Consider the following 461,373-nt stretch of genomic DNA (forward strand, 5'->3'; position numbering starts at 1 on the left):
AGCCGCAGACTCCGTCCGGGATGCTGTCGTATGATCTATATTTCGCTGATCATCACCCAGGCGGACGGCAGCAACAGCGACGCCGGCCGATACCAGCATCCCGGTCGTCAGCAATAGAGCGAGTACCTGTATCGGCAAGGTGCGGGTGTGTACGGGTCGAAGCGCGATCGGCACGAACAGTACCGTTCCGGCGACCAGCACACCGGCGGCCGCGATCGCGGTGGGCAGCATCTCGAAAAGCTGGTACTCGAAACTGATCAGGCGATATGCCTCGAGCAGGTGATAGTGCACTGCCATGAATGGCAGCACGACTACCGCACCGATCGTCGATAGCGCGACGAGGGCGTTCAGCCCCAGATAGCTGTCCCATCGCCGCACCACGCGGACCACGACGACCGCCACCGTGACCAGCATCGCGATTCCGGTCAGTAGGGCCGCGGTGGCGAGGTAACCGGGGAGCACCGAGATCTCCACCCCTGGGCCGGCGGTGAACCAGGCTCCGCGGTCCAGCCACTCTTTGTGCAGTGATCGTGTTGATGCGAAGCAGCGGCTGTAGACCGCGAGTGCCGTCCCGCCGACGATCAAACCGGCACCCAGTGCGCCCGCCGCCGCAGCAATCCGTGACAGCCACTTGCGCAGCGCCTCAACGCCATTGACCATGTCGCCCCCCGTGCTCCGACGTTCCGCGAGATCAGCTTAGTGTTCGCAGATCGAGCTGTCCGATGGGTATCCCTCTGCGCGGCGTAGACAATTCGCTAAACCTGCGCACCATCATTCGCCGTGTCGCGCCCTGCTTTCAGCGCTGCGTCGCGGTGGGGTGTTCGCCGACGGCAGTACGTGACACTGCCGTCGGCGAACGGGGGGGAGTGGTCAGTCGTCGAGGCCGTAGATGGTGATGCCCTTGGCGGATTCGACTCGGTAGCCGAAGGTGATGGTGGTTTCGGCTTGGGGGGACAGGTCGGTTTTCCAGGTGAGGACGCCGAGTTCGTCGCGGTCGGCGGGCTGGGGTTTGGTGGTGGTTTCGCGGACGGTGATGGCGGCGTCGCGGGATACGGGGAGGCGGTCCAGGACTGTCACGGTGGCGGGGCGGGTGCCGTGGTTGCTGAGGGTGATCATGTATTCGACCTCGGTGCGGCGGGCGGAGCCCAGTGTGGCCTTGGTGGCATTGCGGCGCACCAGTTCTCGTTCGACGCGGATGCGGTCGTCGACGCCGAGTGCGAGTTCGCGCTCCTCGCCGGGGGCCCAGGTCTCGAGGTCGGTGGCGCCGACGTATTCGGTGTCGTGGAACAGGGCCGCGCGGCCGGCGGGGAGCGTGTGCTCGGAGGTATTGCGGGCCGTGGCGCGCAGCACCGCCTCCAGCGACTGCACCGGCGCGGTCACATGATCGAGTTGCGCTTCCAGATCGAGGGCCGTGATCATGGCGCGGTGCGCGGTGCCGTCGGACGGTACTGCAATGGTGCGCTGTGGCGTGTAGGTCGCCGCAGTGATGCCTTGTTCGACGGCGGCTACGGATTCGCGGACCGGGGCGGACCTCGACGCGCGGGGTGCGGCCGCGCTAGGCGCCGCGCCCATGAAACTCGGCACCGCTAGATCGGAGTCCGATTCTTCATACCGGCGGCTATGGGCCATCATGGCGTTGATCTCAACCTGCGGTGCTACCGAGCTGATGAACCACGGATCCAATTCGGGGACGTCCAGCGCCTGCGCCGGACGGGCGGTGGACAGCTGCAACCGGCATTCGGGCCAGTCCTCGCCCGTGCTCTGGCGCACCAGCCCGAACCAGCGCAGCGTCAGCCCGGTCTCGCCGAGGCGCAGATCGTAGGTGCTGTACCAGCTCGCACCCGGCACCACATAGGACACCTCGAGGTCCACGGTCACCGGCTGTGCGGCATCGACGGTGATCACCGCGGCCGTGATATCGGTCCGGTTCTTTCCGCGCAGGTCCGCCAATTGCCGCTCGAGGGCCTGGTGTTCGCGAATGTGCTCCTGCCGCAGTCGTTCCCGCTCCCGCCGTGCGGCGTGGACGGCCCCGTACTGTGCTTCGAGGCTGTCGGCGAATTCGATGACGCGATCCTCATCGGCCTTCGCCAGCCGCTCGGCGGACCGCTGGGCGAGCCGCTTCAGAAATGCCACACGGGCCTCCGCGGCGCGGTCGGCGTCGGCGAGCTCGGTCATCGCCGCGTCCAGGGTGCGCATGCGGGCCAGCAGGTCCGCGACCTGCTCGTCACTGGTCACCGCCTGCCGCTCGGTCACGATATCGACGCCGAGCACCGTCACATCGCCCTGTCCGGCAACCCGGATCGAATCGTGCAGCAGGCCGGTGGGCAGGGGCGCCACCCGTATCCGATGCTCGCCCGCCACCAGATTCGCCTTGCCGGATCGGGTCACGCGGGCTCGGTCCGGGTACACGGTGACCGCGGTGATGGCGGTGTCGAGTGGAGTCATGTGCCCAGCCTGCCTCGAGTGCCCGATGCGGTGCAGGTCTTTTTCCCCCGGCGCGGTGTGGATCACCCGTGCAGGGCTCGGGCGAACAGGGGCCAGGAGTCGTGCAGATCTTGCTGCCAGTAGCCCCAGGAGTGGGTTCCGGCCGGGCGCAGGTTGAAAGTGGCTGGTATGCCCAGGGTTTGGAGACGGTCGCGCAATGCCAGCGCGCAGCGATCGGTAATGGCCTCGAGCACGCCGCCGCTGGTGAGCTGACTGACGAGTGTGGCTGCGCTGCCGTGTATTCCGGGTCCGTCGAGGGTGTCGAGGGGACCCGGGAGACCGGTACCGGTCGAGACGTAGACGGCGGTGCCGCGGAGTCGGTCGGCATGCAGGTAGGGATCGTTGGCAGTCCAGGCCGGATCATCCGGTGCGCCCCACATATTGACGGGATTGCCGTGCCAGCGCAGCACCACCGCATCGACGAAGGCCTGGCCGACCGGATCGCTGGTGCGGGCGCAGCCGCTGTAGGAGCCGATGGCGCGGTACCGGCCGGGTGCGTCGAGCGCCAACTGGAAGACGGAGGTGCCGGCCATGGAGATGCCCGCGACGGCGTTCGCGCCGGTGCCGTTCAGCGCCGAATCGATAATGGGCGGCAATTCACGGGTGAGAAAGGTGCTCCACCGCACCCGGCCCAGCGCGGGATCGTCGGTGCGCCAATCGGTGAAGTAGCTGCCACTGCCGCCCATGGGCACGACGACCGTGACCTGCTTGTCGTGGAAGAAGTCGACGATATCGGTCCGGTCCGTCCAGCTGCTGGCATCGGACCCGCCCGCCGCGCCGTTGAGCAGGTAGAGGGTGGGCGCCGGAGCCGAACCATCCGGTGCGCGAAGAACTTTCAGCGCGATATCGGAATTCATGGCGGTGGAGTGCACGCGCATATCGAGCAGGCCGCCGGAGTCCTCGGTCACCGCGAGCAAGCCGGAACCGTCCGGCGCGAGATGCGCGGCCGCCAGCACCGCGGCAGCTGCCGTCGGCTCCGCCCGTGCCGGAGCCGCGACACCGAGCCACGGCAGTGCGAGGGCGAGTGCGAGCGATACGAGTGGGCCTGCTGCCTTCACCCGAGACCTCCGATCGTCTGGAGTGGAGCCGGTCGGCTGGTCACGTTAGGACCAAAGCCATGCCGCGACAATGAATGTCGCGAAGCTTTGGGAGACCGTCCGGTCGACGGCACACAGGCTTGGGAATGATCACAGACTTTCGGCGCGGCGCTGGTCAGGGGGCCGCCGCGTGCCGTTCACTCGAAAATCTGTTACCGCCGGACACATGATCCCGGCGGCGACGCGTGGTTCTCAGCTGTAGGAATCGAGGGTCATCATGGTCGCATTCGGTCTGTTCGACGACTGGCATCCGGAGCCGGGCCGGCTCACCACCTGGACAGCATCGCCGCACTCGCGGGCGGCGGTGCGGCGGGCGCCCGCGCACGACGTGGGGCCGTCGTATCAGCAGGAGGCGTATCTGCGGGCGGCACAGCGCAATGATGGTGCGGGATTGCGGGTTTCACGAATATGCATGATCTCGTTCGATATACCCGGGGTGCCGGACCAGCGGGCCATGACCGCTACGGTGAATGCGTTCCTGCGCCGGCACGACACCTTCCACAGCTGGTTCGCGCCGGAGCGCGGTGAGTGGTTCGTCCGCCATGTGGCGGATCCGGCGGATATCGATTTCACGCCCGCCGCGTACGGTGAGTTCACCGATCTCGGCGCGCTGCGCGAACGGGTGCAAGCCGAGACGCCGGGCCCCTTCGAATGGGATTGCTTCTCCTTCGGGATCATCGAGCGTCCCGGATCGTTCACCATGTACGCGGCCGTCGATCATCTGCACACCGACGGTGTGGCGCAGGCGCTGTCGTGTGTGGAACTGCTCCTGCTGTACGGCACCGAATTATCCGGTGGCGCACTGGCTTTGCCGCCGGTCGACGGTCATATCGGCTATTGCGCGCGTGAGCGCCGCCTCAACGGGCAGCTCACCCTGGAGTCGGACTCGGTCCACCGGTGGGTGGAGCTGTTGCGGCGCAATGACGGTCAGGTACCGCACTTCCCGCTCGATCTCGGCGCGGCGGGCGGCTACAGCCGGGGTGCGCAGCTCACCATTCCGCTGCTGAGCGAGACCGATATGCTGCGCTTCGAGCAGGTGTGCGAGGAGCACGGCGGGCGATTCTTCGGCGGATTGTTCGCGGCCGTCGCGCTGGCGGAATTCGAATTGACCGGCAAGGAAGGCTATTTCGGCTTCACCCCGGCCAATACGCGATTCCTGCCGGGGGAGATGGACTCGGTGGGCTGGTACACCAATCTCATTCCGGTGGTGGTGCCGGTGGAGTCCGTGGACACCTTCACCGCGCTGGTGGCGGTGGCGCAGGAGGCGACCGAGCGGGCCCGGGATCTCACGGATATCTCGCTGCACCGCGTGCTGGAGCTGGTCACGCCCGACCTCGGCATTCGCACCCGGCCAGGTTTCGCGGCGCCCATGGTGTCCTATGTCGATGTCCGGAAAATGGCCGGTGCGGATATGTTCGACGCCATCAAGGGCGGGCTGTACGGCAGTGACGGCAGCTCCGGCGAGGTCTTCCTCTGGGTCAATCGGATGACCGATGTGACCACCCTGACCCTGCTGTTCCCGGACACTCCGCAGGCGCACGCCTCGGTCGACCGGTATGTGCAGAAGCTGGTCACCATCGTCACGACGGTGGCCGCGGACGGGGACTACGCGGTCCGGGTCCCGGCCCTGTCATGACCGTCCGGGAGTCGGACCGGGCGGACGCCGCCGCGAGGTCGCCGGGAGCGTGGATTGCCATGTCGGCGTGCCTGATTGCGGTATTCATGCAAATGCTGGACCTGACCATCGTGCATACCGCCATGCCCGCGCTGGCCCGGGATCTCGGGGCGAGTCCGTCCGCCGAACTGCTGATAGTCAGCGCCTACGGCCTGACCTTCGCCTGCGCGCTGCCGACCGCCGCCCGCATAGGCGATGTGCTCGGCAGGCGGGTCGTCTTCCCAGCCGCACTGGCCGGATTCGCCGTCGCCTCTCTCTGGTGCGGAATCTGCTCCAGTGCAACGGAATTAGTGCTGGCCCGAGCCGTGTCGGGCATCGCCGCCGCCTTGGCCTCCGCCCAAACCATCGCCATCATCACCGCCGCATTCCCGCAGCAGGCGCGAGCCACCGCCTTCGGTCTCTACGGCGCGGTAGCCGGCCTCGCGGGCATGACCGGACCCACCCTCGGCGGCGCGCTGATAGACGCGAACCCGCTGTCCCTGGGTTGGCGCGCCGTCTTTCTGATCAATATCCCGCTGGCCGGAGTTGCTGTGGCCCTGGCAATTCGGCGCGCACGGGCAGAGAGCTCGGTAGCAGAGCCCGAACGCGCCACTGGGGACTCCACACAGCCGGGCAGGGAGTTTGGGCCATCGGCGGACCGGCTCGGATCGGGAGAGAGAAACCTCGGGCGGCGAGCAGCGCGCCGTGGGCGCGTGTCGGGAAATCCCGGGCGGCCGGAGGGAACTGCCAGGCATTCGGCCTACGAGCCGGGGATGCCGGTTGGGTATGCCGCGCACGCTGTTTCGGAAACAGGGCAGCCGGTGGAAGAGTGTGCGCGCTCGAGTGCTGCTCCGGTGGTCGGGGAGTGTGCGTACTCGGGTGCTGCTGCGGTCGGGGAGTGTGCGTGCTCGGGTGCTGCTGCGGTCGGGGAGTGTGCGTGCTCGGGTGCTGCTGCGGTCGGGGAGTGTGCGTGCTCGGGTGCTGCTGCGGTCGGGGAGTGTGCGTGCTCGGGTGCTGCTGCGGTCGGGGAGTGTGCGCGCTCGGGTGCTGCTGTGGGGGTGGTGCGGCGGCTTGATGTGTGGGGGGCGGTGCTGTCGGCTGCGGGGCTGGGGTTGCTGGTTTATCCGCTGACCTATGGGCGGGAGTTGGGGTGGCCGCCGGGGGTGTTCGTATTGCTGGGGCTCTCGGGGCCGGTGCTGGCGGTGTTCGTAGCCGGGCAGCGGCGGCGGGTGGATCGGGGGTTGGAGCCGTTGGTGCGGCTGGAGTTGTTTGCTGATCGCGGGTTCGGGGTGGGGGCCGTGCTCATGGCGGTGTTCTATGGGGTCTTCACCGCGTTGCTGTTCACGGTGTCGGTGACGGCGCAGTCGGGGTTGGGCTGGTCCGCGTCACATACCGGGCTGGTCATGCTGCCGTTCGCGGTCGGTGCGGTCGCCGGGGCGCTATCGTCGCCGATGCTGGTGTCGCGGTTCGGAAACCGGGTGCTGACCCTCGGAGTGACGGTGTTCGCTGTCGGGTTGGGGGCGACGGCGAACACCGTGCACGCGGCCGGGACCGGGTTGGACATCAGGGAATTGGCATGGCCGGTATTCGCGGCCGGTGCGGGTATGGGCTGGTTCGCCGCGCCGCTACCGCCGTTGATGATTGCCGGTGTGGCCGATCGTGCTGCCGGGTCGGCGTCGGGGATCGTGCCGACGGTCCAGCAGGTCGGCAGTTCGGTGGGAGTGGCCGTACTGGGGATGGTGTTCTTCGCCCGGGTTGCGGCGCAGTCCTATCTCGCCGCGCTCACCACCGTGCTCTGGATCATGGCCGGAGTATCCGCGCTACTCGCGGTGCTCACGCTCGCGCTGCCCAGGCGGCGGGCATGAGCACCGGGCCGCAGCAACCAGAGACTTCTGCCGGAGAGGTTGCGCCGCAACGGGTTGCGATCTCTGCGGCCGGGGATACATCGCGGTCGGCAAGGGGGTCCGGCGCAGCCATGCTGTCGCTGGAACCCGGTCGCGCGGCCGGTGACTCCCAGCGCGGGATCATCCGAGATGCGCTGCCGCCGTGGGACGTGCGATGGGTGGGTGTGATCGCGGGGGTGACGACGGTGGTGCTGTGCCTGCGGGCGGGGCGGTACGGCTACTTCGGGGATGAGCTGTACTTCCTCTCGGCCGGGCGGCATCTTGCGATGGGGTACGCGGATCAGGGGCCGCTGGTGCCGCTGCTGGCCCGTGTGGCGGGGTGGATCGCGCCGGAATCGGTTATCGTGCTGCGGATTCCGTCGATCGTGTGCGCGGTGGCGGCGATCTGGGTGTGCGCCGCGCTGGCACGTGAGTTCGGTGGCGGCCGAGGAGCGCAGCGGGTGGCGGCGCTCGCGTACGCCACGAGTCCCTTCCTGATCACGGCGGCGGCAACGCTGTCCACCTTCGCGATCGATGCCACACTGTCCGCGGGGCTGCTCTGGATACTGATGCGCTGGAGCAGAATTCGCGACGATCGGCTGCTCCTCGGCGCTGCGGTCCTTGCCGTCGTCGATATGCAGGTGAAGCTGCTGATACCGGTCCTCGGCGCCGGAATTATGCTGGGAGTCTTCGTCTTCGGCCCGCGTGCGGTATTTCGCCGCCCACTGCTGTGGGCGGCGATTGCGATGGCCGGGCTCTCCACGGTTCCGAGTCTGTGGTGGCAGCTGCGGCACGGCTGGCCGCAGCTGGCCATGGGCCCGGTCATCGCGGCCGAACAGCGGGCGGCGACCGGCGGTGCGGGCGGATTGCCGATGCAGTGGGCACTGCTGCTCGGGGTGCTCGGAGGTCCGGTGGCCGCCGCCGGATTGTGGGCGCTGCTGCGGTCTCCCGCCTTGCGCCCCTATCGATTTGCCGCAGTCGCGGTGCTGGTGCAGGCGCTGTTCGTGATGGTCACCGACTCCAGGCCCTACTACCTGGCGGGCCTGTTCCCGGTACTGCTCGCGGCGGGCGCGGTGTGGTACGCCGATCGCGACCGTCGCATGTGGCTCGACTGCACCGGTCGTGGTCTGGTCGTAGTGTCGATGGTGATCGCTTCAGCTGTGGTTGTCCTACTCCCGCTGCCCGCATCGTCACTGCGCGAACCTGCGGACACGCAGCGCGCGCTGTCGCTTCGAATGCGCCTGTTCGGTGTGAGCGGCTGGGAGGAATTGGTGTCTGCCGTCGACGCGGCGGTACTCGCTCTGGACCCGGATACGAGTGCGCATGTGGTCCTGGTCGCTCAGAACTATTGGCAGGCAGCAGCTCTCGATGAGCTGGGCGTCGGCCTGCCGCCAGTGTACAGCCCGAACCGAGGGTTCGCCTACTTCGGCAGCCCGCCGGAAACCGCCACCACTGTGCTCTACGTCGGCGCGAACTCAGCGGAAACCCCACTGCGCCAGACGTTCTCCGAGGTTCGGCCGATACTCCGGTTGGACGCCCCACTCGGCTTTCCGGGCATCACCCGTCACGTCGTCATCTGGCGCTGTGACCATCCGCTGCGCCGCTGGTCCGATATCTGGCCGGACTGGCACACCACAATTCTCGATTCGGGTGAAGGGATAGATCGATGACCTACCGGAGCGTTTCCGCCGAAGTCACCTGGTTCCAGCGGGATTGGTCGATCCCGGAGCTGATCGAACGCAAGGCCGGGCGCACCGTCTCGGTGGTGCTGCCGGCGCTGAACGAGCAGGCGACCATTGCCGGGGTACTCGGATCCATCCGGGGTCTGGTGGGAACACTGGTGGACGAACTGGTGGTGATCGACTCCGGTTCCACCGATCAGACCGTGCCCATTGCCGAAGCCGCCGGTGCCACCGCGGTTTACACCCGCGAGCAGGCGATCCCCGCTATCACGCCGCGGCCGGGCAAGGGGGAGGTGCTGTGGCGGTCGCTGGCCGTGACCACCGGCGACCTCGTCGTCTTCATCGACTCCGACCTGCTGGCGCCGAATCCGCTCTTCGTTCCGGCCCTGCTGGCCCCGCTGCTGTTCGAGGAGCACATCGAACTGGTGAAGGGCTACTACCGCCGCCCCCTCATCGCCGACTCGTCGGGCGATGCGGACGGAGGCGGCAGGGTCACCCAGCTGGTGGCGCGCCCGCTGCTCGCCGCGCTGGCTCCCGAACTCGGCGAGGTGCTGCAACCGCTCGGCGGTGAATACGCCGCGACCCGAAAGCTGTTGACCGGCATACCCTTCGCGCCCGGCTACGGTGTCGAGATCGGCATTCTCATCGACGCCTGGCAGCGCTACGGTGCGCAGGCCATCGCCCAGGTCGATCTGGGCACGCGCATCCATCGCAACCGCCCCACCCACGAACTGGCCGTCATGAGCCGGCAGCTCATCGCCACCCTGCTCGATCGGCTCGGCATCCACGATTCGGGCATCGGCCTGGCGCTGTATCGACCCGAGGGCACAACCTGGCGTCGGACGGTCAGCGCGGTGTCGGTCGCCGACCGGCCGCCCATGGCGAGTCTGCAGGCCACCGAAAAGACGCTCACCAGCTAGAAACCCGCAGTCGCCGTGGCGTCGACGGGCATATCGGTCGGCGCGGTGTGCGATGGTGATCGAATGAGCGGTCTCGACGAGCAGAGCGGGGATGATCCCGCGGAGGCATTCGCCCATGTCGTGACGGCCTCGGCGCGGTCGGGGTCCGGCGGCGATCCGGCTGCCGCCGGACCGGGGCGCATTCTCGGGATTGCGGTGCCCACCCTCGGAGTACTGATCGCCGAGCCGATCTATCTGCTGTTCGATATGGCGGTGGTGGGGCGCTTGGGCGCGCTGGCGCTGGCCGGGCTGGCCGTCGGTGGATTGATTCTGGCGCAGGTCAGTACCCAGTTGACGTTTCTGAGTTACGGAACGACCTCGCGAGCCTCGCGGCGGCACGGGGCGGGGGATGAGCGTGGCGCGATCGGCGAAGGGGTGCAGGCCAGTTGGATTGCCGCCGGGGTGGGATTGGCGATTGTGGTTGTGCTGCAGATCTTTGCGGGTCCGGTGACGCGCGCCATCGCCGGTGGCAGCGAGATCGCCTCGGGTGCGGAGTCCTGGTTGCGGATCGCCCTGTTCGGAGTGCCGTTGATTCTGCTGTCGATGGCCGGGAACGGGTGGATGCGCGGGGTGCAGCAGACTCGGCGCCCACTGCTGTATGTGATTGCGGGACTGGTGCTTTCGGGCGTGCTGTGCCCGGTCCTGGTACACGGACTGCTCGGCGCGCCGCGGCTGCGGCTGGAGGGCTCCGCAGTGGCCAATCTGGCGGGACAGGTGGTGACCGCCCTCCTGTTCGTCCTTGCGCTACGGCGGTCCAAAGTGCCGCTGGCGCCGCATATCGCGATCATGAAGGCGCAGTTGGTGCTGGGGCGGGATCTGATAGCGCGCAGTCTGTCCTTTCAGGCGTGCTTCGTCTCGGCAGCGGCGGTGGCCTCCCGGTTCGGGGCCGCGTCGGTGGCCGCGCACCAACTGGTGCTGCAGCTCTGGAATTTCCTCTCCCTGACCCTGGATTCGCTGGCCATTGCCGCGCAGACCCTGGTGGGCGCCGCCCTGGGGGCCGGAAACGCACGGGGCGCACAGGGTTTGGCGCGGCGCATCACCGGCTGGTCCACCGTGTTCGCGGTGATACTGGCGGTGGTCTTCGCCGCCGGGTACTCGGTCATACCGAATTTGTTCACCACCGACCCGTCGGTGCTGGACCGCACCCATGTGGTGTGGTGGTTCTTCGTCGGCATCATTCCGATCGCCGGGGTGGTCTTCGCACTGGACGGCGTGCTGCTCGGCGCGGGCGACGCCGCCTTCCTGCGCAATGCCACCCTGGGATCGGCGTTCCTGGGCTTCCTCCCCGCCATCTGGCTCTCCCTGGTCTACGACTGGGGCATCGCCGGAATCTGGACGGGGCTGGTCGCTTTCATGGTGCTGCGCTTGGCCGCCGTGTCGTGGCGGGCGCTCTCCGGTCGCTGGGCCCGAGTGGGCGCGGATGTGCCGGGCCGGTTGGCCTGATGCTGATCAGCGTCCCTTCTTGGCCGCGCGCAGCAGATCCTTGTTGAGGCGTCCGATCACGTCCTGGGGTATCTCCTTCGGGCAGGCGAGTGTGCACTCGCCGGTATTGGTGCAGCCGCCGAATCCCAACTCGTCGTGCGTCTCCAGCATGTCGGCCACGCGGGAGTATCGCTCCGGTTGCCCCTGCGGCAGGAGGCCGAGGTGGGTGATCTTGGCGGCGGTGAACAGCATTGCCGAGCCATTGGGGCAGGCGGCCACGCACGCGCCGCAGCCGATGCATTCGGCCGCCTGGAAGGCGAAGTCGGCATCGGGTTTCGGGACCGGCACCGAATGGGCCTCCGGCGCGGCGCCGGTCGGCGCGGTGATGTAGCCGCCCGCCTGGATGATCCGGTCGAACGCCGAGCGGTCCACGACCAGATCCTTGACGACGGGAAAAGCCTTGGCCCGCCACGGTTCGACTGTGATGGTGTCGCCGTCGGCGAACTTCCGCATGTGGAGCTGGCAGGTGGTGGTCGCCTTTTCCGGGCCGTGCGGTGTGCCGTCGATGACGAGCGAGCACATGCCGCAGATGCCCTCGCGGCAGTCGTGATCGAAGGCGACGGGCTCCTCGCCCTCGCCGGTGAGACGCTCGTTGAGAACATCGAGCATCTCCAGAAACGAAGCGTCGGAGGAGATCTCGACCTGGTAGTCGACCAGTCCGCCGTTGTCCCGGGGACCACGCTGCCGCCAGATGCGCAGTGTGAGTTTCATGGGTGACACCCCTTATTACTTGTAGGACCGGGTGGCCGGGTGGACGTACTCGAAATTCAGTGCTTCGCGATGGAGGGTCGGCGGTTCGCCGGCGCCGGTCCACTCCCACGCCGCGACATAGGAGAAGTTCTGATCGTCGCGCCGGGCTTCACCGTCCTCGGTCCGCGATTCGGCGCGGAAATGCCCGCCCGCGGATTCGGTGCGATGCAGGGCGTCGATCACCATGAGTTCGGCCAGTTCGAGGAAGTCGGCCACCCGGCCCGCGCGCTCCAGCGATTGGTTGAGGTCGGCGCCCGAGCCCGGCACCGTGACCCGCTCCCAGAACTCCGCGCGCAGAGCGGGAATCAGATCGAGCGCCTTGCGCAGGCCCTCCTCGGTCCGCTCCATTCCGCAGTACTCCCACATGATGTGGCCGAGCTCGCGGTGGAAGGAATCGACCGTCCGGTCGCCGTTGATCGAGAGCAAGCGGTCGATCATCGAGGTGACCCGGTGCTCGGCCTCCGCGACCGCCACATCGGGTACCTCCCCGGCGAGACCGCTGGCCAGGTAGTCGCCGATGGTGGTCGGCAATACGAAGTACCCGTCGGCCAGCCCCTGCATGAGCGCCGACGCGCCGAGCCGGTTGGCGCCGTGATCGGAGAAATTGGCCTCACCGATCACGAACAGACCGGGAATGGTCGAGCGCAGGTCGTAGTCGACCCACAGCCCGCCCATCGTGTAGTGCACGGCGGGGTAGATGCGCATGGGCCGCTCGTACGGATCCTCGCCCGTGATCCGCTCGTACATCGTGAAGAGGTTGCCGTACTTGGCTTCTACCGCATCCAGGCCGAGCCGCGCGATCGCATCGGCGAAGTCGAGGTAGACGCCGAGCCCGCCGGGACCCACGCCCCGCCCCTCGTCGCAGACGTTCTTGGCCGCCCGGGAGGCGATATCGCGCGGGACCAGATTGCCGAACGCCGGGTAGATGCGCTCCAGGTAGTAGTCGCGCTCGTCCTCCGGGATATCGCCGGGCGCCCGCTGGTCGCCCACCCGCTCCGGCACCCACACCCGGCCGTCATTGCGCAGCGACTCCGACATGAGGGTCAGCTTCGACTGGTGCTCGCCCGAGACCGGGATGCAGGTCGGGTGGATCTGGGTGAAGCACGGGTTGGCGAAGTACGCGCCGTGCTTGTGCGCACGCCAGGAGGCGGTGACATTCGAGCCCATGGCATTGGTCGAGAGGAAGTAGACATTGCTGTACCCGCCGGAGGCCAGCACCACCGCATCGGCGGTGTAGGACTTGATCTCACCGCTGATGAGGTCGCGGACCACCACGCCCCGCGCCACCCCGTCGGCCACGATCAGATCGAGCATCTCGTGCCGCGCGTGCAGTTCGACAGTGCCCGTATCGACCTGGCGCAGCAGGGCCTGGTACGCGCCCAGCAGCAGCTGCTGTCCCGTCTGCCCGCGGGCATAGAAGGTGCGGGAAACCTGTGTGCCGCCGAAGGATCGGTTGTCGAGCAGGCCGCCGTACTCCCGGGCGAACGGAACGCCCTGTGCCACACACTGATCGATGATCTGCGTGGAGATCTCGGCCAGGCGGTGCACATTCGATTCGCGGGAGCGGTAGTCGCCGCCCTTGACCGTGTCGTAGAACAGGCGGTGCACGCTGTCGCCGTCATTGCGGTAGTTCTTGGCGGCATTGATGCCGCCCTGCGCGGCGATCGAGTGGGCCCGGCGCGGGGAGTCCTGGAAGCAGAACTGGATGACGTGGTAGCCCTGTTCGCCCAGTGTGGCGCCGGCCGCGCCGCCGGCCAGGCCGGTGCCGATGATGATGATCTTCTTCTTCCGCTTGTTCGCGGGGTTGACCAGCCGGGCCTCGAATTTGCGGGTGGTCCAGCGGTCGGCGATCGGCCCGGCCGGGGCGGTGCTGTCGGCGATCGGATCGCCGCTGCTGTACAAGGTTTCGCTCATGATTACTTCACCCATCCGAATGTGACGGCGATCGGGACTGCCAGGAATCCGACGACCAGCAGTGTCGAGACGACGGCGGCGAGCAGGTCGTAGCGGGCATAACTGCGGCTGCTCGCCAGGCCGAGTGTTTGGAAGGCGCTGCGAATGCCGTGCCGCAGGTGCACGCCCACCAGGACCACGGCCACGACGTAGAACAGCGTGATGTACCAGCGTGAGGGTTCGAAGTCGGCGACGACCTTGGCATGCGGGGTCGAATTGCCGCCCTCGGGGTTCACCGCGCCGAAGGTCAGGTCGAGCAGATGCCAGATGAGGAACAGCAGAATGATGACGCCGCCGTACCGCATGGTGTGCACGGCATAACCGTGGGCGTGCGACTTCTTCTTGACCGCGTATCCGACGGGCCTGGCGCGGCGTGCCGTGCGGGCGAGCGAGACCGCCGACCACATGTGCAGGATCACGCTCACGGTGAGCACGATCTCCATTCCGGTCAGCAGCCACCGGTGCGGCAGCGCCGGCTCGCCCAGCGTGCGCAGCCATCCGGCGTAATGATCGAAGTCCGAATCACCCAGGAAGATCTTGAGATTCCCGGCCATATGCGCGAGCAGGAACAGCACGAGGACGGCGCCGGTCACCGCCATGACGGCCTTCTTGCCGACCGTCGAGCGGTACAGCGCGGGTATTGCGATAGCCACCTGCGGAAAATATGGCCGGACTGCTCAGCAGGTCCAAGTCCGCAGTGCTCTGGTGTCGATGGCCGCAGTCTATGGAGCAAGCTGCGGGCGTAATTACTACGCCCCGTAGGGGTTTCGTGGCGTGAGGGCTTTCACACCCCGGCAGACGCCGCGGCGCGGTCGGCGACTCCGGAATCAGGGGCGGGAAGTCCGTGGTCCTAGGCTGTCGAACGTGCAGTTGCAGCAGTTGTCGTACTTCCTGGCCGTGGCGACGACCAGGCACTTCACGCACGCGGCCGAAACGCTGGGCGTCGCGCAGCCCTCGCTGTCCAAGCAGATCCGGGCCCTGGAGAGTGAGCTCGGCGCTCCGCTGTTCAGCCGGGCCAGAGGCAATATCACCCTGACCCCGGCGGGTGAGGCGCTGCTCCCGCTCGCCAATCGAATCCTCGCCGATGTGGACACCGCACGGCTCGAGGTGCAGGAGCTCGCCGGACTGCGGCGCGGCCGGGTCCGGCTGGGGGCCACCCCGTCACTGTGCTCAGGACTGCTGGCGGACACCCTGCGGCGCTTCCACGACGGCTATCCGGGGATCAGACTGCTGGTGGAAGAGGGCGGCTCGCGCGATCTGGTGCGGGAGCTGACCAGGGGAGCGCTCGACCTGGCCCTGGTGATCCTGCCGCTCGCCGAGGACACGCCGCTGGTCACCAGCCCGCTGCTGCGGGAGAACCTGGTGGTCGCCTCGCGGGTCGACGACGCCTCGCTGCCGAACCGGCCGCACCTGCACATCACGGATCTGCGGGACCGGCCGCTGGTGATGTTCCGGGCCGGATACGACCTGCGCGAGGCGACGATCGCGGCGTGCAGGCACGCCGGATTCGAACCCCGATTCGCGGTCGAGGGCGGGGAGATGGACGCGGTCCTGCGGTTCGTGGAGGTGGGGCTCGGGGTGGCGGTCGTCCCGAGCATGGTGCTGGCGGGGCGGCCCGGGCTGCGCGGCACGCCGCTGCTGCTGGACGGTGGTCGCGGTGCGCCCGGCCTGTACCGTACGGTCGCGCTGGCGCACCGCAAGGATGTCGCTCCGACCCACGCCGCCAACGCCTTTCGCGAAACGCTGGAGACGTTCCTCATCGACGCGGACGCCGACGGCAGTCTGCCGGCAGGGGTCGAATTACTCGCCGCCGTCGCGGGGCCGCGCTGACTGTGCGGCCGTCACGAACCCGCTGCCGCCGTCACGAGGCCCTGTCGCCGTCCTAACTCTGTTCCGCCGCAAGCTTTTCCAGATTGGCGGCGACCTCGGCCCGCCAGTTCTCATTGGCGTGTGTGGTGTCGACCTCGAATTCGAAGCGGGCGGTCATATCCGGGGTGATATCGGCGACGTCGACGTAGAACTGCTCGTACCAGCGGCGGTGCTGGTAGACCGGTCCGTCCTCCTGGGTGAGCAGCGGATTGTCGATGCGGGTCTTGTGCTTCCAGATCTCGACGTCCTGCAGGAAGCCGACGCCGAAGCTCTTGCCGAACGCCTTGGCCAGCTTCTGCGATTTCTCCGGCGGCAGGCCCTCGATGCGCTGCACGCTGACGCCCCACTGCAGCATGAACGAATTGTGCGTGACCGGGTAGTGGCAGTTGATCAGCGCCACCTCCACGGTGTTGTCACCGAAGTCGTTGTGCAGGTAGTTGATCATGTACGAGGGCCCGAAATACGAAGCCTCCGAACGCAACAGCTGCATCTCGGTCGAATAGTTCGAGGCCGTATGCATATCCGGCCGCCCCTTCGAATGCAGGAACTGCGTGGCCACATGGCCCTCGAACACATTCTTGAAGAACACCGGATAGGCGAAGTGGATATAGAAGAAGTGCGCCATATCGACGTTGTTGTCGATGATTTCGCGGCAGTGCGCACCCTCGATGAGCAGTGAGTTCCAGCTCCAGTCGCTCCACAGATCGGTGCCCATGCCCTCGATGTGCGGGATGGCGACCTCGGGCTGCGGGGGATTGCCCTCCGGATCGTTCCAGACGAAGAACTGCCCGTTCTCCTCGCAGGTGGTCCAGGAGCGGGTCTTGGCCAGCGGCGGCACCCGGCGCGCATAAGGGATTGCGGCGCACTTGCCGTCGCCGCGCCAGCGCCAATCATGGAACGGGCAGGCGATATTGTCGCCCTTGATGCTCCCGTAGCTCAGATCCGCGCCCATATGCCGGCAGTACCCGTCGAGCGCGTGCAATGCCCCGGTACTGTCCGCCCAGATCACCAACTTGGTCCCGAAAGCGCTGATGGAGTGCGGCTGCCCGTCCCGAAAACTCTCGGCCAGGCCGAGACAGTGCCAGCCGCGCGCAAAGCGCGTCATCGGCTGTCCCACATCGATGGTGCGAATATCCGGTGTCATTGTCGCCCTCCGCGATTGATGATCGGGGCCATCACATCGGGCATGAGTCGATTGAGCCCGATGATGATTCGGTTGTAGGCCGGAAAGGTGATGAACTGCTTGTTCTTCGAGACGCCGTGCAGGATGGCGTCGGCGGCGTCGAGGGGTGTCACCTTGGCGAACGGCAGTTTGTCGATCGAGGCCCGGTAGTTGTAGCCGGGGAGATTCACCGCATTGTCGAAGATGCCGGTGTCGACCACGCCGGGCAGGACGGCGCTGACCCGAATGCCGTGCTCGGCGGCCTCGGCGCGCAGCGAGGTGCTCAATCCGACCACGGCGTGCTTGGTGGCGGCATAGGCGGTGGACCGCGCGACGGGCAGCACGCCCGCACTGCTGGCGGTGTTCACAATGTGCCCGCTGCCCTGCTTGCGCATGACCGCGTAGGCGAGCTGGCTGCCGTGGATGACACCCCACAGGTTCACGCCGATGATGCGGTCCCACGCTGCTTCGGTCATCTCCTCGAAGTCGCCGCCGACCACCATGCCCGCATTATTGAAAATCAGGTCCAGCGTGCCTCTTTCGCCGACGGCCCGATCGATCACGGCGGCAATGGCGGAGCGGTCGGAGACATCGGTGACCATGGTCGTGAGCCGGTCGCCGGGGGCCAGCCGGTCGAGCCCTTCGGCATCGCGATCGGCGGCGTACACGGTGGCGCCCCGCTCCAGCAGCCGTGTCACGAGGGCACGGCCGATCCCGGAGGCGGCGCCCGTGACGATCGCGGTCGCGGAGGAATAGGTCATGCGCCGAGATTAAGCATCAGTGCTTAATTTCTGCAAGCAATTGCTTAAATGTTCCTGGCCGCTGGAGCCCCGGGGTGTCAGTCCTGTTCGCCCGGCAGGTGGCGGCGGACGACCACTCGGGCGGCCCGCACCGAGCGGTCGGCGACGGTCAGGCCGGCTTCGACCACGGCGTCGACGGTGCGGTCCGCGGCCGGGTCCGCGGTGGCGGTGATATCGGCGGCCTCCATCGTCAGCGCGTCGAAGGCGCTGCCCGGTGCGGGACTGACGATCTGCCCGCCGCGTCCGATCAGCAGTCGTTCCACGCGGGCCGCGAAGGTATCGAAAGCCGTTCGCTCGGTGCCGGATCCGGCGGTGCCCGCCAGCGCCCGCGCATCGCTGTACAGGGCGAACAGCTCGACCACCAGGGGCAGGTCCGCGCCGAGGCGTTCGCGCTGCGCGCGGGCCTTGGCATCGTCGGTGAGCCGCTGCAGGGTGGCGGCCTGGCGGGCGATCACGCGGGTCAGATCGTCGATGCGTTCGGCCAGCGGACGGGTGCTGCCAGCGGCGCCGGGTTCGGTTGCGGCATCGGGTTTCCCGGTCGCTGCGGCGGGTTCGGTCATGCTCCGAACCTTAATCCCGGGTGCCGCCGGTGACTGCTACGATCGCGACCATGGGGGTCTTCGGCATCGACCTGGGCACAACGAATTCGGCCATCGCGCGCATCGACGCGGACGGGCGCCCGGAGATTTTGATCGGTATGAACGGTGAGCAGACTGTGCCGTCGGTGGTGCTGTTCGCCTCGGCGGCCGATCATGTGGTGGGCGAGGGCGCGCGCCGCCAATCCCGGCTGGACCCCGAGCATGTGTGCACACTCGTGAAGCGGCGCATGGGCGATGCGGACTGGCGGTTCATGGCGCACGGGCAGCGCTGGTCCGCGCCCGCGGTCTCCTCCCTGATCCTGAAGAGCCTCGCGGCCGATGCCGAATTCGGCGGCGGCGGGACCGTGCAGCGGGTGGTGATCACCGTGCCCGCGTACTTCGGCGACGAGGAGCGCCGGGCCACCATCCAGGCCGGGACCTATGCCGGATTCGATGTGGCGGGCGTGCTTTCCGAGCCCATTGCCGCGGCCCTGTCCTACGGGTTCGGGCGGCTGGACGGCAGTATCGATATCGGCAAGGGCGGTGGCCTGCGCGAGACCGTGCTCGTCTACGACCTGGGCGGCGGCACCTTCGACGCCACCGTCATCGAGCTGTCCGATCGGCGCATCTCGGTGCTCGCCGTCGAGGGCGATCATCAGCTGGGCGGGGCGGACTGGGACGAGCGGATCGCCCTGCATCTCTCGCAGCAGTTCTGCGAAGCCAATCCGGATGCCGAAGACCCGCTGGACGATTCGGCCGGATCGCAGATGCTGGTGCTCGCCGCCGAGCGCGCCAAGCGCGAACTCGGAGAGTCCGAGAGCACCGATGTGGTGATCACGCATGACGGTGTGCGCGCGGTGATCACCCTGACCCGCGGCGAGATGGAGGCCATGACGGCCTCGCTGCTGCGGCGCACCATCGACCTCACCAAGGCGTGCCTGGCCGCGGCCGAGCAGCGCGGCGTGCAGCGGGTGGATCGGGTGCTGCTGGTCGGCGGTTCCTCCCGGATGCCCATGGTGGCGCGGGAACTGCAGCGGGAACTGGGCCTGACGGGCGAGCTGCGTGATCCGGATCTGTCGGTCGCGCGCGGCGCCGCCCTCTACGGCGAGAAGCTGGAAATGGAGCGGCTGGTCATCGCGGATCTGGTGACTCGCGGCCGCCTGCGTGATGGCGCGGATCTCTACGATGCCGATCCCCGCGACCTCGAGCAGTCGCTCGATCGGGTCGCCGCCTCCTTCGGGCAGCCGGTGTCGCTGGTGCGGCGCATGCTCGAAATCCAGGTGGATACCGTGGTCTCGCGCGGTTTCGGGGTGCTGGCGCTCGATACCTACAACGGGCTGGCGGCCAGCTGGCTGGTGCATCGCAATCAGACCCTGCCCATTCGGGTGCGCCGCTCCTACGGCACGGTGCGCGCCGATCAGGATCAGATCGAACTGACCATCGTCGAACAGCAGGGGCAGGCCGCCTCGACCCGCCCCGAGGATACGAAAGTACTGGTGGAGGGGCGCATTCGGGATATTCCGGCGGGTTATCCGGCGGGCAGCGAAGTGCAGGTCACCTTCGAGATGGGTTTCGACGGCGTCCTGCACGTGACGGCCTATCACGTGGATGCCCGTATGCCGCTTGCCCTTTCGGTGCAGACCGGCGCGACGCTGTCCCAGGCGGATGTGGCGCGTGAGCTGGATCAGCTGCAGCGCACCCGCCGCCGCGCGGTGTGAGCGCGGTATCCATGCACGCCTTCGATCCGAACGATTACCGCAAACGAGTGCTCGCGGCCGTGGAACGCCGCGGCGGCATCGACCACTCGGATGCGTTCGAGCTGTACGACATTCCGCTCGACGAGGCGCCCCGGCTCGGTGATGACGAGGTGCGGGCGCGCATCGAGGAGGTGTGGGGCTTCTGGCAGAAGCAGCGCGACCATCCCAAGTACCGGGTGCTGGCCGGACTGCTCGTCGATGAGCACGCGCAGCTGTCCGCCCCGCTGCTCGATGCGGGAATGCGCCGGATCGAGGCCGAACGGGTCAAACACCTGCGGGCGCGCCGGGATTCCGAGCGCTACGAAATGCTCGACTCCGCCATCGAACGACTTGTGCAGCGGCACGGCGCAATTCCGCCCGGCAAGATTCCCGGGCTGGAGGATATCGGCAAGCTGAGCGGTCTCGATCCCGCCGAGGTGCAGGCTCGGCTGCGGCGGCATCGTATCCTCGACGAGGCCGCCGCCCCGGACTCCGCGCCCGCCGGGGTGAGTGTGCAACGGCGGCAGCAGATTCGGAAGCTGCTCGCCGAATACGACCGCCTGCTGCCCGGCGATCCGGTGCCCACCCTGCTGGCTCTGCTCGGCCTGGATTTCACCAAGGCCCGGCAGACCTCCGAAATCCGTTTGCGCGCAGAGGCTTTGCGCGCCCGCACCCGCGAACTGCCGCCCGGCCGGGTACGCGTGGTGCTGGACGAGTTGCTCGTACACGTCAGCGACCTGCTCGAACCCGGCGGCAGCGCCATGGACGCCTACCTGCAGGCCATCATCGACGACGTCACCGATCTGTTGCGTCCCAAGGTCCGCGCGGCGGTGCTCGTCGAAGACCGCCTGGTAGAGGGTGATCACGACTACCTGATCGGCGAAGCCATCGCCGCAGGACTCGACCGCCCCGCCGCCGAACGCGTAATCCTCGCCCTCGCAGACGAACTCGGCACCACCGTGGACGGCGCGCAGCCGCCGCCTATCTCGTACACCCGCACCAGGCCGTCCTCCGGCACGACGTCGCAGGCGACCGGCGCCGGGGCAAACCCGGTGGCCGGGCGAGCCGAGGCCGGTACGGGGAGCGCGGAATCGGCGGATACGGCACAGTCCCGGACCGGCGCTGGGAACTCGGGGGCCAATACCGGGTCTTCGCGGACGAGTTCCGGTGCGGCATATGCGGGTTCGGGCGCTGACGAGGGCCGGGGCGGGACCGATTCGCCGGACCATGGCGCGGCCTCCGGTTACCGCCGCACGTCCGGGGGCGCGCAGGCGCCGGTCCGGCCGTGGGAGGAGCCGCTGAAGGCGGCTCGGGCGGCGCTGCGGGCGGGGCATCCGCGTGCGGCGGCTTCCAATGTGGCGCAGGCGCAGCGGAGTGTCGGGGACGACAGCCTCGGGGCGACCTCGGTGCGGCCGATTGCCGAACTGGTGGAGCGGGTGCTTGCCGAGGCGCTGGTGCGCTGGCGTGGTGCGCGCGTCGGATGTGCGGGCAGGCGATATGTGGAGGCGCTCGATCATCTCGAGTATCTGCAGCGCGCGGCCGCCGATGTGCCCAATCCGGAGAGCGGCGGACCGAGTCTGGAGGAGCTGACGGCGCAGGCGCGGACCGCGCTCGCCGAGGCCGATCGGTTGTTCGCGGCGGCACCGGCCGCCCCGGTCGCCGCCCGAATGCGTGCACTGCGTGCGATTTTCGATATCTGCGCCGATCACGCCGACACCACCGCGGCGCTGTCGATGCTGCCGGTCGACGCACCCGGTCAGGTGACGGCGAATCGCAAACCCGATGGCACGGTGGTGATCGCCTGGTCGCCGTCCACCACGGAGCAGAGCGAATACCGCGTCACCCGTTTACAACCGGATGGTTCCTGGCGGGTGGTCGGCCGCACGCGGGGCACCGCGCTCGAGGACGGTGCGGCAATGGCCGGTCCGGTGCCCGTGTACGGCGTTGTCGCCTCGGTCTCGGGCCGCGCCTCGGAGGTGACCCGCTCGGACGGGCAGGCCCGGCCGCAGGAGGCCACTCCCGCAGCCCCCGACGAAGATCCCACACCCGGCGGTATGCCTGCCGTCCGCGACCTGGCCGAACGAGCCGGGCTCCTACTCTTCGAATGGCCCACCGGCATCACCGAGGTCATGGTGGTCGCGCGCGCCGACGCACCGCCGGTCGACCCGGACGATGCGCGGGCCGACCGCAAATGGAAGGTCACCAACACCCGCTATGAGATCGACGGCGGTGCAAAACTTCCCACTGATCTCCTGCGCCCCTGCCATCTCGGGGTCGCCTCCTGCCGGCGGGAACCCACCGGAGCGCTGACGGTCGCCGCGGGCTTCGCACCCGCCGCCCGGATTCGGCTGGATCGCTGAGGTCCTTCACCCTCCGCTGACCTGGAGCAGGGGGTGAGCGACGGTCTGCGCGCGGGCGCATGGGAATCTGGTGGCGGCCGCCATCGTTGCTGCGAGGGTTGGTTCGAGCAGAGAGGCGGAGCTGGGTGATTCCGAAACTGATGGCGGTGAGCGACATCCATGTCGGGCATCAGGGCAATAAACCCGTGGTCGAGGCGATCCGGGCGGATTCACCCGAGGACTGGCTGATCCTCGCCGGTGATGTGGGGGAGAAGACCGACGATTTCCGCTGGGCGCTGGAAACCCTGCGCCGCCAGTTCGCCAAGGTGATCTGGGTGCCGGGCAATCACGAATTGTGGACCACGGCAAAGGATCCCGTACAGATGCACGGGGCCGGGCGTTACGACTACCTGGTGTCGATCTGCCGTGATCTGGATGTGGTCACGCCGGAGGATCCGTTCCCGGTGTGGGAGGGCGCGGGCGCGGAGGCGTACGGCGGCGCGGTGACCCTGGTCCCGATGTTCCTGCTCTACGACTACTCCTGGCTGCCGAAGGGCACCACCACCAAGGCCGAGGGCCTGGCCCTGGCCCGGGAGCGCAATGTGGTGGCCACCGACGAATTCCTGCTCTCCTCGGAGCCGTACCTGACCCGCGACGCCTGGTGCCACGCCCGCGTGAAGTACACCCAGCGCCGCCTGGACGCGCTGCCCGCGGACACCCCGGTGGTGCTGATCAATCATTTCCCGCTGCTGCGGGAGATCACCGACATGCTCTGGTACCCCGAGTTCGCGCTCTGGTGCGGCACCGACCTCACCGCCGACTGGCACACCAGCTACAACGTGGTGTGCTCGGTCTACGGGCATCTGCACATTCCGCGCACCACCTTCCATGACGGGGTGCGCTTCGAAGAGGTCTCGCTCGGTTATCCCCGGGAGTGGCAGCGGCGCGGTCTGCCCGACCAATTGCTGCGGCAGATCCTGCCCGTGCCCGATTACGGTGACACGCTCAATGAGTGGGGCGGGCATTTCAAGATCACCCCCGAGATGCGGGAAGCCGGTCTGAAGATGCAGGAGCAGGCGCAGAAGCGGCGCGGGCTGGCATAACCTCTCAGCCCACCGCGACTATGGCGCACGCGCCGAGGAAGATCGCCTGCACCACGGTCCGCAGCGGAAGCGGCATGGTCTTGACTCCCGCATCCTGTTTCGCGGCACGCACATTCGCCGGGAACATGATGAGCAGCAGCAGGAACAGGCAGACGGCGGCGATGCGGGGGAACGGCGGGAGCAGCAGTCCCACCGCACCCGCCGCCTCCAGGACACCGGTGAGGGTCACCATGGCCCCGGCGTTCGGGAACTGCGGCGGGACCATGGCGATCAGCTCGCTGCGCTTCGGCTGCACGAAGTGCGCGCCGGCGGTCATGGCGAACATGGCGGCCAGTCCCAGGGCCGTGGTGTGCGGCCAGGAATCGAGCCAGGCATAACCGGTGAGCCACCCGATGAGTCGGGTGAGTCCGGTCACGACGGCGAGTACAACCAGCGGGGCCATCGGATCTCCTGTGTTTCGATCAATCTTGACAGTGGCTAGATTAAGTCCGAGCGGGGGAACTTGTCAATGACTAGATTGCGGTCCATGATGGGCCCATGGCGAAAACCGGCTACCACCACGGAGATCTGCGGGCCACCATCCTGGCGGCGGCCGCCGAGCAGATCGCGACCGACGGTGTCGACGCCGTCTCCCTGCGCGGCCTGGCCCGGCGCGCCGAGGTCTCCCATGCCGCGCCCGCGCATCACTTCGGTGATCGCGCGGGCCTGCTCACCGCACTGGCCATTGAGGGCTTCGAACTGCTGACGGTGGAGATGAACGCGGCCGGCACGGATTTCCACGCGGCCGCGATCGCGTACATACGGTTCGCGCTGCGGCATCCGGGCCACTTCGATGTGATGTTCCGCCGCGATCTGCTGCGCGGCGACGATCCGCAATTGGCCCAGGCGCGCAACAGATCCGGCGCGGCCCTGCGCTCGGGGGTCGCCGCCGAACAGCCGGACCACTCCGAGCGCGGACAGCTGGCCACCCAGCTCGCCGCCTGGTCCATCGTGCACGGCTTCGCGGTGCTGTGGCGCGAAGGCGCGCTGGAGAATTCGGCACTCGCCTTCGATCAGGACCCGGAAGCCCTGGCCCGCACCATGATTGCCACCGTGCGCTTCGAATGAGCCCGGCTCGGACGTACTCGCCTGTTCGCCCCGCGCCTGGATGCCACCGCCTATTACGTGATCCTCTGTCGCGGTCACACCGCCTGTCGTGCGTGTCCCTGCCGATAGGCCGGGGCCCAGCGACGGCGGCGGCTGACACGGCCCGTCGCGCGCTCCCGCCCGGCCGGTAGGCTCGTTCGGGCAAGTGGCGGTGCGATCAGGAGGCGGTCATCGAAGAGCGGGCAGTCGCGGCGGCGGAGTCGGTAGCAGGGACGACGGAGTCGGCGCGCATTCTCGGGAGCATCCTCCCCCTCGGCGTCGCCTCGGCCGAACTGCTGGCGTACCCGGAGGGGCTGAAGCCGCACCCCGCCGAGGAGCATCTGATCGCGCGGGCCGTGGAGAAGCGGCGGCGCGATTTCATCGGCGCGCGGTACTGCGCCCGGCAGGCACTGGCCCAGCTCGGTGAGCCCGCGGTGGCCATCGGCAAGGGCGGCACCGGCGAACCGCTGCTTCCGCGCGGCATTGTCGGCAGCCTCACGCACTGCGACGGCTATCGGGCGGCGGCGCTCGGCCACAGATTGCGTTTCCGTTCCATCGGCATCGATGCCGAACCGCATGCGGCACTGCCCGACGGTGTGCTCGACTCGGTGAGCCTGCCGCCCGAAAGGGATTGGCTCGCAACGGTTCTGCCCGGCACCGGCCTGCATCTGGACCGACTGCTGTTCTGCGCCAAGGAGGCGACCTACAAGGCGTGGTTCCCCCTGACCGGCCGCTGGCTCGGTTTCGAGGACGCGCACATCACCTTCACCGTGGACGAGGAGTCCGCGGGCACCGGTGCGGGCACCTTCCATACGCGTCTGCTGATTCCGGGGCACACCACCGACGGCGGCGACCCGCTGCACAGCTTCGACGGTCGCTGGGCGATCACCGACGGACTCATTCTGACCGCGATCGTGGAGGCCTGATGGGCGAGAAGAGGACACCCGTTGTCGATGCGCTCGGCGGGCTGCTGATCGTCGATAAGGACGGCGGCTGGACCAGTCACGATGTGGTCGCCAAGAGCCGAGGGCTGTTGCGCACCAAGAAGGTCGGGCATGCGGGCACCCTCGACCCCATGGCGACCGGTGTACTGGTGCTGGGCGTGGAGCGGGCCACCAAGATTCTCGGCCAGCTGATCCTGACCACCAAAGCGTACACGGCGACGATTCGCCTGGGGCAGTCCACCATTACCGATGACGCCGAGGGCGAGGTCACCGCGACCACCTCCGCCGCGCACCTCACCGATGCCGAGATCGCCGCCGGCGTAGCCGAATTGACCGGCGATATCCAGCAGGTCCCGGCCACCGTCAGCGCCATCAAGATCAATGGTGAGCGCGCCTACGCCCGCGCCCGCGCCGGGGAGGACGTCCAGCTGGCCGCCCGCCCCGTCACCGTGAGTCGCTTCGAGATTCTCGAGCGCCGCGATATCGACACCGGCACAGCGCAATTCGTCGATCTCGACGTCGAGGTCGACTGCACCTCCGGCACCTACATCCGTGCCCTGGCCCGTGATCTCGGCGAAAAGCTCGGTGTCGGTGGACATCTCACCGCCCTGCGCCGCACCCGCGTAGGCCCCTTCACCCTCGAACACGCACGCACCCTCGCGACCCTGGCCGCCGCGGCGGAGGCGGGCGACCCCCTGCTGAGCCTGGATATCGACGAGGCGGTGCGCGCGGCCTTCCCGATCCGCGATATCGACGACACCCAGGCCGAAGACCTCCGCAACGGCCGCTGGCTCGAACCCGCCGGTCTGCCGGGCGTCTACGCCGCGGTGGATTCCTCCGGCCGCGCCATCGCCCTCCTGAAGGAGAGCGGCAAGCGCGCCGCGTCGGTCCTGGTGATCCGCCCCGCGAACCTCCCCTGACTGCTCGCACCCGGATCGATACCCGGGCGGCCTAGAGTGCTGGGGTGGTCGAATTACGGCAGTTGCGGTATTTCGTGGCGGTAGCGGAGGAATTGCATTTCCGCCGGGCCGCGGAGCGGCTGTTCATCTCCGCGCCGACGCTCAGTCAGCAGATTCGGGCCATCGAGCGCGAGATCGGCGGGCCGCTGCTCATTCGCGGGTCGCAGGGTGTCGAATTGACCGCTGCCGGTGAGGTTTTGCTGAAGAACTCGCGCACGGTGCTGGAGGCGGCGGAGATCGCGCTGCGCGAGACGCGCATGGTCGCCAATCCCGAATGCGCCGTCTTCCGGCTCGGTGTGGTGAACGGTGCGCCGAGCTGGCTGCCCGCGCGCATCGAATCGCTGCTGAAGGCCCGGCAACCCGGCGCGCGCGTGGTGCTGACCGGCGGGCCCACCGTCGACCAGGTGCGTCTGCTCGATCGCGAGGATGTGGATCTCGCGGTGCTGCGCATGCCGGTACGCCTGCCCGAACACCTCACCAGCACCGCCATTGCGGTGGAGGAGCTGGGCATCGTCATGTCCCGCGAACATCCGCTCGCCGATCGCACCACCATCGAGCCGGTGCATCTGCGCGGTCAGGAACTGATCATGTTCGCCCGCGATTCCGCTCCCGAACTGCATGATTCGCTGCTCGCGCAGCTGCGCGAGCGGGGTGCGGCCGTCGCCCTCAGCGAGAGCGCCATGAGCCACGCCCAAATGCTCTCGCTGCTGCCGCTGCGCCCCGCCGCCATCGGCCTGGGCTCCTCGCGCACCGCCACCGCACCCGGATTGGCCTGGCGCCCACTGCATCCGCACCCGCTGGTCATCAGCTACGTCGCCGCCTGGCGCCCCGCCGCACGCAACTCCGCTCTGCGGGCCGTCGCCGAGGTGCTCGCCACCGGATCCCGGCTGTCGCCCTGACCGCCCGCACCGGCTACCACGCACCCTCGGGTGAGGTCTGCCGTGCCCGCATCGCCAGTCGGCGGAATCGCTATGGCACGGCTCGCATCTGCGCCGCCGCGCAGCAGCGGCAGCAGCCCCGTTAGTCGGCGGCTCATCCGGCTTCGGTACCGCGACATGGACGTGCACCGCCGCCGCGGGTGTGCTGAAAGGCATGACACACAAGGGATTCGACAATCAGATCGGCCGCTCCGTGGTGATCGGCGGCGGTTCCGGTATGGGACAGGCGATTGCGGACGCACTGCTGGCCGCGGGCAGCGAGGTGACCATCGTCGGGCGCTCGGCCGAACGACTCGCCGACGCGGTCCGCGAACTCGGCGACGGCAAGCTCGAGGCCATCGCCGCGGACGTCAGCGATGAGGATCAGGTCCGCCGTCTCTTCGACACCGTCGGCACGGTCGATCACGTGATCACCACCGCCGCCGATCTGCGCGGAGCCTACGGGCCCGTAAGCACTTTCGATTTCGGGAACGGCCGCGGTTTCCTCGAGACTAAACTGATCGGCTCCATGCTGCTGGCCAAGCACGCCCGCCTCACACCCGGCGGCTCCCTCACCTTCACCTCCGGCATCGCCGCCTACCGCCCGGCCGCGGGCGGGGCCATGGTCGCCGCGGTGAATGCCGCCCTGGAGGGCCTGGCCCGCGCGCTCGCCATCGAACTCGCCCCGACCCGCGTGAATGTCCTCTCGCCCGGCTGGGTCGAAACCGGGGTCTGGGACAACATGCCCTGGGACGACAAGGCCGACCGCCTGCGCGCCATGGCCGACCGCCTCCCCGCAGGCCGCCTCGGCCGCCCGGAAGACATTGCGCAGGCAGCACTTTCGCTCCTGCGCAACCCCTTCATCACCGGCACCGTGCTCCATATCGACGGCGGCCACCGACTGGTCTGACGCTGCGAGCCCTCAGTTTTCGTGGGTCAGCCAGATGGCCTCGGCGGCAATGCTGCCGAGATCGATGGTGCGGTCCTCGATCCGCACCGCGATGGTGCCCGCGAAATCGCGCCGCTCCACCACCGTGATCGGGGTGTCGAGGGCGATGCCGAGCGAATCGAAGTACCGCAGCATGGCGGGATCGGAGTCGGAAATGCGTGCCACCCGCCCGATTTCGCCATCGCCGAAATCGCTGAGCTGCCGCGCGGGCGGCGTCGGCACCGCACCGTCCACCGAGGGAATCGGGTCACCGTGCGGATCCCGGTCCGGATAGCCGAGTTTGGCGTCGATACGCGCCATGAGCGTTTCGGAGACGGCGTGCTCGAGCACCTCCGCCTCGTCGTGCACCTCGTCCCAGCCGTAGCCGAGCTCATTGACCAGGAAGGTCTCGATGAGCCGGTGCCGGCGCACCATGGCGATGGCGGCGCGGCGGCCGTCCTCGGTGAGGGTGATGGCGCCGTAGCGCGCATGTTCGACCAGGCCCTGATCGGCGAGCTTGCGGACCGCCTCGGAGACCGTGGACGCGGACACGCCGATGCGTTCGGCGAGCAGCTTGGTCGACACCTTCTCCGGCGACCATTCCTGCGCGGTCCAGATCACCTTCAGATAGTCCTGTGCGACGGAGGACAGGACGGGAGCAACGCTGGTCGCGACGGCGGTGAGGGTACCGGTGGGTTCGGACGGATCGGCCAGCTCGCGACGGGTGGCGATGTCTCGTTTTCCAGGCACGTACTCGAGCTTAGGCACAGCCGCGCGGGTTTCACACATCGGCGCGCCTGCTGGTAGACCGAGGTGAACTACGGGTGACTACCATGCTTCCTCCTGTGAAGATCCGCACCGCCGAATACTGTCTGTGACGCGCTTTGCGTAGGCTTCCGGTGTGCAGAGATGGCGAAGTCTCGATGAGATGCCCGCGGAATGGGGCCGGTGTGTGCTCACGATCGGGGTGTTCGACGGCGTGCACCGCGGCCACGCCCAGCTCATCAGCCGTGCGGTGAAATCCGCTGCGGTGCGGGGTGTTCCGTCGGTCCTCATGACTTTCGATCCGCATCCGGTGGATGTGGTGCGGCCCGGCTCGCATCCGCCGCAGCTGTCCACCCTGCACCGCCGTGCGGAGCTGGTCGAAGAGCTCGGTATCGATGTCTTCCTGGTCATGCCGTTCACCAAAGATTTCATGAAGCTGACGCCCGAGCAATACGTCGAACAGCTGCTCGTGGACAAGCTGCACGTCTCCGAAGTGGTGGTCGGCGACAACTTCACCTTCGGTAAACAGGCGGCAGGCACGGTTGACACCATGCGCGAGCTCGGCACCCGCTTCGGGTTCGATGTGGACGGCGTCCAACTGCTCGGCGAACATGCCGTGACCTTCTCCTCGACCTATATTCGCGCCTGCCTCTCCGAGGGTGACGTCGCGGCCGCCGCCGAGGCGCTCGGCCGTCCGCATCGCGTCGAAGGCGTGGTCGTGCACGGCGACGGTCGCGGTAAGGGGCTCGGCTTCCCGACCGCCAATGTGGCCCCGACCATGCACGGCGCGATTCCCGCGGACGGTGTGTACGCCGGCTGGTTCAGCGTGCTGGACGCACCGGGGGAGCGGCGCATGGCGGCCATCTCGGTCGGCACCAATCCCACCTTCGACGGCCGCACCCGCACGGTCGAGCCGCATATCCTCGACTTCGACGGTGACCTGTACGAGAAGCATGTCGCGGTGGATTTCGTCGAACAGCTGCGCGGCATGCGCAAATTCGAGTCCATCGAGGAGTTGGTCGAGGCCATCGGCCGCGATGTCGAGCAGACCCGCAAGGTGCTGAGCGCGGCCGGAGCCGTCGCCGAATAGCACGTCCCGGCGGCAACCGCCAGGGGCGATTAACGGTCCAGGTCACCGGTCCGGTAACCTGATCCGTCGGGTTTGCTGTGGTCTGCGGCAGCGCCCAACCGGGCCGGTTTCGGCTTTCGTCCCGGGATTCCGAGCGCGGACTGGAAAATCAGGAGTGAATTCGTGGCGTTGACCACCGAGCAGAAGAAGGCCATCCTGGCCGAGTACGGCCTGCACCCGACGGACACCGGTTCTCCGGAAGCCCAGATCGCGATGCTGTCCAAGCGGATTTCCGATCTCACCGAGCACCTCAAGGTGCACAAGCACGACCACCACACGCGCCACGGTCTGCTTGCGCTGATCGGTCGCCGTCGCCGGCTCTCGAAGTACCTGCAGGCCAACGACATCGCGCGCTACCGTTCGCTGATCGAGCGTCTGGGCCTGCGTCGCTAGTCTTTGCGATACCGTGCCGCGGCGTGACGCGACACAACACGACTGCCGTAGGCAGTTGACGAACCGGCCGACGGGGAGGCATAGAATCTCCTCGTTGGCCTTTCGTGCATCCGGTGAACGCTGCCGTATGCACGTCAACACGAGCCGTATGCACCTGATCCGTGGCGTCGGTCTTCGGTAGTGGCTTTTCGGGGCGCAGCAAGAGGTAGAAACACCGCGCTGCCGGAGGGCTTCGATCGATGACCGCCTCTGCGTAGCCGTTTCCACGGGGAGATGGCCGGGTGTGCGCGCGATAGCCAGGAGGGCTGCCGCGCGCCCGTGCCGGGTACAGCTTGCCCCTGTCAAGGGGACAAAACAGTCGGATCGCGCTGCCGTCCCATACGGGGAAGAAGCGCTGGCATCCGGCGAAGACGAGAGGTTGAGAGAAGAGAATGACCGAAACAGTGACCAGTTCCGCCGCCGAGGTCGAGCCCGGCGTATTCGAGTCCGTCGCCCTGATCGACAACGGCAGCTACGGCACCCGCACCATCCGTTTCGAGACCGGCCGGCTGGCCAAGCAGGCCGCCGGCGCCGTCGTCGCCTACCTGGACGACGAGACCATGCTGCTGTCGGCGACCACCGCCGGTAAGCACCCCAAAGAGCAGTTCGACTTCTTCCCGCTGACGGTGGACGTCGAAGAGCGCATGTACGCCGCGGGTCGCATCCCCGGCTCGTTCTTCCGTCGTGAGGGCCGCCCCTCCACCGACGCGATCCTGACCTGCCGCCTGATCGACCGGCCGCTGCGCCCGTCCTTCGTGGACGGCCTGCGCAACGAGATCCAGGTCGTCGTGACGGTCATGTCGCTCGATCCCAAGGATCTGTACGACGTGGTCGCCATCAATGCGGCCTCCGCCTCCACTCAGATTGCGGGCCTGCCCTTCTCGGGTCCGGTCGGCGGCGTGCGCGTCGCGCTGATCGGTGACCAGTGGGTCGCGTTCCCGACCGTGGAGCAGCTGGAAGGCGCCGTGTTCGACATGGTCGTCGCCGGCCGCGTGGTCGAGGGCGACGTCGCCATCATGATGGTCGAGGCCGAGGCCCCGACCCACGTGCTGTCGCTGATCGCCGACGGTGGCACCGCTCCGACGGAAACCGTTGTGGCACAGGGCCTCGAGGCCGCCAAGCCGTTCATCGCCCGCCTCTGCAAGGCGCAGGCGGACCTGGCGGCGCTGGCCGCCAAGCCCACCGGTGAGTTCCCGGTCTTCCCGGCCTACCAGCCGGATGTGTACACCGCCGTCGAGGGCACCGCGAAGACTCCGCTGAACAACGCGATGTCCATCGCCGCCAAGCAGGAGCGCGAAGAGAAGATCGACGAGATCAAGCTCGACGTGCTCTCGGCGCTGGCCGAGGACTTCGTCGGCCGCGAGAAGGAGATCGGCGCGGCCTTCCGTTCGGTCACCAAGAAGCTTGTGCGCCAGCGCATTCTGACCGACAGCTTCCGCATCGACGGTCGCGGTCTGGCCGATATCCGCGCCCTCTCGGCCGAGGTCGCGGTTGTCCCGCGCGCCCACGGCTCGGCGCTGTTCGAGCGCGGCGAGACCCAGATCCTGGGTGTCACCACCCTCGATATGGTGAAGATGGCGCAGCAGGTCGACTCCCTCGGGCCGGAGACCTCCAAGCGCTACATGCACCACTACAACTTCCCGCCGTACTCCACCGGTGAGACCGGCCGCGTCGGTTCGCCCAAGCGCCGCGAGATCGGCCACGGCGCCCTCGCCGAGCGCGCCCTCATGCCGGTGCTGCCGTCGCAGGAAGAGTTCCCGTACGCCATTCGTCAGGTGTCGGAAGCGTTGTCCTCCAACGGTTCCACCTCGATGGGCTCGGTCTGCGCCTCGACCCTGTCGCTGCTGAACGCCGGTGTGCCGCTCAAGGCCCCCGTCGCCGGTATCGCCATGGGCCTGGTGTCCGACACCATCAAGAACGCCAAGGGCGAGGACGAGGTCCGCTACGTCGCGCTGACCGATATCCTCGGCGCCGAGGATGCCTTCGGCGATATGGACTTCAAGGTCGCCGGTACCCCGGAGTTCGTCACCGCGCTGCAGCTGGACACCAAGCTCGACGGTATTCCGTCGCAGGTGCTGGCCGGTGCGCTGAACCAGGCGCGCGACGCCCGCATGACCATCCTGGATGTCATGGCCGAGGCCATCAACACCCCGGACGACATGAGCCCGTACGCACCGCGCGTCACCGCCATCAAGATCCCGGTGGACAAGATCGGCGAGGTGATCGGGCCCAAGGGCAAGGTCATCAACCAGATCACCGAGGAAACCGGCGCCAACATCTCGATCGAAGATGACGGCACCGTCTACGTCGGTGCGACCAACGGCCCTGCGGCGCAGGCGGCGATCGATCTGATCAATGCCATCGCGAACCCGCAGCTGCCGAAGGTCGGCGAGCGCTTCCTGGGCACGGTCGTCAAGACCACCGCCTTCGGTGCGTTCGTCTCGCTGCTGCCGGGCCGTGACGGCCTGGTCCACATCTCGAAGCTGGGCAACGGCAAGCGGGTCGCGAAGGTCGAGGACGTGGTCAACGTCGGCGACAAGATCCGCGTCGAGATCGCCGATATCGACAACCGCGGCAAGATCTCGCTGGTTCCGGTCGAGGAGGAGTCCGCCGAGAACGCGGAAGCCCCCGTCGCCGAAACCGTAGCGGCCGAGTAATTGTCACAGGTCTGACGTAAAGTGCGGTGGCCCCTTGCTCCGGAAGACGGAGCGAGGGGCCGTCAGCTTTCTGGAATGAATGCAGCTGCGTGAACACAGCTGAAACGTTGCACTTCGGGTTGGGAATGATGGGTCGGAAGAAGGACACTCCACTGTCGGGTAAGAGTTCTGCACTGGTTCTCTCCACGTCCGAAGCGCCGTACGCCGATACCGGTGTGCGCAAAACCGTGCTGCCCGGCGGGCTACGCATCGTCACCGAGCATGTGCCCGGTGTGCGCAGCGCCTCCATCGGCGTATGGGTCGGCGTCGGCTCGCGCGATGAGGGCTCGACGGTCGCCGGAGCCGCGCACTTCCTCGAGCATCTGCTCTTCAAGGCCACGCCCACCCGCTCGGCGCTGGATATCGCGCAGGCCATGGATGCTGTCGGCGGCGAACTGAACGCGTTCACCGCCAAGGAGCAGACCTGCTACTACGCGCACGTCATCGACGAGGATCTGCCCATGGCGGTGGATCTGGTGTCGGACGTCGTGCTCAACGGGCTGTGCCGCGCCGAGGATGTCGCCGTCGAGCGGCAGGTGGTGCTCGAAGAGATCTGCATGCGCGATGACGATCCCGAGGATATGGTCGGCGACGCCTTCCTGACCGCGCTCTTCGGTGACCATCCCATCGGCCGTCCGGTGATCGGCAGTATCGAGAGCATCGAGAGCATGCAGGCCCCGCAGCTGCGTGGTTTCCATCAGCGGCGCTATCGGCCCGACCAGATGGTGGTCGCGGTGGCCGGCAATATCGAGCACGAGCACACCGTCGAACTGGTGCACCGCGCTTTCGCGGGCCGGCTCGATCCGGTCCGCGAACCCGCACCGCGACGCGAGGGCAAATTCCGCCCGCGCACCAGTCCCGAGTTGATTCGCATCCACCGGGACAGCGAGCAGGCGCACCTGGTCTTCGGTACCCGCGCCTTCGGCCGGCACGAGGGCGACAAGCGCTGGCCGCTGTCGATCCTCAATACCGTGCTCGGCGGTGGCCTCAGTTCCCGTCTGTTCCAGCGGATTCGGGAGGAACGCGGTCTGGCGTACTCGGTGTACTCCAGCGTCGACACCTTCGCCGATACCGGCGCCTTCTCGGTGTACATCGGCTGCCAGCCCGAAAACCTGGGCCAGGTGGCGAGTCTCGCCCGCGGTGTGCTGGAAGAGGTTGCGGCGGACGGCATTACCGATGCCGAGTGCGCCCGCGCCAAGGGCTCGCTGCGCGGCGGTCTGGTGCTGGGCCTGGAGGATTCCGGCTCCCGCATGAACCGCATCGGCCGCAGTGAACTCAGCTACGGCAACCACCGCAGCGTCTCCGAAACCCTCGCCCGCATCGACGAGGTCACCACCGACGAGGTCTCCCGCATAGCGGCCACCCTGCTCTCGCGCCCCATCGGCGCCTCGGTAGCAGGCCCCTACCGCCGCACCCGCGACCTCCCCGCCGTCGTCCGCCGCCTCGTCGACTGACCTGTCGCACAGCCCTTCTCCGACCCCGCAGCTCGTATAAGCGCTGTGCGGTTCGGAGGAGCGCTGTGCCGTCGGCGAACGCCCTCATCTCCGCGCCGCGCAGCTCCTGTCCGCGCCGCGCAGCTGGGGTAAGTGCTGTGCGGTTCGGAGGAGCGCTGTGCCGTCGGCGAACGCCCTCATCTTCGCGCCGCGCAGCTTGTGTCGGTGCCGCGCAGCTTGTGTAAGTGCTGTGCGACTCGGATAAGGGCTGTGCCGCTGGCGAACCGCTGTGCCGTGCTGTGCGGTCGGCGGATCGCGCTCATCTTCGCGCCGCGCAGCTGGTGTCGGTGCCGCGCAGTTCGTGTGAGTGCTGTGCGAGTGGGAGAAGGGCTGTGCTGCTGGCGAACCGCTGTGCCGTCGACTCGGGCTGGCGGGGGCGCGGGGAGGCTGGGCTGGTGGTTCAGGCGGGATGGCCGTCGGCGGTCGGGCGGTGCGCTTCGAGGAGCATGCGGGCCATTTTTTTCGCGCGGCGGGCGGCGAGCAGATCGCCCTCGGCGGCGGCGATGATCGCGCCCTTCATGAGGATGTGCAAACTGCGGGCGAAATCGTCGACATCGGTCAGGCCCGCACGTTCGGCGCGGTGGCGGACTATATCGCGGATGCGTTGCAGGTGTTCGGCGCCCGCCCGGCCCAGGGGATGGTCCGCGCCCATTTCGAGCAGCACATTGATGAAGGTGCAGGCGTCGAAATCATCGTCGGCGAACCATTCGTCGAAGACGTCGAAGATCGCCAGTAGCTGCTGTTCCGGTGTGCTGCCCCGGCGCCGGGATTGTTCTTCGATGAGCCCGAACGTCCACAGCCGTTCCCGGCGCTGCATGACCGCGGTGATCAGGTCGGCAGTGGTCGGAAAGAGCTGTTGCAGTTCGGGATACGTGATTCCGGCGCCGGCCGCGATGACATGGACGTCGAGGGCCCGCACGCCGTGGCGGGTGACCTGGTCGTAGGCGAGTACCACGATGCGATCACGAACGCTGACAATCGAATTGTCCGCGATTGTCATCTCTGCAGCCTACGCGCGGGAACCGGCCCCGCCTATGCGCAATCTTCCGCTCGGTGTTGCGATTGCTGTGCGGCGGGCACACTGGTGCGCGTGACGAATCTCAGCAAAGGGTCCAATGTGCCGGTCGCTGCCAATGCTGTTCGCGCCGTGCTGGCCTGGGCGGGCGGACCGGGGGTGCCCGGGGTCGACGCGTCGGCGCTCCTGCTGACCGCGGCGGGGCGGGTGCGCTCGGATGTGGATTTCGTCTTCTACAACCAGCCGCAGCATCCCGGTGGCGCGGTGCGGCATCTGGGCAAGCGCGGCGACTTCGATGCGCTGGAGGTGAATCTGACTGCGGTCGAGGGGGATATCGAACGCATCGCGGTCTGTGCCTCCGCCGACGGCGGAACCTTCGGGCAGGTGCCCGGATTGCAGCTGCGCCTGATCGATGCCGCGAGCGATGCGGAGATCGCGCACTTCGATATCGCGGCGGGCCCGGAGACGGCCATGTGGTGCGGGGAACTGTATCGCCGCGCCGGGGCCTGGAAGTTCCGGGCGGTGGGCCAGGGCTGGTCCAGTGGATTGGCCGGGCTGGCAACGGATTTCGGCATCACGGTCGAGAAGGAGCCCGCACCGCAGGTCATCGCGACCGCGCCGCCGAATCTGCCGCCGCCCGCTGCGCCCCTGCCGCCGCCCGCGTATGCCGCACCCGCCGCCCGGCCCTTCTCGGCGCCCGCTGCGCCCCTCCCGTCCGCTGTCGCGCAGCCCGGTATCCGGCTGACCAAGGGTGAGGAGCGCCTGCCCGTCGATATGCGTAAGCGCCTGTCGCTGCGCAAGGAGCAGGTGGCGGTCAGTCTCGCCAAGCGCGGAATCTCCGGCCTCACAGCACGTGTCGTGCTGGTGCTGGACGCCTCCGGCTCCATGACCCCGCTCTATGACAAGCAGCTGGTGCATCGCGTGGTGGAGCGCATGGCCGCGGTCGCCGCGCAGCTGGACGACAATGGCGATATGCAGGCCTGGACCTTCGCCAGCACCCCGGCCCGCCTGCCGGATCTGGTTATCGCCGATATGCCGCAATGGATTTCGCTGCATGTGCGCTGCGGCAAGCTCTCCCTGTTCGGCAATCGCAAACCGCCCCGTGATCTGCGGCCCGGCCAGATCGATATGCGCACCGTCGGCATCCAGAACGAGGAGCAGAAGGTGATCGCCGAGGTCCGCTCCTATATCCGCGCCACACCGCTGCCCGTGCCCACCCTGGTGCTCTTCTTCTCCGACGGCGGCGTCTACAAGAACAACGAGATCGAGCAGGAACTCCGCGCCGCCGTCGAGGAACCCATCTTCTGGCAGTTCGTCGGCCTCGGCACCCGTTCCGGCTACGGCGTCCTAGAACGCCTCGACACCATGGCGGGCCGCCGCGTCGACAATGTCGGCTTCTTCGCCGTCGACGATATGGACCAGATCACCGATCCGGAACTCTACGACCGCCTGCTCTCGGAATTCCCCGCCTGGATCGGCGAGGCCACCCGGGCCGGCATCCTCCGCTGATCCGATCGACCCGGCTACAGCTCCCGGCGCATCACAATGCGCGGCCAGCGATTCAAGCCCAGTTCGGCCTCGTTGGCGCGGATCTTGCGCAGGCCGGGGGTGAGCTCGTCCTCTTCCACCTCGTGGAAGCCGATGCGCGCGTAATACGGTGCGTTCCAAGGGACTTCGGTGAAGGTGGTGAGGGTGAGGGCGGACAGGCCCACGGCGCGGGCGTGTTCGGCGGCGGTGTCGATGAGCATGGCCCCGATGCGACGGCGTGCGGCGTTCGGATGCACCGAGACCTGGCCGATGTGCTCGGTATCGTCGACCTCTTCGCTGATGAGGTAGGCGATCGGGGTGTCGCTGTCGTCGACGGCGACCCAGGCCCGGCCGTCGCGCCGATGCTCCTCGAGGACCTCGATCGCGGGTGGGTCGTCATCGGCGACCTCGATCATGCCCAGTTCCCGGAACGGTTCGCCGGTCGCGTCCTCGATGTCCTGCAGGATATGGAGATCGTCGATCGTCGCGGCACGAATGCGCATTCGTAAACGCTATCGCACCATGTCGCCCGAGGTCAGTCGGACAGGCGGTTCGCCGCGCTCAGGACCGCGTCCAGCAGTCCGGGCAGTTCCGCGTCGACCTCGGCCAGGCGCAAGCGCTGACAGGTCTGGCCGTCGATGGTGAGGCGTTCGGTGAGTCCGGCCAGGCGCAGGATCTTGAAGTGGTGGGCGGCGGTCGACTTGCTGATCGCGTCGTAGAGCGCGGTGCAGCGCAGCGGCTCGTTGGCATTGCCCAGCCGGCGCACCATTTCGAGACGGACCGGGTCCTGCAGCGCGACGAGGACGGCCGGCAGCGGTGCTATCGGGGCCACCGCGGGCGTGTCGTAAGTGTCGGGCATGAAATACCTCACTCGGGAACTGGTTTGACGATCATCGAACCAGGCGTATGGTCAGGTTCGATAGTAATCGAACTTACCTGATGGAGGGTGTGATGGCAGCGACAGCGACGGTTGCGGCTCCAGTGGAGCAGGGCAGCCAGACCTGGGCCTACGCGCTCATACTTGCCGCCGGCGGGGTAGCGCTCGGGGTATCGGGCGCGCCCGCGCCGCTCTATGGCATGTATCAGCAGGCGTGGCATTTCTCGCCGCTCACTACGACATTCGTCTTCGCCGTCTATGCCGTCGCCGCCCTGGTCGCGGTGCTCGTGTCCGGCCGCATCTCCGATGTGGTGGGCCGGAAGCCGGTGCTGCTGGGCGCATTCGCCCTCATGATCATCGGCCTGGTGGTCTTCCTGTTCGCGGACAATGTGGCCATGCTGCTGGTGGCGCGGGCGCTGCACGGCTTCGCGGTCGGCGCGACCGTGGTGGCAGGCGCGGCGGCGCTGCTGGATATGCGGCCCACCGCGGGCGCACGCTCCGGACAGCTGACCGGGGTGGCCTTCAATGTCGGGATGGCAGTGGCGATTCTGGGTTCGGCGCTGCTCGCGCAGTACGCGCCGTATCCGCTGCGCACGCCGTACGTGGTGATCACGGTGGCCTGCTTGGCCATCGGCACGGGCGTGCTCGCCCTGCGTGAGCCGCACACCGCGCGTATCGCGGGGCGTATCACCATCGCCCGGCCGGCCGTGCCCGCCGAGATTCGCAGCGACTTCTGGTTCTCCGCACTCGGTGTGATGGCGGCCTGGTCGGTGCTCGGCGTGCTGCTGTCGCTGTATCCCTCACTGGCCTCGGCCAAGACCGGCATTCACAATCTGGTCTTCGGTGGTGCGGTGGTGGCCTCGACGGCCCTCGCCGGCGCCGGAGCGCAGTACTTCGCGGGTGGAATCCCCGCTCGCCGCGCGGCGATCATCGGCGATATCGGCATGGCGGTCGCACTGCTGCTGACCATTCCGGCGCTGAACACCCATAACTGGGTGCTGGTGCTGGCGGCCGGATTCCTGCTCGGCGGCACCTTCGGTCTCGGCTTCGGCGGTTCGCTGCGGCATCTGTCCAGCGTTGTGCCGCACCACAAGCGGGGCGAGACCATGTCGGCGTACTACCTGCTCGCCTATTCGGCCATGGCACTGCCGACCGTGGTCGCGGGCTGGGCGGCGACCACCTGGGGTCTGACCACGGTGTTCCCGTGGTTCGTCGTCGCGGTGGCGGTGGCCTGCCTGACGGCCGCCGGGCTGGGTATGCGGCCGCGCACGGCCTGAGCGCGTCCCGAAGAGACATCCCCATGGCCCGTCCGGCGAACTGCCGGGCGGGCCATGGTGCTTTCGTTCGGCAGTAATCCCCTAGAATCGAAACAAGGTCTGTCTGAGACGATTTAGACTCGCGGTAATCACGCCGCACGCAGGGGCAGACGGGGGGAGTCATGGCAATCGAAAACACCGGTGAGATCGCGAAACCGCTACGCATCGTGGGCAATCGATGGCGAGTGCCCTCGGGCCGCCGGGTCGCTCCCGTGCCCGGCGTGCCCGCGAGATCGGCGACCCTGGGCAATCTCGGCAGCCTGATTCGGCAGCCGATACCGCTGGCCCTGGTCGCGCTGGCCGGATACAGCGGTCTGCTGCACCGTGATTCACTCCGCGGCATCGACCGTGAACTGGTCATTCTGCGTACCACCTGGAATGTCGGCGGCTACTTCCCGTACGCCGCGCATGTGCCCGTCACCCGCCTGCTGCGGGGCGGACGCGATGCGCAGCAGGCGATTCAGCGCGGCCCCGAGGATGCGGCGTGGCGGCCGCGCGAGGCCGCCCTGCTCCGGGTGGTCGACGATCTGCGGCACACCCTGGGTATTACGCCCGAGACCCGGGCCGAGGCCGAGCGGCATCTCTCCGAGCGGCAGCTCATGGAGATCGCCGCGATCAGCACGCTGTACGAGACAGTGGCCATGACCTTCGGCAGCGTCGGCTTCCGAATGCCCGGTGCGGTAGGACGATTCGTGCGGGGCGAACCGATTCCGGAGGTGGGCGCGCAGTGGCCGCCGGGATTGCGCCGCCCCCGAGCCGCCCGGGTCCGCACCGCCTCCTGGGCGCCCGAGGACGCCTCGGTGACCCAGGCTCTACGGCGGCACCCGCGGCTGGCGAAGGCGCTGCGGCTGTTCGCGCGGCATGCACCCCGATTCGGTGTGCTCGACCCGGTCGATCGGGATTTCGCGGTGGCCGCCGTCGCGCAGCTGATGGACTCTCGGCCGCTGCCGCAGGAGTCGATTCCGCGCCTGGCCGCGCTCGGATCACTCGTCTACGAACTGCACGAGGAGTGCTTCGCGACCGATGAAACCTGGACCGCCGCAGCGGAATACCTCACCGATCGCGAGCTGATCGATGTCTGCGTCCTGGTGGGCGGGTTGCGCATGCACTATCTGGTGGCCCGGGCGGCCGCCCCGGCCGATCGCGCCCCGGCCCGGGGCCTCGATGACGCCGCCGCTCAGGCGCGGATCAGCTGAACCGGATTTCCGGTCCGGGTCTCGAAAGAGCCTGCCGGAGATCAGGAATCCGGGCTTGCCGTGCGTTGTGCGGGCGTGATCGCTATCCTTCCGCTATGCGGTGGTGGGGGAGGTTCGGGGGAGTGTTGAACCGGGCGGTGCACAGGTCGGCCCTCTTGCTGTCGGTGGTGTTCGCGGTCGTGGGTGGACTGGCCATCGCGGCGCTCACCTGGTGGGTGATGTGGGCGCTGCTGGGCGCCAAGGCGGAGACGCCGAATCAGGTGGACCTCACCAAGATCGCGCTCTCGGTGACGGCGGGCGTGGGCGGCGCGGTGGCGCTGGTGGTCGCCTATCGGCGGCAGCGCGACAATGAGCGCGGCAGGTTCGCCGAGGTGTTCGGCGCCGCGGCCACCCAGTTGGGCAATCCCGATGTGGCGGTGCGACTGGCCGGTGTCTACGCCATGGCCGGTGTCGCGGACGAGTTCTCGGCCCGCGGGCGGCGGCAGCAGTGCGTCGATGTGCTCTGTGGATATCTGCGCCTGCCGTACGCGCCGGATGAGGGCGCCAGCCATCTGGTCTCCAAATCCCAGCGCATCGAGGATGCCGGGACGGCGGTCGAGCGGGTGTACCACTACCGGCAGAACGATCGCCAGGTCCGCGAAACCATTGTCCGGGTGATCACCGAACATCTGCGGACCTCCGCCGAAGTATCCTGGTCCGCTTGCGATTTCGACTTCTCCGATGCCGCCTTCGAGAACGCCGACTTCCGCTACACCGTCTTCGCCGGGCGCAATACCCGCTTCAGCAATGCCATGTTCACCGGCGGCCGCGCCACCAGCTTCGAGAAGGCCGCCTTCCTCGGCAAACGAGTCACCTTCCGCGGGGCCATGTTCCGCGGCGCCACCACCTCCTTCGATCACGCCCGCTTCAGCCATGCGCGCGTGGCTCGCAGTGAACGCGGCAGTACCGGAACCACTTTCATCGATGCCACCTTCGGTGGACCGGTCAGCTTCGACGGCGCGGAGTTCGGCGGTGCGCGCACCGCGTTCACGCGCGCCAAGTTCGCCGGTGAGCGCAGCGGTTTCGCCAATGCCACGTTCACCGCCGAGCTGACCTCCTTCGAGCGCGCCATCTTCGACGGCGATCGGGTGGCCTTCACCGGCGCCGAATTCTTCGGCAGCAGACTGGTTTTCACCTCCGCCCGCTTCTACTCCGAGGCCACCTCCTTCGATTGCGCCCATCTCGGCGGCAGTACCCGCTGGCGGTCCGGCCGCACCCAGGAGGTGAACTTCTCCCGCGCCGAGTACCACGGCAAGGTGTCCTTCGCCGATGCGGTGTTCGGCGGGCGCTCGGCGGTTTTCACCGGCGGTGACTTCTTCGGGGAGATCTCCTTCCGGCGCGCGGTCTTCGATGCCAGACAGGTCAGCTTCGAGCGCCCGAAGGCCTGGGTCGGCGTGAACTTCGACTGGAACGAGACGCCCGCCACCAAACCCGCCAATGTCCTGCCCGAGCAGTGGCCGCCGGCCCCGGCGGAGAACCTGCCGGAGCGCACCGCCTAGCGCGACCGTTCACCGATTTGTCGGATTGCCCTCGTATCGTCCCGTGCGATAGCTTGCAGCGGTAACGAGTAGGGGATCGTAGTGGGGACGCTGGGCGTTCATTGGGTTGTCGTCGAAGTGGCAGTGGCACTGCTGTTCTCGGCCGCGATCGGGGGTTTTCTGGTCATCAGGGGCAAACGCGCACTGGTGCTGGTGACCCTTGCACTGGGCATATCCGGCTGGCTGGCCTTGGCCGCGGGCGTGCAACCCGGTGTGGCGGTGCTGATGGGGGACACCGTCGCCGGTACCGCCGTGGCGCCCCCGCCCGGCCTGGTCCCGGCGGGCTCGACGGCGCCCACGACCAGTCCCAAACCCGTTGCCCCGGACCCGATGTCGCTGCTGAAACCGGGTGATTGCGTCGAGGTTCCCATGGAGGCCGCGACCGATGCCTCCGGCGCCCCGACCTGGAAACCCGGTTCGCCCGATCCCGCCGACTGCGCCTCGCTCGACGCCAACTACCGCGTCCTGCAGACCGGTCCACAACCCTGTACGGGTTCGCTGTTCAAACTCGAGACCAGTCGCAAGGATCGCTCCGGAAAGCAGCTCTACCACCTCTGCCTGGCCTTCGACTGGCGCGTCGGAGTCTGTTACGACACAGCGCATATGGACGAGCCGTCGAAGGTCGACTGCGGCACGCCCGGCGATCACATCGTGCAGGCCACCGCGGTGCTGGAGGACTCCACCAGCGGTGCGGACTGCCCCCGCGACGGCAAGGGCGCGGTGTGGGTGGTCTGGGACAAGCGCCGGATGACCGTGTGCTTCCGCGGCGGCGACGATCCGGGCAAGTGACGTGCGGGTCCTGGTGCGACCGCGATGGCTCGCACCGGACCCGGCCCGATCACACCCGGCGCGCGATGGTGATGACGTCCGGGATGAGCCAGGACGGCAGGGGACGCGAGACCTTGCGCTGGTCCTGCAGTTCGAAGCCCGCGTCCTCCAGCAGCTTCCGGACTTCCCGGGGCGACGGCGCGTGCGCGGGGAACAGGGGACTGCGGGTGAGGCGCTGGATCGGGCGGGCGGTGGGCGCCGACGGGTGCATGGTGGCAATGGCGACCAGGCCGCCGGGAGACAGCACCCGATGGAATTCGCGCAGCGCCACCGGATGGTCGAAGAAGTGGAAAGCGCTGGTGGAGACCACCGCATCCACTTCGCCGTCGCCGAGCGGGAGATGTTCGGCGGCGGCGTGCCGCCAGTGCACCACGGCGGACCGGGCGCGGGCCTGCTCCAGCATGCCGGTCGAGGCGTCCACGCCGTAGGTCACCTCCGGATGCAGTTCGCGCGCGATGCGAGAGGTGAGAATTCCGGTGCCGCAACCGATATCGGCGATCCGGCGGGATCCGGCGGCCCGCAGCTCGGAAACCACCTGGTCCTGCGGCGGGCGATAGACCGCCTGCTGCAGTGCCGCGGTGTCGTAGGCGCGGGCGACATTGCCGAAGAACCCGGTCACCACCCGGTTGAGGGCGCGGTTGCCCGTGGTGAGGGAAGTGCTGTTCATATGTGCTCCTAGTCCGGTACTCATCGAAGCAGATTTCGAACTGTCTGGGAAGGTTTGGCGAGCTGTGCGGGCAGGTGGGGTGGAGTAGCGTCGGGCGCATGAGGATTCGCGGAGCTGTCCTGGAACGAATCGGGGCATCGGTCCCCTTTGCGGAGTCGAAACCGATTACGGTGAGCGAACTCGACCTGGGTGAACCCGGGCCCGGCGAATTGCTGGTGCGGATCGAGGCGGCCGGACTGTGCCACTCGGATCTGTCGGTGGTGGACGGAAACCGGGTGCGCCCGGTGCCCATGCTGCTCGGGCACGAGGCTGCCGGCCGGGTCGAGGCGGTCGGCCCGGGCGAGAGCGATATCGCCGTCGGGCAGCGGGTGGTCATGACCTTCCTGCCGCGCTGCGGTGAATGCTCCGGCTGCGCCACCGAGGGCCGTACCCCGTGTCTGCCCGGCAGTATGGCCAATAATTCCGGCGAACTCATGAACGGCGGCCGGCGGCTGCTGCGCGACGGTGAGCCCGTGCACCATCACCTCGGGGTATCGGCCTTCGCCACCCATGCCGTGGTGGACCGGCACTCGGTGGTGCCGGTGGACGACGATGTGCCCGCGGACGTCGCGGCCGTCCTCGGCTGCGCGGTGCTGACCGGCGGTGGGGCACTGCTGAATTCGGCGCAGCCGACACCGGCGGATCGCATCATGGTGGTCGGGCTCGGCGGCGTCGGCATGGCGGCCGTCCTGGTCGCGGCCGCACTGCGGGAGGGCACCGGCCGCGATGTGATCGCCGTCGACACCGTGCCGGAGAAATTGAAGATCGCCCTGGAACTCGGTGCGACGGCGGCCTATACGCCGCAGGAAATCGCCGATCAGCACATCCAGGCCGAAGTGGTGATCGAGGCCGCCGGCAATGTGCGGGCCTTCGAAACGGCCGTCGCCGCCACCGCCACCGGCGGCAAAACCGTCACCGTGGGCCTGCCCGCGCCCGATGCGATGGCCAGCATCTCGCCGCTGGGCCTGGTGGCACAGGGCCGCACCATTATCGGCAGCTACCTGGGTTCGGCGGTCCCGGCCCGCGATATCCCCGAGTACGTCCGCATGTGGCGTGAGGGCAAGCTTCCGGTCGAACGCCTGGTCTCCTCCCGCATCCGGCTGGAGGACATCAATGCGGGCATGGACGAGCTGGCCGCGGGCCATGCCCTGCGACAGGTGATCGTCTTCGACTGATACGGCGACCAGGCGCTCGGGCACCCGTCACGGGGGTGCCATTGTGCCGTGCGGCGACCCGATAGGCTCAGGCGAGACCCGTCGGGGTCGTCCAGGCGAAGTATGTGAGGAGACGTGGTGACCACGAACCGGATCCGGGTGGGTGTACTCGGAGCGCGCGGCAAGGTCGGGCAGGCGATCTGCGCGGGTGTCGAGGCGGCCGCCGATCTGGAGCTCGTGGCCCAGGTCGACAAGGACGACGCCCTGGAGACCTTCACCGCCGCCGGCGCCGAGGTCGTGGTCGACTTCACCAGCCCCGGCGTCGTGATGCCGAACCTGAAGTGGCTGGTGGAGAACGGCATTCACGCCGTGGTCGGGACCACCGGATTCGATGCCGAGCGACTCGGGCAGGTGCGTGACTGGCTTGCCGCCAAGCCCGAGGTCGGCGTGCTCATCGCCCCGAACTTCGCCATCGGCGCGGTGCTGTCCATGCGCTTCGCCGAGCAGGCGGCCCGCTGGTTCGACTCCGTCGAGGTCATCGAACTGCACCACCCGAACAAGCTGGACGCGCCGTCCGGCACCGCCTACCGGACCGCGGGCATCATTGCCGCAGCCCGGGAGAAGGCCGGTGTCGGCCGCAGCCCCGATGCCACCGTCGACGAGCTTGAGGGTGCGCGCGGCGCGGATGTGGACGGCGTGCGCGTGCACTCGGTGCGCCTGGCCGGTCTGGTCGCGCACCAGGAGGTGCTCTTCGGCACCCAGGGTGAGACCCTCACCATTCGCCACGACTCCATGGACCGCACCTCCTTCGTCCCCGGAGTACTGCTCGGAGTGCGCAAGACCCCGCTGCGCCCCGGCCTGACCGTGGGCATCGACCCGCTGCTGGACCTGTGAGCACCACACCGGAGAACAACACCCGCGAGGTCGGCAAGCGGGTCGCCTTCATCGCGGCTCTCGTGCTGGTCCTCGGGTTCTACTTCATCCTGCTGGGCCGGATCGCGGTCAGCCTCATCACCTCGGGCTCCATCCCCGCCGCGATTCTCGGCGTCGGCGTCTTCCTGCTGCCGCTGCTCGGCGTGTGGGTGGTCGCCTCCAGCGTCCGCGCCGCCTTCGCCCACCAGCACCTGGCCCGCCGCATCCACGCCGAGGGTCTGGAACTGGACACCTCCGACCTCCCGCACCGCCCCTCCGGCCGCCTGGAACGCGCCGCGGCGGACCAGCTCTTCGAGCAGGTCAAAACGGAATGGGAAGCCGACCCCGACAACTGGCGCAGCAACTACCGTGCCGCCCGCGCCTACGACTACGCCGGCGACCGCACCCGCGCCCGCGAAGTCATGCGCCGCGCAGTCGAATTGGAACGCCAGGAACGCACCACGCAGACCGGCTGAGCCCGCCGGGCCGGCAGCCACTCATTCGGACCCAGCAGCCCAGTCCTTCAGGCGCAGCGGCCCCGGTCATTTCGGACCCAGCGGCCCCGTGATCCCGGCATGCTTGTGGCCGGGATCCAGACTCGCAGTGGCCCAGCGAATTTCGGCCGATCCCCGCAACGACGACGGTGGCCCGGAACCGTACGGTTCCGGGCCACACTCATCTCTCATTCACGGCGCACCGATCAGCGCGCCGGATGCACCTTGCGCCAGTGGTCGGCGATATCGATGCGGCGGGTGAGCCAGACGTTGTCGTGGGACTGCACGTAGTCCAGGAAGCGCTCCAGAGACTTTGCGCGGGCGGGCTTTCCGGCAATGCGGCAGTGCAGGCCGACCGACAGCATCTTCGGTGCGCCCGCTTCGCCTTCGGCGTAGAGCACGTCGAAGGCGTCGCGGAGGTAGGCGAAGAACTCGTCACCGTTGGCGAAACCAGCGGGGGAGGAGAAGCGCATGTCATTGGTTTCGAGGGTGTACGGGATGACCAGCTGATCGTGGTCGCCCACCGTGACCCAGTACGGCAGGTCATCGGCGTAGGAATCGGAGTCGTAGGCGAAACCGCCGTGCTCGACGACCAGTTCGCGGGTCTGGGGTGAATCGCGACCGGTGTACCACCCCTGGGGCGGCGCACCGAAGAGACGGGTGATGATGCTGACCGCCTCCTTCATATGCGCACGCTCGATCTCCGGATCGACCGACTGGTACGAGATCCAGCGCAGCCCGTGGCAGGCGATCTCGTGGCCGAGTCGCTGGAAGGCCGCGACCGCCTCCGGATTGCGCTCCAGCGCCCGCGCCACCCCGAAAATGGTCAGCGGAATATCGCGCTGCTCGAACATGCGCAGCACCCGCCAGAGTCCGGCGCGCGAGCCGTACTCGTAGATGGATTCCATCGACAGGTGCCGGTTCGGGAACGACTGTGCCGGAACGATATCCGAGAGGAAGGTCTCCGACCCCTCGTCGCCGTCGAGCACATTGTTCTCGCCGCCCTCCTCGTAATTGAGGACGAAATTGACCGCGATATGCGCATTGCCGGGCCACTGCGGATGCGGCGGGTTCGGGCCGTAGCCGACCATATCCCGGGGGTAGTCCGAATCGAAGGCGCTCATGCGTTGTTCTCCTGCTCCGCCGCCAGCCGCGCCCGCGCGGCCTCGGTGAGGTTGCCGTACAGGCGAAGTCGCGCGAGTCCGCCGTCGGGGAAGGCGTCCAGCCGCACCTCGACCACCGCATCGTCCGAATCGATGGCGAACCGGTGCCGGGTATCGGGCCGGATCACGGTGCGCGGCAACAACTCCACCTCGGAGCCGTCGGCGCGAATTCCGGTGAGCGCGGCCGCCCCCGGACTGTTGAACAGGAAGTACGAGGTGTCGATCTCGGCCATGGTGAGCACGCCCTCGCCCGCCAGCCGCACCTGCACCCAGTCGTTGTCCTTATCGCGGCGGCGCGCGGTCTCCCAGCCGCCGCCCATGGACTGCGCCCGACCGGGCAGCAGCACATTCTGCGGATGCGAATAGAAGCGATTGGAGCAATCCGCCACCAGGCCACCGTTTTCCAGCGCCGCCAGATCGAACGGACCAGTATCCAGCCAGCGTAGATCGGGCGTGGCCACACCGTGCACCCGCAGCCGGGCCACACCGCCGTCCGGGAACATGCGCAGGCGCACATGGGTGAACCGGCGCTTCGAATCGACGGGGAAGGGGTTGCGGCTGTCACCGCCGACCGCGCTGCGCTGAACAATGGAGGTCCAGCCGTCCAGCGCGGCAATCTCCTCGGCGGACGGATAACCCTGCACCGCAATGGCTTCCACCGAAACCTCGGGCGGGTAATTGCCCTTGAACCAGGCGGTGTCGACCACGATGCCCGCGATCACACCGGGCACGCCCAGTCGCACGATGGCGGTATCGCAGTCATCGGGTTCCGGGGCATCCCCGGCCTCGTCGCGCCGCCGCCGGGTCTCCCAGCCGTCGTACACCTGGCCCTTGTGACCGAAGGTGGCGGGCTGATAGGTGGAATCCTCCGGCCGGACCAGATTCTCCTTCTCCGCGAAGGATTCGTCATTGGCCCAGATCACCGCACCGCCGAGGGAGCGGACGGCCAGATCGGGCAGGAGGGTGAAATCAGTCGTATCTGCGGTCATAGCGAGGGCATTTTCCTTTCGCGCAACTGATGTAGAACATCGACGGTGGCGGCCGGTATCAGCGCCGTCACTTCGTCGGGATCGAAAGCGCCGCAATCCAATCCGCGCAGCACCACGGTCGCGAGGGCCTGGGCGGTGGCGGGTTCGTCGACCACCGCGCCGCCCTGACGATCCAGATAGCGGCCGATGCGCGGCGCGGCGACCTCGAGTGCGGTGCGGTAGAAGGCGAAGGTGGCCAGCCAGCGGGTGGCCAGATGCCCGGCGCCCATATCCCAGCCCTGGTAGTACCCGCGTTCGAGCGAGCGGGTGACCAGGCGGTAGTGCCGGGCCAGGGCCGCGCGCACCTCGTCATCGGTGCCCATCGGCAGTACCTGGGTGGAGCCGTCGCACACCCAGACGCCGGTCTGCGCGGCCGCGGCCTGCATGACCGCCTTCGCGTGATCGGCCACCGGATGCTCCAGCGACTGGAACTGCGGGGCGATACCGCAGGCGGCGCTGTAATCGTATGTGCCGTAGTGCAATCCGGTGCAGCGCCCGGCCGAGCGATGAATGGCCTGCGCCACCGTCGCGGTGCCGTCGGCGGCGATCACGGCCTGCGGACTCTCGATCTGCAGCTCGAACTTCAGCGACTGCTCGGGCAGCCCGTGCGCGGATTCGATTGCCTGACACAGCAGTACGGCCGCCTCGGCCTGATCGGCCGAGCGGATCTTCGGAATGGTGAAGACGAATCCGGCCGGCACCCCGCTCGCGCCCTCGAGCACCTTCTCCAGAGTGCGCACGGCGCGCGCCCATTCGAGCGTGGTGAGGCCCTTCATGCGAATACCGCGCGAGACCACCTCGGCGGGCAGGGCGGCGAGCACCGCCCCGGCGCGCAGCGCGTCGCGATCCTCCACCTCATCACCGCGGGTGCCGTACCCGTCCTCGAAATCCAGGCGCAGATCCTGGATCGGGCGCCGGCGCAGCGCGGTGAGCGCCCGCGACAGCACCTCCTCACCGGCCAGTTCGGTCAGCACCGCACTGTGCTTCCCGGCCAGTTCGACGGCCGTCGCACCCCATTCGCGCGGGAGCTCGGGGGTGGCATCGGCCGCGCTCACATAGACGGTGTGGATCGGCTGACCCGCCCGATCGCCCGGATATCGCTGTGCCAACTCGGAATCGACGGCCTGCAGGCGGCTCTCGATATCGCCCAGTACATACGGGGGCAGGGTCACGAACGCGCCTCCTCGGCATCGGTGGAGAATCCGGCCAGCAGGCCGGTGTAGTGCTTGGGCAGCGGGGTCGCGTACTCCCCGCGCCCGGATTTACGCAGTCCCATGGTGACCAGCGACTGCACGGTCAGCGTGGCCGCGGCGACACCGTCGATCACCGGCACCCCGACCTCGCGGGTCAGGTATTCGCACAGATCCGCCATGCCCGCGCAGCCCAGCACGATGGCATCGGAATTGTCCGTGTGCACGGCCTCCCGGCAGGCATCGACGATCACCGTGCGGGCCTTGGGGTCCTCCAGCTCCAGCACCGGAATCTCGCAGGCGTGGATGCCGAGGCAGAACCGCTGCATGCCGTAGCGTTCGGCCAGCTCCGCGGCCCGGCCGGAGGTGCGGGCCAGGGTGGTCACCACGCTGAAGCCGCGCCCGAGATGGCTCGCGGCCTGCATGGCGGCCTCGGCAATGCCGATCACCGGCCCGCGGGCCAGCTCGCGCGCCGCGTCGAGGCCGGGATCGCCGAAGCAGGAGATCACATAGCCGTCCACGCCCTCGGTCTCGCCGCGGGCGATCTCGGTGAGCAGGCCGGGGATGGAAAGCGCCTCGTCGTAATGGCTTTCGATGGAGGCCGGACCCATGGCGGGGGTAATGCCCTCGACCAGGGTCCCGGGTGCGGCCACCGCGCGGGCGGCGGCCGCGGCCAGATCGGTCATGGCCACGGTGGTATTGGGATTGATGACTCGAATTCGCATGGATCTCACCGAGTTTCGAATACAGGGCCGGACGGGTGCATACCGGTGATCTTGCCGGAGTCCGGCGTCGGGAACACGGCGGCGAACGGGCCGGCCGTCGCGATCGTGCCGCTGATCCGCCAGCTGCCGCGCCGCGGATTCCTGTCAGGCACGTCGCACATCCGATCTCATGGGTCCGACCTTCGGAAACAAAGGTGTTCGCGATGCTATCGAGCGGGTATTGCCCGGGTGTTGCTGAAACTATATATCTTTCTGACCGGCCGAATCCGCAAAAAGTCCGGTATCGGTGGGCAGTCGCGACAGTACTCCGTTGAGCCGCGTGTGATGCGCACCCGTGGCCGCCAGCAGCGCGTCGGAATCGCGAGCCAGGAAGGCCGCGAGCTGCTTACTGTGATCGGCGTGCAGCACCACCCGGTCGGCCGTGCTGGCGTGCACCATGGGCTGCACCGGTTCGGTGATATTCCAGGCGTATTCGAGCATGTGCACCACCCGCGGCATACCGGACGGCCGCACCAGCGCGAGATGGAAGTTCCGCGTCTCCCGGTGATAGGCCAGGGCATTCTCGGTGAGTATCGCCCGTTCCAGCCGGGCATGGGTCTCCCGGGCGAGCTCGTGATCGGCCGCCGTGGCCTGGTGCACGGCGGCCGCGAGCGCCGCCGCCTCCAGGCTCTCCCGCACGACATACAGCTCGCGCAGTTCGGCCGCCGTCAGCAGCGTCACCTGATACCCGAAGTTCGCCTTGTGCTCGACGAGCCCCTCGCCGATCAGGGTCTGCAGCGACTCCCGCACCGGAATCGCGCTGACCCCGAACTGCCGGGCCAATTCCCCCAGCGGCATGCCGGTCCCGGGCGGCAGATTGCCCTCGAGGATCAGCCTGCGCAACTCGTCGAGAATCTCGTGCTGCGAGTACCCGCGATGCGCATCGTGCGCAGGGGTGAGCTGAGGCAGTCGAGGTAGTCGCGGTCGGGAAGGCACCAGCCCACGGTAGCCGTCCGGCCTGCGGCCGGGAACCGCGTCACCGGCGGCCGGGTCCGGCGGTTCAGAGCTCGTCGAGGTCGTAACCCAGGGCTTTGAGCGAAAGCCGGTGCAGCGTAGTGCGTTCCGCCGGGGTGAGCCGCTGCAGCACCACATCGGTCGCCGCATCGACCTGCGCGCCGACCTCCTCGCGCAGTTTGCGTCCCGAGGCGGTGATGGTCAGCCGGTATTTGCGCCGGTCGTCGGCATCCCTGGTGCGGGTGACCAGGCCCGCCTTCTCCAGGCTGTCGATCAGCCGGACCACCTCGCTGCGGTCGATGGACAGCGCGTTCGCCATTTCCTGCTGGGTGATGTCGCCGCTCTCCTCCAGGTAGGTCAGCACCCAGTGCTCCCGCAGCGGCGTATCCAGATCGGTGTGTATGGCCTTGTGCAGCTTGCCGAAGGCGTACGTGGGATAGCGCAGCAGTCCACGGGGGTGATAGTCGCGGTTTTCGGTCACGCTGCAGATTATATCTATTGTTGAGTGTCTCAATCATTGTTAAGCTCTGCAATTGAGATGCTCAATCACAACTGAAGGAGGGGTCCGATGTCGCAGCCGCGCACGGATGCCAGCGCTCCCAACGCCCCGAACGTCAATGCCCCCGACCCGAATGCCCCCAACCTGAATGCCCCCGAGGCCTCCGACAAGATCCCCGCACACGTCTGGCGCACCGCCGCCGTCGTGGTGTTCGGCGCGATCATGGGCATGCTCGACACCTCACTGGTCAATATCGGCCTGCACACCATCGGTGCGGACCTGCACAGCTCGCTCGCCACGATTCAATGGGTGGCCAGCGGATACCTACTCGCCCTTGGTGTTTCGCTCACCGTCTGCGGTTGGCTGGCGCGGCGCGTCGGCGTGGGCCGGCTGTGGATCGGCGCACTGCTCGCCTTCACCCTCACCTCGGCCGCCTGTGCGCTGGCCGGGTCGGCGGAATGGCTGATCGCGCTGCGCGTACTGCAGGGGCTCGCTGCCGGAGTCATGATTCCGGCCGGTCAGACCATCCTCGGCCAGGCCGCCGGACCCAAGCGTATGGGCCGGGTCATGGGCGTGGTCGGCATCGCCGTGGTGGGCGCGCCCGCCATCGGGCCGACCATCGGCGGTCTCATGCTGGCGAATTGGAGCTGGCAGTGGCTGTTCCTCATCAATATCCCGCTGGGCCTGATCGGTATCGCGCTCGGGCTGCGGTATCTGCCGCTGCAGGGCGGCGCACCGGCGCAGCGCCTGGACGTGCTCGGCCTGATTCTCGGCGGCGGGGGAGTATCGGCCGTGGTCTACGGCCTGTCGGAAATCGGTATCGACGGATCTTTCACCGCGCTGTCGGTATGGCTGCCGGTCCTGCTCGGCCTGGCCGCGCTCGCCGGATTCATCGCGCGCACGATCAGCAGCAGCCGGCCGCTGCTCGATGTTCGCATGTTCAAGAACCGGGTCTTCGCGGCCGCGAACGCCGCGAGCTTCTTCGCGGGTGCGTCCATGTTCAGCGTGATGGTGTTGCTGCCGTTGTACTTCCAGGTGCTGCACGGTGACGGACTGATTCGCACCGGCCTCCTGCTGATCGCCTTCGGTGCGGGCGGCGTGGTCACCCTCCCGCTCGGCGGCCGCCTGGCCGACCGCTTCGGCGGCGGTGTCATCGCGGTGGGCGGCAACCTCGGGGTGGCGCTGACAGTGCTGCCCTTCGCCTTCCTCCCGATCGATGCCGACCTGCTCCTGATGGAGGCGCTCCTGTTCGCGGCGGGCGTTTTCACCGCCCTGTCGGGTATACCGCTGATCTCGGCGGCCTATGCCTCCGTGCGCCACGACCAGCTGCCCGACGCCGCGGCCTTCGTGAATATCCTGCAGCGTGTCGGCGGCGCGGTCGGCGTGGCCGCGATCGCGGTAATCCTTTCCCGCGCAACGGCATCCGGATGGGATCCGATCTCCGGCTACCACCTCGCCTTCGCGGCGATCGCGGCGCTGTCGCTCATCGCCTCGGCCGCCTCCACGGTGCTCCGTCGCCACCAGCGCCGGTAGCGATCCACCGCGACGACCCGCCGGGCGCCGGGCGCCCGGTGGGTCGTAACGCGGGACGTGTCACCCCTCGCCGATACTGTGGCCGGCATGACTGATTCCGAACTGATGAACCTTCGCAGTAGGGCGGCCGCCGGTGATACCGATGCGGTCGATCAGCTTGTCGAACTCGCCGGTGAGCGCGGCGATATGGAGGAATTGCGGCAGCTGGCGGCCAATGGCAGTCAGGACGCGGCCGACCAACTCGTGCAGCTGGCAATCGAATTCGACGATATGGACGAGCTGCGCCGGCTCGCCGCCACCGGCAATCAGGACGCCGTAGATGTGCTTGCCGAACTCATCGGCGAGGCCAGCGGAACGACCGACTAGCCTGGAGGGACAGCGGAGGTAACTGCGCGAGGCCGGTTCGGGCTCGAATTGTTGTAAGCCGCTTTTCGCTGAACAAGGAGAAGCTGATGCGACGATTCGTCGCACTGCCGGCCACGCTCATCGTGGCCGGAATTTTGACCCTGGGCATTACCGGTGTGGGCGCGGCCGACGACGGCGGGCAATTGATCATCGACGGCCGGGTGTATCTGGATCCGACCGGCTGCTACGACGATCTAGTTCCCCCGGTGACGATTCACAATGACACCGGCACCACCGCCTACGTCTACGCCAATGACGACTGCACCGGCGCCTCGGAAACGATTTCCCCCTACGGAAGTACGGTCAGCGCCGACGGCCGCAGCGTGCGCGTCATGTCATGACCCGTTGCGGGGCGTCCGCGCGATCTGTGACCGAAGTATGACGCCTGCGATGCGGCGGGAACTTCCGAGGCAGGGGTCCGGTTGTACCGGATGCCCATCTGAGGAGGTCAAGTGACACAGGAATACAACCGGAATCCCGCGGCGGTCGCGGCGCTCTCACCCGAGCAGTTCCACGTCACGCAGGAGAACGGCACCGAGCGTGCGTTCACCGGCGAGTACTGGGACAACCACGAGCCGGGAATCTATGTGGATGTGGTGTCCGGCGAGCCCCTGTTCGCCTCGGTCGACAAGTTCGACAGTGGTTCGGGCTGGCCGAGTTTCACCAAGCCGATCGAGGCCGAGACCGTGGTCGAGAAGCGCGACCTCAGTCATCTGATGATCCGCACCGAGGCGCGTTCGGCGCTCGGTGACAGCCATCTCGGCCACGTGTTCAAGGACGGCCCGCGCGAGGCGGGCGGCCTGCGCTACTGCATCAATTCGGCGGCGCTGCGGTTCATCCACCTCGACGATCTCGAGGCGCAGGGCTACGGGCAGTACCGGTCGCTCTTCACCGATAAGCAGGACTGACCCGCCGCGGCGACCGGCGTAGGCGAACCACGGCGCTAGGCTCGGCTTCGTGCCGAAGCTGCTGCTGATTCACCACACGCCGTCGCCGCATATGCAGGAGATGTTCGAGGCGGTGGTGGCCGGAGCCACCGATCCGGAGATCGACGGTGTCGAGGTGGTGCGCCGGGCCGCACTCGCGGTGACCGCGAGCGATGTGCTCGCGGCCGACGGCTATCTCCTCGGCACCCCGGCCAATCTCGGCTATATGTCCGGGGCCCTCAAGCACGCGTTCGACACCTTCTACTACCCCTGCCTGGATTCGACCCGAGGCCGGCCCTACGGCATGTACATGCACGGCAATCAGGGGACCGAGGGCGCCGAACGCGGTGTGGAGAGCATTACCACCGGGCTGGGCTGGGAGAAGGCCGCCGCCGCGGTCCTGGTCTCCGGCCCGCCGACCAAGCAGGATGTCCAGCGCTGCTGGGAACTCGGCGCGACCGTGGCCGCGCACCTCATGCCTTGAGGCTCATCAGCCCCGGGCGGTCTGGCGATATACCTTGCGGGCGGCCAGGATCAGCGGAATCTGCAGGGGCAGTCGGAGAATCGATCCGACCTTCAACGGCAGCGGCTTGTCACTGCGCACCCATTCGTAGGTCATCTGCAGATTGCCCGGGAACACCGCGAGGAACAGCAGCAGCGCGAGTCCGCCGCCCAGCCGCCGCGTCCGCGGCACCGCGAGCGCCCCGGCCACCGCGAGCTCGGCCACTCCGGAACCCAGTGTGTACGCCCGAGCCGAGCCCGGCAGCTGCGGGGGAATCAGGGCGTCGAACGGCTTCGGCGCCACGAAATGCAATGTCCCCATACCGAAAAGCATCACCGAGAGCAGTCGAGCCGTGCCCCCGCCGCCCCCTGAATGCGCAGTCACCGATTCCAGATTCTCGCTCATGCCGTAGAGCGTACGGACAGTTCGCCCGGAACGGGCCCGGCGGTCTTTTTGTACTCGTTCCGAAGTCCGCCTTCCCCCCGAATTCTGGTGGCTGACGCATCCGGCGTGCTTGCCGTCATACTCGATACGAATATTCGGGAGTTGAGAAGAGGTGAGGGCCGGCGTGCAGGCGCAGGATTCGGGGATACGCCGTATCGGGCTGGTCGAGGATCATGAATCGGTCGCTATCGGGCTGGCGGCCATGCTGGCGCCCGAGGCCGATCTGGAGTTGGTGATCACCGCGGGGACGGTGGCGGAGCTGTTGTCCGCCGGACCGCAATTGGATCTGGTGGTATTGGATCTGCGGCTCGCCGACGGGTCATCGCCCGACGACAATGTGCGCACGCTGCGGGAACGCGGTATCGAGGTGCTGGTGTTCACCGGTGCGGACAATCCGTTCATGGTGCGCGAGGCCGCCCGGGCGGGTGTGCTGGGCGTGGTCCGGAAATCGGAGGATGTGCCGACCGTGGTGGCGGCCGTGCGCCGCGCCGCACAGGGCGAGCAGGTGGTGACCACCGATTGGGCGGCCGCCATCGACGGTGATCCGCAGTTGTCGAACGTCGGGTTGAGCCCGCGGCAGCAGCAGGTGCTGCAGCTCTACGCCTCCGGTGAGAAGGCGTCGCGAGTGGCGCGCATGACGGGTCTGTCGGAGCAGACCGTGAACGACTATCTCGGCCGCATCCGGCAGAAGTACGCCGATGCCGGCCGGCCGGCGCCCACGAAAACCGATCTGTACAAGCGGGCCGTCGAGGACGGGTGGCTGCCCGTCCCCGAAAAACGGCAACCGCACGCATGACCGCGACCGGTACGCTCGCCACCCGGCCCGCCGAGCATCCGATGTCCGTGATCACCGCATTCCTGCAACGGCTGCGCCGCGTGCTGGTGATGCCGCAGGAGGATCCGGCGACCGCCGCCTACGACCGCATCATGCGCCGGCTCGGCATCTCCGTCGGCATTGCCGGAATCATCGTCTGCGCCATGGAATTGCCCGAGATCGCCGAACAGGGGCGGCATGCCCCCGGCTGGTGGACGGTGGTCGCCGTGGCGCTGACCTTCGGCTGGTTCCCGGTGCTGGCGGTGGTATCGGCCATTACCGGACCGGGCCCCGTGCGGGTCGTATCCGGTTGTGCCGCACTGAGTTTCCTCGCCGCGCTGGCCACCATGCCGTTCGCGCTGGAAGTCCATTCGGTGGATTCGAGCACGGTGTGGCCGTACCGGGTGGCGGCGCTGGCGGTGATCGCGGCCGTACTGGCCTGGCCACCGCGCTGGGCCGTCGCCTACCTGGTGGCCTCCTCTACATCGGTGGCGCTGTCGATCATCTACACCGTCGCCACGGTCACGCCGTACTCGGTGGTCGAAAACTTCCTGCGCGCAGTGGGTTTGGCGGCCCTGTTCGTCTGGTGCGGTACCGCCGCCACGGGTGCGGCCGCACGGGTCGACCGGGAATCGGCCATTGCCACTCGCCGCGCGGCCGCCGCCGCCTCGGCGCAGGGCCGTGACCACGAGCGCGCGCGTTTCGCCGCACTCATCCACGATGCGGTGCTCTCCACGCTGCTGGAGGCCTCGCGGGCGGGGGCACAGTCGAATGTGCTGCGCCGCCAAGCCGAGCGCACCCTCGAACAACTCGACGAATGTCGCGGCAGCGACCGCGATCCCGATCTGCTCGACGCGCGTTCGGCGGTGCTGTTCCTGCGCGCCGCCGTGCACGAGATCAATCCCGTGGTGCGTTTCGCGACGCGCACCTGGCCGGGCTTCGACGATCTGCGCATGCCGGTGCACGCGGCCAGCACCATTGCCGCGGCGCTCGCCGAGGCGGTGCGCAACAGTCTGCGCCACGCCCAGCTACCCGGTCGTGAGGTGCGCCGCATTGTCACCGCCACCGTGAGCGCGGGCAGTATCCGCATCGTATTCACCGATGACGGCGCCGGTTTCGACCTCGCCGCGGTCTCCGCGGACCGGCTCGGCATCTCCATGAGCATTCTCGGCCGCATGCGGCAATTGGCCGGCGGCAGCGCGTTCGTGGAATCCCAACCGGGAGAGGGCACTACCGTGACACTGGTGTGGGGTGGCGATGGTTCCCGCTGATTACCATGTGGCAGAACTGGATTCGCGGTTCGACCTGCGCGATATGCTCGGCCTGCGCGGCCGCGCCGCCTGGCTGTTCCTGCTGATTCTCGAGGCGACCATCGCGCTGTACATGTTTCGCAATTTCGGCGAATCACCGCAGTGGGCCGCGCTGCTCGGCACCGTGCTCATTCTGAGCGCGGGCGCGCTGGTGGTGGTCGTGCCGGTGGATCCGCTGCCGCTGCCGCTCGCCCTGTTTGCCGCCGCGGCCGGACCGGTGGCCACCGCGCTCACCGTCATGACCCCGTCGGCGGATACCGTCCACCACTCGGTGTGGTCGGCCTTCGCCTCGTCCTATGTCCTCGCGGTGCTGGTCCTGCGCGGCCGGGTCCGGACCGCCTGGGCCGGCGTGGCCGGGATCGCGGGTGTGCTGCTGGTCGCCGGTATGACCGCGCACCTGCAGTCGAATACGGTGGTCGGCTCGCTGGTGCCCATCGGCACCGTCGCCGCGATCTCGGTGTTCAGCATGGTCATGCACCCGATGCAGCGCTCACTGCGACTGCTGCGCGAGGACGCCATGATGCGAGCCGCCTCCGAGGCCACCATGGCCGCCGCCGACAGTGAACGCAGTCGGCAGCTCGCCCGGCTGGACCGGGTGGCGCGCCCGATCCTGGAGCGCATTGCCGACGGGGCCGAACTCACCGCCGCCGAACGTGAGGAATGCCGCCTGCTCGAGGCGGAACTGCGCGACGGCCTGCGGGCGCCGCAGCTCATGACCGATGAACTCAGTGGCGCGGCGCGCGGTGCGCGCGGCCGGGGCGTCGAGGTCGTACTGCTCGACGACGGCGGCTTCGCGGGCGTCCCGGAGTGGGTGCGCAAACGTGTGATCGACGCGGCGACAAGGGAATTGGACGCCGCCAATGCCGGATCGGTGACAGTGCGGGTGCTGCCGCTGGGGCGGCGCGTACTCGCGACGGTGCTCGCGCACGCGCCCGATCACGACTGCCGCACCGAGATCGATACGGACGGTCAGGTCAGCGTCACGGACTGAACGCGCGGCGCACTGGTTCGTGTCAGCTGGCCGGGTCCTCGGGGTCCTTGGTGTCCTTGGGCCGGTGCGCATCGGTGTCCCTGGGGCGCCGTGAATCGCGGGGCATATCCCAGCGGCCCGCGCCGCCCTTCTTCATCTGATCGCGCAGCGCGCCCTGCACGGCCGTCGCCATCCACGAGTTCAGCGACTGCCCGCTCTGTGCCGCGGCATCCTCCGCGCGGGACTTGATCTGCTCGACCAATCGCAGTGTCACGCGGCTGATATCCCCGGTCATCTCCTCGAACGTGGGCTGGTGCTCCTCCTCGGGACCGGCCGCCTTGCGCACGTCCACATGCGCTTCGGCGCCGTCGTACGAGACGTGCACGGTGTGATCGCCGACCGCGGCGCTCACCTCGGTGGCGAGTTCGGACAGCGCCGCCAGCAGGACCAGCCGCGCCGAGTTCTCGGTGGCCGCAGCGAGGGCGGCGGCCGTCGACTGCGTCTTCTCATCGCCGAGCGCGGCGGCCGCGATGAGGTTCTCGCGTAGTTGGGCGGTGTACTTGTTCAGATCCATGACACCAGTGTGCTGTCATAAATGACATCATTCAAGGAGTGATTTGGCGTCACCCCCCGGGAGCGATGCGAATCACCGTCATCGACGGGCCGGTTCGGGTATAACGATGCAAAAGGTGTTTCGGTAACCGGGTAGCCTTCTGGCTATGACGAACGGTGAATCGACGCGAATCGAGCTGCGCGCGTCCGGCACAGTCGGTGTCGCGATGGTGACTCCCTTTACCGCCGAAGGCAAGCTCGATGTCGATGCCGGGGTAGCGCTCGCCGCTCGCCTGGTCGAAGGTGGTGTGGACCTGCTCGCCATCTCCGGCACCACCGGGGAATCGCCGACCACCACCGAGTCGGAGAAGTTCGATCTGCTGCACGCCGTCGTCGACGCGGTCGGTGACCGCGCCACCGTGATCGCGGGTGCCGGCACCTACGACACCGCTCACAGCATCGAGCTGGCACGCAATGCGGCACGCGCCGGCGCCCACGGTTTGCTCGTCGTCACCCCGTATTACTCGCGTCCCTCGCAGGACGGCCTGATCGCGCACTTCACCGCCATCGCTGACAGCACCGATCTGCCTGTCACGCTCTACGACATCCCACCGCGTTCGATGGTGGCCATCAATTCGGACACCATTCGCCGTCTCGCCGAGCATCCGCGCATTGTCGCGGTCAAGGACGCCAAGGGCGATCTCAATGCCGGCGCCGAGCTCATCGCCGAGACGGGCCTGTCCTTCTACTCCGGCGACGATGGGCTGAACCTGCCCTGGCTGTCGGTCGGTGCGGTCGGATTCATCAGTGTTATCGGCCATCTCGTGCCGGATCGCCTGCGTGCACTCGCTGCGGCTCATGCCGCCGGCGATGTGGCCCGGGCTCGTGAAATCAATGTCAGCATGATTCCACTCAATCGGGCCATGTCCCGGCTGGGTGGCGTCGCCATGACCAAGGGTGCGCTGCGGCTGCTCGGGGTCGAGACCGGGGAGCCACGTTTGCCACAACTCATGCCCAATGCCGAGCAGCTCGCCGAGCTTGCCGTGGACCTGCGAGCTGCGGGGGTGCTTGCATGAGCAACCCCGAAGGTCGCCGGCCGCGTCGTACCGCCTCCCGCGCCGCGGGTGCGCCGGAACCTGTTGTCGCACAGCCGAAGGCCGCCGCTGCGCAACCGGAGAAGGTCGTAGCGCCACCGGTGCAGGCGGAAACCGCCGCACCGCAGGAAACTCGGGCCAAGCGCAACGGCACCCGGGCCGCCAAGAACGGGCAGGCCGACGCCGCGCCCGCGAAGGCGCGCCAGGACGACTCCGCGCCCAAATCGCGGCAGGCCGACCGCACCCGTAAGCCGGGCGGGACCCGTTCCCGCCAGGGTGGTCGCGATCGTTCCGAGCCGGTCGCCGCACCGCGTCCCGAACGTCGTCAGCTGCCCCCGCCGCCGAAGGCGCCCAAGGGCGGCCTGCGCGTGTTCGCGCTGGGCGGCATCAGCGAAATCGGCCGCAATATGACCGTTTTCGAATACGACGGCAAGCTGCTGATCATCGACTGCGGTGTGCTGTTCCCCGAGGACCAGCAGCCGGGCGTGGATCTGATCCTGCCCGACTTCGGTCCCATCGAGGACCGCATGGACGATATCGCCGCGGTCATTCTGACCCACGGTCACGAGGATCACATCGGTGCGGTGCCGTTCCTGCTGCGCCTACGCCGCGATATCCCGATCGTCAGTGCCAAGTTCACCCTCGCGCTGGTCGCTGCCAAGTGCCGTGAGCACCGGTTGCAGCCCAAGCTGATCGAGGTCACCGAGGGCCAGCGCACCCAGCACGGCCCGTTCGACTGCGAGTACTTCGCGGTCAACCACTCGATTCCGGATGCCATCGCGGTCGCGGTGCGCACCCCCGCCGGCATGGTGCTGCACACCGGCGATATCAAGCTCGACCAGCTGCCGCTGGACGGCCGCCTCACCGACCTGGCCGGGTTCTCCCGCCTCGGCGACGAGGGCGTGGACCTGTTCCTGGTGGACTCCACCAATGCCGAGGTGCCCGGCTTCGTCACGCCCGAGCGTGAGATCGGCCCGGTTCTGGACACGGTGATCGGCAAGGCCAAGGGCCGGGTCATCGTGGCGTCCTTCGCCTCTCATGTGCACCGCATTCAGCAGGTCGTGGATGTGGCGCAGCGCTACGACCGCCGCATCTGCTTCGTCGGCCGGTCCATGGTCCGCAATATGCAGATCGCCCAGGATCTCGGCTATCTGAATCTGCCGGACGGTCTGGTGGTCGATATCGATCAGGCCGCGAACCTGCCGGTGCACAAGCTGGTGCTCATCTCCACCGGCTCGCAGGGCGAACCGCTGTCGGCGCTCTCGCGCATGGCGCGCGGCGATCACCGCCAGATCAATATTCGCGCCGACGATCTGGTGGTGCTGGCCTCCTCGCTCATTCCGGGCAATGAGAATGCCGTGTTCACCGTCGTGAACGGGCTGACCCGGATCGGTGCGACCGTCATCACCCAGCAGAACGCGAAAGTCCATGTCTCCGGACATGCTTCCGCCGGTGAGCTGCTGTACCTCTACAACGCGGTGCGGCCGACCAATGCCATGCCCGTGCACGGTGAATGGCGGCACCTGCGCGCCAATGCCGCACTCGCGGTGGCGACCGGCGTGCCGGAGGAGCGAGTCATGCTCGCCGAGAACGGCGTTGTGGTCGATCTAGTCGACGGCATCGCCTCGATCACCGGCCGGGTGCCGGTCGGTCAGGTGTACGTGGACGGTCTGTCCGTCGGTGACGTCGGCGAATCCACCCTCTCGGATCGTCTGGTGCTGGGGGAGGGCGGTTTCATCTCCATCACCGTCGCCGTCGACTCCACCACCGGTAAGGCCGTCAGTGCGCCCGAGGTGCACGGCCGCGGCTTCTCCGATGACCCGGACGCCCTGGCCGAAACGCACGAACTCGTCGAAGCGGAACTGCGCCGCCTGTCGAGCGAAGGCATTACCGACACCCACCGCATCGCCCAGAGTGTGCGCCGTGTGGTCGGCAAGTGGGTGGCGGACAAGTACCGCCGCCGCCCGATGATCGTCCCGACGGTCATCGGCGTCTGACTGCCCGAAAAGGCAAGCGCCACAACCTGAGAGCGCCCGGCAGCAACAGCTGCCGGGCGCTCTTGCCGTATCCATGAACCACTCTCGGTTCCGCCGTGAACCGGGAGCAGCGGCATACCTACATTGAAATATGCGCATTTAAACATGAACGGTCGGTATGTCATCGAAAAACAAAAACCGCCCCGGCAACGGCTGCCGGGGCGGGAACACGAAGAGCTGCTATTTGTCCTGGCAGGCTGCGGAATCCAGCTTGGCGGCCTTCACAATGCTGCAGGCGAAGGTGTGATCGACCTTCCAGTCGTTGCCGTCGGCGACGAAGGAGACGGTGGCATTGTTGACCGGGGAGCCGCCGATGGTGACATTGGCATCGGCCTTGACCTTGCCGTCCACGGGATCGGGGACGTTGGTGATCTCCACCTTGACGTCGTTCTTCTTGGCGGCGTCCACGAGCTTGGCGACCAGCTGCGGGTCCTGCCCGGCATCCTCGATCCAGTCGACCTTGGTCTTGGCATCGATGGACGGGTCGAAGGCCTTGGTGATCTTGTCGTTCAGATCCGCGACGGTCGGCTTCGGCAGATTCGGCACCTGGGAGGTGGACGGCGCGCCGGTGTCCTTGGTGTCGTCGGTGGTGCCCTGGAACGCATTGGTGGGTGCGGCGGCGCTGGTGGTGGCGGCGCTGTCGGACTTATCGCTCGAACTGCAGGCGACCAGGCCGAGCGCGGCGGCGGCCAGCGCCACGGCGGCGGTAGCGCGGAAGATGGTGTGCTTCAACGATTTTCTCCCCTGAAAGGAATGTCGGAATCAGAGCTGGTAACCGGTGGTGCAGTTCCAGTGAACGATGGTGGCGTCGGAGAAGTTGCGCGCCAGCGCCTGGGTCCGGGCCGCCGAGCGGGAGTACGCCGCACCGTAGGTGTAGTAGCCCCGCGGGGAGTAGGCAACCGCGCCGCAACCGTTCGCGAAGGTGGCGACCACGTGGCAGTCGGCAAAGGTGCAGGAGCTCATCGCACCGTCCTGCGCCGACCCGCGGTCGGAGTAGTCGTAGGAGTAGCCGATGTGGCCGCTCGAGGGGGATAGCGCGATCGCACCGAAGTTATCGGTGTACGCACCGGCTGGAGCTGCGGTGCCGACCAGTAGGGAACCGGCCGCCGCAACCATCACGGCGGCGCCGCTGACGATCTTCTTCAAGAGTGTTGCCCTTCTAGTGCTGTGGGCCCATGACCCGATGGACCGAGTGCACAAGCTACCGATCCGATTCGACCGAAGCCAACCGGCGAAAGCCGCGGTGGCTGATGAGTTCATGATCGAATGCGCGCCTTATGGCGGACCGGGTGTTCCCCTTAAAGGCCAGGGCATTCAGCAATTGAATCGCTATCGCACGGTGCAACGCGCGCGATGCATTCGAGAGTGTGTCCGGTTAGGGTTCCCTTTATGAGCATGGCACAGCGGGAACGGCAGGCCCTGGTGCAGACGATGGCCGCGGCCGGTCCGGACGCACCGACCCTCTGCGGTGAATGGACGACGCGAGATCTGGCCGCGCACTTGATCGTCCGCGAGCGCCGCCCCGATGCCGCGCCAGGCATCATGCTGAAGCCCTTCGCCTCCTATCTGGAGAATGTCCAGCGCCGCGTGGCGCAGCGGCCCTTCCCGCAGCTGCTCGAACTGGTGAGCAGTGGTCCGCCGTGGCTGCTGCGCCCGGTGGATTCGCTCATGAATCTGACCGAGATGTTCGTCCACCACGAGGATGTGCGGCGCGCGCAGCCCGGCTGGGAGCCGCGCGAACTGCCTGCCGCAGACGAGGATCGGCTCTGGAAGGTGCTGACCGGCTTGGCGCGCATGGCATATCGCAAATCGCCGGTTACCGTGGCGCTCGCGACGCCGGACGGTCGCCGCACCGTCGCGCATCACGCGGGGGAGCGCACGGTCGTACTGGCGGGCCCGCCGTCGGAGCTGCTGCTGCATGCTTTCGGCCGCAGTGCCGTACGGCTGGAGGCCACCGGTGACGCGGAGGATGTGGCCGCGGTCAACGCTCTGGACCGCAGCGTGTGAGATTTCGGCCGGCGGGTGCGCTCGAGTGGCGGTCCGGCCGCTGATCATGAAACGATCACGCGCCGGACGGTAGCTTCTGCGAGCGGCGGTAGCCCGTGGTGATGAGGTGGTAGGCAATGACTTGGCAACTGGCGCTGCTCGGGCCGGTCGAGTTGGTGTCCGATGGTGCGCCCGGCTCGCCCATGCCGCCCAAACAGCAAGCGGCGCTTGTCATACTGGCCTGCGCGCGCGGGCGGACGGTATCGATCGAAGAACTCGTCGACGGTATCTGGGGTGCGGAGCGCCCGGCCTCCGCGGTGGGTGCGCTGCGCAATTACGCGTGGGCGCTGCGTAAACACCTCTCGGCGCAACCGGGGACGATGCTGCTGGCCTCGGAGTCGCGGGGCTACCGGCTGGATGGCCCGCTCGAGCTCGATATCGACGGAATCGACCGCTATCGCGCCGAAGCCGAGTCGGCGCGGGGAGCCGGACAGCTGGAGCAGGCCGATGCCGCACTGCGGGCGCTGCTGGGACTGTGGCGCGGCGATCCGCTCAGCGGGGTACCCGGGCCGTGGGCCACCGCCGAACGCGCCCGATTGCGCCGCCTGCACCGGGCCCTGCGCGAAGACCTCATCGAAGTCACCGTGCAGCGCGGCGACTATTCCGATGCCATAGCCGAATTGGAAGCCCTGATCCCGGGCGACCCGCTCAGTGAGCGGCTGCGCGGGCTCATGATGACCGCCCTGTACCGGGCGGGCCGCCGCACCGAGGCGCTCGGTGAATATCAGCGCATTCGGCGACTGCTGGTGTCGGAGCAGGGCATCGAGCCCGGACCGGCCCTGCTGGAACTGCATCGGCAGATTTTGGCCGATGAACTGCCCGCCCGCGTGTACGTCACCGCCCCGGTTCCGGCGGTGGCGCCGCTGCCGGCCCAATTACCGCCGGACACCGCCGATTTCACCGGTCGCGGCGAGCTGGTGCGGGAGCTGAGCGCCGCATTCGGCGCCGGAACGTCGATCGTGGCCATCTCCGGTATGGGCGGGGTCGGTAAGACCGCGTTGGCTCTGCATGTGGCGCACCGGATTCGGGAGCAGTATCCGGACGGACAGCTGTATGTCGATCTGCACGGTGCGGGTGCCGATCCGGCCGACCCCGAACAGGTGCTCGGAGTTTTTCTGCGCGCTCTGAACGTGGCGCAGCGTGAGGTGCCCGGCGGTGTGGCCGAGCGTGCGGCATTGTTCCGGTCCGTGGTCAGCGGTCGCCGCATGCTGCTGGTGCTCGACAATGCCAGTGACGCGGCGCAGGTCGCGCCGCTGCTGCCGGGCGGTCCCGGTTGTGCGGTACTGGTCACCGCGCATCGCCCGCTCACCGCGCTGCCCGGGGTGCGATCGGCGGCTCTGCCGGTGCTCGACGCCGCGGAGGCCGTCGCGCTGTTCAGCCGCATTGTCGGCGCGGCGCGGGTGGCCGCCGAACCGGAGGCGACCCGGCGCATTGCCGAACTGTGCGGACTGCTGCCGATGGCCGTGCGCATCGTGGCGGCGCGGGTCGCGGCGCGGCCGCAGTGGACGATCGTCTCCGAGGCCGACCGGCTGGCCGATGAACGCCATGACCTGGACCGTTTCCGGACCGGGGAGCTGGCGCTGGCCGTCGCCTTCCGTGCCGGATACGAGCAGCTGCCCGCTGCCGCCGCACGGGCATTCCGCCTGCTGGCGGTGGCCGAGCTGCCGGATCTGCCGCTCGCGGCCACGGCCGCGGTGCTCGATACCACCGAGCCGCTCGCCGAGGATCTGTGCGAGGAACTGGTCGATCGCGGCATGCTCGAGACCGTCGGGCGCGGTCGCTACCACTATCACGACCTCATGCGATTGTTCGCGCTCGGCCGTGAGGGCGGCGATGCCGCGGTGGACGTCACCGAGCGGCTGCTCGACTACTACCTGGCCACCATGAAAACCGTGCTGCGCGTGCGACATCCGGGCTTACGCCTGACCCTGGCCCCGACCGGGCATCCGGGCACCCGCCTGGCCGATCTGGACGCCACCCGCGATTTCCTGACTATCGAGCGCCGCAATCTGGTCGCGCTGTACCGCCTCGCCGTGGCGGGCACCCCGCACCATCGGGTGCTGGCCGCCGATCTGGCCCTGTCGGTGGCCGAAACCATGCTCGCCGGTGATGCCACAGTGGATGTGGAGAAGGCGCTCGAGGAATTGATCCGGGCGCTCGAGGCCGACGGCAATACGGTGGCGGCGGGCCGAGCCCGATTGGCCTTGGTTTTCGCGCTGGTCTCGGAATTCGGCGAGCCCGAGCGGGCGGCCGGGCATCTGCACCGGCTCTTCGCCGATACCGATCCCGATGCCGAACCGTGGGTGGCGGGCACCGCGCACGTGTTCGCGGGCATTATCGGGTTGTACCGCCAGGATCCGATGAGCGCCGCCACGCATTTCGCCCATGCGCTGCGCCTGTATCGGCTCGGTGCGAGTCCCGAATGCGTGCGGGTCGCCTATTCGTGCCTCGCCCAGGCCTATTCGGCGGCGGGCCGCAATCGTGACTCGCTCGCCGCGGCCGCGCGTGCGGTCGTGGGCGACTCGCAGCCGGGTACCCGCCGGAATGTCATGTGGGCGTTGACCGAAGCGGCCTGGGTGATCAGCAAGGAGGGTGACGGCGAACTGGGCACCCTGCTGTTCGACGCCGCCCTGCGCGCCGCCCGCCGCGCCGGCGCCCTGCGCTTCGAATCCGCCGTCCACTCTCGCGCCGCCCTCGCCCATCTGAGCGCCGACCGCCTGCTGCAGGCCGTCGAGCAGGCCGAGCGCGCCGAGGCCACTCGCGAATCCTCCCGGGTGGGCGGTCTGCACACCTACAACATGCTGGTCCGCTACACCGCCCTGCACCGCCTGGGCCGCACTCTCGACGCCGCCGAGTGCTACCGCACGGCCGCCAGCCAGATCCCCGACTTCGAAGCGGCCCTGACTCGCTGGACCGCGCCGCCGGGTCCCACTCCGATCGGCACTCGACCGGCCGCGATCCCCGCCGCCAGCTGACTGTTCTGTCCGTTTTCATGGCCAATCCCACAGCGCTGTTGTGGGAGGGTCGAGTGTTGCGGATGGTCCGTATGGTGCGGTTGCGGCTAGCCTGGGGTGCATGCCAGGTAAGTCCCGCGGTACCGCAACGTCACGTTCGCGAGCGGGATCGACGCGGGGGCAGACTCCTGCACGGTCTCGGGCGAGCACTCCGCGCACCGCTGCGCGCGGTCGCACCACGGCCGCGGCGCGGGGGAATGCCGGTCGGAGCGCTGCGGCGCGCCGCCGTCCCGCACCTCGGCGCACATCGAATACCGCTCCACTGGCGGTGGTCACCCGCGGCGTGAGCAGCGGGTGGAACATGCTGGCGCGGGGGCTGGGTGCGAGCACCCGGGCCCTGAGCCGCGCCGGGGAGATCGAGCACGGGCACCGGCGGGACGGAATCGCGCTGGGGCTGGTCGGTTTCGGATTCCTCATTGTCGCGGCGGTATGGCTGTCCGCGGGCGGGCCGGTCGGGCACTGGGTGGATGCCGCGATTCGCGCGGTCTCCGGATCCGCCTCGGCGGCACTGCCGTTCGTATTGATCGGCATCGCGATCATTCTCATGCGCACCGAAGCGCATCCGGAGATCCGGCCGCGACTGGTGCTGGGCGGGCTGCTGGTCGGGCTGCCGGTGCTGGGGCTGTGGCATATGGCGGCCGGTGCACCGGCCGATGCGCACGGTCGCGCGCATGCCGCCGGCTTTGTCGGCTATGTCATCGGCGGCCCGCTGCGTGACGGTTTGAGCGCGTGGCTGGCCGTCCCACTGCTGTTGCTGGCCATCGGATTCGGCATTCTGCTGCTCACCGGCACCACGGTGCGTGAGGTTCCGGAGGCCCTGCGCGAGATCTTCGGCACCGGCAGCGGTGGCGACGAATACGAGAGCTACTCCGACGAACCCGGCCTCTACGACCCGGAAAACTATGATGCGGACGGCTTCCCGCGTCATGAGCGCGTGCGCGGCAAGCGCCGCGGCCGTGCGCCCTCGGAGAATTATCCGGTCGACGAATTCGGCGGCTCCGATGCCGTCACCGAGGTGATGGGCGAACCGCCGCTGCAGGCCGCCAAGGAGATCGTGGCCGAGGAGAAGCCGAAAGCCAAGGTGCGCAAGGTTCCTCCCAAGGTGGTCGATCAGACCCCGCCGCCGCCGGTGGCGCAGCAGTTGGAGTTCGTCACCGAGCGTGAGGTGGACGGCGACTATCAGCTCGCGCCGCTGAGTCTGCTCACCGACGGTGATCCGCCCAAGCTGCGCAGTGCCGCAAACGATTCCATGATCGAGGCGATCAGCGAGGTGCTGATCCAGTTCAAGATCGACGCCGCGGTCACCGGATTCGTGCGCGGCCCGACGGTCACCCGGTACGAGGTCGAGCTCGGCCCCGGCGTGAAGGTCGAGAAGATCACCGCGCTGGCCCGCAATATCGCCTATGCGGTCGCCACCGAGAATGTGCGCCTGCTCGCCCCGATCCCGGGCAAGTCGGCGGTCGGCATCGAAGTCCCCAATGCCGACCGGGAATTGGTGCGCCTGGCCGATGTGCTCAAGGCGCCCACCACCCGCGCCGATCACCATCCGCTGGTCATCGGCCTCGGCAAGAATATCGAGGGCGAATTCGTCTCCGCCAACCTGGCCAAGATGCCACACCTGCTGGTCGCCGGTTCCACCGGTTCCGGTAAGTCGAGTTTCGTGAACTCCATGCTGGTTTCGCTGCTGCACCGGGCGACGCCCGAAGAAGTGCGCATGATCCTCATCGACCCCAAGATGGTGGAACTGACGCCCTACGAAGGCATTCCGCATCTGATCACGCCCATCATCACCCAGCCGAAGAAGGCGGCCGCCGCGCTGACCTGGCTCGTGGAGGAGATGGAACAGCGGTATATGGACATGCAGGCCAATAAGGTTCGCCATGTCGACGACTTCAACCGCAAGGTGAAGTCGGGCCAGATCACCGCGCCCCTGGGCAGCGAACGCGTCTATCGCCCGTACCCGTACATCCTCGCCATCGTCGACGAGCTCGCCGACCTCATGATGACCGCCCCGCGCGACGTCGAGGACGCCATCGTCCGCATCACCCAGAAGGCCCGTGCCGCAGGCATTCACCTGGTGCTGGCCACCCAGCGCCCCTCGGTGGACGTGGTCACCGGTCTGATCAAGACCAATGTCCCCTCCCGCCTGGCCTTCGCCACCTCCTCGCTGACGGACTCGCGCGTCATCCTCGATCAGCCCGGCGCCGAAAAGCTCATCGGTATGGGTGACGCCCTCTTCCTCCCCATGGGCGCGAGCAAACCCACCCGCCTACAGGGCGCCTTCATCTCCGACGAAGAGATCTCCGCCGTAGTCGAATTCGCCAAGACGCAGGCCGAACCCGAATACCAGGAAGGCGTCACCGCCGCCAAGGCCGGCGAGAAGAAGGAGGTCGACGCCGATATCGGCGACGACCTCGAACTGCTCGTGCAGGCCATCGAACTGGTCGTCACCTCCCAATTCGGTTCCACCTCGATGCTGCAGCGCAAACTCCGCGTTGGTTTCGCCAAAGCCGGCCGCCTCATGGACCTCATGGAAACCCGTGGCGTAGTGGGCCCCAGCGAAGGCTCCAAGGCCCGCGACGTCCTCATCAAATCCGACGAACTCGACGGCCTGCTCTGGACCATCCGAGGCGGCGGGGGCGAGCCCCCGTCCGACGACGAGGCCCCGGAAGAAGAGTGAGCTGAAACGCCAGGATTCGAACCTGGACTGACGAAGTCAGAGTTCGCCGTGCTGCCGTTACACCACGTTTCATCGAAAGTTGGTATGCCCGAGAGGAATCGAACCTCCAGCCTCCTGCTTCGTAGGCAGGCGCTCTATCCGTTTGAGCTACGGGCATATGGCCCCGCGCGGATGTCGCCATTGACATCTACTCCGCACTGAGGTGCGCGGGGGCTGGTTGGGTCGGGTTCCCTCGGCGGGATTCGAACTCGCACTGGACAGGGTCTGAGACTGCTGCCTCTACCAATTGGGCTACGAGGGATCGGTAATGCGGGGGTGGATACGGAAAAGGGCCGCTCCGTGGCGAATTCGCCAGAGCGGCCCTGGAGGGTCTATTCGTCAGACCTCAGGAACCGCCGCGAATGCGCTGGCGGAGAACCGATACGGGGAGAAGTGCCTGCGGCGAGCGGGCACCATAAATCCAGCGTTGCCGCTGATTCAGTAGCTGCTGCCCGGTCATACTGCTGCCTTCCGTGGAGGTTCGGTGGATCGTTGAAATAACGGTAGCACCGCGTATTAGGTTGGGAAAACGAATTAGTGGGCCCACGCTATATTCCGGTGATGACGAACTCGCCTTATGCAGTGGAGGTAGTGCCCGTGGGCCGGGTGGTCGGAGGGCGCGGTGAGGCGTTCGACGACAACTGGGGGGCCGTCGAGGCCGCCATCGAACTGGATGCGGAGCGGTTCACGCCCGAGGCGCTCGCCGGTCTCGGGGATTTCTCGCACCTGGAGGTGGTCTATCACTTCCACCTGGTGCCGGAGGGCAAGGTGGAGACCGGGGCCCGGCATCCGCGCAACCGCCAGGATTGGCCGCTGGTCGGGATCTTCGCCCAGCGCGGGAAGAACCGGCCCAACCGGATCGGGGTCTCCCGGTGCCGCCTGCTGGGCGTCGACGGCCTGACCGTGCAGGTGGCGGGCCTGGATGCGATCGACGGAACCCCGGTGCTCGATATCAAGCCCTATATGAGCGAGTTCGGTCCTCGGGGAGATGTGCACCAGCCCGAGTGGTCGACCGAGCTGATGGGCGAATACTTCTGAGCCGAGCGGATATGCCGCGCCGCTATGAAATGGCCTGGGAACCTAGGTAGTTCAGGAGGATCTGGGCGTCGTCGCCGTAGTCGACGTGGGCGTTCGAGGCGTAGAACTTGGCCATGGTTATGCCTTGACGGCTCAGTTGCACCAGGTCGTTGATGCACTGGGGCCCACCGATATTGAGCAGGGCGCGCACGGCCACCCGCAGGTCGCCGCGCACCGCGGTGGCGAACGGGCCGACAACGGCGCCGGCCAGATCCAGTCCCGCCGGGGTGAGGGTCGCGACGTCGGCGGCGGCGCCGAGCGAATCGCCCCGGGTGAGGGATTCGACTGCGCGCCAGAGGGTTTCCTGCATCTGCCCGACGTCTCCGGCGATGCGCAGGATATCGATTCGGGTCAGGACATCGGCGATGACGCTCTCGGCCGCGGTCCAGCCCGAGGGGTCCACGGTGCCTGCCGCGCGGATGACCGAGGCGATGAGGGGCAGATCCACGCCCGCGGCCGCCTGGACCATCGGGGCCAGATCCGCATTGAGATCGCTCGCGATCTGGTGCGCACCCCGAATATCACCGGATTGGATCGCCGCAGGCAGACCGGTGAGACCGTCGAGAATGGTCGGCAGCTTCGCCGCGGTCGCCGTCCAGCCTGCGCCCACCTTCACGGCCTGCGCGATGAGCGTGCCGGGGTCGGTGCTGGCGGGGATCAGCGAGGCGATCGGTGCGGGATCGCCGCTGAGCACCCGGCCGAGCGCGGCGAGGAACGGTGAGGCGGTGGCATTGAGCGAGCAGTACAGATCACCGTCGGCGCACAGGGTGCGCACCCGGTCGGTCAGCGCGCCGAAATCCTGGCTCCGGTTTCCGGCGATACCGTGACCGGGTTGCGGATCACCCAGTGACAGTGTGGTATTCGGGTTGCGGTGCGGATCGGCCAGTAGCCCGACGCCGACCACCCGATCGGCGCCGACCGGGCCTTCGCCATTCCCGATCGCGGTGGCGACGTCGCCGATGCCGTCCGCGCCCTGGCTGTATCCGGCGAGGATGACCCGCGTCGAGGCGCACAGGCCGCCGATCATGGTGTGCAATCGGTTCTCGAGGGTGCTCAGCGATTGCGCGTAGCTCAGTCCCTGATCGAAAGCGCTTGCGGCATAAGGGGCATAGAGCACGGTGATATCGCTGCCGAATTGCCGCTGCAGACCGTCACCGATCGGCCTGAGCATGCCGACCGGCACGGTGGGATCCGCGTCGGAACGCGTCTCCCAGGTTCCCGGCGCGAAAATCGCGGTATACGGGGTGCAGTGCTGCGCGCCGCGCGTCTGCGCGTGCGCATCGCCGACCACCACGGTCCCGACCATGACGGCCACGGCGACCAGGGTCGCCGCGCACGAGGTCGCCAGCCTGCTCATCGTTGAATTCCTCTGTTGCCGATGGGGATTCGGGCCCGTGCGCCGGGTGTTCGTTCCCGCCGCGCAGTCATGGCCAATTGTCGCCACTCGCTGTCGAATCCGCAGGCTTTTCAGACACATACTTATTTCAGAATGTGCTAAGTGAAACTTATAAGGTAGGCTGATCATATGGATGATGGCCTGGACCCCGCCGAGGTCGCCGCCGCGCTGCTGGCCGGCGTCGGTCTGCTGGTTCGCCGGATTCGCCAGGTGCCGACACCGGGTGAGCTCACGATGCCCGAGCGCGCCGCGCTATCGCATCTGGATCGCTCCGGCCCCGCCACCTCCGCGGCGCTCGCCAGGGCGATGCAGATCACCGCCCAGTCCATGGGGGCGACGACCGGCGCCCTGCGCGCACGGGGTCTGGTCGAACGCCGGCCCGACCCGGACGACGGCCGGCGGGTTGTGCTCACCGTCACCGACACCGGCCGGCAGGCGCTGCAGAACAAGCGCGACGCACGGACCGAACTCCTTGCCCAGGCCATGACCAGCGGCACATTCACTCCGACGGAGCTGGAGCAACTCGCCTCGGCCGCAGCGCTTCTCGAGCGACTGGCCCAGAACATCTGAACGGAACCATGAGCACCAACCTGATGACGGAGACGTCCGCCCCGCCCCGCGCGAGCGGTGATCGGTACAAGTGGACGGCACTGACGAACACCACCGCCGCGGTCTTCATGTCCGCGCTGGACGGCTCGATCGTGCTGATCGCCCTGCCCGCGATCTTCCGGGGCATCCACCTGGACCCGCTGGCTCCGGGCAATATCGCCTACCTGCTGTGGATGATCATGGGATACCGGCTGGTCCAAGCCGTTCTGGTGGTCACGGTCGGCCGGCTGGGCGATATGTACGGCCGGGTCCGCCTCTACAACTCCGGATTCGCGGTCTTCACCTTCGCCTCGATCCTGCTGTCCTTCGATCCGCTGGATGGCGGCCACGCGGCGATGTGGCTGATCGGGTGGCGGGTGCTGCAGGCCGTCGGCGGATCGATGCTGACCGCGAACTCGGCCGCGATCCTGACCGACGCCTTCCCCGAGGAGCAGCGCGGTTTCGCCCTCGGCGTCAATCAGGTGGCCGCCCTGGCGGGGATGTTCATCGGCCTGGTCGCCGGCGGTCTGCTGGCGGCCTGGGACTGGCGGGCGGTGTTCTGGGTGAATGTGCCTGTCGGACTGTTCTTTACGGTGTGGGCCTACCGGACGCTGCGCGAGACCGGCAAGCGTGACGGCGGCCGGATCGACTGGTGGGGCAATATCACCTTCGCGGTGGGTCTGAGCTCGATTCTGATCGCGGTCACCTTCGGCCTGCAGCCCTACGGCGGGCACACCATGGGCTGGACCAATCCGCTGGTCGACACGTTGATCGTCGGCGGACTCGCCCTGTTGGCGGCCTTCGTCGTCATCGAGAACCGGGTCAGCGCACCGATGATCCAGATGAGCCTGTTTCGCCTGCGCGCCTTCACCTTCGGCAATCTGGCGGGTCTGGCCATTTCGATCGGGCGCGGCGGGATGCAGTTCGTGCTGATCATCTGGCTGCAGGGCATCTGGCTTCCCCTGCACGGCTACGACTTCGAGAGCACACCGCTGTGGGCGGGCATCTTTATGCTGCCGCTGACCGCCGGATTCCTTGCCGCAGGACCGGTTTCGGGGTACCTGTCCGACCGTCTCGGCTCGCGGGGGCTGGCCACCGGCGGTGCGCTGCTGTTCGGCGCCAGCTTCCTGGGGTTGATGGTGCTGCCGATCGACTTCAGCTACTGGACTTTCGCACTGCTGATCGCGCTCAACGGAATTGCCAGCGGCATGTTCGCCTCCCCGAACTCCTCGTCGATCATGGGCAGTGTGCCGCCGCGGGCCCGCGGTGTGGCCTCCGGTATGCGGGCCACCTTCCAGAACTCCGGCACCGCCGTCTCCATCGGAGTGTTCTTCTCCCTCATGATCGCCGGGCTGGCCAGCAGCCTTCCGCACACCCTCACCAGCGGTCTGCAACAGCAGGGCGTGCCGGCCGACGTCGCCACCCAGGTCGGCAACCTGCCCCCGGTGTCGTCCCTGTTCGCCGCGCAACTCGGCGTCAACCCGATCCAGAACCTGCTCCAACCCAGTGGCGCGCTGACCCACCTGACCGCAGCCCAGCAGCAGACCCTGACCGGGCGTGAGTTCTTCCCGACCCTGATCTCCGGGCCGTTCCACTCGGGTCTGGTCATTGTGTTCGGCTTCGGCGCCGTCCTCGCCGTCCTCGCGGCGATCGCCTCCCTGCTGCGCGGAACCGCTTCCGCTCCAGCCGCTTCCGCTCCGACCTCTCCAGGAGAAGTACATATGACGCTGACAACGATCGACCCCACCTCCGCGCTGATCGTGATCGACCTGCAGCAGGGCATCGTCTCCGCCCAGAGCGACCCCGCGGTCGCCGATGTCGTCAAGCAGGCGGCACACCTGACCGCCGAGTTCCGCCGGCACAAGCTGCCCGTGGTGCTGGTCAATGTCACCGGGCGCGCACCGGGACGCACCGAGGCCGGACGGCCCGGGGGACTGGGCGCGCTGCCGGCCGGCTGGGCCGACCTCATCGACGAACTCGATGTGCAGCCGACCGACCACCTGATCACCAAGCGGCGGCGCAGCGCGTTCCACGACACCGGGCTCGACACCCTGCTGCGGGATCTGGGCGTCACCCAGATCGTGCTCGCGGGCATTTCGACCAGCGCCGGTGTCGAGTCGACCGCGCGCTCGGGCGCCGACTACGGGTACCACGTCGTTCTGGCCACCGACGCCATGCTCGATCCGGATGCCGATTCGCACCGGCACAGCATCGAGCGCGTCTTCCCTAAACTCGGCGAAACCGCCACCGCCGCAGAGGTTATCGACATGGTCGGGGCGACCCGATGACCCTGCTCGGCCGACTCCTGCACCACCGCAGAGCGGGCGATACGCACACGGCGTGGAACCTGCCCAATCTGCACGGCCCCGAGCTGCTGACGCTGACCAGCGAGCATTTCGCCCACGGCGCCGCGATACCGCTGCCGCAGTGCGCCAAGCACATCGGCGGAGCGGACCTGTCGCCCCACCTGGCCTGGACCCCACCGCCTCCGGGCACCGTGCAGCTGCTCCTGGTCGTCGAGGACATCGACGTCCCGATCGCCAAGCCCGCCGTGCACTGCGCCGCCTTGATCGACCCGTCCCTCGGGCACCTGGACCCCGGCGCCCTCGGCGCGCGGCGGCCAGGTGCCGGAGTCCAGCTGCTGCGCTCCACCATCGGCCGCGGATATCACGGTCCCGCACCCATCAAAGGCCATGGGCCGCACCACTACATCTTCCAGCTGTTCGCGCTTTCCGCCGCCGTCGCCGCCGCACCCCACCGTGCCCGGCCCCGCACCCTCCTGCCCGTCATCACCGCACCCGTCCTCGACCGTGCGCGGTTGACCGGCGTCTTCGAACGCTGACCTGGAATCGGGTCGTACAGCCCGATGCGATAGCCCCGGCCTACCGAGACAGAGCCGCCAGCAGCTTGGTCAGAAACCGGGGGAGATGCGGGTCGGTGTCGGAGGTGGAGAAGTCGTCGATGCCCCACCAGCGCTGGTCGCTGAATTCCCTGGAATCGAGCCGGTAGGGGTGTGTTCGGTCGCCGCGGATCACGTACCAGAGGGAGACGTCTTCGTGGCAGGCGCCGATGCCCACCGTGGTGGTGATGGTCAGCAACAGCGGTTCCGGGCCGACGACCGAGAATTCGGCCTCGATGCCGATCTCCTCCGCAGCCTCGCGCCCGGCGGTCGTCAAGGGATGCTCGCCGGGGTCGACATGACCGCCGGTGGGCAGCCACAAACCCGCTTTCCGATGGTGCCCCAAGAGGATTGCGCGCGCGTCCGGGTCGATCAGCACCACGTAGCTGACCAGGTGACGGGCGGGCGTGGCGGGCTTGGCGCGGCGGAAGACATCGTCGGTCTGCCCGAGCCAGCGCAGCGTCTCGTCGAGGTGCCGGCGTTCGAGGTCGTCGAGGGGAGCGACATTCCGGACAATATCGGCGATGGCGGCCGTGGCAGCTTCCATGACCGGGCACCTTAATCGTGCTCACCGACAACCGATTCGCGCTAGCGCTTCGCCTAGTGCATCGACCAGGAACTGGTGGCGGTGGTTTGTCGCGTTATGCCGCCACCAGTTCCTGATGATCTTGTCGGTGTATTCCGTGCCAGTGAGAGCCTGTGTGGCTCGGTGTGGTTGTGGTGAAAGGATGTGGGTGTGCGGGTGCTGGTGACTGGGGCGGGCGGTTATGTGGGGCGGGGTGTGGTGGCTGCGCTGGGTGCGGCTGGGCATGAGCCGATCGCGATGGTGAGTGCTCGCGGGGGCGTGGTTCCCGGCGCGAGTGAGGTGCGAACAGCCGATCTGCTCGATCCGGGGGCGCTGCGGCGGGCGGTGGCCGATGTCGAGGTGGTGTGCCATTTGGCAGGCCTCGGCCGGGCTCGCGAATCGGTGCGTGATCCGCTGCCGTTCTTCCGGGTGAATACCGCGGGAACCGTCGCTCTGCTCGAGGCGATGGCCGCCGAAGGAGTGTCCCGGATCGTGTTCTCATCGACCGGGGCGATCTACGGATCCCCGGAGCGGCAGCCGATGAGCGAGGATATGCCGGATTCCCCGCCGCACCCGTACGCGGCCAGCAAGCTCGCCGCCGAACTCGCAATCGAAGCGCAAGCCGAGGCAGGGAACCTTGGCGCAGTGATCGTCCGCCTGCTGAACGTCGCAGGGGGAGCGGACCCGGATCCCACCCGCCTCATCCCCCGCGTAATCGCCGCGGCAGCAGGCGAAAGCGCGCTGCACATCAATGGTGACGGCACTGCGGTACGCGACTACCTCCACGTCGACGACGCGGCCGCCGCCTTCGTATCCTGCATCGAACAGGTCCCCGCACCCGGTGTCCACACTCGCTACAACATCGGAAGCGGTTCCGGGGCAAGCATTCTCGACGTAGTCGCCGCGGTCGAACGGGCAACCGGGCGAACCGTCGCCCGCATCCACGGCCCCGCCGCCCCCGAACCTGCCGCTCTGATCAGCAATCCGGCGAAGGCCCAGGCCGAACTCGGTTGGTCACCAAAGCATTCCGGCATCGACGAGATCGTCGCCGACACCTGGCGGGCCGCCGCGCACGGCTGATCAAGGTCGAGTTGCCAAGCCGTCCAGGACGATTCGCAGGTTTCGAGTCCATTGGTCGTCGGCGGCCCGCAGGCCGACGGTGTGCGGGTCGGTGGCGACGCCCGCGAGGGCGAATGCGACGTCTTGCCAGGTGATGTCGGTGCGCAGGGCGCCGCTGGACTGGGCTCGTTCGACCAAGGTGCGCAGGCCTTCTCGCAGGTCGGTGATGGTGGCTTCGAGATCGCAGGCGCCGGTGCCGCCCAAAGCCTCGTTGACACCGCAGCTTTCGGCGCGCAGGCGGACGTAGGTGGCGGCGAAGTCGCGGAAACCGTTCCAGGGGTCGGGATCTGCGAGGGCGCGATCGGCGGCGGCTACGCCCTCTTCGAGAACTTCCTCCAGGACTGCCTGCAGCAGTGCCTCGAGTGAGGGGACACGGCGGTAGAAGGTGCCCTTGCCGACACCTGCGCGCAAGGCGATCTCCTGGGCGGTCACCGCGACGCCGGTATCCGCGATGGCCGAGCGAGCCGCGACGACCAGGCGCTCCAGATTGCGGCGGGCGTCCGCGCGGGGGGCCGGACCCGATTCGCGGGTCAGCAGACGATCAACGGCGGTCATGGATGCGATCCTAACAAAGTGGACTCAGCGGGTCCGTTTGGCTACCGTAGTAAACGGACCGATTGAGTCCGTTTATGGATGGGAGCGGCAGATGTCGGACAGAATCCGAGTCGGAATCATCGGCGCCAGCCCGAATCGGGGCTGGGCGGCACGGGCGCATATTCCGGCCTTGCGGGCATTGCCCGATTTCGAGTTGACCGCGGTCGGGACCAGCCGGCAGGAGAGCGCGGACGCGGCGGCCCGGCTGTTCGGAGCCGCGCATGCCTTCACCGATGCCCGGCGGCTCGCCGAGCATCCGGACGTCGATCTGGTGGCGATCACGGTGAAAGTCCCCGCACACGCCGAACTGATCGACGCGGCGCTCGCGGCGGGCAAACACGTCTATTCGGAATGGCCGCTGACCAGAACGACCGAGGAGGCCGAATCGGTCATCGCGCTCGGCGGTGACGGCCATCGAACGGTCGGCTTGCAGGCGCGCTTTTCCCCGGCCATCAGCACGGCCAAGCGGCTGATCGCCGAAGGCTATGTGGGGCAAGTGGTTTCGGCGACGGTGTATGCCGCCCGGGGGAAGGGTGCGGGCGGGCTGATCCCGGAATGGGCGGCGTACACCCTGGACCGCCGCAGTGGCGCGGGCCTACTCGAAGTCGCGGGCGGGCACACCCTGGACCCACTCGAACACCTGCTCGGCGAAATCACCGAACTCTCGGCAGACCTGGCAATCCGGAACTCGCACAACACGATTGCCGAAACAGGTGAGCGCGTCACGGTGACCAGCCCGGACCACCTGCTGCTCAATGCCACGGTGGCGACCGGTGCGGTCATCTCGGCCCACATCCATGACGCCAAGCTCACCGACGGCCGCACCCGCATCGAAATCGCGGGCACCGAAGGCGATTTAGCGATCATCTCCACCGGCCGGCACGGCCCCGGTGGCATTCAGTTGAGCGAACTGCGCCTGCTGGGCGCACAAGGCGCGGGAGGCGTCTGGCAGGACCTCACCGAATCCGACGAGCAGCCCATCTCCGAGCTGCCCGTCGAATCCGAAAACGTGGCCCGGCTGTATCGGCAACTGGCCGAGGACATCCGCACCGGCACGCACACCGCCCCGACCTTCGAGACCGGCCTGCACCTGCACCGCCTGCTTGACAGCATCCGCCGATCGGCCGAGACCGGCACGCGGGTGCGAACCCGCTGACCGCCTACGCCGCGCCGGGGAACCCGTCCGTCGGCAGCCACTCCACGATCCGGGTGTCGTCGATGAGGTTCGCCAGCGCGAACGGGTCGTCGGCCAGCAGCTTCGATACCGCGTCGGCATCCTCGGCCTGGAAGATGATCAGCGCACCGGACCCGTCCGGGTACGGCCCGCGCGCGAGGATGATGCCCTGCTCGGACAGGCCGCCCAGGTAGGCGCGGTGCACGGGGCGGACCTCGTCGCGACCGGGAACGGTGGCGTCGGAGTAGGTGTAGTGGACGGCGAAGATCGGCACGGTTCCGCTTTCTGGGGTCGAGTGAGAGGAAGGGGCGAATGAATCAGAGCGTCAACAGCATTCGGGTATTGCCGAGCGTATTCGGCTTCACATAGCTGAGGTCGAGGAACTCGGCGACACCGGTGTCGTAGGACCGGCACATCTCGGCGTACACCTCGGCGGTGACCGGCGTCCCCTCGATCTCGACGAACCCGTGCCGGGAGAAGAAGTCCACCTCGAAGGTCAGCACGAAGACCCGTCCCAGCGCCAGCTCGTGCGCGACGGTGATCAACTGCTGCACCAGCAGGTGCCCCGCGCCGGTGCCCTTGATATCCGGATGCACCGCAACGGTGCGCACCTCACCGAGGTCGGCCCACAGCACATGCAGCGCCCCGCAGCCGATGAGTTCCCCGTCGCGTTCGGCGACCCAGAATTCCTGGATCGACTCGTACAGCGTGACCAGGTTCTTTTCCAGCAGGATCTTGCCGGCGTAGTAGTCGATGAGTCTTTTGATCCCGGGTACATCAGAGGTTCGGGCACGGCGGATGGTCGGTTGTGTCCCCGACTCGCCGCCGACCGAACCGCTGTGAGGTACCCGTGTTGTCATGGGGTGCACAGTAGTCGGCCCCGGTACCGATAGGCTTGAGGTGTGTCGTACATCCAGCCTCCCCGCATACCGGAATGGTCCGGAAACCCTCGCGGGTTTCGCGGCCGGTGGGGGCGCTGGTGACGGTGCAGCGCGATGAGGTGGAAGGTCGCTGGGCCGATGCCGGTCCAGCGCGATCGGGGTTCGTGCCCAATCCCGGCGTAGTGGAACCGGCGGCGGTGCCGCTGATGAATATCGCCAATATCCTGACGATCCTGCGGATTCTGATCGTTCCGATTTTCCTGGCCGCCCTGTTCGCCGCCGATGGTCACAATGCCCATTGGCGCTGGGGCGCCGCGGCGCTGTTCGGCGTCGCCGCCATCACCGATCGCATCGACGGTCAGCTGGCCCGTAAGTACGGCCTGGTCACCGACTTCGGCAAGCTCGCGGATCCGATCGCGGACAAGGCGCTCATCGGCGCCGCCCTGATCGGGCTGTCCATGCTGGGCGATCTGCCGTGGTGGATGACCATTGTGATCGTGGCCCGCGAGCTCGGCGTGACCCTGCTGCGGCTGGCGGTGGTCCGCCGCGGCGTGATCCCGGCCGGCCGCGGCGGCAAGCTCAAGACCCTGGTGCAGTCCGTGGCGATTGCCGTGATTTTGCTGCCTCTTTCCGGCGGATTCGCCAGCGCCGGAATGGCATTGATGTATGTGGCCGTGGTGCTCACCGTGGTGACCGGCCTCGACTACGTGGTGCAGGCGGCCAGGTTGTGGTTCGGCTCGCCCGGCGGCAGTCGTGCCGTCTGAGCCGGGAGATCCACTCACCTCGCTCGTCCCCGCCGCGGACCTGGTCGCCGCCCTGAAGTCTGCCGGGCAGACCGTCGCGACCGCGGAATCGCTGACCGCCGGCCTGCTGGCCGCCACCATCGCGGGAATTCCGGGCGCGAGCACGGTGTTGCGGGGTGGACTGATCGTCTACGCCACCGAGCTCAAACACGATCTGGCCGGTGTGAGTGCGGACACCCTCGCTACCGACGGCCCGGTCGCCGCGAGCACCGCGCAGCAGCTTGCTGTGGGCGCGCGGGTGCGTTGCGGAGCGGACTGGGGAATCGGTCTCACCGGCGTCGCCGGACCCGATCCGCAGGACGGACGCGAGGTCGGCACCGTGTTCCTCGGCATCGCCGGTGCGGAGGGCACGGAGGTCATCCGGTTGAAACTGTCGGGCGACCGGTGGACTATCAGGGTGGGCGCGGTCCGCGCCGCGGTCGCAGAGCTCGTCCGGAGTGTTCGAAGCGGGTGAAGCGGCCGGGAACGCGCGGCCGACGCCGGACGTTGTCCAGTCAAACGCTGGGTCCGGCGAGACGAGTGTGAGGAGAACGGGATGACGCTGCTGCGAGAAGCGATCGGGGACAGTTTGCGGCGCGCTCGGGTCGCTCAGAGCCGGACACTGCGTGAGGTTTCGACCTCCGCGCGGGTTAGTCTCGGGTATCTGTCCGAAGTGGAACGTGGTCGTAAGGAGGCTTCCAGCGAGCTGCTGGCGGCCATCTGCACGGCCCTGGACGTACCGCTGGCGCAGGTGCTCTTCGATGTCAGTTCGGCCCTGGCCGATGCCGACCGGGCTACCGCCAAAAAGTCTGTGGCCACGGCGAATGCCTCGCTCGCGACCGCCGGTGCGGGTGTCCGCCCGCGCGGTGGCGACGGCGATGCGCCGCGTTCCGGGGACGCCGGTTTCGGCCCCCGCATCGTCATTCCGGCGCCCAAGTCGGATCGCCTGGTTTTGGTGGCCGCCAAGTGATCGCTGTGCACAGGACTCGAAAGGGATAAATTCTCTGTAGGCTTTGAGCCGGAGGCGCCATACAGGTGCGGGTTTTTCCGGTTCTCTGCCGCGCAGTGGAGGATAGGGACAACCGGGTGCGTGACGGTCGCGCACTATGTCGCGCGATGGCGCGTGGCACGTCAGATGGAGGCGGGATCAATCGATGGCTAATCCGTTCGTGAAGGCCTGGAAGTACCTGATGGCCCTCTTCGATTCGAAGATCGAAGAGCATGCGGATCCGAAGGTCCAGATCCAGCAGGCCATCGAGGAGGCCCAGCGGCAGCACCAGGCGCTGTCGCAGCAGGCGGCGTCGGTGATCGGCAACCAGCGCCAGCTGGAGATGAAGCTGAACCGCCAGCTCGACGAGGTCGAGAAGCTCAATGCCAATGCGCGCCAGGCGGTCATGCTGGCCGATCAGGCGGGCACCGCGGGGGATACCGAGAAGGCGATCCAGTACACCAATGCCGCTGAGGCTTTCGCCGCTCAGCTGGTGACCGCCGAGCAGGCGGTGGAGGACCTGAAGGTACTGCACGACCAGTCGCTGCAGGCCGCATCGCAGGCCAAGAAGGCCGTCGAGCAGAACGCCATGCTGCTGCAGCAGAAGGTCGCCGAGCGCACCAAGCTGCTGTCCCAGCTGGAGCAGGCCAAGATGCAGGAGCAGGTTTCGGCCTCGCTGCAGCAGATGGACTCCACACTTTCCGCGCCGGGCACCACCCCGAGCCTGGATGCGGTGCGCGAGAAGATCGAACGCCGCTACGCCAATGCACTCGGTTCGGCCGAGCTGGCCCAGAACACCGTCCAGGGTCGAATGATGGAGGTGCAGCAGGCCAGCGTCCAGATGGCAGGCCACAGCCGTCTCGAGCAGATCCGCGCCTCCATGCGCGGTGACGCACTGCCCGCCGGTGGGAACAGCCAGCCGCAGGCCGTCCCGAATCCTGCGGCCGCGCCGCAGATCAACACCAACAAGGGCCAGGCCGCCCAGCAGTAGTGCTGGTCCCTTGGAACGAAGGCGATTGCTGATGGGGAGTTCGCGGGCGCAAGACAACCCCGCGACCTCCCCTGCCCGTTTCCGCCGCCGTTCGCGCACCAGGGAAGCCGCCCCTGTCCCCGGCTTCCCCTCACCCTTCGGCCCCGCCGCCGACAGCGGTGCGACCCAACCCAATTCACCCAATTCCGAAACCGGTTATCCGGCACCGGGTTTCGTCCCACCGACGGGATGGCCTCCTACCGGCGCAGGCCCGAGTGGTACCGCGCCTCGGCCCGAATCCAGGGCATCCGGACCGGCCGCTGCCGGATCGGACCGCGGCGGGCAGTCGCCGGATGCGCAGCCGCAGTACGGGTTCGGTGCCCCGGTGGCCGAGCCGGGTCAGCAGACTGCGTCGCGAGAGCGGCGCTCGATGACTTCACCTCGTGCGGCGTCGCAGCCGGGCGCCGATCCCAGCGGTAATGCTGCAACGCACCGGGATAGTGACGTTTCAGGACGATCCGAATCGGGCGCGCCCTGGCCGACGGCCGCGAATTCTGCGGGCGGCTGGGTGCCGCCGGCGGCGGATGCGCGGCCGCAGTACGGGTTCGGCGGTCCGGCAGGATCCGATCCCGGATGGGCGCAGACTGTGCCGGGCGGGCAGGGCCGGTTTGCCGGTCCGGCGGCTGGATCCGAGCAGTGGCGGACAGCGGATGCTGGTGACGGGAAGGGCTCGTCGCGGCGCGGTAAGCGCGCACGGGCCGCTCAGGCGGCGCGGGAGATGCTGGCTCCCACCGGGATCGGGCCGGAAGAACTGGCACAGCGGCTGCCCGACACCCTGCGAGGGGTGGGGGAGCAGGCGCTGGTCGCGGTGCGGAAGTGGGCGGATCCGCGAGAGCGCGAGTTGCGCAAGCGGCGCCGGACTCGGCGGCGGAGTTTGCGACTGGGCACGGCGTCGGGCCTGACCGCCGCGGGAACTGTTGGGCTGGTGTTGATTTCGGCGCCGGCCTGGGCGGTGATCGTGGTCGGCGGCGGCGCTGTCGCACTGGTGACCGGTACCGCGGTGACCGCCAAGCGATATATGCAATTGCGCCGGGAACCGTTGCCGCAGGCGACATTCGTGCCCCGGCGGCTGCCGCCCCTGCGTTCGGCGGCGCGCGCCTCGATCGCCCGACTGGTACGCGCGGAACGAGCACTGCACGGCCTGGGCGCCCAGATCGCCCGATCCGGCCGGCTACCGGCCGATGATCTGTCCGACATGATGGAAACAGCCTCCTCGGGCGCCGCGGCCCTGCACGCCCTGTCCGCCGATGTGGTTGCCATGGAACAGGCGGCGGGCGCCCTCGGCCCCCGCAATTCGCCACTGGCCGAACATGTCCGGTCGATCTCCGTCCGGCTCGACGGCGGTGTCCTCGAATTCGAGGGCATGGTGGCCGCCGCCGCCCGCGTGCTCGCCGTCCCGGAAAGCGCGGCTGTCACCGATGACCTGGGCTGGGCCATGGTGAACCTGCGCGATGCCGCCGACCGCCTCGACGGCTGGGCCCAGGCTCTCACCGACCTGGCCGACAACCGCTACCGGGCACATCCCTAACAGCGACCTCCGGGACAACCCTGAACTTTCCCCGATATTGGTGCTGACCAGGTGATTTTCCCGGGTGCAGGGGCCAGTATTGAGGAGTCGGATCGCAATGACGGTGATCCGGAACTTACGGGAGGCACGGAATGCTTTGGAAGATCATCGGCGTCGTCGCGGTTGTCTGGATCGCGCTCGCCATTATCGGCGCCCTGATCAAAGGGCTTTTCCCGATCCTCATGATCAGCGCGGTCGTCTTCGGCCTGTACCTGCTCTACAAGGCGGTCTCGGGTTCGAACAAGTCCCCGATCAACAGGTTGTAGCAGCGGCGGAGCCGCATTGCAATGGGCCATCCGGAGATATCCGGGTGGCCCATTGTCGTGTCGTTCGGAAACGCACCGGCGGGGGGAATCCTGTGGCGCGGCGGTACGTTGAGGCGGCTATGGCTACTGCGATCGTTGCCGCCGGATACGGTGGTCCTGAAGTACTCACTCCTGTCGAAGTAGACGTACCCGAACCCGGTCCGGGCGAGGTGACCGTGCAGGTGCGCGCCGCGGGCGTGAACCCCTTCGACTACAAGATCTACAGCGGCGCCTTCGGCGCCGATGATTCCAAGCTTCCGCTTCGGATCGGCCTGGAATCCTCCGGTGTGGTCACCGCGATCGGCCCGGACGCGCTCGGGCCCGCCGGTCCGATCCGGGTCGGTGAAGAGGTGATCGTGCGCGGGGGCGGATACGTCAGCGAGTTGACGGTGCCCGCCGCTCGCATTCTGCCCAAGCCCGCCGAGGTGAGCTGGGAGGTGGCGGCGGGGCTGCTGGCAGTCGGTGGCACCGCGGTGCATCTGGTGGTCGCGACTGGTGTCGGTCCGGGCGATACCGTCCTGATCCACGGCGCCGCGGGCAGTGTGGGTTCCCTTGCCGCACAGCTCGCGGTCGCGCGCGGCGCCCGGGTGATCGGCACCGCCGCGCCCGCGCGCCACGAACGGCTGCGGAGCTACGGCGTGGAACCGGTCGAATACGGTCCCGGGCTGGCCGATCGGGTGCGCGCCTTGGCGCCGGACGGCGTGGACGCGGCGATCGACACCATCGGAACCGATGAGGCGGTGGATGTTTCGCTGGAACTGGTCGCCGACCACAGCCGGATCGCCACCATCGCCGCCTTCGGCCGCGCGGCGAAGGAGGGTTTCCAGGCGCTCGGCGGCGGGCCCGGTGCGGATCCCGGTACCGAGATCCGGGACAACGCCTGGCGCGAGCTGCTGCCCCTGATCGCCTCGGGCAAGCTGGAATTGGTGATCACCGCGACCTATCCGCTCACCGAAGCGGCCGCGGCACACGAGTTCGTCCTCGGCGGACACGCCGGTGGAAAGGTAATCCTGCTGCCCTGATTCGGCGAATTGTCCCGTCTCGGTGACCCGACTGGCATATGTTGTTGCCCACAACATATCGGTGCGCGGCCGCAATCCAGTGGCTGCCGCTCGGAAGGGTCACCCTGATGAGGACGAAAAGCTCGCTCCTGCCCAAGAATTCACGTCGCCTGGTGCGACCCGGCTGTGTGGCGATGGCGGTGGCACTCTCGGGCGTGCTGACGCTCACCGCCTGCGGATCCAATTCCACCAGTAGCTCCGGCTCGACCTCGGCGGCGCCGTCCGGCGGCGGGGCCAATGGCACGGTCGGCGTCATCCTGCCGGAGACCGCCACCTCCGCCCGCTGGGAGTCGTTCGACAAACCCATGCTGGAACAAGCCCTGCAGGCACAGGGTTTCGACGCCGACGTGCAGAACGCACAGGGCGATGTCCAGAAGTTCAGCACCCTCGCCGACGGCATGATCGCCAAGGGGGTGAAGGTTCTGGTCGTCGCCTCGATCAATAGCGAGGTCGGCAGCGCGGTCGCCGCCAAGGCGAAGAAGGCCGGCATTCCGACCATCGACTACGACCGGCTCAATCTCGGCGGATCCTCCGACTACTACGTCTCTTTCGACAATGTGCGGGTGGGTGAACTCCAGGGCCAGGCGCTGATCACGGCGCTGAAGGACAAGCCCGGCGCGCAGGTCATCGAGATCGAGGGCGCGCCGACCGACAATAATGCGACCCTGTTCCATCAGGGTCAGGAGCAGGCGCTCAAGCCGCTCTACGATTCGGGCGCGCTGAAACTGGTGCGCAGCCAGGCCATCGACGGCTGGGACAATCAGACCGGCGGCAATACCTTCGAGCAGATCCTCACCGGCAACGGCGGCAAGGTCGACGGTGTGGTGGCTGCCAATGACGGTCTGGCGGGCGCGGTGATCACCGTGCTGAAGAAGAACGGGCTGAATGGTCATGTGCCGGTGACCGGTCAGGACGCCACCGCCGACGGGCTCAAGGCGGTGCTGCGCGGCGATCAGTACATGACGGTGTTCAAGCCGATCAAGGATGAGGCCGAATCGGCCGCGAAACTCGCTGCGGCGCTGGCCAAGGGCGATACCGCCGCGGCGAATGCGCTGGCGCAGGCCGTGAGTCAGGATCCCAAGGGCAATCGCCAGGTGAAATCGGTCCTGCTGCCGCCGCAGACGATCACCCGCAACGAGGTCAAGCAGGTGACGGATTCGGGCTTCGTGAAGGCCTCCGATATCTGCACCGGTGATGTGAAGGCCGCCTGCACCCAACTCGGCATCGCCTGAGCCATGACCGAGCCGCTGCTCCAGATCACCGGGCTGAACAAGAGTTTCGGCCCGGTGCACGTGCTGCACGATGTGGATCTGACCGTGCCCGCCGGTGAGGTCACCGCGCTTGTCGGCGACAATGGCGCGGGCAAGACCACCCTGGTGAAATGTGTTGCGGGAATTCATCCTTCGGATTCGGGCGAGGTGCGATTCCGCGGCGAACCGGTGCATCTGCGCGGGCCCAAGGATGCGGCGGCGCTCGGTATCGAGGTGGTCTACCAGGATCTGGCCCTCGCCGACAATCTCGACATCGTGGCCAATATGTTCCTCGGCCGCGAGCGCGGGAAGCCGTGGTTGCTGGACGAGGCGAGCATGGAGGAGGCGGCGCGCACAACCCTGGCCTCGCTGGGCGTGCGCACCGTGAAATCGGTGCGCACGCCGGTCTCGTCGCTGTCCGGCGGACAGCGGCAGACCGTGGCCATTGCCAAAGCCGTGCTGTGGAACAGCAATCTGGTGCTGCTGGACGAACCCACCGCGGCGCTGGGCGTCGCACAGACCCGGCAGGTGCTGGACCTGGTGCGGCGGCTGGCCGAACAGGGCCTGGGCGTGGTGCTCATCAGCCACAATCTGGCCGATGTCTTCGAGGTCGCCGACCGGATCGCGGTGCTGTACCTGGGCCGGATGGCGGCGCAGGTGCGCACCGCCGATGTCACCCACAGCCAGGTGGTGGAGCTGATCACCGCCGGACGCTCCGGCGATCTGGGGCTGGCCCGACCGGAAGCGGTGGTGTTGTGAACGAGAAAGCTCCTGATATGAGCAAGGTTTCGGAGCCGGCGGCCGCGTCCGCGGATACGGTGATCACCGATTTCGGGATCGACACTACGACGCGTTCGACGCGAGAGGCGCTGGGGGAGTATCTGGTCCGGCTGCGATCCGGTGAGATCGGCTCGCTCCCAGCACTTCTCGGTCTGGTCGCGCTCGTCATCCTGTTCTCGGTGCAGTCGGATGTGTTCTTCTCGCTCAACAATATCGCCAATCTGCTGGCCCAGGGCGCGGGACAGACCATCATCGCCATCGGCATCGTGTACGTCCTGCTGATCGGCGAGATCGATCTGTCGGCGGGCACCGCGTCCGGGGTGGCCGGTGCGGTGCTGGCCATGCACTACGTGAAGGACGGAAACCTGCTCACGGGCATGGGTTCCACGGTGTTCTTCCTCTTCAACGGCCTGCTGGTGCTGGCGGCGATACTCGCTGCGCTGCTGCGCATCTGGCCGGGCGTGGCGCTCTCGCTGCTCGGTGTGCTGATCACGGTGGTCGGCTTCAAGGCGAATCCGTGGGTGGAGATGGTGCTCGCGGTCTGCGTGGGCGCGGCCATCGGCTGTATCACCGGATTCCTCATAGCCAAGATCGGCATGCCGTCGTTCGTGGTGACCCTGGCGCTGTTCCTGGCGTGGCAGGGCGTGATTCTGCAGCTCATCGGCGAGGGCGGCGTGCTCGGCATCAGCTCGTCGCATGTGCTCGATCAGGTGGCCAATGGCAATCTGTCCACAATCGGCAGCTGGGCGCTGTGTGTGGTGGCCGCCGGAGGCTATGCGGCAATCACGCTGGGCGGTCACGCATTACGCCGCCGAAGGGGGCTGGTAGCGCAGCCGACGCCGCTGGTGCTGGCCAAGGTGCTGGTGCTCACCGTGCTCGCGGTGGTGGTGACGGCGCTGCTGACCGTGAATCGGTCACCGAGCAAGCTGATCGTCATTTCCGGTGTGCCGTACGTGGTTCCGATCGTGCTGGTGCTGCTGGTGGCCGGGACCTTCGTGCTCGAGCGCACCCGATACGGCAGGCATATCTACGCGGTCGGCGGCAATCCGGAGGCGGCCCGGCGCGCGGGCATCAATGTGACCCAGTTGCGGGCAAGCGTTTTCGTCATCTGCTCCTCGTGCGCGGCGGTCGGGGCCATTGTCTACTCCTCGAAGGTCGGCTCGGTCGATCCGCAGGCGGGCGGGCTCAATACCCTGCTGTTCGCGGTGGGTGCGGCGGTGATCGGCGGCACCTCGCTGTTCGGCGGTAAGGGCCGGGTCGCGGATGCGGTGATCGGCGGTGCGGTGCTGGCGGTGGTGTCCAATGGTCTGGGTCTGCTGCGCCAGCCCGCTGCCGTCGTTTCCATTGTCACCGGACTGGTATTGCTGCTGGCAGCGACGGTCGACGCGCTGTCGAGGCGCCGGGCGGTGGCACAGCGATGAGCACGCGGGGATGCCGCGATGCGGGGCGCCGCACGCGCCGATGGTATTCCTGAGTCCATGACCGTCGCTCGACCGGACGAGGCGCGCCGCTCCAACCGGTCCAGTCTGCTGCGAGCGCTGCACACCGGGGGTCCGGCCACCCGGGCGGCGCTCGCGACCGAGTTGGGGCTCAACCGATCCACCATCAAAATGCTGGTCGACGGCTTGGCCGAGGCCGGGCTGGTGGAGGAGCGGGTGCCGCGGCTGGCGCGGGGCGCGGGGCGGCCGTCCCTGCTGGTGCTGCCGCAGCCGCAGGCGGTGGTGGTGCTGGCGGTGGATGTGCGGGCCGAGCACGCGGGCATTGCCATGGTCGGATTCGGCGGGCAGATCCTGGGCCGCAACAGCTGGAATCTGCATGGGCGGCAACGGGAACCGGAAGAAGTGATCACCCATGTCGCCGAATCGGCGGCCCTGCTGGCCGAGGATCTGGGACTCTCGCCGGTCGCGGCGGGGGTGTCGGTGCCGGGGGTGGTGCGTCGCGCCGACGGTCTGGTGCGCAGCTCGGAGAATCTGCGCTGGGCCGAAGTAGCGCTCGGGCAGCGCATGACCGCGGTGCTGGATGTGCCCGTGGTGGTCGGCAATGATGCCGAATTCGGTGCTCTCGCAGAGCATTTGCGCGGTGCGGGCCGGGGCGCGGGTGATGCGGTCTTCGTCTCCGCGGATGTCGGTGTCGGTGGCGGTCTCATCGCCCAGGGCGCGCTGCTGCGGGGATCCGCCGGGTATCTCGGCGAAATCGGGCATATGACAGTGCGACCGGGTGGCCGCCCCTGTCATTGCGGCAATGAGGGCTGCTGGGAGACCGAGGTCGGTGAGGCGGCGCTGTGCCGGGCGCTGGGGTTGTCCGAATACGGGCCGCGCGGCGCGATCGTCGCGGAATTGCGTGCGCTGCAGGATGATAGCGAGAGCAGGCTCGACGACTATCTGGACTGGCTGATCCTCGGCCTGGTCAATGTGGTGAATATTCTCGGCCCGGAACTGGTGGTGCTCGGCGATTTGTTCACCGCCTTGCCGGATGCGCTGGTGACGCGGGTCGGCGATCAGGTGCGCCGGCGCAGCATGGTCAGCCGGGCGCTCGGCGGGGTGCGCATCGAAAAGTCGCGGCTGGGAGCGGATCTGCAGTTGCTCGGCGCCGCCGAGGCGGCCTTCGAGGGCGTGCTGACAGCACTGTGAGCGGCCGGTATGAACGATGCGGCCGATCGGCTCCGGATCTCCACCCGGGTCCTGCCGATCCGGGTCCGGTGTGGTGTTGAATTCAGATATGGAGCAGCTTCCCGAGGACTGGCAGCGCGGACTCGTCATCGTCGCGCACCCCGATGACATCGAATACGGTGCGGCCGCCGCGGTGGCGCGGTGGACGCGGCAGGGTAGGGACATTCGCTACGTGCTGGTCAGCAGTGGTGAGGCGGGCATTGCGGGCCTGCCGCCGGCGGAGTCCGGACCACTGCGCGAGGCCGAGGAGCGGGCGGGCGCGAAAATCGTCGGCGTCACCGAGATCGATTTCCTCGGCTACCCCGACGGCCGCATCGAGGAGAGCCTGGCCCTGCGCCGTGATCTGGCCGCCGCCATCCGCCGCCACCGCCCGGATCTGGTGGTGCTGTTCAACTTCGGCGACGTCTGGGCTCGCGGCTACGCCAATAGCGCAGACCACCGCGCCGTCGGCCGCGCCGCCCTCGACGCCGTCTCCGACGCCGGCAACGAATGGATCCACCCCGACCTCGCCGACCTCCCCCCGCACTCTCCCCGCTGGGCCGCCGTCTACGGCGTAGCCGACGGCAGCCACGCCGTAGACGTCACCGACACCATCGACCTGGCCGTCGAATCCCTCACGGCCCACGCGCGCTACCTCGAAGCCCTCAGCTCCGACCCGGTAGCCACTCAGGCCCGCGCCGTCCTCGACATGACCGCAGGCCCGAAGGAAGGCTTCCCCGCCGCCCACGCCATCAGCTTCGAGCTCTACCACTTCGGTCCCGCCTCCTCGGACCTTTAGCGCACGGCTGAGAGCTGTCGACGTTGGGCACGCGTGGTGGCGGTCGGGCTCGGCACCTATCTCGGGGGTACCCCAGGAGTTAACCGGATCGTGCGAGATCAGTTGTTTCGTTTGGAACAGCCGACTGTGGAGCGGCCCCGGCGGTTTTTGCGGCGGTGGTGACATTGCGGCCCAGGTGGTGTGACATCGTGGGCTCGTGCGAGTAGCTGTGGTGGCCGGGCCTGATCCGGGACATGCGTTTCCGGCGATCGCGATGTGCCTGCGGTTGCAGGCTGCGGGTGATGATGCGGTGCTTTTCACCAGTCCGCGCTGGTTCGACGCGGCGCGCGCCGCCGGGATCGGGGTGCGGCGGCTCAAGGGGCTGGCGCCGCGGGCCGAGGATGACGATATGGATGCCGGGGCGCGGATCCATCAGCGTGCGGCGCATATTTCCACCGAGATCCTGCCGGAGCTCAGTGCCATGCTGCCGGACATGGTGGTGTCCGACGTGCTCACCGCCGGTGGGGGTATGGCGGCCGAGCGGTTGGGGCTGCCGTGGGTGGAGTTGTCTCCGCATCCGCTGTATCTGCCGTCGAAAGCCTTGCCGCCCATCGGAAGTGGTTTGGCGCCGGGGGAGGGCGTGCGCGGGCGGATGCGGGATTCGGTGTTGCGCACCATGACCGCGCGCGATATTCGCCGCGGCGGGGTGCAGCGGGAGCAGGCGCGCGCGAGTATCGGCCTGCCCGCGGAGGATCCGGGTCCGGCGGCGCGATTGATCGCGACCCTGCCGGCGCTCGAGGTGCCGCGCCCGGACTGGCCGGAGGATGCGCACCTGGTCGGCCCGCTGCTGTGGGAGCCGACCGATAAGATTCTGGACCTGCCTCCGGGTGACGAACCCCTGGTCATGGTCGCGCCCTCCACGGCGCACACCGGCATTGCGGATATGGTCGCGACCGTTCTCGCGGGCCTGGAGGGTGCGGGCGTCCGCGTCGCCGTCTCCACCCTCGACACCCCGCCCGTCGATCTCCCGCCCTGGGCCACAGCGGGTTTGGGCCGTCAGGACGAACTGCTGCGTCATGCCTCCGTCGTCATCGGCGGCGGCGGGCACGGCCTGCTCGCCAAGTCTCTGCTGGCGGGCGTGCCCATCGTCACCATCCCCGGCGGCGGCGACCAGTGGGAGCTCGCCAATCGTGCTGTCCGCCAGGGCAGTTCGATCCTGGTGCGCCCGCTCACCCCGGAAGCCGTCCGCGACGCCATCAAGCAGATCCTCGACGACCCGGCCTACACGACCGCGGCCGAGTCGGCGGCTGCCGGTGCGGCGGTGGTCTCCGATCCGGTCCAGATCTGTCACGACATTGCCGAAGCGGCCCGCCCGCGCTAGCCACCGGTGCGGTCGGCCGCGGCGGGATGACGTGTACTGCGGCGTCGATCTCGTGGCGTAGGCTCGCGGCCGTGCGATTGACGGAATTCCAGGAGCTGTTGCATACCGAATTCGGTACGGCGCGCGGGGATGCGCTGCTCATCGACCATGTACTACCGCGTATCGGGAAGACGGGGGCGCAGGCCATCGATGCCGGGGTGGATCCGCGTGAGGTGTGGCGGGCGCTGTGCTCGGAGTTCGATGTGCCGCGCGGGAGATGGTGACCGGCTAGCTGCCGGGGTGCGCCTTCTTGGCGTAGTGCCGGGTCGCCTTGGCGCGATTTCCGCAGGTGGCCATGGAATGCCAGCGGCGGGCGCCGTTCTTCGAGGTGTCGTGGAACCACAGCACGCAGTGGGGATGATCGCACTGTTTGATGCGACCGGGCGTGGCGGCCAGCAGGTGCAGGAGATTGTCGGCGGCCAGCCAGGCGGGCAGCCATTCGGGGTGCCGGACATCGGGTTCGTCGGCGGGGCCGTCGGTGGTCAGTGTGCGGCGGATGCGCCCGTGCTCGAGGACCTTGTTGAGATCGTCGATGGATTCACCGCGCACCGTGCGCAGAATGGCCTCGCGGGCGGAGACGACCGCACGCAAAGTCGGTTCGTCGGCCACGGCGGTGAGGTTGTTGTCGTCCAGCCACCGGCGCAGTCCGTCCACATCGGTGAGCAGATCCTGCTGCCCCGCCTGGGTCATCCAGCGGGTGTTGAGCAGGTCCACGGCGAGCGGTTCGCCGAGGTGGGGACGTGGATCGGGCACGCCCGAGGATAACCGTCCAGGACCCGGCATCGGCGGATCACCTCCCTTCTAACCGGTAACAATCAATATGAGGGTTGACAGTGGGATTGCTCTGGCCTTAAATTCTAACTAGTCAAACCAACAATGACAGTTAAAACTTCCGGAGGGGTCCTCATGACCGCACCAGCACTCGCCACCGGCCACATCGGTCTCAATGTCACCGATCTGGACCGCTCGGTGGACTTCTACGGACGCGCCCTCGGGCTCGAGCAGCTCGGTGCGGGCGGCGAAGGCGCGCAGCGCTTCGCCTTCCTCGGCACGTCAGGTCAGCTCCAGCTGACGCTGTGGCAGCAGAGCGACGGCGAGTTCTCGGCGAAAACACCCGGCCTGCAACATCTTTCCTTCCAGGTCGACAGCATCGACAAGGTGCGCGAGGTGGAAGCGGTGCTGAAGGACTTGCAGGTGACCTTCGCCCAAGACGGTGTTGTCGCGCACGGTGAGGGCGCGGCGTCCGGGGGCATCTTCTTCACCGATCCGGACGGTATTCGGCTCGAGGTATTCGCGCCCACCGGCGCCGAGCATGCCCCCGCACCGAGCGGCGCAGCCCCGACGTGTGGGTTCTTCTGAATCGAAATATCTTCGGCTGCTGTGGAATTCGCGGTCGACGCTGACAGGAGTGCACCGTGACCATCGCCTATCACCCGGGAGAACTGGCCGTCCAGCAGCGGATGGGCCAGGCCGATACCGCGCAGCGGGTCGGGCGGATGATCAGTCCCTACATTCCTGATGCCGCAGCCGATTTCCTGGCCCGGCAGCCGATGGTCGTGGTGGCCGCCGCCGACGACGCGGGCCGGCTGTGGGCGAGCCAGCTCACCGGGCTGCCGGGATTCGCGAGGGCGCTCGGCGACCGGGTCATCGAGATCGACGCCCGTCCGGTGCCGGGTGACCCGCTGGCCGGAGCACTGCGCAGCCCGAGACATCTCGGCATGATCGCGCTGCAACCGCAGCTGCGGCGGCGCATGCGGGTGAACGGCACCGCCGAGCCCACCGCTACGGGCCTGCGGATTGCCACCGACCAGGTGTACTCCAACTGCCCCAAGTACATTTCGCGGCGCAGTATCGAGCAGTGGGAGACGACGGGGGAGGCGACCGTGCATGAAACGGAGGCCCTCGATATCGCACAGCAGCAGGCGATCTCGGCGGCGGACGCCTTCTTCATCGCCTCCGCCGACCCGGACGGCAATGCCGACGCCTCCCATCGCGGCGGCAATCCCGGCTTCCTGCAGGTGCTTTCCCCGACCCACCTGCGCTGGCCGGATTACCGCGGCAACTCCATGTTCATGACCCTGGGCAATATCGCCGCCGACCCGCGCTGCGGATTGCTGATCCCGGACTGGCGCACCGGTGGCACGGTGCAGCTCACCGGCACCGCCGAAATCACCTGGGATGAGGCCGCATTCACCCCCGGCGCACAGTGCGCCGTCGACTTCACCCTCACGCGGGTGGTAGAGATCTCCGGCGCGAACTCGCTGCGCTGGAGTGCCCCCGAACTCTCGCCCGCCAATCCCTGAGAGGATTCCCCTCATGCGTCCCCCACTGCCACCCTTCGATATGGAATCGGCCGCGATCAAGGTCCGCGCCGCCGAGAATGCCTGGAACACTCGCGATCCCGAGATCGTCGCGCAGGCGTACACCGAGGATTCGGTGTGGCGCAATCGCGATGAGTTCATCACCGGCCGCGCGGAGATCGTGGAGTTCCTGAAGCGCAAGTGGGCCACCGAAAATGCCTATGCGCTGCGCAAGGAACTGTGGGGCACCCGCAATAACCGCATGGCCGTGCGCTTCCAGTACGAATGGCACGACGACTCCGGGCAGTGGTGGCGCAGCTACGGCAATGAGCTGTGGGAGTTCAGCCCCGAGGGACTCATGTCCCGGCGTGAGGCCAGTATCAACGACACTCGGATCGAGGAATCCGAGCGGCGCATCTTCGGTCCGCGCAGCCCGGAGGACGCGGATTGGTCGCTGCCGCTCGAGTAGGGCGGACGCAGCTCGAGTAGGACAGATGCAGCTCGAGTAGGACAGATGCCGAAACGGGTACCTCCCGGCGTATTTCGCTGCGGGGAGGTACCTGATCAGTCGGCAGGCCGGCGCATCGGTCTGCGACAGCAACGCCTGGAGCTCCCTCAGCCGATGAGCACCGTGTCAGTCGCGATGGCCTCGGGTATGTCCACTCGTGCCCGGCGGAACAGGGCGATCGTCACAGCCCCGAATACCAGTCCGACCACGCAGGCGACACCGAACGCGGTATCGAGCCCCTCGACGAATTTCGAGATCGGGGCAGGTTGCCGATCACCGGCTGCGCTGTGGAAGACGGTGCCCAGCACCGCGACTCCCAGCGCCATGCCCAGCTGCCGCGCCGTATTCACCACCCCCGCCGCCAGACCGCCCTGCTGCGGCGGCACCGCCGCCATCGCCGTCGAAACCAGCGCGGGAGCATTGACGCCCGCACCGGCGCCGATCACCACGAGCCCGGGAATCAAAGCGGTCCAGGAGGATCCGGCGTCGACCAGGGCCAGCAGACCCGCGCCCGCGCCGATCACCATCAGGCCCACTCCGATTGTCCACGCGGGCTTGGCATCGTGCAGGAAGCGACCCGTCCCGCCCGCTACCAGGAATGCGGTCACCGCCATCGGCAGCATGGCCAGGCCGGTGTGCAGTGGGCTCAGGTGCAGCTGCTGCTGCAACCACAGCGAGATGAGCGGCGAGCTCGCGAACGCCGCGAAGGTCTGCCCGGATGCGCCGACCAGGGTCGCGCTGAAGATGCGATTGCGCAGCAGCTGAAGCGGGAATATCGGTGCGGCGCTCCGGGATTCGATCATCACGAACAATACGGCAGCCGCCGCGCCGGTCAGTAGGGCGGCCACTGTCCCACCATCACCCCAGCCGTGTTCGCCGCCGCGAATAATGCCGAAGGTCATCCCGGTCGCCGCGGTCGTGAACGACAGCATGCCCGCCAGATCCGCGCGGCGTCCCGAATGCCGTTGCGACGCAGGGAAAACGCTCGCCGACAGGGCTATGGTGAGCGCCGCGATCGGCAGATTGACGAAGAAGATCCAGCGCCAGGACAGCAGATCGACGAGCACTCCGCCGAGCACGACTCCGAGCGCCGCGGCCGCGCCGCCTACCGCGCCCCAGGCGCCGAACGCGATACCGCGATCGCGGCCGGTGTAGGTGGCATGCAGCAGCGAGAGCGTCGTCGCGAACATGGCCGCGCCTCCGACACCCTGCAGTACCCGGGCGAGCACGAGAACGGCAGTGCCCCCGGCCATTCCGCAGGCAAGCGAGGCAATGGCGAAGAGGACCAGACCGGCCAGGTAGACAGGCTTGGCGCCCAGCCGGTCGGCCAGCGAACCGAGAACGAGGAGAAGTGCGGCCAGGGCGAGGGCGTAGCCGTCCACGATCCACTGCAGGCCGGAGAGTCCGGAATGGAGATCGGCGGCCATATCGGGCAGCGCGACATTGACGATGGTGACGTCGATGAGCAACATCAGCGTGCCCAGGCACGCGGCGAACAAGGGGAGCCATTTCCGCATGGGAGCCTCCAGAAGAACGGAACGATTTCGACGCCAATCGTGCGTCTTGCGTTGCTTTCCTCATATCGACTGGGCAAGCGGCGTTAGATTCTTCCGGTGATGCCCGAATTGCTCCGTGATTCCACCATTTTCGACGATCTCGACAAGCAAATCGTGCACGGCCTGGTCGTGGACGCCCGCATCCCGTTCGCGAAACTCGGTGCGATCCTCGGGGTGTCGGAGCAGACGGTCGCGCGGCGCTACCGCTCGATGCGGGAGCGCGGCATCATCCACGTCTCGGGACAGGTCAATGTCGTCCCGCTGGGCCACGCGCGGTGGATTCTGCGCATCAGATCGACGCCCAGTGGCGCACTGCGGCTCGGTGAGGCGCTCGCCCGGCAGCCCGAGCTGAGCTGGGTTTCGCTGCTGTCCACCGGTTCGGAGGTGATGTGCGTGAGCCGCGCGCGCACCGCACAGCGGCGAGATGCGTTGCTGCTGCAGCTGATTCCGCGCGCACCGCAGGTGACCGAGTTGATAGCGCACGAGGTGATGCACGCCTTCCCTCAGGATGAGGAGTGGCCGCGATACAGCTGCCTGTTCACCGCCGAGCAACTGAGCGAGCTGGGTTCGCGCCGTCCTATCCAGGATGCGGCAGTCGGGGAGGTGCCGGTCGCTCTCACTCCCGAGGACGAGGCGATGCTGGCCATCCTCGCTCGTGACGGGCGCGCGCCGTATGCGCAATTGGCTGCCGCCACCGGCTGGAGCGCACCTCGTGTCGCGCGGCGCATGGTCGAACTCGTCGAATCCGATGTGCTGTACTTCGATCTCGACTTCGCCTTGGAACGCATGGGTTATGCGGTGCGCGCGGCGATCTGGCTGCGCGTCCGGCCCGCCGATCTCGCGGCGACCGGGGCTGCCATTGCGATGTTCCCCGAGGTCACCTATGTCGCGGCGACCACAGGGCCGACCACGCTGACGGCTGCTCTGGTCTGCCGCGACACTCCGCATCTGTACCGCTTCGTCACCGAGCGGCTGGGCGGGCTCCCGGGGATCGTGGATATGGAGGTGACGCCGGCCCTGCGGACGTTCAAACAGGCGCAGGCGCTGATGGATACCGATCGAATCTCATTGCTGCGCTGAATAAATGGCCCGTCCCCGCTCCAGGAGCGGAGCGGGGACGGGCCGGTAGTCTGCCGTGCTCAGCCGACCAGCGCCGGTTCTGCGGGGGTGATCACGGGTTCTTGCGCGCGTGCCCGGCGGAACAGCGCGAACGCCGCCACACCGAAGGTCACCCCGACCGCTCCCGCCACCGTCACCGCGGTGTCGAGCCCATTCACGAAGTCGGACAGCGGCATTCGTCCCGCATCACCGGCGACATTCCGGAATACGGTGCCCAGCACCGCGACTCCCAGCGCGAGCCCCAGCTGCCGTGCCGTATTCACCGCACCGGCGGCGGTTCCGCCCTGCTGCGGCGAGACGGCCGCCATACCGGTCGACACCAGGGCCGGGGCATTGACGCCGATGCCCGCGCCGATCACCACGAAGCCGGGAACCATGGCGACCCAGGAGGATCCGGCGCCGATCAGGGTCAGCAGGCCGGAGCCCGCGCCGACCACGATCAGGCCCGCGCCGATGGTCCATTCCGGGCGCGCGTCGTGCAGTACGCGGCCGGTGAGCCCGGCGACCAGGAATGCGGTCGCGGCCATGGGCAGCATGGCCAGGCCCGCGTTCAACGGGGTCATGTGCAGCTGCTGCTGCAACCACAGCGACAGCAGCGGCATGGTCGCGAAGGCGGCGAAGGTCTGCCCCGAGGCGCTGAGCAGGGTGGCCCCCAGCGTCCGGTTGCGCAGCAGCGACAGCGGGAACATCGGTGCGGCGACGCAGGATTCGATGATCGCGAAGATCACCACGGCGGCCGCGCCGACCGCCAGCGCCAGCAGTGCGCCGCCATCGGTCCAGCCGTGTTCGCCGCCGCGGATGATGCCGAAGGTCACGCCCGCGGCAGCGAGGGTGAAGGCCAGCATGCCGGGCACATCCACATCACGACCCGGATGCCGCTGCGAGGCGGGAAACACCATGGCGGACAACACGATCGTCACCGCCGCGATGGGCAGGTTCACGAAGAAGATCCAGCGCCAGGACAGCAGATCGGTGAGCACGCCGCCGAGGACCACGCCGATTCCGGCCGCCGCGCCCGAGACCGCACCCCAGGTGCCGAAGGCGACACCACGATCACGCCCGGTATAGGTGGCGTGCAGCAGGGACAGCGTGGTCGCGAACATCGCCGCGCCGCCGACGCCCTGGAAGATGCGCGCGGCGACCAGCACCGGCGCGTTGTCGGCGATGCCGCAGATCAGTGAGGCGATCGCGAACAGCGCCAGTCCGGCGAGATAGACCTGCTTCGCACCCACCCGGTCGGCGAGCGAGCCGAGTGCCAGCAGCAGCGCGGCCAGCGCCAGCGCATAGCCGTCGACGATCCACTGCAGTCCGGACAGGCCGGTGCCGAGATCGGCGGACATGTCGGGCAGTGCCACATTCACGATGGTGACGTCTATCAGCAGCATCAAGGTGCCGAGGCACGCCGCGAACAGGGGTAGCCATTTCCGCACGGGAACCTCCAAGAAAGAACGAACGATTTCGTCCCCTAGTCTTGACTGAGGGTGGGATATCTACCTAGTCCCTGCCTGGAATCCGCTAGAATCCTCCTATGGAGAGTGAATACGTCGAAGATTCCGACATGCTGGATGTCCTCGACAAGCAGATCGTGCACGCGCTTACCGCCGATGCGCGGATCCCTTTCGCCAGGCTCGGCGCGATCCTGGACATCTCGGAGCAGACCGCCGCGCGACGGTATCGATCGCTGCGCCGCCGCGGCATGATTCACGTTTCCGGGCAGGTGAATTCGGTGCCGCTGGGGCACACCAAATGGCTGCTGCGGATCAGATCCACGCCCAGTCGCGCGCCGGTGCTGGCCGAAACACTGGCTCGGGTACCGGATCTCAGCTGGGTTTCCCTGCTCTCCACCGGCTACGAGGTGTTCTGTACCGGCCGGCCGCGCTCGGCCGAGCGCCGAGATGAACTGCTGCTGCGCCTGATTCCCCGTGTCAGCGATGTGCTCGAACTGAGTGTGCACGAATCGATGCGACAGTTTCCGCTCGCCGATGAGTGGCCCCGCTATGGGCGGCTGCTCAGTGCCCGGCAATTGAGCGAACTCGGTCCGCGGCCCAGCCTGTGGGAGCCCTCCGGGCCGGAATCGCCTGTGACACTCTCCCGCGAGGACGGGATCATGCTGACCATCCTCGGTCGCGACGGTCGCGCGCCCTATGCGCAGATCTCCGCCGCCACCGGGTGGAGCGCGACCCGGGTGGCGCGGCGCATGAGCGAGCTCGTCGAATCGGGGGTGCTGTACTTCGATCTCGACTTCGCCATGGGGGCAATGGGTTACAACGCCCGCGCGCTGCTGTGGATGCGGGTGCGCCCGGGGGATCTGGAGAAGGTGGGCCTCACCATCGCCGCGTATTCGGAGGTCGCCTTCCTCTCGGCGATCAGCGGGCCCGCGAATCTCTTCGCCTCGGTGGCCTGTCGCGATACCGCTCATCTCTATCGGTTCGTCACCGAGCGGCTGGGCTCGCTCGAGGGGATCGGCGATGTCGAGGTGACGCCCGCGCTACGGACCTACAAGCAGTCGCAGACGCTGCTCGACGTGCACCGCCCCGCCGTCGTGCCGTCACTATGAGGTGTCCACCCGATGACTTCGAGGTGAGATCCGCGTGTCGGGTGGCGCGTTGCTTGCGTCGAACACCTGTTCGTCTAAGCTCGGCGTCGGAACTTGTCGGTGCCGCCCTCTAACGTGGGCGCCAACCACAGAATGAGACTCACCCGTCGAGAAGGGGACCACGATGGCACCACAGGCATTCGATCGCGACAAGGCACTCGAGTTGGCATTGGCGCAGATTGAGAAGGGCTTCGGCAAGGGCGCCGTCATGCGCCTGGGCGATGAGACCCGCCAGCCCATCGCCGTGATTCCGACGGGATCCATTGCGCTGGATGTCGCGCTCGGCATCGGCGGTCTGCCGCGCGGCCGCATTGTCGAGGTCTACGGTCCGGAATCCTCCGGTAAGACCACCGTCGCCCTGCACGCGGTGGCGAACGCGCAGGCGCAGGGCGGTGTGGCGGCGTTCATCGACGCCGAGCACGCGCTCGATCCCGACTACGCCAAGAAGCTCGGCGTCGATACCGACGCACTGCTGGTCTCCCAGCCCGACACCGGTGAGCAGGCGCTGGAAATCGCCGACATGCTGGTCCGCTCCGGCGCCATCGACATCATCGTCATCGACTCGGTCGCCGCCCTGGTGCCGCGCGCCGAGATCGAGGGCGAAATGGGTGACAGCCACGTCGGTCTGCAGGCCCGCCTCATGAGCCAGGCCCTGCGCAAGATGACGGGCGCCCTGAACAATTCGGGCACCACCGCCATCTTCATCAACCAGCTGCGCGAGAAGATCGGCGTCATGTTCGGCTCGCCCGAGACCACCACCGGTGGTAAGGCGCTGAAGTTCTACGCCACCATCCGCCTGGACGTCCGCCGCATCGAGACCCTCAAGGACGGCACCGACGCGGTCGGTAACCGCACCCGCGTGAAGGTCGTCAAGAACAAGGTGGCCCCGCCGTTCAAGCAGGCCGAGTTCGACATCCTCTACGGCCACGGCATCTCCAAGGAGGGCTCGCTCATCGATATGGGTGTCGAGCACGGCTTCGTCCGCAAGTCCGGCTCCTGGTACACCTACGAGGGCGATCAGCTCGGCCAGGGCAAGGAGAACGCCCGTAAGTTCCTGCTCGAGAACACCGATGTGCGGGACGAGATCGAGAAGAAGATCAAGGAGAAGCTCGGCATCGGCGCAGTCGTCACCGCCGACGCCACCGAGGCCGCGGCCGACTTCTAGTCGATGACCGATCGGAACGCCTCCGGGTCCCGGCCCACGTCGCCGGGACCCGAAAGTTCCCGCCTCGACGCGGTGGAACGCCTGCGCCGCCAACTGGATTCACTGGCAGCCCGCGGCCGCACCCCCGCCTCGAAGCGCTACGACTCCGACCCCTGGGCCGCCTCCAGCCGCTGGACCGAGTCCGGCGCCCCCACCCAGCCCAGCACTCAGGAAGAGCCCGCCGCCCGAGAAGACTCCCGCATCCGCGAGGAGTTCTCCTCCCGCAGCGGGTCCGACTTCCGCGACGGCTCCGACTCGCGCAATAGGTCCGGGTCGCGCCGCGGATCCGGTTTTCGTGGCGAGCCTGAATCGCGCGGTGGATCAGAGTCGCACGGCGGGTCTGGTTTTCGTGACGAGTCTGAATCGCGCGGTGGATCAGAGTCGCACGGCGGGTCTGGTTTTCGTGACGAGTCTGAATCGCGCGGCGGATCAGAGTCGCACGGCGGGTCTGGTTTTCGTGACGGCTCCGGTTTTCGTGACGGCTCCGGGTCGCGCCGCGGATCCAAGTCTCGCGACGGGTTCGGTGACGAGGGTGGCTTGCGTGACGGATCTGGTGAAGAGGCCGGCGCTCGGAGAGGTTCGCGCTCGCGCGGCGCTCGTGCCGAGTCGGATTCCGACGGCGATTCCGAGGCCGGATTCGACTCCGAAGGGCAGTCGTCACAGCGTCGTTCGCCCGATGCCGGTCGGCATCGGCCGGAGGGGCAGCGAGAGGAAGCGCCGCCCACTTCGGGCGGTGCCGGCCGGTCCATTACCGACCCAGACTCCTACTTCGCGGATGATCGCCCACGCCGGCGTGGGCGATCCAGGAACTCGCGGGACACGGAAACCGGTACCGGCGAGGCGAATTCCGGCTTCTCCGACGACGCGGATTCCTCGCGTGACCGTCGCTCCCGCGGCGGGCGCGGCCGTCCCGGCGTTGTCGAACCGCTGCCCGGCGGCGGCACCGATGCGCAGGCGAAGGAAATCTGCCTGCGCCTACTCACCGACCGTGCCCGCAGCCGCTTCGAGCTGTCGGATCGCCTGGCCGCCAAGGGTTTCTCCGTCGAGGTGGCCAACCGCGCCCTCGACCGCCTCGCCGAAGTGGGCCTGGTAGACGACGCCGCCTTCGCCCAGCAGTGGGTCTACTCCCGCCACACCTACTCCGGCAAGGGCAAAAAAGTCCTCACCGAGGAACTCCGCCGCAAAGGCATAGCCCCCAACCTCATCGAAGAGTCCCTCTCCACCATCACCCCCGACGATGAGCGCACCCGAGCCACAGACCTGGTCACACGCAAAGCCCGCACCCTCCCCCCGGACCTGCCCCGCGACAAGGCCACCGCCCGCCTGGTAGGCATGCTGGCCCGCAAAGGCTACGACCCCTCCACCGCCTACTCGGTAGTCTCCGCCGAACTAGCCACATCCACCTTCCCCGACCCCCGCAGGCAGGAAAAGCCACGCCAACCAGCGAGGTCGAACCGCCCACAACCCCGCACCACCGATGATTCGGACGACGGCACCCACGACTCGGACCCATCGCCCGACCCCACCGCAACCGATCCGCCCTCCTCAGCAGACCAGGCCGCCGAAGACCAAGAGACCGCCACCGCCCTGATCCGCCGCAAAATCCGCTCCCTCCCCCCAAACCTCGACCGCGACAAAGCAACCCGCCGCCTGGTAGCCCTACTAGCCCGCCGCGGCTACAGCCCCTCCACCGCCTACTCCGTAGTAAAACAAGAGCTCGCAGCCGCCAACTTCGTGTAGCCAAATTCCGCGAGAGCCACTGGCAGTCGGAACCAAGCAGCGCGTGACCATCCCCACCCCGCAAACCTCACGCCACCAGCAACGCGCGCACTCCCGGCGTCGGCCCTCTCTCATCGAGCAGGAACTGACGGCAGAGTCTTCTCGCACAACGCCGCCACCAGTTCCTAATGATCTTGACCATCGAAAGGGCTCTCACGGTGGCCTTCCACGGCGTGTCGCCGCCACCAGTGCCCTCTCGATGCAATGGGCGACTGTGTGTGGCTAATTCTGTTGTGGTGCGGCTGGATTCTATATATGAGTGGGTTGTGCAGCAGTTGCTAAGGCTGGCGGGGGTCGTGCTCGGTGCGGGGGCGACGTTCGTGGTGACGATGATGAACGAGCGGGCGAAGTGGCGGAGGGGGCAGGACACTCGGTGGGATGACAAGCGGCTTGCCGCCTACAGCGAGTACGCGAATTCGCTGAAACAGTATGTGCAGGTTTCGTATCGACTGGCAGCAGCGCGCGATTACCCTGCGGTGGCGCTGCCGATCGATATCGATACGGGTATGCGGCTATTGGCTGAGGCGGAAGCGGACAAGACCATCAAGTGGGAAACCGTTCTGCTGCTGGGGTCTCCAGAGGCGGTGGCTGCGGCACGCAGTTGGAACCGGGCGGCATGGGAGCTCGGCTGGCCGGCGCGGGGGCATGCCATCGAGCATGCGGAAACGTTCGCCTGTACTCCGAAATGGGGCGTGGCTGCCCCCGGCTGTTGCTGAGGAAACGGCTTGATGGGTGGACGATGCGGCGCCAGGATTGCCCACGTGGTTGATGATTTGGCAGCGGCGTTCGGGGCGTATCCCCGCAGGGCGGTGCTGGATCGGTGCCCGCACTGTGGGCCGCCGGTTCGGGTGGATGAGTGTGATCTGTTCTGGCTCAGCATCAAGCTCGGCAATACGGTGGGTGGGCGTGAGGATGTGAAGGCGCTGCTACCGATGTTGTTCGAGCGATTGATTACCTCGGATGAGCTGGATGCCGGGATTGTTTTGGGGAAGTTGGGGCAGGAGCAGTGGGGGAGTTGGCCGTTGGGGGAGCAGCGGGCGGTTGAAGAGTTTCTGGATGCGGTGTGGCATCGGGTGCTGGGTGAGTTTCTGGCTCGGGTCGGAGTGTTCACGGGCGCACGGGAGTTCCTCGATGGGGTGGCGTCAGCGGGGATCGGCCCGGCGCGGTATCTGGTCGCGTGGGAGAACATTGCAGGTCGCTCGGCGGACCGCCATCTGGCCGCGCTGGTGAACGAGATGGTTCGGATGTCGGACTCGAAGGATGCGATAGCCGCGTGGGTCCGGCGAGAAGCTGTGCGGGAGAGGTTGTTCCGGGCCTACGAGCGCGATCACGCGGCTGCTTGGGCGGATTACTTCGCGCGAGCGTATGACCTCGCGTGCCTGTTGTGAAGCGTGGCGCTGCGGCAGGGTGGTGAAAGCTGGCGGCTCAGTGGACTATTCGGCCGCGGAGACGGGTGGGGGCGGGGCCACGACGGGGGTGGCGGGTGCCGGCTGGGCTCACGGGGCGAGGTGTGGCCGACCGGGGGAGGGGGAGGCGGGAGGGCGCGGGCTCGCGGCGGAGGGCGTGGGCCAGGCGGGTGCGGGCGTCTTGCATCAGGAGGGTGCCCAGGGCTGCGGCGAGGGCGGTGCAGAGGGCTGCGAGGGGGGTGAGGACCGCGACCGTGATCAGGCCGAGGAGGAATTGTCTTCGGGCTCTGTCCTCTTCGCTCATATAGAGCAGTATGCGAGGAAGGATTGCCGGTTGTCCGAGGCTCGGGGACATTGGCCCCAACTCGAAAGCTGAGGTGAGCTGCACGAGTGAACGCGAACGGTCATTCGGGGGGAACGAGATGTGCCCCAGCCCGGGAATTGCATTCCGTCCCGGGCTGGGGCGACAGGAACTACGGGCGGGGTGCGCCGGTCAGGTTCATACCCGGGGCGCCGGTGGTGATGTTGGCGCTCACTACGGTCGATCCGCGTTTGCGGGTGCGCAGCCAGCGTTCGAGTTGGGTGGCTACGACGCTGAGGGTGTAGTTCAGGGTGATCATGATGGCGGCGATCACCAGCAGTGAGGGGACGGTGTTCTGTTCGGCGGCGCCGAGTTGTTTGCCGGCGCGGACTACCTCGACGAAGGTGATCTGGTAGCCCAGTGCCGAATCCTTCAGTGCCACCACCATTTGCGAGACCAGGGCGGGCAGCATGGCGGTAATGGCCTGTGGGAGCAGGATGACGCGCATGACCTGGTTCTTGCGCAGGCCGAGCGCGACTGCCGCCTCGGACTGCCCCTTCGGCAGTGAGCGAATGCCCGAGCGCACGATCTCGGCGATGACCGATCCGTTGTAGATGGTCAGCGCGGTCACCACCGCCGCCAGCGCCAGCTGATCGGAGGGGAAGAGGTTCTTGGTCGAGAACAGGGCGAACAGGAAGATCATCAGGATCAGCACGGGGATGGCCCGCGCGACCTCGACCACCGCGCCCGCGACCACCCGCACGATCCGATGCTCGGACAGTCGCAGAATGCCGAACACCATGCCGATCACCAGCGCGAAGACGATCGACAGCACCGCCGCCTCGATGGTCCCGCGCAGACCCGGCAGCAGATACGTGGACCAGATCTGCCCGTCCAGGAACGGTTTCCACTTGGCGGCCTCGAACTGACCCTTGCTGTCGAGGGCGTGCAGCACGAACCAGGCGGCCGCGGCCAGCACCACCACCACGCCGACCGAGTACAGCCGGTAGCGCAGCCGAGCCTTGGGCCCCGGGGCGTCGTAGAGGACCGAAGCCGAGCTCATCGGGCTACCTCGTATCGTTTGGCCAGCCAGCCGAAGAGCAGGCCGGTGGGCAGGGTGAGGACCACGAAGCCGAGCGCGAAGATCGCGCCGATGGCCAGCGGCGCGGCCTCGTTCTCGTTCATGGTGTCCATGAGCAGTGCGGCCTCACCGACGCCGATCACCGATGCGACGGTCGAGTTCTTGGTGAGCGCGATGAACACACTCCCCAGCGGCGCGATGACGGCCCGAAAAGCCTGCGGCAGCACCACGAGTCGCAGATTCTGCAGGAAGGTGAAGCCCAGCGAGCGCCCCGCCTCCGACTGCCCCAGCGATACCGTATTGATGCCCGCGCGCAGCGATTCACAGACGAAAGCCGCTGTGTACACACTCAATCCGAGAACGGCGAACCGGAAGTTGTTTTCCGCCAGATCATTAGGCCCGGCAGGCGCCAGCTTCACGCCGAGCGTGGTGTACAGCCCGATCGAGCAGAAGATGATGATCAGCGTCAGCGGCGTATTGCGAAAGGTGTTCACGTACGCGGTGCCGAGCCAGCGCGCGACCGGTATCGGCGACACTCGCATGGCGGCGATAATCGTGCCGAGAATCAGCGCCAGCACCGCAGAATACGCCGTCAGTTTGATGGTCACCCAGAACGAATCCAGCAGCTGGGTCTGATATTTCGAGATCAAGTCGAACACGGCGTCCGCGCCCCTCCGATCGCAGTAACTCTGAGTGCAGTAACTACTGAAAGCCGAAGCGTGCCGGGCGAATCAACGCCCGGCACGCGATATCAACTCAGTACCGATCGACCTGCGGCGGCGCGGGAACCTGGAATCCGGTTCCGGCGAAGTTCTTTTCGAGCGCGGCCTTCCACGCACCGGTGGAGATCATGGCGTCGATGGCGTCATTGATCTTGGTGCGCGATTCGGTATCGCCCTTCTTGACGCCGATGCCGTACTTCTCGACGGTGAACGGCGCGCCGACCACCTTCAGCGCACCCGGATTCTGCGCCGCATAACCGCGCAGAATCACATCATCGGTGGTGACAGCGTCGACCGAGCCGGACTTGAGCGCCTCCACACACAGCGAGTACGTGTCGTACTCCTGCAGCTGAACTTCCTTGGCATACTTGTCCTTCACGTTCTGCGCGGGAGTCGAGCCCTTCACCGAGCACAGCTTCTTATTGCCGTTCAGCGAATCCGCACCGGTGATATCGGTATTGTCCGAACGCACCAGCAGCGACTGCCCGGTCAGCAGGTAGGGCCCCGCGAAATCGACCTTCTCCTTGCGCGTATCGGTGATCGAGTAGGTGGCGGCGATGAAATCGACCTGCCCGTTCTGGATCAGCGTCTCGCGCTGCGCGGACGGCGCCTCCTTGAACGTGATGTTCTCCGGCTTCACGCCCATCTTGTCGGCCACGAACTTGGCCACATCCACATCGAAGCCGCTGAACGAGCCGTCCTTATTGTGCAGGCCCAGACCCGGCTGATCGTATTTGATTCCGACGGTGAGCTTTCCGTCGGCGGCGTGCTGGCTCGCGGTCTTATCGCTGCCGCCACCACATCCGGTGGCGACGACCGCCAGGGCAACCGCCCCGGCGGCAACCTTGAGCACGTTATTGAGCCTCATCGAAAATCCTATTCTGTAGGGAGAGCAGGTCAGTGGCTGAGGATCTTGCCGAGGAAATCCCTGGCGCGTTCCGATTTCGGTGCGGTGAAGAATGATTCGGGCTCGGTGTCCTCGACGATCTGCCCGTCGGCCATGAACAGCACGCGATTGCCGGCCCGGCGCGCGAACCCCATCTCATGGGTGACCACCACCATGGTCATGCCGTCCTTGGCGAGCTGCACCATCACATCGAGGACCTCCGACACCATTTCCGGGTCGAGTGCGGAGGTCGGCTCGTCGAACAGCATCACCTTCGGATCCATGGCGAGCGCCCGCGCGATGGCGACACGCTGCTGCTGTCCACCCGACAGCTGCGCCGGATACTTGTCCGCCTGTTCGGCAATGCCCACGCGCTCCAGCAATTCCATGGCGCGGGCGCGCGCGGTCGTCTTGTCCAGGCCGCGCACCTTCACGGGCGCGAGCATGACGTTTTCGACAATCGTCTTGTGCGCGAACAGATTGAAGGACTGGAACACCATGCCGACATCGGCGCGCAGTTTGGCCAGGGCCTTGCCCTCATCGGGCAGCCGCACCCCGTCGATGGCGACCTCACCCGAGTCGATCGTCTCCAATCGATTGATGGTGCGGCACAGGGTCGACTTGCCGGAGCCGGAGGGTCCCACCACGATCACGACCTGCCCGGCGGGCACTTCGAGATTGATGTCACGCAGCACGTGCAGCGAGCCGAAGTGCTTGTCCACACTCCGCATCGAAATCATCGGCGCGGACTTGCTGACGGATACAGGCGCGTCGGTCATGAATTGTGACCTTAGAGGCACTGTGCCCGAAATGCTCGTCTTTGGTTCCCGCATCGGTACCTTGCGCCGAGTCGACACCCGCCCGTAACCCTGGCTGGGCAGCGATTACCCTGGTTGGGTGAATTCGTTGGGGCAGGTTTCAGCACGTGGCGCGGTAGCCGAGCGCGATGGCGAGCAGGAAGCGCGAACCTATGAGGTGCGCACGCACGGCTGCCAGATGAACGTGCACGATTCCGAACGCCTCTCCGGATTGCTCGAAGACGCCGGATATGTGCAGGCCAACCCCGGCGTGATCGCGGATCTGGTGGTGTTCAACACCTGCGCGGTGCGCGAGAACGCCGACAATAAGCTGTACGGCACGCTCAGTCATCTCGCGCCGATCAAGGCCGAGCGCCCCGGTATGCAGATCGCGGTCGGCGGCTGCCTCGCCCAGAAGGACCGCGACACCGTCGTCAAGAAGGCGCCGTACGTGGACGTGGTGTTCGGCACCCACAACATCGGCTCGCTGCCGGTGCTGCTGGAGCGGGCCCGCCACAATGAAAAAGCCCAGGTCGAAATCATCGAATCCCTGGAGGCCTTCCCCTCGACCCTGCCCGCCAAGCGCGAATCCGCGTACGCCGGCTGGGTGTCGATCTCGGTGGGCTGCAACAACACCTGCACCTTCTGCATCGTCCCGGCCCTGCGCGGCAAGGAGGTCGACCGCCGCCCCGGTGATGTGCTCGCCGAGGTGCAGGCGCTGGTCGACCAGGGTGTGCTCGAGGTGACCCTGCTGGGTCAGAACGTCAATTCCTACGGCGTCTCCTTCGCCGACCCGACGCAGGAGCGCGACCGCGGCGCCTTCGCCAAACTGCTGCGCGCCTGCGGCAGCATCGAGGGCCTGGAGCGCGTGCGCTTCACCTCCCCGCATCCGGCCGAATTCACCGATGACGTCATCGAGGCCATGGCCGCCACCCCGAATGTCTGCCCGCAGCTGCACATGCCGCTGCAATCGGGCTCCGACCGGGTGCTCAAGGCCATGAAGCGGTCGTACCGCAGCGCCAAATTCCTCGGCATCATCGACAAGGTGCGCGCCGCCATGCCGCACGCCGCCATCACCACCGACATCATTGTCGGCTTCCCCGGCGAGACCGAGGAGGATTTCCAGGCGACGCTGGATGTGGTGCGGCAGGCGCGGTTCACCAGCGCCTTCACCTTCCAGTACTCCATCCGCCCCGGCACTCCCGCCGCGGATATGCCCGATCAGCTGCCGAAGGAAGTCGTGCAGGAGCGCTATATTCGACTCATCGAACTGCAGGAGCAGGTCTCCCTCGAAGGCAATCAGGCGGTGGTCGGCACCACGGTGGAACTGCTGGTCGCCGAGGGCGCGGGCAAGAAGAACGCGGCAACCGCGCGCATGAGCGGCCGCGCGCGGGACGGCCGCCTGGTGCACTTCCGCCCGACGGCGGATCTGCCCGCGGGCTCGGAGATTCGCCCCGGCGACATCATCACCGTCGAGATCACCGGTGCCGCCCCGCACCATCTGATCGCCGATGCCCCCGTGCAGACGCACCGTCGCACCCGCGCCGGTGACGCGCACGAGCTGGGCATCACCCCGAAGACCGCACCCATCGGCGTCGGCCTCGGCCTGCCGCAGATCGGCGCGCCGATCGTGGTGGAAACCGCCGCGGCGGGCTGCGGTTCCGAGTGCGGCGCCTGACGGGTCGAGTGCGGTCGGTGCTCCACAATCACGCGGCCGATCGGCAGCGCCCGGCGATCAATCCGACACCGCGTAGTAGGGCGGATCGGTGCGGGAGCATGATGGGTCGACACCCCTCCAGGACGACTCAGGATCACAGCGTATGACCGAGCAGCAGCCCACCGGCCCCGACGAGGCTCGCGAGCCGAGCGACGCGCGACCGGAAGATCAAGCCGCACAGCCTGATTCGGCGTCGACACCGGCGCCCGAAGCGAACGAGGAGAGCATGAAGTCGGCCGAGAACAGTCAGGACTTCGAGCAGTTCCGGGACGACCTGGAAGCGGTCGAGCGCAAGATCGCGGGGGAGATCGATCCGGGCGTGCGCGCCATGGTGGTCGCCGGTGCGGTGTTCGTGCTGCTGCTCTCGATGGTGCTGCCGCATGCCGGTCATGCCCGCGGCTTCGACGTCATCATGTACGACGCCGCCGCCAAGGCCGAGCACATCGGACTGCCGTCCCGCGTCTTCGAATGGTTCGTGCTGGTCTTCGGCATCGGCTTCTCACTGCTCGCCCTGATGACCCGCCGCTGGGCGCTGGCCTGGATCGCGGTCGCCGGGTCCGCTGTCGGCAGTGTGTTCGGCGTCTTCTCCATCTGGCATCGCAACACCCCCGGCCTGAACAACTATCACGGTGCGGGACCCGGCTTCGGCCTGATCCTGTCCGCCGTCGCCATTGTGGTGCTGACCTTCCACTGGGTGCGCGTGGTGTGGGGCCGCACGTCCGTGCACCTCGCCGCCGAGGAGCAGCGCCGCCTGGCCGCCGCGGCCGCCGAGGAAGCCAGTCGCCGCCGCCTGTTCGGCGAATAAGCGAAGACAAGGCCCGGCGGTCACCGAATTCGGTGACCGCCGGGCCTTTTTCGTGCGCTGTTCAGTTTTCGCGTGCTTCTCAGCGTGGCTCGGCCATGGTTTTCGGCCGATACGCCAGACCGGCGAACATGGCCGCGATGCCGACGACCACCATGTAGATCCAGCCCGCCCGGAATTCCCCCAGGGTCCGCTGCGTGCCCTCGCCGAGTATCGCCATCAGAATCGCGACGCCGAGCGCCGAAGCGGTCTGACGCGCCATCATGAGGGTTCCCGAGCCCAGCGAGATCTGATCGGCGGGCAGCAGCGCCGCGGATCCGAACAGCGGGGGCTGCAGCAGTGCGGTACTGGCTCCGGCGAGCACACTGCCGGGCAGTATGACCAGCGCATACGAATCGGTGAACCCACTGCTCACCGCCCACCACGCGCAGCCCACCGCCAGGCTCGCACCACCGAGCGCAGCCGAGGCGCGCGCACCGACCAGGGCGACGAAGCGCCCGGAGAACGGTGAGAGCAGCAGGCAGCTGATCGGCATGGGCGCGACGCCGAGGCTCGACGCCAGCACCGAATAGTGCCAGTGCTCGGTCAGGAACAGCGTCGCCTCCAGAATCATGGCGGCGAAGGCCAGGTAGTAGCAGAACACTCCGAAGGTGGCGGTGCGGAAGAGCTTGTGCCGCAGGACGACCGGACTCACCACCGGATCCGGATGGTGCTGCACGTGCCAGGCGAACCAGCCCGTCAGCACGACGGCGGCAGCCAGGCAGCCGAGCGTGGCCGGACCGGTGTACCCCCAGGTGGAGGCCTGTACGAATACCGTCGTGAAGCCTGCGGTCGCACCGAGAATCAGCAGCGCGCCGAGCAGATCCAGCCGCCGCTTCGCATGCAGCTTGATATCGGGCAGCACCACAATGCCGAGAATGAAGGCCGCCAGCGTGAACGGCACATTCAGGAAGAAGATCCACCGCCACCCGGCCTGCAGGAGCAGTCCGCCCAGCACCGGTCCGCTGGCCGCGCCGGCGGCGGCAATGGCGGTCCAGATGCCCATGACGGTGGCGTGTTCCCGGCGCGGGAAGCTGGGCAGCACCAGCCCCAACCCGGTTGGCACCAGCAGTGCCGCCGCCGCGGCCTGCACCACCCGTGCCGCGATGAGCGTCCCCAGCGTCGGGGCGACACCGCAGGCGATCGAGGCCAGGCCGAAAAGCGCTATGCCGATGAGGAATCCGCGCTTGCGGCCGGTGTCGTCGGCCAGTCGCCCGGCCGGTACGAGCAGCGCCGCCATGACGATGGTGTACGCGTTCAGCGTCCACGACACCGCGCTGGTGGAGGTCCCGAAGGTCGCCTGCAGGGTCGGGAAGGCGACGGTCACCGCGAAAAGATCGAGAATGGCGAGGAATTGGGCAATGCCGGCGATGGCCAGGATCTGCCACCGCCGGGGGTTCGGCGGATCCTGCGACTGCTGCCGCAGCGCTGCTTCCCGTTCGGTCGTTGTCGTCATGATTCGACTATGCGACCTGGGGATTCCGGCGAACAGTGGCAGGAATGCCATGATGCGCTAGGATTCTGACATGGACCAGAACGGCTCCGGAACCCGTACCGACCCCGGCACACTCGCGGTCGCCGTCGCGCCGGGCATGCCGATTTTCGAGGTCGCCATTCCCTATCAGGTGTTCTACGAGCCGCCGCTGGGCGTCGATCCGGACTCCTGGTATCGCTTCCAGCTCTGCGGGCCGCGCGGCGCCCGGTCGGCGGAACTGCGAGATCCGTTCGTGGCGTTGACCGATCACGATTACGACGATCTGGTCCGCGCGGATACCGTCATCGTCCCGTCCGTGCCGAATGTGCGCGAAGACCCGCCCGCCGATCTGGTGGACGCCGTTCGCGCGGCCTACGAGTCCGGCGCCCGCGTCGCCTCGCTGTGCACCGGAGCGTTCGTCCTGGCGGCCGCGGGGCTGCTCGACGGTCGTCGCATGACCACGCACTGGCGGCATATCAGCGCGCTCTCCGAACGCTTTCCACACCTCGAGGTCGATCCGTCGGTGCTCTATATCGACGATGGCCGCATTCTCACCAGTGCGGGCACCATGGCGGGAATGGACCTGTGCATCCACCTGATTCGCAAGGATCTGGGTTCGGGGGCGGCCAATGCCGCCGCCCGCTATCTGGTGGTGCCGCCGCACCGGGCGGGCGGGCAAGCGCAGTATCTGGAATCGCCGGTGCCGGTGTATCCCGACGACAGCGGTCTGTCGGCCACGCTGCAGTGGGCCATTCACCGCCTGGATCAGCCGCTCACCGTCTCGGATCTGGCCCGGCACGCCAATACCAGCGAACGCACGCTCGCCCGCCGCTTCCATGCCGAACTGGGCGGCACCCCGCTGCAGTGGCTGCTCACCCAGCGGCTGATCCGGGCGCGGGAACTGCTGGAGGCCAGCGATTTTCCCGTCGACGCCGTGGCCGAACGCTGCGGTCTCGGCACCGCCGCCAACCTGCGCGCGCACTTCGGCCGCGAGGTGGGCGTCTCACCGAGCGAGTACCGCCGCTCTCATCGCGCCAGCAGGCATGAGGTCGTCACCGGTTGAGATCGGCTGTGTCGCTGTAGGAATCGGCCAGGATGTAATCGGCCAGCAGTCCGTACCTGTCGGGTTCGATGCCGTCATCGAGCGGGACCGCCACGGCGACCGTGCCCTCCTCCTCGCCGACGAACAGGGCCGGATCATTGCAGTCCGCGAACCCGATGGCATCCAGACCCGCCTGCGCCGCTCCACCGCACCAACCATGATCGGCGACAACAAGATCCGGCATCTGCGCACCGGTGTGCGCCAGCTCCGCGAGCACGATCTGCACCGGCTCGGCCGAGTGCGTATGGATCGGCCCGCCCGGATCGTGCAGTGTCGCGACCCCCAGGAAGAAGTCCACCTCCAGCCGCTGAATTCCGTACCGCGTCTCACCGTCGTAGCCGAGTCCCGCACCGGCATTCACGACCGTGCCGCCCGCCTCCTCCAGCGCCGCGGCCAGCAGTTGATAGAACGGCCCCAGCGTGCGCGGATGCCCGGTGGCGAACAGCACCCGCTGCCGATCCCGCAGTGCCACCCGGAATCTCGCGGCATACCGGTCCAGCGCCGCGGCCGTCCGCTCCGGATCGATGGTGTCCACCCCCCGCCGGAAATTCAGCCGCGGACTCACCCCCACCTTCCGTGCCATCAACTCCAGCACCGCATCCGCACTCCACTGCGGCCCCGGATCCAGCCCGAACAAATAATCCGGATCCCGATGTGCCAGCAGCAGATAATGCAGCAGATTGTTCTCCCGAGGCGTGGCCACCCGCCCCGCCATTCCGGTCGCCAGCAGATGCGCGATAAGTGCTTCCCGGTTCGGTGCCATCCCGCGAGCCTAACGCCGCTCCCCACCCAGCGCTGGTTTCATCTGCCCCCCAAGGGAATCCACCCCTCCGGACAAAACAGCGCATCGCCCCGCCGCACAGCGGTGGTTACCGCTGTGCGATATGGACGAGCGCTGTTCGATCAGCTGAAGCCGACGGGAATGGCCTGGGACAACCGATTCGGTTGTCCCAGGCCATTCCCCGTACCTGTGCTCAGCGCTGGCTGACGGCGCCTTCGGCGGCTTCGGCCCATTCGCGCCACTGCTTGGCCTGTTCGAGGGCCTTTTCGGCATCGCGGGTCTTGCCTGCGGCCTGGGCTTTTGCGGCCTGTTCCTCGAATTGGGCTACGCGCTCGCGGAACTGGGCGGCGCGGGCCATGGCTTCGGGATCGGAGCGGCGCCACTGGGCGTCCACGGCGTCGCGGACGCGCTTTTCGACGGCGCGCAGGCGGGCCTCGAGGTCGTGGATGCGCTCGCGCGGGACCTTGCCGATGGCGTCCCACTTCTCCTGCAGATCGCGCAGGGAGGCGCGGGCGGCGTCCAGATGTGTTTCGGGATCGAGCCTTTCGTAATGCAGCAGCAGCTCTTCCTTGGCTGTCGCATTGTCCTCGAATTCGGCGTCCCGCTCGGAGGCGGCGGAATTGCGGGCCGCGAAGAACACGTCCTGTGCCGCCTTGAAGCGCTTCCACAGCTGCTCGTCCGCCTCGCGGGGGGCGCGGCCTGCGGCCTTCCACTCGGCCAGCAGATCCCGGAAGACGGCGGCGGTGCCGGCCCAGTCGGTGGAGCTGGAGAGCTCCTCGGCCCGCACGCACAGCCCTTCCTTGTGGGTCTTGGCGGACGCGCGCTCACGATCGAGTTCGGCGAAGTGCGCACCCCGGCGGCGGTTGAACGCCTCGCGAGCCTTGGAGAAGCGCCGCCACAGCGCATCGTCGACCTTGCGATCCACGCCGCGAATGGTCTTCCACTCGTCGAGGATCTCGCGCAGCCGGTCGCCCGCGACCTTCCACTGGGTGGATTCGGCGGCGATCTGCTCGGCTTCGGCCGCCAGCGCCTCTTTGCGCTCGGTTTGCTCGTGCCGGGAGCGGTCCTTCTCCTCCTTGGCATGTGCGGCGGCCTCGTCGGAGTGCTCGATAATGGCCTGCAGGCGGGTGGTGAGCCCATCGATATCACCGATGACGGCCGCGGTCGGCAATGTTTCGGCAAGCGCGGTGGCGGCGGCCTTGGTCTTACGGGCGTCGGTGCCGGCGGCGAGCCGGGCCTCCAGCAGCGCCACCTCGGTGGCGATATCGTCGAAGCGGCGGCCGAAGTGGGCCAGGCCCTCGGCGGTATCGCCGGCCTGCCACGAGCCGACAACCCGCTCGCCCTCGATGGTCTTGACCCAGGCGGTGCCGTCCTCGTCGACCCGTCCCCACTGGCTGGGGTCACTCACGGCGGGCACCACCACCGGATGCGGATGCGGTGTCGCCGCGCCGGGAGCGGCCTTGACGGCGTGTGGTTTCGGGGCTTCCGGTTTGCGCGGCCCGGGCCCCGGACGGGGACCGGCGACGGTGGCCGGTGACGGTCGAGCGGCGGCGCCGGGCACAGGCGTCGGGGCCGACTCCGGTTGGGTAGCCTTTTCGTTTCCGCTGTTCTCGGTCATCGCTCCTCGTCCCTGCCGCGCGTCACGGCTGCCTGGTTACGCCCTAGCTCATCTGTCTAACTCAACCCATTCAACCAGGCTGGGGTGCGAAATGCTGTCTTTGAGGCCACCTGGGTGGCGCGGCGACCCGGGCGGGGTGGGGCTGGTGAGGCACGGTAGCGCTACGGTTGACGGCGTGTTCTGTGTTGCGTCGCTGGTTCCCTCACCGCCCGCCCTGGTACCCGAACTCGGGGGCGCGGCGGGCGCAGCGGCCGACGGCGAACCAGCTGTGCTGCGCAGGGCTGTTTTGTCCGCTGCCGGCGCGCTTGCCGAGCAGGTCTCGCGCTGGATCGTGGTCGGTGCGGCCGAGTCCGATCTGGTGCTGGGCCCGGAGACGGCGGGCACGTTCCGGGGCTACGGCGTCGATGTACGGGTGGGTTTGTCAAGGGCCGTGGCATCTACGACAGCGGATCCGGCGCTGCCGCTGCCGATGCTGATCGGTGGCTGGCTCCGCGCACAGGTCGCTCCGGAGGTCTCGGCGCAGGCCCGCCTGATAGCCGCCGACAGCACTGCGGCGGAGTGCGTGGCGTTCGGCGCCCGATTGCGCGCCGAGCTCGATGCCGAGACCGACCGGTATGGCGTCCTGGTCGTCGGCGACGGTGCGGCAACCATGTCCACCAAAGCCCCCCGATACCTCGATGCCCGCGCGGAAGCGGTGCAGGCGGATATCGATCGAGCCCTCACGGCGGGGGACCGGGCCGCACTGGCCGCCCTCGACCCGCGACTGTGCGCGGAACTGGATGTGTCCGGCCGCCCCGCCTACCAGATCCTGGCCGGGCTCTTCAGTGCGGACGACACCGATCCGAAGGTCGAAACCCGCTATGCCGCAGCCCCGTTCGGCGTCGCGTACCACGTGAGCGTCTGGTACCCGGGCGGCGCCGCATGATCACCCCCATCGCGGTCGTCGGCCCCACCGCCACCGGAAAATCCGATCTGGCACTGGATCTGGCCGAGCGACTACACGGCGAAATCGTGAATATCGACGCCATGCAGCTGTATCGGGGTATGGATGTCGGCACCGCGAAACTGCCGGTCGCGGAACGCCGCGGCATCGCGCACCACCAGCTGGATGTTCTCGATATCACCGAGACCGCGACGGTCGCCGCCTATCAGACCGCGGCGCGCGCGGATGTCGAGGCGATTATGGCGCGCGGCCACACACCGGTCATCGTCGGTGGTTCGATGATGTACGTGCAAGCGCTACTGGATGATTGGGACTTCCCGGCCACCGACCCGTCGGTTCGCGCCAAATGGGAAGCCCTGCTGGACGAGCGCGGCGTGGTGGTCGTGCACGAAGCGCTGCGGGCCGCGGATCCGGTCGCCGCCGCCACCATTCTCCCCACCGACGGCCGCCGCATGGTGCGCGCCCTCGAGGTGGTCGAACTGACCGGCAAACCCTTCGCCGCCTCCGCCCCGCAGATCGGTGAACCCCGATGGGGCGCCGTCATTCTGGGCGTGGACCGCGAGACCGCCGAACTCGACGCACGCATCGAACTGCGCACCGCGGGCATGTTCGAATCCGGTTTGGTCGAGGAGGTGCACACCCTCATCGACCAGGGCCTGCGCGAAGGCCAGACCGCCCGCCGCGCAATCGGTTACGCACAAGTCCTGGACTACCTGGACAACGAATACGACCTGAACGAAGCACAGGAGCGCACCTTCATCGGTACCCGGCGCTATGTCCGGCGACAGCGCTCCTGGTTCCGCCGCGATACGCGGGTGCGATGGGTGAACGGCGCGGATCCCGATCTGGCGGTGACGGCACTGGCGCTCGTCGACTCCTCGACCGAGAAGGACGAACAGGAAGTGCGGTAAGTGACCCGTCGCGCGAACGCCCGCAATGCCTCGGTACAGGTGTGGCAGGCGTACCTGAACAATCGCGCCAGCCGACTTCGGGACAATCGGTTTCTGGTGCACGGTATGCGTCCGATCGCCCAGGCGCTCGAATGTCGTTGGCCGCTGGAGACTCTCGTCTACCGCCTGGGCGGCCCGGAGCCGTCGGCCTGGGCCCGGGAGGTGCTCGATTCCAGCGGTGTGCCGAGCGTCGGACTGGTGCCGGAGGTGATGTCCGAGCTGGCCGAACCCTCGCAGCAGGTGCCGGAACTGGTGGCGGTGGCCATCGCCCGGCGCATGGAGCTCGAGGATTTCGCGCCCGGCACACCCGATCACCCGCCGAATGTGGTGGTCATCGACCGCCCGGCCTCGCCCGCGCGCCTGGGTGGGCTCATTCGTTCGGCGGCGGCCTTCGGGGCGGGCGGTGTGATCGTCACCGGTTCGGGCGCGGACCATTACGATCCGCGCAGCGTGCAGGCGTCCGCCGGAGCTCTTTTCGCGGTGCCCGTGCTGCGCGCCTCCGGACCTGCGCAGGTGCTCGCCTTCCGGGACCGGCAGCGCCGCCGCGGTATCGCCACCCGTATCGTCGGCAGTGACGATCACGGCGGAATCGCCCTCGACGAGCTCGCATTCGACGGCGGGACCGTACTGGTCCTCGGCGATGAGAGCGAGACGCTCGGCTCCGCCTGGCAGCAGGCGTGTGACGAGCTGGTGTGCATTCCGTCCGACGGCACGCTCGGTGCGCCGTCGGCGGCGGCGGTGGCGCTGTACGAAATTTCCCGGCAGCGCCGGGCGTTGCGGTGAAAACTTCGGGTCCGGGTGCGGACAACGGTGTGGGTGAGGACGACTGTGGGTGAGGACGGCATGGTGAACGAGAGCGCGGCTGATATCGAATTCAGCAAAGGACACGGCACCCAGAACGATTTTGTGGTGCTGCCGGATCCGGACGCGTGGCTGGAGCTGACCGAATCGCGTATCGCGGCCCTGTGCGATCGCCAGCGCGGTATCGGCGCGGACGGCGTGTTGCGCGTGGCGCGTGCGGGTGCGCTCTTCGAGAACGGCACCCTGCCGGTGCTGCCCGAGGGTGTGAGCGCGAGCGACTGGTTCATGGACTACCGCAATGCCGACGGCTCGATCGCCGAGATGTGCGGCAACGGCGTCCGTGTCTTCGCTCACTATCTGGTCGCCACCGGTCTCGAACAGCGCGAAGAGTTCGTGGTCGGCAGCCGCGCGGGCGCGCGCCCGGTGGTCGTGCACCACGCCGATCCCGTCCATGGTGAGGTCACCGTCGCCATGGGCACGGTCCGCGTGCTCGGTGAGTCGGCCGCCACCCTGGACGGCCGCGAATTCACAGGTCTCGGCATCGACGTCGGCAACCCGCACCTGGCCTGCGTGGATGCCACCCTCACGCACCAGGAACTGGGCGAACTCGACTTCACCCACGCCCCGTCCTTCGACCACACCCTCTTCCCGAAGGGCGTGAACGTGGAAATCCTCACCGCCCTCGGCGTCGCCTCCGACGGTCAGCGCGGTGTGGACATGCGCGTCTTCGAACGCGGCGTAGGCGAAACCCGTTCCTGCGGAACAGGAACCGTCGCCGCGGCCGCCGCCGCCCTGGCCCGCGACGGCTTCGACCTCGCCACCGACACCGGCCACGTCCAGGTCCACATCCCAGGCGGAACGGTCACCGTAGGAATCGAAAACGGCGCAGCCTGGCTCCGCGGCCCTTCAGTCCTCGTAGCCACGGGAACCATTGCCGCCAAGTGGTGGCAAGACGCGTAATCACGGGGGTGTGGGGGGCAGGCCCCCCACTCTCAGTCTCGCGGCGAGAATCGCCGTGAAATAACCGAATGCGCCATTCGGTTGGTCCGTGGGACCATGGAAGGCGTATGAGTAAACAAGAGACGTACGAGTTCACTCCCGCTGAGGAGAACACCGGCGACGCCGAGGCCGAGACCGGTTGGTCCGAGTCCGCATCGCCGACAGTCGGTGAGATGCAGCTCGACGAGCGCGCCGCATTGCGCCGCACCGCCGGGCTGTCCACCGAACTCGAGGATGTCACCGAGGTCGAGTACCGGCAGCTGCGCCTGGAGCGTGTGGTGCTGGTCGGCGTCTGGACCGAGGGCAGTACCGCCCAGGTCGACGCACGCATGGCCGAGCTGGCCGCCCTCGCCGAGACCGCCGGTTCGGAGGTGCTCGATTCGCTGATCCAGCGCCGCGATAAACCGGACAAGGCCACCTACATCGGCTCCGGCAAGACCGAGGAGCTGCGGGCCATGGTGCTCGAGACCGGCGCCGATACGGTCATCCTCGACGGTGAACTGAGCCCCGCGCAGCTGACCGCGCTGGAGAAGATCGTCAAGGTGAAGGTCATCGACCGCACCGCTCTGATTCTGGATATTTTCGCCCAGCACGCCACCTCCCGCGAGGGTAAGGCGCAGGTCGCGCTGGCGCAGATGCAGTACATGATGCCGCGACTGCGCGGCTGGGGTGAGTCCATGTCCCGGCAGGCCGGTGGTCGCGCCGGCGCCAATGGCGGTGTGGGTACCCGTGGTCCCGGTGAAACCAAGATCGAGACGGATCGCCAGCGCATTCGTGAGCGCATGGCCAAGCTGCGCCGCGAAATTCGTGAGATGAAGACCTCCCGCGATACCAAGCGGGCGCGCCGCATCGAGAGCGGCGTACCGCAGGTGGCCATTGTCGGCTACACCAATGCGGGCAAGTCGAGTCTGATGAACTCTCTCACCGGCGCCGGATTGCTGGTGCAGGACGCGCTCTTCGCGACCCTGGATCCGACCACCCGTCGCGCCGCGCTGGAAGACGGGCGTGAGGTCGTCTTCACCGATACCGTCGGTTTTGTGCGGCATCTGCCCACCCAGCTGGTCGAGGCCTTCCGCTCCACCCTCGAAGAGGTCACCGGCGCGGATCTGCTGCTGCATGTGGTGGACGGCTCCGATCCGCTGCCCGACGGGCAGATCAAGGCGGTGCGCGAGGTCATCACGGATGTGCTGCGCGACACCAAGACTCCCGCGCCGCGGGAACTGCTGGTGGTCAACAAGATCGACGCCCTGGAGCCGATGGAGCTGACCCAGCTGCGCGGCTGGCTGCCGGACGCGGTCTTCGTCTCCGCTCACACCGGCGAGGGTATCGAGACCCTACGCGCCCAGCTCGCCAATATCCTCGGCGGTCTGGATGTGGAGGTCAGCGTGCTGCTGCCCTACACCCGCGGTGATCTGCTCGCCCGCATTCACGCCGACGGCCGCATCATCAGCTCCGAGCACGTCGAGTCCGGAACCCGGGTCCGCGCCCGCGTGCCCCAGTTCCTGGCCGCTGTGCTCACAGAATTCGTTTCCGCCGGTACGGAGCCTGCTGAAATCGACTGAGCCGCAACGGATCCACTAGGGGTGGGCTCACCCGGCCGAGTCCCCTGCGGGGATTTTCGTTAGCATGCTGCTATCGAAATCTCTGCAGGGAGGGATGTCTTGTCTCGAAATGACGCTCGAGAATCCGAGGCTCAGGGGCTCACCGATGGGGCTCCGCTACATGTCGCGCTGACCGAGCTGGATCGGCGCGCGATCGAATTACTGGTGGCCCCGTCGCGGGCCTGGTTCAGCCCGCGCTTCTACGGCCTGGAGAATTTCCCGGCCGAGGGCCCGGTGCTGCTGGTCGGCAACCACACCCTGGCCGGCGGGACGGATGCGCCGGTGCTGGCGCACGAGATCCTCGTCAAGCATGACCGGCTGGTCCGCGGCCTCGCCGAGAATGTCCTCATCGATGTGCCGGTGCTGCGAGATGGCTTGCACCGCTTGGGAGTTGTGCGCGGCAATCGGCACAACTGCTACTCGCTGCTGGAGGCGGGCGAGGCGGTGGCGGTATTCCCCGGCGGTGGCCGGGAAGCCATGCGTGGCAAGGGGCAGAAGTACACACTCCTGTGGGAGGGCCGAACGGGCTTCGCGCGCATGGCAATCGAGACCGGGACGCCGATCGTGCCGATCGCCATGGTCGGCGGTGACGATATCTACGACATCGTCTTCGACGGCAACCATCCGGTCATGCGCCCGCTGCGCAAGGCGGTCACGGGCCTGGGGTTGCGCGCGAATCTGACGCCGCCGCTGATTCGCGGTCTCGGCCCGACACTGGTGCCCAAACCGGAGCGCTTCTACTACGCGCTGGGCACGCCGATCGATACCAGCCCGTGGCGCGATGCCCCGGATATCGAAGCCGCCGCGGTCGAACTGCAGGTGGTGACGCGCAAGGCGCTCGAGGGTGAGCTCGATTTCCTGCTCGCCGAGCGGTCCCGCGACCGCGGCCGTCATCTACTCGGCCGCACCCTCTCCGCCGTCGGTCTCTGACCGTTCAGGCCTGCTGAACCCGGCCGCTCGGGCCGCCCGGTAGTTTACCGGGGTTCATCTGCTTCGAGCCGCGACGTCAAAGGCGACTGTCGCAGTTCGAACCACTTTCCCGGGGTTCGAAGTTAACCCTGATTCGACTTTCTAGTACCGTATGGGCAGAGGCATGTGCCGATGTGGTCACTCAGGAGGTTGGCGTGGAACGCACTATTTTCGAACCTGAACACGATCTGTTCCGGGAGTCGTTCCGAAAGTTTCTCGATCAGCATGTCGCTGCCAACCACGAGCAGTGGGAGCACGACGGCATCGTCGATCGCACGGTCTGGCTGGAGGCCGGCAAGCAGGGCTTCCTGGGCATGGCCGTGCCCGAGGAGTACGGCGGCGGTGGCGTGAAGGACTTCCGCTACAACGCCGTCGTCACCGAAGAGGTCACCTACGGCCAGTACTCCGGGCTCGGCTTCGGCCTGCACAATGACGTGATCGCCCCCTACCTGCTGGAGCTCGCGAACGAGGAGCAGAAGCAGCGCTGGCTTCCCGGTTTCTGCTCCGGCGAGATCATTACCGCCATCGCCATGACCGAGCCCGGCACCGGCTCGGACCTGCAGGGCATCAAGACCCGCGCGGTCAAGGACGGCGACGACTGGATCCTCAACGGCTCCAAGACCTTCATCACCAATGGCATCAATGCCGATATCGTCATCGTGGTCGCCCAGACCGATCCGGCCAAGGGCGCCATGGGATTCTCACTGCTGGTGGTCGAGCGCGGTATGGCCGGTTTCGAGCGGGGCCGCAATCTGGACAAGATCGGCCTCAAGGCGCAGGACACCGCGGAACTCTCGTTCCAGGATGTGCGCGTTCCGGGGAAGAACCTGCTCGGCACCGAGGGTCAGGGTTTCATCCATCTCATGCAGAACCTCCCGCAGGAGCGGCTGTCCATCGCCGTCATGGCGGCAGCGGCCATGGAGGGCTCGCTGCGCGGCACCATCCAGTACGTGCGTGATCGCAAGGCGTTCGGCAAACCCATTGGCGCCCAGCAGAACACCCGCTTCGTCCTGGCCGAGCTGGCCACCAAGACCACGGCCGTCCGCGTCTTCGTCGACCGCTGCATCGAGCTGCTCAATCAGGAGAAGCTCACCGTGGAGGAGGCCGCCATGGCCAAGTACTGGAGCACCGAGGAACAGCTCGACCTCATCACCAAATGCCTGCAGCTGCACGGCGGCTACGGGTACATGCGGGAGTACCCGATCGCCAAGGCGTACATGGATGCCCGGGTGCAGACCATCTACGGCGGCACCACCGAGATCATGAAGGAGATCATCGGGCGCAGTCTGAAACTGGCCTGATAGGACCCGGTTTCGGCGCCCCGCGCCGAGCCTGCCGGAGCTTGGTTTTCCCGAGACCCTCGTTACTCCTTACGGAGTGGCGAGGGTCTCGGCATAATTGATTGCGGCGCAACGTTATCAAGGGTTGTGCCGGGGGTGGGCGGTCCGAAGGTCCGACCAAAGGAGTACCCGGGCAGCGACCTGCGGGCGATGCCCGGGGCCGCCGAATCGCGCAGAATCGCTGGGGTGGTTCGTTACCGCAAGCATTCTGTAGGGAAGTTCCCAGCCTTGACGGATTTGACGCACAGGTTCGGAGACGAGGGTAGCTCTAGCAACCCGAATCGTCCGTCACAGCGATGTGAGATCTGATCGACCTGGTGAAATGGAGAAGACAGTGCCCGCTACGTTTCCGAGATCAGTCGCCGTGGTTATGCCGGATGTCGCGCACGACTACAGCCGCCTCGGGTGGACGGTGGCCGCAACCGCCAATGGTTCCTGCCTGATCACCGATCAGGCGACAGCGGCAATCGAGGTCAGTGGTGTGCTGGCCGCGCGGGTGGGCCAGTTCCTGCGCGCGAACAAGCTGATCGGCCCGGTGATCGAGATGCCGGGGCCGCAGCGCCGCGAAATCCACCTGGTGGTCGGTATTGCCAAGGCGGCGAAGGCGATCGAAGCACTGCGCGCCGCCGGCGCCATCGTGTACACCGACGGCGCCGCGGTTCCGCTGCCTCCGGCCCGGTGGGCCAGCGGTTCGGTGCGCTGGCAGATTTCCCCGGACGAGGCCCGCTGGGTGCCGCCGGTGGTCGCGGTATCGGCCGCGGTGCGTGCGGCGGGCAGCATCGGCCGTGCGGCCGGCGGTGTCGGCAAGACGCGCCTGGTCGACATGGCCTGCTGAAACCATCTGCTTGAGACCCACTGCTTGAAACCCACTGCCGGAGGTCGGCTTCCGGAGATATCAGTGCAGGTAGGCCGCGCTCTGAGCGGCTACCAGATCCACCAGATCCCGCTGTGCGAGGTTGAAATCGAGCAGGTGCAGTCCCCAGGTGTCGTTCGGCAGGGCGGGCAGCAGTGCGGCGCCCGGTCCCGAGACCATCAGCACGTGCGGTCCGTCGCCGCCGGTGCACCGGGCGGTGAATCCGCCTGCCGCACTGCCCGCGACGCTGCCGTGGATCGGGGCCTCGAGATTGTCGTGCAGGGCGGCCGGATTGGTGCACAGCACCTCGTAACCGGGCCCGTACGGCAGACTCCCGCGGACGGCCGAATCATCGGGGACCTGCGGCGAAACACCGAAGCGAGTATCGGCCGGCGGCGTTTTCGAATAGGACGAATACGCGATGACGCAGCCGATCTGACCCGGGTCGGTGCACGCCGGAACGGACGTGAAATCGCCGCCCGCCGTCGCGCCCTTCCGGACCAGCACATTGCCGCCGAGCAGCACTGCCGAAACCAGGTGTGACTGCACGGGTTTGCCGTCGATTCGATTGTGGATCAGGGTCCGCAGCATCCTCGCGCCCTGCGAATGCCCGATGAGCACCACTCCGCGCCCGTTGTTGTGGTGCGCCAGATAGTCGTCCCAGGCGTTTTCGACGTCCTGGTACGCGAGGTCCGAGGCCGCGCTGCGGTCCGGGACGGATCCGGTGAACAAAGCGCGCAGCGTCGCCTGCCGGTACACCGGAGCCCACACATTGCAGTCCGCACCGAAGGGCCCCGCCTGTGCCCGGGCGACTTCCCGCAGTTCCGGCGAGGGATCGAAGTTCGCGTTCGTGGTCTGCTGCAGTGAGGCGGTGGGATAGACGTAGAAGCAGTCGACGGGTGCGTCCGAACGGCCGCCGCACGGGTCACCGGCCTGGCCGGGGCTGCACAGCCAGGTGCTTTCCGGTGCGGCGGCCGCGGTGGGCGCGACGGCCGCGAAGCCGGCGACAACCGCGAAGACCGCGCTACACAAGAGGGCTGCGGGGACGGGGATGCGAATCAATTGCGAAACTCCTTGCCGTAGTGCTCGAGATCTGCGGTGAGAGCCGGCACGGGACCGAGTACGCCGTCAGTTTAGGTGCGCGGGTGTACTAGCTTGCTGGCATGAAGTTTTTGCTCCCGGCATTGGCCGGTGCCGCGGTGGCCGTGCTGACTGCCGCTGCCGCACCGATCACCCATGCCGATCCCGGCGCGGGCTCGGCCGACATCGCGGACGGATGCTCCTGGTCGATGGAACTGTCGCCGCGCACCCTGGGCACGCTGAACTTCGCCTACCCTGACAGCGGTGCGTCGTACTGGATCCTGCCGTACCAGGTCAGTCCCACGCTGAATATCACTGTCTCCGGCCAGTTCCCGGATGCGCGATACATGTCGTTCAATACCTACGACGGTAAGTTCAGCAGCTTCACCGCCGCGGGCATCGATTCCGCGCTGCCGGATGATCACATCACCCCCGCCGCCGATGCGGTCAACCCGTGGCAGCGCGCCGGTGCGCCCGGCGGCGACTACAGCATTGCGGTGCGCGCGGATGCGAGCCCGGGACAGCCGAATGTCCTCCCGCTCACGCCGACCGGAACCAGCAGCGGGATCGGATATCTGATCTATCGCGTCTATCTGCCCGTCGGTGGTCCCGACGCGGTGTCCCTGCCCAGCGTGACGCTCACCGATCACGGGACGTCGAACACCCTGCGCCCCTGCGTCGGTGGCGTCGCGGGCGCGGCGATCGGGAACGCGCTCGGTGCGGCCGACGATCTCATCGCGCTGCGTTCGATGCTGCCGTCCGCGGCGTCGGCGCCGACCGGTTTCCGGCGGGTCACCGGCGCGGGTGCGTTTCCCAATGTCGACAATGCCTATCTGGCCGATGCCCTCGATCGCCCGGCGGACGGCCAGGTTGTTGTCATCCATGGCAAGGCCCCCACCGTCCCTTCGGGCCCGCATCCCGCGCCGTGGCCGAATTCGAGCGCCGACGTCCGCTACTTCTCGCTCTGCGTCAACCTGCTCGACCTGCCCGGCCCGGTGGTGCGGAACGTGCTGCCCGACAGCACTGTTGATGTCGGTTGCCGCAATGACACCGATACTCGCATCGACTCGAGCGGTGACTACACCTATGTGGTCGGCACCGAGCAGCAACGGGCCGCCCTCGAGGCGATTCCCGGTGTCACCTTCGTGCCCTGGTCATCACAGAGCCCGAATGCCCGGCATGCGATTCTGCTGCGGAATATGCTGCCCGACAGCACCTTCGGCGAGGCTGTTCAGCACGTGGCGCCCGACTCCGATCCGGCGGCCGCCGCCACGGTCATGGGCGACTACTACCCCCGCACCGCCACCTGCACCCTCGAAGCGCTGCAGACCGGCGGCTGTTCGGCCTGAAAATCCCTCCCACCGGGGCGGATCGGCAGCGCGAGCCGCGATTTCTGGGGTGATGTCCACTTCGATCCGGACGCGCTACAGTGCAACTTCGCGGGATTGCACTGCCGATTTGGGGTTCGGAAATGTCTTACGGGGCTCGGATTTTCGCGGTCTGGTTGATACCGCCGGCATTGATCGGCGTGATCTGGCTGTTCTGGGCGGTGGTGGCTCCGGGGTTCGGTACGCAGAACGGCTTGCGGGCATGGTTCTTCAACGTTTTCGAGCACGGCAGCGGACTGTGGTGGGCGCTCGCCTATGTGGCCGTCGGACTGCTGGCGTACGGGGTCACCGAATCCCTCAGCGTCCTGAACGGGATCGGGGCGCTGTTGCTGGTGGTGGCGGTTGTCGGCGCCGGGGTGTTCCTGTTCGGGCTCGACAAGAACGAGGGCCGTTTCTACGCGGGTGCCGCGACGTTCTATGTCCATGACCCAGCACATGTTCCGGGTTCGGTGCATCTGCTCGCGGACGGCGGTGCGCACGATTCCGGCGGCTGCGCGATCAAGGGCCGCCACGATGTGTACGGCTGCATCAAGCAGGGTGACCTGTCGCCGGCGGGCTGGGATCCGCGAGTCGGCTCACTCGACGGCGCGCAGATCGCCCTGTCCAGGGCGACCGGGGACGTGCAGGCGGTCAGCCTCCGTACCGAGACCATCACCTACCTCAATGGCAAGGACGGCGCCTCGGGTGCGTGGAGCGGTGTTCTCGACGGCAGCGGTATCGATGTGCCGCTGGGCGGTGTGGCGCAGTGGACGGGTCAGGGCAATGCCACCGAATGCAACTTCACCGGCGATTACGGCATCGACCGTGCGTTCGGCGGTGCGCGCAAGAACAGTTTGAACAATCTGCTGCAGGAGAAGTACCCGCTGCTCGGCTTCGAGATGAGCGATGTGTGGGGTTACTGCGACGGCAAGGAGCCGGTCGTGGCCATCCCCGTCACCGAGCCGGTGCCCTGGACCCACCGCACCGTGACCGCCCCCGCGGGTGTGATCACCGTGCGCGGCGACCACGGCCACATCAAGCTCGACTATCAGCGTGATGTGGCGGCCGGTGCGCTGCCGGGACCGGTCTACCCGAAATCCCTGACGGCATACCAGCGGACCGAGGACCGGTGGGCGGCGGGCCGAGAGAATATGAACCGCAACCACTTCGGCTTCGACCCCGCCGCCTCCGGCGCGCAGAGCGGCAATGTCTCCGAGTACCTGCTGCGCGACAAGACCACCGGCCGCCTGCAGTGGGTCACCCCGATGACCTTGCGCGGCAGCACATCCGAGCTGTTTGTCGCCTATTCGATCACCCCGGCCGACGAGGTGCACCGGGGCACTCTGAACCCGCAGTCGGTCTATGTCCTCGACGACAGCGACCCGCGCCGTATCAATATCGACAATCTGGATGCCGATGCCCGCTCGTGGCTGGCGACCAATGCCGGAACGGTCATGTCCAACGGCGGCAAGCTGGTCGAGTTCACACCGATCGACGGTGATACCTGGCGCGGCTTTGTCGAATTCAACGGCCGGGTGGCCTATCGCGTGGATATCAGTGCGAGCCACAAGAGTCCGGTGCAGCTGGTGAAACTCGACGACACCGGAGCGACGGCCCCTGCGACAGCCCCGGGTCAGTCACCGGCTGCGGCCAATGCGGACTGCGCCAAGGACCTCGCCTCCCTCACCCCGGCCCAACTGGCCCAATGCGCCAAGGTCTTCGTCGACGAACTCGCCGGTCGACAGTCCCAGCAACCGCCCCGATAGGCCCTGTGCGACGCGCCGGGCCGACCGGTTCTCCCACGGTGAGCGCCGATGGGCTGGACCATGGAGACATGGTGACTATCCGGAAGTGTCAGCGTTATGCCTGTACAGCGACCGTTTTCGTAGCCATGGGCGCCGCTGTGGCGTTCACCGCCGCACCCGCGTTCGCGGCGGGCACCATCCAGATCGCCGGCGCCGCGGCGGACGAGGTCGGGGTCCGCTACACCTGTGATGCCGCCGCCGGAGTGGCGAGCATTCAGGTGATGGCCGGGGACCCCAATGCCAACAGCGCGGCGGCCACCGGCGCGCAGAACAATCCGACCTGTGACGGTGCCGAACACACCGGCACCGTCTCCCTGTCCGCGGTCGCCGGCCAACCGCAGCTGGCGAAGGGCCAGAGTGTGCAGGTACGGGCCGCTCTGGTCGATCAGAGCGAGACCGTCATCTCGGGCACGGCCGCCGTCATCACCCTGGACTGAGCCCATCCGCTCAGGGGATCAGGGGCCGCAGCTGGGCCACGCCGTCGGTGAGTGCCGCACCGGCGGCGGACCAGCTGATATCGGCCGGCTGTGAGGTCAGCACCACCACGGCGTAGCGCAGCGGCTGTAGCGGACCCAGGCCGACCAGTCCGGTGGTGTCCAGGGTGGTGGAGCTGTCCAGGGACATCCAGCCCTGCTTGACGGCCCAGTCGTCACCGTTGAGCCCGTCCGGAATACCGAAGTACTGATCGGTGCCGTCCGCGGAGATCTGTGTGGTGCCCCGCAGCGCCGTGAGGATCAGATTGCTCGCCGAGGGCGGGGCCTGCGTGGTGAGCCACTGGTAGAGCGTGACCACATCCTGTGGGGTGGTGAGGGTTTCGCCCCATTCACTGGAATCCTCGGGCGCCTGCGTGCCGGGCATGCCGACGAGATTAGCCATCCGGGTGACGATGGCGTCGCCGCCGTCGGCATCCCAGAGCGAATCGGCGATATCGTCGTCACTGGTGGCGAGCATCTGCTGCAGCTGCGCCGTGGTACCCGAATCGGGTTGCCAGCCTTGGCTTTGCATGGCATCGAGAGCAATCAGAACCTTGACCACCGATGCCGTGTAGAACTGCTGATCGGCATTCAGGTCGGCGAGCACCGCCCCGGTCTGGGTATCGACCACATCGATGCCCACGGTGGTGCCGGGTGAAGCGGCCTGAATGGCCGACTGCACCTGCAGGGCGATCGCCTGCGGGGACGGGCCGGGGAGACCGGGGGCGGCGGCCACGGGCGCCGCTGTCGTCACCGGGGGAGCGGTGGCGGGTTGCTGCGTTGTGGCGATCGGGGGGTGGACGGTGGCGAGCGCACTGGGTGCGGTGCTCAGGGCCACGGTGACTGCGGCGATGATGACGCCGATGGCAATCCACAGCCACCGTACCTGCGGTGATCGAGACTTGTTCTGGCTCATGCTCAATTAATCGCCGTGAAGCTTGGCGGCCTTGGTGACCGAGCTGTCAGTTCGCTGTCAATCGTCTGACCGGGCGTAATAGTCGGTGCGCATGAGTAAATACCGACGGGTCTCATTTCAGTGACGCAGGGGTTCAGTTAACCAATAGCGAACTAGCATCACTGGTAGGTCGGGGTCGACCAGTTGGAGGCAGTGATGGATTCACGCCGCAAAACCATTCGAAATGCCCTGGTTAGGTTTCTCGCTCTCGCCGGACTGGGCGCTGCTTTTGCACTCAATCCCTTCACCGCGCCCATTGCGTCCGCGGACGCCGATTACGGCGGCGGATGCGTCCTGTACGACGGGAACCCTGCGGCAACAATTGACTCACTGCGTTTTCGGTGTGGTCCTGCCCAGCAGGACAATATCTTCCGCGATGCCGCGCAGGGGGCGGTACCGATGGGAGTGAAGAACGGCTGGGTGATCCGGCCGCTCGATATGGCGGCCTGGACGCCCGCGGTGTGGATCGGCAAGACCTTCTACACCGGTCCGGACGGCGGATATCTGATGAACCGCATCACCCCGGCCGGCATCGAGGGCTGGCCCGCGAATGTGTACAGCGCGCCCGCCATTCTCGACGGCCGCCCGACCTGGGCGCTGAACTACGCGCCCTCGCCCACCCCGCAGATCTACGACGAGATCCGCGAGATCACGCCGGGCGTGTGGTTCGGCTACTCGTGGTCGCGTGATCCGGGCGGACCGGTCGCGCTGCTGACCTTCGCGCTCGCTTGAGCGTTCACGGGTGGGCCGACACCACGCGCGGCATGGCCGCCACGGTGCCCGGGCACGGTGCCGGGCAGGTGGCTGCGGCCAGTGCGGTGTGCGGACTGCGATGTCGCACCGAACCGAGCATGGCGAGGGTTTCCAGCGCGATGACGATCGTGCCGTAGGCGTAGGTGGTGGTGGCCAGGCCCAGCCGGGTCTGGCACAGCCCCGCGATCACGGTGGGCACGCTCAGAGCCAGATAGGAGACCACATAGATCGCCGTCACGACCTCGGCGCGATTCTCCGCGGGTGAGAGACCGGTGAGCAGGCGCAGGGCCCCGGAGAAGGACGGGCCGAAGCCGATTCCGGCGATAATGCTGGCGGCGAAGAACAGCGCCGCCGAATGCGTGGCCACGCCCAGCATTGCCACGGCGACGCCCGTGATCAGCAGCAGCGGACCCCGCCGCAGCGCCTGATCGATGGTCCAATCGCGGGCCAGCAGGGCGGTGACAGCCGAAGTGCCCTGCAGTGCAACAACTACCAGCCCACCGGCCAGCGGGCTGGAGAGATGGAACTGCACCCGCATGAGAGCGCTGCCCAGGGCGAGATACAGCCCGCCCAGCGCCCAGGTGGCGGTGATCGACGGAAGCATGGTGACAAAGGCGGCTCGAACCTGCGGTGGCACCGACACTTTCGGCCGCAGCGACGCCAGCGCGCGCCCATCGGGCGCCACGGTCTCCGGAATCACCAGCACACCGAGGGTGATCACCACGAATGCCGCCGCCAGCAGCCAGTACACCAGATGCGTGGGTGCGGGCGCGTAGGCGACCAGCAGTCCGGAACAGATTGCGCCCAAGGCCAATCCGCCGCCCGCCGCCACATTCGTCATCAGCGCCCCCAGCCGCGAATCTGCGGGTTGGAGATCGATGAGCGTCGCGCTGATCGCCCCCGTCGCCATCCCGGTGGCAATGCCCTGCAGAATGCGCGCCGCGAAAAGCCATGACACCGAATGCGCTTCGGCGAACACCAGCGTCCCGGCGAGCTCGAGCAGCACCGCTCCCACCAGCACCGGCCGCCGCCCGACATGATCGGACAGCGATCCCGCGAACAGCAGCGTCACCAGCAACGCCAGCGCATTGACCGCATACACCGCCGTGGAAACCAGCGGCGAGTAATGCCACATCTGCTGATACACCGGATACATCGGCGAGGGCGCCGCCGAGGCGAACAACAGCAGCGCCAGCGCCGTCGACAGCAGCCAGAACGCGGCGGACTGCGATATCCGATAACGCCCCGGCGCCTGCACGGCCCCGGCTCTTTCGGGAAGGTCTTGCATCGCCCCAGACTTCCAGAGTTTCCCGCAATCGGCCCGGTATCGGGGCACCGTCCGTTCATCGTCGTTGCCCGAGAGGCTGACAAACTTTGCCCGGCAGGGGAATAGGGGTAGGGGATCGGGAGTTGAGTGCAGGCATGACTTACGCATTCGATCCGGAGTTGGCACCGTGGGTGGATCGGCTGCGGCCGGCGGATTATCGAGATGTTCCGGGGGCGCGCGCTCAGATGCGTGAGCTGTTCGCGGGACGACCTCAGGTGCGGGTGCCGGACTCGGTGCGGATTCGAGATCTGGTTGCTCGGGGTGACGATGCGGGTGTCGAGGTGCCGGTGCGGGTCTATACGCCGGTGGATGGGGAGGGGGCGCTGCCTGCGCTGCTCTATGTGCACGGTGGCGGGTTCGTGCTGGGTGACCTGGAGATGGTGCACGCCAAGATGATTCGGTTCGCGGCGGAGGTGGGGATTGTGGTGGTGTCGGTGGACTACCGGCTGGCGCCCGAGCACCCGTTCCCGGCCGGTCTGGAGGATTCCTATGCCGCGCTGCGGTGGGCGGTGCGGGAAGCGGGCGAGCTGCGGATCGATACCACTCGGATCGGGGTGGCCGGCGACAGTGCGGGTGGCGCCATTGCGGCGGGGCTCGTTCTGTTGGCGCGGGATCAGCATGGGCCCGAATTGTGCTTCCAGCTCTTGGATTTCCCTGCCACCGACGATCGGTTGCAGACCCCTTCGGTCATCGAATACGACGACACCCCGAATTTGGACGGCCCCAGTCTGCAGGTGATCTGGCGGCACTATCTGGGTCCGGAGGTCGAACCCGGCAGTGCGGACGTGTCGCAGTATGCGGCCGTGGCGCGGGCGACGGATCTGTCCGGCCTGCCGCCGACCTACATTTCGACCAGCCAGTTCGACCCGGTTCGGGATGACGGCATCGACTACGCCCAGCGTCTGGCCCGAGCGGGTGTGCCGACCGAATTGCATTTGTACCCGGGCACTTTCCACGGCTCCGGCCTCGTCGCCGATGCCGCGGTGAGCCGTCGCGCCGCCGCTGATCAGCTCGACGCGCTGCGCCGCGGATTGCGGGTGGAGGCGTCCGCGTCCGAGCCCGCCGGGGTGTAGGGCAGGAGCCGCATCGCGCCGGATGGGCTTGCGATCACCGCGCACGTAACCCTCGTGAGGCGCAGCGGCACATTGATATTCCTTGGACTCTCTTGTCCACGAAAGGATTTCAATGACCACCCTGCTGCATATCAATGCCTCGGCCCGTGGCGCGCACAGCCAATCCAGGGCGCTGGCCCAGACCTTCATCGAGGGTCTGACCGCGCGTGATCCGGAGCTGATCGTCGAGACGCTGGATCTCTTCGAGGCTGAACTGCCCGAATTCGGCACGCACGCCGCCGAAGCCAAGCTCGCGCTGTTCACCGGCCGGGATCAGACCCCGGAACAGCTGGTGGCCTGGGAGCAGGCGCGCACGGTCTTCGACCGCTTCGCGGCGGCCGATCAGTACGTCATCAATATCCCGATCTGGAATGCGGGCGTCCCGTACATCTTCAAGCAGTGGGTCGATATCGTCACCCAGCCCGGCTGGGCATTCACCTTCGATCCGGAGACCGGCTACTCCGGGCTGCTCACTCAGAAGCGCGCGGTCACCGTCTACACCAGCGGCGTGCATCAGCCCGGCGTGCCGGTGGAGTTCGGCTCCGACTTCGCGACCCCGTTCGTACAGGACTGGCTGAACTTCGTCGGTATCAAGGACATTGCGGAAATCCGGTTCGCGCCCACGGTGCTGACCGAGGATGCGCAGGCCGGGTTCGCGACAGCTCAGGAGCGTGCGCGTGAGCTCGCCGCCGGATACTGAGCAGCAGGTCTGGGCGCCGACCGGGCGCACCGTCGGGGCCGTCTGCGCGGTGGGAATTCTGGTGGTCGGCCAGCTGTATGTGGTGCTGCCGGTGCTGAATCGGCTGGCGCAGGACTGGGATACCTCCAAATCGGCCGCGACCTGGACCACCACCGCATTCGGATTGGCCTACGGCGCAGGCTTTCTGGTGACCGGACCGCTCTCCGATCGCTGGGGGCGGCGGCCGGTCATCGTCGGCGGGCTCATCGCCACGGTGGTCAGCTCGCTCATCGTTGCTCTCGCGCCCGATGTGGGCACCGGGCTGGCGGCCCGCATCCTGCAGGGTCTCACCGCCTCGTTCTTCGCCCCGGCCGCCTTCGCCTATCTGTCGGAGCGCATTGCGCCGGAGCGCAGGATCTTTGCGCTCACCTGCCTGACCAGCTCGTTCCTCGCGGCGGGTGTGGTGGCGCAGGTGCTGGCACAGCTCATCGCGAATGCATGGGGATGGCATGCCATCTTCATCGTGGGCGCTCTCGCATTCGTGGTCTCGGCCGTGGTCCTGCAGGTCGTGCTGGAGGGCGCCGCCGACGAAAGGAAGAACACCGCGCCCTCGGCGGGATTCGGTGAGACGGTGCGCACCGTCTTCTCGCCCTTCGCAGCCCTGCTGCGGCAGGGCCGGCTGGTGCTGCTGTATGCGAGCTGCCTGGCGGTGCTCGGCTCGTTCGTCGGGCTCTACACCGGTATTCAGCTGGCACCGCCGCAGGGTGTGGGATCGAGCAATGGTGCGCTACTTGCCTTGCGGGCCAGTGCGATTCCCGCCATGATCGCGGTGCCATTGCTCGCCGGACGGCTCGGTGTGATCACACCGAGCACCCGGGTGATCGTCGCACTGGGCATCGCCGGGATAGCGGCCGCGGTGACAGCGATTCCGCTCGGCGGAGTCTGGGTCGCGGTCTGGCTGCTGGTGTTCGTCGCGGCGATCGCCGTCGCGGCTCCGGCCGCCGTGCAGGCGATTGCGGCGCGGGCCGGTGCGGCCCGCGGCGCGGCGACCGCGCTCTACACCTTCGCGCTTTTCGTCGGTGCCAGTGCGGGTCCGCAGCTGGCGAATCTAGTTGCCCACAGCGGGTATTCGGCGGTGGCGCTGGCCATTGCCGGACTGTCGCTGGCGGGTGCGGCGCTCGCCTACGCCTCGGCGCGGGGGACCGCCGCAGCAGCCTGAATCGGAGTATCCGGCGGGGGCCATCGGCGTCCTCCGCGCGGCGCGACGGGGGTTTTCACCACCCTGGTTTGAATCGTTGTCTGTAATTCACTGCGCCACATAGTTTTTCAATCACGGTCATGAGTTCCAGCGTCAAGCCCCGGCTTGCTGGGCGGCAACCCTCCAGCGACGGCGGGGTGCTCCGGGTGACGACCGGATGGCGGCAGAAGCGCCGCCATAAGCGTGCTCGCTCTCGGAGGTAGAACCATGTCTGTAGCCCAACTTTCCTCGGCGCATCCTGCCGCCGAACCCTTGACGGCCGGCGCGATACTGCTGGTCGCCGACCGGTTCCGGGGCATTGCCGAGGACGACCGGGCCTTTACGGTGTCCGGGCTGGTCGCCGCCCTGCGCGGCGGCCGGCTGCGGGAGGCGACGGAGCCGCTCACCATCCATCTCGGGCAGGGCGTCACCGGCCACGATCTGGACTATGTCGAGCATGTGGCGACCGTGCACGCTCCGGCCGGAGTGCAGGTGACCGGTCCGGTCGCCGAGCCCGCGCCGCGACACCAGGTGCACAAGTATCAGAACTCGAATGTGCTGCTGGCCAACCTCATTCGGGAGAACGACACCGAGTTCCGGGCCGATCTGCGGATTCACGGTGACAATGAACTACTGCTGGACCACCAGACCGGCGAACACGTGCAGGGCCTGGTGATCGTCGAGGCGGTCCGGCAGCTGTTCCTCGGGGCGTTCGAGCTGGAGTACGGCCGGCGCTGGCCCGAGCAGCACTTCTACATCGTCTGGAACAGCATCGAATTGGAGTTCACGTCGTTCCTGTTCCCGCTGCCCGCCACCCTGCACGCGGTCCTCACCCCGGTCGCCATCGAGGATCCCGCCAAGCTGGAGTTCGCCATCGAAGTGGATGTGCGCCAGCTCGATCGCAGCGTGGCGACCGCCCGCATCACCTACGCCGCCCTGCCGAACGAGCGCATTTCGCAGATCGAACGGCACAAGGCGGCCAAGGCGATCGCGGCCTACCTCGGTGCGGTGGCATGAGCGCCCCCGCTGCCGCGGCCTTCTTCGATGTCGATGAAACCCTCATCACGGTCAAGAGCATGTTCGCCTTCCAGCGCTTCTGGCTGGCCGAGCATGGTGACGACGGCGCCGAATACGCGCGACTGAGCGGGGAGGTGAAGGAGCGGGCGGCCGCGGGCGTGCCCCGGGAGGAGGTCAATCGGCACTATTACCGCGCGTATCGCGGTGTGCGTGCCGACGAGCTCGCCGCGGCGGGCAGGCGGTGGTTCGAGGCCTTCACCGCCGAGGGCGCCGCCTACTACACGGACGGGGTGGAAACACTGCGCGCCCACCGTGATTCGGGGGTGGTGACGGTTCTTCTCTCGGGATCGTTCGCCGCGCCGCTGGCCCCCGTGGCGGCGGCGCTCGGCGCGGATCACCTCATTGCCACCAGCCTGGTGGTGGATGAGAACGGTCTGCTGACCGGCGAGATCGAACGCCCGATGATCGGTGCGGGCAAGGCCGATGCCGTGGTGAGATTCCTGCTCACACACGGAATCTCGGTCGAGAACACCTATGGCTACGGCGATCACGCCAGTGATCTGCCGTTCCTGCGGGCGGTCACGCACCGGGGCTTCCGGGGTGACGATCCGGTGCTGGTCGAACAGGCGAGCGCCGGGAGCTGGATTCATCTGAGCGACAGGGTGAGTGCCGCGATCGGTGACCCCGGCCGGATTCTCACGGAGCAGGAAGCGGTAGCGGTGTGGTGACCAGGACGTACGAGCTGACCCCGACCACCCAGGGTCCGCTGTATCCGCCGAGCGAAGTACTCGATGCCGCAGGCGATTTCATTGTTGTCGGCTGGCTGAACGAACCCGGTCCGGACGGTTCGGTCGCGCGGTGCTGGGGCCGGGCCATCGTCTCGGCCGAGACGCCGGTGCCGAAGTTCGGTGCGCTGGCGCCGTATACGGTCGTGCGCGAACTCCCGGAGGAATTGCCGGAGGCGGATGCGGCAAGCGTGCTGTACACGCTCCCACTTCCCTTGCCCGCCAATAACTATCCGATGGTGTTCGCGCCCGACCAGCGGCCCGACGCCGATACCGTGCGGCGTCCGAGCTACCCGTTCCACGAGACGCCGATTCCGGATCTGCGCCCCGAGGACGGCCGCAGGCTCACCACCCCGGTGACCCTGGGGGAGTGGCTGCGGGCGCGCGGCAGTGTCGAGGTCACGGTCGATGCGGAGGGCCGAACAGGCGAATTCCGTTTCGAATTCACCGATCTCATTCCCGATTCGCTCTACACCGTGATGTCGTTGCGCAGCAATGACCTCGACCCGGACGCACCCACGCGTCCCGGGCCGCTCGGGGTGCCCAATGTGTTCATCACGGATCCGGACGGTTCCGGCGCCTATCGTGCCGTACTGCCGAATCCGTTTCCCGATCCGGCCTTACCCGGCGCGAATCGGATCATCAGCGTTGTAGTGCTGTGGCAGAGCTATCAGCAGAACTACGGCGGAGCCATCGGCCACTTCGGACTCGGTGGCGATATTCATGCGCAGCTGAAGCTGCCGAGCCCCACCTTCGAGGAGTTCCTGACGAGAGATTGAAATCCGTGTGTGCGGTGTGACGGCGGGGTCCTTCGGGCCCCGCCGTTCTACTCGGTGAGCGTGCGCACCGACAGCCGCGCGCATTCGGCCGCCAGTTCGGCGGTGGACAGCGGCAGGCTGCCCTCGAGCCAGCCCTCGATCAGCTGATTGACCCCGCCGGTGATGAACAGCGCCGCGCGGCGCAGTGATTCGGGATCGAGTTCGGTATCGAGTGCGGTCGGCGCGTACTGCACAACCAGATCGGCGATGATGCCGAGCATGGCGTGCCGGCGCTCCGCAAGCCCCGCCACCCCGGCCGGATCACTGGTCGCGATGCGGTGGATATGCGGATCACCGGCAACGATATCGAGCAGGGCCTGCAACCCCGATTGCAGCTTTTCCGCAGCGCCGCCCGCCTCGGCCACGCCCGCCTGAACCATGGCGGTGAGCAGTTGATCGCGGAGCTGATCGGCAATGGCCACCAGCAGTTCGTCGCGATGGGCGAAGTGCTCGTAGAAGTAGCGATCGGTGAGCCCGGCCGCCTTGCACACCCCGCGCACGGTCACCGCCGCCGTGCCCGATTCGCCCCACAGCTGCCGCCCGACCGTGAGCAGCCGGGTGCGGCGTTCGGCGCGCCTGTCCTCGGCGCTCACGCCGCCATAGCTGCGAACCACTCCCGGCCTTGTCATTGACAGCAATCCTAGAACACCGTAACAATTGGACGACGCCTGTCGTCAGAATGCGGATTCAAGGGAGAATCATGGCCACCGATGAGCTGTCGGCTTCCACCACCGACCTGTACCGGCGGGCCTACGACCCGCTGCCGGACGAACTCGACTACCGCGTGACGCAGATCGACGGCGCACTGCCCAAAGAGCTGACCGGCACCCTCTATCGCATCGGCCCGGGTAAGTTCCAAGTCGGAAAGACACTGCTGCACAGCATCTTCGACGGTGACGGCATGGTGTCGCAGCTGGTGCTGGACGGTGATTCGGTGCACTACCGCAATCGCTATGTGCGCACCCGGCACTTCGAGCACGGGCAGCGCTCGGACCGGATTCGCTATCGCGGTGTGGGAGACCAGATTCCGGGCGGCCCGCTCGCCAATATGGGCCGGATGGCCGAGAACGTCGCCAATACCAATATCGTGAACTACGCGGGCGGATTGCTGGCGCTCTGGGAGATGGGCAATCCCCACCGCATCGATCCGGACACCCTGGAAACCCTGGGGCGCTTCGACTTCGACGGCAAGCTCGGCTTCCTGGGCGCGTTCTCCGCGCATCCGAAGTGGGATCCGGACACCGGCGATATGTACAACTTCGGCCTGGATCTGCTGCCCACCCCGCGCATTCGCACGTATCGGGTCGACCGCGGGGGAAAGCTGCACACCCTGGCCACCATCCCCATGCTGGATCTGCCCTGGAACCACGACTTCGCGCTCACGCAGCGGTATCTGGTGTTCGTGCTGGACCCGCTGCTGCCGGATCTGCGGAAGATCACCCTCGCCACCCACAGCTTCATCGATTCCCTCGATTTCAAGCGGTCCAAGGGCACCCGCTTCGTGCTCGTGCCGAAGAACGGCGGCAAACCGCGCATTGTCGAACACGAGGCGCTACTGCACGTGCACCTCACCAATGCCTATGACGACGGTGACGATGTGGTCATCGAGCTGGTCCGCTTCGATACCGAATGGCGGGAATTCCGGCGCTTGACCAGTGCTGTCAACTCGCCGGAGGCGCCGCGCTTCCCCTCCTCGCGACTTATGCAGTACCGGATCACCAAGGGCGGCACCGTGATCGAACGCGAGCTGACCGGAACCAGCTGCGAATTCCCGCAGTTCGACTGGCGACGCGGCACCCGTGCACACCGCTACAGCTATCTCGCCGCCATGGGCTCGAACGCCACCGGCCTGCTGAACTCGATCATGAAGGTCGACCATCGCACCGGCGTCACCACCGACTGCGATTTCGGGCTCAGCGCTGTCGGCGAGCCCCTCTTCGTGCCCCGGACGAAGGAGGCCGGTGAGGATGACGGCTGGCTGCTGTTCCTCAATCACGCACTCGCCGAGAACCGTTCGCAGCTGGTCGTTCTCGACGCCCGTGATCTGGAGCGCGGACCGCTGGCCACCGCATGGCTCGAGCACCACATCCCCTGGGGCTTTCACGGCACCTTCACCCGCAGGCAGGCGGCCGTGGGGTAGTTCCCCGAGTCAGCGGTCCCCGGAGCTCAGTGGTCCCCGGAGCCGTCGCCCTGGATGCGCTGGGTTTCCAGGGCGAGGTACATCTCGGTGGCGGCACGCGGTTCCGTGAGCCGCCGCCCGGTCAGTTCGGCCACGCGATTGAGCCGGAATCGCACGGTATTGCGGTGGCAGAACAGTGCGGCGGCGATGGCCGATACCTCGCCATTGTGCGCGAACCAGGTGCGCACGGTGTCCAGCAGCACCTCGCGGTCGTGCTGGGGCAGTGCGAGTATCGGGCCGAGTACGGCGCGGGCGAGCGCCGCCGCGACCTCGGGTGATCCGGCCAGCAGTACCGGGATCAGCGCCTCGTCGTACCGCAGGACCTGCTTGGACCTGGACTGGGTTGCGGCACAGGCGAGTTCGGCCTGGCGCAGCCCGGTGACCGCCTCGGTCAGCGCACCGCAGGCCGCGCTGATGCCGACCCGCCCGACGCTGCGCTCGGCCAGCAGTGCCTGCAATCGCGTTTCGGTGAATCTGGTTGTCAGCGTGACGATTCCGATATGACTGTCGGTCCGGACCCGCCAGGCCGAGGCGACGCCGAGTACGGACAGGGCCTCACCCACGCCCGGCAGCGCCTCGGTGGCGGCCGCCGCGGTGGTGGCCGCGACCACCACGAACGAACCCTGGGCGGGCAGTCCGAGGGTGCGGGCGCACTCCCACAGCCGCGCTCCGTCCACCTGCCCGCTCAACAGGGCATCGAGCGCGGCATCGTGTGCGCGAGCATCACGGCGCAGCTGCTCGGCCACCGTCTCCTGATACCCGTCCGTGAGTGCCTGCGAGTAGTCGTCGACAAGTTTCCATACGAGCGAGGCGATTTCCAGTAGCTCCCGCCCGGCCTTCGGATCGTCACCGGCCATGGCCAGCAACTCCTCCCACACCACACCGGAACCGATGCGGTAGGCGCGCAATACCGCCGGAAGCGGAACACCGGTCTCGGCCCGCCGGTGCCCCGTGCTGCGCGGAGTGGCGGTACCGGCTTCGGGATGCCCGGCCAGGTGACCGAGGATTGCCTCGAGATTGGCGCGATTGGTGCTGCGCAGTTCCTCGGGAGGGACTCCGCGCGAGCTGCCGTAAACCGGTTCCGCCCGCTCGATTTCCGCGGCCACCCGGTCGACCACCTCGTCGAGGCGTCGCAGCAGTGTGGTGCTGGCGCGGGCGACGAAGCCTTCGGGTCGAGGGTGCGGGGTGCTCATGGCAGACGATCGTACTGTCCGACATTGTTGCTGTGCACAACGGAGTCACAATATAGCGCTCATAGCATGGAATTTTGAAGCTTCTATTGTGCTGAAGCACAATCGAACGCGAGATTTCAGAGCGGCTGGGGTCGCGGTGCCGAATATATTTCCGCCCCAATCGAATCCGTCCTGCGCGCGTGTCGCGAAGAAACACTCGCTGAGCGTGTCCCCAAGGGGTAGCGCACAATTGGAGTGCTTCACCGGTGCTAGTAGGGGATGGTCATGAAGGCATACAAAGGGCTGATGATTGGCCTGCTCGCGCTCGGATTGTCGGTGGCGTGTTCGACGCACCCCGCAAATACTGTGGCGCAGAACGTTTCGCAGGGGCCCGCGAAGCAGGATGTGCCCTCATCCGTACCGGTCGGTCCGGGGCCGGTGCAGTACACCGTGCAGCAGCAGCCCGCTCCGGGAAGCTGCCACTACGGTAAAACCGCTGACGGGCAGCCACTTCCGGACCGGACGTGTACGCCGGGTGCGACAAATCCGAAGGTGACGGCTGCGAACCTCTCGGACACCATCTGCAAATCCGGCTACACCGGCGGAATTCGGCCGGGCGAGAACATCACCGGTCCGGAGAAGGCCGCGAACATCAAGTCCTACGGCTACACCGGTGACCCGCGCGATGCCGAGTACGACCACCTGATCTCGCTCGAACTGGGCGGCGATCCGGACGATCCCCGCAATCTGTGGGTGGAACCGCCGTCACCGGGCCACAAGCAGGGCGCGGGCACCGCGAATCCGAAGGACACCGTCGAGAACCAGCTGCACTCGCTGGTCTGCGGCAAGAAGATCGGCCTCGTCGACGCGCAGGTCGCCATTGCCACCGACTGGACCACCGCCCTGGCCAAGGTCGGGCACCCCGACGGTAAGTGACCGCCCGTCGTCAGGCGTGCCGCACCGAAACCGGCTCTGCACGCCGGCCTTCGGGCTTACCATCGACGCATGTCAGCCCCGCAGAACGGCTCGACGATGATCGAGGGTCGGGTCGTTCACAAAACCTCGAACGCTCTGAAGATCACCTTCCAAGCCGGGCCGGGGGACCCGATGGCGGTCGGGGTGCAGGGCGCGGGTGACGGGTTCGGCGGGAAGATGGCCATGCTCTTCGGATTCAAGAACGGGGGGACCGGCCGGCACTCGATCACCTATGCCGACGGCACGGTGGTCTGGGTGCAATCGAAGGATTCGGCGCCGACCGTGCTGAGCCGGGCCGACGGCACCGCCATCGCAACCATTACCCGCTCGGACACTTCCACGGCCGTGGGTTCGACCGCGGGTACGCTGCTGCACTTCGTTCCCACCGACGATGTGAAGACCCCGGAGCTGTTCCGCATGCGCATCCTGGACCGCATGGGCGAGGAATTCGGCCGCCTCGATGTGGTGCGCACCGTCGGCGGCTGGACGCTCGGTCGCCTTGCCGACGAGCTGTACAACACCTATATCTGGTGGGATCACGCCGGGCAGCCGCTGCCCGTGCCGCTGCTCGGCACCCGGATCATCCTCAAGCGCAGCCCCGATGCGGTGGAACGTGATGTCCTGCTCGGGGCCTGCGTCGACATCACCCTGGGTCTGCGGCCGTATGTCACGGCCATGCGCTGACTGTCACGGCCGCGCACTGACTTCCACGGTTGTGCGCTGACCCAGGGTGGCATCGCTGCGATCAGTCGGCGACCTTGATGACCAGCTTGCCGAGATTCTTACCGGTGAGCAGCCCCTGGAAAGCCTCCACCGTGTGATCGAGTCCGTCGACGACGTCCTCCAGATAGGTGAGCCGCCCGTCGGCCAGCCAGCCCGAGACCGCGGGATAGAACTCGCCGAACTGATCGAGGAATTCGGTCTGGATGAAGCCGCGCAGCGTCAGGCTCTTGCGCAGGATCAGCGACATGAGCAGACCCATGCGATCGGTGCCCGCGGGGAGCTCGGTGTCGTTGTAGGAGGCGACCAAGCCGCAGACCGGGATACGCGCGAACTTGTTGAGGCGGGGGAGCACCGCGTCGAAGACCGCGCCGCCGACATTTTCGAAGTACACGTCGATGCCGTCGGGCGTCGCGGCGGCGAGCTGTTCGGCGAAATCGGGCGCGCGGTGATCGATGGCGGCATCGAAGCCGAATTGTTCGCGCAGCAGGGCGACCTTCTGCGGTCCGCCGGCAATGCCGACCGCCCGCGCGCCCTTGATCTTCGCGATCTGCCCGACCGTCGCACCGACCGGACCGGTGGCCGCGGCGACCACCACGGTCTCACCCGGCTGCGGACGGCCGATGGTGAGCAGCCCGGAGTACGCGGTGAAACCGGGCATGCCGAGTACGCCCAGTGCGGTGGTGAGAGGCGCTGCTGTGGGGTCGAGCTTGCGCAGGTACCGGCCCTGTTCGACGGAATGTGTCTGCCAGCCCGCATAACCCAGCACACAATCGCCGGGATGCAACTCCGGATCCGCGGATTCGAGCACCCGGGACACCGTGGCGCCGCACATGGTCTCGTCGACCGCCACCGGCGGTGCGTAGGACGGCGCGTCACTCATGCGCCCGCGCATATACGGATCCAAGGAGAGATACAGCGTCTGCAGCAGCGCGTGACCGGGTTCGAGCGGCGGCAATTCCGCCGTCTCGGTGCGGAAGTTCTCCTGCTGCGGCATACCGGTCGGGCGGGAGGCCAGGACGATTCGGGTGGTCTTCATCGGTGCGGCGACCTTTCGATGGGCGACCGCCCCATTGTGGGTCACCGCGGTGCCCGCTATGCCCGATTGCTACGCGTGTCCTGGTGAGCGGTGCTCGGCTCGCCAGGTATCGAAACTGGTCATGATGTGATGCCGCACCGTGCTCCACTCCGGGACCAGGCCCGCGGCGGCGGGCACCGACGAGGTCAGCAGCACCCCCGCGATGGTGATGACCGTGATGCGCAGCCAGTCCCGGGCGCCGGGCAGATCGGCGAGCTCGCCGAGCACCTGGCGGGCCACCTCGAAGATCGTCGTCTCGATGTGTTCGACGAGATGTGCCACGGTATCGGCCATTTCGGGATCGGTGCGCGCGGTGCCGAGCAGTTCCAGGCCGACGCTGATCGGCGCCAGCCGGGCCAATGACCACAGCTCGTCGACCAGTTCCGCGACCCGTTCGCGATCGGTTCCCGTTATCTCCGAATAGGTTTCGACAACGGCCCGGGCGCTCTGATCGGCCATCCGCCGGATCGCGGCGTCGAGCAATTCGCCCCGGGTGGGGAAATAGTGCTGCACCGCGCCCTGGCTCAGCCCCGCCCGTTCGGCCACTCCGCGCGTGGTGGTGGCGGCCTGACCGTGCTCGATCAGGCTGGCGATGGTGGCGTCGAGGATCGCGATACGGGTGTCCGCGCGCTGTTGCGCCCGGCTGCGTTTGCTATTTCCCGCCGTGACCGACACTCGCCCACGATACCGGTCGGGCCACGAACAAGTCACACGACTTGTCAAGTCGTCCGACTGGTCAATACGCTTGTGGCACAGCCGATATAGAGCACAAAGAGGTGATCGGCCATGAACGCTCGCGCCAAAGCGCATCAGAATGCCCGCATCTGGCGGCGCGGTCCCGCGCCCATCCCCGCCGGGCTCGACGAGAATCACGATTATGGCTACTTCGGCCCCGGATCCCAGGTGTGGCGGGTGCTGTTGCATCCGGCCGTGACCGCCTTCCTGGCACCGGTGACCGCACTGCTCGAACTGCCGCACATTCCGCTGCAGGCGGTGATTCTCGATCACGATCCGCTGGCCGTCACCGGTCGCCGCAGCCGGAGCATGAGCCCGATCATGGCCGTGCGGCGGGCGCAGCGCACCGTCGGCGTTCCGGTCCCGATCATCCTGGGCGACAAGGCAACCGCCGATCGGGTGGCGGCACACCTGCGCCGCTATCACGCGCCGATGACCGGCACTGTTCCCGGCACCGGCGAGCCCTATGCCGCACAGGGGCCCGAACTGGTGCTCTTCGCACACGTCACGATCATGCAGGCGGCACTGCTGGTCTACGAGAACTTCGCCTTCGAAGGTCTGCGCCCGCCGCATCGGCTCACACCGCGTGATCGTGACCGATTCTGGTGGGAGGCCAGGCAATTCGGCGTCCTGATGGGTGCGCGGCCCGAGGATGTGCCGACGACCTGTCGCGGAGTGGCCGAGTACTACGCCGGAATCGCCGGCACCTACGGCGTCATCGACGGATTCGGCGCCGATCTGGTCATGCGTCCCACGCTGGCCATGGTGCGCGGATTCGCTCTGACCCATGTGCCGGAGCTCGCGCCGATGCTGCTGGCCGGGGTGCTCACCCCGCAACTGGTCGCCATGCTGCCTCGCCCGGCACGCCGGAACCTGGGTGTGCCCGCGGCGGTGGATCCGCTGTTGCATGCGGCGCTGTGGCTCACGCGTCCGGCCGCCCTGGTCTTCACGGTGCAGCGCTTCGCCGATGCCCTCGAACGCCGCATCAGCGGACCCGATGCCATGTCCCTGGTGGCGCACGCCCGCCGACTTCAAGCGACTGCGGCATAGCGTATTTCGGCCACCCGGACCTTTCGGGTAGCGGTCGGTCCTGGGCAGCGAGACAATTTCGCTCGTCGGCACGGTTGTGCCGGGCGCGAGAGCGAGGACCTGCCATGCCGGATCGACAGCGATACGCCGGCCGTCATGCTTGACCGATTGCGCGCACGCCTGGCCGCGGACGGACTGCTGTCCGTGCTGCGCGATGTCGGCTTCGTGAGCCTGGGCAATTACGGGCAGTTCCTGGTCACGGCCGTGACGGTGCCGCTCACCGCGCGCACGCTCGGCGTCGGCGGTGTGGGATTGCTGGCCATCGGGATGTCCTCGTATTTCCTGGGTTCGCTGCTGGTCGATCTGGGGATCAATACCTTCCTGGCGGCGCTGCTGGACGAGGAGGGCCTCGATGAATTGCGCGGCAGCTATCTGGCGGTGCGGGCGAGCATTCTCGGCGTGCTCGCCGTGGCGCTGGCCGCGGGGTTGAGCTTCGGGGCCGGGCCGCATCTGCGCATGATTCTGCTCGGGCTGTTCGTGGGCGGGTTCCTGTCCATGTCCGAGGATTGGCTGCTGGTGGGGCAGGGGCGTTTCGGCGCGTCCACGTCGTATCAGATCGCCGGGCGCGTGGTGTATCTGGGATTACTGGTGGTATTGCTGCCGCGACTGCCGAATCCCTCGATAGTGCTGCTGTGCCTGCTGCTTTCGTCCACCGTGACGGTCGCGCTGACCTGGCGCGACGCTCTGAGGAAGTACGGTCGCCCGGCCCGGCCGGTGCGGATCGCGGTCATTCTGCGCAAGGGCGGGCCGGTGCTGGCCTCCCGGCTGCTGGTGACCAGTTACGGGCAGGGGACCGCGACGGTCTACTCCTCGGTCCTGGACGCCGCCTCGCTCGGGTTGTATTCCTCCAGTGACAAAGTGGTGCGCGCGGTGCAGTCGCTGCTCGATCCCATCGGGCTCGCACTGCTGCCCCGGCTCGCGCGCGAGCGCGGCGATTCCCGCTTCTGGCGGCACGAAATGCGCGCGCTGGCAGCCTGTGTCGCGGTCGCGGCGGTCGCGGTGGCCGGGGTGTGGATCACCGCGCCGCTGGCCGTGCATCTGATCTTCGACGACGACTTCCGCGGTGTGGTGCCGATCCTGCGGGTCGAGGTGTTCATCCTCTTGGCCACCGCCACAACATCGTTCATCACCACGGCCACCCTGCCGGTCCGGCAGGACACCATGGGAATCATGATCGGTGCGGTCATCGGGACGGCGGTGGCGGCCACCGCGCTGCTCATCACCCTGGGCACCCACTCGGTGTGGACCCTGGTGTGGGGCACGGTGGCCGCCGAATTCTCCGTCGCCGCCTGGTATCTGGTGCGCACCGCGCAATTGGCCGCCCGGGAGCGAGCGCAGCGCGCAACAGTTCCGCTGGGGTAAGGGCGTCGCCCTAGTGCAGGGCGCTACCCGCCACCCACTGATCCCATGGCAGTCCCCAGTCACCGTTCTGCCAGACATCGAGCGTCGGACCACCGGTATTGCGCACCTCGACCACATCACCGGGCTGCGCGAAGTTGAAGAACCACTGCGCATTGTCGGCATTGAGGTTGAGGCAGCCGTGTGAGGTGTCGGTATTACCCTGCGCCCACACGGTGGTGTCCAGCTCGTGCAGATAGATGCCGTCGGTGCTGATCCGGGTGGCCCAGGAGATGGCCTCCTTGTAGCCCAGCCGCGAATTGATCGGCAGGCCGTAGCTGGAGGAGTCCATGATCACCGGATTGGCCTTGTCCATCACGGTGTAGACGCCCGGCTGGGTCCAGAAGTAGAAGGTCTTGCCCGCGATGACCTCACTGCCGCCCCGGCCCATGGAGGTGGGCATGGTGCGGATCAGGTTGCCGTTCTCGAACACCTGCACCTGATGGGTGTTGTCATCGGCGATCGAGACGTGCGACGCCCCGATGGTGAAGGAGGTCTTGCTGTCCTCCTGGCCGAACAGGCCGGGACCGACCTCGATGCCGTAGATGTTCGCCGCGACGCTCACCTTGGTGCCCGGTGCGTAGTACTCCTTGGGCCGCCAGTGTGCGTTCTGGCTGTCCATCCAGTACCAGGCGCCGTCGACCGGCGGGGTCGTGGTGACGGTCAGATGCTTCTCCGCGGCGGCCTTGTCCGGGATGGGCTCGTCGAAGTGGGCGACCACGACCGTGCCGACACCGTAGGTGCCGCCGTCGGCGAGGGCTGCCCCGCCGGTGGTGTTGAGATACACCTTGGTCTGATTGCCCGGCTTGATGGTGGTGAAGCTCGAGGTGGCCGGGCCGGTGGGGCCGGTCACATCCATACCCTGGGCTTTCAGGGTGTAGGTGCGGCCGTAGCCCAGCTGCTCGTTCGGCTTCCACGCGGTCTTGTCCGGTGTGAAGGTGCCGTCGATGACCTTGCCGTCGTCATTGGTCAGCGTGACCGTGCTCAGCACACCGCTGGCCGTGGTGACCTGGACCGGCGCGGCCGGATCGACCTTGTCCGCACCCTGGGCGGGCGCGATGGTGATCGGCGACGGCGCGGGCGGCACACTGCCGAGTGTGCTGCTGATCGTCGAGGACGACGAGCATGCCGTGACCACCATGAGTAGTGCCGCCAATAGGCTCACAGCGGCGGAGGATCGAAAACGGTGGAGTGGCAAGGCTCTCCCTCCTGTAATCGCCGTGCGCCGCACTGCTGCACAGCATCTTGTACCAGCTCAGCGTAGTAGATTACCCGCAATAATCCGCACCTTCGCACGCGCGGTGGCAGGGCTTCGGCGCGGCGGCCCCGCCCCCGGCGTGTTTCCTCACGTCAGCGGCTGGTCCTTGATCGCCAGCTGCTGCTGTCCGCGCTGGTAGGTGACCTCACGAATGCCCAGCGCAGCGTGCAATTTTCCGGCGGGCAGCGTCACCGGTTTCGGCGCCGGGCCGTCGCCGGGCGCCGGCAGCGGATAGGCGGTGGTGGTGCCGCTGTAGAAGGTGACATTGCCCTCGGTCTTCGTGAACAGCTGGTGCACATGGCCATTCAGGCAGGTGACCGATGCGAAACGGGCGAGATAACTCAGCATCTGGGTGGCATCGTCTGTGCCCCAGCCCCATTGCGGATACATGGCGAACAGCGGGATGTGACTGAACACGATGATCGGTGTGTCGCTGGACAATCCGGACACATCCTTGCGGACGAAGTCCAGCTGATCCTGGCCGAGGTGGCCCAGCGCCTGCAGATTCATCGTATTGACCAGTCCGATCACGTGCACGCCCGCGATATCGAAGCTGTACCAGCCGTCGCCGCGGGTGCCCTTACCGAACGCCGAGCGATAGCGCTGCCCGCCGTCGTCGCTCGAATCATGTTCTCCCGGAACGGTGAACACGTGCGGTGTGTGCAGGCCGCCCATGAGCTGTTTGACCTGATCGAACTGCTCCGGTGTGGCGAGATGGGTCAGATCGCCGGTGTGGATGACGAAATCGGGGGTGTATCCGAGCGAATTCACCTGTCCGATGGCCTCGGTGAAGGTGTCGGTGACATTGGCGTTCGCCGTACCGGTGAAACCGATGTGACTATCGCTGACCTGTGCGAATCGCAGAGTCGGGCGACCGGTGGCGGCCGCGGCGGTGCCCGCGATATGCGAGACCACCTCCCCGCCCACGACCGCCAATCCCACCGCCGCGCCGAACCAGGCGCTGTGCCGCATCAGCTGGCGGCGGGTCATGGCCTGCGGATCGCGCGGATCCCTCTCGGGGCTCATCCCGTCACCACCACGGTGCCGTGCATGAACGGGTGGATCGAGCACACGTAGGCGTAGCTCCCCGCCTTGGTGAACTTGAACGTGTACGTCGCGCCGGTGCCCATATTCGGCGATTTGAAGCCGCCGGTGGCCGGGGAGATATTGTGCGGCTCCTCATCGTGATTGGTCCACGTCACCGTGGTGCCCACCGGGACGGTCAGGGTGGCCGGCGCGAAGGCGAAATTGGTGATGGTGACGTCATTCGGACCGGCCGGTGCGTCCGCGGGCGCCGTTGCCGGTGCGGAACTGCTCGGCATGCTCATTCCGGGCATGCCGGGCATGGCCGATCCGGTGCCCCCCGGCACCATGCCGGGCGTATCGGTGCCGGAAGCGAAAACGAAAGTGGGAGCGGCATTGTCGGGTGCGTTACCGCCGCTGCCGCACGCACTCACCGACAGCAGCGCTGTCGCCGTGGCGGCGACGGCGAGCGCCGTCCGCCGCGGGCTGCGGATAAATCTCATGGGTCCGGGCCTCCATCCGGGATGTGTCCGTCCGCTGCTGCGGGACCGGTCACATGGAGATAGGGACCCGGGTTACACGGTCGGCGCGAAAACCTCGATGGCGCCGTTGTTTTCCCGCACCTGCAGGTGCGGGAGCGGTGCGGGGGAGATGGGCAGCTGATGTGACAGCACGGCCCCGCTGATCGAGAAGGAGGTCGAATGGCAGGGGCAGCGCAGTCGATCGGCCGGAGCGTCCAGCCACAGTTTGCAGCCCTGATGGGTGCAGACCCCCGAGACCGCCACCGGAATCCCGTTGGCGCGCCGCACGAATCCGTTGAGGGTGCCGACATCGAAGGAGACGGTGCCGCCCTCCGGGAGGTCGGCGCTGGCCGCGATGGGCCGCCACGAGCCGTTGGTGGGCGTCAAGGTCGATTGTGCGGCAGGCGAAGCGGGCTCCGCCTGGTGGGTGATCATGCGATCGACGACGACTCCGGCGGTGGCGGCCGCCGCGGCGGTGGCGGTGCCGATCAGCACCTGTCGCCGGCGGGTCGTACCGCGCTGTGGTGGTGAATCCTCCTGCGGCTCAGCCATTTCAGCGGCAAGCCGCTGCTGCAATCCGGACAGGAAGTCCGGGCTGGGCGCGGCGCTGCCGAGCCGGGCCGACTGCAACTCGATGGCGGTGCGCATCTCCTCGGCATCGTTCTCATCGGGCCGGAACGAGCGCGGTCGCCGTCCGGCCAGGAGCTCCTCGACGTAATGCCGCACTTCCCGCTCGCTCACCGCGCACCTCCCTCGTTCAGCCGGGCCGCCATCTGCAACGCCCTGTGCTGCAACACCTTCGCATTGGCGACGCTGACACCCAGATCCTGCGCCGAATCCTTGACCGACAGGCCCTGCAGGAATCGCAGTTCCAGTATTCGCCGATAATTCCCGGAGAGCTGCTCGAGCACCGCGCGCGCTCGCAGCTCGGCCCGGCCGTCCGATACTTCGTCGGGCGGATCGTCCGCGAAATCGTCGTCGATCGTGGTGATCTCGCGGCCCATGCGGGTACGCCAGTAGCCCGCGAGCACCGTCCGCGCGGTCGCGCGCAGATAGGCCCGCACCTCCGGCACGGATGCCGAGATCCGCAGTGGTTTGAGCGCCACCGTGAATACCTCGGCCGTCAGATCCTCGGCATCGGGCCGGTTGCCGACCTTGCCGAACATCAGCGCATACACCCAGGTGACATTGTCTCGATAGAGAGCTTCCCACCCGGAGTACCCGTCACCGGACACCAGCCGCAACTCCCGGCCGGAGCTCACGCCTTCGTCCGCCCGCGAGCGATCGGACCCTGTCCGACGCACCATGAATCGACGCTCCCCGAATCCACCAACGACGTGTCTTCACGTCTTTCAGTAGATAGCGAGCGAGGTTACAACGCGCCCGTTTTCGAGATCCTTTATTCGTGCGCCTCGACCGGCGCGGCCTGCTCCAGCTCGGTGGCGACCGTCTCCGGGAAGACGAACTTGCGCATGGCCCACCAGCGGAATGCCGTCGCGAGCAGGGTGCCGAGCACGGTGGCGCTGATGAAATCGGCGATATTCTCCACCAGCAGCGACACATGCGGGGTGCAGAGCAGGAACACGTACCGCGACACCCACAGCGGCAAGACCGTGATCCCCGCGCCGAGACCGGCGACCACGAAGAACAGCGTCGCCTCATGCCTGCGCTGCCGCCCACCGCGCGCGGTGAAGGCCCACTCCCGGTTCAGCACATAGGACACCACCGTCGCGATGACCGTCGCGACGATATTCGCCGTTATCGGCTTCTCGTGCAGAATCGTCCACTTCAGGCCGAAGAAGAGCGCCGTCGTGGTGACGAACGCGATGCCGCCGACGGTGAGAAACTTCAGCAACTCCGCGTTCCGCACAAACACCGACAGCAATCGCCTCGGGAGCCGCGCGGCAACAAATTCGACCATGAACACCGAGTCAGGCTAGCCGAGCCCCCACAACCCCAACCACCCGCCAGAAGCGGGGTCTCAGGACACCCGCCCCGGCACCCAGCTTTTACCGGCCTCCGTCCACCCCCGATTCTTCACCGTCTTCCGGGCGGCCCGCATGTTCCGGCCGATGAGTCGTTGCAGGTAGAGGTGTCCGGAAAGGTGGTCGATCTCATGCTGAAAGCAGCGCGCGAGGTAGCCGCGAGCCTCGACGCCGACAGGCCGCCCCGCAACGTCGACGCCGGTCACCCGCGCCCACTCCGCCCGTCCGGTGGGAAACCACTCACCCGGAACCGACAAACACCCTTCGAGATCATCCTCCGGATCCGGCATCACCTCCGGAATCGCCGAGGTCTCCAACACCGGATTGACGACGTGACCCCGGTGCCGGACTCCGAAGTCGATCAGGTCGTACACGAACACCGCCCGCGGATCGCCCACCTGGTTGGCCGCAAGCCCAGCCCCGTGCGCGGCGGTATTGGTGTCGAACAGGTCGTCCACGAAGCCGGCGAGCTCACTGTCGAAAGCGGTGACGGGAAGGGCCGGCGTGGTCAGCCGGGGATCACCTGCGATGAGGATCGGTCGAACAGCCATGCCGCGAGGGTACTCAAATTTGAGTAGTCATGTCAGACTGGCGAAGTGAACGAGACCCGGCTGTTCGTACTAGCGGCTTTGGCGAAACGTGGTGCGATGCACGGCCATCAGCTCCGCCGCGATGCCCGTCTGGACCGCGCCGACCTGTGGTCCCGAGTGAAACCGGGCTCCCTCTACAGCGCCCTGCACCGCATGGAAGCCGAAGGCCTCATCCGCCCCCTCCGCACCGAGCAGGACGGCGCCCTCCCCGCCCGGACCGTCTACGAAATCACCGAAGAGGGTCTTCGTGAACTACGCGCCCTCCGAGACGAAGCCTTCACCGAAGTAGACATCCGCCCCGACCCAGTAGATCTGGCCCTGGTAGTCAGCGCAGACCTCGACCGCACTCTCCTCCGTGGCTACTTCGAAGACCGCCTGGCCGCCCTCCAGACAAGAGCCTCTCGAATCGAACACCACCCAGACCGCCAGTCCCCCAATCGAACTCGCGCAGACGACCTCATAGTCGACCACGCCCGAATGCGCCTGCAATCCGAGATCGACTGGCATCAAAAGGTTCTCGCCGACATAGACACCTTGGAATTGACCGCTGGGCATGCTCCTGGGGCGGAGTAGGCGCCGGAAGAGAACAACGAACAAAGGGCGAAAAGACAAAGACGCCTGGACAAGAAGAAAGGAAAACGACAAAGAACAAATCCGTGAAAGAGGCTGGTCGGTCCGCCAGTCTGAATATCCTTATATCACACCACAATTCACCTTTCCGTGCCCGTATCACGGCGGTAGAATAGTGGTATGAATCCAGGGGGAGAAACCGTCGACACCGACAGTGCGCACGCACTGTCGGTAGCGGTCGATCACCTCCTGAACGCGTCCCTGGTTCCGTTGCACGATGACGAATTCATCGCGGTGATGCGGGAAGTGGAAACGTGTAAACGCAAACTCGAGGCCGTGCAGACCCGTTTCGTCGTGGAAACCACCAGCCGTGGCCTGGCCCAGCGCGGTGGGGTGGCGTCCCCGAAGGTGTTCCTGCGTCAAACCTTGGGTATCTCCCGCGCCGACGCTGCGTCCCGGGTCAGCATCGCGGTGGAGACCGGTCCCCGGATCGTGTCGGGTGTGGAGTTGGAACCGACGTTGGCGCATGTGGCCCAGGCGCATCGGGCGGGTGTGATCGGTGTCGATCATGTGCGGCGGATCATGACGGTGATGAACCGGTTGCCCGGCAGTCTCGACATGGATGTGCGTGAAGCCACCGAACTGCAACTGACCGAGTTCGCGCCCACCGGGTACCCGGAGGGTCTTCCGGTGATGGGTGAAGTGTTGCTCGCGGGTTTGGATCCGGACGGCACGTTGAGTTCCGATGCCGATCGTGAACGCATGCGCGGTCTCACCCTGGGTGCCGAGCGTGCGGACGGGATGTCCCCGTGGAACGGGGAGATCAACCGCAAACTCCGCTCTGTCCTCGAACCGGTGTTCGCGAAGCTGGCCCGCCCGGGCATGTGCAATCCGAAGGACCCTGACAGCCCGTGGGTGTCCGAGCACAAGCTCGATGCCAAGGCGATGGCGGCGTGTGTCGAGCGTGATACCCGTACCCCGGCGCAGCGTAATCATGATGCGCTGCTGGCGTTCTTGCGTCCGGAGTTCGGTGGCCCGGCCAAGTTGGGTAGGCATCGTGGTCTGCCGGTGTCGGTGATCGTGACGATGAGCGTGACGGATCTGGAAGCCGACGCCGGTGTGGCGACGACCGCGTCGGGTGGGATCGTGTCGATCCCGGAGGCTTTGGAGTTGGCGTCGAAGTCGAACAAGTATCTGGCGGTGCTGAACCCGGTGGGGTTGCCGCTGTATCTGGGTCGCGGTACCCGCTCGGTGAACCTGGATCGCACCCGCAGCTCCTCGGGTATCGAGTCCGTGTCCGGTTCGGCGGGCCTCGATCCCGGTGCTCACCCGGCCGGCCTCGAGACCGGTTCGCAGGCAGGTGGTGCCGATCGTGGGTGCGGGTCGGCTGATCTCGGGCACCGTGCCCGGCCTACCGGCGACCCGGGTGTTCCGGGTGCGGCCGGTCCCGACCATGCGTCTGGCTCGTCGGGAAGCTGTGGTGCCGGTACGCGCTTGAGCAGCGCCGAGAACGGTGCGCGGACAGGCAGTTCCGGCCGCGACCACCACTCGTCCGGCACCGATGATGACTCCTGTGCGGCGAGCCCCGGCGAGGGTGCTCGGCCTGCCAAACTTGAGTGCGGTTCACGGGCAGCCGGTTCCGGCCCTGAGTTGCGCTCGTGCGGTAGTGAGGACGACTCCCGTCCGGCTACCCTCGAGCACGACTCCCACTCCTCGGGTACCAAGGAGGGTTCCGGGGCGGTGAGCCTCGGCGACAGTGCTTGGCCCTCCAGCCCCGAGTACGGTTCGCGTGCAGGCGGTTCCGGCCACGACCTGCGCTCGTGCGGCAGTGAGGACGGCTCCCGCTCCTCCCACTCCTCGGGCACCGAGGTCAACTCTGGGGCGGGCAGCCTCGGTGACGGTACTCGGCCTGCGTGGTTGGTGTTCGGGCCGCGGTCCTTCGGGACCGGGCGGGTTCCCCGGTTGGCCAGTGCCGCACAACGATTGGCGCTCATCGCGTCGGAGAAGGGCTGCACGCGGCCTGGGTGTGATGCCCCGGCGACGATGTGCGCGGTGCATCACATCACCGAGTGGAGCAACGGTGGGCGCACCGATATCGACAACCTCACCCTCGCGTGCGATCACTGCCATGCCCAGGTTCACGACGGGCCTGGTGGGTGGAAAACGGTGGTCATGGGACCGGAGTCGGAGTTTCCGGGGCGGACCGGGTGGATCGGGCCCGCGCACATCAACCCGACGGGGGTACCGCAGGTCAATCACCTGCATCACCCGCTCGAGCTGAAGGCTGCTGCGCTGGCGCGGATCCGGGCTCGTAACGAGCGGGAACTACAGCACTACCGACAGTAGGTTCCCGCCCACCTGCTGACACCCGTTTGCCCCTGTTCCACCGCCGGGCTGGTCCCGTCGGTGCTACAGGTCGTTGCACGGGTGGGGGTTTCGGGGTCTGGGTTCTTGGGTCCGGGTGCTTCGGGTTCTTGGTCTTTCGGGTTTTGGTTTTTCGGGTTTTGTCTCTGAAACCGGACCACAGCCGGTCGACCCCGCCGGTACCGCAGGTATCTCCTTGCTGCGGAAGGTAAATCGGGTACCCCACCTGAGGTCACCAGCACAGCCATCTCGGGCCCTGCCCGCACCCGGAGACCCACCACTGCCTCTCGACGCACGCAACCCAGGTGCACCGGCCACATCTCGGCCTCGAAACCACCTGAAGCGGGCACCACACAACCCTTCTCCCGCACTGCACAGTCCGTGTCTAAGCGGGACAGATCCGCTATCCGTTGTGCCGCTGAGAGGCCCGCTGTTCCGTCGGAAGTTATCGACGTTTTCGACACCGAAATGGCCTGTGCACCTTTGGGGGTGGGGGCGAGGCGGCGTATGTCTCCGGTTCCCACGCTTCTCTTTGTTCTGCATGACACCGGAAGGAATGCCGAAGGCGGTTCCAGGTCAGCGGGCGGGGTGGAAGAGGGTGCCGTTGTGGATGCCGCGGAGGGTGCGGAGGGTTACTACGGACCAGGCGGCGAGGAGGAGGGTGAAGAGGGCTACTGCGGTGATGGCGAAGATGTTTGCGCCGGTGTGGGTGTAGAGGACGGTGCTGCCGGTTACGCAGGTGCCCAGGGGGAAGGTGAAGCCCCACCAGGTCATGTTGAAGGGCATGGTCTTTCGGGCGTGGTAGGTGACCGCGATGGCGAGGGACAGCCAGAGGAGGGCGAAGCCCCAGGTGGGGACGCCGAAGATGAGTGCGAAGACGTCGAGGCCTGCCGATTCGCGGTCGGGGAGGGCGGTGGGGGCAACGTTCGCGAGTTGGCCTGCGGCGGTGACGGATTGGCCGAGGGGGCCGAGAACCAGCCAGACGGTGGCGACCATGCCCGCGGCGGGGAGACCGTGGTGCAGCAGGCGCGACCAGATGACGGTGATGGTCGCGATGGCGGCGATGAGGCTCAGCCCGAACATGGCCAGGCAGAGGAACAGCATGGTCATTCGAGGCTGGCCGGCCGGGATGTGGGGGATGAGCAGGGCGCCGGTGGCGGCTGAGACCATGGGAGGCACCACGGGCATGAGCCAACCGCCGAAGGCGGCATCGGCGTCGAAATTGTGGCGGGTGATCATCCGGAAGGGAATGGCGCCCGCGGCCAGCAGCCCGAGCACGGTGCCCGCCGACCACAGCACCCAGTCGATGGCCACTGCGGCGGACATTCCGATCACATCACTGCCGAGCACCAGGGTGCCCGCGCCGACGGTCATCAGCGCCATCGGGGGAGCCCCGTAGAACTGCATCATCACCGGATGCGCCCCGTGCGAGCGAGCGATCTCGGGGTACCGCCGCCAGTGCGCCACCCACGCGACAGCCAGCACGACCAGCAGCAGCGCGGCCAATCCCCACACCACGGTGGCAGCGGCGCGCAGACCGGGGAACTGCAGCGGGAGCGTGGCGGCGGAGTTGGCGACAATGCCGGTGCCCATCACCGCGGCGAACCAATTGGGCCCCAGCGAACGCAGGGCATCGCCGGGTTCCCGGTCGGGGTGGACGACATTGCGCGACTTCACAGGCGTACGCGCGGCCGCAACCGAGGAGACGGTATCGGCGCTGCGGCGGAAGGTCACTGTGGTCATGTACCCAGCATCGGCCGAGCAAGGATTCCCCGGTACCGGCCACAGTTCGATGGATGCATAGAACCGTTCTATGCCCACCCCAGACTCGCTCTATATCCACCTCGGCGCTGCAGTTATCAGTGTCTCGGTGATTACTCTGAGACCGCGATACCGCACAGGCGTTTCGCAGGGCCGACTCGAATCCGCTGTGGAGGCGAGAATGACTGACCGCGTGGATATCGAGACACCGCTGGGTTCGATCTCCGTCTACCAGAAAGGCTCGGGCGAGCCGGTTCTGCTGTGGCCCAGCCTGTTGATGGACCACACCCTGTGGACCCAGCAGATCGAGCATCTGGCCGGGCAATACCGGACCCTGGCCTTCGATCCTCCGGGACACGGGACGAGTTCTCCGGTCACGCGGACATTCACCCTCGACGAATGCGCCGATTGCGTATGCGCCGTCCTCGATGCGCTCGAGATCCCTCGCACTCATTTCGTCGGCAATTCGTGGGGCGCGATGGTGGGTGCGGTGCTGGCGGCGCGCTATCCCGAAAGAGTCGCATCGGCAGTCCTGTTGAACGGCACGGCCTCACCGGCAAGCCCGCTGCAGCGCATGAAGTTTCGTATCCTCGTGACGGCCGCGGGCATTCTCGGTTCCCTCCGTCCGCCCCTGGATCGGGCGGTGCTGCGCGCATTCCTCGGCCCGACGTCCCTGCGTAGCCGCCCCGAAGCAGCCGAGACCGTTCTCGAGGTCGCGTCCAGAGTGAACGTCGAGTCGGCCCGGTACTGCGTCCGCAGCGTGGTGTCCGAGCGCCCGGACAATGTCGGCCTCCTCGCCGGAGTCTCCTCCCCGGTTCTGGTGGTCGCCGGGGTCGAGGACCGGATCTTCCCGGTCAGCGAAGTGCGGGCGATGGCCGCGGCGATTCCCGGTGCACACTTCGTTGTGATCGATGGGGCCGCGCACCTGCTCGCTCTCGAAGTCCCCGGCCGTGTCAACGAGCTGGTGAGCGACTTCCTCGCCCAGCACCGCTTCGCGCCGTGACCGCGCGGTCCCGTGGCTCAGCTGACGACAGAGAACCGCCGCGCAACCGGTGTGGTCCGCACCTGCCGCGCCAGCCCGAGATCCGTCGGCTGAGCACTGCGAGTGTCGAAGCGCTCGAACACCGCGGCCAATTCCGGTGACCAGCGCGCGAATTCACCGCGCACCGGGCCTGCGGTATCGAGCTGGCACACCACACCGATGGCCGTGAGCAGCGCGCGGGCGAAGGGCGTGATGTAGGCGGGAATGCTCATCTGCCGATGCGCATTCGTCAGCCGCAGATCCATGACGTGCCGTACCCGATGCCGCAGCCATTCGGTGCTGAATCGGAAATCGTGCTGTGTGAACGGTTCGGTGGCCACCGCGATCCCCTCGGCGATGGTCGCCACATCGTAGGTGCGATCGGGTTCGACGAACCCGTGCCGGCGCAGCGCCGAATCGAGATCGGCCATGGTGCCATTGAGCGCGGCATCCATCACCTCACTGACCAGATCCTCGAATCCGACGGCCGGCCAGACGACGCACGCGCCGAAGTCGACGACCCCGAGCCGCCCGTCCGGCAGTACCCGGAAATTACCGGGATGCGGATCGCAGTACAGCAGTCCGGTGCGCGTCCAGGACGACAGCAGGAATCGCAGAATGAGCATTCCGACGCGGCTGCGCTCCTCGGGCGCCCCCGATTCGATAATGCGCGAGACCGGTGTGCCGTGCAGCCATTCGCTGACGATCACATTGCCGCGCTGGGTAATGACCTTGGGCACCACGAAATCCGGATCGTCGGCATAGGCGTCGGCGAAGACGCGCTGATGCTCGGCCTCGGCGGCATAGTCGAGTTCCTCGGCCACGGAGGTGCAGATGGCCTCGGTCACCGCGGGCACATCGGCGCCGGGCACGAAAACCGTGGCCAGCACGGACAGTCGCCGCAACTGTTCGAGATCATTGCGCACGGCCTCGTGCGCGCCCGGGTACATGACCTTCACCGCCGCCTGCCGGCCGTCGCGCCACACCGCCCGATGCACCTGGCCGATGGAAGCTCCCGCCGCCCGCCGATCGTCGAACTCCCGGAAGTTCCAGCGCCAGCTTTCGCCCATCTCCGCGGCGATGGCCTCGTGCACCCGCGACGGCAGCATGGTCGGCGCCGAATCCTGCAGCTGCGCCAGCGCCCTGCGGTAGGGCTCGGCCAGATCCGGCGGCAGCGCGAGTTCGTACAGCGCCAGCAGCTGCCCCAGTTTGGCCGCACAACCCTTGAGTTCGCCGAGCACCTCGAAAATGTGCTGCGCCGTACGCAATTGGATATCCATGCTGACCTCGGCGGCGGATCTGCCGCGCGCCCGCTGTGCGACGCCCGCCGCCTGCCGTCCGGCGAACGCGATGGGGAGAGCGGCGATCTTGGCATTGCGAACCGCGGTCCGAACCGGCGGCGTGCCACCGGTACCCCGTGAACGACTGCTGGTTCGCCGCTTGGTCATTGCTCACCTCATTGTGTACGCGGCGCGCGGCGGTTTCCGTGCAGCCCGCCGCGGTGTGCGCACGTGCAGTTTGGCATATGAGAGCTTAAACTGTCTGGGACGTATCCGAAAGTTGTCGAAAGGTGACAGGATGGGTGCCCAGACGGTCGTCGCGGATGTCGCCGACGAGCTGGCTCGCCGCGTCGCGACCGGGGAGTACGCGCCCGGTGACCTGATGCCGTCCGTTCGTCAGGTCGCCGAGGAATTCGGGATGAATCGGGCGACTGCACAACTGGTGCTCGGCCGGCTGGAGTCCTACGGCTTCGTGGACGCGCACCGCGGCCGCGGCTTCACGGTGCGCGATGTGCGCCGAGCCGGTGGGCTGGACGTCTACCGCCGGCTGTTCCGGCTCTCGATGCACGCACCCGAGCTGGCAGCCGATATGTTCCGCAATATCGTTGCCGCCGAACGGGTCATCGTGCTCGAGGCGCTGCTGGACTACACCGAGGGTGAGGGTGGCGTCGACCCTGTGTCGCTGCACGGCGCCATCGATGAGCTGGAGTCCCTGGCCCGCAGCGAGAATCCCGATCACGCCGCCATGCTGACCCTCGAAATCGGCCTGGTGCGCACCCTTCTCACCGACCTAGGGCACAGCGTGCAGCGTGCGGTCCTGAACTCGGTCGGCGAAATGCTGTTCGAGGTGCCGGAGGCGGTGCAGGCGTACTTCGCGGCGTCGCCGGATCTGCATGTGCTGGTGTGGCGTTCGCTGCTGGCGGTCTGGGAGTCCGATTCGGGCCCGTCCGAACCGCAGTTGTCGCTGTTCGAGGATCTGTTCGCGCTGTACCACGAGAAGGTGGTCGCGCACTTCGAGGAATTGGTCGGCGTCGGCGCGGAGGTTGCCGGAATTTCTGCGTGACAAGCCATTTGACCAACCGTCTGAGACACTCTAGTCTTCGATTCGTGTCCCCGGGGACATGCTCTGTCACCCTCGCCCCGGCGAGTAATGGCGATACGAATCGAGGCACCATGGCGGGCAAGAGAAGAACCGGTCTCGCACGGTCGGCGAAGATCGCGGCACTGCCGATGGGCATCATGGCCCGGCGCATGACCGCCACCGGCAAGGCCATCATGACCGGCGCCGATCGCGGCGCCATCGATGAGGCGCTGATCGACAAGGCCGCCGATGAGGTCTTCCGGGTGCTCGGGGAACTCAAGGGCGGCGCCATGAAACTCGGGCAGGCGCTCAGTGTCGCCGAGGCCGCGGTGCCCTCCCGCTTCGCCGACCGGTATCGAGAGGCCCTGTCGCGCTTGCAGAATCAGGCCCCGCCCATGCCGACGGCACAGGCGCACCGCGTGCTCGACGAACAGCTGGGCACCCGCTGGCGTGAGCGCTTCACCACCTTCGAGGACGAGCCGGTGGCGGCGGCGAGCATCGGCCAGGTGCATCGGGCGGTCTGGAAGGACGGCCGCACCGTCGCGGTGAAGATCCAGTATCCGGGCGCCGATACCGCACTCATGTCGGATCTCAAACTGCTGCAGATGCTTTCGGGCACCTTCGGGGTTTTCATGCCCGGCGTGGACGTCCGCGCGCTGATCGACGAATTCGTCGCGCGCACCGAGGATGAGCTCGACTACCGGCTGGAGGCCGATCATCAGCGGCACTTCGCCGCCGCCTACGCCGGCGACCCGAACTTCTTCGTCCCGCGGGTGATCGCGAGCGCGCCCAAGGTCATGGTCACCGAGTGGATGGCGGCCACCCCGCTGTCGAAGATCATTGCCGAAGGCACTGTGCAGCAGCGGAATCGGGCCGGAGAGCTGCTGGTCGAATTCGGCCTGAGCTCACCCAAGCGGGTCGGCGCCCTGCACTGCGATCCGCATCCGGGCAACTACCAGCTGCTCGAGGACGGCCGGCTGGGCATCATCGATTTCGGCGCCACCATCGCCCTGCCCGACGGTCTGCCGCCGGTGGTGGGGGAGCTGGCCCGGCTCGCGGTCGCCGAGGATTACGACGCGCTGATGGCCGCCCTGCACGCGAACGGTTTCGTGCGCCCCGGCCATCACATCGACCTGGAGCCGATCAAGCGCGTGGTGGCGCCGATCGTCGCGGAATTGCAGGGTGATCGGCTGCACATCACCCGGGACCTGCTGCAGGGTCATATGTTGCGCGCCATGGATGTGCAGAACATGTCGGTGAACAATACTTTCGCCGTGCGCACGCCGCCCGAGCTCCCCGACCTGGTCATGCTCGGCCGCGTGCTCGGCGGTGTCATCGCGGTATGCGCGCAACTGGATGCCGAGGGAGCCTTCCTCGGATTGGTGGAGCGCTGGCTGCCCGGCTACCTGCAGGAGGGTGAAGCAGCCTGAGCCGCAGCTGATTTCGGCCTGGCGCACCCCGCTGCGCCAGGCTGCGCTGTTCAGCCCCCGACGAGCGCGGCGGCCGCGATGAGCGCCGCGATCACGGTGAGCGCGAGCGCCGTCAGGATCACCAGGTTCCGGCGGGTGGGCGGTTCGGCTGGGGGAATCGGTCGATCGGCCATCGGGCTCATCTCCTGATCGGTATCGGTGGTGGTGGCGGGTCATCGTATTCCGGTGGTTCCCAATAGGTTTGTAGTCCCGGCCGCTGCGGCATGAGCTCCGCGGCCTCCCGGGCCACCCCGACGAAGCCCGGATGATCGATGACGAAGCGGACCGCCCGCTCCACCTCGGGCCCGCTGCCGACGCGCATGAGGGCGCGGGTGAAATTGGGGAAGGCGCGGGTGAAGTAGTAGATCAGCCGCGATTCCGCGCGCAGCGGCAGCATGGCCCGATCGGCGGCGGCCGCCTCGACGATCTTGCGGCCGGCCTTGTCCGGATGCATGCCCAGCAGCGTCATCCCCTTCACCACGATCTGCCGGGTGATGGCGACCTGCTCGGTGCTGAGGGTGGCCAACGTGGCGGTCGCGGCCAGATTGGTGGCGATCAGGCCCGGGCACACCACGGTGACACCGATGCCCAGCGGGGCCATTTCGACGCGCAGCGTCTCGCTGAGGTGCTTCACCCCGGCCGCGGTGAAGCAGTAGGGGGTGCCCATCCGCATGGGCGCGAAGGCCGCGACGGAGGAGATGTTCACCAGGTGCCCGCCGGTGCCGCGCTCGGCCATCTGTGCGCCGAACAGCCGGCACCCGTGCACGATCGCGGTGAGATTCACATCGACAATGCGCTGCAGATCGGCGGGCCGAATCTCGAAAAATGGCCCGCCGACGACGATTCCGGCATTATTGACCACCACATCGGGTACACCGTGCGCGGTCTTCACATGGTCCGCCAGGGCTTCGAGCGAGAGCGGATCGGCCACATCGAGGGCATACGGAAAAGCCGAACCGCCCGCCGAACGGATCAGTGCCGCAGTATCTTCAGCGGTCGCGTAGTTGATGTCCGCGACAATGACCTCTGCCCCCCGGGCCGCGAGGGCCTTGGCGGTGCCGCGGCCGATGCCACTGCCCGCCCCGGTCACCACGGCAAGGTGCGGGTGGAAGGGTTTCATCTGTGGTCTACTCCTCCGCTGGAGAGTCAGAGTGTACACTGTCTGGGACAGTATGTGGAAGTATGAGAACGCAGCGCCGCAGCCGCGGAATCAGGGGACCTCACATGGCAGGCTTCGAGAACGAAGTTGTCGTCATCACCGGTGCCGGTGGCGGTATCGGCCGCGCGGTGGCGCAACGCTTCGCGCGTAAGAAAGCCATCGTCATCGCCGCCGATCTCGATAAGGCGCGGGCCGTGCACACGGTGGAATCCATCGAAGCATTCGGCGGTGTCGCCACACCCTATGCCGTGGACGTGTCCGATGGAGTGGCTATGGAATCATTCGCCGAGGACATTCACACGGAATTCGGGACGCCGAGGGTATTGGTCAATAATGCCGGATACAGCACGGCCGGTCCGTTTCTGGAGCACACGCTGGAGGATTGGGAGCGGCTACTCGGCGTCAATGTGTGGGGATTGATATACGGCTGCACCCATTTCGGACGGCAGATGATCGAATCCGGGCGCGGTGGGCGCATTATCAATGTCACCTCGGTGGCGGCCTTCACGCCGATTCCACTGAGCACCCCGTACTGCGCGAGCCGGGCGGCGGCGCAAATGCTCACCGAGGGATTGCGATTGGAGTTCGCCGGCACCGGTGTGGGTGTGACGGCGGTCTGCCCGGCCCTGGTGCACACCGGAATCTACGAGGACGGCGAGGCCGATGCGGACGCGGCGGCGGACGCGGCGCACACCCTCGGCGTGGCCGCGCTGGCCGAGCGATTTGTCGCGCACGGCCCGGAGAGCATCGCGCGCACCATCGTCCGGGTGGCGGCCCGCAATCCCGCCGTGGTGCCGACGCCGATCGAGGCGCGGGCGCTGTACCTGGCCACTCGGGTCTCACCCGGCGGCGCGCGTCTGGCCGCGCGAGTTCTGCGCCCGGACAGGCTGACCGGATTGCGCGCACGTGTGACCCGGCCGTCGGTGCTGACACGGGTCGACGATTATCTGGCGCGGAAGCTGGAGGGTCCGGACCGCCGATAGCGCGGGCGCGGATCCCGGTGTGCGCCGGGATCCGCACGGCCGCGGCAATTCAGATGCGAGAGGCCAGACCCTTGAGGCCGAAGCGGGCGAAGGGCCGGATGAAGGGTGCGGCCCAGCGCAGCGGCAGGAACGACCCGATGCGGGGCTGGAATGCGATGGTCCAGGTGAGCCGGGTGCCGTCCGCGGTCTCGGTGAGCCGGTAGTCCTCGGCGAACGCCTTGATCAGGAACGGAATCGAGATCGTGGTGCCGGAGACGGTGAGCTGCTGGTTCGGCGCCATGATGATCACCCGCTCCTGCACGGCGAACAGCAGTCCGTCGAAGCTGCGCAGCGCGCCCTCGCGGCGGTAATCATCGCGATAGCGAATGCCATTGATCAGCGGAATCCAGGAGAAGGTGCCGTTGAGCTGCAAGGCATCCCACACTTTGTGCGGCGGGAACGGGAACTCGCGACCGGCGGTGACGGTGAAGGTTGCGCGGTCGAGGAATTCGCCGACCTCCGCCGAGGTGATCGGCCGCACCTCGAATCCTTTGTCCGCCAGCACATCCTTCGTCCACAGGCGCAGGAGCAGCGCGGTGATGCCGCCCGCGATCGCGCCCAGGACGACGATGACCGCCACGACGATGATGACTGTGACCATGACGTTGTTTCCTTACTCGACAAACGGCGTACGGGCGTCAGAACTCGCTGGCGCCGTGGCGATTTCGGCGCGCGAAGGACCGGGCGGCATGGCTCGCGGCGGCGGCCGCCGAGGCGGTCGCGCGGACGGTGCGCATGCGGTAGACCTGCCAGATTCCGAAGATCGCGGCGATGCCCGCGGGAATCAGCATGAGCGCCGAGGTGGTCAGCAGGGCTGCCCAGTTCGGCATCCACTGTGCGAACAGCTCGGTCAGGAAGCGGAAGAAGTAGACGGTCCCGTAGGCCGCCGCGATGAGCGCGAAACCCAGTGCGGTGAGCGCGATTACGCCGCGCGCGACTTCGGCGGCGAGAAATTTCCCGGCCCGGTAGAGCCTGGGTCCGAGCCATGCGGACAGCTCCGCCAGTAAAATTCGGACAATCTGCTCGATCGGGCTCGGTTGCGGTTCGAGCGCCGTGCTGTAGCCGGAGTGATCGGTAGCCATCCGCGGCCCCCTCGGTGGATGTGATCATCGGCGACCGCCTGCCGCCGGAACTGTCGCATCCTAACATGGTCGCGTAGATTGTCTCAGACGGTAGATTTCTTCCGAGGAGTGTGACATCGCATGGCCAATGTGTTCTCGGCCGGGACGACTACGGCGAGCCTTCCGCTCATCGCACGACGCTGGACCATCGACGACATTCCCGACCAGACCGGTAAGACCGCGGTGGTCACCGGCGCGAACAGCGGTCTGGGTCTGCGCACCGCGGAAGCCTTGGCCGCCAAGGGCGCTCACGTGCTCATGGCATGCCGCAATGAACTCAAGGCCGCCGCCGCGCTGGAGTCGGTGGCCGCCGCCGCGACCGGTCCCAAACCCGAGGTGCTGCCGCTGGATCTGGCCGATCTGACCTCCGTGCGCCGCGCCGCCGATCACCTCGATGTGCGCGGCAATGCCATCGACGTGCTGGTCAACAATGCGGGCGTAATGGCGCTGCCGCGCACGGTGCGGACCGCGGAGGGGTTCGACGCGCAATTCGGCACCAACCATCTGGGTCACTATGCGTTCACGGGTCTATTGCTGCCCGCCCTGCTGCGTGCACCCGATCCGCGGGTTGTCACCGTCTCCTCGATCGCGGCATGGGGTGGGGTCATCAACTGGCCCGATCCGAACTGGCGCGTGCTCTACGTTCGCTGGCTCGCCTACAGTCAGTCCAAACTCGCGAATCTGCTCTTCACCGCGGAGCTGAATCGCCGTGCGCGCGAACACGGTACGGCTCTCACCGCGGTATCCGCGCACCCCGGCCTCTCCGCCACCCACCTCTACGATTCCGGCGCCGAGAAGGGGGTCGGCGGCCGTCTGGCCGCCCTGCAGCAGCGGGCCCTGGTCGGTCTCGCGCAATCGGATCGCATGGGCGCGCTGCCCCAGCTCTATGCCGCCACCATGCCGGGCCTCCCCGGCAACTCCTACCTCGGCCCGGCCTTCGAGACGTTCGGCTATCCCCGCCGCACGCTCCGAAATCCACTGGCCTACAGCCGAACTCAAGCGCGAGCGCTCTGGCGACTGAGCGAATCCCTCACGGATGTCCACTACCCCTGGCCCCGCTGAGGCTGCTCGGCTGAACTATTTCTTGCTCAGTTGAGCAAACAGCAGTACGGTTTAGCTCATGCAAGCAAGAAATAGTTCGGCCAAGCAGGAAGGCCGGACGTTCATCGAATCCGCTCGCCGCGCGCAGATCGTCGATGCCGCGGTCGAGGTCATCGCCGAACAGGGTTATGCCAATGCCTCGTTCGCGAAGATCGCCAAGCAGGCCGGACTGAGCAGCACCGGAATGATCTCCTACCATTTCAAGGGTAAGGACGATCTGATCCGCGAGGTCATCGCCGAATTCCTGCGCCTGTCCGGGGAGTATCTGACCGGCAAGATGGATGCCGAGAACACGCTGGCTGGCCGGCTGCGGGCATTCATCGTCGCCCGCATCGCCATGCTCGACGAGTTCCCGAAGCATTTCGTCGCGGCGGGGGAGATCATCAATGCGGTCCGCATCGAGGACCCCGACCTGCGCGGCCTGACGCCCGTCTGGGCCGCCACCGCCGCCATGCAGGAGCAGCGCTTCCGAGAAGGCCAGCAGGCCGGGGAGTTTCGCGACTTCGACCCCAAGGTGATGGTGCTCGCGCTGCACGGCGCCATCAATGAGGCGACGGTGCGGGCGAGTGTCGATCCCGACTTCGACACCGCGGCCTGCGGGCGGGAGCTCGCCGATCTCTTCGAGGCAGCGACAAGGAAAGCATCATGAACGACATCGCAGTGGGGCAGCACATCATGACGACGGACGAAGCAGCCGGCCCGCAGACCCGACCCCTCCCGGCTCCGCCCGGCGATCAGGGGCCGACCGAGCGGCAGAAGTCCGCGGCGGCTCGAAAGGCCCTGGCCCGCAATCTCATTCTCGAGCTGGGTCTCCCGATCGGCGGCTACTACGGTCTGCACGCCGCCGGATTCAGTCAGTGGGTATCGGTGCTGGGCGCGGGTCTGCTGGTCACCCCGGCGATCGGCTACACCTTGATCACACAGCGCAAAGTCGATGTGACGGTGGTCTTTTCGCTGGGCTTCGTGGTGCTGGGCGCACTGATGTCACTGGTCACCGGTGACCCCAGAGTGCTGCTGGTCCGCGACAGCTGGTTGTTCGGTGCGCTGGGCCTGTGGGTGCTCGGCTCGCTGTTCACCGGCAAACCGTTCATGCTCGTCGCGGCCCGTGCGGTCGTGACCGCGAAAATCGGTGCGGCCGGAGCCCGGGAGTGGGAGGACCGCTGGCACACCGAGGCCGACTTCCGCAGGCACATCCGGGTTCTCACCGCGGTATGGGGTGCGGGTTTCGCCCTCGACGCCGTGGTGCGGGTCGTGCTGGCCTATACGCTTCCGATCGATGCGGTGCCGCTGGTGACCGGTCTGCAATGGGTGGTCGTACTCGGCGCGCTGTTCGGCTTCCACTACTGGTACGTCACCAAGAATGGCCTCAAGGTGTAGAACTCGGCTGTGTCGCGGCGAACTGTTCCTCGCCGCGACGGGTGTCCATGTACTCCCGGACTCGGTGGATCAGGCCGTTGCGCAGTTCGAAGATGAAGCAGTAGTCGTTGTCGTAGTGGTTGCCGTTCATGAGTGTTGCCCGCATACGTTCTTCGACGACGACCGTGGCGCCCGCGGCGGTGAAGGCGGTGAAGTCGATCTTGCGGTCGGCGACGAAGATGCTGGGGAACTCGACTGTCAGGAAGTGCACTATGCGGTCCCGGCCGATGAGGTGATGGCTGCCGTCGAGGGCGCGAGCCGTCGCATTCCGCGGTGGCGCAAGCCATTCGGCGTCGGAGGTGAAGACGGCGGTGATGCGGCCGGGGTCGCCGGAGGCGAATTCCTGCCAGGCGTGCTGGACAATTTCCGTGCTGGTCGGGGTGCTCACCCGGCCCATCCTGGGTGCTTCTCCGACGCCGATCTCGCCACATTCGGACATCGCTCGCGATGTGTCCGGATATGTCTGGCCGCGGTGCGGCGGCCCGAGCAGACTCGAGGGTATGGAACCGTTCCAGGGTGTGGCCACGACCGGCATCTACTGCCTGCCGCCGTGCCCTGGTCGTCCGCTGCCGGAGAACGTGGTGTCCTTCGCCTCTGCGGCAGGGGCCGAGGCCGCCGGCTTCCGGGCCTGCCATCGGTGCCGCCCGTATCGCGGCGACCGCAGACCGTCGACCTCTTCCGAAATAGTCTGCCGCGCTGTGGATCTCATTGCCTCCGGAGTACTGGACACCGGCAACGAGGCCGATCTCGCAGCCCGGCTGGCGGTTTCGGAGCGGCACCTGCGCCGCATGTTCCGCGAACAGGTCGGCGCCACACCCGATCAGCTGGCCAGATCCCGCCGCGCGCATTTCGCCCGGCGGCTGCTGGACGACACCGATCTCTCGGTCACCGATATCGCCTTCGCCGCCGGCTTCGGCAGCCTGCGCCAGTTCAATCGGGTGATGGTCGAGACCTTCCGGGCCACGCCACAGCAATTGCGGGCCCGGCGGCGCCGGGCCGATCGCCTCGTGGCGGACGGAGGTCTTGTGCTGCGGGTGCCGCTGCCGGAACCGGTGCGGCTGGATCAGCGCCTGGGCGAGCTGGCCCGGACCGCAGTGCGCGGCGTCGAGCACGGCACCGCGGAGCACTATCGGCGCACGGTGTCGATGGACGGTGATCCCGGCGTCATCGATATCAGCGCGGACGCCTCCGGGCAGGCGCTGCTCGTCGCGCACCTGCCGCGGATCGAAGGTCTGCTGCATCTGGTGGGCCGGGTGCAACGGCTGCTCGGTGGCCAGGTCTGGGATTCGCACGAGGCCGGTGTCCGAAATATGGTGATGGACAGGGTCGGCGCGGCGGCCGCGCCCGGTGTGCTCGCCGACATCGTCGAACGGCACGGCGCCCCGATCGAGGGATTGGGCCGATTCGGTCTGACCCATCTGTTCCCCACACCCGCCGCTCTCGCCGGTCTCGTGAGTATCTGATCTCCCGACCAACCGGCGGCAGCGGGTCTACCGTGCGAGAATCTGGCTGCTTGATTGCCCCGATAATGCGCGAGGAGACATTGTGAGTGTGAGGTTCCTGATCGGTTTGCCCGCTGCGGTCCTGGCGGTGGCGCCGGTGTTCGCTCTGGCCGGGACCGCGCCCGCGCAGGCGCTGCCGTCACGGCCGGGTATTTCGGTCAACTACAGCTGCACCGCGCAGACCTGGGCCGGGGATACGCTGCCGACCGTATCGGTGACCGCGACCCAGGGGGTGCGCCAGGCTCAGGGCCAGGCGAAGACGCTGTGGAGTGGCACCGCGAAGTTCTCGACCATCACCTGCACGCCGGTCTGAGCCGCGTTTCAGATGGCGCGGCGGTGGTTCAGGTAGGCGAAAGAGGCCAAACCCAGCGGGATCTGGAACCAGAAGGTGAGTAGCCGGAACCCCAGGGCCACCGCGACCGCCACCCCGCCGGTCAATCCGGCAATGGCCGTGAGTCCGGCAGCGAGGGTGATCTCCTTCGCTGCCACACCGCTGGGCGACGGCAGCAGCGGGCCCAGCGCCACGGTGACCAGCTGAACCACGAAGGTGTCGGCCAGGCTCAGATCGGCGCCGACGGCATGCAGTACCGCCCACAGCGCCACCACCATGAGCAACGGCTGCACCAGCGCGGCAACCCACAGCGGTGCCGCGCGGCCCGGCCGGAGTGCGGTGGCGGCCACCGATTTCCATGCGAATTCCGCATCCGAACGTCCGGAACGGACCCGGTGCGCGAGCTCCCGCCAGCCACCGCGGGCTGCCACCCGGCGACGGACTGTCACCACCGCGAATGCCGTCAGCGCCCCCACGACGACGAGTATCGCCGCGATCACAGCCCCTGTGCGCCAGGGACTTTCGGTTGCGTGATGCCACCACGCCGAGGTCCGTGCGCCCAGATCGTGCCAGGGCGACTGGGACCCGGTCCGCCGCACCAGACTGGGTGTGGCCAGCAGGGCGATGATCACCAGCGGAATCCGTACCACCAGCGCGGCGAAGCCGAGCAGCGTCATCGAGGCGACCGCGGCACTGTGGCTCAGACCCTCCCGGCGCAGAAATCGGAGCCGGATGAGCAGGGAGGCGGCCGGCACCAGTCCGATGGCGGGCACGGCGAGTTGGAGTGCGAAGAGCCGCCGGGCGGAGGGCTGGGCCGGAATGGACCCGCGCAGCATCCACACCGAGGTGGGCCAGAGGCCGAGGGTGGCCAGGGCCGCCAGCGCCAGCCAGCGCGGGTCGGCGCCCAGCAGGGCCCGCATGCCCGCCGCGACCGTCGCGTGCTGCCAGATCGCGGCGGCGGCCACCACGACCGAGAACACGACTGTGGGGAGCGCCTTTCTCGCTGATGCGGGAATGGCCGGGGCCATCGGCTCTCCTTGATTCGCGGACACGGTGAAAAAGAGGCGGTGAATAACCTGTGCATCGCAGAGGCTATGCCCGACATTAACGTGCCCGAGCGGGGACGGCCACCCTTCCGGCACAACAGTGGGCACTGCCGGACAACAGGAAATTGGGCGGGCCGCCCCCGATAGCCCGCAAACAGACGGTGGGGTACGCAACGAATGATCGCGGGCTGACGCCAGATTAGTTGTGTCCCAGACAATTTGCAATACGTCGGGCCGGATTTCCCTTGGTGCTAAGCCAGTTTGAGGCATTGCCGCATAAAGTGTCCCAGACTGCAATGGTCTCACAAAAGACTCAGCGGTTCGCTGCGCGGTCGCGCTGCTCCCGGATCTGATTCTGTCGAGCCGTCTGGTCATCGAGCTGGGTCCCGGTGAGCGGCCAGACCTGGTAGGTGAACATCACCTGCTGCGGTCCGCAGTCGCGAGTGAGCCGCAGTGTGGACCCGCCGTCGATGGCGAGGGCGGGTTCATTGAAGAAGATCTGATGATCGAAATCGAGCGGTGTACTGCACACGTACATCAGATCGATGGTGCCGGTCACCGAATCCGCGTTGTAGCAGCTGACTTCCAGCTTCGAACCGTCCCGGTGGGTCGCGGAGCAGTCGATCTGCGCCGGTGCGCCACCGGCTTCCGCTCCGGCGGGTACCGCCACCAGCCCGGCGGCCAGTAGCCCGCCGGCCGAGCCTGCCAGAATCCGTCCGAGACGTCTCATACCGTGATCTCCTCGGTCGCCGGGCGCGCCGGCGCTGTGTGAGTATCGAATTCGGCGAGCCCGATTCGCGCGTGCACGCGCTTGGCCCACCGCGGCGCCCACCAGCAGCGGTCGCCGAGCATTGTCATGATCGACGGCACCAGCAGCATGCGAATAATGGTGGCGTCCAGGACGAGCGCGACGATCATGCCGTAGGCGATGTACTTCATGAGCACCAGCTCCGAGAGCCCGAAGGCGCCGGTCACCACGATCAGCACCAGGGCGGCCGCGGTAATGATGCCGCCGGTGTGCGCGGTGCCGTAGCGAATCGATTCCGGTGTGGACGCGCCGCGGGCCCGCGCCTCGGCCATGCGCGACATCAGGAAGATCTCGTAATCGGTGGAGAGGCCGAAGATGATCGCGATGATGACCACCAGCACCGGGAAGCTGAGCGGCTGCGGCGTGAAGTTCAGCAGTTTCGCCCCGTGCCCGTCGTAGAAGACGAAGGACAGGAACCCGAGGGTGGCGGTCAGGCTGAGCGCGCTCACCAGCACCGCCTTGAGCGGCAGGACGAACGATCCGAATGCCAGGAACATCATGATGAACGAGGCCAGCACCAGGATTGCCAGCAGCCATGGCAGCCGATGAATGACGCCGTGGATCGAATCACGTTCCAGGACAGGCAGTCCCGTGACGTACATGGTCACGCCCGCCGGTGGTGCGATGGCCCGCAGCCGGGTGATCACCTCGTCGGCGTTCTTCGGATCGACGAGGCCGGAGGTGTACACCTTGACGTTCACGCCCGGCGGGGCCACCCCGTTGGCGAACGGCTGCGCGAAATCGGCGGTGCGCCCGGGCGCCTGATCGGCGGCGGCCACAATGGCGCTCAGTGTGGGTCGATCCGCGCCCTCGATCACGAGCTTGATCGGCGAGACCCGCTCCGTGGGGAACACCGCGTCGAAACTCTGCTGCGCGGAACGGGTTTCATTGCCCGGCGGCAGATACTTCTCGGTCAGCCCCGCGTATTGCGCGTGCAGGAACGGCAGAATCAGTCCCAGAAGTACCAGCATGATCGGATACGCCAGCAGCGCAGGCCGTTTCATGGCCCAGGTCGCCAGTCGCGACCAGAAGGAGGCGTCGATCTGCTCGGTCGTCCTGGTGCGCGAGAACCGCTTCAGCCCGAAGGCGTCCACCCGCTTGCCGAGCACGCCGAGCAGGGCGGGCAGCACCGTAATGGACAGCAGCGCAGCGAGAATCACGGCGGTCAGAGCGCCCAGGGCCACCGAACGCAGAAAGGTCATGGAGAAGATGAGCACCCCCGCCACGCACACCACGATAATGGTGGCCGAGAAGGTGATGGTGCGTCCGGCGGTCGACACCGTAATGCGTACCGCCTCTTCCGTGGAGCGACCGTCGGCGATCTCCTCCCGGAACCGGCTGACCATGAACAGGCCGTAGTCGATGGCCAGCCCGAGCCCGATCAGGGAGATGACCGCATCGGCGAACTGGTGCACGGGCATGAACCCGGTCAGCACCTTCATCACACCCCAGGCCCCGGCAATGGTGAGCCCGCCGATGATGAGCGGCAGCGCGGCGGCGATGACGCCGCCGAAGACGAAGAACAGCACCACGGCCACGAGTGGCAGCGCGATGAGATGCATGCGCTCGATATCGGCCTGCATGGTCAGCCCGACCGCATCGGCGACCGGCACCCGGCCGGCAATGCGCACGTCCAGACCGGGAATCGCCAGCTTGTCCTTGATCTGGTGGTAGAAGTCGACACTGTCCTGATCGCCGGTGCCCTGCAGTCCGATGCTCACGAAGGCGCGGGTCTTGGAGTCGTCGATGAAGCGGGTCTTGCCGAGGCTGCCGTTCCAGTAGCCGCTGACATCCTTGATCTGAGTCCGGTAGTCGGTCAACAGCTTCCGGGTCAGGTCCCGCCCGGCCGCCTCGATATCCGGATCGGTGATGTGCTTGCCGGCGGGTGCGGTGTACAGCGCGATCACATCGCCGTCGAAGTCGCGGCCGAAGGTGGTGTCGGCCAGTTTTGTGCCCGCCACCGATTCGCTGGTGTCGTCGAAGAAGCCCTGCGCGGTCAGCCTGTCCTGATATCCGAGCCCGTACAGGCCCGAAACCCCCATCAGCACAATGAATCCGGTGATTACGGTGTAGCGGGCGCGGTATATCCACCGCCCCATCCAGTGGAACACGATCGGATCTCCCCTCGGGAACCCGCGCTCAGGAGGCGCAGGCGGGCGACTTGTAGTCGGTTTGAGCCAGGATTCCGCAGATCTCGCTGACCGGGAGCTTCCATTCCCCGTTCACCGCACTGAGATTCAGTGGCGCCGAGCGGCGATTGCCATTGCCGTCCTTGTCCAGCCAGAAGTCGGCTTCGAGCACATCGCCATTGAGCACCACCGAGCCCGGCGTCACGCCGAAGGTGGCATTCGGGTTCTCCGACATGGCCTTCTGGAGTTCGGGCAGATCGCCGCGGAACTTCTCGCCGCCCGAGACGATCGACAGTCGCTGATCATCGGTCACCTGGCGGCCTTTGCCGAACAGGTTCTGCAGCTGCGTATTCAGCTGATCGGCGGTGAGCGGAGCGGGGAGGGCGCCGCTGACGGTGGCGGCGACCGTGGTGGTGGGCGCGACGGAAATGGTGACCTCACTGCTCCGGACGTTTCCGGAGCCGCAGCCGGTGAGTGTCAGAGACAGTAGCGTTCCGGCCGCAGCCAGTGAGAGTGCCGTTCCTGGGCTAACTTTCATGTCCCCTCCATGTGATGACGATCGCAGTTGGCGTTGCTTTGGGTTGTGGGTCACAGTATGTTAACAACTGTCTGAGTCGGTAGTGCAGTTTTACCAAGCGCGGGGCGTGAGGAGGGGCGGGGTGGCCGGAGTGCACAGACCGCGGGGGTCGGCGTTCGCGTACATCGCGGGCCTGCTGGTTTCGGTGGTGCTCATTGCCACCGGAACCACTGTGGCGCTGTGGTTTCAGGCCCACCTGGGAGCGCCGCCGCCGATCATCGTGGTGGCGCAGGCGCCGCCCGGGAGCACCACCGCGGTGGTGCCGACCACGCGCGCGGTGACAACCACGCCCAAGGTTGTCACCGCGCCGGAGACGATTCCGGCCCAGCTCCCGGACGGTGCCGGGTATACGGCGGCGCCGACCAGCGCGCTACCGGACTTCGTGAATCGGACGGCAAATCAGTACGGCTGGTACGGCGGTGACGGAGTATCGGCGCGCTGCGACGAGTGGACCCGGGCGACGGCCGTCGGCAGTACCGAGTCCACGCTCTTCGTGGTGTGCGGGTCGTATTTCAAGGCATACGAATTGGCCACCGGGACGCCGATCCGAGCCGGCATCGCTGTCCAGGGTGGTGGCTGGGCCGGAAAGGGTGCGGGGGTTTCCGTTCAAGTGACCCAGAGCGCTCTGACGATTGCGCGCAATGGCATTGACCCTGCTGTCCAGGCCGTAGTCGAGTGGTGGACGCCGTAGGCATGTGCCGAATTACGCAAACCGCAGACAGCACTGTGCGGCTTGGATACATTGTCTCAGACAGTATGCGGGAGGATTCAGATATGCGACTCGAGGTGGCAGAGCATGCCGACCCGGAATCGGCGCCGGACGAGACCGAGGCCCCGGAACCCACACTGCGGCAACCGGTTCCGCCGATTCTGCGCCCGTTCGTGGGATTGGCGCTGTGGGCCTGGAATACGCTGCTCGGCTCCATCGGCACTTTCGGCCGATTGGTGCTGCTGACCGTCGATTCCCTGTACGGGCTGGTGCGCGATATCGCCAAACTCCAGCACCCGTGGCGCGAAACTCTCACGCAGGCCTGGTTCATGATGAGCGTTTCGGGCTGGCCCGCGATTCTCATCTCGGTCCCGCTCGGTGCGATCATCCAGATTCAGGCCGGATCACTCGCGGCCCAGGTCGGAGCCACCTCACAGGCCGGTGCGGCGGGCGGACTGGGCGTGATTCGGCAAGCGGCCCCGATGATCTCGGGCATTCTCATGGGTGGCGCGGTGGGGGCCGCGGTCGCCGCCGATCTGGGCGCCCGCAAGATTCGCGAGGAGATCGACGCCATTCGGACCCTGGGCATCAATCCGAATCACCGATTGGTCGCCCCGCGGCTGGCCGCCATGTTTCTCGTCGGCCCGCTCATGTGCATTCTTGTGGTCTTCGTCGGCATGTCGACCATCTACATGATGACGCTGGTGCAGGGCGGCGTTCCCGGCGCGTTCTTCAATTCCTTTGCGGCCTTTGCCAGTACCGGCGATCTGCTCATCGCCGTCATCAAGACGGTCATTTTCGGAATCCTCGTCGTCCTGGTCGCGAGCCAGCGCGGTTTCGAGGCCTCCGGCGGCCCCAAGGGCGTGGCCGATTGCGTGAATGCGACCGTCGTGCTCGGCGTCATGATCACCTTCGCCGCGAATGTGCTCATCACCCAATTGCTCACGATCTGGTTTCCGGACAATATGGGGCTCTGAATGGTTCTGCCATCGAAATACCGGGCGCTGGGGGCACGTTCGTTCACCCGCGCGGCCAACAGTCTCGCTCCCATTGTGGGGCTCGGCCACCAATTCGCCTTCGCCTATCACGTATTGCGGGCCGTCCCGCGCACCATCCACCGCTATCGCCGCCAGATCGGTGTCGTCTTCATGGACATCGGCTGGGGCAACGGACGTGTCATCGTCGGCGGCGGGACCGTCGGTGTGGTGGTCTTCATGGGCCTGATGACCGGTGCGGCCATCGGCATCGAGGCCTTCCGGCTCCTGGACATGCTGGGCATGGGCCCGCTCACCGGATTCATCTCCTCCTTCGCGAACACCCGCGAGCTGGCTCCGCTTATCGCCGCCATCGCCTTTGCGGCACAGGCGGGTTGCCGGATCACCGCCGAAATCGGCTCCATGCGAATATCGGAGGAGATCGACGCCCTGGAAGCCACTGCGGTGGAACCGATTCCGTTCGTCGTCACCACCCGCGTCATCGCCGGCGTGCTCATCGTGATCCCGGTGTACCTGGCCTCACTCTCGTGCAGCTACTTCGCGACCGCCTTCTTCATCAAGGTGATCCACGGACAGGCCGGCGGCACCTACGACCACTACTTCCAGGCGTTCCTGAATCCGAAGGACATCTTCCTCTCGCTGTTCAAGGCCATTGTCTTCGTCGTCGTGGTCATCCTGGTGCACTCCTACTACGGCTTCTATGCCTCGGGCGGCCCGGAGGGTGTGGGTGTGGCCTCCGGCCGTGCCATTCGCGCCAGCCTGGTGCTCATCGTCGTGCTGGACCTGATGCTCACCACCGCGCTGTGGGGCATGTTCGTCAGCGATATTCGAATTACGGGATAACCCATGGGAATTGCCAGATATCAGGCCGTCGACGGACGTGGTCCCAAGCCGTGGCAGCTACTGCTCACCGGACTGGTGGGCGGCGCGGTGCTGGCGGTGATCTCGCTGGTCTTCGCGACCTATGTCAAGGGCGGGTTCACACCGGCCTTCACCGTCAATATCGAGGCGGAACAGGTCGGCGAGGGCATTGTCGAGGGCGCCGACGTCAAAATGGACGGCCTGCGCATCGGCCAGGTCAGCAAGGTGGAGAGCCAGGGCGCGCAGCGCCAGTTCGTGCGGCTGTCGGTGAATCCGGAGAACGCGAAGTTCCTGGCCGACAATGTGCAGGCGCGGTTCGTCTCCTCCAATACCCTCGGCATGACGGCGCTCGAGCTGTTCTATCTCGGCGCCCGGGGCACGCCGCTGCACAGCGGTGCGACCATCACGCTGGCCAAGGACTCCATGACGGTCACCGTCACCTCGGTCATCCGCATGGTCGGCGAGCAGCTCGGCAAGATCGATACCGGTCCGATCGGCCGCATCGGCAAGGTGCTCGATTTCGAGGGCAGCGCCGACGGCATCGGCAAGATGATCTCCACCGCCATCGATCTCGGGCGCATGAAGGTCGGTGACGACATCCTGGTCGGGCTCGATCCGCGGCCGGCGCTGCAGGACGGCGCGCGCTTCAGCGACGACCTGGTGCATGTGTCCCGGGGGCTGCTGGAGACCTTCCGGGCGCAGGCGTCGCGCATCAGCTTCCTCACCGATCGGCACGAGGACCTGGAGGGGATCGTCACGCTGATCGGCCAGGTGATCGGTGATGCGATCAAGATCTTCCCGCAGCCGGGTTTCACCCAGGTCGTCGATGCCGTGCTGAGTGTGCTGAAACCGATCAGCGGTGCGGCCGGCGGGCTCACCAGCTTCTATACCCGGCTGCCGCAATTGCTCGACCAGATCGACAAATCCTTTGTCGCCAATCCCGATGGGACGGTCTCGCTCCAGGTGCAACTTTTGCTCGCAGGCCTGCCGTATCTCGGCGGCGATCCCGCGGTCGTCGCGGCCGGGCCGCAGACCGTGCCCGCCGGGCCGTCCGTGCTTCCCGGAATGCCGCAGATACCGGGCCTCCCGATTCCGCCGGGACTGTTCGGCGCACCCGCACCGGCTTCGGGTGGTGATCGATGAAATCCGTTGGTGCAGCGGCAATCCGGTTGATCATCGTCAGCGTGGTCATCGCCGTCATGGGCGCCATGATCTGGACCGCCCTGCAGACCCCGGTCAAGGAACACGTCCGCAGCTACTCCGCGCACATCTCCGATGTGTCGGGCCTGAAAAAGGGTTCGGATGTGCGGATGGCGGGTGTGCAGGTCGGCAAGGTCACCGATATCGCGCTCGACGGCACGGTCGCCTATGTGGAGTTCAGCGTCGCCGAGGGGCAGCAGCTCTACGACAATACCGAAGTCTCCGTGCTGTTTTCGTCGCTCGTCGGCGACCGGTATCTGGCTGTGCAGCAGAAGGTCGCGCCCGGCAACAAGGTTCCGCCCGGCGCCCTGATCCCCCTCGAGCGCACGCACGGATCCTTCGACATCTCGGAGCTTTTCGATGCGGTGCGGCCGATCTTCGACACGCTGTCCGCCGGATCGGTGGACAAGTTCCTGGAGAATCTGCTGCTGGTGGTCTCCGGTGACGGGCGCGGACTGGGTCCGGTCATGGACAGTCTGAACCAGATCATCGCGGTGGCCGCCGATCAGGAGCCGGTGGTGACACTGCTCGCCGACAACTTCTCCGGACTACTCAATCGTTTTCAGGGGCAATCGCCCAAGATCGACGGAATGATCGACCAGCTCCTGGACACGGTCGATCTGCTCTACGGCAAACTCGATTCGCTGAAAAGCCTGATAGACAAGGCGATTCCGGGGCTGAACGCCGCCATGCCGCTGTTCGACCGGCTGGTCGGCATCTACTACGACAACTTCCCCGGCATGGACCGGCTCTACAGCACCCTGCTCGGACCGGACATGGTCGGCTTCATCCGGCAGACGCTGGCCGCGGTGCCGCTGGCGGCACAGACGCTCGACACCCTGGTGCTGGAACCGAAGGCGGGGCAGACCTGGAGCTGCCTGAGCGGGCTGCCCATTCCGAACACGATTCTCATGGGCACGGAGCGCATGGAGGGCTGCAAATGAACCTGTCATCGGCCACCGCGACGCTGCAGCGGCTGCAGACTCGGCGAATCCGCCTCCCGCGCTGGACCGTTCGTAGTGCACAGGCGCAGAACAGGTTCGAGTTCCGGGTCGGAATCCTCGCCATTCTGCTGACCGTCGGTGCGCTGGTCGCCGCGGTCGGCGCATTCGTTATTCCGTTCGGCGAGAACGTGTATCGCGCCGAGTTCAAGAATTCCGGTGATGTGCGGGCCGGTGACGACGTCCGTGTCGCCGGGATCTCGCTGGGCAAGGTCCGCACGGTGACGCTGGTCGGCGATCATGCGGAAATCGCGTTCGGACTCGACAGCAAGGTGCATGTCGGTGTGGATTCGCACGTGGTGGTCAAGCTGCTGACCCCCATCGGCGGGCGCTATCTGTCCGTCGAGCCCGCCGGACCGGACACCGCCTCGGGCAAGATCATTCCGCGCGAGCACACCAGGACGCCCTACGATCTGTCCGCCGCCATGGAGGATGTGACACCCGCGCTGTCCGCACTCGATGTCGGCAAGCTGCGCGACACCATCGGCAAACTGGCCGGCGCCTTCCAGGAGCAGCCGCAGGCGCTCGACGGAATCCTGAACAATGTCAACAGCCTCTCGGCGATCGTGGCGCAGCGCCGCACCGAATTCGCACGCGCCCTGGACGTCTCGAAGGAGTACCTCGAGACGATCATGAACAAGCTGGACCGGCTGCAACTCGCCGGACAGCACGTGCTCGACCTGTACCGGGTGGTGGCGGCGAACCGGGACGGGCTGGTCACGCTGGTCGCACAGATCCGGCGGGCGTTCGACTACATCACCCCGGTGTTCAAGTTCGCCGATCAGCAATTGGGGCCGGTGCTCGATCCGCTCTACGACTCCATGGACAAGGAGGTCGCCGAGCTGGTGCGCAATAAGGACGCGCTGGCGGGCATGAACACCAATCTCGCGCAGCTGCTCGAGTGGTTCGCCAAGAACTCCGACAACCCCTACGTCCGCGTCGACCATTCGGGGGCCACCATCACCGATACACCGCTGTGCCCGCACGGGAAGCCGGGGTGCTGAGATGAGCGTTCGAAATCCATTGCGGGTCTTCCGCGGTCGGGTGATTCCGCGCAGCCGCAAGGGGCGGATACTCGCCATGGTCGGCGCGGTCGCGCTGGTGATGGGGCTGTTCGTGGCCGTCACCGGCAAGCAGTACTACGACAGCACCGAGGCCCCGCTGGCCGTCTGCGCCGAATTCCGGGATGCCGTCGGGCTGTACAAGGGCAATAAGGTGACCATGCTCGGCATCCAGGTGGGCAATGTGGTCGATATCGAACCGCGGGCCGACGGGGTGCTGGTGCGGATGACCGTGGACCGGAAGGTGCGGCTGGCCCAGCAGCTGGGCGCGGTCACCATTGCCAACTCCATTGTCACCGACCGCCGGGTCGAACTCGGACCGGCCTACGGCGGCGGCGGGACATTCGACTACCGGCACTGTATTCCCAAGGAGCGCACCAAGACTCCGGTCGGATTCACCGAAGCCATGCGGGCCGTCGCCAATTTGTCCGAAGACCTGACCGGTAAGCCGCATGATGCGCCGCTGCAGCAGCCGGCCCCGAATGTGCTCGGTGACTCGCTGAAGGAGATCGCGCACCAGGTGCACGACAGTGCGGTGCCGCTCAATGGCGCGATTCGCAATGTGTCCGACATTCTCGGCGACTCCGCGGCGGGCGCCAACTATCTGATGGGTGCGATTCTCAAGGAGTTCCGCAAGATCAGCGAGAATCTCGACCAGGGCGCGGGTGACGGCGAATTCCTGCTCGACGCGACCACCGATGCGCTGAACATCATCACTCGCATCGGTCCCGATCTGGTCGGCATCATCAGCGATATCTCGGTCTGGGTGCCGCCACTGGCCAATCTGCTCGTCTACAAGTGGGGGCGGCTGATCATGGCGGGCCTGGATGGAATCATGCCGGTGATCTTCCGAATCCTCGATCACACAGCGGATTTCGTGAATCTAGCGAAGGAGGTGCCACCCGCGCTGCAGGGCGCGGCGCACCTGTTCGACGAGAATCTGGGCGCGGGGCGGCTGCAGTACGTGCCGCCGAGTTTCCGGATCGATCCGTCGCTGGCCCGGGATATCTGCTCGGTGGCCAAACCCTGGTTCGCACAGTGCAATCACGATTTCGCACCCGGCGAGACCGTGGACCTGGGCCTGGTGCAGCTGCTCATGTCCGCGGCCGGTGGGAGGTGAGGTCCATGACCGGAAAAATTTGGCGCACAGTACTTCTCGGCGTGCTGACGGTGGCCGCGGTGACGAGCTGCGCGGTGCGGCCGCTCGATATGCCGCTGCCGGGCACCCGCTACGGCAAGCCGACCTATCAGGTGCGGGTGGAATTCGGCGATGTGCTGTCGCTGCCGCTCAAGACCAAGGTCGAACTCAATGGCGCGCAGATCGGTGTGGTCGATTCGGTGAGCGTCCGGCCGCGGCCGGACGCGCGCGTGCCGGAACTGCCTGCCGATCAGCAGCCCTACTATCAGCCGACCGCCATCCTGGCCATCGACCGGAATGTGAGGCTGCCCGCCGAGACCAGGGCGGAAATGGCGCAGCAGACGCTGTTCGGCGACACCTTTGTGAAACTGACTATCCCGGAGCGGAATTCGGGACGAATGCTGTCGCAGGGCAGCGTCATTCCGATCACCCAGACCAAACAGGCCACCAGCGTCGAGCAGTACATGACGGCCGTTGTCAGCTGGGTGACCGGCGGCAATGTGCCATTCGTGCAGAGCTTCGTCGGCAGTGTCAATCAGGCGTTCCCGACCGACTCCGGTGATCTGAAGGACTTCATGTCGAAGTTCTCGGTGGCCATTGATCGGATCGGGGCCAGCACCGGACAGTTGAGCGCCATTCTCAACAATGCGACCGCGGCGCTGGACACCTTCCGGCAGGCGGATGATGTGTGGCGCTTCGTCTTCGACCAGGCCCCGGTGCTGCTGGGCGTGGTGCAGAAGGTGCTGCCCGACATCATGTACTTCATCGAATCGCTGCGGGATCTGGCCTCGTACGCCGGCGATATCCTGACCGACAAGACGGACCCCGCGACCACTACCCGTGTGGATCGGATCAACCGCTTCCTCGATGTGTGGACACCGCTGGCGCAGGCCGTGATCGCCACGCCGAACCAGGTGCCGCGCACGCTGAGCGCCATCGACGCGCTGCTGCAGAACAAGATCGTGCCGTTCCTGTCGGCGCGCGGACTGCCGTCCCTCACCATCACCGATATCGCGCCGCAGACGCCGCCGGAGCTGCTCACTGGTGATCCGGTCGCGGACGCGCGCATTGTCGCGGCCAATGAACAGGCCTTCCGTGATCGGGTGAATCCGGTCCTGAAATTGGTGGGGTTGGTGCGATGACCCGCAAGATTCTGGTGTCGGCGCTGGCCATGGTGATCATGGCCGTCGGCGCCTCGGCCTACCTGACCTACGGCGTATTCGGCTTCCGGCCGGGTGCGCGCACCTATTCGCTCTCGGTGCTGCTGCCGACCTCGGGCGGTCTCATGCAGACCTCGCCGGTGACGCTCAACGGCTTACAGGTCGGCAAGGTGGTCGGGCTGGCGAAGGCCGAGGGCGGAGTGCTGGCGAGTTTGTCGGTCAAGGCCGACTATCGCATCGGCATGGACTCGGAGGTGACGGTGGCCAATCTGTCCGCCGTCGGCGAGCAGTACATCAACTTCGCGCCGAAATCGACTCAGGGCCCGTACTTCTCGGACGGCGGGGTGGTTCCGGCCGCCCAGGTGGTGCAACCGCTGACCATTGCGCGCGCCCTCGGAGGCGTGCAGTCGGTGATCGCGCAGATCGATCCGGACGCCATCAATTCGATTCTGCAGGGCGCGGATATCGCGATTCAGGATGTGGGACCGAGCATTCAGAAGCTCGTGGAGTCCGGCAGCATGTTCGCGACCACACTGCGGCAGAACCGCGAACTCATTCAGCGGCTTCTGGGATTTCTGGCGTCGTCGGCCTCGGAATCCTCGGGCGCGAAGCTCACACTGCTGCGCGAGAGCGCCGACCGGCTCGCCCACACCCTGCTGCCGGAGCTGCCGGTACTGCTCGATCAGCTGATCAGCATTACCGAGGAAAGCGGTGGGCGACAGGTGGTTCCGTTCATTCCGCTGGGACAGCGACTCATGAAATATCTGACCGCGCTGATCGGCAAGGGCGGACCGGCGCTGGAGGTGCTGCGGCCGTATCTGCTCGATCCGGTGGAGAACTCGTATGTGGATCTGGGCACAACCATGGACGGGCTACTCGCGGCATTCCCGGACGGGAAGGGGTTCCGCGTGCTGGTGGACATACCGCACTAGGGGCGGCACACGGGACAGGTAACAGCGGCACAGCGAGGAAAGGGTACGGATGGAGACTCGCTGGAAAGTATGGAGTGACAGGGGAATTCCGATTCCACTGCTCGGGCTGGCGGCCGCGCTGCTGGTCATCGCGACCATGGTGGGGGTGATGTCGTACCGGAACTGGGAGCTGTCGGACCGGAACGATTCGCTCGGCGCCACGCTCGCGCAGTATCGGCGCAAGGAGGCCGACTGTACCGCCGCACTCAAGGCCGGAACCGATTTTCTGCTGGCGGCCAATAACTTCGACTATCGCACTCCGGAGGAGTGGACGACCAAAATGGCGGCGCTCACCGCCGGACCCGTGCACGACTACTTCGCCATCGCCAAAGTGGCGCAGGACAATACCGAGTTGATCAAGGCCGGGAAGCTCCGCAAATCCGCGACCGTCGCCGATGCGGCGTGTGCGCAACAGGCCGACCAGGGCGTCAAGGTGGTGGCGCAGATCAATGAGAGTACCGAGAACTTCCAGACCACGGACCCGGTGAAGACGACTTCGGCGGTGTGGGTTGAGGTTTCGCGCGACAGCGGGGGGTGGAAGGCCGTCGACTCCGGGCGCGGCGATCAGGCCCTGCGCAGCGATCTCGCCGCGACACCGGCGCCGGCTACGCCCGGGCCCACCGTCCCGGTCCAGCCCGAACAGCCGCGATAGGAGACATGACGCATGCAGAAGAGAGTGGAGCTGACCAAGCGGCGACTGTTCGTGGCCGTTTCGGCGGCCGCGGTGCTGATCGGCGGAAGCGGTACGGCGTGCGGCTATTTCGCGCTCGCCCGCAGCCACGCCGCCGATACGGTGCGTGCCGACCAGGCGCGGACCGCCGATCGAGAAGCCGCCTCCAAGGCCGGGGCGGACTTCCTCACCACCATGTTCACGGTGAACGACGGCAGCCTCGATCGCTGGGACAGCGCCGTGCTGGCGAGCACCACCGACTCCATGCACGATCAGCTCGGGCAGTGGCGCGCGGTGCTCGACAAGCTCGTCAAGGCGCATCTCGAGATGAACAGCACTGTCAAGGACGTGGGCGTGGTCTCCCAGAACGGGGATGCGGTCACCCTCCTGGCCGTCATCGAATCGACCGGCCGCACCGATCCGGATGCCAAGGAGCCCGGCACCAGCGACAGTTCCGCATTGGTCGATATGCGAAGGCTGGACGGGCACTGGAAGGTCTCCGGCTACGGCCCCGCCGGCGGCCTGCCGCCCGCCCCCGCCGCACCCGCGCCCACCACCGATGCTCCCGCACCCGCCGAGACCCCCCGCTGACCGCGAAAGGCGGAATCCTATGACGACAGAAGAGAAACCCGAGACAACAGCGGTCGACAGCGAGGAACCTGCTGAGGACATCGAGGGCTCGGAGGACACCGCGGTGGAATCGGCCGCGGTACCGGAGCGGGCGGCATCGAGGCTGCGCGGCATTCGGATTCGGGTGGGGGACAGGGTTCGTCTGCCCGTGGTCGTTGCTGCGGCGTCGGCGGTGGTCGTGGTCGCGGCCGGGTTGGGTTTCGGGGCTTGGCATTTCGCGGATGCGCGCAGTGAGCTCCGGCATACCGCGGCGGCCGGTGATGCGAAGTCGGCGGACCGGGATGCGGCGCTGAAGGTCGGCGGGGATTTCTTGGCGACCGCCTATACCGTCGATGGCGTGAACGATAAGGGCATGGCGAAGTGGAACGACGCCATGACCGCCGCCACGACGGATACTCTGAAAGAGCAGGTGCGCCAGACCAAGGCGCTGCTCAGCCTGCTCGCGGAATCGAATGCCAGCATGTCCGGCGCGGTCTCCGATGCGGCGGTGATCAGTCAGAACGACACCCTGATTCGCATGCTCGCCGTGGTCGGGCTGACCGGCCGGGCGCCCGGCCAGAACGATCCGACCACCGGCTCGGTGACCGAGTACGTCGACCTCATGAAGGTCGGCGGACAGTGGAAGGTGTTCGGGTACAAGGATATCGGCGCCAAGACCGGTCCCGGTCAGCCGGATGCGGGACTGCCGGGCCTGCCCGCTGTCCTACCGGCCGCCCCGGCCAAATAGCCGGGGCGAGACGGAGAGTCCGGTTGGGGGCTCTCCGTCTTGGCCTACTGTCTGAGACAGTGTAATCTCGGGTACAAGCCACCACAGCTGCCGGCCCGTGGTTCATCGAGGAGTCGCTGATGCCCGCTCAATCCCACAACGCCGCATTCGACCGTGCGCCGGAATCCGTCACCATCGAACTGCGCCGCCGGGCCAGCCTGCCGCTGCGCATCGCACATCCGCTGTCCTACAACACACTTCGGCGAGGTATCGACGCCCTGGTGTGGCTCGGCGGCAAGCGGCCGCTCCGCGGGCACACCGTGATCTTCGCGCCCGTCGAACTCGCCGATCCGCTCGCGCGGGTGCTCATCCCGCCGCGCGGTACCCAGCGCCGGCCGGTGCGGTTCGAGCACTTCGGGGCCGAATGGGTGTGGCACGCCAATACCGTCGATCCGGAGCGGTTGCGCGATGGCGCCATCCTCTACTTCCACGGCGGCGGATTTGTCGCCTGCGGGCTCAATACCCATCGGCGCATCGTGGCGCGCATTGCCCGGGACAGCGGGATGCCGCTGCTGAATGTCGACTATCGGCAGCTGCCCTGGGCGCATATCACCGACACCATCGAGGATTGCCTCGCCGCGTACCGGCATCTGCTCGCCGAGGGATTCGAGCCCGCGCACATTGTTTTCGCGGGGGACTCCGCCGGTGGTGGGCTGGCATTCACCACCGCATTGGAGGCGCGGAATCGCGGGCTGCCCATACCGGGCGGTATTGCTGCCATCGCGCCGTGGGCGGATCTGGACTCCACCGATAAGATCGCGCACCCGAACAATGGGGTCGATCCCATGCTTTCCGGTGAAGCGCTGGCGATTCCGGCCCTGTGGGGTTTTGCCGTGGACGGGGTCCTGGACCCGCTCTGGTCGCCGGTCAACCGCGACTTCAGCGGTATGCCGCCGGTGCTCATCCAGGTCGGGTCCACCGAGGTGCTGCGCGCCGACGCCGACAAGCTGGCGGAGCGCTGCGCGGCGGCCGGGGTCGAATGCCGAGTGCAGGTGTGGGACAAGGCAATCCACGTCTTCCATGCCGCCGCCGATATCCTGCCCGATGCCCGCGAGGCCATTCGGGAGATCGGCCGCTTCAATCAGCGGATCGGGCACGGTGAGGTGGCCGCCTGGCTCGCACCGCGTCCGCGACTGCGGGATCGGGTCCGGCGTCGTCGCATTGCTGCATAACGGTCGTCTTGTTCCAGGGCCGGGCGGCCGAGTCTCGATCCGGGTAGGCTCGCGGACAACGGATTCGGCCGTCAAATGCAGACAGAGGACCACGCCTGTGGTGAATTCCATGACCCCAGTCGAATTATTGTCCGAGCTCGAGCCGGTTGCGGAAGCAAACCTGAACCGGCACCTATCCCTCGCCAAAACCTGGCATCCGCACGACTATGTGCCCTGGGGCGAGGGCCGCAATTTCGCGGCCATGGGCGGAACCGATTGGAGCCCTGAGCAATCCAGGCTCAGCCCCCTCGCGCGCGCCGCCATGGTCACCAATCTGCTCACCGAGGACAATCTGCCCTCCTATCACCGGCTGATCTCGGAGTCGTTCTCCCGCGACCGCGCCTGGGGCACCTGGGTGGATCGCTGGACCGCCGAGGAGAACCGGCACGGCATTGCCCTCCGTGACTATCTGGTGGTCACCCGCGGCGTGGATCCGGTCGCGCTGGAGCACGCGCGCATGATCTGCGTTTCACAGGGCGTCGACGATCCCACCGGGACGGGTGATCACGCCGTCCTGCACGGCGTCGCCTACGTCACCTTCCAGGAACTGGCCACCCGTGTCTCGCACCGCAATACGGGCCGCGTCTGCGAAGACCCGATCGCCGATCGCATGCTGGCGCGCATCGCCGCCGACGAAAATCTGCATATGGTCTTCTACCGCAATATCTGCGGTGCGGCCCTGGACCTGGTCCCCGATGACGCCATCGAAGCCATCGCCACGGTGATCCGCAATTTCCGCATGCCCGGCGCCGGCATGCCCGACTTCCGCCGCAATAGTGTCCTGCTGGCCAAACACGGTATCTACGACCTACGCCAGCACCTCGACGAGGTGATCATGCCGGTCCTGCGCCAGTGGAACCTGTTCGACCGCACCGACTTCACCGCCCGCGGCGAACAGACGCGCGAGGAACTGGGCGCGCATCTGGACCAACTCGCCAAGGACGTGATCCGCTTCGAGGAGCAGCGCGACCGCTCCCTGGCCCGCGAAGCCGCCCGCCGCGACCGCGAATCCGTCTGACCCACAGCTGGAACCAGCACGAGTGGGCTCCGGTGGTGGCAATACGCCGAGCCCCCACCAAAGCCCACTCGACGAGCGATCCCGACGATCCACCATGTCGGCGCTCATGCTCCGTGAGTACTACGGCGCTGGTGGGCAGCTGGTCGGATGATCCGGCTGTGGATAGCGGGTTGGTTGTCCACAGATTCGGTGTGGGCCGTTCGGGCGGTGTGCGATCGGATTAGGGTTGAGCTCGAGAGAAGGGGAGCTCATGGGGGATATGTTGCGTGCCGACGTGGAGGCGTTGCGGGTTATGGCGGCCGCGGTGCGGGTGGAGGCCGAGACTATTGCGGGGATCGATCCGGTGGATGTGCTCGCGAAAGTCGGCCGGGCCATGCCGAACTCGGCTATCGGTGCGGCGGTGGCCGGGGTGGGGGAGCCGCTGCGGTTCGCATTCGCGGGGATGGCCGAGCGACTGGTCGAGCTAGCCGAGGTGTCCGAGCATGGAGCCCGCGGTTATGCCGAGATCGATGCGGCATTCGAGGGCCGGCTCGACAGTTATCTGCAGGGAAGGCCGTAGGTATTCGCAGGGCGCTGTAGGCAGGAGGGGCCGGGAGGGAGCGTTGTCGAGAGCGACCATGTCACAGGTGCGCGGATGGGATCCGGCGGTGGCCGGGATCGCGAGTGATGCTGTGGTGGAAGGGAATCTGCGCTTCGGCGGGGCCATGCGGGCGGTCGGCCGCCATGTGGATATTGCCGTCTCGGGCTGGCGGGGTGCGGCGGCTGCCGCAGCGGCATTGCATGCATTGAGCTCCCAGCTGACGGCGAATCACATCGGTGCGGCTGTGCTCGATATCGCCGATGCGCTCGCCGACGCCGCGGCACTGGCGGGAGTGTGTGCGACCGTGCGCGATATCGACAATGAGGCCGCGGCCAATGGATGTGTGATCGCCGATGACGGGACGGTCGCGGCGCCGCACGCCGATACCGGCAATGCCGCATTGGATCTCGCACTGCAGGCCTGCTTCGAGGCGAAAGCACTGGCCTTGCAGGCACGGCTGCTGCCGCTGCTCGACTGTGCCGGAGCGACCGATCAGTCGATCGGGCAGCGACTCACCGCTGCCGTCGAGGCGCTGGCGGCATTGCACGCCGCGCCGCAGGGCGGGGCGATGAGTGCGCGGGTGGCCGCCGTGCTGGACGGTAATGCCTTCCTGCCCGACGATCCGAAAGCCCTGCGCGCGCTGTGGGAGTCGCTCACACCGGCGGATCAGGACGCGCTGGCCGCCTTCGACCCCGCGATCGGCAATCGGGACGGCATTCCGGCAGTAGCCAGGGACTGCTACAACCGGAGGGATCTCGCACGCTTGCGCGCGGCCGCGCAATCGGACCTGCGCGGCCTGGACGCCCAGCATCCGGACTGGGCGCGCCGGGAGCACCTGCCCGACACGCCACATGACTGGATCGCGCTGCACCGCTGGGAGGCCGAACGCGAGCAGATCCGTACGCAGTTGGTCGCATACACGGCCGCCACGGCTGCGGCGGACAGCTCCGGGCGCTATCTGCTCAGTGTCGACGGTGACGGTCACGGGGCGATCGCCCTCAATAATCCGGACGCCGCGAGCAATATCGCCACGTTTGTCCCCGGCACCGGCGCGGCGCTCGACGGCATCGCCACCGGAACGGGTCGTGCGCGCGCCCTGCTGGCCGCTGCGACCAAGGCCGACCGCTCGGCGCGCACATCCGTCATTGCCTGGTACGGCTACGAATCGCCGCCCGGACTGGGAAACGCGCTCTCGGATCGGTACGCCGACGAGGGCGCTGTGGCCCTGGACCGTTTCGAATCGGGCCTACGCGCCACCCATGGGGGCGTGCCCGCCGACCTCACCGTGGTCGGGCACAGCTACGGCACCACGCTCATGGGAATTGCTGCCGGTCATGGCAATTCACTCGCGGCAGACAATCTGATCTTCGTGGGCAGTCCGGGTGTGGACGTGCACGATGTCTCCGAACTGAGACTGGACGGCATCGCCGTGAAACACAATCACGAGCACGTGTACGCCACCGCGGACCCGGCCGACCCGGTGTCGTTCTATGCGCGCTGGATCCACGGCGCCGATCCGGTCGATCCGGATTTCGGTGCGACGGTCTTCCCCTCCGCGGGCGCGACCCTGAATCTGCTCCTGCTGCATGCGCTGCCCTACGGCTCGCTGCTGCCCTTCGATCCGTGGGCGCACGGCAATTACTGGGGAAACGGAAATCCCGGTCTGGACACCCAGGGCGAGATCATCACCGGGCGCTATCGGCCCTGATATTCGGCGACTCGATCGACGGCCGCCAGGGGTGCGCATATGGGTTGCGGATGCATAGCGGAAGTGCGGGTCAGGGCCTATCTGGCCAGGTGACCAACTGGATTTGAAACGGTTGGGTTCATGCTAGGGTTCCCGGAAGTATGGCGGGAAAGCGGGGATAAATGCGCACCGAGGACATCAACAGGAAGTTCAAACTGCATGACGAGCGCCGGGCCGCGGCGCAGCTTCCGGATCAATTGCAGGGGCTCGATGTTGTCGGATTTGTCAGAACCGATGAGTTCCCTGTGAAGTTGCTGAGTGCGTTCGGAGAGTTCGCGAGCGCTGCCGTGCCGCCGCATACGCGCATTTATCGCAATGCGCAGCCCAATCGCATCGACGCCTGGTTGCTGGATCTGCTGCGCCAGGCTCGGATCGGTGATCGCTTCTTCCTGCGGACCGGTCTCGAATACTTCCCGTGGGCCGATTGCCGGGTGCTCGACCACCGCTGGCTGGAGTCCCTGCGCCGCGTGATCGGCCCCAATCAGGGCTTCATCGCCGCGGACAAGGACTCGGTGGCCATGACTATTGGCGCCCAGTACGAAATGCTCGGCTTCGCGAGCCCGACACCGCCCGCGACCATGGCCGATCCGGTGCCTGCCGAAGACCCCGCGCTCGGGCTCACCGAGGTCATCGCCTCGGCGCGGCCCGAGACCTCCGCTCCCGCGCACCTGATCGATCAGGTGCAGCTCCCGGACAGCGCGCGACTGAATGAACCTGCGCCGCACAGTGAGCCGGGTGTGGTGGACGATCACGCTCAGCAGAGCGATGCGGCGACGACGGTCATCAGGCGTTCGGCCCCCGACCGGCCGATCGATGCCGAAGCCACCGTGCTCATGACCCGGGTGCCGCCGTCGACGCCGCCGGTCGGCCCGGAGAACGGTCCCGGCGGCAGCCCGGCGCGCAGCGAACAGCTGTAGTACCCCGCGTCGAATATCGGCGCACCGCCGAACCTCCGGTGCTCCCCATACGTGTCCTGACTAACAACGGACCGAATCGGGGAGTCGAATGTCGACAATCAGTGGGTTGCCCGCACACGTACTGCTGGTGCACGCCATTGTCGTTCTTGTGCCATTGACGGCGGTGCTGCTCATCGTCTGCGCCCTGTGGCCCGCCGCGCGTCGCCGGTGGATCTGGCCGGCGGTCGGCCTGGCGGTGCTGGTCGTCGCGCTGACCCCGGTGACCACCGAGGCGGGGGAGTGGCTGCAGCGCCGGCTGGGTTCGACACCGGCCATCGATCATCATGCCGACCTCGGCCGGGAAATGCTGTATTTTGTTGCGCCGCTGCTCATTCCGGCCGCACTGCTGGCCTGGGCGCAGGTGCTGGAGGGCCGGGGAAAGTCACTCGGCCGAATGGTGAAGGTGCTGATCGCGGTGATCGCGCTGGCGGCGGGGGCCGCGGCGCTGCTGCAGACTTATCGCGTCGGAGATTCCGGAGCGCATGCGGTCTGGGGCGGTACGGCCACGTAGTTCGCGGCTCGGAGTGAGTGTCGTGACCCGGCGCCCGGTCTGCGGGCGGGCGCCGGGCCACGGCAGTCCGGCACGGTCAGATCTTGCGAATGACCGTGACGACCTTGCCGAGAATCTGGGCGTCATTGCCCGGAATCGGCTCGAACAGGGGGTTGTGCGGCATCAGCAGCACCTGGGAACCGGTGCGCTTGAAGGTCTTGACGGTGGCCTCGCCGTCGATCATGGCGGCCACGATATCGCCGTTCTCGGCCACATTCTGCTGCCGGACGACCACCCAGTCGCCATCGCAGATGGCGGCGTCGATCATGGACTGGCCCACGACCTTCAGCAGGAACAGCGAACCGTCGCCGACCAGTTCGCGCGGCAGCGGGAAGATGTCCTCCACCGCCTGCTCGGCCAGGATCGGACCACCGGCGGCGATGCGGCCCAGTACCGGGACGAAGATGGGCACCGGGCGATCGCCCGAACTCTCGACCTCCGCCGGGACCGAACGGAGCTGCGGCGCACCGGCTGCGGCGCGCATGACCGTTTCGTCCAGCCCGCGGACATCGACCGCGCGCGGGCGGTTCGGATCGCGGCGCAGGTAGCCCTTGCGTTCCAGCGCACGTAGCTGATGCGCCACCGAGGAGGTGGAGGTGAGGCCTACGGCATCACCGATCTCCCGGATGCTGGGCGGATACCCGCGGTCGCTGACCGAGCTCCGGATGACATCCAGCACTCGGCGCTGGCGGGCCGTGAGATCCGCCCCCTGGCTGGATGTCTCGGTGCCGTCCCCGATTTGGTCGGCCGGACCGTTGTCACCCTCCACAGCGCTGTGTTCGCTCACCGCCGCAGTCCTCCGTTCACTGCTGTGTCTCACCGGAATTCGTCCCCGGGCGCTGTTTGCCGAACGTCCGGGAAGCTCGTGACTGACTGTAGTCCGAGACTCCGGACTGATCAAACATCTGTTCGACGCATGTCGCGCAAATACGCGACATTGTCGGTCGGGCGTGGTAGAAATTCGAACATCAGTTCTTCGAACACATGAGCGAGTCAACTGTCCAGAGTTATCCGGCAAGCCCAGCATGGAGGATTCTTCGATGCGCACTGTGACCAGCGATTTCGACACTCGTGCAAGCGATTTCGGCTTCAGCAGCATCCCGTGGGAGCTGCACGCCGACCGTGCCCCCGCCCCCGTCTCGCACGCCCTCTGGCGCCCCGCGGCCGACCGGCAGCCGTGCCGGGCGCGCCTGCAGCCCGTACCGCGCGAGCGCGCGCGTGCCGGGCGGGCGCACATCGTGGCGCGCCGCGCCGGGCGCGCTCGTGGCGCGCACCCGATCACTCGCGTGCAGCGCGCGCAGATCGGTTTCGCGGCGCTCGCGGTGACCGCCCTGATGACGGCGCTGGCCGTCGCCGGTCTGATTGCGCTGGCGCAGTTGCGATCCGGAGATTTCGGTTCGCAGACCACCTCGGTGGTCCAGGTCGCGCCCGCCCCGCCCCGCTGATCGTTAGCGCGTCGGTGGCCACAGTGCGGTGGCGCGGGGAAGCGTCACGGCTCGAAGCTTCCGATATGCGGTTCGCCTGGCGATAGCCGGGCATTCGAGTAGGGATGGTCGGCCACGGGGATGGCCGAAAAAGTAGATTGAAAACTGAAACGCGTTGCTACGGTGCCCGAGATGTGACAGAGGCTACATTCGCGCCGGCCCCGAACGGACCGGCGTGTATTGCACAAGGGGGCGCAATGGCGCAGGGCACCGGCGGCACGCGGCAGTGCGCGAGCAGGCCACTCCCGCGAGGCGCGGGCCGACCGTACGCGCGTGGTGCGGCCAGGCCGTACCGCGGCCAGGGACTGATTCGACTGGCCGGACTGCTGACCTGCCTGGTGCTGGGATTGGTCTCGGTACCGGCGGCACACGCCGAATCCACCTACGCCGCCTACCTGGATCTGCCGTCGGTCAATGGCGACGGTTCCGCGGGTGGCGGCCTGAATCCGGCCTTACCGCTGGACCCGGCACACTTGCGCACCGCGTTGGACGACGCGCGGGCGGCGGGTGTGGCGCCGCGGCACTACGCCACACTGCTGCACCAGTATTGGCTGACCGTCGCCACCCAGAATGCCGATATCGATCTGGCCGCCTGGGATCCGGCGCGCGGTGTGGCGGCGAACTCGCCCACCTTCATCCAGGTGTACGTGAACTATCTGCGGCTCAATAATCAGCACCCGGATTTCTACTGGACCGGGCTGGCCGGGCTCGCGGGCGGATCGTTCGCCTCGGGCTTCTTCGATATGGGCGATGTCGCGAATATCGTCAGTGTTCCGGGCATTCACCAGGTGGGCGGTGCGGTCGCCGATCTGCTGCGCGGTACGCCCGCCGATCTGCTGAATCTGCTGCCCGCCGATATCAAGGCGCTGGGCACCGAGGGGGAGCGGCTCACCGCCGACGATCTGACCTGGTACCAGACCCGCCTGATGATCATGCAGAAGCACATCTTCATCGATCAGGTGCCCATGCACGAGGCATATGTCGCCGACGGCCTGGCCGGGGTCGAGGAGATGTACCGGGCCGGCGTGCTCGATGACAATGCCGTCACCGCATGGCGTCAGCTCGACGGCGGCACGCCGGCGGGACTGGCCGATGCCGCCTATCGCATGACCGACCGGGAGCAGAACCAGATCATCGCCGACCAGTGGGATGCCACCTCCTCCGGGCGCGGCGTCATGGGACGGGTCATGACCTACGTGAGCACCGTCGCCGGTAAAGCCGCCGTTCCCGGCGTGCGGGCCCCGGGTGTGTTCGCGCCCACCACCCTCACCGCGGGCACCATGTCGCTGCGCACTCCGCTGCCGAATTTCAACTGGGCCGACCGCGACACGCGGTGGAACTACATAACGAATGATCTACTGCCGCGCTACCTGGAGCTTTCCGCTAATCAGGCCATCGCGAGACCGGTGCTAGCGGAGCCCTTTTCGGACAAATTGGCCGAAGGAAGGCTCGTGCGGCGACTGCCGGATCTGCTCGGAGATCTGACCGCCGAGTGGCAGTTGACCACCTGATCCGGGCCGCCCACCCGGGCGGACGCACGCCGATCGCCGCAGTCCGGGTATCCTCGAGATTGCTGAGGAGCCCAGGCCCCGACGAAGGATCACGGATGCATTGCCCGTACTGTCGCCACCCCGATTCCCGGGTGGTCGACTCGCGTGAAGCCGAGGAAGGCAGCGCCATCAGGAGGCGTCGTGCCTGTCCTGAGTGTGGGCGACGGTTCAGCACGGTGGAAACCGCGATTCTCTCGGTGGTCAAGCGCAGCGGCGTGAGCGAGTCGTTCAGCCGCGAGAAGGTCATTCGCGGTGTGCGCCGCGCGTGCCAGGGCCGCGAGGTCGACGACGACGCCCTCAACCTGCTCGCGCAGCAGGTGGAGGATGCGGTACGCGCCAAGGGCGCTCCCGAGGTGCCCAGCCACGAGGTCGGTCTCGCCATCCTCGGCCCGCTGCGTGATCTCGACGAAGTCGCCTACCTGCGCTTCGCCTCGGTCTACCGATCCTTCAGCTCCGCCGAGGATTTCGAGCAGGAGATCGCCTCACTGCGCAAGCACCGCGCCGAACACGCGGTGGGCGTCGCAGCCGAATAGCTGGTTCGCCCCTGCCTGATTCACCCCTGCCCGCGCGATCAGCGTTTGGCAGGGGGCTTGCGGGCGGCCTCGATCGCCTTCTCGATGCGCTTGGCGGACACCGCGTATGGCGTGCCGAGCTGCTGAGCGAAGAGGCTGACGCGCAATTCCTCGATCATCCACCAGATTTCGGTGATGTCGCGGCCGGTGCGGCGGCCCTCGGGCAGCAGTTCGAGCAGGCGATCGTAGGCGGCGTGCACGCGATCGAGTTCGGCCATGCCCGCGCGGTCGCGATTGGCCGAGGCGGGCAGGGCTTCCAGGCGCAGTTTTGCCGCTTCGAGATAGCGCGGCAGTTCGCGCAATCGCACACCGCCCCATTCGGAGACGAAGCCGCGGAAGACGAGATCGTCGAGCTGGTGCGTGACGTCCTGCACGGCTTCCCGATCGCGGGAATCGGCGAGGGCGGCACGCACCCGATGCGCTTCGGCGAGCACGGGCACCACCAATCGCACGATCTGCACGACGGCAGTGGTGAAGTTGGGTCGCACTTTCTCCACGAGCGCCTTGAACTGCTCCGGACTGCGCACCGGTCCACCCGAACCCGCAATGAGCTGATCTGCGGCACAGGCGCGGCAGTCCTCGATCAGCGCGTCGAGCGAACCGTACGGATTCTGGCTCAGCGCAAGGCGATCGGCGGGCGGCAGCCCGGCGGTGACCGCACGTGCCGAACTGGGCAGCGCATGGAGCAGCAGGGTGCGGGTGCCGGTGCGCATGGCCGCGGCCTGCTGGGCCGGTGAGCTCAGCACCCGGACCGCGACGCCGTCGCCCTCGGGAACCAGTGCGGGATAACCGGTAATGGTCTGCCCGCCGACCTGCCTGCGCACCGTCGGCTCCAGCGTGCCGAGCGATTCCGAGGTCCACACCGCGGCCGGTGCGCGCTCGGCGGCGGCGGTCGCGCGTGCCACCGTCTTCGAGACCTGGGTCGCGAGACGGGATTTCAGCTCGGCCAGGTTCTTGCTGCGATCGATCAGCGTGCCGGCGGCATCCGTCGCGGCGAAGGTCATACGCAGGTGATCGGGCAGTGCGACCGGGTCGATATCGGCGGGTGCGATGGTGACCGAACCCAGGCGCGACAGCTCCCGCACCAGGGCGGTGCGCAGCGGTTCCGCGCGCGGAGTCAGCTGTGCCAGTGCGGCTTTCGCGAAATCGGGCGCCGGAACGACGGCGCGCCGCAGCTGCTTGGGCAGCGTCTTGATGAGTGCGGTGGCCAGCTCCTCGCGCATACCGGGCACCAGCCAGTCGAAGCCGACGGCCCGCACATGCGCCAGCTGCGCGATCGGAATGTGCACGGTGACACCGTCATCGGCATTGCCGGGCTCGAATTGATAGGTGAGCGGGAAGATCAGCTCACCCTGCCGCCAGCTGTCCGGGAACGCGGTCGGATCCAGCAGCGCCGCATCCTCGTTCACGACGGTGGAGGCCGTGAAGTTCAGCAGCGTCGGATCCTGCCGCTGCGCCTTGCGCCACCAGCTGTCGAAGTGCCGCACCGACACCACATCGGCGGGAATGCGGCCGTCGTAGAAGTCGAACAGCACCTGATCGTCGACGAGGATGTCGCGCCGGCGCACCCGATGCTCGAGATCGGCCACATCGTCGAGCAATTCGCGATTGCGCTCGAAGAATTCGTGCCGGGTCTGCCATTCGCCCTGCACCAGCGCATGCCGGATGAACAGCTCGCGCGACAGCTCGGGATCGATGCGCCCGAAATCCACCCGCCGCTGCGTGACCAGCGGAATCCCGTACAGCGTGACCCGCTCGTACGCCAGGGCCGCACCGCGCTTGGAGGACCAATGCGGTTCGGAGTAGGTGCGTTTCACCAGATCCCCGGCGAGCCGCTCGGCCCACTCCGGTTCGATGCGCGCAGCCGTCCGTCCCCACAGCCGCGAGGTCTCCACCAGCTCGGCCGCCATCACCCAGCGCGGCGCCTTCTTGGCCAGCGAGGACCCCGGGAAGATCATGAATTTGGCATTGCGCGCGCCCAGGAATTCCCGGCTCTCGGCCTCCCGCACACCGATATGCGACAGCATCCCCGCCAGCAGTGCCTGATGAATCGACAGCGAATCCCACGGCAACGCCTCATCGGCCGTCGCCGCCAGCGCAGCAAGCCGCGCAGCCGAATCGGCTCCGCCGGACGCACTCCCACCGGATTGCCCACGCCCACCGCGTACGGCCTTGCCCGCTGCGGAGGTGCCGCCACTCCCGGAGGTGCTGCGCATAGCTGAGCCCCCGCCGGACGTCGCGTTGCCGCTGAACGTGGCAGTGCTGCCGGACGTGGCAGTGCTGCCCGACGTGGATTTCGAGCCCGTGCCCTGGGTGGAAGCCGCAGCGCCCCTACCGGAGTCACCGGAATTCCGCGCGGCACTTCTCCCTGCTGCGCTCGTATTTCCGCCGCTGTCCTTGCCTGAGGCGGCGACGTCTCCGCTAATGCTGCTTCCGGAGTCGGCAGTGGTGCGACCGGTGGCGACTCGGCTCGAGGTCTCTGTTCCGGCGGGCCGGCCGGATGAGGTTGAGCTGTCGGCTCTTTCGCCGCCGCGTCGGTTTCTGCCGCGGCCGCGCGAATTGCCGCGACCGTCGGAGCGGCCCGATTCGGAATCGGTTTCGGCGGTGTCGTTGTCGGACGACCCCGAGTCGGTCGACCAGCCGAGGCTGCGGGTGATCGTGCGGAGCTGGCCGTGCAGGTCCTGCCATTCGCGTATGCGCAGGTAGTGCAGGAATTCGTCGCGGCACATGCGCCGGAACTGGTTGGAGGACAGCGATTGCCGCTGCTCGCCCAGGTAGTCCCAGAGTTTGAGGTAGGCGAGGAAGTCGGAGCCGTCGACGTGGAAGCGGGCGTGCTTGGTATCGGCGGCCTGCTGGAATTCCACCGGCCGCTCGCGCACATCCTGAATCGACAGCGCCGCAACGATGATCAGCACCTCGGCCAGGCAGCCGGTGCGGTTCGCCTCCACCAGCATGCGCGCCATGCGCGGATCCACCGGCAGCTGCGACATTTCCCGGCCGATAGGCGTGAGAGTCAGTCCGGCATCGGGGATTTCGGAGCGATCGGCGTCCTCGCTCCGCCGAGCCAGCGCGCCGAGCTCCTCGAGCAGCGAGATGCCGTCGCGAATGGCGCGATTGTCCGGGGCCTCCACGAACGGGAAGCTCTCGATATCGCCCAGCCCCAGCGCGGTCATCTGCAGAATGACGGCGGCGAGATTGGTGCGCAGAATCTCGGGTTCGGTGAACTGCGGCCGTGATTCGAAGTCGTCCTCGGAATACAGCCGGATGGCGATTCCGTCGGCCACGCGGCCACAGCGCCCGGAGCGCTGCCGCGCCGACGCCTGCGAGATCGGTTCGATGGGCAGCCGCTGCACCTTGGTGCGCAGCGAGTACCGGGAAATGCGCGCGGTGCCGGGGTCCACCACATAGCGAATGCCGGGCACCGTCAGCGAGGTCTCGGCGACATTGGTGGCCAGCACCACCCGGCGACCGGCGTGGTTGCTGAAGACCTTGTGCTGCTCGGCCGCGGAGAGCCGCGCGTACAGCGGGAGGATCTCGGTGCGCGGCAGTTTCATATCCCGCAGCGTGTCGGCGGTATCGCGGATTTCGCGCTCACCGGACAGGAAGACCAGGATGTCGCCGTCGCCCTCGTCGAGCAGTTCGCGCACCGCATCGCCGATGGCATCGGTGGGATCGCGATCGACGACCCGGGTGTCCTCGTCATCGGGATCATCGGAGGTGAGCGGAACCTCCAGCGCCAGTGGCTGATACCGGATCTCCACGGGGAACGAGCGCCCCGAGACCTCGACAATCGGTGCCGGAGTGCCCTTCTCGTCACTGAAGTGCCGGGCGAACAGCTCCGGATCGATGGTGGCCGAGGTGATGATGAGCTTCAGATCCGGCCGCTTGGGCAGCAGCTGCTTGAGATAGCCCATCAGGAAATCGATATTGAGACTGCGTTCGTGCGCCTCGTCGATAATGATGGTGTCGTAGCGGCGCAGTAGCCGGTCCCGCTGGATCTCGGCGAGCAGAATACCGTCGGTCATGAGCTTGACCAGGGTCCGATCCGAGGCCTGATCGGTGAATCGGACGGTGTAGCCGACCACATCGCCCAGTTCGCCGCCCAGCTCCTCGGCAATGCGCTCGGCCACCGTGCGCGCGGCGATGCGCCGCGGCTGGGTGTGCCCGATGGTGCCGCGAATGCCGCGCCCCAGCTCCAGGCAGATCTTGGGTAGCTGGGTGGTCTTACCGGAGCCGGTCTCGCCGGCCACGATCACCACCTGGTTCTCGGCGATGGCCTTCGAGATGTCCTCGCGGCGCGCGGAGACCGGTAGCTGCTCCGGATATCTGATGGCGGGTAGCGCGGCGCGACGGGTGTCGACGCGCCGCTGGGCGGCGTCGATTTCGGCTTCGAGTGCGCTGAGGTCGCCGCCGCGGACCTGGTCGAGGCGCCGACGTAAACGATATTCGTCGCGGATCGAGAGGTCGGCCAGGCGGGAACGAAGCTCGCGAACGGTGGCGGCAGTCCTGGTCATTGCACCGTCAAGCCTAGCGAAGTCATTGCGCGGCCGGTCGGGGCGGTGGCGCAGATCGCTCGAGAGTGAGTTGCCTGAAGTGTGCTGTATCGGCGTATCGTCCGCGTTTCGGCGTGCTCCCGTGCGAATATCAGGCCATGAACAGCACTGCCGGAACGCCCGCGTGGATTCGAGCGCTGCGCATTGCCTTCGGTGTTTTCGGCATCGTCGCGCTGGTGTGGATCCCGATCGAGAACATCGGCGTCGCGGGGTACTCCGAAGCCAACTACTTCAGCTACTTCACCATCCAGTCCAATATCGTGGGCGTGGTGGTGCTGCTGGTGGGCGGACTGCGTGCGCCGATCAGCCGGGGCTGGCAGCTGTTCCGCGGCGCGGGCACCCTCTACCTGGTCATCACCGGGATCATCTACGCGCTGCTGCTGTCGAATATCGATGTCCAGCTGGGCGAGCACTGGACCAATCCCGCACTGCACCGGGTCATGCCCATTGTCGTGCTGGCGGATTGGCTACTGGTTCCCGCCGCGATCAAGCTGAGCGCGCGGCTCATCGGCATCTGGCTGATCTACCCGGTGCTCTACGGGGTGTACACGCTGGTCCGCGGCCCGATCGTGGACTGGTATCCCTACCCCTTCATCGATCCGCGGCATCAGGGCTACCTCGAAATGTCGTGGAAGCTGGTGCTGATGGTGATCTTCTTCGCGATCTTGGCCGCCGCCGTGGTCGCGCTGAACGGTTTCCTCGCGCGCTTCTGGCGCGAAAGCCGTACGCACACGTCTTGATCCAGCTCGGCGTGATCCCGCTCAGAGCTCCCGGGTCATGAACACGCTGTGCGGATCATCGGTGTACTCCGCGAACGGTCCGCACAGCGCGAATCCGTGCCGCTCGTACAGCCGGACCGCGGGCGAATAGAACTCCGAGGACCCGGTCTCCAGGCTCAGCCGCGTATATCCGCGCTCGCGCGCCACGCCGAGAATGTGCTCCAGCAGCAGCGTCGCCACCCCGTGACCGCGCCAGGCCTCGACCATGCGCATGGATTTGATCTCGCCGTGCATCGGATCGAGCTCCTTCACCGCCCCGCAGCCCGCGATATCGTCGCCCTCCCACACCGACCAGAGTGTGATCTCGGGCTTGCGCAGCGCGTCCACATCGAGCGCGTGCATGCTGTCCTCGGGGGAGTTGTCCAGCATTTCGGCCACATGGGTCTGCAGCAGTTCGATCACCTCGGCACCGGACAGATCGTCCACCACAATGCGCATATCTTCAGGCTATCGATGCCGTTCGGCCGGTTGCCAGAGTGGTCTGCGCCCTGTGGTTCCCGGCCGGTCGGAGCCCGGAAATCACTGGTCGGCGCCGGAAAATCAATGGCATTCGCGCAGTCCCGAACCTAGCCTGAGACGACCTCGCGGCAATGGGACTTGCCGCAATGGGAAAGGACGCCTTGGAAGCGACAGTGACGGTGACCCCGGATCAGTTGCCGGAGTTGCTACTGCACGTCGCGGTGGTTCGCCCGGTATTCCTCTGGGGTGCGCCCGGTATCGGAAAGAGCTCGCTGGTGCGAGCATTCGCGGACTCCCTCGGACTTGAATGCGTGACCCTGCTCGGCACGCAGCTCGCGCCGGAAGACCTCATCGGTGTCCCGCAGATCGTGAACGATCGCAGCCGATTCGCCCCGCCGGAGATGATCGCGCGGGCCGAGCCGTACTGCCTGTTCCTGGACGAGCTCAATGCCGCGCCTTCGGAGGTGCAGAAGTCGTTCTACTCGCTGATCCTCGATCGCCGCGTGGGCAATTACGAACTGCCCGCCGGATCGGTGGTGATCGGCGCCGGTAACCGCGCCACCGACAATGCGCTGGCCCGCCCCATGGCGTCGGCGCTGGTGAACCGCATGGTGCATGTGCACCTGCGCGCCGATGTCGACGATTGGCTGAAGTGGGCCGCGCACAATGACATTCACCCCTGGGTGGTGGAGTACGTCATGCAGCGGCCCGATCATCTCTGGGCCGCACCGCCGAAGTCGGAGCAGGCGTTCTCGACGCCGCGCGGCTGGCACATGCTCTCGGATGCGCTGCACTCCTACGGAACCGGGATCGATGACACCTCGCTGTGGGTGCTGGCCTCCGGAACCCTCACTGCCGCACATGCTTCCGCCTTCCGCGCCTTCGTGAAGACGGTGCGGCACGCCTTCGATCTGGAGGCGGTCGTCAAGGGCGAGGCGGCGTGGCCGCGCGATCCGGCCGACCGCGACCTGCTGTACTTCCTGTCCGAAACCTTCCGCGCCCGGCTGGTGAAGGAGCTGCCCGCCTCCCGCGAGCACGCCTCGGCGGGGCTGAAACGCTTTGTGCTGCGCGCCAAGACGATGCTCACCGAGCTGGCGGCGATCTCGGTGGAATGCGCGCAACTGGTCATTGCCGCCGATGAGAACGGGCTGCCCGTGCTGCCGTCCTGGTTCCTGGTGGAGGTCACCCGGGATCTGCCTCGGCTGGCGGCGCGGAGGTAATCGTGTCGGGACGTTCGACCCGCAAACGGCGCAGGGCCGCCGACCCCTGGTACGAGAACATGCTGGCCGGGTGGGCGCAGGTGCAGGAGAATCCGATGTTCCGCTGGGCCGGCCGGGGGCTGGTCGACGCCGGTGACCGGCTGCCCCCGGAGGCGTGGGCGGTCATCTCCGGCCACGGCGCCATTCATTTCGCGCCGAAGCGCAAAGCATCGGCCGATGAATGGGCTTGGGCCTTCGCGCATTTGCTGTTGCACGCGGGTTTCGGGCACCTCGATCCGCGCGGCATACCTGAGCACATGCTGGAGGAGAACCTCTTCGCAGCCACCTGGCTCAATAATCCGCGGCAGCCGCATCCGGCGTATCGGTCCGCGTGCTGTGCGGTGGTCGATCAGTACCTGCTCACGCTGAAGATCGGCCGTCCGCCCGCGGATCTGCCGCCGACGCCCGGCGGCTCCGATGAGCAGGCTCTGACCGAACGCTGGTGGCACACGGGCATTCCCGAGCAGTATCGGCAGCCCGAGTATCCGGACTTCTTCGTCGGTGATGCCGAGACCGCCAAGAACCACGACCACCGCACACACTTCGCGATCGGCATCGGTGAGGCCGCCCGCAATGCGCTCGCCGAGGCGGGCCACGATGTCACCGCCGGCCGGCGCAAGGTCATGCGCTCGTGGGACCGCGCGCTCAATTGGTTCGTCTCCTCCTATCCGCTGCTCGGGGCGCTGGCCGCCGGAATGACGATCGTCGCGGAGGTGGATATTGCTCGCGGCTGGGATATTTCGATCGCCGCGGTCAATGCCGAAGCCGCCGAGATCTACATCAACCCGTTCGCCGGTCTCAGCGATGAGGAATGGCGCTTTGTGCTCGCGCACGAAATGCTGCATGCCGCACTGCGACACGGTGATCGGGCGGGCTGGCGCGATCACTACCTGTTCAATGTGGCCTGCGATTACGTGGTCAACGGCTGGCTGGTGGAGATGGGCGTCGGCGAGCTTCCCGAGGGGCTGCTCTACGACCCGGAGCTCAAAGGTCTTTCCGCGGAACAGATTTACGATCGCATTGCCGGTGACCTGCGCCGCAATCGCAAGCTCGCTACCCTGCGGGGGCGCGGTCGCGGCGACATCTTCGGAGATCCACTGCCGCACAAGGGAACTACCGGCGGTTATATCGATCTGGACCACTACTATCGCGGCGCACTCGCGACCGGTCTGGCCTACCACCAGTCCAGTGGCCGCGGCCTGCTGCCCGCCGGTCTGGAGCAGGAGATTCGCGCCCTCGATCAGCCACCGCTGCCGTGGGACGCGCAATTGGCGCAGTGGTTCGACGAACATGTGCCCGCTGTGGAGAAGCGGCGCAGTTATGCCCGCGCCTCTCGTCGCCAGTCCTCCACGCCCGATATCCCGCGCCCCGCCTGGGTGCGCCCGGAAGAGTCCGTCCGGCTGCCCACCTTCGGCGTGGTCCTGGACACCTCCGGGTCCATGTCCACCGAGCTCATGGGCAAGGGTCTGGGCGCGATCGCCGCGTACGCCCGTGCCCGTGACGTCCCGCGTGCCCGCGTGGTGTTCTGCGATGCGGCCGCCCACGACGCCGGGTATCTGCCGGTCGACGAGATCGCCTCGAAGGTCCGGGTCCGGGGCCGCGGCGGCACCGAGTTGCAGCCGGGTATCCGACTTCTGGAGCGCGCCACCGATTTCCCCGCCGACGGGCCGATTCTCATCATCACCGACGGTATGTGCGATGTGGTCCGCATTCGGCACGAGCACGCGTTCCTCGTTCCGGCGGGCGCCGCACTACCCTTCCGCCCCCGAGGACCGGTCTTCCGGATGCGCTGAGCGGCGGGTGCTGGTGAAACTAGGCAAGTCGGGCACGGCATGGCACGATCGGTGAGGTGACCAGCAGTCCATCCGGGGCAGAGCGTCTGCGCGATCTCGCGCGGCTGCGCCGTGTGCGCGACCGTATCGATCGGGAGTACGCGCAACCGCTGGATGTCGAGGCGCTCGCCAGGGACGCGCACATATCGGCCGGTCATCTCAGCCGCCAGTTCAAGCTCGCGTACGGCGAGTCGGTGTACTCCTATCTGATGACACGCCGTATCGAGCGAGCGATGGCCCTGCTGCGGCGTGGCGATCTGAGCGTTACCGAGGTCTGTTTCGCGGTCGGCTGCTCGTCCCTGGGCACGTTCAGCACGCGTTTCACCGAATTGGTCGGGGTTCCGCCGAGCGTCTACCGCCGCGAGGCGACCGCGACCTCGGGGATTCCGTCATGCGTGGAGAAACAAGTAACCAGACCGATCAGGAATAGAGAAGCGGCGGCTACCGAGTCGCAACTAGCCTGATCGCCATGGACATCACCATTCACGCGAGTTTTCTCCCGCAGGACGATCCGGATGCCGCGCTGGCCTTCTATCGCGACACCCTCGGATTCGAGCTCCGGAATGACGTCGGATACAACGGCTTGCGCTGGCTGACCATCGGCCCTCCCGGACAGCCCGATACCTCGATCGTGCTGCATCCGCCGGCTGTCGACCCCGGCCTCACCGAGGACGAGCGACGCGCCATTACCGAGATGATGGCCAAGGGCACCTATTCCAGCATTCTGCTGGCTACTAAAGACCTGGACGGCCTTTTCGAGCGCGTGCAGGCCAGCGATGCGGAAGTCGTCCAAGAACCGACCGACCAGCCTTATGGCGTCCGGGACTGCGCCTTCCGCGATCCCGCAGGCAATATGGTCCGCATCCAGCAACTGGGCTGAGCCGTCCGGCATTTCTCCGCCACCGACCCTGAATTACGGAGACACGATAAGCATGGCCACCAAGAGGACGTCCGCGCCCGCGTCGCACGCCGCCGATAGTCACGAGCTGATTCGCGTGCTCGGCGCGCGGGTCAATAATCTCAAAGACGTCAGCATCGAGATTCCCAAGCGCCGATTGACGGTGTTCACCGGCGTTTCCGGATCCGGCAAGAGTTCGCTGGTATTCGGCACGATCGCCGCGGAATCGCAGCGGCTGATCAATGAGACCTACAGCTCGTTCGTACAGGGTTTCATGCCGACGCAGGCGCGGCCCGAGGTCGACGTGCTCGAGGGGCTCACCACCGCGATCCTGGTCGACCAGCAGCGGATGGGTTCGGACCCGCGTTCCACGGTCGGCACGGCCACGGATGCGAATGCCATGCTGCGCATTCTGTTCAGCCGGCTCGGGAAGCCGCATATCGGTTCCCCGCAGGCGTTCTCCTTCAATGTCGCCTCGATCAGCGGTGCGGGTGCGGTCGCGATCGAGCGCGGCGGCAAGACGGTGAAGGAGCGGCGGAGCTTCAGCATTACCGGCGGTATGTGCCCGCGCTGCGAGGGCCGGGGCTCGGTCAATGACATCGATCTGACGCAGCTGTACGACGACACCAAATCGCTCAATGAGGGTGCGCTGACCATCCCCGGCTACTCCATGGACGGCTGGTTCGGCCGGATCTTCACCGGGTGCGGGTTCTTCGATCCGGACAAGCCGATCAAGAAGTTCAACAAGCGCGAATTGGCCGATCTGCTCTACAAGGAGCCGACCAAGATCAAGGTCGATGGCATCAACCTCACCTACGAGGGCATTATCCCGCGCATTCAGAAATCCATGCTCTCCAAGGATGTCGATGCGCTGCAGCCGCATATCCGCGCGTTCGTGGAGCGGGCGGTCACCTTCGATATCTGCCCCGAATGCCACGGCACCCGGCTCAGCGAGGGAGCTCGGTCCTCGAAGATCAAGAAGGTCAGCATTGCCGATGCCTGTGCGATGCAGATCAGCGATCTCGCCGAATGGGTGAAGGGGCTGGACGAACCGTCCGTCGGGCCGCTGCTCGAGACGTTGCAGCGGACGCTCGACTCGTTTGTCGAGATCGGGCTCGGCTACCTCAGTCTGGAGCGCACGTCGGGCACGCTGTCGGGTGGTGAAGCGCAGCGCGTCAAGATGATTCGGCATCTGGGGTCCGCGCTCACCGATGTCACCTATGTCTTCGACGAGCCCACCGCGGGGCTGCATCCGCACGATATTCAGCGCATGAACGATCTGCTGCTGCGTCTGCGGGACAAGGGCAATACGGTGCTCGTCGTCGAGCACAAGCCCGAGACCATCGCGATCGCCGATCACATTGTCGATCTCGGACCCGGTGCGGGCGCGGGTGGCGGCACCATCTGTTTCGAAGGCTCCGTCGACGGTCTGCGGGGCAGCGGCACCATTACCGGCAAGCATTTCGACGATCGGGCCGCGCTCAAGAAAACGGTGCGAAAGTCCACCGGGGCCTTGAAGATTCGTGGCGCGAAGACGCACAATCTGCGCGGTGTGAATGTCGATATCCCGCTCGGGGTGCTGGTCGCCATCACCGGTGTCGCGGGGTCCGGCAAGAGTTCGCTCGTGCACGGATCGATTCCCGCCGGTGAGAATGTGGTGTCGGTCGATCAGGGCGCGATCAAGGGTTCGCGGCGCAGCAATCCGGCGACGTACACCGGACTGCTCGAGCCGATCCGCAAGACGTTCGCGAAGGTCAACGGCGTGAAGCCGGCGCTCTTCAGCGCCAATTCCGAAGGCGCGTGCCCCAATTGCAATGGCGCGGGCGTCATCTACAGCGATCTGGCGATCATGGCCGGCGTGGCCACCACGTGTGAGGTGTGCGAGGGCAAGCGGTTCCAGGCGGCGGTGCTGGACTACCACCTCGGCGGCCGCGATATCAGCGAGGTGCTCGCCATGTCGGTGAGCGAGGCCCTGGAATTCTTCGCCGCCGGCGAATCGAAGATCCCGGCCGCGCATGCCATCCTCGAGCGGCTCGCCGACGTCGGTCTCGGCTACCTCACCATCGGCCAGCCCCTCACCACCCTGTCCGGCGGCGAGCGCCAGCGCCTGAAACTGGCCACCCACATGGCCGACAAGGGCGGCATCTACGTCCTCGACGAGCCCACCACCGGCCTGCACCTCGCCGACGTCGAACAGCTCCTCGGGCTCCTCGACCGCCTCGTCGAATCCGGCAAGTCGGTCATCGTCATCGAGCACCACCAGGCGGTCATGGCCCACGCCGACTGGATCATCGACCTCGGCCCCGGCGCGGGTCACGACGGCGGCCTCATCGTCTTCGAGGGCACCCCCGCCGACCTGGTGGCCAAACCCGCCACCCTCACCGGCGAACATCTGGCGGCCTACGTCGGCAGCTGACCGAGGTCCTGGGAGACCTCGCGAGCCCGTCACCCGCAGCCGAGTCACCGCACCCGTCGAATTCGACCGACGGGTGCGGTGATTCGCGTTGTGTGCGTGAGGTGTCCTGAATTATCCGAGTGACTCGCCCTCGTCATCCCGGCACGCGAACCCCGTCTCCCGGCGCGCGAGCCCCGTCTCTTGGCATGCGAGCCCCGTCTCCCAGCATGCGAGCCCCGTCATCCGGCGCGCGAACCCCGTCATCCTGGCATGCTCTTGGCCGGGATCCACACCCGCAGCGTGTCAACGGTTTCCGTGGATCACGGCCCGAAGCGCGCCGGGATGACAGGAGGTGTGCCCGACCGCGGGCCGTCGCAGTCGCCTTGCCGATGTCTCGCGCCTTCCCATCTCGTCCGGTTGCGTTGTCCAGGGCTGTGCTGGGATCTACCGAAGCGTGGGGGGTTGCCGCAGAACACCGCTGCTGCGTGGCGGCTGCCTGCCGGTCTGCCGCCGAGTGGCGGTGGGATGACCTTGGTTCGGCAGGGTAAGGGCGGTGCCGACGGGTGGGGGCGGTGCCACTATGGAGGGAGGCAGGACTCCGCGCTGAGAGGTGGTGGGGCATGGCGGGATTCGTGCAGGACAGCGGGATGCTGCGGTGGCTGGTGGTGGCCGGCTTCGTGATGGCTGCGGTGATCGTGGTGGGGCGGCTGGCCGCGGTGCGGCCGGTGGGCGGGGGAGAGGTGCTGGCGGGGAATGGGTTTCGGGTGGATCAGGAGTCGGATGCGGCGCATCTGCTCATGTGCCTGGTGATGCTGGCCATGCTGGTGTTTCCGGCGACGGCGGATCCGCGCGCGCTGCGCGGTGTGCTGACCGCGATGATTGTGGTCTACGCCGCAGTGCTGATGGGTCGAATTCTGCGGTGGCGCAGTGTGAGTGTCGCTACGTTCGCCTATCACCTGCTGGCGGCGGGGGCGATGTTGTACGCGATGAGCGGGCATGCCGAGCCCGGGATGCGCATGCATATGGCGGGTGGGCCCGCCCCGGCGCCGATGCTCGCGCTGGCCGCGCTTTTCACCGTGGATGCGGTGGTCATGGCGGTTCCGGCATCTCGGCGCGCGCTGTGGCATGTGTTTCCGCATGCGGTCGGCACCGGTTCCAAGGCGGTGTTTCCGCACCTGGTGATGGATCTGGGTACCGCGTACATGCTCGTGCTCGCCGCGGCGGGCTGAGCTGCCAGTCCCGGGGGCCGTTCGCGCTGCTCCGCGCGGTGATGGTGTGATGGTGTGGTTGGTCGACATGCCCGGAAAGTGGCAGTCGGTGTCGGTGTGACGGAGGTGCGGGATGGGTTCGCTGTGGCATGGCTTCGCCGATATGGGTGCGGTGGAGGACGGCGGTGCGTTCGTGGTGGCGCGCGGCGACGGCGCATATATCTGGGATGAGGGCGGCACCCGGTACCTGGATGCCACCGCCGGGCTGTGGTTCACCAATGTCGGCCACGGCCGCCGCGAGATCGCGGATGCGGTGGCCGCGCAGCTGAGCAATCTGGCGCACTATTCGAACTTCGGCGATCTGGCCTCCCCGGTGCTGCGCGATCTGGCCGAGCGGCTCGCCGCCATCGCGCCGGTGCCCGGCAGCAAGATCTTCTTCACCTCCGGCGGATCCGACGGTATCGATACCGCGGCCAAGCTGGCGCGCCGCTACTGGAACGTCATGGGCAAGCCGGGCAAGACCATCATCGTGGGCCGGGAGAAGGCCTATCACGGCATGCACGTGGCAGGCACCTCGCTCGCGGGCATTCCGGTGAACCACGAGGGCTACGGCGAGTTCATGCCCGACGCCCGCACCATCGGCTGGGACGACCCCAAGGCGCTGCTCGCGCTCATCGAGGAGGTCGGCGCCGAGCGCATTGCCGCCTTCTTCGCCGAGCCGATCATCGGCGCCGGGGGCGTCTACCTGCCGCCGGAGGGCTACCTCGCCGAGGTGCGCCGCATCTGCCGCGACAATGACATCCTGTTCGTGGCCGACGAGGTCGTCACCGGCTTCGGCCGCATCGGCGGATCCTGGTTCGCCTCTTCACGTTTCGACCTGCAGCCGGACATCATGACCACCGCCAAGGGTCTGACCTCCGGCTATGTGCCGATGGGCGCGGTGTTCATCGCCCCGCGGGTCGCCGAGCCGTTCTTCGCCGGAGGCACCTGGTTCCGCCACGGCTACACCTACGGCGGCCACGCCGGCGCCGCGGCGGCCGCCATGGCCACCCTCGACATCATGGAGCGGGAAAACCTGCTCGAGGCCAGCAAGAACCTGGAATCCCTGCTGCACAAGCACCTTTCGCCACTGGCCGAGCACCCCCGGGTAGCCGAGGTCCGCAGTGGCCTGGGCGCCGTCGCCGCCATCCAGCTCGCCGATCCCGCCGAGGCCATGCCGTTCGTGAAAACCCTGCGCGCCCACGGCATCTCGGGCCGCGCAGCCGGTCAGGGCGCCCTCCAGATCTCCCCGTCCTTCGTCATCACCGAGGAGCAGGTCGCCGAACTGGCGGCAGGCTTCGCCCGCGCCCTGGGTTAGTCCTACCTGGCGGCCAGACGGTCGGCACGGGAATTGAGGTAACGCTGCTGCGGAACGGTTCCCGTCAGCTGAGCGGCGTGGCGGTAGTCGGAGATCGCATCCGAGTCGGCTCCGTTCAGTTCCCGCAGATGTGCGCGTACGGCATAGAACCGATGGTCGGCAGCTAGTCGGCCATCGGTTTCCAGTTCTGCGAGCATGGCCAGCCCGGCCTCGGCGCCGCTCGACATCCCCACCGCGACTGCACGATTCAATGCCACTACCGGGTTGTCGGTGAGCGCGTGCAGTGCCGTGTACAACGCGGCGATCTGCGGCCAGTCGGTGTCCTCGGCGGTGGCCGCTTCGTCGTGCACGGCCGCGATGGCGGCCTGCAATTGATACGGTCCCGGCGGACCGCCGCGTGGCAGTGTCAGAGTGATCAGTGCGATGCCCTCGGTGATGAGGCGGCGGTCCCAGTGCGATCGATCCTGTTCGGCCATCGGTATCAGTTCGCCGTGCGGCCCGGCGCGGGCCGGTCGGCGGGCATCGGTCAGCAGCATGAGGGCGAGCAGGCCTGCGGCTTCGTCATCCTGGTCGATTAGGCGATACATGATGCGCGCCAATCGAATTGCCTCGGCCGACAGGTCGGTGCGGTACAGGTCGGGTCCGGCTGTGGCGGCATAGCCTTCGGTGAAGATCAGGTACAGCACGTGCAGTACGGCCGCGAGCCGGGCGTCGCGCTCCTGTGGCAGTGGCATGCGGAAGGATGTGCCTGCCGATTTGATCGTGCGCTTGGCCCGGCTGATGCGCCGGGTCATGGTGTCCACCGGTACCAGGAAGGCGCGCGCGATCTCCGCGGTGGTCAAACCGCCGACCGCGCGCAGGGTCAGGGCGATCTGCGAGGCGGGGGCCAATGCCGGATGGCAGCACAGGAACAGCAGGATCAGTGTGTCGTCGGCGTCCGCGACACGGTCATCCACCGTCTGTAATGTCCACTGCTCGAGTGGAATAGCCTGTGCCACAGCGTCTTCGCGTCGCCGTCGCGCCTGCTCGGCGCGCAGCAGGTCGATGAGTCGCCGAGCCGCGACGGCGATCAACCAGGCTTTCGGATCGTGCGGCACACCCGTCTCGGGCCACTGCGTCGCCGCCGCCAGCAGGGCTTCCTGCACCGCATCCTCAGCCGTATCGAAATGCCCGTAGCGCCGCACCAGCGCACCGAGGACCTGCGGCGCGAGTGCGCGCAGCAGCTCCTCGGTGCGGGTGTCGGACATCAAATCTCCAGGGACTGAACACTTTCCGCGATCGGCCGCACATCCACGTAGGCGCGTGCGGCTATCGCAGCGGGGCCGGGGCATTCGGTGATTTCCGCCGCGATCTCGGTGGCCCGGTCGAAGCTCTCGCACTCCACGATCCAGTATCCGGCGAGTACCTCCTGCGTTTCCGCATACGGTCCGTCGGTGATCACCACCGGCAGACCCGCGCGGGTGCTGCCGCTGATCCTGCGGGTGTGGACGGGATCGACGAGACCGCGGGTGTCCACCAGCTCACCGGAGGCCTCGAGCTTTGCCGTGAAATCCCGCATGAACTCGGTCACCGCGGCGAAGTCGCCGGGTGTCCAGGCGTAATCGCCCGTCGCCTTGCCGGTCATACCGTCGTAGTCCCGCTGCGAACCGTAGGACAGAATCATGTACTTCATCGGTCTCACCTCCGTTGTCGGCGCCTCGGTGGCGTCTGTACCCGAGACGTCGAAGCCACCGCACCGGATCCGGACATTCCCTCCGAAGAATATTTCCCGCGCCGCGACCTGTGGTCGTAGCGCTCAGATGACGACCGGGTGGTCCTCCACGACGCGTCCGCCCAGCCGCACCCAGCCGTCGGAGTCCCATTCGGTGAACAGCTGCGAACCCGCGCCCTGGGTGATGTACAGCCCGCGCTGCAGTTTCGCCGTCAGCGCGATGGCCGCGGCTCCGGTCGCCTCGTCCTCGGCAATTCCCATGGCGGGGGCGAACATTCGGGTGCGCACCTGACCTCGGGCCTCGTCGTGCCAGGTCCACGCGTAGTGCGAGCCCTCGGGGAAGTCGGCCGGGTCCAGCGTGGCCAGCAGGTCGGCACTCTCGATTTCGTGAAAAGTGAAGGCGGGGGCCCATTCCGAGCGCGCCCGCACCCACGCCATGCCCTCGGTGACCGAAACGTCCACGGGTCCGGCGGGCACGTCGATCACCGAAACCGGACGGCCGCGCAGGTACAGCCACCAGCCGGTGCCGACGGTCGGGTGACCGGCGAACGGCAGTTCCACCGACGGCGTGTAGATGCGCATGCGGACCCGGCCGTTGTCCGGCTCCTCGAGCACGACCGTCTCGCTGTAGCCGACACGTGCGGCCAGAGCCTGATGGTCGGCTCCGGCCACATCGGCGGCACGCGCGATGCCGAGCGGATTGCCGAAGCGGCCCGTCGCATCGGTGAATACGCGAACCACTTCGATCTGCGCGCCATCGCTTTCCGGGGTGCTCATAGCTGCCGAGCTTACCGCTGGTTATCGAGCGGGGGGAGGTGAGCATGCTCCCAGCATGTCGGCCAGGGCGCTCTTCTCGGTGGCCTGTACGGTGAGTCCCCAGCGTGACTTCACCGCCACCCACCGGCGTGCGTACTCGCACCAGAACCCGGTGCGCGGGCGCCACTGGTCCGGTGTTTTCGAGCCTTTGTCCTGATTGGCCTGCTTCTGCACGGCCAGTAGATTGCCCACGTCATTGGCGAAGTACTGGCGGCGTTGCGCATCCCATTCCGAAGCGCCGGACCGCCAGGCATCGCCCAGTGCGACGACATGGTCGATCTCGATATCGGAGGCCTTGAATCGGTCGTAGGGCAGTCGCTCGCCCGCGTACGGATCGTCGAGTACGCCGGACAGCACCATGCACGAATTACTGTCCGCCAGTTTGACTTCCGTCAGATCTCGCTTCATCACATCTTCACGGGCGGTGCATCCGCCGGAAAGTACGGGCTCACCGCCGCGCCCGGACCAGCCGGGCCCGAAGGCATTGCGCTCATAGGATTCCCAGTTCCGATTCCAGGCGATGGTGAGCCGGTCCAGATCGGCCTGCGCATGCTGCAGGTCGGGAAGCGGCGTGCTGGTGGGATCGGCCGCGGCCGTGTCTGTGTCTGTGTTTTTGTGCGCCGGTTCCTGCCGATTGCTCCAGAGCGCGAGCCCGGTCGCGGCCACCGCGACGAGGACGAGGGAGGTGGCGAAGAATCTGCGCCAGCGGCGCCGGGCGGTGGTCCGGGAACGCTCGGGCATGCGGGGGAGTCTAGGGCCGGAAACCGGATGAAACGGGCAATGTTGCCGACCGGTGACCTGATTTCAGCTAACTGATAGCAAATAGAAACAGGGGTGGTGCACCGAATCGGTGCACCACCCCTGTCAGCAGTGCTTCAGATCGAAAAGCAGGAGATCAGACCGCGGCGCCGGCCAGCGCCTCGGTCGAGGCCACGGCCTGGCCGACACCGGCCACGATCGCGGCGGCACGCAGCGATTCGAAGATCACCTCGCGGGACACGCCCGCCTCACGCAGCGTGTTCTCGTGCGCCTCCAGGCAGTGCTGGCAGCCGTTGATCGAGGAGACCGCGAACGACCACAGCTCGAAATCGGCCTTGTCCACGCCCGGGGTGCCGATGATCTGCATGCGCAGACCGGCCCGCAGGTCGTCGTACTTGCCGTCCAGGAAGGCCTTGCCGCGGTAGAACACATTGTTCATGCCCATGATCGAGGCGGCGCCCAGCGCGGCGTTGTACGCCTCGGCCGACAGTACGTCGGCGGCCTCCTCGGCGATCTCGCGCAGCGTGGTGGCCGACCGGGTCGCGGCGGCCGATGCCAGCAGTGTGCCCCACAACTGCTGCTCGTTCAGCACGGTGGTGCGAGCGATCGAGGACAGATTGAGCTTGAGGTCCTTGGCGTACTCGGGTAGCGAGTTCTTCAGGTTCTCAATGGTCACAGTGGCGAAATCCTTTGTATCAGAGCCGAATTGGGAAGAATTTAGACCGAAGCGGTCATGAGCTCGCCGGCCTTGATGGTCGGGTCGCCCTTCTTCCAGTTGCAGGCGCAGAGCTCGTCGGACTGCAGGGCGTCGAGCACCCGCAGCACCTCGTCGACATTGCGGCCCACGGAACCGGCGGTCACCGAGACGAACTGGATCTCATTGTTCGGATCGACGATGAAGGTGGCGCGGTCGGCGACGCCGTCGGCATTGAGAACGCCGGTGGCGGCGGCCAATTCACGCTTGAGGTCGCTCAGCATGGGGAACGGGAGGGTCTTGAGCTCCTCGTGCTGGGCACGCCACTGGAAGTGCACGAACTCGTTGTCGACGGACGCGCCGAGCACCTGTGCGTCACGATCGGCGAACTCCTCGTTCAGCTTGCCGAAGGCGGCGATCTCGGTCGGGCAGACGAAGGTGAAATCCTTCGGCCAGAAGAAGACGATGCGCCACTTGCCGGCGTGGTCGTCGCTCGAGATCTGGGTGAAGTAGTCGTCGGGCTGCTGAGCGTTCACCTTCGAGAGATCACCGCCGATGACTGCCGTCAGGTTGTAGGCGGGGAACTGGTCGCCGATGGTCAGCAGTGCCATGCTTGCTCCTCTGTGTAGTCGAATCGATCGTGTCGTGACTGCTGCAAACGATCTTGCCCGAACCTCGCTTAAAGGCAAAGGTGATCGGTCGCACTAGACTGATAGGCGTGACTGATCAAACTTATCAGCCGACCCTGTCGCAGCTGCGTGCGTTCGTGGCGATCGCGGAATATCGCCACTTCGGCACCGCGGCGGCCCGGCTGAGCGTGAGCCAACCCACGTTATCGCAGGCCTTGGCATCACTGGAAAACGGACTGGGTCTGCAATTGATCGAGCGCAGCACGCGCCGGGTGCTCGTCACACCCGCGGGCAAACGGCTACTGCCGCAAGCCATGGCGACGCTGGAAGCCGCTGACCGTTTCGTCGCTTCCGCGGCCGGATCCGGGCTCGGTGGCACCCTGCGACTGGGCATCATTCCGACCGTCGCCCCCTATGTCCTGCCGAGGCTGCTGCCCGAGCTGCGCACGCAGCTGCCCGCGCTGGTGCCGCATGTGATCGAGGATCAGACGGCGCGACTGGTGGACGGGCTGCGGTCCGGCGTCCTCGATGTCGCGGTGCTGGCGCTGCCGGCCGATGCCACCGGACTGGTCGAGATTCCGCTCTATACGGAGGAATTCGTGCTGGTGGTTCCGCGCGGGCACGCGTTCGCGGGGCGCGCCGATCTGAAACCCGCCGATCTGGACGCGCTGCCGCTGCTGCTGCTCGACGAAGGGCACTGCCTGCGGGACCAGACGCTGGATCTGTGCCGCTCGCACGATGCCCATCCGGGCGCGGTCGGCGATACCCGCGCCGCCTCGCTGGCCACCGTGGTGCAGTGTGTGGCAGGCGATCTGGGTGTCACCCTGATTCCGGAGATGGCGGTCGAGTCCGAAACCTCGCGCGGCACTCTGGATATCGCGCGTTTCGCCGCGCCCGCACCGGGGCGCACGCTCGGACTGGCCTATCGCACCTCGACCGCGCGGGGTGAGGACTACGAGCGTCTCGCGGAGATCATCCGGAGTATTCGGCCGCGCTGACCGCACTTTCGATTGAGGTCTGGAGCACCCCCAATTGACCGGTTCGTGCACGTCTGGGACGCTCGGCTCCATGCGCATTCACCATCTGAACTGCGGCACCATGGCCTTCGGCCTGGTCGACCACTGCCTGCTCGTCGAGACCCGGACCGAACTCGTGCTGGTCGACACCGGATACGGGCTGGGCTGCGTGCGGGAGCCGGGAAAGATGCTGGGCGCGAGCCGATTCCTCCTGGGTCCAAAGCTCGCCGAAAAGGAGACGGCGATCTGGCAGATTCAGGCGCTGGGCTACGACCCTCGTGATGTACGGCACGTCATTCTCACCCACCTCGATCTCGATCACTCCGGTGGCCTGGCCGACTTCCCGGAGGCGACGGTGCATGTGCACGGTCCCGAATTCCGGGCCGCCACAGCGACACCCACCCTTTCCGAGCGCCTGCGGTATCGCGCGGCGCAGTGGGCGCACGGACCCAAGTGGATGGTCAACGAGGTCGAGGGCGCGCAGGAGTGGTTCGGTTTCACCTCGGTGCGTGACCTACCCGGCCTACCCCCGGAGATCCTCGTGGTGCCGCTGGCCGGCCACACCCGCGGTCATGCCGGTGTCGCGATCGACAGCGGCAACGGCTGGCTGCTGCACGCCGGAGATTCCTTCATGTTGGAAAGCTCCATCGACCCCGAGAGTCCGAATACTCCCTTGTGGCTGCGTATGTACGAACAGGGAGCAATAGTCCGCGATGCATATCGGGAGAATCAACGTCGTCTGCGCGAACTCCGGCGCCTGCACGGCCATCAGATCAGCGTCATCAATTCCCACGACGCGGCGCTCTTCCATCGGATGACCGCCCGGTGAGTCCCTGGCGCCGGGCCCGCCCCCTCCCCTGTGGCCCCGCCCCGCTCTTCGTCTACGGCACCTTGCAATTCCCCGAGGTGCTGGTCGAATTGCTCGGCCGCGCACCGGAATTGGAACCCGCCCGTGTGCTCGGCCAGCGGGCTGCGGTCCTGCCCGATCGGATATACCCGGGCCTGATACCCGCCAACGGTGTTGTGACGCAAGGTTTCCTGCTCGGCGGGCTCACCCCCGACGAGTGGCGGATACTCGACGCCTTCGAAGACGACGAGTACGAACTGCGCCCCATCCCCGTACACGCCGCGGATCGGCACACCTACGCGTGGACCTACGCCTGGACCGATGCGGTGACACCGGGCGAGTGGTCAGCGCAACGTTTCGCCGCCGACCACCTCGCCGACTACCTCGCCCGCTCCGCGACCTGGCGCCGAGACCTCTTGCAGGGCCGCTAGGTTCGCAGCCCGTCCAGGATCGCGAGCACCGCCGCCTCGGATTCGATTCGGGCGGCGGCCGGATCCTCGGAGCTCGCTATGAGTAGACCGGCCTCGCCGAGGGCGGCGATGATCATATGGGCGAGGGGTCGCAGCGGCACGTCATTGCGCAGGGCTCCGGAATCCACGCCCAGTTGCAGGCTCGCCGCGACCATGCCCAGTGCGTACTTCTCGTCGAGGGCGCGCCACTCCTGCCAGCCGAGGACCGCGGGCCCGTCGATCAGGCAGATGCGGGTGCGTTCCGGTTCCATGCAGGACTGCAGGAACATGCGCAGCGCGGCTTCGAAGGCGGCGAGCGGATCGGTGGTCTCGGTCCGTGCCAGTTCGTCGGCGATCTGCTGCATGAGTTGCTGCTGGATCTGCTCGTACACCGCGCGGAAGAGCTCCTGCTTGTCCTTGAAGTGGTGGTAGAGCGCGCCGCGGGAGCTGCCGGCGTGCTCCACGATCTCGGGAGTGCCGACGGCCGCGTAGCCGCGCGCGGCGAACAGTTCGCGCGCCGCATTGATCAGGCTGGTTCGGGTCGTCTCGGATCGGGCGGCTTGCCTGCTCATCTGTGCTTTCCGTTCGGGCGTCCTGGGCATGACTCATCAACACTTACAAACAGGCAGACTGTTTGTTATTGTCGGTGCTGTAGCTATTGTCGCTGAATCCAGGGGGTTCCAGATGATCGACTCGACTACTACCGCCCGCGCATCCTGGCGTGCTGCCGATCTGGGTGTGCGCCGCGAGATCTCGCTACCTCAGGGCCGAATGGCCGTGTTCGAGTCCGGAAGCGGTCGTCCGATCGTGTTCGTGCACGGGTTACTGGTCAATGCCAATCTGTGGCGGCGGGTGGTGCCGCGGCTGGCCGGTGAATTCCATTGTGTGACAGTGGATATGCCGTTCGGATCGCATACGCTGTCCATGCCGGGGTCGGATCTCACGCCGCCGGGGATGGCGGAGCTGATCTGCGGCGCAATCGAAGCGCTCGGACTCGGTCCGGTGGTGCTGGTGGGCAACGACAGCGGTGGCGCCCTGTGTCAATTGGTCGCGACCACTCGGCCTGACCTGGTGGAACGTCTAGTGCTGACCTCGTGTGACGCCTATGAGAACATGCCTCCGCTGCTGGTGCGCGCCATTCGGCTCACCGCGCGTATTCCAGGCGGATTGAGTCTGCTCATGTCCGCGCTTCGGGTTCCTTGGGTACGCAATTCGCCGATTGCCTTCGGCGCGTTGGCGATTCGGCCGATCGAACCGCAGGCTGCCGATTCGTATGTACTGCCTGCCGGGATAGCTCGAGATATTCGGGATGACCTGCGCCGCGCGTTGTTCGGTCAACACCGCCGCCATACCCTGGGTGCCGCAGCACATTTCGCCGATTTCGACCTGCCCGTGCTGATCGCCTGGTCCGGTCGTGACCCCATCTTCCCGATGGCCCACGCGCTGCGGCTGGCAACCGACTTTCCCCATGCCCGGCTCGAGGTGATACCCGGGGCGCGGGGATTTTCGCCGGAGGATCAACCGGCTCGGCTGGCCACCGCCATCGCGGAATTCGCGAGTGTGTCCCGGTCGGCGCAGATCCGATGAGTACCGAGCGCATGCCCGAGTTGCCCGGGGTCGAACATCACTTCATCGATGTCGGCGGGCTGCGCATGCACGTCGCGGTCGCCGGGAGTGGGGAACCACTGGTGCTGTTGCACGGCTGGCCGCAGCACTGGTGGGAGTGGCGGCAGGTCATCGGGCCACTCGCAGAGCGCTATCGCGTGATCTGCCCGGATCTGCGGGGGCTCGGCTGGAGCGGCGCTCCGCCGGAGGGTTATCGGCCCGAGGTGATGGCCGACGATATCGCCGGATTGCTCGACCGGATGGGGGTGCACCGGTTTCGCCTGGTCGGCCACGATTGGGGTGGTCTGGTCGGCTATCAGCTCGCGCTGCGCAGTCCGGATCGGGTGTCGCACTACATCGCGGTCAATACGGCGAGCCCGTTTCTGCGGCCCACGCCGCGGGTGCTGCTCAATGGGCTTCGGGTATGGCATATTCCGCTCAATGCCGCGCCGTTGATCGGTCACCGCATGTCCGGGTCGGTGGTGCCGAGGTGGGCATTGCGAAGGTGGACGTATCGCTCTGCCACGCTGACCTCCGAGGACACTCGGATCTTTCTGGCGCAATTCCGGGATCCGGCTCGGGTGCGAGCCACCGTGTCCTACTACCGGAACATCGTGCGGCGTGAACTGCCGCTGCTGCTGTTCGGCAAGTACCGGTGGTCGCGGCTCACTGTTCCGGTGCTGGTGCTGTCGGGGGATCGTGACCCGCTGCTGCAGCCCGCTCTGATGACCGGATTCGAGCGGTGGGCACCGGATGTGCGGGTGGAGTCGATGGTTGACGTGGGGCATTTCCCGCCGATCGAGGATCCGGGTCGCTTCGTGGCCGGTGTGCTGGGGTTCTGTGCCGATCCTGGTGACCGGGACTGCGTGACGCCGGACACAGTGATGGGGTAGAACGTGTTGGCATGGAGACAGCTGGTGTTGTTGCGGCGGTGCGCGGTCAGGCGATAGGGGATCTGTTGCGGCGCAGTGCTGCTCGGGTTCCGGGGAAGACTGCGCTGGTGTGGCGGGGGCGGCGGGAGAGTTTCGGCGGGCTGGACGAGGCCGTCAATCGGGTTGCGCACAGTTTGGCCGATCGTGGTGTGGTGCAGGGGGATCGGGTCGCGGTGTTCTCGCATAACTGCCGCGAGTTCGTGCTGGTGTACTTTGCGCTGGCCCGGCTCGGGGCGGTGTCGGTGCCGATCAATTTCATGCTGACCGCCGATGAGGTCGCCTACATTCTGGGGCATTCCGGAGCGGTCGGGCTGATTGCGGAGGACGCGCTCGCCGGGGAGGCCGAGGCGGCGGTGAAGCAGTTGGGGGACAATGAGATCCGATTGTTCGGCTGGATCGGACTGGGTGGGCTGCCGGTGGCCGCGGGGTGGGAGGATGTCGCGGCGTGGGAAGACCATGCCGACGCTTTCGAACCCGCGGTGCTCATCGGTGATGACGATCCGGTGCAGCTCATGTACACCTCCGGGACCGAATCGCGGCCCAAGGGCGCGATCATGTCCCATCGCGGGCTGATCGCGCAGTATGTGAGCGCGATCGTGGACGGGCGGATGACCGCCGAGGACATCGAGGTGCATGCGCTGCCGCTCTACCACTGCGCGCAGCTGCACTGCTTCCTCACGCCCGATATCTACCTGGGCGCGACCAGCATTCTGTTGCAGGGGCCCGACGCGGCCACCATTCTGTGGACCGTCGAGACCGAGCGGGCGACCAAGCTGTTCTGCCCGCCCACCGTGTGGCTGTCGCTGCTGCGGCATCCGGATTTCGACAGCTATGACCTGTCCTCACTCCGTAAGGGGTACTACGGGGCGAGCATCATGCCGGTCGAGGTGCTGCACGAGCTGGCCGAAAGACTGCCCGGTGTGGGGCTGGTCAATTTCTACGGGCAGACCGAACTCGCCCCGCTGGCAACGGTTCTCGCGCCGGAGGATCAGCTGACCAAACCCGGATCGGCCGGGCGGGCGGCGTTGAATGTGGAGACCCGTGTGGTCGACGACGACGGCGTATCGGTGGCTCCGGGGGTCATCGGCGAGATCGTGCACCGGTCGCCGCAGGCCATGCTCGGGTACTGGAACGATCCGGAGAAGACCGCGGAAGCCTTCCGCGACGGCTGGTTTCACAGTGGGGACCTGGGTGTGCTGGACGGCGACGGCTACCTCAGCGTGGTCGATCGCAAGAAGGACATGATCAAGACCGGCGGTGAGAATGTCGCCAGTCGTGAGGTCGAAGAGGTCCTTTACCAGCACCCCGATGTTTCGGAAGCCGCCGTGGTCGGCATTCCGCATCCGCACTGGATCGAGGCGGTTACCGCCGTGGTGGTCACCCGTGCCGGAACCGCCCCCAGCCCGGCGGCGATCATCGCCCACTGCAAGCAGTATCTCGCGCCCTTCAAGGTCCCCAAGTTCGTGACCTTCACCGAGGCGCTGCCGAAGAACCCCAGCGGCAAGATCCTCAAACGCGAATTGCGTTCGGAATACGCGACTCTCGCCGAGCAGCCGAACTAGTCGGCAATCCGGTCCACGTACTCGACGTTCGCGATATCGCCGGGGTCCGCACTCGCGACCCCGGCGAACCACGCGTCCAGAATCTCCGTGAGCAGTGCCCGCGAGGTCAACCGCAAACTCAGCGCCAGCACATTCGCATCGTTCCACCGCCGAGCCCCGCCGGCCGTATACCCGTCCACGCACAAAGCGGCCCGTACCCCCGCCACCTTGTTCGCCGCGATCGACGCCCCCGTGCCGGTCCAGCAGCACACCACGGCCTGCTCCGCCCGCCCCTCCTCGACATCACGCGCCGCCGCGGCACTGGCCCAAGCCCAATCATCCCGCTCGTCCGGATTCAGTGCCCCATGCACCGTCACCTCGTGCCCGCGTCGCCGCAACTCCTCCACGACCGCCCCCGCCACCCCGGTGTCCTCGTCCGCCGCAACCGAAATCCGCATACAGCTATTGTGCCTACTCGAAGATTTCCGCTATATCGGCCGCGGTCACTGCCCGCCGAGCCCACACCTCGAGGTGATCGACATCGGTACAGCCCTCGATGCGAGCGCGAACCGCAGTGGAAACTTCGAACCCCCGCGCATCAAGAACGGCTTCCAGAATGCGGACCTCTCCATCGAGCCGGCCTCGTTCCAACCCTTCTTCCAGTCCTTGTTCCAAGCCTTGCTCACGGCCCTGCTGTAGGCCCTCTTTCACGAGATTGCGGAACGTGTCGCTCGGATACTCACGGCGGGCCGCGGTGGTCATCATCGCCTCCAAGCACGATCGGGCCGCATGGTTCAGGGTCGACATCACAAGGTCGTAATACATGGTGATCGCATGGATCGACGGTATGGAGCCCGAGCGATATGTGTTGCTGGATTTGGTGATTCGCTCCGAATTGTCAGAATTATTCGGTGGTAACGAGGTGTCTACTTCCCGGCTGCGCGGGCCAGGTGCTCTGGGTAGCGGGCGCCAGCGATGGCGTCGGCGGGGGCGGCGGCTTCTATGGCGGCCAGATCCTCTGGGCTGAGGGCGATGTCGACCGCGGCGGCGTTCTGCTCGAGGTAGGTGCGTCGTTTGGTGCCGGGGATGGGGACGACGTCGTCGCCGCGGCTGAGGACCCAGGCTAGGGCCAATTGGCCTGCGGTTACGCCCTTTTCGTCGGCCAGCTTGCGAAGGGCGGCGACGATGGCGAGGTTGCTGTCGAGGTTGCCTTCGGTGAAGCGGGGGAGGTTGCGGCGCATATCGTCGGCGGGCAGGTCGGCGGTGGAAGTGATTGCGCCGGTGAGGAAGCCGCGACCGAGGGGGGAGAAGGGGACGATGCCGATGCCCAATTCGCGGCAGGTGGGCACGATTTCGGCTTCGAGGTCGCGGGTCCAGAGTGACCATTCGCTCTGCAGGGCGGTGATCGGGTGGACGGCGTGCGCGGCGCGAATGGTTTCCGCCGAGGCCTCCGAGATGCCGAGGTACCGCACCTTGCCCGCGGTCACCAGATCCGCGAGCGCGCCCCAGGTCTCCTCGATCGGCGTATTCGGATCCACCCGGTGCTGGTAGTACAGGTCGATATGGTCGACGCCCAGCCGGGCCAGGGACTCATCGCAGCTCTGCTTCACGAACGCGGCATCACCCCGCGCTCCCATCGACCCGCCCGCACCCCAGACGATCCCGAACTTCGTAGCCAGCACCACCCGATCCCGCCGATCGGCAATCGCACGCCCGACCAGCCGCTCATTGGTCTCCGGCCCATACACATTCGCGGTATCGATCAGTGTGACGCCCAGATCCAGCGCCCGATGAATGGTGGCAATCGACTCGGCCTCGTCGGTGTACACCCCGTACGCAGAACTCATGCCCATACACCCGAGCCCCTCCGCGCCAACGGTCAGCTCGCCGAGTTTCCTGGTAGCGATCATGCTGGGAATCCTCCTAGGGTCGCACTCGAAATCAGGTGAGCCACGCTCACCACTCGAACCTACGACCTGGAGCGCACTCCAAGTCAAGTGCCGGCAACCCCTGACCGGACAGCACATCGCTCACTGCCACTAGAAGCGATTGGCCTGCAGCGCATCTGGGCCACAGAAGGGTTGGTGGTCGGCCGGGCATGTGGGTGTTGTGCTGCGGGCGCGTGAACTGGCGGCGATTCTCGACCGCTTCGTCTGAGGCCGGTCTGGATCAGCGCGACTGCGGTGGGGTGTTGGTGCGGCGTAGTTCGTGCAGGGGAGTCGAGACGTCGCGGCCGGTGCTGAGTCGGGGGCGGTTGATCGGGATTTCGGTGAGGGGTGGGGTTTCTCGCAGGGTGGCCAGGGATCGTCTGGCTAATTCTTGATAGACCTTGACGCCGTTGGCCTTCCAGTGGAGCGTCTGCTCATCCAGGGGTGTGGTTATCGTGACCGGGTTGCCTACGGCGAGGTGCTCGGGGGGAATTGTGGTTTCGGCGCGCACTACGCTGCCGGCGCCGACGAGCGCGCGTGCGCCGATCCGGGCGCCGTCCATCACGACGGCGTTCATTCCGACCATCGCACCCGACTCGATGACACAACCGTGCAGTACCGCGCCGTGGCCGATATGGGATTCGCTCTCCAGCAGCAACTCTCGCCCGGGGAACGAGTGCAGGACGCAGCCGTCCTGCACATTGGAGCCCGCGCCGATCACGATCGAGCCGAAATCGCCTCGTATGCTCGCCGTCGGGCCGATGTAGCAGCCGCTTTCGACGACGACATCGCCGATCAGCACCGCGGACGGGTGCACGAACGCGCCGACGGCCACGACCGGTACCACTCCGTCGATTTCATAGCTGGCCATACCTGCTCCGATCCGGTGTAGTCCCTTGCCAGGGGAGGCTCAGCGTCCTCTCAGTGAATGTGTGACAGCTTGTGGGCACGTACGGTCCGCCCGCGAGAAAGTTCCCGATGTCGACCTTCAACGGCCTCCCGGCCCACATCTTGCTCGTGCATTTCATCGTGGTGCTGGCCCCCTTGACCGCGGTGCTGCTGACCATATCGGCGCTGTGGCCCGCGGCCCGCCGCCGCCTGGTCTGGCTGAGCCTCGTGCTGGCCGTGTTCGTGGTGATCCTGACCCCGATCACCACCGATGCGGGGGAGTGGCTGGAGAAGCGTGTCGGGCGAAATCCCGACCTGCGCACGCACACTCACCTCGGCGATACGTTCATCTACTTCGCGGGCGGGTTGTTGATCGCGGCGGCTCTGGTGGTGGTCGTTCACCTGCGCGAGTCCCGCGGCCGTGCGCTGTCCCGACTGCTCGTCGGCGTGGTCGCCGCCCTCACCCTCGCCGCGAGCGTGGCGGCGACGGTGCAGGTGTACCGAATCGGAGAATCCGGCGCCCAGTCGACCTGGCACGGTGTCTCGGCCCAGCCGCCGCGCACCCACCCCACCACCGACCAGGTCCTGCCGAAGTGACCCGCGCCGATTGAAACGATCACGACCAGGAACTGGTGGCGGCAAAGGCCGAGAAGCGCCCGCCACCAGTTCCTGGTCGGTGTCACTGCACATCAGTCCTGCAGTGACACCGATTCCTCGCGGGCTCTGCGGAGGTTTTCCTCGACCTCGAGGGCCCAGGCCTCGTTCGCCTTGGTGGTGTCGACCTCGAATTCGAAGCGCTGCGTCGACTTGGGGTCGATATCGGCGACGTCCACGTAGAACTGGTCGTACCAGCGGCGCAGCTGGTAGACCGGGCCGTCCTCCTCGGTCAGCAGCGGGTTGTCGATCTTGGACTTGTGCTTCCAGATCTCGACGTCCTGCAGGAAGCCGTCGCTGATGGCATCGGCCATCTGGACGGCCAGATCCTGTGATGCGCTGTCCGGCAGGCCCTTCGGCTTCTCCAGCGAGACGCCCCACTGCAGGACGAACGAATCCTGCGTCACCGGGTAGTGGCAGTTGATCAGCGCACTCTTGACCTCGAAACCGTTGTAGCTGTTCAGCAGTGGATTCACCATGTACGACGGGCCGAAATACGACGCCTCGGACTTGAGCAGCGAATCACCGTCGATCTCGGCGGCCATGCCGATATCGCGACGGCCCACCGAATCCAGGTACTGGGTGGCGACGTGGCCCTCGAAGACATTCTTGAAGAAGGTCGGGAACGCGTAGTGGATATAGAAGAAGTGCGCCATATCCACGACGTTGTCGATGATCTCGCGGCAGTTGGCGCCCTCGATCAGCAGCGAGTTCCAGGTCCACTCGGTCCACTCGCCCGACAACTGCTCGAGCGGTGTGCCGTGCTCATCGCGGTACGGCCCGTCGATGTAGGGAATCGTCACCTCATCGGTGGGCTTGCTGCCCTCGTGGTCGTGCCAGACGAACAGCTGTCCGTTGCGCTCGAGGGTGCTCCACGCGCGGGTGCGAGCCAGCGGGGGCACGCGCCGGGCATACGGGATGCCCGTGCACTTGCCGTCGCCGCCCCAGCGCCAATCGTGGAACGGGCAGGCGATGGAATCGCCCTTGACCTCGCCCATGGACAGGTCTCCGCCCAGGTGGCGGCAGTAACCGTCGAGGATCTTCAGATCACCCTTGCTGTCGGTGAACACGACCAGCTTGGTGCCGAAAGCATTGACGGCGTGCGGCTTGCCGTCACGGAAGGTGCTGGCGAGACCCAGGCAATGCCAGCCCCGGGCGTAGCGAGTGGGCGCCGCGCCCACGTCGATCTCGCGAACCTTCCCACGGGGCCCCGGTGGGGTTGTCGACATTGTGATCCTCCTCTGAACGTACTAGAACAAGTTACAAAGGAGAACGAACTGATGCCAGTCGAGTGACCGCAGGCTGGGATATGGCATGCGGGGCAAGTGAATTGGTGCGCCATCGCAGCACGTCGGGGTCAGGGCACCCAGAGATACCATTCCGCCCACTGGCTCTGGATGGGCGCGGTGTTCGCGAAGAGTTTGGCCAGGCCCATGCCGACCCAAAGATCAACGGTGACAGTGTCGCCCGCGCGGGGGCCGTCGGAGTGCACGTACACGTCCTGGGAGCGGCCGCCCGCCGAACCCAGCCATCCCAGCGACACGTGGTTGCCGCACGGCCCGTTCAGATATCCGAGCGGGGTCACGTGGGCCAGCACATGGCCGGGCATATGCGGGGTGGCCTCCAGCACGATATTGATCATCCCGGCACAGAAATTCGCGTCACCGAAGGTGAAGAGGGTGGTCCCGAACGGGGCCCACTGGGGGAGGGGATCCGCCTGGGCCGGTGTGGCCCCGATTCCGCACACCAGCGCCCCGATGCTCGCCGATGCCACGACCCCCGCCACCCATCGCCGCACCCTCATCAGCCGATGTCCTTCCCGCGTAATGAAACTCGCGGCCGTACCACCGATCAGCCATACGGCCTCGGACGGGCTCCAACGACATCGCAGCGGTGCGCGGCTGGAGTCGTTCCACCCTCCAGCGTATCGACCCACCCAATTCGGGGGGAGTATTGAGCGGTTCTCGCGGCCGGACCGTTGCCTGTGTTCCACTGGTAGCGGCGCAATTTCGGGCTAAGGAGCATGCCGTGACCGACAGCCAGCAACCATTCTTCGATCAGCTCGATTGGTTCGACGAGCAAGACTGCGCGCGGCTGGACGAGGGATTGGCATGGGCCCGTGCGCAGTGCCCGGTCGTCCACACCGGCTTCGGCGGCGGCATGCACGTTGTCACCCGGTACGAGGATCTGGTCACGGTGGCCTCGCACCCCGAGGTGTTCAGTTCGACCATGCCCGGACTCGCCACGGTGCCGGTCGCACTACCGCCGATCGACGTCGATCCACCGCTGCACAGTGACTTTCGGGCGTTCTTGAACGGTCCGTTCACCCGCGCCGCCCTGGCACGCTACGAGCCGGTTCTGGAAAAGCATGCCGATGCGCTGATCGACGGGTTCGTCGCGGACGGGCAGGTCGAGTTCGTCAGCCGATTCGCCGTCCCGTTCTCCGCCGGTGCGCTGGCGAAGGTGGTGCTCGACGACGATAACGAGGAGCGGTTGCAGCGCGCGGTCGACGCGGTCACCGCGGTCTCGGTGCAGAACACGCCCGAGAGTTTCGCCGCGGTCGCCATGCTGGCCGCCGAGCTGATGGCCGAACGTGAGCGCGAACCGCGGGACGACTTCCTGCAGTCGGTCGTCGATGCCACGGTGGAGGGTGGTCGGCCGCTGACCCAGGAGGAGCGACTGGGTGTGGTCACGGTCCTGCTGCTGGGCGGTCTGGACACCACGCGCGGTGCGCTGTCGTACATCGCGAAATTCCTGACCGAGGAGCCGGGCCTGGAGGCGCGTCTGCGCGAACCCGGCTGGGCCAGAGGCGATTTGGATGAAGTGCTGCGGTACACCTCGACGGTGAGCGTAATGGGCCGGGTGGTCGTGCAGGACAATGATCTGCTGGGAGTGCCGCTCGCGAAGGGCGATCGTATCGCCGTGCACTGGCGTTCGGGCAATCGCGATACCGCGAGGTTCGATCATCCAGACAGCCTCGACTTCGAACGAAATCGCAATCCGCACTTGGCCTTCGGCATCGGCATCCATCGCTGCGTGGGCAGGCACTTCGCCCGGCTGCAATTGGAGATCGGCATCAACCGGCTGCTGGCCCGGCTGACGAACTTCCGGCTGGTCCCGGACTCGGTCGTCCGCTCGGCGGTCGGTATCAGCGTCGGGGCGCCCGAAGAACTCCACCTGGAGTTCGATCAAGTGGGCGCCCAGCCGTAGGGCCGATCACGCGCTGGCGCCGGCCGATCATGCGGTGACGCCGGTGGATTTGAACCGGGACAGCCAGTCCGCCGCGGAGGCGTGGAAGCGCGGGTGGGCGAACAGCTCGGCCTGGGCCGTGGCCTCGATCTCATTGATGACCGTGATGGCATCGGCGTTCGAGGAGCGCCGGACGGTTCGCTTCAGCGACCGGATGGCGTAATCGGGTGCGGCCGTGACGGATTCGGCCAAATCGACAGCAGCCGCCACCGCATCATCGGCGACGGCGGAGACCAGGCCGATCCGCAGCGCCTCCGCGCTGTCGACGGTCCGTCCGGTGGCGAGCAGTTCGAGGGCGCGAGCCTCGCCGACGGTATCGGGGAGGGTGCGGGACAGGCCGTAGTCGGGGCCGAGCCCCATGCGCACGAAGGTGGCGCAGAAGCTGGCGGACGGACCGGCAATGCGGATATCGCAGCCCATGGCGAGTCCCCATCCCGCACCGGCGGCCGGGCCGTTGACCGCGGCAATCGTCAACTGCGGCAGGCTGGTCAGCGCCACGTACGGTCGAGCGGCACGGCGCATCCATTCGATCATCGGATCCAGCCGCAACTCGGTCCCCTCGGCGCCGATGCCGGTCGCCATGGCGCTCAGATCGGCGCCGGAGCTGAAACCGCGCCCCGCGCCGGTCAGGATGACAACGGAAACCGCTGCCTCCGTTGCCAATTGCGTGAAGGCCACCGCCATCTCCGCGGCGAACGCTTCGCTGATCGCATTGAGCGACCTCGGTCGGTTCAGGGTCACCAGCGCCACGCCCGGAACGGGGTGCTCGACGGAAACGGCAGGGCTGGCGGTGGGGGCGTCTTCGCTCATGCGCACTACGGTAACTAAAATTACGTTACTAATGCAATGTAAGTTTGTAGCGTATTGTTTTCGAGGTGACCGGTGACGTGACAGCAGCTATCCGCCCGCAGCGGCGCACCCAGCAGCAGCGCCGGGAGGAGACCCGCGCGGCACTGCTGGACGCGACCATCGACTGCCTGGCCGAATCCGGTTATGCCAACCTGACTTTGGCGCAGGTGAGTGAGCGGGCGGGCCTGTCGGTCGGCGCGCACCTGCATCACTTCCGCACCCGCAACACCCTGGTCGCCGCCGCCATCGCCCGCCTCGCCGAGCGGCGTCACACCGAACTGCGCGACCGATTCGAGAACATCACCGATCTCGACGGCATGCTCGATATGGTCTGGGACCAGCACAGCGGCACGCTGTATCACGCCGCCCTCGACCTCTGGGCGGCCGCGCGCACGGATGCCGAGCTGCGCGAACTACTGCTCGAGGTCGAACACGACATCGACGCCGAGATCGGCAGGCATGTTCGCAAACTGGCCACCGAGATCACCGACCGTCCCGACCTGCCGCAGCTCATGATGTTCGCCCTCGCCACCGCACGCGGCCTGGCCATGCGCGACTGCCTGCACCCCGACCGGGACCGCGACCGCGAATGGGCCAGCGCCCGCCGCTATTTCAAAGCCGCCTTGATCACAGACCCCACCGCCGACCACTGAACCGCGGATACGAGTGTGCCCGCACAGATCCAGGATCTGTGCGGGCACACTGCGGGTGCAGCGGTTCGGGCTAGCCGACCGTCGCGCCGACGCGCAGGGCGTGCGGCTCGATGGCGCCGCGGATCAGCGCCTGCTCGTCGATGGTCTCCGCCTTGTAGGGGAGGGTCGAGAGCGTGGCGGTCATCTTGGCCACCGGGTCTTCGATCTTCTTGACGACGCCGAAGATGAAGGTCCACTCGTGCTCGTCGCTGACGTACGGGACGACAGTCTCGAACAGATTGTGGAAGCGGGACCACGAGCGCTTGAGAGTCTCATTGCGCCACATGGTCTGACAGCCGGCCTGCGCCGCCATCACGCCGCCGTCGGACAGCAGCGCTTTACATCGATTGAGGAAGTCATCCTCGTACAGGCGATTGTGCTGGGCATCCTCGACGCGCTCGTCCGGCAGATCGATGATGATCATGTCGTAGCGCACGCCCGCGGCCTCGGCCTTGGCCAGGAAGTCCCAGCCGTCGGCGTAGTGCATCTTGATCGGGCCGGTCTGTGCGACCGCCTCGGCCAGATCGGCCTGCGAGTAACCGTAGGGGAGGTGCTCGGCGCACAGCTCCACCTCCCGCTGATCGATGTCCACGTGATCGACGAGCGACGCGCCCGCGGCCACCGACATCTGCGAGGCGACACCCTCACCGGAACCGATGATGAGCACCTTGTCCAGCTTCTCGGCCAGCGCGTACCCCGGGACCAGCATGGCCTCGTGGTAGGTGAGCTGCGAGAACTCGGTGGACTGGCGATCGTCGTCGGAGAACAGGGACAGGCCCTGCTCGGTGCGCGCGATGATCATGTGCTGGTACGGGGTATTGGTGTCCACCACGACCTCGGACATGTTCCACACCCGGGTCAGACCGTCGCCGACCGGCTCATGGATCCGGCGGGCGCTGTGGCCGCGCTGGATGACCTCCATATTCACCGACTTCGGCGCCAGCTCCTGCTGCAGCAGCTCGACGGCCTTGGTAGCGCCGGCTCCGATACTGCCGCAGGTGAAGACGTCGACGAAGATATCGCCCGATTCGGGATAGGTGTGGATCGAGGCGTGTGACTCGGCCAGTAGAGCCAGGATGGTGACACCCTGCGGCTCGAACTGCTTGCGCACGACATCACAGATGGTCACCCCCGCGGCGACCAACGATTTTCGAAGTGCGGCTTCGAGTCGTTCGAGGTCGTCGCAGAGGGCCGCGTCGACACCACCGAACTCGGCCAGCACATGCCAGCCGGTGAATTCTGCCGTCATGGCTAAACTCACTCTCGCTCAGCGCCAGTGACATGAACAGTCAAAGGCGGAAAACCGTTGAAGGACACCGACGAATAGCTCGCCGTATAGGCGCCGGTCTCGAGGATCCGAACAGGATCACCGGCTCGCAACGTGGTCGGAAGAAGGACCCGCGTGCGCTGATACAGTACATCGTCGCCGTCACATGTCGGACCGGCGACCACCGCTTCGTCCATCGGATCGCTGTCGCGGTCGGTCTGGAAGCGGTAGGCGATGTACTCGTTCTCGGTTTCGGCCATGCCGTTGTAGCGGCCGATATCGAGGTATATCCAGCGCCGCCCGTCCGGCGCTTGGCGAACATTCACCACCTCGGCGTGAATCACACCGGTGTTACCCACAAGGGCGCGACCGGGTTCCACGATGAGTGCGGTGTGTTCCGGGAGATGGCGGGCGGCGGCCGCGGCGATGACCGCGCCCAGCTCGTCCACGCCGGGCGCCGCGTCGGCATACGAAATCGGTAGTCCCCCACCGATATTCACCGTCGATACGGCAATGTCCTTGACCGCCAGCACTTCCGCGATCTCGCCGGCCTGTTCGATACCGATCTGCCAGGCGATGGGATCGAGCTGCTGCGAGCCCACGTGGAAGTACGGTCCGCCGACCTTCAGGCCCAGATCGTGCGCGCGCACCAGGAGCTGCGCGGCTTCGCCGGGGGCGCAACCGAACTTGGCGCCGAACGGCGTCTGCGACTGCGGCGCCGAAGCCAGGAATCGGACCTCGACCTCCGAACCGGGCGCCTGCTCGGCAATGCGTTCCAGGTCGCCCTCGGAGTCGGAGGCGAAGCGCCGCACCCCGGCCGCGTACGCGGCGGCGATATGGGCGGCCTTCTTGATCGGGTTGCCGTAGCACATGACCGCCGGATCGACCCCCTGCGCGAGGCACAGTTCGATTTCGCCGACGCTGGCGACGTCGAACTCGGCGCCTTCGTCATTGAGTAGCCGGATGATCTCCGGTAGGGGACTTGCCTTGACGGCGAAGCGAATTCGCGCTGCGGGTAGCGCGGCATGCAGGGCGCGGTAGTTGGCACGCACCAGGTTCAGGTCGATGACGAGACGGGGCGACTCGGCCGAGTTTGAAACGGTCAATCTAAGGGAACTCCCCACTGTTCGGGCCGTCGAAACGGCCTCGGGCAACAGCCAGCGAGAATAGCAGCGGTTGGCACAGGAAAACGAACTGGCGAAGGTTCGATTACGTCACCTTAACGCGGCGGGCCCGCTGTGAACGGGCCCGCGACCTTACGAGAGTGTGACCACGCGCAGTGCGAACCTCGGCCCGCCGCGAGCGAACCTCAGCCCGCCACGACCGTCACTTCGTCGAACACCACTTCGCCCGCGGCATCGGATTCGGCCAGATCAACGACCGCGTCGATGGACCAGCCGTGATCGCCGGCCGGATCGTCGAGCACCTGGCGCACATGCCAGAACTCGCCCCGCTGCTCCACCTGGAACAGCTTCGGGCCGCGCGCGTTCGGGCCGGTGCGAATTTCCTCGTACTCGTCGAAGTACGGCTCGAGTTCGGTCTCCCAATCCAGCTCGTCCCCGAACTCCTCCAGCGCGTCCCAGCGCTGCAGGGCGGCCAGATCGACCCGGCGGAACAGGGCATTGCGGATGAGTACCCGGAAGGCGCGCTCATTGGCCGAGATGGGCCGGACGGTCTCCGCGCCGAACGCGACCTGTTCGGTATCGGTCTCCGCGCCCGGATTGGTGAGTTGCTCCCATTCGTCCAGCAGGCTCGAATCGACCTGGCGGATGAGCTCGCCCAGCCATTCGGTGATGTCGTCGAGCTCCTCGGTGCGCGCCTGCTCCGGCACGGTCCGCCGCAGCGCGCGGTACGCATCGGCGAGATAGCGCAGCACCACGCCCTCCGAGCGCGCCAGCTCGTACTGCGAGACCAGTTCGGCGAAGGTGAGCTGGCGCTCGACCATCTCGCGCACGACCGACTTGGGGGAGGGCTCGAACTCCGAAATCCACGGATGACCGGCCTTGTAGGTCTCGTAGGCCGGGTAGATGAGCTCCTCGCCCAGTGGTTTGGGCCAGGTGACTTCCTCCAGGAGCTCCATGCGCTCCTCGTATTCGATCCCGTCGGCCTTCATCTCCGCGACCGCCACACCCCGCGCCCTGTGCTGCTGCGCCATGAGCAACTGCCGGGGATCTTCCAGGGTCGATTCGATGAGCGAGATCACATCCACGGTGTAGGTGGGCGACTCCTTGTCGAGCAGTTCGAACGCGGCCAGCGCGAACGGCGACAGCGGCTGATCGAGCGCGAAATCGCGCTGCAGATCCACCATGAGCCGGGCATGCCTGCCGAACTCGTCGGGCTCGTCGAGCTGCTGCACGACCCCGGCATCCCGCAGCGCGCGATAGAGCTTGATGGCCTTCAGGATGTGCTTGCGCTGCGCGGCCCGCGGTTCGTGATTGTCCTCCAGCAGATGCCGCATGGCGTAGAAGCAATTGCCCTTGCGCGCAATCACATTCAGCAGCATGGCATTGGTCACATTGAACCGGGAGACCATCGGCTCCGGCGAGGCCGCGATGAGCCGGTCGAACGTCTCCTCGGACCAGGACACGAAACCCTCGGGGGGCTTGGTCTTCTGGACCTTCTTGAGCTTCTTCGGATCGTCGCCCGCGCGGGCGATGCGGCGGGCGTTCTCCACCTCGTGCTCGGGCGCCTGCACCCACACCGTGCCCATACTGTCGAACCCGGCGCGACCCGCCCGGCCCGAAATCTGATGGAATTCACGGGCGTTCAGGCGGCGCGTGCGCACACCGTCGTACTTGGTGAGCCCGGTGAACAGCACGGTGCGAATGGGCACATTGATGCCGACGCCGAGAGTGTCGGTGCCGCACACCACTTTCAGCAGTCCGTCCTGCGCCAGCTTCTCCACCAGTCGCCGGTATTTGGGCAGCATGCCCGCATGGTGGACGCCGATGCCGTGCCGGATGAACTTCGAGAGGGTCTTGCCGAATCCGGTGGCGAAGCGGAATTCGCCCAGCGCCTGGGCAATCGCGTCCTTCTCCGCCTTGGACGCGAAGTTCACGCTCATCAGCGCCTGCGCCCGCTCCATGGCCGAGGCCTGGGTGAAGTGCACCACGTAGACCGGGGCGAGGCTGGTCGTCACCAGATCCTCGAGGGTCTCGGTGATGGGGGTCTTCACATACGAAAAGCTCAGCGGCACAGGTCGTTCCGCGCCGGAGACAATGGCGGTATCGCGTCCGGTGCGGCGCCGCAGATCCTCGCCGAAGAATTCCATCTCGCCGAGAGTGGCGGACATGAGCAGGAATTGGACGCCCGGCAGTTCGATGAGCGGCACCTGCCACGCCCAGCCGCGATCGGGATCGGCGTAATAGTGGAACTCGTCCATGATGACCTGGCCGACATTGGCGCTCGAACCCTCGCGCAGCGCCAGATTGGCCAGGATCTCGGCCGTGGCGCAGATGATCGGCGCCTCCGGATTGACCGCCGCATCGCCGGTCACCATGCCGACCTTGTCCGCGCCGAACACCTCGCACAGCGCGAAGAACTTCTCGCTGACGAGCGCCTTGATCGGCGCGGTGTAGTAACTGCGTTGCCCGCGATTGAGCGCCGCGTAGTGCGCGCCGATCGCGACGAGTGACTTACCGGAGCCGGTCGGCGTGGCCAGAATGACATTCGCGCCGGTGAACAGCTCGAGCAGCGCTTCCTCCTGGGCCGGATACAGGGTCAGGCCCTGCGACGCGGTCCAGTCGGAGAAGGTTTCGTACAGCCAATCCGGGTCCACATCGGGTACGGCTTGGTCGGGGACGAGTTCGGATAACTGCACGGGGCACTACGTTACTGGGCGGTCTGCCCGACTTCGGCCGCCACTACCCGGCGTCGGCCGACTATTGCTCAGCACCGGCCCGCCGACGGCCACTCAGCGCGGCTCACCGAACTATTGCTCAGCGCGGCTCGCCGACTGTCACTCAGCGCGGCTCGCCGCCGTCGGTGCTCTCACCCTCGGTGAACCCGGACTGTTCGGCCAGGAAGCGTTCGAACTCCGCGCCCAGTTCATCGCCGGTGGGCAGATCGGCATCGCTCGCGAGCAGGCTGGACTGCCGTTCCTGCGCGGTCACGAAGCTGTCGTACTGCCGCTCGAGCGCCTGTACGACATTCTCCACCTCGGAGTTGCCGGAAATATGCTCGTTGACCTGCTCGCGCACCCGCGCGGCCGATTCGCTCAGCGCCGCCAGCGGCAATTCCAGGCCCGCGTTCTCGGCCACATTCTCCAGCAGCGTCTGCGCGGCCTCCGGATAGGCGGTCTGGGTCAGATAGTGCGGAACATGAACCGAGAAGCCGACCGACTCGTGGCCGTGCTGAGCCATCCGGTACTCCAGCAGCGAGGACGCGCTGCCCGGAACCTGCAGCTCGCCGGGCCAGCGCTGGTGATCGCCGATCAGATCGCTATTGCTGGCGTGCGCGGTGACACCGAGGGGACGGGTGTGCGGAATGGCCATGGGGATCGCGCTCAGGCCGATGGTGCGGCGCACGCCCAGCTGTTCGGACAGCAGGCGCACCGCGGTGACGAACTTCTCCCAGCGCAGATCCGGTTCCAGCCCGGACAGCAGCAGGAACGGGGTGCCCGCGGTGTCCTTGAGCGCCCACAGATTCAGCTCGGGCTCGGTGTATTCGGAGAAGTGATCGGTCTTGAACATCATCAGCGGCCGCCGTGAGCGATAGTCCAGCAACTCGTCCATATCGAACGAGGCGACCAGTTCACTCTCGAGGCTCTCCCGCAGATGCGTGGTGGCCAACTTCACGGCGTGACCGGCGTCGGTGAAACCCTCCAGCCCGTGCACCAGTACCGGACCAGCACCGTCGGCGGATGACAGTTGCGGAGCGGGGAACTCCAGCTCGTACATTCGCGACTCGTAGTCCATCGCGTGCTCCTTCCTGCGTGGCCCACATGCGCGACCTAGAAACCATTGTCCCTCATGCGCCGACCGGTCGTGCACTGCCCGCACCGCGAGTGCAACGCGTGGCACCGGGACACGCATTCCCGGCGGGCTCGCCACGCGGCGTGGCATTCGCTGTGATCAGCAGAAATTCGGCATAGTGGACACGTGACCGCGCCCTGCCGCAGGCCTGCCCACCCGCTGTGCCGAAGGCCTCTCCGTGCCCTCGGGGTCGCGATTGTGGGTGTGGCGCTGGCGGCGTGCGGCACCACGGTATCGGGCCATCCGGTCGGTAACAGAAGTTCGGTGACAACAGTGCAAACCGATAGCGGACTGGCTCGGCTACTGCCGGATCCGTCCCAATTCCCCGCCCGCTACGCGGCTGTGACGCTGCCGATCGATGCCGCCGGCCAAGCCGCCGGTGATCTCGACGGCATTCTGCCCGGGGCCCAGATCGATCCGGCCACCTGTGCGCCGAGCGCACCGACCCCGGGACCGGCGGTCTCCGTCGGCACCGACGATTCCACCCGCGCCACCCTCACCGTCGAATTGGTGCGCACCGACCAGCCGCTGTCCACGCTGCGAGATCAATTGCAGCGCTGCGGGACCGTGCGCGTCGGTCACTCCGGAACCACCGCGACCATCACCACCGAGCTGGATCCGCCGCCGCCGCTGAACGCCGACGACACCCTCGCGCTGCGGCGCACCGTCCAATCCGAGTCCGGCAGTGCGGGTATCACCCGGCATATGCAGACGCTGCTCGGTCAGATCGGGAATGTGCGCATCAATGTGACCTATATGTCGTTCGCTGATTCCAAGGCCGATACCGAGGCCCTCGATTCCCTGTTCACCACCGCGGTGAGCAAGGTGCGCAAGGGCTGAATCCCGCACGGGGACAAGCGCGGATGTCCCCCGGGGAGGAGCCGACCCCCTGCCTGATCCGGCTCCCGCAGACCGAATCAGCAGGCGGAGCCGCTGCCCGCTGAACCACTGCCCGCGGATCCGCTACCCGCTGAACCGGTTCCGCCCGACAGGCTCGAGGAACCGCTGCCGCCGGAACCGCTCGCCGAACCGCTGCCCGCCGAACCGCTGGGCAGCCAGGAGCAGGCCGAACCGCCACCGCCGACGAGATAGCTGACCGCCGATGAGGTGGTGCCCTGCGTCGCTCCGACCATGACCGGGCCGGGGCTGGTCGGGTGCCAGGAGAAGGTCGCGGTGACCACGCCGGAATCGGCTACCGGCGTGGCGGATCCGATGACGGCGCCGTTGATCAGGAATTGCACCTGGTCGTAGCGGTTGTTGCCGGACACCCCGGCGATGATGGTGCAGCCGTCCGTCACGGTGCACTGCGATCCGGGGGTGACGCCGACAACGCTGACATCGGTGATATCGGCGGCGGCGGGTCCGGCCAGCAGTGTGGGCCCCGCGAGTGCGGTGAGCACGGCGGCAACGCTCGCGGTGCGAAGTGTTCTCGTCATTGCGTACTTCCTTCCGGCGCCTCCGACAGGCGCCGGGCGGACTGTAACAGCGAGTGAGCCTGATAATTCGTGAAATGAAAAGTGCTGCAACATGATTCGGTTATGGCATAACTGTGGAACGGGCGTCTCGGGGCAGCCGGTAGCGCTCCGCGAGTTCGGTGCCCAGCCGGGCCAGTTCGGCGCGCACCGACTCCGGTTCGGTCACCTCCAAAGCCGTTCCCCAACCGGCCAATTGCTGGGCGATCATGAGCGGCGTGGGCGCGGTGATGCGCACGCGCACACGGCCGTCGGGTTGGGGACCGTCCACCTCGCAGTGCCGCCCCTGCTGGTGGCGCAGTACCGAAAGCAGCGTGGTGGGTACGAGCACGGTGGCGGACAGCGTCGACCGGTGCTGCTCCACCTGCTCGACCACCTCCGACCAGGCGGCGGAGAGGTCGAAATCCGCAGGGCGATGCGCGGATTCGGCGGTCACCTCGACGTCCGTCATGCGGTCCACGCGAAAAGTCCGCTGCCCCCGGTCGGTTCCGGCCACGAGGTACCAGATGCCGTCCTTGTCGACCAGGCCCCACGGGTCGACCGTGCGCTGGGTGCGAATGCCCGCACGCCCGTAGTCGAATCGCACCCGGCGCCGGCGGACCACCGCGGCCTGCAACTGGTCGACCAGTGCCGGAGCCTGTTCGTCGCGTTCGCCCCAGCGCGCCGGATCCACGATCACCGCGCCGGCGGCCGCCTCCGCCTCGAGGCGGAACGGTTGCGGCAAGGCGTGCAGGAGTTTCCGCAGTGCGGATCGGGTGGCGGGGGTGGCGGTCGCCATCGGGCCCAGGAGCAGGAACAACGATTGCGCCTCGGTGGCGGTCAAACCGCTCAGATCTGTGCGTGCTCCGCCCACCAGCGCCCAGCCGCCACCGCGCCCCGGCTGCGGGTACACCGGAATCCCGGCTGTGGACAGTGCCTCCAGGTCGCGGCGGGCGGTGGCCACCGAGACTTCCAGTTCGGTGGCGACCTCGGCGGCGGTCACCCGGCCGCGCGTCTGCATGAAGAGCAGGGTGGCTACCAATCGATCGGCTCGCATGAAAGAAATTCTCCCAATAAAAGTGCTCATTCGGTGAGCACTTTGCGGCCGATGATGGATATATCGACCAGCGGAACCCAATTAGGAGATCGACATGCTGCGTGGAATGGCCACCGTCAACTACTTCGCCGACGACCTGGAGGCAGCCAAGGACTGGTACAGCGAATTCCTCGGCGTCGCACCGTATTTCACCGTTCCGGGCGGGTACTACGAGTTCCGCATCGGCGACTACCAGGCCGAGCTCGGTCTCATCAATCGCAAGTACGCGGCCACGACGCCGGATCAGCCGGGTGGTCAGATCGTGAACTGGCATGTCGATGATGTCGCGGCCACCTTCGAACGGCTGCTGGAAATGGGGGCGAAGGAGTACGAGCCGATCACCGCGCGCGGCGAGGGCACCGGATTCGTCACTGCCGCCGTGGTGGATCCGTTCGGCAATGTGCTGGGCATTATGACCAATCCGCACTACCTCGAGATCTTGGCCGCTGCGCGTCCGGAGTAGCTTCCGAGCGGGACACTAGCAGTGGGACGGGGCCCGATCGGGTGAAATGAAATGAATACGTTTCATTTCTTCCGATCTGCCCGCACGGTAACAACGGGGTCCGACAGATATCCGCTGCCGGGCTCCGCGCCACGCCGAATAGCGCACGGCGCGACCGGTTGTCCACAGGCCGGGCAAAACCGCTGGTGGGCCTCGCGGTGGCGACGGCGCCGCCGCGCACGCTCGATTCCATGACCACTCCCGCCGAACCGACGCCTCCCGACCACACCGATCCCGAGCACGGCGATCCCGGCCTCATCGGTCCCGAGCACACCGATCCTGACTACACCGATTCTGACCGTATCGGTGCCGAGCACAGCCATCCCGGTCATAGCGAGCGTGACCATGGCGATCCCGAATTCATCGATCCCGCAGACGGATCCGAACCGGAGCCGCATCTGCGGAATCCGGGCGACTTCATCGCGGCGGTGCCCGCCATGCTCGGATTCATGCCCGCCCGGTCACTGGTGGTGACCGTGCTGCGGGAGGCGGTGGACGAACCCGGCACGGCCACAATCGATGTGGTGGCCCGGATGGATCTGGACAGTCCGGGCCGGGCCGCCACCGGACAGCTCGTCGAACGGGTCGCGGGGGTCTGCGTGCGCGATACCACCGCCGCGGTGCTGGCCCTGATCGTCGACGATCGCGCCACCGCGCCGGTCGAACGGCATCGTGGGGTGCGGTCGCGCCGGCATCGAGATCTGGTGTGTGCGCTGGAACATCGCCTGGACGCCGCGGCGGTGCCGCTGGCCGGGGCGTGGGCCGTGCGCGCGATCGGCCCGGAGCTGCCGTGGTGGAGTCTGCTGGGTCCGGCGCGGCGCGGTCGGCAACCGGATCCGACGACCTCGCTGGTCACCCTCCGGCATGTGCTGGCGGGTCGGCCGCTGCGCGGCTCCCGGGCGGAGCTGACCGATGTGATCGAGGTGGACGCGGCTGTCCGGGAACGATTCCGGCCGCTGCTGGACGCCGCCGCCGAGGCTGCCGTGCATCGGCTCGCCGAGGCCGTGCGGCGCGATGAACCGGAGTCCTATAGCCGCGCGGCCGTCCGGAACGTGCTGAGGTGGCTGTCCGCCATCGAGGCGGGAACGCTGCCGAATACGCGGGAACTGGCGGAAATGGCTGTCGCACTGCGTGATTCGACGGTGCGCGATATTCTCTTCGGTCTCGTACCAGGTCCGCATGCCCGCGCCGCCGAAACCCTGTGGCTGCAATTGACGCGGGCGCTGCCCGATCCGGATCGTGCCGAGGCGGCCATGCTGCTGGGCTACACCGCCTATGTGCGCGGGGAGGGTCCGCTCGCCGGTATCGCCCTGGAAGCCGCGCTGAATTCCGATCCCGCGCACCGCATGGCCAACCTGCTGGATATCGGATTGCAGACCGGTATGCCGCCGCAGCGGCTGCACCGGCTCGCCGATGCAGGTCGCGAAGCCGCCGCGGATCTGGGTGTCGATCTGCGTGCCGAGCACCCGTGAGATCCGCGGCGCCGCGCGGAGATTCGGTGCTAGCGGGCGCTGTGCGCGCGATTGCCGAGCGAGCGCAGGAATTCCCACGCGTCGGCGACGATCTCGTCCAGATCGGTGTGTTCGGGTCGCCAGCCCAGTTCGGCCGTGGCCAGCTCGCTGGAGGCGATGAGCACCGCCGGATCGCCCGCCCGCCGCAGTGCGTCCACCGAGGTGATCGGCAGGCCGGTCACGCGCCGGCAGGAGTCGATCACCTCGCGCACCGAGAAACCGGTACCGCTACCGAGATTGAAGATGCGGTGCTTGCCCGGCTGCGACTGCGCCAGCGCCAGCAGATGCGCCTGCGCCAGATCGCGAATGTGAATGTAGTCGCGCACCGCGCTGCCGTCCGGGGTCGGATAGTCGGTGCCGAAGACCGAGATCGATTCCCGATGGCCCAGCGCCGTCTGCAGCACGAGGGGGATGAGATGGGTTTCCACCATGCGGTTCTCGCCGAGCCCGGCATACGCGCCGGCCACATTGAAATACCGGAGGCTGGTGGCCGCCAGCCCGTGCGCCGCGGCGTACGAGGTAATGGCGTAGTCGATCGAGAGCTTCGACGCGCCATAGGGATTGGTCGGGCGCTTGGGCGCGTCCTCGACGATCGGCACCTGCTCCGGTTCGCCGTACACCGCCGCGGTGGAGGAGAACACCAGGCGCGGCGTGCCCGCCTCGCGCATCGCCTCCAGCAGCGCCAGGGTCTTCACCACATTGCCGTGCCAGTACTTCTCCGGCTGCACCACCGACTCGCCGACGAGCGACTGGGCCGCGAAATGCAGCACGCCGTCGAAGGATTCGGAGGCGATCAGCTCTACGCCGACCGTGGCGATATCGCCTTCGATGAACTTCGCGCCACCCGGAACACCCTCGGCATTACCGGTCGAAACATCATCGACGACAACCACCTCGTGGCCGTCTTCGAGCAGAACCTGCGCGCAGACGCCACCGACGTAGCCCGCGCCTCCGGTTACCAGAAGTTTCACGGATCAGACCAACTTCACCTGGACGGCATGCGCCATCTCATCGGACAGTTCATAACCTTCGTGGCCCGGCACCAGAATGACCACCGAACCCGGCCTGGTCTCCACATTGACGCGTGCGTCGGGCACCACGCCGGCTTCGCGCAGCTGGCCGATGACCTCGGGATCGGTCTGGATGTGCTCGGACAGGCGGCGCACGACCACCGCGGCGGACTGGCCCGAGGGCAGGTCCGAGAGGCGGATCAGCTTCTCCTCGGCGCCCGAGCGCGGCGGCACGCCCAGCTCGTCCAGTCCGGGAATGGGATTGCCGTAGGGCGAGGTCGTGGGGTTGTTGAGCACCTCGACGAGGCGGCGCTCGACCTCCTCGCTCATGACGTGCTCCCAGCGGCAGGCCTCGGCGTGCACGTTCTCCCAGTCCAGGCCGATGATATCGACCAGCAGCCGCTCGGCCAGGCGGTGCTTGCGCATCACGGAAACCGCCATGCCCCGGCCCTTGTCGGTCAATTCGAGGTGGCGGTCACCGGCAACGGTCAGCAAACCGTCGCGCTCCATCCGCGCCACCGTCTGGCTCACCGTGGGACCGCTCTGCTCGAGGCGCTCGGCAATGCGAGCGCGCAGGGGCGTGACACCCTCCTCCTCGAGGTCGTAGATGGTACGGAGGTACATCTCCGTGGTGTCGACCAGATCCTTCACCTGTTAACCCCTTCGTCGGCACGAATTCTACCCATGCGCGGCGGCTACACCGGGCTGCAGCTTATTTCGCGAACTCCGAGTCAACACCGAGGACGGCCTGCGTGTTCCCCACGGGTTTCCGGCGTCACAGTGTCCATAGCCTCCGAGTGCAGCGGACGCACTAGCGTGGCAAGTATGCCTGGCCGCGCGCGTGAAGACGGAACCGTCGTATGGACCGATCGGTTCCTCGATTACACGTGGACGCCGGAGCACCCGATGCGGCCGGTCCGGCTGCAGTTCACCATGGCGCTGGCCCGGAGTCTGGGACTGCTGGACGGGGTGGAGACGCTGACACCTGTCGCGGCCGGGGATTCGGAACTGCTGCGGGTGCACACCCATGACTACATAGAGGCCGTCAAGCACGCTCAGCAACCGGCGGGCGTCATGCCCGCCGCACCGCCGTACGGACTCGGCTCGGCCGACAATCCGGTCTTTCCGCATATGCACGAGGCGGCGTCGGTGATTGTCGGCGGCACCCTCGCGGCGGCGCAGGAGATCGCGGCCGGGCGCACCCGCCGGGCGGTGAGCATCGGCGGCGGCATGCATCACGCCATGCCCGATTCGGCGGCCGGATTCTGCGTGTACAACGATGTGGCGGTGGCGATTTCGTGGCTGCTCGACAATGGCTTCGATCGCATCGCATACCTCGATGTGGACGTGCACCACGGTGACGGTGTGCAGCGCGTGTTCTACGGCGATCCACGGGTACTGACGCTGTCCATCCATCAGCATCCGGCGACGCTGTGGCCCAATACCGGATGGCCGGAGGAGACCGGCGCGGGCGCGGCCGAGGGCACCGCCATCAATCTGCCGATCATGCCCGGCACCCGGGATCCGCTGTGGCTGCGCGGTTTCCATGCGGTCGCCCCCGGCGCGCTGGCGGCCTTCCGGCCGCAGATCGTGATCAGCCAGTGCGGTGTCGACACCCATCGGGAGGACCCGCTCGCCGATCTGGAATTGAGCGTGGACGGGCAGCGCGCGGCCTTCATCGCCATGCGCGATCTGGCCGATCGGTATGCCGAGGGCCGCTGGCTCGCGGTCGGCGGCGGGGGATACGGGCTCATCCGGGTGGTGCCGCGGGCCTGGACGCATCTGCTGGCCACGGCGCTGGACCGGACCATCGACCCCGATACCCCGATTCCGCGGGAGTGGCAGGAACTGGTCGAGGCGTACGCGCCCACCGTGGCGCCGCCCGGCACCATGGGCGACGGCGCCGATACCGGCTTCGAACGCTGGGACGGTCCCGGCGGTGGCCGCGAGACCGGCGATGAGCGGACCGACCGCGCGCGGCGCGCCCTGGACACATCCGTATTGGCAACACGCCGCGCGACTTTCGGGCTGCTCGGCCTGGATCCGGAGGATCCCCGTGACTGAATCTGCCGATCCGGCGGTCCCCTCGACCCCGCCGCTACTGCCGGCGGACACGCCCGGCACCCCGGCGAATCCGCCGCCGCCACCGCAACATTGGTTCGCCGCCGTGCTGGCCTCCGACGGCGGTGTGGTGCGGCTGCGCCCGATCACGCCCGAGGACGCGGCCGGGTTGGAGCGCTTTCATACGGGACTGTCGGACCGCACGCGCTATCTGCGCTACTTCGGGCCGTACCCGCGGATGACGCCGAAGGACTTGTACCGCACCACCCATGTCGACTACCGCGACCGGGTGGGCCTGGTCATCGAGCTCGGCGACGACATCATCGCGGTCGGCCGCTACGAGTATCTGCCCGATCGGCCCGGACCGCGTTCGGCGGAGGTGGCGTTCGTGGTCGCCGATCACCATCAGGGCCGGGGCCTGGGTTCCATTCTGCTCGAGCATCTCAACGGGGCTGCCGCCGAGAACGATATCGAGACCTTCGTCGCCGAGGTGCTGGCCGAGAACAATGCCATGGTGCAGGTGTTCCGGGATGCCGGATATCAGGTGCAGCGCAGTCGCGACGGTTCGGTGCTGCACCTGGAATTCGCCATCGACCCCACCGAAGCCCTGCAGTCGGTACGGGATTCGCGCGAACACGCCTCGGAGGCGCGCAGTGTCGGCAATCTGCTGACGCCGCGCTCGGTGGCGGTCATCGGCGCGACCCCGTCCGGCACCCGGGTCGGCGGCGCGGTGCTGGCCAATCTGCTGTCGGGTGGATTCCAGGGTCCGGTGTTTCCGGTGAATCGCACGCGCACCGCGGTGCGCGGCGTGCGCGCCTATCCGACCGTGCGCGATATTCCGGATGAGGTCGATCTGGCCGTCATCGCGGTGCCCGCGGCCGAAATCGGGTCGGTGCTCGACGACTGTATGGCCAAGGGCGTCAAGGGTTTGGTGGTGCTGACCGCCGGTTTCTCCGAGACCGGCCCGCACGGCTACGACGCCGAACGCGAACTCGTCGACGCCGTGCGCGCGCACGGCATGCGGGTGGTGGGGCCCAGCGCGCTGGGGATCGCCAATACCGATCCGGCTGTTGCCCTGAACGCCACCCTCGCGCCGGTGCTGCCCGGACGCGGGCGCATCGGATTCTTCTGTCAGTCCGGACCATTGGGTGCGGCGATCCTGGGTGAGGCGGCGGCGCGGCAGCTCGGGCTGTCCACCTTCGTCTCGGCCGGTAATCGCGCCGATGTCTCCGGCAATGACCTGCTGCAGTACTGGGACAGCGATCCCGGCACCGATGTGGTGCTGCTGTATCTGGAGACCTTCGGCAATCCGCGCAAGTTCTCCCGCATCGCCCGCCGGGTGGCGCGCACCAAACCCATTGTGGCCGTGAGCAGTGGCCGCAATGTGGTGCGGGTGGAGGGGGAGCAGGATCTGGACCGCTCGCTGGTGCGCAATCTGTTCGCGCAGGCCGGGATCATCCAGGTCGACTCGATCACCGAACTCTTCGACTGCGCCATGCTGCTGGCCTATCAACCGCTGCCGGCGGGGCCGCGGCTGGCGGTGATCGGCAATAGCGCGGCCCTGAACTGGCTCGCGGTCGATGCGGGACGCAGTGAGGGGCTCACCGTGCAGGAGCCCATTCACCTGGGGCCGCAGGCCGGTCCCGCCGACTTCCTGACGGCGGTGGCCGCGGCGGTCACCGATCGCACGGTGGATTCGGTCATCGTCGTCTACTCGCCGCCGGTGCCGGTCGCCGTGGCGGCCTTCGCCGAGGCCATTCGGGCGGGCGCGCAATCGGATCCGGCCACACCGGTTCTCACCACCTTCGTCGCCGATCAGGGCATGTCGAACCTGCTCGCGACCCGCGGGCCCGGCGGCATGCTGGAGCGCGGATCCATTCCGTCCTACGGCGATCCGGAGCGCGCGGCCCGGGCGCTGGCCCGGGTGCGCCGCTACGCCGATTGGCGCACGCGGCCGGTATCTCAGGTCTCGCGCCCCGACGGTGCCGACACTGTTCGGGCTCGCGAACTGGTCACCGAATGGATGTCCTCCGAGACCGATCACTGGCTCCCGGATCTGGAGGCCGCGGAACTGCTGGGCTGCTACGGAATTCGCATAGTGGAATTCCGGGAGGTGCTCGACGCCGAGACCGCGGTGCTGGCCGCCGAACAGTTCGGATATCCGGTGGCCGCCAAGGCGACGGGGGAGATCTGGCGTAACCGGCCCGACCTGACCGGGGTGCGGCTGGATCTGTGGCGTCCGGACGAGGTGCGGCGGGCCTTCACCGAACTGGCCGAGATCTCCGGTAATCCGGTGCACATTCAGCGCATGGCCACCAAGGGCGTCGGCTGTGGCTTCCGGGTGCAGGACGATCCGTCGTTCGGCTCGGTGATCAGTTTCGGCCTGTCCGGCACCATTATCGATCTGCTCGGTGACCGGGTGTACCGGGCACTGCCGCTGACCGAGGACGAATCGGCGGAGCTGATCGACGCGCCGCGCGCTGCCCCGCTGCTCTCGGGGACCGTGCGCGGGCGTGATATCGGCAAGCCGGTGGACAAGGATGCGCTGGCCGAACTGGCACAGCGCATCTCGGCGCTCTGCGATGACCTGCCCGAGGTGCGGGAACTGCAGTGCGAGCCCATTATGGCCTCACCGGAGGGCGCCGCGGTGCTCTACGGACGGGTACGCATCGGGCCGGAACCCAACAGGTTCGAAAGCGGTCCGCGCCGGATGGGTTGAGAACAGCACGAATGGGTTGAGAACCAACAAAATTCGCTGTGTGGAGAGGTGAACGTAGTGCGAGAAGATCAGATCGAGACGGCCACCGCGCCGCTACGCGACGATATCCGGTTCCTGGGCGGGATTCTCGGGGACACCATTCGCGACCACGAGGGCCCGGAGGTCTTCGACCTCATCGAGCGGGTGCGCGTGGAAGCCTTCAAGGTGCGCCGGTCGGAGGTGGAGCGCAGCGCGGTCGCCGACATGCTGCGCGGTGTCGATATCCACACCGCCATTCCGGTGATCCGCGCCTTCAGTCACTTTCTGCTGCTGGCCAATCTGGCCGAGGACCTGCAGCGTGACCGCCGCCGCGCCGTGCACATCGCGGCGGGGGAGTTGCCGCAGGATTCCAGCCTGGCGGCCACCTACCGCAAGCTCGACGCCGCCCCGCCGGCGGCCGATACCGTCGTCGATCTGCTGACCGACGCCCTGGTCTCTCCGGTCATCACCGCGCATCCGACCGAGACCCGGCGGCGCACCATCTTCGATGTGCAGTCGCGCATCACCGAACTCATGCGGCAGCGTCAGCGCTACAGCGAGCACGAACCCGAGTTCGCGGTCATCGACACCGATATCCGGCGGCAGGTGCTGCAGCTGTGGCGTGCGGCACTGATCCGGTTGGCGCGCTTGCGGATTCAGGACGAGATCGAGGTCGGCCTGCGGTACTACGACCTCACGCTGTTCGAGGTCATTCCGAAGATCAATGACGAGGTCCGGGCGGCGCTGCGGTCGCGCTGGCCGGAGCATGAATTGCTCGCACGCCCGATCCTGCGTCCGGGCTCCTGGATCGGCGGTGATCGGGACGGCAATCCGTTCGTGACCGCGGAGGTGGTGCACCGCGCCACCCATCGGGCGGGTGCCCTCGTCTTCGAGCGGTATCTGAAATCTATTGTGGAGCTCGAGAAGTCGATGTCGCAGTCGGCGCGGCTGGTACCGGTGACGCCGGAGCTCGCGGCGCTGGCCGGAGCTGGATTCGATGACTCCCCGCAGCGTGCCGATGAACCGTATCGCCGCGCACTGCGTGCCATCCGGGCTCGGCTCAGTGCCGCGGCGCGCCGGTCGCTCGGCGAAATCCCTTCGGAGGGAATAGATGTCGTCGCCGAGCCGTACGCCGGGCCCGAGGAGCTGCTCGCGGATCTGAATGTGGTCGACGCCGCCATGCGCGCTTCCGGTGACGGCCTGCTCGCCGATGATCAACTGGCCGCGCTGCGCGGTGCGGTGGAGACCTTCGGTTTTCATCTGCAGGGTTTGGATCTGCGGCAGAACTCGGAAATGCACGAGCAGGTGGTGGCCGAGCTGTTCGCCTGGGCCGGAGTGCATTCGGACTACGCCTCGCTCGACGAGGAACAGCGGGTGGCATTGCTCGCGGCCGAATTGACCACGCGCCGACCGCTTGTCGGGCCCACCGCACAGCTCAGCGAGCTGGCGGCGAAGGAACTCGCGGTGGTGCGCGCCGCCAGGAGCGCCATCGACGATCTCGGCCCGGACACCGTGCCCAACTACATCATCAGCATGTGCACCTCGGTCAGCGACATGCTGGAGGCGGCGCTGCTGCTCAAGGAAGCGGGCATTCTCGATCCCGGTGATGCGAACACCCCGCCGTCCAGCACGGTCGGTGTGGTGCCGCTGTTCGAGACCATCGACGATCTGCGCGGTGGCGCCGAAATCCTGTCCGCGGCACTGGAGGTGCCCGCCTATCAGCGCCTGGTCGCGGCGCGCGGTATGCAGCAGGAGGTGATGCTCGGTTACTCCGATTCGAACAAGGACGGCGGGTACCTGGCCGCCAACTGGGCGCTGTACCGGGCCGAACTGGATCTGGTGGATACCGCCCGCAAGACCGGAATTCGACTGCGGCTCTTCCACGGTCGCGGTGGCACCGTCGGCCGCGGCGGCGGTCGCAGTTATGACGCCATCCTCGCTCAGCCCGCCGGGGCGGTGCGCGGATCACTGCGCCTGACCGAACAGGGCGAGATCATCTCGACCAAATACGCCGATCCGGGTACCGCGTACCGCAATCTCGAGGCTCTGGTCGCGGGCACCCTGGAATCCACCCTGCTCGATGTGGAGGGTTTGGGCGGCGAGGCTGAAGCCTCCTACGAGGTTCTCGACGAGCTGGCCGAGCTGGCTCGCCAGGCGTACGCGCGACTGGTGCACGAAACCCCCGGATTCGTCGAATACTTCCGTGCCTCAACGCCTATCGCGGAGGTCGCCGACCTCAATCTGGGCAGCCGGCCCGCCTCCCGCAAGCCCACCAACTCCGTCTACGACCTGCGCGCCATTCCCTGGGTGATGGCGTGGAGCCAGTCCCGGGTCATGCTGCCCGGCTGGTACGGCACCGGCACCGCCTTCGAGCAGTGGATCGGGGATGATCCGGCCCGCCTGGACGCACTGTCCGATCTCTACCGGCGCTGGCCGTTCTTCCGCACCATCATGTCCAATCTGGCGCAGGTCATGGCCAAGGCGGATATGGATATCGCCGCGACCTACGCCGATCTGGTTCCCGATAAAGCGCTGCGGGACACCATCTTCGGCATGATCTGCGAGGAGTTCACCCGCACCGTGCGCATGCACGCCGCCATCACCGGCACCGATGAACTGCTCGCGGACAACCCGGCCCTGGCCGAATCCATCCACAACCGCTTCCCCTACCTCGAACCCCTCAATCAACTACAGGTGGATCTGCTGCGCCGCCGCCGCGCCGGAGACGACTCCGAACTGGTGGAACGCGGCATCCTGCTCACCATGAACGGCCTGTCCACAGCCCTGCGCAATTCTGGCTAGGTCCGGGGACATTCAGGATCCGCGCCCGGATAATTGGGGGCACACTACTCTCTGAAATTCGGACATTTCACACACTCCGAACGCTTACAGTTCGTCGACCCTCGTCCGGAGGGCAGCGAACAGGAGTGGCTGATGAATGCAGGCAGTGTGACGGGTCGTCGAATCGGCTGGGGCATAACAGGTGTGATGACAATTGCCGCTGTGGCGGCAATTGTCGCGCCGCCTGCCTTCGCCGACGTCACGCAGCTGGACGTGAGCTCGGGTGGCGGCACCTTGGTGGTGGGATCCACCTATCAACTACGAGCGAAGGCGGAGAACTTCGACTCCCAGCCGGTTATGTTCCGTGACAACGGATCGTGCATCGGCAGCAGGCCGACGACGAGCCAGAACACCGGGGCTTTGGTGATTATCGACTGGACGCCCACCAGCGCCGGGACACATACGATCACCGCGACTCAGGCGGGAGTAGCCAAGTCCGTCAGGGTGGAGGTGATCGCCGCCGCCGGGCAGCCCGCTGCTCCGGCGGCTACTCCCTCCGGTTGTGGAGGCGGCGGCAGCATCGGCTCCGGCAGTGCGGGCTCCTGACGGTGGTGAGGTGAACAGCTGGTCGGACGGCCCGCACCCGGATCGGGTGCGGGCCGAGGGCTCGGTGGGAGAGAGGCTCCGAAGTTATTGCGCCGGTGCCTTTTCCGGCTCCTGCGCCGGGGCCGCAGCGGGCGGACCCGCTTGGCGCAGCGGAACTTCGACGAGGAAGAGCGCCGCGACCAGGCCTATCGCGCAGAGCACGGCGGACCAGGTGAAGATGCTGTGCATGCCCGAGGCCACCCCGTGCAGATAGGCATCACGCAGGGCGGCGGGGAGCGAACCCAGTTTCGCCGGATCGAGTTGCCCGCCGTGGCCACCGTGTCCGGTCATCGCGGCGGTGATCTGCCGGTTGAACAGCGCGCCGAACAGTGCCACGCCGAACGATCCGCCCAGGGTGCGGAAGAGGGTCGCGGTGCCCGAGGCGGCGCCGATGTTCTTCATCTCCACGCTGTTCTGTGCGATGAGCACCGTCATCTGCATGAGGAAGCCCAAGCCCGCGCCCAGCATCGCCATATAGATGCCCGAGGCGAGCCGGCTGGTGCCGGTGTCCATGGTGGCCAGCAGAATGCTGCCGCCGGTGAGCAGAACACCACCGAGGATCGGGAAGATCTTGTAGCGCCCGGTCTTGCTCATCACCCGGCCCGCGATCTGCGAGACCGCGATGATCGGCACCATCATCGGCAACAGCAGCAGTCCGGAGTTCGAGGCCGAGGCGCCCTGCACGGTCTGCTGGAACAGCGGCAGGAAGCTGACCGCGCCGAACATGGCCACACCGACCACCACCGACAGCACCGAGGTGAGCACGAAGTTGCGGTTGGTGAACAGGCTCAGCGGGATGATCGGTTCCGGTGCGCGGGTCTGCGACCAAATGAACGCGGGCAGGCCGAGCACCGCGACGGCGATCGTCGTGAGCACCTGCGGTGAGTCCCACGCGTATTGGGTGCCGCCCCAGGTGGTGACGAGCACGATCGCGGAGATGGTGACGGTCAGTAGCGCCGCCCCGAGGTAATCGATCTTGGCATTCGGGCGCCGGGCGGTCAGGTGCAGCGTGGTGTAGCACCACACCAGTGCGATCAAGCCGATGGGCAGATTGAGGTAGAACGCCCACCGCCAGCCGGCGTGATCGGTGACGAAGCCGCCGACCAGTGGGCCGCCGATGGTGGCCAGCGCCATGACCGAGGCGGTCATGCCCATGTACTTGGCGCGCTCCCGCGGCGGGATGAGCTCGCCGATGATGGCGAACGCGCCCGCTGCCAGGCCGCCCGCGCCGATGCCCTGCAGTACGCGGAAGCCGATGAGCTGATCCATGTTCTGCGCGGCGCCGGCCAGGCCGGAACCGATCAGGAAGATGACGATCGAGGCCAGGAAGTTGTTCTTGCGGCCGAACAGATCGCCGAGCTTCGCCCAGATGGGTGTGGAGGCGGCGGTGGCCAGGGTGTACGCGGATACCACCCACGACAGGTGTTCGAGGCCGCCGAGTTCGCCGACGATCGTCGGCATGGCGGTGCCGATGATCATGTTGTCGAGCATGCCGAGCAGCATCGCCAGCATGACGCCCAGCAGGATCCAGCGCACATTGCGCGGTGCCGTCTGCGGTGCGGAAAGCGTGGTCATGGCGGTCCCTCCCTTCGTTGAGGTCTGGTTCGGGTGCCGATCGGCGCCCGTGTGATTCCAGAAAACCATAACGAGTTAAGAAATTCAACCGCTCAGAAAATTGTATGACTAAGGAAACATCGGTAGGGTGTGCTCATGACCGGACTTCGCGAGCGCAAGAAGGCACAGACCCGCACGGCCCTGGCCGATGCCGCGCTGCGGTTGTTCCTCGAACGCGGTTACGACGCGGTCAGCGTGAAGGAGATCGCCGAGGCGGCCGAGGTGTCGGTGCCCACGCTCTTCGCGCACTTCCCAGACGGGAAGGAATCGCTCGTCTTCGATCTCGACGCGGATCGCGAACAGGGCCTGGTGGCGGCCGTCCGCGATCGCGCGCCGGGAAAGAACGTGCTCGAGGGGCTGCGCGATGCCTTCCTGGCCACACCCCGGCCCGCCGAATCGGCGGAGATGCACGGGTTCATGCAGCTGGTAGAGAGCACGCCCGCGCTCTCCAGTTACTTCCGGCGGATGTGGCAGCGGCACGAGGGCGCACTGGCCCAGGCCATTGCCACGGATCTGGGCCGCGATCCCGGTGATATCGAGGTGATCGCACTGGCGCACTTCGTATTCGGGGCGCTGGAGGTGGCGCGGCGCGGCACCGATCCCGCAGCCGATCTCACCCGCATCTTCGAGCTACTCGAAACCGGTTGGGGCGCACTCGTTACGAAGTGAAGGCGGCGGCATGGTCGCGCGCCCACTCGGCATAGCTGCGCGGTGCGCGGCCGAGCACCTCCCGAACATCCTGGGTGACAATGGCATTGCCGCCCGCGCGCACATACGCCTGGCCCTGCAGGGCGCCGTCCGCGAACTCCGGAGACCGGCCCGACGCCACCATGAGATCGCGCGCCGCCTCGAGCGGTATGTCATCGACCTCGATCGGACGGCCCAGGGCCGCGGCCAGCGCGGCCACCTGATCGTGTGTGCTCAATGTTTCGGGACCGGTGAGGGTGTAGATGCGGCCGGAGTGCGCGTCCGACAGCAGCGCCTCGATCGCGACCGCGGCGACATCGCGGGGATCGATGACACCCTGCGTACCGTCCCCGGACATATTCGGGACCGGCTGACCCGCCTGGATCGGGGCGATCCAGCTCAGGGTGTTCGTGGCAAAACTGCTGGGGCGCAGGATGGTCCACGCCACCCCGCTGTTCTGTACCGCCTGCTCGCCGGGAACATGCCAGGTGCCGACCATGCCGACATCGGCGGTGCCGGTGCCGATGGCCGACAGCTTCACCAGCCGCCGCACGCCGGCATCGCGGGCGGCCGCGGCCAGAGCCTGATCCAGTTCGACATAGTCCGGACCCAGCAGACCGACCAGGAATGCCGCCTCCGCTCCGGCGAATGCCGCCGCCATCGATGCGGTATCGGCGTAGTCGCCTTGGACCACCTCGGCCTCGGCGGGCAGCTGCGCCTGCTCCGGATCGCGGGTCACCGCACGGACTTTCACTCCCCGCGCCACCAATTGCCGGACAACTTCACTGCCGATGGTGCCCGTGGCACCGGTGATTACGATCATGGCCACAACGATGCCGCGCCCGCCCGGCCGCACTCTAGGAAAAACCGGCACACTCCGGGGCGCGCGCCCCGCCTACAGTGGATGCGGTGACCGTCGTGCAGAGTTCGGCAGCCGTCCAGACCGCAGACGGCTTCGAGGAGTCGCTCCCCGCCCCGGAGTCGCTGCGCCCGTGGATCGCCGAGGTCGGCCGCATTCCGGTGCTCACGCACGTGCCCACACACTTCACCCACGTGCCGCAGGCCGTCACCACGCTGGTGCTCCGCACCGAACCGTCCGGCCGCCGTGACGCCCTGGTCGTGGGCCCCCGCACGCGGGCCACCTACGCCGGTGCGAAGGAGCCCGCCGGTTGTCTGCGCCTGCGATTGGCCCCGGGCGCCGTTCTGCCCCTGTTCGGTGTCGCCGCCACCGATCTCACCAACCGCGTCCTGCGTCTGGTGGATATGCCCGGCCCCGCAGCCGATCTCGCGCGCGAGATCACCGGCATGGACCTCGACGACGTCGTGCCGTTCCTGGAATCGACTCTCCCGCAGGTCCTTTCCGAAAGCGCCACCCGCCGCGAGCATCGCCGCCTGCTCGATTCGGCCGTCGCGGCCATCGACGGCGATGCCACGCCGCTGCGGGACGTCGCGACCCGCCTCGCGGTCAGCGAACGGCAACTCCGCAATCTCTTCACCGCCGGCGTCGGCGTCTCGCCCAAGCACTATGCCCGCATCACCCGGGTCCGCCAGGTGATCGGCGCCGCCGGCAACACGCCCTGGTCCGATATCGCCGTCGCGACCGGCTATTACGACCAATCCCACCTGACCGCCGACTTCCGGTCGCTCATGGGCGTGACGCCGGATCGGTTCTTCAAGGGCAAGCTGCCCGAACCTACCGCGTGCCAATCGGTGACCACCCTCGCCGGGTAGCGATATGAAAAGAGTAATGTTTGCGAAGTTGATGTCGCGGTAATCACTACCACGACATATGTCCGCATCCGCTGTTCGACAGGGAGGCAACCACGCCCGACGAGACCGGAGCTGGTTTTCGATAAGCATCCAGACCTCAACGACGAGGAGATTGGAATGACTTTCGACCTTTCGGACTCTTTGTTCTCGGATTCGATCGACGCCCTGCTGGGGCGTCCGAATTCTGTTTCACAGCTCGCGCACGGCGACTTCTACGAGCGGCCGCTGCACATCGTTCTGGTGGCGCCGCCGTATTTCGACATCCCGCCCGCCGGATACGGCGGCGTCGAGGCGATGGTGGCGACGCTGGCCGACGCACTGGTCGAGCGAGGACACCGGGTGACCCTGCTCGGAGCAGGTCGAGCGGGAACGAACGCCCGGTTCATCCGGGTGTGGGACGAGGTGCAGACCGCACGTCTGGGCGAGACGTTCCCGGAAATCGTCAATGCGATGCGGGCCTGCCGGATTATCGAAGAACTGCATGCCGAAGACCCGGTCGATATCGTGCACGACCATACTTTCGCCGGTCCGCTCAATGCCGCGGCCTACCGGATGCTGGGAATCCCCACGGTGGTCACCGTCCATGGACCCGTCGAGCCCGATATGTATGAGTACTACCAGGCCTTCGACCACAGCGTGAATCTCATCGCCATCAGCGATCGGCAGCGGGAATTGGCCCCCGACCTCAATTGGATTACCCGCGTCCACAATGCGATTCGGCCCGAGGAATGGCCGTTCCGCACCGAAAAACTGGACTACGGCCTGTTCCTGGGGCGTTATGCCCCGTCCAAGGGACCGGATCTGGCGCTCGAGGCCGCGCATGCCGCCGGTCTGCGGCTGATTCTCGCGGGTAAGTGCAATGAGCCGCCCGAGAAGGCGTACTTCGAGCAGTGCATCCGCCCGCTGCTGACCGACGCCGATCAGGTCTTCGGCGAGGCCGACGCCATTGCCAAGCGGGAACTGCTGGCGGGCGCGCGCTGCCTGCTGTTCCCGATCCAGTGGGAGGAACCGTTCGGCCTGGTGATGATCGAGGCGATGGTGTGCGGCACCCCGGTGATCGCCCTGCGCGGCGGTGCGGTCGCGGAGGTGATCGAACACGGTGTCACCGGCTGGATCTGCGAGGATCCCGCCGAACTGCCCGAGGCGATCGCCCGGGCCGGGGAGATCGACCCGCATGCCTGCCGGGCGCGCGTGGAGCGGCTGTTCGCCTCCACCCGCTTCGTGCAGGGTTACGAAGCGGCGTATTACGGAGCCATAGGCGACCTTTCGAAGCGGGTACCGCTACGTTTCGCCGGCGATCATGCGGTAATCAGGACACCGGCGATCGCACCGCCGGATGTCGTGAGTAGGAGTCGCGGGTGAGCATTTTCAACGCCGGCCCTCCCTCACCGGTCGACGGTCGTGGCATCGTCACCCTGGTGGAGGCCGGCACCTTCTGTCTGTCCGATCAACTGGGCGATATCCATCCGGGTTCCGCCCAGGGGCTGTTCTACCGGGACACCCGGCTGCTGGCGCGCTGGGAGCTGCGGCTGGACGGCCATCCGCCGGAACACCTTTCGGTCATGATGGCCGAGGCGTTCCGGGCCCGCTTCGTGACACGCAAGCCCCCGAATCAGGGGGTGGCCGATGCCACGGTGCTGGTATCGCGGCGGCGGATGATCGGCGAGGGAATGCGCGAAACGATCACGGTGCACAATCTCGGCGATGAAGACACGGCGATGACGGTCACCCTCATCGCCGACTCCGATTTCGCCGATCTGTTCGCGGTCAAGGAGGGGCGGGTGCACAGCGGCAGCTGTGAACTCGCCACCGCGGAGGGCACCCTCCGGTTGACCGACCGCAATGATTCGGGGCGCGGGCTGGTCGTCATCGCCAGTGGTGATCCGGCCGCGCAGCCGGGATCGTTGAGCTGGCGGATCGTGGTGCCACGGCATTCCAGCTGGCAGACCGTGGTGCTGTGTCAGCCGATCATCGGGCACCACGCCGTCACGGTGAATCTGGACGACGATTCGGATGACAACCCGTCCAACAAGATTCGGCAGTGGCGGGCCACCGCGACCAGCCTCACCGCCAGCGGTGCGGGTCTGAACGCCATTCTGCAGCGCACCGAGAGCGATCTCGGTGCGCTGCGGATGGACGATCCCGGCGGCGGCACCGCCTATGTGGCCGCGGGTGCGCCGTGGTTCATGGCGCTGTTCGGCCGCGACAGCCTGCTCACCTCGTGGATGGCGCTGGTGCTGGATTCGGATCTGGCCCTGGGCACACTCCGGCAGCTGGCGAAACTGCAAGGCACACAGAGCAATCCGCTCACCGAGGAGGAGCCCGGCCGCATCATGCACGAGATGCGGCACGGCCCCGGCGGCGATGCGGTGCTCGGCGGCAGCGTCTATTACGGAACCGCCGACGCCACACCGCTTTTCGTCATGCTGCTCGCCGAATGCTGGCGGTGGGGAGTCGATCCGGCCGCGATCCGGGATCTGCTGCCCGCCGCGGACGCGGCGCTGGCCTGGATCGACACCTACGGCGACAGCGACGGCGACGGATTTGTCGAATACCGGCGCAAGACCGACCGCGGGCTGGCCAATCAGGGCTGGAAGGACAGCTGGGACGCCATCAGTTTCGCGGACGGCCACCTCGCCGATCCACCCCTGGCCCTGTGCGAGGTCCAGGGGTACGTCTACGCCGCCCGGCAGGGCCGCGCCGATCTGGCCGAGGCCTTCGGTGACGTCGACACCGCGCGGCGGCTGCGCGAACAAGCCGCGGAGCTGAAACAGCGGTTCGGACAAGCCTTCTGGATTCCGGGCGCGGGCCGCTACGCACTCGCCCTCGACGGGGCCAAGCAGCAGGTCGACACCGTGACCAGCAATCCGGGCCACTGCCTGTGGACCGGCATTGTGGACGACGAACACGCCGCCGCGCTCATCGAACGCCTAGGCGGGGCGGATATGGACAGCGGCTTCGGCCTGCGCACCCTCTCCTCGACGGCCCGCCGCTTCAACCCGATGGGCTATCACACCGGATCGGTCTGGCCGCACGACACCGCCATCGTCGTCGCGGGCCTACTGCGCTACCGGCACATTCCGGGCGCCCTGGAACTGGCCGAACGACTGGCAGGCGGTCTGCTGGAAGCCATCGCGGAATTCGACGCCCGCCCGCCGGAACTCTTCTGCGGGTTCCCCCGCACCGAATTCCGTTCCCCCATCCCGTATCCCACCTCGTGCTCACCCCAGGCGTGGTCCAGCGCGGCCCCACTCCTGCTGATGCGTTCGTTCCTCGGCCTCGTCCCCGACGTCCCGCACCGCACCCTGACGGTCGCACCCCGGCTACCCGATCGAGCGGGCCGGGTACGACTGGCGGATCTGCGACTGGGCACGGCGACGGTGACCATCGAGGCGCAGGGCACCACGATCTCCGTCGAGGGCCTGCCCGACGACTGGCAACTCATCCAGGCGTAACAGGTCGCGAGCGGGCGTGACAGGTCGCGAGCGGGAAAACGAAAGCGGCCGACCGGAATTCGGTCGGCCGCTGAGGTTGCTAGCTGGCGTAGGCACGGAGGCGGTCGGCGCGCTCGCCCTTGCGGAGCTTGGACATGACCTCGCGCTCGATCTGGCGGACCCGCTCGCGCGAGAGGCCGAAGATCTTGCCGATCTGGTCGAGGGTGCGGGGCTGGCCGTCGTCGAGGCCGTAGCGCAGGCGGATGACCTGCTGTTCGCGCTCGTCCAGGGTGGTCAGGACCACGCGGACGTCACGGTGCAGGAAGCCGGCGATGACGGCGTTCTCGGCGGAGGTGGCTTCGGAATCCTCGATGAAATCGCCGAGGGGGGCCTCTTCGTCATTGCCCACCGGCATATCCAGGCTCACCGGGTCGCGGCTGTGGTCGAGCAGATCGGCGATCTTCTCTTGCGGAATGCCGGACTCGTGGGCGAGCTCTGCGTCGGTGGCCTCGCGGCCGAGCTGCTGATGCAGTTCGCGCTTGATGCGGGCCAGCTTGTTGACCTGCTCGACGAGGTGGACGGGAAGCCGGATGGTGCGACTCTGGTCGGCCATACCGCGGGTGATCGCCTGACGAATCCACCAGGTGGCGTACGTCGAGAACTTGAAGCCCTTGGTGTAGTCGAACTTCTCCATGGCGCGGATCAGACCAAGATTGCCCTCTTGGATCAGGTCCAGCAGCGGCATGCCGCGGCCGGTGTATCGCTTGGCCAGAGAAACCACGAGGCGCAGGTTGGCTTCGAGCAGGTGCTGGCGAGCGGATTGACCTTCGCGCACGAGGATCGCGAGATCCTTCTTCTTGGGCGCGGACAATCGCTTGGTCGTCTCCAGCAGGTGCTGAGCGTAGAGGCCCGCCTCGATGCGCTTGGCCAGCTCGACCTCGTCGGCAGCCGTGAGCAGCGCCGTCTTGCCGATTCCGTTCAGGTACACGCGTACCAAGTCGGCGGCGGGGCTTGCGGCGTCGAGGTCCTGTTCGCTGATGCGCACGTCAGTGGTGGCGGGGCTTGTCATGACTTGCCTCCTGTCGGTGGTGTCTCGCTCCGTACAACGGGCCCGACATCAGGAAAGTTCCCCGCAGCGGCGGACATAAACCGTATCTGAGCTGCGGTTTTTGCGACCCACGGCTGAGAAGTTCCTGAGAAGCGTGCGTACCGGGGAACGCGCGCCTGCGGTCGGCGGCTGCCGATGTCCGGTGAGTTGCCGCCGTCGGCGTCGAACTTCGGAGCGCGGCAACCGAATACGTGTGTACGGGCCTTGCATTGCCGGCGTTCGTTCGAGCGGATGTTCCGGTGCTGTGCGGTTCGGCGGCCTCCCCGAGGTACCCGCCGGCGGCGTTCGAAACATGAGATAGCTCACTTTACGCAGATAAACGCCAGGTCACGGCCAGGAAACGACTCGGCCGCCGGGCAGGGATGCGCGGCGGCCGAGGAAGGTGCGGCGCGAAGGAACTCAGCGCGCAGGGAGAGGAACTCAGCGCGGATGGATCAGCCCGTGACGAACCAGGCTGACCACCACACCCAGCACCGCCGATTCGAACTCGGGAGTGGCCGCATCGCCGGTATCGCTGAAGGCGAGCAATTCCACGAGCTCGCTCAAGGGCAGTCCGTCCGGGCGCATCCCGGCCAGCAGTGCCGCGGTGGTGTCGTCCACCTCGTGCTGCCAGAGCGGCCCGTCGCCGCGGTGCAGCCGTGCGACCCGCTGCTGCCAACCCTCCGTGCCCGGCAGCGAGACCCGCTCCAGCGCGGTGACCGGATCGACCTCGAAGCGGGAGGACAGCACCAGGCCCGGATCGGTGGCGACGGCGCGCAGCCACGCCGAGCGCTCGAAGTAGCGATGGGTCTCCTGCCCGAGCGGATCCTCGAAGGGGTGCGTGAGGTCCTCGGCGAGCATTTCGGTGGGCCCGTCTATATCGCGCATATAGACGACACCGAATCCGATGCCGTCGACCTCGGCGGCGGAGAAGGCCTCCAGCCACTGTTCGGCCCGCGCCTGCGCCGCCGGCTCGCGCGGATCCAATCCGGCGTCGCGCAGCCAGGTTCCGACGTACAGGGCCGGATCGGCGATGTCGCGCTGCACTATCCACGCATCGATGCCATGGTCGGGCAGCCAGCTCGCGACGCGGGAGCGCCAGTCCTGTCCATTGATATGGACCCACGAGGCCAGCAGTGCCGCGGTGCCACCGGGATTGAGCATGTCCGGTATGCCGGAGATGACGAGTTCGCTCGCACCGTCCAGCGCCAGCCCGGAGTCCCGGTAGGTGTGCTCGACGCGCGCCGGGCCGACCACGAACGGGGGATTGGCGACGACCTGATCGAAGCGGCGTCCCGCGACCGGTTCGAACCAGGAGCCTTCGCACAGCTCGATATCCAGATCATTGAGCGCGGCGGTGGCCGCGGCCAGCCACAGGGCGCGCCTGTTCACATCGGTGCCGGTGACGGTGCGCCCGTAGGACTTCGCGTGAATGGCCTGCACACCGCAGCCGGTGCCGAGGTCGAGCACGGTGCCGACCGGACGGGTGGGCGTGGCGCGCAGGAGCGACAGTGACGCCTGACCGACGCCGAGCACGTGATCGGCGTCGAGGGTGCGCCGGCGCATGGAGTCGTCGAGGTCCGACAGCACCCAGCGGGTGCCCTCGCCGAGATCGAGCGGGCGCAGGTCCAGGGCGGCGCGCACCTCGTCGCCGTCGCGTTCCAGGAGTCCGGCGGCGATGGCGCGCTCTATATCTACCGGCGCCAGTGCGGCGGCGACCTCGCGCTCGGGCATCGGATCGCCGAGCAGCAGTAGGCGGATGAGGGTACCGAGCTCTCCGGCGTCGCGGGCGGCGCGGCGCACCGGTACCGGCTCGGAGCGCCACAGCGCCGCGTGCGCCGCGTCCCCGAGTGCCGCGACAAGATTGTCGGAGCCGTATCCGACCCGGGTCAGCGCGGTGCGCAGATCCGGGGCGAGGTCGGCGAGCAGGGACGAGGCGGTCGTCGAGCGCTGGTCGAGGGATCGATTCGTCGGCATGGCATCGAACTCTGCCACCGGTGCCGTTCGGACCGACGCGCTGGCCCCGATTCGGTCTGCTGTCCAGCCCCATAGCGTTCGCCCCGAACTGTCTGTAGGCCGTGTTGTCGGGAGTGCATGACGAACTGCGGTGATTCTGAATGGAACCGTAGTCTCTGACCGGGGATGGAGCGTAAAATGCTGCGCGGCAGCGATATAGAAGAATGGTCGCTGAAATGTCGCTGAAAGGCGTTCCAGCCTTTCAAGATCAACATTTTGAAGATCAAAAATACTGCTACGCAACAGGGTTCGTCTGTGTATGCTACTGATCATGCACAGCCCCACTACGAGGTGGGATTGAGGGCGAGGCGGTGTCGATAAGTGGACGTCAACAGGCTCCGGATGCGGCGGGCGGCGGCAATTGCAATCGTCTTCGGCATACTGGCTCTGATGGCCACCGGTGCGCTTGATCGATTGATGCTGGGCGTATTCATGTGCGCCGGACTGGCACTCGGTGGGATCAATGCGCAAATAACGTGGATGTCTATTGTTCGCATCACCGATGCGGAAACTCCTAGCAAACAGAAGCTCGCGCTCTCCTCGGCGGCGCGATTGCTCATACTGACGGGCCTGTCGATAGTCGTCGCGTTCTTCACGCGTCCGTACGGTGTCGGTATCTTCTTCGGGCTGGCCGTCTTTCAATTGATTCTTGTGCTCCACACGGTGGTGCCCGAAGTGAAAGGCCTTCGACAGCAGCCATGAGCCATTCCGTCGCTTCGATTGCCCAGATGACCGGAAATGTGACCCTGAGCGCCGAAGATGCTCCAGCGGCGCCGTCGAAGATTCATGTCGGTGACCACGTCACCGCGCACTTCTTCGGCCTGGACTTCAATATCGACACCATTGTGTCGACCTCCGTTGCCGCGCTGATCGTGCTCGGTCTGGCCTTCTACCTGCGGATCAAGATAACCTCGGGCGTCCCCAACGGGGTGCAGTTGTTCTTCGAATCCGTCACCGTCCAGATGCGCAATCAGGTCGAGGGCGCCATCGGCATGAAGGTCGCGCCGTTCGCGCTGCCCCTGGCCGTCACCCTCTTCACCTTCATTCTGCTCTCCAACTGGTTGTCGGTGCTGCCGGTGCAGTACGGCTCGGGCGAATTGATCGCGCCTCCGGCCTCGGACGTCAACTTCGTCTATGCCCTGGCGCTTTTCGTGTTCATCGCCTACCAGGCCGCCGGTGTCTGGCGGCGCGGTCCGGCCAATCACCTCAAACAGACTCTCAAGGGCCATGCCGGTTGGGGCATGATCTTCATCAATGTGATCGAGGAAGTCGCCAAACCGCTGTCGCTTTCGTTGCGACTCTTCGGCAATATGTTCGCCGGCGGTGTGATGATTTCGGTGATCACGCTGTTCCCCTTCTGGATCAGCTGGGGCCCGAATGCCATCTGGAAGATGTTCGACCTCTTCGTCGGCGCCATCCAGGCATTCATCTTCTCCCTGCTGACCGTTCTCTACTTCAGCCAGTCGATGTCGCTGGAGAGTGAAAATCACTGATCGGCACCGCTGTTCGGTGGCAATCTCAAAAGGAAGTGAAAAATGGCAGATCCAGCAACCGCGAGTATCGTCCAGGGCGCTCTCATCGGCGGCGGCATCATTCTGGCGGGCGGTGCCATCGGTGCGGGAATCGGTGACGGTCTCGCCGGCGCCGCGCTGATCAATGGCGTCACCCGTCAGCCCGAAGCCGAAGGCAAGCTGCGCGGTAACTTCTTCCTGACCGTCGGTCTGGTGGAGGCGGCCTACTTCATCAACCTGGCGTTCATGGCGCTCTTCGTCTTCGCAACTCCCGGTAAGTAGACGAAATCATGTCTCCGAGAACAGATGTGGAGGCCGCGGGGAACTTCCTGATCCCCAACGGCACCTTCTTCGTTGAGCTGGCGATCTTCCTGATCGTGCTCGGAGTCATCTGGATTTTCGTTGTTCCGCCGATCCGTAAGGTGCTGGCGGAACGGGAGGCGCGGGTCGAGGAGACGGCGAAGATCAGTAAGTCGGCGACCGAGATATTCACCGAGGCCGAGGACCGGTATCAGACGGCCCTCAACAAGGCCCGTGCGGAAGCGGCGGAAATCCGCAATGACGCACGGGCACAAGGCCGGGAGATTCTCGAGGAGCTGCGCGGCGAGGCCCAGCGCGAGGCCGATCACATCGTCGCGGAATCCACGGCACAACTGCGTGCCGAGGCTGATCAGGTTGCTGCCGAACTCCGTGAATCCGTCGAACCGCTGGCCCAGAATCTGGCTGATCGCATGCTCGGCGTCAAGAATCGTCCCCGGTCCAGTGCCGGAAATCAGAGAGGACGGGGGACGCCCTGATGCCAACGACCGGCGTGCTCGCCGAAGGCTACAACATCACCTTCGACTGGCCCGTCTTCTTCAGTCAGCTATTCGGTTTCGTCGTTATCATCTGGCTTTTCGTGAAATACCTTCTCCCCTTCGTGAAGAAGACGATGAACAAGGCACAGGACACCATCAGGCGGCAGCTCGAAGAGAGCGAAGCGGCAGCGGAGCGTTTGACCGCGGCCAAAACCGCCTACGACAGCGCGGTCGCCGAGGCGCAGGCCGAACTCGAGCGCATGCGCGAGGAAGCCCGCGCCGACGCCGATCGCATCATTGCGCAGATGCGTGAGGCGGCTACCGCGGAGGTCGAACGTGTCCGCCGTGTCGGCCGCGATCAGATCCTGCAGTTCCGCAGGCAGATGATGCGCGATCTGGAGGCCGACCTGTCGGCCGCCATGCTCGCCCTCACCGAGGAAAAGGTGCGCGAGCAGGTCGGCACACCGCAGGCCCGATCCGAGAGCATCGAGCGTTTCCTCGACGATCTCGAAATGCTGGCCAATTCAGCTCCGGCCGCGCGGCAGCAGCCGCAGACCGGTGCGAACTGACACCAGCTCAGGCAGGTTCCCGGCCGGTCAGACAATAGGTCTGACCGGCCGGATCTGTCATGACCAGCCACCGGCTGCCCCGCTCGATCCGCCGCGCGCCCAGCGTTTCGTGCCAGTCGGCGGTGGCCTCGATATCGGTGCAGGCCAGATCCAGATGCGCGGCGGTGGGCCGGTCCTCGCCGAGCCGCTGCAGCAGTAGGTCGATCGGCACGCCCGGCCGGGCGGACAGGCGGGCGAATTCCGGCAGACTGCCGGGCCGCCAGGCCCAGCCGGTCAGATCGGCCCAGAAGCGCGCCTCGATGCCGTAGTCGGAGGCGCCGATATCCAGGCAGACCTGATCCAGTCGGCTGCGCCCGCCCGCCGGTCCGGTGACCGTGGGCGCGAGGGCGCCGGCGCCGTCGCGAAAAGGCGTGAAGCAGAAGGTCATTCCGTGCGGAGACCGCAGGACGGAGTAGCCGATGCGCTCGGTCAGAATGTAATCCCCGACCAGCGTGGCGCCGAGTCGTACCGCGCGCTCGGTGGCCTCCACGACATCGTCGACGTCGAGATCGAGGTGCACGCGCGATTCGCCGTCGATGGTCTGCATTTTCACGGTGGGCGCGCCGTAATCCGGTAGCAGCGTGACGAATTCGTCGTGCTCGCCCCGGGTGGGCGACAGTGTGGTGCCGGTGACCGTGGTCCAGAATTCGGCGCAGTCCCCGAATTGCGCCGCGGGGCGGTCGATGAAGGCCCAGAGCCACCGAATCATGCTGTCTCCCATTGTTCCCGCTTCCATTCTTCGCGAAAGGTCTTGCGATACGCCAGCGGCGGCACGCCCAGTTCGGAGCGCATGTGATGGCGCAGTGAGGCGGCGGTCCCCATGCCGGCGGCCCGCGCCACCTCGTCGATTGCCAGCCGGGTGGTCTCCAGTAGATGCCGGGCATGCCGCAGTCGCTGCTGCAGTACCCAGGCGCCGGGCGCCATACCGGTCTCGGCCTTGAAGCGCCGGGTGAAGGTGCGGACACTCATACAGGCGTGCGCGGCAAGGGAATTGAGGTCCAGCTCGCGGTCGAGATGGTGCAGTGCCCACATGCGGGTCGGCGCGGTGCCCTCGGCGCCCGGTTCGGGCATGGGCTGTTCGATGAACTGGGACTGGCCGCCCTCGCGCCACGGCGGCACCACGCAGTAGCGGGCCACGCGATTGGCGGCAGCGCTGCCGTGATCGGTGCGGATCAGATGCAGGCACAGATCGATGCCGGACGCGAGACCGGCTGCGGTCCAGACGTTTCCGTCCTCGACGAAGAGCAGGTTCTCATCCAGCAGCACAGCCGGATAGAGCGATCGGAACATCTCCGCGAACTGCCAGTGGGTGGTCGCGCGCCGTCCGTCCAGCAGGCCCGCCGCGCCGAGTACGAAGGCGCCGGTGCAGATCGAGACGATCCGCGCGTCCGGCCGGATCATGGCCAGTACCGGCGCCAGTTCCGGTGGCAGCACGCCCTGGGTGCGCGGTCCCGATATCCGGGTGCCGGGCACGATCACGGTATCCGCGCGGGCCAGTAGCTCCGGCCCGCATTCCGGAACGATGGTGAAACCCGTCGTGGTGGCGATACCGCGGGGATGTGCCCCGCAGACGTGCACCTCGTACAGCGGGTCTCCGGCATCGTCGACTGCCGAGCCGAGCACCATGGGCGGGATCGTCATATCGAATCCGACAACGGGTTCCAGCGCGAGCACCGCCACCAGATGAGGTGTGGGCATCGGATTCTCCCTCTCCACTACGTTGGCCAGATCTTGACGCATTGTGTCAGTCAGGCCACTCGTGCGCGAGTGCGAAGTCCGGCACGCTCGAACGGTGAGTGAACTGGGTACCGATCCCGTCATCGAATTGACCTCCCGCACAGCCGCTTCGCGGGACACCGCAGCAGCGGATGGAGCGGCGGCCGAGCCGCAGCAGGGTGATGTGGCCGAGCCGCCGTTCGACGGGACTGGCCAAGCGCCGCGGCAATCGGATAGTGCGGTGGCGCAACGGCCGCATGCCGGCGGGGCGTCGGGTCGGAGTGCCGACTTCGGAGCGGCACGGCCGGTGGAATCAGTACTCGGTGCGCCGAAACCGTCCTGGGGGATGGCAGGCGGCAGAGTGCATCCGGCGTGGATTGTCGCGGCTGTTGGATTCGTCGCGCTGATCGGCGCGGCCGCCTTCCGCTCGGTGCCCGGTGTGCTCATGGAGCCGCTGCACGACGAATTCGGCTGGTCGCACGGGACCATCGGTGCGGCGGTTTCGGTGAATGTGCTGCTCTACGGGCTGATTTCGCCGTTCGCGGCGGCGCTCATGGACAGGTTCGGGATTCGCCGGGTGGTGGCGAGCGCGCTGCTGCTCATTGCCGCGGGCAGCGGGCTCACCGTGTTCATGACGCAGCCGTGGCAGCTGGTGGCCACCTGGGGGCTGCTGGTGGGCATCGGTACCGGGTCCATGTCCATGCCGTTCGTCGCCACCATCACCGGCCGCTGGTTCGTGCGCCAGCGCGGGCTGGTGACCGGTGTGCTCACCGCCGCGGGTGCTGCCGGGCAACTGGTCTTCCTGCCGCTGATCGCGCGGCTCGCCGGCGATCACGGCTGGCGCACACCGGCTTTGCTGGTGGCGGGCGCCGCGCTGGTGGTGGTGCCGCTGGTGCTGCTGTTCATTCGCGACTTCCCGAGTGATGTGGGCGTCACCGCGTACGGCGCCGAGCCGGGCAGTGCGGTCGGTGTGCGCACCGCGCCCGTGGGCGGCGCCGGACGGGCGCTCAGCGTGTTGTTCACCGTGGTGCGCAAGCCCGTATTCTGGTTGCTGGCAGGCGGTTTCGCTATCTGCGGTGCATCCACCAATGGTTTGGTCGGCACGCATTTTGTCAGTGCCGCGCACGATCACGGTATGCCCGCCACCACGGCCGCCGGGCTGCTCGCGCTGGTCGGGCTGTTCGATGTGGCGGGGACCATTGCCTCGGGCTGGTTCACCGATCGGGTCGACTCGCGGTATCTGCTGGTGGCGTACTTCTCCCTGCGCGGGGTGTCGCTGCTGATCCTGCCCAATCTGTTCGGGCCCGATGTGCAGCCGAGCATGTGGGCATTCGTGGTCTTCTACGGCCTGGACTGGATCGCCACCGTGCCGCCCACGGTCGCCCTGTGCCGCGAGCACTTCGGTGCGGACGGACCGGTCGCCTTCGGCTGGGTCTTCGCCTCGCATCAGGTCGGTGCGGCGATCGCGGCCGTCGGCGCGGGCATCATCCGGGACGTGCAGGGCAGCTACACCCTGGCCTGGTACATCGCGGGCGGGCTGTGCGGATTCGCCGCGCTCATGTCGGCGAGTATCCGGCGTAAGCGGGTGGAGCCGTCAGCCGTCGATGGCATTGTGCGGGCGTGAGTCGAGGGCCTTCTGATTGCGCCGGCCGTCCCAGCGGCTGGGCTCGTCCTTGCTGCGCGGGGGCCGGTCATTGGCGCCGAGCACCGCGATCCACGGCAGCGGAATGGAGACGCCGATGATCAGCAGTGAGATGACCCAGTTGCCCCAGATGCTGTAGGCGACGGCGGAGAGCACCAGGCAGGGAATGCGGAAGGCCATGATGATCGTGTACCGGCGGACCCGATTGTGATGCTGCTGTTCCAGTGAGACCGCGGCCTCGGTGATCAGCGTGGGCTGTTCCTTCTCACCTCGGAAGAAGCCCGCGGGCTTGCGCTCCGGCATGGGATTCGAACCGGCTGGACGGAATTCGACCTCGGGGCGATCATCGCCGCCGCCGACGCCGGCGTCTGAATCCCCATCACGCTGCATACCTCGAGTCTTGCACTACCGCCCGTCGAATGCACATGTCGGTTGCCTCGCCCGCCAGGCCTGGCATCATGGAGTGCGTGAGCACAGACACCCTGGTACGTCCGGAGACGACCACAGACGAGTCGACGGACAACGACACCCCCAAATTCTTCCACTACGTGAAGAAGAACAAGATCGCCGAAAGCGCCGTCATGGGCACCTTCGTGCAGGCCCTGTGCGGCGAGGTCTTCCCGGTGACCCGCTCCGCCAAGCCCGGCTCCCCGGTCTGCGAGGAGTGCAAGCGTGTGTACGAAATGATGAAGAAGGACTAGTTCCGCTTCGTCGTCATCGGCTATCGAGGGTCGCTGGATACCCTCGATGCCGATTCTTTGCTGTCGCGAAGTTTCAGCGCGTGCCCGCCAAGGGTTCCCATGCGGCGATGGCGGCACTTGCATACCGCGGCACAGGTCCGCGAGGAATACCTGAACGTCTGCACCTACGCACCGGGCCGATCCCCGACTTCTCGGAAGCGCCCTACTCCTCGGCCCTGACCGACTCGCTGTACTTCACGGTGGCTCTCCCGGTGAACTGCGCCGCGCAAAGCTGGAGCCTAAACCGCAGTGGTCCAACACTTTTCGGTGTCCGCGAGAAACTGCTGTGAGGTCAGGTGTGGTGCAGGAGGGGGAGGAAGATCGTGTCGACGATTTCTTCGAGGACGTGGTCGGGGGCGGGGGCGAAGGTGGTGACGAATTCGTTGCGGAGTAGGTCGAAGGGGAGGGATTTGATGCGGTCGGTGAGGTGTTCGGGGGTGAGTTCGCCGCGGGCGGCGGCGCGGTCGAAGAGGACGTCTACGGCTTCCTGTCGGCCGGTGGCGAGGGGGTCGCGCAGATCGCTGGGGTTGATTCCGGTCTCCTGGTAGTAGCTGGCCAGCTGCACGCTCATGACGAGGAAGAGTTGGACGCGGGTGGCGTTGATCTCGCGCATGAGGGTGAGGACGTCGCCGCGCAGGCTGCCGGTGTCGGGGACGTCGAGGCGGGACTTGCGCAGGATGTGGGCGATCGTGGCCCGGATGAGTTCATTGCGATCGGCCCAGCGGCGGTAGAGAACGGAAGGGCTGGTGCCTGCGCGTTTGACGACGGCGTCCACGGTGAATCTGGCGTAGCCGTGATCGCTGAGCTCGTCCCAGGCCGCGTCGAGAAGCGCCTGCTCCAATTCGGCTCCGCGCCGTCGCTCGGGCATCGATGATTCTCCTTTAGAGAGGGTTGTCTATCTTATCGTAGCGCGGTACTGTGGCAGAAATAAGATAGACGTCTCTACCTTAAGGAGCCACGTGAACGCCCGCGCTGTCCCACCGCCACCTCTCCCCGCAGAGTCCGATCGCCTCGACCCGGCCCTGCGGCGCCTGACCTTCACCCTGATCATCGGCGCGCTCGCCGTCATCTTCGACACCACGATCATGAGCGTCGCCATCAACAGCCTCGCCGGGCAGATGCATGCCTCGCTCGGCACCATCCAGTGGGTGAGCACCGCTTATCTGCTGGCCCTGGCCGCCACCATGCCGGCGGTCGGATGGGCGCAGTCGGTCCTGGGCGGCAAACGCCTGTGGATCGCCGCCCTGGGAATGTTCTTCCTCGGGTCACTGCTGTGCGCTGCGGCCTGGAATGTCCCGAGCCTCATCGCTTTTCGCGTCGTTCAGGGCATCGGCGGCGGCATCATGATGGTGCTGATGACCACGCTGATCATGCAGGCCGCCAAGGACCGCAGCATCGGCAAGGTCATGTCACTGATCACCGTCCCCACCGCCTTGGGTCCGGTCCTCGGCCCGGTGCTGGGCGGCATCATTCTGCACCTGGGCGACTGGCGCTGGATCTTCCTGTTCAATGTGCCGTTCTGTGTCGTCGGCGGCTACCTGGCCCTGCGCAACCTCCCCGAGGACAGTCCCCGCCCCGGCTCCCGCCTGGATGTTGTTGGCATGCTGCTGCTTTCGCCCGGCATCGCCGCTGTCATCTTCGGCCTCACCCAGCTCGGTGGATCCGCTGGATTCGCGAGCCTCGAGGTAGCGCTGCCGCTGATCGCCGGGCTGGCCCTGCTCGCCGGATATGTCGGCTGGGCGCTGCGGCGCGGATCGGACGCCCTGATCAATATCCGGCTCTTCCGTCACCGCTCGCTCGCCGCGTCGTCGGCGCTGGTCTTCCTGACCGGCGGCGCGCTGTACGGAACCATGCTGCTGCTTCCGCTGTACTGGCAGCAGGTGCGTGGTGAGGACGCCCTCGGCGCGGCGCTGCTGCTCATCCCGCAGGGCCTGGGCACCCTCGTCTCCCGCTCGCTGGCGGGCCGGTACATGGATCGCTTCGGGGCGCGCCCGGTCGCCATCGTCGCCTTCGTCCTCACCTGCGCGGCCACCGTGCCGTTCTGCTTCGTCACCGCGAGTACGAGCGATATCGCCCTGATGGCAGTGCTTTTCGTGCGCGGCGCCGGATTGGGCGCGGCCATGATCACACTGATGGGCGGCGCCTTCGTCGGACTGCGGCCGGAGGAGATCCCGCAGGGTTCCAGCATCAGCCGCGTCGCCCAGCAGATCGGCGGCTCCGCGGGGACCGCTGTGCTCGCAATGATCCTGCAGCGCACCGCAGCCGGCGCCCACACTCCGGCGGCCCTGGCCTCGGGTTTCGGTCACGCCTTCTGGTGGGCTACCGCGTTCACGATCGCGGCTGTCCCGCTCTGCCTGCTGCTTCCGGGCCGAGCCGCCCTGCCGGCGCAGGACCGGACCGCCGCACCTGATGCGGAGCCCGTCGAAGTCTGAGATCGATGCCTTCGTGATATGACTGCTTTGTCATAAGTCCAGGTAGTAGCCCATGACAACTTCTCGGGAAGGTGACATCGTGACCTCGGACAAAGTCCTCTTCGGCCTGAACCTCGAGACCGGCGTCGACCAGGTGAGCGAGATCCTCAGCCACGCCCGCACCGCCGACGATGCGGGTCTGGATCTGGTCAGTATCTCCGACCACCCCTACTTCGCCGACCGCATCGACGCCTACGCCACGCTGGCGTTCGTTCTGGGTGCGACCCGGAATGTCACCGCGGCGACGATCATGACAAATCTGTTGAGCCGCCCGGCTCCGATTCTCGCCCGGACCGTCACGGGACTGTCGACGATCTCGGGTGGTCGTTTCGTGCTCGGAATCGGTGCCGGTGGCCTGTGGGATGAGATTGTCGCCCTTGGTGTTCCGCGTCTGTCGCCGGCGGACCGGGTGCGCGCGCTGGAGGAGGCGATCACCGTGGTGCGGGCCCTCTCCGGCGGTGGTGAACCGGTCACTTTCGACGGCGAGTTCTATCAGATCGCCGACCTGATGCCGGCGGCCGCACCGCCGCCACCGATCTGGGTCGGAGCGCTCGGCCCGAAGATGCTGGCGGTCACCGGCCGCCACGCGGACGGCTGGATACCGGGACACCTCGCAGATTGGCGCAGCCCGGAGGTCGCTCGGGCACGCCCGATCATCGACGAAGCGGCGGCATCGGCCGGGAGGAGTCCTGCTGATATCGCGACCATCTACAACGTGTCGGGTCGGATCGGCCGGGAAACACTGTCGCAGACCCGCGACGAGGACGGCCGCTGGCTCGGTGGCTCGGTCGCGCAGTGGGTGGAGGAATTGACCTTCGCCGTACACGAACACCGCGCCGCGGCCTTCGTCTATCTGCAGGCTCCGGGCGAAATCATCAGCGACACAATAGTGAACCTCTGGGCACATGAGGTCGTACCGGCGGTGCGCGAGGCAACCGCCGCACGCTGACACGCCACGCGTACCGGTGATGGCACCGGCGCGGAACCGGCAGCGCACATAATGCGCTCATGCATGTGATCGCCGCATGGTGTGGATTCCTGGGAGCGTGGGTGCTGGTCGCCGGCCCGATTTATCAGGGCGCGATCGAATTGGCCGAATTGGGAAGCAATACATCCGATATCAGGTCGCAGGCGAACACGATCGCCCATCCGCGCGTCTCGCCGTGGTGGTGGTTGCTGCCGCCGCGAACGAGTAGGCCGAGCCGAACCGGATGGCCGAATCGGGCTCCTGCGCAGCCGTTGTGGAGTAGTTTCGCAACACGTTCCAGTTTTGCCGGTGACTCGGGTGAAACGGTGTGGGCAGAAGGGCTGGCGTGGCGATGGCGGACTACATCATCATCGGATCCGGGAGTGCCGGGGCGATAATCGCTCGCCGGCTGGCCGATACCGGTGCCGACGTCACGCTGATCGAGGCGGGCCGGCGCGATAACACCCGGCTGGTGCGCAAGCCGGGCATGATCGGCCCGCTGCACAGCGTGCCGCAGCTGAAGAAGATGGTCGACTGGGGGCACTACACCGTCGAGCAGAAGCATGCGCTGGGCCGCACGATTCCGCAGACGCACGGCAAGGTGGTCGGCGGTTCGAGCTCGGTCAACGGCATGGTGTTCGTGCGCGGCAATCGGCGCAACTTCGACGATTGGTCCGCGGCGGGCAATACCGGCTGGTCGTACGACGAGGTGCTGCCGAGCTTCAAGAAGTTCGAATCCTTCGAGGACGGCGCGAACCGGTTCCGCGGTGATTCGGGTCCGATCAAGGTGATCCGCGCCCGTGACCTGCGGCCCGCGTCCGAGTCGTTCATGCAGGCGCTGGTCGAAACCACCGGCGCGGCAATCAATCCCGATTACAACGGCGCGGAGCAGGACGGCGTCTCGATCCTGCAGCAGAGCAACAGCAACGGCTTGCGCTACAGCACCGCGGTCGGATACCTCGACGATCGACCGAAAACCCTTACGGTACTGCCGAATACGCAGGTCGTGCGCATTCTGATCGAGAACGGCCGCGCCACCGGCGTGGAGTACCGGACCGCGCACGGCACCGAGGTGCTGCGTGCCGAGCGCGAAGTCATCGTCAGCGCAGGCACATTCGGCTCTCCGCAGCTGCTCATGCTCTCGGGCATCGGACCGGCCGACCATCTGCGCGCCTTCGGCATCGACGTCGTCGCCGATCTCCCGGTGGGCGACAATCTGCACGACCATCTGTTCGTGCCGATGTCCTTCGCCATGCCGACCGCCGTGAACCGTTCGGCGCCAGGGTATTTCGCCCGCGCCTTCATGCGGGAGTCCCTGCGCAACAACAGCACCTGGCTGGCCCGCAGCGTCTTCGAAGCGGTCGCGTTCCTGCGCACCCCGTATGCCGCGGAGGCGCCCGATCTGCAACTGCACGTGCTGCCGTGGGGCTATCCCGGCCCGAATCAGGACGCCCCGATCCGCCACACCCCCGATCCGCGCCGATCATTGACCGTCCTGGTCACCATGATCTACCCGCAGAGCCGCGGCACCCTGCGACTGACCTCGGCCGACCCCACCGCCGCGCCCGCCATCGACCCCAACTACCTCGCCGAGCAGCAGGACCTGAACACCCTGGTGCACGGCATGGAACTGACCCGGGAAATCATGGCCGCGAAATCGATCGCCGCCGACGTGGACGCTGAAATCTCCCCCGGCACCGAGTATCCCGGCCGCGCCGAGCTGGCCGCAGAGGTCCCGAACCGCGCCACCACCGTCTACCACCCCGTCGGCACCTGCCGCATGGGCGTGGACGAGCGTGCGGTGGTCGACCCCTTGCTGCGGGTGCGCGGAGTGGAGGGCCTGCGCGTCGCCGACGCCTCGATCATGCCCAGCATCGTCGGCGGCAATACCAACGCCGCCACCATGATGATCGGCGAACACGCTGCCTCGATCATCCTGGCCTGAACCACTTCCGCCGGTCACAGGGTGAATTGTGTTGTGCCGGTGACGGAAACGCCCGGATCGGCGTGGTATGCCGGGCCGGGCGCTGTCGTACTACGTCAGTTGATGGTGAAGCTGCCGGCCATCGGGGGAGTGTCGCTTGCTCCGGCGGCTACGGTGCCGATGGGATCGCCCGAGCAGTCGCCGCTGGCGTAGAAGGTGGCGTCCTGGTCGGTGGAGTTCGCCACCACAGTGCTGCTCTCGTCGGTCAGCTTGATCCGGACGCATCCGGTCGGATCGACGAGGACCCTGCCGTTCTCGACGAGCGTTCCGGTTGCCGCACCGGCGGTTCCGGGTGCGAGCACCGCGACCATTCCGGCCACTGCGGCGGCGCCCAGCAGTCCAGCAATGCGCAACTTCATTGAATCCTCCGTGGTGAATCTGCACCCGATGACTCCGGGCACCATGATCCCGGCAATCTATCGTGGCCCGGTGTGCCGCCGTGTATCCACGAGAATACGGTGGCGTTTCCGCGAGCTGTGAACTCAGGCGATGCCGTCCTTGAGGCTCTGCAGGCCGATGTCGACGAGGCGGGAGAGTTCCTGGACATTGAGATCGCCCCTGGCGAACCAGGTTTCGGTGGCGGTGAACATGACCGCGGCGACGCACTGGGCGGTGATGGAGATCTGATAGGCGTCATCGGAGTCGGGGGCGGCGCCGGTGCGGTCCAGAAGGAACTGGGCTATCTCGCGGGAGAATTCGGCCTGCACCGTTTTGATGTGCGACTGGACGAGGTCCTGCTCCAGATGGTTGCTGCGCAGGATGGCGATCTGGTGCAGTGCGGCGTCGTACGGGAAGGATTCGACGGCAATGCGGACCGAGGTGGTGACCGGTTCGCCGGGCGGGCGCAGGGACAGGGCCTGGCGGAACCAGTCCAGCCGGGCGTCGTAATCGGCGAACAGCACATGCTGCTTCGAGGGGAAGTGGCGGTAGAAGGTTCGTTCCGTCACGCCCGCGTCGGCGGCGATATCGGCGATCGTCGTCGCCTCCACGCCGTGTTCGAGGAAGCGCGCCAGCGCGGCATGCTGCAGCGTGGAGCGGGTGCGCTCGGCTTTGGAGGGTGACGGCGCGGCGGGCATAGACCGCATTCTAGGGTCCTACTTCGCCGCATCCAGCGCACGGTGCGCGGCGTTGTAGCCGGGGATGAACGAGACCGACGGACCACCGTGGCATCCGGCGCTGCCGAGGTAGAGCCCGGTGACGGGCAGGGGCAGGTCCCGGAAACCGGTCGGCCCGGGGCGGCCGGGGCCCATCTGCTCGGGGTGGACCAGGCCGTGGCAGTAGTCGCCGCCCGGAGCGCCGAACATCCGATCCATGTGTCGCGGGGTGAAGACAATTTGCCGGGCGATCAGGTCCTTGAAATTCGGTGCGAGGGTGCAGATTCGGGCTGTGACCCGCTGTGCCATCTCGGCCCTCAGCCGCGCGTAGTCCTCCCGCTGCCCCTCGATGGGGAACCAGAGCGCGAATGCGGAGGCAGCATGTTTGCCCGCGGGCGCGACCGAGGGATCGTGGACCGAGGGCAGTTGCAGGACTACCGCCGGGTCGTGGGGCACTGTGCCCCGCCGGCAATCCTCCCACTGCTGTTGCAGCTCTTCGGGAGTGCTGTAGAGGCCGATCGCCGACTGCATGGCCGGATCGTTGAGCACCTCATACGGCGCGGCGAACTCCGGGATGCCGTCGAGCGCGAAATGCAGTTGCAGATAGCTGCCGCGGTGGTCGGTGCGAGCGAATCGGGACAGCGTGTCCGCGGGCACCACCTCCGGATCCAGCAGCTGTCCGACGGTGAGATCCGGTGCGATACAGGACACTACGATCGGCGCGGTGACCTCGCCGCCGTCGCCGGTGCGCACCCCGGTCACCCGCTTTCCATCGGTGAGTATCCGAGTCACCGGGGTGCGCAACCGGACCTGTCCACCGGCTGTTTCGAATCTTTCCCGCAGATGTGTTGTCAACGCGCCGATTCCGCCCCGGATCTTGCGCATCAGGGTGCCGTCGCCCTCGGGCGTGGCCAGTCCGAACGCCAATGCCATTGCGGTGCCAGGTGTTTCAGGTCCGCGAAATGTCATGTTCAGCCCGAGGAAGGACATCATTCCGCGCAGCGCCCCGGTCTTGTCGCTGCGCGGTACATAGCGGTCGAGAACCTCCGACAGAGACCCGAACAGCATTTCGGAGATCGCCGCGCGTTCGAATTCGTTTATCGCGCAGGCGAACATCTCGTCGATGGTCTTCGGTTCCCGCCGGATCTCGAACCGGCCGAGTGCCCGGGCCGGAGCCTGCGCCCACGCCATCAGCCCGGCGAGCCCGGTCAGCACCTCGCTGCCGTGCACGGCGCTCACATGCTCGAGCAATGTCATCGGATCGGTGTAGTAGATGAACGGCGGGTCGCCTCTGCCGAGCGTCGACACCGACATGACCTCGAGCGGCACGGCGGGCACCGCATCGAGTGCCAGTTCGGCGCTGAGTTGCGCGGAGGTGGGGAATTGTTCGGATCCGGCGATCTCGAATCGATACCCGTCGATCAGCTCCACCGTGGAGGCCATTCCGCCCGAATAGTGGTTGGACTCGAGGCATATCGTCCGCAGTCCGGCGTGCTGCAGTATCGCCGCGGCCGCCAATCCGTTGTGCCCGGCCCCGATCACGATCGCGTCATAGTCCGACATAAGCCGAACGGTCCCACCGGATCAGAAAAATGTCAACAGTGACAAAACATCTGCCAAATCTGTCATGAGTGACACTTTCCGGCTCTAGAATCCGCCCATGTACGTTCTCAGCCTGCTCGTCCACGCGATTCTCGGGATCGCTGTCATCGCCTGGATCATCGGCGAGAACCGAGCGCTGTTCGTCTCGGTACCGGGGCGGCCGCGCATCAGCGCGGTCGAACTCGCCTACTGGGCAATTGGTGTGGCCTCGGTGGTACTGGGGTGGTACTTCAATATCCGCTTCGTGCTCGAGTACCACCACGCCGGCACGAATCCCCTCTGGGGGCCGGGCGCCAGCTGGGCGGAATACATCTATCTCATGTTCCCCAACTGGGCCGCCGACTCCGCATCCCAGGATTACGTCTTCCTCAATGTCCTGATTCTGCCGATCATGTCGATCGCGGGCGGCCTCCGTAAGGGCCTGCCCAAACCGTGGCTCTTCTTCGTCAGCAGCCTGTTCACCAGTGCTGCCTTCGGATTCGTGCTCTATCTGATCATCGCCGAACGGCAGCGGCGCGCCCGTCCGGCGCACACTGCGGTGTAGTGGAGTCAATTCCGCTCGCCCGCAGGGTATTTCCCCCGGCTCGAGCTGATCGCAACCGTTGACTCCGCCCGCGTCCGGCGGGATGGTGCAGGACATTCACGTCCGCACAGAAACGGGAGACGATGGCATCGAACCCACTGCATCTCGGCGTCGCGCTCGACGGAGCCGGCTGGCATCCGGCCGCCTGGCGGGAGCCGAATTCGCGGCCCGCCGAATTGTTCGGCCCCGGGTACTGGACGGATCTGGTCGCCACCGCGGAACGCGGCCTGCTCGATTTCGTGAGCATCGAGGACAGTCTGACCCTGCCCGGTGTGCCGCACACACCCTCCGATGACGCCGTCGACCGTGTCCGGGCCCGGATCGACGCGGGCCTGATCGCCGCGCGGGTGGCCCCGATCACCCGGCATATCGGGCTCATTCCGACGGTGACCGCGACGCATACCGAACCGTTCCATGTCTCCACCGCGATCGCCACCCTCGACTACACCTCGCGCGGCCGGGCGGGCTGGCAGGTGCGGGTATCGGGCACCGCCGAGGAGGCCGCGCACTTCGGGCGGCGCGAATTCAGAGAGCTCACCCCTGCCGAAATCGCGGAAGCGGTGGCCTCCGGGACGTTTCCGGGCCAGGTGCACGAGCTGTTCGACGAGGCCGCCGACGCCGTCGAGGTGGTCCGGCGACTGTGGGACAGCTGGGAGGACGATGCCGAGATCCGTGACGTGGGCGCCCGTCGCTTCATCGACCGCGACAAACTGCACCGCGCCGACTTCGAGGGCCGCTTCTTCAGCGTGCGCGGACCGTCCATCACACCGCGCCCGCCGCAGGGGCAGCCGGTGGTGACCGCCCTGGCGCACGCCCCGCTGATCTACGAATTCGCCGCCCGCGGTGCGGATCTGGTGTTCGTCACCCCGGGTCGTGCGAGCGGCCCCCGTGCCCTCGTGGACGAGGTCGCCGCCGCCGCGGCACGCGTCCACCGCGCCGGTGAACCGCTGCGCGTCTATGCCGATCTGGTGGTCTTCCTCGATACCGAGCAGGAGACCGGCCCGCAGCGCCTGGCACGCCTGAACGCACTCGCCGGAGCCGAATTCACCTCCGATGCGGCGATTTTCGCGGGCAGCGCCGAGGAGCTCGCCGATCTGCTCACCGCCTGGAGCGCGGAGGGCGCCGACGGATTCCGAGTGCGGCCCGGTGTGGCGGTCGATGATCTGGCCGCCCTCGCCGACCGTCTCGTCCCCGTTCTGCAAGACCGGGGCGTTTTCCGCACCGGCTATCCCGAGGGTTCGCTGCGCGCACTGCTCGGTCTGCCCTCCGACGTTCCCAACCGCTACGCGACTGCCTGAGCGAGGTCATCATGAGCACTCCCCGTAAGCAGGTCATCCTGGGTGCCTACCTCGGCGGCGTCAATCACCACACCGCCTGGTGGCATCCCGAGGCCGGCAGCCAAATCGATTTCAGCAGTTTCGAACACACCGCGAGAACCGCCGAGCGCGGCAAGTTCGACTTCTTCTTCCTCGCGGAAGGTCTCATCCTGCGTGAACGCGCGGGCCAGATCTTCGATCAGGATATTATCGGCCGCCCCGACACCTTCACCGTGCTGGCGTCGCTGGCGGCGGTCACCGAGCATCTCGGCCTGGCGGGCACCATCAATGCCACCTTCAACGAACCGTACGAGCTGGCCCGCCGGTTCGCGAGTCTGGATCATCTCTCCGGTGGCCGTGCCGCCTGGAATGTGGTGACGTCCTTCGATGCCTTCACCGGCCAGAACTTCCGGCGCGGCGGATTCCTCGATCCGGCCGACCGCTATGTGCGGGCCGAGGAGACGCTGAACGCCGTGCGCGCCCTGTGGGATTCGTGGGATGCCGAGGATGTGGTCGCCGACAAGGAGTCCGGCCGGTTCCTGGCGCGCCCGGATGCCGGGGCATTCGCCTTCCATGGCAATCAGTTCGACATTTCCGGTCGCTTCACCGTGCCGCGCAGCCCGCAGGGCCGGCCCGTGGTGCTGCAAGCCGGTGTCTCACCCCAGGGCCGCGCCTTCGCCGCCGCCAATGCCGATGCCATCTTCTCCCCGTACGGCAAGCTGCCGGAGGCGGCGGATTTCTACCGCGATATCAAGGCGCGGGCGGTGGCGGCGGGACGTGCGGCCGATGACATCAAGATCCTGCCCTCGGCGAGTTTCGTGCTCGGCGATACCGAGGCCGACGCGATCGAGAAGTACCACGCTATTCGCAATGAGCAGGTCACCGGCCAGACCGCGCTGATCCTGCTGGAGCAGATCTGGAACCGCGATCTGTCCGGTTACGACCCGGAGGGCCCGGTCCCCGATATCGATCCGGATCCCGAGGCCGCGCCGATCATTCAGGGCCGCGCCTTCGTGCACCAGGATCGTTTCGGCACGGCCAAGCGTCTGCGCGAGGTCGCCGAGGCCAAGAAGCTCACCCTGCGCGAGGTGGTGATCGATCAGTTCGAACGCGGCCCCCTGATCGGCACGCCCGCCCAGGTCGCCGAGCAGATCGATACCTTCGTCCAGAACGACGGCTCGGACGGTTTCATCATCGGATCCCACCTGGTGCCTTCGGGTCTCGACGAATTCGTCGACACGGTGGTGCCGCTCCTGCAGGACCGTGGTGCGCTGCGCGCCGACTACGCCGGGACCACACTGCGCGACAACCTCGGCCTGCCGACGGTGCGGTCCGCGGTGTCGAACGCGAAAGGCCTGTGATGACAGCGCGATTGCCGATCCTCGATATCTCACGCTTTCGCGGTAGCGACACGGAGCGGGCCGCCTTCCTCGACGAGTTGCGGTATGCCGCACATGAAGTCGGCTTCTTCTATGTGGTCGGGCATGGTGTCCCGGAGGCATTGACCTCCGGAATCTTCGAGGTGGCGCGGGAGTTCTTCGCGCTGCCGCCGCAGCAGCGCCTCGAGATCGAGAATATCCACTCCCCGCAATTCCGCGGATACACCTCGACCGGGCACGAATACACCGCGGGCGCACCGGATCGGCGGGAGCAGATCGATATCGGGCCCGAGCGGGAGGCCGTCACCCCGACGGCCGGGGATCCCGTCTGGCGGCGGTTGATCGGCCCGAACCAGTGGCCGTCGGCGCTGCCGCAGCTGCGGCAGGTCACGCTGGACTGGCAGGCGGAAGCACTCCGGGTGAGCCGGGAGGTATTGCGCGCCTTGGCTGTTGCGCTGGGTCAGGACGAGGGCTACTTCGACGCCTGGTTCGATGCGGAAGCCTCCACGCACGTGAAGATCATCCACTATCCCGGTCAGGACTCCGCGGGTTCCGACCAGGGCGTGGGCGCCCACAAGGATTACGGCTATCTGGCGCTGCTGCAGCAGGACGAGGTCGGCGGTCTGCAGGTGCAGGGCCCCGGCGGCTGGATCGATGCGGAGCCGGTGCCGGGCAGCTTCGTGTTCAATATCGGCGAGATGCTGGAGATCGCGACCCAGGGATATCTGATCGCGACCAGGCACCGGGTCGTGAGCCCGCCCGCCGGGGTGGACCGCTATTCGGTGCCGTTCTTCCTGGGGCCGCGACTGGACGCGGTGGTCGAACCGCTGGTGCTCCCGGCGGAGCTGGCCGCGCAGGCGCGCGGGGTGAGCGCGGACGCCGACAATCCGCTGCTGGCGCAATTCGGTGAGAACGCCGTAATCGGCTGGCTCCGTTCGCATCCCAAGGTTGCCGAGAAATGGTGGTCCGACGTTCTGGAGGCTCGGTCATGAGCCGGGACTGGTCCTTCGACACCCGGCAGATCCACGCCGGCGCCCAGCCCGATCCGGTCACCGGTGCGCGCGCCGTGCCGATCTACCAGACCACCTCGTACACGTTCGACAGTGCCGGGCACGCCGACGATGCATTCGCCCTGCGCGACTTGGAAACTCACGTCTACACGCGGGTGTCGAATCCGACCACCGCGGTCGTGGAGGAGCGGCTGGCCGACCTCGAGGGCGGGGTGGCGGCGGTAGCGGTGGCCAGCGGTCAGGCGGCCGCCTCGCTGGCGCTGTTCACCCTGGCCCGCGCGGGTGATCATATTGTCGCTGCCGCAACACTTTACGGCGGAACCTACAACCTGCTCGCGTACACCTTCGCGGAGCACGGCATCACGGTCGACTTCGTGACCGATCCGGACGATCTGGGCCAGTGGCGGGCCGCGATCCGCCCGAATACCAAGGCGCTCTTCGCCGAAACCCTCGGCAATCCGCGCGGCAATGTGCTCGATACCGCCGCGGTGGCGGAGGTGGCGCATGCCGCGGGCGTACCGCTGGTGGTGGACAACACCGTGCTGACGCCGTACCTGCTGCGGCCGCTCGAGCACGGCGCCGACATCGTGGTGCATTCGACCACCAAATTCCTGTCCGGGCACGGCACCGCGATCGGCGGAGCCGTCATCGACGGCGGCCGGTTCGACTTCGGTGCTGATCCGGAGCGTTGGCCGCAGTTCAACACCCCCGATCCCAGCTACAACGGGCTCGTATTCGCCGAGAAGTTCGGTGAACTCGCCTACGCGATCCGCTTGCGCACCAGGTTGTTACGCGATCTCGGTCCGGCGGTCTCCCCGTTCAACAGCTTCCTGCTGCTGCACGGAGTGGAGACCCTCTCACTGCGCGTCGCGCGGCATTCGGCCAATGCCCTGGCCCTGGCCGAATGGCTGTCCGATCGTCCGGAGGTCGCCCGTGTGCACTATGCGGGCCTGCCCTCGAGTCCCTGGCATGATGCGGCGAAACGGTATCTCCCACTGGGCGCGGGCGGCGTGCTGGCCTTCGAACTGACCGGCGGCCACGATGCCGGGCGCGGTCTGGTCGACCGGCTCGGGCTCTTCAGCCATCTGGCCAATATCGGTGATGTGCGCAGCCTGGTCATTCATCCGGCGTCGACCACGCACGCGCAGCTCGATCCGCAGCAGCAGCTCGACAGCGGTGTGACGCCCGGTCTGGTCCGGCTGTCGGCCGGACTCGAGGCGGTCGCCGATCTGATCGCGGATCTGGAAGCAGGACTCCATGGCTGAATTCGACGGCGTGGCAGGCACTGTCCACTACGACCGGTGGGTGCCGCCGAATCCGCGGGCGCTGGTCGTGTTCTTCCACGGCCTGGGTGAACACATCGGCAGTTACGAGCCCTTCGTGGCGGCCCTGAACGCCGCCGGGTTCGCGGTGTGGGCCGGTGATCATGCCGGGCACGGTCGCAGTGCCGGTGTGCGCGTGCTGATCTCGTCGGTCGACGCGCTCGTCGATGATGCCGCGACGCTGGTGGATCTGGCCCGGCAGGCGCATCCGGAACTGCCGCTGTTCCTGGCCGGGCATTCGCTCGGTTCGCTCGTCAGTGCACTGTTGATCGCCGAACGGGGTGTTCCCGCACAGGCATTGGTGCTGGCGGGCTCCTCGCTGGTCCCCGCACCGGAGGCCCGCAATGCCCTCGCCGAATTACTCGCCGCGGGTATCGATCCCTGGGATCTGCGCCGCGATCCCCTCGAGATGACCCGGCACGAGGGGTATGCGCGGCAGATCCGCGAGGATCCGCTGACCTGGCAGGGCGGCCTGCGCCTGGAAACCCTCGGCGCACTGGTCGAAACGGCGGCGCGACTGCCCGCGGTGCTGGAAAAGCTGCACCTGCCAGTACTGTTCGTGCACGGCGCCGAGGACGATATGGCTCCGGCCGCAGGCGTGCTCCGGGCGGCGCAGCTGCTGCCCGCGGCCCGCGCCGAGATCTTCCCGCACGATCGGCACAACATTCTCAATGAGCTCGATCGCGAGGACGTGTACCGCGTCATCGTGAATTTTGTCGCTGCGCAGCTATAGATTCCCGAGGACGAGGGTGACACTCCTGAATTCAGCATGGGCACATCGTGTTCCGGTGGCCCTGGCGGCGCTGGCCGTACTCTGCACCGCCGCCTGCGGCACCGGCGCGGATACCGCCGCGCCCGCCGGTCTGCAGACCACACAGGCCGCGACGCCGCCCGATGACAAGCTCGATACCGATGCTACGGTGACTGTGCGGCTGACCCTGGAGCCCACCAGCCTCGATACCTTCGGCACCTCGGGTGCGGCGCTGGATCAATTGCTGCTGGACAATGTCTATCAGGGGTTGGTGAGCATCGACACCGCCGCCGGGGACAAGATCGTTCCGGCACTGGCCTCCTCGTGGGAGCAGTCACCGGACGGGCTGGCCTACACCTTCCATCTGGTGGCCGGTGCGAAATTCCACGACGGCACGCCGCTGACCGCCGCCGACGCGGTGTGGTCGCTGCAGCAGCAGATCGCGCCCGGCTCGAAATCGATCAAGGCGGCGGCCTTCACGTCGATCGCCGATGTCTTGGCTCCGGATCCGGCCACGGTGCGGATCACCTTGAAGCAGCGCGACACCCTGCTGCTGTGGAACCTCACCCAGCGTGGCGGCATCGTCTACAAGCAGGGCACCGACTTCGCCGGGCTCGGCGGCGCCGAGAACGGCTCCGGGCCGTTCACGCTCGCACAGTGGAATCGCGGATCGTCGATCACCTTGGCGCGCAACGGCTCCTACTGGGGCGCGAAGCCCAAGGTCGCCAAGGTGGTCTTCACCTATATCAAGGATCCCAACTCCGCCAACAATGCCGAGGTGACCGGCCAGACCGACATTCAGGTCGCGGCCGATCCGACACTGCTGCAACCGTTCACGGGCAATGACAAATTCACCGTGCTGCGTGGCAGCACCACCGATAAGTTCACCCTGGCCTTCAACGGCGCCCGTGCGCCGTTCACCAATCCCGATGTGCGCCATGCGATCCGGCAGGCGATCGATCGGCAGGGCGCGATCCAGGCGTACGGGGCGGGTGTCGCGATCGGCAGCAATGTGCCGCCGCAGGACCCCTGGTACGAGGATCTCACCGGAATCGACGCCTACAACCCGGACAATGCCAAGAAGCTCCTGGCCGCAGCGGGATTCGCGGACGGACTGGCGCTGACCCTGGATGTGCCCAATATCTATCCCACCACCATCACCGATCTGCTGGTGTCGGATCTGAAGAAGGTCGGCATCACGCTCACGGTACGTCAGGTGGAATTCCAAACCTGGCTGTCGAAGGTGTACACCAGCAAGGACTTCCAGCTCAGCCTGGTCGACCACGCCGAGGCCCGGGACCTGGACAACTACACGAAACCCACCTACTACTTCGGCTACGCCAACCCGCAGGTGCAGCAGTGGTACACCCAGGCCCGCACCGCCGCCTCCGACGCCGACCGTGACGCGCTGCTGAAAAACGTTGCCCGGCAGATCTCCCAGGACGCCGCCGCCGATTGGCTGTTCCTGGTGCAGGCCACCACCGTGCTGCGCGATGGGGTGTACGGCGTACCGCAGGACGAGACGAGCAACCGTTTCAATCTGAGCACCCTCGCGGTCGGTAAGCAGGGGTGACGCGGCGGTGACCTGGTACATCGTGCGTCGCCTCGGGCTGCTCGCGATCTCGCTGGCCGCCGGCAGCGTGGTGGTGTTCGCGCTGTTGCGGCTGCTGCCCGGCGATGTGGCGACCACCATTGCGGGCACGCAGGCCAGTCCGGCGCAAATCGCCGCCATCCGTGCCGATTTGGGTCTGGACCGGTCATTGCCCGCGCAGTATCTGTCCTGGATCGGTGGGGTCCTGCACGGCGATTTCGGGCATTCGCAGCTCAATGGCACCGCGGTGAGCGTCGAACTGAACCGCAAACTCGAGGTGACGCTGCCGCTGGCGGCGGGGTCGATGGCGGTCGCACTGCTCGTGGCGGTGCCGCTGGGGACCTGGGCCGCCACGCGCAGCCGGACGGTCGCGGGTGGCGCACTGAATGCGCTGTCGCAGTTCGGTATTGCGATTCCTGGTCTCTGGCTGGCACTCCTGCTGGTGTGGTTGTTCGCCGTGCAACTGAGTTGGCTTCCCGCACAGGGCTTTCCGGTGGACGGCTGGGATCGTCCGGGACCGGCGATCCGGTCCCTGGTGCTGCCGTGCCTGGCACTGGGACTCACAGAGGGTGCCGTGCTGCTGCGATTCGTGCGCTCGGCGGTACTCGGTGTACTGCATTCCGACTTCCTGCGGACCGCACGGGCGACGGGGCTGACCCGCACCCAGGCCCTGCTGCGGCACGGTTTTCGCAATGCGGCCCTGCCGGTGGTCTCGATTCTCGGGTTGCAATTGGCGGCGCTGCTGGTCGGTGCGGTCGTGATCGAACAGGTCTTCACCCTGCCCGGTGTCGGCAGCATGCTCGTGACCGATATCGGCAATCGCGATCTGGTGAAGGTGCAGGGCGAGCTGCTGATCCTCGTCGGCGCGGTGCTCACCCTCGGATTCCTCGTCGATATCGCGCACCGAATCATCGACCCGCGCATAGGGAGCACGGTATGAGGCGCGCGGCGCGACGGTGGCGCACGCTGCGGACGGTCGCGGCGGCGGTGGTGCGTCGCCCGGCGGGGGCCTTCGGAGTCGCGGTGGCCTCGGTGCTGGTGTTCGCGGCGGTGGTGTCGGTGTGGTGGACCCCGTTCGATCCGCAGGCCACCGATCTGCACGCCGCCTGGCTGCTGCCGTTTCAGCGCGGGCATCTGCTCGGCACCGACCGGGTCGGCCACGACCAGTTCAGTCAGCTGCTGGCCGGCAGTCGCGAAACCCTCATCGCCGCAGTGGGATCGGCCTTCCTGGCCGCCGTACTGGGAATTCTGCTCGCGGTGACGGCGGTGCTGTCACCACGGCCGGTGGGCGCGGTGGTGGTCCAGGCGATCGACCTGATGATCGCCTTTCCCGGACTGCTCCTGGCCATGGTGCTGGCGGCGGTATACGGCGGTTCGCTCGCGACCGTGGTGGTGGCGGTCGGCATCAGCGCCGGTGTCGGGGTCGCCCGGGTGTCGCGCGCTGAGATCGCGCGGGTGCTGAGCCAGGAGTACGTGCTCGCCGCGCGGGCCGCCGGCGCCTCGACCGGGCGGATCGTGCGAAAACACCTGCTGCCCAATATCGCACCCACCCTGATCGTCCAGCTGTCGCTGGTCATGGCGCTCGCGGTGCTGGCCGAGGCGACGCTGACCTATCTCGGCTACGGCAGTTCCCCGTCCACCCCCTCGTGGGGCGGACTGCTGCACACCCAGCAGGACTACATCCGGGTGCGGCCGCTGCTGGTCATCTGGCCCGGCCTGGCCGTAGCGCTCACCGTGCTCGGCTTCAATCTGCTCGGTGATGCCCTGCGCGACGGCACCGACCCACGTTTGCGCAGTGGGGTGAAAACATGACGCTGCTCGAAATCGATGATCTCACTGTGCGTTTCGGGGAGACAACAGTGCTGGACGGTATCGGATTCGCCCTGGACGCGGGGGAGCGGCTCGGGCTCATCGGCGCCTCGGGCTCCGGGAAATCGCTGACCGCACTGGCGATCCTGGGCCTGCTCCCGCAGGAAGCGCAGGTGCGCGGCAGCATTCGGCTCGACGGCGTCGAACTGCTCGGTCGCGGTGACCGTGAGCTGTCTCGTATTCGCGGCAATCGAATCGCCATGGTGTTCCAGGAACCGCTGTCGGCGTTGAATCCGCTGATGCGCGTGGGCAGGCAGATCGGCGGACCACTGCGCCTGCATCGCGGACTGTCCCGCGCACAGGCGCTGGCGGAGGCGATCTCACTCGCCGAGAAGGTCGGCCTGCCGGATCCGGAGAATCTGGTCCGCGCCTACCCGCACCAATTGTCCGGCGGCCAGCGGCAGCGGGTCGGCATCGCCATGGCGGTGGCGTCCCGTCCCGGGCTGCTGCTCGCCGACGAGCCCACCACCGCGCTGGATGTGACCGTGCAGGCCGAAATCCTCGGTCTGCTGGACGATCTCGTCACCGAACAGGGCACGGCACTGCTCTTCGTGACCCATGATCTGGCGGTGCTCGCCCAGGTGGTGAGCCGGGTGCTGGTCATGGGGGAGGGCCGGGTGCTGGAATCGGGCACTCTGGAGGCCGTTCTGAGCGCGCCCGCACACCCCTACACCCGAAACCTGCTCGACCTGGCCCGTGCCGCATCCTTCCGCCGCGCCCCCGAGGCTGCCCGATGACGATCACCGAAACCGGTGCCACCACTGCGCTTTTAGAGGCGACCGGCCTCGATCGCTCCTTCCGGCTGCCCCGCCGCGCACTATGGCATCCGGCGCCGATCCGGCATGCGGTGCGTGCGGTGGATCTGTCCCTGGCCGAAGGCGCCAGGCTCGGCATTGTCGGCGAATCCGGTTCCGGCAAGTCGACACTGCTACGCCTCCTGCTCGCCCTGGACCGCCCCGACAGCGGAACGGTCCGCTATCGCGGCCGTCCGGTGACGGGCCGCGACCTGCTCTGGTTCCGCCGCGAAGTACAGGTGGTCCTACAGGATCCGATGAGCTCCCTCGATCCCCGCGGCATTGTGCGCGACTCCATCGCCGAACCTCTGGAATGCCTGCGTATTCCGGGAGATCACGACAACCGCGTCGCCGAACTCCTCCTCGCGGTCGGCCTGGAACCCGATGCGGCACACCGTTATCCGCACGAGTTCTCCGGCGGCCAGCGTCAGCGCATCGCCATCGCCCGCGCACTCGCTCCCCGGCCCCGGGTCCTCGTCGCCGACGAACCCTTCTCCGCCCTGGACGCCACGGTCCGCGGCCAGATCATCGATACGGTCCGAGACCTGGTGTCCCGCTTCGGACTCTCCCTGATCCTGGTCTCGCACGATATCGGCGTCGTACAGCAGCTCTGCGAGGAAATCCTGGTACTGAAGGACGGAGCGGTCGTCGAACAGGGCGCGACCGAACGCGTCCTCACCGCACCGCAGCACCCCTACACCCGGAACCTGCTCGACGCGGTTCCCGTACTGCCACCGGTCATCCGAGACTGACCGGCGCGAATTCGACAGGAGAACTTCATGGCCGACACATCGGTCGCACTGGTCACCGGCGGCTCCCGGGGCATCGGGCGGGCGATCGCCACGCGACTCGCGGTGAACGGGGCGCAGGTCGTCGTCAACTATCGCGACAATGCCGACGCGGCACGGGAAGTGGTGGCGGATATCGAAGCCGTCGGCGGTCGCGCGGCGGCCGTTCGCGCCGATATCACCGATGCGGATCAGCTGCGATCGGTGTTCGACTTCGCCGCGGAAACCTTTGGCGGGCTGGACATCCTGGTCGCCAATGCCGGTATCGCGCGCTTCGCCCCGCTGGCCGAGGCCACCGACGACGACTTCGACACCCTGTTCCGGGCCAATACCCGCGCGACCTTCCTCGCGCTGCGCGAAGCCACGCACCGATTGCGCGACGGCGGCAGAATCATCGTGATCTCGAGCGGGGCCACGGTCACCTCCCGGCCCGGTACGGCGCTCTACGCGGCGAGCAAGGCGGCGGTCGAACAACTCGCGCGGGTGGCCGCGCGTGAACTCGGACCGCGCGGCATCACGGTCAACAGCGTCCTGCCCGGCGCCACCCGGACGGACGCCCTCGAAACTCAGGTCAGCGCAGCGGCTTTGGCGCAGGCTGCGGAGCAGATCCCCCTGGGCCGGCTGGGGCTCCCCGACGATATCGCCGCCATAGTGGGATTCCTGGCCTCGGCGGAGGGCGGCTGGATCACCGGCCAGACGATCCACGCCGGCGGGCTGTTCTGAAGCGGGCCACGATCGTGCGCCAGGAACCGGCCACCGTCGTCAGCGGAGACCGGCGAAGAGGTCGGTTTCCAGCGCGGGGGCGGATTCGACGCGATTGAAGTGGCGCACGAAACTCTCGGTCGCGAAGACCATCTGCTGGATGTCTTCGGGCAGGCGCAGGAAGGGCATGCTGTCGCCCTGGCTGCCGTGGGCTTCGAGCGCCTTGACCTTGCGCCGGACGTAGGGGGCGACGTCCACCACGGCGGTGATCTGGTCCATCGGGGTGCCGAAATCCTCCGGCGGCTCGAAATCGCCCATGTCCTGACCGCTGGCCTTGAAGGCCTCGAACATCTCGCGGGCGCTCTCGCGCGGGATCGCGGTGTAGTACAGCTTCTCCGGGATGCCCGAGGATTCCGCCGCCGCCAGGGCGATGCGGTTGGCCTGGATATGGTCGGGGTGGCCGTAGTTCCCGTTCTCGTCGTAGGTGACGACGACCTGTGGCCGGTACTGCCGCATGAGCGCGTCGAGCCGGGCCGCCGCCTGCTCGACCGGGGTGTTCCAGAAGGCTTCGGCATCCTGATTGCCGTCCCAGCCGTCCATGCCCGAGTCGCGATAGCCGAGCAGTTCGACGTGTTCGATGCCCAGGATCGCCGCCGATTCGCGGAGTTCGGCGAGCCGCAGCGCCCGTACCGCGTCCGGATCGTGGCCCGGCTGACCGGGTTTGATGCCGCCGGGTCCGTCGCCCTGCTCGCCGTTCGTACAGGTCACCAGGACGGTGCGAATGCCTTCGGCGGCATAGCGCGCGAAAAGGCCACCGGTGCTGATGACTTCGTCGTCGGGATGCGCGTGTACAGCCATGATGGTCAGTTGGTCAGCCATGAGTCCCCGTGGGTCGATGCGGTGGTTTCGGTTCCACTGTAGGAAGCGCCGCGGTCGCCCGTTTATGCCTGCGCGCCTCGATCCAGGCGCGGACCTGGGTGATCCGGGTGGCGCGCGCGGGCCAGAACTCCTGAATGCTGGCATTGAACTCGGCGCCGAGGATCACCGCGAAGCCGAGGAAGAACGTGAACAGCAGGAAGGCGATCGGCGTGGCCAGCGCACCGTAGGTGACACCCGTCCGGGTGACCCAGGCCAGATATCGCCGCAGTCCCTCGCTGGCGGCCATGAAGAACACGCCGGCGACCAGTGCGCCGCCGAAGAGCCGGTGCCAGGGCAGCGTGCGGTGCAGGGCCAGCTTGTACAGCGTGGTCAGGCCGATGATCAGCAGTAGTCCGGCGCCCGGGTAGTAGAAGGTGTCGATCAGCCGCAGGCCCGGCTCTTTCCAGCCGCGCGGCAGCACCCGGCCGATGAGCGACGGGCCCAGCGCGACCACCGGCAGGATCAGCACCGCGGCGATGAGGAATTGCACGTACAGCCACAGCGCGAAGATGCGCTGCCAGACCGGGTGTCGCGCATTGGCCTGACCGTGCGCGGCGGTGATCGCGTCCACGAACGTCGCCATGGCGGATGATCCTGCCCACAGTGAGAGCACGAACCCCACCGACACCACGCCGCCGTGCCCGCGCTTGAGCACATCGCTGGTGGTCGGTTCGATCAGATCGTCGACCACGCTCGAACTGAACAGGTTGCGGCTGAAGGTGATGATCTTGCCCTCGACGATGTCGACGGTGTCCGGACCGAACCAGTGACCGACGTAGCCGAGCGAGCCGAGCAGCCCCAGCAGCAGCGGTGCCAGCGACAATGTCTGCCAGAACGCGGCGGCGGCGGATTTGTTGAAGATCGAATCGCCCCACGCTTTGACCGCCACGTGCACGATGAGCTCGCGAATGCGGCCCCAGCGTGTGACGACGACCACGTCGGTCCCGGGCGGCGCGGACACGTCGGCGTGTTGCGGGGGATTTTCGTGCTCGTTCATGGTGGCTACAGCATCGCTCACCAGCGTTTCAAATGGGCGGGGACCGGCGATGTGTCGTGCGGCACTAGTTGGTGCTGTGTCGAATTGGTGTGTTGTCGGTCGGCATCGCTAATCTCTACCAAGTGACTTCGGGTGGTGGCGGTTCATTACGTGCTTGGCAGCGCAGGGCTCTCACCAAATATCTGACGAGCAAGCCTCGCGATTTTCTTGCGGTTGCCACCCCTGGCGCCGGTAAGACGACTTTCGCGTTGCGTGTGGCGGCGGAATTGCTGGCCGACCGCACCATCGATCAGGTGACGGTCGTCGCGCCGACCGAGCACCTCAAGCATCAGTGGTCCGGGTCGGCGGCGCGGGTGGGCATTCAGCTCGACTCCAACTTCTCCAATTCGACCGGCTCGACCTCCTCGGACTACCACGGTGTGGTGGTGACCTATGCGCAGGTGGCCTCGCATCCGTTCAAGCATCGGGTGCGCACCACGAACCGGCGCACGCTGGTGATCATGGACGAGGTCCACCACGCCGGTGATGCGAAGAGCTGGGGTGAGGCGGTCGAGGAGGCCTTCGGGGATGCGACCCGAAGACTCTCGCTGACCGGTACGCCCTTCCGCAGCGACGATTCCAAGATTCCGTTCATCACCTATGAGGCCGATGAATCCGGATTCGAGAAGTCGCGCGCCGATCACACCTACGGTTACTCCGAGGCGCTCGCCGACGGCGTGGTGCGGCCCGTGGTCTTCCTCGCCTACTCCGGTGAGGCGCACTGGCGTGACAGCGCCGGCGACGAGTACTCCGCCCGCCTGGGTGAGCCGCTCAGCGCCGAACACACCGCTCGGGCCTGGCGCACCGCCCTGGACCCCGCGGGCGACTGGATGTCGAAGGTGCTCATTGCCGCCGACACCCGGCTGCGACAGCTGCGCGCCACCGGTATGCCCGATGCGGGCGGCCTGGTCATCGCCACCGATCAGGACAAGGCGCGCGATTACGCCGAACTGCTGGAACATATTTCGGGGACCAAGCCGACCATCGTGCTCTCCGATGATCCGGCCTCCTCGAGCCGGATCGGCGAGTTCAGCGGCAATACCGATCCGTGGATGGTCGCGGTGCGCATGGTGTCCGAGGGCGTCGACGTCCCGCGCCTCGCGGTCGGCGTGTACGCCACCAGCGCCTCGACCCCGCTGTACTTCGCGCAGGCCATCGGACGTTTTGTGCGCGCCCGCAAGACGGGGGAGACCGCCAGCGTCTTCGTGCCGTCGGTGCCGGTGCTGCTGGACCTGGCCGCGCAGCTGGAGGTGCAGCGCGACCACGTCATCGGTAAGCCGCACCGGGAGAAGAGCGATCTCGACGACGAACTGCTGATCGACGCCAATAAGCAGAAGGACGAGCCGGGCGAGGAGGAGAAGAAGTTCATCGCCCTGGCCGCCGACGCCGAGCTCGATCAGGTCATCTACGACGGCGACTCCTTCGGCACCGCCACCTTCTCCGGCAGCGACGAGGAAGCCGACTACCTCGGTATTCCGGGCCTCCTCGACGCCGACCAGATGCGCGCCCTGCTCAACGACCGCCAATCCCGCCAGCTCCAGGACCGCAGTGCCGCAGCCGAATCCGGCCGCCCCCTGCTCACCAATGCCGCCTCCGCCGAGCGCACCGCCACCTCCGACCGCCTCGGCGAACTCCGCCGCGAACTCAACAGCCTGGTCGCCATGCACCACCACCGCACCGGCAAGGCCCACGGCGTCATCCACGGCGAGCTACGAAGAGAGTGCGGTGGCCCGCCCACCGCCCTCGCCACCGCCGACCAGCTCACCGAACGCATAGCGGCCCTGCGCCGCATGTAGAGCAGTCACGACGCGATCACCAGATCGATATGGACCGGGTCGCCATCAGCCAGCCCCTCGGCGATCCGGACCGGCTTCTTCATCGGCAGTACATATGTGGCGCGCTTGCCATCTGGAAAAATGGATGTGGACCAGTGGCTGCCGCCGACGGTGACCTTGACCCGCAGCGAGCCGAAGCCACCTGCCAGTGCGCCGTACATCGCTTCGATCTCGTCGGATACCGCCTCGGGCAGGCTGACGAAATACCACGAGGCGCGCGCCTCCCATTTCCAGAGCTCGCTGGTGAAGGAGTACTGCGCGTTCGCCATTCGCCAACGGTATCGGGCCCGACCGACAGCCTGTGCCGACGCGCGCTTCAGTTGCTCACCGGCAGAGCATCCTTCGCCACCACGGTCGAGCCGGGTTGCGTTCGGCGGGGGAGTTGATGCCGGGGTGCGCGCGGCCCGTGCCTTATCGCGGTCGGTTCGCCAGGTGGCGACCACATCGTCCGTTCGCAGCGGCGTGATCGGTACTTGAGGCCCGATCGGATTTCGCATGCAGGCCGGGCGGCTTACGCTCGGTCACACTGTCCAGGGTAACGGCGTGCGGCGGTGTGGGTTCAGCGGGCGAAGTAGCGGCCGGGGGAGACGCCCACCTCGCGGCGGAAGGCGGCGACGTAGGCGCTGGGGGTGGCGTAGCCGACGCGGGCGGCAATGCGGGCCAGCGGCATGCCAGCGGCCAGATGGGGGAGTGACGCGGCCAGGCGGACCTGGGTTCGCCACTGGCCGAAGGTGATTCCGGTGTCCGCGACGAAGGTGCGGGCCAGGGTGCGCGGGCTGGCGGCGGCCGCGGCGGCGAATTGGTGCAGGGTGCGGGCATCGGCGGGGTCGGCGACGAGCGCCTCGGCCACGTGCCGGGCGCGCGGATCCTCGGGCATGCGCGCCCCGATGGGGATCACCTCGACCGGCCGGAGCAGATCGAAGATCACCGCTTCGGCGCGTTCGCGCTGGGCGGCGGTGGTGGTGTCCGACATGAGGTGTGCGAACAGTTCGTGCAGCAGCCGCGGCACCCGCAGCATGGTCGGCGCGGCGAAATCGACGGGGCAGCGCGCCGGTTCCAGAAAGATGCCGCTCATGACCGCACCGTCGTAGGTGCCGGTGCGGTGGCGCAGCCCACCCGGAATCCACAGTGCGCGGGTGGGCGGCAGTACCCACTTCCCCGCACCGATCTCGACGGTCATGACACCCTGTGTGGCCCAGACGATCTGGTGTTGCGGATGCTCGTGCTCCTCGAACCAGTGCCCGGCTCGCAGCGAGCCCACGCCGAACCACATGGCCGTGGGCCCGGCGGGTGCGTGGATCACGAGCGGTTGGCTGTTTGGCGACACACTCTGTCACCGTAGTCTCTCGTGGTCGCATCGGTCTCTGCCTACCGTCGTAACCATGGCCATGAACCTCGTCCACCAGCTCTGCTGCCGCTCCAGCTACTGGGAGCGCACCAGCGCCACCCGCATCGTCCCGTGGGCACTGGGCGGTGTGGAACTCGGCGACAGTGCGCTGGAGGTCGGCCCCGGTTACGGCGCGAATGTGGGCACCCTGCGCGAGCGCACCGCTGCGCTCACCGGTCTGGAAATCGACCCCGCCCTCGCCGCCAGATTGCGTGATCGCCGCAGTGATCAGCTCCGGGTGCTGGAGGGCGACGGCACCGCAATGCCCCTGCCGGACAAGGAATTCAGCTCGGTGGTCTGCTTCACCATGCTGCACCACGTCCCGTCGCCCGCACAGCAGGACGCCCTGTTCGCCGAGGCGTTCCGGGTGCTGCGCCCCGAGGGTGTCTTCGCGGGCAGTGACGGCCTCGACAGCCGTCTGTTCCGCCTCATCCACCTCGGCGACACCTGTGTTCCGGTACCGCCGGCCACCCTCGCCGAGCGCCTCTCCGGCATCGGCTTCACCGATATCGAGATCGGCACCGCCGCAAACCAATTCCGCTTCCGGGCACGCAGGCCCTGATATCAGCAGCCCAGCTGACCGGCCAGGTCGAGGAAGTCGCGCGCATTGATATCGAACTCGTCCTCGTAGCTCACGTCCACGGCGCCACCCGCGCCGAACTCCAGCGGCCGGGCGACAAAGGCGGTCCGGAATCCGAGCGCACGGGCCGCGCGAAGGTCGTACTTGTGGCTCGCCACCATCATGATTTCCGCCGGTGCGAAACCCAGGTACCGCGCCGCCATCGCATAGATCGCCGGGTCCGGTTTGAAGGCGCCCGCCATTTCGGCCGTGAACACCGCATCCCACAGCAGCCCGGCCCGCTTCGAGATATCGACCACCGCAGCGACATCCGCATTCGACAGCGTCGCGAGGGTGAAACGGGTCCCCAGCCGGCCCAGCCCCGCGACCGTATCCGGCCACGCCGCCATGCGCCGCCAGGACAGCGTCAGCTCGTCCCGCTCGTCCGCGGTGAGGGTGAGGCCGCCCTCCTCCAGCAGCCGGTCCAGCGCACGGCGGTACACCGAGTGCACCGTCACCCAGGCCGCATCACGCTGCGGCGTCGCGGCTTTCAGCGCCCTGAAGTACTCCGCCCGCCATCGATCCGTGAATCCGGCCCAGTCCGCCTCCGGATACCGGGCGCCCGCAATGCGTCTCGCCGTCGCGGTCACCACCGAGTGGAAGTCCACCGTCGTGCCCTGCACATCGAACAGCAATGCCCGCAGCTTCGGATTCCCCTGAACAGTCACCCTCGCATCCAAGCACTCGGCGGAGACGCGACTATCCGGCGGTGATGCCGAAGAACGTGGCGGGATCGAGCGTATCGATCGAGGTCCACCGCGCCGGCCCGGCCTCGCCGCTCGCCGCTGCCGCCGTGCCCCCGGTGCGATAGCCCTGCAGATCCAGTGCGAGCCAGGGCGTTTCGTCGACCCGCCGGGCCAGTGCGTAACACGTGGCGAGCATATGGACGCAGCGTTCGGTGCGGGCGCGGCAGGAGCAGTCCGTCCGCGCGAGCTGGGGTTTGACGGTGATGCCGTGCTCGGCGAGCGCGGCGCGGTGCTCGTCGGTGAGCGTGAGGGTCTCCGCCGGAATCAGTTTCCCGATGGCCGCAATGGTCGCGGCGGACAGCGGCGTCAGCTCCAGATAGGTGACCGAGGCCTCCGCGCCGCGGTGGATGGTGGCCCGCACGATGGTGTTCTCGATCTCGGTCTGCACCAGGTTGTTGCGGGCGATGCTGTAGGCGCGGGGGAGCAGCGGCTCCGGCTTGCTGACCTTGAGCGGCTGGGCCAGCCGCACCCAGTCCATACCCCAGCTGGTGTACCCGAATTCATTGTCGGCCATCTCAGTTGCCTCGCTTCCGGCGCAGGAGTTCGAACAGCCGGTCGTCGTCGAGCCGGGCCAGCCCGGCGACACCGGCGGAGTCGGTGAGGTCAGTGAGCGCGGATTTGCGGTCGTGCATGCCGGCGATGTGCTCCTCGATGGTGGTGCCCGAGGTGAGCGTGGTGACGGTGACCGTGCGGGTCTGCCCGATGCGGTGCGCCCGGTCGGAGGCCTGCGCCTCGACGGCCGGATTCCACCAGCGGTCGAAGTGGATGACATCGGCCGCCCGGGTGAGCGTGAGACCGGTGCCCGCCGCCCGCAGGCTCAGCACCAATACCGGTGGCCCGTCCGCGGATTGGAAGTCGGTGACGATCTGCGTGCGCTGCGCCTGATTCAGCCCGCCGTGGAAGAACGGCACGGTGATCCCGAGCTGCTCGGCGCAGTGCCGCACCAGCAGCTCGCCGGTGCGCCGGTACTGGGTGAACACCAGTGTGGGCGCGTCCGCGTCGACATTGTTGGCGAGAATATCGGCGCACACATCGAACTTGCCGGAGCGCCCGGACAATTCGTCCAGGTCGCCGGTGATCAGTCCCGGGTGATTGCACACCTGCTTCAATTCGGTGAGCACCGCCAGCAGCCGGGTATGCCGCTGCCCGCCGGACCCGAAGCCCTCCTCCTCGGCCCGGACGAGCAGTTCGTCGTAGATCCGCTCCTGCTCACGAGTGAGATCGCAGACCAGATCGCAGTGGATCTTCGGCGGCAGCGAGCCCGCCACCTCGGATTTGCGCCGGGCCAGCACCACCGGCTCGATGGCATCGCGTAGTCGCAGCACCGCCGGCGCCGACCCCTCGTTGATCGGCCGCACGAACCGCCGCCGGAACTGGGTCTTATGGGTGAATTCGTGCGGCACAACCAGATTGAGCAGCGCCCAGAGCTCTTCGAGATGGTTCTCGACGGGCGTTCCGGTCAGGGCCACCCGGGCGTCCGCCGGAATGGCGCGCGCCGCCTTGGCGACCTGGGTGCGCGGATTCTTCAGCACCTGGGCCTCGTCGAAAACGATGCTCGCCCACTGCTTTCCCTGCAGCGCGGGCCCGTGCCCGCGCAGTGTCGGATATCCGGTGACGAGCACCGTGCCCGGCTCGGCCTCGGGTAGCTCGCCGCCGCGCCAGCCGACCGCCCGCAGTCCGGGCCCGAACCGCTCGATCTCGTGCACCCAGTTGCCGACCAGGGAGGTCGGGCACACCACCAGGTGCGGCCCCGCCTCCGCCCGCCCGAGCAGATACCCGATCGCCTGGACCGTCTTGCCCAGACCCATCTCGTCGGCGAGCACCGCACCGCCGTGCGCATCCGTGGTCTCGTGCAGCCAGGAGATGCCGCGCGCCTGATAGGGCCGCAGCTCGGCCTTGAGGCTCGCGCGCAGCTCGCCGGACAGCGCCACGGTCTCCTGTAGGACCCGCAATGCCCGGGCCGCGGCCACAATGGCCGTCCCGCCCGCATTGGGCGTGGCGTGCGCGGCAGGCGGCAGCGCCGGGTGCTCACCCTCGAGCGCGGCCCGCCAGGCCAGCGCCGAGGCCCCGGGCCCGGGCAGTTCCAGCTCGAGGTACCGCTCCGGCTCGATCAGTACGCACGGCACCTCCGCGACCGCGATACCCCTGCCGTCCGGCACGGCCAGCGCGACCGTCTCGGGATCGCCGGGGATTTCGGGAACATGACCCACGGCCGACCCGTCCCAGGTCCACAGGGCGAACATATGACGATCGGGCAGGTAGGTGGCGTGCGCCGTAGACAAGTGGGCTCCTCCGGGCGGGTGGATTCATCCCGGGACACAACAAGACGGTTTTGCGCAAGTCGAGACCCGGAAACTGAACAACGGGCGACCCGTATGGGCCGCCCGCAGTTCATGGGGGTAATTCTGTTGGGAAGATTCAATTTTCGAGCGGACCCCCCGAGGTGGTGAACCATCCTCGAGGTGGAGGAGCTGTTACAGCGCCGGTGCCGACTCCGTGTTGATCACGGCTTCGAGCGCACGAAGACGATCCATGTGCTCATTGGCGTGATGCTGGCAGAAGAGCAACTCACCACCCGCGGGAAGAACTGCGCGCACGCGCGCCGCCGCCCCGCAACGGTCACAACGGTCGACCGCAGTCAGTGGGGTGCTAGTCAGGGTTCCTGGCATGACTCCTCCGTCCTGGCTCCGGAATGCTCGCACATCCTTCGCCTGGTGTGGGGGCTCGCGATCCACTTCGCGAGCCTCGCTACCGCTACTTCCCAGCAGTGGTTGATGACTACTCTGTCAGACGTTCGGGGAGCGGTCTTTGTTCCCGGGATGTTTCCCGTGTGTTTTGCCTAACACGACCTGCGATTTCGCTGAAAGCGAACAGGCCTTGGCTGGTACCCGCGAAACCCCTCGGGCCGCCCCTCCGAACACGCTGATCAAGTTGTCTACCGGGAGACTACCCGCGGGCCCCGACACTCACACTCCGATTGCATAACCCTCCAGACACGCTTAGCAAGCTCATAGCCAAGCGGGGTTCAGATCGAGCGTGGTGCGGTCGCGGGAATCGAGGAGATCGAACATCGCAGTGGTGCGCGGTAATTCCCATCGGAAGAAGTATCGGGCGGCCGCGCGCTTGCCGAGTCCGAAGGTTTCACCGCGCGCCGTACGGGGTGCGGCGGCGAGGGCCTGTTCGAGCCAGATCCAGGACAGCACCACATGCCCGAAGGCCTCGAGGTAGACGGCGGAGTTGGCGAGCGCCGACTCCGGATCGAGGTCGCGCCACAGTCCGGAGGTGGTGGCGGCGATTCGTCCGGCGGCGGCTTCCAGCGCGTCGGCGAAATCGGACAATTCAATATCGTCGGCCGCGCGTGCCGCCGCGAGGGTGGCCGCCATGGTCGTCAGCAGTGCGGTGAGGGCCGCGCCGTTGTCGAGGGTCACCTGGCGGCCCAGCAGATCCAGGCTCTGAATGCCGTGTGTGCCCTCGTGAATCGGATTGAGGCGATTGTCGCGGTAGTGCTGTTCGACGTCGTAGTCGCGGGTGTAGCCCGCCCCGCCGTGCACCTGGATGGCGAGATCGTTGGCGGTCAGGCACCACTGGCTCGGCCAGCTCTTGGCGATGGGGGTGAGGATGCGCAGCAGGGTGCCGGCGGCGGCGCGGTCCGCCTCGGTGGCGGCGGTGTGCTGCTCGTCGACCAGCTTGCCGCAGTAGAACTGCAGTGCCAGAGCGCCTTCCACGTACGACTTCTGCGCGAGCAGCATGCGCCGCACGTCCGGATGCTCGGCGATCGGCACCTGGGCGCCGCCGCGGGCGCCGAGCGGGCGGCCCTGCGGGCGCGTGCGGGCGTAGTCCAGGGACTTCAGGTAGCCGGTGTAGCCGAGGGCGGTGGCGGCCAGGCCGACGCTGATGCGGGCCTCGTTCATCATCGTGAACATCTGCGGCAGACCGTGATTCAGCTCGCCGACCAGATAGCCGACCGCCCCGGGCCGATCGCCGGGGGTGAAATTGCCGTCGCCGAATACCGGGGCGGTATTGACGGTGCCGCGCCAGCCCATCTTGTGATTGATCCCCGCGAGCACCACGTCATTGCGGACCGCCGGATTCCCGTCGTCGCCGGGCAGGAATTTGGGCACCAGGAACAGTGAGATGCCGCGGGTGCCCTCCGGTGCGCCGGGGACGCGTGCCAGCACCAGGTGGACGATATTCTCCGAAAGCTCGTGGTCCCCACCGGAAATCCACATCTTGCGGCCGAAGACGCGGTAGCTGCCGTCGTCCTGCGGGACCGCGCGGGTGGTGATGTCGGCGAGGCTGGACCCGGCCTGCGGCTCCGACAGCGCCATGGTGCCCAGATAGCGGCCCTCCAGCATGGGTCGCACGAAGCGGTCGATCTGCTCTGTACTGCCGTGTGCGGCAAGGAGATTGGCATTGCCGGTGGTGAGCATGGGGTAGGCGGCGGTGCCGGCATTGGCGGCATGGAACCAGGACATGCAGGCGGTGTAGACCACATGCGGCAGCTGCATGCCGCCGATCTCGTAATCCATTGCCGCACCGATCATTCCGGCATCGGCGAAGGCCTGCACGGCCTTGCCGACGGCGGGTATGAGGTGCACCTGCTCGCCGTCGAACTCCGGTTCGTGCAGATCGCTCTCGCGATTGTGCGGGGCGAAGTAGGTGGTGGCCAGGTCCTGGCACAGGCGCAGTACCTGATCGAAGGTGTCGCGTGAATGGTCGGTGAAGCGCTCCCGGCCGGTGAGCGACTCCACATCCAGCCAGTCGTAGAGCAGGAACTCGATATCGCGGGCGGACATGATCACGGACGGGTTCATGGTTCCTCGAACGGTCGGGTGCGGGTGCGTACCCGACGGTCTACCAGATGACGCCCCTCGTACCCATGACCCCCGCCCGGCCGTGCCCCCGGCCCGTGCCGCCGCGGCGGCTGTTCTGCTAGGAGCGCACCGACGTGCGACCCCGGTGCAACCGCCCGAAATGTCCTGGTGACTGGCCTTTCCAGGTGCGGAACGCGGAGGCGAAGGCCGAGACGCTGGAGTAGCCGAGCCGTTCGGCCGCCTGCTCCACGGTGAGTCCGGCAATGAGCAGTTCCTCAGCGAGCAGGCCGACCGTCTCGGTGCTGAGCTCGCGGAAGGTGGTGCCCTCCTCGGCTAGGCGGCGGCGCAGGGTGCGCACGCTGACATCAAGGTCCCCGGCGATCCGGGCCTGATCGGCGGAACCGCCGTGCCGGATGAGCAGCTGCCGGACCCGGCCGCTGAGACCGGTGCGGCTGTGCCGGCTCTCCATCAGGTCCGCGCACTGCTGCTCGTAGAAGCGGGCCGTGGACATATTCGCCTGCGGCAGCGGGGTTTGCAGGGTGCTCGCCTGAAAGCTGATGCGGGACTGTGGCATCGAGAACGCGACCTCCTCCACGCCGAAAACGGCGCCGAACATCTCGTAGATCGGATGGGCCTCCACATCGAGCTCCACGCGCACGGCCGGAATTCGCATGGGGAGCAGGTCCTGCTGGATCGTGGCGATGGCCGCCAGATCGCGTTCCAGGGTGAAGCGGCGGATATCGGCCGGTAGCGCGGAATCGTCACGCACCACGCATACTTCGGCGCCGCGCTCCTCGATGAAGTGGTGCGCGGCGGTGAAGGAGAGATCGGCGTATCGCAGCGCGATATCCATGGCCTGTTTCAGGTTGGAGCTGCTCATGAGCGCGAACCCGAGCACGCCCATGGTGGGCGGATGGCAGAGCAGGCCCGCCAGCAGCCCCAGCCCGGGCTCGTCATGGATGCCGGCGACCACGTTGCGGGTCACCGAAAACTCCTGGGCCAGCGTGATTTCGGTCGACGGGTCCCGCAGATCGATATCCCGGATGCCGGTGTCCTGCAGGGTGGACCGCATGGTCATGCCTCGGCCCAGGGCGAAGTCGGCCAGCAGGGCGGTGCTGGTGATGGACCGCAGTTGCGCCAACTCTTCCGTCACTCAGGCAGTCTCGCAAACTTTCGGCGTGCGCGGGCCGTTACCGGCCGGTAAGTTGCCTGGGTACGGCCCATATTCGTCGATTCCTGGCCCATTGCCAGCTGGTCGCTCGAAAACCTCAGCCATACGGTGAGTTTCATGCGCACAGCGCAATCCACATACCTCGTCGAAAGTCCCCGCCAGGTGCCGTCTTCAGGAAAGGTCGGCCCGCCGATGCTCATCGTGATCGCGCCCATCGATGGACGGGTGATCGATACGGTCCCCGCCGATACGCCCGAACAGGTGCGTGATGCCGTCGAACGACTGCGCGACAACAGTGTGCTGTGGCGGTCACTGGGTGTCGTCGGCCGGATCCATTGGCTGAACATGTTCCGAAACTGGTTGCTGGACAACCATGATGGGCTCGTCCGACTCCTGGGCCTGGAGACCGGTAAGTCCGAATCCGAGGCCGAGACGGAGTTCGCGCTCACCATCGACGCCCTCGACCACTACCGGGCCAATGCCGCCGACTTCCTCGGCGGCAAACTGCCCCAGGCGCCCATGCGGCCGGGCGCGATCATGCAGCTGACCATTGCCCAGCAGGCGTCCGCGGTGGTCGGGGTGATCGGGCCGTGGACATATCCGTTGGCGCTGACCATGATCGACGCGCTGCCGGCGCTGGTGGCCGGTGCGGCGGTGATCGTCAAACCCTCGTCCCAGACGCCGCTCACCCTGCGGGCCGTCGCCGCGGGCTGGGCAAGTCTGGGCGCCCCAGCGGTTTTCGAGTCGGTCGCCGGGCACGATGCCGGTCCGGCGATCCTCGATCGGGTCGATTACATCCGCTTCACCGGGAGCATGGAAACCGGGAAGGTGGTGGCCTTGCGCGCGGCCGCCCGGCTGATTCCGTGCTGCCTGGATCTGGGCGGGAAGTCGGCGGCGGTGGTGCTGGCCGATGCGGATCTGGGCAAAGCGGCCGCCAGTATTGCGCTGGGCGGTCTGGCAAACAGCGGGCAAAACCCGAACGGCATCGAGCGCGTCTATGTCGAAAACGCTGTCTACGACGCCTTTGTCGACAAACTGGTGGATGAGGCCGCCGCCTTCGGCCCGAATCTCGGTGAGGACACCGGCGTCGGCGTCATGACCTCCGCCAAACATATCGAGTTCGTCCGCGACCAGGTCCGCGACGCCCTCCTCAAGGGCGCCACCCTGCGCTGCGGCGGCGCCGCGGTCGGCCACAGCTTCGAACCCACCGTCCTCGCCGACGCCGATCCCACCATGTCCGTCCTCACCCAGCAGACCCTCGGCCCGGTCCTGCCCGTGGTCCGCCTCGCCGACGCGGGCGAAGCCTTCGAACTGGCCCTGCGGACACCCGCCGGACCGTGCATCAGCGTCTGGACCGCCGACGCCGCCGTCGGCGCCCGCGCCATCGGCAGATTCGCCCCGGCCCGAGTCGGCGTCAACGACGTCTCGATCCACCTCGCTCATCCCGCGCCCTATTGATAGTGCGCTCTGTTGAACCCTTCGCCGTGCTGAACCTTGCGCTCTGCTGAACCCTTCGCCGTGCTGAACCTTGCGCTCTGCTGAACCCTTCGCCGTGCTGAACCTTGCGCTCTGCTGAACCTTGCGCTCTGCTGAACCCCTCGCCGTGTTGAATCTGCGCACTGCTGAATCCAGCGCTGTGCTGAATCCAGCGGCCTGCTGAACTAGGTTGGCCGGGTGGGAACCGAGACGGAGTCGACGCCGAAGAGCCTGGTGCACATGTGCGCTCGCGAGGAGTGGGAGGCCGCGCGGGCGGTGGGGGAGTATCGGGCGCCCTCGCTGGCGGAGGTGGGGTTCATTCATTTGTCCGCGCCGTATCAGGCGCATCTGCCGGCCAATCGGATTTTCGCCGGGCGCACCGATCTGGTGCTGCTGTGGCTTGATCCGGAGCGTCTCGGTGCGCCGGTGAAGTGGGAGCCGGGGGTGCCGACCGATCCGGAGTCCATGACGTTCCCGCATCTGTACGGGCCGCTGCCGGTCGGCGCGGTGGTCGAAGTGACCTCCTACCTGCCGGGATCCGACGGTATTTTCGCCCCGCTCACCGCTAACTGAGCTGCTCCGCCGGTATCCGGTCACTCTGTCCTAATCTGGACGGGTGAACGTCGATGTGACAGCCCTGCCCGGTATCGGTGTGCGGAAGGATTTCGAGGTCCGTGCCGGGCGCCGGATCGGGGTGGTGGCGCATAAGGACGGCTCCATCGATCTGATCGTCTCCCAGCGTGACGATCCGGATGCCTGCCTGGTGCAGGTGCCCCTGACCTCCGACGAGGCCGGGGTGCTGGCCAATCTGCTGGGCGCTCCGCAGCTGGTGGAGAAGCTCAAGGAGGATCACCGGGACCTACCGGGGATCACCACCAGACAGCTACCCATCGGCAGTAGTTCGCCCTACCGCAGCCGCATGCTGGGCGAGACCGGACTGCGCACGCGCACCAAGGCCTCCATCGTCGCGGTCATGCGCGCCGGGCAGCTGCACCCGTCGCCCGGACCGGATTTTGTGCTCGACTCCGGAGATCTGCTGGTAGTGGTCGGTACCCCGCACGGGCTGGACGCGGCCGCTCGCATCCTGGCCGACGGCTGACACGGTGGATTCGACCGGCCTAGCCCTGATCGAGCTCGGCGCGATCTTGTTCGCGCTCGGCATGATGGGCCGCTTCGCCGGCCGCTTCGGCATGTCCCCGATTCCGCTCTATCTGCTGGGCGGGCTCGCATTCGGTGACGGCGGCATCTTCCAGATGAAGGCCGCCACCGAATTCGGCCACCTGGCCGGTGAGATCGGGGTGGTGCTGCTGCTCCTGCTCCTCGGATTGGAGTACACCCCAGCCGAATTGATGACCGGACTGCGCCGCGACTGGTTGGCAGGCTTCCTCGATATCGCCGCCAATGCCACACCCGGCGTGCTCGTGGCGCTGTTCCTCGGCTGGGGTCCGGTCGGGGCGGTGACCATGGGCGGCGTCACCTATATCTCGTCGTCGGGCATCGTGGCCAAGGTGCTCAATGATCTGGGCCGCCTGGGTAACCGCGAAACTCCGGTCATCCTGTCCATTCTGGTGTTCGAGGATCTGGCCATGGCGGTGTACCTGCCGATCCTCACCATGATGCTGGCGGGGCTGAGCTTCTTCAGCGGACTGAAATCGCTGGCCATCGCACTGGTGGCCATTACGGTGGTGCTGGTGGTGGCGCTGCGCTACGGCCGCTATGTCTCGAAAATAGTGGACAGCAATGACAATGAGGTGTTCCTGCTCAAGCTGCTCGGTGCGGCGCTGCTGGTCGCCGGTGCGGCCTCGGCCCTGAATGTGTCGGCGGCGGTGGGTGCGTTCCTACTAGGCATCGCCATCTCCGGCAGCACGGCGCAGGAGGCGGCGAAACTACTGGAACCGCTGCGAGATCTGTTCGCGGCCATCTTCTTCGTGGCCTTCGGGCTCAATACCGATCCACGCGCCATTCCGCCGGTGCTGGGCTGGGCGATCGCACTGGCGCTGGTCACCGCGCTGACCAAGATCGGCACCGGCTGGTGGGCGGCGCGGCGGCAGGGCATTCGCCGAATGGGCCGGGCGCGCGCGGGCGCCGCGCTGGTGGCACGCGGCGAATTCTCCATCGTCATTGCCGGACTTGCGGTTTCGATGGGCGGGGTGAACCACCGGCTGGCCGCGCTGGCCTCGGCCTACGTGCTACTGATGGCCGTATTGGGCCCGATCGCCGCCCGCGTGGTCGAGCCGACCGTCCGGCTCCTGCAGCGCGACCGGGGCGGTCTCGACCCGGTCGGGAAGTAGTGTGACAGCGGCCTTCTCGGTGGCACGGCGGGCCGAGGACTCCCGCCAGGCCAGCAGGCGGCGGGAGATCAGCACCGCGATCCCGCCGACCGCGAAACCGATGATCAGTGCCGAGAAGTGGCCGTAATCGGTGAAGGTGCGGCCCTTCCAGACGCCGTAGCCGTACCAGAGCAGCAGCCCGGCCGCCCAGAGTAGTCGCGGATAGCCGCGCAGCCGAAAGGCCAGTACCGCCAGCATGGTCGAAATCCCGTAGCTGGGGCCGACATCCGAGGCCACCGTCACCCGGAACGGGATGAGATCCTTCTGCACCGCGTGCGAGATGCCCACCACGGTGATCAGGGTGGCGCCGATATGCCCGATGGCCACCACCAGAATCCAGCGCAGTGAACCCAGCCAGCGTTCCGCCAGCGCCATCAGCGTCAGCAGGACGATGATGTCCCCCCACGGGAACCCGCCGCCCTCGGTCCAGAACGCGGAGGCGAGCAGCACCTGGATCGGATCCCGCTGCATATTCTTGAGATTGGTGGAGGCGGACAGGATCAGTCGGCGGCCGACCAGATCGCTGGCGCCGCGCAGCGTCCACCAGGTCACGAAGAGCGTGAAGGCGTAGGCGATGCAGGCCGGGGTCACCGCGAGCAATCGCTGATAGGCGGTGACGGCGCGCCGCCACCGCTGCGGGCGCGCCCACCACGCACTCAGGGCGCGCACCTCGTCGGTGATGCCGACGGTGTCGAGCCAGGGTGGCTGATAGGTGCGCAGAGTCATGTGATGCGGTCCGTTCTCCCGTGCGCTGCTGGTCGTCACCGTCCGAACCGACGCCCGCGGGGGTGTCGGTGCCATGGTATCCCGAGGTCAAGCGGGCCTGTGCCATGCGGCGGTGAGTCGAGAAGTTACGCGTAGTAATGCCCAGGGAAAGTCGCGGTTACACCACAGCAACATGGGCTCCGGAGGATTGGGCCCATGTACCACCAGCGAATCGGCGGCGCGACCTACAGTTTCGACGGGCTGGTCGAGCTCTTGGCCAAGGCGACCCCGCGTCGCAGCGGTGACGAATTGGCCGGATGCGCGGCCGAATCCGATGCGGAACGCGCCGCCGCCCAGTGGGCGCTGGCCGAGGTGCCGCTGACCACCTTCCTCGAGTATCCGGTGGTGCCGTACGAGACCGACGAGGTCACGCGCCTCATTCTCGATACGCACGATCGGGTTGCCTTCCAGGCGATTTCGCATCTCACCGTGGGTGGGCTGCGGGACTGGCTGCTCGGGGTCGCCGCCACGGCGGAGGCGGGGCGCACGCTGGCCGCGGTCTCGCCCGGGCTCACACCGGAAATGGTGGCCGCGGTCAGCAAGCTCATGCGCAATCAGGATCTGATCGCGGTCGCCAGGGCCGTCGAGGTGCGCGCCGGGTTCCGCACCACCGTCGGGCTGCCCGGGACCCTCGCCACCCGATTGCAGCCCAATCACCCCACCGATGATCCGCGCGGTATTGCGGCGGCCGTGCTGGATGGATTGCTATTGGGTTGCGGTGATGCGGTAATCGGGATCAATCCGGCTACCGATTCGCCGCGGGCCACCGCCGATCTGCTGTACCTGCTCGACGAGGTGCGGCAGCGGTTCGATATTCCCACGCAGTCGTGTGTGCTCTCGCATGTCACCACCACCATGGGGCTCATCGAGGCGGGCGCTCCCGTGGATCTCGTGTTCCAGTCCATTGCGGGGACAGAGGGTGCGAATTCCGGCTTCGGCGTGAATATTTCGCTGCTGCGGGAGGCCAATGAGGCCGGGCGGTCGCTGCGGCGCGGCACCGTCGGCGACAATGTCATGTACCTGGAAACCGGTCAGGGCTCGGCACTTTCGGCGGGTGCGCACCTGGGCACCGGCGGACGGCCCGTCGATCAGCAGACCCTGGAGACCCGCGCCTACGCCGTGGCGCGGGAGCTGGATCCGCTTCTGGTCAATACCGTGGTCGGATTCATCGGGCCCGAATACCTCTACGACGGTAAGCAGATCATCCGGGCAGGGCTCGAGGATCACTGCTGCGGCAAACTGCTCGGGCTGCCCATGGGCGTGGACGTCTGCTACACCAACCACGCCGAGGCCGACCAGGACGATATGGATAATCTGCTCACGCTGCTGGGTGCGGCGGGCTGCGCCTTCGTCATCGCCGTTCCGGGTGCGGACGATGTCATGCTCGGCTATCAGAGCCTGGCCTACCACGACGCCCTCTACGCCCGAAAAGTATTGGGCCTGCGGCCCGCTCCCGAATTCGCCGCCTGGCTCGAACGCCTCGGCATGATGGGAACCGACGGCCGCGTCCTGCCGGTCCCGCCCCTCTCCTCACCCCTGCGCGGATTGGCGAGCGCCTCGTGAACGAATCCCTGCGTCCCTCAGGCATCGAAGACATTGCGGCACGGGCCTTCTGGGCCGACCTCCGGCGCACCACCCAGGCGCGCATCGGACTGGGCCGCACCGGCGACGCCCTACCCACCGCCGACGTCCTGGAACTGCGCGCCGCCCACGCCGCCGCCCGCGACGCCGTACACAACCCACTCGACGTGAATGCCCTTGCCACCCAAGTGAATGCCCTCGGCCTGGGCGAAGCGGTCCACATCCGCAGCCGCGCAACCGACCGCTCCGAATACCTCCGCCGCCCAGACCTGGGCAGGTTGCCGTCCGATACAGCGACCGCTCCCGATACGGATACTGCGCCCCGCGAAGGGATTTCGGCGCTGCGGTACACCGGCGCGGATATCGGCATCGTCCTCGCCGACGGTCTCTCGCCCCGCGCCCTCACCGACCACGGCGTACCCATGCTCGCCGCCCTCGCGGAAATCCTCGGCGACCGCTACACCCTCGCCCCGCCGGTCATCGCCACTCAATCCCGGGTGGCCCTGGGCGACCACATAGGCCAGGCCCTCGGCGTAGGCACCCTGCTGGTCCTCATCGGCGAACGCCCGGGCCTGTCCGTCGCCGACAGCCTCGGCATCTACCTCACCCACCTCCCCTGCCCCGGCCGCGCCGACTCCGAACGCAACTGCATCTCCAACATCCACCCACCCGAAGGCCTCGGCTACACCCGCGCCGCCCAGGTCGCCTCCGGCCTCATCGAAGGCGCCCGCCGCCTGGGCCGTTCCGGCGTCGACCTCAAGGACACCTCCGCCGACCCCACACTGACCGGCAGCGAGGCTCTGATCCTGGAAGCGGCTGATCCGGCGTAGCTCGCCGAGGACTGCGGCGTGGTCTCGGTCGTCGCGGAGTAGACCGAATCGGCACTCAGCTCAGTGCCTTCAAGGCGGCCCTGCTGAGTGGTCTTTGCCGCATATCTGGGTGCTGTGTGCTGATCCTGAGTGGCGGAAGCAACACTGAGGGAGGGGCGCGACGCCCAGCGCCGATCACTGACACCCGCGATCGGCAACCTCGTCGAGCGTTGCACCGGTTCCGCGCCCGCCGGGGTGATCGCCGAAGCCGGTGTTGACAGTTCCCTGTGCGCGCGGGGGTGGGGCGACCTCCGGCGTGCCCGGCGCAACTATTCTGCACACTGCGCATAGCGTGACGGCTGCGACCGAGGCACAGCCGGTGCCGCGCGCCGAGGGGAGGCTGCCGTGAGATCACCGATCGTGCTGGCGCTGCTATTGGCCGGCGCTGTGCTGCTGGCGGGGCTCGGGGCGTTCCGGATCATCAAGGACCCGCGGCGTGTCTCGACCGGATTCATATTGCTGGCGGCGATCGCATTGCTCGCGCTGTGGGCATTGCTGGCGGTGCACGACTGGGATCCGACGCTGGCCCTGGAAATCGCCTTGGCGCATGTCATTCTGCTGCCACCGCTGTCGCTGCTGGCCGCGGGCATCGGATTGGTCGCCAACGGTGTGGTGCTGACTCGGCGCGAGGGGCTGCGTATTGCCACCGCCGTCGCGCCCGTCGCCGGTATCGGACTGCTGGTTTTGCCGCTGCTGGCCTATCGGATCATGGATCCCGGCCCGGAGACCTCGATCTGGCAGGAGGCGGTGGTCGTGGCGTTCCTGCTGCTCGGGCTGCTCCTGCTGGTGCAGTTGCTGGCATTCACCGGCTACGCGGTGCTGTACGCACGACTTCCGCGGCAATCCGGCACCGATGCGGTGGTCGTGCTGGGCTGTGGACTGGCCGGCGGGCGCGTCACTCCGCTGCTGGCCTCCCGGCTGGACCGGGCGATCGAGGTGTATCGCGACGAGGTGGCGGCGGGTGCGGACCCGCTGCTGGTGACCTCGGGCGGACAGGGTCCCGGCGAGACGGTCGCGGAAGCGGATGCCATGGCCGACTACCTCGAGGCCGCCGGACTGCCCGCCGCACGGATCGTCCGGGAGAATCGATCCCGCAATACCCGGGAGAACCTGCGCTTCACCGCGGCTCTGCTCCGCGAGCGCGGCTGTGCGCCGGAGGATGTGCGAATGACGGTGGTAACCAGCGACTTTCACGTCATGCGCACCGCCGCGCTGACCCGCCGGCTCGATCTGGACGCCCAGGTGACGGGCGCCCGGACCGCACGCTACTTCGTGCCCGCGGCCTTCCTGCGCGAGTTCATCGCCATGCTGTCCACGCATCGGCGGGCCAATCTGGTGGTCGCGGGCGTGCTCGTCGCGCTGATCGCCGCGGCCACGGTCTACTCGTATCTTCCTGTCGGGCTTGTTGATTCGGATTGACGATGCGTTCTACGGCCGACCGGCCTTCGTGCGCAGATCCAGGCGGCGCATCACCCGATCCACCACCTCCGGTGCGATACCGGGCTCTCGGCGAGCAGCCATCGCCTCGGCGCGACCGGCCTCCAGCACCTCATCGCTGATGGCGCGTATCTGTTTGGTGAACGCGACGGTGCGGTCGGTGGCGATGCGCGCATTGCTGTCCGCCGCTTCGGGATCGGCCTGCGCCAGCCGGCGTTCGAAGCCGTCCCGCAGCCGCTCGTAGATCTCCTCGGGCAGTCGCTCGGTGGTCGAAATCTCTTTCAGCCGAGCAAGTTCGGCCTGGAGCACCCGGGTCCACAACTGCAGTTCCAGCTTGCGTTCGCCGTCGGTATCCGCGTGCACACCCGTCGCCTGCACCACCAGCGGAAGCGTGGTGCCCTGCAAAAGCAGGGTGAAGAGCACGACGGCGAAAGCGGTGAACAGGATTTCGGAGCGGCCGGGGAACGGCGCACCGGTATCGGTGGTCAAGGGAACGGCCAGCGCCAGCGCGACTGTGGCCACCCCGCGCATACCCGCCCACCATGTCACGATGGTTTCCCGCCAGGTGTAGGGCTCATCGGCATCGTGTGTGCGCCAACGGTTCCGGAACAGGGCGGTGGTGCACAGCAGCCAGATCAGCCGCAGCCCCACCACCACGCCGATCACCGCGGCCGCGCCGCCGAGGAAGCGCGGCCAGTCCGGCCCCGCATCCCGAAGCACCGTACTGAGTTCCAGGCCGATGAGCCCGAAGGCGAAACCGGTGACCAGCATTTCGGTGATCTCCCAGAAGGAGTCACCGACCAGCCGATAGTCGCTGTCGCTGAAATCCGTTGCCGCATCGGTGAGATACAGCGAACACACCAGCACGGCCAGCACCGCCGAACCGCCGCGCGCTTCGGCGAGCGCATAGGCCGCGAACGGCAGCAGCAGGCCGAGTGCCACCTGCCACGGCGCCTCACCGAGCCGCCGCATGAGCTTGCTGCCCAGCCAGCCGAGCAGCAGGCCGACCAGCACACCCACGACCGCGGAGATCACGAAATCCCCGGCCGCATGCCAGGCCGAGAATTTTCCGGTGACCACCGCCTGGATCGCCGCCGCGTAGATGACGATGGCGGTCACATCATTGAACAGGCCCTCACCCTCGAGCACCGCCACCAGGCGGCGGGGCAGCCCGAGCTTGCCCGCCAGCGCCGAGACCGCGACCGGATCAGGAGGGGCGACCAGGGCGCCGAGGGCCAGCGCGGCGCCGATCGGGACGGCCGGATACCAGGCGCGGAAGATCAGGGCCACGGCCACGGCCGTCACGGCGACCAGGACCACCGCGCGCAGGCTGATGGCGCCCCAGTTTTCGGAGAAGGACCGCCAGGAGGTGCGCCGGGCCGCGGCGTACAGCAGCGGCGGCAGCACTAGCGGGAGGATCAACTCCGGCTCGATGTGAATATCCGGCACCTGCGGAATCAGTGCCAGGACCAGGCCGAAGACGGTCATGAGCACCGCGGGCGCCTGGCCCAGCCGCCGTCCGAGCGGTTGGGCGATGATGGTCGCCAGCAGGACCACGAAGATCAACTCGAATTGGCTGTGCACGCCCGTCAGTTTGCTGCCGATATGCCTGAAAGTCGACCAACCGGTCCGTGTTCTCAGTAGTTACGCTGCGAGACTCTCAGGAAGGCGAAGGTCCGGCGGGCGGCATTCCGAGACCGCCCTGCGGGTAGGCGCCGGGCCGTTCCGGGGCATACAGCGGCGGCTGACTCGGGTAGTACGGCTCGGGCTGCTGATGCGGGGACGTATATTGCGGCGGGCGCCCGAGATTCTGCGCCGCACCGTAACCGCTCGGTGCGGGCCTGCCCGGGTCATTCGAATTGCCCGCTCGCGCAACCGTGCTCGACTGCAGGGACCACGGGTCGTGCCGCGCCGGTTCCGGGCGAACGGGTTCGGCAATACGATTGGCCTCGTCCACTTCGGTCAGTCCGACGTGAATGAGCAGCACCAGGGTCACCATGCTGACGCTGACCATGAGCGGGGCCAGCAATTGCATCGGACTCACGCCCGAAGGCATGCTCGCGTGATCCATCTGATGGGCGCTCATCGCCGCCATACCGGTGTAATGCATGCCGCAGACGGCCACGGCCATGATCAATGCCGCACCGATGGTCGCGAGAATTCCATTGATATTCAATGTGAACCACAGCGCCACGATCGAGGCCACCACCGCGATGACCATCGACACCGCGACCAGTCCGGCGTTGTATTCGATCATCGCGTCCGATTTCATGGCGTACATGCCCGCGTAATGCATGGCGCCCACGCCGAGACCGGTAATGGTGCCGCCGACCGGCAATTCCCAGCCGCCCCATCGGCTGGTCGCCACGACGGACAGGCCGATCCACACCACCACGATCGCCACCAGCGCGCTGAGCAGAGTGATCGGCACGTTGTAGCGAATGGACGCGCCGTGGATCGAAAACCCGAGCATGGCAACAAAATGCATGACCCAGATGCCGGTGCCGCCGATGGCGACCGCGGCGGCGATCAGCCAGCCGCGGCGGCCTTCGCCGGCGCGGGCACGGGCGGTGCAACGCAGCCCGAGCAGGCAGCCGGTGACGGACATGATGTAGGCCACGACGGGGGTAACCCACCCGTAAGTGAAGTGGTGAATTTCCAGCACTCGAACTCCATTGCCAGAACAGGGGTTTCGCGGATCGCGTTTGCGAGCGAAGAGTACCGGCCACCTGTCCGATTGGGAAATCGAAACATCATGATTTCTGAAAGTTAGCTGGCTGAGATTGCAGATGCGGGCAACCGTTTGAATCTCCCTGATCGGGACCGGTTCCTTTGCCCTCGTGAATGCCTACCGTGAGTCACGGCACATATAGGGATTGACGCATACCGAGCGCAGGAGACCACTATGACCGCCACCGAGCAGTACCTGCAAAACAATTCGACCTACGCCGCCACCTTCACCGGGCCGCTGCCACTGCCTCCCTCACAGGGTGTTGCCGTGGCCCTGCGTGTCAGGGTGAGGTGAGTCCACCGGCTCGGAGCCAATCGGAGATGCAGGGCGAGAGACGGATCGCTATTTCATGACCAGGACAAGAGCCGCGGTCGCCGAAGGCCACAATGGGCGGATGGGTTCTCCAGGGCCGCGTGGTGACGAGCCGAAGCGGCGGCGTGCGTTCAGCGCAGCGGACAAGTTGGCGTATCTGCAGGCCTACGAGCAGGCGATCGAACACGGCGACGGTGGCGGGTATCTGCGCCGAGAAGGGCTGTATTCCTCGCAGATCAGCGAGTGGCGCAAGCAGCGCGACGCGGGGGTCCTCTCCGGTAAGAAACCGGGTGAGAAGGTCGGTAAACTGACCGCTGAGCAAGCCGAAATCGCACGTCTGACAGCGGAATTAGCGCGTGCCAACAAACGTCTCGTCACTACCGAGGCCGCCCTGGACATCATGGGAAAAGCACACGCTCTCTTGGAATCTCTCTCCGAGAGAGCGGATTCCGACGAGCAGCGCAGAAGGCGTTGACCACCGCGTACATGTCGTTGACCGATGCCGGAGCCGGTACTCGGCGTGCGGCGGTATTGACGGGACTGGTGCGTTCCACCGCGAACCGCCGCCGTAAGGCCGCCGCGGCACCGAGTTCGGGTGTACCGCAACCGGTTTCAGATCCGGTGAACAAGCTCTCCGAGTTCGAGCGACGCGCGATCCTGGAGAAACTGGGCAGTGCCGGGTTCGTCGATCTGGCGCCGTTGCAGGTCTTCGCCCAGCTCCTGGACGAGGGCACCTACCTGTGTTCGGTGTCCACGATGTATCGGGTGTTAGGGGAAAACAAGCAGGTCAAGGAGCGGCGCCGGTTGGCGCGGCATCCGGCCAAGGTGTGTCCGGAGTTGGTCGCCACCGCACCGAGGCAGGTGTATTCGTGGGACATCACCAAGCTCGCCGGCCCGGTCAAGGGACAGTATTTCGATGCCTACGTGATGATCGACATCTACTCCCGTTACATCGTCGGGGTCCATGTTCACAATCATGAATCCGGTGTTCTGGCAACGGAATTGATGAAAGAGATCTTCGGGGTCCACGGGATTCCGCAGGTAGTGCACGCCGATCGGGGCACGTCGATGACGTCCAAATCGGTCGCCGCTCTGCTCGCCGATCTCGAGGTCACCCGCTCGCATTCACGGCCACGGGTATCCAATGACAACCCCTTTTCGGAGGCGCTGTTCAAGACTCTGAAATACGGTCCAGAGTTCCCCGAACGTTTCCGATCACTCACCGAGGCACGACAATTCATGGATTCCTTCGCCGGGTGGTACAACCACCAACACCGCCACACCGGCATCGGTTTACACACCCCCGCCGACGTTCACTACGGGCTGGCCACCGACAAGGCCGCCGCCCGCCAAGCCGTGCTCGCCCAGGCCCGCGCCCGCCACCCACACCGCTTCGGCACCACCACGGCACCGAAGATCCTTGACCTACCCGAGACCGTCTGGATCAACCGACCAGCCGACGACGCCACCCAGGAGGCCGACACGACAGCCGCTTAACACCCGTTGGACTCATCCACCTTGAAAAATTCCGTGGTCGCGTGCATGGACGCGCGCATCAACGTCTACGCGGTCCTGGGCCTGTCCGACGGTGAAGCGCATGTGATCCGCAATGCCGGCGGCGTGATCACCGCCGACGAGATCCGTTCACTCGCGATCAGTCAGCGCCTGCTCGGCACCCGCGAGATCATCCTCATCCACCACACCGACTGCGGTATGCTGACCTTCACCGACGACGACTTCAAAGCCGCCATCCAGCAGGACACCGGCATCAAGCCGGAATGGGCCGCGGAATCGTTCACCGACCTGGAAACCGATGTCCGCCAATCCATCTCGCGCATCGTCGCCAGCCCGTACATCCCGCACAAGGACAGTATCCGCGCCTTCGTCTTCGACGTGGCGACCGGCAAACTCAACGAGGTCGTAGCGGGCGACTGATACGGCGCTATTCGGCCTGCCAATCCCTGCCGAACAGCGACAGCTGCGCCGGATCGCTCTCACCCTCGCCGTAAAGACTCCGCAGACACCGAACGCAGGTGACACCGGCGCGGGTCGGCTGCAACGCGTTGGGAGACCACCCCGCAACCCCGGTGTGGCACAGCAGCTCCGGCACCTCCTCGGTGCCGACCCACTGCCCGAGTCCGACAGCATGCACGGTGCGCCCGTTCCGGACGATGGCGTGCACACCGGGATCGCCGAATTTCGCCCGTGCGAACGCGGCCAGGGGAGCGATATCGGTCATGCTCCGGACAATACGGTTCGACTACGACAGCGCGGCCCCGGCGCGGCGGAGTGATGCCGGTGCGTCACCGAATTTTCTGGCCGCGGCGGCCCTTGACGGTGAACAAAGCCGCTGCTGCGGTGATGATCAGGATCGGCAGGGTGAGCAATCCCAGGGGGCCGACGAAGAGGGGATCGGGCACGTGGTCCGGCGCCGAGGTGAGCTGCGGCAGGGGGAGTGCGAATTCGTTCAAACCGAGATGGGCCGTGACGGCGGGCCAGACCGAATGCGTATGGATCCGGATCACCGCGATCAAGGCGCCGGCGCCCACCGCCACCGCCACGGCTGCCGGTACGGCGACATAGAGCGGGTGCCCCGGATAACTGCCGCCGAGGGCCGTCATCGGCAGGTGCCACAGGCCCCACAGCACACCCCCGAGGCAGATGCCGGTTGTGGTGCCGAAGCGAAGTGTCAACCGCGGCATCATGTACCCCTGCCAGCCGATCTCCTCGCCGAGGTACAGCGGAATCGACACCACCGCCGACACCGGCAGAGCCAGCACCGGCCACCAGGACTCGGGCCAGACCGGATGATAGGCGCCCAGCAGTGTCGCGGGAATCAGTCCGGCCAGCGTGATCGCCGGCAATGCGGCAGTCGCGCACAGGCATTGGACGATCACGCGCCGGCGTGGACGGGGCAGTCCGAGTGCGAGCACCCGTGGCACGCCGCGCCACGGGTGCCGTCGCAGTGTCAGGGCGATCGCCACCACCGCGGGGACGAGCATCATGGTGAACAGGCACGCCTGTGCCAGCGAATTCGCGTGCTGCGAGGGCGCTGACCGGCGAAATCCGTTCAGCCACAGCGGTGTGGTCACCACCCAGGCTCCGAGGTATGTCGCGGGGAGGAAATACCACAGCTCTTTCACGGCCTGTCTTCGCTGGGCCACCGGGTGTTCTGCTTCCGGAGCCCGCAAGTAATGTCTATTCATCACACTCGAAAACGCTAGGAGCGCAATCGATTAGACGCGGTGACGTGATCACCCGCAAAGATGGTGTAGCCCGCTACACCGAGGCAGTCGATCATCCGCTGCCGCGCCCGGTCCGGCGGCACACCGTCGAGTCGTGTCCGCTGTCGTCCTCGGCTTGAGATCTTGCGCTTGATTGCTGTTCAACGCCAGGTAGTTCGCCGATCGGGCGCGGTGTCATCATCTCCCAGGTCGATGGTGTAGCCCGCTACACCGTCACGCTCGAGCGGAAATGCGAAACTCGAGGGATGCCAGTCGCGTTGTGGTGGGAACGGATCCGGTTCGCGGGTGTCTCCAGCGTGGTGACGCTGGGGCGCGGGCTGTACGCCGTGATCGCGGTGCCGGTGCTGCTCTATACGTCTGTCACCTGCGTCGTCGGGATCGGATTCGTGCTGGTGCCGCCGCAATTGTGGTTGCTCGGACGGATCGGTGATGCCGAGCGGAAACGGCTGGCTCGAGTGGCGGAGGGGCCCGAATTTCCCATCGGCAGACCATTTCGGTGGCTGCCGTCGCTTGTCTCGGACCGAACGGTGTGGCGTGAACTCCGCTGGGCCGTCGTCATGCTCTTTGCCGGGACTGTGCTCGGCCTGCTGGGTGTCGCGATCTTCCTCCTGCCTGTCATGTCGTTTGCGGCGATTTGGCTGTGGTGGTTGTTCCCGCCGCACGACCCGATCCGGGTTGTCGCGAATGTGCCGATCACTGGATGGTGGTCCGCGTTCACCGTGGGGATCGCGCAAACGGTGATCACGGCAGCGGTGGCCATCGTGTGCGGACCACTGGTCGCCCGCGCCGGTCTGTGGGTATCGCGGGCCGGGCTGCGGCCGAGTGCGAAATATCAGCTGGCGCAAGAGATCACGGTGCTTCGCAGCAGTCGGTCCGGCGCCGTCGACGCGCACGCGGCCGACCTGCGCCGCATCGAACGCGACCTGCATGATGGCACGCAAGCGCATCTGGTCTCCCTCGCGCTTCGCCTTGGCCTGGCTCTGCGTGTGCTGCAACGTGATCCGGCGGCGGTCGCGCCGCTGCTGGAGCAGGCGCGATCGGGCGCGGAAGCGGCGATGAGTGATCTGCGGACAGTTTTGCGCACCACCTACCCGCCGATTCTGTCCGATCACGGACTCGACGGCGCGCTGTCCGCAGTGGCGGCGAGCTGCACGGTGCCGACCCAGGTGCGCGTAAATGTCGGCGCGGCCACGCCTGCAGCGGTGGAGGCGGCAGTGTATTTCGTTGTCACCGAGGCGCTTACCAATATCGCCCGGCATTCCGGAGCCCGTGCCGCGAGCGTCGACGTGCGCATGGTCGACGGGTGCATTGCCGTCGAGGTGCGCGACGACGGCCGCGGCGGCGTCGATGAATCCAGGGGGACAGGGGTTTCCGGTATGCGACGACGTGTGGCGGCGCTCGACGGCCTGCTCGCCGTCGACAGCCCACCCGGCGGACCCACAATCCTGCGGGCGGCGTGCCCATGCGAATAGTGATCGCCGAGGACAATGTCGTTCTCGCACAAGGGCTTGTGCTGCTGCTGCGCGCCGAGGGCCACGAGGTCGCGGCCGTCACCACCGACGGCGACTCCTTCGTCGACGCCGTCCTGGAACATCGCCCCGACGTGACGATCGTCGACGTCCGGCTGCCGCCTACCTTCCGCCACGAGGGTATTCGCGCGGCGCTCCGGGTCCGTTCCCTCGTCCCCGGCCAGCCGGTCCTCGTCTTCTCCCAGTACGTCGAGCACAGTTACGCACGAGACCTGCTCCGCGCGGGCGCCGGCGTCGGCTACCTCCTGAAAGACCGCGTCGCCCGTGTCGAGGATTTCCTGCGCGCCCTGCACCACATCGCCGAGGGCGGAACCGTCATGGACCCAGAGGTTCTCGACCAGCTCATCACCCGCCACGACCCGGTCGCCACCCTCACCGCCAGAGAACGAGAAGTCCTCGAACTCATGGCCCAGGGCTACGCGAACAGCGAAATAGCCCGCCTCCTGACCGTCACCGACCGAGCCATCCACAAACACATCGGCAATATCTTCACCAAACTCGACCTCCCCGCCGAAGACACAGGCCACCGCCGAGTCCTGGCCGTTCTGGCCTACCTCAGCCGCTGAAAGATGCCCCCGGGAGTCGGGGCTGCCCACCTGCGCAACAGCAAACTACTGTCCCGTTTCTAGCCCACATTGTGAAAGGTCCACAGCCATGTATCTGATCTCGATGGCATTAGGAATGTTCGGCCCCCTGCTGGTCCCCACCGGAAGCTCGGACTGCTGGATGGACAGCACCGCCCCCGCCTGCTGGCCCCACTGACCAACCGAGTCGCACTGCGCGATATCGCCGAGTGGGCTCTGACGGTGGGCCTTCTCGGCGTGTCGCCACCACCAGAGCCCACTCGCGGCTGATTCGCTCTGGGGGAGAGCGGAATTGGCGGCGAGGGAGCGTCAGGGTGTCGTGATACTCAGATTGTGTTCAACGATTGTGTTGTGGCACTTCGGGATCCGGGCGGCGATCGGGGGTGCGGAGGGGAGCGCCGACGTGGTGCAGGTGGGTCAGTGCCTCGCGGTAGGAGGAGATCAGGCCGGTTTCGTGGTACGGCACGCCGATCTCGGTGCAGTAGTCGCGGACGATCAGCCGGGCGCGTCGCAGGTTCGGGGTCGGCATGCTCGGGAACAGGTGATGTTCGATCTGATAGTTGAGGCCACCGAGGGCGAGGTCGGTCAACACGCCACCCCGGACGTTGCGCGAGGTCAGCACCTGGCGGCGGAGGTAATCGGGACGGTCGTCGCCGGTCAAGGTCGGCATGCCCTTGTGGTTCGGGGCGAAGAGGCAGCCCATGTACAGGCCGAACAGGCCCTCGTGGACGGCAATGAACACGAGAGCCTTGTCGGCGGGCAGCACCGCGAACAGTAGGGCGAGGTAGACCGCGAAGTGGCCGAACAGCAGTGCGCCCTCCAATACGCGGTGTTTGACCGATCGATTTCTGAGCGCACGGACGCCGGCCAGATGGAGGTTCAGGCCCTCCAGCAAGAGCAGGGGAAAGAACAGGTACGCCTGCGCCCGCCCGATGAGACGGGCCAGACCCCGGCTGGACCGTGCCTGCCGTTGCGACCAGACCAGAATGTCGGGCGCGACATCGGGGTCGAGCTCCTCGTGGTTCGGGTTGGCGTGATGCCGGGTGTGCTTGTCCTGCCACCACCCGTAACCCAGACCGATGCCGGCATTGCCGACGAGTCGTCCGACAAGCTCCGTAGGCCGCCGGAGCCGGAAGACCTGGCGGTGCGCGACATCATGCATGACGAGTGCGATCTGAGCGAACGTCACCGCCATGAACCCCGCGACCAGCAGCGTCCACCACGAATCCCCGATGAGGACGACAGCGACCCAACCGGCCACGAACGCGACCCCGACGAGGCTCAGCCGGATCGCGTAATAGACGGGACGCCTGTCCATCAGCCCCGTATCGGAGATCTGGCGCAGCAAACGGGCGTAATCACCCTCAGCGCCGCGCCGCGGCGACCGTGGAGATGACTCGGGAACCAACGCAGGTGTCGACATAAATCTTCCTGAGAACTGAGCCCGAGACGCCACCTCCGCCCGTCGACAATGCCGGCCGGTCGATGCCGGAGCAGGGCGCCGATTTCGATACCCCGAAGCTATCGCCCAAATTCTCGTCGCCTGTAACCCCTTGGTATGACACGAAATAGGACTCCAGTGTGATATCGCCTGCCCACCGCAGACCCGATCAGCCCTCGCGGTTTCTGAAACACCGACGGGCCGAGACTGTTTCGAGTGATCGACCGCCCGCACGCAGCCCCTGACCAGAATCGGTTGCCGCTCTTCGGCATTCGGCTGAACACCGACACGAGAAAGGCCCCCGAAGCTGGAAGCTCGGGGGCCTTTCTCGTATGCAACCTAGTCCAGGTAGTCGCGCAATACCTGGGAGCGGCTGGGGTGGCGCAGTTTGCTCATGGTCTTCGATTCGATCTGGCGGATGCGCTCGCGCGTGACGCCGTAGACCTGGCCGATCTCGTCCAGGGTGCGGGGCTGGCCGTCGGTGAGGCCGAAGCGGAGCCGGACTACACCTGCCTCGCGCTCGGAGAGGGTTTCCAGGACGGACTGGAGCTGGTCCTGGAGGAGGGTGAAGCTGACGGCGTCTACTGCGACGACGGCTTCGGAATCCTCGATGAAATCGCCGAGCTGGCTGTCGCCTTCGTCGCCGATCGTCTGATCGAGGGAGATGGGTTCACGCGCGTACTGCTGGATCTCCAGCACCTTTTCGGGCGTGATGTCCATTTCCTTGGCGAGCTCTTCGGGAGTGGGCTCACGGCCCAGATCCTGCAGCAGCTCACGCTGGATACGGCCCAGCTTGTTGATGACCTCGACCATATGCACCGGGATACGGATGGTGCGGGCCTGATCGGCCATGGCGCGGGTGATCGCCTGACGGATCCACCAGGTGGCATACGTGGAGAACTTGTAGCCCTTGGTGTAGTCGAACTTCTCGACCGCGCGGATCAGGCCCAGGTTGCCCTCCTGGATGAGATCCAGGAACGCCATGCCACGGCCGGTGTAGCGCTTGGCCAGCGAAACCACCAGTCGCAGGTTGGCTTCCAGCAGGTGGTTCTTGGCGCGATTGCCATCGCGCATGATCCACTGCAGGTCGCGGCGCAGCTGAACGGTGAGCTTCTCGCCCTTTTCGGCGAATTCGCGCAGCTTCTCGGTGGCGTAGAGGCCGGCCTCGATGCGCTTGGCCAGCTCGACCTCCTCCTCCGCGTTGAGCAGCGCGACCTTGCCGATCTGCTTGAGGTAGGCGCGCACCGAGTCGGCGGAAGCGGTGAGCTCCGCGTCCTTGCGAGCCTGCCGCAGGGCCTCGGATTCCTCCTCGTCCCAGACGAAGTCGCCCGACGCCTTGTCCTTGGCGGTGGGCTCCTCGGCCTCTTCGGCTTCCTCGCCCGCCGCCGGGGTCTCGGCCTCTTCGGCATCGTCCTCGGCGAGATCCTCCTCGACCAGGTCGGTCTCATCGACCTCCAGGTCGCCGAGATCGGCGAGATCCACCGACTCTTCGTCGGCGCTCACATCGACGTCGCCGTCGTCGCCCTCGCCCTTGCTGCCGGCCTTCTTGGCAGCCGCCTTCTTGGCCGGAGCCTTTTTAGCAGGGGCCTTCTTGGCTGCGACTTTTTTGGCCACCGCCTTCTTGGCCGGGGCTTTCTTAGCGGCAGCCTTTTTGACCGGCCGTGCTGCGGTGATGTCTGCGGAGTCGGCTTCGTCGGCCGATTCGGCGGTCTCTCGGGTATTCGTGGCTACCACGTACGCCCTTTCGTGACGGTCTCGTGCGGCGTCACGCCAGAGTGGTGATCCGGCGGAGCGGTCTGTAGGGGGGTAACCGGCGCTGGTGCCGGGTTGTTTTCACCGGCGCACCGCCGGAGCTTCTTCCATTGTAACGATCGAACCAGCGTACTTATGGCGCGATACCGGCAGACACGGCCATTGCCGCTCCCACGATGCCCGCGGTGTTCTTCAAATCGGCCGCGACGACGGGGGTTCGGTTGGTCAGCAACGGAATCCATTCAGCGTAGTCGCGACTGATGCCGCCACCCGCCACGAACACGTTCGGCCAGAACAGGTTTTCCAGCGTGACCAGCACCTTACTGACTTCGGCGGCCCATTGCGCGTAGGTCAGTCCGTCGCGATCCTTGATCGATGCGGCGGCCCGGTGCTCGGCCTCCTGACCACCCACCTCGATATGCCCGAGTTCGCTGTTGGGCATGAGCACGCCGTTGTACATCACGGCCGATCCGATGCCCGTGCCGAAGGTGAGCAGCATTACCAGACCGTCGAGATCCTTTGCTGCGCCGTAGCGGTCCTCGGCCATGCCCGCGGCGTCCGCATCGTTGAGCACCGTCACCTCGCGGCCGCCGAGCGCCTGCGCGAAAAGCGCCCGCGCGTCGGTGCCGATCCAGGACTTGTCGATATTGGCCGCGGTGCGCACGACACCGCCGATGATCACGCTCGGCATGGTGATGCCGACCGGACCGTCCCAACCCGATTGCGCGACCACCTTCGCGACGGTCTCCGCGACCGCGCTCGGCGTGGCCGGATGCGGCGTCGCCACCTTGATGCGCTCCTGGATCAGCTCCCCGGTGGCCAGATCGACCGCAGCGCCCTTGACACCGCTACCGCCGATGTCGATCCCGAACCCGTGCCCCCGAGCGGACATGACGACTCCTCGTTCTCCCAGTGATGTGCCCGACAAGCCTAATGCGAGGTGTGCGGGATCTGTGCTGCGATGGTCCTCGTGCCGGAATCCGATTTCACCTCCACCGCATCGAACACCACCCTGACCTCCGACGAGACCGACATCGCCGAACTGCGCCGTGTGGCGGTGCATCTGGCCGAAACCGCCGCCGCTCACGTGCGGGCGCGCCGCCCCGAGGTTTTCGGGCCGGGCGCCGTGGCGGACGACGCCGTGCAGTCCAAGAGCACCCCCACCGACCCCGTGACCATCGTCGATACCGAAACCGAGGCGCTGGTCCGCACGCTGGTCGCCGAACTGCGCCCGGGCGATCTCGTCCTCGGCGAGGAGGACGGCGGCACCCTCGCCGATGATCCGGACGCCGTGCAGTGGGTCGTCGATCCGATCGACGGCACGGTCAATTTCGTCTACGGCATCCCCGCCTACTCGGTCTCGGTGGCGGCCGTGCGCGGCGGGCGATCGGTCGCCGGCGCCGTGGCCGACGTGGTGGCCGGGGCCACCTACAGCGCCGGTCTGGGCCTGGGCGCGCACCGGACTCCGCTCGGCGGCGAACCGATTCCGCTGCGCTGCAATCCGGTCGAGTCGGTCTCGATGGCCTTGATCGCCACCGGTTTCGCCTACGCCCCCAAACGCCGTGCCCGGCAGGGCGAACTGATCGCGGAACTGTTGCCGCAGATTCGCGATATCCGCCGCCTCGGCTCGGCCGCGCTCGATCTGTGCATGGTCGCCGAGGGCCGCGTGGACGCCCACTACGAGCACGGACTGAACCTGTGGGATTGGGCCGCGGGCGCGCTCATCGCCGCCGAGGCGGGCGCGCGGCTGACCCTGCCGGCGCCGACGGCGTCCGGTTCGGCGGGCGAATTGGTGGTTGCCGCCGCGCCCGGAATCGCCGACGAACTGAGCGGTCTACTCGAGCGAATCGGTGTCACCACCCCTATCCCGGAGTGAGGACAGTGGGCTAGACAGCCCGAGGCCGCACAGTCCGGAAATACTGATCGCCGCGCCCATCGGGCGCGGCGATCCAGGATTCGGTTGTCGAACGATCGTGTGATGAAACGGTCACGGACACTTGGTTTTTCGGCCGCCGCATGGTCGGCCCGGTACCGCCGTCGCGCGGTACGGCACTCAGCGCAGAGGCATCAGCACTTCGCGTGCCGGGCCGCGTCCAGCAACTTCGGATCGATGGCCGGTGCGCTGCCCGGCGCCGGATTCTTCAGCGACTTGAGCACCTCCTCTGCATCGGTCCCGAGCTGGATATCGCGGAACAGCGAGCCGAGCACCATATCCACGGTGTCGTCGGTGCGCTGATCCTCGATGAGTTCGGCGCACGGCGTCACCAGCTGTGCGGCCGCCGCGGCGGGCCGCCCGTTCACGCCGAAGCGGATCTGGCCGGTGCACTCCAGATCGCCGTTGACGTAGACCGGGTCATTGCCCACCTGAACATCCGGTGCGCTGGCGAAGCCGAGATCGCCCAGTTCGGAGGCGACGTGCGCTGCCTGCCCGCGCTGGCCGTTGGCATTGAACACGCGCACTTTTGCCTGCGCCAGCGGTACTGGTTCGACGTCGCGCAGTCTGGAGGGTGATACGCGCTGCCCCAGCGGCGCCGGCGCGGGCGCCGAGGTGCTGGAGGCGGGACTGGGCGAATTGCACGCCATGGCACCGGGATCGGCCTCCGTCGTCGTCAGTGCGCGAAACCACACACCGACGCAGATCACGGCGATGACGGCCACCATGGCTGCCCACGGCTCCCAGCGTCGCCGAATGAAGGGCCGCCCCTTGGGGTCGGTCGGTCTGCCTTGGGTGATCAGTGAAACCACGGTCACACTCTACGAAAAACCTGGGACAAGTTGCGTGCAAGGTCTCGGTAAGTCCACCGAAGGGTCTCGGTTGCGGGCCCGAAGGTCTCGTTGCGTGCCCTGGTCGGTGACGATTGCCCGTCTTTTTCGAATCACGCGTGTTTTGATTGCGACTTTTGCCGTGGGGTCCGCTATTGTCTGGCGGCCGCGATCGTATCGCCCGGGTTGAATCGGGGGTTCGATTTCGGGAACAACAAGGGCTTGTCCTGCGTTGACCGAGCGCGATCAGGTACGGACCAGGAGTATCCGGCCAGGTCGGTGACTGGTGTACACGTGACGTACACCACGGGCGGGGCGGCTATCCCGGCCCGGTTCCTGCGGGAATCGGGACGGAACCAGCCGGTCCGGGATATACGGAGTAAGGACGAGGGGAAGACGACATGGCAACCGACTATGACGCACCACGGCGCAGTGAAACCGACGAAGTGTCGGAGGACTCGCTCGAGGAGCTGAAGGCTCGTCGCAACGAAGCCGCGTCCGCCGTCGTGGATATCGACGAATCCGATACCGCGGAGTCGTTCGAGCTTCCGGGCGCGGATCTTTCGGAGGAGGTGCTCTCGGTTCGGGTCATCCCGAAGCAGGCCGACGAGTTCACCTGCTCCAGCTGCTTCCTGGTGCACCACCGCAGCCGGCTCGCCAGCGAAGCTAGCGGGCAGCTGATTTGTATGGACTGCGCGGCCTGATCCAGGTCGTTCAGCCCGCAGGAATATCCGTCAGCCCGCGCTCGGTTCGCCGAGCGCGGCAAGGGATTCGTCCGGCGCGAGCACGGGCGCTGGCCAGCTTCAGTTACGTGGCTGACCAGCGTTTTTGACGCCGAGCGCTTCCAGGATTCGATCGGGCCGACGCGTACTGACCAACCAGTACGGTGTCGGGTCGTCCGGATCGTCGAGCACGAGCAACAACATCGGACCGACCCAGGCCCGATGCTGAACGTACGCGGCGGGGTCGAGCTGTCGGCCCAGCGCCGCGCTTTTCGCGCTGGTGGGCACACCCGCGGCACGCGCCACGAAGGTGGCGGGCAGATGCGCGGTATCGATGCGCAGTTCCGGCGTGCCGTCCGCGTCGCGGGCCACCTCCACCCGATGCCGCGACATCCACAGCAGCACCCACACGGGAATCGGGAACAGCAGGACGTAGGGCAGCCAGGCCCGCACACCCGGTGCGCCCATGTGGATTTCGGCTGCCAGCAGTCCGGTGACTGCCAAACCTACGGGCCACCACCACAGTGGCACCCAGAGGCGCTCGGAGTAGAGGGGCGTGGTCTGCTGCTGAGGTTCCATGGTCACCTGAGGGGGCTGGTCGGACACGACATCAGACTAGGTCAATGGCTGCGGGGGTGAACGCGTAGGCTCGGCCGACGTGACCGGTATTCCTCCAATTCCCCTGCTGCGGCTCGATCCCGCGATGCCTGTACCCACGCGCGCCCACGAGGGCGACGCCGGGGTGGATCTGTGTACCACCGAGGACGTCATCATCGAACCGGGGGAGCGGGTGCTGGTTGGTACCGGCATCGCGGTAGCCCTCCCGATCGGAACGGTCGGTCTCATCCACCCCAGGTCCGGCCTGGCCGCGAAGACCGGCCTGTCCGTCGTCAACACCCCCGGCACGGTTGATGCCGGCTATCGGGGCGAGATCAAGGTGTGCCTGATCAATCATGATCTGCGCACTCCCATCGAGCTCCGCCGCGGTGACCGCATCGCCCAGCTGCTGGTGCAGCGGGTGGAGCTGGTCGACTTCGTCGAGGTGGACGATCTCGACGAAACCCAGCGTGGCGCTGGAGGATACGGATCCAGTGGTGGGCACGCCAGCCTGGTGGCCGGCAAGGAGGCATGACGATGTTCGGACGCAAGAAGCGCAACGGTGAGTCCGGCGACGCCGCCGCACCGTACGACGACGAGTACACCGAGTACGACGAATACGACGACGAAGAGGACGAGTACGAGGAGGAGGCGGCCGAGTACGAGGCCGCCGTCGCGTACGACGAATCCGATGAGGACACCGGCGAATTCCCCGTTGTCGCGGGCGAGCGCACCGGCCCGTACAACTACGAGGACGTCGTCGATCAGATCGAGAGCATCGGCGAGCAGCGCCTGGATCTGGGTTCGGTCATCGTGCCGGTCCCGCCGGGCGGTCAGCTGCAGGTCGAGATGACGCCGGAGGGCGCGCCGCAGGCGGTGCACCTGGCCACCGAGCACGGCCGCATCACGGTCGCCGCGTATGCCGCGCCCAAGTCGCCGGGCCAATGGCGTTCGGTCGCAGCGGATCTGGCGGAGACGCTGCGCAAGGACGGCGCCCAGGTGTCGGTGCAGAACGGCCCGTGGGGCCGGGAGCTGCACGCTGTCACCGAGGGCGCGGATCTGCGTTTCATCGGCGTGGACGGATACCGCTGGATGGTCCGCCTGGTGGCGGCCGGTCCCAGCGGCGCCGCCACCGACGGCACCCCCCTGGTGGCCGCGGCCCGCGCCATTCTCGGTGAGACCGTGGTCCGCCGCGGAGACGAGCCTCTACCGGTGCGGGAACCCCTTCCGGTGGTCCTACCCCAGGAGCTCGCCGATCAGCTCGCAGCGGCCCATCAGCAGCAGCTGGACGCACAGCAGCAGGCGGTGGCCGCGCAGCTGGCCGCCATGCAGGGTGGCCCGCAGCCGATCCAGGCTCCGAACGGCGAACCGCGTCGCGGTGCGGAGGGTTCCGCGATGCAGCAGCTCGGCCTGAACTAGCGCCTGCCGCAACACGGCAACGCAGAACAGCAAACGACCTTCGCGCCTTCCTCGTCTCGAGGGGTGCGAAGGTCGTTTGCTGTCTGTGGGGGATTCGAGCCGCAGAGCGTTGCGGTGATTACGAGGGCGCGAGAGTGTCAGGGTGCTGCGATGTGCCGGGCGAACAGTGCCCGAATGCCGCGCTCGCCCAGGATCGCCGGATCGGCGCCCAGCTCGTCGAGCGTGATGCGGTGCAGTTCAGCGCGCGGGATGAGCTCGGCCCACCGCTCGGCCACCGCGAAGGGGTGCACGGGATCGTCGATCGCGCCGACGATCGACACCGGCGCTGTGACCTTCGTCAAGAATTCGGCCTCGGGCCAGGCGTACGCGGCGGCCTCCTCCAGCGCCTCGGGCAGCTGCGGCCACTGTGACCGCCAGGAGCGGGTGAGCGCCTCGGCCAGCCAGGCCGGGCTCGAGGCCCGCATGCGGTCGATCATCGCGTCGATGCCGTCCGCCCGCAGCTGCGCGGCCGTGGCCGCGGCACTGAGCGCGGCCGGGCAGCCGGTGGTGTCGGCCCCGGTCCAGGCGGGCAGTGCGGCCACCACGCCGTACACCGAATCGGGATGCCGGGCGGCCCAATCGACGGCCACCGCCGCACCGAGCGAAATACCGGCAATGAGCACCGGCCCGGACCGCGCGGCCGCATCGAGCGCGCCCTGATAGCTCGCAATGACCCGCTGCGGGTCCGGATCCACCGCGTGGAGCGGCAGATCCATTGCGGCACAGGCGGATCCGAAGGCTCGCGCGGCGAAGTGCGCATCGGAGCCGGTTCCGGGCAGGGCGACGGCGACCGCCGGACGTGAGAGATCTGGCACCCGCCGAGCGTACTGGGACGGGCGCGCGTGGCGAGTACACCCCGTCACCTCTACAGTGGCGGTGTGTACGCCGCGCCCGAGTGGGAAACCTACGAGGTATGCGGAGAGAAGAACGACGTGAGACCCACGCCGTATGGCTCTACAGGAGAGCGTGCGAGATGCCATCCTCGGGTGGGAAGGAAGCCCCGTCAGGCTATTTCCGGCGATTGAGCCGGCGCCTGACGGAGGATCTGGATCGTTTGGATGCCGAGGAGCTCGCCGAGACGTCGGAGGCGTCGGGCGCGTGTGCGGCATCGCAGTGTCGCCGAGGTGAGGAAGTCACCATGCTCGGCCGCCTGCGCAGCGTCGAGGCCTGCCCCAAATCGGCGGGCGCCGAGGTGGAGGCGGAGTTCTTCGACGGCACCGACAGTGTGGCGCTGGTCTTCATCGGCAGGCGTCGCATCCCCGGTATCGAGCCGGGTCGTCGTATTCTGGTCCGCGGCCGCGTCGGCGAACGTGACGGCGGCAAGGTCATCTACAACCCCTACTACGAACTGCGTGAGAACTCCTGACTCCTATGCCGATACCCAGCAGCAATGACGACGGCCGCATATCCGATGGCGCCTACGGCACGTCCCCCGGCGAGCTGGAGCACGCCTTCGAGGCGGAGTTGGCCGACCGCGAGGACGAACTCGCCCACGCCTTCGCCGACGAGGTGGAACAGGAGCGGGAAGAGGAGATCGAGCAGACCCTGCTCGAGCAGCTGGGCGGCTTCAGCGGCCTGATCTACTCCTCGCTGCCGGTGCTGGTGTTCGTGCCGGTGAATTCGCTGCGCGGGCTCACCACGGCCATCTGGGCGGCCCTGGGCGTGGCGACCGCCATCCTGATCTGGCGGCTGGTCAAGCGCGGCCCGATCCAGCCGGCCATCTCCGGATTTCTCGGCGTGGGCGTGTGTGCGCTCATCGCCTACCGGATGGGTGAGGCCAAGGGCTTCTTCCTGTTCGGCATCTACGCGAGCCTGATCTACGGCGGCGCGTTCCTGATTTCGCTGCTGGTGCGCTGGCCGCTGGCGGGTGTCATCTGGGGTGTGCTGAACGGCCACGGCACCGAATGGCGTTCCGATCGCCGTGCCATGCGCCTCTACGATCTGGCCACCGCGGTGTGGGCGATCGTCTTCGTGGCCCGCTACCTGGTGCAGAACCACCTCTACGACTCCAACAGCACTGGTCTGCTGGCGGTGGCGCGCCTGGCCATGGGCTGGCCGCTGACGGCCGTGGCCCTGGTGGTCACCGTGTGGGCGGTGCGCAAGGCGGGGCATATGCCCGCCGCGAAGTCCACCGAGACCGCTTCCAACTGAGTCCTGCCTGCGTCGGCGCCGGGTTTTCCCGGCGCCTTATCGCTCTAAAACGCTGCCGTGTGAACACCTTCGGGGCGATTCGGGGGTGAGAGGGGGTGGCCACCCCACCCCTGGGGTACCTATTTCGGCGGCTCTGATCCACGCACGATCGTTGTATAACGAACGGCGAAAGGATCTCGAGTTGATTACCGACGGCAAGGCAGTGGCATCGCAGGACCGTGGCGAGGGGCTCGGCGCGGCGGTGCAGACAACGGCCGCGCGCCGGCATTCGGCGGGGCGGGGAACCAAGGGCAGTACCGCGGCGACGTCGGAATCCCGGCGTGCGGCAGCGGAACTCGAGAAATTGATCGCTCCGGCGGCGGCGGGCGACCGGGCGGCGGTGACGGAGATTCTCCGGATCGTCTACCCGCTGGTGCGGCGCTACTGCGCCGCGCGCATCGGTGGCGCGGGCCATCTGCATGTGACGGCCGATGATGTGGCACAGGAGGTCTGCCTGGCCACCGTGCAGGCCATTCCGCGCTACCGGGATCAGGGCAAGTCGTTCCTGGCGTTCGTGTACGGCATTTCGGCCAACAAGGTCGCCGACGCGTTCCGCCGGGCGCAGCTGCACCCGGCCTATCCGGTCGCGGAATTCCCGGATGCCACCGATACCGAGGCCGGACCGGAGGAGCGGGCGCTGCAGTCCGAAACCCGCGCGGCCACCAGAGAACTCATGAAGGTGCTGGCGCCCACCCACCGCGAGGTGCTGGTCATGCGCATCGTGCTGGGCTGGACGGCCGCGGAGACTGCCGAGGCCATCGGGACCAGTCCGGGCGTGGTGCGGGTGATGCAGCACCGCGCCCTCAACAAGCTGCGCGCCGAACTCCGGTCGGCGTCGTAGTGCGGGGTGGCCGCCCGCATCGGCCTTATCAGGCGGTTGTGCCGACCGGGTTGCCGAAACCGTTGACGCCGAGGGCTTTCCGAAGATCGTCCTCGGCTTCGACGGAGGCGACGAACAGCAGTTCGTCGGAACCCTCCAGCGGATCGTCCGGCTGCGGCACGATGACTCGCCCGCCGCGCAGAATCGTCACCAGCGCCGCATCGCGCGGCAGCTTGAGCATGCGAACGGCCTTGCCCGCCAACGGCGTATCGGTCGGCAGCGTGATCTCCACCAGATTGGCCTGGCCCTGACGCAGGGTCATGAGCCGCACCAGATCTCCCACGGAGACGGCTTCCTCGACGAGCGAGGCCAGCAGGCGCGGCGTGGAGACGGCGACGTCCACACCCCACGAGGTGTCGAAGAGCCACTCGTTGCGCGGATCGTTGACCCGCGCGACCACCCGGCCCACGCCGAATTCGGTCTTGGCGAGCAGGGCGAACACCAGATTCACCTTATCGTCGCCGGTGGCGGCGATGACCACGTCATAGGTTTCCAGCCCGGCCTCTTCGAGCGTTTCGAGCTCGCAGGCATCGGCGTGCACCCACACCGCGGCGGGCGCGCTGACGGGGTCGATGTGATCGAGGCGGCGCTCCAGCAGCATGATCTGGTGCCCGCCGCGCAATAGCTCCTGGGCGATGGATCGGCCGACGGCGCCGGCGCCCGCAATGGCTACCTTCATGATCAGTCCTCGCTCGCGGGGGGATTTCCAGCCAAGGCGACCGCTTCACCTACTGTGCCCGAGGTGGCCGCGATGTACACCGTGTCGTCGGCCTGCATCAGCGTCTTCGCGTTCGGCAGCACGCCCTGGCCGAACCGGATGAGGAACGCGACGCGGGCGCCGATGGTGCTCTCCAGCGAGTGCACGGTGCGTCCGTACCACTCTTCGTGCAGTGCGAGTTCGGTGACCGCGACGGTGCCGGTGGGGTCGCGCCACGTGGTGGTGGACTGATCGGCCACCAGCGCACGCAGGAACCGGTCGGTGGTCCACGGCACGGTGGCGATGGTCGGAATGCCCAGGCGCTCGTACACGGCGGCGCGCTTGGCGTCGTAGATGCGCGCGACCACGCGGTCGATGCCGAAGGTCTCCCGCGCCACCCGCGCGGAGATGATATTGGAGTTGTCGCCGGAGGAGACGGCCGCGAAGGCCTCCGCCCGTTCGATTCCCGCGCGGGTCAATACATCCCGGTCGAATCCGACGCCGGTAATACACAGCCCGGGGAAGTCACGGCCCAGCCGGAGGAAGGCGCTCGAATTCTGATCGATCACCGCGACGTCGTGGCCGATGCGGACCAGGGCGCGAGCCAGCGAGGATCCGACTCGCCCACACCCCATGATCACTACGTACACCCTGCGAACCCCATTCCCGAAAACCGTGGTGTGCGGTCTGGTTGCCTGCTTGTCGAAATCACAGCCGGGTGGCAACCGTACCGTTCGAGTTTTCCCCGAGGCACTTTCCCCCTCTGGTCGGTATTCAAACCGGAATCGGAAAAAGCCCACACTGCGCAGCAGCAGAAACTCACCGTGTTCAGGGGCCACACTACGGTCCCGGGCGCGAACCTGCCGCGCCGTGGACGCGGCGGGGTCCGCGCTCCCTTATGCTCACCAAAGTGTCGAAGTTGACGACGGCCGCCAAGCGCATGCTGGTTGGCCGCCCATTCCGTAGTGATTCCCTGGGCCACACGCTGCTGCCCAAACGGATCGCACTCCCGGTCTTCGCCTCCGATGCTTTGTCATCGGTGGCTTACGCACCCGAGGAAATCTTTCTGGTGCTGTCGGTGGCTGGGCTCTCGGCGTACACGTATGCGCCGTGGGTCGGGTTGGTGGTCGCTTTGGTGATGGCCGTTGTGGTCGCCAGCTACCGGCAGAATGTGCACGCCTATCCCTCCGGCGGCGGTGATTACGAAGTCGCCACCAAGAACCTGGGTCCGACCGCGGGACTGACCGTCGGCAGTGCGCTGCTGGTGGATTATGTGCTCACCGTGGCGGTATCGATTTCCTCGGCGGCCTCCAATATCGGTTCGGCGGTGCCGTTCGTCTCCACGCACAAGGTGTTGTTCGCGGTCGCGGCGATCGTGATCCTCACCGCCATGAATCTGCGCGGTGTGCGGGAGTCCGGCACGATGTTCGCGATTCCCGTCTACGCCTTCATGATCGGCATGTTCGTCATGCTGGTCTGGGGGTTCACCCGGATCGGGATCCTCGGCCAGGACGTGCACGCGGAGTCCTACGGGTTCGGCCTCAAGGCCGAGGAATCGCATCTGCTGGGTGTACCGCTGGTCTTCCTCATCGCCCGGGCCTTCTCGTCCGGCTGTGCGGCGCTGACGGGTGTGGAGGCCATCAGCAACGGTGTCCCGGCGTTCCGGAAGCCCAAGTCGCGCAATGCCGCGACCACGCTGCTGCTGCTGGGCAGCATTGCGATCACCATGTTCATGGGCATGATCGTGCTCACCCAGAAGGTCGGCGTCGTCTACGCGCAGCGCACCGACGATCTCACCGGCGCACCGGCCGGCTACGAGCAGAAGACATTGGTCGCGCAGCTGGCGGGCGCGGTGTTCCACGGCTTCCCGGCCGGGTTCTACTTCATCACCACCGTCACCGCCCTGATCCTGGTGCTGGCGGCGAATACGGCGTTCAACGGTTTCCCGGTGCTGGGCTCGATCCTGGCGCAGGACCGCTACCTGCCGCGTCAGCTGCATACGCGCGGTGATCGCCTGGCCTTCAGCAACGGCATCATCTTCCTGGCCGGTGCGGCCATCGCGTTCGTGGTGCTGTTCGGCGCCGAGGTGACCCGTCTGATCCAGCTCTACATCGTCGGCGTCTTCGTCTCGTTCGTGCTGAGTCAGACCGGCATGCTGCGGCACTGGACGCGGCTGCTGCGCACCGAGACCGATCCGGCGCAGCGGGCGCGCATGAAGCGGTCCCGGGTGATCAATGCCATCGGTCTGAGCATGACCGCGGCCGTGCTGGTGATCGTGCTCGTCACCAAGTTCCTGGCGGGCGCCTGGATCGCGATTGTCACCATGGCCGCCATCTTCGGCATCATGAAGCTCATTCGCCGTCACTACGACACCGTGTCCAGGGAGCTGGACGAGACCGAATGGGACGGTGTACTGCCCAGCCGCACGCACTCCATCGTGCTGGTGTCGAAACTGCATCTACCGACCAAGCGGGCCATCGCGTATGCCCGCGCCACACGACCCGACACCATCGAGGCCATTACCGTGAACGTCGACGAACCAGACACCCGGGCGTTGGTGCGGGAATGGGAGCGCAGCGACATTTCGGTGCCGCTCAAGGTGATCGAATCCCCCTACCGTGAAATCACCAAACCGGTGGTCGATTACGTGAAGCGGGTCCGCAAGGATTCCCCGCGCGATGTGGTGACCGTGTTCATCCCCGAATACGTGGTCGGCCACTGGTGGGAGCAGTTGCTGCACAACCAGAGTGCGCTGCGCCTCAAGGGCCGCCTGCTGTTCGAGCCGGGTGTCATGGTGACCTCGGTGCCGTGGCAGCTGAGCTCCTCCGCCAAGGCCCGCGCGGGCCGTGAAGTGAACGCGCCCGGTTCGGTGCGCCGTGGTTTCGGAGACGAATCATGAGCAGTGGCGAGAATTGGCGCGGTGCGGTGTACGAGGTGCGCCTCGGCCCGCCCGGACACGGTGGTTTCTGTGTGGCCCGGCACGAGGGCCGGGTGCTGTTCGTGCGGCACGGGCTGCCGGGTGAACTGGTGCGTGCCCGGGTGACGGAGGATCGCGGCGGCTCGTTCTGCCGTGCCGATGCCGTCGAGATCCTGGAACCGTCGGCCGATCGTGTCGACCCGACGTGCCCGGTGTCCGGACCCGGGGGAGCGGGCTGCTGTGACTTCTCGCACGCCACACCGGAAGCGCAGCGTGCGCTGAAGGCGTCCGTGGTGTCCGAGCAGCTGCGCCGTCTTGCCGACTGGGAGACGGATTTCGAGGTCGAGGTCATTCCGATTCCGCCGCGCGGCACCGCGCCGCGACGGGTGGGACGCAGCGGCATCGCCACCGGCGGTGTGCGTGGCATTGCGGCCGGGCGCGTGCGGAGCGCTGCGGCGGGCCGCGTGTATGGCGCTGCGGCGGGCCGGGCGCCCGGCAGTGCGGTGCACGACGATGCGAACGGCCTCGGGGACCTCGACGTGAATGGCATTGCGCCGCAGCTGTCTTCCGGCGGCTGGCGGTCCCGGGTGCGCCTGGTGGTCGATGCCGAGGGCCGCGCGGGTGTGCACGGCTACCGCAGCACCGATGTGATCACCGATCTGCGCTGCCCGCAGCCGATCGCCGGAGCCATGACCGGTATCGCCGATCGCACCTGGACGCCCGGCGCGGATCTTGTTGTCGCCGTGGACGGTGACGGTGTGCGCCATATTGTCGAGCTGGCTCCCGCCGAGGTGCGGTCCGGTAGTCGTCCGGAGGCGCGTGATCGCCGCGGGGGCCGCAATTCCGCCGCGGCCCGCCGTGCGGCTGCCAGCCGTGCCCGCACGGAACGCGTGATCGAAGGCAGCGGCGTGGCCGTGCAGTATGTCGCGGGCCGTCGCTGGGAGGTGTCGGCCACCGGTTTCTGGCAGCCGCATTCCGGTGCGGCGCAGATGTATTCGGATGTGGTGGCGCAGTGGTCCGACGCTGCCCCCGGCACCCTGGGCTGGGATCTCTACTGCGGTGTCGGCGTTTTCGCCGCGCGCCTGGCCGAGCAGGTCGGTGCGGACGGCGCGGTGCACGGTGTGGAGTCCGCGCGCTCCGCGGTCGAGGAGGGCGAATCCGCGCTGCGTGATCTGCCGTGGGTGCGGTTGCGGGCCGAGCGTGTCGAGCGCTGGATCGTCGAACAGCCCGACACCGCACCGGATGTGGTGGTCCTGGATCCGCCGCGCGCGGGTGCGGGCAAGGACGTCATCGCCGCCCTGGGTGAGCGCGGGCCGCGCCGGATCGTCCACATCGGTTGTGATCCAGCCGCTTTCGCCCGTGATCTCGGTCTCTACCGCGATGCCGGGTACAAGCCCAGCGGCCTGCGGGTATTCGATGCCTTCCCGGCCACCCACCACATCGAATGCGTGGCTCTGCTCGAGCGCTGAGGCGAATAGCGGTGCGGGAGTGCCGCTCTGCGCCGGCCCGCTGGAAACGGGCTGTGCGGCGGTCGATCTGGGCCATCGGCCAAGATAGCGATCATGACTACGCTGTCGGATCCGACGCTTTCGGCGGTGCTGGAACTCATCTACGCAGATCAGTCCAAGTTCCACTCGCTGGAGGGCCTGCTGCTGAGTGTGGATCTCAAGCGCCCCGAGTACACGGCGGCGATGTGGGTGAATGCCGAGAGTTATTGGGGCAGGCTGGTCACCCCCGTGTACGGCGCGCGCATGGCCGCACTGGCCGGGAGCGCCGAGGCGGATCAGGCACTGTTGAATCTGGCCGAACTCACCGCGCAGAAGTTCCTGCGCGGTGAGTCCCTGGAGCGCAAGCAATTACCGCCCTGGCTCCCCGGCTTCCGCGCCGCCCTGCTCACCGACGGCTACCAACTCCGCATCGAGCGCACCGGCGACCAGCCGGGCGAGGCAACCATCCGCTGCCGCCTCAGACCCACCCACCGCCTGCCCCTGCAGCTGGCCGAGCAGATCGCCCTGATCGAAACCGAACTCGAACTCCGCGGCCAGCACACCCCGCTCGATCACCTGCAGCAGGCGACCCGCTGCTACTCCCGCCGCGACTACGCCGCCTGCGAGGAACACCTCCGCGCCGCCCTCGACCATCTGACGGCCTACGCGGTGGGCACCCCCGAGCCGGACAGCACCAAAAACGTCCGCCACCTCGTAGACACCTCCCGCCTCACCGTCCGCGACGGCACCCGCCTACTCCGCGACCTCCGCATCATGACCTCTGCCAACCCCCACCCCCACCGCACCCGAGCCGACGCCACCCGCTTCCGCATCCAACTCACCGCCACCCGCGCCAAATCCCTGCTCTCCCACATCGAATTCTGAAGCACCGCAGTGGTTACGCAGGCTCAGCTCAGGAGCCAGGTCGCCCGGATCGTGGCGGACAGTTCGCTTTCACCGAGTTCCATCGGCACCGGGGGAGCGCCGCCCATATCGCTCTTGGCGACGGCGAAGGCTATGCGGGGCATGGGGGTTGAGGATCCGGAGGTGTTCTCGGTGATCTCCAGGACCGGGCCGAGGGTGCGGCCCGCGCGTGCGGCGTACTGCTCGGCCTTGGCGAGGGCGTGATCCCAGGCGGCGTCGCGGGCGCGAGTGAGCAGGCTCTCGGGGTCGCTGACGGTGAGCGCGAGCCCGCCGAGGCGTACATCATCCCCACCGGCTTCGACGGCGTGCGCGATGATCGCGGCCGGACCGCCGTCCGCGGTGCCCTTCGCCGCTCCCGACGGCGTGGCGATATCGCGCAGCGTCACCGTCAGCGAGGTGCTCGCCACATATCCGACGATCTGTTCCCGATTGCCTTCGGTCCATACGGTTTCCGTGCGCACCGACAGCCCGCTGGTCGAGATGTCCCGCCCGGGCACCCCGTCCCCGCGCAGCGACCCGATCAGCGCGTCCGCGCGCTCTCCGGCTGTCGCGTACGCCGTCGCGACGGAATCGGCCTTGGTCTCGATCGACATGGTCACCCGCATGAGATCGGGTGTGCCGCTCGCGCTCCCGGCGCCGAACGTCGTAATGGTGCCGGAATCGATGGCAGTGCTGGTCACGGCGTCCTCCTCGATCGGTGCCAGGGCACCCCGATGCTACCGACGCCCGACACACCGAACGCCGCGCCGCGCGGTCACTCCGGCGGGGCTGAACCTCGCAGTGCGTTGCCAGAGCCCGCCGGGGCCGATCATTTCGCGTGGCCCTTGCTCGAACCGGGCGCGAATGCGTCCTGGGCGATCGGGCGCGTCGATGGACCACGCGTGGCCCCGCCCGGATTCGTCCGAGCTGCTGGGCTTCAGACCCCGCCGTGGGCTGCCAGCGCGCGTACGGCGGCATCGGCTTGGGCGTAGGCAGCGGTGGCGAGCCGTTCCAGCAGCGCCAGCTTCACCTCGGGCGCCTGACCGGTGAGCTGATCGAACTTGTCCGGCGGCAGTACCGCGAGCCGCACCGTCGTCTCGGCATAGATGTCATTGCTGAACTGCACCCCGGTCAGCAGGGAGATCTCACCGAACGACATGCCCGGCGACAGCGAGATCAACCGGTGCCGCCGCCCGTCGCGATCCTCGAATGTCACGCGCACCCGCCCGTCGAGAATCAGGAACAGCCCGGCCCGTGGACTGTCGCGCGCCACGATGCGTTCCCCGCGCGCGACGGTCCGTATCTCGAATTCCTTTGCCAGCCGCTGCCTTTCATCATCGGGCAGATCGGCGATGGCCGGATGCTGTTCCACCCGCAGTGCCGCCGCGGGCGTGCAGTCCTCCGGCCGGTACCGGTCGACGATGAGTTGCTCGCACCATTCGGTGGCGCTGTCGCGGTCCGCGAACACCCGCCCGCGCGGGTCCTTGGGATCCAGGCTCGAGGTCATATGCCCGAGCTTCGCCTCCGGATCGACCAGTGCGACACGGCATCCCGCGGCGGCCAGTTCGGCTTGCAGATCATCGATCATGCGCACCGCGATCTCGCTCACATCGGCCACTTCGCGCAGATCCAGTACCAGCGCCTCCAGTTGCCCGGAGGTTTCCTCCACGGCCCGCACCGTGGATTCCGCACCCGCGAACAGCAAATCGCCGTGCAATTCGAAAATGCGGGCGCGCTCGCCCCACTCCCGCAGCACCGCCAGCTCATCCGCGTCCCGGCGCAGTCGCGAGGGCGCCTCGGCCACCGAATACGCGGTCCGGATGGCGGTGTGCGCGGCGCGCGTCACGTGCAGGAAGTGCAGCCCCAATCGGTGTGAGAGTTCCCGGCAGGCCTTCACCCCGCGCACGCTGCTGCCGTGTGCGTCGAGCCGCGGCGAGTACACCGCGATGCCGATCTGCCCGGGCAGTACGGCCAGGATTCCGCCGCCCACACCGCTTTTCGCGGGCAGCCCGACGGTGGTCACCCAGTCGCCCGCGGCGTCGTACATGCCGCAGGTGGTCATGACGCTGAGCACCTGCTCGACCAGTGGTCCGGTGAGCGCGCGTTCGTGCGTGAGCGGATTCACGCCGTTGTTCGCGAGGGTGGCGGCCATCATGGCGAGATCGCGGCAGGTGACGTCGATCGAGCACTGCCGGAAATACCGGTCCACGGCTTCTTCCGGATCGCCGTCGATGATCTGCGCGCCGCGCAGCAGATATCCGATGGCGCGATTGCGGAATCCGGTGCGCGCCTCGGAGGCGTAGACATCCTCGTTGAGTTTCAGTTCGCGCCCGGCGAATCGGCTGTAGCTGCGACGTATCCGGGCAAACCGGTCAGCCGCATCACGACCGTCGACCAATCCGGCCGCGGCAATGGCGCCGGCATTGATCATCGGATTGCGCGGGCGCTGTGTCTTGGGGTCCAGACTGATTTCGTAGAACGGTTCCCCGGTGGGTTCCACATCGATGCGCTCGGCCATCGCTGCGGTTCCGTGATCGGCGAGTGCCAGTGCGTAGGTGAACGGTTTCGAAATCGACTGAATTGTGAAGCAGGTGTCCAGATCTCCGCTGCCGTACACCTGACCATCGGCCGTAGCCAGGCAGATGCCGAATGAATCCGGTTGTACCGCTGCGAGTTCCGGGATGTAGTCGGCAAGCTCTCCGGAGGTATCGGCGCGGCACAACTCGTATACTTCGTCGATGATGCGAGCCACCACGCCGTGGCCGGTCTGCGGCGACTCGCCGTTGGCCGAAATTGGGGGGACCACAGGCCCACTCTATCCGCGTAATGTGTGTGGAGCCTCACATTCCCTGCGGATGTCGCAGGTGACAATTAGTTCCTGGGGTCGGGGGCCGCTACGGGCTCCGTAGACTGTTGCAATCACAGGAGATATCCGGAGGGAGCAATAGCCGTGGGAGTGCTTTCCCGGGTCGACATGCCCGAGGATCTGCGTCGGTTGTCGATACCGGAGCTACGCGAGCTGGCGGAGGAAATTCGCGAGTTCCTGGTGCGTAAGGTCGCCGTTACCGGCGGGCACCTGGGTCCGAACCTCGGTGTCGTGGAGCTGACCATCGCGCTGCACCGGATCTTCGATTCGCCGACCGACCCGATCATCTTCGATACCGGGCACCAGTCGTACGTGCACAAGATTCTGACCGGCCGCAAGGACGGGTTCGACACGCTGCGCAAGAACGGCGGCCTGTCGGGCTATCCGTGCCGCGCCGAGAGCGTGCACGACTGGGTCGAGTCCTCGCATGCGTCGGCCTCGCTGTCGTATGCGGACGGACTGGCCAAGGCGTTCGCGCTGACCCGGCAGAAGCGGCATGTGGTCGCGGTTGTCGGTGACGGCGCGCTGACCGGCGGTATGTGCTGGGAGGCGTTGAACAATATCGCCGCCGGCCAGGAGCGTTCGGTCATCGTGGTGGTCAACGACAATGGCCGCTCGTACGCGCCGACCATCGGCGGTCTCGCCGAGCGGCTGGCCGGGCTGCGCATGCAGCCCGCTTACGAGCAGGCGCTGGACGCCACCAAGCGCATCGTGCAGTCCATTCCGCGCGTGGGGGATTCGGCCTATTCGATGCTGCATGCCCTCAAGACGGGCATCAAGGACGCGGTCGCGCCGCAGGAGCTGTTCGGCGATCTGGGCCTGAAGTATGTGGGCCCGGTCGACGGTCACGACACCGTCGCGGTGGAGGCGGCGCTGCGGCGCGCCAAGGACTTCGGCGGTCCGGTGGTGGTGCACGTGGTCACCCAGAAGGGCCGCGGCTACAAGCCGGCCGAGGACCATGTGGCCGACCAGATGCACGCCATCAACCGCATCGACCCGGAAACGGGTGAGCCGGTGGGTGCTTCGACCGCGCCGAGCTGGACCTCGATCTTCTCCAAGGAGCTGATCGAACAGGCCGAGCAGCGTGACGACATTGTCGCCATCACCGCCGCCATGCCGGGTCCGACCGGATTATCGGCATTCGGAAAACGCTTCCCGGAGCGCATGTTCGACGTCGGCATCGCCGAACAGCACGCCATGACCTCCGCGGCCGGTATGGCGCTGGGCGGCCTGCATCCGGTGGTGGCCATCTACTCCACCTTCCTCAACCGCGCGTTCGATCAGCTGCTCATGGATGTGGCGCTGCTGAAGCTGCCGGTGACCCTGGTGCTCGATCGCGCCGGTGTCACCGGTGACGACGGCGCCAGCCACAACGGCATGTGGGACCTGTCGGTGCTCGGCATCGTGCCCGGTATCCGGGTGGCGGCCCCGCGTGATGCGGCGACGCTGCGCGAGGAACTGGGGGAGGCCCTGCACATCAGCGACGGCCCCACGGCCGTGCGCTTCTCCAAGGGCAGTGTCGGCGAGGACATTTCCGCGGTCGAGCGATTCGACGGCGTGGATGTGCTGCGCCTGCCCGAATCCGGCGACGCCACCGCGCAATCGGTGCGCGCCGATGTCCTGCTGGTCGCGGTCGGCGCCTTCGCGGACCTCGCCCTGAAGGTCGCGGATGTGCTGGAGGCGGAGGGTGTTTCGGTCACCGTCATCGATCCGCGCTGGGTGCTCCCGGTCTCGGACGCGGTGGTGAAACTGGCCGAGAACTACCGCCTCGTGGTCACCCTCGAGGACAGCGGCCTGCACGGCGGCATCGGCTGTACGGTGTCGGCGCGCCTGCGCGAGGCCGGGCTCGATGTGCCGACGCGGGATATCGGTGTGCCGCAGCGCTTCCTGGACCATGCCACGCGCGGGCAGGTGCTGCAGGAGCTCGGGCTCACCCCGGCCGATGTGGCACAGCGCATCGGCGGCTGGCTGAGTGGCAGCGCACAGCAGGCGGTCGAGGAGCAGGTGTCCGGGACGGGCCTGCGCTTGGCCGAGGTCGCCGAGCAGGCGACCGCGGCGGAACTCGAACAGGACAGGGTACTGGCGGAATAGGCGGCCCGGCGCGGCTTTTCAGGATTGGGATCGAACGTAGGCAGCGCTGAGCTTCTCGCGTACATTCTGTAACCGGTTGCAGTTTTTCCGGTCAGGAGTTCGCATGTCGCCAGAGTTCGTGCTCGTCGAGAAGCCGCGCCCAGGTATCGCCCTGGTCACCCTCAACCGCCCCGAGCGGATGAATGCCATGGCCTTCGATGTCATGGTGCCGCTGCGCGAAACCCTGGAGGCGGTCGCCGCCGACAATGACGTGCGCGTGGTGGTGCTCACCGGCGCGGGCCAGGGCTTCTGTTCGGGCGCGGACCTGACCCACGCCGGCCGCGTGCCCGGCGTCGAGGGCCTGACCAAGACCAGCGTCGCCCGCCGCTCCATGGAGCTGCTCAACAATGTGATGCTCACCATCCGGCGCATGCATCAGCCGGTGCTCAGCGCCATCAACGGCGCGGCCATCGGCGGCGGCTTCTGCCTGGCCGTCGGCACTGATCTCCGCATTGCCTCCGAGGACGCGTACTTCCGTGCCGCCGGCATCAACAATGGCCTGACCTCGGCCGAACTCGGCATCAGCTATCTGCTGCCGCGCGTGGTCGGCACCGCCCGCGCCTTCGAGATCATGCTCACCGGCCGCGATGTGGATGCCACCGAAGCCGAACGCATCGGCCTGGTCTCACGCGTCGTCCCCGCCGACAAACTCCTCGAGGCCGCCTACGACACGGCCGACCAGATCATCCGCTGGAGCCGCGTAGGCACCGAACTCACCAAGCGCATGCTCTGGAGTGGTCTGGAAGCGGGCAGCTTCGAATCCCACATGCAACACGAGGGCACCGCCCAGCTCTACGTCCGCCTGACCACTGAAAATTTCGACGAAGCAATCCGCGCCCGCAAAGACCGCCGCCCCCCGGTCTTCGAGGACTGACTCCATCATCCCGGCGCTTTTTGGCCGGGATCCGTACTCAGGACTGATCAGCCGACCGTGGTGGATCCCGGCCAAAAGCATGCCGGGATGACGAGAGTGTTGTCCGGCTCAGGCTTCTTTGCCGTCAGCCGGGAACAGCGCCTCAGCCAGTCGCGAGACAGCGAGATCTCGCTGCCACGGTCTCGCCCCACCGGCGGACAGATAGTCGTCGATCAGGGCCGGGCCTTCGCCGTTCGCGACCGTGCGCGGCAGCCCGTCCCAGCACATGCGCCGCAGCAGGTCCGGCATCAGCAGGTTCTCCACCGGCACCGATACTTCGCTCGAAAGTTCGCTCATGGCCGCGCGAGCGTGCTGCAACCGCGCCGCGGCGGCCGGATCCCGGCGCTCCCACCGGTTGACCGGCGGCGGCCCGTCGAAGGGCTGAGTGAGCGGCGGCAATTCGCTCTCGGGCAGCGCCCGGGCGCGTTCGACCGCGCCGAGCCACTCGCGCGAATAACGCCGCTGCCGGGGCCCGCCGAAGACCGGCAGCGCCCGCAGCTGGGCAATGGACTTGGGTTCGTTATTGGCCGCGGCCACGATCGCCGAATCGGGCAGAATGCGCGCCGGCGCCACATCGCGGAGCCGGGCCAGCCGGTCGCGAGTGGTCCACAATTCGCGCACCACACCCAGCTGCCGGGTGCGGCGCAGCGTGTGGATGCCGGAGGTTCGCCGCCACCGATCCGATTTGGGCGCGGAGGGTTCGGCCAGTCGCACATGCTCGAATTCCTGTGCCGCCCAATCGGTCTTGCCCTGCTCGTCGAGCTCCAGCGCGACCGCGTCCCGCAGCTCGAGCAGCAGTTCCACATCGAGCGCCGCGTAGTTCAGCCAGTCGTCGGGCAGCGGCCGGGTCGACCAGTCCGCGGCCCCGTGGCCCTTGCGTAGTTCCCGCCCGAGCAGCTTCTCCACCATGGCGGCGAGTCCGACCCGCTCGTATCCGGCAAGTCGCCCGCCCAGTTCGGTGTCGTACAGCCGCGCCGGGTAGAGCCCGAGCTCCGCGAGCCCCGGCAGATCCTGATCGGCGGAGTGCAGCACCCATTCCAGATCGTTGATCGCCTCGGCGAGCGGGGTGAGGTCACCGTCCACCGGAATCGGGTCGATGAGGAAGGAGCCGGCGCCCGCCCGCCGCAGCTGAATGAGATAGGCCCGATTCGAGTACCGGAAGCCGGAAGCGCGTTCCGCGTCCACCGCGAGCGGCCCGGTGCCGGCGGCGAGCAGCCGCGCGGCGTCCGTTATCGCGGCAGCACTGTCCAATACCGGCGGCACACCCTCCGCTGGCGCGAGCAACGGTACCGCGGCAGTGGCTTCGGGCTCTTCTGGTACGGACATGGTCTTGAACTCTACGGGTAGGACAGTGGCGATCCGCGTCACGTCGGATAAACAAAGAGGGGAGACTCGGCGCCGGACTTTCGGGAATCGTAGTTGCCCGGCGCCGATTTCGTTGCAGTACAGAAGTTCTCGCGCGCGCCTAGTCGGAATCGATGTCGCCGCGCCGGGTATCCAGTCGGGTTACCCCCGCCGGCGGCAGCCCCGCGGCGTACGCGAGGACTTCGCAGAAGGCCTCCACATGCGGTCGCATAGCGGTATCGCCGACCGTCCACGAGGCGCGCAATTCGAGCTGATGCGCGCGCGGCGGTCCCGCGATATCGCCGTATCGCACCGAGCTCGTCGAGGTGACGGTGCCACCCAGCGCCGTGAACGGCGTGCGCGAATCGAGCGAATCCACCAGCCAGCTCCACGCCACCTCGGGCAGCAGCGGATCGGCGGCGAGCGCGGAGTCGATATCGGCCTGGATATAGGCCACCAGCCGGAAGACGCCGTTCCAGGCCTCCTGCCCGTCCGGGTCGTGCAACAGGATCAGGCGGCCGAAGGCATCCCCGTCGGAATCGACCGGAACCACATTCGTGTCAGGGCGAGTGACTTCCGCTCCTAGTGCATAGGAGTAGGGAGCCAGGCGCTGTGGAGGGCGGATCGGAGCTAGCTCGATCCGGGGGTGCATTGTTGCGGTTCCCATCGCATCGACCGCGGCGCGGAACCTTGCGGGTTCTTCGGGCTCCGGGGTCGGTGCGGCGCCGTCGCGGAAGTCGAGCGGTGTCACGTATGAGGACGGTAGACCTCTCCGGCGCGGTGTAGTGGAAGGCGCGCCGCCCGCGGCCTTTACGATGAGCCGTGATGAGCACTCACTCCCGCCGCCAGCTGACCGATGCCCCCCTCCTCGTCGCCGCCACCGGTGGCGTCCCGCATCGTCGTCCGGTGTGGTTCATGCGCCAGGCAGGCCGTTCGCTGCCCGAGTACCGCGAACTGCGCGTCGGCGTCGGCATGCTGGAATCCTGTTTCAATCCGGAGCTGGTGTGCGAGATCACCATGCAGCCGGTCCGCCGCCACGATGTGGACGCGGCAATCCTGTTCTCCGACATCGTGGTTCCGCTGAAGGCAGCGGGCATCGACCTCGACATCGTCGCCGGTGTCGGCCCCGTCGTGGCCAACCCGATCCGCACCACCGCCGACGTCCGCGCACTCCCGCGCCTGCGCGCGGAGGAGGTCGGCGCGGTCACCGGCGGCATCGGCTTGCTGCTCGACGCACTGGACCGCACCCCCCTCATCGGCTTCGCCGGAGCCCCCTTCACCCTCGCCTCGTACCTGGTCGAGGGCGGCCCCAGCAAGAACCACGAGCGCACCAAGGCGATGATGCTCTCCGATCCCGAGACCTGGCATGAGCTGCTCGGGGTCCTGACCGACATCACCATCGAATTCCTGCAGGCGCAGATCGCCGCCGGCGTCGACGCGGTCCAACTCTTCGACTCCTGGGCCGGCGCCCTGACCCTCGCCCAGTACCGCGAGTACGTCCTCCCGCACTCCGAACGAGTCTTCGCCGAGGTCGCCTCCGCCGGCATCCCCCGCATCCACTTCGGCGTCGGCACCGGCGAACTGCTCGGCGCCATGGGCGAAGCCGGCGCCGACGTCGTAGGCGTCGACTGGCGCGTCCCCCTCACCGACGCCGTTCGTCGCGTAGGCCCCGGAAAAGCCTTGCAGGGCAACCTGGATCCCGCCGTCCTGTTCGCCGGCTCGGCCGCCGTCGAATCCGAGGTGCGTCGAATCGCACACGAGGCCGACGAAGCAATCACCCTCGGCGCCACCGGCCACATCTTCAATCTCGGCCACGGGGTGCTACCAAACACCGATCCGACGGTAATTACCGAAACGGTGAAGTTGATTCACAGCCTGCCCGTGCCACTCTGAATCGGTTAGAGGGCGGAAACAACAAAAGATAAAGACGCCCGGACGAGAAGAAAATAAAACGCCCGAAGAACAAAACAAGAAGAGAAAAACGAAGTGAAAGAGGCTGGTCGGTCCGCCAGTCTGAATATCCTTATATCACACCATAATTCACCTTTCCGTGCCCGTATCGCGGCGGTAGAATAATGGTATGAATCCAGGGGGAGAAACCGTCAACACCGACAGTGCGCACGCACTGTCGGTAGCGGTCGATCACCTCCTGAACGCGTCCCTGGTTCCGTTGCACGATGACGAATTCATCGCACTCATGCGAGAAGTGGAAACGTGTAAACGCAAACTCGAGGCCGTGCAGACCCGTTTCGTCGTGGAAACCACCAGTCGCGGCTTGGCCCAGCGCGGCGGGGTGGCGTCCCCGAAGGTGTTCCTGCGTCAAACCCTGGGTATCTCCCGTGCCGACGCCGCGTCCCGGGTCAGCATCGCGGTGGAGACCGGCCCGCGGATCGTCTCCGGTGTGGAGCTCGAACCCACCCTGGCACATGTGGCTGCCGCGCACCGTGAAGGGGTGATCGGGGTCGATCATGTGCGGCGGATCATGACGGTGATGAACCGTTTGCCCGGCAGTCTCGACATGGACGTGCGTGAGGCCACCGAACTGCAACTGACCGAGTTCGCCCCGACCGGCTACCCGGAAGGGTTGCCGGTGATGGGTGAAGTGTTGCTCGCGGGTTTGGATCCGGATGGCTCGTTGAGTTCCGATGCCGATCGTGAGCGCATGCGCGGGTTGACCTTGGGTGCCGAGCGTGCGGATGGGATGTCTCCGTGGAACGGGGAGATCAACCGCAAGCTGCGCTCGGTGCTGGAGCCGGTGTTCGCGAAGCTGGCCCGCCCGGGGATGTGTAATCCGAAGGATCCGCAGAGCCCGTGGGTGTCCGAGCACAAGCTCGATGCCAAGGCGATGGCGGCGTGTGCCGAGCGTGACACCCGTACCCCGGCCCAGCGCAATCATGATGCGCTGCTGGCGTTCCTGCGTCCGGAGTTCGGTGGCCCGGCCAAGCTCGGTAAGCATCGTGGTCTGCCGGTGTCGGTGATCGTGACGATGAGCGTGACGGATCTGGAAGCCGACGCCGGTGTGGCGACGACCGCGTCGGGTGGGATCGTGTCGATCCCGGAGGCTTTGGAGTTGGCGTCGAAGTCGAACAAGTATCTGGCGGTGCTGAACCCGGTGGGGTTGCCGCTGTATCTGGGTCGCGGTACCCGCTCGGTGAACCTGGATCGCACCCGCAGCTCCTCGGGTATCGAGTCCGTGTCCCGTTCGGCGGGCCTCGATCCCGGTGCTCACCCGGCCGGTTTCGAGCCCGGTTCGCGGGCAGGTGGTGCCGATCGCGAGTGCGGGTCGGCTGATCTCGGACACCGCGCCCGGCCTACCGGCGACCAGGGCGTTCCGGGTGCGGCCGGTCCCGGCCATGCGTTTGGCTCGTCGGGAAGCTGTGGTGCCGGTACGCGCACTGCCAGCGCCGAGACCGGTGCGCGGACAAGCAGTTCCGGCCGCGACCACCACTCACCCGGCACCGATGCTGACTCCTGTGCGGCGAGCCCCGGCGAGGATACTCGGCCCGCCAAACTTGAGTGCGGTTCGCGGGCAGCCGGTTCCGGCCCCGAGCTGCGCTCGTGCGGCAGCAAGGACGACTCCCACCCTTCGGCCACCCAGGAGGGCTCCGGGGCGGCGAGCCCCGGCGAGGGTGCTCGGCCCGCCAGCCTCGAGTACGGTTCACGGACAGACGGTTCCGGCCCCGAGCTGCGCTCGTGCGGCAGCAAGGACGACTCCCACCCCTCGGCCACCAAAGAGGGCTCCGGGGCGGCGAGCCTCGGCAACGGTGCTCGGCCCGCCAGCCTCGACTACGGTTCGCGGGCAGGCGGTTCCGGCCACGACCCGTATGGAGCTGGCACCGAGGGTGCTTCAGGATCGGCGAGCACCGGCCACGGCACCCGGCCCGCGTGGTTGGTGTTCGGACCGCGGTCCTTCGGGACCGAGCGGGTACCTCGGTTGGCCAGTCCTGCACAACGATTGGCGCTTATCGCCTCGGAGAAGGGCTGCACACGGCCTGGGTGTGATGCCCCGGCGACGATGTGCGCGGTGCATCACATCACCGAGTGGAGCAACGGTGGGCGCACCGATATCGACAACCTCACCCTCGCGTGCGATCACTGCCATGCCCAGGTTCACGACGGACCGGGTGGGTGGAAAACGGTGGTCATGGGACCGGAGTCGGAGTTTCCGGGAAGGACCGGGTGGATCGGGCCCGCGCACATCAACCCGAGCGGGGTACCGCAGGTCAATCATCTGCACCACCCGCTGGAGTTGAAGGCTGCTGCGGTGGCACGGATCCGGGCTCGTAACGAGCGGGAACTACAGCGCTACCGGCAGTAGGTTCCACACCCACCTGCTGACCCCCGTTTGCCCCTGTTCCACCGCCGGGCTGGTCCCGTCGGTGCTACAGGTCGTTACGCGGGCGGGGGTTTCGGGGTCTTGGTTCTTGGGTCTGGGTGCTTCGGGTTCTTGGTCTTTCGGGTTTTGTCTTTTCGGGTTTTGTCTCTGAAACCGGACCACAGCCGGTCGACCGAGCCGGTACCGCAGGTACCTCCCTACTGCGGAAGGTAAATCGGGTACCCCACCCGACGCCACCAGCACAGCCATCTCGGGCCCTGCCCGCACCCGGAGACCCAACCCTGCCTCTCGACGCACGCAACCCAGGTGCACCGGCCTCATCTCGGCCTCGAAACCCCCCGAAGCGGGCACCGCACAACGCTTCTCCCCGACCGCACAGCAGGTGTCCGCACGGCACAGAACCGATAACCGTTGTGCCGCTGAGAGACCCGCTGTTCCGTCGCCAGCTGTAGACGTTCTCGACATCGAAACGGCCGGTGCACCGTGGATTTCTCGCCACTGGCTAAAGATCGCCGCCGGACCCGTCCTTACGGGTCACAGGATTCCCTTGGGGTGGGGAGCCGAGGTCGGGTGCGTCTCCCAGGGTTCCTGCGCTTCTTTGTTCTGTATGACACCGGGGGAGCAGCACCGGACACAGCTCACACCACCTGCGAAGGTAGGTTGCAAGCAGGAGAACAGCCCATATGAACGAGGAGTGATCAATGCGGATCGCAGTAGTCGGCGGAGGTATCAGCGGCCTCGTGGCGGCCTATCGCCTCCGCAAAGCTCTGGGCCCTACCGCCGAGCTGATCCTCCTCGATCGCCGTAACCGCCTCGGCGGCATCCTCCGCACCGCAGACATCGAAGGCGATCCCGTCGACCTCGGAGCAGAGGCTTTCGTAGGCCGCCGCCCCGAAATCCCCCAGCTGATGCGGGAATTGGGCATTGCGGATCAACTGGTGCACCCTGCCGGTCGCCGCCCCCTCGTCTGGTCGGAAGGCGCTCCCCACCCCTTGCCGGGGAACACTCTCATGGGCATCCCGGCTTCCCCCGACACCATGTCCGGCCTGGTGGACGCCGAAACGATCGCCCGCATTGCCGCTGAACCGAATAGGCCACTGACCTGGGAGCGCGGCGGCGATATCTCCGTTGGCACCCTGGTAGCCGACAGGTTCGGCGAGCAGGTGGTCCGCCGGAGCGTCGATCCGCTACTGGGCGGCGTCTATGCCGGTACCGCAGGCTCGATCGGAGTCCGGGCAGCTCTCCCCACTTTGGCCGCAGCCCTGGACGCTGGAGCACACAGCCTCTCGCAAGCGGTTGCCGACGCTCTGCCACCGCCGTCTGACACCCCCGTCTTCGGCGGTATCCGCGACGGCTACCGCGTGCTGCTCGATGCACTTCGCGCGGTCGCCGACGTGAAGGTCGAAACCGATACTCCCGTAACGCGACTCACCCGCACCGCCACAGGCTGGCAGCTAGACCCGATCGGCGCGGTCGATGCCGTAGTCCTGGCCACCCCCGCCCCCGTGACTGCCGAGCTGCTGCGAGAGGTCGCCCCGGAAGCCGCCGAGCTGACCGCCGGAATCGAATTGTCCTCGTCCGCGGTGGTGGCGCTGGCCCTCCCGCAGGACACCGCACTCCCCGACAACTCAGGAATTCTCGTAGCCACCGGTGAATCGTTGCGCGCCAAGGCATTCACCCTGTCCAGCCGCAAGTGGCCGCACCTGGCCGCCCGCGAGGTAGCCCTGGTACGCGCCTCCTTCGGCCGCTTCGGCGACGATTCGATGCTGTCCTGGCAGGACGAGGAGCTGATCCAAGCCGCCGTCGAAGACCTGACCACAGTGACGGCCGCCGACATCAATCCATTGAGCGCAGTAGTACAGCGATGGCCAGGCGGCCTGCCGCAGTACGCACCCGGCCACACCGCGCGCATCACCGAACTCCGCGCTGCCACAGCCGATCTCGACGGCCTGGCACTAGCCGGAGCATATCTCAACGGCGTAGGCGTCCCAGCATGCGCAGCCTCCGGCACCGCAGCCGCCGCTCGCATCACCGAGCAACTGACCTGACCTTCTGGAGCCCACCGCCCGACCGGATCAGACTGTGCTCGACTGGATGAGCTCACCGCCCGAACGGATCAGTTCACCGCCCGATCGGCACGGTCCAGCCTGATCGAGGTGCGGGCCAGCGTCTCATTCCGCAGCAGGCGGTGCGTTATCCGGCCAGGTCGGATGGATCGGTGTTCGCGCCGCACACCACTACGGCCACCCGCTCGTCCGGTTCGGGCACGTAGGCTCCCGATCGCAGTGCCGCCAGCGCCGTTCCCGCCGCGTGCTCGACCGCGAGTCTGCCGTCATCCCACAGGAATTGGCGTGCCGCGATGATCTGCTCATCCGTCACCAGTACCGACCGCACGTCACACTCGGCGGCTACCGCGATCGCCATTTCGCTGGTGCGCCGCGCACCCAGTGAGTCGGCGGCGATGGAGTCGATAGGCACATCCACCGGATGTCCTGCGGCCAGACCGGCATTGAAGGCACGGCAGTACTCGGGTTCGACAGCGATCACCCGAATGCCATGGTGCGCAGCAGCTGTCGCCACTCCGGTCAGCAGCCCGCCGCCGCCTACGGCCACGACGACCGTATCGGTATCGGGCGCCTGCGCGACGATCTCCTCCAGCAGCGTCCCCGCTCCGGCGGCGATGTACGGATCGTCGTAAGCGTGTGATCGCAGCGCTCCCGTTGCCGCAGCGTATCTTTCGCATTCGGCCGCGGCGTCGGCGTACGACTCCCCACCGGACATGACCTGTGCCCCCAGCGCCCGCAGCCGCGAAACCTTCACCGGCGGTGCGGAGTCGGGCAGGAATACCGTGGCCGCCGAATCGACCATCCGCGCGGCCCACGCACAAGCGACGCCCGCATTACCTCCCGAGGCGATGGTCACACCGATCCGCGGCAGCAACCCCCGTTCCCGGTGCGCCAGCATGAAATTCACCGCACCGCGCGCCTTGAAACTGCCGGAGTACTGCAGATGTTCGAGCGCCAGTCGCCACTGCCGGCCGCCCTGGCCCGCTTCGGCCGGGGTGAGCACGACCGGTCGCACATGTCCCGATATGCGGTCGGTGGCCGCCTTCACGTCGGCGTAAGTCGGATGCACTGCACTTCCTTCGCTGGATCGGTTCGGGCGGGTTGCGGTGGCGGATAATTACACTGTAACTTACGCTGGTTTCATGCCAAGGACCTCGAAGACGCTCGAGCAGGCGACCCCGGAGGCGATTGCGCGCGCCGGGTTGGCGATCATCGAATCCCGTGGTGCGGCGCAGCTGAGTTTCCGTGCCATCGCGTCCTATCTGAAGGTCTCGCACACCACGGTGGTACGTCGTGGCGGTGGCGATCTCAACGGTCTGCTGGACTTGCTCGCGGATCATCTCGCCGCCGATCTGCCCGATGTCGCCCCCGGCTCCCTGCCCTGGGCGCAGGCCACCGAACAGCGTTTCTGCGCCTGGTACACCCTGATCGCCGCCCATCCGGTGCTCGTGCTGCTGCGCGAACGACGCCCCCTGCTCGGCCCCCGCCTGCTTGCTCGACTGACCGAACCACAAGTGGCCGACAATCTTTCGATCGGTCTCAGCGTGACCGCCGCCCTGCGAGCGTATCGGGAGATGTACCTGTTCACGCTCGGTTGCGCCGCACTGGTCGAACACACCGATCTGAAAGCCGTTCAGCTGCGCACCCGTACGCACCTCGCCGCCCTCGACCCGGACGAATACCCGCTGCTCTCAGCACATATGAACGAGGTCGCCGACGCCGTCACCTCCGAGGAGCCCTTCCGCGACGGCCTGCGCCGCCTCATCGACTCCTGGGCCGCGACCGCACGCTGAGCCTGTCCGAATCCGGCGGGTCCGCCGCCTCCCCCGGTACGGGCGAATGGCACGATGTGGGTATGGCGCGACTCGACTACAAGTCCCTGAACGACACCATCCGCTATCTCATGTTCTCGGTGTTCCAGGTGGAGCCCGGTGTGCTGGGGGAGGATCGGGCGGCTGCCATCAAGGAGGCCCGGGCCTTCTTCGATTCGCTGGAAGAGCGCGGGGTGGTCGTGCGCGGGCTGTACGACGTCGCCGGTATGCGCGCCGACGCCGATTTCATGATCTGGTGGCACGCCGAGCGGATCGAGGATCTGCAGGCCGCCTACTCCGATTTCCGCCGCGTCACCGAGCTCGGTTCGGTCTCCAACCCGGTCTGGAGCAACGCCGCCCTGCACCGCCCGGCGGAGTTCAACAAGAGCCATCTGCCGGCATTCCTGACCGGCGAGGAGCCGGGCAACTACATCTGCGTGTACCCGTTCGTGCGCTCCTACGACTGGTACCTGCTCCCCGACGAGGAGCGTCGCAAGATGCTGGCCGATCACGGTAAGGCCGCCCGCGGCTACCCGGATGTGCGCGCCAATACGGTGGCCTCGTTCGCCCTCGGCGACTACGAGTGGATCCTCGCCTTCGAGGCCCCGGAACTGCACCGCATCGTCGATCTCATGCGTGACCTGCGCGCCACCGAGGCCAGGTTGCATGTGCGCGAAGAGGTCCCGTTCTTCACGGGCCCGCGCGTCGAGGTCGAGCAGCTCATCGCCGCTCTGCCGTAGATAACCGTCGGTTGGCCGGGCCGCTGCCCGGAAAATTTGGGGCATGCACGAAACCGTGTATGCCCCATAGTGTTTCTTCGACTAGCTTGTTGCGCTGTCCGAGGGGTGCAAACGCAGCGAGATGGAGTTGATGCAGTACCGCTCGAATATCTCCGGACCGTGTGGCCGGGCAGATGGGGCTTTCTTGCTGGTGAGGATAGGTTTTGACGTCTAGTGGGCCCGTGCTGGAATCACTGAGCGTTCAAACAGATCACGGAAGATCAGCCTGAATACGTTCGCGAAAACGTTCGCGACGATCTAGCGCCCTTCGGCGTGTCGTTGAACGGCACGCCGAAGGCGTTTGCTGGATAGCAATGTTCTGGCAAATAGCTCGCTGGCAGGGTCTGGACCCGATTAAGCATTCGGGCTAAGCATTCGAATGAATCCCATCGACAGCGTCCGTGTCGTTTCGTTGGTCGACTGCGGTGTTGCGTGGGGTGTGGTGGTCGTCTCCGGGGCTAGACCTGGAGGTGTTCGTCTGACTCGCTTGTTCTCGGATGTGTAGCTTGGCGTCATGGCGCTACAACCGCTTGTCGGCGAGCAATCTATCCAGCGTGGCACCGACAGCACTCGAACCGGACATGACCGTGGCTAGATATCGTGAGCCGGGAATTGAGATCGAGTCGTACACGTCCATCTCCGATGAGTTCGCGGGGACCCACGACTCGTGGTGGGGTGTCGCAAAGATGCACGTCAAAGCGCAGAACCATGATCTTCCGTACCTCATCGCCAACGAGCTCATCTGTTGCCGACTGGCCGCCGCCCTCGGCCTCCCCGTATTACCTGGAGAGGTTGCGAAACACCCGGATGGGCGGCAGTGCTGGGTGACGCCGCAGATCAGTCAGGCAGGCATGACGGTTCCCCCGACGCGTGAGAGCGAGATTCTGGGTCAGTACGCTTCGACGGTCGCTGGCGCGTTCGTGTTCGATTGCTGGGTCTTGAACGAGGACCGCCACGAGGAGAACTTCCTTTTCCATCCCGTTCTGGGCATGTGGCTGATCGATCATGACAACGCCCTCGCGGGGAACGACGGCGCACGGTTCGAAACTTTTGCGGCAAGGTTCGACATGCCGCTTGATTGGCATGGTTTCAGTGCGGCAGCGCTGCCTCAGCAGGCGTTAGAGTTCTGGTGCTGGCGAGTGCAAAGTGTGCCTGACGCGGCGATCGATTTGGCGCTCGGTGAAGTGAGTGCGCGAGGCTTGATGCAGAAGTCGAGAACTGCAACGCTGAGAAGGCTGCTTCGGAGTCGTCGAGAGTCCATTGCAGGTCTCGTTCGACAGTCCCTCGCACAGACCAGGACAGACGTAGCATCCGAGATCCAGCTGTCCTTCGATCCGGCGTGAGGAGGTGTTCTCGATGGAAGCTATATGGCATCTGATTCAGTACACGTCGGACATGCGGCGCAAGGAGCCTCGAAATATCGGTGTGGCAGTCGCAGTCGACGGACAGTGGGCGATCAAGCTTTTCGGCGTGGATGAGGCCGGAGGGATCAACGGTCGTGCATTGAGACGGTATGGGCTTTCGAAGGATGGCTATGCCTCATGGGTGGACTACTACTCTGACATGATCCTTGCCGGCCGCTGGGAACGCGTCGTAGAGACGCAGCAACGGCGTCCCGCGGAGTTCCGTCTGGTACCCGGCGGCTACATCCGAGCGCTGGGTACTGCGGCGGACGTTGCGGCCAGCCTCTTCGCGGAACTCGTTCAACGAGAAGAGCAGCATGGTGAGCCCCGGGCGAAGATCCTCCGCCAGCATGTTGAGGCGACCTTAGAGTTGGCGGAGGTTCATCCGCAACTCGACATCACCGTTGAAGCATCGTGGGGTGAGGATGCGGCCGATGATGTCAAGTTCGACTACGCGTACACGAATGGACAGCGGCATCTGATGCATCGATTGCAACTGCATCAAACGTCATCCGACGCATCCAAGATGGTGGCTCGCGAATTCAACGCGCGTGTCACTGCTGCGCGTTCCGCGGGCGCAGCCCGGAGTTTCATCGCGTTCTACTCGGGCGAAGCCATTGATGAGATGGGTGGCGACTCTATGCTGACTCCCGTGTGGAAGGTTGCCCACATTGTGGATGTAGACGACACCATTAAAGCTGCCGAAGCTCTACGGGAGATCATGCACGAGTCTGCGTGAGGTAGCGGTTCCAGCGGTTCCCTGCCGGGTTGGTCCGGAAGACCGCGGGAACCTCACTTCTTCGAACGTGTGTCGTGCTGTTTTGGCTCCAGTGGACCGTCGAGTTCTCACTAGAGGCCGCGGGTGCCGCGCCGATCTGGCGGCCGGACTCGATTGGCGCGGTGTCTTCCAAGTCCGGCCGTCGAAAACGGCTGAGATTGGTCGTAGTTCGAGCCCGCCCACACGGCAGGGAGCCTTGCCCTCGAAGAGCCTTCGAGCTCTGACGCAGACCGGTGCCGTGCGGGCGCGCTGGAACAGCTCATCGGAGGCAAGCCCACAGAGGCTCGGGGATCGAATTCGATGGCCTCCCACGGTACTCAGGATCGAGCCCTCCCGGTTCAGAGCGCTCGTGGTCGCCAACCTGGCACAAGCGGTCGCTAGATCGGCATCAGATGTCATAGGTGGAAATTGGAATATCGCGATGGAATCGTAAGAGTGCCAGGGGGTTTCGTCCTGACTGGCGAACTGGGGCTGCTTGAGTTCTGATCTTGCTGAACCGGGCGTGCCTCTCATTGATGCTAGGCCGGACCGGGGAGGGGAATGTTGGTTGGCCCAGCGCACCGTTGCTGTGGTGTGCTGCATAAGGGGTGCCGCTGGGTGGTCGGAACGGTTTGCTCTGCCAGCGGAATTGTGAGCTGTCACCACAGGATGGAGAGTCATGTATTCGGCGGAGATCAATCGTAAGCAGCCAGCGCTATTGATGTTGCTGGTGGACCAGTCGTTTTCGATGTCTGAACCTGCCGGGCAGGGGCAGGGAACGAAGGCTGACGTGTTGGCGCTGGCTGTGAACAACCTGCTGGGGAACGCGGTCTTGCTATGCAGCCGCGGCGGCGAGAAGATTTACAACTATTTCGAGGTCGGGGTTGTGGGCTACGGCGCGAAGATCGGGCCGATCCTGCATGGCGCCGATGCCGAGCGGCGGGTGTTGCCGGTGAAGGAGCTTGCCGACAATCCTCGCCGTATCGATACGGTGGCACGGCGGGTGCCGGATGGCGCCGGTGGTGTCGTGCCGGTGCAGCAGCAGATGCCCGTCTGGGTGGATCCGCTGGCGGATGGTGCTACACCGATGGTGTCGGCCTTGGGCTACGCGGAGCCGGTGATCGCATCCTGGTGTGCGGCCCATCCATCGAGTTTCCCGCCGATGGTGATCAATGTGACCGACGGGGCGAGCACCGACGGTGACCCTCGGGAGGCCGCGGATCGGATCCGCGAGTTGTCGACAGACGATGGTGCCGCCCTGGTGTTCAACCTGCACTTGTCGGCCCTGGGCGGACAGGCGGTGACTTTCCCGGACACTGCGGCAGACATGACCGATCCGAATGCGCAAAGGCTATTCGAGGCTTCGAGCGTGTTGCCGCCGGCGATGCTGGAAGCGTCTGCGGCACTGGGGTATCCGGTGCGTAGCGGATCGCGTGGATTCCTGTACAACGCGGATGTCACGATGGTGATCGATTTTCTCGATATCGGTACGCGCGCGGTCACCCCGACCGGGCTCAAGGAACTCATTACTCCGACCGACGATGATGCGGTCCCCGGTGACGGCGGCGATGCAACCTCTGACGATGATGATGACAGCAGTCACAACGGCGGCGATCAGCCCGCGCTGTGATCGACTGTGCGGAAAATCCCTCGCACGCAGGGGATGTGGCGACCAGTGCTCCGGTGGCGCGCCTTGCGACTCACCACAAAGAGGGGCGCGACCCTAACGAGAACGACGATCGTGCGGTCGGGGGAACATGTTCGCGTTTCGCACTCGCGGACGGTGCGTCGACCTCCGCGCGTGCTGAGGAGTGGGCGGAGATTCTGGTGTACGCCTATGTGATCAAGGGCGTGGACATTCTCGATCCCATCGTCCTGGAAACGCTCAGATCCGACTGGCGGCGCCGGGTACACGCCGGTGATCTTCCCTGGTATGCGTTGGCGAAGCTTCAGCTTGGTGGTGCCGCAACGTTCGTCGGGGTCGATATCGACTCCGACGAGCAGCGGTACCGTGCTTTCGCTATAGGTGACGCTTGCCTGCTACATATACGTCGCGGACGAGTGATCACGACGGGTCCCCTGCAGCATCCGCGCCAATTCGGTCGTACTCCACCGTTGATTACTACGCAGGTGCGGGATAATTCTCACCAGGCGGCGCTCTGGGAGCATGGGGACGGCTACGCGCGTGGCGATCAGCTCGTGCTCGCCTCCGACGGGCTCGCCAAGTACTTGCTGGAACAGCATTGCAATGGCGCCACGATTGACCTGGCCGCGATCCCCGACAACGACAACGAGTTCCGGGAATGGGTGGCGGACGCACGCCGCGCTGGCATGGACAACGATGACACCACGATCTGCCTGGTGCAGCTATGAGATTGCCCAGCCTGCTGAATTACCAACTTGCGCTGCAGGATCCACGGACTGCCTTCAGAAACGTCGACGTGCTACGGGGCGGTACCACTGTGCTCAACGCGCAGGGCATGCCGTCGGTTGCCTCGGGAGGGTTCGCCGCGACCTTCGCCGTCCACAGTGTGGACGGGCACCGGTTCGCGGTGCGCTGCTTCCACAAGCAAGGGCACGACGACCGCCGATTGCGCGAGCGTTACGAGCACATTCACCGGTTCGTGACCACTCATCCGCAGTTGAGGTTCCTGATCGGCGCGGTCTACCAAGCCGACGGAATCGTCGTGAACGGCACTGGATTCCCGATGGTGTGGATGCGGTGGGCGGCCGGTGAAATGCTGGGGGTGTGGATCGAGGACTGGATCGAGGATCCCGGGCGAGACCCCGCCGCCATCGAGACCGTGCGGATCGCGATTGCGAACGCGGTTGTCGCACTGCGCGCCGCCGGCGCCGCACACGGCGATCTGCAGCACGGGAATATTGTTGTCGGCGAAGATTTTTCGATCACACTTATCGACTACGACGGCATGTACCTTGATGCGTTCCGGGGTACGCCACTGCAGGCCATAGAACAAGGTCACCGCAACTATCAGCACCCAGGGCGTGGTGGGCGTTTCGATCGCGGTATCGATACCTTCGCAGCAGCGGTTGTCGATGTTTCGTTGCGCGCCTTGCGATATCAGCCATCATTGTGGGACGACTTCGGCGGTACCGGTGAGAACCTGATATTCACGGCGCGAGATTTTATCGATCCGGAGAACTCGCCGGTGTTCGCGGCCCTTGCTCGTATCCGTGGCGTCGCCGAGCACGCCGCCCGGTTGCGCCGTGCCTGTCGAACCGACTACGACCACGTGGAAGCCGTATTGGCTGGTGGCGCAGTGACTGCGCCGACCGCTGGGACGTTCGCACTGGTCTCCGGTGAGATCGTCGCCGGCAGTGATCGTGCGCAGTTGCTGGCACGTGAGGGCGAAACGGTCACCGTGTACGGGAAGGTCCGATTCGCTACTGTCACGAAGGGACGCCAGAGCCGTGACGTGGCATTGATCAACCTGGGCGACTACAAAAATGGTGATTTCACCATCGTCGCCTACGACGATGTCGCTCGTCGGCTCTACGCCGATTACGGAAACCCGAATCCGTACGGGAAACGCCCGATGCGGAAGCTGCACGGCTGGCAGGTCGCGATCACCGGGACCATCGTGATCTTCGTGAACAAGGGTGTCCATGTCCCGCAGATCGAGCTTGTGCGCGCCGGTCTGCTGCGCAATCTCAGCGACCAACAGATCGTCGCGTTAACAATCCCACCACCTCAGGTCCCGCCGACACCGCCCAAGTCCACTCGTGTACCAGAGATCGCGGCTACACCAACGGTAGCTCCTCCACCTGTGCCTGTAGCTGCGAAAAGTGTTGAACCGTCGGTTGATCGCTCGGCAGAAGAGGCGCGCCGCCAGGCGCGGCTGAGTGAGATGTACAAGAATTTCTCTGCCACCCCGACATCGGTATCACCATCCCCGACGACACCACCTCGGAGGAATCCACAGCCAACGCCTGCGGCGCCGACCGCACTTGGACAGTCGTCAGCACCCTCGTCACCGCACATCCCGGCACCGCGGTCCGCGCGACCGCGACCTTCGCCGCTACCGGCTGCTCCGGCATCACCTTCGCCGCCGCCCACTCAACGTCCTCCGTCAACCCCGTTCCGTCCGGTGGTTCCTGGTCCACCGCAGGGATACACGCATGATCCGTGGTCACAACCAGTCGCGTATCCGCGCCGCGCGGGAAGATCGGGGCATAGAGGTCTGGCGTTGTGGTTGCTGGTGATCCTTGTGGTGCTGATCGTGCTGATTCTGGTGGCGTGCGGCTCGTCCACACCGAACCCCGCGTCGGCCACCGTCGCCATGGGAGCAGGGCCGACGACTGGATTGGACGGAAGCTGCTGTTGGACAGCTCAATACGAAACAACGCACGCAGAATCGGTGGCTGAGTCGAGGGCGGTGGCATTGGTCACGCCGCTATGGGTCCGATGGCAATGATCGATGCGCGTCGAGTCGCTGTCGTCATCCGCGATCGTGACGGGATTACGTTCGAGGACAAGACTGCCGAGATAGCGGACTACCGCATCGATGGTCGTTGGGTCCATGTCACATACGGACGCAATGCCAACTACCGTTACGGCAGTGAGCGGGTATATATCGCGGGCAGTCCGCGACGGCTGACGCTGGACCCGTACACCGAGATGCTTGTCGATGGCGAGGTCCGCGACAGTGCCGGTGGCGCTTACCATTTCGACACTCCAGACGGTGGGTGGTGGCACATCTTCTCGCGTGGCGGGAGCTGCGTTGTGGGCCGGACCGGCCAGGTCGAGGTGGTTCGCAACGATGCTGCCCATCCTGAATCGGCTGCGGTACTGGGGTATTGGCGCGCGCTGGCGGCGCTGCTTCCTGCCGAGGGCCGGTTGCTGCGACAGGGACTCGAACAACTCACCTTCGTGCATGGCGATAGCATTCTGCACCGATTCCTCACCCGCGGGCGCCTCGCGCAGCGCAAAGACACCCCGGTACCGCGCATCTATCCGTTTCACACGAATCTCAGTCAACGCGACGCGATCGACAATGCGCTGCGGTTCCCGATATCGGCGATCGACGGGCCGCCAGGTACCGGCAAGACGCAGACCATCCTCAACCTGATCGCCAACATTCTGCTCGATGAGTCCATGACCGTTGCGGTCGTATCCTCCAACAACGCCGCGGTCGACAATGTGCGCGAAAAGCTCGATGACGTCGGGATCGGGTATGTCGTGGCCAATCTGGGCCGATCGGAGAAGAGGAAGCAGTTTCTCAGCGATCAGTCACAAACGACAAGGAACAACCTCGTCACACAGCTCCTCGCTACGGCCGGAGCGTCCTCCGCCTCTGTCAAAGAGCTTGCCGCACTAGACCGTCAGCTGTGGAGCCTGCAAGCCACTCAGGGGCAGCTTGCACAGCGGCGATCGGAACGCAACGCCTACGATCTCGAGCGCGAACACTTCATGACCTACTTCGATCGGCAATCGCTGCCGGATCCAGAGCTGCTGCCGATGCTGGGATGGGGCGCGGACAAGCTACTGGACTATATCGCGGACACCGATCCGGAGCTGGCACGCGCCGGTGCGTTACCCGAGCTGCTCGACCGGATAACTCATTGGATCAGGTACCGCTCGATGCGCGCGGTCGACGCCACCGACGTCGAAGTAGTCCTGCGGCTACAACGGCGCTACTTCGACAAGAAGATCGCCGAGCTCGACCACGAGATCGGCCGGCTCGAAAGCTCCCTCGACTCTGCGAAATTCGAGCAGCTGACCGACCGGCACCGTGAGCGGTCGTTGCAGTGGCTCACCGACCGCTTACGCCACCGCTACACCCAGCACTCGCCGGGAACGTACAATCACAACTACCTGGACCAGTGGCGGAGGTTCAGTCGCGACTACCCGGTCGTTCTCAGCACATGTCATTCCCTGCAACGCAGTATCGGCACCGGCCGGATGCTCGACTACCTCATCATCGATGAAGCCTCGCAGGTGAATCTCCTCGAAGCCGCTGCCGTGCTGGCCTGTTGCAAGAACCTGATTGTGGTGGGAGATCTCAAGCAGCTGGCCCACATTCCGGGGCTGGAGCAAAATGATTGCCCGCCAGCACCATTGCCAGTGTACGACTTCCACCGTCACAGCATCTTGTCCGCGCTGATCGAGCTGTACGGTCAGGCGCTGCCGCGCACGATGCTGCGTGAGCACTACCGTTGCGATCCCGATATCATCGGATTCTGCAACAAGAAGTTCTACGACGACGAACTGATCGCCTTCACTACCAGCACGCCGGGCTGGCAATCGATGATCGTCGCGCGCACCGTCCCGGGCAACCATATGCGCCGCCACGATACCGGAAGTCGTTCCAATCAACGAGAAATCGATGTGATCGAACACGAAGTCCTCCCGCAGTATTGCGCTGGCTTCGCTCCCGCGGACGTCGGCGTCACCACTCCCTATCGCAAGCAGGTCAGTAAGGTCACAGACGCGCTCGTCGACGCCATCGAGGCCGACACGATCCACCGGTTCCAAGGCCGGGAAAAGGATGTGATCGTGATGACGACCGTCCTCGACGAAAGATCTTCGAATCACGACGACAAGTACGGGCTCGGATTTCTCGACGACCCACAGATGGTCAATGTCGCTGTGTCACGGGCAAAGAAGCGGTTCGTACTCGTGACCAACCACGACATGCTGCCCCGCAGTCGAAACCTGCGCGATCTGATCGGTTACATCGGTTACCGGAACCCGGGTAGCGGGGTTTTCGACAGCTCGATCGTCTCGGTGTTCGATCTGCTCTACCAGGACTACTCTGCGCGTCTCAGACCCCTGATGGCCCGGATACAGCGGCGCTCAAGGTTCTTGTCCGAAGACATCATCGCGACTGTTCTGGAAGGTCTTCTACAGGAACAGAATTACCGAGGTCTGGCTGTCAGGACCGAGGTACTGGTGCGGAATCTGCTGCCCGACCTCAGCAATCTTACGGCGGCCGAGTCGCGGTATGTGAACAACCGCGCAAAGTTCGATTTCGTCGTATTCAACCGTGTCACCAACCGATGGTCTTTCGCGATCGAAGTCGACGGGTTCGAATACCATGAAAACAACCCCACCCAGCTGGCAAACGATGCGTTGAAGAACAATATCTGCGTGAAGTACCGCATCCCACTACTGCGCCTACCCACCACCGGAAGCGAGGAAATCCCGCGTATTCGGGCCGCTCTCGACAAGGTCCAGGGCCCCGGCTTCAGGATCGGTGGTTTGGTGTGATCAGCCTGTTTGCCCTGCTCACACTTGAGGATCATGCATCGATCGATCTTGCCGATCGACGGCGAACGCGGACTACGCTCAACCGTTGTAGCGGGTTCATCGGAGTGGGGGCGTGATGACGGCGGGGCAAGGACGACACGATCAGCCGGAACCCGGTGCCCATCAGCCCGGACCCGGGTCTCGGCCTCCATCTAGTGCGGCGGTACCCCGCCGCGGGATGCATGTATCGACGGCGGTTCAACTGCTGCTGGGACTTCCGTGGTTCGTGTGCAGCCTGGTGGTGGTGGGTCTGGTCGCGGAGTTCGCGGCGTCAGGCAACGCCGTCGTGGTGTGGGGAGCGATCGCCGCGTTCGTGTTGTCCGGGGCTGGGGGGTTCGTTGGTCCGGCGGAGTACGTCATCGCGCGCGTGATGTTCCGGTTGCGCCGTCCCACACTGGCGGAGCAATCCCGGATCGACCAGGCGTGGGGTCCGGTGTCGCGGGCGGCAGGGGTCCCGCCGGATCGGTATCGATTGTGGGTGCAGGACGCCGGCGAGTTGAACGCCTTCGCTACCTCGGGACATATCGTGGCGGTTACCCGTATCGCTCTCGATCGTCTTCCACCGCAGCACCTTTCGGCGGTTCTGGCACATGAGTTGGGACACCACCTCGGCGGCCATTCCTGGGCGGCATTGCTGACTTACTGGTACTCCTTGCCTGGGCGAGTGGCGGTGCGGGCACTTTTCACGACGACCCGGTTTCTGTTCGCGGTCGTCGCAGGCTTCACGCTGGGCGCCGCTGGCGGCGCGATCGGGGGACGAGCCGGTGGTGACGCCGCGGGCTGCCTCATCGGACCGTTGGTGCGGCTGTTGCCCTGGCTGATCCTGGGAACGCTCACCTGGTTCCTGTATTCCATTCACCCCGCCTTGGTGCTGGTGTGGGCGATCCCGTTCCTACTGGCCTGGGCCAGCCGATGGGGGGAGCGATATGCGGACCGGGTGGCCGCCGACCTCGGATACGGCGCTCTCCTGATCGAGGTCTTGTACGGCTGGTTACGGGCCGGGGAAGACGACGCGCGACGGCGAGATGGGTTGCGCGCGAGCATGTTTGCCACGCATCCGTCCCATGCGGCGCGGATCCAGGCGCTGGAGAAGCATTTGTACGGGCGGACTTATCCTTGATGAAACATCCTGCGTCTGAAGGTGGTTGGTGGTGACATACGGATCTCCCTACAACCAGTACGGCGGTTACGGATCCGATCGTGAACGCAAGGCGTGGGAACGCCAGCAGGCGCAGGCCGCCGCTGAACAGCGCGACCAGCAGGCGGCCGTCGCGACCAGTGAGATCGATGGCCGGGTGGCGCAGCTGGAGGATCTGTTGCGGTCTTCGCTCGGTCGGGATCCGCGCATCGAATTCTCCTCGCTCTACAGGAGGGTGGAGGTTCCTCCACTCGACCTCGGTGCCCTCGCCTACCCGATCCCTGCGCCGACGTGGAATCCGCCCGCGGAGCCGGCCGGTGTGGCGCGAATGTTCGGTGGCAGGAAACGTTACGAGGAAGAGCTGCGACTGGCCCAGCAGCAATTCGTTCAGGCGCAAGAGGACCACGACCGGGCAGAAGCGGAGCGGGAACGGCAAATCGCGCGGAAACACCTGGAGCACAAAGATGCGGTCGAGCAGGCAGAGCATTGGGTGGCGGAGGCAAACGCACACATAGACGAATGGCTCGCACGGGTCGGAGCGGGGGATCGATTGGCGGTCAGCGAGTACATGGAAGAGGTCTTGCGCAGATCCGGTTACCCGAGCAGCTTCCCAAACCAACGGCAAGCCGGGTACGTGCCCGAGTCGACCCGGTTGGTGGTGCAGTGGTACCTGCCCCCGATCGAGGTGGTGCCCGAACAGAAGGCATACCGGCATATCAAGGCCCGCAAGGCAGTCGAGCCCACGGTGCGGCCTGTCAAAGAGATCCGCCAGCTGTATCAGCGCGTTATCGCCCAAATTGCATTGCGAACGGTTCGTGAGGTGTTCGCGGCGTCGTCCGAGGAGCTGATCAGCACCGTCGTGTTCAACGGAGTCGTGCGGGCGGTCTCTCCGGAGACCGGCCAGCAGATCGAAGCCCCATTGATCTCGATGCGAGCCACCCGCGATCAGTTCACGCGGCTGATTCTCGATGAGCCGAAGTTCAATCCCGTAGCCTGCGTACGGAAGCACTTCTTCGCCGATGTGTCGGAGCACCCCGACGAGCTGGTGGCGGTGAAGCCGGTGATGACCTTCGACATGGCCGATCCTCGGATCATCGATCCGGTCGACGTCATCTCCGAGCTCGACAAGCGCCCCAACCTGCTCGATCTCACACCGAGCGAGTTCGAAGCGTTCATCCAGAATCTGTTCGCGCGAATGGATTACGACACCAAGCTGTTCCGAGCCAGCGGAGATCGCGGTGTCGATTGCGTCGCCTACGACTCCGATCCGCTCAAGGGCGGAAAACTGATCATTCAAGCCAAGCTGTACACCCACACGGTGAAGCCGAACCATGTCCGCGAACTGTGGGGGACCGTCGAAAGCGAAGGCGCGCTCAAAGGAATCATGATCACGACCTCCGGGTACGGGCCGGAGAGCGAGAGGTTCGCCAACGGCAAGCGCCTGACGCTGATCGATGCCAGTGGTTTGCTGTCGCTGTGTCAGCAACACGGTATCCCTGCTCGAATCATCAATCGCAGCAAGAACGGGAACATTCTTCCCGACACGTAACAGGTGGGAGTCGTTACCGCTGCGCCCTCGAGATCGCGTTGATCCTGAGGACGAGCAGGCCATCATCCAGCGCGACGGCGAGCTGCTCGCCGGGCAGCGCGACCATGGTGTTGATGGGTGCGTCGACCGGGATCGCATGCTGCGGAGTCGTTTCGGCAAGATTCCACAAGCGAACCATGGAATCACGTCCGCCGCTGACGAAGAAAGTGGGGGACCAGGTTGTCAGGGCGGTTACCGCCCCCTTGTGTCCGTGCATCGTGGAAATGGGGTGTGGGGCAGCAGGACTCGACGGATCAAATATGTGAATCGTGCCGTCCTGGCTGGCACTGACGAGCAGCGGGCTACGAGTATCGGAGACGACGGTCAAAGCCCGCACCTCGGCAGTGCCGCCTGAGAAGGTTCCCAGCAGTTCTTTCCCGGACGGATTCGTCGGATCGAATATCCGAATGTTCCCATCGGCGTCCGCGCTGGCGAGCAGCGTGCCGCGGGAGGTGCCGGGTATTGAAACCAGCGCGGTGATCGTCGGCCCGTGGTCCGAGAGTGTGGCGATCGGCGGTCGTTGTCCGGCAGTGGAATCCCACAAGCAGATGACTCCGTCGCGGCCAGCGCTGGCAAGCAGGGTGGTGCCGTCGATTGTCATCGCGGTCATGGCGGTCACCTCGCTTCCGTGGCTGGGCAGGATGGTGCTGGGACCTTGCCCGGAAACGCAATTCCACAGGGAGATTCGCCCGCCGTCGGAAGCGGTGGCGAGCATGGTGCCGCCGTCGCGGCTAGGGACGGTGGCCAAGGCGGTCACGGCGTTGGTCCGGTTGGTGAAAGTCCCGAGGAAACCGAGCGATTCGCCACTATCGGCATGATGAAGGGCGATCGGTCGATCATGGCCAACGCTGGCGAGTACGGACTCGTGGGAAGGGCTTGGAACGGCCGCAAGAGCGGTGACGGCGCCGCGGTGTTCAGTTGGACGTACGCCGGGACTGTCCTGCTCGACGACTGAATTCCACAGTCCGGCAGTCGGGTTCCACAAGCGGATAGTCGCGTAGTGTGCGCTCGCGAGAAGCGCACCGCGGTCGGGCAAAGGAATCGTGGCCAGGGCCATGATGTCCGATGTGTCGGCAATTTGACCGGCGAGGGTTGAAACCGGTTCCGTCGTCGGCCTTTTCCAATCCCACTCATTTCCCAGCGAGAATCCTTCGCGCACACCCGGCGAAAGTTGCTCGAATAGCACAGAACTCACGTCCCACAGGCAAATCCTGCCGCTCCCCGCACCGGCGACCAATAGGCCCCAGTTACCAAGAGACATCACGGCCATGGATGTGATGGGAATCCCATGCGATTGAGTAGGGCGCCATGAGTCGATCCCACTGAGATTCAGCAAAGTCATTCGTCCGTCGGCTACAGCGGCGAGCAGGTACTTGCCGTCATATTTAAGCGCGGCCACCTGAGTGACCGGCGCGGTCGGACTCGGGATCATGCTGATCTGGCGGCCGTCAATAGCGTCCCACACCCGGATCGTCGAGTCCGAACCGACGCTAATGAGGAGACTGCGGTAATCCGGATCGATGAGAACCGCCAATGCGGTGACGCCGCCGAGGTGCGCGAGCAGCACGCCGATCAATCGGTTGGTTGCGGGATCCCAGATCTGTATGGCGTCGCCGCTGCTACAGGCCAGCAAAAACCTGTTGCCCGCCACGGGAATCGCCGCGAGCGCGACCCCATCGACGGTATCGGTCAAAGTTGCCAAGGGTTGTTTGCTGCGAAGGTCCCATAGGAGGAGTTGGTGGTCCTCGCCGACGCTTGCCAGGATGCTGCCATGCTCGTCTGCGACAGCAAGCGCGGTCACCGCGCCGTTGTGTCCGGAGAGCACCCCCAGCGGCTGTCCGGTTGTGGGATTCCACAGGCGGATCGTGCCGTCGCGGCTGGCGCTCGCCAGCCAGGTGCCGCCGTCCGGGGCGGGAACGGCGGCGAAGGTGACGACTGAATCCGTGTGACCGATGAGAGTTCGAAACGACATTCGACGCTGCACCGCCGCCCAGCACAGATCCGCGATGGCGTTGGGATCTGCCGGTCCGGTCTTGGCGTGGAAGCCGGTGGTTCGGGCTACCGCGATCCTCAGGGCGAAGCCGTAATGCTGCCGATCCGTACGGCGGAGCCATTCCCGTGCGTTGGCGATGCCGTCAACCATCGGAGGCAGAACCACTCTGCCGAAGGCTGCCCGTTCGGCATCAGCACCGACCTGTTCCGGGTCCAGCAGGGCGAGCAGCTTCTCATCGTTGAGCGGATACCATCCCTGTGGGCCGGAATTTGCGGCGTGCGTCGAAAGATAGTGCCGGATATAGGGATTGATGACGGTCGGTGTGCCGTCAGCGCCGGTGGCGGCCAGCGTTTCGTCGGCGGCGGTGATCAAGGCAGTGGTGATCGCCGATTCCGAGATCTCGGTAGCAAAGAAGTGTCGATGCTCAGTGTGGTACCCGTGGGTGAAATACTCAGCGAAGGTGCGGTGGGCCAGCCGATAGACTGTTTGCTGGTGCTCGTTGTCGACGATCACATACGGCGCGGCATCATCGATGAACCGCTCGATGTGGTGATCGTCGATCGATTGTGAGTTGTCCACAGTGGCAACGGCTTGGGCAATTTTCCGCCAGATTCCGTCGTGGATGGGCAACCCATGCCCAGCCGAAACGGCCAACGAGATCAGCAGCCCAGGGTATGACGGGTGTTTCTGCGCCAGCCGGTCTACAGCGAGGCTGAAGATTCCTCGATGATTCCGTGCGAGCAGATCGTCCCAGGCGTTGTCGGAGCGCCATTGCGGATCCGAGAGAACCTCATGGACCGCTAGCTGGGCGATGAGGAAGTGCGTATTACGCTGCGCGACAGCATCGGCGAAGCGATCAACATCCATGCCGACCCGATTTCGCAGTCGGTGCGCGACGAACCGTCGCACCGCCTGGTGGTCGGAGCGGATCGGCACGAGGTCCAACTCGGATGCGCCGAGGGCGCGCAACAGGTTCGTGTCGGTGGTCGGAATGTCGATCTGATCCTGGGTGCTTTGACGAGTACCTACGAGCACTCGGACCGCCGGAATCCGCCCAAGCAGACCCAACACGTAAGTGGCGAGTTCCTCAGGGAACACCGCCTCGTCGAGCGCGTCAGCCACAATCGTCAGCGGCGTACCACGGGCGCGAATAGTCCGCGCCAGCCACCGGCCCGCAGCGGCTGCATCTCGGCCCACCACTTCGTCCGGAATTGTGGCATCCACGGCCGCGGCCAGTTTGGTGACCACATCCATTGTGGGGGCACCGATCAGTGAGAGACAGGTGTCGAAAACATTGTCGGGCACGGTATTCGGAGACTCGGCAAGCAACCCTGCCCGCTGCAAGGCGGTACGCAACGCCGGGTCGGCGTGCACAATTAGATTTCCCAGGAAGGCTGATTTGCCCGAGCCGGGTGGGCCAGTGATCACCAACATGCCGCTGCGATGTTCTTGCAACCAGGACACGACATGCCGAGTGGCTTCCTCTCGCCCCTCGAAGTACCAGGACTGTTCGTTGAGCACCACATGCTCGAACGATCCGAGGCCGCCGTGCGCTTTGGTGATGAAATGGCGTTGGACATCGAGTGGCAAACTGTGTATCGCCTGCGCGAGTTCTTCCCGTGCGTCCACGGATATATTGGCGGGCAGCCGAATTCGTCGCACGAGAGCCACGACATCGTCAGCGATCGGCCCGCTCTGCTTAACCGTGACGTCCCTGCTGTGCAGCGCTTTGGCGAACCGATCCAGCAGTACATCCTCGGTGGCGAAGGTCTTGTGCAGGATGTTGTGCAATACGGCCTGCCACCGCCCCAACGTCACCGCGCCTTCGCCGACGATCGGGCTGATGAGCAGATAGCTGCCCCGATATGACCTGTCGTTCAAGGCGTTCTGCAACTGGCTGACGAATCGCGCGGACTGGCATGCCTCGATCATCACTATCACCCACGGTCGCGGACGCGACTCGAAGCGACTCATGATGGCGTCCGCGATCCGCTCAGGGCCGATCCCCTCGGTGGCGGGATGCTTCGGGCTCGTGCGACTGTGAATCAGCGTCGGATGTTGTTCGTCGGACGAACCATGGCCGACCCAATACAGGATCGAGCGGGTCGCCGGATCGCGGTCCTCCCATTCCCGGAGCCTGTCGTGGACGTCGTCGTGGCCTCGATAATGGTCACCCTTGCGATCAGGGCACACCGAACAATCCAGGTGTGGTCCGGCAGGATGGCACCCGCAGCACGGCGCGGCGGTGCGGGGCCATTCGACGACATGGCATTCGAAATCGCTGAACGTGTCGATGATCGCCGCCAGATTCGCCTCCATCCCGTCGATCCGTTCGTACCCCTCCGCATCGAACTCACCGATTGCGATCGGGAACAGTTCGACACCGTCGGTCACAGATCACCTCCGTCGGCAACCAAGATCAATTGCTTGACCGGTGATGTTCCCGCGCCGGCGACAGTGACCCGATACAAACCGGGCCGGTGGATCCGGACCGGTGCGACTACCCGACCATCGCGGCGCTCGGCAGTCGGTACGAGTGTGGCGCGGCCCATCCTCGGGTCGTCGACCTGTTGCTCGATCCGAATCTTGAATCCCGTCACAGCTTCTGCTCCGCTGATACCGATCTCGAATTCGGTTCCTGCGCGGATATCGTCGGGAATCTCCAACCCGAGCTCACCACCGGCGAGCCGTGTGCTGCGCGGATGGTGGAAAAGGCAGTCGCGTACGTCCTGGAATGCTTCGGTCACCTGCGCCAAGGCGCCGTGCTGTTGCGGCACAGTCTGATAGTTCTCGAGATGCACGGAGGTTCGCGGGACAGTGCCGTCGCCGAGGCCATGTTCGCGGCGTAGTGTCCCGTCGGGTCGGCGAACCGGCTTGCCGTCCGCGTCGAATCGAACTGTGTAACCGTGACCGTCGACCTGGTCGTTACGGTCGATGGTGATCGTGCAGATCGTCGGCTGGGCAATGCCGATCACCCTGCGGTGGTTGGAAATGCGCACCTGCGCGAGCAACTCCCGATCAGCGAACGCTGCTCGCGCAAGGTCACGATCTCCGCCGGCCCGCACGACATCATCGACCGTCAACTCGCGCATTTCGTCATTGTCGGTATGCAGGCACGGGTAACCCGGGAGCAGGTCGTACATTCCCGGCAGTGTCCGGGCCAGCTCCCGCATGCGATGGGGAGGAAGCGGTTTCCCTTCCCCGGAACCCAGCATCACCATCGCCGAGGCCGACCCGTCGAATGGTGTACCCAATGTGACGGTGACACCGACATTGTCCATCGCGCCGCTGATCATGCCCAGCGCACGGCACAGCAGTCCACCCATCGAATGTGCCACCAAATGAATTTTCGCATCCGGCCGCCCCGACAGCCGCCGCCAGCGCGTCAGATGCTGATCGATCGCGACCGCCAGCAGTTGCGCGTTGCGCCGTACCGGAAGTCGCCAGTCGTAGCCGAACTGCCCGATCGCGCGCGGGTCCTGGACAATCTTCGTCAGATCCTCGATGAGGTCCGTATAGGGTTCGTAGCCCTTGAGGAACGGTGCGTAGGCGGGCACTCGTAGCAGCCGGCCGGGCTCGATCCGGGTGTCGTCGGGATCGTACTTCAGACGTTCGAACGCATCTGCAGATCCCAACCACATCTTGCTCAATAGCCCAGGTTTCAAGCCCCACAACAGTTTCGGCGAGCTGCCCGAGACATCGACCAGTTCGGTCCCCATTATCCCGGGCACCACCAGGACCGCATCGGCGATGAGTGGTCGGTCAACCAGCGCTGCATCCCTGACCGGCGGAGTCACCTCCAGATTTCCGAAGCCCCCCGGCAGCTGGGTATCCGGAAAGAAGTTGAGATACGAATCATGCTGCATACCAATATCATTACTGCTGCGGCACGCTACGTCAGCAATTCTGGGCTGCCCAGATCCACCGCTCCCATCCCTTCCTGCTCGATCTGGAAGAGGCAGCTGTTGCGTTGGGGCCTACTCGGGGCCGCCGAGGGCGATTGGGGCGCAGTTCGCTGGACTACGTTGCGGATTATTGACCGGCTTCGCGCGATACGTGTACAGGAAGTGCCTCTAACCGTCGGAAGAAGATGCTCCGGCGCCAGCGCAGCGATTCGGCTGGCACGGCGAGGCTGATGGTGGGGTAGTGCTCGAGGAGGTTGGTAATTGCCGCTAAAGCTTCGGTGCGGGCGAGCCGGGCGCCGAGGCAGTGGTGGATTCCGGTTCCGAACGAGATGTGTCGAACTTGGCGATCGGCGTCGAATGTGTCTGCGTCGGTAACTGATTCGGGATCATGATTCGCTGCGAGCAGCGACACCATCAGTAGCTCTCCGCGGTTGATGCGTTGGCCGGCGAGGTCGAAGTTCGACTGAGCTTGACGCAGCGTCGCTACGGGGAGTGGCGGGTTGGTGCGCAGCGTCTCGTCGAGGACAGCATTGAGCCTGGTTGGGTCTGAGCGGACGCGCTGCAGCTCGTCCGGGTTTCCCAGTAGGGAGAGCATCGTGCCGAGGATGAGGTTGGACGTGGTTTCGTGCCCGGCGATCAGCAGCAACGAGACCGTTGACAGCGCTTCTTTCAGATCTATCGCCCCGGCCGACATCTGGCGTGTCAGTGAGGTGATGAGGTCATCACGAGGGCGGAGTCGGCGGGCGGCGAATGTCGGCAGGATCAGCCGAGCGAAATCGATACTGGCAGTGCGTAATTGACGTCCTTCGGCGACGGTGACATCGGACAGGATCGCGGAGGACCGCTCGATGCGTTGCTGGTGGTGGCGGGAGATGCCTGTGACCTCGCAGATTACCGCGACCGGTAGTGGACAAGCCAGGGCCGACACAAGATCGACCGGTGCAGTGGAGTCCATCGATTCTACGAATTCATTTGCAAGCGTGCGAATTCGGGGTTCCAACGTCGAGACAGCGCGTGGGGTGAAGTAGTCGGCGACGGACCTGCGCAACCGTGTGTGCTCAGGTGGGTCGGAGCCGAGCATATGAGTGACTACCCACTCGGTGCCGTAGCGCAGGAGGCGTCGTTGGAGTCCAATGCTGGCGCTGTCGTCGGTGGATACGCCGAGCATGGTGTCGCGGCCCTTGCCGATCCGGGGGTCTGTGAGCACGGTGCGGGCAAGGCGGTCACTGGTGACGAGCCAGCCGTGGACCCCGGATGGGGTGGTGAACCGGTGGATCGGCCCGTTCTGTTGAACCTGTCGATAGAACTGGTGTGGATCCCGAAAATACGAGTCATCGAAGGCAACTGCACTGGTCAGCATAGTTCTCCGTTTTTCGCGAACTTCGGACACGAAAGGCGCACTATTGCGTTATGGCCGACAAAATCGTACGCCAGGAGGAGCACGCGCGGTCGCCACAGTGGCTGCTCATCGAGACATTCGGTGAACTGGACGGTAACTACACAATCGTCGATTGGGGCGGACATCCGAAGGAGTTTCTATCTCTCGACAAGGCGGTGAAAGGCGCTGCGGCGAAGATTCGGCAGGCTGTCACTGTCGTTGCTCGCTCGCGTGAGCCGCTGACTGCGGTTGGAGCGGGCCGGCATGTGGAGGTGTATCCGCACTTCGTTGGGGACAGATTGCACGGGGTGCAGGTGTGGTCGGGAACAGAGGGTCAGGCTGCGCCGCCGCGTCCGCGAGCAGGGGCCTGGGACATCAATCTCACTACCCTGACGGCTCTGGGTAGCGCTGAGTGGGCCGATCTTGCTGACATCCCTGAGGAGCAGCGTGGCACGGCGCGTTCCCTGGCGAACATGTTCGCGCAGGTTCAGACCGACGAGCGGGAATTGATCGCGATGAAGCGCATCATCGCCGCCGTGCCAGGAACCACCCACCAGGGTGTGTGGACGGTCTACCGGCGCGATGGCGCCAGTTTTCGCTCGCATTTCTCTTGCCGCATCTACGAGTCGCTTGTCGATCAACTGCAGCATCGCGTCGCCCATGGGATAAGTCAGGAGATCTCTGTCGGCGCTCCTGGGGAGGCGCAGCCTCAGCCGTTGGTCCTGTTGGAGCATCGCTTACTGGAGGCTGATACACCCGCGGGGGAGTATCGGGCCTTAATCAACCTTCGGAATCTGCGTCTGATCCGTTGGGTGCATGGTTCACCGATCCCCGAGGAGATCGCGTGGCGCGGTATCGAGGGCGAGCCTGCTCCTGAGGTTCATCCCGATGATCGGCCCGTCATGGTCGAGATGGCTCGCGGGCTGGCCAAGTCGTCTACGACGGGGAAGATGCGTGTACGCGGCGTCGATGGCAGTTGGATAACGATTAGCGCTCGCGCGAGTCTGGTCGCGATCGATCAGGAGACTACAGCGGCGCTGCTGAAATTCACGATGGATTGCTAGTGATTTGCGATATATAATCCAGAGTTACGCTCCCGTTTAGAATCGGGAATCCGGCGGTGGTCGGTTGGATGTGGTCCACGCCAGGCAGCGTGCACCGGGGAAACCCCGGAGCCGAAGATTTGCGCTGCTTGGAAGGGGTTGTCCCGATGACCGATTCATTTGATAGCACTCCGCCCACTCCGGCTGGAATGCCGAAGAAAGTAGCTGGGTGCAACCATCCGCGCGGAACGCACGCGCCGAAGCATTGGGTAGTTGCGGAAACCCTCTACGAGGGCCGCGAGCCGACAGTGCTTGTCGATGGCAAGTATCCCAGGCGGTTCGCGAACCTCAACCGCGTGACGATCGCGCCTAACGCAGCGATCGCTCGTCAACTCGGGCTCCTTGTCAAACAATGCCTCACTAGTCGCCGGTTCACGGCTGATCGGACCAGACTTGCGTGCGGTGCGTCGATCAATATGGTCGCCGCTCCGATTGCCGGTCCGTTCGGACAGGTTCGGGCAGTGACCCTGTGGGCAGGGGCGGTGGGCGAGGAGTTGCCACCGCCTCCTCAGGTCGGTGTCGTGGAGTGGGACGCCGAAGTAGTCGTTTCTGCTTCCGCAGCGGCGCGGTCGTTGTTGCTGGACGACAAACCCGTGGGCCAGACCATGCTCCCGGAGATGCTGGCCTGTTTCGATCGGTTCGATGATCGGTTCGATTTTCTGGCCTTGCTCAGGCTCTCCGATCCGGTCGACCAGTGGATCGGAGGCGCAACAAGGACTTTCGTCGATGGCACCATGCACAGGCTTCACCTCGGCGCTCGCGCATGTGGAACGGGCGTCGCACGTGCGGTCCGGGCTGTCGTGTGCGACATCACCGATGTCGAACCTCCGGTGGCTCCGGATGTGTATTCCCGGGCACTGCGCCACGCGCCGATACCGGCGGGACATGCCTTGGCCCTTATCGACCTGAGCGGGTTCGTCATTCACGATTGGGTTGCCAACCACGGCGATCCGATCGGGATGTGGGCCCATCACCGGCCCTTGTTGCACCCCGATGACCGGCAACAAATCCGTGCGACCGGTTTCGAGATGCTCGTGGGAACCCGCACGACCGCCAGCGTGCGAGTCCGGATCCGATTCGACGCAGCTGACGAATGGATCGAGTTGGAGTCCCACTGGACGCGGATCGTTACCGGTGCCCAGCCACAGGTGCTGGCGGACATTGCGCTCGTCGGATCGATGCCGCCGTCGATCGTCGACATGTGTACTCGATGTCGACTGCTGTCCGAGGGGGCCGCCTAGCGTAGATGGTCGCTGGAACTCCAGTCATTCACTCGTGTACGAGTTCGGTGCAAATCTCAATTGCCAGAACAGATTTGAGAATATCAACGAAGCAACGGAGGCTGTTTTCGAGGATGACGTCCACCAATCGAACCTCGATCCCTGGCAACGAACGACGGCAGGGAGTAGGGCGCGAGGAGGGCCTCGACGTGGTGGGTCTCAGCTTGCGAGGATGAGTCGATAGGCGGCGCTGTTGCAGGGCGTACGTGGTTATCCGATGTGAGTTCTAGCCATCTGCTGTGGCGAGTTATGGCGCCGGGTTTATGTGTTCACGGCGGACTCGGTATGCAGCCCTTTTAGGTGCCGGGATTTACTTTACGTGCACTGCCAAATCTGACATTTCACAGGGGTTGTGTCATAGCTTGCCTGTAATTGCCATAGCTCATGTCTTCTGATATCTAAACGCAATCCTTGCCGGCGAGAAAAATCTTGTCAAATAACTTTGCGTCGGTTAGATTGATCACATGCCTCTCATTTGAGGCACTTCCCGGCACCCGCTGTGCGGAACCGGATGACAGCCAGGCATTCCCTTCGTCCCCACCTCTCGTGGTGGCTGATGCAAGAAATTGTATGGAAGATCCTGGTGTGACCCTGCGAAGCCGATGGTCCTGAATGCGCAGTTGATGTGTGTTCGGTGGGGAAATCGGATCGGAAGGGAGTGGGTGAAATGAAAATCCTCGAGCATGGTTGCCGGCGTTCTCGCCGATCGGGTAGTGGTCGGCCGATCCTCGTGTGGGACAAGGCGCTTAACGAGAATTTCGAGCGACTCTACGACGAGATGATCGACAGTGAACTGCGATCAAGGCGACGGGTTCGACACCGCTGGACGTCGGACGAGGACTAGCGACCGCTGCAGGAAACCGTCATGGTCAGCGCTCTTTCAGCGGCCGCTGCAGCGCTGAATACCTCGCCGCCATTTAATTCATCCTGCGGCTGTTCTCAGTTGCGGATTGCTATCTCATATCGCCGGATTGATTCGTTGTTGGTCGAGTCAATCCTCGGGATGGAACTACTTCATATCCACAGTAGAGCATAGCCGCCGGATTCAATAAACGATCCGGCCGCCATGTGAAGCTCTGCTGTTTTGAAAGCCGTGTAATAGGAGGTGCACAGTGGCAGAAAAGCCGTGTGAGAATTGTGGTCGGGTGTGCCGTTATCGAGTGCTCAATATCCGTCAGATAGGCGAGCGGACAGGGCATTCACCGGACCGGATCCGGCACCTCCGGATCCAGGGTCATCCGTTGTATTCACGGGCGTGGAAAAGCAGCGATGCGATGAATTCTCCGTTGCTCCTGGAGGCGTCGGTGGTCGATGAGTGGGTTCGATCCCGCAAGCAGTTCCCGGGGAAACAGCTATGAGCGGCAGCACAAAGAGACTCGGCCGTACGCGCAGTGCCGCCACATCGCGTTCTTGCGCCAGCCTGGGGCTGTTGGTCGCTGGGGCACTGACATTGGCCGCGACGGCGGTACCCGGCACGGCGATGGCCGATTCGTCCGCGCCGAACCAGAGCGCCTCGGGTTGTCCGTCGGTGGCGGGCGTGTTTCTGCCGGGTACATGGGAGACGCACACAGGTGCTGACGAGACGCAAGCCGTGGGTCTGTTCGCCCCGGTGGCAACAGCTTTGGCGCAACAGTTCGGCGCTCAGTTCGAGTATCGGTTCCCCGCCTACGCGGCCGAGGCATTCGACGGGATGGCCTACAGCGACAGCAAGGCCACCGGTGTCGCGGCGGTGCGGCGGGTGGTCGGCGATATCGCAGGGGCCTGTCCTGCAACGAAATTCGTGCTCGCCGGTTACAGCCAGGGCGCCGACGCGATGGGGGATGTCGCAGCCTCGATCGGATGCAACGGAGATCCCCTTGCCGCGGATCGGGTACTCGGAGTGGGACTGGTGGCCGATCCGAAACAGGGCACCGCCGGCGGCAAACTGATAGGCCCGACGGTAGACGGCCAGGGCATCGCCGGCACCCGTGCGAGTGGGTTCTGCGCACTGTCAGCAGTGACCGCGGAAATCTGTGCCCCCAAAGACAAGTACTGCGCGACGAACTCCAGTGAAGATCCGATTACTGCCGGTATCGGGCGTGCGCTGACCCAGTCCGGCGACTCAACCGGCACCGGCAGCGGCGGTACAAGCCAACAAGATGATCTGGGACAGGCGCTTTCGACCGATCTGTCGGCTGACAAGATCGCGGATCTCCCCGCGACCATCACCCGTCTGGGCACCCAAGCCACCACCGGTGCGGACTCGTCCGCGCTGACCAAAACTGCTTCCGACGTGGCGAAAACCCTTCAGCCCCTGTCTGATCTGAGCACCTGGGTATCTAGTACCCCTGACGCGCAGAAGCGCCTATCAGACGCCTCAGACGGGTCCGCGGACAAGCTCGCCGGGTCGGTCCTGGACGGGGTGCGACGCTCCGATGTCAGCAAGGCGATGGACGCACTGTCCGATCTCGGAACCCAAAGCGACAAGGCCGATAGTGGGACCGCACGCGCGCAGGACGCGCAGACCGCCGCGAATGCGGTAGCGCCGCTGACCGATTCACTGTCCTCATCCACCTCCACTACGGCTTCGCAAGCCGCGCAGGTGCTGGCGGTACTCAAGCCCTCGGTGGTGGTCAACCAGCTGGTAAACGTCGTCAGCAACGGAATATCGTTCGCGCAGAACGTCCCCACTGTGGCCGACACGCTGGGGCGGATGATCGGGCTGCTCGCGGATCCGGGCATCGATACCGCCGGCAAGGTCAACGGTCTGCACGACATGTTCGGACAGCTCAACAACCTGTTCGAGCCGTTGGTGAAGATGGCCGCCGGGGTCGATCTGCACACTGCGTCACGGTTGATCGCGATGATCCCGGATACGACCGGCACCGCCCAAATCGTCTCGGTGATCGTGGGTGTGCTGGCCAATCTCGACGTGGTGGCGCTCGCGCAACAGGTCGGCCAGCTACAAGACAAGGTCTGGGCGCTGGCCCAAACCATCAGCAGCGGAGGCGATCTGCTGGCCGTCGGTGCCCGCCTACTCGACTTCGTCCCCACCGCACTCGGATTCGCCACCCTCGCGCTCAACACCCTCACCGGGCAGACGACATCGTCGCAGGGATCGCAGAACACGACCGATCTGAGCGGGTTAGCGAAGTCGCTCACCACCAAGACCGACGCGAACAGCACCACCAAGACCGACGCGAACAGCAACGACGGCCTTGATGCGATCTCGAAGCTGCTGTCAGAGGGCAGCGACGCGATGTCGTTCCTGCTCTCGGGTGTGCACGAAAGCTATGACCACTACGTCGTGGATTCCGATGGCCGTACCGCGGTGCAGTGGCTGAGCGACTGGTTCAGCAACCGCATCCGCCATGTCGTCGGAGTGGTGTGATGGGCGCGTTGGCCGTGGTGCTCGTGCCGGTCGCGGCGCTCGCGATCGCCGGCGGGGCGCTGCTACTCGCGTCGGGGGATCGCACACCGGTCCAGCAGGGCTGCCTGCCCGATGTGCCACGGACACAACCGCATACGGGTACGCAGGTGGTCATACCGCTGCCGTCGGGGACCTACACGGTGTCCTCGCCTTTCGGGCCGCGTGATGGTGGGGTGCATCTGGGTGTGGATCTGGCCGCGGCGGCGGGCACGGCGATCCTGGCGGCCACCGACGGGACGGTTTCCGCAGCCGGCCCGGCGTCGGGATTCGGCAACTGGATCATCATCGACACCCAGATCGACGGAAGCCTGCTCTCGACGGTGTACGGGCACATGTTCGACGACGGCGTGAATGTGACTGTCGGACAACAGGTCCAAGCGGGGCAGCGCATCGGCGCGGTCGGCAGCAACGGGGAGGCGACGGGGCCGCATCTGCACTTCGAAGTGGTCCCGGGCGGACGGCAGCAGGGCGGGCAGCAGATCGACCCCGTGCCATGGCTGGCGCAGCACGGCGCCCCAGTTGGCGGCTCCGATGCTGCGGCGGCGCCGGCCGCGAGTGCGACAACCGTCGCTGCGCCGGGCGGTCCGAAGAGTTCGCGAGCGAAATACGGTATCGCGCAAGTTGCTAGATTCGCTGCGGGGTGTATGCCGGTCGCGGTGGACGGGGGCGGGAGTGCCCCGGATCTGCGGCCCGGATCTGTTCCCCCGGCATTCGAGCCCTGGATTCTGCGGGCGGCCAAGACCTGCACGGAGGTCACTGGGCCGCTGTTGGCCGGTCAGTTGGAGCAGGAATCAGGGTTCAACCCTGACGCGGGGTCGCCGAAGGGGGCGCAGGGAGCGGCGCAGTTCCTGCTCGGGACATGGGCGGCGTACGGCGTTGATGCCGAGGGCAAGGGCTACGCCGATATCCACTCGATTCCGGATGCGGTGATGACGCAGGCACGCTACGACTGCGACCAGGTGCAGAGCGCGAAAAACGGTCTGGCGCAAGGAACTTTGCATGGTGACCTGACCGAGTTGTGGCTGAGCATGTACAACTGCGGACCCGGCGGCACCTTCGAGAGCGGCGGCGTGTGTCAGAACGCCGAAACCTTGAACTACGTGAAAAACATTCCCGCGCTAGCGACGAAGTACGCCGCGACGATGGGTGGCGCGTGATGAGCGGCGACCCGCGAGCCGGGACCCGCGATACCCGCTCGGCCGCTCTGCCACCGCCAATGGCCTGCGAGCGCTTCGTCCGCAAACTGCTCCGCGAACTCGCCGCCGATACCGAAACCGGCACGCCAGCACAGGAACTGGGAAAGGAGGGTCGTGATGGACAACGACCTCGAGACGGGCACTGACGCCGTCGAACGTGACGACTACACCGCAGAACAACCGGTGGACCTGCGCCAGCAACGGCTACGCGCCGCCAGCAACCCCGCACCCAGCGACGAAACCCAGATCGGTTCGCAGCACAGTGACGACGATTCCGACGTGCTGGCGCGCGAGGAGCACGATCCCTATGGCGTCGGGGAAGAGAATCTGGCCGGACCGGGCGAGCCGTCCTCGGACGAGGTCGCAGCAGTCCGGGAGGCACGGCTGGCGATGCTGCTCAAGCCCGCCGCGGGAGTACACACCGACCCAGCCCGCTGGGGATGGCGCGGGCGAGTCAACGCCTTCGGATGTCGGGTGCGCCCCCAGCGGCGTGGGGACGAAGTGGCGTATCGGCAGGCGGTAGAACGCATCCGTCAGCCGCTGCCCGGCACGCCGGTGGTTCTGATCGCCAATCCGAAGGGCGGTAGTGGCAAGACTCCTGCGGCGGTGTTGCTCTCAGCGTTGTTAGGCCGGCATCGCGGTGGCCGTGTGGTGGCCTGGGACGCCCACGAAGCGTGCGGGAGCCTCGCGGCTCGCGCGGCCTGTTGTCCCAGTGAGCACACCGTGTGGGACGTGCTCTCTCACGCCCGTGAGCTGTGCACGGCTAACGCCGACGCGTCCGGTCTGGCACGGTTCCTGCAACGCCAGCCCACCCTCGATGAAATCCTGGCGTCGGACCAGACTCCCGGCGGCAGTGTGTGTATCGGGCGTGAGGAGTGCGCGGCGATCCTGGCGGTCTTGCGGCGCCACCGCGAAATGGTGGTCGTCGATACCGGCAACAACGACCGGGCGCAGGGATTCCGGTGGGCGGTAGCCAACGCCACCCAGTTGGTGGTGCCGATTATCGGGCGCCGGGATGTGATCGTATCGGCGCTGCGCCTGCTCGACGGCATCGCCGAAGACGGTCACGAGGACCTGGCAGCGAGGGCGGTGATCGTCCTGTGCGGCGCAGGCCCTGCGCAGAACAAGATTGCGGACACCTTGGCGTCCGCCGGGATTACTCGCGTGGTGCCGGTCCCGTTCGACCCGGTCTTGGCCAGCGGCGAACGCATTGTGGTGACCCGGATGGGCCGGGCGTCGGTGCGTGCCTGGACCGAAGTTGCCGCCACGGTTGCTGACAGCGTCGCGGAAACCCTTGCTATCCGGCACCTTCCGATGGAGACCCGGTTCGTCCCCGAATCCCGATGGTCAGCGGGCGCGGACGAGGCGACTCATCAGCGGCTCCTGGCGTATGCGCTGCGTGAAGGGCAGCTCTCGCGTAGTCGAACAATCCGCACTCCCGCGTCCCCCACCCCGGTCGACGAGTTCGATCCGGGCTGGTGAGGGCCGATCCGAACACAAATGAGGTGAACGGTTATGGATATGAAACACATCGTCCCGCTGGTATTTCGGGCATGCCGTGGCGTGGGCTCGACCATCGCGGGCGCGGTAGCGGTCGTCTACGCCGCCCCTTCGGCGTCCGCGCAGATCACCAACCCCTTGGGCGGGATCAAACCGGACTTCGGGCTCTTCGACGGTGCCCTGGATTCCTCGTGGAAGAGGATCGTGGCGTTCCTGTGGGCGATGGTCGTGATCGGCGCGTCGGTGCGGGTGATTATCGGGGCATTCAAGGTCAAACGCGCCAAGTCTCGCGGCTACGCCAACGATCTCGCCGAAGGCAGTGAGGAATTGCAAGACGCGCTGGTCTCTCTCGGCCTGGTCGGGCTCGCGTCCCCGCTCGTGGCCACTGTCCTATTCGTCGTCGGCGGATGAACCGCCCTGCGGTGAGGAGGTCGCTATGAGATACGCCCATGGCAAACGATTCGCTGAGCTCTCGCCCGAATCCGCAGCGAGCGCCCCGGTAACTCCCGGCGCGGCGCCCGCTGCCCCGCAACGGCCTCGGATGTCGTTGCGCCGGTGGACGATCGCGGCCCTGATGGTGGCATCAGCCGTTGCCGCAGGGCTTTTCGCTGTCAGTTCTTGTGGGTCGAGCTCTCCGGGCGGCCACGATCCGGCGAATACGGTGCGGGTCGCGCACGGGCCGACAGCGACCGCGGGTGGTGTTCCAGTCGGCTACGCACACGATCGGGCCGGCGCGGAAACCGCTGCGGTGAACACCGTGCAGGCACTGACCCAAGCCGGCCAAGGACGCATCCCGATGGCCACGGTCGAGCACGCTCTCATCGCACGCGACCCTGGCCCCGGACTGCGCCGTTCACTGGAGATCGGCGCGAACCGCGCTCCCGGAACTGACGTGGTCAACCTTGTCCCGGCGGCAGTCTCGATGGTGGAATTCTCCTCCTCGGCCGCTCGGGTGAGCGTGTGGACCGTCGCGGTATCGCGGTCATCGATCAGCGACGGCGACCGTGCTTCGGTGATCACCGCGTGGGCTACCCATTCGGTGTCGCTGGTGTGGGAGGGCGGTGACTGGAAGGTGAAGGAACTCAGCTCGCAGACCGGACCGACACCCGAGCAGAGCGTGGCTCCAGGCGCGCAGTCGCCGCTGAGCGGGGCGCTCGAGTCGGGCTACTACAGCTTCTACATCAACTAGGGGGTGGCCTGTCATGCGCCTGCGACGAATTGCCACCGTAATCTTCACCACGACAGCGATATTCACCGCGTGCGTCCATTCGGTGGGGGTCGCCGCTGCCGACCCGGGCCCCACGACACCGACCTCGGCGGGATCGCTACCGGACGGGTTTCCCACGGATTTGCGCCAATTCATTGCCAACACCGACGAATTCAAGGCGGCATGGTTTTCGGGCACCTGCGCCAGCCGCGGCGGCGAGGTCGGCGCGTACGTGAACGCGGTCATGCCCGTCGAGGACCGGCTGATGTATTGGACCTCCGACGACAAACAGAAAGCACAGTTACTCGGCGCGGACTCGACTGTCCCCGGCAGGCAGTCTGAGGTGCAAACCCTGATCAGTCAGCACGAGGAACCTCCGAAAGACTTGCTGCCGAAGGTATTTCCGGCCGGAGACCCCGCATATCGGATGCCCGCACCGGCCTGCGCGGATGATCTCAAACGCTGGTCGGGTAGTGCGGCATCGAATGCGTGGGGCTTCGACTGGGCCACCCACCCCGACGACCAATCGATGAGCGCCATCCGCACACAGCTCGGTGATCAGAAGGTCCCCGACCAAGTGTGGACCGATCCGTGCCACGTCGGGTTCGCCTATTGTGCGCACGCCTATTTCCTCGACTGCACCCACTCCGATCCCGCCACCGGTGATCAGACCCAATGCCTGGTGTGGAACCGCGCGGTAGGCAAGCTCTTCGGCGGCACCGCCAACTGGCTCGACAAGAACACCAGCCTGTCAGACAGGATCGAGAATGTCGTGGACTCGGCGATCGGACAGCAATACGCTGGCGGCGCCGCGATCGTGTCGGCCTTCGGGTGGCTGTGGCACGCAGGTGCGGCAACATGGCGGTTCGTCGATAACCCCGAGAGCGTAATCGATGACTGGGCCAACTCGTCCAAAGACAGTGCTGTGCAGCTCAGTTCGCGGGTCTTAGACGGGCTCTCCAGTGTCGGCCGGTTCGATCCGAACGCGGACTGGTTCCTGCACTGGTATGCCCTGAGTACTGGTATCGGGGTGATTGTCATGGGCGCGATGACCTTGTTCGCGCTGTGGCGGGCCGCTTCGAAAGGCGAAACCATCAAGACCATCAGCGGCGACCTGTTCGGCTACATGCCGGCCGGGGTGCTGCTGATGCTGTTCGCCCCGATGTTCGCGACCCTGCTGGTGAGTCTGGCCAATGATGCCTCCGACGCGATCACTCATGCGTCGGGCCCGGATATGGGGCAGATGATCACCAACCTGCAGCTGTTCACCGGCAAACTCACCGCGAGCAATTTGGCCGGCGGGGTTATCGTCGGGCTGATCTTGTTCCTGCTGTTGATCGCCGGGGCGTTGGCGGTGTACTTCGGGCTGCTCATGCACCAGGTCGCTCTGCCGATGTTGGCGGTGGCTTCGGGAATCGGGTTCGGCATGTGGGTGCACCCGCAGTGGCGCAAGAAGGCGCTGCGCCCGGTGTTGCTGTTTATCGCCATCGTGTTCTCCAAACCCCTCCTATTTCTGCTGCTGGCCACCATGACCGGACTGCTGAACACCGCGCTGACCGGTAGTGGCGGGGACCAGCAGCAACTGGGCAGCCTCGGGCAGCTGTGCTTGGTCGTCGTCGCCTTCCTCGTTGTCGGCCTGGCGCCGTGGACATTGCTGCGGTACGCGCCGCTGTTGCCCTCACGTTCGGACGCCGCTGGATTCGGGCAGTCGGGGTCGCTCATGGCCGGGGCGGTCGGCGGTGCCGGCACCGCGATGTGGTGGACCGGCAGACGTAACCCGGGACGCGGCGGAGCCGGTGGACAACAGACAAGCGGCGGGGGTGCGGGCGGCAATGGAGGTGGCCGGTCACCGGACAGTGGTGGAGGTAGTTCAGGCGGGGAGAGCTCAACCGGGCCGCGTGCCGGTGGTGGGTCGAGCTCGTCCGGATCATCCACCGCTGCACGGTTTTCCGGGACCTTGAGTGCGAACGCTGGGGCGAAGCCCAGTCGTGGCAGGTCGGTAGCACGCAAATCGGCGGGCGCGGTGGGATTGGTCGCCAAGGGTCTGGGTAAGACGGCGATGGTCGCGACACCGATTGCGGCGCAAGCGGCTTCGGGTGCATTGAACAAAGCGCGCAGCACCGCCGAAGCCGCGCCCGGTGAGTCCGAGTCCGGGAGTAGCGAATGAGCTCCGGGATGCGCACCAGCATTCTCGGCGGGGAAATCGCCCGCCGCAGCTGGCTGGGCCTCTCGCGGCCGGTCGTGACTGCATGGGCGCTCAGTATCGTTGCCTCGCTGGCGATCTACATCCTCGGCGGCGGACAGGCATGGGCGATCATGACCGCGCTCGGATGGCTGATCGCCGTGTTCGCGGCCACCATGGAATGGCGCGACAAACCCTCCTGGGCGTCCCGTCGCGCCCATGATCTGCGTACCTTCAGTCGCCGCCGCCGCGGTGAGCACATCTACCGCAATCCGGGCGACCCCGCTCATGGGGATCCGGTGTTGGATCCGGGCTGGGAATTCCCACCGCCGCTGGGCAATACCGCACCGTTGCCGGTGGCTGGCACCGGCCTGGACGATATGTTCATAATACGAACCGCCAATCCTGGTGAGCGCCCGTACTATTCGGTGGTCATCGCCGTGGACGGCATCGCTGGCGGGTTACGCGGCGACGCTGCCTATGCCGCGATGTCGAGCGCGTTCGGGATGTTCCTGGCGCAGATGGCACGCACCAGCTCCCATGTACGCGGCCTGCAACTGCTGCACCGCAGCGTCCCGCACGATATGACCCGCCACACCCGCTGGGCACACACCCGCGTGGCCCGCCTTCGTGACGAGCGGCTGCTGCCGGCGGTCGAGTCTTACGGCACCCTCATCGACACTCTCACCCCGCTCGCGGAAGAACACCGCTCCCTGCTGGTGTTGCGGTTCCCGCAGACCGAGGCATTCATGGCCGAGACCGCCCGGCTCGCACGTAACAAGAACGCCCCGATCGGCGGCGGCATCGCCCAAGTAGTGCGCGATGAAACCGAACGCGCCACACGACTATTGGCGATGGCAGGTATGGGCCGGGTAGACGTGCTCGGCGAACGGCGTGTGTGTGCGGTCATCAGGGCACTGCTCGATCCCAGCTACAAGATCGATCGGCACCGTGACGCCAGCTGGGCGAGCTGCTGGCCCAGCTACGTCGGTGGCAGCGACTGCGTCGCGATCGGCCCGCAAGGGCAATGGCGCACCAGGGTCGGGCACATCCGACCCCGCGCGATCGAACCGGTCGCATTGGGACCGTTATGGCTTGCGCCGTTGCTGACCGGTGTCGAGGCCGATCCTGGCGATGAGGACATCGCCCCGATGCCCACCATCCGAACGCTCAGTGTGCGACTGGATTTCGTGCCCGCGCATCGTGCTCGCGCGGCTGCTAAGGGCGATGTCACCGCCGATCAGGCCCGCAAGGCCAAGGAGCAGGAAAAAGGCAAGCTCGACGACGGGTCCACCGAAGTCCTCGCCGACGCCTCCGAACGCCGACGCCAAGACCTCATGCCCGGCTCCGGGCACCACGGCGTCATCTACACCGCGAGCATCGCGGTCACCGGCCGCGACCTCGACGATCTCGACCGGGCGTGCTTGCGCGTCACCGAAGCCGCAGGCGAATCGGCGATCACCGAAATCGATTGGTGTGTGGGCGATCACGACGTCGCTGTCTTCACCACTTTGCCCTTGGCCAGGGGACTCGCGGCCACCCCGCACACCCGGTAAGTAGGAGGTGCCCCATGCCACGACACCCTCGAGTCACCGCCCGCACGCCATCCACACAGGACGGCCCCACCACGGGGTACAGACTCACCGAGAACACGCAGCAGCCACCGCCGATGGAACGACGGCGAGGGCCGCGGCGCGCGCGCTGGCTAGACCGGTATGGCTGGTACGAGCCGCGCAGCGAGGGCGCGTGGACCACCACCCGCCAAGCCGAGGCATGGAATCTGGCCACCAGTCGCCGCCGTGTGCGCCAAGACGGGGTGTTGGCCGGACTCAACACCATCTCCCAGGAACTCGAGATTGTCGATGCGTTCGCTGCCTACGGTGATGAGACCTCCGGCATCAATGTGTGTGTCATCGGCGATATCGGGCGCGGCAAGTCCTCCTGGATCAAAACCGTGTGCGTGCTGCGGCAACTCGTTGCCGGTCGCCAGGTCGTGGTCCTGGACAAGAAGCCCCAAGCCGGGCGCGGGGAATACACCCCCTTGGCCGAAGCCCTTGGCGCGGAGAGTATCCGATTCAAGGTCGGCGGCGCCGGTGCCCGGCTGAATTTGCTGGACCCGGCCATCAGCGCGGGCGGGGAGCACCGCGGCGGCCTCGACGGTGTCGTGCCCGCCGGACAAGAAGCCCTGGTTCTGGCCGTGCTCACCGACGCTATGGGCCGCCCACTCGACGAGAAGGAAAAAGCAGCCGTCGGCGCCGGACTTGGACTGGTCAACGCTGATGCTCGCGCACAAGGACGCGATCCGATCATCCGCGAGCTGGCGATGCGGCTACTGGACCCGCACCCCGACGACGGACGCGACCTCGGCGGGCGCTGGAACGAACGCGCCCTGGAATGGGGCCTGGAACCCGGCCTGGCCCTGCTACGCCTGGCCGACCGCGACCTGCGCGGCCTGGTCGACGCACCCACCAGCCCCGCGGTACGAGATGCCCTGGACACGCACCCGCTGGTCCACATGGACCTCTCCGCGCTTCCTACCGAAGGCCCCGCACTGCGAGTGGTGATGACTACCGCGAACACGTGGTTGGCCAACAAGCTCGCTGCCCGGTCGGCCGCGCACGAGCAAACCATCCTCGTTGTCGAAGAAGGCTGGCACGTCGCAGTCGGCTCCACCGGCGAAGTCTTCCGATCAAACCTGAAACTCTCACGCGGACTCGCGCTCTCGACCGTCTCGGCCTTTCACCATCCCGCCGACACGCCCTCGGATTCGCCGGCGCGGGCATTGATGGCCGAAGCCTCGATCGTCGTCTTGTTCGGGCAGGCCCGTGCCGATGATGCGGTCGAAACCGCGCGCCTGTACCGGCTGCCGCCCGGAACCGAGGAGACGCTGATGCGGCTCGGGCGCGGGCAGGCACTGGTCAAGATCGGATCACGGGATCCGATCCTGGTCACCCACACTCGGTCACCCTTCGAGGCGGCACTCACCGACACCGACGCCGCGATCACCGGCCACATGAGTGGGTTCACTCCAACTGAGGCTTTCCAGAATCTGACGCGAGGCGGTGAGCAGCAGTGATTAGTCTATGTGCGGTCGTGGGTTCCCTGGTCTGGCTCGGTCGTGGTGTGGTCGAGGGCGCTGCGGTATCGCAGGGCTGCTTCGATGCCAATGCCGAAGAAGTCGCAGAGACGGCGGACGTCGCCGCCGGTGGCGTAGATCTCCTGGAGGATTCGGTCGTCGCGCAGGGATTTCGCGTCGATATTCAGTGTCTGCCAAGGGAATTGCTTGCTGACCGGTGTGGTCCGGGCGTGGGTTTTGTGGTTGACGAACAGATGTGGGTTTGCCGTCTGTGGCCACTTGTGTGCTCGGTGGTCGAGGTAGGCGGTCAGACGGGTCCTGACCGGGGTGGCGAGCGGGATGCCGCGCTGGCCGAGTCGGAGACGACCGTCGACGATGTCGGTCAGCAGGATTGTCTGCAGTTGCCGACCGTTGAGCGCGTGAAATGCCACCAGGGCGACCGCGAGTGCGGCCGCGGGGTTCGAGGAGTTGAGCGCTTCGCGGATCTTTTGGGTGTCCAGCGGCAGCGGGATGTTGGTGTTGGCTTTGGTGGCCGGCATTCCGCGCATCGGGTTGGTGAACACGCGGCGGTGGGCCTTGAGGACGGTGAAAAGCGAGCTGAGGCCGCGTTCGGCGAAGATCCGTTTCGTTCCGGTGGCGGGCAGAGCGTTGATCACGTCCTGGCGCGTGATTTCACTGAAGGATGTGTGGCCCTGCCGAATCCAGATGTGCCAGATCGGTGCCATGCCGGCGATTTGGGTATAGATCGTATCCGGCTGCCGTGGGCGGCTTCGGGGGGCTGTGGGGCTGCCGTGCAGCACGATGTCGAACCAGAACTGGAGCTGGCTGCTCATCGTGGCGGGCAGGTCGACAGTGTGCTGAGCGAAGTAGCGCTCGACGGCCAGACTTCGGTCGTCCTCGAGAAGGTCCATGGCTGCAAGGATTTCCAGCGTCGAGATCACGGTCGCGCCGTAGCGGACCGCGGCGAGAACATCGCTACTGCGGATCTTGGCGCCCGGTGTGTCGTAAAGGGCGTCAAGGATTCTCAGGGTTCGGGCGACACCGTTGATCAGACGTTTGGACCAGCCGTGCTTGCGGGCGTGCTCACGCAGGGTCTGGTCGCAGTGCCGCAGCAACGGCGACTGCTGGATCTGGATCCGCCTTTTGATCACTCCGTAGCCATAGGGCATTTGGAACAGCGCCAGTTGCTGGTGGGCGGTGTAGGACAGCGGTTTGGACGAGGTCTCGAGGCTGCGCAGATGCCGCTCACGGGCGAGGCGTCGTCGGTGGGCAACGGTTGTGTCGTATTGCATGTTGGCCAGGAACAGTTGCTGCCCATGCTGATTCGCCTCGCGCAGGTTGAGCGCACGGCAGGGTTCTTGGACGTGGCGGGCGTTCTCCCAGCACAGGCGGCAGGCTCCCGCGCCGTTGACGGGGGTCGTGCGTGCGCAGAACGCGCAGGTGCCGACCGGGTAGTGGCCGCGCCACCAGCGGCAGATCCAGCACCGATAGTGGCGGCGGTAGACGCCCCAGGCCAGGCACTCGTGGCAGGACCCCACGTGCAGCGGCGCGCCGGGGTGGCAGCGCTCGCAGCGGCCTTGGCTGAAGTAGTCCGAACTCGATCCGCAGGTCCGGCACGGCGGGGGCGTGAACGGCCCGCCGGGCAGGCATGCGTAGCAGAAGTCGACGCGCGGGTTGGTCCAGGCCACCCGATTGACCCGGCACGCAACGCATTTGGGTGGTGGCGCGCTCACAGTGGTGGTTCGGAGCGCCGGTTGCCCAGTCGTGGCGTGATGATCTGTGGCGTAACGGATGCCGAGGCAGCCTGCTGCTGGTCGGGTCGTCGCTGGTGGACCTTGTGGGGTTCACGGATCAGCAGGTCCGACGGCTCGCAGTTCAGGATGGAGCAGATTACGTCGAGCTCGTCGAGGCGGACGATGTTGGGGGTGCCGGTCCACAGCTGGGACATCTTGCCCGCGCTGATCTCCACGCCGGACTCGGCGAGCAGGCGCCGCATCTCGGTCGACTTCCAGATACCGCGCTCAGCGGCCTTCATCCGCAGGTTCCACTGCACGGGATCACATCTCCTCGAAACGGGCTTCCAGCCGCTGGTTGGCTACGGTCCACGCCTGTTCGATGTGCTGGCTGTGGACGTGGATGTAGCGGGTCGTAGTCGAGAGCCACTCGTGTCCGAGCAGCTCCTGCAGCGCCACGACGTCCATGCCTTCGGCGTAGAGCGACGAGGCGCAGTAGTGGCGCAGCACGTGTGGAGTCAGCCGCCCGGCCCAGCCGGGCAGCCACGTATCTGCTGCTGCGGCAAGGCTTTTGCGCAGCGGGTCAGTGGTAATGCGCAGGCATCGGCCGAAGTCCCGGTCACGCCGTTCGCTGGGCAACAAGGGTGCGTCGGGGTTGGACCAGTCACTGCCGAACTGGTGGCGCACGTCGCCGAGCCACCAGTCGATCAGCCGGTCCGCGCCGTTGATCGCGGGCACCAGGCGCGGTTTGGGACCGCGGCCGCGGCTGCCCTTGCCGTGGCGCACATGCAGTTTCCCGAACGCACCGAGGTCCGGACGCCAGTCCCTGATGTCGAGCATGACCGACTCGTTGATCCGCAAGCCCAGCCGGCGCCACAACGAGGCTGCGAAGTAATCCCGCGCTGCGGGAAGGTATTTGCGGGCTTGGGTGATCGACGAGCGCCACTGCCCGAACAGCAGCTCCATCTCCGCATTCGACGGTGGCACGCGAACGTCGGCGTACACGGGACTGCGTGGCCGGTTGTACTCGTCGATCGGCTGCTCGACGACGCAGCCGGTCAGGGCATGGACATCGCCCTGGTAGCGGCGGATCACGAAATCGTAGAAGCAGGCCAACTGTCCGGCCTTGCTCGCGCGGGTGCTGTGAGCCAGGCCCGCGAGTCGCTGCTGAGCGAGGAAACGATCCCCATCATCGCAAGTGGCCGTCCAGAGTGGGCCATCCAGGGACCGGGCGAACTCGACGATCACGGCCCGGGCGCTGCCGATGTGACTGTCGGAGAGATTCGCGGCCGCCATAGCGATCGCGTACTGGTCGACGACTTCTTGCTCGAAATCCTCGACATCGTGCTGCGTCCGCAGCGCACGCGCGGACGAAAGATTGCGAACTACAGCCAAGTTCATCGACCACTCGCTTCACCGAGGGTGCCAGTACGTCGATTCTACCGACTGAACGTCACTCCCAATGAAGGAATTTCAAAACCCGCAGCCCACATGAGCCACCCCCAGCGAGCTGGGCAGATGCTTCAGCTCCTACAAGTGGCCACGAATGAACTCGCTGCCCTGCAGACAGTTTCCGACACCCTGTCGCTGCGCGACCTTGCCCGCACGAACGTCCACGACGATGAGCCGGAAGACGAACCGCAATGAATGGGGGACGGATCCCGCACCCCGTGCGGCGCGAGCCTATCCTCCCGGCGGGGATGACCCTGGCTGGGTACCTTCTCGCCGCCGTCATGGTGGGGGTGTTCGGTGGTGGCGCGGTCTCCGGCGCAATCGCAGGTCATGGATTCGGAATCGTTGCACCAGAACAGATGTCGGCGACCTTGGTCCGACTGGTGACGCGACCTGCCGATCCGGCCGCCGCGTGGCCCAGCGACCCGCGCCCGGGGTCTGCCTGGCTGACCTGGCTGTGCATCGGCCTGGTCGCCGGACTGTGGTGTACGGCGATTGCCATGGCGGGCAGCGAAATCGACGCCCGCCTGCACCGTCGCCATCGCGACGGGCTCGCCGGCACCGCCGACCTGAACCATCTCGCACTCGACGAGCACTCCGCCGCGCAGAAGGCCGCCTACGAGTATCCCCGGTTGGCAAGGCAGCGGCCGACCCGTCGAAAGATTCGCCTGCCCAGGCGGACACGGTGAAAAGGCTTGTACGGCCAGGGAAACCGAACCCGCCGCCATTGGCGGTGGATGTCGGTGCTCTGATCGAGCAGCCGCGCCGGCACGTGTGGTTGCAGCACCGCGACGGAGTGATCGTGCACGGCCCCACCGGCGCGGGCAAGACCTGGCGGGTCGCCTGGCAGCGCGTCATCGACGCACCCGGTTTCGTTCTGGCCACCACCACCAAAGCCGACCTGGTCGCCGCCACGCTCCTGGACCGAGCCGCTCGCGGCGCGGTGGCGGTGTTCGATCCCGAGCATCTGACTGGGTGGCCCGACGGCATCGCCTGGTCCATCCTGACCGGCTGCACCGACCCGGACACCGCGATCCGCCGTGCAGATGCTCTCGCGCGCGCCATGCCCTTGGAAGGCACACGCAATGGTGCCTACTTCGAGCAGAAGGCTGCCACCATGCTGCGGTGCTGCCTGCACGCCGCGGCGCTGCGCGGGCTCTCGATTCGCGAAGTCCGCGTGTGGGTTTCAGCACGCACCAACCACACCCCCGTCGACATCCTCGCCGACACCCTGCCCGATTGGGCCAGCGAACTCGACCAAATCCTGTCCTCGGCAAGTGAATCGAGCGACGACGTCCTCGCTGCCGCCTCCCGGCTGCTCGAGCCCTTAGCGTCCCCGACCCTCCTAGCGGCGGTCGACGTACCGGCCGAACAGTCCTTCGACGTCGGCGAATTCGTGCTCTCGGGAGCGAACACCCTGTACCTCGTCTCCCGAGGCACCACGCGGTCGATGGCACCGTTCGTCGCGGCCCTCGCCGCTGAAGTGCACTACGTCGCTGACCGAGCTTCGCAGCTGTTGCCCGGCAAGCGGCTAGATCCGCCCGTGCGGCTGGTGCTGGACGAAATGAACAACGTCGCACCGATTCCCGACCTGCCGCAGATCATGACCGACTCCGGCGGCAAAGGCATCACAGTGTGGGCCTTCGCCCACAACCAAGACCAGAACGAACTGCGATGGGGCGCCGAAGGCGGCAAAGTCCTCGCCCAATCCGCACCCGCCATGCTGATCCTGCCCGGCCTACGCGGCGTCGAGGAACTTTCCGCGCTCTCGCGGCTGATCGGGGAACGCCGCCGCTGGGAAGCGAGCCTGCACGAAGGCTCGCGCAGTTACGCCCTGCACGACGACACCGTGCTGCGCACCGACGAAATCCGCGAACTGGGCACCGACCACGGCTTGCTGATCTACCGCAACGCCCCCGCCATGCTGCTACGCCTACCCAGCGTCTGGGAACGCCGCACGTGGCGGGAAGCCGTGACCGCCTCCACCCGCGCCTTCGACGACATCGTCGCCGGGCGCCGCCCACCCCCAGGGGATCACCAAATCAGCCCACCGCGCGAGAAGGAAGGAGGGGACTGTGATGAATAGTCCACTGACACAACCAGGCCCGCAGCCGAGCAATCCGGCACCATCGACGCTGCAGCCGTGTCGCTATTGCTGGCGTGAGATCGATCAGCGCGATGCCGCCCGGCTGTGGGCCGAACTTCTGGACTGGGTGGACTGGTTGCGCCAGCGCTACCAACTCGGCTCCCGCGTACCGGCCTGCTGGTACCGCCACGAGGTCGTCGTCGAAGAACTCACCGCCCTGATGGCGGCTCACACTGCCGCCTACTGGTGTGGCCCCGACAGCATCGAGTTGCCGCGCGAGGACATGACCGCCTGGCACACCCAGTGGCTGTGGCCGGCGATCGAACGCCTCACACGTATCAGCGACTTCTCCGCCTGCCGCCCCCACCACTGCCGCTACCAGAATCATCCACAGCCTCTACACGCGGGAGTCGACGAGTACCTCGCCGCCGAAATCGGCACTCACGCAACGCCACTCAGCATGGTTCCGGGTACGGAGGGGTAGGGGATGTACGCGATCGACGATCAGATCATCGACCGGGCCCGCGTCGGCGACGACTACTTGCAGCCCTTGCTGGCGGCGGTGCACTGCAGCCCCCACCACCGTCCCCGATGTTTGTGCAGCGCAAGCGAAACCGGTGGGGTCGATATGTACGTCGCCCGCATCAGTGGCCGATACGTGCTCAAACGCATGCCTGGCACCGGACCACATCATGCCTCCGTATGCGCGTCCTACACCCAGCCGATGGAATTGACCGGCTTAGCGCCTCTGCTCGGCACCGCGATTCGTGAACAACCCAGCACTGGACTCACACGCCTCGCGCTCGGATTCCCTATGGCCCGCAGCACAGGTCGCGCCGCGGCCCAGGCCGACACCGGTGGTATCGAGGCGCCGGGCGAGGTGGACGTCTCCAAGCTGTCGTTGCGTGCATTGCTTCACTTTCTCTGGGACGAAGCCGAATTCGTTCGCTGGGTGCCGGCGATGTCGGGCAGGCGCAGCTGGCCCGCGATCCGCCGATACGTACTCATGGCAGCGGAAACGAAAACGACCAAAACCCGGGATCTATCCGAACTGCTCTGGGTACCCGAACCGTTCACCGTCGCCGCGAAAGCCGACATCGCTGCCCGCCGCACCGCCGCGTTCGCCCGGCTGGTCGGTACCGGCAAGCACCGCAAGCTCATGCTCGCCCTCGGCGAAGTCAAGGACATCGCCCCTGCCCGTTTCGGACGGCACAAGCTGCTGATCAAACACGCCCCCGACTGTCCGTTCATGATCGAGCCCGACACTTTCACCCACCTGCGCCACGCCTTCGCTACCGAACTCGCACTGCGCCAGGCCCTTCCGGACTCCAAGCTGATCGTGCTGCTCACCTTCGGCGTCACAGCGGCCGGCGTGGCGGTCGCGGACCGCATCGCCCTGATGAACGTGAGCACTGACTGGATCCCGTTCGAATCGGTCTTCGAGCACACCATGATCACCGGACTGATCGGCCACGGCCGCCGATTCACCAAATCCCTGCGCTACAACCAGCCCGCCACCAGCCCGCTCGCCTCGCTGGTACTCACCGACACCGACCCACCCACCGCCTGCTTCCTCGTCACAGCCACTACTACAGGACCACCTCCGCAACCGGATCCGAATCTTCCTCTGAGGCAATGGATCTGGAACACCTCCGTTAACGCCATGCCCAGCATTCCACCGACCACGCGACACACCAGCAGAACTGACCTTGACCGGGCTCCGAGCCCACGCCACAACGCCGAGGAGGCACCCCACTCGACACCCACCAAGGAGGCACCGTCATGGCCGACACACCGCACACACCCGACGGACGATTCAATGAAGAACAGCTGCGCAACGACTTCCGCTTCTACCACTACATGATCGGGTCGCTGAACTGGGCGATTGTCTCCGAAACCGAACTGCAGCAGATCACCGAGCAGATCGACGCCATCACCGACCGTTGGCGCGCCGCCCCAGCCCCCTGGAACAACCACTGGGACCACCTAGCCACTGCAGCGCAACGCTGGGAGCAGAACCCAGAAAGCATGCAACAGATGCTCGACCAGATCGCGGGGGACTATACACGCACCGGCACCACCGATCTGGCCAATCCTATCCAAGTCCGAAACTTGCTGATGGCAGGCGAACTGGCCGAATCGCGACGTACCGACATGGGCATCGGCAGCGACTCGGGCTCCCCAGACCATATCGATTTCGTCTACGGATATCTGACGAGCTATCGCGCCGCCGGTCACACGAGCTGGGCGTCGCTGCCGAGCTGGTCGGCTGCGCGCCGATGGCTTATCGACCGGGCAGCAGCGACGGCCCCCGAGAGCCGGGTGGACATCACCATCACCGGACCCGACCCGCACAGTGGCGCCGCAGCACGACCTCTTATGACCGGGACCGACCTGACGGCAGGGGAGCTCGGTGACCAGCTACGCCATCTCGACCAATTGCTCGGTACCGCAGCGATTCCCGTCGACCCGTCCGCACAGTCCTGGCTCGACGACGTGCGCTACGACGTGCTGTGTGACGCGTATCGAAACACCCTGATCGACCATGCCAACCCGTGGGCGGTAGGCCGCCGATTCGAGCATCACCTACGCGCGGATGACCTCTACACCGACATTGTCGACTTCACCGATCGAGCCGGGCTCTCTCGGACCGACCGTGGACCGGACATCGATGAGGAGCAGCCGGACACCGTCGGATCACGCCTGGACGAGATCCGGCAAGGCGTTCGACAGAGCGACATCGATTGGATGACCCCGCCGCGAACCAGCACCTGGCTCGACGAAGCCGCCGACCAAGCCCAACAGCGCGTGGACGAGTTCACCCGAGGGGCCGGCAGATACAGGTACGGCAACCTCACACGCGCCGGCCACCTCATTCAGATCGGATTCGACGAGCACCAGTGGTACGCCCAGCGCATCCACACCGGCGAGGACGGCCGAACCACCGTCTACGACACCCCACCATCCCTCTATCGCTCCTGCGACGAATTAATAGCCGCAGCAGCCACATTCGAGGCCACACCAGGCCAACAACCAGCGCCGTACGTCTCGCTCCCAGACAGTGTGGTCCGGGAGATGCGGGCCTTCGAGCGCGACCTGAGCTCACTCGAACACGACGTCGCCACCGTGCGGGGGCTCCGTGATGCCCTGCGCACCGGCAGGCCGCATACCCTCCACCGCAACCAGCCGTCCACCGCACCTACGCCGCGACGAACCGGCAGCGCGATTAGTCGCGACGCCAACCGGATCACCCTGACTCAGACCCCCGGCAGCGAACGGCCCACGCCACCAGTACAACCGGCGAAACAAGCTCGGGCTAAACGCCGACAGCCGCCGAAATCAGGCGGCCGACCACGCCGACGACGGCTTTGATCACGGGAGCGCCGCCATGAGCACCTCGATCCCGTCCTCGGGCAACCCCACCGAAGCTGATGCCATCCGCACGATCCGCACCCTGGTCGCAGCCCAGGACCTCCGTGCCGCGAAAGCGCAACTGCGCCAACTGCAAGCCGGCACCGATGATGCGACGTGGGCGATGATCGTCGAGATCGCCAACACCCTGCGATTCAAGACCCCCACCGTCGCGGTCACGAAACTGCGCAACCTCTGGCGCCACAACGAACAATTCCGGCCCCTCATCGAAGCGTGCGTGCCGAAATCCGGAGAACGCCAGTACATTCCCGAACCACCGCCCGCCAGGGCCGACAACGGACCGATCGTCCCACGAGCGAGCAAAGTCAGCCGGGACATCGACCCGGACAAACGCATTGCACCGAACAAGAGAAGCCGCACCTCCAACACGAAGATCATCGACGACTACGAGAAGGCCCTGACCCGAGATGAACGCGACGACCCAGGCGTGGCACGCGCGGAACTGATCGTTGACCGGCACGACTACGACGTCGACGCCCTGATCCACGTGTCCACCACGCTGTGTGTGTCCTGTCGGCTGGAACGCGCTGCCATCGACCGGCACACCGAACGCGCCCAGGCCGGACGAGGCGACGACGGCCTGTGCGGCGAATGCCGCAGCCTCGGCCGCTCCGGGCTGCCCGAACTTCCACCAGGACATACCCTCACCGATCAGTTGCACGGGCGCCTCGAATACCTGGCCGAACACTTCCCTACGGACGGACGTGGCATCTTCCGGCAGGAGTGGCGCTACGCCGACCGACATGCAAAGCCCATCATCAGCGCCTGGGTACAAAGCCACACCGACCCTGACCCGGCGCCAACACCCGCCCCGGCAGTTTCCGGCAGCTTCAACGACTGGTGCGACCATTGCGGCGAATTTCGCTACATGGCCGATCGCTACAACAGACTGTGTTTCGACTGCGACCCGCGCTCCAAGCAGTCAGGCTTCCAAGCTGGGGACATCGAAGCCCGGCACAGCCGCTACGCAAAGGAGATCAGCGGCGCAAGGCAAGAGTCCGGAGCGCGACGCTCGTCGGACGCAGCGCAAAATAGACCAGCCGCCGAAGAATCCCGCACGCAGGGACAAGCGTCGTCTTCAGCCGAACCCAACGGCGTAGCAGCAAAGCCGGATGCCGGCGTTCCGTCGCCCGATCGCCGGAAGAAGCTGGTCGAGAGCGCCCGCGAAAAGGCCAGAGCTACTGCGCAAGAGCGGCGACGGGCGATATCTCGTCTGCCAAAGGCAGCAGCTGTGCGGACGCGTCGTCAGCGCTAGAACGCGATCCCACGGCGTGCCGTGCGCATCCGCTGCGGTAACCGTCCATTTCGTCGTCGAAGATTTGCACGCGGACCCAGCAAATTGACGCAGTACGGCGAGTGGCCCCGTCTCGGCGGCGCCGGTTCTCTCTCGCGCGGAGCGGGCAACCTCGGGATGTAGACCGAGTCAGGCGGAAGAAGGGGTGTCACCGGTGCAGACGGCGATCCGATCCGCCCCGGCACTGACCAGACGCGTTGGAACACCTCCGACTCGCAAACGTCCAGATTCGGGTACAGCAGCCGCCATCAGGGCACTAGCGACACGCTCGGGAATCGTTCACACCCACGAAGGGCGCGTGTGGTCACACCTGTCGACGTCACCGTACGACGACTACCCGGATGCGGCGGTCTCCACTGACCACCATGTGCTGGCCAGCCGGTAGGTGCCTGCTGCTCGGCACGACGATCACATCCACGTCGGGCCCACCTGCAGCACGGGATAGTGCGGCTATGGTCTGCTCGTCGTCGGAGGAGGCGAGATAGGTTCCGCCCCAACGATATCCCTGCTCCTCAGCCCAGGCCCGGATCGGCCATCCGATCATCTCCGGTGTCGCTCCGGCCGGAATCCGGTGACGGTTGATGTACCCCAACGCGGTCGGTGGCTTCGGCGGGGTCGGTTTCCGGTGCGGCAACATATCGGACATCTCTCTGAGCTGAGCCGTGGATGGATGGCTGAATTCAATTGCAGGTCAAGACATGTGGAGTTCAGGGTCTGGCGGTACCCGAGAATCGGACGGGTGGGCGAGGCGTGCGCAGTTCGCGGCCGGTCTGCTCGCCTTGGAGGTTTTCCTGTTTGATCCGGGCGGCAATGCGTTGCACTGTCAGAGACTCGGTGTTTCGTGTGTGGGGGCGAGCGGGGCTCTCGGTAGCGGTAAGCCAGAGCGTGAACCACACCGCCATTCCACCCGCAGCAAGACCGGTCAGAAATGGCAAGAACGCAGACATTTGGAATGACCTCCTCATCAACGAGATTCATGATTGAACGACCGGTAGCTCCGGTCATTTGGCTATGGTCGAGTCACCATCTTTTTGACCTTCTGGATGCCGGATAGTGTTGCAGCACAAACTATGTAACGAGTTTGATATGCGCTATGCCCACAGTCGGGAACAGGGAAGCGTCGGCATGTCCGGCGTCACCTTGTCATCGACGGTCACCGACACTGCGCCGACAGTTGCCAGCTCTGCGGCTACGTGGTCGATCTGTTCGGGGAGGCCCTGAAAATCCAGCGTCAGCGGACCGGATTCCACGTGCAGGTGCAGGAGTGGGTAAGGCGTACTCATCGATTTGCCGATCCTTTGGAGACTTCGGCCTGCCTGCGGCAATCGCGACGGCGCACGCAATGCCGGATGACCTCGAGCACCGTGCCGGCACTAGGTCGGTGGCGGCTGTTCGGATTGACGATCCATTCGCGTTGAATCGAACTCGGCGCTGGCGATGGAAACGCGATCTCGCCACCGGGCCGGACGACACTCACGTTCGAGCGCATCATCTCCGAATCCAGCGAAACCCCGATATCGTCTCGGGTTTCCCAGTCGACCAAGAACATCCATCGTCGGGCGCGCACGTGCGCGACGATGGGCCCCCATGGAACGTTCCTCGTCCTCATTTCGGCCTTGACCAGCTCGCCCAGTTCTACTGGCATGGTGAAGCCAGCCAAGTCGGAGTCGGCCTTTGCGACGATGTGTCCGCCGGGCCTCACCGTCACGGGCAAACCGCATTGTTGGCGGTAGTAAGCGGATCTGGATTGCGGCGTATCTGCGGTTCCGGTCGGTCGGCTCACCGTTCCTCGATTCCCTTCGGAGGCGTCCGAAGCGATCTGATGTAGCGCCTTGTTGTATAAGTCACACGCTACGCCTGGTTGTAACAACTAGGCAAGACGTGTGGCGGTACTGTTCGATACGCCGGTGTTGTACCGTGATGGCGCCTCATTCGCAGGAAGGGATCGAGATGACACAGACGTCTCCCATGGTCGCGAACTGGGAGTTGATGCTTCGTATCCGCAGTCGGGCCGACGAGCGTGGAGTGAAGACCGGCGCGATAGCGAAGGCTCTGGATGTCAGCCAGCAGTACTGGTCCGCGCTCACGAGGGGGAGGGGCACCCTCAGCGAGGACAAACTGAAGACTTTGATGAGCTTGCTCGAGTTCGATGCCGACGAGCAGGCGGAGCTGCTGTCCCTGCGCGATATCGCGAAGGGGCGCAGCCCATACGCCGAATACTCGGCTCTGTTCAACGAGCAGCTCATGCGGTTCTACGGTCTCGAAGCCGGCGCCCAGAGCATCCGTAGCTTCGAGAGCGGCGTGATCCCAGGTCTCCTGCAGACCGAGGACTACATCCGTGTCCTGATGAAAGCCAGCGTGACCACAGGCCGACCGACCGAGGTCGAGCAGCGCGTCAGCGCGCGATTGCAGCGTCAGCGCCGCCTCGATGGTCCTGATCCCCTGGAGCTGTCACTGGTGATGGGCCAGGCAGCGCTGATGTACCAAGTCGGTGATGAAGACCTGCAGCGACAGCAACTCGAGCACGTAATCGGACTGGCCGAGCAGCATCCCGACACCCTCGACATCCGTGTCATCCCTTACGAAGCCGGTGGGGCGATCGCAAGCTTGAACTCCGCGACCTTCCACTTGCTGGACTTCCGGAGTGCGCGGCTACCCACGGTGGGATGGGTCGAATCGGCCGCCTACGGCGAAATCGCCGATGATCCCAAGCGAGTGACCGCCCTCGACTACCTGTACAACCAGATCCAGTCGATCGCGCTCGACCGGAAGCGGTCCCTCGATCTGATCGACCGCGTCGCACGGCAGAAGATAAGGTAAATACGGTGAGCGCCAAGTTCTTCAAGTCCACATACAGCGGTGGAGACCAGACCTGTGTCGAGGTCGCTCATGCCCGCGACGGCGTATTCGTCCGTGACAGCAAGTACACCGGCCTCAGTGGCGAGCAGCCGGTCATTGCGGTTCCGGCCGCGCTGTGGCCTACACTGCTCGACCTGGTCCTCAGCAATGAACCAGGGATAGTGGGCGATGTGACGATCACACGTCACCCCGATGCCAGCGCTGTCATTGCAGACCAGGCAGTTACGTTGGCGTACAACGCGGACGAATGGGATGCCTTCATAAAAGGTGTCGCGGACAGCGAATTCGACCGCCCTCAGTAGCCTTGCGAGCTAGCTCGCCGATGTTCAAGGCGCGATCGCAGGACGCTGCCGAAACAAATCTCCCTTCTGCCCGACACCTGGTCGACGGTGCCGGGCGGTTGTAATGTGCTGTTTCACAAAGGCTCTCGCTGCTCAGGTAGTGATACCCGCAGGATCGGTTACTTCGTCGGGGGAGTCGGAACGCAGTTGATGCACTGCCCTCCAATCGATTCCTTGCGGCGCCGTTTCCAGCACGCTCGCAAGAAGGCCGAGGCGTGCAGTGCGCAGTGCCGTGTCGTCGCTCATTACCAGGATGTCGTCGAAAAACCTTCGCAGAGCCTGGGTTAGCGGTGCGGCGGTGGCGACCCACTCGGGCAGCGGCTGTTCACCCGTGTCGTCGAGACTCGTGGCAACGCGGATGAGGTACTGCTCGGCGGGTTCCGTGAGGAGCGTCGAGTCGTAGCCCGCGGGTGTGCCTGCAGGCATGATTCGCATGATTCGCTGTAATCCCTCGACGAGCTCGGCGAATTCTTGACCGTGTGTGGTTCGTGCGTGGTCGATCTCGGTTCGCAATTGGTCGGCTCGCCGAGGATAGGCCGCAGTCGTGCGCATTGCTTCGATGAGGGGGATCGGTGTGCCTTCATCCCGGAGTCGTTGTTCGTATCGGGTGAGAATCAGTTCCTCAGCGGCGCTGAGAATTTCGTCGCCGACCGTGATTCCCTGGCTGCGCAGTGCCCGAGCTGTGACGTTGAGCCCGTCGCGGTAGGCAAGGGGTTCGAGCATAGGATGCGCCCGGAGGATCCGGACAATGCCGAGAGCCGCGCGGCGCAGCCCATACGGATCGGAGGTGCCGGTCAGCTTCGCGCCGACTGCGAGCATCGCGGTCAACAGGTCGAACCGATCGGCGAGCGCCAACAGCGCACCGGGCACAGTCGTCGGCAGGAGATCGTTGTGGTGGCGCGGGAGTTCGGTCTCGAACAGAGCTTCGGCAACAGGCTCGGGCTCATCGGCCTTTCGGGCGTATTCGCGGGCCATGGTGCCGGCGAGTGAGGTCATCTCGACGACCATCTGAGTGGCGAGATCGAACTTCGCCAGCGCTCCGGCGCGTTCCAGAGTCGCTGAGTCGCTGGGGGACAGGGCAATTCGCGTGCCGAGTTCCTGGGCGATCGTGGCAATCCGGTCGGCACGGTCAGCCATGGAGCCGAGGCGCTGCTCGAAAGTCAGCTCGCTGAGCCGGGCGCGGAACTGCATCGGCGCCGTGCGCAGATCGCTGTTCCAGAAGAACGCCGCGTCCTCGAAGCGGGCGCGCAGTACATTCTCGTTGCCGCCGCGGACCACGTCGACGTCACAGGCTCCGTTTGCGAGGGTGACAAATTGTGGCAGCAGGCGGCCATCGGCGGACCGCACAGGCAGATAGCGCTGGTGTTTGCGCATGACCGTGGTCAGGATCTGTTCGGGCAGTTCCAGGTACCGCTGGTGGAAGTGTCCCAGGATGCCGACCGGTGTCTCGACCAGATTGGTGATCTCGTCGACCAGGTCGGATTCGATGTCGGTGTCTATCGTGCCCCCGTGTTGGGCTGCGAGATCAGTGGCGGCGACGATAACGGCGATGCGGCGCTTGTCGCGGTTCGTGAGTATGCCCTCGGCGCACAGCACAGCGTCGTAGTCTGCGGCTGCGCCGATGCTGATCTCGGGGCGGACTGCGTCGCGGTGGACGCGGGTGATCCGGTCGGCACTCAACGCCCCGGCAGTGACGGGCAAGACAGTGCCATCGAGCAGGGCCAGCAGCCAGCGGATGGGCCGGCTGAAGCTGAGTGCCGGGTCGTTCCACCGCATGTTCTTGTCGGCCCGAAGTCCGGCGACCAGTTCGGAAAGCGCATCGGTCAGGACTTCAACTGCCGTTCGCCCCGGCCGAAGTGTCTCTACGGCAACGTGTTCGACGCCGTTGACTTCGATGCGAGTCAAATCGGTCTCGGCAATGCCATGAGAGTTCAGGAATCCCTGCAAACCGCGGGTCGGTTCACCATCGTTGGAATACGCGGCGACGACCTTGGGCCCTCGCTTGACTTGCACGCTGTCTGGCTCACGATCTGCGACTGCATCGATATGGAGCACGATTCGCCGTGGCGTGGCGTCCACTCGGATCGGGCCGTGTGAAAGTGCGGTCTGCGCCAGCAGGCGGCTCGCCTCATTTTGGACAAACACCGCGGTGGCGTCGACGACGTGCGGCGGAAGCTCCTCGCTACCGATTTCGAAAACCAGCTGTCCGCCGTGTGTGGGCAGCGTCGCCAGGTCGACAGGCGAAGTGGCAAGGGAGAGCGGCTGATGGGCCCCGCGCGGATGACCCGCTGTTGCCCGGAGCTCGGTCCACAGCTCGGCGACAGCGCGGGATTGGGTGCGCATGGTCTGGAACCACTTCGCGCGTTCTGTGGTGGAAATGGCACCGCGGGCATCGAGGACATTGAATGCGTGCGAGCTTTTGAGCACGAACGTGTGAGCGGGGACAGGCAGCCGTCGCTCGATGAGTCGGCCGGCCTCGCCGGAGTAGATGTCCAGCAAAGCCCGCGTGGCCTCGATATCAGCGTCGTCGAGGTAGTAACGCGACATCTCATATTCGGACTGGCCGAGGAACTCGCCGTAGGTCACGCCAGGTGCGTAGAGCAAGTCCTTGAAGTGGGTCACCTTCTGCACGGCCATCAGGATGCGTTCAAGCCCGTAAGTGATCTCGACAGGGACAGGGTCGAGGGTATGCCCGCCCACCTGCTGGAAGTAGGTGAACTGGGTGATCTCCATGCCGTCGAGCCAGACTTCCCAGCCCAAACCCCAAGCGCCGATGGCTGGTTGAGCCCAGTTGTCCTCGACGAACCGAACGTCATGGGCGTGCAAGTCGATGCCGAGCGCCGCCAAAGATCCGAGGTAGAGCTCCTGGGGATCGCCAGGCTCGGGCTTGATCACGACCTGGAATTGAGTATGCGTCTGTAGGCGGTTGGGGTTCTCTCCATAGCGGCTGTCGTCTGGGCGTACGGAAGGTTCGACGTAGGCCACTCGCCAGGGTTCAGGGCCGAGCACGCTGAGGAGAGTGGCCGGATTCATCGTTCCAGCACCGACTTCGGTGTTGAACGGCTGCGCGATCAGGCAACCGTGACCGGACCAGTAGCCCTGGAGACGGAGGATCGCTTCTTGCATGGACAGGGTCGGCTGCGACTCTGTGCGGAAGGATGCGTCTGCCATCGCGCGATCCTACCTATCCGTGCTGGTTGCCGGCGCAGTGCCCACGGCCGGAATGCCCAGGCCGGTGGGTGTTTTCGACGTGAAGAAGCTGGACAGGTGACAACCTCCTTGGCAGGCGTCGGCCACGGCGCAGCCGGCGCAGGTGGGTCGGACGGTGAGGGCGGTGCGTACTCGATCGGTGAGAGTCGGCCACAGATCGGCCAAGGGGTGGTCGGCTAGCCGACCGAAGTAGACGTTGCTGTGCGGGCAGTTGCGTAGGCGTCCGTCGTAGCTGATGCTGGCCCACACCAGTCCGGACTCGCAGTGGCCGGCCAGCTGGGAAAACCGTAGCGCGAGTGTGGGATCGTCTGCGCGCAGCGGAGCGTCGGTATCGCTGGTGCACAGCTTCTGCGCGCATGGCCAGGCCACGGTCATGCCGGGACATTCAGTGGCCGTGAGCCGGTCGATCTCGCGCATCAGCGGCAGCGTCACCGAGACCGGCACACCGTACTGGTCGTCGTGGCGTCCGGTCGGCACATATCGCATGACGCCGAACTCGCGGACCCCGATGCGGTGCGCGTCGCGGATGACATCCAAAGCTCCGGAGACGTTTTCCTTCACCAGGGTTAGTTCGGCAACTACGTTGATGCCCGCGTCCAGCAGCAACCGCATCGCGTCGACAGCCTTGTCATAGGCGCGGGGATGTCCGGTCAGCTGGTTGTGCTGGTCTCGGTCGCCGTGGATCGATACCAGGACGCAGCGAACATTGGCAGCGGCGAGCCGAGCCGCGCGCTCGGCGTTGATGAAATGGCCGTTGGTAAACACGACTTGGTAGAGGCCGAGCCGCCCGCCGTGCTCGAAGATTTCCATAGCGTCTGGATGCAGCAAGGTCTCCCCGCCGCTGTAGCGGATCACGAAGCATCCGCGTTCCGCGCACTCGTCGAGGATGCCAGTAGCCAGTTCTGTGGGTATGTGCTTCTCGGGGAGTTGGCGTACTGTGCGCCGAATGTCGTTGTCGGACATCGTGGGATCGATCTTCCACACGTTGTAGCAGAACCCGCAGTTCCAATTGCAGACCGCCGTCAGCTCGATTTCCATACGCAGCGGAAAGTCGAGAGTGCCATCGAATCGCTTGTCCACCGCCAGCAGCGATCGGCCATGTGGTTGCAGCTGCGCTGAGGACGGTGTGGTCAGAGTCGTGATGAGAGTGTCGAAGTCGGCGGCGACATGACACCGATCGGTGCGATACCGACGGCTGACTATGTCGATGACCGCATCCCGATCGGCACCCGAGAAGACTTGGTCGACCATGGTTTTGGCGACCGTATTGCGCAGCCGATGAAATGTGCCGGTCCGAGGATCGAACAGCAAACCGAGATCGCGACGGTAACGCAATTTGGTGGTGAGGGTATCGGTCAAGGCGCTCATCAGGCAGCCCTCTCCTGGCGCGGATCGAGCCGGTCCATGAGGTTGCGGATCTCGAGGCTCACCTGTGTCCGAGGCGCGCCGTATTCGGTGGAGACGATCGTGGCGATCTGTTCGACGGTGGCGCCCGCGTAGGCGAGTGTGATGACCATTTCGGCGGTCGCGTTACTCACTCGTTGGCAGATGTCGGTCTGCCAATCGTGCAATAGACGCTGCGACTGGTTGTAGCGGTAATGGCACAGAATCCATTGAGGGCTACCGACTTCGGCGTTTGCGATCGCGCGATAGATCGCCTTGGCCTCGTCGAGGTGGCTGCTGATGGATGGGCGTTCCAGGAGTCGCCCGGCGTACTCGCCAACGGCATCGTCGGCGATGGGGATCCTCCAGCCGGTCATCTGCTGGAACAATGGGGAAAGCATGATGTCGACCAGACTGAACTCGCCGACCGCGTATGGACCTCCATAGCCGCGTAGCAGGGCGGCGACCGTTTCGCACACCCATCGCGCCTGCTCGACCGCGCACGCCTCGGCCGGTGAGGGGGGTTGTGGACGAAGGGATTTGGCGTATGAGGCTCCATTGATGAGCGACGGAAGATCGTGCGAGGCCCACGCACACAACGACCGAATCCGGGCGCGTAGCGCCGGTGTCGATCCCATCAACCGCACATCGGAATTCGGGGCCATCTCATCGAGATACTCGGCGATGGACACCACGTCGGTGGCCACGGTGCAGGTTCCGGTATTGACCAAGATCGGCACCCGCGGTAGCGCCTCCGCCACGGACCCGGGTAATAGACTTTCACGATCGAGGGCCAGCAAGTCACCGAACGCGCACTGGCACCCGAACCGCGCCTCGCGTTGCTCGGGCAGATCACCTGCCACCAGAACACCGTCGGCGTTCTCGGTAGTGGGCCAATCCAATTCGACGACACGTTCTTCGAAGGGAATCTGCTTCTCGCGCAAAGCGATTCGTCCACGCATCGACCATCCGGAGAAGTGCAGGTCGCCCAAATACAAGATCAGCATCACATGTCCCCTTCGAAAGCGGAAAGCTTGACCAAGCGCGTCGGGCGGCACATGGTTTGTACCGCCCGACCCGCGCAGAAGATCAGTCGCACTGCCGACTGATGATCAACTTCGTTTCCACCTCCGGTGTCTCGTATTCCTCAGCAGCGGAAGCGATTTCCTCGTGCATCAGTTCTCCTCGTTCCGATCAGAGTTCACGCGATGGGTAAGTTCGAGTCTTCACAGCTCGAGCCCGCGGAACCATCCCGATCACCCGCCGTATGTCTGGACATCGTGACCAGAGCTGGACACCTCCTGGACACTCCGGCGCGGGCCACGCCGCCGGAAGCCCACCGGGACCGGCCGCTGGACATATTGTGGACAGATGGTGCTCAGCTCCCCGCCGTCCATCGATCGTGTGAAGGAGTGCTTGATCAAGCTGCGCCAGGGCCCTGCCCTCGCCCGGCCCACCACGCTGCTGACCGCGCTCGACCAACCCATGCGCGACTACCTGTGCCATGGGCGGGCCTGCGAACCCGGCTCCGCTGACCAGATCGCCGTCCTGGCATCCACGATCCGCGCGACGATCGAATTGCTCGCACACGATGAACGCCTATACGCCCAAGTCGATTTCAACCTGCGGCCCGAGCATCAATTCGCAACCCTGACGGACAGGCAGGAGTCACTTGCCAGCCGCCAGAAATGCGCTACCAAGACCGTGCGCCGCCATGCCGCACGTGCCCTCGATACCCTCGCCTACCTTTTGATCGCCGGCCCCACACCTTCGAAGGAGGTCGGAGCGGAAGGTCACCGCGAGGACTCCGAACGGCGCGGCCGAAACCCCGGCCGCACCGAACTCGCAGACGCGGTCCGCGGTTTCTGGTGCCTGCGGCCTGATGCTCGAGTCGACATCGTGTGCTCCGAGATCCCCGAGAATGAGCGGCCGGACTACGCATCGCCCTCTGACCGGAACTATTTGCGATACGCGAAATTCGCCGACCTGGACACCATGATGTTCGCGCGGACTCGGCTTGCGCAGCTCGCACCGAGCATCGTGGTGCGCGATTTTGCGCCGTCGGAGCACTATGACACCCATGCCGATGTACTGATTGTGATCGGTGGACCGCCATGGAATGCGAAATACCGAGAGTTCTTGCCGCAGTTGCCGTTCTACTTCGAGTCACACTCGCTCGGCGATGACGACCCCCTTGTGGTGCCTGACCTCGAAAACCTCAGCCTGGCACCGCGCTGGACCGCTCGCCACGAACTGATCGAAGACCTTGCGGTATTCACGCGTCTCACGTTGCAAGGCACCACCGTGTTCTTACTCGGTGGCTGCCTCACCTTGGGGGTTCTCGGTGCCGCTCGCTGCTTGCTCGACGTAGAGCGCGGTCCCGCCAACACCCGATACATCTGCGATCTTCTCGGCGAGGACGACTTCGTCCTCATCGTGGAAGCCCGCCGCGTCGGCGGCATCACCGATGTCGCCGACCTCACCGTCGTCGAACCCTTGTTGCTGATGTCGCGCCAAACCGGTCAAAACTGGGGCGTTGTCATCGACAACACCAAACGGTTCACCAGTCGCCAAACCGCGCAGCTGGCAACGTGATCGGTCTCGGCGACATCGCGATTTATGTTGTGAATCTGCCCCGCAGACCCGACCGGCGCGCCTGGATTCGTGCGCGCTTGCCCATTGGGCTCTCGGTCACCTACACCTCCGACTTCGACATGACCTTCGACGGTCACCAGTTGCTGCTGACCGACCTGCATACCGCGGGGATCAAACTGTTCGAGTGGCAGATCGAATCCGAAAACCCGTGGTGGAATCGGCCTCTGAAATACGGTGAAATCGGCTGTACCCTAGCCCATCTCGCCTGTTGGAATCACGCCGCCGAACATACGAAGAGCCCTTACATTCTCATCCTTGAGGATGATGCGGTCCTCGGCGCCGGCTTCTCCGACACTCTGCTGATCGGGTTGAACCAGTTGCACCACCAGGCAGCACCGTTCGACCTGCTCTACCTCGGCCGCTACCCTCTCGAATCGGACCACCGAGTAGCCGTACCGGGATTCGTCCGACCGGGCTACAGCCACTGCAGCTACGCCTATCTGCTCACCCGCCCAGCGCTCACCGTGCTGCTTTCCGCACGGCTCGCGCAGGCTATCGTCCCGATCGACGAATTCCTACCGGCGTCGTACCTGCCGCACCCGCGCCACGACGTACGGGCACGATTTCCGCCACTGCTTTCCGCGCTCGCCTTCCACCCGCCCCTGGTCACTCAGCGCCCGAAGTCCGAGGCTGGTAGCGATACCGAAGAGTCGGACTTCGTCGGTTGACCGGAGCTGCCGCGGCTAATCGCGAGGCGACGTTGTCCACTGCGCAATGAGCGAGCTCAGCCGTTTGCCTGTCCAGCGTGTGATAGGTGTGTGTTCGTTTACCCCGGTCACGATGTGCTCGGGCGGGACGTCCTTCGTTACGACGGCTCCGGCCGCCACGTAGCTTCGCGGCCCGACACGTACACCTCCGACAACTCGAGCACCAAAGCCGATCACAGTGTCCGGCGCGATGACCGGGGGAGCTTCGTCAACGCCCCACCATCCGAGGTCCGGGCGGGTGTACTCATGCACCAGATCGCCCATGACCGTTGACCGGTCTCCGATTATCGTTGCGTCACAGACGAACCCGGCCACGCACGCATCCGAGCCGACTCTGACTCGATCACAGATATAAGCGCCGTGCACAATCCGAGTGCGATCGCCGACCGTGCATCCGTATCCAACCCGCGCGCGGTCCTCGATGACGCAGTCCGGGCCAAAGACGGTGCCCTCGTTCACGATCACATGATTGAACAGCAGGCTGCGGTCGCCGACCGACACTGGTTCGCCAGCTGAAAGATTCCCGTTTTGGGCATCGCGGATGCGGGACTCCTTCGGGTACCCGAGCACGCACTGTTCCCCGACAACGACCGACTCGCCGAACCGAACCGGCGCATACAGGTCCGTGATTCTCATGGCTTGGTGGGAGATTGTTTGATCAGCCAGCGGACCGTCATCGCGATAGCCTCGTCTTCCCGTGCGCGCCCGTCGAACCCGTGATCGGAGCCGACAACGGTGTGCAGCGCAGTGTGTGGTCGGCGCTGCGCAACGTCGGCTGCGATGTCGTAGGACACTGCGGTATCGCGATCACCGTGGACGATCAGCGTTTCGACGTTGCTCGCGAGCAGGTTCTCCAGCGGCCGATACTGCGCGAATTCGACGAACAACACTCGCCCCAGCTCGAACTCGTCGTCGACGACGAGAAATCCCTTGTCCAGTAACTGACTTTGACCGGCCGGCCCGAAGTTCTCCTTGCCCCAAGGAAGCTCGGGTTCCAGGAAAGTGTGGTGCAAGTCCAGTACCGGGTTCCAGAGCGCGAGTCGGTGAAGACTGTTGCGGGCCAGCCAAGGCAACGACAGTGCCGTCGAAACGGCGCCGAAACTAGCGGCCACGATCGACAGAGGACCGGCGAATCTGTCCCGCGCGAAGGTTACTGCGCTCTGGAGATCCAGGCACTCACCGGCGATGGTTACTCCGCGCGAGGTTCCGCCGCTGTCGCCGTGGCCACGGAAGGAGAATCGCACCACGTCGAACCCGGCATCGGATAGTTGCTGCGCCAGTCGCACGAACATCCCCCCACCCTCGTTCATGTCCACAGTGATGCCGTGTGCCAGCAGTACCACACCGCAGGCTGGTGTCGCCGATGTCGGATGTACAGCGCCATCGAGCGGGATTCCGTCCACTGAGGTCAACTGAATTCGTTGCATCGAACAACTCCGTTCGTTCGAACCTGGGGAACTGACCACAGCGCATCCATCGTTTCGTGCGACACAGGCATGCTGAGTTCGCCCGCTGCCGCGAAGGCCATGTTCACGATCGTTCGTCGTCCTCGCTGGAGTGGATGCACTCGATGCATCGTGGTTTTGGTGCGCATCAGGTACACCTCGCCCGCTCCGATCTCCAAACGATGTACGTCTCGCTCACGGAGTATCTTCTCGATACCCGGATCTTGTTTATCCCACGCCGTGCCCGGCACGCACTCGACGAACCCGCCATCGGCAGCTGGAGGGCACTCGGCAATCCACACCAGCGCGAAACTGTAGTCATCCCAATGCCATCCGTGCGTATCGCCAGCGTGCTCCAACCGAGTGACGACGAACTGCTCCGGTTCATACGGACAGCGGTGAACCGGCTCCCCGATCAGCTGACTGAGCCCTTCGAGTAATACCTCGGATTGGTAGATCCTCGGGATCCTCGACCCGCTCTCGGCGATCTGGGCTCTGGTCACGTTCCGCATCTGTCTCGGAGTGAAGCCAGTCTCGGCCAGCACCAGATCACGGCGAACTCCCGCGTGCTCGACCAATCGGATCGCCTCATAGGCCACAGCGCGACGCACCAGAGACGGAACCAGCTGCGACACCACCGAGAAGCCGCGATCTTCGAGTTCGCGCCGCGCGGAATCGATCTGCAAGGTGAGAGGAACCCTTCTCATCGCCGAGCTGTCGAGGATGTGATGGTCCCGCCTCAGGTATGGGCGCATAGCGTCGAATCACCCAGTCTTACCGGATTTCTCGCCCGCGGTCATGGCACATGGACGATCACATTGCGTTGTCGCACCGCCGTAGAGCAGCTTCCTGGGTAGGAGGGGAGTCTTGAACCGGCGACGGGTAACGGTGGTTTACCCGGAAGGCCTCGAAATCGAACTGCACGTAGGAGCCGCTGCGTTCGTTGGCTATTGCCATCCAACTCGGCGAGCTATCCAGGAGATTGCGAGTTCGGCTTTGTGAGCTTGGTGGATGCGTAGGTGCGGTGATCGCGGTGCAGAGGGCAGCCTGCTGTTGCGTGCCCAATAGCCTCCCAATGCGCAGATGAATGCATCGATCGCTGCCGGGTCGACTTCCGCAGTAATGGGGTTGGAGGCCAAAATCGGGGAGGGGTCGACACCTTCGCTAAGTAGCGAGGGCACAAGCGATGCCAGGTCGACCCATGCCGCTCCCCGGCATGACCACGCCCAGTCGACCACGACAACGGTACCGTCATCGTGGCGTACGAGCATGTTGTCGGGACGAAGGTCGGTGTGCAACAGCGTGTCCCCAACTGTGGCCGGGCACCAGGCTGCTTCCAGTTCTGCCAAGCTGCCCAGGTGACGACGAGACCACTCGTCGAGATCTCGAGGTGGGCCTTCGTCGGCGAACTGCTGCCATGCGGTGAGTTCCGGCCCATAGGACTGCGCGATCGTCGGCGTATCCGGCAGTGGGCTCGGTGTCAGCGCTGACCCCATGTACTCAACGCAACGAAGTACCGCTGCCAGCTCGTTGGGGTAATCGAGCCGTGGGTGATGGCCAGCGACGGCCTCGAAGACGAGGACCAGGCAATCCGCCGCCTGCAGGGAGAACAACATCCGCGGAGTGGGCACCGTGTCGGGAAGACGAGCGGCGGTCTGGGCTTCCCGTCGGTAAGGGTCAGCGAGGGGGTCGTCGACGAAGATCGCTTTCGCGAAAACTGTCTGACTGCAGGACAATTCGAGAAGCGCGGCCATACCATGGCTGAAACCTCCAGGTGGCTCAGTGACGGCAATGACCTGTCCACCTAGTCGCTCCTCGACTGCGGTACGGACACAGTCGGGCAGGTCTCCCCATTTGATCCGAGCGGAATCCTGATCGCTGTCGGTCATCGGAACATGATGATGGCCAGAGGTTGCGAGCGCCATTGGTTATCGATCACGGCCCGCTCGCGATGGTGCCGGGGGCCTCGTTGGCGCTTTGAAGTCGGAGAGAGCGGATTCGGCACGCGCGCTGTTCGTGCGGCGGATGATCGGTACGACGCCGTTGGGGGCGCAAATCCGGGTAGGAGAGGATGTGCCGTGGCGGATCTCGCGGTGTTGATGATCGATGTGCAGAACGGCTACCTCGCGGACGACCGGGTGCGGGATATGTTGGGTTGGCCGCCGATTTGGCGGTTGACCGAGACCATCAGCGAGTGCGCCGGCCTTCTGGCTGCCTCCCGGTCGGCCGGGATCCAAATCGTGTACTCGCGACAGATAACCAGCCCGGCCGGCTGGCTAGCCGCCAATCCGCGAGCAGCCCGGCATCAGCAATCACGTGCCTCCCACCTGCCGGTACTGACAGCCGCGCAGCGAGAATGGGGCAGCCAGCTCATCGACGTTATCGCGCCCGCGCCGGGGGATCTGGTGCTCGAGAAGACCCGGCACAGTTTCTTCGCCTACACCGAGCTCGATCCGATCCTGAGAAGCCTTGGCGTCCAACGCCTCCTTGTCGCCGGACTGCAAACCAACGTGTGCGTGGAAGCGACGGTCCGAGCGGCCCTCGAACGCAACTACGAGGTGGCCGTCGCCGAAGACGCCGTCTCCACCGACGGGCCCGACCTTCACCACGGCGCTCTCAATTCGATGCGTGTCCTCTACGTCGAGGTCGCGCCCTGGCGTGAGCTCATTGCCGAAGGTGCGCAATGGGATCGCGCCTTCACTACACCCAACTACGGCCGCAACCCCAGTTACTGGGACGAGGCGACTGTGGCCGCAGCGCCGCGGTGACACCGCCAGCGTTCGTCGTGCTCGATCGAATCGCGACGGTGCAGGAGTAGCGGTTCCTGCGCGATTCGGTCAGCTGGGCGATTCCTCCGCCCCTGAGATGCCTTGCCGCACTGGAAAGATCACTGTACGTGTGAGATACCCGAACGCCGAACTGTACTTCGCGGTATTCGGTGCAATGACCAAGAGCCGCGTCCTGACGGTGGAAAGCTTCGACGACCTGACCGGTGCGAAAATCATGCGCGCCGCAGGTTTCGAGGCCATCTTCATCGCTGCCACCATGAACCCGCCGGGAATCGAACCTCCTATGGAGCTGCGATGACACAACAGTCGAAAGGTGACCCGGAATGACCACTGGGGCAACGATCACCGAACTGGCACACCACATCGCCGACTTGGTGCGCCAGATGATCACCGAAATCCGTCCGCGCCTGATAGACGCCGCATTGACCGGTCATCGGGCAGAGAACGAGAACCTGCGCCACAGCGACAACTTCCTCTCCGACTACGACCTGTGGATGCACCAACGCTACAAAGAGCTACTGGCCCAGAAGATCCCATCGTTCGTCTACGCCTCCGAGGAAGCCGACCCCGAGGTCATCGGCCCGGACTCGGACCCCGACCTGTGTGTGCTGGTCGACCCGCTCGACACCAGCGAGCTGGCCGTACGTGGCCTGTACGGATACACCCACGTCCTGGTCTACTCACGCGAACTGGCACGGCCCGTCGCCGCGGTGGTCGGCGACATCTTTCACCACATCGAGATCTACGTCGCGGCCATGGACGAAGCCGGAAACGACCGAGCGCTCATGATCACCGCGGACGGTGCCCGACACGCTCTCGCTCGGCCATCGCAAGCCTCACTGCCGGACGCATTGGTCACCAATTACCTCATGCGACCTGCGCAACGATTCCAGCCATTGGCAGGGCAGCAAGAATTTCTGAAAGCGCTGAGCGCTCCGGCCGGGAACGGAACGATGAACGGGCGTATCGGTGTTGATTTCGGATCGATCGGCTTGTGTCACGTCGCGGCCGGATTCTCCGATGCCATGATCGAATTCGCCAAAGGCTTCGCCATCTGGGACCTGTCGCCAGGGCACTACATCCTGCACGCCGCAGGCGGTATCGTGACCGACCTCGACGGCAGAGATATCCCACTGGACTACCGTTTGAACTCGATGTCCGACATCAACAAAGCCATGAATACACGTCAGAGATTCATTGCCGCCGGAAACCGCAACTTGGCTCGCGAAATCCAGTCCACATTGCATAGGTGAATCACAGTTCCCGGCATGGCCAGACCGCAGCTGCGGAAGGGCCGGATCATCGGTGTTAGGGGAGTGAGATGGCGGAACTTCGAGTGGCAGTGGTGGGGTACGGGCTGGCCGGATCGGTGTTCCATGCACCACTGATCGCCGCCGAACCACGCATGCGCTTGGACGTGGTAGTCACCTCGTCGGCCGAACGCGCCGAGCAGGCGCGCCGGGAACATCCGGGGGTACGGGTCCTCGCCTCAGCCGGGCAGCTGTTCGCTGATCCCTCGGGAATCGATCTGGTCGTGATCGCGACACCCAATCGAACCCATGCCTCGATCGCGCTGGCGGCGATCGAGGCCGGGATATCGGTAGTGGTGGACAAACAGTTCACCGTCACCTCGGCCGAGGCCGAGCAGGTCATCGCTGCGGCCGATCGGCGTGGGGTGGCGTTTTCGGTGTTCCAGAACCGACGGTGGGACGGCGACTTCCGCACGGTCCAAACCTTGATGGCGAACGGCCGCTTGGGGAAGGTACGGCGATTTGAGTCGTGGATCGAGCGGTGGCGACCGGTGGGCAAAGGCGGCTGGCGTGAGCTCGGTTCAGCCGCCGACGGCGCCGGATATCTCTACGACCTTGGCAGCCACCTCGTCGACCAGGTGCTGACCCTGTTCGGCGCGGTCACCGATGTCTACTGCGAACTCGACCGCCGACGTCCCGGGGTGCAGGCCGATGACGATGCGTTCCTTGCCCTCACCCACGCTTCAGGCGTCCGGTCTCATTTGTGGATGAGCGCAGTATCGGCACAGATCGGCCCCCGGTTCCGCATTTTGGGATCCGAAGGTGCCTTCGTCCTGCACGGTTTCGATTCACAGGAAGCCGCCCTGCGCTCCGGCCGACGCCCAGGTAAAGGAGATCCCTGGGGCACGGTCGAACCCGACTGTTGGGGCCAGTTAGGGACCGATGACGGTATTTAGTCGGATTCCCACCGAGCCTGGCGATTACCCCGCGTTCTATCGCGTGATGGCCGATGCTCTAAGCGACGGCACGCCAGTCCCGGTGGATCCCCACGACGCGCTCGAGGCACTGAGGATTCTGGAGCAGGGATTCAGAGTCGCTGGTCGAGCCAGAAATATTCTAGGCGTTGGTCACACCAGGCCGGAACCCAGTGACGACTAGTTTGCGGGTCGGTCAGAACAGGTCGTCCCAGGTCCAGTCGGGGGAGCCGGTGCCATCGGGCTCCCGCCCGAACCGGTAGTCCTCCGGGTTCGTGATGTTCCCCAGAAAGAGATCGAAGCTCCCGGCGCCCGGTAGTCGGGCGGTCAACTCCTGCGCTTTGTCGGTCCACCCGCCGTGTCTTAACTCTTCCAGCAGCGCCGTGACGTCGATCGGGTCATAGAGTTCGATGGCGGGCACGGCGCGCTGGACCAGGATTCGTGCTTGGTCGGTCCACTCACACTTCCTCAATTCCTCCAGCAGGCACGTGATGCCGACTGGTCCGACAGGATCGACGGCCGACACGGCACGCTCGGCCACCGCCCGTGCTTCGTCGGTCCACCCGCCGGCCAGTAGCTCCTTGAGCAGCTCCGCGGCGCCGAATGGGTCCTGGAGATCGGCCCCAGATGTTGCGTGTTCTACCAGTTCTCGTGCTCGGTCGGTCCATCCGCCCTCCCGCAATTCCTTCAGCAGCCACGCGATGCCGACCGGGTCGTAGAAATAGAGACCGTCAGATGTTGCATGCTCGACTAGTTCTCGTGCTTGGTCGGTCCATCCGCCCTCCCGCAGCTCCTTCAGCAGCTCCGTAATGCCGTACGGGTCATCGAGAACATCGGGCGATACGGCGCGCTCGACTAGTTCTCGTGCTTGGTCGGTCCATCCGCCCTCCCGCAGCTTCTTCAGCAAGAACGCGGCGTCGGATGAGTCGTCGAAACGAGCAATGGCGGGTAGGGCGTGCTCGACTAGTTCTCGTGCTTGGTCGGTCCATCCGCCCTCCCGCAATTCCTCCAGCAACCACGCGACGCTGTACGGGTCGCCGCGACGAATGACTGCGCACACCTTGCGCTCGACCAGGTCCTGTTCTTGGCGGGTCCATCCGCCTGCCCGTAGCTCGCTCAGCAGCCCCGCGAGGCTGTAGAAGCTGCTGTTGAGATCGGTGGTGAGCACAGCGCGCTCGGCCAGTTCTTGTGCTTGGTCGGTCCACCCACCTATCCGCAATTCCTCCAGCAGCTCCGCGATCTCGACTGGGTCGCTGGTGACGACGGTGGGGACAGTCCGCTCGGCCAGCGCCCGTGACTGATCCACCTTTCCCCCCTTACGCAGCTCCTTCAACAACGCCGCAACCTCAGGCTTGTTGGTTTTGTCCGGAATGATGTGGTTGATCACCCAGTCGGTTGGCCGTTCGTCACGAGGGTTCACGATCCGAAGCAGATCAATCAATCCGGCAGCGGCGGCGATGTCTCCAGTAAGGGTGGCCTCGACCCACAGTTGAGCGGCGTCGCGGTAGAGGCCACGATTGCGTGCGGCTCGTCCCAGGGCGGTGCGGTCGCCGGGGTGGGCATGGTCGGTGAGAGCTTCCCAGAAGTCGATGGGTGGGATGATCTGCTCGCGCTCGGTGCGGCCGTGCTGGTCGAGGTAGTCGGCTAGTTGATACACCGGACCACTGGCCGTACTCGCTTCTGCAGACGGGTTTGTGTGGGATCGGCTTCGGGAACGCGTGGGTGCAGCTGCGATGCGGGTCAGCGGCCCGTCGGCACCTTTACAGGGGCGCGCCGACTCGGCCAGCGCCTTTTCGAGCCAATCAGGCGTTGCGGCAACGGCATTCCATTGGTCAGGAATGTAGGAGTGGGTGCCGGTGGCCAGCAACCCGTGCGGAATGGCGTTGCGGTGTCCCATGCGGCGGGCGTCCATCGCGATTTTCACGATCGCTTTCGCAGCGGCGGTGAGCTCGTGCTCGTAGCGGTGTAGCTGCTCCGTGCCGCCGGCCAGGTACTGGGTGATGCGCCCGTGCTCAGCCCGCTCACGCGCAACGCTGAACCGCGGATCTGTCGTGGCGGCCGTGGCTAGTGCCGCAGGGTTGGCGTCGGCGAAGGAAGCGGGGACCTCAAGGATTGTGGCGCTGTTGTCGAGCAGGTCTCGTACCTGCGAGGCGTGCGGGCTGCGCAGCTCGGTGTAGTACTCGCTCCATATTGTGCCCACGATCAGGACTGGGCCGCGGACCGGGTCACGCAGCAGGTCACGCAGTGCGACCGCGGCCGTCTCGTCCCCGCTGCGTCCATCTCCGCCGAGGTATTCCTGAGACTCGTTGAGCCACACCACAGTGCGTGGTCGCACGCGCCCGAGATCCTCGCGTAGCGCGGTGCGACGGTCTGGGCTGGTCGGATGCCACAGCTGCCACCCACCGCGCTCCCGAAGCGGCGCCAGCGCCTCCCATAAGGCGCGTGTCTTGCCGGTGGAGGAATCCCCCAGTAGCAGCACGAACCTGCTGTGCCCGGCCTCGACTGCAGTGACGATCTCAGACAGGGCGGTGTCGTGAGGGCGCGGCACATAGGGTGTCAGCGTGCCGTCATCGTGACACGGCCGACTGACAATGATGGCTTTGTGCACTCCGAGTTCGATCGGGTCCAGTTCCTCGGTGAGTGGTTCTCCAGCCCCGTCCTGACTCGCACGCTGGTAGGCGTGCTCCCACGCCACCAGCTCCCTGCCGGTCACCTGGCACGCTGTGAAGATCGGTTCGACGGTGTCCCACCGGGGCAGGTGGGTGGCACCACTCAGGATGTTGCTCAGCGTTGACTTGCCCAGATCGCCACCGGCGTCGTTGACCCGGGCGACGACACGGTTCTGGCTCAAGTGCTTGCTCTTGAACAACGCACGCAGCGCCGTACGCAGATCCTGCGGTGTCATCACTGCGTCGACGTCGGTCACCGATCTTCTGCCTCACATAGTTCGAACAGTCTGGTAATGATTGGCGGGCTGCGCCAAGCCAACAGTATTGCCGTGCCAGCGAACTCGCGAAGCGCATCGGTGGGCCGGGCGTCGTCGGGTTGCCCGGCTCTGAGACCTTCCCAGCGTGGGCCCGGCAGATGTTCACTTTCGGGTTCCAGCGGATGTCATGTCGGAAGATTCGGGCTGCCATGGGCGCTGTCAACAGTCGTGGTCGCGGAGCTCGCGCACCGCATCCAGCAGCTGTTTGCAGGCCCGAACCAATTCGGTCAAGGCGGCAGGGATGTGGGAGGCGGCCTGGAGCAGGAGAACAAGCGCGCCGATCCAGGCGAGGATCTCTGGCATAGTGATGACGATCGACGCGTAACGTGTTCCGCCGCACCACCATCGGGCAACCGCACACCACACCTGCCCTGAACAGCTAAGACATGCGTTCGTACCTGGCGCAACCGAACACAACCGAACGATCCGACCACAGGCCCAGAGATCATCGGGCCGAGATCATCTCGGGAAGCAGCTTCGAGACCGAGCACGCCCGTCTGGCGGCGAAATCAATTGCCGCTTAGGCCTCACCGGAGATGTTCGGTTAGCTAGTGTTGAGCAAACACACGGTCTGCAACCTGTTGCGACTGTAGTGTGTTCATCGCCCTACTTGCATGGGATTGAGTCATGGGACTGCGCGGTAGTGAATCCGAACAGACCGGCAACATCGGGACGGACGCGGTAACCCTCAAGTTTAGGCGACTCGGGTGGCATGTCGCTCCGAATCCAGCTGGCGAAGTTGGCACTGACCTGCTGCTACAGGTGCGGGATGATCGGAGATTCGACCTCGGCGCAATAGTCGGCGCCCAAGTCAAATCAGGTGACTCCCACTTCGACGAACCGAAGCGCGGGGCGACCCGCGAGGTCGAGGGTTGGTGGTTCCGAGACGACGACGCTGAGCATCTGAAGTCCTGGATACATCACACGTCACCACACCTGGTTGTGTTGCACGACGAGTCCGATGACACGTCCTATTGGGTCCACGTCACCGCGGAGAGGGTCGTGTCTACCGGCAAGGGTGCGAAGATCCTGGTCCCGAAGTCCTCGACGGTAGACGCCGACCACATCGACGAACTGTTGAGAATCGGTACCAGCAGACGGGTCGGTGCGCGATGGGAAGGCAGCGCCTGGGGCGGCGGTGAGCGAATATTGCCGCCGGATCAGCTGCGGTACGCGCTATTGACGCCGCGCCTGATAGCACCGCATCCGAACCGGGCTCCCGGCGAGATACAGCCGCACGAAGCGATCGCGCTTCTGGTCAATATGCGTCTTGCTGATCTCACAGCGAAACCCATGGACACCCGGAGACCGGTCCCTGATCTTGACCAATGCCACGCGTCCGACGACTGGCGATGGCGCTTGTACGCAGCTCTTTATGACGTACTCCTGAAAGGGCATCGCAGCGACACCGTGGAGACGCTGATCGACACTGCGAGCAGCCCCTACCAGCGCGCCGCTGCGGCTGCCATCTGCTGTGCGATGCGAATGGAGACCCTCGACCCCACTGGCGGGATGAACATCATCGACGCCGTGCTGGCTCTCGACGATTGCGATCCGGTCGACCACGACTGGCTGCGGTTACACAAAGCCCGCTGCCTCGCTGAACTCGGTGACCTCGATGCCGCACGCTCACTGGGGTATGACGTGCAGCGGCTACGGGCGATCGCTGCTGACGATCCCACGGCCATGGCGATCGCTGGTGGAGGTGCCGACGTAGTATTCACATCGGTTCAATGGGGAGCCGACCTCTCCGCGGTAATTAACGGGCGCGACACGATCGCATCCTGGTGGCGGAGCCAAGAGATCGCGTGGGGCTTGCAAGACCACTTCAATGACCACTTCACAGCCTGGGCCAACAATGGGCCGCTCGACGGCGACACCTATGGCAGCACCTGGCGGCGGCTACGGGCAGCGTCGCTGGCGGCCGGGATGGCAGCCGACCATTCATCGTGGCGACACACGTCAATCCTGCTGGCCAAACATGTCCTCACCCTCGCCGCAGACACCCCTGCGGCTGTGGCAACAGCGCTCACCGCGCTACACCAGGCCGGCGACGCTGAGGCAATCCAGGAAGCGATTGAGCATGTACTGCGTTCGGGACCCGCGAACGCAGTTCAAGTCGCCGTGGAGAACTTGCGCCTCCATCAGGCTACGAGGACCTCGATCAGGGCAGCCCTGCAGATGGTGGCATCCGCAGCCGATGTTCTGACATCTGAGGCCGCTGATCGCTGTGCCCTCTGGATCCTGTCAGTACTGAAGGACCCGGAGGATTTCAGATCACGGATGAAACCAGCCTTCACGAACGTAATCCTGGTCGACACCCTTACCGAACTCGTCCCCGTGATCTCTCCGGTGATGCAACGCGAAGTCATCGACCACGTCATGGCACTGCAATCTGACAGCATCACAGACACAGCCCACTGGTCGGGAGTGGTCAGAGGTCTTCCACCCGAAGCCTGGAGCGACGATGATCGCCGCACCTTGTCGAATCGGCTCTCCGGCGCCACCGGTGACTTCGCTGACGTCTTCAGCGGCGTCGTCGCCGCCGGGGATCCCGAGTATCGAGAACAGCTGGTGGCAAAGATCTGCGAGGGAGACCTCGATGCGCTGGCCGCCTTCGGAGATGTCACTGATCTTGACCCCACAACCGCAGGCAAACTGGCCACACATCTCGCAGAGCGGACCCGGCGGCTGCTCGCAGAGTTGCGCGCCGGTAAGAGCACGGGCGGCCCCCATGACCCCGCAGAGACATTGATCCTCATCAACGCATGGCACCCTTCCGCGTCTTGCTGGGAACCGATCATCGAATTGCTTTCAGTACCAAACCCTTTCCCCATCCGACTCACTCGACCTCTGCAGCTACTTCGACGCCAAAGTGACAACCTTCCCGGCGAGGTCGTCGACGCGCTGGTCGAACCCCTACATGCGCTCATGCTCAACGGCACGGGCAGTCGGGCGGCTGCAGGTGATATTCGCGGCGAGGCGGCCAGCACCTTGGCAGTTCTCCGCCCGAGCGCCATCACCGGTGCCGAACTCTTGGACTTAATGCACTCAGAGGACCTGAAACGGCGTGAAGCTGCGATCCGTCTCATTGCCGGACGCGACGACGCAAGCACGCTCGACACTCTCTGGGCGATATCGCGTGACCATGATCCTTGGGTCCGCGCCATCGTGGCGAATCAGCTTGCAGCCCAAAGCACTCGCTATAGCGATGACGACCGATTCACAGATCTGCTCAGCCGCCTGCTGTCCGGCGAAGGAACACTGGTCGCACGAATGGTGGCAGCCACGCTCAAAGACCAGCCACGTTCTACCGCCGGAGACCAGCTCGCAGACGTTCTCCGTGACCACCTGTCAGCAGAAGTGAGGCGTGCCAGCGCTATATATGAGAACAACTCGCATAGTTGAAGACGCTCATAGCCACGTTGTCATGCATAAACTGACCTGTGCTGCTGCGATCTTCAAAGATCGACCAGATCGAGGCCGACAATCCAGTCGACAGTGGCGGCCTGCATAACCCATGAGCAGCGTGTCTGCCGACTCGCGCCGACCTTCACGCGGCCTTGGTGGAGCTTCACCGCAATGATGATCGGAAACCTTCCTGGGTCGTGGTTCGGGTGCCGGGGTGGGCGGGGGTGCGAACCCTTTTCCGGCGGTGTAAGCGGGCCGTACGGCACCGATCTGAACCACGGGGATTCCACTCAGTTCTATTGCTGCGCGGTCACTCGCACAAGTACGCTGCCACTGGGAACAGCCACCGGGGGTGCATTCTCGTCTTCTGTCACGCAACCAACCATTGCTGACAGGGCGGTTAAGCGCGTCCCCTGTCAGCACTCCTCTAAGGATGTGCTTTGGAAACTCTGCACGTGCTGTTGCTACCTCTCTCCTACACTGCTGGTGGGGTGGCTGTCAGCGTGGCAACAACACGAATGGCAATCGCCTACTGGGCATTCCGCCGAAAGGGTGTCCCTGCGAAGTATCGCAGCGAGATCTTGCGCGAAATCGGTCGACTGTTCAAGTTCGGCGATTAGTTCGGGCGCACGAAGGCCCCCAGTAGTCAAAGCTACTGGGGGCCTTGCTATCCGAGCTTCCCGCAGTCGGGGATATCAGGCTTTGTAGTTGATGTTCGATACGTCCTTAGGCCACCGAGACCTTGCCGACTGTCCGGTCCGGTCAGCACGGAATGCGATGCAAACTACTGGCTGCCAACCGCAACACCCGATGGGCTTGGCAGGTTTCGGTCGCCGCGCCCCGGAAAGACCTGTCATCAGCGGCCGCGTCACGATGGGCGTTCGTGGATTCACATGCCGCGGCGATGTGGTCTCCGGGGTGAGGCAGGTTTGATGCGACGGCGCGCGGCTGCGGCGATCTTTCGGGGGGCCGGTGAACGTGGTGCGGGGGCGGCCGGGGGCGTGGTCGGGGTCGGGGGTGTGGTCGCGGATGCTGTGGCTGGGGTGCGGTGAGGCGATTGTGCGGTGTCGATTCGTGCGCGGAGTTCGCTGGCGAAGTCGGCGAGTTGTTCGTCGCGGCCGGGGTAGTCGGGGATCGGTCTGAGCTGGCCGGGGTAGGGGCTGTCGGTGAGGGCTCGGAATGCGGCTGCGTGGGTGGGTTCGGAGTGGGGTAGATGGTGGTGGATCCATATGTCGGCGCGGTCGCGTAGCTCGCGTGCGGGGTCGCCGGCGAGGAGCAGGGAAGCGCCCAGGTCGTTGTAGTTGTCGGTGGTGATGGCTGCGATCAATGTGTTGGTGTCTAGCTGGTGGGCGTCGGCGAGAGCGATGGTGTCCAGCAAGACATTCCAGTGTCGGGAATTGACCGCTAACCGGTGCAGGACCGCAGGCATCGCGCGGTAGAGAGTCCGATCGGTGTGGGCGTCGGCGAGTTGTTTGACATATTCGTGGTAGTCCGAATGCATGCGCGCCAGCCGTTCCGCGCTGACCGAGGGAGGCCGGCGATCGGTATCGGCTTGCGGTAGGGGCCCTAGTTCGATGGTGAGAGTTTCAATGGCGTTGAGTCGTGCGATGAATGCGATTGGGTCGTAACTATTTGTTGCAGTGAGGGTTTCTGCATGCAAGGCAACGCTACTGGCAAGATCCGGGCGCTGGATTTCGTCGGAATTCGGGAGATTGTCGGGCGAGGCGGGCAGCACATTCTGACGATTGCCGGTGTCGGGGAGGGTGGTGTCGGCGTTCGGGCCGAGGAGCCTTCGCCGAAGTTCGTGTGCGTAGTTGAGCAGTGCGGTGTCCATGCCGCGCCATGGACTGGGCACTGGCAGGAACGGGCTTGGGTAGGGGGCATCGCGCAAGGCGCGGAAGCGTTTCGCTGCAGGCGTGGTCAGGATCGGCAGAGCGTTGAGTCGTGCGACCAGGTTCGCGATAGCGGAAAAGTCTGTCGTGGTGAGGGTTTCGACAGGGGTAGTGGTGATCGGGTTGGGGATGGGCGAGAGTCGTTGTTGGATCCAGCGGTCGGCGCGTGAGCGTAGTAGGGCGCCGGTGTCGTGGGCGGTGACCAGTGATTCGCCGAGGTCTTCGAGGTTGTTGGTGGCGATGGCTGTGACGAGTGTGCCGGTGTCGAGGTGGTGTGCGTCGGCGAGTGCGATGGTGTCGAGCAGATCCTGGTAGTTCGGCGAGTTTTTGGCCTCGTGGAGGAACACAGCGGGGAGTGCTCGGTTGAGTAGATACTCGGCGCGGGCATCGGCCAGGAGTTGGTACGCGTGCTGGTAGTTGACGCGAATGCGGTGGTCGGCGGCGGTTTGTTCTTCGCGCATGATGTCGGTCGCGGAGCGGTTGTCGTCCTCGCGTGCCAGGACCCGGGCGAAGCAGCGGAAGGGTTCCCCCGGGTCGTCGGGTTGTTGGTCGCCGGAGAGGTCGATGAGGGCGTCGGTGGCGAGGAAGACCTGGTTCAGGTCGGTGCCGCGGGTCAGGCCGACGTAGGCAAGGGCGCGACCGAGGGTGTCGTTGAGCAGGGTGTATGCGTGGCGGACGGTGATGCCCTGCGAACGGTGGATGGTCGAGGCATAACCGAGTTCGACCTGTTGGGTCACATATTCCGCTGGCAGGGTGACATGCCCGCGGTGGTCGATTCCGGTGACGGTGATCGACCCGTCGGTGTGGATGGCACGGATGTACCAGAGGTCGCCGTTATCGATCTGGGTGTTGTGGCGATGCCCACCGAGAACTTTCAGGAACGGGTTGTTGAGGCGGGTGACGACGGTGTCGCCGAGGTACCCGGTGTGTCGGTCGGACAACAGGATTGCTCCGCTGTCGGCGCGGACGCGACCGGCGGCGAGGTGGCTTGTTTGGGCGGCGGCGTTGAGTGCTGCGACGTCGAGGAGGGTCGCGGCGATCATGACCGAGGAGATCCCGGCGTCGGCATCGGCGAGGTGCCGGGACAGGATCTCTGCGCGAAGTTGGTCGCTGAGGCCGTGGGTGACGCGGCCGTGACTCTCGTAGAACTCCCACGCCTTAGGTGCGTTTCCCGCCCGCACGGCCAGGGTTGCTTCGGCCTCTTCCGGGTCGGTAAAGCGAACCAGTTCCGAGAGTTCGGGTGAATGGTTGTCACGGGCGATCGTGCGAATGATGCCGCCGGATTCGACGGCAGAGAGTTGTTCGGGATCGCCGATGCCCCGGATGATCGCGCCGTGGGTATCGGCGAGGGCGAGCAGGGCATCGAGATCGAAGGTGGCGGCCATGGCGGCCTCGTCGACGAGCAGCATCGCCCCGGGCGTGATCCCGGTCGGGACACCGTGGTCGGCTTGGGCGAAGAGTTTATGGATGGTCCGGGCCGGAACACCGAGACTGGCCGAGAGCTGACGGGCCGCCGACGCTGAGGGTGCCAGGGCGATAACATCACGCCCGCTCTCGCGCCAGGTGGCGGCGACGGCCGCCATGGCGGTGGTTTTGCCACTGCCGGCGGGTCCGATCGCGACCGCGAATTTCGTTGCGGCCGTGCACAGATAGTGCGCAATGGCACGCTGCCCGGGATTGAGAACACGTCCACCACCGCGTTGGATTCGTGCGATGGCCGCGTCGACTTTTCGCGCGGGAACGGTGACGGCGCTCGGGGTGCGGGAGGCATCCAGGAGTCGGGTTTCCGCATCCAGGACAGCCCGGCTGGTCCAGCGGGCAGTGCCGGTGGCGGTGAAGATGCCTTCCCCCGAAGCGCGGGCCATGGCGGCGGGAACCGGATCCGGGTCGATGGTCAGGAGAATCGAATGGTGATCCCGCACTGCGACGGTGATCGCTTCCACGGCCGCGCGGTGCGCGGTATCGCTGCCGAAATCACACAGTCCGACCCGGTCTTCGACGGCGGAGCGGATATTGGCTTCGGTCCAGGTGGCGCGGCGCCGTCCCACCGTGTCGGTGACCTCCACCGCGATCCCTGCCGGGTCGTAAATTGTGCGGCGCCGTGCGAGACATATGGCGTCGATGCGGTCGAGCAGCGACTCCTCAGGGTCGGATGCAAACCGCACCGACAATGTTCGGGCGGCGCCTGCGGTGGCCTGGGGTGTGCTGAATTGGTATCGGCCGAGTTGGTTAGTGATTGCTTGCTGCAGCTGTAGTGGTGTGGCAGTGAGCAGTTCGGCGACGCCACCGAGCCCGACGCCGATCTCGACAATGGCGTCGTCGGGATCGAACGGTCGGGGTGCGTCGGGATGGTTGTGGGCCCACAGCAGGTCCTCGACGAACTGTTGCCCACCGCGACCGCGGCCGAACACACAGCGGAACCGGGCATCCCATTCGCCGATCATCTGCCGCAGCGCCTTGGGTAATGGTTTGCTCGCACGGGTTTGCAGAGTGGCCTGCTGGGCGAGCTTGTACTGGGTGACCTTGCTCGGGGTGCAACCGTGGCTGCTGCGGTAGTCGGCGACGAGGTCCTCGAAGCGCACGAGAATGTCCTCGCGACGGGAGAATTCGGCGACCATCTCCTCGCCGACACCGACCACTTCCAGGACGGGTTGCTTGCCTCGGCCCCGGGTGCGTTCCTCGAACCGTAACCCCATGCGCCGCTTCAACTTCCCCACGATCGTCGCGTTGTAGCGGCACGAGAGCGACACCGTCGCCGCGTACAACGCACGCGCATCCAACGCCGACCACTTGCCATCGGAGCCGAGAACCTTTCCCGAAATCACCGCATGCGTGTGTGGATTCATGTCCCCGGCGCGATTGTCGAAGTGGGTGAACGCTGCGATGATCAGCCCGGTCGCATCGATCTGCCTGACCCCGTTCGCGCCGCGGCGGGTCACCGCGTACCGGGATTCGGCGAATTCCAGGACCTCCCGCACGGCCTCGAGATGGCACTGCCAGATCTCGCGGCGGACCGCATCCGAACCCAGGCCCCACAGGATGCTGATGGACTTCTGTGGGGTGAACACGTTGTCGAACCCGGCCACCGCCTTGCGGGTCTCGGCTTTCTCGGCGGCGAGCGCGTGGTCGATCTCGGCGCGTCTGGGAGCGCGGCCGAGCACGCTGGTGAGGTGTTCGCGGGCGGCATCGGTGCGCAGGATCGTGCGCTCGTCCCAGTCCGGGCGCCGCCGCCACGCGAAAGTGAACTCGGCCAACTTGCGGTCGAAAATGTCGCGAATAGGCGAAGGTTCGGTGGAGAATTCGTAGAACATTCGGCCGATCTGCGCGGCCTCGACAGCTTGCTTCACGGTCTTTCCGTCCGCTATCGCAGTGGCAATGATGGTATCGGCGTCCGGATTCAAACCCTCACCGAAGAGCGCTTTCATCTGCGCCTCGGTCACCATTCCCGACAGGCCGAGTTCGCCCGCGCCCCGGCCCATCCATATTCCGGGCGGAGTGCCGTGCTCGGTGTAATAGTCGGTGAGGTCGCGGGTGCGATCTCGCAGGCGATCTCCGCTGGCCACTTGCCTGGTCAGGTACTCGTAGCCGTCTCCGGCGTGTAAGCGGTGAAGGGTCATCACCTCATCGAAAATAGCGCGGAATGTAAACTTAAAAAAGACATTACCCGTGAGTAGCATTGGAAATGCAAGAGGTGTGTAGGAATGGAGAATAGAACCCATATGGGATCTGAAGAAACAGAATTTGGAGGGTTGCTGGGAATGGAGTGGGATGGAATCTTGGAAGTGAAGAAGAAGGTGATGAAAGAAACGTGAATGCGTGAGTAGCGCAGAGACCGCGCCGCCGGGACGGCCGGGCAGGAAGGGATGGTGCGGGATGACAGAGAAGCCGAATGCGCGCAGATGGGCGCGAGAGGTGACGGCGCGGCTGCTGGCCGAGCAAGCACGTGAGTTACGGGAGAACGAAACCGATCTGACCGAATTCCGCAAGCAGCACAGCCGATGGGAACAGGCGGCACAGCGGCGCGAGGCCGCGATCGCCACGGTGAATGCCCGCTACCGCCAGCGCGAGGCCGACGCCGAAACCGGCGCGGCAGCCGCACTGCGGCGGCTGCACACGCGAGGAATGGCGGAATCGCAACTGTGTGAGATCACCCGGCTGAGCCCGGCGCGGGTGCGGCGACTACTGCACCTGGGCCAGCGGCCAGGCTCCGCGGGGACCGTCAACGAAAGACCGGTCTCCTCAACGGGAGTCGGCGTCGAAGTCGATGAGCGTGGAGCGCGGGATGACGCGCCGCACACCCAGCAGACTGAACACACGCAGCGCCACCCGCGAGTCCCAGAACCCGTGCTTGAACGCCCACGCCCAATGCCCGAGCAGCCAGACCAGGACACCCAGAGCGAGCCATGGCAGCTGGGCGGGGATCGCCCGGGCGGGGGTCAGGACGATCGCGAGTAGTGAGTTGACAATGATGAAGAATCCGACCAGGCGGGCAAGGAACGGAAACACCCACCACAACAACATGGCGGCCAAGACGGCAAGGGCGGCAAGCCAGATCAGGCCCATGAGAACACTCCTAACGATGCGGCAGGTAGGGAGCGAGCTACCTTTGATTGCACGTCGATACCTACCGGTAGACACAGGAATCGGCAGAATCGGATCGATCAACGGCGGGTGGCCCACGGGGGACGGTCGTAGAAGCGGGCCCGCCCGATCAGTCGCTCTTCGTGCGCGCACAGGGCGTGGATATCGGCGGCATCGAGCAGGTCATCACGAACCTGAGTCAGCTCCTGCACCCGCTGTGCCAGTGCGCGGGTTTCGAATTCGGCCGTCCGCAGGCGGGTGGAGAGCACACTGATCAGCACGGGCCACACAGCGAGATCGTTGCGGGAAATTCGGGGTGCACGAAAGTGCGGGGTGTCGTGGGCGGGCATCGAAGCCACCTCCGAGCAGATTCGAGACGAAACCGAGTCCGCCCCACCGGCACACGGTGAGGCGGACTCGATGCTGCACAGCGGCGGTGCACCCTGCATGGCAGGGTGCACCGCCGCATACGAACGATCAGAAGTCGGGCTGGTCCCCGGCCCCGGCGGCTACCAGGGTGCGCTTGCCACGCCGCGCGGGTTGCTCCGGCTCCTCGGCCTCCTCAGCTGTCTGCACGGCGACCGTGGTGAACCGCACCGAGGCCGCGATGTCGTCGACCATGACCTCCGTGATCCACTGCGTGACACCGTTGCGGTCCTCGTAGCTGCGCTGCCGCAGCCGCCCGGTCGCGATCACTCGCGTGCCCTTGGACAAGCTCGCCGCGACGTGGTCGGCCATCTCGTTCCACACGACGCACCGCATGAACGCCGCTGCGCCGTCGCGCCATTCGTTCGAGGCGCGATCGTAGACGCGCGAATTCTGAGCCACGGTCAGGTTCGCGACGACCTGGCCGCTGGGCAACTGACGGTGGTCGGGATCTGCGGTGAGGTTGCCGACCACGGTGACGATGATTTCTCCAGACATGACAATGCACTCCTGAATGTGAAGGGATGAGGGAAAGCCAGACCGCCGCGCCCTCCGAAACCCCGATACGGAGAAAATCCGTGATCGGGTGCTGCCCCGGAGGGCTGGCGATCTGCGGCTTTGCCATCAGGGGTGGGCCGGGCCCCGCAGGGGCCGGCGGGGGTTCTGCGGCGCGGGATGGGGATCGCCGCGCTTTTTGCGGCGACCGGAGCGCAGCGCAGGCTCGTCCCCATGCCGTGCCGCAGGTTCATCGGCGGGAACCCGGCCCGCCCCTGATCCCCTTGGGGCAGATCGCCGGGACTCCGGGAAACACCCGATGCCCCACTCGCTTGCCGCCTCAATCGGACGGCACGAACAGGGAGTTGTTCCGATCAGCGAGTTTGTGGGGTGGCTGGTACTGGAGCTAGGTGATCGGCCTGATTCGGCGCGGGTGATCGCCGTCGCGCAACTCCCAATCGCCGTGCCTGTCGCAATAGGCGGTGCAGAGCCAGCGCCGGATCCCCCAGCGCTCCATATCGATCCATCGGGTCGCGGGATCCGTGCATCCCAGGTGGTAGCAACCGACGGTGCCGTCTGGCAATCGGTCGAAATGCTGCACGGTTCTCTTGCTGGTGCCTTTTCCCATGAGGTCCCTAACGGCTGTTGGTTGCGGTGGGCAGATGCCGGGGTCGGCGCGCGCCGATGGTGAGACCGCTGGTGATTGTTCGCTCGAGCTCGCGGGCAGTGAATTGGTATTGCCCGACGTGGCCTGCTGCTGCGGCGGCGAGGGCGTCATGAACGAGGTGCTGGTCGAGCTCTCCGCCAGCGACAAGACGGCCGAGAGTGACCGCCGCACGAAACAAGGCCGTGTTGCGCGTGCCGGGCATGGCAGCGGTGACCTTGCGGGTCTCGGCCTCGACAATGGCGCGCAGGTAAGCGTCCGGATAGGCCGGTGGCGCACCGGGATTCGCTGCCGAGGCGGGCGGAGGCGGGGGTGTGAGGAGCTGCAGGAGCCACGGGGGCAACGGGCTGGGATGGCGTGGGGTGAGAACTCGGTAGTCGCCGTCGCTGGTGCGGGAACCGGCAGCGAGGACGTATCCGCCATGACCGCGGGAATCGATCCCTGGTGCGATGAGGCCAGCGGTGTTGGGCAGACGCAGCCCGTCGGGAACTCGGTAGTAGAGGTGGCGGCCATTGTTCGGGGTGGCGACGGAGTAGGTGAGCAGCGTTGGGCGTGCACCGGTGCGGTTGGCGAGCCGATAGAGGGCAGCGGCGCCGTCGAGACCGTGATGGGTATCGAGATCGATGACGTGCAGGCCGCTGGGGCCGGTAGCGATACCGACGTTCTTCCGCGATTTCGCAGGCCAGAACTCTCTGATGCGTATCTCGTCGATAGTTGCTTCTTGGGGCCAGTTCTTGATCGCGGGGATTTTCGAGTGGGGTCGCAGGGGGAAGACGTACCAGCCTCGCGCTGCCGCGGCCAGGGCGGCGCCGAGGAATCGATTGGAGGACAACGGAACTCCTTCGCGAAATGCAGGGGCGGACAGGCTGCGGGGATGACCGGGGCCTGCCCGCCCGTTCGGGGTCAGTGGTTCAGGAGTCGATGTCGATGGTGTTCGGATCGATATCGCCGGCGGCGGCCTGCTCGACCGCGGTGAGGTGGTGGCCGTTGTCGGCGAGGAAGTGCAGGTATCGGCGCACGCCGCGGTCGGTGAAGCGCCAGGCGTCCTTGCCGGTGCGCTTCTCGTACGCGCCGAGCACCAGCCCCAAGGTGATCACTTGGCAGCGTGTGGGTTTGGCGGTGCTGATCGCGGTGAGCAGCTCCTTGCGCCACCCGGTGATGCCGAGCAATTCGTGGGCGGTGCGGTCGGCGTTGTACTCGTTGAGCAGCCCGGGTTCATCGGCGAGAGTTTCCGCGACGAACAAGGCCGCGAGCGGGGGAGGGGTCTTGCGGGTGAGGTAGCCGGTGACGAACTCGCGCCTCGCCTCGAGTGCGGCCTGGCCCTGCTTGTTGAGCTCCCGCACTCGCCGCGCGGCCTCGCGTTCCTGCTCCCGTCGTTCGTTCGCGACCCGTTCGGCCTCGGCGCGTTGCTCGGCAGCGGCCCGTGCGGCTTCTTCCCGCCGTTGGATGTCCTCGGCGGTCTCGACCTGCTGAGGCGCTGCCTCATAGGGCGTAGGAGAGCTACCGGATTCGTTGTCGCCGACGCGAATCTCATCGAGTGGTACCGCATCGGAGACGTCGTTGTCGTAGACGCTGCTGCCGGGGAGTTCGATCTCATGGTCGAAGTCGCTCGCGAGCGCGAACATGGATTCGTTCAACCGGTCGGCTCGCAGATAGCAGGTCGGTTCCCACACGGGCTGGCGCTGCACGCTGTCGGCGTGCCGCTTTCCTTCGACTGGCCCGGCATCGGGATGGTCCGTGGTGTCCCAGTCGACGGTGTCGGGGTCCACGCTCGCGCCGGTCTCGGCATCGACGAGGGCGTCGGTGTCGGTGGGAAACAGGTACACCACCCAGTCGACGGCGGTGGCGTGCAGATCCTCGGCGGTGATATCGCGGTTGTCGGCGGTGCGCAGCAGTTCGTAGTTGATGAACCGGTCGTTGGGCTCGGCGGGTTCGCTGGTGAGCACTCCGAAACCATGGGCGGCGTAGGACAGTGATTCGAGGAACCGTTGCCGCGCTTCGGCACGATCACCGGCGATCCGCTTGGCCTCGTAGGCGAACATGGCCCGGGAGGTGGCCAGCAGGCGCGCGACGGCGTCGGTGTCACCGACCTTTTCGTATTCGGCGAGGATCGCGGCCTGTTCGAAGTCCAGTTGCCCGGAATCGACTGCCCGGCAGGCAGTGTCGCTGGAGCCGACGCTCACGGCGAGCTTGACGTGATCGCGTTTGCGGCCGATCTCCTGACTGATACGGGTCAGTGACGCACCGAAGTCGAACATCTGCGTCATCCCGGCCGCGCGGTCACCGTCGGTCAGTGGGATGCGGCAGTCGTTGGCGTTGATCTGCTCGGCGATGCGGGTGATCGCCCGCTCGGCGGGCGATACCGCCGGAGCGGGTGTGACCCAGACCGGGACTTTCGGCAGGTCGAAGGCCAGCGCGGTGAGGACCCGGATCTGCCCTTCGATGACGGTGATCGTGCCATCGAGTTCCCGGTATGCCTTGACCGGTGTCTCGACTCCGCGGCGGCGGATCGAGTCTGTGACGTCGGGGTGGTCGCCGAGGTCGAAGGTCTTTCGGACATTGTCGTCGATGACCAGTTCGCGCGGCGGCAGCATCAACGCTTCCGGCGCGGGCGCCGGCGGATCGGCAGGGGCTTCGTCGACCGCGGCCGGTTCGGCCACGTCGGGTGTGTCGAGGGCAGCCTCGTCGAGGTCGGGGATGGGATTGGAGGTGAGAGCGGTGTCGATGGCAGTGGACATGAATCCGGGTCCTTTCGAAACAGAAAGGGCGGGTACCGGAATCGCGGAGATTGCGGTACCCGCCCGGGGGGGATGAGCCGAGGGAAGCGATGGCCTGTGGTGCCGCAATTGGCTGGAAACGGCCGGGTATCGACTGGTGGCGGCCTGCGGTAGAGGTGTCAGGTGCGTTTGCGGTTGGTGACATTGAGCGGGCACAACGCCCAGACGCCGTCGTCGGCGGGCGAGTACAGCCAGTGCTTGCCCGACCACCCGTTCGCATCACGCCGCCAGGTGGTGACCACCTGTTCGTCCAGATGCGATGCGGGACCGGCGGTCCCGAAATGGGCCGCCTGCTCGTACTCCTCACGGGACATGGTCTCGGTCATGGAAACAAACCTCCTCGGGAGAAAGAAAGGGTGAGACACCGAACGGTGTCTCACCCGAAGGGAATGGGTTGAACTGGAAAGAGTTACAGCAGTATCTGAATCAAACTGGTGTTGTGGCAGGGCAATTGGCGTCAGACCAGACTCATCGCGTGCAGGGCAAGGTCGTCCAAGGCGTTGGCGCGGTCGCCGTCGAGGATTGTCTGGGAGTAGCTGGTGACCGCGTTGGCGATGCCGGCGGCCGTGAGCTGGCCACCGGCGATGAAGTGCGAGAGGATCCCGGTCCGCTCGGCTTCGCTGAAACCCAGTCGCTTGGAGAGGGTTTCGAGGGTCTTGTCCGGTTGGGTGATCGGAGCGCCGGCAGCGTGTTCGAGTTCCTCGACCCGGGCGGCGAAGAACTCCGGTGACAACCATTCGGTGACACGGTCACGCGTTTCCGCGGTGATGACCGCGAGCTTCTTACGCAAGGTGTCCTGCGACCAGGACACCGCCCCGGCATCCAGGCGCTCGCCGAGATGACGTTGGGTGTGGGCGAACATGGGAATGGTCAGCCCGTTCCCGCAGATCTGCACCACCAGTTCCGGGGTCAGGCGGACGGCGTGGTGGCCGGTTTCGTCGTTGCTGAACCGGAATCCGGCGAACACCACCGGCTCGCTCCCGAGGTCGTAGCCCTGGCCCTCGCGTGCGGCCAGGGGCCGCCAACGGTCGAGATCGCCTGCGACACGCTGACGTTCGGCCTCCAACGCCGGGTTGGCGAACGCGCTGCGGTAGTTGGCCAAGAACCGCGGTGCCAGCGCCGACATCTGCGGACAGTACACCTTGCAGTGCATCGCGGAATCGGTCAGATCGCAGGCCCGGATCTCCGTGTCGGCCCCGGCATCACGGATGCCTTCGAGCACGGCCGCGAGCACATCGAGGTTGTCGATGATCCCGTACCGATCCGACACCAGAGCCCGCATGACACCGGGCCCATCCGGACGGGCCGGGGTGAACAACCGCAGCAGAAACGACCGCTCATCCGGTTCGGGCAGTTCGGTTCCGGTGGGTCCGTGCAGCCACCCGTTGACGTTGCCGTCATAAAGGTCCAGGCGTTCGCGTTCGCGTAACCGGCGCAGGTAGCGCACCGGGATACCGAGCTTGTCCGCGATCTGCCCATCGGCCGCACCGGTGGGCAGGTACAGGCCATCGACGCAGGCGACACCACGATCGTCGACGACCGGACCGACCCCGAACAACTCGATCATCCCGCCGGTGGCGCGAATCGAGGACGCGGACGCGACGACATCGACCTTCGCGGCCTGCTGCTGCTCAAGCAACGGCACCAGATCCTGCAACGACAAATGACGAGCGTAACTATCTACAGACACGAGAAATGGTTCCTTCCACAGGGATTGGATCAATGAGAGGTGGAGCAGAATGCTGTTGGAGTCGTGCATTGGCACCGCCGGCGTTCATGAACCGGTCTTGGTGCGCACGGCGGCCAGCAGCGCATCGGCCGCGTCGGCCGCACTGCGCGCGTGGCGGTAGCGCAGGCGGGCGATGTCTTTGCGCATCTCGGCCAATTCCTGTGCGCGCGAGGCACGGTCACAGCGCTGGGCAGCCTCGGTTTGCCGATACTGCGCGACCCGCAGGTCGGTCAGGAACCGGTGCGACAACGCGACCAGCACGGTGCGCACCGCCTGCTCGATATGGGAGGGCTGATCGCTGAGCAACCGCCCCACCTCGACGACCAGATGGCCGGGTTCGCCCAGGCACAGCATCGCCATTCCGGGCTGGTGATCGCTCCAGCTCGGATAGAACGCCGCGGTACTGACCGGCGCCCCGAGCCAGCGGCCGTGCACCGACAACCCGAAGAACCGGAACACGATCTTCGGCCGGCGCCCGTACTCGCCGTCACCGGGCACAGTGTGCTCGGCCATGTCGACGAACACTCGCCCGCCTACGGGGACCTCGTCGGTGGGTTCGATGGTGTAACAGGTGCCGTGATCGCGGGAGTTCTCGTAGGAATCCTCATGGAAAGAAAGAATGGACATAACGATCGAAATCCTTTCTGGTGGAGCGAGTTTCGATTGGGGACAGTCACTGCCCGGATGTAGCCGGCTCGGGCGTCCAGGACGCGAGGGGGTGGCCGGAGGCGAGATCGATGATCTCGATCGAATCGACTCTCTCGCCCAGTTCCCGGTTGTGCGCGAGGATCTGCTCCGAGGTCGGGGTATGCGCCGTGCACGCATGCGCGACGGTGAGGAAAGGGGCCATCGATCCACGGACGGTGACGCGGGTGACAGCCAGGACGCCTTTGCCGAAATGGTCGGCCAACTCGCAACGTGGCGGCAGTGCCACAACGACTTTCGTTCCGGCAGTGAGCTTGTGCAGCACGCGATCGCCGCGGGCGATCCACCACCTGCCTGCATGGCGGCGCACCACGAAGTCGAGCGGGAGCCGGGCGGTGAGCGCGCGGGCACCGTCGGCGGTGAGCAGGCCGGAGACCACGACGTGGACCTCGTCACCGCGATCGGTGACGGAGAACGCGGAATCGATCGTGTAGGTCGCGCAGCGGCGCTCGCGTCGACCGCTCGCGGCGTCGTTCGTGAGGGCCCCACCGGAGGAGACCCGGCGAGCCGGGCCGCCGAGTTCACTGCGCGCTGCCACGGCCAGTTGCGCCGACCAGCTCGATTCGGAGATCGGCGGATCATCGATCGAACGAGACAGCATGACGTGCAGCAACGAACCTTCCCGCTGCACGACCACGGTGCTGCCTTGCGGATTTCGGTATCCCGACATAAGAAATCTCCTTGGAAGTGAAGGGAATTCACCAAACTGATCCAGTCGGCCGCGAGATTCGGCCGTGCTGGAGGGGTGGTGGTGTGAGGGGTGGTGATCGGCTGGTGTGGGCCACGACGACATGCCCACGCCAGCCGACGACAAGGCGCCCAGGATCAACCCCACCCGCAACAGCACCGGGTGCTGATCGGCGCCGTCCGGGGTGTGGTCGGTGGGGCGCTTCACGCGGACACCGGCGGCGAGGGTGGGCGGTCAAGCCGTTGCACCGACATGCGGCGACACTGCTGTGACGGTTTACCCTGCCAGCGTGGCGCGGTGCGGCTTGACCGTCCGCGCCGCCGGTGTAGCGTGCGCCCGCCCCACCGACCACCCGGACGGCACGAAACAGTCACTTAGACAACCAATTACGGCATTCCGGTATGCGCCGTCAGATCACTGTCTTCGAGCGGTCAGACAGGACGACGTAAGCGCAACGCGTGTTCCAGATCGTCGGCCGCAGGCGAGGCCTCGCCACGCAGGTCGCACAGCGTCCATGTCACAGCCAAAACTGCCCCCGCTTGCGCAGCGGAAAGCGCCCCAGTCCGCGTGAGCTGGTCCAGCTCACGCAGCAGCGCCGATCGCACACCGAGAGCACCACGCAACGCATCGACCGGCACTCGCGCGTTGGTCAACACCCCGAGCCGAGACCACCTGCGTGCGGCGATCCGGCGCGCAGTGCACACCTGTTCTCGCCCGGTAAGCCTTGCCCGCGAAACCGTTTCGACCGCCCCCGGCTGGATGCGAACCCGCACATCGACGCAACCGTCCAGCTCCTCATGCGGCCACCGGAAACACACATGCGCACCCGATGGTGAGCGGTGACCGGTGTCCTCGCAGACACAGTCGTGACCGGTCAGCGCCAGCTGGAACTGGGCAGGGACGCCGAGTTGCCCACCATCGCCGAACCGGATGGCCCCCTCGCGCGTCAGCATGGCCAGCGCACGACCGAGCTTGGAATCCCAGTGCGGGAACTCCCGGCAGGCCAGCACTCCCCGATGGGCTCGTGCCGCCGCGCCGACCATATCGGCGGTGCCGAACACGGTGCGCCACGACGCGGAATGATGCAGCTCTCGCAGCGGCGGAGTCAGCGACAGGGGAGACACACACGTCACCTCGGTCCGGGCGCGCAGTTTCGTCGCGCCCAAAGCATCGCGACGAGACAACGAAGGAAGTAGCGCATGCAGATAGTGCACGGGCACCAAAGTCGGTGCATTTCCTGCGCCGGTGACGGCGAGATGATGCCCGCCGGCGGCACACACTTGCACCGCCTCCCGCACCCGCACATCAGCAGGCACACCCAGACGGTCACGCGGCTCGGGTGCGCGCAGATGCTGGCGGGGATCGGTGACCCAGGCCAGCACGGCCGAGAGCGTCGAGGCAGCAAACACCTCCACGCCCGCAGTGCGCGATAACCGATCCGTGTGCTCAGCAGGAACGACCACGCGGCTCAGACCGGCCTGCTGCACCATGCGTACCGCCTGCGCCAACCTGATGCGTGCGCTCATCTGGCCGTCGAGCCCGAGCTGCCCGATGAACACTGTATCGGCCAGCGCACGTGCGGGAATCGACCCGCAGGTGGCCTCGATCGCCACTGCGACCGCCAGATCCGACAGGTCGGCACGGCACTGCGCGGGGACGGGAGCGGAGATGACCAGTCTCCCATCCGGAAACTGGTGTCCGGCATTGCAGATCGCCGCCCGCACCCGATCCCGGGCCTCACACGTGATCCCGGTCGTAGCCGGTTCCAGTGCGGTGTCGAGCTGGGCGCTCACCGGCAGCAGCGTGCCGGAATCGTTGCCGCCCACACAGATCGACCACACTGGCACCGGTTCCGCGCTGTGCGCCACGCTCGTCATCGAATCCCTCCCTGCGGTGCGGGCGGCATATGCACGAACGGTGCGGTCATGCCGAGCGGCGGTCGCTCCAGCAGTGCCTGCCGGATGTCGGCTGCGCAGGTGACCAACCGCGCGTCCCCGTCGGTGATGAATCGGTGACAGCCCGCCGACGCCGCAGAGGTCACCGGCCCAGGAACCGCGAATACCGGGCGCCCGAATCGTTCGGCCCATCGCAACGTGGACGCTGTGCCCGAACGCAGCCCGGCCTCCACAGCCACTGTCGCTCGCGACAGCGCCGCGACCAACCGGTTACGGTCGAGGAAGCTCTGCCGCCGAACAGTCGTACCGGGCGGGTACTCGGTGAGGACGAGCCCGTTGTCGGCGATCGAGTCCAGCAGCCGGTCGTGCGCGGTCGGATACGGGCGATCGAGCCCGCACGGCATGACCGCCACCGTTATTCCACCCGCCGCGATCGCCGCCCTGTGCCCGGCGGCGTCGATACCGAATGCTGCGCCCGCCACCACGGTCCAGCCCGAACCGGCGAGATCACCGGCGATCTGTGTGGCGACATGGTTGCCGTACTCGGTGCTGGCTCGCGCTCCGATCACCGCGATCGCACGGTCGGTGACCTTCCGCAGCGACCGGTGCCCACGCACCCACAACGCCACCGGCACCACATCACCGACGTTGTCCGAGCACGACGGCAGGCACCCCAGCATCAGCGGCCACTCCGCATCCTCGGGAGTCACCAAACGGGCGCCGATTCGCTCCATCATGTCCAGATCCCGTGCGGCGGAATGCAAACCGCCGGCGCCGCGATCGAGGATCCGCTGATCCACCGGCAGATCACCCGATTGCAGCATCAGGGCTGCCTGACGGGGGCCGATCTGCTCGATCAGCGACACCAACGAGCCGCACGGACCTGATGCCGCGCGGGAGAGCAACGCCCAGGCCAGACGATCGACACTCACCGCAGGACCTCCATCCCGGACTCGGTGGTGGCGATACCGATATCGACGCGCAGATCCGCGGCGGCCTCGATACCGGCGCGCACGAGCTTGTTCAACCGCGCCGGCGGCATCGCCGTCTGCAATCCGACATCGAGCAGCATCGCCATACGATGCTCGGGATCACAGGCGAGCGCCTGCTCCAGAGCGATCCCGGCCAACACGCCGTCGCCCCGCAGATACGCGCTGAACCCCAGCAGCATCGACGATTCGGCCCGATCCGGATTAGGCAGAGCGCGCGTCAGCACACCCCACAGTTCCTCCGCGGCCCGCGCATGCGCACCGCCCGCAACACCGAACATTGCATCGCGCACAGCGGTATCACGCAGTGCGACAGCGACTTCAGCGATCGCGTTCGGCGTGATATCGACCAGGTCCCTGGCGTGGGTGATGACCGACATCACCCGCCACAACGCCATCCTGCTGTAGGCATCGGGATTGTTGATCTCGATCGCACGAGCAAGCCGCCGCTGTGCCTCAGCGGCCACAGCAGGCAAGGAGGCGACCACCTGTTCCAGAATCGCCTTGTCGGCGGCGATCGAATCCGCCAGCTCCTCCCGCGACGAGCGCAGCGCGAGACCATCGAAGACTCGAGTCGCCGCAACCTGTGACGCCGACGGGTCCGGCTGAAGACCATGGGACCCAGGAGAGCTGATGTTCCACCATTCAGCGGCATCGCCGATCCGGGAAACCCCCCATGCACCCGCAAGAACGACATCGCAGCCGGCCAGACGCTGCTGCAGGGCATCGACCAGCGGGCGGTGATCAGCAGCTCCGGGCTCATGACCGTCGGGTCGGGAGACGCGGTCATCGACGATCACCGCCAGCGCAGCGATCGCACCGGAGCGACCGCACACGTTCGCAATGCGCTGCGGCAGTTGCGAATACTGATCAGCGGCGCTCGGCAGATCCAGACGAGCGCAGAGTTGCACCTCGTGCGTGCGGTCCGGTTCTTGTCGCAGTAGGGCAATCACCAGCGACCGCTCGGGGACGAATCCCAGCATCGCGGGCACGGCGGCAATGAACTGACCGGGGTTCTTGAGCACAATGTCGGACGAAGACATAATCGGACTCCTCAACAGGACAAGCCCGAAAAGCGCAGTGCGACAACCCAAATATCGATAGTCGCGCCGCGCCTTCGGGGCGGTGGGCGCAACGCGTAAACACCGGCGGCGTCAGTGGGCGGTCAAGCCGAGAACCCCGCGACCGGTCCACAGTCGAATTGTTGGCTCGCAGGATGTGCGGCACACGCGGCTTGACCGACCACGCCGCCGGTGTAGCGTGCGCACGCCTACCGCCCCGAAGGCCTAAGCGCACTGATAAGACCGTCTTCTCCTCGATACCTGTGATGTCGGCGCGCTGCGTACCCGGTTGTCTGCTGCAGTGAGATATCCAGTCGTGTAAGGAGATTCGTCTTGGCCCATCGCTTACCTGGCACGTACGTCAATGTGGACATCGCAAAGAGCTGCCTGACTTCACACCGCAGGAGCGGGCTGCAGAGGAACTCGGCCGGGTGGTCGAGTTACACGGGGCAAACACCTGTCGCACCCAGTAGAAGGGATTCTTTCCAGTGTCTAGCAACGCTCAGCCGCGAAGTCTGTGACATGGGCCGATGTCGGAAGTCGATCCGCCATACTGGTTTTGGCCGATTATTCCTCGGCTTGCGTCCCTGGCTGTTTGACGGTCTCAGTGGAAGCTGCATCACCTGTTGCTGGCTCGCCAGGATCCACAGCCGAGGGTGCCTCGACAAGTAGGTCGCCCGCCCGTGTCACGCTCCAACCGGACCCGGTCGCACGTCCCATCAGCGTTTTCAGGATTTCCTCGGCCCATGGCCGGGAGAGGTTGGTTGCGACCTGGAGTTCGCCGCCGGGCATCGACACAGCGACGGGTTTGGCGGAAATTTTTAGCTCGTCGACATCGAGCGCGATTGCACTTTCAATGAGCGCCGCATCTATGCCGAGGTCAGTTGCAACCATTTGGGCGAGATCCCGTACTGCACGTGCCGCAGGTACGGCGGGCCGAATCGTTTCGCCGTTGTGGATCGAGTAGATGGCATATTTGCCTCGTACCTTGCGCAAACGGAGCCTGAGGAGTTGCTGACGGTCATCGCTGGGTGCATCCTCCACGTAGCGCTCGGTAAATGCCGTGAGCAGCTCGTCGTCGAGGCGGCGCGCACCGGTCGGCGTGACCGGATACTCCATAAGACTGAATACGTCGTCGGACTCAATCTGTGCGAGTGTCGATTTCAGGCGTCCGATTGAACGGACGCCCAGTCGGTCGAGGTTCGAGATCAGCTCTTCCACTGCGGCGTTCTCACCGACGTCGTACTTTGGGAAACGTTGCTCGACCAAGCTGCGGAGTGTGTCTGTGGAGAGGTCCTGGTCATCGCCAGTGTCGTTCTTGGAGTCGCCGACTTCATTGGTCAGTTCATCGGGATCCACGGGCGATGTGCTGTCGTCCTCCTTCGCCATCAGCCCTTCGATCCGGTCGAATAACTCGTCCATGAACCGACGCAAGCCGCCTGCTTCGACGAAGAACTGGTCCACTTGGTCGCGGTCGTTCTTCGATAGCGCCTGGTATCCCTGAGACTTGTATCTGATGTCGTGCTCGTACTCCGCCCAGGCGTGAGCTGCGACGCTTCGGAGCTGAATCTCCAGGCCAGGATATGTCTCCAGGTATTTTGCCAGCGCTTTATAGCGGGTCTTCAGTACGTCATTGGAGATTTCCTTGACGATGACGTGAACGCTGTCGTAGCCGTTGTGCTTCTCGTCGCCTGGGTTGAACGGGGCGCCGGCAGTGACCCGCCGGGTGATCTGGTCAGCAAAGTCATTCCGAGCCTGCGAGGTATACAGGATCGCCCGCGCGGCGATGCAATCCTGGATACCCGTCTCCGCATCCTTCGGATCAGGGTACTTCACCGCTCCGTCCTCAAGCTTCTTCAGGGACTTGTCCTGGTAAGAGGCCAAGGTCTTGGCACGCGCTTGAATGGTGTGGACTGTGATGGACGCTTCGTTGGCTATGTCCGCGAGGAAGCGCTGCAGCTCTTCAGCAGCTTCTGCCAGATGAGCATGGTCGTGTGCATACGCCCAGAGGTGGTTCGGGACCAGCGCATGGTGGGAGTCCTCAGCGAACACGTCGGGCGTCGTGGTTCCAGTCACCGCTCAATCGTGCCACCTAAACGATCACGATTCATGACACAAACGGTGAGCCTGATGAGGTCTCCGCTCCTGTGCAGGCCGAAGCCAGATTGCGAACGCTGCCCGAAGCGTAAGAGTGGGCTCGTGACCAGGTTTGCAGAGTCGACAGGTTGTCCTAATGCGGGGTCCGTCGCATGTCGATGTGGCGTACTGGGCACCTGTCGATGAATAAAGGATCGATTGCCGGGAATGTGCTGAGACCAGAATCTCGTTGGTTTGTTGCATCCCGACGCGCCGACGAGGTTCTGGTCTGAAGCATCATGATCGGCCATATCGACTGACCGGAAAGTAACCGGAAACTCGCGCCATAGCATGGCATCGGATACCACGAGACGCCCTCTCGCCCCGTTTGGCGGTACATAAAGCGCCTGATCCAAGCCAGAATTTTCCATATGGCCGATTACGGGATAAGCGAATTTAAGCTCACAACCCAGAGGTCGCAGGTTCAAATCCTGGCCCAGCTTACTAGGCGGAACGGCCCGGGACACCATCTGGTTCGGGCCATTTTCGTGTTCATTTGACATCGCGTTCGGCATCATTTGCCAACTCAGTTTCATGGGTTCGATGCCGGCGCTGGGGTTCTGTGGCGTCCCAACATGTATGCGACGGCGCGAGTGGGTGCATCCTCGTCTTGGCCGGGCAGGACGTGAGCGATCAGGGCTTGGTCGAGGAGCCGCAAGGAGCTTCGGGGCAGCCCCTCTGTCGGGCAGGTACATACAAGTTTGGAAATACGAAATATGTTGTTCCCATTCATGTTTGGGCGGACAACGCTTAGTGTTGACTGTCGCCTCCCATGCACCACCTATGCCCACCCCGGCGACCTGGTCCTGGACCCGATGTGCGGCACCGGCGCTACCTTCACCAGGATCAGGACACCAGCATCGGCCGGTCGACCGCCCACAGCCACGACCCGTCAGGTTGGCGCCGCGCGACCTCGACCGACACCGAACCGGTGGTCGACGTGGTCGCTGTGAGGGCCAGGTCGCCGTTCACCAGTGCCGGATGTTGCCTGCCCCGCTCGAGGACCGGCGCGGCGGCGATGAGCTGCTCGAAGACCTTGCGGATTTCCGCATGTCCGGTCACGAAGGTGCCGGAGGGAAACTCAAGTACAGCGTCGGGCTCGTACAACGCCACCAATCCGTCGAGGTCGCCCCCATTCACGCGCTCGAGGAAGTATCGGCCGAGATCGTTCGGCTCGGTGGCAACTTGTTTGTCGGTCATACTGATGAGGCTCCCAACGGATACGACAGGTTGTGTGTTTCTCGGCGTTCGCTAGCGGCGCGGCGAGCGGTTGTTCGAACTTTCAGCGTGTGCGTCCGGACAAGCTGAGTACGGACGCGAATTCGCCTGTGTCGTTGGCTGTTTCGGTGGCCGAGTCGCTTGCCTGCGGGGTCGCGCGCAGGACAGTGGTTCGTAGGACGCGCTGGGCGACGTCGCGGGCCGGTTGATAGGGAAAGCCCAGGGCCTGAGCGACATCCCAGGTGTGGATGACGGTATTGCGGATCTGTTCCTCGTACAGGGTTGCGATGTCGGCGGCTGCAGGGAACCCCGGGACCTGGTAGCGCCGGCTCGTGTCGGTCGTGGCGGTGAACGCGTTCTCCATGAGCTGGGCGGAGTGCCGGTACCCGGCTTCGAGTTCGACACTGCCGTAGATCGGGTCTACGCGGGTATCCAGGGCTTGTCGGTCGTGCGGGCCGGTCGGCTGCGGGATCGGCCGGTCGCCGAGAACAGCGGCGATGTTGTTGTGCTGGTCGAGCAGATGCAGATACAGATCGCCGATGTCACGGGTGGAGTAGGGCACCGGGCTACTGAGGTCGCTGTGGGTGACTTCGGACAGGAATGTCGCGAAGTCCTCGGTCAGGGTGTGGAGCATGGATACGTCCACTTCGTGTTCTCGCTTCCACTGTCGCTGGTCGCCACATCGCGGTTGGGACCGGGGGCGCGCCAGGTTACGGGGGCATGCCGGGGGGGTCGGTGGTATTGAGCGTGTTGAGCACCGGCGGTAGATCCTCTACCACGGTAGACGATTGAGCGAAGGATGTCCACGCCCCGGCGCACGCCAACCGATTACTGACGCTGAACCTGGCGGGCACGATCAATGATCCGATCGACCAATTGTGGTGCGGCGCCCAGATAGTCCTCCGGGCGCAACAGCGCGGCCAGCTCCGTCGCGGTGAAATGGGCGCGGACAGTGGCATCTTCGGCGAGTACGTCCACCAGTTCCCGGCCACCGCTGTACGCTTCGAACGCGGCCGCCTGCAGGGTCTTCTTCGCGACGGACTTCCCCAGCAGCGGGGCCAGCCGGATGGACAAGCGTTCGGACACGATCTGGCCCTGTGTCAGTTCGAGATTCGCACGCATGCGGCCGACATCGGCGGTTAATCCTTGAGCGAGTTCGACTGCGGTATAGGCGGCGCCGCCGACGAGCAGCAGGCACTCGCGCAATGGTTGCCATTCCGAATGCCATGCGCCGGCTGGACGCTCGTCCTCGGCCAGCATGGCGGCGAACAGCGTGGAGGCCAGCGCCGGAACCTGGAGCGCGGCGGCACGAATTAGTGTGCTGAGCGCGGGATTTCGCTTCTGGGGCATCGCGGAGGAGGCGCCGCGTCCGGCGGCGGCCGGTTCGTGGAGCTCTACGACTTCGGTCCGCGCCAGCGTGATCACGTCGAGTGCGACCTTGCCCAGGGCGCCGGCGGTGACGGCCAAAGCGGCGGCCAGATCCGCGATCGGTGTCCGGACGGTGTGCCACGGCGCGATCGGCGCGGTCATCGACAGTTCCGCGGCGAACTCGCCGGTCAGCATGTCGTAGATCTGCCCGGCGTCGGCGGTGGCCAAATCCGGTGCGCCCAGGCGTGCGCATTCCACGTAGGACGCGAAAGTGCCTGCGGCGCCGCCGAGCTGCACCGGTAGGCCGGTGCGGAGGGTCCGGTCGAGGCGGTCACGCGCCCCGATCAGCGCGTGTATCCAGTTCGCGACCTTCGCGCCCAAGGTCGTCGGGACCGCGTGCATGGCCAGCGTGCGCCCGGCGACCGGGGTGTCGCGGTGGGTGTGGGCGAGCCGTGCCAACGCGTCGATCGTCGCGTTCACGTCGGCGATGATCGTGCTCACCGCCCGGCCGGCGATCAGCATGGTCGCGGTGTCGAAGATATCCTGGCTGGTCGCTCCCCAGTGCACGTACTCCGCATTGACCGGATCGATCTGCGCGACCACGCGATGGAGTTCTTCAACGAAGGCGACGACGGGATTGGCCGCCCCGCGTGCCGCGTGCGCGATGGCTCGAACATCGAGGTGATGCTCCTGTAGCGCCCTCGCCATCCCTTGTGATGCGCCTGCCGGGATGACGCCCAGGCGTTCCTGGGCGCGCGCAAGTGCCAGTTCGACGTCCACCATGGCGTCGATCCAGGCGTCGTCGCCGAGCCGCTGCGCGATCGGCACGCCCGCACGCACGGGTGCGAGCAGACCCAGGTCGTGTGACATGTTTTCGATCCCTTCGATGGGTGTTGCTGTCGAGAGGCGGTGGGCGGCAAGGATCGCGCGTGCGATGCGATCGCCGTCCGCGAGCGTCACGGAATTGACGCCGGGGCGTGGTCCGGCGGCGGTGACCCAGTGCACCGCTTCGGTCGGCACACCGAAGACGTGCCGACGCGGATGTGCTCGCCCGTCCGCACGCACCGTGACGTGGACGTCCCGAGTGACCTCGATACCGCCCGTACGGTAGTTTTCGCCGCCTGGGTTGGTGATGGCGTAGCTGCGAATGTCTTTTCGGCGCAACAGGTTACGCAGCAGTGGGTCGCTCGTGGTGGCCAGATCCGGTGTGGGCAGCCATGCGTCGATCAGGCGGCTCGCGGTGGTGGCGGAGCCGCTGACGCGCGGGGAATGTGCGACGAAGAGCCCGAGGTGTTCGTCGATGTGGACATCCATCTCGGGTCCGAGGACGCGTACCACGCCCGCACGGATGAGACCGGCCAGTTCGGCAACGCGCCGCGCCGGCGGCCCGATGGAGAGGAACGCGTTGACCGGCGTGTACCAGCGGTCGAGGTCGTCGCGATACGAGTCCCCCGCGAGACCGCCGTGATCGACGATCAGCCGAATCTCGTTGCGCAGGTCACGCAATACGTCCAGCGCCGCCTTGACCGGCCCGCGCACGTTACCCAGTTCCGCATGCCGAACATCGGCGTCGAGGTAACTGAGCAGCCAGTCATGGAAGTGCCCGGGACCGCAGAAGTTCAATCCGCGGGTCGGGTCGATGAGCGCGTCCCAATCCCAGCGGTCGCTGGGAGTGATTCCGCGGCGGTCCAGTTCTATGTGCAGTTCGCGTTCGGTCGGCGCGTGTATGAGCTGATGCCGGAACGCCCGCAGGTCCTCAGCGGCGGTACGCTCGGCGACCAAGGTGCTGTAATAGACCGCTTCCACCTCGCGTGCTATCAGCGGCCAGACGTGCCGGCGAAACGACAGATCACCCGAATGCTCTGCGCGCGAGCGGAACTCGTCAATGCCGTCCGCGGTGAGTAGCGTGGGAACGTGCCGCCCGTCGACCCCCTTCTGGTTCTCACCGCGCGCGTGGTGGGGCACGCCGCGGCGGCTGCCGGCCACAATCAGGGGTTCATGGCCGGACGACTGGTATTCGAGCGATTCGCCCTCGGACCGGAATCGGCCCCCGCGGCCGGTGGTGAGCAGCGCCATGTAGTCGAAGAATGTCAGCCCGAGCCCTCGAATGATGATCGGTTCGTGAGCGGGGATGCGATCGAGGCACACATCGGCGGCATTCGCCGCAGCGATGTAACTCAGTCCGAGGCGGAGGGCTCGGCGGCCCATCGAGCCCTCCGACGTAGCGGTCGTGGGGGCGATGTGTCCTTGGGCCAGAACTACCGCGTGCAGGCCGCCTATCTGGCTCCCGTCGGCGAGGCGGAGTTCCTGCAGCCCGGACGGCTCATCGCGAAGATCTGTCGCGGTGGCGGTAATCTCGTGCGCGCGTATATATCTCGCGTTCCGGTCACGGAAGTGCTCGTAGGCCCAGCGCAGGTAGTGGCCGTAGGTCGCACGGGTCGGATAGGAGTCGGGGCCCAGGGCGCAGCATTCGCCGAAGACCGCCGTGGGTAGTCGCGCGAAATTCCCGGTGGCGCGCAGCCGACAGGCCCATTCGTACACACTCGGCCCCGCGACGACGGGGCCGAGCATATCGACGGAGTGATCGGTGAAGGCGGTGATCTGCGAGGCCACCGTATTCATCAGCAAATACGGAGACTGTTCGGTACGCCAGACCGCGCCGGTACCGACCCGCATCGAATCGACGAGGTAGATCTCGGCGCCGAACCGATGTTCGCCGAGATTGGCGCAGATCCGTTCGAAGACATTGAGTCCTCGGGGGCCGACGCCGACTATCGCGACGCGCAACACCTCGACCGCTGATGACCGCACCTTGGTGTACCTACGCTTTCCTTGCTCGCTGCCACTGTCGCAGTCCCGACCGGACGGATATCGGCTCGGCTATTGTTGTGCCACTACATATTTCGTGTCACCTCGGGACATCGCTTGCCTAGTGTTTGGTCGCGGTCAGGATGAGGCTGGTGGGGTTCTCGGCGCAGCGCGTCGCACGTTCGAGATCCGCTGGCGCCACCGAGTCTCCGATGGTCACCGGCGCCCAGCGCACATCGGCGAATCCCGCCTCGCGCAGCACGTCCAAGATGGTCGCGGTGGGCCAATGATGCACTTCGATCTCGGTCGGCGGATTGGTCATCACCGCCACCTTGAACTTGTCGCCTTCGCGCGCATTCTCCGGCCGATACGTGCGGAAGCCTGCGGCCTCTTCGGACCGGGCACTGGCATCCGCGTTCCCGCTCAGCACCACCAGCCTGCCGCCCACAGCCAGATTGGCGTACATGACCTTCGCCATGGTCGCCATCGCCGGGCGGCTGTCGGCGTAATGCAGGACGTGCACGGCGGTGACGACATCGAATTCCCCGAGTATCGGCATGGCTTCCAGGTCGTAGACGTGGTATTCGATGCCGATCGGCTCGCGCTGCTCGGTCTGTTCCGCCAGTGCGATCATCCCGGCGGAGAGATCGGTGCCGACCACGTGTGCCGCACCGAGTTCCTTGATACGACGGGTGAATCCACCTTCGCCGCAGCCCACATCGAGCACCCGGGAATTCTGCAGTGCGCCGAGCGCACGCTCGAACGAGGGCCAGTCGAGGTTTTCTCGCACGAAGTGGATGATCGCCTCCAACTCGTCGAAGTTGGCCGCGATCTGGTCGTACTGGTCCACCTGTTCGGACATCGGTATCTCTCCTTGTGTGAGGCTCCTACCGGAGCGTTCGAAATCGTTGCGAGCACGCGGATGCCCGTGCTGTCGAGTTCTATTGCAGCGGTTAGAAATTCAGACGCTGCTCGGTGAGCACGTCCATCGAGCGGATCGTCGCGTAGCCCTGCCCGGACTCGGCTCGGAGCGAGTGTTCTCCGGAAAAGATGACATCGGCCAGTGGCAGGGGCTGGTGATAAAAGTTCAGCGAGGCGTCGACGTCGAACATCCGGCGTGACGATACGAAGAAGGGCAGCTCTGCAATCAGATACTTCATAGCTTCGACGATCTGTGCGGCGGAGAAATCGCCGTCGGCGCCTTTGGAGGCGAGTACATCCCGCGTCGTCTCCTCGCAGGCGGCGCGCAGCACCGGATCCGAACCGACCTGCCGGGCGCAATGTTCCAGAGTGCTGGCGTACACCGGATCGGAGGACAGCTCGGACATGCGGTGTATGCCGTCCATGCTGCGCGGGCCACCGATTTCGTCCCAGGCGCGTACGACCCGATTTCTGAGCACGTTCGTTTCTGCGCGGGCCTTCTTGGCCGCTTTCTCCGGCTCGTACCCCAGTGCCTGGAAGGTATGCCGCAGTGATTCATCGGGAATGACGACGTCGATTTGGCGGAACTCGCTGCGCAGCCATCCGAAAATGACGCGTAATCGATCCACGTTGAAGTAGCTGTTCCCGGGGCTCACCCCGAAGACGACGTGGTGGCGTGATTCCCACACCACATTGCACGAGTGCGTCAACGGCTCCACGGTGAAGCCGTTTCGCTCGATACTTAGGGTGCTGCTCATGTCCAGCGCCCCGACCCCGGAGTGGCGACTGTGTCGAGATACCGCCGGCGCAGCTCCTCACGGACGATCTTGCCGGTGGCGGTGCGCGGCATATCGGCGGCCGCGATCACCACCGGCTCGGACAGCTCCGGCAACCCGGTGCAGGCGCGCGTCCAATCGTCGTCGTTCAGCCGGCCGCCACGGGACGCTACGATGGGCAGCGGTGGTCCGTCGGGCCTGGGCAATACCGCGACGTCAATTCCCTCGGGGAGCCTGTCGACGAGGGTATCCTCGAATTCCAGATACCCGATCCCCGAGGCCGCGTTGACCTCGCGATCAATAATTCTCAATGCCCCGGTCTGGGTCAGAATTCCGAGGTCCCCGGTATTCCACCAGTCGCCGATGACCTTCTCCGCCCAGCGGTCCATTTCACCGTAGTATCCGGCGCACCTAGCCTTGGTCTTTGCTAATACCAAACCGGGGCGCCCACGTTCTACAGGCGCGAAGCTTTTTGGATCCACCACTTTCAGCTGGACGAATCCTGGCATCGGGCGCCCTACTATGCGGGGTCCTGGCTTGTGATCACGGGGTCGGTTCGCCGATCGACGTGAAATGACCGTCATGCCCATGCCGCCGGTCTCGGACTGGCCGTAACCTTCGCGCCAGAGTGGAAACGGGTGCCCAGTGGCATTGAGATACCTTCGAATAACCGGCCATCGCACCGCATCGAAGTTCCCGACGAAAACCCGGACATCCGAGAACGGGTTGTCCGCTCCCGTGCGAAGCAGCGGTTCCATCGATGTGTAGTCCATCGGCAGCGCTTCGACGAACGTCGGTTTATTCACCCGGAACATTCGGTCCACGACGTCGGGCACATTATCGTCCATAAGTAGCACTGTCGCCGGTGACAAGGTCAGGACCGAATATATCCATGTAAAGGCGCGGGCGTGGACATAGGGCGTGAACATTGCGACAACGTCATTCCTGCGGAACGTCAACGGCGGAAAATGCCGGCATTCCAGCCGCGCCATCTGTTTCTGAATTGTCGAGGGAGGGAATATGACCAGCTTCGGCAGTCCCGTGGTGCCCGACGTGTGCGTCAGCATGAGCAGCTGGTCGTCGCGCCGGGCGACAGCCGCGCGGCAGGGCTCGGATCTGATGTCCAGGAAACTCCGCGCATGCGGTGCGACGCCGTTGACGCTGAGAATTCTCCCTTTGAGGTCGGGAAAGTGCTCGGGCGATATGTCCGCGCGTTCGATTCGTGATCCGTCGCTGACGATGGCCGTCGGCTCGACACGGCGGATGAGGCCGTGCACGGCTTCCTTCAGGAGCATCCCCGAGAGCATGACGGGGACGGCGCCTATTCGCGCGGCCGCCGCTGCCAGCAGAATACAGTCGAAATGATTAGCCTTGTAGACCACCACTCGATCGCCGGATTTCACGCCGACTTCGTTCAGCACCCCGGCAGTGTCTCTGACCAATCCGGCCAGGGTCGGCAAATCGAGCGATAATCGTTTCTCCCGATCGATATCCAGGGGCCTGGAGAGATGGAATGTTATGGGTTTGCCGGTTTTGCTTCTGTGCTCGAACAGCTCACCCAGGCCATAGGCCCAATTTGGCTTCATTGATCAACTTCTCCTACACGCGTGGGTATTTGTGGAGATTCGATTTCCGTCACTGTCGCAACTGTGTGCTATAGCACGTCAAGGATGCCGAATCGCTGTCGATTCGACGTGCGCACATCGGATTGGGCTGGAAGGAATGAATATCAGTCCGACCGGCGGGAAATAGGCAACGATGAGTCAGAACGGGCCCCGCGCAGGCCCAATGATATCAACCCACCCTGATTTCGAGTCCCCCTCGATTCCTGCTTTGTGCATAGACCGTGCTAATTGCAACGATTAAATCTATACCTTTGCTAATAGCGCTCTGTCAACGTCCGTGGGCGGATCTGCGGTTAGCCCGCGGACGTGCTCTTTGCGTCGAATCGGATGCAAATCACCATGCTATTGACTGGTAAATTCGGATCTACCAGCATTTTCGGATGGAAATATTTCTGGTAACTGTGAGATTGCGGCAGCGATGTCAGGTGGCCGATCACATCTTGTGACAGTGCCCGATCTGACGCGTCTGGCCAACGTGCGATGCCCGAATGTTCCTATGCCGCAAAGTGTTCAGCGGAAGGTCTGTCGATGCGCCCCGAACTGTGTGAAATAGGTTCTGTCGCAGTCTGTCTGACCTGCACTGGCGGGGGAGAGGAGTAGGGTCGAGGTGACTTCAAGGTGCCCGTCGCCGGATACGGTGACGGATTCGTATGACGGGTATGGGGTTGTGCCAGTGCATCAATCGCTGAAACACTGGCCGAGATCAAGGTGGCCTGTGGGAGGGAGCTTCATGTCTGGATCGGTTCATGCGTTGGTCTGCGGCGGCGGTATCGCGGGCAACGCGGTTGCGCTGCAGCTGCTGCGCTCGGGCATCGACGTCACCGTCGTCGAACGCGCGTCCGCGCCCCGGCCCGGCGGGCAGGGTGTCTCCTTGCGCGGCGCCGGCCGCGCGGTGGCCGAGCGGATGGGTTTGATGCCGGGCATCCGGCGCTATCAACTCGACGAACGCGGAATGGTGGTGGTCGACGAGCGCGGCCGCACACTGGCCAGCATCTCCGCTGAGCAGTTCGGTGGTGACCGGTTCCTCGCCGATATCGAACTCAACCGTGGTGATCTCAACCGGGTGCTGCTCGAAGAGATCGCCGCGCTTCCGGTCACATCGGGCGTGCTCGATTACCGGTACGGCGAATGGGTAGAGGAGCTCGATCAGGACAGCGAAGCGGTGAAGGTACGCTTCGCCTCCGGTGCCGTGCACAGCTTCGATGTCGTGATTGGCGCCGATGGCCTGCACTCGGAGGTCCGTGAGAGGGTATTCGGCCCGCGTGAGCATTTCACCGAATACCTCGGTGCTTACGTCGGATTCTTCACCATGCCTACGCCACCGGCGACGATGCTGGAAACCGCCTGGGGCGGTGTGTATCCGGTGCCGGCGAACGCGGTCGGCATGCGACCCCATCGCGATCCGTCGAGCTCTACGGCGATCATCAACATGCGCATGCCCGTGGACGAGAACCTGCGCGGAGATACCGCACGCCAGCAGCGACTGATCAGCGATCGGCTGGCCGGGCACGGCTGGGTGGTTCCGGCGATGCTTGACGCCATGGCCGACGCGCCTGACTTCTACTTCGACGAGATGATCCGGGTGCGGATGCCGAGCTGGTCGCGCGGCCGGATCGTCCTGCTCGGGGACGCCGCCTACTGCGGTTCACCGATGACCGGACTCGGCGCCACCCTCGCTCTGGTCGGCGCCTACCTGCTCGCCGCCGAAATCTCCACGACACCGGACAATCTCGCGCGGGCCTTCGACCGTTACGAGGAACTATTGCGGCCGCTGGCATCCGGCGTGCAGAAGGGCACTGAGGTCATGGTCCGACTGCTACTGCCCCGCACCCGCCCGGTGCTCACGCTGCTGCTCACGCTGCTGGGGGTCGTGGTGTCACGGCCAATGGGCCCGGTTCGGACCCTGCTCACCCGGCTGCTCGGCACCCGCGGCGAGTATCGGCTGCCAGATTACCCGAGCACCGCACCCTGAGCGGATGCGCTGTGAGATCAGTCTTCGACGTGGCAGGTGGCCGGTCTTGCGCGCGTGCTGGTCGATGTCTAGGAGGTCGCGGTCGCCCTGACCGAGTCCGCCGACGATTACCTGCGAACGATATTCCGGCCCGTGAAAACCCGGCATTCGAGCAGTTCGTGTTTGGTTACCGCTCGCGGTGTCGTCACTGACAGCGATTTTGCTCGCGGACCGGCGAAATTGCCTGCGGTGTCAGCGATTCGGCGCCCCTACGGCGTGTGCTGGAACACCCCGCACTCAGATCGAGTGCAGCGCGGGCCCTCCGCCTTCGAGGGCGTCGATCGGATGTATCTCGCCCCGATACGCGAAGCCGTCACCAACGGGTCGAGCTGGCCAGTCAAACGAGGTTCGAGCATATTGTCGATCTGTCCGGAAGGCGTCGGCATAGCAGATGTCGTAGGCCGCCTGCGGCGGGGCCCGCGGAGCTGTCGCGGACCACGATCGTGGTACCGCCCCGGGGCGAATATGTGACAATCCACTGGAACGCTGTTGGGCTCGTGGTGACCGCGATTGTCAAGGTGATCGCTCTCCCGAGTCGCCCACCGGCACATCGGGTGTTGCGAGCCGGGCGAGCAACTGCCGGAAAAAGGTGGCGTCTGCTGTGGCCAGGGTTGTGTGCAGAAGTTCGTCCTCGGCGTCTCTGACGCGCTTCTTGACCGTCGTATACAGCGTGCGCCCGCTGTCGGTGAGCCCAACGGTGCGCTGGCGTTGATCCTGCGCCCGTGCTCGGACGACCAGACCGCGGGTGGCCAGTTCGTCCAGATGCCGGCCTAATCGGGTGGGGTCGCGCCGGGTGCGGCGCGACAGTTCGACCTGCGACACGACGCGCGTCGACACCAGCTCGCTCATGATCGCGTACTCCCACATTGACAGTCCCGCCTCCCGCAGCAGGGGTTCCTCCTTCGCCGCCAGCTGCGGCAGCACACGAAACATCAATGCGGCCAGATCCGGTTCCTCCCCGGTTTCTCCCTCCTCGGACATGGACACCCTTCCCGTATGTCGTCTACAGCGGTAGAGTATTAACTCTGTGCTCGGCGCGCTCAGTATCGCCGACTCGGAACCGGGCTCCGCGCATCTCGTCCGGTGATCGCAGACGGCGCCCGAGGTCGGCGATTCACTCCGGTCCGCGCCTCTACCGTGATGAGCATCAGGTTGCAAGGTCCTATGAAGTCACACCCCGCAGCATAGAATGGCAGGTCTAGGACTGTTTCTCGGTAGGGGCCAGCTTTGGGTGTTGTGTCCGAGTTACCCCGGTAGCGGTATCGCTCGATGGCGAGATCGCTGGGGTTGTAGAGCACGGATCCATTGTCTTCTGGGCGCTTGTTCGGTTTCTCGGTGAGGAACCGCCGTCAACCCAGGCGCGGGTGTCGTTTCTCGAGCCACCTCATCACCGCCCACCACGAGTAGTGGGCCAGGTAGCTGTAGGTGGTTTTGGAAACCGCGTGTCGTCCGTTCCGAACCAATCGAGCCCCGGACCTGTTCGGCGCGGGGCTCGCTCGGGGGTAATCAGGCCAGACTGATCGCATCAGCTTGGTTGACGACATGGACACTACAACAAACATCAGGTCTCGTACCGCTGCCGCATCGATCTGGGCACGCACACTGTTCGGTGGTGCCCGGTAGTCGAATGCCACTGGCCGTTTTGTCTCAGGTGGTAAGCCCCGATCACGGACCCACCGACGCAGCTCGGCGATGTCATAAGCCTTGTCCGCGTGCAGCTTCGACAGTTCGAGCCGCCGCGGACCACGGCGCGAGCGCACTGGCGGAATGGCCTTGACCAACGGCCGCAACGCTTCGGCGTCGTTGATATTGCCCGCCGAAACATCAACGGCCAGAAGGATTCCGGCGCGATCGGACAGCGCATGAGTTTCGAACCGGGTTTGCCACGATCGACCGGATTCGGCCCGGTGAGATCACCCCCTTTTCGCCCGCACCGACATCGCGTCGATCACCGCCCGCGACCAGTCGATCAAGCCTTGGTTGCCCAGCTCGTCGAGCACAGCTCGTTGTAGGCGATGCCACAACCCGACCTTGGTCCACACCGTGAACCGCTGGTGCGCGGTCGGCACGGTGATCCCGAACGACGGTGGCAGCATCCGCCACGCGCAACTGCTGGTCAGCACGTACACCACGGCGGCGAAAACCGCCCGCTGGTCGGTAGGTTCGGAGCCGCCGCCTTGCGTACGCGGGGCGAACTTCGGAAGCAATGGTTCGGTCAGCTCCCACAACTCATCCGGCACTAACCGGCGTGACAACTCATCGACCCCGGAGCTACAGGCCATGGGCGACTAACTCCTAGCGCTAGACGGAATGTTTTGCGCCGCTTCGGTAGCCAGCGTCAAATCTATCTGGTCCTGGCGGAGCCGAGTATTGCCGGGCCTGCCCTGCAGAGCACCCTCTGCAGGGCAGGTCAAGAGCTACGTCGGATGGGCCAGTTGACTAGCGCTGCAGGAATTCGATACTGGTGCGTTCGAAGGCGTCTTTGGCTTCTACGAATACCCAGTGCCCACATTTGGAGAGAACGTGCAGCTCCGCGCTGGGGATCAGCCGTAGTGGTACCTGTGCCATGTCCAGTGGGCACTGACGGTCGTCCTTGCCCCAGACCATTAATGTCGGGCACTGCACCTTGTGCAGCATCGACCAGTAGGGCGGTGTATTGGACTGGGCCTGCGCTTGTTCTTGTAGTGCAGCAGCTTTCGAGCCATACATAGCCTGCAACGTCTGCAGGGCATCGGGCTGAATGGCGGCCCGCCACCGTTCCTCGATGAGGTCCTCGGTAACCAGCTTCGGGTCGAACACCATGCAGTTCAACCAGCGAACCAGAGCCTCTCGGCTGGGGTTGTCGGCGAACTCCCGTAGCAGTCGGGTGCCCTCGCTCGGGCCTGGACTGAAGATGTTTGTGCCGACGCCGCCGATTGCCACGAGCTTGTCCACTCGGGCCGGATGTGCGATGGCGGCCATGACGCCGACCACCCCGCCCATCGAATTGCCCACCAGAGGAGCGGATTCGATGCCGAGGGCGTCCATGAACCGCAGAACCGAGTCGACAGCAGTGAGAACCGGATGCCCAGGCACGGGATCACTCGCGCCGAAACCTGGGAACTCGAGGATGTAGCAGTGAAAATGTTTGGCGAAGGCGGCGAGGTTTCCGCCGAAGTTGCGCCAGCCGTTGACGCCGATCCCAGATCCGTGCAGCAGGATCACCGGCGGCCCGTCGCCGGCCTCATGATAACGCAGTACCCCCTTGTCGGTGCGGACGGTTTTCAGCGTGTTCTCGTATGTCACATCCACAACAACAGATTAGAACGCGTTTCATAGCTCTGTTCGCAGGGTCTTGGTGAGCGGTCTGACGGCTGGGGCGACGATGGCAAGCTTCAGAAGTGCTGCTGGACAACCTGATCAGCGGAAACGCCTACCACGTTTGGGTTCGTCGCTTGAGTCGCTGGCGGAGAAAACTGTTGCTTTTTTGTGCAAGTTGAAAGGGACAGTCGGCACGGCTCGCTCAGTCCTGCCCAAGACGAGGCTTCAACTCCGATTGAGACTGCAACGACGCGGCGATCGCGCCAGCGGCCCAGGCGTAGCGGCCATGGAGGCGCAGCGCCAGGCGATTCGATGGTTTCCTCGAATACTAGATCCGGGGGTGGCGACTGGGTCGCACCCGGACGTAGGAGTCACGACCGTATCATTCACCCACAACTGCGACCACGATCTGTCACGTGGGGTGGTCGTGTCGACGACGCGCCAATCCTGGATCTGGCAGTCTTTCCGTATTGACCCAGTTCTAACCCTGCACGCGGTCTTCATGATTGACGATGGTGCGGTGCTCTGATAATGAACTGCTGACCGTCCGGCTGCCGCACCTGCCGCGTTGCGCATCGACACCGTGCATGCCGTGGGCACCGGGGTGCGCATCGAAGCCCGTACCGGCACCGATCCGGTCGAATGCCCCAGCTGCGGAATCGAATCGCATCGTGTACACAGCCGCTGTGACCGCTGGCTGGCCGACACCGCTCTCGCCGGGCGCGAAGTCCTGATCCGGCTACGGGTGCGCCGACTGTTCTGCGACAACCGTGACTGCGCCAGAAAGACTTTCGCAGAACAGGTTTCGGGGCTCACGACCCGACACGGTCGCCACCCCACGATCCTGCGACGAGTGCGCCGCGCGGTCGGACTGGCTCTGGGTGGTCGCGCGGTGCGCGCCTGACCGGGAACTTGGCTGCATCTGTCAGCCGGATGACGCTGTTGCGGCAGGTCCGAGCCTTACCCGATCCGGTCCGGCCGACACCGTGCGTGCTCGGGGTCGACGATTTCGCGCTTCGCCGAGGGCACGACTACGGCACCATCCTGATCGACATCGAATCCCGCCGTCCCGTCGACGTCTTGGACGATCGCCGGGCCGAATCGCTGACCGCCTGGCTGCGGGCGCATCCCGGCGTCGAGATCATCTGCCGCGACCGGGCCGGCGCCTACGCCGAAGGCGCCACCCTGGGCGCGCCCCACGCCCTGCAGGTCGCCGACCGGTGGCACCTGTGGCACAACGTCGCCGGAGCTGTCGAACGCACCATCGCCCGGCACCGTTCCGCGTTGCACGCCGCGCTCAGCATCGATGCCGACAACGAGCGCGGCGAACAACACGACCCCGACGGTCAGGCCCCGGCCACTGCGATGGCATTACCGTCACCGCAACAGCGCACCGACCGATGGGCAGTGCGTACTCGAAGCGTTACAACGATATTCACGCTCTGATCGACGAGGGCGAAAGCCTGCGTGGCATCGGCAAGCGCCTGGGCCTCGCGCGCGGCACGGTCCGGCGCTTCGCCCACGCTGACACCGACTGAGGAACTTCTGGTCAACAACGGCACTGGATACCGCCCCAGCCCGCTCGATGAATTCAAGCCCTACCTGCACCAACGATTCAGCGGCGGCTGCACTGACTCGACCGTGTTGTTCGCCGAGACCACCGCCCGCGGGTCATGGTCGACGACATCGCGGCCTCGGTGCGGTTCACCACGGTCGCCGTGCTACTGAGACGGGGTCAAGATCGTCCGCAAATACCTGCACCCATTCCGGGCCACCATGCCCGTCCCTCAGTCGCCACGCCACCCTCCATCACCTCGGCGCGTGGTCACCTGGATCATGAGCAATCCCAGCGCAATTGACGCTGCAGACCAGAAACGGCTCGACGCGATCCTGGCCGCGAGTCCACCGCTGGCGGCTCTCGCCCGGCCACGTCGGCGCGTTCGCGAGGATCATTTCTGAGCTGCGCGGGCGAGAACTGGAGCGGTGGATGGCCATGGTCGAGGCCGACGACCAACCGGCCCTGCATTCGTTCGTCCGTGGCTTGCGCCGCGACCAGGACGCGGTCACCGCAGGTTTGACTCTGCCTTGGAACAGCGGCCCGGTCGAAGGACAAGTCAACCGGATCAAGATGCTCAAACGACAGATGTTCGGCCGCGCCAAAACCGACCTGCTCCGGAAGCGAATCCTGCTCAGCGACTGAGGAATCCGACCAGCCGGAATCACGGAAAGAGTGCCAGATCCAGTTTTCACGTGCCGTCGACAGGTCGGTCCGTCGCATCGATTCGAGTACCGCTGCTCTTGCTGAAGCGATGTCGAACTCGCTAGTTGGTTCGCGCCGCCGAACTTGCGCGGCGCAGTGACACTTGCGGGTGGGCGCGCGGACAAATTCGTTGGAGATCGAAGTGGGCTATCCTCAGTGTAGTTAGCAATTAGAACGTGTTCTTGTGCATGAGAACTGTTGTGTACCTTCGGCATCGGGAGTTGCTGAGGGACACGCTGTACGTAGGAGGGGCGTCATGAGCGTGGAAATCGCCGACATGCTGGCTCAGTCAAGGCGGCTGCTGGACTCGGTCATCTCGGAGATCGGTGAGCCTGATCTAGGGGTGGGAGACGTGGCACGGATCAGTCCGGGGGAGGACTGGGGCATCGATTTGCAGCGACGGTTGCGGGGCGCGCGTGAGGAAATCGTGGTCGCTATCTCCGATCCGATACAGCTGCAACGGCAGTATCCGGTCGGGGAACTAGTGATACGTGAGATGTTGGCGGTCGGGACTGAGGTGAAGCTGCTGATGTCGTCGAAGTATGCCGACAGCCGAGATCGGGAAGCGCTGCTGGCAGGCTGTCCGCTCAGTGATCTGATTCGTGTCACCTACTCCGATTTCCGCAACACGATGATCATCGACCGCCGAGTCGCGATCGTGTGGGCCAGAGTCGGTGAGGCAGCCGAGGCTTACGTCTTCACGGAGAACACTTTGATGGAAGCGATCCATCGGCTAATGACGCAGACCTGGTCGTCGGCTCTGTCGCTGCGCGACCATGCAGATCTACAGCACAAGGAATTCGATGCGACGGCGATCTCAGTGGTCAAGTGCTTGAACGCCGGTGTTACAGACGAGGTTGCGGCCCGCATGCTCTCGGTTTCTCTGCGCACCTACCGCCGCTATGTCGCGGACGTCATGGCAAGGCTGGAGGCGCCGACACGGTTTCAGCTCGGGGTACGTGCGGCTGAACTCGGCCTGCTCCGATGATCATTGCGAGATGCCTGTGGGCGTGCGAGGCGACGATCGGTCAAGACTGGAACACATCCACAGGTCGGTCTCGTCGGTGATGTCGTGCGGCCCCCGGCCGGCTGGTGCTAGGTAGTGCAGGCTCTCCGTGAGCAGGTCCAGAATCGGATCGTCGCCTAGGTCGAACTGTTAGGCACCGAATACGTTGGCGGCCAGGCGATGTGAGCGAACGCTCGTGAGTGTGCTTGGTTGAGATTCTCGACCGAGTGCTTGATGTGATCCTCGGAGCTAATCGCGATCAGACGAGACGTCTTCGTCAACGGCGGCAACAAGATTGGCAGGGGGTGGACGCGCCGGCGTCGAAACATGGCAGTTTGCGGCCGGTTTCATCTCTAGCCCAAGGCAGGACAGTGTTCTAGTGTTGCGTGAAGCTGCCGGGAAGGAGGACCCGAGATGCGTTTTTGGATTGCAGCACAAGAACTCTCATGATCCATTCAACCTTGTTGAGAATGCCGGTTCGGCCGCTTCCGTCGGGTCCTACTCAACGGGATGTCATCCGTTGCGCCGCTGCGGATGCTCGTAGTCTGGCTGGACCGAGGTCGCTCGCGCGCCGCCGGCTCGTGGGCGCGGTGTCCCGGGGGGCACCCTTTCAACACGATAGGTCCGATCTGTCCGCTGCATACCATCAGTTGCGCTGTGTGTCGCCCGGGGACTGTTCAACTGCGGAAATGCTGCAGTTGAACATGTGACATTTCAGACAATCGCATGCACGTGTGTATTAGCTGTGGGGAGGGTCGGAACCATTTCTGATAATTCTCTTCTTTCTGTTCGGCTTGGCCATTGCTTTGTCCGAGGGAAGTGTTCAAAGTTTGCTATTGCTCAAGCTTCGAGGCTGGAAGTACTGTCGATATGGTGGACAACTTGTAAGAGGAAAGCAGACGCGAAAGGTGAAAACTTTTGCTTTAGGTCCAGTTCGTCCGGCCGGCTCCGCGTTCTTTTTGAACTGCGGTCACTGGGAATCGGCTGCCGGAAATCTATTTGGTCAACTACGCGCCTGCAAAGCCTGTGATTCTATATCGGTATCGAGTTGGGAAGTTTTGAGTATGGCCAATATGATCGAAATATCTGAAGAAGCATCATGTGGGGCCGGATGGCGCGATGAGTTTCGAACGAAGCTCGATAGATGTGGATTTGTAATCATCGAGCCGGGGGATGCGAATGATGTGAAGTTTGATGAATTAATGTCGGAGCTTGGCGATCCGGTGGTCTACGGATTTGGTACCAAGCTGTCCCTCGAGCCGCAGGAAGGCTCCGATAATCTGCAGTTCACCACCCGTGGGATGCCGTTGCATGCCGATTCGACCTTCAACGCAGGGCCGGCTGTCAAATATATAGGTATGCAATGCGTGAGGGCACCCGAGGTGGGTGGCGAGACGCTGATTGCAAGCGCGGCCGCCTTCTTCGCAAATGCTCCGGCGGATCTGATCGATACAATGCAGAATATCGTCGTCGAGTATAGGAATCGTATCGACGGCTACTACAAGGACCGCTCGGTGGGCGACCACCCGCGCGTCGATCCAATTCAGGTCGATCCTGAAAGCGGTGAAAAGAGGATTGTCATGGGTTTTACCGATCCTGACGATCCCATGCGAACTCACGATGCGATGGTGGTCGGCTACAGCGCTGAGGAAAGCGCGAAGTTGCTGCGCAGAATTGAAGCGATGCTGCATCTTCCGAGCGTGCTGTACGCACACAAATGGCGAGTCGGCGAGATCGTGATTCTAGACAACACTCGGGTCCTGCACGGACGTGGCGCATTCCCGAATCAGGCTCGCAAGCTGATTCGGCTATCGGTTGGTTGAGGTTTTGGACCCTATGAACACATACCCCTCAGTTCTTTTGGATATCCGGAGCCGGCGCGCTGGGCTCCAGACTCGGGTCGGCACCGCTGTGGAGCCTACAGAGACGGGACGTCTCGTCATCGAGGAGTTCGGCCGCGGCTGGTCGCTGCCGTCCGGTGGTATCGATAGCTGCAGCGTGATCGAGTGGTCCGTTGAGCAGGTCGTCATTCGCACAAGCCGGCTGAATCCGACGACTCTCTATTACTGGGGCGCGCCTGGTGCCGGCCAGTATCTGATCGGAACAGATCGGGCTGAGCTAACCGCGCGAGCCATCACTTCCGTGGGTGTGGAAGTGGATCAAGCTGCGCAGATCCGGCGCTTCCGGAGAGCGATCCATGCGATCGCCGGAGGTCGGACGCTCGTGCTCTCGCGCAGTGCCGGCAGCGCCGGGATCGAGGTCGCTGAAACGGTGAGCCAGAGCTGGACGCCCTCGCCCATCACTGGCGAGACAGCGGTCGAAGCCGGGACCCGCCAGATCGAAGCTCTGCGCCGAGAGGTTATTGCGGCCGGTACGCCGCGACCTGTCACTGCGGTTGTGTCGGGTGGAGTGGATTCCGGGCTGGTCGCAGCGTTGGCGAAGCACGCCGGAATACTTGATCATCTTGCAAGCCTGGGTACCCCGTGGGGCGACGAATACGCTGCCGCAGAGGAACTCGGTGCGCATCTGAGTATGCCGGTTCGTCGTATTGCACTGTCGGAGAACGAGATTCTGCGAGCCCTTCCGGAAACAGTTCGCATGCTTGGTGAGCTGAACCGAGAGACCGTTGCTGCAGGAGTGAATCTCGTCGCTGTGTACCAGCAAGGACAGCTGCCCAAAGGCATTGTGCTGACCGGCGTCGGCGCCGATCTCATCAACTCCGGACACCGTGTCGAGGTAGGTCCGGTGGACGATTTGCGGAGTGCAGTGGCGGATCGCTTGGCGGAAGCGGCGTTGACCACGGAGCTTTCCGGGGTCGCGGCCGCCGCGCACGGATACGTCTTGCGCCATATGTATTGGAACCAGACCGTAATTCAGGCTGCTATAGACACGTCACCCGAGGTAATGCGTTATCGCGATCGTGAGAAAGGGCATATGCGGGCTGCGGCGGAGCTACTTCTGCCGGAGAACATCGCATGGCGTCGAAAGCAAGCGCTGCACCACGGCAGCGGTGTTGACAAGAATCTGGACGGCGCAATTGCGCGGTACATCGGCAGGGAGACGGTGGATGTCGAACGTTTCTACTGCCTGATCGAAGCAGAACTGGTGGGTGCGCTCATCGCCGCACCTGATGAGCCGATTGACTCGGACAAGTGCCTCGAGGCGGCGGTATCGGCATACACGGGCGAGAACCACTAATACCCAGGAGTTGCGTTATGAAGTCGATTGACATTGACAGTGTTGACGGGGTGCGCATCATCACCCTGGCGCACGAAAAGCCGACTAATCCGGTTGGAAAGAAGACTGCGGAGGCTTTCATGAAGGCCATCCGTGAAGCAGATGCTGACGATAGCGTCAAGGCTATTGTCGTCACAGGTGGTCGTGATCGTTGTTTCAGCGCTGGCGGCGACTTCAACGAAGCTCGGATGTTGTCGAGCGATGATGTAGTCAACGAAACCATCGACTGGTGCACTGACCTCTACCTCTCGGTCCTGGATACCAGCAAGCCGACGATTGCCGCCATTGACCGCCATGCAGTTGGTCTCGGATTCCAGTTGGCAATGATGTTCGACTGGAAAATGATGTCGACTCGTGCGGATCTCTTTATGCCAGAGTTGGAGCACGGGATCGGTGCATCCGTGGGAGCAACCATCATCGGGACGGCCTGTAGTTACGATGTCGCGCGTAACGTGGTCATGTCATGTCAAACGATTAGTCCAGATTCTGCTCTGCGCCTAGGCATGGTGGACGAGATCTGCGAGCCCGAGTTTCTTCTTGAACGAGCACTCATGCGTGCGAATCGCCTGGGGCGCTACCCGAAGATCGCTTTTTCGGCGACCAAGAAGGTTCTGACCAACCCAATGCGAGCAGCACTCGAGAATACTCGTGAACAATCCAAAGCGGTGCACCGTCAGGCATTCGGGGCGAAGGCGATGACCAAGCACTTCGACAACATTCTGGGAACGCGCAGCGATGAAGTCGTAAGC

The 461,373-nt window shown here is 66.2% G+C and carries 417 protein-coding genes, 3 tRNA genes, 6 pseudogenes and 1 riboswitch (2 of these 427 cut by a window edge); of the genes and pseudogenes, 251 read left to right on the forward strand and 175 right to left on the reverse strand.

Annotation, left to right across the window (positions count from 1 at the left end):
- The 3 genes from OG326_RS13225 to OG326_RS13235 all read right to left on the reverse strand — a co-directional run.
- Positions 1 to 660: the 5' portion of an outer membrane protein assembly factor BamB family protein gene (locus tag OG326_RS13225; protein WP_327144926.1), read on the reverse strand. 1,197 nt of this gene lie to the left of the window's left edge; the window shows 660 of its 1,857 coding nt (coding positions 1–660); its start codon is at positions 658 to 660; its stop codon lies off the left edge, out of view.
- 210 nt (positions 661 to 870) lie between these two features.
- The gene (locus OG326_RS13230; protein ID WP_327144927.1) at positions 871 to 2,445 is read right to left on the reverse strand and encodes a DUF4139 domain-containing protein; all 1,575 of its coding nucleotides are present in this window, start codon (positions 2,443 to 2,445) and stop codon (positions 871 to 873) included.
- Positions 2,446 to 2,507: 62 nt separating this feature from the next.
- Entirely contained in the window at positions 2,508 to 3,542 is a 1,035-nt protein-coding gene (locus OG326_RS13235; protein ID WP_327144928.1) for an alpha/beta hydrolase, read from the reverse strand.
- A 256-nt stretch (positions 3,543 to 3,798) separates the two neighbouring features.
- On the opposite strand from OG326_RS13235, the gene OG326_RS13240 reads away from it, so the two are divergent.
- From OG326_RS13240 to OG326_RS13260, 5 genes are all read left to right on the forward strand, one after another.
- Entirely contained in the window at positions 3,799 to 5,217 is a 1,419-nt protein-coding gene (locus tag OG326_RS13240) for a condensation domain-containing protein (protein WP_327144929.1), read from the forward strand.
- A 59-nt stretch (positions 5,218 to 5,276) separates the two neighbouring features.
- Positions 5,277 to 7,100: an MFS transporter gene (locus tag OG326_RS13245; protein ID WP_327144930.1), complete on the forward strand. Its 1,824-nt coding sequence runs from the start codon at positions 5,277 to 5,279 to the stop codon at positions 7,098 to 7,100.
- Between the two features lie 110 nt (positions 7,101 to 7,210).
- Entirely contained in the window at positions 7,211 to 8,788 is a 1,578-nt protein-coding gene (locus tag OG326_RS13250) for a glycosyltransferase family 39 protein (protein WP_327144931.1), read from the forward strand.
- Positions 8,785 to 9,720 (forward strand): glucosyl-3-phosphoglycerate synthase, encoded by a 936-nt coding sequence (locus OG326_RS13255; protein WP_327144932.1) that lies wholly within the window; start codon positions 8,785 to 8,787, stop codon positions 9,718 to 9,720. Before OG326_RS13250 ends, OG326_RS13255 begins: the two co-directional genes overlap by 4 nt.
- A 63-nt stretch (positions 9,721 to 9,783) precedes the next feature.
- Positions 9,784 to 11,202: an MATE family efflux transporter gene (locus tag OG326_RS13260; RefSeq protein WP_327144933.1), complete on the forward strand. Its 1,419-nt coding sequence runs from the start codon at positions 9,784 to 9,786 to the stop codon at positions 11,200 to 11,202.
- Between the two features lie 6 nt (positions 11,203 to 11,208).
- On the opposite strand, the gene OG326_RS13265 is transcribed toward OG326_RS13260, so the two are convergent.
- Genes OG326_RS13265 through OG326_RS13275 form a run of 3 tightly spaced genes read right to left on the reverse strand, consistent with a single transcriptional unit; the run spans position 11,209 to position 14,597 of the window.
- The gene (locus OG326_RS13265) at positions 11,209 to 11,952 is read right to left on the reverse strand and encodes a succinate dehydrogenase/fumarate reductase iron-sulfur subunit (protein ID WP_327144934.1); all 744 of its coding nucleotides are present in this window, start codon (positions 11,950 to 11,952) and stop codon (positions 11,209 to 11,211) included.
- Between the two features lie 15 nt (positions 11,953 to 11,967).
- The gene (locus OG326_RS13270; protein WP_327144935.1) at positions 11,968 to 13,905 is read right to left on the reverse strand and encodes a fumarate reductase/succinate dehydrogenase flavoprotein subunit; all 1,938 of its coding nucleotides are present in this window, start codon (positions 13,903 to 13,905) and stop codon (positions 11,968 to 11,970) included.
- Positions 13,906 to 13,907: 2 nt separating this feature from the next.
- Positions 13,908 to 14,597: a succinate dehydrogenase cytochrome b subunit gene (locus OG326_RS13275; protein WP_327144936.1), complete on the reverse strand. Its 690-nt coding sequence runs from the start codon at positions 14,595 to 14,597 to the stop codon at positions 13,908 to 13,910.
- A 211-nt stretch (positions 14,598 to 14,808) separates the two neighbouring features.
- Between OG326_RS13275 and OG326_RS13280 the strand changes: the two genes are divergently transcribed.
- Complete coding sequence (locus tag OG326_RS13280; protein WP_327144937.1) at positions 14,809 to 15,774, forward strand: LysR family transcriptional regulator; 966 nt, start codon at positions 14,809 to 14,811, stop codon at positions 15,772 to 15,774.
- Positions 15,775 to 15,826: 52 nt separating this feature from the next.
- Here OG326_RS13280 and OG326_RS13285 read toward each other — a convergent pair whose 3' ends face one another.
- From OG326_RS13285 to OG326_RS13295, 3 genes are all read right to left on the reverse strand, one after another.
- A complete protein-coding gene (locus OG326_RS13285; protein ID WP_327144938.1) occupies positions 15,827 to 16,957 on the reverse strand; it encodes a Rieske 2Fe-2S domain-containing protein in 1,131 nt (376 codons plus the stop codon).
- Complete coding sequence (locus tag OG326_RS13290; protein WP_327144939.1) at positions 16,954 to 17,736, reverse strand: SDR family NAD(P)-dependent oxidoreductase; 783 nt, start codon at positions 17,734 to 17,736, stop codon at positions 16,954 to 16,956. The genes OG326_RS13285 and OG326_RS13290 overlap by 4 nt, the downstream gene beginning before the upstream one ends.
- Before the next feature lie 77 nt (positions 17,737 to 17,813).
- Positions 17,814 to 18,335 carry a nucleotide exchange factor GrpE gene (locus OG326_RS13295; protein WP_327144940.1) on the reverse strand — a complete coding sequence of 174 codons (522 nt, stop codon included), beginning with the start codon at positions 18,333 to 18,335 and terminating at the stop codon, positions 17,814 to 17,816.
- Positions 18,336 to 18,385: 50 nt separating this feature from the next.
- On the opposite strand from OG326_RS13295, the gene OG326_RS13300 reads away from it, so the two are divergent.
- The 3 genes from OG326_RS13300 (at position 18,386) to OG326_RS13310 (ending at position 23,531) form a co-directional block, all read left to right on the forward strand.
- Positions 18,386 to 20,071 (forward strand): Hsp70 family protein, encoded by a 1,686-nt coding sequence (locus OG326_RS13300; RefSeq protein ID WP_327146469.1) that lies wholly within the window; start codon positions 18,386 to 18,388, stop codon positions 20,069 to 20,071.
- Positions 20,068 to 22,449, forward strand: a complete 2,382-nt coding sequence (locus OG326_RS13305; RefSeq protein ID WP_327144941.1) for an Ig-like domain repeat protein — start codon at positions 20,068 to 20,070, stop codon at positions 22,447 to 22,449. Before OG326_RS13300 ends, OG326_RS13305 begins: the two co-directional genes overlap by 4 nt.
- A gap of 140 nt (positions 22,450 to 22,589) precedes the next feature.
- Entirely contained in the window at positions 22,590 to 23,531 is a 942-nt protein-coding gene (locus tag OG326_RS13310) for a metallophosphoesterase family protein (protein ID WP_441342927.1), read from the forward strand.
- Between the two features lie 4 nt (positions 23,532 to 23,535).
- Here the strand turns inward: OG326_RS13310 and OG326_RS13315 are convergent, their stop codons facing one another.
- Complete coding sequence (locus OG326_RS13315; RefSeq protein ID WP_327144942.1) at positions 23,536 to 23,973, reverse strand: DoxX family protein; 438 nt, start codon at positions 23,971 to 23,973, stop codon at positions 23,536 to 23,538.
- Positions 23,974 to 24,068: 95 nt separating this feature from the next.
- On the opposite strand from OG326_RS13315, the gene OG326_RS13320 reads away from it, so the two are divergent.
- The 5 genes from OG326_RS13320 (at position 24,069) to OG326_RS13340 (ending at position 28,386) form a co-directional block, all read left to right on the forward strand.
- A complete protein-coding gene (locus OG326_RS13320) occupies positions 24,069 to 24,638 on the forward strand; it encodes a TetR/AcrR family transcriptional regulator (protein ID WP_327144943.1) in 570 nt (189 codons plus the stop codon).
- A 269-nt stretch (positions 24,639 to 24,907) separates the two neighbouring features.
- Entirely contained in the window at positions 24,908 to 25,582 is a 675-nt protein-coding gene (gene npt, locus OG326_RS13325; RefSeq protein WP_327146470.1) for a 4'-phosphopantetheinyl transferase Npt, read from the forward strand.
- On the forward strand, positions 25,582 to 26,520 hold the full coding sequence (gene truB / locus OG326_RS13330) for a tRNA pseudouridine(55) synthase TruB (protein WP_327144944.1): 939 nt from the start codon (positions 25,582 to 25,584) through the stop codon (positions 26,518 to 26,520). Before npt ends, truB begins: the two co-directional genes overlap by 1 nt.
- 44 nt (positions 26,521 to 26,564) lie before the next feature.
- Positions 26,565 to 27,458, forward strand: coding sequence for a LysR family transcriptional regulator (locus OG326_RS13335; RefSeq protein WP_327144945.1), 894 nt, complete (start codon positions 26,565 to 26,567; stop codon positions 27,456 to 27,458).
- 193 nt (positions 27,459 to 27,651) lie between these two features.
- Positions 27,652 to 28,386 (forward strand): SDR family oxidoreductase, encoded by a 735-nt coding sequence (locus OG326_RS13340; RefSeq protein ID WP_327144946.1) that lies wholly within the window; start codon positions 27,652 to 27,654, stop codon positions 28,384 to 28,386.
- Between the two features lie 12 nt (positions 28,387 to 28,398).
- On the opposite strand, the gene OG326_RS13345 is transcribed toward OG326_RS13340, so the two are convergent.
- Complete coding sequence (locus OG326_RS13345) at positions 28,399 to 29,172, reverse strand: metal-dependent transcriptional regulator (RefSeq protein ID WP_442790955.1); 774 nt, start codon at positions 29,170 to 29,172, stop codon at positions 28,399 to 28,401.
- Between the two features lie 133 nt (positions 29,173 to 29,305).
- On the opposite strand from OG326_RS13345, the gene OG326_RS13350 reads away from it, so the two are divergent.
- From OG326_RS13350 to OG326_RS13365, 4 genes are all read left to right on the forward strand, one after another.
- Positions 29,306 to 30,259, forward strand: coding sequence for a bifunctional riboflavin kinase/FAD synthetase (locus tag OG326_RS13350; RefSeq protein WP_327144948.1), 954 nt, complete (start codon positions 29,306 to 29,308; stop codon positions 30,257 to 30,259).
- A 162-nt stretch (positions 30,260 to 30,421) separates the two neighbouring features.
- The gene (gene rpsO / locus OG326_RS13355; RefSeq protein WP_067529397.1) at positions 30,422 to 30,691 is read left to right on the forward strand and encodes a 30S ribosomal protein S15; all 270 of its coding nucleotides are present in this window, start codon (positions 30,422 to 30,424) and stop codon (positions 30,689 to 30,691) included.
- 431 nt (positions 30,692 to 31,122) lie between these two features.
- Positions 31,123 to 33,387, forward strand: coding sequence for a polyribonucleotide nucleotidyltransferase (locus OG326_RS13360; RefSeq protein WP_327144949.1), 2,265 nt, complete (start codon positions 31,123 to 31,125; stop codon positions 33,385 to 33,387).
- Between the two features lie 128 nt (positions 33,388 to 33,515).
- Complete coding sequence (locus OG326_RS13365; protein WP_442790956.1) at positions 33,516 to 34,880, forward strand: M16 family metallopeptidase; 1,365 nt, start codon at positions 33,516 to 33,518, stop codon at positions 34,878 to 34,880.
- A gap of 439 nt (positions 34,881 to 35,319) precedes the next feature.
- On the opposite strand, the gene OG326_RS13370 is transcribed toward OG326_RS13365, so the two are convergent.
- Positions 35,320 to 35,919: a TetR/AcrR family transcriptional regulator gene (locus OG326_RS13370; protein ID WP_327144950.1), complete on the reverse strand. Its 600-nt coding sequence runs from the start codon at positions 35,917 to 35,919 to the stop codon at positions 35,320 to 35,322.
- Between the two features lie 90 nt (positions 35,920 to 36,009).
- Between OG326_RS13370 and OG326_RS13375 the strand changes: the two genes are divergently transcribed.
- A complete protein-coding gene (locus OG326_RS13375; RefSeq protein ID WP_327144951.1) occupies positions 36,010 to 37,443 on the forward strand; it encodes a VWA domain-containing protein in 1,434 nt (477 codons plus the stop codon).
- A 14-nt stretch (positions 37,444 to 37,457) separates the two neighbouring features.
- Here the strand turns inward: OG326_RS13375 and OG326_RS13380 are convergent, their stop codons facing one another.
- Positions 37,458 to 37,964, reverse strand: coding sequence for a GNAT family N-acetyltransferase (locus OG326_RS13380; protein ID WP_327144952.1), 507 nt, complete (start codon positions 37,962 to 37,964; stop codon positions 37,458 to 37,460).
- A 32-nt stretch (positions 37,965 to 37,996) separates the two neighbouring features.
- Positions 37,997 to 38,320 (reverse strand): ArsR/SmtB family transcription factor, encoded by a 324-nt coding sequence (locus OG326_RS13385; RefSeq protein WP_327144953.1) that lies wholly within the window; start codon positions 38,318 to 38,320, stop codon positions 37,997 to 37,999.
- Positions 38,321 to 38,412: 92 nt separating this feature from the next.
- On the opposite strand from OG326_RS13385, the gene OG326_RS13390 reads away from it, so the two are divergent.
- The 4 genes from OG326_RS13390 to OG326_RS13405 all read left to right on the forward strand — a co-directional run bounded on the left by OG326_RS13390 (position 38,413) and on the right by OG326_RS13405 (position 43,216).
- The gene (locus OG326_RS13390; RefSeq protein ID WP_327144954.1) at positions 38,413 to 39,615 is read left to right on the forward strand and encodes an MFS transporter; all 1,203 of its coding nucleotides are present in this window, start codon (positions 38,413 to 38,415) and stop codon (positions 39,613 to 39,615) included.
- A 161-nt stretch (positions 39,616 to 39,776) separates the two neighbouring features.
- A complete protein-coding gene (locus OG326_RS13395) occupies positions 39,777 to 40,850 on the forward strand; it encodes a carboxymuconolactone decarboxylase family protein (protein ID WP_327144955.1) in 1,074 nt (357 codons plus the stop codon).
- A 122-nt stretch (positions 40,851 to 40,972) separates the two neighbouring features.
- On the forward strand, positions 40,973 to 42,388 hold the full coding sequence (locus OG326_RS13400) for a pentapeptide repeat-containing protein (RefSeq protein WP_327144956.1): 1,416 nt from the start codon (positions 40,973 to 40,975) through the stop codon (positions 42,386 to 42,388).
- An 81-nt stretch (positions 42,389 to 42,469) separates the two neighbouring features.
- Entirely contained in the window at positions 42,470 to 43,216 is a 747-nt protein-coding gene (locus OG326_RS13405; RefSeq protein ID WP_327144957.1) for a hypothetical protein, read from the forward strand.
- A gap of 49 nt (positions 43,217 to 43,265) precedes the next feature.
- Here the strand turns inward: OG326_RS13405 and OG326_RS13410 are convergent, their stop codons facing one another.
- A complete protein-coding gene (locus tag OG326_RS13410) occupies positions 43,266 to 43,922 on the reverse strand; it encodes a class I SAM-dependent methyltransferase (RefSeq protein ID WP_327144958.1) in 657 nt (218 codons plus the stop codon).
- Between the two features lie 98 nt (positions 43,923 to 44,020).
- On the opposite strand from OG326_RS13410, the gene OG326_RS13415 reads away from it, so the two are divergent.
- The 3 genes from OG326_RS13415 (at position 44,021) to OG326_RS13425 (ending at position 46,503) form a co-directional block, all read left to right on the forward strand.
- Positions 44,021 to 45,136 carry an alcohol dehydrogenase catalytic domain-containing protein gene (locus tag OG326_RS13415; RefSeq protein ID WP_327144959.1) on the forward strand — a complete coding sequence of 372 codons (1,116 nt, stop codon included), beginning with the start codon at positions 44,021 to 44,023 and terminating at the stop codon, positions 45,134 to 45,136.
- A 117-nt stretch (positions 45,137 to 45,253) separates the two neighbouring features.
- Positions 45,254 to 46,009, forward strand: coding sequence for a 4-hydroxy-tetrahydrodipicolinate reductase (gene dapB, locus OG326_RS13420; protein ID WP_442790957.1), 756 nt, complete (start codon positions 45,254 to 45,256; stop codon positions 46,007 to 46,009).
- Complete coding sequence (locus tag OG326_RS13425; RefSeq protein ID WP_327144960.1) at positions 46,006 to 46,503, forward strand: hypothetical protein; 498 nt, start codon at positions 46,006 to 46,008, stop codon at positions 46,501 to 46,503. The genes dapB and OG326_RS13425 overlap by 4 nt, the downstream gene beginning before the upstream one ends.
- A gap of 224 nt (positions 46,504 to 46,727) precedes the next feature.
- Here the strand turns inward: OG326_RS13425 and puuE are convergent, their stop codons facing one another.
- The 7 genes from puuE to OG326_RS13460 all read right to left on the reverse strand — a co-directional run bounded on the left by puuE (position 46,728) and on the right by OG326_RS13460 (position 52,101).
- On the reverse strand, positions 46,728 to 47,645 hold the full coding sequence (gene puuE, locus OG326_RS13430) for an allantoinase PuuE (protein ID WP_327144961.1): 918 nt from the start codon (positions 47,643 to 47,645) through the stop codon (positions 46,728 to 46,730).
- Entirely contained in the window at positions 47,642 to 48,673 is a 1,032-nt protein-coding gene (gene alc, locus OG326_RS13435; RefSeq protein WP_327144962.1) for an allantoicase, read from the reverse strand. Before alc ends, puuE begins: the two co-directional genes overlap by 4 nt.
- Positions 48,670 to 49,884, reverse strand: a complete 1,215-nt coding sequence (locus tag OG326_RS13440) for a DUF6986 family protein (RefSeq protein ID WP_327144963.1) — start codon at positions 49,882 to 49,884, stop codon at positions 48,670 to 48,672. The genes alc and OG326_RS13440 overlap by 4 nt, the downstream gene beginning before the upstream one ends.
- Positions 49,881 to 50,627 (reverse strand): aspartate/glutamate racemase family protein, encoded by a 747-nt coding sequence (locus OG326_RS13445; protein WP_327144964.1) that lies wholly within the window; start codon positions 50,625 to 50,627, stop codon positions 49,881 to 49,883. The genes OG326_RS13440 and OG326_RS13445 overlap by 4 nt, the downstream gene beginning before the upstream one ends.
- Positions 50,628 to 50,632: 5 nt before the next feature.
- Positions 50,633 to 50,779 (reverse strand): hypothetical protein, encoded by a 147-nt coding sequence (locus OG326_RS13450; protein ID WP_327144966.1) that lies wholly within the window; start codon positions 50,777 to 50,779, stop codon positions 50,633 to 50,635.
- Positions 50,780 to 50,867: 88 nt separating this feature from the next.
- On the reverse strand, positions 50,868 to 51,602 hold the full coding sequence (locus OG326_RS13455) for a GntR family transcriptional regulator (RefSeq protein WP_442790958.1): 735 nt from the start codon (positions 51,600 to 51,602) through the stop codon (positions 50,868 to 50,870).
- A gap of 64 nt (positions 51,603 to 51,666) precedes the next feature.
- Positions 51,667 to 52,101, reverse strand: a complete 435-nt coding sequence (locus tag OG326_RS13460; RefSeq protein WP_327144967.1) for a MarR family winged helix-turn-helix transcriptional regulator — start codon at positions 52,099 to 52,101, stop codon at positions 51,667 to 51,669.
- 87 nt (positions 52,102 to 52,188) lie between these two features.
- Here OG326_RS13460 and OG326_RS13465 point away from each other — a divergent pair, with 87 nt between their 5' ends.
- From OG326_RS13465 to OG326_RS13485, 5 genes are all read left to right on the forward strand, one after another.
- Positions 52,189 to 53,652 (forward strand): DHA2 family efflux MFS transporter permease subunit, encoded by a 1,464-nt coding sequence (locus tag OG326_RS13465; protein WP_327144968.1) that lies wholly within the window; start codon positions 52,189 to 52,191, stop codon positions 53,650 to 53,652.
- An 87-nt stretch (positions 53,653 to 53,739) separates the two neighbouring features.
- Entirely contained in the window at positions 53,740 to 54,018 is a 279-nt protein-coding gene (locus tag OG326_RS13470) for a hypothetical protein (RefSeq protein ID WP_327144969.1), read from the forward strand.
- Between the two features lie 86 nt (positions 54,019 to 54,104).
- A complete protein-coding gene (locus OG326_RS13475) occupies positions 54,105 to 54,398 on the forward strand; it encodes a hypothetical protein (RefSeq protein ID WP_327144970.1) in 294 nt (97 codons plus the stop codon).
- 111 nt (positions 54,399 to 54,509) lie between these two features.
- Positions 54,510 to 54,965, forward strand: coding sequence for a peptide-methionine (R)-S-oxide reductase MsrB (gene msrB / locus OG326_RS13480; RefSeq protein WP_327144971.1), 456 nt, complete (start codon positions 54,510 to 54,512; stop codon positions 54,963 to 54,965).
- Between the two features lie 49 nt (positions 54,966 to 55,014).
- Entirely contained in the window at positions 55,015 to 55,467 is a 453-nt protein-coding gene (locus OG326_RS13485) for a flavodoxin family protein (protein ID WP_327144972.1), read from the forward strand.
- Positions 55,468 to 55,473: 6 nt separating this feature from the next.
- Here the strand turns inward: OG326_RS13485 and OG326_RS13490 are convergent, their stop codons facing one another.
- Entirely contained in the window at positions 55,474 to 55,818 is a 345-nt protein-coding gene (locus OG326_RS13490) for a DoxX family protein (protein ID WP_327146474.1), read from the reverse strand.
- A 235-nt stretch (positions 55,819 to 56,053) separates the two neighbouring features.
- Between OG326_RS13490 and OG326_RS13495 the strand changes: the two genes are divergently transcribed.
- The 3 genes from OG326_RS13495 to OG326_RS13505 are packed head-to-tail and all read left to right on the forward strand — an operon-like array spanning position 56,054 to position 59,044.
- Entirely contained in the window at positions 56,054 to 56,725 is a 672-nt protein-coding gene (locus OG326_RS13495; protein ID WP_327144973.1) for a response regulator transcription factor, read from the forward strand.
- On the forward strand, positions 56,722 to 58,014 hold the full coding sequence (locus tag OG326_RS13500) for a sensor histidine kinase (protein WP_327144974.1): 1,293 nt from the start codon (positions 56,722 to 56,724) through the stop codon (positions 58,012 to 58,014). The genes OG326_RS13495 and OG326_RS13500 overlap by 4 nt, the downstream gene beginning before the upstream one ends.
- Positions 58,001 to 59,044, forward strand: coding sequence for a hypothetical protein (locus OG326_RS13505; RefSeq protein ID WP_327144975.1), 1,044 nt, complete (start codon positions 58,001 to 58,003; stop codon positions 59,042 to 59,044). The genes OG326_RS13500 and OG326_RS13505 overlap by 14 nt, the downstream gene beginning before the upstream one ends.
- A gap of 22 nt (positions 59,045 to 59,066) precedes the next feature.
- Here OG326_RS13505 and OG326_RS13510 read toward each other — a convergent pair whose 3' ends face one another.
- Positions 59,067 to 59,597 carry a hypothetical protein gene (locus OG326_RS13510; RefSeq protein WP_327144976.1) on the reverse strand — a complete coding sequence of 177 codons (531 nt, stop codon included), beginning with the start codon at positions 59,595 to 59,597 and terminating at the stop codon, positions 59,067 to 59,069.
- Positions 59,598 to 59,742: 145 nt separating this feature from the next.
- Between OG326_RS13510 and dapA the strand changes: the two genes are divergently transcribed.
- Positions 59,743 to 60,651, forward strand: coding sequence for a 4-hydroxy-tetrahydrodipicolinate synthase (gene dapA / locus OG326_RS13515; protein WP_327144977.1), 909 nt, complete (start codon positions 59,743 to 59,745; stop codon positions 60,649 to 60,651).
- A complete protein-coding gene (locus OG326_RS13520; protein WP_327144978.1) occupies positions 60,648 to 62,666 on the forward strand; it encodes a ribonuclease J in 2,019 nt (672 codons plus the stop codon). The genes dapA and OG326_RS13520 overlap by 4 nt, the downstream gene beginning before the upstream one ends.
- A gap of 219 nt (positions 62,667 to 62,885) precedes the next feature.
- On the opposite strand, the gene OG326_RS13525 is transcribed toward OG326_RS13520, so the two are convergent.
- Entirely contained in the window at positions 62,886 to 63,437 is a 552-nt protein-coding gene (locus OG326_RS13525; protein ID WP_327144979.1) for a hypothetical protein, read from the reverse strand.
- Positions 63,438 to 63,467: 30 nt separating this feature from the next.
- The gene (locus OG326_RS13530; protein WP_327144980.1) at positions 63,468 to 63,851 is read right to left on the reverse strand and encodes a DUF4189 domain-containing protein; all 384 of its coding nucleotides are present in this window, start codon (positions 63,849 to 63,851) and stop codon (positions 63,468 to 63,470) included.
- A gap of 243 nt (positions 63,852 to 64,094) precedes the next feature.
- Here OG326_RS13530 and OG326_RS13535 point away from each other — a divergent pair, with 243 nt between their 5' ends.
- The 3 genes from OG326_RS13535 to OG326_RS13545 all read left to right on the forward strand — a co-directional run bounded on the left by OG326_RS13535 (position 64,095) and on the right by OG326_RS13545 (position 70,445).
- Positions 64,095 to 64,712 (forward strand): TIGR03085 family metal-binding protein, encoded by a 618-nt coding sequence (locus OG326_RS13535; RefSeq protein WP_327144981.1) that lies wholly within the window; start codon positions 64,095 to 64,097, stop codon positions 64,710 to 64,712.
- Between the two features lie 116 nt (positions 64,713 to 64,828).
- Positions 64,829 to 67,726 (forward strand): AfsR/SARP family transcriptional regulator, encoded by a 2,898-nt coding sequence (locus tag OG326_RS13540; protein ID WP_327144982.1) that lies wholly within the window; start codon positions 64,829 to 64,831, stop codon positions 67,724 to 67,726.
- A gap of 100 nt (positions 67,727 to 67,826) precedes the next feature.
- Positions 67,827 to 70,445: a DNA translocase FtsK gene (locus OG326_RS13545; RefSeq protein ID WP_327144983.1), complete on the forward strand. Its 2,619-nt coding sequence runs from the start codon at positions 67,827 to 67,829 to the stop codon at positions 70,443 to 70,445.
- A gap of 1 nt (position 70,446) precedes the next feature.
- Here the strand turns inward: OG326_RS13545 and OG326_RS13550 are convergent.
- From OG326_RS13550 to OG326_RS13560, 3 genes are all read right to left on the reverse strand, one after another.
- Positions 70,447 to 70,517: transfer RNA gene (locus OG326_RS13550), tRNA-Gln, on the reverse strand.
- Between the two features lie 8 nt (positions 70,518 to 70,525).
- Positions 70,526 to 70,602, reverse strand: a tRNA-Arg gene (locus OG326_RS13555).
- Between the two features lie 70 nt (positions 70,603 to 70,672).
- A tRNA-Leu gene (locus OG326_RS13560) sits at positions 70,673 to 70,746 on the reverse strand.
- Positions 70,747 to 71,045: 299 nt separating this feature from the next.
- Here OG326_RS13560 and OG326_RS13565 point away from each other — a divergent pair.
- Positions 71,046 to 71,522, forward strand: coding sequence for an SAM-dependent methyltransferase (locus OG326_RS13565; RefSeq protein WP_327144984.1), 477 nt, complete (start codon positions 71,046 to 71,048; stop codon positions 71,520 to 71,522).
- Positions 71,523 to 71,544: 22 nt separating this feature from the next.
- Here the strand turns inward: OG326_RS13565 and OG326_RS13570 are convergent, their stop codons facing one another.
- Complete coding sequence (locus tag OG326_RS13570) at positions 71,545 to 72,918, reverse strand: cutinase family protein (protein WP_327144985.1); 1,374 nt, start codon at positions 72,916 to 72,918, stop codon at positions 71,545 to 71,547.
- Between the two features lie 168 nt (positions 72,919 to 73,086).
- Here OG326_RS13570 and OG326_RS13575 point away from each other — a divergent pair, with 168 nt between their 5' ends.
- From OG326_RS13575 to OG326_RS13590, 4 genes and pseudogenes are all read left to right on the forward strand, one after another.
- Positions 73,087 to 73,527: a MarR family winged helix-turn-helix transcriptional regulator gene (locus OG326_RS13575; RefSeq protein WP_327144986.1), complete on the forward strand. Its 441-nt coding sequence runs from the start codon at positions 73,087 to 73,089 to the stop codon at positions 73,525 to 73,527.
- A 23-nt stretch (positions 73,528 to 73,550) separates the two neighbouring features.
- A pseudogene (locus tag OG326_RS13580) lies at positions 73,551 to 75,245 on the forward strand (MFS transporter); the annotation flags it as partial.
- Between the two features lie 21 nt (positions 75,246 to 75,266).
- The gene (locus tag OG326_RS13585; RefSeq protein ID WP_327146475.1) at positions 75,267 to 75,833 is read left to right on the forward strand and encodes an isochorismatase family protein; all 567 of its coding nucleotides are present in this window, start codon (positions 75,267 to 75,269) and stop codon (positions 75,831 to 75,833) included.
- Positions 75,830 to 76,387: a YbhB/YbcL family Raf kinase inhibitor-like protein gene (locus OG326_RS13590; RefSeq protein ID WP_327144987.1), complete on the forward strand. Its 558-nt coding sequence runs from the start codon at positions 75,830 to 75,832 to the stop codon at positions 76,385 to 76,387. Before OG326_RS13585 ends, OG326_RS13590 begins: the two co-directional genes overlap by 4 nt.
- Positions 76,388 to 76,427: 40 nt before the next feature.
- On the opposite strand, the gene OG326_RS13595 is transcribed toward OG326_RS13590, so the two are convergent.
- On the reverse strand, positions 76,428 to 76,991 hold the full coding sequence (locus OG326_RS13595; protein ID WP_327144988.1) for an NUDIX hydrolase: 564 nt from the start codon (positions 76,989 to 76,991) through the stop codon (positions 76,428 to 76,430).
- Positions 76,992 to 77,180: 189 nt separating this feature from the next.
- On the opposite strand from OG326_RS13595, the gene OG326_RS13600 reads away from it, so the two are divergent.
- On the forward strand, positions 77,181 to 78,089 hold the full coding sequence (locus OG326_RS13600) for an NAD-dependent epimerase/dehydratase family protein (RefSeq protein WP_327144989.1): 909 nt from the start codon (positions 77,181 to 77,183) through the stop codon (positions 78,087 to 78,089).
- Here OG326_RS13600 and OG326_RS13605 read toward each other — a convergent pair whose 3' ends face one another.
- On the reverse strand, positions 78,090 to 78,683 hold the full coding sequence (locus OG326_RS13605) for a TetR/AcrR family transcriptional regulator (RefSeq protein ID WP_327144990.1): 594 nt from the start codon (positions 78,681 to 78,683) through the stop codon (positions 78,090 to 78,092).
- A gap of 91 nt (positions 78,684 to 78,774) precedes the next feature.
- Between OG326_RS13605 and OG326_RS13610 the strand changes: the two genes are divergently transcribed.
- Entirely contained in the window at positions 78,775 to 79,878 is a 1,104-nt protein-coding gene (locus OG326_RS13610) for a Gfo/Idh/MocA family protein (protein ID WP_327144991.1), read from the forward strand.
- A gap of 4 nt (positions 79,879 to 79,882) precedes the next feature.
- Here the strand turns inward: OG326_RS13610 and OG326_RS13615 are convergent, their stop codons facing one another.
- Positions 79,883 to 80,170: a YciI family protein gene (locus OG326_RS13615; RefSeq protein WP_327144992.1), complete on the reverse strand. Its 288-nt coding sequence runs from the start codon at positions 80,168 to 80,170 to the stop codon at positions 79,883 to 79,885.
- A 43-nt stretch (positions 80,171 to 80,213) separates the two neighbouring features.
- Positions 80,214 to 80,756: an amino-acid N-acetyltransferase gene (locus OG326_RS13620; RefSeq protein WP_327144993.1), complete on the reverse strand. Its 543-nt coding sequence runs from the start codon at positions 80,754 to 80,756 to the stop codon at positions 80,214 to 80,216.
- 119 nt (positions 80,757 to 80,875) lie between these two features.
- On the opposite strand from OG326_RS13620, the gene pgsA reads away from it, so the two are divergent.
- From pgsA to OG326_RS13690, 14 genes are all read left to right on the forward strand, one after another.
- Entirely contained in the window at positions 80,876 to 81,541 is a 666-nt protein-coding gene (gene pgsA / locus OG326_RS13625) for a CDP-diacylglycerol--glycerol-3-phosphate 3-phosphatidyltransferase (RefSeq protein ID WP_405139782.1), read from the forward strand.
- Positions 81,531 to 82,034 carry a CinA family protein gene (locus tag OG326_RS13630; protein ID WP_327144994.1) on the forward strand — a complete coding sequence of 168 codons (504 nt, stop codon included), beginning with the start codon at positions 81,531 to 81,533 and terminating at the stop codon, positions 82,032 to 82,034. Before pgsA ends, OG326_RS13630 begins: the two co-directional genes overlap by 11 nt.
- An 81-nt stretch (positions 82,035 to 82,115) precedes the next feature.
- Positions 82,116 to 82,529 (forward strand): helix-turn-helix domain-containing protein, encoded by a 414-nt coding sequence (locus OG326_RS13635; RefSeq protein WP_327144995.1) that lies wholly within the window; start codon positions 82,116 to 82,118, stop codon positions 82,527 to 82,529.
- A 184-nt stretch (positions 82,530 to 82,713) separates the two neighbouring features.
- Positions 82,714 to 83,538, forward strand: coding sequence for a PspA/IM30 family protein (locus OG326_RS13640; RefSeq protein WP_442790959.1), 825 nt, complete (start codon positions 82,714 to 82,716; stop codon positions 83,536 to 83,538).
- Between the two features lie 409 nt (positions 83,539 to 83,947).
- Entirely contained in the window at positions 83,948 to 85,105 is a 1,158-nt protein-coding gene (gene pspM / locus OG326_RS13645; RefSeq protein WP_327144996.1) for a phage shock envelope stress response protein PspM, read from the forward strand.
- A gap of 131 nt (positions 85,106 to 85,236) precedes the next feature.
- On the forward strand, positions 85,237 to 85,410 hold the full coding sequence (locus tag OG326_RS13650) for a hypothetical protein (protein WP_327144997.1): 174 nt from the start codon (positions 85,237 to 85,239) through the stop codon (positions 85,408 to 85,410).
- A 119-nt stretch (positions 85,411 to 85,529) separates the two neighbouring features.
- Positions 85,530 to 86,471 (forward strand): quinone oxidoreductase family protein, encoded by a 942-nt coding sequence (locus OG326_RS13655; RefSeq protein WP_327144998.1) that lies wholly within the window; start codon positions 85,530 to 85,532, stop codon positions 86,469 to 86,471.
- Positions 86,472 to 86,578: 107 nt separating this feature from the next.
- Positions 86,579 to 87,742 carry a sugar ABC transporter substrate-binding protein gene (locus OG326_RS13660; protein WP_327144999.1) on the forward strand — a complete coding sequence of 388 codons (1,164 nt, stop codon included), beginning with the start codon at positions 86,579 to 86,581 and terminating at the stop codon, positions 87,740 to 87,742.
- A 3-nt stretch (positions 87,743 to 87,745) separates the two neighbouring features.
- Positions 87,746 to 88,519: an ATP-binding cassette domain-containing protein gene (locus OG326_RS13665; protein WP_327145000.1), complete on the forward strand. Its 774-nt coding sequence runs from the start codon at positions 87,746 to 87,748 to the stop codon at positions 88,517 to 88,519.
- 17 nt (positions 88,520 to 88,536) lie between these two features.
- On the forward strand, positions 88,537 to 89,961 hold the full coding sequence (locus tag OG326_RS13670; protein ID WP_327145001.1) for a sugar ABC transporter permease: 1,425 nt from the start codon (positions 88,537 to 88,539) through the stop codon (positions 89,959 to 89,961).
- 57 nt (positions 89,962 to 90,018) lie between these two features.
- On the forward strand, positions 90,019 to 91,170 hold the full coding sequence (locus OG326_RS13675; RefSeq protein ID WP_327145002.1) for an ROK family transcriptional regulator: 1,152 nt from the start codon (positions 90,019 to 90,021) through the stop codon (positions 91,168 to 91,170).
- 88 nt (positions 91,171 to 91,258) lie between these two features.
- Complete coding sequence (locus OG326_RS13680) at positions 91,259 to 91,987, forward strand: PIG-L deacetylase family protein (RefSeq protein ID WP_327145003.1); 729 nt, start codon at positions 91,259 to 91,261, stop codon at positions 91,985 to 91,987.
- 196 nt (positions 91,988 to 92,183) lie between these two features.
- Complete coding sequence (locus OG326_RS13685; RefSeq protein WP_327145004.1) at positions 92,184 to 93,347, forward strand: glycosyltransferase; 1,164 nt, start codon at positions 92,184 to 92,186, stop codon at positions 93,345 to 93,347.
- 71 nt (positions 93,348 to 93,418) lie between these two features.
- A complete protein-coding gene (locus tag OG326_RS13690) occupies positions 93,419 to 93,610 on the forward strand; it encodes a DUF3046 domain-containing protein (protein WP_327145005.1) in 192 nt (63 codons plus the stop codon).
- A 4-nt stretch (positions 93,611 to 93,614) separates the two neighbouring features.
- On the opposite strand, the gene OG326_RS13695 is transcribed toward OG326_RS13690, so the two are convergent.
- Positions 93,615 to 94,139 carry a CGNR zinc finger domain-containing protein gene (locus OG326_RS13695; RefSeq protein WP_327145006.1) on the reverse strand — a complete coding sequence of 175 codons (525 nt, stop codon included), beginning with the start codon at positions 94,137 to 94,139 and terminating at the stop codon, positions 93,615 to 93,617.
- 153 nt (positions 94,140 to 94,292) lie between these two features.
- On the opposite strand from OG326_RS13695, the gene OG326_RS13700 reads away from it, so the two are divergent.
- The 3 genes from OG326_RS13700 to OG326_RS13710 all read left to right on the forward strand — a co-directional run bounded on the left by OG326_RS13700 (position 94,293) and on the right by OG326_RS13710 (position 96,155).
- The gene (locus tag OG326_RS13700) at positions 94,293 to 94,745 is read left to right on the forward strand and encodes a VOC family protein (RefSeq protein ID WP_327145007.1); all 453 of its coding nucleotides are present in this window, start codon (positions 94,293 to 94,295) and stop codon (positions 94,743 to 94,745) included.
- A gap of 62 nt (positions 94,746 to 94,807) precedes the next feature.
- The gene (locus OG326_RS13705; protein WP_327146477.1) at positions 94,808 to 95,689 is read left to right on the forward strand and encodes a pyridoxamine 5'-phosphate oxidase family protein; all 882 of its coding nucleotides are present in this window, start codon (positions 94,808 to 94,810) and stop codon (positions 95,687 to 95,689) included.
- Between the two features lie 13 nt (positions 95,690 to 95,702).
- Positions 95,703 to 96,155, forward strand: a complete 453-nt coding sequence (locus tag OG326_RS13710) for a nuclear transport factor 2 family protein (protein WP_327145008.1) — start codon at positions 95,703 to 95,705, stop codon at positions 96,153 to 96,155.
- Positions 96,156 to 96,301: 146 nt separating this feature from the next.
- On the opposite strand, the gene OG326_RS13715 is transcribed toward OG326_RS13710, so the two are convergent.
- Complete coding sequence (locus OG326_RS13715; protein ID WP_327145009.1) at positions 96,302 to 97,711, reverse strand: MFS transporter; 1,410 nt, start codon at positions 97,709 to 97,711, stop codon at positions 96,302 to 96,304.
- Positions 97,712 to 97,810: 99 nt separating this feature from the next.
- Between OG326_RS13715 and OG326_RS13720 the strand changes: the two genes are divergently transcribed.
- A complete protein-coding gene (locus OG326_RS13720; protein WP_327145010.1) occupies positions 97,811 to 98,830 on the forward strand; it encodes an Lrp/AsnC family transcriptional regulator in 1,020 nt (339 codons plus the stop codon).
- 59 nt (positions 98,831 to 98,889) lie between these two features.
- On the opposite strand, the gene OG326_RS13725 is transcribed toward OG326_RS13720, so the two are convergent.
- Positions 98,890 to 100,299, reverse strand: coding sequence for an MFS transporter (locus OG326_RS13725; protein ID WP_327145011.1), 1,410 nt, complete (start codon positions 100,297 to 100,299; stop codon positions 98,890 to 98,892).
- A 98-nt stretch (positions 100,300 to 100,397) separates the two neighbouring features.
- On the opposite strand from OG326_RS13725, the gene OG326_RS13730 reads away from it, so the two are divergent.
- The 6 genes and pseudogenes from OG326_RS13730 (at position 100,398) to OG326_RS13750 (ending at position 105,836) form a co-directional block, all read left to right on the forward strand.
- On the forward strand, positions 100,398 to 101,426 hold the full coding sequence (locus OG326_RS13730) for an Lrp/AsnC family transcriptional regulator (RefSeq protein WP_327145012.1): 1,029 nt from the start codon (positions 100,398 to 100,400) through the stop codon (positions 101,424 to 101,426).
- Between the two features lie 163 nt (positions 101,427 to 101,589).
- Positions 101,590 to 102,630, forward strand: a complete 1,041-nt coding sequence (gene recA, locus OG326_RS13735) for a recombinase RecA (RefSeq protein ID WP_327145013.1) — start codon at positions 101,590 to 101,592, stop codon at positions 102,628 to 102,630.
- Between the two features lie 786 nt (positions 102,631 to 103,416).
- A pseudogene (recX, locus tag OG326_RS13740) lies at positions 103,417 to 104,064 on the forward strand (recombination regulator RecX); the annotation flags it as partial.
- A 180-nt stretch (positions 104,065 to 104,244) separates the two neighbouring features.
- A pseudogene (locus tag OG326_RS43015) lies at positions 104,245 to 104,409 on the forward strand (recombination regulator RecX); the annotation flags it as partial.
- Positions 104,410 to 104,714: 305 nt separating this feature from the next.
- Positions 104,715 to 105,164 (forward strand): hypothetical protein, encoded by a 450-nt coding sequence (locus tag OG326_RS13745; protein ID WP_327145014.1) that lies wholly within the window; start codon positions 104,715 to 104,717, stop codon positions 105,162 to 105,164.
- Between the two features lie 45 nt (positions 105,165 to 105,209).
- Entirely contained in the window at positions 105,210 to 105,836 is a 627-nt protein-coding gene (locus OG326_RS13750) for a hypothetical protein (RefSeq protein ID WP_327145015.1), read from the forward strand.
- Positions 105,837 to 105,873: 37 nt separating this feature from the next.
- Here the strand turns inward: OG326_RS13750 and OG326_RS13755 are convergent, their stop codons facing one another.
- The 5 genes from OG326_RS13755 to OG326_RS13775 form a co-directional block, all read right to left on the reverse strand.
- Positions 105,874 to 106,158 (reverse strand): hypothetical protein, encoded by a 285-nt coding sequence (locus OG326_RS13755; RefSeq protein ID WP_327145016.1) that lies wholly within the window; start codon positions 106,156 to 106,158, stop codon positions 105,874 to 105,876.
- 169 nt (positions 106,159 to 106,327) lie between these two features.
- Positions 106,328 to 107,218, reverse strand: coding sequence for an amino acid ABC transporter permease (locus OG326_RS13760; protein WP_327145017.1), 891 nt, complete (start codon positions 107,216 to 107,218; stop codon positions 106,328 to 106,330).
- A complete protein-coding gene (locus OG326_RS13765) occupies positions 107,215 to 107,895 on the reverse strand; it encodes an amino acid ABC transporter permease (protein WP_327145018.1) in 681 nt (226 codons plus the stop codon). The genes OG326_RS13760 and OG326_RS13765 overlap by 4 nt, the downstream gene beginning before the upstream one ends.
- A gap of 97 nt (positions 107,896 to 107,992) precedes the next feature.
- Positions 107,993 to 108,826, reverse strand: coding sequence for a glutamate ABC transporter substrate-binding protein (locus OG326_RS13770; protein WP_327145019.1), 834 nt, complete (start codon positions 108,824 to 108,826; stop codon positions 107,993 to 107,995).
- A 29-nt stretch (positions 108,827 to 108,855) separates the two neighbouring features.
- On the reverse strand, positions 108,856 to 109,584 hold the full coding sequence (locus OG326_RS13775; RefSeq protein ID WP_327146478.1) for an amino acid ABC transporter ATP-binding protein: 729 nt from the start codon (positions 109,582 to 109,584) through the stop codon (positions 108,856 to 108,858).
- Between the two features lie 166 nt (positions 109,585 to 109,750).
- Between OG326_RS13775 and miaB the strand changes: the two genes are divergently transcribed.
- Positions 109,751 to 111,319, forward strand: coding sequence for a tRNA (N6-isopentenyl adenosine(37)-C2)-methylthiotransferase MiaB (gene miaB, locus OG326_RS13780; RefSeq protein ID WP_327146479.1), 1,569 nt, complete (start codon positions 109,751 to 109,753; stop codon positions 111,317 to 111,319).
- Positions 111,320 to 111,584: 265 nt separating this feature from the next.
- Positions 111,585 to 112,163: an Rv2732c family membrane protein gene (locus tag OG326_RS13785; RefSeq protein ID WP_327146480.1), complete on the forward strand. Its 579-nt coding sequence runs from the start codon at positions 111,585 to 111,587 to the stop codon at positions 112,161 to 112,163.
- Between the two features lie 79 nt (positions 112,164 to 112,242).
- On the opposite strand, the gene OG326_RS13790 is transcribed toward OG326_RS13785, so the two are convergent.
- Entirely contained in the window at positions 112,243 to 113,655 is a 1,413-nt protein-coding gene (locus OG326_RS13790) for an MFS transporter (protein WP_327145020.1), read from the reverse strand.
- A gap of 70 nt (positions 113,656 to 113,725) precedes the next feature.
- Between OG326_RS13790 and OG326_RS13795 the strand changes: the two genes are divergently transcribed.
- Entirely contained in the window at positions 113,726 to 114,736 is a 1,011-nt protein-coding gene (locus OG326_RS13795; RefSeq protein WP_327145021.1) for a GlxA family transcriptional regulator, read from the forward strand.
- Here the strand turns inward: OG326_RS13795 and OG326_RS13800 are convergent.
- Entirely contained in the window at positions 114,726 to 115,538 is an 813-nt protein-coding gene (locus OG326_RS13800; RefSeq protein WP_327145022.1) for a phosphatase, read from the reverse strand. The two genes, OG326_RS13795 and OG326_RS13800, sit on opposite strands and share 11 nt — an antisense overlap.
- Before the next feature lie 211 nt (positions 115,539 to 115,749).
- Complete coding sequence (locus tag OG326_RS13805) at positions 115,750 to 117,174, reverse strand: DUF349 domain-containing protein (protein ID WP_327145023.1); 1,425 nt, start codon at positions 117,172 to 117,174, stop codon at positions 115,750 to 115,752.
- A gap of 175 nt (positions 117,175 to 117,349) precedes the next feature.
- On the opposite strand from OG326_RS13805, the gene OG326_RS13810 reads away from it, so the two are divergent.
- From OG326_RS13810 to OG326_RS13845, 8 genes are all read left to right on the forward strand, one after another.
- Positions 117,350 to 118,099, forward strand: a complete 750-nt coding sequence (locus OG326_RS13810) for a hypothetical protein (RefSeq protein ID WP_327145024.1) — start codon at positions 117,350 to 117,352, stop codon at positions 118,097 to 118,099.
- Positions 118,096 to 119,028 (forward strand): tRNA (adenosine(37)-N6)-dimethylallyltransferase MiaA, encoded by a 933-nt coding sequence (gene miaA, locus OG326_RS13815; protein ID WP_327145025.1) that lies wholly within the window; start codon positions 118,096 to 118,098, stop codon positions 119,026 to 119,028. Before OG326_RS13810 ends, miaA begins: the two co-directional genes overlap by 4 nt.
- Positions 119,029 to 119,850, forward strand: coding sequence for a TrmH family RNA methyltransferase (locus OG326_RS13820; protein ID WP_327145026.1), 822 nt, complete (start codon positions 119,029 to 119,031; stop codon positions 119,848 to 119,850).
- Positions 119,851 to 119,934: 84 nt separating this feature from the next.
- A complete protein-coding gene (gene dapF, locus OG326_RS13825; RefSeq protein WP_327146481.1) occupies positions 119,935 to 120,828 on the forward strand; it encodes a diaminopimelate epimerase in 894 nt (297 codons plus the stop codon).
- A gap of 212 nt (positions 120,829 to 121,040) precedes the next feature.
- Positions 121,041 to 122,429 (forward strand): GTPase HflX, encoded by a 1,389-nt coding sequence (hflX, locus tag OG326_RS13830; RefSeq protein ID WP_442791030.1) that lies wholly within the window; start codon positions 121,041 to 121,043, stop codon positions 122,427 to 122,429.
- A gap of 99 nt (positions 122,430 to 122,528) precedes the next feature.
- Entirely contained in the window at positions 122,529 to 123,398 is an 870-nt protein-coding gene (locus tag OG326_RS13835) for a lysophospholipid acyltransferase family protein (RefSeq protein WP_327145028.1), read from the forward strand.
- Positions 123,399 to 123,592: 194 nt separating this feature from the next.
- Positions 123,593 to 124,738, forward strand: coding sequence for an acyl-CoA dehydrogenase family protein (locus OG326_RS13840; RefSeq protein WP_327145029.1), 1,146 nt, complete (start codon positions 123,593 to 123,595; stop codon positions 124,736 to 124,738).
- A gap of 373 nt (positions 124,739 to 125,111) precedes the next feature.
- Entirely contained in the window at positions 125,112 to 125,612 is a 501-nt protein-coding gene (locus OG326_RS13845) for a hypothetical protein (RefSeq protein ID WP_327145030.1), read from the forward strand.
- 60 nt (positions 125,613 to 125,672) lie between these two features.
- On the opposite strand, the gene OG326_RS13850 is transcribed toward OG326_RS13845, so the two are convergent.
- Positions 125,673 to 126,692, reverse strand: a complete 1,020-nt coding sequence (locus OG326_RS13850; RefSeq protein WP_327145031.1) for a DUF3089 domain-containing protein — start codon at positions 126,690 to 126,692, stop codon at positions 125,673 to 125,675.
- 101 nt (positions 126,693 to 126,793) lie between these two features.
- Here OG326_RS13850 and OG326_RS13855 point away from each other — a divergent pair, with 101 nt between their 5' ends.
- The 3 genes from OG326_RS13855 (at position 126,794) to OG326_RS13865 (ending at position 130,319) form a co-directional block, all read left to right on the forward strand.
- Positions 126,794 to 128,059: a hypothetical protein gene (locus OG326_RS13855; RefSeq protein WP_327145032.1), complete on the forward strand. Its 1,266-nt coding sequence runs from the start codon at positions 126,794 to 126,796 to the stop codon at positions 128,057 to 128,059.
- Between the two features lie 122 nt (positions 128,060 to 128,181).
- Complete coding sequence (locus OG326_RS13860; protein WP_327145033.1) at positions 128,182 to 129,843, forward strand: hypothetical protein; 1,662 nt, start codon at positions 128,182 to 128,184, stop codon at positions 129,841 to 129,843.
- Positions 129,844 to 129,914: 71 nt separating this feature from the next.
- Complete coding sequence (locus tag OG326_RS13865; protein ID WP_327145034.1) at positions 129,915 to 130,319, forward strand: hypothetical protein; 405 nt, start codon at positions 129,915 to 129,917, stop codon at positions 130,317 to 130,319.
- 10 nt (positions 130,320 to 130,329) lie between these two features.
- On the opposite strand, the gene OG326_RS13870 is transcribed toward OG326_RS13865, so the two are convergent.
- Positions 130,330 to 131,271: a hypothetical protein gene (locus OG326_RS13870; protein ID WP_327145035.1), complete on the reverse strand. Its 942-nt coding sequence runs from the start codon at positions 131,269 to 131,271 to the stop codon at positions 130,330 to 130,332.
- A gap of 195 nt (positions 131,272 to 131,466) precedes the next feature.
- Between OG326_RS13870 and OG326_RS13875 the strand changes: the two genes are divergently transcribed.
- Complete coding sequence (locus OG326_RS13875; RefSeq protein ID WP_327145036.1) at positions 131,467 to 132,042, forward strand: hypothetical protein; 576 nt, start codon at positions 131,467 to 131,469, stop codon at positions 132,040 to 132,042.
- Positions 132,043 to 132,046: 4 nt separating this feature from the next.
- Here OG326_RS13875 and OG326_RS13880 read toward each other — a convergent pair whose 3' ends face one another.
- On the reverse strand, positions 132,047 to 133,351 hold the full coding sequence (locus OG326_RS13880) for an MFS transporter (protein WP_327145037.1): 1,305 nt from the start codon (positions 133,349 to 133,351) through the stop codon (positions 132,047 to 132,049).
- 134 nt (positions 133,352 to 133,485) lie between these two features.
- On the opposite strand from OG326_RS13880, the gene OG326_RS13885 reads away from it, so the two are divergent.
- From OG326_RS13885 to OG326_RS13910, 6 genes are all read left to right on the forward strand, one after another.
- Complete coding sequence (locus OG326_RS13885; protein ID WP_327145038.1) at positions 133,486 to 134,463, forward strand: alpha/beta hydrolase; 978 nt, start codon at positions 133,486 to 133,488, stop codon at positions 134,461 to 134,463.
- A gap of 112 nt (positions 134,464 to 134,575) precedes the next feature.
- Positions 134,576 to 135,202 carry an FMN-dependent NADH-azoreductase gene (locus tag OG326_RS13890; protein ID WP_327145039.1) on the forward strand — a complete coding sequence of 209 codons (627 nt, stop codon included), beginning with the start codon at positions 134,576 to 134,578 and terminating at the stop codon, positions 135,200 to 135,202.
- Entirely contained in the window at positions 135,180 to 136,400 is a 1,221-nt protein-coding gene (locus OG326_RS13895; protein WP_327145040.1) for an MFS transporter, read from the forward strand. The genes OG326_RS13890 and OG326_RS13895 overlap by 23 nt, the downstream gene beginning before the upstream one ends.
- Before the next feature lie 115 nt (positions 136,401 to 136,515).
- Positions 136,516 to 136,629, forward strand: a riboswitch (SAM riboswitch).
- A gap of 17 nt (positions 136,630 to 136,646) precedes the next feature.
- Positions 136,647 to 137,435 carry an AfsA-related hotdog domain-containing protein gene (locus OG326_RS13900; RefSeq protein WP_327145041.1) on the forward strand — a complete coding sequence of 263 codons (789 nt, stop codon included), beginning with the start codon at positions 136,647 to 136,649 and terminating at the stop codon, positions 137,433 to 137,435.
- Positions 137,432 to 138,163, forward strand: a complete 732-nt coding sequence (locus OG326_RS13905; protein ID WP_327145042.1) for an HAD family hydrolase — start codon at positions 137,432 to 137,434, stop codon at positions 138,161 to 138,163. The genes OG326_RS13900 and OG326_RS13905 overlap by 4 nt, the downstream gene beginning before the upstream one ends.
- Positions 138,160 to 138,999: a hypothetical protein gene (locus tag OG326_RS13910; RefSeq protein ID WP_327145043.1), complete on the forward strand. Its 840-nt coding sequence runs from the start codon at positions 138,160 to 138,162 to the stop codon at positions 138,997 to 138,999. The genes OG326_RS13905 and OG326_RS13910 overlap by 4 nt, the downstream gene beginning before the upstream one ends.
- 47 nt (positions 139,000 to 139,046) lie before the next feature.
- Here the strand turns inward: OG326_RS13910 and OG326_RS13915 are convergent, their stop codons facing one another.
- Positions 139,047 to 139,667 (reverse strand): TetR/AcrR family transcriptional regulator, encoded by a 621-nt coding sequence (locus tag OG326_RS13915; protein ID WP_327145044.1) that lies wholly within the window; start codon positions 139,665 to 139,667, stop codon positions 139,047 to 139,049.
- A gap of 71 nt (positions 139,668 to 139,738) precedes the next feature.
- On the opposite strand from OG326_RS13915, the gene OG326_RS13920 reads away from it, so the two are divergent.
- A complete protein-coding gene (locus OG326_RS13920; RefSeq protein WP_327145045.1) occupies positions 139,739 to 141,178 on the forward strand; it encodes a carotenoid oxygenase family protein in 1,440 nt (479 codons plus the stop codon).
- Between the two features lie 26 nt (positions 141,179 to 141,204).
- On the opposite strand, the gene OG326_RS13925 is transcribed toward OG326_RS13920, so the two are convergent.
- Positions 141,205 to 142,410 (reverse strand): PucR family transcriptional regulator, encoded by a 1,206-nt coding sequence (locus OG326_RS13925; protein WP_327145046.1) that lies wholly within the window; start codon positions 142,408 to 142,410, stop codon positions 141,205 to 141,207.
- A 264-nt stretch (positions 142,411 to 142,674) separates the two neighbouring features.
- On the opposite strand from OG326_RS13925, the gene OG326_RS13930 reads away from it, so the two are divergent.
- Positions 142,675 to 143,325 carry a hypothetical protein gene (locus OG326_RS13930; protein WP_327145047.1) on the forward strand — a complete coding sequence of 217 codons (651 nt, stop codon included), beginning with the start codon at positions 142,675 to 142,677 and terminating at the stop codon, positions 143,323 to 143,325.
- 69 nt (positions 143,326 to 143,394) lie between these two features.
- Entirely contained in the window at positions 143,395 to 144,048 is a 654-nt protein-coding gene (locus OG326_RS13935) for a hypothetical protein (protein ID WP_327145048.1), read from the forward strand.
- Positions 144,049 to 144,109: 61 nt separating this feature from the next.
- On the opposite strand, the gene OG326_RS13940 is transcribed toward OG326_RS13935, so the two are convergent.
- On the reverse strand, positions 144,110 to 145,123 hold the full coding sequence (locus tag OG326_RS13940) for an NADP-dependent oxidoreductase (RefSeq protein WP_327145049.1): 1,014 nt from the start codon (positions 145,121 to 145,123) through the stop codon (positions 144,110 to 144,112).
- Between the two features lie 69 nt (positions 145,124 to 145,192).
- Positions 145,193 to 145,837, reverse strand: coding sequence for a TetR/AcrR family transcriptional regulator (locus tag OG326_RS13945; protein ID WP_327145050.1), 645 nt, complete (start codon positions 145,835 to 145,837; stop codon positions 145,193 to 145,195).
- 111 nt (positions 145,838 to 145,948) lie between these two features.
- On the opposite strand from OG326_RS13945, the gene OG326_RS13950 reads away from it, so the two are divergent.
- Together OG326_RS13950 and OG326_RS13955 are read left to right on the forward strand one after the other, a co-directional pair.
- On the forward strand, positions 145,949 to 146,947 hold the full coding sequence (locus tag OG326_RS13950) for an oxygenase MpaB family protein (RefSeq protein ID WP_327145051.1): 999 nt from the start codon (positions 145,949 to 145,951) through the stop codon (positions 146,945 to 146,947).
- A gap of 135 nt (positions 146,948 to 147,082) precedes the next feature.
- A complete protein-coding gene (locus OG326_RS13955; protein ID WP_327145052.1) occupies positions 147,083 to 148,348 on the forward strand; it encodes a lipopolysaccharide biosynthesis protein in 1,266 nt (421 codons plus the stop codon).
- A 10-nt stretch (positions 148,349 to 148,358) separates the two neighbouring features.
- On the opposite strand, the gene OG326_RS13960 is transcribed toward OG326_RS13955, so the two are convergent.
- The 7 genes from OG326_RS13960 to OG326_RS13990 all read right to left on the reverse strand — a co-directional run bounded on the left by OG326_RS13960 (position 148,359) and on the right by OG326_RS13990 (position 153,722).
- Positions 148,359 to 149,525 (reverse strand): L,D-transpeptidase, encoded by a 1,167-nt coding sequence (locus tag OG326_RS13960; RefSeq protein ID WP_327146482.1) that lies wholly within the window; start codon positions 149,523 to 149,525, stop codon positions 148,359 to 148,361.
- A gap of 204 nt (positions 149,526 to 149,729) precedes the next feature.
- A complete protein-coding gene (locus OG326_RS13965; protein ID WP_327145053.1) occupies positions 149,730 to 150,668 on the reverse strand; it encodes a metallophosphoesterase family protein in 939 nt (312 codons plus the stop codon).
- Positions 150,665 to 151,168: a cupredoxin domain-containing protein gene (locus OG326_RS13970; RefSeq protein ID WP_327145054.1), complete on the reverse strand. Its 504-nt coding sequence runs from the start codon at positions 151,166 to 151,168 to the stop codon at positions 150,665 to 150,667. Before OG326_RS13970 ends, OG326_RS13965 begins: the two co-directional genes overlap by 4 nt.
- A 72-nt stretch (positions 151,169 to 151,240) precedes the next feature.
- Positions 151,241 to 151,927, reverse strand: a complete 687-nt coding sequence (locus OG326_RS13975) for a Rieske (2Fe-2S) protein (RefSeq protein WP_327145055.1) — start codon at positions 151,925 to 151,927, stop codon at positions 151,241 to 151,243.
- Positions 151,924 to 152,493 carry an RNA polymerase sigma factor gene (locus tag OG326_RS13980; protein WP_327145056.1) on the reverse strand — a complete coding sequence of 190 codons (570 nt, stop codon included), beginning with the start codon at positions 152,491 to 152,493 and terminating at the stop codon, positions 151,924 to 151,926. Before OG326_RS13980 ends, OG326_RS13975 begins: the two co-directional genes overlap by 4 nt.
- Positions 152,494 to 152,585: 92 nt before the next feature.
- Positions 152,586 to 153,107: a GtrA family protein gene (locus OG326_RS13985; protein WP_327146483.1), complete on the reverse strand. Its 522-nt coding sequence runs from the start codon at positions 153,105 to 153,107 to the stop codon at positions 152,586 to 152,588.
- A gap of 60 nt (positions 153,108 to 153,167) precedes the next feature.
- Complete coding sequence (locus OG326_RS13990) at positions 153,168 to 153,722, reverse strand: peptide deformylase (RefSeq protein WP_327145057.1); 555 nt, start codon at positions 153,720 to 153,722, stop codon at positions 153,168 to 153,170.
- Between the two features lie 45 nt (positions 153,723 to 153,767).
- On the opposite strand from OG326_RS13990, the gene OG326_RS13995 reads away from it, so the two are divergent.
- A complete protein-coding gene (locus OG326_RS13995; RefSeq protein WP_327145058.1) occupies positions 153,768 to 154,334 on the forward strand; it encodes a PadR family transcriptional regulator in 567 nt (188 codons plus the stop codon).
- A 177-nt stretch (positions 154,335 to 154,511) separates the two neighbouring features.
- On the forward strand, positions 154,512 to 156,677 hold the full coding sequence (locus OG326_RS14000; RefSeq protein WP_327145059.1) for a DUF222 domain-containing protein: 2,166 nt from the start codon (positions 154,512 to 154,514) through the stop codon (positions 156,675 to 156,677).
- A 594-nt stretch (positions 156,678 to 157,271) separates the two neighbouring features.
- On the opposite strand, the gene OG326_RS14005 is transcribed toward OG326_RS14000, so the two are convergent.
- Positions 157,272 to 158,438 carry a TDT family transporter gene (locus OG326_RS14005; RefSeq protein ID WP_327145060.1) on the reverse strand — a complete coding sequence of 389 codons (1,167 nt, stop codon included), beginning with the start codon at positions 158,436 to 158,438 and terminating at the stop codon, positions 157,272 to 157,274.
- A 199-nt stretch (positions 158,439 to 158,637) separates the two neighbouring features.
- Here OG326_RS14005 and OG326_RS14010 point away from each other — a divergent pair, with 199 nt between their 5' ends.
- A complete protein-coding gene (locus OG326_RS14010) occupies positions 158,638 to 159,459 on the forward strand; it encodes an alpha/beta fold hydrolase (protein WP_327145061.1) in 822 nt (273 codons plus the stop codon).
- A 17-nt stretch (positions 159,460 to 159,476) separates the two neighbouring features.
- On the opposite strand, the gene OG326_RS14015 is transcribed toward OG326_RS14010, so the two are convergent.
- Positions 159,477 to 160,925 carry an ABC1 kinase family protein gene (locus OG326_RS14015; protein ID WP_327145062.1) on the reverse strand — a complete coding sequence of 483 codons (1,449 nt, stop codon included), beginning with the start codon at positions 160,923 to 160,925 and terminating at the stop codon, positions 159,477 to 159,479.
- Positions 160,926 to 161,055: 130 nt separating this feature from the next.
- Here OG326_RS14015 and OG326_RS14020 point away from each other — a divergent pair, with 130 nt between their 5' ends.
- On the forward strand, positions 161,056 to 161,820 hold the full coding sequence (locus tag OG326_RS14020) for a winged helix-turn-helix domain-containing protein (RefSeq protein ID WP_327145063.1): 765 nt from the start codon (positions 161,056 to 161,058) through the stop codon (positions 161,818 to 161,820).
- Positions 161,821 to 161,930: 110 nt separating this feature from the next.
- Entirely contained in the window at positions 161,931 to 163,268 is a 1,338-nt protein-coding gene (locus tag OG326_RS14025; protein WP_327146484.1) for an ABC1 kinase family protein, read from the forward strand.
- 50 nt (positions 163,269 to 163,318) lie between these two features.
- On the opposite strand, the gene OG326_RS14030 is transcribed toward OG326_RS14025, so the two are convergent.
- A complete protein-coding gene (locus OG326_RS14030) occupies positions 163,319 to 163,441 on the reverse strand; it encodes a hypothetical protein (protein ID WP_327145064.1) in 123 nt (40 codons plus the stop codon).
- A 5-nt stretch (positions 163,442 to 163,446) separates the two neighbouring features.
- Positions 163,447 to 164,427 carry an SDR family NAD(P)-dependent oxidoreductase gene (locus tag OG326_RS14035; RefSeq protein WP_327145065.1) on the reverse strand — a complete coding sequence of 327 codons (981 nt, stop codon included), beginning with the start codon at positions 164,425 to 164,427 and terminating at the stop codon, positions 163,447 to 163,449.
- Between the two features lie 104 nt (positions 164,428 to 164,531).
- On the opposite strand from OG326_RS14035, the gene OG326_RS14040 reads away from it, so the two are divergent.
- A complete protein-coding gene (locus OG326_RS14040) occupies positions 164,532 to 165,449 on the forward strand; it encodes an SDR family NAD(P)-dependent oxidoreductase (RefSeq protein ID WP_327145066.1) in 918 nt (305 codons plus the stop codon).
- 49 nt (positions 165,450 to 165,498) lie between these two features.
- Here the strand turns inward: OG326_RS14040 and OG326_RS14045 are convergent, their stop codons facing one another.
- Both OG326_RS14045 and OG326_RS14050 read right to left on the reverse strand, forming a co-directional pair.
- A complete protein-coding gene (locus OG326_RS14045) occupies positions 165,499 to 166,089 on the reverse strand; it encodes an SRPBCC family protein (RefSeq protein WP_327145067.1) in 591 nt (196 codons plus the stop codon).
- 37 nt (positions 166,090 to 166,126) lie between these two features.
- Positions 166,127 to 166,570: a phage holin family protein gene (locus tag OG326_RS14050; RefSeq protein WP_327145068.1), complete on the reverse strand. Its 444-nt coding sequence runs from the start codon at positions 166,568 to 166,570 to the stop codon at positions 166,127 to 166,129.
- Positions 166,571 to 166,690: 120 nt separating this feature from the next.
- Here OG326_RS14050 and OG326_RS14055 point away from each other — a divergent pair, with 120 nt between their 5' ends.
- The 3 genes from OG326_RS14055 to OG326_RS14065 are packed head-to-tail and all read left to right on the forward strand — an operon-like array spanning position 166,691 to position 169,087.
- On the forward strand, positions 166,691 to 167,671 hold the full coding sequence (locus tag OG326_RS14055) for an oxidoreductase (protein WP_327145069.1): 981 nt from the start codon (positions 166,691 to 166,693) through the stop codon (positions 167,669 to 167,671).
- Between the two features lie 58 nt (positions 167,672 to 167,729).
- A complete protein-coding gene (locus OG326_RS14060) occupies positions 167,730 to 168,359 on the forward strand; it encodes a TetR/AcrR family transcriptional regulator (protein ID WP_327145070.1) in 630 nt (209 codons plus the stop codon).
- On the forward strand, positions 168,356 to 169,087 hold the full coding sequence (locus OG326_RS14065) for a VC0807 family protein (RefSeq protein ID WP_327145071.1): 732 nt from the start codon (positions 168,356 to 168,358) through the stop codon (positions 169,085 to 169,087). Before OG326_RS14060 ends, OG326_RS14065 begins: the two co-directional genes overlap by 4 nt.
- Here the strand turns inward: OG326_RS14065 and OG326_RS14070 are convergent.
- On the reverse strand, positions 169,077 to 169,514 hold the full coding sequence (locus OG326_RS14070; protein WP_327145072.1) for a nuclear transport factor 2 family protein: 438 nt from the start codon (positions 169,512 to 169,514) through the stop codon (positions 169,077 to 169,079). The genes OG326_RS14065 and OG326_RS14070 overlap by 11 nt on opposite strands.
- Positions 169,515 to 169,626: 112 nt before the next feature.
- Between OG326_RS14070 and OG326_RS14075 the strand changes: the two genes are divergently transcribed.
- Both OG326_RS14075 and OG326_RS14080 read left to right on the forward strand, forming a co-directional pair.
- Positions 169,627 to 170,589, forward strand: coding sequence for a helix-turn-helix domain-containing protein (locus OG326_RS14075; protein WP_327145073.1), 963 nt, complete (start codon positions 169,627 to 169,629; stop codon positions 170,587 to 170,589).
- Between the two features lie 82 nt (positions 170,590 to 170,671).
- Entirely contained in the window at positions 170,672 to 170,941 is a 270-nt protein-coding gene (locus OG326_RS14080) for a hypothetical protein (protein WP_327145074.1), read from the forward strand.
- An 8-nt stretch (positions 170,942 to 170,949) separates the two neighbouring features.
- Here OG326_RS14080 and OG326_RS14085 read toward each other — a convergent pair whose 3' ends face one another.
- The 4 genes from OG326_RS14085 to OG326_RS14100 all read right to left on the reverse strand — a co-directional run bounded on the left by OG326_RS14085 (position 170,950) and on the right by OG326_RS14100 (position 175,480).
- Positions 170,950 to 171,987, reverse strand: a complete 1,038-nt coding sequence (locus tag OG326_RS14085; protein WP_327145075.1) for a lysylphosphatidylglycerol synthase transmembrane domain-containing protein — start codon at positions 171,985 to 171,987, stop codon at positions 170,950 to 170,952.
- A 331-nt stretch (positions 171,988 to 172,318) separates the two neighbouring features.
- Positions 172,319 to 172,735 carry a hypothetical protein gene (locus tag OG326_RS14090; protein WP_327145076.1) on the reverse strand — a complete coding sequence of 139 codons (417 nt, stop codon included), beginning with the start codon at positions 172,733 to 172,735 and terminating at the stop codon, positions 172,319 to 172,321.
- Positions 172,732 to 174,912: an MMPL family transporter gene (locus OG326_RS14095; protein ID WP_327145077.1), complete on the reverse strand. Its 2,181-nt coding sequence runs from the start codon at positions 174,910 to 174,912 to the stop codon at positions 172,732 to 172,734. The genes OG326_RS14090 and OG326_RS14095 overlap by 4 nt, the downstream gene beginning before the upstream one ends.
- A 40-nt stretch (positions 174,913 to 174,952) precedes the next feature.
- Complete coding sequence (locus OG326_RS14100; RefSeq protein WP_327145078.1) at positions 174,953 to 175,480, reverse strand: hypothetical protein; 528 nt, start codon at positions 175,478 to 175,480, stop codon at positions 174,953 to 174,955.
- Positions 175,481 to 175,610: 130 nt separating this feature from the next.
- Between OG326_RS14100 and OG326_RS14105 the strand changes: the two genes are divergently transcribed.
- The 18 genes from OG326_RS14105 to OG326_RS14190 all read left to right on the forward strand — a co-directional run bounded on the left by OG326_RS14105 (position 175,611) and on the right by OG326_RS14190 (position 192,704).
- Positions 175,611 to 176,210 (forward strand): hypothetical protein, encoded by a 600-nt coding sequence (locus OG326_RS14105; RefSeq protein ID WP_327145079.1) that lies wholly within the window; start codon positions 175,611 to 175,613, stop codon positions 176,208 to 176,210.
- A gap of 83 nt (positions 176,211 to 176,293) precedes the next feature.
- Positions 176,294 to 177,205 carry an MlaE family ABC transporter permease gene (locus OG326_RS14110; protein ID WP_327145080.1) on the forward strand — a complete coding sequence of 304 codons (912 nt, stop codon included), beginning with the start codon at positions 176,294 to 176,296 and terminating at the stop codon, positions 177,203 to 177,205.
- Positions 177,206 to 178,066: an ABC transporter permease gene (locus tag OG326_RS14115; RefSeq protein ID WP_327145081.1), complete on the forward strand. Its 861-nt coding sequence runs from the start codon at positions 177,206 to 177,208 to the stop codon at positions 178,064 to 178,066.
- A gap of 3 nt (positions 178,067 to 178,069) precedes the next feature.
- Positions 178,070 to 179,227 carry an MlaD family protein gene (locus OG326_RS14120; RefSeq protein WP_327145082.1) on the forward strand — a complete coding sequence of 386 codons (1,158 nt, stop codon included), beginning with the start codon at positions 178,070 to 178,072 and terminating at the stop codon, positions 179,225 to 179,227.
- Positions 179,224 to 180,228 (forward strand): MlaD family protein, encoded by a 1,005-nt coding sequence (locus tag OG326_RS14125; RefSeq protein ID WP_327145083.1) that lies wholly within the window; start codon positions 179,224 to 179,226, stop codon positions 180,226 to 180,228. The genes OG326_RS14120 and OG326_RS14125 overlap by 4 nt, the downstream gene beginning before the upstream one ends.
- A complete protein-coding gene (locus tag OG326_RS14130; protein ID WP_327145084.1) occupies positions 180,225 to 181,289 on the forward strand; it encodes an MlaD family protein in 1,065 nt (354 codons plus the stop codon). The genes OG326_RS14125 and OG326_RS14130 overlap by 4 nt, the downstream gene beginning before the upstream one ends.
- Position 181,290: 1 nt before the next feature.
- Positions 181,291 to 182,466, forward strand: a complete 1,176-nt coding sequence (locus OG326_RS14135; RefSeq protein ID WP_327145085.1) for an MlaD family protein — start codon at positions 181,291 to 181,293, stop codon at positions 182,464 to 182,466.
- Positions 182,467 to 182,471: 5 nt separating this feature from the next.
- Positions 182,472 to 183,626: an MlaD family protein gene (locus OG326_RS14140; RefSeq protein ID WP_327145086.1), complete on the forward strand. Its 1,155-nt coding sequence runs from the start codon at positions 182,472 to 182,474 to the stop codon at positions 183,624 to 183,626.
- Positions 183,623 to 184,576 (forward strand): MlaD family protein, encoded by a 954-nt coding sequence (locus tag OG326_RS14145; RefSeq protein WP_327145087.1) that lies wholly within the window; start codon positions 183,623 to 183,625, stop codon positions 184,574 to 184,576. The genes OG326_RS14140 and OG326_RS14145 overlap by 4 nt, the downstream gene beginning before the upstream one ends.
- A 49-nt stretch (positions 184,577 to 184,625) precedes the next feature.
- Positions 184,626 to 185,267, forward strand: coding sequence for a hypothetical protein (locus OG326_RS14150; RefSeq protein WP_327145088.1), 642 nt, complete (start codon positions 184,626 to 184,628; stop codon positions 185,265 to 185,267).
- Between the two features lie 12 nt (positions 185,268 to 185,279).
- On the forward strand, positions 185,280 to 185,876 hold the full coding sequence (locus tag OG326_RS14155; RefSeq protein WP_327145089.1) for a hypothetical protein: 597 nt from the start codon (positions 185,280 to 185,282) through the stop codon (positions 185,874 to 185,876).
- A gap of 19 nt (positions 185,877 to 185,895) precedes the next feature.
- On the forward strand, positions 185,896 to 186,642 hold the full coding sequence (locus OG326_RS14160) for a hypothetical protein (protein ID WP_327145090.1): 747 nt from the start codon (positions 185,896 to 185,898) through the stop codon (positions 186,640 to 186,642).
- A gap of 119 nt (positions 186,643 to 186,761) precedes the next feature.
- The gene (locus OG326_RS14165) at positions 186,762 to 187,853 is read left to right on the forward strand and encodes an alpha/beta hydrolase (protein WP_327145091.1); all 1,092 of its coding nucleotides are present in this window, start codon (positions 186,762 to 186,764) and stop codon (positions 187,851 to 187,853) included.
- A 109-nt stretch (positions 187,854 to 187,962) separates the two neighbouring features.
- Positions 187,963 to 188,910, forward strand: a complete 948-nt coding sequence (locus OG326_RS14170; RefSeq protein ID WP_442790960.1) for an acyl-ACP desaturase — start codon at positions 187,963 to 187,965, stop codon at positions 188,908 to 188,910.
- 250 nt (positions 188,911 to 189,160) lie between these two features.
- Positions 189,161 to 189,469, forward strand: a complete 309-nt coding sequence (locus tag OG326_RS14175) for a hypothetical protein (protein WP_327145093.1) — start codon at positions 189,161 to 189,163, stop codon at positions 189,467 to 189,469.
- Between the two features lie 43 nt (positions 189,470 to 189,512).
- Entirely contained in the window at positions 189,513 to 191,198 is a 1,686-nt protein-coding gene (locus OG326_RS14180) for an alpha/beta hydrolase (protein WP_327145094.1), read from the forward strand.
- Positions 191,199 to 191,359: 161 nt separating this feature from the next.
- Positions 191,360 to 192,154, forward strand: coding sequence for a hypothetical protein (locus OG326_RS14185; RefSeq protein WP_327145095.1), 795 nt, complete (start codon positions 191,360 to 191,362; stop codon positions 192,152 to 192,154).
- A gap of 88 nt (positions 192,155 to 192,242) precedes the next feature.
- Positions 192,243 to 192,704, forward strand: a complete 462-nt coding sequence (locus OG326_RS14190) for a DUF2231 domain-containing protein (protein WP_327145096.1) — start codon at positions 192,243 to 192,245, stop codon at positions 192,702 to 192,704.
- Between the two features lie 76 nt (positions 192,705 to 192,780).
- Here the strand turns inward: OG326_RS14190 and lexA are convergent, their stop codons facing one another.
- On the reverse strand, positions 192,781 to 193,482 hold the full coding sequence (gene lexA, locus OG326_RS14195; RefSeq protein WP_327146485.1) for a transcriptional repressor LexA: 702 nt from the start codon (positions 193,480 to 193,482) through the stop codon (positions 192,781 to 192,783).
- A 301-nt stretch (positions 193,483 to 193,783) separates the two neighbouring features.
- On the opposite strand from lexA, the gene OG326_RS14200 reads away from it, so the two are divergent.
- The 3 genes from OG326_RS14200 (at position 193,784) to nrdR (ending at position 196,310) form a co-directional block, all read left to right on the forward strand.
- Positions 193,784 to 194,188, forward strand: coding sequence for a hypothetical protein (locus OG326_RS14200; protein ID WP_327145097.1), 405 nt, complete (start codon positions 193,784 to 193,786; stop codon positions 194,186 to 194,188).
- A gap of 236 nt (positions 194,189 to 194,424) precedes the next feature.
- Entirely contained in the window at positions 194,425 to 195,738 is a 1,314-nt protein-coding gene (locus OG326_RS14205; protein WP_327145098.1) for a hypothetical protein, read from the forward strand.
- A 95-nt stretch (positions 195,739 to 195,833) separates the two neighbouring features.
- Positions 195,834 to 196,310 carry a transcriptional regulator NrdR gene (gene nrdR / locus OG326_RS14210; protein ID WP_327145099.1) on the forward strand — a complete coding sequence of 159 codons (477 nt, stop codon included), beginning with the start codon at positions 195,834 to 195,836 and terminating at the stop codon, positions 196,308 to 196,310.
- 38 nt (positions 196,311 to 196,348) lie between these two features.
- On the opposite strand, the gene hrpA is transcribed toward nrdR, so the two are convergent.
- On the reverse strand, positions 196,349 to 200,863 hold the full coding sequence (hrpA, locus tag OG326_RS14215; protein WP_327145100.1) for an ATP-dependent RNA helicase HrpA: 4,515 nt from the start codon (positions 200,861 to 200,863) through the stop codon (positions 196,349 to 196,351).
- Between the two features lie 137 nt (positions 200,864 to 201,000).
- On the opposite strand from hrpA, the gene OG326_RS14220 reads away from it, so the two are divergent.
- Positions 201,001 to 201,642, forward strand: a complete 642-nt coding sequence (locus OG326_RS14220) for a Pr6Pr family membrane protein (RefSeq protein WP_327145101.1) — start codon at positions 201,001 to 201,003, stop codon at positions 201,640 to 201,642.
- Positions 201,643 to 201,663: 21 nt separating this feature from the next.
- Here OG326_RS14220 and OG326_RS14225 read toward each other — a convergent pair whose 3' ends face one another.
- Positions 201,664 to 202,119: a GNAT family N-acetyltransferase gene (locus OG326_RS14225; protein WP_327145102.1), complete on the reverse strand. Its 456-nt coding sequence runs from the start codon at positions 202,117 to 202,119 to the stop codon at positions 201,664 to 201,666.
- A gap of 194 nt (positions 202,120 to 202,313) precedes the next feature.
- On the opposite strand from OG326_RS14225, the gene OG326_RS14230 reads away from it, so the two are divergent.
- The 7 genes from OG326_RS14230 to OG326_RS14260 all read left to right on the forward strand — a co-directional run bounded on the left by OG326_RS14230 (position 202,314) and on the right by OG326_RS14260 (position 211,089).
- Positions 202,314 to 203,360, forward strand: a complete 1,047-nt coding sequence (locus OG326_RS14230) for an ATP-binding protein (RefSeq protein WP_327145103.1) — start codon at positions 202,314 to 202,316, stop codon at positions 203,358 to 203,360.
- A 2-nt stretch (positions 203,361 to 203,362) separates the two neighbouring features.
- Positions 203,363 to 205,192, forward strand: coding sequence for a vWA domain-containing protein (locus OG326_RS14235; RefSeq protein WP_327145104.1), 1,830 nt, complete (start codon positions 203,363 to 203,365; stop codon positions 205,190 to 205,192).
- Between the two features lie 56 nt (positions 205,193 to 205,248).
- Positions 205,249 to 205,695 carry a helix-turn-helix transcriptional regulator gene (locus OG326_RS14240; RefSeq protein WP_327145105.1) on the forward strand — a complete coding sequence of 149 codons (447 nt, stop codon included), beginning with the start codon at positions 205,249 to 205,251 and terminating at the stop codon, positions 205,693 to 205,695.
- A gap of 5 nt (positions 205,696 to 205,700) precedes the next feature.
- Positions 205,701 to 206,111, forward strand: coding sequence for a VOC family protein (locus tag OG326_RS14245; protein WP_327145106.1), 411 nt, complete (start codon positions 205,701 to 205,703; stop codon positions 206,109 to 206,111).
- A 52-nt stretch (positions 206,112 to 206,163) separates the two neighbouring features.
- Entirely contained in the window at positions 206,164 to 208,545 is a 2,382-nt protein-coding gene (locus OG326_RS14250) for an excinuclease ABC subunit UvrA (protein ID WP_327145107.1), read from the forward strand.
- A 599-nt stretch (positions 208,546 to 209,144) separates the two neighbouring features.
- Positions 209,145 to 209,753 (forward strand): DUF5134 domain-containing protein, encoded by a 609-nt coding sequence (locus tag OG326_RS14255; RefSeq protein ID WP_327145108.1) that lies wholly within the window; start codon positions 209,145 to 209,147, stop codon positions 209,751 to 209,753.
- Between the two features lie 112 nt (positions 209,754 to 209,865).
- Positions 209,866 to 211,089: an aminotransferase family protein gene (locus tag OG326_RS14260; protein WP_327145109.1), complete on the forward strand. Its 1,224-nt coding sequence runs from the start codon at positions 209,866 to 209,868 to the stop codon at positions 211,087 to 211,089.
- A gap of 2 nt (positions 211,090 to 211,091) precedes the next feature.
- Here OG326_RS14260 and OG326_RS14265 read toward each other — a convergent pair whose 3' ends face one another.
- From OG326_RS14265 to OG326_RS14290, 6 genes are all read right to left on the reverse strand, one after another.
- Positions 211,092 to 212,336 (reverse strand): RNA polymerase sigma factor, encoded by a 1,245-nt coding sequence (locus OG326_RS14265; protein ID WP_327145110.1) that lies wholly within the window; start codon positions 212,334 to 212,336, stop codon positions 211,092 to 211,094.
- Positions 212,336 to 212,761: a YciI family protein gene (locus OG326_RS14270; RefSeq protein ID WP_327145111.1), complete on the reverse strand. Its 426-nt coding sequence runs from the start codon at positions 212,759 to 212,761 to the stop codon at positions 212,336 to 212,338. Before OG326_RS14270 ends, OG326_RS14265 begins: the two co-directional genes overlap by 1 nt.
- A 123-nt stretch (positions 212,762 to 212,884) precedes the next feature.
- Positions 212,885 to 213,577 (reverse strand): PhzF family phenazine biosynthesis protein, encoded by a 693-nt coding sequence (locus OG326_RS14275; protein WP_327145112.1) that lies wholly within the window; start codon positions 213,575 to 213,577, stop codon positions 212,885 to 212,887.
- Positions 213,578 to 213,598: 21 nt separating this feature from the next.
- Positions 213,599 to 214,357: an HNH endonuclease family protein gene (locus OG326_RS14280; RefSeq protein ID WP_327145113.1), complete on the reverse strand. Its 759-nt coding sequence runs from the start codon at positions 214,355 to 214,357 to the stop codon at positions 213,599 to 213,601.
- Positions 214,358 to 214,511: 154 nt separating this feature from the next.
- Positions 214,512 to 215,051, reverse strand: coding sequence for a carboxymuconolactone decarboxylase family protein (locus tag OG326_RS14285; protein ID WP_327145114.1), 540 nt, complete (start codon positions 215,049 to 215,051; stop codon positions 214,512 to 214,514).
- Between the two features lie 41 nt (positions 215,052 to 215,092).
- Positions 215,093 to 215,680 (reverse strand): peroxiredoxin, encoded by a 588-nt coding sequence (locus tag OG326_RS14290; protein WP_153806595.1) that lies wholly within the window; start codon positions 215,678 to 215,680, stop codon positions 215,093 to 215,095.
- Positions 215,681 to 215,787: 107 nt separating this feature from the next.
- On the opposite strand from OG326_RS14290, the gene OG326_RS14295 reads away from it, so the two are divergent.
- The 3 genes from OG326_RS14295 (at position 215,788) to OG326_RS14305 (ending at position 217,992) form a co-directional block, all read left to right on the forward strand.
- A complete protein-coding gene (locus OG326_RS14295) occupies positions 215,788 to 216,696 on the forward strand; it encodes a hydrogen peroxide-inducible genes activator (protein ID WP_327145115.1) in 909 nt (302 codons plus the stop codon).
- A 70-nt stretch (positions 216,697 to 216,766) separates the two neighbouring features.
- Positions 216,767 to 217,543 (forward strand): MBL fold metallo-hydrolase, encoded by a 777-nt coding sequence (locus OG326_RS14300; protein ID WP_327145116.1) that lies wholly within the window; start codon positions 216,767 to 216,769, stop codon positions 217,541 to 217,543.
- On the forward strand, positions 217,540 to 217,992 hold the full coding sequence (locus OG326_RS14305) for a gamma-glutamylcyclotransferase family protein (RefSeq protein ID WP_327145117.1): 453 nt from the start codon (positions 217,540 to 217,542) through the stop codon (positions 217,990 to 217,992). Before OG326_RS14300 ends, OG326_RS14305 begins: the two co-directional genes overlap by 4 nt.
- On the opposite strand, the gene OG326_RS14310 is transcribed toward OG326_RS14305, so the two are convergent.
- The gene (locus OG326_RS14310) at positions 217,989 to 218,582 is read right to left on the reverse strand and encodes a TetR/AcrR family transcriptional regulator (protein ID WP_327145118.1); all 594 of its coding nucleotides are present in this window, start codon (positions 218,580 to 218,582) and stop codon (positions 217,989 to 217,991) included. The genes OG326_RS14305 and OG326_RS14310 overlap by 4 nt on opposite strands.
- Before the next feature lie 112 nt (positions 218,583 to 218,694).
- Here OG326_RS14310 and OG326_RS14315 point away from each other — a divergent pair, with 112 nt between their 5' ends.
- The 3 genes from OG326_RS14315 to OG326_RS14325 are packed head-to-tail and all read left to right on the forward strand — an operon-like array spanning position 218,695 to position 222,109.
- A complete protein-coding gene (locus tag OG326_RS14315) occupies positions 218,695 to 219,597 on the forward strand; it encodes an alpha/beta fold hydrolase (protein WP_327145119.1) in 903 nt (300 codons plus the stop codon).
- Positions 219,594 to 220,508: an alpha/beta fold hydrolase gene (locus OG326_RS14320; RefSeq protein ID WP_327145120.1), complete on the forward strand. Its 915-nt coding sequence runs from the start codon at positions 219,594 to 219,596 to the stop codon at positions 220,506 to 220,508. Before OG326_RS14315 ends, OG326_RS14320 begins: the two co-directional genes overlap by 4 nt.
- An 11-nt stretch (positions 220,509 to 220,519) precedes the next feature.
- Complete coding sequence (locus OG326_RS14325) at positions 220,520 to 222,109, forward strand: acyl-CoA synthetase (RefSeq protein WP_327145121.1); 1,590 nt, start codon at positions 220,520 to 220,522, stop codon at positions 222,107 to 222,109.
- Here the strand turns inward: OG326_RS14325 and OG326_RS14330 are convergent.
- From OG326_RS14330 to OG326_RS14345, 4 genes are all read right to left on the reverse strand, one after another.
- Complete coding sequence (locus OG326_RS14330) at positions 222,106 to 222,546, reverse strand: RpiB/LacA/LacB family sugar-phosphate isomerase (protein ID WP_327145122.1); 441 nt, start codon at positions 222,544 to 222,546, stop codon at positions 222,106 to 222,108. The two genes, OG326_RS14325 and OG326_RS14330, sit on opposite strands and share 4 nt — an antisense overlap.
- A 13-nt stretch (positions 222,547 to 222,559) precedes the next feature.
- Positions 222,560 to 222,850, reverse strand: a complete 291-nt coding sequence (locus tag OG326_RS14335; RefSeq protein WP_327145123.1) for a hypothetical protein — start codon at positions 222,848 to 222,850, stop codon at positions 222,560 to 222,562.
- A gap of 164 nt (positions 222,851 to 223,014) precedes the next feature.
- On the reverse strand, positions 223,015 to 223,998 hold the full coding sequence (locus OG326_RS14340) for an aldo/keto reductase (protein ID WP_327145124.1): 984 nt from the start codon (positions 223,996 to 223,998) through the stop codon (positions 223,015 to 223,017).
- 259 nt (positions 223,999 to 224,257) lie between these two features.
- Positions 224,258 to 224,887 carry a gamma carbonic anhydrase family protein gene (locus OG326_RS14345; protein ID WP_327145125.1) on the reverse strand — a complete coding sequence of 210 codons (630 nt, stop codon included), beginning with the start codon at positions 224,885 to 224,887 and terminating at the stop codon, positions 224,258 to 224,260.
- Positions 224,888 to 224,994: 107 nt separating this feature from the next.
- Here OG326_RS14345 and OG326_RS14350 point away from each other — a divergent pair, with 107 nt between their 5' ends.
- Positions 224,995 to 225,501: a DUF2231 domain-containing protein gene (locus OG326_RS14350; protein WP_327145126.1), complete on the forward strand. Its 507-nt coding sequence runs from the start codon at positions 224,995 to 224,997 to the stop codon at positions 225,499 to 225,501.
- A gap of 92 nt (positions 225,502 to 225,593) precedes the next feature.
- Here OG326_RS14350 and OG326_RS14355 read toward each other — a convergent pair whose 3' ends face one another.
- Both OG326_RS14355 and OG326_RS14360 read right to left on the reverse strand, forming a co-directional pair.
- A complete protein-coding gene (locus OG326_RS14355; protein ID WP_327145127.1) occupies positions 225,594 to 226,787 on the reverse strand; it encodes a Rieske 2Fe-2S domain-containing protein in 1,194 nt (397 codons plus the stop codon).
- A 128-nt stretch (positions 226,788 to 226,915) separates the two neighbouring features.
- A complete protein-coding gene (locus OG326_RS14360) occupies positions 226,916 to 227,362 on the reverse strand; it encodes a hypothetical protein (protein ID WP_327145128.1) in 447 nt (148 codons plus the stop codon).
- Between the two features lie 224 nt (positions 227,363 to 227,586).
- Between OG326_RS14360 and OG326_RS14365 the strand changes: the two genes are divergently transcribed.
- Positions 227,587 to 228,768, forward strand: a complete 1,182-nt coding sequence (locus OG326_RS14365) for a cytochrome P450 (RefSeq protein WP_327145129.1) — start codon at positions 227,587 to 227,589, stop codon at positions 228,766 to 228,768.
- A gap of 27 nt (positions 228,769 to 228,795) precedes the next feature.
- Here OG326_RS14365 and OG326_RS14370 read toward each other — a convergent pair whose 3' ends face one another.
- On the reverse strand, positions 228,796 to 229,617 hold the full coding sequence (locus OG326_RS14370; protein WP_327145130.1) for an enoyl-CoA hydratase/isomerase family protein: 822 nt from the start codon (positions 229,615 to 229,617) through the stop codon (positions 228,796 to 228,798).
- A 77-nt stretch (positions 229,618 to 229,694) separates the two neighbouring features.
- Between OG326_RS14370 and OG326_RS14375 the strand changes: the two genes are divergently transcribed.
- The gene (locus OG326_RS14375) at positions 229,695 to 230,309 is read left to right on the forward strand and encodes a helix-turn-helix domain-containing protein (RefSeq protein ID WP_327145131.1); all 615 of its coding nucleotides are present in this window, start codon (positions 229,695 to 229,697) and stop codon (positions 230,307 to 230,309) included.
- Positions 230,310 to 230,379: 70 nt separating this feature from the next.
- Here OG326_RS14375 and speD read toward each other — a convergent pair whose 3' ends face one another.
- The 4 genes from speD to OG326_RS14395 all read right to left on the reverse strand — a co-directional run bounded on the left by speD (position 230,380) and on the right by OG326_RS14395 (position 236,531).
- Positions 230,380 to 231,597: an adenosylmethionine decarboxylase gene (gene speD / locus OG326_RS14380; protein WP_327145132.1), complete on the reverse strand. Its 1,218-nt coding sequence runs from the start codon at positions 231,595 to 231,597 to the stop codon at positions 230,380 to 230,382.
- Between the two features lie 8 nt (positions 231,598 to 231,605).
- Positions 231,606 to 232,721, reverse strand: coding sequence for a type III PLP-dependent enzyme (locus OG326_RS14385; protein ID WP_327145133.1), 1,116 nt, complete (start codon positions 232,719 to 232,721; stop codon positions 231,606 to 231,608).
- Positions 232,722 to 232,924: 203 nt separating this feature from the next.
- On the reverse strand, positions 232,925 to 235,435 hold the full coding sequence (locus OG326_RS14390) for a DEAD/DEAH box helicase (RefSeq protein ID WP_327145134.1): 2,511 nt from the start codon (positions 235,433 to 235,435) through the stop codon (positions 232,925 to 232,927).
- 142 nt (positions 235,436 to 235,577) lie between these two features.
- The gene (locus OG326_RS14395; RefSeq protein ID WP_327145135.1) at positions 235,578 to 236,531 is read right to left on the reverse strand and encodes a PAC2 family protein; all 954 of its coding nucleotides are present in this window, start codon (positions 236,529 to 236,531) and stop codon (positions 235,578 to 235,580) included.
- 321 nt (positions 236,532 to 236,852) lie between these two features.
- Here OG326_RS14395 and OG326_RS14400 point away from each other — a divergent pair, with 321 nt between their 5' ends.
- A complete protein-coding gene (locus OG326_RS14400; protein WP_327145136.1) occupies positions 236,853 to 237,428 on the forward strand; it encodes a DUF5642 family protein in 576 nt (191 codons plus the stop codon).
- A gap of 77 nt (positions 237,429 to 237,505) precedes the next feature.
- Here the strand turns inward: OG326_RS14400 and OG326_RS14405 are convergent, their stop codons facing one another.
- A complete protein-coding gene (locus OG326_RS14405; protein WP_327145137.1) occupies positions 237,506 to 238,024 on the reverse strand; it encodes a hypothetical protein in 519 nt (172 codons plus the stop codon).
- Positions 238,025 to 238,124: 100 nt separating this feature from the next.
- On the reverse strand, positions 238,125 to 239,096 hold the full coding sequence (locus tag OG326_RS14410) for a helix-turn-helix transcriptional regulator (protein WP_327145138.1): 972 nt from the start codon (positions 239,094 to 239,096) through the stop codon (positions 238,125 to 238,127).
- A 94-nt stretch (positions 239,097 to 239,190) separates the two neighbouring features.
- Between OG326_RS14410 and OG326_RS14415 the strand changes: the two genes are divergently transcribed.
- Together OG326_RS14415 and OG326_RS14420 are read left to right on the forward strand one after the other, a co-directional pair.
- The gene (locus OG326_RS14415; protein WP_327145139.1) at positions 239,191 to 239,598 is read left to right on the forward strand and encodes a VOC family protein; all 408 of its coding nucleotides are present in this window, start codon (positions 239,191 to 239,193) and stop codon (positions 239,596 to 239,598) included.
- Between the two features lie 230 nt (positions 239,599 to 239,828).
- Entirely contained in the window at positions 239,829 to 241,109 is a 1,281-nt protein-coding gene (locus OG326_RS14420; RefSeq protein ID WP_327145140.1) for a DUF4192 domain-containing protein, read from the forward strand.
- Between the two features lie 29 nt (positions 241,110 to 241,138).
- On the opposite strand, the gene galE is transcribed toward OG326_RS14420, so the two are convergent.
- Together galE and OG326_RS14430 are read right to left on the reverse strand one after the other, a co-directional pair.
- Positions 241,139 to 242,119 (reverse strand): UDP-glucose 4-epimerase GalE, encoded by a 981-nt coding sequence (galE, locus tag OG326_RS14425; protein ID WP_327145141.1) that lies wholly within the window; start codon positions 242,117 to 242,119, stop codon positions 241,139 to 241,141.
- A 3-nt stretch (positions 242,120 to 242,122) separates the two neighbouring features.
- Positions 242,123 to 242,809 (reverse strand): metal-dependent transcriptional regulator, encoded by a 687-nt coding sequence (locus tag OG326_RS14430; protein WP_327145142.1) that lies wholly within the window; start codon positions 242,807 to 242,809, stop codon positions 242,123 to 242,125.
- A 174-nt stretch (positions 242,810 to 242,983) separates the two neighbouring features.
- Here OG326_RS14430 and OG326_RS14435 point away from each other — a divergent pair, with 174 nt between their 5' ends.
- The 4 genes from OG326_RS14435 (at position 242,984) to OG326_RS14450 (ending at position 250,343) form a co-directional block, all read left to right on the forward strand.
- Positions 242,984 to 244,222, forward strand: coding sequence for an acetoin utilization protein AcuC (locus OG326_RS14435; RefSeq protein ID WP_327145143.1), 1,239 nt, complete (start codon positions 242,984 to 242,986; stop codon positions 244,220 to 244,222).
- A 37-nt stretch (positions 244,223 to 244,259) separates the two neighbouring features.
- Positions 244,260 to 246,938 (forward strand): bifunctional acetate--CoA ligase family protein/GNAT family N-acetyltransferase, encoded by a 2,679-nt coding sequence (locus OG326_RS14440; RefSeq protein WP_327146486.1) that lies wholly within the window; start codon positions 244,260 to 244,262, stop codon positions 246,936 to 246,938.
- Between the two features lie 57 nt (positions 246,939 to 246,995).
- A complete protein-coding gene (gene ppc, locus OG326_RS14445; RefSeq protein WP_327145144.1) occupies positions 246,996 to 249,758 on the forward strand; it encodes a phosphoenolpyruvate carboxylase in 2,763 nt (920 codons plus the stop codon).
- 132 nt (positions 249,759 to 249,890) lie between these two features.
- On the forward strand, positions 249,891 to 250,343 hold the full coding sequence (locus tag OG326_RS14450) for a hypothetical protein (protein WP_327145145.1): 453 nt from the start codon (positions 249,891 to 249,893) through the stop codon (positions 250,341 to 250,343).
- 84 nt (positions 250,344 to 250,427) lie between these two features.
- On the opposite strand, the gene OG326_RS14455 is transcribed toward OG326_RS14450, so the two are convergent.
- Positions 250,428 to 251,957, reverse strand: a complete 1,530-nt coding sequence (locus OG326_RS14455) for an MDR family MFS transporter (protein WP_327145146.1) — start codon at positions 251,955 to 251,957, stop codon at positions 250,428 to 250,430.
- Positions 251,958 to 252,092: 135 nt separating this feature from the next.
- Here OG326_RS14455 and OG326_RS14460 point away from each other — a divergent pair, with 135 nt between their 5' ends.
- On the forward strand, positions 252,093 to 252,665 hold the full coding sequence (locus OG326_RS14460; protein WP_327145147.1) for a TetR/AcrR family transcriptional regulator: 573 nt from the start codon (positions 252,093 to 252,095) through the stop codon (positions 252,663 to 252,665).
- On the opposite strand, the gene OG326_RS14465 is transcribed toward OG326_RS14460, so the two are convergent.
- Positions 252,655 to 253,506 carry an SDR family NAD(P)-dependent oxidoreductase gene (locus OG326_RS14465; protein ID WP_327145148.1) on the reverse strand — a complete coding sequence of 284 codons (852 nt, stop codon included), beginning with the start codon at positions 253,504 to 253,506 and terminating at the stop codon, positions 252,655 to 252,657. The genes OG326_RS14460 and OG326_RS14465 overlap by 11 nt on opposite strands.
- An 86-nt stretch (positions 253,507 to 253,592) precedes the next feature.
- Here OG326_RS14465 and OG326_RS14470 point away from each other — a divergent pair, with 86 nt between their 5' ends.
- From OG326_RS14470 to OG326_RS14480, 3 genes are all read left to right on the forward strand, one after another.
- Positions 253,593 to 254,414, forward strand: a complete 822-nt coding sequence (locus tag OG326_RS14470) for a helix-turn-helix domain-containing protein (RefSeq protein WP_327145149.1) — start codon at positions 253,593 to 253,595, stop codon at positions 254,412 to 254,414.
- 156 nt (positions 254,415 to 254,570) lie between these two features.
- Complete coding sequence (locus tag OG326_RS14475; protein ID WP_327145150.1) at positions 254,571 to 255,815, forward strand: glycosyltransferase family 4 protein; 1,245 nt, start codon at positions 254,571 to 254,573, stop codon at positions 255,813 to 255,815.
- Complete coding sequence (locus tag OG326_RS14480; RefSeq protein WP_327145151.1) at positions 255,812 to 257,908, forward strand: amylo-alpha-1,6-glucosidase; 2,097 nt, start codon at positions 255,812 to 255,814, stop codon at positions 257,906 to 257,908. The genes OG326_RS14475 and OG326_RS14480 overlap by 4 nt, the downstream gene beginning before the upstream one ends.
- Positions 257,909 to 257,987: 79 nt before the next feature.
- Here the strand turns inward: OG326_RS14480 and OG326_RS14485 are convergent, their stop codons facing one another.
- Positions 257,988 to 258,956 (reverse strand): sigma-70 family RNA polymerase sigma factor, encoded by a 969-nt coding sequence (locus tag OG326_RS14485; protein WP_327145152.1) that lies wholly within the window; start codon positions 258,954 to 258,956, stop codon positions 257,988 to 257,990.
- A 459-nt stretch (positions 258,957 to 259,415) separates the two neighbouring features.
- Positions 259,416 to 260,951 carry a DUF7782 domain-containing protein gene (locus tag OG326_RS14490; RefSeq protein WP_327145153.1) on the reverse strand — a complete coding sequence of 512 codons (1,536 nt, stop codon included), beginning with the start codon at positions 260,949 to 260,951 and terminating at the stop codon, positions 259,416 to 259,418.
- 360 nt (positions 260,952 to 261,311) lie between these two features.
- Here OG326_RS14490 and OG326_RS14495 point away from each other — a divergent pair, with 360 nt between their 5' ends.
- Genes OG326_RS14495 through OG326_RS14515 form a run of 5 tightly spaced genes read left to right on the forward strand, consistent with a single transcriptional unit; the run spans position 261,312 to position 263,867 of the window.
- Positions 261,312 to 261,692: a hypothetical protein gene (locus OG326_RS14495; RefSeq protein ID WP_327145154.1), complete on the forward strand. Its 381-nt coding sequence runs from the start codon at positions 261,312 to 261,314 to the stop codon at positions 261,690 to 261,692.
- A 26-nt stretch (positions 261,693 to 261,718) separates the two neighbouring features.
- The gene (gene atpB, locus OG326_RS14500; RefSeq protein ID WP_327145155.1) at positions 261,719 to 262,483 is read left to right on the forward strand and encodes a F0F1 ATP synthase subunit A; all 765 of its coding nucleotides are present in this window, start codon (positions 261,719 to 261,721) and stop codon (positions 262,481 to 262,483) included.
- A 42-nt stretch (positions 262,484 to 262,525) separates the two neighbouring features.
- The gene (locus OG326_RS14505; protein WP_327145156.1) at positions 262,526 to 262,783 is read left to right on the forward strand and encodes a F0F1 ATP synthase subunit C; all 258 of its coding nucleotides are present in this window, start codon (positions 262,526 to 262,528) and stop codon (positions 262,781 to 262,783) included.
- A gap of 8 nt (positions 262,784 to 262,791) precedes the next feature.
- On the forward strand, positions 262,792 to 263,298 hold the full coding sequence (locus OG326_RS14510) for a F0F1 ATP synthase subunit B (protein WP_327145157.1): 507 nt from the start codon (positions 262,792 to 262,794) through the stop codon (positions 263,296 to 263,298).
- Complete coding sequence (locus OG326_RS14515) at positions 263,298 to 263,867, forward strand: F0F1 ATP synthase subunit B family protein (protein ID WP_327145158.1); 570 nt, start codon at positions 263,298 to 263,300, stop codon at positions 263,865 to 263,867. Before OG326_RS14510 ends, OG326_RS14515 begins: the two co-directional genes overlap by 1 nt.
- Before the next feature lie 7 nt (positions 263,868 to 263,874).
- Here the strand turns inward: OG326_RS14515 and OG326_RS14520 are convergent, their stop codons facing one another.
- Together OG326_RS14520 and OG326_RS14525 are read right to left on the reverse strand one after the other, a co-directional pair.
- On the reverse strand, positions 263,875 to 264,615 hold the full coding sequence (locus OG326_RS14520) for a VOC family protein (RefSeq protein ID WP_327145159.1): 741 nt from the start codon (positions 264,613 to 264,615) through the stop codon (positions 263,875 to 263,877).
- Positions 264,612 to 265,604 (reverse strand): GlxA family transcriptional regulator, encoded by a 993-nt coding sequence (locus tag OG326_RS14525; protein ID WP_327145160.1) that lies wholly within the window; start codon positions 265,602 to 265,604, stop codon positions 264,612 to 264,614. Before OG326_RS14525 ends, OG326_RS14520 begins: the two co-directional genes overlap by 4 nt.
- Before the next feature lie 364 nt (positions 265,605 to 265,968).
- Here OG326_RS14525 and OG326_RS14530 point away from each other — a divergent pair, with 364 nt between their 5' ends.
- Entirely contained in the window at positions 265,969 to 267,246 is a 1,278-nt protein-coding gene (locus OG326_RS14530; RefSeq protein ID WP_327146487.1) for an MFS transporter, read from the forward strand.
- Here OG326_RS14530 and OG326_RS14535 read toward each other — a convergent pair.
- Positions 267,217 to 267,567 carry a DUF3099 domain-containing protein gene (locus tag OG326_RS14535; protein ID WP_327146488.1) on the reverse strand — a complete coding sequence of 117 codons (351 nt, stop codon included), beginning with the start codon at positions 267,565 to 267,567 and terminating at the stop codon, positions 267,217 to 267,219. The two genes, OG326_RS14530 and OG326_RS14535, sit on opposite strands and share 30 nt — an antisense overlap.
- 164 nt (positions 267,568 to 267,731) lie before the next feature.
- Here OG326_RS14535 and OG326_RS14540 point away from each other — a divergent pair, with 164 nt between their 5' ends.
- The gene (locus tag OG326_RS14540) at positions 267,732 to 267,965 is read left to right on the forward strand and encodes a DUF3039 domain-containing protein (protein WP_327145161.1); all 234 of its coding nucleotides are present in this window, start codon (positions 267,732 to 267,734) and stop codon (positions 267,963 to 267,965) included.
- A gap of 331 nt (positions 267,966 to 268,296) precedes the next feature.
- On the opposite strand, the gene OG326_RS14545 is transcribed toward OG326_RS14540, so the two are convergent.
- On the reverse strand, positions 268,297 to 268,872 hold the full coding sequence (locus tag OG326_RS14545) for a TetR/AcrR family transcriptional regulator (protein WP_327145162.1): 576 nt from the start codon (positions 268,870 to 268,872) through the stop codon (positions 268,297 to 268,299).
- Between the two features lie 91 nt (positions 268,873 to 268,963).
- Between OG326_RS14545 and OG326_RS14550 the strand changes: the two genes are divergently transcribed.
- From OG326_RS14550 to OG326_RS14560, 3 genes are all read left to right on the forward strand, one after another.
- A complete protein-coding gene (locus OG326_RS14550; protein ID WP_327145163.1) occupies positions 268,964 to 270,436 on the forward strand; it encodes an MDR family MFS transporter in 1,473 nt (490 codons plus the stop codon).
- Positions 270,437 to 270,515: 79 nt separating this feature from the next.
- Complete coding sequence (locus OG326_RS14555; protein ID WP_327145164.1) at positions 270,516 to 271,424, forward strand: LLM class flavin-dependent oxidoreductase; 909 nt, start codon at positions 270,516 to 270,518, stop codon at positions 271,422 to 271,424.
- Between the two features lie 346 nt (positions 271,425 to 271,770).
- Positions 271,771 to 273,387, forward strand: coding sequence for a GMC family oxidoreductase (locus OG326_RS14560; RefSeq protein ID WP_327145165.1), 1,617 nt, complete (start codon positions 271,771 to 271,773; stop codon positions 273,385 to 273,387).
- A gap of 95 nt (positions 273,388 to 273,482) precedes the next feature.
- On the opposite strand, the gene OG326_RS14565 is transcribed toward OG326_RS14560, so the two are convergent.
- The 3 genes from OG326_RS14565 to OG326_RS14575 all read right to left on the reverse strand — a co-directional run bounded on the left by OG326_RS14565 (position 273,483) and on the right by OG326_RS14575 (position 276,083).
- On the reverse strand, positions 273,483 to 273,785 hold the full coding sequence (locus OG326_RS14565) for a hypothetical protein (RefSeq protein ID WP_327145166.1): 303 nt from the start codon (positions 273,783 to 273,785) through the stop codon (positions 273,483 to 273,485).
- A gap of 123 nt (positions 273,786 to 273,908) precedes the next feature.
- Positions 273,909 to 274,502 carry a TetR/AcrR family transcriptional regulator gene (locus tag OG326_RS14570; protein WP_327145167.1) on the reverse strand — a complete coding sequence of 198 codons (594 nt, stop codon included), beginning with the start codon at positions 274,500 to 274,502 and terminating at the stop codon, positions 273,909 to 273,911.
- An 18-nt stretch (positions 274,503 to 274,520) separates the two neighbouring features.
- The gene (locus tag OG326_RS14575; RefSeq protein WP_327145168.1) at positions 274,521 to 276,083 is read right to left on the reverse strand and encodes a phytoene desaturase family protein; all 1,563 of its coding nucleotides are present in this window, start codon (positions 276,081 to 276,083) and stop codon (positions 274,521 to 274,523) included.
- A 97-nt stretch (positions 276,084 to 276,180) separates the two neighbouring features.
- Here OG326_RS14575 and OG326_RS14580 point away from each other — a divergent pair, with 97 nt between their 5' ends.
- The 12 genes from OG326_RS14580 (at position 276,181) to OG326_RS14635 (ending at position 288,248) form a co-directional block, all read left to right on the forward strand.
- Positions 276,181 to 276,666, forward strand: a complete 486-nt coding sequence (locus OG326_RS14580) for a DUF2834 domain-containing protein (RefSeq protein WP_327145169.1) — start codon at positions 276,181 to 276,183, stop codon at positions 276,664 to 276,666.
- A gap of 122 nt (positions 276,667 to 276,788) precedes the next feature.
- A complete protein-coding gene (locus OG326_RS14585; protein ID WP_327145170.1) occupies positions 276,789 to 278,003 on the forward strand; it encodes an LLM class flavin-dependent oxidoreductase in 1,215 nt (404 codons plus the stop codon).
- Between the two features lie 11 nt (positions 278,004 to 278,014).
- A complete protein-coding gene (locus OG326_RS14590) occupies positions 278,015 to 279,382 on the forward strand; it encodes an NtaA/DmoA family FMN-dependent monooxygenase (protein WP_327145171.1) in 1,368 nt (455 codons plus the stop codon).
- Positions 279,382 to 280,392 carry an isopenicillin N synthase family dioxygenase gene (locus OG326_RS14595; protein ID WP_327145172.1) on the forward strand — a complete coding sequence of 337 codons (1,011 nt, stop codon included), beginning with the start codon at positions 279,382 to 279,384 and terminating at the stop codon, positions 280,390 to 280,392. The genes OG326_RS14590 and OG326_RS14595 overlap by 1 nt, the downstream gene beginning before the upstream one ends.
- Positions 280,389 to 281,675, forward strand: coding sequence for an O-acetylhomoserine aminocarboxypropyltransferase/cysteine synthase family protein (locus OG326_RS14600; protein WP_327145173.1), 1,287 nt, complete (start codon positions 280,389 to 280,391; stop codon positions 281,673 to 281,675). The genes OG326_RS14595 and OG326_RS14600 overlap by 4 nt, the downstream gene beginning before the upstream one ends.
- Entirely contained in the window at positions 281,668 to 282,465 is a 798-nt protein-coding gene (locus tag OG326_RS14605; protein ID WP_327145174.1) for an alpha/beta fold hydrolase, read from the forward strand. The genes OG326_RS14600 and OG326_RS14605 overlap by 8 nt, the downstream gene beginning before the upstream one ends.
- A gap of 55 nt (positions 282,466 to 282,520) precedes the next feature.
- Positions 282,521 to 284,056: an ABC transporter substrate-binding protein gene (locus OG326_RS14610; protein ID WP_327145175.1), complete on the forward strand. Its 1,536-nt coding sequence runs from the start codon at positions 282,521 to 282,523 to the stop codon at positions 284,054 to 284,056.
- A gap of 7 nt (positions 284,057 to 284,063) precedes the next feature.
- Complete coding sequence (locus OG326_RS14615; protein ID WP_327145176.1) at positions 284,064 to 285,014, forward strand: ABC transporter permease; 951 nt, start codon at positions 284,064 to 284,066, stop codon at positions 285,012 to 285,014.
- The gene (locus OG326_RS14620; protein WP_327145177.1) at positions 285,011 to 285,886 is read left to right on the forward strand and encodes an ABC transporter permease; all 876 of its coding nucleotides are present in this window, start codon (positions 285,011 to 285,013) and stop codon (positions 285,884 to 285,886) included. The genes OG326_RS14615 and OG326_RS14620 overlap by 4 nt, the downstream gene beginning before the upstream one ends.
- Positions 285,883 to 286,680 carry an ABC transporter ATP-binding protein gene (locus OG326_RS14625; protein WP_327145178.1) on the forward strand — a complete coding sequence of 266 codons (798 nt, stop codon included), beginning with the start codon at positions 285,883 to 285,885 and terminating at the stop codon, positions 286,678 to 286,680. Before OG326_RS14620 ends, OG326_RS14625 begins: the two co-directional genes overlap by 4 nt.
- The gene (locus OG326_RS14630) at positions 286,677 to 287,489 is read left to right on the forward strand and encodes an ABC transporter ATP-binding protein (RefSeq protein ID WP_327145179.1); all 813 of its coding nucleotides are present in this window, start codon (positions 286,677 to 286,679) and stop codon (positions 287,487 to 287,489) included. The genes OG326_RS14625 and OG326_RS14630 overlap by 4 nt, the downstream gene beginning before the upstream one ends.
- A 27-nt stretch (positions 287,490 to 287,516) precedes the next feature.
- Positions 287,517 to 288,248 carry an SDR family oxidoreductase gene (locus tag OG326_RS14635; protein WP_327145180.1) on the forward strand — a complete coding sequence of 244 codons (732 nt, stop codon included), beginning with the start codon at positions 287,517 to 287,519 and terminating at the stop codon, positions 288,246 to 288,248.
- 39 nt (positions 288,249 to 288,287) lie between these two features.
- Here the strand turns inward: OG326_RS14635 and OG326_RS14640 are convergent, their stop codons facing one another.
- Positions 288,288 to 289,106 carry a PIG-L family deacetylase gene (locus OG326_RS14640; protein ID WP_327145181.1) on the reverse strand — a complete coding sequence of 273 codons (819 nt, stop codon included), beginning with the start codon at positions 289,104 to 289,106 and terminating at the stop codon, positions 288,288 to 288,290.
- Positions 289,099 to 290,142 carry a YihY/virulence factor BrkB family protein gene (locus OG326_RS14645; RefSeq protein ID WP_327145182.1) on the reverse strand — a complete coding sequence of 348 codons (1,044 nt, stop codon included), beginning with the start codon at positions 290,140 to 290,142 and terminating at the stop codon, positions 289,099 to 289,101. The genes OG326_RS14640 and OG326_RS14645 overlap by 8 nt, the downstream gene beginning before the upstream one ends.
- 122 nt (positions 290,143 to 290,264) lie before the next feature.
- Here OG326_RS14645 and OG326_RS14650 point away from each other — a divergent pair, with 122 nt between their 5' ends.
- Positions 290,265 to 291,977 (forward strand): DEAD/DEAH box helicase, encoded by a 1,713-nt coding sequence (locus tag OG326_RS14650; protein WP_327145183.1) that lies wholly within the window; start codon positions 290,265 to 290,267, stop codon positions 291,975 to 291,977.
- Positions 291,978 to 291,982: 5 nt separating this feature from the next.
- On the opposite strand, the gene OG326_RS14655 is transcribed toward OG326_RS14650, so the two are convergent.
- Both OG326_RS14655 and OG326_RS14660 read right to left on the reverse strand, forming a co-directional pair.
- Complete coding sequence (locus OG326_RS14655; protein WP_327145184.1) at positions 291,983 to 292,285, reverse strand: DUF1905 domain-containing protein; 303 nt, start codon at positions 292,283 to 292,285, stop codon at positions 291,983 to 291,985.
- 290 nt (positions 292,286 to 292,575) lie between these two features.
- The gene (locus tag OG326_RS14660) at positions 292,576 to 293,343 is read right to left on the reverse strand and encodes an AraC family transcriptional regulator (protein ID WP_327145185.1); all 768 of its coding nucleotides are present in this window, start codon (positions 293,341 to 293,343) and stop codon (positions 292,576 to 292,578) included.
- 55 nt (positions 293,344 to 293,398) lie between these two features.
- Between OG326_RS14660 and OG326_RS14665 the strand changes: the two genes are divergently transcribed.
- Positions 293,399 to 293,965 carry a class I SAM-dependent methyltransferase gene (locus tag OG326_RS14665; protein ID WP_327145186.1) on the forward strand — a complete coding sequence of 189 codons (567 nt, stop codon included), beginning with the start codon at positions 293,399 to 293,401 and terminating at the stop codon, positions 293,963 to 293,965.
- A 2-nt stretch (positions 293,966 to 293,967) separates the two neighbouring features.
- On the opposite strand, the gene OG326_RS14670 is transcribed toward OG326_RS14665, so the two are convergent.
- The 6 genes from OG326_RS14670 to OG326_RS14695 all read right to left on the reverse strand — a co-directional run bounded on the left by OG326_RS14670 (position 293,968) and on the right by OG326_RS14695 (position 300,735).
- Complete coding sequence (locus OG326_RS14670) at positions 293,968 to 294,690, reverse strand: haloacid dehalogenase type II (protein ID WP_327145187.1); 723 nt, start codon at positions 294,688 to 294,690, stop codon at positions 293,968 to 293,970.
- A 31-nt stretch (positions 294,691 to 294,721) separates the two neighbouring features.
- A complete protein-coding gene (locus OG326_RS14675; protein ID WP_327145188.1) occupies positions 294,722 to 295,282 on the reverse strand; it encodes a hypothetical protein in 561 nt (186 codons plus the stop codon).
- A 1-nt stretch (position 295,283) separates the two neighbouring features.
- Positions 295,284 to 297,011, reverse strand: coding sequence for a DEAD/DEAH box helicase (locus tag OG326_RS14680; protein ID WP_327146489.1), 1,728 nt, complete (start codon positions 297,009 to 297,011; stop codon positions 295,284 to 295,286).
- A gap of 231 nt (positions 297,012 to 297,242) precedes the next feature.
- Positions 297,243 to 297,437, reverse strand: coding sequence for a DUF7455 domain-containing protein (locus OG326_RS14685; RefSeq protein WP_327145189.1), 195 nt, complete (start codon positions 297,435 to 297,437; stop codon positions 297,243 to 297,245).
- 339 nt (positions 297,438 to 297,776) lie between these two features.
- A complete protein-coding gene (locus tag OG326_RS14690) occupies positions 297,777 to 299,582 on the reverse strand; it encodes an acyl-CoA dehydrogenase (protein ID WP_327145190.1) in 1,806 nt (601 codons plus the stop codon).
- Between the two features lie 118 nt (positions 299,583 to 299,700).
- Complete coding sequence (locus OG326_RS14695) at positions 299,701 to 300,735, reverse strand: AraC family transcriptional regulator (protein ID WP_327145191.1); 1,035 nt, start codon at positions 300,733 to 300,735, stop codon at positions 299,701 to 299,703.
- Between the two features lie 135 nt (positions 300,736 to 300,870).
- Between OG326_RS14695 and OG326_RS14700 the strand changes: the two genes are divergently transcribed.
- From OG326_RS14700 to OG326_RS14715, 4 genes are all read left to right on the forward strand, one after another.
- Entirely contained in the window at positions 300,871 to 302,211 is a 1,341-nt protein-coding gene (locus tag OG326_RS14700; RefSeq protein ID WP_327145193.1) for an aldehyde dehydrogenase family protein, read from the forward strand.
- A gap of 258 nt (positions 302,212 to 302,469) precedes the next feature.
- A complete protein-coding gene (locus tag OG326_RS14705; protein ID WP_327146490.1) occupies positions 302,470 to 302,802 on the forward strand; it encodes a DUF952 domain-containing protein in 333 nt (110 codons plus the stop codon).
- 43 nt (positions 302,803 to 302,845) lie between these two features.
- Complete coding sequence (locus tag OG326_RS14710) at positions 302,846 to 303,328, forward strand: cation:proton antiporter regulatory subunit (RefSeq protein WP_327145194.1); 483 nt, start codon at positions 302,846 to 302,848, stop codon at positions 303,326 to 303,328.
- Positions 303,329 to 303,332: 4 nt separating this feature from the next.
- Entirely contained in the window at positions 303,333 to 304,520 is a 1,188-nt protein-coding gene (locus OG326_RS14715) for a cation:proton antiporter (protein WP_327145195.1), read from the forward strand.
- Here OG326_RS14715 and OG326_RS14720 read toward each other — a convergent pair.
- A complete protein-coding gene (locus tag OG326_RS14720) occupies positions 304,419 to 305,324 on the reverse strand; it encodes a rhomboid-like protein (RefSeq protein ID WP_327145196.1) in 906 nt (301 codons plus the stop codon). The two genes, OG326_RS14715 and OG326_RS14720, sit on opposite strands and share 102 nt — an antisense overlap.
- Positions 305,325 to 305,480: 156 nt before the next feature.
- Here OG326_RS14720 and OG326_RS14725 point away from each other — a divergent pair, with 156 nt between their 5' ends.
- The 3 genes from OG326_RS14725 to OG326_RS14735 all read left to right on the forward strand — a co-directional run bounded on the left by OG326_RS14725 (position 305,481) and on the right by OG326_RS14735 (position 309,193).
- Positions 305,481 to 306,887 carry an ethanolamine ammonia-lyase subunit EutB gene (locus tag OG326_RS14725; protein ID WP_327145197.1) on the forward strand — a complete coding sequence of 469 codons (1,407 nt, stop codon included), beginning with the start codon at positions 305,481 to 305,483 and terminating at the stop codon, positions 306,885 to 306,887.
- A gap of 23 nt (positions 306,888 to 306,910) precedes the next feature.
- A complete protein-coding gene (gene eutC, locus OG326_RS14730; RefSeq protein ID WP_442791031.1) occupies positions 306,911 to 307,735 on the forward strand; it encodes an ethanolamine ammonia-lyase subunit EutC in 825 nt (274 codons plus the stop codon).
- Positions 307,736 to 308,119: 384 nt separating this feature from the next.
- Entirely contained in the window at positions 308,120 to 309,193 is a 1,074-nt protein-coding gene (locus OG326_RS14735; protein ID WP_327145199.1) for a YdcF family protein, read from the forward strand.
- A gap of 9 nt (positions 309,194 to 309,202) precedes the next feature.
- Here the strand turns inward: OG326_RS14735 and OG326_RS14740 are convergent, their stop codons facing one another.
- Positions 309,203 to 310,795 (reverse strand): Na+/H+ antiporter, encoded by a 1,593-nt coding sequence (locus tag OG326_RS14740; protein WP_327145200.1) that lies wholly within the window; start codon positions 310,793 to 310,795, stop codon positions 309,203 to 309,205.
- 76 nt (positions 310,796 to 310,871) lie between these two features.
- Positions 310,872 to 311,876, reverse strand: a complete 1,005-nt coding sequence (locus OG326_RS14745; RefSeq protein WP_327145201.1) for an MHYT domain-containing protein — start codon at positions 311,874 to 311,876, stop codon at positions 310,872 to 310,874.
- Between the two features lie 240 nt (positions 311,877 to 312,116).
- On the opposite strand from OG326_RS14745, the pseudogene OG326_RS14750 reads away from it, so the two are divergent.
- The 3 genes and pseudogenes from OG326_RS14750 to OG326_RS14760 all read left to right on the forward strand — a co-directional run.
- Positions 312,117 to 312,212, forward strand: a pseudogene (locus OG326_RS14750) (carbonic anhydrase); the annotation flags it as partial.
- A 124-nt stretch (positions 312,213 to 312,336) separates the two neighbouring features.
- Positions 312,337 to 313,751 (forward strand): IS3 family transposase gene (locus tag OG326_RS14755; RefSeq protein WP_327146491.1). Its coding sequence is split into 2 segments (ribosomal slippage): positions 312,337 to 312,703 and positions 312,703 to 313,751, totalling 1,416 coding nucleotides; the frame shifts between segments, so codons are not numbered across the junction.
- A gap of 24 nt (positions 313,752 to 313,775) precedes the next feature.
- Positions 313,776 to 314,189: pseudogene (locus OG326_RS14760) on the forward strand (beta-class carbonic anhydrase); the annotation flags it as partial.
- Positions 314,190 to 314,196: 7 nt separating this feature from the next.
- Here the strand turns inward: OG326_RS14760 and OG326_RS14765 are convergent.
- Both OG326_RS14765 and OG326_RS14770 read right to left on the reverse strand, forming a co-directional pair.
- Positions 314,197 to 314,493, reverse strand: a complete 297-nt coding sequence (locus OG326_RS14765; protein ID WP_327145202.1) for a hypothetical protein — start codon at positions 314,491 to 314,493, stop codon at positions 314,197 to 314,199.
- Between the two features lie 64 nt (positions 314,494 to 314,557).
- Positions 314,558 to 315,418 carry a CPBP family intramembrane glutamic endopeptidase gene (locus tag OG326_RS14770; protein ID WP_327145203.1) on the reverse strand — a complete coding sequence of 287 codons (861 nt, stop codon included), beginning with the start codon at positions 315,416 to 315,418 and terminating at the stop codon, positions 314,558 to 314,560.
- A gap of 326 nt (positions 315,419 to 315,744) precedes the next feature.
- On the opposite strand from OG326_RS14770, the gene OG326_RS14775 reads away from it, so the two are divergent.
- Positions 315,745 to 316,971 carry a sensor histidine kinase gene (locus tag OG326_RS14775; protein ID WP_327145204.1) on the forward strand — a complete coding sequence of 409 codons (1,227 nt, stop codon included), beginning with the start codon at positions 315,745 to 315,747 and terminating at the stop codon, positions 316,969 to 316,971.
- Complete coding sequence (locus tag OG326_RS14780) at positions 316,962 to 317,594, forward strand: response regulator transcription factor (RefSeq protein ID WP_327145205.1); 633 nt, start codon at positions 316,962 to 316,964, stop codon at positions 317,592 to 317,594. Before OG326_RS14775 ends, OG326_RS14780 begins: the two co-directional genes overlap by 10 nt.
- 355 nt (positions 317,595 to 317,949) lie before the next feature.
- Here the strand turns inward: OG326_RS14780 and OG326_RS14785 are convergent, their stop codons facing one another.
- From OG326_RS14785 to ppgK, 3 genes are all read right to left on the reverse strand, one after another.
- Entirely contained in the window at positions 317,950 to 318,930 is a 981-nt protein-coding gene (locus tag OG326_RS14785; protein ID WP_327145206.1) for a fatty acid desaturase family protein, read from the reverse strand.
- A 462-nt stretch (positions 318,931 to 319,392) separates the two neighbouring features.
- Positions 319,393 to 320,787: an RNA polymerase sigma factor gene (locus OG326_RS14790; protein WP_327145207.1), complete on the reverse strand. Its 1,395-nt coding sequence runs from the start codon at positions 320,785 to 320,787 to the stop codon at positions 319,393 to 319,395.
- A gap of 151 nt (positions 320,788 to 320,938) precedes the next feature.
- A complete protein-coding gene (ppgK, locus tag OG326_RS14795) occupies positions 320,939 to 321,697 on the reverse strand; it encodes a polyphosphate--glucose phosphotransferase (RefSeq protein ID WP_327145208.1) in 759 nt (252 codons plus the stop codon).
- A gap of 69 nt (positions 321,698 to 321,766) precedes the next feature.
- On the opposite strand from ppgK, the gene OG326_RS14800 reads away from it, so the two are divergent.
- Positions 321,767 to 322,681: an inositol monophosphatase family protein gene (locus OG326_RS14800; RefSeq protein ID WP_442790961.1), complete on the forward strand. Its 915-nt coding sequence runs from the start codon at positions 321,767 to 321,769 to the stop codon at positions 322,679 to 322,681.
- A gap of 191 nt (positions 322,682 to 322,872) precedes the next feature.
- On the opposite strand, the gene cei is transcribed toward OG326_RS14800, so the two are convergent.
- Entirely contained in the window at positions 322,873 to 323,550 is a 678-nt protein-coding gene (cei, locus tag OG326_RS14805; protein ID WP_327145209.1) for an envelope integrity protein Cei, read from the reverse strand.
- A 419-nt stretch (positions 323,551 to 323,969) separates the two neighbouring features.
- On the opposite strand from cei, the gene OG326_RS14810 reads away from it, so the two are divergent.
- Complete coding sequence (locus OG326_RS14810; protein ID WP_327145210.1) at positions 323,970 to 324,272, forward strand: DUF4193 domain-containing protein; 303 nt, start codon at positions 323,970 to 323,972, stop codon at positions 324,270 to 324,272.
- A 99-nt stretch (positions 324,273 to 324,371) separates the two neighbouring features.
- Here OG326_RS14810 and OG326_RS14815 read toward each other — a convergent pair whose 3' ends face one another.
- Positions 324,372 to 324,869 carry a DUF3093 domain-containing protein gene (locus OG326_RS14815; protein WP_327146493.1) on the reverse strand — a complete coding sequence of 166 codons (498 nt, stop codon included), beginning with the start codon at positions 324,867 to 324,869 and terminating at the stop codon, positions 324,372 to 324,374.
- Positions 324,870 to 324,948: 79 nt separating this feature from the next.
- Here OG326_RS14815 and dut point away from each other — a divergent pair, with 79 nt between their 5' ends.
- Both dut and OG326_RS14825 read left to right on the forward strand, forming a co-directional pair.
- Complete coding sequence (dut, locus tag OG326_RS14820) at positions 324,949 to 325,422, forward strand: dUTP diphosphatase (protein ID WP_327145211.1); 474 nt, start codon at positions 324,949 to 324,951, stop codon at positions 325,420 to 325,422.
- Between the two features lie 2 nt (positions 325,423 to 325,424).
- Positions 325,425 to 326,306, forward strand: coding sequence for a DUF3710 domain-containing protein (locus tag OG326_RS14825; protein ID WP_442791032.1), 882 nt, complete (start codon positions 325,425 to 325,427; stop codon positions 326,304 to 326,306).
- Positions 326,307 to 326,443: 137 nt separating this feature from the next.
- Here the strand turns inward: OG326_RS14825 and OG326_RS14830 are convergent, their stop codons facing one another.
- Positions 326,444 to 327,160, reverse strand: a complete 717-nt coding sequence (locus OG326_RS14830; RefSeq protein WP_327145213.1) for an alpha/beta fold hydrolase — start codon at positions 327,158 to 327,160, stop codon at positions 326,444 to 326,446.
- 158 nt (positions 327,161 to 327,318) lie between these two features.
- Between OG326_RS14830 and OG326_RS14835 the strand changes: the two genes are divergently transcribed.
- The 3 genes from OG326_RS14835 to shbA all read left to right on the forward strand — a co-directional run bounded on the left by OG326_RS14835 (position 327,319) and on the right by shbA (position 329,376).
- Positions 327,319 to 327,711 carry an OB-fold nucleic acid binding domain-containing protein gene (locus OG326_RS14835; RefSeq protein ID WP_327145214.1) on the forward strand — a complete coding sequence of 131 codons (393 nt, stop codon included), beginning with the start codon at positions 327,319 to 327,321 and terminating at the stop codon, positions 327,709 to 327,711.
- 11 nt (positions 327,712 to 327,722) lie between these two features.
- Entirely contained in the window at positions 327,723 to 328,496 is a 774-nt protein-coding gene (locus OG326_RS14840; protein WP_442791033.1) for a DUF3159 domain-containing protein, read from the forward strand.
- A gap of 241 nt (positions 328,497 to 328,737) precedes the next feature.
- Positions 328,738 to 329,376: an RNA polymerase sigma factor ShbA gene (shbA, locus tag OG326_RS14845; RefSeq protein WP_327146494.1), complete on the forward strand. Its 639-nt coding sequence runs from the start codon at positions 328,738 to 328,740 to the stop codon at positions 329,374 to 329,376.
- A 28-nt stretch (positions 329,377 to 329,404) separates the two neighbouring features.
- On the opposite strand, the gene OG326_RS14850 is transcribed toward shbA, so the two are convergent.
- Both OG326_RS14850 and OG326_RS14855 read right to left on the reverse strand, forming a co-directional pair.
- A complete protein-coding gene (locus OG326_RS14850) occupies positions 329,405 to 330,094 on the reverse strand; it encodes a potassium channel family protein (RefSeq protein ID WP_327145216.1) in 690 nt (229 codons plus the stop codon).
- Positions 330,095 to 330,096: 2 nt separating this feature from the next.
- Positions 330,097 to 330,762, reverse strand: coding sequence for a potassium channel family protein (locus OG326_RS14855; RefSeq protein ID WP_327145217.1), 666 nt, complete (start codon positions 330,760 to 330,762; stop codon positions 330,097 to 330,099).
- 260 nt (positions 330,763 to 331,022) lie between these two features.
- Here OG326_RS14855 and OG326_RS14860 point away from each other — a divergent pair, with 260 nt between their 5' ends.
- The 3 genes from OG326_RS14860 to OG326_RS14870 all read left to right on the forward strand — a co-directional run bounded on the left by OG326_RS14860 (position 331,023) and on the right by OG326_RS14870 (position 335,401).
- The gene (locus tag OG326_RS14860) at positions 331,023 to 333,011 is read left to right on the forward strand and encodes an APC family permease (protein WP_327145218.1); all 1,989 of its coding nucleotides are present in this window, start codon (positions 331,023 to 331,025) and stop codon (positions 333,009 to 333,011) included.
- Complete coding sequence (locus tag OG326_RS14865; protein WP_327145219.1) at positions 333,008 to 334,498, forward strand: class I SAM-dependent RNA methyltransferase; 1,491 nt, start codon at positions 333,008 to 333,010, stop codon at positions 334,496 to 334,498. Before OG326_RS14860 ends, OG326_RS14865 begins: the two co-directional genes overlap by 4 nt.
- Positions 334,499 to 334,591: 93 nt before the next feature.
- Positions 334,592 to 335,401: a hypothetical protein gene (locus OG326_RS14870; RefSeq protein ID WP_327145220.1), complete on the forward strand. Its 810-nt coding sequence runs from the start codon at positions 334,592 to 334,594 to the stop codon at positions 335,399 to 335,401.
- A gap of 23 nt (positions 335,402 to 335,424) precedes the next feature.
- Here OG326_RS14870 and OG326_RS14875 read toward each other — a convergent pair whose 3' ends face one another.
- Positions 335,425 to 336,120, reverse strand: coding sequence for an SIMPL domain-containing protein (locus OG326_RS14875; protein ID WP_327145221.1), 696 nt, complete (start codon positions 336,118 to 336,120; stop codon positions 335,425 to 335,427).
- Between the two features lie 236 nt (positions 336,121 to 336,356).
- Positions 336,357 to 338,225, reverse strand: coding sequence for a glutaminase A (gene glsA / locus OG326_RS14880; protein WP_327145222.1), 1,869 nt, complete (start codon positions 338,223 to 338,225; stop codon positions 336,357 to 336,359).
- 144 nt (positions 338,226 to 338,369) lie between these two features.
- Between glsA and dxs the strand changes: the two genes are divergently transcribed.
- Positions 338,370 to 340,376 carry a 1-deoxy-D-xylulose-5-phosphate synthase gene (dxs, locus tag OG326_RS14885; protein WP_327145223.1) on the forward strand — a complete coding sequence of 669 codons (2,007 nt, stop codon included), beginning with the start codon at positions 338,370 to 338,372 and terminating at the stop codon, positions 340,374 to 340,376.
- Positions 340,377 to 340,479: 103 nt separating this feature from the next.
- Positions 340,480 to 341,289 (forward strand): enoyl-CoA hydratase, encoded by an 810-nt coding sequence (locus tag OG326_RS14890; protein WP_327145224.1) that lies wholly within the window; start codon positions 340,480 to 340,482, stop codon positions 341,287 to 341,289.
- A 108-nt stretch (positions 341,290 to 341,397) separates the two neighbouring features.
- Here the strand turns inward: OG326_RS14890 and OG326_RS14895 are convergent, their stop codons facing one another.
- Together OG326_RS14895 and OG326_RS14900 are read right to left on the reverse strand one after the other, a co-directional pair.
- Positions 341,398 to 342,654, reverse strand: a complete 1,257-nt coding sequence (locus OG326_RS14895) for a ribonuclease D (protein WP_327145225.1) — start codon at positions 342,652 to 342,654, stop codon at positions 341,398 to 341,400.
- 139 nt (positions 342,655 to 342,793) lie between these two features.
- Positions 342,794 to 343,423, reverse strand: a complete 630-nt coding sequence (locus OG326_RS14900) for a DUF3000 domain-containing protein (RefSeq protein WP_327145226.1) — start codon at positions 343,421 to 343,423, stop codon at positions 342,794 to 342,796.
- A 74-nt stretch (positions 343,424 to 343,497) separates the two neighbouring features.
- On the opposite strand from OG326_RS14900, the gene hemE reads away from it, so the two are divergent.
- From hemE to OG326_RS14915, 3 genes are all read left to right on the forward strand, one after another.
- A complete protein-coding gene (gene hemE, locus OG326_RS14905; protein WP_327145227.1) occupies positions 343,498 to 344,565 on the forward strand; it encodes a uroporphyrinogen decarboxylase in 1,068 nt (355 codons plus the stop codon).
- Between the two features lie 187 nt (positions 344,566 to 344,752).
- Positions 344,753 to 346,990: an HNH endonuclease signature motif containing protein gene (locus tag OG326_RS14910; protein WP_327145228.1), complete on the forward strand. Its 2,238-nt coding sequence runs from the start codon at positions 344,753 to 344,755 to the stop codon at positions 346,988 to 346,990.
- Between the two features lie 719 nt (positions 346,991 to 347,709).
- Entirely contained in the window at positions 347,710 to 349,056 is a 1,347-nt protein-coding gene (locus OG326_RS14915; RefSeq protein ID WP_327145229.1) for a protoporphyrinogen oxidase, read from the forward strand.
- A gap of 145 nt (positions 349,057 to 349,201) precedes the next feature.
- Here OG326_RS14915 and OG326_RS14920 read toward each other — a convergent pair whose 3' ends face one another.
- A complete protein-coding gene (locus tag OG326_RS14920) occupies positions 349,202 to 350,143 on the reverse strand; it encodes a threonine/serine dehydratase (protein WP_327145230.1) in 942 nt (313 codons plus the stop codon).
- 73 nt (positions 350,144 to 350,216) lie between these two features.
- Between OG326_RS14920 and OG326_RS14925 the strand changes: the two genes are divergently transcribed.
- From OG326_RS14925 to OG326_RS14970, 10 genes are all read left to right on the forward strand, one after another.
- Entirely contained in the window at positions 350,217 to 350,867 is a 651-nt protein-coding gene (locus OG326_RS14925; protein WP_327145231.1) for a hypothetical protein, read from the forward strand.
- Positions 350,868 to 350,929: 62 nt separating this feature from the next.
- A complete protein-coding gene (gene hemQ / locus OG326_RS14930; RefSeq protein WP_297609242.1) occupies positions 350,930 to 351,625 on the forward strand; it encodes a hydrogen peroxide-dependent heme synthase in 696 nt (231 codons plus the stop codon).
- A 593-nt stretch (positions 351,626 to 352,218) separates the two neighbouring features.
- Positions 352,219 to 353,007, forward strand: a complete 789-nt coding sequence (locus OG326_RS14935) for a hypothetical protein (RefSeq protein WP_327145232.1) — start codon at positions 352,219 to 352,221, stop codon at positions 353,005 to 353,007.
- A gap of 13 nt (positions 353,008 to 353,020) precedes the next feature.
- Positions 353,021 to 353,806, forward strand: a complete 786-nt coding sequence (locus tag OG326_RS14940) for a hypothetical protein (protein WP_327145233.1) — start codon at positions 353,021 to 353,023, stop codon at positions 353,804 to 353,806.
- Positions 353,807 to 354,503: 697 nt separating this feature from the next.
- A complete protein-coding gene (locus OG326_RS14945) occupies positions 354,504 to 355,454 on the forward strand; it encodes a vWA domain-containing protein (RefSeq protein ID WP_327145234.1) in 951 nt (316 codons plus the stop codon).
- 53 nt (positions 355,455 to 355,507) lie between these two features.
- The gene (locus OG326_RS14950; RefSeq protein ID WP_327146495.1) at positions 355,508 to 356,197 is read left to right on the forward strand and encodes a protein phosphatase 2C domain-containing protein; all 690 of its coding nucleotides are present in this window, start codon (positions 355,508 to 355,510) and stop codon (positions 356,195 to 356,197) included.
- Entirely contained in the window at positions 356,194 to 358,260 is a 2,067-nt protein-coding gene (locus OG326_RS14955; RefSeq protein WP_327145235.1) for a hypothetical protein, read from the forward strand. Before OG326_RS14950 ends, OG326_RS14955 begins: the two co-directional genes overlap by 4 nt.
- On the forward strand, positions 358,251 to 361,055 hold the full coding sequence (locus tag OG326_RS14960; protein ID WP_327145236.1) for an AAA domain-containing protein: 2,805 nt from the start codon (positions 358,251 to 358,253) through the stop codon (positions 361,053 to 361,055). Before OG326_RS14955 ends, OG326_RS14960 begins: the two co-directional genes overlap by 10 nt.
- 283 nt (positions 361,056 to 361,338) lie before the next feature.
- On the forward strand, positions 361,339 to 362,214 hold the full coding sequence (locus OG326_RS14965) for a M48 family metalloprotease (protein WP_327145237.1): 876 nt from the start codon (positions 361,339 to 361,341) through the stop codon (positions 362,212 to 362,214).
- A 28-nt stretch (positions 362,215 to 362,242) separates the two neighbouring features.
- Positions 362,243 to 363,781, forward strand: a complete 1,539-nt coding sequence (locus OG326_RS14970) for a restriction endonuclease (RefSeq protein WP_327145238.1) — start codon at positions 362,243 to 362,245, stop codon at positions 363,779 to 363,781.
- Positions 363,782 to 363,794: 13 nt separating this feature from the next.
- On the opposite strand, the gene OG326_RS14975 is transcribed toward OG326_RS14970, so the two are convergent.
- The 3 genes from OG326_RS14975 to OG326_RS14985 all read right to left on the reverse strand — a co-directional run bounded on the left by OG326_RS14975 (position 363,795) and on the right by OG326_RS14985 (position 371,078).
- Positions 363,795 to 368,207, reverse strand: coding sequence for an nSTAND1 domain-containing NTPase (locus OG326_RS14975; protein ID WP_327145239.1), 4,413 nt, complete (start codon positions 368,205 to 368,207; stop codon positions 363,795 to 363,797).
- Positions 368,204 to 369,679: an esterase/lipase family protein gene (locus OG326_RS14980; RefSeq protein ID WP_327145240.1), complete on the reverse strand. Its 1,476-nt coding sequence runs from the start codon at positions 369,677 to 369,679 to the stop codon at positions 368,204 to 368,206. Before OG326_RS14980 ends, OG326_RS14975 begins: the two co-directional genes overlap by 4 nt.
- Before the next feature lie 166 nt (positions 369,680 to 369,845).
- Positions 369,846 to 371,078 carry a cytochrome P450 gene (locus OG326_RS14985; RefSeq protein ID WP_327145241.1) on the reverse strand — a complete coding sequence of 411 codons (1,233 nt, stop codon included), beginning with the start codon at positions 371,076 to 371,078 and terminating at the stop codon, positions 369,846 to 369,848.
- A gap of 50 nt (positions 371,079 to 371,128) precedes the next feature.
- Here OG326_RS14985 and OG326_RS14990 point away from each other — a divergent pair, with 50 nt between their 5' ends.
- From OG326_RS14990 to OG326_RS15035, 10 genes are all read left to right on the forward strand, one after another.
- Complete coding sequence (locus tag OG326_RS14990; protein ID WP_327145242.1) at positions 371,129 to 372,160, forward strand: GAF domain-containing protein; 1,032 nt, start codon at positions 371,129 to 371,131, stop codon at positions 372,158 to 372,160.
- Positions 372,161 to 372,306: 146 nt separating this feature from the next.
- Positions 372,307 to 373,440 (forward strand): GAF domain-containing protein, encoded by a 1,134-nt coding sequence (locus tag OG326_RS14995; RefSeq protein WP_327145244.1) that lies wholly within the window; start codon positions 372,307 to 372,309, stop codon positions 373,438 to 373,440.
- Between the two features lie 1,393 nt (positions 373,441 to 374,833).
- Positions 374,834 to 376,849: a cutinase family protein gene (locus OG326_RS15000; RefSeq protein ID WP_327145245.1), complete on the forward strand. Its 2,016-nt coding sequence runs from the start codon at positions 374,834 to 374,836 to the stop codon at positions 376,847 to 376,849.
- Positions 376,849 to 378,045 carry a peptidoglycan DD-metalloendopeptidase family protein gene (locus tag OG326_RS15005; protein ID WP_327145246.1) on the forward strand — a complete coding sequence of 399 codons (1,197 nt, stop codon included), beginning with the start codon at positions 376,849 to 376,851 and terminating at the stop codon, positions 378,043 to 378,045. The genes OG326_RS15000 and OG326_RS15005 overlap by 1 nt, the downstream gene beginning before the upstream one ends.
- Positions 378,046 to 378,201: 156 nt before the next feature.
- Positions 378,202 to 379,566 carry a MinD/ParA family ATP-binding protein gene (locus OG326_RS15010; RefSeq protein ID WP_327145247.1) on the forward strand — a complete coding sequence of 455 codons (1,365 nt, stop codon included), beginning with the start codon at positions 378,202 to 378,204 and terminating at the stop codon, positions 379,564 to 379,566.
- 33 nt (positions 379,567 to 379,599) lie between these two features.
- The gene (locus OG326_RS15015; RefSeq protein ID WP_327145248.1) at positions 379,600 to 379,995 is read left to right on the forward strand and encodes a hypothetical protein; all 396 of its coding nucleotides are present in this window, start codon (positions 379,600 to 379,602) and stop codon (positions 379,993 to 379,995) included.
- A gap of 25 nt (positions 379,996 to 380,020) precedes the next feature.
- Entirely contained in the window at positions 380,021 to 380,773 is a 753-nt protein-coding gene (locus tag OG326_RS15020) for a hypothetical protein (RefSeq protein WP_327145249.1), read from the forward strand.
- A 13-nt stretch (positions 380,774 to 380,786) separates the two neighbouring features.
- The gene (locus tag OG326_RS15025; RefSeq protein ID WP_327145250.1) at positions 380,787 to 382,958 is read left to right on the forward strand and encodes a hypothetical protein; all 2,172 of its coding nucleotides are present in this window, start codon (positions 380,787 to 380,789) and stop codon (positions 382,956 to 382,958) included.
- Positions 382,955 to 384,529, forward strand: a complete 1,575-nt coding sequence (locus OG326_RS15030) for a hypothetical protein (protein WP_327145251.1) — start codon at positions 382,955 to 382,957, stop codon at positions 384,527 to 384,529. The genes OG326_RS15025 and OG326_RS15030 overlap by 4 nt, the downstream gene beginning before the upstream one ends.
- A 113-nt stretch (positions 384,530 to 384,642) precedes the next feature.
- Positions 384,643 to 386,049, forward strand: coding sequence for an ATP/GTP-binding protein (locus tag OG326_RS15035; protein WP_327145252.1), 1,407 nt, complete (start codon positions 384,643 to 384,645; stop codon positions 386,047 to 386,049).
- 5 nt (positions 386,050 to 386,054) lie between these two features.
- Here OG326_RS15035 and OG326_RS15040 read toward each other — a convergent pair whose 3' ends face one another.
- The 3 genes from OG326_RS15040 to OG326_RS15050 are packed head-to-tail and all read right to left on the reverse strand — an operon-like array spanning position 386,055 to position 389,183.
- A complete protein-coding gene (locus tag OG326_RS15040) occupies positions 386,055 to 387,737 on the reverse strand; it encodes a hypothetical protein (protein ID WP_327138882.1) in 1,683 nt (560 codons plus the stop codon).
- A gap of 41 nt (positions 387,738 to 387,778) precedes the next feature.
- Positions 387,779 to 388,102 carry a helix-turn-helix domain-containing protein gene (locus OG326_RS15045; protein WP_327138883.1) on the reverse strand — a complete coding sequence of 108 codons (324 nt, stop codon included), beginning with the start codon at positions 388,100 to 388,102 and terminating at the stop codon, positions 387,779 to 387,781.
- A gap of 4 nt (positions 388,103 to 388,106) precedes the next feature.
- Positions 388,107 to 389,183, reverse strand: a complete 1,077-nt coding sequence (locus OG326_RS15050; protein ID WP_327138884.1) for a tyrosine-type recombinase/integrase — start codon at positions 389,181 to 389,183, stop codon at positions 388,107 to 388,109.
- A 299-nt stretch (positions 389,184 to 389,482) separates the two neighbouring features.
- Here OG326_RS15050 and OG326_RS15055 point away from each other — a divergent pair, with 299 nt between their 5' ends.
- From OG326_RS15055 to OG326_RS15080, 6 genes are read left to right on the forward strand one after another with little or no spacing between them, the layout of a single operon-like run.
- A complete protein-coding gene (locus OG326_RS15055) occupies positions 389,483 to 389,923 on the forward strand; it encodes a hypothetical protein (protein ID WP_327138885.1) in 441 nt (146 codons plus the stop codon).
- Positions 389,920 to 391,320 carry a type IV secretory system conjugative DNA transfer family protein gene (locus OG326_RS15060; RefSeq protein WP_327138886.1) on the forward strand — a complete coding sequence of 467 codons (1,401 nt, stop codon included), beginning with the start codon at positions 389,920 to 389,922 and terminating at the stop codon, positions 391,318 to 391,320. Before OG326_RS15055 ends, OG326_RS15060 begins: the two co-directional genes overlap by 4 nt.
- On the forward strand, positions 391,313 to 391,804 hold the full coding sequence (locus OG326_RS15065) for a hypothetical protein (protein ID WP_327138887.1): 492 nt from the start codon (positions 391,313 to 391,315) through the stop codon (positions 391,802 to 391,804). Before OG326_RS15060 ends, OG326_RS15065 begins: the two co-directional genes overlap by 8 nt.
- A gap of 3 nt (positions 391,805 to 391,807) precedes the next feature.
- Positions 391,808 to 393,184 carry a DUF1173 family protein gene (locus OG326_RS15070; protein WP_327138888.1) on the forward strand — a complete coding sequence of 459 codons (1,377 nt, stop codon included), beginning with the start codon at positions 391,808 to 391,810 and terminating at the stop codon, positions 393,182 to 393,184.
- On the forward strand, positions 393,103 to 394,692 hold the full coding sequence (locus tag OG326_RS15075; protein ID WP_327138889.1) for a hypothetical protein: 1,590 nt from the start codon (positions 393,103 to 393,105) through the stop codon (positions 394,690 to 394,692). The genes OG326_RS15070 and OG326_RS15075 overlap by 82 nt, the downstream gene beginning before the upstream one ends.
- 16 nt (positions 394,693 to 394,708) lie before the next feature.
- Positions 394,709 to 396,007, forward strand: coding sequence for a hypothetical protein (locus OG326_RS15080; RefSeq protein ID WP_327138890.1), 1,299 nt, complete (start codon positions 394,709 to 394,711; stop codon positions 396,005 to 396,007).
- A gap of 1,130 nt (positions 396,008 to 397,137) precedes the next feature.
- Here the strand turns inward: OG326_RS15080 and OG326_RS15085 are convergent.
- Positions 397,138 to 397,329, reverse strand: a complete 192-nt coding sequence (locus tag OG326_RS15085; RefSeq protein WP_327145253.1) for a hypothetical protein — start codon at positions 397,327 to 397,329, stop codon at positions 397,138 to 397,140.
- Complete coding sequence (locus OG326_RS15090) at positions 397,326 to 397,829, reverse strand: DNA-directed RNA polymerase subunit beta (RefSeq protein WP_327145254.1); 504 nt, start codon at positions 397,827 to 397,829, stop codon at positions 397,326 to 397,328. The genes OG326_RS15085 and OG326_RS15090 overlap by 4 nt, the downstream gene beginning before the upstream one ends.
- A 185-nt stretch (positions 397,830 to 398,014) precedes the next feature.
- Between OG326_RS15090 and OG326_RS15095 the strand changes: the two genes are divergently transcribed.
- Both OG326_RS15095 and OG326_RS15100 read left to right on the forward strand, forming a co-directional pair.
- Positions 398,015 to 398,866 carry a helix-turn-helix transcriptional regulator gene (locus tag OG326_RS15095; protein ID WP_327145255.1) on the forward strand — a complete coding sequence of 284 codons (852 nt, stop codon included), beginning with the start codon at positions 398,015 to 398,017 and terminating at the stop codon, positions 398,864 to 398,866.
- A gap of 5 nt (positions 398,867 to 398,871) precedes the next feature.
- Entirely contained in the window at positions 398,872 to 399,207 is a 336-nt protein-coding gene (locus OG326_RS15100; protein ID WP_327145256.1) for a DUF397 domain-containing protein, read from the forward strand.
- A 132-nt stretch (positions 399,208 to 399,339) separates the two neighbouring features.
- Here the strand turns inward: OG326_RS15100 and OG326_RS15105 are convergent, their stop codons facing one another.
- Genes OG326_RS15105 through OG326_RS15115 form a run of 3 tightly spaced genes read right to left on the reverse strand, consistent with a single transcriptional unit; the run spans position 399,340 to position 404,897 of the window.
- Positions 399,340 to 402,417, reverse strand: a complete 3,078-nt coding sequence (locus OG326_RS15105) for a glycine--tRNA ligase (RefSeq protein ID WP_327145257.1) — start codon at positions 402,415 to 402,417, stop codon at positions 399,340 to 399,342.
- A gap of 9 nt (positions 402,418 to 402,426) precedes the next feature.
- Positions 402,427 to 403,824 (reverse strand): radical SAM/SPASM domain-containing protein, encoded by a 1,398-nt coding sequence (locus OG326_RS15110; RefSeq protein WP_327145258.1) that lies wholly within the window; start codon positions 403,822 to 403,824, stop codon positions 402,427 to 402,429.
- Positions 403,824 to 404,897, reverse strand: a complete 1,074-nt coding sequence (locus OG326_RS15115; protein WP_327145259.1) for a glutathione S-transferase family protein — start codon at positions 404,895 to 404,897, stop codon at positions 403,824 to 403,826. Before OG326_RS15115 ends, OG326_RS15110 begins: the two co-directional genes overlap by 1 nt.
- A 313-nt stretch (positions 404,898 to 405,210) precedes the next feature.
- Between OG326_RS15115 and OG326_RS15120 the strand changes: the two genes are divergently transcribed.
- Both OG326_RS15120 and OG326_RS15125 read left to right on the forward strand, forming a co-directional pair.
- Positions 405,211 to 406,434, forward strand: coding sequence for a hypothetical protein (locus tag OG326_RS15120; RefSeq protein WP_327145260.1), 1,224 nt, complete (start codon positions 405,211 to 405,213; stop codon positions 406,432 to 406,434).
- Entirely contained in the window at positions 406,431 to 407,162 is a 732-nt protein-coding gene (locus OG326_RS15125; RefSeq protein WP_327145261.1) for a glycosyltransferase family 25 protein, read from the forward strand. The genes OG326_RS15120 and OG326_RS15125 overlap by 4 nt, the downstream gene beginning before the upstream one ends.
- Before the next feature lie 15 nt (positions 407,163 to 407,177).
- Here the strand turns inward: OG326_RS15125 and OG326_RS15130 are convergent, their stop codons facing one another.
- The 4 genes from OG326_RS15130 to OG326_RS15145 form a co-directional block, all read right to left on the reverse strand.
- The gene (locus OG326_RS15130; RefSeq protein WP_327145262.1) at positions 407,178 to 407,837 is read right to left on the reverse strand and encodes an acyltransferase; all 660 of its coding nucleotides are present in this window, start codon (positions 407,835 to 407,837) and stop codon (positions 407,178 to 407,180) included.
- On the reverse strand, positions 407,834 to 408,628 hold the full coding sequence (locus OG326_RS15135; RefSeq protein WP_327145263.1) for an alpha/beta hydrolase: 795 nt from the start codon (positions 408,626 to 408,628) through the stop codon (positions 407,834 to 407,836). Before OG326_RS15135 ends, OG326_RS15130 begins: the two co-directional genes overlap by 4 nt.
- Positions 408,610 to 409,332: a HalD/BesD family halogenase gene (locus OG326_RS15140; RefSeq protein ID WP_327145264.1), complete on the reverse strand. Its 723-nt coding sequence runs from the start codon at positions 409,330 to 409,332 to the stop codon at positions 408,610 to 408,612. The genes OG326_RS15135 and OG326_RS15140 overlap by 19 nt, the downstream gene beginning before the upstream one ends.
- 261 nt (positions 409,333 to 409,593) lie before the next feature.
- A complete protein-coding gene (locus tag OG326_RS15145; RefSeq protein ID WP_327145265.1) occupies positions 409,594 to 410,535 on the reverse strand; it encodes a phosphotransferase family protein in 942 nt (313 codons plus the stop codon).
- 189 nt (positions 410,536 to 410,724) lie between these two features.
- Here OG326_RS15145 and OG326_RS15150 point away from each other — a divergent pair, with 189 nt between their 5' ends.
- The 4 genes from OG326_RS15150 (at position 410,725) to OG326_RS15165 (ending at position 413,641) form a co-directional block, all read left to right on the forward strand.
- A complete protein-coding gene (locus tag OG326_RS15150; RefSeq protein WP_327145266.1) occupies positions 410,725 to 411,414 on the forward strand; it encodes a cysteine hydrolase family protein in 690 nt (229 codons plus the stop codon).
- Positions 411,415 to 411,544: 130 nt separating this feature from the next.
- Positions 411,545 to 411,733 carry a hypothetical protein gene (locus tag OG326_RS15155; protein ID WP_327145267.1) on the forward strand — a complete coding sequence of 63 codons (189 nt, stop codon included), beginning with the start codon at positions 411,545 to 411,547 and terminating at the stop codon, positions 411,731 to 411,733.
- Positions 411,734 to 411,818: 85 nt separating this feature from the next.
- Positions 411,819 to 412,688 (forward strand): inositol monophosphatase family protein, encoded by an 870-nt coding sequence (locus OG326_RS15160; protein ID WP_327145268.1) that lies wholly within the window; start codon positions 411,819 to 411,821, stop codon positions 412,686 to 412,688.
- 68 nt (positions 412,689 to 412,756) lie between these two features.
- Positions 412,757 to 413,641 carry a Gfo/Idh/MocA family protein gene (locus OG326_RS15165; protein ID WP_327145269.1) on the forward strand — a complete coding sequence of 295 codons (885 nt, stop codon included), beginning with the start codon at positions 412,757 to 412,759 and terminating at the stop codon, positions 413,639 to 413,641.
- Positions 413,642 to 413,855: 214 nt separating this feature from the next.
- Here OG326_RS15165 and OG326_RS15170 read toward each other — a convergent pair whose 3' ends face one another.
- Both OG326_RS15170 and OG326_RS15175 read right to left on the reverse strand, forming a co-directional pair.
- Positions 413,856 to 416,585: a hypothetical protein gene (locus OG326_RS15170; RefSeq protein ID WP_327145270.1), complete on the reverse strand. Its 2,730-nt coding sequence runs from the start codon at positions 416,583 to 416,585 to the stop codon at positions 413,856 to 413,858.
- Between the two features lie 219 nt (positions 416,586 to 416,804).
- Entirely contained in the window at positions 416,805 to 416,948 is a 144-nt protein-coding gene (locus tag OG326_RS15175; protein WP_327145271.1) for a hypothetical protein, read from the reverse strand.
- 324 nt (positions 416,949 to 417,272) lie between these two features.
- On the opposite strand from OG326_RS15175, the gene OG326_RS15180 reads away from it, so the two are divergent.
- Both OG326_RS15180 and OG326_RS15185 read left to right on the forward strand, forming a co-directional pair.
- Entirely contained in the window at positions 417,273 to 420,053 is a 2,781-nt protein-coding gene (locus OG326_RS15180; RefSeq protein WP_327145272.1) for a DUF4365 domain-containing protein, read from the forward strand.
- Positions 420,054 to 420,496: 443 nt separating this feature from the next.
- Complete coding sequence (locus tag OG326_RS15185) at positions 420,497 to 420,676, forward strand: hypothetical protein (RefSeq protein ID WP_327145273.1); 180 nt, start codon at positions 420,497 to 420,499, stop codon at positions 420,674 to 420,676.
- 269 nt (positions 420,677 to 420,945) lie between these two features.
- Here OG326_RS15185 and mobF read toward each other — a convergent pair whose 3' ends face one another.
- From mobF to OG326_RS15285, 20 genes are all read right to left on the reverse strand, one after another.
- On the reverse strand, positions 420,946 to 425,565 hold the full coding sequence (gene mobF, locus OG326_RS15190) for a MobF family relaxase (RefSeq protein WP_327145274.1): 4,620 nt from the start codon (positions 425,563 to 425,565) through the stop codon (positions 420,946 to 420,948).
- Between the two features lie 622 nt (positions 425,566 to 426,187).
- Complete coding sequence (locus tag OG326_RS15195; RefSeq protein WP_327145275.1) at positions 426,188 to 426,511, reverse strand: hypothetical protein; 324 nt, start codon at positions 426,509 to 426,511, stop codon at positions 426,188 to 426,190.
- Between the two features lie 98 nt (positions 426,512 to 426,609).
- Positions 426,610 to 426,879 carry a hypothetical protein gene (locus tag OG326_RS15200; RefSeq protein ID WP_327145276.1) on the reverse strand — a complete coding sequence of 90 codons (270 nt, stop codon included), beginning with the start codon at positions 426,877 to 426,879 and terminating at the stop codon, positions 426,610 to 426,612.
- 127 nt (positions 426,880 to 427,006) lie between these two features.
- Positions 427,007 to 427,453 carry a single-stranded DNA-binding protein gene (ssb, locus tag OG326_RS15205; RefSeq protein WP_327145277.1) on the reverse strand — a complete coding sequence of 149 codons (447 nt, stop codon included), beginning with the start codon at positions 427,451 to 427,453 and terminating at the stop codon, positions 427,007 to 427,009.
- Between the two features lie 632 nt (positions 427,454 to 428,085).
- On the reverse strand, positions 428,086 to 428,946 hold the full coding sequence (locus OG326_RS15210) for a bifunctional DNA primase/polymerase (protein WP_327145278.1): 861 nt from the start codon (positions 428,944 to 428,946) through the stop codon (positions 428,086 to 428,088).
- A gap of 79 nt (positions 428,947 to 429,025) precedes the next feature.
- Entirely contained in the window at positions 429,026 to 430,852 is a 1,827-nt protein-coding gene (locus OG326_RS15215; protein WP_327145279.1) for a ParB/RepB/Spo0J family partition protein, read from the reverse strand.
- 158 nt (positions 430,853 to 431,010) lie between these two features.
- A complete protein-coding gene (locus tag OG326_RS15220; protein ID WP_327145280.1) occupies positions 431,011 to 431,217 on the reverse strand; it encodes a hypothetical protein in 207 nt (68 codons plus the stop codon).
- Positions 431,218 to 431,348: 131 nt separating this feature from the next.
- Positions 431,349 to 432,554: a hypothetical protein gene (locus tag OG326_RS15225; protein WP_327145281.1), complete on the reverse strand. Its 1,206-nt coding sequence runs from the start codon at positions 432,552 to 432,554 to the stop codon at positions 431,349 to 431,351.
- 111 nt (positions 432,555 to 432,665) lie between these two features.
- Positions 432,666 to 433,247, reverse strand: coding sequence for a hypothetical protein (locus tag OG326_RS15230; RefSeq protein WP_327145282.1), 582 nt, complete (start codon positions 433,245 to 433,247; stop codon positions 432,666 to 432,668).
- A gap of 46 nt (positions 433,248 to 433,293) precedes the next feature.
- A complete protein-coding gene (locus OG326_RS15235) occupies positions 433,294 to 433,995 on the reverse strand; it encodes a hypothetical protein (protein ID WP_327145283.1) in 702 nt (233 codons plus the stop codon).
- 449 nt (positions 433,996 to 434,444) lie between these two features.
- Complete coding sequence (locus OG326_RS15240; protein WP_327145284.1) at positions 434,445 to 435,890, reverse strand: ATP-binding protein; 1,446 nt, start codon at positions 435,888 to 435,890, stop codon at positions 434,445 to 434,447.
- Positions 435,887 to 436,840: a DNA-processing protein DprA gene (gene dprA / locus OG326_RS15245; protein ID WP_327145285.1), complete on the reverse strand. Its 954-nt coding sequence runs from the start codon at positions 436,838 to 436,840 to the stop codon at positions 435,887 to 435,889. Before dprA ends, OG326_RS15240 begins: the two co-directional genes overlap by 4 nt.
- A complete protein-coding gene (locus tag OG326_RS15250) occupies positions 436,837 to 437,940 on the reverse strand; it encodes a DUF4192 domain-containing protein (protein ID WP_327145286.1) in 1,104 nt (367 codons plus the stop codon). The genes dprA and OG326_RS15250 overlap by 4 nt, the downstream gene beginning before the upstream one ends.
- Positions 437,941 to 438,525: 585 nt before the next feature.
- Positions 438,526 to 440,034 carry a RelA/SpoT domain-containing protein gene (locus tag OG326_RS15255; RefSeq protein ID WP_327145287.1) on the reverse strand — a complete coding sequence of 503 codons (1,509 nt, stop codon included), beginning with the start codon at positions 440,032 to 440,034 and terminating at the stop codon, positions 438,526 to 438,528.
- A 906-nt stretch (positions 440,035 to 440,940) separates the two neighbouring features.
- A complete protein-coding gene (locus tag OG326_RS15260; protein ID WP_327145288.1) occupies positions 440,941 to 441,294 on the reverse strand; it encodes a YybH family protein in 354 nt (117 codons plus the stop codon).
- Positions 441,295 to 441,376: 82 nt separating this feature from the next.
- The gene (locus OG326_RS15265) at positions 441,377 to 441,946 is read right to left on the reverse strand and encodes a maleylpyruvate isomerase family mycothiol-dependent enzyme (RefSeq protein ID WP_327145289.1); all 570 of its coding nucleotides are present in this window, start codon (positions 441,944 to 441,946) and stop codon (positions 441,377 to 441,379) included.
- Between the two features lie 194 nt (positions 441,947 to 442,140).
- Positions 442,141 to 445,491 (reverse strand): 3-carboxy-cis,cis-muconate cycloisomerase family FAD/NAD(P)-binding protein, encoded by a 3,351-nt coding sequence (locus tag OG326_RS15270; protein WP_327145290.1) that lies wholly within the window; start codon positions 445,489 to 445,491, stop codon positions 442,141 to 442,143.
- A 118-nt stretch (positions 445,492 to 445,609) separates the two neighbouring features.
- On the reverse strand, positions 445,610 to 446,350 hold the full coding sequence (locus tag OG326_RS15275) for a class I SAM-dependent methyltransferase (RefSeq protein WP_327145291.1): 741 nt from the start codon (positions 446,348 to 446,350) through the stop codon (positions 445,610 to 445,612).
- A 91-nt stretch (positions 446,351 to 446,441) separates the two neighbouring features.
- A complete protein-coding gene (locus tag OG326_RS15280) occupies positions 446,442 to 447,128 on the reverse strand; it encodes a tRNA-dependent cyclodipeptide synthase (protein WP_327145292.1) in 687 nt (228 codons plus the stop codon).
- A gap of 35 nt (positions 447,129 to 447,163) precedes the next feature.
- Positions 447,164 to 448,771, reverse strand: a complete 1,608-nt coding sequence (locus OG326_RS15285) for a class I adenylate-forming enzyme family protein (RefSeq protein ID WP_327145293.1) — start codon at positions 448,769 to 448,771, stop codon at positions 447,164 to 447,166.
- Positions 448,772 to 449,540: 769 nt separating this feature from the next.
- Here OG326_RS15285 and OG326_RS15290 point away from each other — a divergent pair.
- Positions 449,541 to 450,782 carry an FAD-dependent monooxygenase gene (locus OG326_RS15290; protein ID WP_327145294.1) on the forward strand — a complete coding sequence of 414 codons (1,242 nt, stop codon included), beginning with the start codon at positions 449,541 to 449,543 and terminating at the stop codon, positions 450,780 to 450,782.
- Positions 450,783 to 451,334: 552 nt separating this feature from the next.
- Here OG326_RS15290 and OG326_RS15295 read toward each other — a convergent pair.
- The 4 genes and pseudogenes from OG326_RS15295 to OG326_RS15305 all read right to left on the reverse strand — a co-directional run bounded on the left by OG326_RS15295 (position 451,335) and on the right by OG326_RS15305 (position 454,112).
- A complete protein-coding gene (locus tag OG326_RS15295; protein ID WP_327145295.1) occupies positions 451,335 to 451,802 on the reverse strand; it encodes a MarR family winged helix-turn-helix transcriptional regulator in 468 nt (155 codons plus the stop codon).
- Positions 451,803 to 452,170: 368 nt separating this feature from the next.
- Positions 452,171 to 452,689 (reverse strand): annotated as a pseudogene (locus tag OG326_RS43020) (transposase); the annotation flags it as partial.
- A 45-nt stretch (positions 452,690 to 452,734) separates the two neighbouring features.
- Positions 452,735 to 453,103, reverse strand: a complete 369-nt coding sequence (locus OG326_RS43025) for a transposase (protein WP_442790962.1) — start codon at positions 453,101 to 453,103, stop codon at positions 452,735 to 452,737.
- Positions 453,104 to 453,260: 157 nt separating this feature from the next.
- The gene (locus OG326_RS15305; RefSeq protein WP_327145296.1) at positions 453,261 to 454,112 is read right to left on the reverse strand and encodes an alpha/beta fold hydrolase; all 852 of its coding nucleotides are present in this window, start codon (positions 454,110 to 454,112) and stop codon (positions 453,261 to 453,263) included.
- Between the two features lie 577 nt (positions 454,113 to 454,689).
- Here OG326_RS15305 and OG326_RS15310 point away from each other — a divergent pair.
- From OG326_RS15310 to OG326_RS15340, 7 genes are all read left to right on the forward strand, one after another.
- The gene (locus OG326_RS15310; protein WP_327145297.1) at positions 454,690 to 455,025 is read left to right on the forward strand and encodes a transposase family protein; all 336 of its coding nucleotides are present in this window, start codon (positions 454,690 to 454,692) and stop codon (positions 455,023 to 455,025) included.
- A 29-nt stretch (positions 455,026 to 455,054) separates the two neighbouring features.
- Complete coding sequence (locus tag OG326_RS15315; protein WP_327145298.1) at positions 455,055 to 455,567, forward strand: transposase; 513 nt, start codon at positions 455,055 to 455,057, stop codon at positions 455,565 to 455,567.
- Between the two features lie 409 nt (positions 455,568 to 455,976).
- Positions 455,977 to 456,321, forward strand: coding sequence for a transposase (locus OG326_RS43030; RefSeq protein WP_442790963.1), 345 nt, complete (start codon positions 455,977 to 455,979; stop codon positions 456,319 to 456,321).
- 316 nt (positions 456,322 to 456,637) lie between these two features.
- Positions 456,638 to 457,369, forward strand: coding sequence for a hypothetical protein (locus OG326_RS15325; protein WP_327145299.1), 732 nt, complete (start codon positions 456,638 to 456,640; stop codon positions 457,367 to 457,369).
- A 1,082-nt stretch (positions 457,370 to 458,451) separates the two neighbouring features.
- Entirely contained in the window at positions 458,452 to 459,210 is a 759-nt protein-coding gene (locus OG326_RS15330) for a TauD/TfdA family dioxygenase (RefSeq protein WP_327145300.1), read from the forward strand.
- Positions 459,211 to 459,223: 13 nt separating this feature from the next.
- Positions 459,224 to 460,585 carry an asparagine synthase C-terminal domain-containing protein gene (locus tag OG326_RS15335; RefSeq protein WP_327145301.1) on the forward strand — a complete coding sequence of 454 codons (1,362 nt, stop codon included), beginning with the start codon at positions 459,224 to 459,226 and terminating at the stop codon, positions 460,583 to 460,585.
- A 17-nt stretch (positions 460,586 to 460,602) separates the two neighbouring features.
- Positions 460,603 to 461,373, forward strand: partial view of an enoyl-CoA hydratase/isomerase family protein gene (locus tag OG326_RS15340; RefSeq protein ID WP_327145302.1) — the 5' portion only. 9 nt of this gene lie beyond the right edge of the window; 771 of the gene's 780 nt are visible here — the first part of the coding sequence; its start codon is at positions 460,603 to 460,605; its stop codon lies beyond the right edge, outside the window.

It is taken from the genome of Nocardia sp. NBC_01327, assembly GCF_035958815.1.
In the GTDB taxonomy this organism is placed as follows: domain Bacteria; phylum Actinomycetota; class Actinomycetes; order Mycobacteriales; family Mycobacteriaceae; genus Nocardia.

What these genes read in the sequence shown, in the direction of transcription:
- OG326_RS13230 (WP_327144927.1), bottom strand. Translation starts at nt 2,445, where the DNA reads ATGACTCCACTCGACACCGCCATCACCGCGGTCACCGTGTACCCGGAC.
- OG326_RS13240 (WP_327144929.1), top strand. Translation starts at nt 3,799, where the DNA reads ATGGTCGCATTCGGTCTGTTCGACGACTGGCATCCGGAGCCGGGCCGG.
- OG326_RS13245 (WP_327144930.1), top strand. Translation starts at nt 5,277, where the DNA reads ATGTCGGCGTGCCTGATTGCGGTATTCATGCAAATGCTGGACCTGACC.
- OG326_RS13250 (WP_327144931.1), top strand. Translation starts at nt 7,211, where the DNA reads ATGCTGTCGCTGGAACCCGGTCGCGCGGCCGGTGACTCCCAGCGCGGG.
- OG326_RS13255 (WP_327144932.1), top strand. Translation starts at nt 8,785, where the DNA reads ATGACCTACCGGAGCGTTTCCGCCGAAGTCACCTGGTTCCAGCGGGAT.
- OG326_RS13260 (WP_327144933.1), top strand. Translation starts at nt 9,784, where the DNA reads ATGAGCGGTCTCGACGAGCAGAGCGGGGATGATCCCGCGGAGGCATTC.
- OG326_RS13265 (WP_327144934.1), bottom strand. Translation starts at nt 11,952, where the DNA reads ATGAAACTCACACTGCGCATCTGGCGGCAGCGTGGTCCCCGGGACAAC.
- OG326_RS13270 (WP_327144935.1), bottom strand. Translation starts at nt 13,905, where the DNA reads ATGAGCGAAACCTTGTACAGCAGCGGCGATCCGATCGCCGACAGCACC.
- OG326_RS13285 (WP_327144938.1), bottom strand. Translation starts at nt 16,957, where the DNA reads ATGACACCGGATATTCGCACCATCGATGTGGGACAGCCGATGACGCGC.
- OG326_RS13290 (WP_327144939.1), bottom strand. Translation starts at nt 17,736, where the DNA reads ATGACCTATTCCTCCGCGACCGCGATCGTCACGGGCGCCGCCTCCGGG.
- OG326_RS13295 (WP_327144940.1), bottom strand. Translation starts at nt 18,335, where the DNA reads ATGACCGAACCCGCCGCAGCGACCGGGAAACCCGATGCCGCAACCGAA.
- OG326_RS13300 (WP_327146469.1), top strand. Translation starts at nt 18,386, where the DNA reads ATGGGGGTCTTCGGCATCGACCTGGGCACAACGAATTCGGCCATCGCG.
- OG326_RS13310 (WP_441342927.1), top strand. Translation starts at nt 22,590, where the DNA reads ATGGCGGTGAGCGACATCCATGTCGGGCATCAGGGCAATAAACCCGTG.
- OG326_RS13315 (WP_327144942.1), bottom strand. Translation starts at nt 23,973, where the DNA reads ATGGCCCCGCTGGTTGTACTCGCCGTCGTGACCGGACTCACCCGACTC.
- OG326_RS13320 (WP_327144943.1), top strand. Translation starts at nt 24,069, where the DNA reads ATGGCGAAAACCGGCTACCACCACGGAGATCTGCGGGCCACCATCCTG.
- truB (WP_327144944.1), top strand. Translation starts at nt 25,582, where the DNA reads ATGGGCGAGAAGAGGACACCCGTTGTCGATGCGCTCGGCGGGCTGCTG.
- OG326_RS13340 (WP_327144946.1), top strand. Translation starts at nt 27,652, where the DNA reads ATGACACACAAGGGATTCGACAATCAGATCGGCCGCTCCGTGGTGATC.
- OG326_RS13360 (WP_327144949.1), top strand. Translation starts at nt 31,123, where the DNA reads ATGACCGAAACAGTGACCAGTTCCGCCGCCGAGGTCGAGCCCGGCGTA.
- OG326_RS13365 (WP_442790956.1), top strand. Translation starts at nt 33,516, where the DNA reads ATGGGTCGGAAGAAGGACACTCCACTGTCGGGTAAGAGTTCTGCACTG.
- OG326_RS13370 (WP_327144950.1), bottom strand. Translation starts at nt 35,919, where the DNA reads ATGACAATCGCGGACAATTCGATTGTCAGCGTTCGTGATCGCATCGTG.
- OG326_RS13380 (WP_327144952.1), bottom strand. Translation starts at nt 37,964, where the DNA reads ATGCGCATTCGTGCCGCGACGATCGACGATCTCCATATCCTGCAGGAC.
- OG326_RS13385 (WP_327144953.1), bottom strand. Translation starts at nt 38,320, where the DNA reads ATGCCCGACACTTACGACACGCCCGCGGTGGCCCCGATAGCACCGCTG.
- OG326_RS13390 (WP_327144954.1), top strand. Translation starts at nt 38,413, where the DNA reads ATGGCAGCGACAGCGACGGTTGCGGCTCCAGTGGAGCAGGGCAGCCAG.
- OG326_RS13395 (WP_327144955.1), top strand. Translation starts at nt 39,777, where the DNA reads ATGGCAATCGAAAACACCGGTGAGATCGCGAAACCGCTACGCATCGTG.
- OG326_RS13410 (WP_327144958.1), bottom strand. Translation starts at nt 43,922, where the DNA reads ATGAACAGCACTTCCCTCACCACGGGCAACCGCGCCCTCAACCGGGTG.
- OG326_RS13415 (WP_327144959.1), top strand. Translation starts at nt 44,021, where the DNA reads ATGAGGATTCGCGGAGCTGTCCTGGAACGAATCGGGGCATCGGTCCCC.
- puuE (WP_327144961.1), bottom strand. Translation starts at nt 47,645, where the DNA reads ATGAGCGCCTTCGATTCGGACTACCCCCGGGATATGGTCGGCTACGGC.
- alc (WP_327144962.1), bottom strand. Translation starts at nt 48,673, where the DNA reads ATGACCGCAGATACGACTGATTTCACCCTCCTGCCCGATCTGGCCGTC.
- OG326_RS13445 (WP_327144964.1), bottom strand. Translation starts at nt 50,627, where the DNA reads ATGCGAATTCGAGTCATCAATCCCAATACCACCGTGGCCATGACCGAT.
- OG326_RS13465 (WP_327144968.1), top strand. Translation starts at nt 52,189, where the DNA reads ATGTCGCAGCCGCGCACGGATGCCAGCGCTCCCAACGCCCCGAACGTC.
- OG326_RS13470 (WP_327144969.1), top strand. Translation starts at nt 53,740, where the DNA reads ATGACTGATTCCGAACTGATGAACCTTCGCAGTAGGGCGGCCGCCGGT.
- OG326_RS13475 (WP_327144970.1), top strand. Translation starts at nt 54,105, where the DNA reads ATGCGACGATTCGTCGCACTGCCGGCCACGCTCATCGTGGCCGGAATT.
- OG326_RS13490 (WP_327146474.1), bottom strand. Translation starts at nt 55,818, where the DNA reads ATGCTTTTCGGTATGGGGACATTGCATTTCGTGGCGCCGAAGCCGTTC.
- OG326_RS13500 (WP_327144974.1), top strand. Translation starts at nt 56,722, where the DNA reads ATGACCGCGACCGGTACGCTCGCCACCCGGCCCGCCGAGCATCCGATG.
- OG326_RS13505 (WP_327144975.1), top strand. Translation starts at nt 58,001, where the DNA reads ATGGTTCCCGCTGATTACCATGTGGCAGAACTGGATTCGCGGTTCGAC.
- OG326_RS13510 (WP_327144976.1), bottom strand. Translation starts at nt 59,597, where the DNA reads ATGGATCTGAACAAGTACACCGCCCAACTACGCGAGAACCTCATCGCG.
- dapA (WP_327144977.1), top strand. Translation starts at nt 59,743, where the DNA reads ATGACGAACGGTGAATCGACGCGAATCGAGCTGCGCGCGTCCGGCACA.
- OG326_RS13520 (WP_327144978.1), top strand. Translation starts at nt 60,648, where the DNA reads ATGAGCAACCCCGAAGGTCGCCGGCCGCGTCGTACCGCCTCCCGCGCC.
- OG326_RS13535 (WP_327144981.1), top strand. Translation starts at nt 64,095, where the DNA reads ATGAGCATGGCACAGCGGGAACGGCAGGCCCTGGTGCAGACGATGGCC.
- OG326_RS13540 (WP_327144982.1), top strand. Translation starts at nt 64,829, where the DNA reads ATGACTTGGCAACTGGCGCTGCTCGGGCCGGTCGAGTTGGTGTCCGAT.
- OG326_RS13545 (WP_327144983.1), top strand. Translation starts at nt 67,827, where the DNA reads ATGCCAGGTAAGTCCCGCGGTACCGCAACGTCACGTTCGCGAGCGGGA.
- OG326_RS13565 (WP_327144984.1), top strand. Translation starts at nt 71,046, where the DNA reads ATGACGAACTCGCCTTATGCAGTGGAGGTAGTGCCCGTGGGCCGGGTG.
- OG326_RS13570 (WP_327144985.1), bottom strand. Translation starts at nt 72,918, where the DNA reads ATGAGCAGGCTGGCGACCTCGTGCGCGGCGACCCTGGTCGCCGTGGCC.
- OG326_RS13575 (WP_327144986.1), top strand. Translation starts at nt 73,087, where the DNA reads ATGGATGATGGCCTGGACCCCGCCGAGGTCGCCGCCGCGCTGCTGGCC.
- OG326_RS13585 (WP_327146475.1), top strand. Translation starts at nt 75,267, where the DNA reads ATGACGCTGACAACGATCGACCCCACCTCCGCGCTGATCGTGATCGAC.
- OG326_RS13590 (WP_327144987.1), top strand. Translation starts at nt 75,830, where the DNA reads ATGACCCTGCTCGGCCGACTCCTGCACCACCGCAGAGCGGGCGATACG.
- OG326_RS13595 (WP_327144988.1), bottom strand. Translation starts at nt 76,991, where the DNA reads ATGGAAGCTGCCACGGCCGCCATCGCCGATATTGTCCGGAATGTCGCT.
- OG326_RS13605 (WP_327144990.1), bottom strand. Translation starts at nt 78,683, where the DNA reads ATGACCGCCGTTGATCGTCTGCTGACCCGCGAATCGGGTCCGGCCCCC.
- OG326_RS13610 (WP_327144991.1), top strand. Translation starts at nt 78,775, where the DNA reads ATGTCGGACAGAATCCGAGTCGGAATCATCGGCGCCAGCCCGAATCGG.
- OG326_RS13620 (WP_327144993.1), bottom strand. Translation starts at nt 80,756, where the DNA reads ATGACAACACGGGTACCTCACAGCGGTTCGGTCGGCGGCGAGTCGGGG.
- OG326_RS13635 (WP_327144995.1), top strand. Translation starts at nt 82,116, where the DNA reads ATGACGCTGCTGCGAGAAGCGATCGGGGACAGTTTGCGGCGCGCTCGG.
- OG326_RS13640 (WP_442790959.1), top strand. Translation starts at nt 82,714, where the DNA reads ATGGCTAATCCGTTCGTGAAGGCCTGGAAGTACCTGATGGCCCTCTTC.
- pspM (WP_327144996.1), top strand. Translation starts at nt 83,948, where the DNA reads ATGACTTCACCTCGTGCGGCGTCGCAGCCGGGCGCCGATCCCAGCGGT.
- OG326_RS13650 (WP_327144997.1), top strand. Translation starts at nt 85,237, where the DNA reads ATGCTTTGGAAGATCATCGGCGTCGTCGCGGTTGTCTGGATCGCGCTC.
- OG326_RS13655 (WP_327144998.1), top strand. Translation starts at nt 85,530, where the DNA reads ATGGCTACTGCGATCGTTGCCGCCGGATACGGTGGTCCTGAAGTACTC.
- OG326_RS13660 (WP_327144999.1), top strand. Translation starts at nt 86,579, where the DNA reads ATGAGGACGAAAAGCTCGCTCCTGCCCAAGAATTCACGTCGCCTGGTG.
- OG326_RS13665 (WP_327145000.1), top strand. Translation starts at nt 87,746, where the DNA reads ATGACCGAGCCGCTGCTCCAGATCACCGGGCTGAACAAGAGTTTCGGC.
- OG326_RS13670 (WP_327145001.1), top strand. Translation starts at nt 88,537, where the DNA reads ATGAGCAAGGTTTCGGAGCCGGCGGCCGCGTCCGCGGATACGGTGATC.
- OG326_RS13675 (WP_327145002.1), top strand. Translation starts at nt 90,019, where the DNA reads ATGACCGTCGCTCGACCGGACGAGGCGCGCCGCTCCAACCGGTCCAGT.
- OG326_RS13680 (WP_327145003.1), top strand. Translation starts at nt 91,259, where the DNA reads ATGGAGCAGCTTCCCGAGGACTGGCAGCGCGGACTCGTCATCGTCGCG.
- OG326_RS13700 (WP_327145007.1), top strand. Translation starts at nt 94,293, where the DNA reads ATGACCGCACCAGCACTCGCCACCGGCCACATCGGTCTCAATGTCACC.
- OG326_RS13710 (WP_327145008.1), top strand. Translation starts at nt 95,703, where the DNA reads ATGCGTCCCCCACTGCCACCCTTCGATATGGAATCGGCCGCGATCAAG.
- OG326_RS13715 (WP_327145009.1), bottom strand. Translation starts at nt 97,711, where the DNA reads ATGCGGAAATGGCTCCCCTTGTTCGCCGCGTGCCTGGGCACGCTGATG.
- OG326_RS13720 (WP_327145010.1), top strand. Translation starts at nt 97,811, where the DNA reads ATGCCCGAATTGCTCCGTGATTCCACCATTTTCGACGATCTCGACAAG.
- OG326_RS13730 (WP_327145012.1), top strand. Translation starts at nt 100,398, where the DNA reads ATGGAGAGTGAATACGTCGAAGATTCCGACATGCTGGATGTCCTCGAC.
- recA (WP_327145013.1), top strand. Translation starts at nt 101,590, where the DNA reads ATGGCACCACAGGCATTCGATCGCGACAAGGCACTCGAGTTGGCATTG.
- OG326_RS13755 (WP_327145016.1), bottom strand. Translation starts at nt 106,158, where the DNA reads ATGAGCGAAGAGGACAGAGCCCGAAGACAATTCCTCCTCGGCCTGATC.
- OG326_RS13760 (WP_327145017.1), bottom strand. Translation starts at nt 107,218, where the DNA reads ATGAGCTCGGCTTCGGTCCTCTACGACGCCCCGGGGCCCAAGGCTCGG.
- OG326_RS13770 (WP_327145019.1), bottom strand. Translation starts at nt 108,826, where the DNA reads ATGAGGCTCAATAACGTGCTCAAGGTTGCCGCCGGGGCGGTTGCCCTG.
- OG326_RS13775 (WP_327146478.1), bottom strand. Translation starts at nt 109,584, where the DNA reads ATGATTTCGATGCGGAGTGTGGACAAGCACTTCGGCTCGCTGCACGTG.
- OG326_RS13785 (WP_327146480.1), top strand. Translation starts at nt 111,585, where the DNA reads ATGAAGTCGGCCGAGAACAGTCAGGACTTCGAGCAGTTCCGGGACGAC.
- OG326_RS13790 (WP_327145020.1), bottom strand. Translation starts at nt 113,655, where the DNA reads ATGACGACAACGACCGAACGGGAAGCAGCGCTGCGGCAGCAGTCGCAG.
- OG326_RS13795 (WP_327145021.1), top strand. Translation starts at nt 113,726, where the DNA reads ATGGACCAGAACGGCTCCGGAACCCGTACCGACCCCGGCACACTCGCG.
- OG326_RS13800 (WP_327145022.1), bottom strand. Translation starts at nt 115,538, where the DNA reads ATGGCACCGAACCGGGAAGCACTTATCGCGCATCTGCTGGCGACCGGA.
- OG326_RS13805 (WP_327145023.1), bottom strand. Translation starts at nt 117,174, where the DNA reads ATGACCGAGAACAGCGGAAACGAAAAGGCTACCCAACCGGAGTCGGCC.
- miaA (WP_327145025.1), top strand. Translation starts at nt 118,096, where the DNA reads ATGATCACCCCCATCGCGGTCGTCGGCCCCACCGCCACCGGAAAATCC.
- hflX (WP_442791030.1), top strand. Translation starts at nt 121,041, where the DNA reads ATGCAGCTCGACGAGCGCGCCGCATTGCGCCGCACCGCCGGGCTGTCC.
- OG326_RS13855 (WP_327145032.1), top strand. Translation starts at nt 126,794, where the DNA reads ATGAAGTTTTTGCTCCCGGCATTGGCCGGTGCCGCGGTGGCCGTGCTG.
- OG326_RS13860 (WP_327145033.1), top strand. Translation starts at nt 128,182, where the DNA reads ATGTCTTACGGGGCTCGGATTTTCGCGGTCTGGTTGATACCGCCGGCA.
- OG326_RS13870 (WP_327145035.1), bottom strand. Translation starts at nt 131,271, where the DNA reads ATGAGCCAGAACAAGTCTCGATCACCGCAGGTACGGTGGCTGTGGATT.
- OG326_RS13875 (WP_327145036.1), top strand. Translation starts at nt 131,467, where the DNA reads ATGGATTCACGCCGCAAAACCATTCGAAATGCCCTGGTTAGGTTTCTC.
- OG326_RS13880 (WP_327145037.1), bottom strand. Translation starts at nt 133,351, where the DNA reads ATGCAAGACCTTCCCGAAAGAGCCGGGGCCGTGCAGGCGCCGGGGCGT.
- OG326_RS13885 (WP_327145038.1), top strand. Translation starts at nt 133,486, where the DNA reads ATGACTTACGCATTCGATCCGGAGTTGGCACCGTGGGTGGATCGGCTG.
- OG326_RS13890 (WP_327145039.1), top strand. Translation starts at nt 134,576, where the DNA reads ATGACCACCCTGCTGCATATCAATGCCTCGGCCCGTGGCGCGCACAGC.
- OG326_RS13900 (WP_327145041.1), top strand. Translation starts at nt 136,647, where the DNA reads ATGTCTGTAGCCCAACTTTCCTCGGCGCATCCTGCCGCCGAACCCTTG.
- OG326_RS13905 (WP_327145042.1), top strand. Translation starts at nt 137,432, where the DNA reads ATGAGCGCCCCCGCTGCCGCGGCCTTCTTCGATGTCGATGAAACCCTC.
- OG326_RS13915 (WP_327145044.1), bottom strand. Translation starts at nt 139,667, where the DNA reads ATGACAAGGCCGGGAGTGGTTCGCAGCTATGGCGGCGTGAGCGCCGAG.
- OG326_RS13920 (WP_327145045.1), top strand. Translation starts at nt 139,739, where the DNA reads ATGGCCACCGATGAGCTGTCGGCTTCCACCACCGACCTGTACCGGCGG.
- OG326_RS13925 (WP_327145046.1), bottom strand. Translation starts at nt 142,410, where the DNA reads ATGAGCACCCCGCACCCTCGACCCGAAGGCTTCGTCGCCCGCGCCAGC.
- OG326_RS13930 (WP_327145047.1), top strand. Translation starts at nt 142,675, where the DNA reads ATGAAGGCATACAAAGGGCTGATGATTGGCCTGCTCGCGCTCGGATTG.
- OG326_RS13935 (WP_327145048.1), top strand. Translation starts at nt 143,395, where the DNA reads ATGTCAGCCCCGCAGAACGGCTCGACGATGATCGAGGGTCGGGTCGTT.
- OG326_RS13940 (WP_327145049.1), bottom strand. Translation starts at nt 145,123, where the DNA reads ATGAAGACCACCCGAATCGTCCTGGCCTCCCGCCCGACCGGTATGCCG.
- OG326_RS13950 (WP_327145051.1), top strand. Translation starts at nt 145,949, where the DNA reads ATGAACGCTCGCGCCAAAGCGCATCAGAATGCCCGCATCTGGCGGCGC.
- OG326_RS13955 (WP_327145052.1), top strand. Translation starts at nt 147,083, where the DNA reads ATGCTTGACCGATTGCGCGCACGCCTGGCCGCGGACGGACTGCTGTCC.
- OG326_RS13960 (WP_327146482.1), bottom strand. Translation starts at nt 149,525, where the DNA reads ATGGTGGTCACGGCATGCTCGTCGTCCTCGACGATCAGCAGCACACTC.
- OG326_RS13965 (WP_327145053.1), bottom strand. Translation starts at nt 150,668, where the DNA reads ATGAGCCCCGAGAGGGATCCGCGCGATCCGCAGGCCATGACCCGCCGC.
- OG326_RS13970 (WP_327145054.1), bottom strand. Translation starts at nt 151,168, where the DNA reads ATGAGATTTATCCGCAGCCCGCGGCGGACGGCGCTCGCCGTCGCCGCC.
- OG326_RS13980 (WP_327145056.1), bottom strand. Translation starts at nt 152,493, where the DNA reads ATGGTGCGTCGGACAGGGTCCGATCGCTCGCGGGCGGACGAAGGCGTG.
- OG326_RS13985 (WP_327146483.1), bottom strand. Translation starts at nt 153,107, where the DNA reads ATGGTCGAATTTGTTGCCGCGCGGCTCCCGAGGCGATTGCTGTCGGTG.
- OG326_RS13990 (WP_327145057.1), bottom strand. Translation starts at nt 153,722, where the DNA reads ATGGCTGTTCGACCGATCCTCATCGCAGGTGATCCCCGGCTGACCACG.
- OG326_RS14000 (WP_327145059.1), top strand. Translation starts at nt 154,512, where the DNA reads ATGAATCCAGGGGGAGAAACCGTCGACACCGACAGTGCGCACGCACTG.
- OG326_RS14005 (WP_327145060.1), bottom strand. Translation starts at nt 158,438, where the DNA reads ATGACCACAGTGACCTTCCGCCGCAGCGCCGATACCGTCTCCTCGGTT.
- OG326_RS14010 (WP_327145061.1), top strand. Translation starts at nt 158,638, where the DNA reads ATGACTGACCGCGTGGATATCGAGACACCGCTGGGTTCGATCTCCGTC.
- OG326_RS14015 (WP_327145062.1), bottom strand. Translation starts at nt 160,925, where the DNA reads ATGACCAAGCGGCGAACCAGCAGTCGTTCACGGGGTACCGGTGGCACG.
- OG326_RS14020 (WP_327145063.1), top strand. Translation starts at nt 161,056, where the DNA reads ATGGGTGCCCAGACGGTCGTCGCGGATGTCGCCGACGAGCTGGCTCGC.
- OG326_RS14025 (WP_327146484.1), top strand. Translation starts at nt 161,931, where the DNA reads ATGGCGGGCAAGAGAAGAACCGGTCTCGCACGGTCGGCGAAGATCGCG.
- OG326_RS14030 (WP_327145064.1), bottom strand. Translation starts at nt 163,441, where the DNA reads ATGGCCGATCGACCGATTCCCCCAGCCGAACCGCCCACCCGCCGGAAC.
- OG326_RS14035 (WP_327145065.1), bottom strand. Translation starts at nt 164,427, where the DNA reads ATGAAACCCTTCCACCCGCACCTTGCCGTGGTGACCGGGGCGGGCAGT.
- OG326_RS14040 (WP_327145066.1), top strand. Translation starts at nt 164,532, where the DNA reads ATGGCAGGCTTCGAGAACGAAGTTGTCGTCATCACCGGTGCCGGTGGC.
- OG326_RS14045 (WP_327145067.1), bottom strand. Translation starts at nt 166,089, where the DNA reads ATGGTCACAGTCATCATCGTCGTGGCGGTCATCGTCGTCCTGGGCGCG.
- OG326_RS14050 (WP_327145068.1), bottom strand. Translation starts at nt 166,570, where the DNA reads ATGGCTACCGATCACTCCGGCTACAGCACGGCGCTCGAACCGCAACCG.
- OG326_RS14055 (WP_327145069.1), top strand. Translation starts at nt 166,691, where the DNA reads ATGGCCAATGTGTTCTCGGCCGGGACGACTACGGCGAGCCTTCCGCTC.
- OG326_RS14060 (WP_327145070.1), top strand. Translation starts at nt 167,730, where the DNA reads ATGCAAGCAAGAAATAGTTCGGCCAAGCAGGAAGGCCGGACGTTCATC.
- OG326_RS14065 (WP_327145071.1), top strand. Translation starts at nt 168,356, where the DNA reads ATGAACGACATCGCAGTGGGGCAGCACATCATGACGACGGACGAAGCA.
- OG326_RS14075 (WP_327145073.1), top strand. Translation starts at nt 169,627, where the DNA reads ATGGAACCGTTCCAGGGTGTGGCCACGACCGGCATCTACTGCCTGCCG.
- OG326_RS14085 (WP_327145075.1), bottom strand. Translation starts at nt 171,987, where the DNA reads ATGGCCCCGGCCATTCCCGCATCAGCGAGAAAGGCGCTCCCCACAGTC.
- OG326_RS14090 (WP_327145076.1), bottom strand. Translation starts at nt 172,735, where the DNA reads ATGAGACGTCTCGGACGGATTCTGGCAGGCTCGGCCGGCGGGCTACTG.
- OG326_RS14095 (WP_327145077.1), bottom strand. Translation starts at nt 174,912, where the DNA reads ATGGGGCGGTGGATATACCGCGCCCGCTACACCGTAATCACCGGATTC.
- OG326_RS14100 (WP_327145078.1), bottom strand. Translation starts at nt 175,480, where the DNA reads ATGAAAGTTAGCCCAGGAACGGCACTCTCACTGGCTGCGGCCGGAACG.
- OG326_RS14110 (WP_327145080.1), top strand. Translation starts at nt 176,294, where the DNA reads ATGCGACTCGAGGTGGCAGAGCATGCCGACCCGGAATCGGCGCCGGAC.
- OG326_RS14115 (WP_327145081.1), top strand. Translation starts at nt 177,206, where the DNA reads ATGGTTCTGCCATCGAAATACCGGGCGCTGGGGGCACGTTCGTTCACC.
- OG326_RS14120 (WP_327145082.1), top strand. Translation starts at nt 178,070, where the DNA reads ATGGGAATTGCCAGATATCAGGCCGTCGACGGACGTGGTCCCAAGCCG.
- OG326_RS14125 (WP_327145083.1), top strand. Translation starts at nt 179,224, where the DNA reads ATGAAATCCGTTGGTGCAGCGGCAATCCGGTTGATCATCGTCAGCGTG.
- OG326_RS14130 (WP_327145084.1), top strand. Translation starts at nt 180,225, where the DNA reads ATGAACCTGTCATCGGCCACCGCGACGCTGCAGCGGCTGCAGACTCGG.
- OG326_RS14135 (WP_327145085.1), top strand. Translation starts at nt 181,291, where the DNA reads ATGAGCGTTCGAAATCCATTGCGGGTCTTCCGCGGTCGGGTGATTCCG.
- OG326_RS14140 (WP_327145086.1), top strand. Translation starts at nt 182,472, where the DNA reads ATGACCGGAAAAATTTGGCGCACAGTACTTCTCGGCGTGCTGACGGTG.
- OG326_RS14145 (WP_327145087.1), top strand. Translation starts at nt 183,623, where the DNA reads ATGACCCGCAAGATTCTGGTGTCGGCGCTGGCCATGGTGATCATGGCC.
- OG326_RS14150 (WP_327145088.1), top strand. Translation starts at nt 184,626, where the DNA reads ATGGAGACTCGCTGGAAAGTATGGAGTGACAGGGGAATTCCGATTCCA.
- OG326_RS14155 (WP_327145089.1), top strand. Translation starts at nt 185,280, where the DNA reads ATGCAGAAGAGAGTGGAGCTGACCAAGCGGCGACTGTTCGTGGCCGTT.
- OG326_RS14160 (WP_327145090.1), top strand. Translation starts at nt 185,896, where the DNA reads ATGACGACAGAAGAGAAACCCGAGACAACAGCGGTCGACAGCGAGGAA.
- OG326_RS14165 (WP_327145091.1), top strand. Translation starts at nt 186,762, where the DNA reads ATGCCCGCTCAATCCCACAACGCCGCATTCGACCGTGCGCCGGAATCC.
- OG326_RS14170 (WP_442790960.1), top strand. Translation starts at nt 187,963, where the DNA reads ATGACCCCAGTCGAATTATTGTCCGAGCTCGAGCCGGTTGCGGAAGCA.
- OG326_RS14175 (WP_327145093.1), top strand. Translation starts at nt 189,161, where the DNA reads ATGGGGGATATGTTGCGTGCCGACGTGGAGGCGTTGCGGGTTATGGCG.
- OG326_RS14185 (WP_327145095.1), top strand. Translation starts at nt 191,360, where the DNA reads ATGCGCACCGAGGACATCAACAGGAAGTTCAAACTGCATGACGAGCGC.
- OG326_RS14190 (WP_327145096.1), top strand. Translation starts at nt 192,243, where the DNA reads ATGTCGACAATCAGTGGGTTGCCCGCACACGTACTGCTGGTGCACGCC.
- OG326_RS14200 (WP_327145097.1), top strand. Translation starts at nt 193,784, where the DNA reads ATGCGCACTGTGACCAGCGATTTCGACACTCGTGCAAGCGATTTCGGC.
- OG326_RS14205 (WP_327145098.1), top strand. Translation starts at nt 194,425, where the DNA reads ATGGCGCAGGGCACCGGCGGCACGCGGCAGTGCGCGAGCAGGCCACTC.
- nrdR (WP_327145099.1), top strand. Translation starts at nt 195,834, where the DNA reads ATGCATTGCCCGTACTGTCGCCACCCCGATTCCCGGGTGGTCGACTCG.
- hrpA (WP_327145100.1), bottom strand. Translation starts at nt 200,863, where the DNA reads ATGACCAGGACTGCCGCCACCGTTCGCGAGCTTCGTTCCCGCCTGGCC.
- OG326_RS14220 (WP_327145101.1), top strand. Translation starts at nt 201,001, where the DNA reads ATGAACAGCACTGCCGGAACGCCCGCGTGGATTCGAGCGCTGCGCATT.
- OG326_RS14225 (WP_327145102.1), bottom strand. Translation starts at nt 202,119, where the DNA reads ATGCGCATTGTGGTGGACGATCTGTCCGGTGCCGAGGTGATCGAACTG.
- OG326_RS14245 (WP_327145106.1), top strand. Translation starts at nt 205,701, where the DNA reads ATGGACATCACCATTCACGCGAGTTTTCTCCCGCAGGACGATCCGGAT.
- OG326_RS14250 (WP_327145107.1), top strand. Translation starts at nt 206,164, where the DNA reads ATGGCCACCAAGAGGACGTCCGCGCCCGCGTCGCACGCCGCCGATAGT.
- OG326_RS14255 (WP_327145108.1), top strand. Translation starts at nt 209,145, where the DNA reads ATGGCGGGATTCGTGCAGGACAGCGGGATGCTGCGGTGGCTGGTGGTG.
- OG326_RS14260 (WP_327145109.1), top strand. Translation starts at nt 209,866, where the DNA reads ATGGGTTCGCTGTGGCATGGCTTCGCCGATATGGGTGCGGTGGAGGAC.
- OG326_RS14265 (WP_327145110.1), bottom strand. Translation starts at nt 212,336, where the DNA reads ATGTCCGACACCCGCACCGAGGAGCTGCTGCGCGCACTCGCGCCGCAG.
- OG326_RS14270 (WP_327145111.1), bottom strand. Translation starts at nt 212,761, where the DNA reads ATGAAGTACATGATTCTGTCCTACGGTTCGCAGCGGGACTACGACGGT.
- OG326_RS14275 (WP_327145112.1), bottom strand. Translation starts at nt 213,577, where the DNA reads ATGAGCACCCCGGAAAGCGATGGCGCGCAGATCGAAGTGGTTCGCGTA.
- OG326_RS14280 (WP_327145113.1), bottom strand. Translation starts at nt 214,357, where the DNA reads ATGCCCGAGCGTTCCCGGACCACCGCCCGGCGCCGCTGGCGCAGATTC.
- OG326_RS14290 (WP_153806595.1), bottom strand. Translation starts at nt 215,680, where the DNA reads ATGGCACTGCTGACCATCGGCGACCAGTTCCCCGCCTACAACCTGACG.
- OG326_RS14300 (WP_327145116.1), top strand. Translation starts at nt 216,767, where the DNA reads ATGCGCATTCACCATCTGAACTGCGGCACCATGGCCTTCGGCCTGGTC.
- OG326_RS14310 (WP_327145118.1), bottom strand. Translation starts at nt 218,582, where the DNA reads ATGAGCAGGCAAGCCGCCCGATCCGAGACGACCCGAACCAGCCTGATC.
- OG326_RS14315 (WP_327145119.1), top strand. Translation starts at nt 218,695, where the DNA reads ATGATCGACTCGACTACTACCGCCCGCGCATCCTGGCGTGCTGCCGAT.
- OG326_RS14320 (WP_327145120.1), top strand. Translation starts at nt 219,594, where the DNA reads ATGAGTACCGAGCGCATGCCCGAGTTGCCCGGGGTCGAACATCACTTC.
- OG326_RS14325 (WP_327145121.1), top strand. Translation starts at nt 220,520, where the DNA reads ATGGAGACAGCTGGTGTTGTTGCGGCGGTGCGCGGTCAGGCGATAGGG.
- OG326_RS14330 (WP_327145122.1), bottom strand. Translation starts at nt 222,546, where the DNA reads ATGCGGATTTCGGTTGCGGCGGACGAGGACACCGGGGTGGCGGGGGCG.
- OG326_RS14335 (WP_327145123.1), bottom strand. Translation starts at nt 222,850, where the DNA reads ATGACCACCGCGGCCCGCCGTGAGTATCCGAGCGACACGTTCCGCAAT.
- OG326_RS14340 (WP_327145124.1), bottom strand. Translation starts at nt 223,998, where the DNA reads ATGATCGCTACCAGGAAACTCGGCGAGCTGACCGTTGGCGCGGAGGGG.
- OG326_RS14345 (WP_327145125.1), bottom strand. Translation starts at nt 224,887, where the DNA reads ATGGCCAGCTATGAAATCGACGGAGTGGTACCGGTCGTGGCCGTCGGC.
- OG326_RS14350 (WP_327145126.1), top strand. Translation starts at nt 224,995, where the DNA reads ATGTCGACCTTCAACGGCCTCCCGGCCCACATCTTGCTCGTGCATTTC.
- OG326_RS14355 (WP_327145127.1), bottom strand. Translation starts at nt 226,787, where the DNA reads ATGTCGACAACCCCACCGGGGCCCCGTGGGAAGGTTCGCGAGATCGAC.
- OG326_RS14360 (WP_327145128.1), bottom strand. Translation starts at nt 227,362, where the DNA reads ATGAGGGTGCGGCGATGGGTGGCGGGGGTCGTGGCATCGGCGAGCATC.
- OG326_RS14370 (WP_327145130.1), bottom strand. Translation starts at nt 229,617, where the DNA reads ATGAGCGAAGACGCCCCCACCGCCAGCCCTGCCGTTTCCGTCGAGCAC.
- speD (WP_327145132.1), bottom strand. Translation starts at nt 231,597, where the DNA reads ATGACGGCAGAATTCACCGGCTGGCATGTGCTGGCCGAGTTCGGTGGT.
- OG326_RS14395 (WP_327145135.1), bottom strand. Translation starts at nt 236,531, where the DNA reads ATGGACTACGAGTCGCGAATGTACGAGCTGGAGTTCCCCGCTCCGCAA.
- OG326_RS14405 (WP_327145137.1), bottom strand. Translation starts at nt 238,024, where the DNA reads ATGACGAGAACACTTCGCACCGCGAGCGTTGCCGCCGTGCTCACCGCA.
- OG326_RS14410 (WP_327145138.1), bottom strand. Translation starts at nt 239,096, where the DNA reads ATGCGAGCCGATCGATTGGTAGCCACCCTGCTCTTCATGCAGACGCGC.
- OG326_RS14415 (WP_327145139.1), top strand. Translation starts at nt 239,191, where the DNA reads ATGCTGCGTGGAATGGCCACCGTCAACTACTTCGCCGACGACCTGGAG.
- OG326_RS14420 (WP_327145140.1), top strand. Translation starts at nt 239,829, where the DNA reads ATGACCACTCCCGCCGAACCGACGCCTCCCGACCACACCGATCCCGAG.
- OG326_RS14435 (WP_327145143.1), top strand. Translation starts at nt 242,984, where the DNA reads ATGCCTGGCCGCGCGCGTGAAGACGGAACCGTCGTATGGACCGATCGG.
- OG326_RS14450 (WP_327145145.1), top strand. Translation starts at nt 249,891, where the DNA reads ATGAATGCAGGCAGTGTGACGGGTCGTCGAATCGGCTGGGGCATAACA.
- OG326_RS14455 (WP_327145146.1), bottom strand. Translation starts at nt 251,957, where the DNA reads ATGACCACGCTTTCCGCACCGCAGACGGCACCGCGCAATGTGCGCTGG.
- OG326_RS14460 (WP_327145147.1), top strand. Translation starts at nt 252,093, where the DNA reads ATGACCGGACTTCGCGAGCGCAAGAAGGCACAGACCCGCACGGCCCTG.
- OG326_RS14465 (WP_327145148.1), bottom strand. Translation starts at nt 253,506, where the DNA reads ATGATCGTAATCACCGGTGCCACGGGCACCATCGGCAGTGAAGTTGTC.
- OG326_RS14475 (WP_327145150.1), top strand. Translation starts at nt 254,571, where the DNA reads ATGACTTTCGACCTTTCGGACTCTTTGTTCTCGGATTCGATCGACGCC.
- OG326_RS14485 (WP_327145152.1), bottom strand. Translation starts at nt 258,956, where the DNA reads ATGACAAGCCCCGCCACCACTGACGTGCGCATCAGCGAACAGGACCTC.
- OG326_RS14490 (WP_327145153.1), bottom strand. Translation starts at nt 260,951, where the DNA reads ATGCCGACGAATCGATCCCTCGACCAGCGCTCGACGACCGCCTCGTCC.
- atpB (WP_327145155.1), top strand. Translation starts at nt 261,719, where the DNA reads ATGACCGGAAATGTGACCCTGAGCGCCGAAGATGCTCCAGCGGCGCCG.
- OG326_RS14505 (WP_327145156.1), top strand. Translation starts at nt 262,526, where the DNA reads ATGGCAGATCCAGCAACCGCGAGTATCGTCCAGGGCGCTCTCATCGGC.
- OG326_RS14510 (WP_327145157.1), top strand. Translation starts at nt 262,792, where the DNA reads ATGTCTCCGAGAACAGATGTGGAGGCCGCGGGGAACTTCCTGATCCCC.
- OG326_RS14515 (WP_327145158.1), top strand. Translation starts at nt 263,298, where the DNA reads ATGCCAACGACCGGCGTGCTCGCCGAAGGCTACAACATCACCTTCGAC.
- OG326_RS14520 (WP_327145159.1), bottom strand. Translation starts at nt 264,615, where the DNA reads ATGATTCGGTGGCTCTGGGCCTTCATCGACCGCCCCGCGGCGCAATTC.
- OG326_RS14525 (WP_327145160.1), bottom strand. Translation starts at nt 265,604, where the DNA reads ATGCCCACACCTCATCTGGTGGCGGTGCTCGCGCTGGAACCCGTTGTC.
- OG326_RS14530 (WP_327146487.1), top strand. Translation starts at nt 265,969, where the DNA reads ATGGCAGGCGGCAGAGTGCATCCGGCGTGGATTGTCGCGGCTGTTGGA.
- OG326_RS14535 (WP_327146488.1), bottom strand. Translation starts at nt 267,567, where the DNA reads ATGCCGGAGCGCAAGCCCGCGGGCTTCTTCCGAGGTGAGAAGGAACAG.
- OG326_RS14545 (WP_327145162.1), bottom strand. Translation starts at nt 268,872, where the DNA reads ATGCCCGAGCGACGGCGCGGAGCCGAATTGGAGCAGGCGCTTCTCGAC.
- OG326_RS14565 (WP_327145166.1), bottom strand. Translation starts at nt 273,785, where the DNA reads ATGAAGTTGCGCATTGCTGGACTGCTGGGCGCCGCCGCAGTGGCCGGA.
- OG326_RS14570 (WP_327145167.1), bottom strand. Translation starts at nt 274,502, where the DNA reads ATGCCCGCCGCGCCGTCACCCTCCAAAGCCGAGCGCACCCGCTCCACG.
- OG326_RS14575 (WP_327145168.1), bottom strand. Translation starts at nt 276,083, where the DNA reads ATGTCGGACTATGACGCGATCGTGATCGGGGCCGGGCACAACGGATTG.
- OG326_RS14580 (WP_327145169.1), top strand. Translation starts at nt 276,181, where the DNA reads ATGTACGTTCTCAGCCTGCTCGTCCACGCGATTCTCGGGATCGCTGTC.
- OG326_RS14585 (WP_327145170.1), top strand. Translation starts at nt 276,789, where the DNA reads ATGGCATCGAACCCACTGCATCTCGGCGTCGCGCTCGACGGAGCCGGC.
- OG326_RS14590 (WP_327145171.1), top strand. Translation starts at nt 278,015, where the DNA reads ATGAGCACTCCCCGTAAGCAGGTCATCCTGGGTGCCTACCTCGGCGGC.
- OG326_RS14595 (WP_327145172.1), top strand. Translation starts at nt 279,382, where the DNA reads ATGACAGCGCGATTGCCGATCCTCGATATCTCACGCTTTCGCGGTAGC.
- OG326_RS14600 (WP_327145173.1), top strand. Translation starts at nt 280,389, where the DNA reads ATGAGCCGGGACTGGTCCTTCGACACCCGGCAGATCCACGCCGGCGCC.
- OG326_RS14605 (WP_327145174.1), top strand. Translation starts at nt 281,668, where the DNA reads ATGGCTGAATTCGACGGCGTGGCAGGCACTGTCCACTACGACCGGTGG.
- OG326_RS14620 (WP_327145177.1), top strand. Translation starts at nt 285,011, where the DNA reads ATGAGGCGCGCGGCGCGACGGTGGCGCACGCTGCGGACGGTCGCGGCG.
- OG326_RS14625 (WP_327145178.1), top strand. Translation starts at nt 285,883, where the DNA reads ATGACGCTGCTCGAAATCGATGATCTCACTGTGCGTTTCGGGGAGACA.
- OG326_RS14630 (WP_327145179.1), top strand. Translation starts at nt 286,677, where the DNA reads ATGACGATCACCGAAACCGGTGCCACCACTGCGCTTTTAGAGGCGACC.
- OG326_RS14635 (WP_327145180.1), top strand. Translation starts at nt 287,517, where the DNA reads ATGGCCGACACATCGGTCGCACTGGTCACCGGCGGCTCCCGGGGCATC.
- OG326_RS14640 (WP_327145181.1), bottom strand. Translation starts at nt 289,106, where the DNA reads ATGGCTGACCAACTGACCATCATGGCTGTACACGCGCATCCCGACGAC.
- OG326_RS14645 (WP_327145182.1), bottom strand. Translation starts at nt 290,142, where the DNA reads ATGAACGAGCACGAAAATCCCCCGCAACACGCCGACGTGTCCGCGCCG.
- OG326_RS14655 (WP_327145184.1), bottom strand. Translation starts at nt 292,285, where the DNA reads ATGGCGAACGCGCAGTACTCCTTCACCAGCGAGCTCTGGAAATGGGAG.
- OG326_RS14665 (WP_327145186.1), top strand. Translation starts at nt 293,399, where the DNA reads ATGGCCATGAACCTCGTCCACCAGCTCTGCTGCCGCTCCAGCTACTGG.
- OG326_RS14675 (WP_327145188.1), bottom strand. Translation starts at nt 295,282, where the DNA reads ATGGCCGACAATGAATTCGGGTACACCAGCTGGGGTATGGACTGGGTG.
- OG326_RS14680 (WP_327146489.1), bottom strand. Translation starts at nt 297,011, where the DNA reads ATGTTCGCCCTGTGGACCTGGGACGGGTCGGCCGTGGGTCATGTTCCC.
- OG326_RS14685 (WP_327145189.1), bottom strand. Translation starts at nt 297,437, where the DNA reads ATGCCAGGAACCCTGACTAGCACCCCACTGACTGCGGTCGACCGTTGT.
- OG326_RS14690 (WP_327145190.1), bottom strand. Translation starts at nt 299,582, where the DNA reads ATGAACCCGTCCGTGATCATGTCCGCCCGCGATATCGAGTTCCTGCTC.
- OG326_RS14700 (WP_327145193.1), top strand. Translation starts at nt 300,871, where the DNA reads ATGCGCACAGCGCAATCCACATACCTCGTCGAAAGTCCCCGCCAGGTG.
- OG326_RS14705 (WP_327146490.1), top strand. Translation starts at nt 302,470, where the DNA reads ATGTGCGCTCGCGAGGAGTGGGAGGCCGCGCGGGCGGTGGGGGAGTAT.
- OG326_RS14725 (WP_327145197.1), top strand. Translation starts at nt 305,481, where the DNA reads ATGTACCACCAGCGAATCGGCGGCGCGACCTACAGTTTCGACGGGCTG.
- OG326_RS14765 (WP_327145202.1), bottom strand. Translation starts at nt 314,493, where the DNA reads ATGACCGATATCGCTCCCCTGGCCGCGTTCGCACGGGCGAAATTCGGC.
- OG326_RS14775 (WP_327145204.1), top strand. Translation starts at nt 315,745, where the DNA reads ATGCCAGTCGCGTTGTGGTGGGAACGGATCCGGTTCGCGGGTGTCTCC.
- OG326_RS14780 (WP_327145205.1), top strand. Translation starts at nt 316,962, where the DNA reads ATGCGAATAGTGATCGCCGAGGACAATGTCGTTCTCGCACAAGGGCTT.
- OG326_RS14785 (WP_327145206.1), bottom strand. Translation starts at nt 318,930, where the DNA reads ATGGACAGGCGTCCCGTCTATTACGCGATCCGGCTGAGCCTCGTCGGG.
- ppgK (WP_327145208.1), bottom strand. Translation starts at nt 321,697, where the DNA reads ATGTCCGCTCGGGGGCACGGGTTCGGGATCGACATCGGCGGTAGCGGT.
- OG326_RS14800 (WP_442790961.1), top strand. Translation starts at nt 321,767, where the DNA reads ATGGTCCTCGTGCCGGAATCCGATTTCACCTCCACCGCATCGAACACC.
- OG326_RS14810 (WP_327145210.1), top strand. Translation starts at nt 323,970, where the DNA reads ATGGCAACCGACTATGACGCACCACGGCGCAGTGAAACCGACGAAGTG.
- OG326_RS14815 (WP_327146493.1), bottom strand. Translation starts at nt 324,869, where the DNA reads ATGGAACCTCAGCAGCAGACCACGCCCCTCTACTCCGAGCGCCTCTGG.
- OG326_RS14825 (WP_442791032.1), top strand. Translation starts at nt 325,425, where the DNA reads ATGTTCGGACGCAAGAAGCGCAACGGTGAGTCCGGCGACGCCGCCGCA.
- OG326_RS14835 (WP_327145214.1), top strand. Translation starts at nt 327,319, where the DNA reads ATGCCATCCTCGGGTGGGAAGGAAGCCCCGTCAGGCTATTTCCGGCGA.
- OG326_RS14850 (WP_327145216.1), bottom strand. Translation starts at nt 330,094, where the DNA reads ATGAAGGTAGCCATTGCGGGCGCCGGCGCCGTCGGCCGATCCATCGCC.
- OG326_RS14865 (WP_327145219.1), top strand. Translation starts at nt 333,008, where the DNA reads ATGAGCAGTGGCGAGAATTGGCGCGGTGCGGTGTACGAGGTGCGCCTC.
- OG326_RS14870 (WP_327145220.1), top strand. Translation starts at nt 334,592, where the DNA reads ATGACTACGCTGTCGGATCCGACGCTTTCGGCGGTGCTGGAACTCATC.
- OG326_RS14890 (WP_327145224.1), top strand. Translation starts at nt 340,480, where the DNA reads ATGTCGCCAGAGTTCGTGCTCGTCGAGAAGCCGCGCCCAGGTATCGCC.
- OG326_RS14895 (WP_327145225.1), bottom strand. Translation starts at nt 342,654, where the DNA reads ATGTCCGTACCAGAAGAGCCCGAAGCCACTGCCGCGGTACCGTTGCTC.
- hemE (WP_327145227.1), top strand. Translation starts at nt 343,498, where the DNA reads ATGAGCACTCACTCCCGCCGCCAGCTGACCGATGCCCCCCTCCTCGTC.
- OG326_RS14910 (WP_327145228.1), top strand. Translation starts at nt 344,753, where the DNA reads ATGAATCCAGGGGGAGAAACCGTCAACACCGACAGTGCGCACGCACTG.
- OG326_RS14915 (WP_327145229.1), top strand. Translation starts at nt 347,710, where the DNA reads ATGCGGATCGCAGTAGTCGGCGGAGGTATCAGCGGCCTCGTGGCGGCC.
- OG326_RS14925 (WP_327145231.1), top strand. Translation starts at nt 350,217, where the DNA reads ATGCCAAGGACCTCGAAGACGCTCGAGCAGGCGACCCCGGAGGCGATT.
- hemQ (WP_297609242.1), top strand. Translation starts at nt 350,930, where the DNA reads ATGGCGCGACTCGACTACAAGTCCCTGAACGACACCATCCGCTATCTC.
- OG326_RS14940 (WP_327145233.1), top strand. Translation starts at nt 353,021, where the DNA reads ATGGAAGCTATATGGCATCTGATTCAGTACACGTCGGACATGCGGCGC.
- OG326_RS14945 (WP_327145234.1), top strand. Translation starts at nt 354,504, where the DNA reads ATGTATTCGGCGGAGATCAATCGTAAGCAGCCAGCGCTATTGATGTTG.
- OG326_RS14955 (WP_327145235.1), top strand. Translation starts at nt 356,194, where the DNA reads ATGAGATTGCCCAGCCTGCTGAATTACCAACTTGCGCTGCAGGATCCA.
- OG326_RS14960 (WP_327145236.1), top strand. Translation starts at nt 358,251, where the DNA reads ATGGCAATGATCGATGCGCGTCGAGTCGCTGTCGTCATCCGCGATCGT.
- OG326_RS14980 (WP_327145240.1), bottom strand. Translation starts at nt 369,679, where the DNA reads ATGCAGCATGATTCGTATCTCAACTTCTTTCCGGATACCCAGCTGCCG.
- OG326_RS14985 (WP_327145241.1), bottom strand. Translation starts at nt 371,078, where the DNA reads ATGCTGACCAGTGCAGTTGCCTTCGATGACTCGTATTTTCGGGATCCA.
- OG326_RS14990 (WP_327145242.1), top strand. Translation starts at nt 371,129, where the DNA reads ATGGCCGACAAAATCGTACGCCAGGAGGAGCACGCGCGGTCGCCACAG.
- OG326_RS14995 (WP_327145244.1), top strand. Translation starts at nt 372,307, where the DNA reads ATGACCGATTCATTTGATAGCACTCCGCCCACTCCGGCTGGAATGCCG.
- OG326_RS15000 (WP_327145245.1), top strand. Translation starts at nt 374,834, where the DNA reads ATGAGCGGCAGCACAAAGAGACTCGGCCGTACGCGCAGTGCCGCCACA.
- OG326_RS15005 (WP_327145246.1), top strand. Translation starts at nt 376,849, where the DNA reads ATGGGCGCGTTGGCCGTGGTGCTCGTGCCGGTCGCGGCGCTCGCGATC.
- OG326_RS15010 (WP_327145247.1), top strand. Translation starts at nt 378,202, where the DNA reads ATGGACAACGACCTCGAGACGGGCACTGACGCCGTCGAACGTGACGAC.
- OG326_RS15015 (WP_327145248.1), top strand. Translation starts at nt 379,600, where the DNA reads ATGGATATGAAACACATCGTCCCGCTGGTATTTCGGGCATGCCGTGGC.
- OG326_RS15020 (WP_327145249.1), top strand. Translation starts at nt 380,021, where the DNA reads ATGAGATACGCCCATGGCAAACGATTCGCTGAGCTCTCGCCCGAATCC.
- OG326_RS15025 (WP_327145250.1), top strand. Translation starts at nt 380,787, where the DNA reads ATGCGCCTGCGACGAATTGCCACCGTAATCTTCACCACGACAGCGATA.
- OG326_RS15030 (WP_327145251.1), top strand. Translation starts at nt 382,955, where the DNA reads ATGAGCTCCGGGATGCGCACCAGCATTCTCGGCGGGGAAATCGCCCGC.
- OG326_RS15035 (WP_327145252.1), top strand. Translation starts at nt 384,643, where the DNA reads ATGGAACGACGGCGAGGGCCGCGGCGCGCGCGCTGGCTAGACCGGTAT.
- OG326_RS15050 (WP_327138884.1), bottom strand. Translation starts at nt 389,183, where the DNA reads ATGAACTTGGCTGTAGTTCGCAATCTTTCGTCCGCGCGTGCGCTGCGG.
- OG326_RS15055 (WP_327138885.1), top strand. Translation starts at nt 389,483, where the DNA reads ATGACCCTGGCTGGGTACCTTCTCGCCGCCGTCATGGTGGGGGTGTTC.
- OG326_RS15065 (WP_327138887.1), top strand. Translation starts at nt 391,313, where the DNA reads ATGAATAGTCCACTGACACAACCAGGCCCGCAGCCGAGCAATCCGGCA.
- OG326_RS15070 (WP_327138888.1), top strand. Translation starts at nt 391,808, where the DNA reads ATGTACGCGATCGACGATCAGATCATCGACCGGGCCCGCGTCGGCGAC.
- OG326_RS15075 (WP_327138889.1), top strand. Translation starts at nt 393,103, where the DNA reads ATGGCCGACACACCGCACACACCCGACGGACGATTCAATGAAGAACAG.
- OG326_RS15080 (WP_327138890.1), top strand. Translation starts at nt 394,709, where the DNA reads ATGAGCACCTCGATCCCGTCCTCGGGCAACCCCACCGAAGCTGATGCC.
- OG326_RS15085 (WP_327145253.1), bottom strand. Translation starts at nt 397,329, where the DNA reads ATGAGTACGCCTTACCCACTCCTGCACCTGCACGTGGAATCCGGTCCG.
- OG326_RS15095 (WP_327145255.1), top strand. Translation starts at nt 398,015, where the DNA reads ATGGTCGCGAACTGGGAGTTGATGCTTCGTATCCGCAGTCGGGCCGAC.
- OG326_RS15105 (WP_327145257.1), bottom strand. Translation starts at nt 402,417, where the DNA reads ATGGCAGACGCATCCTTCCGCACAGAGTCGCAGCCGACCCTGTCCATG.
- OG326_RS15110 (WP_327145258.1), bottom strand. Translation starts at nt 403,824, where the DNA reads ATGAGCGCCTTGACCGATACCCTCACCACCAAATTGCGTTACCGTCGC.
- OG326_RS15120 (WP_327145260.1), top strand. Translation starts at nt 405,211, where the DNA reads ATGGTGCTCAGCTCCCCGCCGTCCATCGATCGTGTGAAGGAGTGCTTG.
- OG326_RS15130 (WP_327145262.1), bottom strand. Translation starts at nt 407,837, where the DNA reads ATGAGAATCACGGACCTGTATGCGCCGGTTCGGTTCGGCGAGTCGGTC.
- OG326_RS15135 (WP_327145263.1), bottom strand. Translation starts at nt 408,628, where the DNA reads ATGCAACGAATTCAGTTGACCTCAGTGGACGGAATCCCGCTCGATGGC.
- OG326_RS15145 (WP_327145265.1), bottom strand. Translation starts at nt 410,535, where the DNA reads ATGACCGACAGCGATCAGGATTCCGCTCGGATCAAATGGGGAGACCTG.
- OG326_RS15160 (WP_327145268.1), top strand. Translation starts at nt 411,819, where the DNA reads ATGATCACCGAAATCCGTCCGCGCCTGATAGACGCCGCATTGACCGGT.
- OG326_RS15165 (WP_327145269.1), top strand. Translation starts at nt 412,757, where the DNA reads ATGGCGGAACTTCGAGTGGCAGTGGTGGGGTACGGGCTGGCCGGATCG.
- OG326_RS15175 (WP_327145271.1), bottom strand. Translation starts at nt 416,948, where the DNA reads ATGCCAGAGATCCTCGCCTGGATCGGCGCGCTTGTTCTCCTGCTCCAG.
- OG326_RS15180 (WP_327145272.1), top strand. Translation starts at nt 417,273, where the DNA reads ATGGGACTGCGCGGTAGTGAATCCGAACAGACCGGCAACATCGGGACG.
- mobF (WP_327145274.1), bottom strand. Translation starts at nt 425,565, where the DNA reads ATGACCCTTCACCGCTTACACGCCGGAGACGGCTACGAGTACCTGACC.
- OG326_RS15195 (WP_327145275.1), bottom strand. Translation starts at nt 426,511, where the DNA reads ATGGGCCTGATCTGGCTTGCCGCCCTTGCCGTCTTGGCCGCCATGTTG.
- OG326_RS15200 (WP_327145276.1), bottom strand. Translation starts at nt 426,879, where the DNA reads ATGCCCGCCCACGACACCCCGCACTTTCGTGCACCCCGAATTTCCCGC.
- ssb (WP_327145277.1), bottom strand. Translation starts at nt 427,453, where the DNA reads ATGTCTGGAGAAATCATCGTCACCGTGGTCGGCAACCTCACCGCAGAT.
- OG326_RS15215 (WP_327145279.1), bottom strand. Translation starts at nt 430,852, where the DNA reads ATGTCCACTGCCATCGACACCGCTCTCACCTCCAATCCCATCCCCGAC.
- OG326_RS15220 (WP_327145280.1), bottom strand. Translation starts at nt 431,217, where the DNA reads ATGACCGAGACCATGTCCCGTGAGGAGTACGAGCAGGCGGCCCATTTC.
- OG326_RS15230 (WP_327145282.1), bottom strand. Translation starts at nt 433,247, where the DNA reads ATGTCCATTCTTTCTTTCCATGAGGATTCCTACGAGAACTCCCGCGAT.
- OG326_RS15235 (WP_327145283.1), bottom strand. Translation starts at nt 433,995, where the DNA reads ATGTCGGGATACCGAAATCCGCAAGGCAGCACCGTGGTCGTGCAGCGG.
- OG326_RS15240 (WP_327145284.1), bottom strand. Translation starts at nt 435,890, where the DNA reads ATGACGAGCGTGGCGCACAGCGCGGAACCGGTGCCAGTGTGGTCGATC.
- OG326_RS15250 (WP_327145286.1), bottom strand. Translation starts at nt 437,940, where the DNA reads ATGTCTTCGTCCGACATTGTGCTCAAGAACCCCGGTCAGTTCATTGCC.
- OG326_RS15260 (WP_327145288.1), bottom strand. Translation starts at nt 441,294, where the DNA reads ATGACCGACAAACAAGTTGCCACCGAGCCGAACGATCTCGGCCGATAC.
- OG326_RS15265 (WP_327145289.1), bottom strand. Translation starts at nt 441,946, where the DNA reads ATGCTCCACACCCTGACCGAGGACTTCGCGACATTCCTGTCCGAAGTC.
- OG326_RS15275 (WP_327145291.1), bottom strand. Translation starts at nt 446,350, where the DNA reads ATGTCCGAACAGGTGGACCAGTACGACCAGATCGCGGCCAACTTCGAC.
- OG326_RS15285 (WP_327145293.1), bottom strand. Translation starts at nt 448,771, where the DNA reads ATGAAGCCAAATTGGGCCTATGGCCTGGGTGAGCTGTTCGAGCACAGA.
- OG326_RS15290 (WP_327145294.1), top strand. Translation starts at nt 449,541, where the DNA reads ATGTCTGGATCGGTTCATGCGTTGGTCTGCGGCGGCGGTATCGCGGGC.
- OG326_RS15295 (WP_327145295.1), bottom strand. Translation starts at nt 451,802, where the DNA reads ATGTCCGAGGAGGGAGAAACCGGGGAGGAACCGGATCTGGCCGCATTG.
- OG326_RS43025 (WP_442790962.1), bottom strand. Translation starts at nt 453,103, where the DNA reads ATGGCCTGTAGCTCCGGGGTCGATGAGTTGTCACGCCGGTTAGTGCCG.
- OG326_RS15315 (WP_327145298.1), top strand. Translation starts at nt 455,055, where the DNA reads ATGACGCTGTTGCGGCAGGTCCGAGCCTTACCCGATCCGGTCCGGCCG.
- OG326_RS15325 (WP_327145299.1), top strand. Translation starts at nt 456,638, where the DNA reads ATGAGCGTGGAAATCGCCGACATGCTGGCTCAGTCAAGGCGGCTGCTG.
- OG326_RS15330 (WP_327145300.1), top strand. Translation starts at nt 458,452, where the DNA reads ATGGCCAATATGATCGAAATATCTGAAGAAGCATCATGTGGGGCCGGA.
- OG326_RS15335 (WP_327145301.1), top strand. Translation starts at nt 459,224, where the DNA reads ATGAACACATACCCCTCAGTTCTTTTGGATATCCGGAGCCGGCGCGCT.